This window comes from Chryseobacterium sp. WX (genome assembly GCF_029542485.1).
In the GTDB taxonomy this organism is placed as follows: domain Bacteria; phylum Bacteroidota; class Bacteroidia; order Flavobacteriales; family Weeksellaceae; genus Chryseobacterium; species Chryseobacterium cucumeris.
The window spans coordinates 4,438,950-4,900,322 of record NZ_CP120710.1; the positions used below are offsets into that span (position 1 = coordinate 4,438,950).

General features: G+C 36.1%; 445 protein-coding genes, 14 tRNA genes, 3 rRNA genes and 3 pseudogenes (2 of these 465 running past the window's edge). 301 read left to right on the forward strand and 164 right to left on the reverse strand.

Annotation, left to right across the window (positions count from 1 at the left end):
• On the forward strand, window positions 1–282 hold the end of the coding sequence (locus PZ898_RS20210) for a hypothetical protein (RefSeq protein ID WP_216445304.1). Its footprint begins 414 nt before the window's first position; the window shows 282 of its 696 coding nt (coding positions 415–696); the start codon falls outside the window, past its left edge; it ends in the stop codon at window positions 280–282.
• A 121-nt stretch (window positions 283–403) separates the two neighbouring features.
• Here PZ898_RS20210 and PZ898_RS20215 read toward each other — a convergent pair whose 3' ends face one another.
• From PZ898_RS20215 to PZ898_RS20240, 6 genes are all read right to left on the reverse strand, one after another.
• Window positions 404–1,198, reverse strand: a complete 795-nt coding sequence (locus tag PZ898_RS20215) for a DUF2490 domain-containing protein (RefSeq protein ID WP_277694058.1) — start codon at window positions 1,196–1,198, stop codon at window positions 404–406.
• Window positions 1,199–1,611: 413 nt separating this feature from the next.
• Window positions 1,612–2,028: a hypothetical protein gene (locus tag PZ898_RS20220; protein WP_047428034.1), complete on the reverse strand. Its 417-nt coding sequence runs from the start codon at window positions 2,026–2,028 to the stop codon at window positions 1,612–1,614.
• A gap of 353 nt (window positions 2,029–2,381) precedes the next feature.
• Window positions 2,382–2,930, reverse strand: coding sequence for a hypothetical protein (locus tag PZ898_RS20225; RefSeq protein WP_277694059.1), 549 nt, complete (start codon window positions 2,928–2,930; stop codon window positions 2,382–2,384).
• Window positions 2,917–3,375: a type II toxin-antitoxin system antitoxin SocA domain-containing protein gene (locus PZ898_RS20230; protein ID WP_277694060.1), complete on the reverse strand. Its 459-nt coding sequence runs from the start codon at window positions 3,373–3,375 to the stop codon at window positions 2,917–2,919. Before PZ898_RS20230 ends, PZ898_RS20225 begins: the two co-directional genes overlap by 14 nt.
• A gap of 177 nt (window positions 3,376–3,552) precedes the next feature.
• Entirely contained in the window at window positions 3,553–4,095 is a 543-nt protein-coding gene (locus PZ898_RS20235) for a DUF4468 domain-containing protein (RefSeq protein WP_277694061.1), read from the reverse strand.
• Between the two features lie 8 nt (window positions 4,096–4,103).
• A complete protein-coding gene (locus PZ898_RS20240; protein ID WP_277694062.1) occupies window positions 4,104–4,679 on the reverse strand; it encodes a hypothetical protein in 576 nt (191 codons plus the stop codon).
• Window positions 4,680–4,900: 221 nt separating this feature from the next.
• Between PZ898_RS20240 and PZ898_RS20245 the strand changes: the two genes are divergently transcribed.
• From PZ898_RS20245 to PZ898_RS20255, 3 genes are read left to right on the forward strand one after another with little or no spacing between them, the layout of a single operon-like run.
• On the forward strand, window positions 4,901–5,188 hold the full coding sequence (locus tag PZ898_RS20245) for a hypothetical protein (RefSeq protein ID WP_277694063.1): 288 nt from the start codon (window positions 4,901–4,903) through the stop codon (window positions 5,186–5,188).
• Between the two features lie 10 nt (window positions 5,189–5,198).
• Window positions 5,199–5,648, forward strand: a complete 450-nt coding sequence (locus PZ898_RS20250; protein ID WP_277694064.1) for a hypothetical protein — start codon at window positions 5,199–5,201, stop codon at window positions 5,646–5,648.
• Window position 5,649: 1 nt separating this feature from the next.
• Window positions 5,650–5,916, forward strand: coding sequence for a hypothetical protein (locus PZ898_RS20255; protein ID WP_277694065.1), 267 nt, complete (start codon window positions 5,650–5,652; stop codon window positions 5,914–5,916).
• On the opposite strand, the gene PZ898_RS20260 is transcribed toward PZ898_RS20255, so the two are convergent.
• The gene (locus PZ898_RS20260) at window positions 5,902–6,258 is read right to left on the reverse strand and encodes a hypothetical protein (protein WP_277694066.1); all 357 of its coding nucleotides are present in this window, start codon (window positions 6,256–6,258) and stop codon (window positions 5,902–5,904) included. The two genes, PZ898_RS20255 and PZ898_RS20260, sit on opposite strands and share 15 nt — an antisense overlap.
• A gap of 25 nt (window positions 6,259–6,283) precedes the next feature.
• Between PZ898_RS20260 and PZ898_RS20265 the strand changes: the two genes are divergently transcribed.
• Window positions 6,284–6,517, forward strand: a complete 234-nt coding sequence (locus tag PZ898_RS20265) for a hypothetical protein (RefSeq protein ID WP_277694067.1) — start codon at window positions 6,284–6,286, stop codon at window positions 6,515–6,517.
• On the opposite strand, the gene PZ898_RS20270 is transcribed toward PZ898_RS20265, so the two are convergent.
• Window positions 6,514–6,696: a hypothetical protein gene (locus tag PZ898_RS20270; RefSeq protein ID WP_277694068.1), complete on the reverse strand. Its 183-nt coding sequence runs from the start codon at window positions 6,694–6,696 to the stop codon at window positions 6,514–6,516. The two genes, PZ898_RS20265 and PZ898_RS20270, sit on opposite strands and share 4 nt — an antisense overlap.
• A 220-nt stretch (window positions 6,697–6,916) precedes the next feature.
• The gene (locus PZ898_RS20275; protein ID WP_277694069.1) at window positions 6,917–7,348 is read right to left on the reverse strand and encodes a hypothetical protein; all 432 of its coding nucleotides are present in this window, start codon (window positions 7,346–7,348) and stop codon (window positions 6,917–6,919) included.
• A 191-nt stretch (window positions 7,349–7,539) separates the two neighbouring features.
• Between PZ898_RS20275 and PZ898_RS20280 the strand changes: the two genes are divergently transcribed.
• The 30 genes from PZ898_RS20280 (at window position 7,540) to PZ898_RS20425 (ending at window position 20,819) form a co-directional block, all read left to right on the forward strand.
• The gene (locus PZ898_RS20280; protein WP_277694070.1) at window positions 7,540–7,812 is read left to right on the forward strand and encodes a hypothetical protein; all 273 of its coding nucleotides are present in this window, start codon (window positions 7,540–7,542) and stop codon (window positions 7,810–7,812) included.
• Window positions 7,809–7,985, forward strand: coding sequence for a hypothetical protein (locus tag PZ898_RS20285; protein ID WP_002984621.1), 177 nt, complete (start codon window positions 7,809–7,811; stop codon window positions 7,983–7,985). Before PZ898_RS20280 ends, PZ898_RS20285 begins: the two co-directional genes overlap by 4 nt.
• 540 nt (window positions 7,986–8,525) lie before the next feature.
• Window positions 8,526–8,813, forward strand: a complete 288-nt coding sequence (locus tag PZ898_RS20290) for a hypothetical protein (protein ID WP_277694071.1) — start codon at window positions 8,526–8,528, stop codon at window positions 8,811–8,813.
• The gene (locus tag PZ898_RS20295; protein WP_277694072.1) at window positions 8,810–8,995 is read left to right on the forward strand and encodes a hypothetical protein; all 186 of its coding nucleotides are present in this window, start codon (window positions 8,810–8,812) and stop codon (window positions 8,993–8,995) included. The genes PZ898_RS20290 and PZ898_RS20295 overlap by 4 nt, the downstream gene beginning before the upstream one ends.
• A 2-nt stretch (window positions 8,996–8,997) precedes the next feature.
• Window positions 8,998–9,204 carry a hypothetical protein gene (locus PZ898_RS20300; RefSeq protein ID WP_277694073.1) on the forward strand — a complete coding sequence of 69 codons (207 nt, stop codon included), beginning with the start codon at window positions 8,998–9,000 and terminating at the stop codon, window positions 9,202–9,204.
• Window positions 9,201–9,347 (forward strand): hypothetical protein, encoded by a 147-nt coding sequence (locus PZ898_RS20305; protein ID WP_168239210.1) that lies wholly within the window; start codon window positions 9,201–9,203, stop codon window positions 9,345–9,347. Before PZ898_RS20300 ends, PZ898_RS20305 begins: the two co-directional genes overlap by 4 nt.
• Window positions 9,348–9,349: 2 nt before the next feature.
• Window positions 9,350–9,700: a hypothetical protein gene (locus PZ898_RS20310; RefSeq protein WP_277694074.1), complete on the forward strand. Its 351-nt coding sequence runs from the start codon at window positions 9,350–9,352 to the stop codon at window positions 9,698–9,700.
• A gap of 22 nt (window positions 9,701–9,722) precedes the next feature.
• Window positions 9,723–9,998, forward strand: coding sequence for a hypothetical protein (locus PZ898_RS20315; protein WP_277694075.1), 276 nt, complete (start codon window positions 9,723–9,725; stop codon window positions 9,996–9,998).
• Window positions 9,999–10,000: 2 nt separating this feature from the next.
• Window positions 10,001–10,522, forward strand: coding sequence for a hypothetical protein (locus tag PZ898_RS20320; RefSeq protein WP_277694076.1), 522 nt, complete (start codon window positions 10,001–10,003; stop codon window positions 10,520–10,522).
• Window positions 10,522–11,421 (forward strand): hypothetical protein, encoded by a 900-nt coding sequence (locus PZ898_RS20325; protein ID WP_277694077.1) that lies wholly within the window; start codon window positions 10,522–10,524, stop codon window positions 11,419–11,421. Before PZ898_RS20320 ends, PZ898_RS20325 begins: the two co-directional genes overlap by 1 nt.
• On the forward strand, window positions 11,418–11,717 hold the full coding sequence (locus tag PZ898_RS20330) for a hypothetical protein (RefSeq protein WP_277694078.1): 300 nt from the start codon (window positions 11,418–11,420) through the stop codon (window positions 11,715–11,717). The genes PZ898_RS20325 and PZ898_RS20330 overlap by 4 nt, the downstream gene beginning before the upstream one ends.
• Window positions 11,718–11,822: 105 nt before the next feature.
• On the forward strand, window positions 11,823–12,251 hold the full coding sequence (locus PZ898_RS20335; RefSeq protein ID WP_277694079.1) for a helix-turn-helix domain-containing protein: 429 nt from the start codon (window positions 11,823–11,825) through the stop codon (window positions 12,249–12,251).
• 73 nt (window positions 12,252–12,324) lie between these two features.
• Window positions 12,325–12,672 carry an HNH endonuclease gene (locus PZ898_RS20340; RefSeq protein ID WP_277694080.1) on the forward strand — a complete coding sequence of 116 codons (348 nt, stop codon included), beginning with the start codon at window positions 12,325–12,327 and terminating at the stop codon, window positions 12,670–12,672.
• Window positions 12,672–13,310, forward strand: coding sequence for a hypothetical protein (locus PZ898_RS20345; protein WP_277694081.1), 639 nt, complete (start codon window positions 12,672–12,674; stop codon window positions 13,308–13,310). Before PZ898_RS20340 ends, PZ898_RS20345 begins: the two co-directional genes overlap by 1 nt.
• Window positions 13,298–14,758 carry a replicative DNA helicase gene (locus PZ898_RS20350; RefSeq protein WP_277694082.1) on the forward strand — a complete coding sequence of 487 codons (1,461 nt, stop codon included), beginning with the start codon at window positions 13,298–13,300 and terminating at the stop codon, window positions 14,756–14,758. Before PZ898_RS20345 ends, PZ898_RS20350 begins: the two co-directional genes overlap by 13 nt.
• Entirely contained in the window at window positions 14,739–14,951 is a 213-nt protein-coding gene (locus PZ898_RS20355) for a hypothetical protein (RefSeq protein ID WP_277694083.1), read from the forward strand. The genes PZ898_RS20350 and PZ898_RS20355 overlap by 20 nt, the downstream gene beginning before the upstream one ends.
• A gap of 279 nt (window positions 14,952–15,230) precedes the next feature.
• Complete coding sequence (locus PZ898_RS20360) at window positions 15,231–15,476, forward strand: hypothetical protein (protein WP_277694084.1); 246 nt, start codon at window positions 15,231–15,233, stop codon at window positions 15,474–15,476.
• 85 nt (window positions 15,477–15,561) lie between these two features.
• Window positions 15,562–15,756, forward strand: coding sequence for a hypothetical protein (locus tag PZ898_RS20365; RefSeq protein WP_277694085.1), 195 nt, complete (start codon window positions 15,562–15,564; stop codon window positions 15,754–15,756).
• Entirely contained in the window at window positions 15,746–16,114 is a 369-nt protein-coding gene (locus tag PZ898_RS20370) for a hypothetical protein (RefSeq protein WP_277694086.1), read from the forward strand. The genes PZ898_RS20365 and PZ898_RS20370 overlap by 11 nt, the downstream gene beginning before the upstream one ends.
• Window positions 16,111–16,494: a YopX family protein gene (locus PZ898_RS20375; protein ID WP_277694087.1), complete on the forward strand. Its 384-nt coding sequence runs from the start codon at window positions 16,111–16,113 to the stop codon at window positions 16,492–16,494. The genes PZ898_RS20370 and PZ898_RS20375 overlap by 4 nt, the downstream gene beginning before the upstream one ends.
• 112 nt (window positions 16,495–16,606) lie before the next feature.
• Window positions 16,607–16,948 (forward strand): hypothetical protein, encoded by a 342-nt coding sequence (locus PZ898_RS20380; RefSeq protein WP_277694088.1) that lies wholly within the window; start codon window positions 16,607–16,609, stop codon window positions 16,946–16,948.
• Window positions 16,949–17,243: 295 nt separating this feature from the next.
• Entirely contained in the window at window positions 17,244–17,381 is a 138-nt protein-coding gene (locus tag PZ898_RS20385; RefSeq protein ID WP_277694089.1) for a hypothetical protein, read from the forward strand.
• Between the two features lie 10 nt (window positions 17,382–17,391).
• Entirely contained in the window at window positions 17,392–18,096 is a 705-nt protein-coding gene (locus tag PZ898_RS20390; protein WP_277694090.1) for a hypothetical protein, read from the forward strand.
• Window positions 18,097–18,148: 52 nt separating this feature from the next.
• Window positions 18,149–18,691, forward strand: coding sequence for a hypothetical protein (locus PZ898_RS20395; RefSeq protein WP_277694091.1), 543 nt, complete (start codon window positions 18,149–18,151; stop codon window positions 18,689–18,691).
• 7 nt (window positions 18,692–18,698) lie between these two features.
• The gene (locus tag PZ898_RS20400) at window positions 18,699–18,905 is read left to right on the forward strand and encodes a hypothetical protein (RefSeq protein WP_277694092.1); all 207 of its coding nucleotides are present in this window, start codon (window positions 18,699–18,701) and stop codon (window positions 18,903–18,905) included.
• 46 nt (window positions 18,906–18,951) lie between these two features.
• Window positions 18,952–19,323, forward strand: a complete 372-nt coding sequence (locus tag PZ898_RS20405; protein ID WP_277694093.1) for a hypothetical protein — start codon at window positions 18,952–18,954, stop codon at window positions 19,321–19,323.
• A gap of 4 nt (window positions 19,324–19,327) precedes the next feature.
• Window positions 19,328–19,579, forward strand: coding sequence for a hypothetical protein (locus PZ898_RS20410; protein WP_277694094.1), 252 nt, complete (start codon window positions 19,328–19,330; stop codon window positions 19,577–19,579).
• A 6-nt stretch (window positions 19,580–19,585) separates the two neighbouring features.
• The gene (locus PZ898_RS20415; RefSeq protein ID WP_277694095.1) at window positions 19,586–20,122 is read left to right on the forward strand and encodes a hypothetical protein; all 537 of its coding nucleotides are present in this window, start codon (window positions 19,586–19,588) and stop codon (window positions 20,120–20,122) included.
• Between the two features lie 2 nt (window positions 20,123–20,124).
• Window positions 20,125–20,424 carry a hypothetical protein gene (locus PZ898_RS20420; protein WP_277694096.1) on the forward strand — a complete coding sequence of 100 codons (300 nt, stop codon included), beginning with the start codon at window positions 20,125–20,127 and terminating at the stop codon, window positions 20,422–20,424.
• Window positions 20,425–20,609: 185 nt separating this feature from the next.
• On the forward strand, window positions 20,610–20,819 hold the full coding sequence (locus PZ898_RS20425) for a hypothetical protein (RefSeq protein WP_277694097.1): 210 nt from the start codon (window positions 20,610–20,612) through the stop codon (window positions 20,817–20,819).
• Between the two features lie 24 nt (window positions 20,820–20,843).
• Here the strand turns inward: PZ898_RS20425 and PZ898_RS20430 are convergent, their stop codons facing one another.
• Window positions 20,844–21,095, reverse strand: a complete 252-nt coding sequence (locus tag PZ898_RS20430) for a hypothetical protein (protein ID WP_277694098.1) — start codon at window positions 21,093–21,095, stop codon at window positions 20,844–20,846.
• Between the two features lie 187 nt (window positions 21,096–21,282).
• On the opposite strand from PZ898_RS20430, the gene PZ898_RS20435 reads away from it, so the two are divergent.
• The 12 genes from PZ898_RS20435 to PZ898_RS20490 all read left to right on the forward strand — a co-directional run bounded on the left by PZ898_RS20435 (window position 21,283) and on the right by PZ898_RS20490 (window position 28,982).
• On the forward strand, window positions 21,283–21,852 hold the full coding sequence (locus PZ898_RS20435) for a recombination protein NinG (RefSeq protein ID WP_277694099.1): 570 nt from the start codon (window positions 21,283–21,285) through the stop codon (window positions 21,850–21,852).
• A gap of 125 nt (window positions 21,853–21,977) precedes the next feature.
• Complete coding sequence (locus PZ898_RS20440; RefSeq protein WP_277694100.1) at window positions 21,978–22,202, forward strand: hypothetical protein; 225 nt, start codon at window positions 21,978–21,980, stop codon at window positions 22,200–22,202.
• A gap of 526 nt (window positions 22,203–22,728) precedes the next feature.
• On the forward strand, window positions 22,729–22,959 hold the full coding sequence (locus tag PZ898_RS20445) for a hypothetical protein (protein WP_277694101.1): 231 nt from the start codon (window positions 22,729–22,731) through the stop codon (window positions 22,957–22,959).
• Window positions 22,960–22,962: 3 nt separating this feature from the next.
• Window positions 22,963–23,208 (forward strand): hypothetical protein, encoded by a 246-nt coding sequence (locus tag PZ898_RS20450; protein ID WP_277694102.1) that lies wholly within the window; start codon window positions 22,963–22,965, stop codon window positions 23,206–23,208.
• Between the two features lie 60 nt (window positions 23,209–23,268).
• Entirely contained in the window at window positions 23,269–23,709 is a 441-nt protein-coding gene (locus tag PZ898_RS20455) for a terminase (protein ID WP_277694103.1), read from the forward strand.
• A 38-nt stretch (window positions 23,710–23,747) separates the two neighbouring features.
• Window positions 23,748–24,956 carry a terminase large subunit gene (locus PZ898_RS20460; protein ID WP_277694104.1) on the forward strand — a complete coding sequence of 403 codons (1,209 nt, stop codon included), beginning with the start codon at window positions 23,748–23,750 and terminating at the stop codon, window positions 24,954–24,956.
• Between the two features lie 15 nt (window positions 24,957–24,971).
• Window positions 24,972–26,306 (forward strand): phage portal protein, encoded by a 1,335-nt coding sequence (locus PZ898_RS20465; protein ID WP_277694105.1) that lies wholly within the window; start codon window positions 24,972–24,974, stop codon window positions 26,304–26,306.
• Between the two features lie 23 nt (window positions 26,307–26,329).
• Complete coding sequence (locus PZ898_RS20470) at window positions 26,330–26,584, forward strand: hypothetical protein (protein ID WP_277694106.1); 255 nt, start codon at window positions 26,330–26,332, stop codon at window positions 26,582–26,584.
• Complete coding sequence (locus PZ898_RS20475; protein WP_277694107.1) at window positions 26,584–27,621, forward strand: hypothetical protein; 1,038 nt, start codon at window positions 26,584–26,586, stop codon at window positions 27,619–27,621. Before PZ898_RS20470 ends, PZ898_RS20475 begins: the two co-directional genes overlap by 1 nt.
• A 121-nt stretch (window positions 27,622–27,742) precedes the next feature.
• The gene (locus PZ898_RS20480; RefSeq protein ID WP_277694108.1) at window positions 27,743–28,144 is read left to right on the forward strand and encodes a hypothetical protein; all 402 of its coding nucleotides are present in this window, start codon (window positions 27,743–27,745) and stop codon (window positions 28,142–28,144) included.
• 2 nt (window positions 28,145–28,146) lie between these two features.
• Window positions 28,147–28,431 (forward strand): hypothetical protein, encoded by a 285-nt coding sequence (locus tag PZ898_RS20485; protein WP_277694109.1) that lies wholly within the window; start codon window positions 28,147–28,149, stop codon window positions 28,429–28,431.
• A 44-nt stretch (window positions 28,432–28,475) separates the two neighbouring features.
• Window positions 28,476–28,982 (forward strand): hypothetical protein, encoded by a 507-nt coding sequence (locus PZ898_RS20490; RefSeq protein ID WP_277694110.1) that lies wholly within the window; start codon window positions 28,476–28,478, stop codon window positions 28,980–28,982.
• A 10-nt stretch (window positions 28,983–28,992) separates the two neighbouring features.
• On the opposite strand, the gene PZ898_RS20495 is transcribed toward PZ898_RS20490, so the two are convergent.
• Genes PZ898_RS20495 through PZ898_RS20515 form a run of 5 tightly spaced genes read right to left on the reverse strand, consistent with a single transcriptional unit; the run spans window position 28,993 to window position 31,313 of the window.
• The gene (locus PZ898_RS20495; RefSeq protein WP_277694111.1) at window positions 28,993–30,240 is read right to left on the reverse strand and encodes an AbiH family protein; all 1,248 of its coding nucleotides are present in this window, start codon (window positions 30,238–30,240) and stop codon (window positions 28,993–28,995) included.
• Window positions 30,241–30,249: 9 nt separating this feature from the next.
• Window positions 30,250–30,621: a hypothetical protein gene (locus tag PZ898_RS20500; RefSeq protein WP_277694112.1), complete on the reverse strand. Its 372-nt coding sequence runs from the start codon at window positions 30,619–30,621 to the stop codon at window positions 30,250–30,252.
• A 4-nt stretch (window positions 30,622–30,625) separates the two neighbouring features.
• Complete coding sequence (locus tag PZ898_RS20505) at window positions 30,626–30,892, reverse strand: hypothetical protein (RefSeq protein WP_277694113.1); 267 nt, start codon at window positions 30,890–30,892, stop codon at window positions 30,626–30,628.
• Window positions 30,893–30,894: 2 nt separating this feature from the next.
• A complete protein-coding gene (locus PZ898_RS20510; protein ID WP_277694114.1) occupies window positions 30,895–31,095 on the reverse strand; it encodes a hypothetical protein in 201 nt (66 codons plus the stop codon).
• Window positions 31,080–31,313, reverse strand: coding sequence for a hypothetical protein (locus PZ898_RS20515; RefSeq protein WP_171006322.1), 234 nt, complete (start codon window positions 31,311–31,313; stop codon window positions 31,080–31,082). The genes PZ898_RS20510 and PZ898_RS20515 overlap by 16 nt, the downstream gene beginning before the upstream one ends.
• Window positions 31,314–31,471: 158 nt before the next feature.
• Between PZ898_RS20515 and PZ898_RS20520 the strand changes: the two genes are divergently transcribed.
• From PZ898_RS20520 to PZ898_RS20615, 20 genes are all read left to right on the forward strand, one after another.
• On the forward strand, window positions 31,472–32,050 hold the full coding sequence (locus tag PZ898_RS20520) for a hypothetical protein (RefSeq protein WP_277694115.1): 579 nt from the start codon (window positions 31,472–31,474) through the stop codon (window positions 32,048–32,050).
• 14 nt (window positions 32,051–32,064) lie between these two features.
• Window positions 32,065–32,406: a hypothetical protein gene (locus tag PZ898_RS20525; RefSeq protein ID WP_233332889.1), complete on the forward strand. Its 342-nt coding sequence runs from the start codon at window positions 32,065–32,067 to the stop codon at window positions 32,404–32,406.
• 8 nt (window positions 32,407–32,414) lie between these two features.
• Window positions 32,415–33,503, forward strand: a complete 1,089-nt coding sequence (locus PZ898_RS20530) for a major capsid protein (protein ID WP_277694116.1) — start codon at window positions 32,415–32,417, stop codon at window positions 33,501–33,503.
• A gap of 3 nt (window positions 33,504–33,506) precedes the next feature.
• Entirely contained in the window at window positions 33,507–33,830 is a 324-nt protein-coding gene (locus tag PZ898_RS20535; RefSeq protein WP_277694117.1) for a DUF6706 family protein, read from the forward strand.
• Complete coding sequence (locus PZ898_RS20540) at window positions 33,831–34,154, forward strand: hypothetical protein (protein WP_277694118.1); 324 nt, start codon at window positions 33,831–33,833, stop codon at window positions 34,152–34,154. It begins immediately after the preceding gene.
• Window positions 34,145–34,594 (forward strand): hypothetical protein, encoded by a 450-nt coding sequence (locus PZ898_RS20545; RefSeq protein ID WP_277694119.1) that lies wholly within the window; start codon window positions 34,145–34,147, stop codon window positions 34,592–34,594. The genes PZ898_RS20540 and PZ898_RS20545 overlap by 10 nt, the downstream gene beginning before the upstream one ends.
• On the forward strand, window positions 34,591–34,998 hold the full coding sequence (locus PZ898_RS20550; protein WP_277694120.1) for a hypothetical protein: 408 nt from the start codon (window positions 34,591–34,593) through the stop codon (window positions 34,996–34,998). The genes PZ898_RS20545 and PZ898_RS20550 overlap by 4 nt, the downstream gene beginning before the upstream one ends.
• A gap of 11 nt (window positions 34,999–35,009) precedes the next feature.
• Entirely contained in the window at window positions 35,010–35,519 is a 510-nt protein-coding gene (locus PZ898_RS20555) for a hypothetical protein (RefSeq protein ID WP_277694121.1), read from the forward strand.
• Between the two features lie 64 nt (window positions 35,520–35,583).
• Window positions 35,584–36,078, forward strand: a complete 495-nt coding sequence (locus PZ898_RS20560; RefSeq protein WP_277694122.1) for a hypothetical protein — start codon at window positions 35,584–35,586, stop codon at window positions 36,076–36,078.
• A 95-nt stretch (window positions 36,079–36,173) separates the two neighbouring features.
• The gene (locus PZ898_RS20565) at window positions 36,174–36,308 is read left to right on the forward strand and encodes a hypothetical protein (RefSeq protein ID WP_002984504.1); all 135 of its coding nucleotides are present in this window, start codon (window positions 36,174–36,176) and stop codon (window positions 36,306–36,308) included.
• Window positions 36,309–36,314: 6 nt separating this feature from the next.
• Window positions 36,315–40,811, forward strand: coding sequence for a tape measure protein (locus PZ898_RS20570; RefSeq protein ID WP_277694123.1), 4,497 nt, complete (start codon window positions 36,315–36,317; stop codon window positions 40,809–40,811).
• Window positions 40,811–41,284 carry a hypothetical protein gene (locus PZ898_RS20575; RefSeq protein WP_277694124.1) on the forward strand — a complete coding sequence of 158 codons (474 nt, stop codon included), beginning with the start codon at window positions 40,811–40,813 and terminating at the stop codon, window positions 41,282–41,284. The genes PZ898_RS20570 and PZ898_RS20575 overlap by 1 nt, the downstream gene beginning before the upstream one ends.
• Window positions 41,275–42,291, forward strand: coding sequence for a hypothetical protein (locus PZ898_RS20580; protein ID WP_277694125.1), 1,017 nt, complete (start codon window positions 41,275–41,277; stop codon window positions 42,289–42,291). The genes PZ898_RS20575 and PZ898_RS20580 overlap by 10 nt, the downstream gene beginning before the upstream one ends.
• Before the next feature lie 4 nt (window positions 42,292–42,295).
• Entirely contained in the window at window positions 42,296–44,521 is a 2,226-nt protein-coding gene (locus tag PZ898_RS20585) for a hypothetical protein (protein ID WP_277694126.1), read from the forward strand.
• Between the two features lie 4 nt (window positions 44,522–44,525).
• Complete coding sequence (locus PZ898_RS20590) at window positions 44,526–47,288, forward strand: hypothetical protein (protein WP_277694127.1); 2,763 nt, start codon at window positions 44,526–44,528, stop codon at window positions 47,286–47,288.
• A 14-nt stretch (window positions 47,289–47,302) separates the two neighbouring features.
• Complete coding sequence (locus PZ898_RS20595; RefSeq protein ID WP_277694128.1) at window positions 47,303–47,848, forward strand: phage holin family protein; 546 nt, start codon at window positions 47,303–47,305, stop codon at window positions 47,846–47,848.
• Window positions 47,811–48,380 (forward strand): hypothetical protein, encoded by a 570-nt coding sequence (locus PZ898_RS20600; RefSeq protein WP_277694129.1) that lies wholly within the window; start codon window positions 47,811–47,813, stop codon window positions 48,378–48,380. Before PZ898_RS20595 ends, PZ898_RS20600 begins: the two co-directional genes overlap by 38 nt.
• A complete protein-coding gene (locus PZ898_RS20605; protein WP_277694130.1) occupies window positions 48,377–48,817 on the forward strand; it encodes a lysozyme in 441 nt (146 codons plus the stop codon). Before PZ898_RS20600 ends, PZ898_RS20605 begins: the two co-directional genes overlap by 4 nt.
• Before the next feature lie 107 nt (window positions 48,818–48,924).
• A complete protein-coding gene (locus PZ898_RS20610; RefSeq protein ID WP_277694131.1) occupies window positions 48,925–49,479 on the forward strand; it encodes a hypothetical protein in 555 nt (184 codons plus the stop codon).
• Window positions 49,479–50,399, forward strand: a complete 921-nt coding sequence (locus PZ898_RS20615) for a hypothetical protein (protein WP_277694132.1) — start codon at window positions 49,479–49,481, stop codon at window positions 50,397–50,399. Before PZ898_RS20610 ends, PZ898_RS20615 begins: the two co-directional genes overlap by 1 nt.
• A gap of 32 nt (window positions 50,400–50,431) precedes the next feature.
• On the opposite strand, the gene PZ898_RS20620 is transcribed toward PZ898_RS20615, so the two are convergent.
• Together PZ898_RS20620 and PZ898_RS20625 are read right to left on the reverse strand one after the other, a co-directional pair.
• On the reverse strand, window positions 50,432–51,223 hold the full coding sequence (locus PZ898_RS20620; RefSeq protein WP_277694133.1) for a cell division protein: 792 nt from the start codon (window positions 51,221–51,223) through the stop codon (window positions 50,432–50,434).
• A gap of 113 nt (window positions 51,224–51,336) precedes the next feature.
• Entirely contained in the window at window positions 51,337–51,582 is a 246-nt protein-coding gene (locus tag PZ898_RS20625; RefSeq protein WP_277694134.1) for a hypothetical protein, read from the reverse strand.
• Window positions 51,583–52,827: 1,245 nt separating this feature from the next.
• Here PZ898_RS20625 and PZ898_RS20630 point away from each other — a divergent pair.
• The 3 genes from PZ898_RS20630 (at window position 52,828) to PZ898_RS20640 (ending at window position 54,194) form a co-directional block, all read left to right on the forward strand.
• Entirely contained in the window at window positions 52,828–53,139 is a 312-nt protein-coding gene (locus tag PZ898_RS20630) for a hypothetical protein (protein WP_277694135.1), read from the forward strand.
• Between the two features lie 30 nt (window positions 53,140–53,169).
• Complete coding sequence (locus PZ898_RS20635; protein WP_277694136.1) at window positions 53,170–53,826, forward strand: SOS response-associated peptidase family protein; 657 nt, start codon at window positions 53,170–53,172, stop codon at window positions 53,824–53,826.
• Window positions 53,827–53,888: 62 nt separating this feature from the next.
• Window positions 53,889–54,194 carry a hypothetical protein gene (locus PZ898_RS20640; protein WP_277694137.1) on the forward strand — a complete coding sequence of 102 codons (306 nt, stop codon included), beginning with the start codon at window positions 53,889–53,891 and terminating at the stop codon, window positions 54,192–54,194.
• A 13-nt stretch (window positions 54,195–54,207) separates the two neighbouring features.
• Here PZ898_RS20640 and PZ898_RS20645 read toward each other — a convergent pair whose 3' ends face one another.
• The 3 genes from PZ898_RS20645 to PZ898_RS20655 form a co-directional block, all read right to left on the reverse strand.
• Window positions 54,208–55,362 carry a site-specific integrase gene (locus PZ898_RS20645; protein WP_277694138.1) on the reverse strand — a complete coding sequence of 385 codons (1,155 nt, stop codon included), beginning with the start codon at window positions 55,360–55,362 and terminating at the stop codon, window positions 54,208–54,210.
• A gap of 118 nt (window positions 55,363–55,480) precedes the next feature.
• Window positions 55,481–55,567: transfer RNA gene (locus PZ898_RS20650), tRNA-Ser, on the reverse strand.
• Between the two features lie 55 nt (window positions 55,568–55,622).
• Entirely contained in the window at window positions 55,623–56,639 is a 1,017-nt protein-coding gene (locus tag PZ898_RS20655; protein WP_062675438.1) for an asparaginase, read from the reverse strand.
• A 166-nt stretch (window positions 56,640–56,805) separates the two neighbouring features.
• Between PZ898_RS20655 and PZ898_RS20660 the strand changes: the two genes are divergently transcribed.
• Window positions 56,806–57,480 (forward strand): RNA methyltransferase, encoded by a 675-nt coding sequence (locus tag PZ898_RS20660; protein ID WP_228411962.1) that lies wholly within the window; start codon window positions 56,806–56,808, stop codon window positions 57,478–57,480.
• 48 nt (window positions 57,481–57,528) lie between these two features.
• Here the strand turns inward: PZ898_RS20660 and PZ898_RS20665 are convergent, their stop codons facing one another.
• Genes PZ898_RS20665 through tsaD form a run of 3 tightly spaced genes read right to left on the reverse strand, consistent with a single transcriptional unit; the run spans window position 57,529 to window position 59,629 of the window.
• The gene (locus PZ898_RS20665) at window positions 57,529–58,224 is read right to left on the reverse strand and encodes an RsmE family RNA methyltransferase (protein WP_062675436.1); all 696 of its coding nucleotides are present in this window, start codon (window positions 58,222–58,224) and stop codon (window positions 57,529–57,531) included.
• On the reverse strand, window positions 58,221–58,616 hold the full coding sequence (locus PZ898_RS20670; RefSeq protein ID WP_062675435.1) for a hypothetical protein: 396 nt from the start codon (window positions 58,614–58,616) through the stop codon (window positions 58,221–58,223). Before PZ898_RS20670 ends, PZ898_RS20665 begins: the two co-directional genes overlap by 4 nt.
• A complete protein-coding gene (tsaD, locus tag PZ898_RS20675) occupies window positions 58,613–59,629 on the reverse strand; it encodes a tRNA (adenosine(37)-N6)-threonylcarbamoyltransferase complex transferase subunit TsaD (RefSeq protein WP_062675434.1) in 1,017 nt (338 codons plus the stop codon). Before tsaD ends, PZ898_RS20670 begins: the two co-directional genes overlap by 4 nt.
• Window positions 59,630–59,633: 4 nt before the next feature.
• On the opposite strand from tsaD, the gene PZ898_RS20680 reads away from it, so the two are divergent.
• The 3 genes from PZ898_RS20680 to PZ898_RS20690 all read left to right on the forward strand — a co-directional run bounded on the left by PZ898_RS20680 (window position 59,634) and on the right by PZ898_RS20690 (window position 65,476).
• A complete protein-coding gene (locus PZ898_RS20680; RefSeq protein ID WP_277694139.1) occupies window positions 59,634–64,424 on the forward strand; it encodes a translocation/assembly module TamB in 4,791 nt (1,596 codons plus the stop codon).
• A gap of 134 nt (window positions 64,425–64,558) precedes the next feature.
• Window positions 64,559–65,029, forward strand: a complete 471-nt coding sequence (locus tag PZ898_RS20685; protein ID WP_002984446.1) for an AsnC family transcriptional regulator — start codon at window positions 64,559–64,561, stop codon at window positions 65,027–65,029.
• A gap of 69 nt (window positions 65,030–65,098) precedes the next feature.
• The gene (locus PZ898_RS20690) at window positions 65,099–65,476 is read left to right on the forward strand and encodes a hypothetical protein (RefSeq protein WP_062675432.1); all 378 of its coding nucleotides are present in this window, start codon (window positions 65,099–65,101) and stop codon (window positions 65,474–65,476) included.
• 84 nt (window positions 65,477–65,560) lie between these two features.
• On the opposite strand, the gene gwsS is transcribed toward PZ898_RS20690, so the two are convergent.
• From gwsS to PZ898_RS20720, 6 genes are all read right to left on the reverse strand, one after another.
• On the reverse strand, window positions 65,561–66,631 hold the full coding sequence (gene gwsS / locus PZ898_RS20695; RefSeq protein ID WP_277694140.1) for a grasp-with-spasm system SPASM domain peptide maturase: 1,071 nt from the start codon (window positions 66,629–66,631) through the stop codon (window positions 65,561–65,563).
• Window positions 66,628–66,807: a hypothetical protein gene (locus PZ898_RS20700; RefSeq protein WP_062675430.1), complete on the reverse strand. Its 180-nt coding sequence runs from the start codon at window positions 66,805–66,807 to the stop codon at window positions 66,628–66,630. Before PZ898_RS20700 ends, gwsS begins: the two co-directional genes overlap by 4 nt.
• Window positions 66,804–67,709, reverse strand: a complete 906-nt coding sequence (gene gwsG, locus PZ898_RS20705) for a grasp-with-spasm system ATP-grasp peptide maturase (RefSeq protein ID WP_277694141.1) — start codon at window positions 67,707–67,709, stop codon at window positions 66,804–66,806. The genes PZ898_RS20700 and gwsG overlap by 4 nt, the downstream gene beginning before the upstream one ends.
• Before the next feature lie 4 nt (window positions 67,710–67,713).
• A complete protein-coding gene (locus PZ898_RS20710) occupies window positions 67,714–68,568 on the reverse strand; it encodes a hypothetical protein (RefSeq protein ID WP_277694142.1) in 855 nt (284 codons plus the stop codon).
• A gap of 96 nt (window positions 68,569–68,664) precedes the next feature.
• Window positions 68,665–68,847, reverse strand: a complete 183-nt coding sequence (locus PZ898_RS20715) for a TIGR04139 family peptide modification target (protein WP_062675427.1) — start codon at window positions 68,845–68,847, stop codon at window positions 68,665–68,667.
• A gap of 616 nt (window positions 68,848–69,463) precedes the next feature.
• Window positions 69,464–71,314: a hypothetical protein gene (locus PZ898_RS20720; RefSeq protein WP_277694143.1), complete on the reverse strand. Its 1,851-nt coding sequence runs from the start codon at window positions 71,312–71,314 to the stop codon at window positions 69,464–69,466.
• Between the two features lie 238 nt (window positions 71,315–71,552).
• Here PZ898_RS20720 and PZ898_RS20725 point away from each other — a divergent pair, with 238 nt between their 5' ends.
• From PZ898_RS20725 to PZ898_RS20745, 5 genes are all read left to right on the forward strand, one after another.
• A complete protein-coding gene (locus PZ898_RS20725; protein WP_062675425.1) occupies window positions 71,553–71,873 on the forward strand; it encodes an import component protein in 321 nt (106 codons plus the stop codon).
• Between the two features lie 47 nt (window positions 71,874–71,920).
• Window positions 71,921–72,874, forward strand: coding sequence for a DUF3829 domain-containing protein (locus tag PZ898_RS20730; RefSeq protein ID WP_277694144.1), 954 nt, complete (start codon window positions 71,921–71,923; stop codon window positions 72,872–72,874).
• 140 nt (window positions 72,875–73,014) lie between these two features.
• On the forward strand, window positions 73,015–73,548 hold the full coding sequence (locus PZ898_RS20735; protein ID WP_277694145.1) for a DUF4303 domain-containing protein: 534 nt from the start codon (window positions 73,015–73,017) through the stop codon (window positions 73,546–73,548).
• Between the two features lie 156 nt (window positions 73,549–73,704).
• The gene (locus tag PZ898_RS20740) at window positions 73,705–74,184 is read left to right on the forward strand and encodes a hypothetical protein (RefSeq protein ID WP_277694146.1); all 480 of its coding nucleotides are present in this window, start codon (window positions 73,705–73,707) and stop codon (window positions 74,182–74,184) included.
• A complete protein-coding gene (locus tag PZ898_RS20745) occupies window positions 74,162–74,680 on the forward strand; it encodes a hypothetical protein (RefSeq protein WP_277694147.1) in 519 nt (172 codons plus the stop codon). The genes PZ898_RS20740 and PZ898_RS20745 overlap by 23 nt, the downstream gene beginning before the upstream one ends.
• Before the next feature lie 190 nt (window positions 74,681–74,870).
• Here PZ898_RS20745 and PZ898_RS20750 read toward each other — a convergent pair whose 3' ends face one another.
• The 3 genes from PZ898_RS20750 to PZ898_RS20760 all read right to left on the reverse strand — a co-directional run bounded on the left by PZ898_RS20750 (window position 74,871) and on the right by PZ898_RS20760 (window position 77,324).
• Window positions 74,871–75,815: a transketolase family protein gene (locus PZ898_RS20750; RefSeq protein WP_062675421.1), complete on the reverse strand. Its 945-nt coding sequence runs from the start codon at window positions 75,813–75,815 to the stop codon at window positions 74,871–74,873.
• Between the two features lie 30 nt (window positions 75,816–75,845).
• Complete coding sequence (locus PZ898_RS20755) at window positions 75,846–76,697, reverse strand: transketolase (protein WP_277694148.1); 852 nt, start codon at window positions 76,695–76,697, stop codon at window positions 75,846–75,848.
• 108 nt (window positions 76,698–76,805) lie between these two features.
• The gene (locus tag PZ898_RS20760; RefSeq protein WP_277694149.1) at window positions 76,806–77,324 is read right to left on the reverse strand and encodes a hypothetical protein; all 519 of its coding nucleotides are present in this window, start codon (window positions 77,322–77,324) and stop codon (window positions 76,806–76,808) included.
• A 337-nt stretch (window positions 77,325–77,661) separates the two neighbouring features.
• Between PZ898_RS20760 and PZ898_RS20765 the strand changes: the two genes are divergently transcribed.
• Complete coding sequence (locus PZ898_RS20765; RefSeq protein WP_277694150.1) at window positions 77,662–79,899, forward strand: reprolysin-like metallopeptidase; 2,238 nt, start codon at window positions 77,662–77,664, stop codon at window positions 79,897–79,899.
• Window positions 79,900–79,971: 72 nt separating this feature from the next.
• Here PZ898_RS20765 and PZ898_RS20770 read toward each other — a convergent pair whose 3' ends face one another.
• From PZ898_RS20770 to PZ898_RS20835, 14 genes are all read right to left on the reverse strand, one after another.
• Window positions 79,972–81,531, reverse strand: coding sequence for a sodium:solute symporter (locus tag PZ898_RS20770; protein WP_062675416.1), 1,560 nt, complete (start codon window positions 81,529–81,531; stop codon window positions 79,972–79,974).
• Window positions 81,532–81,717: 186 nt separating this feature from the next.
• Complete coding sequence (locus tag PZ898_RS20775; RefSeq protein ID WP_174525205.1) at window positions 81,718–82,005, reverse strand: GNAT family N-acetyltransferase; 288 nt, start codon at window positions 82,003–82,005, stop codon at window positions 81,718–81,720.
• 1 nt (window position 82,006) lies between these two features.
• A complete protein-coding gene (locus tag PZ898_RS20780) occupies window positions 82,007–82,402 on the reverse strand; it encodes an OsmC family protein (protein ID WP_062675415.1) in 396 nt (131 codons plus the stop codon).
• The gene (locus PZ898_RS20785) at window positions 82,402–82,620 is read right to left on the reverse strand and encodes a (4Fe-4S)-binding protein (RefSeq protein WP_120233505.1); all 219 of its coding nucleotides are present in this window, start codon (window positions 82,618–82,620) and stop codon (window positions 82,402–82,404) included. The genes PZ898_RS20780 and PZ898_RS20785 overlap by 1 nt, the downstream gene beginning before the upstream one ends.
• A gap of 1 nt (window position 82,621) precedes the next feature.
• The gene (locus PZ898_RS20790; protein WP_062675413.1) at window positions 82,622–83,200 is read right to left on the reverse strand and encodes a TMEM175 family protein; all 579 of its coding nucleotides are present in this window, start codon (window positions 83,198–83,200) and stop codon (window positions 82,622–82,624) included.
• A complete protein-coding gene (locus PZ898_RS20795) occupies window positions 83,201–83,731 on the reverse strand; it encodes an NAD(P)H-dependent oxidoreductase (RefSeq protein ID WP_062675412.1) in 531 nt (176 codons plus the stop codon).
• Between the two features lie 21 nt (window positions 83,732–83,752).
• Complete coding sequence (locus PZ898_RS20800) at window positions 83,753–84,652, reverse strand: pirin family protein (RefSeq protein WP_120233507.1); 900 nt, start codon at window positions 84,650–84,652, stop codon at window positions 83,753–83,755.
• A gap of 58 nt (window positions 84,653–84,710) precedes the next feature.
• Window positions 84,711–85,022, reverse strand: a complete 312-nt coding sequence (locus PZ898_RS20805; RefSeq protein ID WP_062675410.1) for an N-acetyltransferase — start codon at window positions 85,020–85,022, stop codon at window positions 84,711–84,713.
• Window positions 85,023–85,175: 153 nt separating this feature from the next.
• The gene (locus PZ898_RS20810; protein ID WP_062675409.1) at window positions 85,176–86,051 is read right to left on the reverse strand and encodes a pirin family protein; all 876 of its coding nucleotides are present in this window, start codon (window positions 86,049–86,051) and stop codon (window positions 85,176–85,178) included.
• 101 nt (window positions 86,052–86,152) lie between these two features.
• Window positions 86,153–87,556, reverse strand: a complete 1,404-nt coding sequence (locus PZ898_RS20815) for an MFS transporter (RefSeq protein WP_123278865.1) — start codon at window positions 87,554–87,556, stop codon at window positions 86,153–86,155.
• A 151-nt stretch (window positions 87,557–87,707) separates the two neighbouring features.
• Complete coding sequence (locus PZ898_RS20820; protein WP_065119676.1) at window positions 87,708–88,550, reverse strand: hypothetical protein; 843 nt, start codon at window positions 88,548–88,550, stop codon at window positions 87,708–87,710.
• Window positions 88,551–88,844: 294 nt separating this feature from the next.
• On the reverse strand, window positions 88,845–90,512 hold the full coding sequence (asnB, locus tag PZ898_RS20825) for an asparagine synthase B (protein WP_062675406.1): 1,668 nt from the start codon (window positions 90,510–90,512) through the stop codon (window positions 88,845–88,847).
• A gap of 320 nt (window positions 90,513–90,832) precedes the next feature.
• Window positions 90,833–92,500 (reverse strand): GLPGLI family protein, encoded by a 1,668-nt coding sequence (locus PZ898_RS20830; protein WP_277694151.1) that lies wholly within the window; start codon window positions 92,498–92,500, stop codon window positions 90,833–90,835.
• Window positions 92,501–92,687: 187 nt separating this feature from the next.
• On the reverse strand, window positions 92,688–93,893 hold the full coding sequence (locus PZ898_RS20835) for an RsmB/NOP family class I SAM-dependent RNA methyltransferase (RefSeq protein ID WP_062675404.1): 1,206 nt from the start codon (window positions 93,891–93,893) through the stop codon (window positions 92,688–92,690).
• Between the two features lie 605 nt (window positions 93,894–94,498).
• On the opposite strand from PZ898_RS20835, the gene PZ898_RS20840 reads away from it, so the two are divergent.
• Window positions 94,499–94,843 (forward strand): zinc ribbon domain-containing protein YjdM, encoded by a 345-nt coding sequence (locus tag PZ898_RS20840; RefSeq protein ID WP_062675403.1) that lies wholly within the window; start codon window positions 94,499–94,501, stop codon window positions 94,841–94,843.
• Window positions 94,844–95,090: 247 nt separating this feature from the next.
• On the opposite strand, the gene PZ898_RS20845 is transcribed toward PZ898_RS20840, so the two are convergent.
• Window positions 95,091–96,026 carry an ABC transporter ATP-binding protein gene (locus tag PZ898_RS20845; protein ID WP_062675402.1) on the reverse strand — a complete coding sequence of 312 codons (936 nt, stop codon included), beginning with the start codon at window positions 96,024–96,026 and terminating at the stop codon, window positions 95,091–95,093.
• Between the two features lie 75 nt (window positions 96,027–96,101).
• On the opposite strand from PZ898_RS20845, the gene PZ898_RS20850 reads away from it, so the two are divergent.
• Window positions 96,102–96,761: a YceI family protein gene (locus tag PZ898_RS20850; protein ID WP_062675401.1), complete on the forward strand. Its 660-nt coding sequence runs from the start codon at window positions 96,102–96,104 to the stop codon at window positions 96,759–96,761.
• Between the two features lie 126 nt (window positions 96,762–96,887).
• Complete coding sequence (pheS, locus tag PZ898_RS20855; RefSeq protein ID WP_062675400.1) at window positions 96,888–97,898, forward strand: phenylalanine--tRNA ligase subunit alpha; 1,011 nt, start codon at window positions 96,888–96,890, stop codon at window positions 97,896–97,898.
• Between the two features lie 278 nt (window positions 97,899–98,176).
• Here the strand turns inward: pheS and PZ898_RS20860 are convergent, their stop codons facing one another.
• Window positions 98,177–98,947: a DUF3108 domain-containing protein gene (locus PZ898_RS20860; RefSeq protein ID WP_062675399.1), complete on the reverse strand. Its 771-nt coding sequence runs from the start codon at window positions 98,945–98,947 to the stop codon at window positions 98,177–98,179.
• A gap of 153 nt (window positions 98,948–99,100) precedes the next feature.
• Between PZ898_RS20860 and PZ898_RS20865 the strand changes: the two genes are divergently transcribed.
• Both PZ898_RS20865 and PZ898_RS20870 read left to right on the forward strand, forming a co-directional pair.
• Entirely contained in the window at window positions 99,101–100,156 is a 1,056-nt protein-coding gene (locus PZ898_RS20865) for an NAD(P)/FAD-dependent oxidoreductase (protein WP_062675398.1), read from the forward strand.
• Window positions 100,157–100,168: 12 nt separating this feature from the next.
• Complete coding sequence (locus PZ898_RS20870; RefSeq protein WP_034697026.1) at window positions 100,169–100,498, forward strand: 2Fe-2S iron-sulfur cluster-binding protein; 330 nt, start codon at window positions 100,169–100,171, stop codon at window positions 100,496–100,498.
• Between the two features lie 58 nt (window positions 100,499–100,556).
• On the opposite strand, the gene PZ898_RS20875 is transcribed toward PZ898_RS20870, so the two are convergent.
• The 4 genes from PZ898_RS20875 to PZ898_RS20890 form a co-directional block, all read right to left on the reverse strand.
• Entirely contained in the window at window positions 100,557–101,138 is a 582-nt protein-coding gene (locus PZ898_RS20875) for a TIGR00730 family Rossman fold protein (protein WP_277694152.1), read from the reverse strand.
• Between the two features lie 212 nt (window positions 101,139–101,350).
• Window positions 101,351–102,793 (reverse strand): aminoacyl-histidine dipeptidase, encoded by a 1,443-nt coding sequence (locus PZ898_RS20880; protein ID WP_123278861.1) that lies wholly within the window; start codon window positions 102,791–102,793, stop codon window positions 101,351–101,353.
• Window positions 102,794–102,873: 80 nt separating this feature from the next.
• Window positions 102,874–103,365 (reverse strand): hypothetical protein, encoded by a 492-nt coding sequence (locus PZ898_RS20885; protein WP_277694153.1) that lies wholly within the window; start codon window positions 103,363–103,365, stop codon window positions 102,874–102,876.
• A gap of 23 nt (window positions 103,366–103,388) precedes the next feature.
• Window positions 103,389–103,994: a hypothetical protein gene (locus PZ898_RS20890; protein WP_062675394.1), complete on the reverse strand. Its 606-nt coding sequence runs from the start codon at window positions 103,992–103,994 to the stop codon at window positions 103,389–103,391.
• 237 nt (window positions 103,995–104,231) lie between these two features.
• Between PZ898_RS20890 and recR the strand changes: the two genes are divergently transcribed.
• Both recR and PZ898_RS20900 read left to right on the forward strand, forming a co-directional pair.
• Window positions 104,232–104,843, forward strand: coding sequence for a recombination mediator RecR (gene recR / locus PZ898_RS20895; protein ID WP_277694154.1), 612 nt, complete (start codon window positions 104,232–104,234; stop codon window positions 104,841–104,843).
• A complete protein-coding gene (locus PZ898_RS20900; protein ID WP_277695612.1) occupies window positions 104,839–105,678 on the forward strand; it encodes a glycosyltransferase family 2 protein in 840 nt (279 codons plus the stop codon). The genes recR and PZ898_RS20900 overlap by 5 nt, the downstream gene beginning before the upstream one ends.
• A 51-nt stretch (window positions 105,679–105,729) precedes the next feature.
• Here PZ898_RS20900 and secG read toward each other — a convergent pair whose 3' ends face one another.
• The 3 genes from secG to PZ898_RS20915 form a co-directional block, all read right to left on the reverse strand.
• Window positions 105,730–106,071, reverse strand: coding sequence for a preprotein translocase subunit SecG (secG, locus tag PZ898_RS20905; protein ID WP_062675391.1), 342 nt, complete (start codon window positions 106,069–106,071; stop codon window positions 105,730–105,732).
• A 133-nt stretch (window positions 106,072–106,204) separates the two neighbouring features.
• A complete protein-coding gene (locus PZ898_RS20910) occupies window positions 106,205–108,250 on the reverse strand; it encodes a pitrilysin family protein (protein ID WP_062675390.1) in 2,046 nt (681 codons plus the stop codon).
• A gap of 51 nt (window positions 108,251–108,301) precedes the next feature.
• The gene (locus PZ898_RS20915) at window positions 108,302–109,615 is read right to left on the reverse strand and encodes a pitrilysin family protein (RefSeq protein ID WP_047429324.1); all 1,314 of its coding nucleotides are present in this window, start codon (window positions 109,613–109,615) and stop codon (window positions 108,302–108,304) included.
• A gap of 295 nt (window positions 109,616–109,910) precedes the next feature.
• On the opposite strand from PZ898_RS20915, the gene PZ898_RS20920 reads away from it, so the two are divergent.
• Both PZ898_RS20920 and PZ898_RS20925 read left to right on the forward strand, forming a co-directional pair.
• Complete coding sequence (locus PZ898_RS20920; RefSeq protein WP_120233524.1) at window positions 109,911–112,241, forward strand: UvrD-helicase domain-containing protein; 2,331 nt, start codon at window positions 109,911–109,913, stop codon at window positions 112,239–112,241.
• 398 nt (window positions 112,242–112,639) lie between these two features.
• Window positions 112,640–115,408, forward strand: coding sequence for a TonB-dependent receptor (locus PZ898_RS20925; protein WP_277694155.1), 2,769 nt, complete (start codon window positions 112,640–112,642; stop codon window positions 115,406–115,408).
• A 218-nt stretch (window positions 115,409–115,626) separates the two neighbouring features.
• On the opposite strand, the gene PZ898_RS20930 is transcribed toward PZ898_RS20925, so the two are convergent.
• The 5 genes from PZ898_RS20930 to PZ898_RS20950 form a co-directional block, all read right to left on the reverse strand.
• Complete coding sequence (locus PZ898_RS20930; protein WP_277694156.1) at window positions 115,627–117,468, reverse strand: carbon starvation protein A; 1,842 nt, start codon at window positions 117,466–117,468, stop codon at window positions 115,627–115,629.
• Window positions 117,469–117,661: 193 nt separating this feature from the next.
• Window positions 117,662–118,696, reverse strand: a complete 1,035-nt coding sequence (locus PZ898_RS20935) for an alpha/beta hydrolase (RefSeq protein WP_277694157.1) — start codon at window positions 118,694–118,696, stop codon at window positions 117,662–117,664.
• A gap of 21 nt (window positions 118,697–118,717) precedes the next feature.
• Window positions 118,718–119,101 carry a DUF3037 domain-containing protein gene (locus tag PZ898_RS20940; protein ID WP_062675386.1) on the reverse strand — a complete coding sequence of 128 codons (384 nt, stop codon included), beginning with the start codon at window positions 119,099–119,101 and terminating at the stop codon, window positions 118,718–118,720.
• Window positions 119,088–119,861 carry a HipA family kinase gene (locus PZ898_RS20945; RefSeq protein WP_120233527.1) on the reverse strand — a complete coding sequence of 258 codons (774 nt, stop codon included), beginning with the start codon at window positions 119,859–119,861 and terminating at the stop codon, window positions 119,088–119,090. The genes PZ898_RS20940 and PZ898_RS20945 overlap by 14 nt, the downstream gene beginning before the upstream one ends.
• 15 nt (window positions 119,862–119,876) lie before the next feature.
• A complete protein-coding gene (locus PZ898_RS20950; RefSeq protein ID WP_277694158.1) occupies window positions 119,877–121,133 on the reverse strand; it encodes a PKD domain-containing protein in 1,257 nt (418 codons plus the stop codon).
• Window positions 121,134–121,194: 61 nt separating this feature from the next.
• Between PZ898_RS20950 and PZ898_RS20955 the strand changes: the two genes are divergently transcribed.
• Complete coding sequence (locus PZ898_RS20955; protein ID WP_277694159.1) at window positions 121,195–122,037, forward strand: dienelactone hydrolase family protein; 843 nt, start codon at window positions 121,195–121,197, stop codon at window positions 122,035–122,037.
• Window positions 122,038–122,085: 48 nt separating this feature from the next.
• Window positions 122,086–122,595: a hypothetical protein gene (locus PZ898_RS20960; protein ID WP_123278853.1), complete on the forward strand. Its 510-nt coding sequence runs from the start codon at window positions 122,086–122,088 to the stop codon at window positions 122,593–122,595.
• Window positions 122,596–122,648: 53 nt separating this feature from the next.
• Here the strand turns inward: PZ898_RS20960 and PZ898_RS20965 are convergent, their stop codons facing one another.
• The 9 genes from PZ898_RS20965 to PZ898_RS21005 form a co-directional block, all read right to left on the reverse strand.
• On the reverse strand, window positions 122,649–123,248 hold the full coding sequence (locus PZ898_RS20965; protein ID WP_277694160.1) for a hypothetical protein: 600 nt from the start codon (window positions 123,246–123,248) through the stop codon (window positions 122,649–122,651).
• Window positions 123,249–123,261: 13 nt separating this feature from the next.
• Entirely contained in the window at window positions 123,262–124,083 is an 822-nt protein-coding gene (locus PZ898_RS20970) for a flavin reductase family protein (RefSeq protein ID WP_123278851.1), read from the reverse strand.
• Window positions 124,084–124,245: 162 nt separating this feature from the next.
• On the reverse strand, window positions 124,246–125,493 hold the full coding sequence (fahA, locus tag PZ898_RS20975) for a fumarylacetoacetase (RefSeq protein WP_277694161.1): 1,248 nt from the start codon (window positions 125,491–125,493) through the stop codon (window positions 124,246–124,248).
• 52 nt (window positions 125,494–125,545) lie between these two features.
• Entirely contained in the window at window positions 125,546–126,007 is a 462-nt protein-coding gene (locus PZ898_RS20980) for a hypothetical protein (RefSeq protein WP_114820841.1), read from the reverse strand.
• Window positions 126,008–126,078: 71 nt separating this feature from the next.
• Window positions 126,079–127,209: a 4-hydroxyphenylpyruvate dioxygenase gene (gene hppD, locus PZ898_RS20985; RefSeq protein WP_277694162.1), complete on the reverse strand. Its 1,131-nt coding sequence runs from the start codon at window positions 127,207–127,209 to the stop codon at window positions 126,079–126,081.
• 238 nt (window positions 127,210–127,447) lie between these two features.
• A complete protein-coding gene (locus tag PZ898_RS20990) occupies window positions 127,448–128,239 on the reverse strand; it encodes a hypothetical protein (RefSeq protein ID WP_062675377.1) in 792 nt (263 codons plus the stop codon).
• A 137-nt stretch (window positions 128,240–128,376) separates the two neighbouring features.
• A complete protein-coding gene (locus PZ898_RS20995; RefSeq protein WP_277694163.1) occupies window positions 128,377–129,651 on the reverse strand; it encodes an acetyl-CoA hydrolase/transferase C-terminal domain-containing protein in 1,275 nt (424 codons plus the stop codon).
• A 219-nt stretch (window positions 129,652–129,870) separates the two neighbouring features.
• A complete protein-coding gene (locus tag PZ898_RS21000; protein WP_277694164.1) occupies window positions 129,871–131,382 on the reverse strand; it encodes a succinate CoA transferase in 1,512 nt (503 codons plus the stop codon).
• Window positions 131,383–131,553: 171 nt separating this feature from the next.
• Entirely contained in the window at window positions 131,554–132,705 is a 1,152-nt protein-coding gene (locus tag PZ898_RS21005) for a homogentisate 1,2-dioxygenase (protein WP_062675375.1), read from the reverse strand.
• Window positions 132,706–132,828: 123 nt separating this feature from the next.
• On the opposite strand from PZ898_RS21005, the gene PZ898_RS21010 reads away from it, so the two are divergent.
• Window positions 132,829–134,898 (forward strand): TonB-dependent receptor, encoded by a 2,070-nt coding sequence (locus tag PZ898_RS21010; protein ID WP_277694165.1) that lies wholly within the window; start codon window positions 132,829–132,831, stop codon window positions 134,896–134,898.
• Window positions 134,899–134,948: 50 nt separating this feature from the next.
• On the forward strand, window positions 134,949–135,356 hold the full coding sequence (locus PZ898_RS21015; protein WP_228432386.1) for a thioredoxin fold domain-containing protein: 408 nt from the start codon (window positions 134,949–134,951) through the stop codon (window positions 135,354–135,356).
• A gap of 174 nt (window positions 135,357–135,530) precedes the next feature.
• On the opposite strand, the gene PZ898_RS21020 is transcribed toward PZ898_RS21015, so the two are convergent.
• Together PZ898_RS21020 and PZ898_RS21025 are read right to left on the reverse strand one after the other, a co-directional pair.
• Window positions 135,531–136,001, reverse strand: a complete 471-nt coding sequence (locus tag PZ898_RS21020; protein ID WP_123278845.1) for a cupin domain-containing protein — start codon at window positions 135,999–136,001, stop codon at window positions 135,531–135,533.
• A gap of 3 nt (window positions 136,002–136,004) precedes the next feature.
• Window positions 136,005–136,994, reverse strand: coding sequence for an NADP-dependent oxidoreductase (locus PZ898_RS21025; protein ID WP_277694166.1), 990 nt, complete (start codon window positions 136,992–136,994; stop codon window positions 136,005–136,007).
• 92 nt (window positions 136,995–137,086) lie between these two features.
• On the opposite strand from PZ898_RS21025, the gene PZ898_RS21030 reads away from it, so the two are divergent.
• Window positions 137,087–137,476, forward strand: a complete 390-nt coding sequence (locus tag PZ898_RS21030; RefSeq protein WP_062675653.1) for a helix-turn-helix domain-containing protein — start codon at window positions 137,087–137,089, stop codon at window positions 137,474–137,476.
• A gap of 65 nt (window positions 137,477–137,541) precedes the next feature.
• Here the strand turns inward: PZ898_RS21030 and PZ898_RS21035 are convergent, their stop codons facing one another.
• The 4 genes from PZ898_RS21035 to PZ898_RS21050 all read right to left on the reverse strand — a co-directional run bounded on the left by PZ898_RS21035 (window position 137,542) and on the right by PZ898_RS21050 (window position 141,368).
• Entirely contained in the window at window positions 137,542–138,396 is an 855-nt protein-coding gene (locus PZ898_RS21035; protein WP_216445209.1) for a glycine betaine ABC transporter substrate-binding protein, read from the reverse strand.
• A 1-nt stretch (window position 138,397) separates the two neighbouring features.
• Window positions 138,398–139,225, reverse strand: a complete 828-nt coding sequence (locus tag PZ898_RS21040; RefSeq protein ID WP_062675369.1) for a proline/glycine betaine ABC transporter permease — start codon at window positions 139,223–139,225, stop codon at window positions 138,398–138,400.
• A gap of 1 nt (window position 139,226) precedes the next feature.
• On the reverse strand, window positions 139,227–140,477 hold the full coding sequence (locus tag PZ898_RS21045; RefSeq protein WP_062675368.1) for a glycine betaine/L-proline ABC transporter ATP-binding protein: 1,251 nt from the start codon (window positions 140,475–140,477) through the stop codon (window positions 139,227–139,229).
• 525 nt (window positions 140,478–141,002) lie between these two features.
• Window positions 141,003–141,368: a DUF1304 domain-containing protein gene (locus PZ898_RS21050; RefSeq protein ID WP_047429381.1), complete on the reverse strand. Its 366-nt coding sequence runs from the start codon at window positions 141,366–141,368 to the stop codon at window positions 141,003–141,005.
• Between the two features lie 65 nt (window positions 141,369–141,433).
• Between PZ898_RS21050 and PZ898_RS21055 the strand changes: the two genes are divergently transcribed.
• The 3 genes from PZ898_RS21055 (at window position 141,434) to PZ898_RS21065 (ending at window position 142,952) form a co-directional block, all read left to right on the forward strand.
• Entirely contained in the window at window positions 141,434–142,006 is a 573-nt protein-coding gene (locus PZ898_RS21055) for a Crp/Fnr family transcriptional regulator (RefSeq protein WP_062675366.1), read from the forward strand.
• 63 nt (window positions 142,007–142,069) lie between these two features.
• Entirely contained in the window at window positions 142,070–142,504 is a 435-nt protein-coding gene (locus PZ898_RS21060) for a DoxX family protein (protein ID WP_277694167.1), read from the forward strand.
• A 4-nt stretch (window positions 142,505–142,508) separates the two neighbouring features.
• On the forward strand, window positions 142,509–142,952 hold the full coding sequence (locus tag PZ898_RS21065; protein ID WP_120233542.1) for a carboxymuconolactone decarboxylase family protein: 444 nt from the start codon (window positions 142,509–142,511) through the stop codon (window positions 142,950–142,952).
• Window positions 142,953–143,190: 238 nt separating this feature from the next.
• Here PZ898_RS21065 and PZ898_RS21070 read toward each other — a convergent pair whose 3' ends face one another.
• The 6 genes from PZ898_RS21070 to PZ898_RS21095 all read right to left on the reverse strand — a co-directional run bounded on the left by PZ898_RS21070 (window position 143,191) and on the right by PZ898_RS21095 (window position 148,069).
• Window positions 143,191–144,159: a cyclase family protein gene (locus PZ898_RS21070; protein ID WP_123278839.1), complete on the reverse strand. Its 969-nt coding sequence runs from the start codon at window positions 144,157–144,159 to the stop codon at window positions 143,191–143,193.
• Window positions 144,160–144,380: 221 nt separating this feature from the next.
• Complete coding sequence (locus tag PZ898_RS21075; RefSeq protein WP_123278838.1) at window positions 144,381–145,364, reverse strand: aldo/keto reductase; 984 nt, start codon at window positions 145,362–145,364, stop codon at window positions 144,381–144,383.
• Window positions 145,365–145,526: 162 nt separating this feature from the next.
• Window positions 145,527–146,201 (reverse strand): type 1 glutamine amidotransferase domain-containing protein, encoded by a 675-nt coding sequence (locus tag PZ898_RS21080; protein WP_123278993.1) that lies wholly within the window; start codon window positions 146,199–146,201, stop codon window positions 145,527–145,529.
• Window positions 146,202–146,281: 80 nt separating this feature from the next.
• The gene (locus PZ898_RS21085; protein ID WP_062675651.1) at window positions 146,282–146,569 is read right to left on the reverse strand and encodes a putative quinol monooxygenase; all 288 of its coding nucleotides are present in this window, start codon (window positions 146,567–146,569) and stop codon (window positions 146,282–146,284) included.
• A gap of 1 nt (window position 146,570) precedes the next feature.
• Complete coding sequence (locus PZ898_RS21090) at window positions 146,571–147,455, reverse strand: NAD-dependent epimerase/dehydratase family protein (RefSeq protein ID WP_277694168.1); 885 nt, start codon at window positions 147,453–147,455, stop codon at window positions 146,571–146,573.
• Complete coding sequence (locus PZ898_RS21095; protein ID WP_277694169.1) at window positions 147,452–148,069, reverse strand: NAD(P)H-dependent oxidoreductase; 618 nt, start codon at window positions 148,067–148,069, stop codon at window positions 147,452–147,454. The genes PZ898_RS21090 and PZ898_RS21095 overlap by 4 nt, the downstream gene beginning before the upstream one ends.
• Window positions 148,070–148,533: 464 nt before the next feature.
• Between PZ898_RS21095 and PZ898_RS21100 the strand changes: the two genes are divergently transcribed.
• Entirely contained in the window at window positions 148,534–149,280 is a 747-nt protein-coding gene (locus tag PZ898_RS21100; protein ID WP_277694170.1) for a metallophosphoesterase, read from the forward strand.
• Between the two features lie 40 nt (window positions 149,281–149,320).
• Window positions 149,321–150,217 carry a LysR family transcriptional regulator gene (locus PZ898_RS21105; RefSeq protein ID WP_062675359.1) on the forward strand — a complete coding sequence of 299 codons (897 nt, stop codon included), beginning with the start codon at window positions 149,321–149,323 and terminating at the stop codon, window positions 150,215–150,217.
• Here PZ898_RS21105 and PZ898_RS21110 read toward each other — a convergent pair.
• Entirely contained in the window at window positions 150,194–150,661 is a 468-nt protein-coding gene (locus PZ898_RS21110; RefSeq protein WP_277694171.1) for a GNAT family N-acetyltransferase, read from the reverse strand. The two genes, PZ898_RS21105 and PZ898_RS21110, sit on opposite strands and share 24 nt — an antisense overlap.
• A complete protein-coding gene (locus PZ898_RS21115; protein WP_277694172.1) occupies window positions 150,662–151,096 on the reverse strand; it encodes a GNAT family N-acetyltransferase in 435 nt (144 codons plus the stop codon).
• Window positions 151,097–151,381: 285 nt separating this feature from the next.
• On the opposite strand from PZ898_RS21115, the gene PZ898_RS21120 reads away from it, so the two are divergent.
• The 4 genes from PZ898_RS21120 to PZ898_RS21135 all read left to right on the forward strand — a co-directional run bounded on the left by PZ898_RS21120 (window position 151,382) and on the right by PZ898_RS21135 (window position 154,972).
• On the forward strand, window positions 151,382–152,257 hold the full coding sequence (locus PZ898_RS21120) for an aldo/keto reductase (protein ID WP_277694173.1): 876 nt from the start codon (window positions 151,382–151,384) through the stop codon (window positions 152,255–152,257).
• A 101-nt stretch (window positions 152,258–152,358) separates the two neighbouring features.
• A complete protein-coding gene (locus PZ898_RS21125) occupies window positions 152,359–153,063 on the forward strand; it encodes a DNA alkylation repair protein (protein ID WP_277694174.1) in 705 nt (234 codons plus the stop codon).
• Window positions 153,064–153,208: 145 nt separating this feature from the next.
• Entirely contained in the window at window positions 153,209–154,267 is a 1,059-nt protein-coding gene (locus PZ898_RS21130) for a nitronate monooxygenase (RefSeq protein ID WP_277694175.1), read from the forward strand.
• Window positions 154,268–154,360: 93 nt separating this feature from the next.
• Window positions 154,361–154,972, forward strand: coding sequence for a hypothetical protein (locus PZ898_RS21135; RefSeq protein ID WP_277694176.1), 612 nt, complete (start codon window positions 154,361–154,363; stop codon window positions 154,970–154,972).
• Window positions 154,973–155,021: 49 nt separating this feature from the next.
• Here the strand turns inward: PZ898_RS21135 and PZ898_RS21140 are convergent, their stop codons facing one another.
• Genes PZ898_RS21140 through PZ898_RS21155 form a run of 4 tightly spaced genes read right to left on the reverse strand, consistent with a single transcriptional unit; the run spans window position 155,022 to window position 158,282 of the window.
• The gene (locus PZ898_RS21140) at window positions 155,022–156,359 is read right to left on the reverse strand and encodes a Mur ligase family protein (RefSeq protein WP_277694177.1); all 1,338 of its coding nucleotides are present in this window, start codon (window positions 156,357–156,359) and stop codon (window positions 155,022–155,024) included.
• 6 nt (window positions 156,360–156,365) lie between these two features.
• Window positions 156,366–156,803 (reverse strand): hypothetical protein, encoded by a 438-nt coding sequence (locus PZ898_RS21145; protein WP_062675351.1) that lies wholly within the window; start codon window positions 156,801–156,803, stop codon window positions 156,366–156,368.
• Between the two features lie 15 nt (window positions 156,804–156,818).
• Window positions 156,819–157,625, reverse strand: coding sequence for a lysophospholipid acyltransferase family protein (locus PZ898_RS21150; protein ID WP_062675350.1), 807 nt, complete (start codon window positions 157,623–157,625; stop codon window positions 156,819–156,821).
• 27 nt (window positions 157,626–157,652) lie between these two features.
• On the reverse strand, window positions 157,653–158,282 hold the full coding sequence (locus tag PZ898_RS21155; protein ID WP_034697165.1) for a CoA pyrophosphatase: 630 nt from the start codon (window positions 158,280–158,282) through the stop codon (window positions 157,653–157,655).
• 480 nt (window positions 158,283–158,762) lie between these two features.
• On the opposite strand from PZ898_RS21155, the gene PZ898_RS21160 reads away from it, so the two are divergent.
• From PZ898_RS21160 to PZ898_RS21185, 6 genes are all read left to right on the forward strand, one after another.
• Window positions 158,763–159,581, forward strand: coding sequence for an RIP homotypic interaction motif-containing protein (locus tag PZ898_RS21160; protein ID WP_062675349.1), 819 nt, complete (start codon window positions 158,763–158,765; stop codon window positions 159,579–159,581).
• A 118-nt stretch (window positions 159,582–159,699) separates the two neighbouring features.
• Window positions 159,700–160,098, forward strand: coding sequence for a hypothetical protein (locus PZ898_RS21165; protein WP_062675348.1), 399 nt, complete (start codon window positions 159,700–159,702; stop codon window positions 160,096–160,098).
• Window positions 160,099–160,105: 7 nt separating this feature from the next.
• Window positions 160,106–160,840: a curli-like amyloid fiber formation chaperone CsgH gene (gene csgH, locus PZ898_RS21170; protein ID WP_277694178.1), complete on the forward strand. Its 735-nt coding sequence runs from the start codon at window positions 160,106–160,108 to the stop codon at window positions 160,838–160,840.
• 11 nt (window positions 160,841–160,851) lie between these two features.
• On the forward strand, window positions 160,852–161,262 hold the full coding sequence (locus tag PZ898_RS21175; protein WP_062675648.1) for a curli production assembly/transport component CsgF: 411 nt from the start codon (window positions 160,852–160,854) through the stop codon (window positions 161,260–161,262).
• A 24-nt stretch (window positions 161,263–161,286) separates the two neighbouring features.
• A complete protein-coding gene (locus PZ898_RS21180; protein ID WP_277694179.1) occupies window positions 161,287–162,651 on the forward strand; it encodes a CsgG/HfaB family protein in 1,365 nt (454 codons plus the stop codon).
• Window positions 162,652–162,662: 11 nt separating this feature from the next.
• The gene (locus tag PZ898_RS21185) at window positions 162,663–164,174 is read left to right on the forward strand and encodes a carboxypeptidase-like regulatory domain-containing protein (RefSeq protein WP_277694180.1); all 1,512 of its coding nucleotides are present in this window, start codon (window positions 162,663–162,665) and stop codon (window positions 164,172–164,174) included.
• Window positions 164,175–164,434: 260 nt separating this feature from the next.
• Here PZ898_RS21185 and PZ898_RS21190 read toward each other — a convergent pair whose 3' ends face one another.
• From PZ898_RS21190 to PZ898_RS21210, 5 genes are all read right to left on the reverse strand, one after another.
• Entirely contained in the window at window positions 164,435–165,085 is a 651-nt protein-coding gene (locus tag PZ898_RS21190; protein WP_228432376.1) for a response regulator transcription factor, read from the reverse strand.
• A 213-nt stretch (window positions 165,086–165,298) separates the two neighbouring features.
• Window positions 165,299–165,766 carry an OsmC family protein gene (locus PZ898_RS21195; protein WP_082798822.1) on the reverse strand — a complete coding sequence of 156 codons (468 nt, stop codon included), beginning with the start codon at window positions 165,764–165,766 and terminating at the stop codon, window positions 165,299–165,301.
• Between the two features lie 275 nt (window positions 165,767–166,041).
• Window positions 166,042–167,601, reverse strand: coding sequence for a ribonuclease E/G (locus PZ898_RS21200; protein WP_062675344.1), 1,560 nt, complete (start codon window positions 167,599–167,601; stop codon window positions 166,042–166,044).
• 368 nt (window positions 167,602–167,969) lie between these two features.
• Window positions 167,970–168,260 (reverse strand): HU family DNA-binding protein, encoded by a 291-nt coding sequence (locus tag PZ898_RS21205; RefSeq protein ID WP_002984212.1) that lies wholly within the window; start codon window positions 168,258–168,260, stop codon window positions 167,970–167,972.
• A 317-nt stretch (window positions 168,261–168,577) separates the two neighbouring features.
• Entirely contained in the window at window positions 168,578–169,249 is a 672-nt protein-coding gene (locus PZ898_RS21210) for a response regulator transcription factor (RefSeq protein ID WP_120233558.1), read from the reverse strand.
• Window positions 169,250–169,428: 179 nt separating this feature from the next.
• Between PZ898_RS21210 and tssO the strand changes: the two genes are divergently transcribed.
• The 21 genes from tssO to polA all read left to right on the forward strand — a co-directional run bounded on the left by tssO (window position 169,429) and on the right by polA (window position 194,412).
• Complete coding sequence (gene tssO, locus PZ898_RS21215; protein ID WP_034697151.1) at window positions 169,429–169,965, forward strand: type VI secretion system TssO; 537 nt, start codon at window positions 169,429–169,431, stop codon at window positions 169,963–169,965.
• Between the two features lie 11 nt (window positions 169,966–169,976).
• Complete coding sequence (locus tag PZ898_RS21220) at window positions 169,977–170,501, forward strand: type VI secretion system transmembrane protein TssO (RefSeq protein WP_123278826.1); 525 nt, start codon at window positions 169,977–169,979, stop codon at window positions 170,499–170,501.
• A gap of 48 nt (window positions 170,502–170,549) precedes the next feature.
• The gene (locus PZ898_RS21225) at window positions 170,550–171,461 is read left to right on the forward strand and encodes a PKD domain-containing protein (protein ID WP_062675341.1); all 912 of its coding nucleotides are present in this window, start codon (window positions 170,550–170,552) and stop codon (window positions 171,459–171,461) included.
• A gap of 47 nt (window positions 171,462–171,508) precedes the next feature.
• The gene (gene tssR, locus PZ898_RS21230) at window positions 171,509–173,914 is read left to right on the forward strand and encodes a type VI secretion system protein TssR domain-containing protein (RefSeq protein WP_062675340.1); all 2,406 of its coding nucleotides are present in this window, start codon (window positions 171,509–171,511) and stop codon (window positions 173,912–173,914) included.
• A gap of 387 nt (window positions 173,915–174,301) precedes the next feature.
• Entirely contained in the window at window positions 174,302–174,709 is a 408-nt protein-coding gene (tssD, locus tag PZ898_RS21235) for a type VI secretion system tube protein TssD (RefSeq protein ID WP_062675339.1), read from the forward strand.
• A 173-nt stretch (window positions 174,710–174,882) separates the two neighbouring features.
• Complete coding sequence (locus PZ898_RS21240; protein WP_277694181.1) at window positions 174,883–176,808, forward strand: phage baseplate assembly protein V; 1,926 nt, start codon at window positions 174,883–174,885, stop codon at window positions 176,806–176,808.
• Between the two features lie 12 nt (window positions 176,809–176,820).
• A complete protein-coding gene (locus PZ898_RS21245) occupies window positions 176,821–176,991 on the forward strand; it encodes a hypothetical protein (protein ID WP_157885782.1) in 171 nt (56 codons plus the stop codon).
• A complete protein-coding gene (locus PZ898_RS21250) occupies window positions 176,978–177,910 on the forward strand; it encodes a hypothetical protein (RefSeq protein WP_062675337.1) in 933 nt (310 codons plus the stop codon). Before PZ898_RS21245 ends, PZ898_RS21250 begins: the two co-directional genes overlap by 14 nt.
• Complete coding sequence (locus tag PZ898_RS21255) at window positions 177,889–178,590, forward strand: DKNYY domain-containing protein (RefSeq protein WP_062675336.1); 702 nt, start codon at window positions 177,889–177,891, stop codon at window positions 178,588–178,590. The genes PZ898_RS21250 and PZ898_RS21255 overlap by 22 nt, the downstream gene beginning before the upstream one ends.
• Window positions 178,591–178,856: 266 nt before the next feature.
• Complete coding sequence (locus PZ898_RS21260) at window positions 178,857–179,393, forward strand: hypothetical protein (RefSeq protein ID WP_277694182.1); 537 nt, start codon at window positions 178,857–178,859, stop codon at window positions 179,391–179,393.
• 87 nt (window positions 179,394–179,480) lie between these two features.
• Window positions 179,481–180,116, forward strand: a complete 636-nt coding sequence (locus PZ898_RS21265) for a hypothetical protein (protein ID WP_277694183.1) — start codon at window positions 179,481–179,483, stop codon at window positions 180,114–180,116.
• 98 nt (window positions 180,117–180,214) lie between these two features.
• The gene (locus PZ898_RS21270; protein ID WP_216445190.1) at window positions 180,215–180,820 is read left to right on the forward strand and encodes a hypothetical protein; all 606 of its coding nucleotides are present in this window, start codon (window positions 180,215–180,217) and stop codon (window positions 180,818–180,820) included.
• Window positions 180,821–181,090: 270 nt separating this feature from the next.
• Entirely contained in the window at window positions 181,091–183,586 is a 2,496-nt protein-coding gene (locus PZ898_RS21275; RefSeq protein ID WP_277694184.1) for an ATP-dependent Clp protease ATP-binding subunit, read from the forward strand.
• A gap of 63 nt (window positions 183,587–183,649) precedes the next feature.
• Window positions 183,650–184,513 (forward strand): lytic transglycosylase domain-containing protein, encoded by an 864-nt coding sequence (locus PZ898_RS21280; RefSeq protein ID WP_216445188.1) that lies wholly within the window; start codon window positions 183,650–183,652, stop codon window positions 184,511–184,513.
• A 347-nt stretch (window positions 184,514–184,860) separates the two neighbouring features.
• Window positions 184,861–185,274 (forward strand): type VI secretion system tube protein TssD, encoded by a 414-nt coding sequence (gene tssD, locus PZ898_RS21285; RefSeq protein ID WP_062675331.1) that lies wholly within the window; start codon window positions 184,861–184,863, stop codon window positions 185,272–185,274.
• 206 nt (window positions 185,275–185,480) lie between these two features.
• Window positions 185,481–187,649, forward strand: a complete 2,169-nt coding sequence (locus PZ898_RS21290; protein WP_277694185.1) for a phage baseplate assembly protein V — start codon at window positions 185,481–185,483, stop codon at window positions 187,647–187,649.
• A gap of 4 nt (window positions 187,650–187,653) precedes the next feature.
• Window positions 187,654–188,706, forward strand: coding sequence for a LysM peptidoglycan-binding domain-containing protein (locus tag PZ898_RS21295; protein ID WP_062675330.1), 1,053 nt, complete (start codon window positions 187,654–187,656; stop codon window positions 188,704–188,706).
• 15 nt (window positions 188,707–188,721) lie between these two features.
• Window positions 188,722–189,258, forward strand: coding sequence for a hypothetical protein (locus PZ898_RS21300; protein WP_062675329.1), 537 nt, complete (start codon window positions 188,722–188,724; stop codon window positions 189,256–189,258).
• Between the two features lie 74 nt (window positions 189,259–189,332).
• Window positions 189,333–190,643 (forward strand): hypothetical protein, encoded by a 1,311-nt coding sequence (locus PZ898_RS21305; RefSeq protein ID WP_062675328.1) that lies wholly within the window; start codon window positions 189,333–189,335, stop codon window positions 190,641–190,643.
• A 356-nt stretch (window positions 190,644–190,999) separates the two neighbouring features.
• Entirely contained in the window at window positions 191,000–191,413 is a 414-nt protein-coding gene (gene tssD / locus PZ898_RS21310) for a type VI secretion system tube protein TssD (RefSeq protein ID WP_062675327.1), read from the forward strand.
• Window positions 191,414–191,577: 164 nt separating this feature from the next.
• A complete protein-coding gene (polA, locus tag PZ898_RS21315) occupies window positions 191,578–194,412 on the forward strand; it encodes a DNA polymerase I (RefSeq protein WP_277694186.1) in 2,835 nt (944 codons plus the stop codon).
• Between the two features lie 78 nt (window positions 194,413–194,490).
• Here the strand turns inward: polA and PZ898_RS21320 are convergent, their stop codons facing one another.
• From PZ898_RS21320 to PZ898_RS21335, 4 genes are all read right to left on the reverse strand, one after another.
• Entirely contained in the window at window positions 194,491–195,201 is a 711-nt protein-coding gene (locus PZ898_RS21320; RefSeq protein WP_216445183.1) for a hypothetical protein, read from the reverse strand.
• A 12-nt stretch (window positions 195,202–195,213) separates the two neighbouring features.
• Entirely contained in the window at window positions 195,214–195,669 is a 456-nt protein-coding gene (locus PZ898_RS21325) for a hypothetical protein (RefSeq protein WP_277694187.1), read from the reverse strand.
• An 18-nt stretch (window positions 195,670–195,687) separates the two neighbouring features.
• Window positions 195,688–196,296, reverse strand: coding sequence for a protein phosphatase 2C domain-containing protein (locus PZ898_RS21330; protein ID WP_277694188.1), 609 nt, complete (start codon window positions 196,294–196,296; stop codon window positions 195,688–195,690).
• 259 nt (window positions 196,297–196,555) lie between these two features.
• A complete protein-coding gene (locus PZ898_RS21335) occupies window positions 196,556–196,954 on the reverse strand; it encodes an immunity 22 family protein (protein WP_277694189.1) in 399 nt (132 codons plus the stop codon).
• 222 nt (window positions 196,955–197,176) lie between these two features.
• Between PZ898_RS21335 and PZ898_RS21340 the strand changes: the two genes are divergently transcribed.
• Complete coding sequence (locus PZ898_RS21340; RefSeq protein WP_277694190.1) at window positions 197,177–197,824, forward strand: MgtC/SapB family protein; 648 nt, start codon at window positions 197,177–197,179, stop codon at window positions 197,822–197,824.
• Window positions 197,825–197,865: 41 nt separating this feature from the next.
• On the opposite strand, the gene PZ898_RS21345 is transcribed toward PZ898_RS21340, so the two are convergent.
• Window positions 197,866–198,351 (reverse strand): copper resistance protein NlpE, encoded by a 486-nt coding sequence (locus tag PZ898_RS21345; protein ID WP_277694191.1) that lies wholly within the window; start codon window positions 198,349–198,351, stop codon window positions 197,866–197,868.
• Between the two features lie 682 nt (window positions 198,352–199,033).
• On the opposite strand from PZ898_RS21345, the gene PZ898_RS21350 reads away from it, so the two are divergent.
• The 3 genes from PZ898_RS21350 to PZ898_RS21360 all read left to right on the forward strand — a co-directional run bounded on the left by PZ898_RS21350 (window position 199,034) and on the right by PZ898_RS21360 (window position 203,315).
• Entirely contained in the window at window positions 199,034–201,172 is a 2,139-nt protein-coding gene (locus tag PZ898_RS21350; protein WP_123278815.1) for a S46 family peptidase, read from the forward strand.
• Between the two features lie 71 nt (window positions 201,173–201,243).
• Entirely contained in the window at window positions 201,244–202,242 is a 999-nt protein-coding gene (locus PZ898_RS21355; protein WP_277694192.1) for a polysaccharide deacetylase family protein, read from the forward strand.
• Window positions 202,239–203,315, forward strand: coding sequence for a GNAT family N-acetyltransferase (locus PZ898_RS21360; RefSeq protein ID WP_277694193.1), 1,077 nt, complete (start codon window positions 202,239–202,241; stop codon window positions 203,313–203,315). The genes PZ898_RS21355 and PZ898_RS21360 overlap by 4 nt, the downstream gene beginning before the upstream one ends.
• Window positions 203,316–203,445: 130 nt before the next feature.
• Here the strand turns inward: PZ898_RS21360 and PZ898_RS21365 are convergent, their stop codons facing one another.
• The gene (locus PZ898_RS21365) at window positions 203,446–206,313 is read right to left on the reverse strand and encodes an insulinase family protein (RefSeq protein WP_277694194.1); all 2,868 of its coding nucleotides are present in this window, start codon (window positions 206,311–206,313) and stop codon (window positions 203,446–203,448) included.
• Between the two features lie 1,406 nt (window positions 206,314–207,719).
• Between PZ898_RS21365 and PZ898_RS21370 the strand changes: the two genes are divergently transcribed.
• The 13 genes from PZ898_RS21370 to PZ898_RS21430 all read left to right on the forward strand — a co-directional run bounded on the left by PZ898_RS21370 (window position 207,720) and on the right by PZ898_RS21430 (window position 224,375).
• Window positions 207,720–209,236 (forward strand): 16S ribosomal RNA (locus PZ898_RS21370).
• A gap of 220 nt (window positions 209,237–209,456) precedes the next feature.
• Window positions 209,457–209,530: transfer RNA gene (locus PZ898_RS21375), tRNA-Ile, on the forward strand.
• 87 nt (window positions 209,531–209,617) lie between these two features.
• Window positions 209,618–209,691, forward strand: a tRNA-Ala gene (locus PZ898_RS21380).
• A 153-nt stretch (window positions 209,692–209,844) separates the two neighbouring features.
• Window positions 209,845–212,599, forward strand: a 23S ribosomal RNA gene (locus tag PZ898_RS21385).
• Window positions 212,600–212,759: 160 nt separating this feature from the next.
• Window positions 212,760–212,867 (forward strand): 5S ribosomal RNA (gene rrf / locus PZ898_RS21390).
• Together the 16S, 23S and 5S rRNA genes with 2 tRNA genes alongside form the textbook arrangement of a ribosomal RNA operon.
• Before the next feature lie 638 nt (window positions 212,868–213,505).
• Window positions 213,506–214,828: a sigma-54 dependent transcriptional regulator gene (locus PZ898_RS21395; RefSeq protein ID WP_277694195.1), complete on the forward strand. Its 1,323-nt coding sequence runs from the start codon at window positions 213,506–213,508 to the stop codon at window positions 214,826–214,828.
• Window positions 214,829–215,264: 436 nt separating this feature from the next.
• Entirely contained in the window at window positions 215,265–216,959 is a 1,695-nt protein-coding gene (kdpA, locus tag PZ898_RS21400; RefSeq protein WP_277694196.1) for a potassium-transporting ATPase subunit KdpA, read from the forward strand.
• A 174-nt stretch (window positions 216,960–217,133) separates the two neighbouring features.
• Window positions 217,134–219,173 carry a potassium-transporting ATPase subunit KdpB gene (gene kdpB / locus PZ898_RS21405; RefSeq protein WP_120232938.1) on the forward strand — a complete coding sequence of 680 codons (2,040 nt, stop codon included), beginning with the start codon at window positions 217,134–217,136 and terminating at the stop codon, window positions 219,171–219,173.
• Window positions 219,174–219,183: 10 nt separating this feature from the next.
• Complete coding sequence (gene kdpC, locus PZ898_RS21410; protein ID WP_277694197.1) at window positions 219,184–219,741, forward strand: potassium-transporting ATPase subunit KdpC; 558 nt, start codon at window positions 219,184–219,186, stop codon at window positions 219,739–219,741.
• Between the two features lie 171 nt (window positions 219,742–219,912).
• Complete coding sequence (locus PZ898_RS21415; protein WP_277694198.1) at window positions 219,913–220,998, forward strand: porin; 1,086 nt, start codon at window positions 219,913–219,915, stop codon at window positions 220,996–220,998.
• 56 nt (window positions 220,999–221,054) lie between these two features.
• Entirely contained in the window at window positions 221,055–222,164 is a 1,110-nt protein-coding gene (locus PZ898_RS21420) for a sensor protein KdpD (RefSeq protein WP_277694199.1), read from the forward strand.
• 5 nt (window positions 222,165–222,169) lie between these two features.
• Window positions 222,170–223,885 (forward strand): ATP-binding protein, encoded by a 1,716-nt coding sequence (locus PZ898_RS21425; protein WP_277694200.1) that lies wholly within the window; start codon window positions 222,170–222,172, stop codon window positions 223,883–223,885.
• Window positions 223,886–223,916: 31 nt separating this feature from the next.
• Complete coding sequence (locus PZ898_RS21430; RefSeq protein WP_277694201.1) at window positions 223,917–224,375, forward strand: hypothetical protein; 459 nt, start codon at window positions 223,917–223,919, stop codon at window positions 224,373–224,375.
• A gap of 103 nt (window positions 224,376–224,478) precedes the next feature.
• On the opposite strand, the gene PZ898_RS21435 is transcribed toward PZ898_RS21430, so the two are convergent.
• Both PZ898_RS21435 and ligA read right to left on the reverse strand, forming a co-directional pair.
• Entirely contained in the window at window positions 224,479–227,208 is a 2,730-nt protein-coding gene (locus PZ898_RS21435) for a T9SS type A sorting domain-containing protein (protein WP_277694202.1), read from the reverse strand.
• A gap of 91 nt (window positions 227,209–227,299) precedes the next feature.
• Window positions 227,300–229,306: an NAD-dependent DNA ligase LigA gene (gene ligA / locus PZ898_RS21440; RefSeq protein WP_216445174.1), complete on the reverse strand. Its 2,007-nt coding sequence runs from the start codon at window positions 229,304–229,306 to the stop codon at window positions 227,300–227,302.
• Window positions 229,307–229,629: 323 nt separating this feature from the next.
• On the opposite strand from ligA, the gene PZ898_RS21445 reads away from it, so the two are divergent.
• The 8 genes from PZ898_RS21445 to PZ898_RS21480 all read left to right on the forward strand — a co-directional run bounded on the left by PZ898_RS21445 (window position 229,630) and on the right by PZ898_RS21480 (window position 243,195).
• Entirely contained in the window at window positions 229,630–232,713 is a 3,084-nt protein-coding gene (locus PZ898_RS21445) for a carboxypeptidase regulatory-like domain-containing protein (RefSeq protein WP_277694203.1), read from the forward strand.
• A 167-nt stretch (window positions 232,714–232,880) separates the two neighbouring features.
• On the forward strand, window positions 232,881–233,627 hold the full coding sequence (locus PZ898_RS21450) for a glycerophosphodiester phosphodiesterase family protein (protein WP_277694204.1): 747 nt from the start codon (window positions 232,881–232,883) through the stop codon (window positions 233,625–233,627).
• A 487-nt stretch (window positions 233,628–234,114) separates the two neighbouring features.
• Window positions 234,115–237,078: a SusC/RagA family TonB-linked outer membrane protein gene (locus tag PZ898_RS21455; RefSeq protein ID WP_277694205.1), complete on the forward strand. Its 2,964-nt coding sequence runs from the start codon at window positions 234,115–234,117 to the stop codon at window positions 237,076–237,078.
• 9 nt (window positions 237,079–237,087) lie between these two features.
• Window positions 237,088–238,536, forward strand: a complete 1,449-nt coding sequence (locus PZ898_RS21460) for a SusD/RagB family nutrient-binding outer membrane lipoprotein (protein WP_277694206.1) — start codon at window positions 237,088–237,090, stop codon at window positions 238,534–238,536.
• A gap of 71 nt (window positions 238,537–238,607) precedes the next feature.
• Window positions 238,608–240,170 carry a calcineurin-like phosphoesterase C-terminal domain-containing protein gene (locus tag PZ898_RS21465; protein WP_277695613.1) on the forward strand — a complete coding sequence of 521 codons (1,563 nt, stop codon included), beginning with the start codon at window positions 238,608–238,610 and terminating at the stop codon, window positions 240,168–240,170.
• A 172-nt stretch (window positions 240,171–240,342) separates the two neighbouring features.
• Window positions 240,343–241,056 (forward strand): 3-ketoacyl-ACP reductase, encoded by a 714-nt coding sequence (locus PZ898_RS21470; protein WP_277694207.1) that lies wholly within the window; start codon window positions 240,343–240,345, stop codon window positions 241,054–241,056.
• Window positions 241,057–241,504: 448 nt separating this feature from the next.
• Window positions 241,505–242,332, forward strand: coding sequence for a 50S ribosomal protein L11 methyltransferase (gene prmA / locus PZ898_RS21475; RefSeq protein WP_277694208.1), 828 nt, complete (start codon window positions 241,505–241,507; stop codon window positions 242,330–242,332).
• Window positions 242,333–242,355: 23 nt separating this feature from the next.
• Window positions 242,356–243,195 (forward strand): SH3 domain-containing protein, encoded by an 840-nt coding sequence (locus PZ898_RS21480; protein WP_277694209.1) that lies wholly within the window; start codon window positions 242,356–242,358, stop codon window positions 243,193–243,195.
• 131 nt (window positions 243,196–243,326) lie between these two features.
• Here PZ898_RS21480 and PZ898_RS21485 read toward each other — a convergent pair whose 3' ends face one another.
• The 5 genes from PZ898_RS21485 to PZ898_RS21505 all read right to left on the reverse strand — a co-directional run bounded on the left by PZ898_RS21485 (window position 243,327) and on the right by PZ898_RS21505 (window position 246,077).
• On the reverse strand, window positions 243,327–244,790 hold the full coding sequence (locus PZ898_RS21485; RefSeq protein WP_183037443.1) for a tetratricopeptide repeat protein: 1,464 nt from the start codon (window positions 244,788–244,790) through the stop codon (window positions 243,327–243,329).
• Window positions 244,791–245,510: 720 nt separating this feature from the next.
• Window positions 245,511–245,584 (reverse strand) — tRNA-Arg (locus PZ898_RS21490).
• Between the two features lie 12 nt (window positions 245,585–245,596).
• Window positions 245,597–245,671 (reverse strand) — tRNA-Pro (locus PZ898_RS21495).
• A gap of 245 nt (window positions 245,672–245,916) precedes the next feature.
• Window positions 245,917–245,990 (reverse strand) — tRNA-Arg (locus PZ898_RS21500).
• Window positions 245,991–246,002: 12 nt separating this feature from the next.
• A tRNA-Pro gene (locus PZ898_RS21505) sits at window positions 246,003–246,077 on the reverse strand.
• A 232-nt stretch (window positions 246,078–246,309) separates the two neighbouring features.
• On the opposite strand from PZ898_RS21505, the gene PZ898_RS21510 reads away from it, so the two are divergent.
• The 8 genes from PZ898_RS21510 to PZ898_RS21545 all read left to right on the forward strand — a co-directional run bounded on the left by PZ898_RS21510 (window position 246,310) and on the right by PZ898_RS21545 (window position 251,138).
• Window positions 246,310–246,858 carry a hypothetical protein gene (locus PZ898_RS21510; protein WP_216445166.1) on the forward strand — a complete coding sequence of 183 codons (549 nt, stop codon included), beginning with the start codon at window positions 246,310–246,312 and terminating at the stop codon, window positions 246,856–246,858.
• 153 nt (window positions 246,859–247,011) lie between these two features.
• The gene (locus PZ898_RS21515; RefSeq protein ID WP_216445165.1) at window positions 247,012–247,404 is read left to right on the forward strand and encodes a hypothetical protein; all 393 of its coding nucleotides are present in this window, start codon (window positions 247,012–247,014) and stop codon (window positions 247,402–247,404) included.
• A 33-nt stretch (window positions 247,405–247,437) separates the two neighbouring features.
• Window positions 247,438–247,773, forward strand: a complete 336-nt coding sequence (locus tag PZ898_RS21520) for a hypothetical protein (RefSeq protein WP_277694210.1) — start codon at window positions 247,438–247,440, stop codon at window positions 247,771–247,773.
• A gap of 47 nt (window positions 247,774–247,820) precedes the next feature.
• On the forward strand, window positions 247,821–248,459 hold the full coding sequence (locus PZ898_RS21525) for a hypothetical protein (RefSeq protein WP_062676447.1): 639 nt from the start codon (window positions 247,821–247,823) through the stop codon (window positions 248,457–248,459).
• A 92-nt stretch (window positions 248,460–248,551) separates the two neighbouring features.
• Window positions 248,552–248,899 carry a hypothetical protein gene (locus tag PZ898_RS21530; protein WP_062676446.1) on the forward strand — a complete coding sequence of 116 codons (348 nt, stop codon included), beginning with the start codon at window positions 248,552–248,554 and terminating at the stop codon, window positions 248,897–248,899.
• A gap of 116 nt (window positions 248,900–249,015) precedes the next feature.
• A complete protein-coding gene (locus tag PZ898_RS21535) occupies window positions 249,016–249,759 on the forward strand; it encodes a hypothetical protein (protein ID WP_277694211.1) in 744 nt (247 codons plus the stop codon).
• Between the two features lie 125 nt (window positions 249,760–249,884).
• A complete protein-coding gene (locus tag PZ898_RS21540; protein ID WP_216445161.1) occupies window positions 249,885–250,487 on the forward strand; it encodes a hypothetical protein in 603 nt (200 codons plus the stop codon).
• Between the two features lie 126 nt (window positions 250,488–250,613).
• The gene (locus PZ898_RS21545) at window positions 250,614–251,138 is read left to right on the forward strand and encodes a thermonuclease family protein (RefSeq protein ID WP_120232959.1); all 525 of its coding nucleotides are present in this window, start codon (window positions 250,614–250,616) and stop codon (window positions 251,136–251,138) included.
• Between the two features lie 155 nt (window positions 251,139–251,293).
• Here PZ898_RS21545 and PZ898_RS21550 read toward each other — a convergent pair whose 3' ends face one another.
• The 3 genes from PZ898_RS21550 to PZ898_RS21560 form a co-directional block, all read right to left on the reverse strand.
• Window positions 251,294–254,380, reverse strand: coding sequence for a T9SS type B sorting domain-containing protein (locus PZ898_RS21550; protein ID WP_277694212.1), 3,087 nt, complete (start codon window positions 254,378–254,380; stop codon window positions 251,294–251,296).
• A 91-nt stretch (window positions 254,381–254,471) separates the two neighbouring features.
• Entirely contained in the window at window positions 254,472–257,618 is a 3,147-nt protein-coding gene (locus PZ898_RS21555; RefSeq protein WP_277694213.1) for a T9SS type B sorting domain-containing protein, read from the reverse strand.
• Between the two features lie 79 nt (window positions 257,619–257,697).
• Complete coding sequence (locus PZ898_RS21560) at window positions 257,698–259,989, reverse strand: fibronectin type III domain-containing protein (RefSeq protein ID WP_277694214.1); 2,292 nt, start codon at window positions 259,987–259,989, stop codon at window positions 257,698–257,700.
• A gap of 386 nt (window positions 259,990–260,375) precedes the next feature.
• Here PZ898_RS21560 and PZ898_RS21565 point away from each other — a divergent pair, with 386 nt between their 5' ends.
• Window positions 260,376–262,019, forward strand: coding sequence for a helix-turn-helix domain-containing protein (locus PZ898_RS21565; protein ID WP_277694215.1), 1,644 nt, complete (start codon window positions 260,376–260,378; stop codon window positions 262,017–262,019).
• Window positions 262,019–263,152, forward strand: a complete 1,134-nt coding sequence (locus tag PZ898_RS21570; RefSeq protein WP_277694216.1) for a hypothetical protein — start codon at window positions 262,019–262,021, stop codon at window positions 263,150–263,152. The genes PZ898_RS21565 and PZ898_RS21570 overlap by 1 nt, the downstream gene beginning before the upstream one ends.
• Before the next feature lie 121 nt (window positions 263,153–263,273).
• Here PZ898_RS21570 and PZ898_RS21575 read toward each other — a convergent pair.
• The 3 genes from PZ898_RS21575 to PZ898_RS21585 all read right to left on the reverse strand — a co-directional run bounded on the left by PZ898_RS21575 (window position 263,274) and on the right by PZ898_RS21585 (window position 263,564).
• Window positions 263,274–263,347, reverse strand: a tRNA-Arg gene (locus PZ898_RS21575).
• A gap of 42 nt (window positions 263,348–263,389) precedes the next feature.
• Window positions 263,390–263,464: transfer RNA gene (locus PZ898_RS21580), tRNA-Pro, on the reverse strand.
• 15 nt (window positions 263,465–263,479) lie between these two features.
• Window positions 263,480–263,564 (reverse strand) — tRNA-Ser (locus PZ898_RS21585).
• 135 nt (window positions 263,565–263,699) lie between these two features.
• On the opposite strand from PZ898_RS21585, the gene PZ898_RS21590 reads away from it, so the two are divergent.
• The 4 genes from PZ898_RS21590 (at window position 263,700) to PZ898_RS21605 (ending at window position 268,305) form a co-directional block, all read left to right on the forward strand.
• Entirely contained in the window at window positions 263,700–264,725 is a 1,026-nt protein-coding gene (locus PZ898_RS21590; protein WP_062676438.1) for an N-acetylmuramoyl-L-alanine amidase, read from the forward strand.
• Between the two features lie 72 nt (window positions 264,726–264,797).
• A complete protein-coding gene (aspA, locus tag PZ898_RS21595) occupies window positions 264,798–266,198 on the forward strand; it encodes an aspartate ammonia-lyase (RefSeq protein WP_062676437.1) in 1,401 nt (466 codons plus the stop codon).
• A gap of 91 nt (window positions 266,199–266,289) precedes the next feature.
• On the forward strand, window positions 266,290–267,144 hold the full coding sequence (locus PZ898_RS21600) for a glycosyltransferase family 2 protein (protein WP_062676436.1): 855 nt from the start codon (window positions 266,290–266,292) through the stop codon (window positions 267,142–267,144).
• A gap of 120 nt (window positions 267,145–267,264) precedes the next feature.
• The gene (locus PZ898_RS21605; RefSeq protein ID WP_277694217.1) at window positions 267,265–268,305 is read left to right on the forward strand and encodes a hypothetical protein; all 1,041 of its coding nucleotides are present in this window, start codon (window positions 267,265–267,267) and stop codon (window positions 268,303–268,305) included.
• Window positions 268,306–268,343: 38 nt separating this feature from the next.
• Here PZ898_RS21605 and PZ898_RS21610 read toward each other — a convergent pair whose 3' ends face one another.
• From PZ898_RS21610 to PZ898_RS21620, 3 genes are all read right to left on the reverse strand, one after another.
• Window positions 268,344–269,843, reverse strand: a complete 1,500-nt coding sequence (locus PZ898_RS21610; protein WP_277694218.1) for an oligosaccharide flippase family protein — start codon at window positions 269,841–269,843, stop codon at window positions 268,344–268,346.
• 8 nt (window positions 269,844–269,851) lie between these two features.
• Complete coding sequence (locus tag PZ898_RS21615) at window positions 269,852–270,646, reverse strand: FkbM family methyltransferase (protein ID WP_277694219.1); 795 nt, start codon at window positions 270,644–270,646, stop codon at window positions 269,852–269,854.
• A gap of 267 nt (window positions 270,647–270,913) precedes the next feature.
• Window positions 270,914–271,579 (reverse strand): DUF2461 domain-containing protein, encoded by a 666-nt coding sequence (locus PZ898_RS21620; RefSeq protein WP_062676432.1) that lies wholly within the window; start codon window positions 271,577–271,579, stop codon window positions 270,914–270,916.
• 566 nt (window positions 271,580–272,145) lie between these two features.
• On the opposite strand from PZ898_RS21620, the gene PZ898_RS21625 reads away from it, so the two are divergent.
• The 10 genes from PZ898_RS21625 (at window position 272,146) to PZ898_RS21670 (ending at window position 281,642) form a co-directional block, all read left to right on the forward strand.
• Window positions 272,146–273,846, forward strand: coding sequence for a DEAD/DEAH box helicase (locus tag PZ898_RS21625; RefSeq protein ID WP_062676431.1), 1,701 nt, complete (start codon window positions 272,146–272,148; stop codon window positions 273,844–273,846).
• A gap of 151 nt (window positions 273,847–273,997) precedes the next feature.
• Window positions 273,998–274,636, forward strand: coding sequence for a DUF47 family protein (locus tag PZ898_RS21630; RefSeq protein WP_027374906.1), 639 nt, complete (start codon window positions 273,998–274,000; stop codon window positions 274,634–274,636).
• A 13-nt stretch (window positions 274,637–274,649) separates the two neighbouring features.
• Window positions 274,650–275,792: an inorganic phosphate transporter gene (locus PZ898_RS21635; protein ID WP_034700227.1), complete on the forward strand. Its 1,143-nt coding sequence runs from the start codon at window positions 274,650–274,652 to the stop codon at window positions 275,790–275,792.
• A gap of 246 nt (window positions 275,793–276,038) precedes the next feature.
• Window positions 276,039–276,296 carry a hypothetical protein gene (locus PZ898_RS21640; RefSeq protein ID WP_277694220.1) on the forward strand — a complete coding sequence of 86 codons (258 nt, stop codon included), beginning with the start codon at window positions 276,039–276,041 and terminating at the stop codon, window positions 276,294–276,296.
• A 42-nt stretch (window positions 276,297–276,338) separates the two neighbouring features.
• Window positions 276,339–277,109 (forward strand): GLPGLI family protein, encoded by a 771-nt coding sequence (locus PZ898_RS21645; RefSeq protein WP_277694221.1) that lies wholly within the window; start codon window positions 276,339–276,341, stop codon window positions 277,107–277,109.
• A gap of 90 nt (window positions 277,110–277,199) precedes the next feature.
• Window positions 277,200–278,171: a polyprenyl synthetase family protein gene (locus PZ898_RS21650; RefSeq protein ID WP_062676428.1), complete on the forward strand. Its 972-nt coding sequence runs from the start codon at window positions 277,200–277,202 to the stop codon at window positions 278,169–278,171.
• 76 nt (window positions 278,172–278,247) lie between these two features.
• Complete coding sequence (locus PZ898_RS21655) at window positions 278,248–279,198, forward strand: GSCFA domain-containing protein (protein ID WP_062676427.1); 951 nt, start codon at window positions 278,248–278,250, stop codon at window positions 279,196–279,198.
• A complete protein-coding gene (locus PZ898_RS21660; RefSeq protein ID WP_062676426.1) occupies window positions 279,199–279,720 on the forward strand; it encodes a DUF4269 domain-containing protein in 522 nt (173 codons plus the stop codon). It abuts the gene before it with no gap.
• A 5-nt stretch (window positions 279,721–279,725) separates the two neighbouring features.
• Window positions 279,726–280,493 (forward strand): TatD family hydrolase, encoded by a 768-nt coding sequence (locus PZ898_RS21665; RefSeq protein WP_277694222.1) that lies wholly within the window; start codon window positions 279,726–279,728, stop codon window positions 280,491–280,493.
• Between the two features lie 3 nt (window positions 280,494–280,496).
• Complete coding sequence (locus PZ898_RS21670; RefSeq protein ID WP_277694223.1) at window positions 280,497–281,642, forward strand: hypothetical protein; 1,146 nt, start codon at window positions 280,497–280,499, stop codon at window positions 281,640–281,642.
• Window positions 281,643–281,691: 49 nt separating this feature from the next.
• On the opposite strand, the gene PZ898_RS21675 is transcribed toward PZ898_RS21670, so the two are convergent.
• From PZ898_RS21675 to PZ898_RS21700, 6 genes are all read right to left on the reverse strand, one after another.
• Window positions 281,692–282,996, reverse strand: a complete 1,305-nt coding sequence (locus tag PZ898_RS21675; RefSeq protein ID WP_062676423.1) for a DEAD/DEAH box helicase — start codon at window positions 282,994–282,996, stop codon at window positions 281,692–281,694.
• 179 nt (window positions 282,997–283,175) lie between these two features.
• Complete coding sequence (locus PZ898_RS21680; RefSeq protein ID WP_062676422.1) at window positions 283,176–283,814, reverse strand: porin family protein; 639 nt, start codon at window positions 283,812–283,814, stop codon at window positions 283,176–283,178.
• 95 nt (window positions 283,815–283,909) lie between these two features.
• Entirely contained in the window at window positions 283,910–284,401 is a 492-nt protein-coding gene (locus tag PZ898_RS21685) for a DUF6438 domain-containing protein (protein ID WP_277694224.1), read from the reverse strand.
• Between the two features lie 329 nt (window positions 284,402–284,730).
• Complete coding sequence (gene obgE, locus PZ898_RS21690; RefSeq protein ID WP_062676421.1) at window positions 284,731–285,714, reverse strand: GTPase ObgE; 984 nt, start codon at window positions 285,712–285,714, stop codon at window positions 284,731–284,733.
• A 56-nt stretch (window positions 285,715–285,770) separates the two neighbouring features.
• Window positions 285,771–286,349, reverse strand: a complete 579-nt coding sequence (locus PZ898_RS21695) for an adenylate kinase (RefSeq protein WP_034697446.1) — start codon at window positions 286,347–286,349, stop codon at window positions 285,771–285,773.
• A gap of 152 nt (window positions 286,350–286,501) precedes the next feature.
• A complete protein-coding gene (locus PZ898_RS21700) occupies window positions 286,502–287,056 on the reverse strand; it encodes a phosphoribosyltransferase family protein (RefSeq protein WP_047374145.1) in 555 nt (184 codons plus the stop codon).
• 395 nt (window positions 287,057–287,451) lie between these two features.
• Here PZ898_RS21700 and PZ898_RS21705 point away from each other — a divergent pair, with 395 nt between their 5' ends.
• Window positions 287,452–289,041 carry an ABC-F family ATP-binding cassette domain-containing protein gene (locus PZ898_RS21705; protein WP_277694225.1) on the forward strand — a complete coding sequence of 530 codons (1,590 nt, stop codon included), beginning with the start codon at window positions 287,452–287,454 and terminating at the stop codon, window positions 289,039–289,041.
• A gap of 156 nt (window positions 289,042–289,197) precedes the next feature.
• Here the strand turns inward: PZ898_RS21705 and PZ898_RS21710 are convergent, their stop codons facing one another.
• Together PZ898_RS21710 and PZ898_RS21715 are read right to left on the reverse strand one after the other, a co-directional pair.
• The gene (locus tag PZ898_RS21710; RefSeq protein WP_277694226.1) at window positions 289,198–290,121 is read right to left on the reverse strand and encodes an alpha/beta fold hydrolase; all 924 of its coding nucleotides are present in this window, start codon (window positions 290,119–290,121) and stop codon (window positions 289,198–289,200) included.
• A 13-nt stretch (window positions 290,122–290,134) separates the two neighbouring features.
• The gene (locus tag PZ898_RS21715; protein ID WP_277694227.1) at window positions 290,135–290,719 is read right to left on the reverse strand and encodes a hypothetical protein; all 585 of its coding nucleotides are present in this window, start codon (window positions 290,717–290,719) and stop codon (window positions 290,135–290,137) included.
• Between the two features lie 178 nt (window positions 290,720–290,897).
• Between PZ898_RS21715 and PZ898_RS21720 the strand changes: the two genes are divergently transcribed.
• The 22 genes from PZ898_RS21720 to PZ898_RS21825 all read left to right on the forward strand — a co-directional run bounded on the left by PZ898_RS21720 (window position 290,898) and on the right by PZ898_RS21825 (window position 308,940).
• Window positions 290,898–292,184 carry an adenylosuccinate synthase gene (locus tag PZ898_RS21720; protein WP_062676417.1) on the forward strand — a complete coding sequence of 429 codons (1,287 nt, stop codon included), beginning with the start codon at window positions 290,898–290,900 and terminating at the stop codon, window positions 292,182–292,184.
• Between the two features lie 322 nt (window positions 292,185–292,506).
• On the forward strand, window positions 292,507–293,349 hold the full coding sequence (locus tag PZ898_RS21725) for an energy transducer TonB (RefSeq protein ID WP_120232975.1): 843 nt from the start codon (window positions 292,507–292,509) through the stop codon (window positions 293,347–293,349).
• A 164-nt stretch (window positions 293,350–293,513) separates the two neighbouring features.
• Window positions 293,514–294,287: a ParA family protein gene (locus tag PZ898_RS21730; RefSeq protein ID WP_002981269.1), complete on the forward strand. Its 774-nt coding sequence runs from the start codon at window positions 293,514–293,516 to the stop codon at window positions 294,285–294,287.
• A 69-nt stretch (window positions 294,288–294,356) separates the two neighbouring features.
• Window positions 294,357–295,247, forward strand: a complete 891-nt coding sequence (locus PZ898_RS21735; protein WP_034697457.1) for a ParB/RepB/Spo0J family partition protein — start codon at window positions 294,357–294,359, stop codon at window positions 295,245–295,247.
• The gene (locus PZ898_RS21740) at window positions 295,248–295,886 is read left to right on the forward strand and encodes a DUF5683 domain-containing protein (RefSeq protein ID WP_034697458.1); all 639 of its coding nucleotides are present in this window, start codon (window positions 295,248–295,250) and stop codon (window positions 295,884–295,886) included. It abuts the gene before it with no gap.
• 61 nt (window positions 295,887–295,947) lie between these two features.
• The gene (gene dapB / locus PZ898_RS21745; protein ID WP_062676415.1) at window positions 295,948–296,649 is read left to right on the forward strand and encodes a 4-hydroxy-tetrahydrodipicolinate reductase; all 702 of its coding nucleotides are present in this window, start codon (window positions 295,948–295,950) and stop codon (window positions 296,647–296,649) included.
• A gap of 131 nt (window positions 296,650–296,780) precedes the next feature.
• Window positions 296,781–298,424 (forward strand): signal peptidase I, encoded by a 1,644-nt coding sequence (gene lepB, locus PZ898_RS21750; protein WP_277694228.1) that lies wholly within the window; start codon window positions 296,781–296,783, stop codon window positions 298,422–298,424.
• The gene (gene lepB, locus PZ898_RS21755) at window positions 298,424–299,098 is read left to right on the forward strand and encodes a signal peptidase I (RefSeq protein ID WP_202967952.1); all 675 of its coding nucleotides are present in this window, start codon (window positions 298,424–298,426) and stop codon (window positions 299,096–299,098) included. Before lepB (PZ898_RS21750) ends, lepB (PZ898_RS21755) begins: the two co-directional genes overlap by 1 nt.
• Before the next feature lie 11 nt (window positions 299,099–299,109).
• Window positions 299,110–299,727: a WbqC family protein gene (locus PZ898_RS21760; RefSeq protein ID WP_062676412.1), complete on the forward strand. Its 618-nt coding sequence runs from the start codon at window positions 299,110–299,112 to the stop codon at window positions 299,725–299,727.
• An 87-nt stretch (window positions 299,728–299,814) separates the two neighbouring features.
• Complete coding sequence (locus PZ898_RS21765) at window positions 299,815–301,497, forward strand: S8 family serine peptidase (RefSeq protein ID WP_277694229.1); 1,683 nt, start codon at window positions 299,815–299,817, stop codon at window positions 301,495–301,497.
• A 124-nt stretch (window positions 301,498–301,621) separates the two neighbouring features.
• The gene (locus PZ898_RS21770) at window positions 301,622–302,113 is read left to right on the forward strand and encodes a lipocalin family protein (protein WP_047433063.1); all 492 of its coding nucleotides are present in this window, start codon (window positions 301,622–301,624) and stop codon (window positions 302,111–302,113) included.
• A 26-nt stretch (window positions 302,114–302,139) separates the two neighbouring features.
• Window positions 302,140–302,829, forward strand: coding sequence for an OmpA family protein (locus PZ898_RS21775; RefSeq protein WP_062676410.1), 690 nt, complete (start codon window positions 302,140–302,142; stop codon window positions 302,827–302,829).
• A 107-nt stretch (window positions 302,830–302,936) separates the two neighbouring features.
• The gene (locus PZ898_RS21780) at window positions 302,937–303,824 is read left to right on the forward strand and encodes a decaprenyl-phosphate phosphoribosyltransferase (RefSeq protein ID WP_062676409.1); all 888 of its coding nucleotides are present in this window, start codon (window positions 302,937–302,939) and stop codon (window positions 303,822–303,824) included.
• Window positions 303,821–305,140, forward strand: a complete 1,320-nt coding sequence (locus PZ898_RS21785; protein ID WP_062676408.1) for an FAD-binding oxidoreductase — start codon at window positions 303,821–303,823, stop codon at window positions 305,138–305,140. Before PZ898_RS21780 ends, PZ898_RS21785 begins: the two co-directional genes overlap by 4 nt.
• Window positions 305,140–305,865, forward strand: coding sequence for an SDR family NAD(P)-dependent oxidoreductase (locus tag PZ898_RS21790; protein WP_277694230.1), 726 nt, complete (start codon window positions 305,140–305,142; stop codon window positions 305,863–305,865). Before PZ898_RS21785 ends, PZ898_RS21790 begins: the two co-directional genes overlap by 1 nt.
• A 3-nt stretch (window positions 305,866–305,868) precedes the next feature.
• Window positions 305,869–306,456: an HAD-IB family hydrolase gene (locus tag PZ898_RS21795; RefSeq protein ID WP_062676406.1), complete on the forward strand. Its 588-nt coding sequence runs from the start codon at window positions 305,869–305,871 to the stop codon at window positions 306,454–306,456.
• 24 nt (window positions 306,457–306,480) lie between these two features.
• Window positions 306,481–306,948 carry a hypothetical protein gene (locus PZ898_RS21800; RefSeq protein WP_120232980.1) on the forward strand — a complete coding sequence of 156 codons (468 nt, stop codon included), beginning with the start codon at window positions 306,481–306,483 and terminating at the stop codon, window positions 306,946–306,948.
• Between the two features lie 2 nt (window positions 306,949–306,950).
• Window positions 306,951–308,126, forward strand: a complete 1,176-nt coding sequence (locus PZ898_RS21805) for a cysteine desulfurase family protein (protein WP_062676404.1) — start codon at window positions 306,951–306,953, stop codon at window positions 308,124–308,126.
• A gap of 83 nt (window positions 308,127–308,209) precedes the next feature.
• Window positions 308,210–308,527, forward strand: a complete 318-nt coding sequence (trxA, locus tag PZ898_RS21810) for a thioredoxin (RefSeq protein WP_062676403.1) — start codon at window positions 308,210–308,212, stop codon at window positions 308,525–308,527.
• A gap of 126 nt (window positions 308,528–308,653) precedes the next feature.
• Window positions 308,654–308,727, forward strand: a tRNA-Asp gene (locus tag PZ898_RS21815).
• Between the two features lie 32 nt (window positions 308,728–308,759).
• Window positions 308,760–308,833: transfer RNA gene (locus PZ898_RS21820), tRNA-Asp, on the forward strand.
• 33 nt (window positions 308,834–308,866) lie between these two features.
• Window positions 308,867–308,940: transfer RNA gene (locus tag PZ898_RS21825), tRNA-Asp, on the forward strand.
• Window positions 308,941–309,381: 441 nt separating this feature from the next.
• Here PZ898_RS21825 and PZ898_RS21830 read toward each other — a convergent pair.
• Complete coding sequence (locus PZ898_RS21830) at window positions 309,382–309,549, reverse strand: hypothetical protein (RefSeq protein WP_228432271.1); 168 nt, start codon at window positions 309,547–309,549, stop codon at window positions 309,382–309,384.
• A gap of 22 nt (window positions 309,550–309,571) precedes the next feature.
• On the opposite strand from PZ898_RS21830, the gene PZ898_RS21835 reads away from it, so the two are divergent.
• The 16 genes from PZ898_RS21835 to PZ898_RS21910 all read left to right on the forward strand — a co-directional run bounded on the left by PZ898_RS21835 (window position 309,572) and on the right by PZ898_RS21910 (window position 329,202).
• Entirely contained in the window at window positions 309,572–311,086 is a 1,515-nt protein-coding gene (locus PZ898_RS21835) for a nucleoside-diphosphate sugar epimerase/dehydratase (RefSeq protein ID WP_238590678.1), read from the forward strand.
• Between the two features lie 331 nt (window positions 311,087–311,417).
• Window positions 311,418–312,128: a polysaccharide biosynthesis/export family protein gene (locus PZ898_RS21840; RefSeq protein WP_228432267.1), complete on the forward strand. Its 711-nt coding sequence runs from the start codon at window positions 311,418–311,420 to the stop codon at window positions 312,126–312,128.
• 3 nt (window positions 312,129–312,131) lie between these two features.
• Window positions 312,132–314,474: a polysaccharide biosynthesis tyrosine autokinase gene (locus PZ898_RS21845; RefSeq protein WP_123278165.1), complete on the forward strand. Its 2,343-nt coding sequence runs from the start codon at window positions 312,132–312,134 to the stop codon at window positions 314,472–314,474.
• A 54-nt stretch (window positions 314,475–314,528) separates the two neighbouring features.
• The gene (locus tag PZ898_RS21850) at window positions 314,529–315,824 is read left to right on the forward strand and encodes a nucleotide sugar dehydrogenase (RefSeq protein WP_277694231.1); all 1,296 of its coding nucleotides are present in this window, start codon (window positions 314,529–314,531) and stop codon (window positions 315,822–315,824) included.
• A gap of 11 nt (window positions 315,825–315,835) precedes the next feature.
• Complete coding sequence (locus PZ898_RS21855) at window positions 315,836–317,002, forward strand: nucleotide sugar dehydrogenase (RefSeq protein ID WP_120232986.1); 1,167 nt, start codon at window positions 315,836–315,838, stop codon at window positions 317,000–317,002.
• A 74-nt stretch (window positions 317,003–317,076) separates the two neighbouring features.
• Window positions 317,077–318,534, forward strand: coding sequence for a lipopolysaccharide biosynthesis protein (locus tag PZ898_RS21860; protein ID WP_277694232.1), 1,458 nt, complete (start codon window positions 317,077–317,079; stop codon window positions 318,532–318,534).
• A 2-nt stretch (window positions 318,535–318,536) separates the two neighbouring features.
• On the forward strand, window positions 318,537–319,601 hold the full coding sequence (locus tag PZ898_RS21865; protein WP_277694233.1) for a polysaccharide pyruvyl transferase family protein: 1,065 nt from the start codon (window positions 318,537–318,539) through the stop codon (window positions 319,599–319,601).
• Window positions 319,594–320,580 (forward strand): glycosyltransferase, encoded by a 987-nt coding sequence (locus PZ898_RS21870; protein ID WP_123278163.1) that lies wholly within the window; start codon window positions 319,594–319,596, stop codon window positions 320,578–320,580. The genes PZ898_RS21865 and PZ898_RS21870 overlap by 8 nt, the downstream gene beginning before the upstream one ends.
• Window positions 320,577–321,779: an O-antigen ligase family protein gene (locus PZ898_RS21875; protein ID WP_120232990.1), complete on the forward strand. Its 1,203-nt coding sequence runs from the start codon at window positions 320,577–320,579 to the stop codon at window positions 321,777–321,779. Before PZ898_RS21870 ends, PZ898_RS21875 begins: the two co-directional genes overlap by 4 nt.
• Window positions 321,769–322,686 carry a glycosyltransferase gene (locus PZ898_RS21880; RefSeq protein ID WP_123278162.1) on the forward strand — a complete coding sequence of 306 codons (918 nt, stop codon included), beginning with the start codon at window positions 321,769–321,771 and terminating at the stop codon, window positions 322,684–322,686. The genes PZ898_RS21875 and PZ898_RS21880 overlap by 11 nt, the downstream gene beginning before the upstream one ends.
• Window positions 322,670–323,770, forward strand: coding sequence for a hypothetical protein (locus PZ898_RS21885; protein WP_062676391.1), 1,101 nt, complete (start codon window positions 322,670–322,672; stop codon window positions 323,768–323,770). Before PZ898_RS21880 ends, PZ898_RS21885 begins: the two co-directional genes overlap by 17 nt.
• Window positions 323,770–324,903, forward strand: coding sequence for a glycosyltransferase (locus PZ898_RS21890; protein ID WP_120232993.1), 1,134 nt, complete (start codon window positions 323,770–323,772; stop codon window positions 324,901–324,903). The genes PZ898_RS21885 and PZ898_RS21890 overlap by 1 nt, the downstream gene beginning before the upstream one ends.
• Window positions 324,903–326,090 carry a glycosyltransferase family 4 protein gene (locus PZ898_RS21895; protein ID WP_062676389.1) on the forward strand — a complete coding sequence of 396 codons (1,188 nt, stop codon included), beginning with the start codon at window positions 324,903–324,905 and terminating at the stop codon, window positions 326,088–326,090. The genes PZ898_RS21890 and PZ898_RS21895 overlap by 1 nt, the downstream gene beginning before the upstream one ends.
• A 291-nt stretch (window positions 326,091–326,381) precedes the next feature.
• Window positions 326,382–326,455: transfer RNA gene (locus PZ898_RS21900), tRNA-Asp, on the forward strand.
• A gap of 97 nt (window positions 326,456–326,552) precedes the next feature.
• Complete coding sequence (locus PZ898_RS21905; RefSeq protein ID WP_123278161.1) at window positions 326,553–327,623, forward strand: acyltransferase; 1,071 nt, start codon at window positions 326,553–326,555, stop codon at window positions 327,621–327,623.
• Window positions 327,624–328,176: 553 nt separating this feature from the next.
• A complete protein-coding gene (locus PZ898_RS21910) occupies window positions 328,177–329,202 on the forward strand; it encodes a L,D-transpeptidase (protein ID WP_065119736.1) in 1,026 nt (341 codons plus the stop codon).
• Here PZ898_RS21910 and PZ898_RS21915 read toward each other — a convergent pair.
• The 3 genes from PZ898_RS21915 to PZ898_RS21925 form a co-directional block, all read right to left on the reverse strand.
• Entirely contained in the window at window positions 329,195–329,722 is a 528-nt protein-coding gene (locus tag PZ898_RS21915; RefSeq protein ID WP_120232994.1) for a hypothetical protein, read from the reverse strand. The two genes, PZ898_RS21910 and PZ898_RS21915, sit on opposite strands and share 8 nt — an antisense overlap.
• 4 nt (window positions 329,723–329,726) lie before the next feature.
• Window positions 329,727–331,046, reverse strand: a complete 1,320-nt coding sequence (locus PZ898_RS21920) for a PDZ domain-containing protein (protein ID WP_123278159.1) — start codon at window positions 331,044–331,046, stop codon at window positions 329,727–329,729.
• Between the two features lie 120 nt (window positions 331,047–331,166).
• Entirely contained in the window at window positions 331,167–331,805 is a 639-nt protein-coding gene (locus PZ898_RS21925) for an alpha/beta fold hydrolase (protein ID WP_277694234.1), read from the reverse strand.
• A 245-nt stretch (window positions 331,806–332,050) separates the two neighbouring features.
• Between PZ898_RS21925 and PZ898_RS21930 the strand changes: the two genes are divergently transcribed.
• Window positions 332,051–332,482 (forward strand): hypothetical protein, encoded by a 432-nt coding sequence (locus PZ898_RS21930; protein ID WP_228432265.1) that lies wholly within the window; start codon window positions 332,051–332,053, stop codon window positions 332,480–332,482.
• Window positions 332,483–332,526: 44 nt separating this feature from the next.
• On the opposite strand, the gene PZ898_RS21935 is transcribed toward PZ898_RS21930, so the two are convergent.
• Together PZ898_RS21935 and PZ898_RS21940 are read right to left on the reverse strand one after the other, a co-directional pair.
• On the reverse strand, window positions 332,527–333,165 hold the full coding sequence (locus PZ898_RS21935; protein ID WP_062676385.1) for a response regulator transcription factor: 639 nt from the start codon (window positions 333,163–333,165) through the stop codon (window positions 332,527–332,529).
• The gene (locus tag PZ898_RS21940) at window positions 333,155–335,128 is read right to left on the reverse strand and encodes a tetratricopeptide repeat-containing sensor histidine kinase (RefSeq protein WP_062676384.1); all 1,974 of its coding nucleotides are present in this window, start codon (window positions 335,126–335,128) and stop codon (window positions 333,155–333,157) included. Before PZ898_RS21940 ends, PZ898_RS21935 begins: the two co-directional genes overlap by 11 nt.
• A 202-nt stretch (window positions 335,129–335,330) precedes the next feature.
• Here PZ898_RS21940 and PZ898_RS21945 point away from each other — a divergent pair, with 202 nt between their 5' ends.
• Entirely contained in the window at window positions 335,331–335,747 is a 417-nt protein-coding gene (locus PZ898_RS21945) for a hypothetical protein (protein ID WP_062676383.1), read from the forward strand.
• Between the two features lie 72 nt (window positions 335,748–335,819).
• On the opposite strand, the gene tyrS is transcribed toward PZ898_RS21945, so the two are convergent.
• Window positions 335,820–337,115 (reverse strand): tyrosine--tRNA ligase, encoded by a 1,296-nt coding sequence (tyrS, locus tag PZ898_RS21950; protein ID WP_062676382.1) that lies wholly within the window; start codon window positions 337,113–337,115, stop codon window positions 335,820–335,822.
• 199 nt (window positions 337,116–337,314) lie between these two features.
• Here tyrS and PZ898_RS21955 point away from each other — a divergent pair, with 199 nt between their 5' ends.
• Entirely contained in the window at window positions 337,315–337,875 is a 561-nt protein-coding gene (locus PZ898_RS21955) for a sigma-70 family RNA polymerase sigma factor (RefSeq protein WP_034692096.1), read from the forward strand.
• Between the two features lie 89 nt (window positions 337,876–337,964).
• Here PZ898_RS21955 and PZ898_RS21960 read toward each other — a convergent pair whose 3' ends face one another.
• Window positions 337,965–338,597, reverse strand: a complete 633-nt coding sequence (locus PZ898_RS21960; protein ID WP_238590676.1) for a hypothetical protein — start codon at window positions 338,595–338,597, stop codon at window positions 337,965–337,967.
• A gap of 115 nt (window positions 338,598–338,712) precedes the next feature.
• Here PZ898_RS21960 and lipA point away from each other — a divergent pair, with 115 nt between their 5' ends.
• Window positions 338,713–339,579 (forward strand): lipoyl synthase, encoded by an 867-nt coding sequence (lipA, locus tag PZ898_RS21965; protein ID WP_002981042.1) that lies wholly within the window; start codon window positions 338,713–338,715, stop codon window positions 339,577–339,579.
• A gap of 201 nt (window positions 339,580–339,780) precedes the next feature.
• On the opposite strand, the gene PZ898_RS21970 is transcribed toward lipA, so the two are convergent.
• Window positions 339,781–340,674, reverse strand: a complete 894-nt coding sequence (locus tag PZ898_RS21970; protein WP_062676380.1) for an AraC family transcriptional regulator — start codon at window positions 340,672–340,674, stop codon at window positions 339,781–339,783.
• Window positions 340,675–340,857: 183 nt separating this feature from the next.
• On the opposite strand from PZ898_RS21970, the gene PZ898_RS21975 reads away from it, so the two are divergent.
• The gene (locus tag PZ898_RS21975) at window positions 340,858–342,060 is read left to right on the forward strand and encodes an MFS transporter (protein ID WP_216445130.1); all 1,203 of its coding nucleotides are present in this window, start codon (window positions 340,858–340,860) and stop codon (window positions 342,058–342,060) included.
• 69 nt (window positions 342,061–342,129) lie between these two features.
• Here PZ898_RS21975 and PZ898_RS21980 read toward each other — a convergent pair whose 3' ends face one another.
• Window positions 342,130–342,510: an STAS/SEC14 domain-containing protein gene (locus PZ898_RS21980; RefSeq protein ID WP_047432974.1), complete on the reverse strand. Its 381-nt coding sequence runs from the start codon at window positions 342,508–342,510 to the stop codon at window positions 342,130–342,132.
• 114 nt (window positions 342,511–342,624) lie between these two features.
• Between PZ898_RS21980 and PZ898_RS21985 the strand changes: the two genes are divergently transcribed.
• The gene (locus tag PZ898_RS21985; RefSeq protein ID WP_277694235.1) at window positions 342,625–343,830 is read left to right on the forward strand and encodes an FAD-binding oxidoreductase; all 1,206 of its coding nucleotides are present in this window, start codon (window positions 342,625–342,627) and stop codon (window positions 343,828–343,830) included.
• A gap of 142 nt (window positions 343,831–343,972) precedes the next feature.
• On the opposite strand, the gene PZ898_RS21990 is transcribed toward PZ898_RS21985, so the two are convergent.
• Complete coding sequence (locus PZ898_RS21990) at window positions 343,973–345,163, reverse strand: VWA domain-containing protein (RefSeq protein WP_277694236.1); 1,191 nt, start codon at window positions 345,161–345,163, stop codon at window positions 343,973–343,975.
• A 351-nt stretch (window positions 345,164–345,514) separates the two neighbouring features.
• A complete protein-coding gene (locus PZ898_RS21995; RefSeq protein WP_277694237.1) occupies window positions 345,515–346,189 on the reverse strand; it encodes an SIMPL domain-containing protein in 675 nt (224 codons plus the stop codon).
• A 308-nt stretch (window positions 346,190–346,497) separates the two neighbouring features.
• On the opposite strand from PZ898_RS21995, the gene PZ898_RS22000 reads away from it, so the two are divergent.
• Window positions 346,498–348,291 carry a histidine kinase gene (locus PZ898_RS22000; protein ID WP_277694238.1) on the forward strand — a complete coding sequence of 598 codons (1,794 nt, stop codon included), beginning with the start codon at window positions 346,498–346,500 and terminating at the stop codon, window positions 348,289–348,291.
• A 25-nt stretch (window positions 348,292–348,316) separates the two neighbouring features.
• Here PZ898_RS22000 and PZ898_RS22005 read toward each other — a convergent pair whose 3' ends face one another.
• Complete coding sequence (locus PZ898_RS22005) at window positions 348,317–348,670, reverse strand: WG repeat-containing protein (protein WP_082798860.1); 354 nt, start codon at window positions 348,668–348,670, stop codon at window positions 348,317–348,319.
• 175 nt (window positions 348,671–348,845) lie between these two features.
• Here PZ898_RS22005 and PZ898_RS22010 point away from each other — a divergent pair, with 175 nt between their 5' ends.
• Together PZ898_RS22010 and PZ898_RS22015 are read left to right on the forward strand one after the other, a co-directional pair.
• The gene (locus PZ898_RS22010; RefSeq protein ID WP_065119735.1) at window positions 348,846–349,580 is read left to right on the forward strand and encodes a LytTR family DNA-binding domain-containing protein; all 735 of its coding nucleotides are present in this window, start codon (window positions 348,846–348,848) and stop codon (window positions 349,578–349,580) included.
• A 74-nt stretch (window positions 349,581–349,654) separates the two neighbouring features.
• Window positions 349,655–350,197 carry a lipocalin family protein gene (locus PZ898_RS22015; protein ID WP_062676373.1) on the forward strand — a complete coding sequence of 181 codons (543 nt, stop codon included), beginning with the start codon at window positions 349,655–349,657 and terminating at the stop codon, window positions 350,195–350,197.
• A 65-nt stretch (window positions 350,198–350,262) separates the two neighbouring features.
• Here the strand turns inward: PZ898_RS22015 and PZ898_RS22020 are convergent, their stop codons facing one another.
• On the reverse strand, window positions 350,263–350,736 hold the full coding sequence (locus PZ898_RS22020) for a hypothetical protein (protein ID WP_062676372.1): 474 nt from the start codon (window positions 350,734–350,736) through the stop codon (window positions 350,263–350,265).
• A gap of 114 nt (window positions 350,737–350,850) precedes the next feature.
• Between PZ898_RS22020 and PZ898_RS22025 the strand changes: the two genes are divergently transcribed.
• The 5 genes from PZ898_RS22025 to PZ898_RS22045 all read left to right on the forward strand — a co-directional run bounded on the left by PZ898_RS22025 (window position 350,851) and on the right by PZ898_RS22045 (window position 362,407).
• The gene (locus tag PZ898_RS22025) at window positions 350,851–352,101 is read left to right on the forward strand and encodes a CinA family nicotinamide mononucleotide deamidase-related protein (protein WP_277694239.1); all 1,251 of its coding nucleotides are present in this window, start codon (window positions 350,851–350,853) and stop codon (window positions 352,099–352,101) included.
• Between the two features lie 89 nt (window positions 352,102–352,190).
• On the forward strand, window positions 352,191–355,589 hold the full coding sequence (locus PZ898_RS22030; RefSeq protein ID WP_277694240.1) for a polysaccharide deacetylase family protein: 3,399 nt from the start codon (window positions 352,191–352,193) through the stop codon (window positions 355,587–355,589).
• A gap of 176 nt (window positions 355,590–355,765) precedes the next feature.
• Window positions 355,766–357,823: a M13 family metallopeptidase gene (locus PZ898_RS22035; RefSeq protein ID WP_277694241.1), complete on the forward strand. Its 2,058-nt coding sequence runs from the start codon at window positions 355,766–355,768 to the stop codon at window positions 357,821–357,823.
• A gap of 136 nt (window positions 357,824–357,959) precedes the next feature.
• Entirely contained in the window at window positions 357,960–360,011 is a 2,052-nt protein-coding gene (locus PZ898_RS22040; protein ID WP_277694242.1) for a M13-type metalloendopeptidase, read from the forward strand.
• Window positions 360,012–360,310: 299 nt separating this feature from the next.
• A complete protein-coding gene (locus tag PZ898_RS22045; protein ID WP_123278149.1) occupies window positions 360,311–362,407 on the forward strand; it encodes a M13 family metallopeptidase in 2,097 nt (698 codons plus the stop codon).
• A 60-nt stretch (window positions 362,408–362,467) separates the two neighbouring features.
• Here PZ898_RS22045 and PZ898_RS22050 read toward each other — a convergent pair whose 3' ends face one another.
• Window positions 362,468–363,514, reverse strand: a complete 1,047-nt coding sequence (locus PZ898_RS22050) for a hypothetical protein (RefSeq protein WP_062676367.1) — start codon at window positions 363,512–363,514, stop codon at window positions 362,468–362,470.
• Window positions 363,515–363,868: 354 nt separating this feature from the next.
• On the opposite strand from PZ898_RS22050, the gene PZ898_RS22055 reads away from it, so the two are divergent.
• From PZ898_RS22055 to PZ898_RS22110, 12 genes are all read left to right on the forward strand, one after another.
• Entirely contained in the window at window positions 363,869–364,315 is a 447-nt protein-coding gene (locus PZ898_RS22055; RefSeq protein WP_041461881.1) for a type VI secretion system contractile sheath small subunit, read from the forward strand.
• Between the two features lie 20 nt (window positions 364,316–364,335).
• Complete coding sequence (locus PZ898_RS22060; protein WP_062676366.1) at window positions 364,336–365,697, forward strand: DUF5458 family protein; 1,362 nt, start codon at window positions 364,336–364,338, stop codon at window positions 365,695–365,697.
• Window positions 365,698–365,775: 78 nt separating this feature from the next.
• Window positions 365,776–366,234, forward strand: coding sequence for a hypothetical protein (locus tag PZ898_RS22065; RefSeq protein ID WP_277694243.1), 459 nt, complete (start codon window positions 365,776–365,778; stop codon window positions 366,232–366,234).
• A gap of 372 nt (window positions 366,235–366,606) precedes the next feature.
• Window positions 366,607–369,132, forward strand: a complete 2,526-nt coding sequence (locus PZ898_RS22070) for a hypothetical protein (protein ID WP_277694244.1) — start codon at window positions 366,607–366,609, stop codon at window positions 369,130–369,132.
• Window positions 369,129–370,079 carry a hypothetical protein gene (locus tag PZ898_RS22075; protein WP_277694245.1) on the forward strand — a complete coding sequence of 317 codons (951 nt, stop codon included), beginning with the start codon at window positions 369,129–369,131 and terminating at the stop codon, window positions 370,077–370,079. The genes PZ898_RS22070 and PZ898_RS22075 overlap by 4 nt, the downstream gene beginning before the upstream one ends.
• Window positions 370,080–370,126: 47 nt before the next feature.
• Window positions 370,127–370,672: a hypothetical protein gene (locus tag PZ898_RS22080; RefSeq protein ID WP_277694246.1), complete on the forward strand. Its 546-nt coding sequence runs from the start codon at window positions 370,127–370,129 to the stop codon at window positions 370,670–370,672.
• A gap of 442 nt (window positions 370,673–371,114) precedes the next feature.
• The gene (gene mutY / locus PZ898_RS22085) at window positions 371,115–372,149 is read left to right on the forward strand and encodes an A/G-specific adenine glycosylase (RefSeq protein ID WP_277694247.1); all 1,035 of its coding nucleotides are present in this window, start codon (window positions 371,115–371,117) and stop codon (window positions 372,147–372,149) included.
• 44 nt (window positions 372,150–372,193) lie between these two features.
• On the forward strand, window positions 372,194–372,751 hold the full coding sequence (gene gldD, locus PZ898_RS22090; RefSeq protein ID WP_062676361.1) for a gliding motility lipoprotein GldD: 558 nt from the start codon (window positions 372,194–372,196) through the stop codon (window positions 372,749–372,751).
• Window positions 372,752–372,778: 27 nt separating this feature from the next.
• On the forward strand, window positions 372,779–373,702 hold the full coding sequence (locus PZ898_RS22095) for a PfkB family carbohydrate kinase (RefSeq protein WP_062676360.1): 924 nt from the start codon (window positions 372,779–372,781) through the stop codon (window positions 373,700–373,702).
• Between the two features lie 86 nt (window positions 373,703–373,788).
• Window positions 373,789–375,156 carry a peptidylprolyl isomerase gene (locus PZ898_RS22100; protein ID WP_062676359.1) on the forward strand — a complete coding sequence of 456 codons (1,368 nt, stop codon included), beginning with the start codon at window positions 373,789–373,791 and terminating at the stop codon, window positions 375,154–375,156.
• Window positions 375,157–375,322: 166 nt separating this feature from the next.
• A complete protein-coding gene (locus PZ898_RS22105; RefSeq protein ID WP_277695614.1) occupies window positions 375,323–376,267 on the forward strand; it encodes a nitronate monooxygenase in 945 nt (314 codons plus the stop codon).
• 14 nt (window positions 376,268–376,281) lie between these two features.
• The gene (locus PZ898_RS22110; RefSeq protein ID WP_120233014.1) at window positions 376,282–377,052 is read left to right on the forward strand and encodes an alpha/beta hydrolase; all 771 of its coding nucleotides are present in this window, start codon (window positions 376,282–376,284) and stop codon (window positions 377,050–377,052) included.
• 64 nt (window positions 377,053–377,116) lie between these two features.
• Here PZ898_RS22110 and PZ898_RS22115 read toward each other — a convergent pair whose 3' ends face one another.
• Window positions 377,117–377,737, reverse strand: a complete 621-nt coding sequence (locus PZ898_RS22115; RefSeq protein ID WP_277694248.1) for a hypothetical protein — start codon at window positions 377,735–377,737, stop codon at window positions 377,117–377,119.
• A 27-nt stretch (window positions 377,738–377,764) separates the two neighbouring features.
• Complete coding sequence (locus PZ898_RS22120) at window positions 377,765–378,064, reverse strand: rhodanese-like domain-containing protein (RefSeq protein ID WP_047377132.1); 300 nt, start codon at window positions 378,062–378,064, stop codon at window positions 377,765–377,767.
• 163 nt (window positions 378,065–378,227) lie between these two features.
• On the opposite strand from PZ898_RS22120, the gene queG reads away from it, so the two are divergent.
• The 8 genes from queG to PZ898_RS22160 all read left to right on the forward strand — a co-directional run bounded on the left by queG (window position 378,228) and on the right by PZ898_RS22160 (window position 387,728).
• Window positions 378,228–379,166: a tRNA epoxyqueuosine(34) reductase QueG gene (gene queG, locus PZ898_RS22125; protein WP_062676356.1), complete on the forward strand. Its 939-nt coding sequence runs from the start codon at window positions 378,228–378,230 to the stop codon at window positions 379,164–379,166.
• 359 nt (window positions 379,167–379,525) lie between these two features.
• A complete protein-coding gene (locus PZ898_RS22130) occupies window positions 379,526–380,209 on the forward strand; it encodes a TIGR02117 family protein (RefSeq protein WP_277694249.1) in 684 nt (227 codons plus the stop codon).
• A 3-nt stretch (window positions 380,210–380,212) separates the two neighbouring features.
• Window positions 380,213–380,860, forward strand: a complete 648-nt coding sequence (locus PZ898_RS22135; protein WP_277694250.1) for a murein L,D-transpeptidase catalytic domain-containing protein — start codon at window positions 380,213–380,215, stop codon at window positions 380,858–380,860.
• A gap of 51 nt (window positions 380,861–380,911) precedes the next feature.
• Window positions 380,912–381,364: an SRPBCC family protein gene (locus tag PZ898_RS22140; RefSeq protein WP_062676353.1), complete on the forward strand. Its 453-nt coding sequence runs from the start codon at window positions 380,912–380,914 to the stop codon at window positions 381,362–381,364.
• A 380-nt stretch (window positions 381,365–381,744) separates the two neighbouring features.
• Complete coding sequence (locus tag PZ898_RS22145) at window positions 381,745–381,996, forward strand: hypothetical protein (RefSeq protein ID WP_131797565.1); 252 nt, start codon at window positions 381,745–381,747, stop codon at window positions 381,994–381,996.
• Between the two features lie 60 nt (window positions 381,997–382,056).
• Complete coding sequence (locus tag PZ898_RS22150; protein ID WP_277694251.1) at window positions 382,057–383,145, forward strand: efflux RND transporter periplasmic adaptor subunit; 1,089 nt, start codon at window positions 382,057–382,059, stop codon at window positions 383,143–383,145.
• Between the two features lie 28 nt (window positions 383,146–383,173).
• On the forward strand, window positions 383,174–386,296 hold the full coding sequence (locus tag PZ898_RS22155; protein WP_062676350.1) for an efflux RND transporter permease subunit: 3,123 nt from the start codon (window positions 383,174–383,176) through the stop codon (window positions 386,294–386,296).
• Window positions 386,277–387,728: a TolC family protein gene (locus PZ898_RS22160; RefSeq protein WP_062676349.1), complete on the forward strand. Its 1,452-nt coding sequence runs from the start codon at window positions 386,277–386,279 to the stop codon at window positions 387,726–387,728. Before PZ898_RS22155 ends, PZ898_RS22160 begins: the two co-directional genes overlap by 20 nt.
• A gap of 248 nt (window positions 387,729–387,976) precedes the next feature.
• On the opposite strand, the gene PZ898_RS22165 is transcribed toward PZ898_RS22160, so the two are convergent.
• The gene (locus PZ898_RS22165; RefSeq protein WP_047432903.1) at window positions 387,977–388,399 is read right to left on the reverse strand and encodes a cold shock domain-containing protein; all 423 of its coding nucleotides are present in this window, start codon (window positions 388,397–388,399) and stop codon (window positions 387,977–387,979) included.
• Between the two features lie 685 nt (window positions 388,400–389,084).
• Between PZ898_RS22165 and PZ898_RS22170 the strand changes: the two genes are divergently transcribed.
• Complete coding sequence (locus PZ898_RS22170) at window positions 389,085–389,840, forward strand: SDR family oxidoreductase (RefSeq protein WP_062676348.1); 756 nt, start codon at window positions 389,085–389,087, stop codon at window positions 389,838–389,840.
• 84 nt (window positions 389,841–389,924) lie between these two features.
• Here the strand turns inward: PZ898_RS22170 and lgt are convergent, their stop codons facing one another.
• Window positions 389,925–390,761: a prolipoprotein diacylglyceryl transferase gene (lgt, locus tag PZ898_RS22175; RefSeq protein WP_062676347.1), complete on the reverse strand. Its 837-nt coding sequence runs from the start codon at window positions 390,759–390,761 to the stop codon at window positions 389,925–389,927.
• Window positions 390,762–390,945: 184 nt separating this feature from the next.
• On the opposite strand from lgt, the gene PZ898_RS22180 reads away from it, so the two are divergent.
• Entirely contained in the window at window positions 390,946–391,641 is a 696-nt protein-coding gene (locus PZ898_RS22180; RefSeq protein ID WP_120233025.1) for a VIT family protein, read from the forward strand.
• Window positions 391,642–391,767: 126 nt separating this feature from the next.
• Here PZ898_RS22180 and PZ898_RS22185 read toward each other — a convergent pair whose 3' ends face one another.
• Window positions 391,768–393,165 carry a hypothetical protein gene (locus PZ898_RS22185; protein ID WP_277694252.1) on the reverse strand — a complete coding sequence of 466 codons (1,398 nt, stop codon included), beginning with the start codon at window positions 393,163–393,165 and terminating at the stop codon, window positions 391,768–391,770.
• A 251-nt stretch (window positions 393,166–393,416) separates the two neighbouring features.
• Between PZ898_RS22185 and PZ898_RS22190 the strand changes: the two genes are divergently transcribed.
• From PZ898_RS22190 to PZ898_RS22200, 3 genes are all read left to right on the forward strand, one after another.
• Entirely contained in the window at window positions 393,417–393,572 is a 156-nt protein-coding gene (locus PZ898_RS22190; RefSeq protein ID WP_157885800.1) for a hypothetical protein, read from the forward strand.
• A gap of 460 nt (window positions 393,573–394,032) precedes the next feature.
• Window positions 394,033–395,340, forward strand: a complete 1,308-nt coding sequence (locus PZ898_RS22195) for a hypothetical protein (RefSeq protein WP_277694253.1) — start codon at window positions 394,033–394,035, stop codon at window positions 395,338–395,340.
• A gap of 671 nt (window positions 395,341–396,011) precedes the next feature.
• Window positions 396,012–397,373 (forward strand): hypothetical protein, encoded by a 1,362-nt coding sequence (locus tag PZ898_RS22200; protein WP_050009545.1) that lies wholly within the window; start codon window positions 396,012–396,014, stop codon window positions 397,371–397,373.
• 435 nt (window positions 397,374–397,808) lie between these two features.
• Here PZ898_RS22200 and PZ898_RS22205 read toward each other — a convergent pair whose 3' ends face one another.
• On the reverse strand, window positions 397,809–398,993 hold the full coding sequence (locus PZ898_RS22205; RefSeq protein ID WP_317163056.1) for a chloride channel protein: 1,185 nt from the start codon (window positions 398,991–398,993) through the stop codon (window positions 397,809–397,811).
• Window positions 398,994–399,492: 499 nt separating this feature from the next.
• On the opposite strand from PZ898_RS22205, the gene PZ898_RS22210 reads away from it, so the two are divergent.
• The 6 genes from PZ898_RS22210 to PZ898_RS22235 all read left to right on the forward strand — a co-directional run bounded on the left by PZ898_RS22210 (window position 399,493) and on the right by PZ898_RS22235 (window position 404,195).
• Window positions 399,493–400,368, forward strand: coding sequence for an AraC family transcriptional regulator (locus PZ898_RS22210; RefSeq protein ID WP_083862182.1), 876 nt, complete (start codon window positions 399,493–399,495; stop codon window positions 400,366–400,368).
• A gap of 112 nt (window positions 400,369–400,480) precedes the next feature.
• Entirely contained in the window at window positions 400,481–400,906 is a 426-nt protein-coding gene (locus PZ898_RS22215) for a nuclear transport factor 2 family protein (protein ID WP_050009546.1), read from the forward strand.
• Complete coding sequence (locus tag PZ898_RS22220; protein ID WP_277694254.1) at window positions 400,845–401,687, forward strand: NAD(P)H-binding protein; 843 nt, start codon at window positions 400,845–400,847, stop codon at window positions 401,685–401,687. The genes PZ898_RS22215 and PZ898_RS22220 overlap by 62 nt, the downstream gene beginning before the upstream one ends.
• A 154-nt stretch (window positions 401,688–401,841) precedes the next feature.
• Window positions 401,842–402,726: an AraC family transcriptional regulator gene (locus PZ898_RS22225; protein WP_227942466.1), complete on the forward strand. Its 885-nt coding sequence runs from the start codon at window positions 401,842–401,844 to the stop codon at window positions 402,724–402,726.
• Window positions 402,727–402,823: 97 nt separating this feature from the next.
• A complete protein-coding gene (locus tag PZ898_RS22230; RefSeq protein ID WP_277694255.1) occupies window positions 402,824–403,495 on the forward strand; it encodes a DsbA family protein in 672 nt (223 codons plus the stop codon).
• A gap of 70 nt (window positions 403,496–403,565) precedes the next feature.
• Window positions 403,566–404,195 (forward strand): CoA pyrophosphatase, encoded by a 630-nt coding sequence (locus PZ898_RS22235; RefSeq protein WP_042721856.1) that lies wholly within the window; start codon window positions 403,566–403,568, stop codon window positions 404,193–404,195.
• Window positions 404,196–404,198: 3 nt separating this feature from the next.
• Here the strand turns inward: PZ898_RS22235 and PZ898_RS22240 are convergent, their stop codons facing one another.
• The 4 genes from PZ898_RS22240 to PZ898_RS22255 all read right to left on the reverse strand — a co-directional run bounded on the left by PZ898_RS22240 (window position 404,199) and on the right by PZ898_RS22255 (window position 407,200).
• A complete protein-coding gene (locus PZ898_RS22240) occupies window positions 404,199–404,666 on the reverse strand; it encodes a nucleoside deaminase (protein ID WP_227942464.1) in 468 nt (155 codons plus the stop codon).
• Window positions 404,667–404,673: 7 nt separating this feature from the next.
• Window positions 404,674–405,561 (reverse strand): AraC family transcriptional regulator, encoded by an 888-nt coding sequence (locus tag PZ898_RS22245; RefSeq protein WP_042721858.1) that lies wholly within the window; start codon window positions 405,559–405,561, stop codon window positions 404,674–404,676.
• Between the two features lie 76 nt (window positions 405,562–405,637).
• Window positions 405,638–406,003 (reverse strand): DsrE family protein, encoded by a 366-nt coding sequence (locus PZ898_RS22250; protein WP_042721867.1) that lies wholly within the window; start codon window positions 406,001–406,003, stop codon window positions 405,638–405,640.
• 162 nt (window positions 406,004–406,165) lie between these two features.
• Window positions 406,166–407,200 (reverse strand): NADH:flavin oxidoreductase, encoded by a 1,035-nt coding sequence (locus tag PZ898_RS22255; protein WP_277694256.1) that lies wholly within the window; start codon window positions 407,198–407,200, stop codon window positions 406,166–406,168.
• A gap of 430 nt (window positions 407,201–407,630) precedes the next feature.
• Here PZ898_RS22255 and nrdD point away from each other — a divergent pair, with 430 nt between their 5' ends.
• The 30 genes and pseudogenes from nrdD (at window position 407,631) to PZ898_RS22405 (ending at window position 434,756) form a co-directional block, all read left to right on the forward strand.
• Window positions 407,631–409,424, forward strand: a complete 1,794-nt coding sequence (gene nrdD, locus PZ898_RS22260; RefSeq protein WP_120232205.1) for an anaerobic ribonucleoside-triphosphate reductase — start codon at window positions 407,631–407,633, stop codon at window positions 409,422–409,424.
• Entirely contained in the window at window positions 409,411–409,881 is a 471-nt protein-coding gene (gene nrdG / locus PZ898_RS22265; protein ID WP_042721859.1) for an anaerobic ribonucleoside-triphosphate reductase activating protein, read from the forward strand. The genes nrdD and nrdG overlap by 14 nt, the downstream gene beginning before the upstream one ends.
• Before the next feature lie 246 nt (window positions 409,882–410,127).
• Complete coding sequence (locus tag PZ898_RS22270) at window positions 410,128–411,183, forward strand: hypothetical protein (protein WP_042721860.1); 1,056 nt, start codon at window positions 410,128–410,130, stop codon at window positions 411,181–411,183.
• An 11-nt stretch (window positions 411,184–411,194) separates the two neighbouring features.
• Window positions 411,195–413,426, forward strand: a complete 2,232-nt coding sequence (locus PZ898_RS22275; RefSeq protein ID WP_277694257.1) for a molybdopterin oxidoreductase family protein — start codon at window positions 411,195–411,197, stop codon at window positions 413,424–413,426.
• Between the two features lie 14 nt (window positions 413,427–413,440).
• Window positions 413,441–414,016 (forward strand): 4Fe-4S dicluster domain-containing protein, encoded by a 576-nt coding sequence (locus tag PZ898_RS22280; RefSeq protein WP_277694258.1) that lies wholly within the window; start codon window positions 413,441–413,443, stop codon window positions 414,014–414,016.
• 10 nt (window positions 414,017–414,026) lie between these two features.
• On the forward strand, window positions 414,027–414,548 hold the full coding sequence (locus tag PZ898_RS22285) for a Rieske (2Fe-2S) protein (RefSeq protein ID WP_042721863.1): 522 nt from the start codon (window positions 414,027–414,029) through the stop codon (window positions 414,546–414,548).
• A gap of 23 nt (window positions 414,549–414,571) precedes the next feature.
• The gene (locus PZ898_RS22290) at window positions 414,572–414,853 is read left to right on the forward strand and encodes a DUF6755 family protein (protein ID WP_042721864.1); all 282 of its coding nucleotides are present in this window, start codon (window positions 414,572–414,574) and stop codon (window positions 414,851–414,853) included.
• A complete protein-coding gene (moaA, locus tag PZ898_RS22295; protein WP_277694259.1) occupies window positions 414,837–415,835 on the forward strand; it encodes a GTP 3',8-cyclase MoaA in 999 nt (332 codons plus the stop codon). Before PZ898_RS22290 ends, moaA begins: the two co-directional genes overlap by 17 nt.
• Window positions 415,836–415,917: 82 nt before the next feature.
• Window positions 415,918–416,520 (forward strand): molybdopterin-dependent oxidoreductase, encoded by a 603-nt coding sequence (locus PZ898_RS22300; protein WP_277694260.1) that lies wholly within the window; start codon window positions 415,918–415,920, stop codon window positions 416,518–416,520.
• 15 nt (window positions 416,521–416,535) lie between these two features.
• Window positions 416,536–417,732: a gephyrin-like molybdotransferase Glp gene (glp, locus tag PZ898_RS22305; RefSeq protein WP_153394585.1), complete on the forward strand. Its 1,197-nt coding sequence runs from the start codon at window positions 416,536–416,538 to the stop codon at window positions 417,730–417,732.
• Between the two features lie 12 nt (window positions 417,733–417,744).
• On the forward strand, window positions 417,745–418,335 hold the full coding sequence (locus PZ898_RS22310) for a molybdenum cofactor guanylyltransferase (protein WP_120231272.1): 591 nt from the start codon (window positions 417,745–417,747) through the stop codon (window positions 418,333–418,335).
• On the forward strand, window positions 418,325–418,558 hold the full coding sequence (locus PZ898_RS22315) for a MoaD/ThiS family protein (RefSeq protein WP_042721872.1): 234 nt from the start codon (window positions 418,325–418,327) through the stop codon (window positions 418,556–418,558). Before PZ898_RS22310 ends, PZ898_RS22315 begins: the two co-directional genes overlap by 11 nt.
• Before the next feature lie 14 nt (window positions 418,559–418,572).
• On the forward strand, window positions 418,573–419,667 hold the full coding sequence (locus PZ898_RS22320; RefSeq protein ID WP_042721873.1) for a ThiF family adenylyltransferase: 1,095 nt from the start codon (window positions 418,573–418,575) through the stop codon (window positions 419,665–419,667).
• Window positions 419,654–420,094, forward strand: coding sequence for a molybdenum cofactor biosynthesis protein MoaE (locus PZ898_RS22325; RefSeq protein WP_042721874.1), 441 nt, complete (start codon window positions 419,654–419,656; stop codon window positions 420,092–420,094). The genes PZ898_RS22320 and PZ898_RS22325 overlap by 14 nt, the downstream gene beginning before the upstream one ends.
• 3 nt (window positions 420,095–420,097) lie before the next feature.
• A complete protein-coding gene (gene moaCB, locus PZ898_RS22330; protein WP_042721875.1) occupies window positions 420,098–421,003 on the forward strand; it encodes a bifunctional molybdenum cofactor biosynthesis protein MoaC/MoaB in 906 nt (301 codons plus the stop codon).
• A 115-nt stretch (window positions 421,004–421,118) separates the two neighbouring features.
• On the forward strand, window positions 421,119–422,075 hold the full coding sequence (locus PZ898_RS22335) for a PAS domain-containing protein (RefSeq protein WP_042721876.1): 957 nt from the start codon (window positions 421,119–421,121) through the stop codon (window positions 422,073–422,075).
• A 79-nt stretch (window positions 422,076–422,154) separates the two neighbouring features.
• On the forward strand, window positions 422,155–422,586 hold the full coding sequence (locus PZ898_RS22340) for an Rrf2 family transcriptional regulator (protein ID WP_153394581.1): 432 nt from the start codon (window positions 422,155–422,157) through the stop codon (window positions 422,584–422,586).
• A 170-nt stretch (window positions 422,587–422,756) separates the two neighbouring features.
• Window positions 422,757–423,731 (forward strand): annotated as a pseudogene (nirK, locus tag PZ898_RS22345) (copper-containing nitrite reductase); the annotation flags it as partial.
• An 82-nt stretch (window positions 423,732–423,813) separates the two neighbouring features.
• Window positions 423,814–424,635, forward strand: a complete 822-nt coding sequence (locus PZ898_RS22350) for a formylglycine-generating enzyme family protein (RefSeq protein WP_153394579.1) — start codon at window positions 423,814–423,816, stop codon at window positions 424,633–424,635.
• A 16-nt stretch (window positions 424,636–424,651) separates the two neighbouring features.
• The gene (locus tag PZ898_RS22355; protein ID WP_042721880.1) at window positions 424,652–425,215 is read left to right on the forward strand and encodes an SCO family protein; all 564 of its coding nucleotides are present in this window, start codon (window positions 424,652–424,654) and stop codon (window positions 425,213–425,215) included.
• An 18-nt stretch (window positions 425,216–425,233) separates the two neighbouring features.
• Window positions 425,234–425,674: a c-type cytochrome gene (locus PZ898_RS22360; RefSeq protein ID WP_042721881.1), complete on the forward strand. Its 441-nt coding sequence runs from the start codon at window positions 425,234–425,236 to the stop codon at window positions 425,672–425,674.
• Window positions 425,675–425,739: 65 nt separating this feature from the next.
• Window positions 425,740–426,456: an iron-sulfur cluster repair di-iron protein gene (gene ric / locus PZ898_RS22365; protein WP_042721882.1), complete on the forward strand. Its 717-nt coding sequence runs from the start codon at window positions 425,740–425,742 to the stop codon at window positions 426,454–426,456.
• A gap of 24 nt (window positions 426,457–426,480) precedes the next feature.
• Complete coding sequence (locus PZ898_RS22370; protein WP_042721883.1) at window positions 426,481–428,724, forward strand: nitric-oxide reductase large subunit; 2,244 nt, start codon at window positions 426,481–426,483, stop codon at window positions 428,722–428,724.
• Window positions 428,725–428,780: 56 nt separating this feature from the next.
• Entirely contained in the window at window positions 428,781–429,233 is a 453-nt protein-coding gene (locus PZ898_RS22375) for a hemerythrin domain-containing protein (protein ID WP_042721884.1), read from the forward strand.
• A gap of 24 nt (window positions 429,234–429,257) precedes the next feature.
• On the forward strand, window positions 429,258–429,482 hold the full coding sequence (locus PZ898_RS22380; protein ID WP_042721885.1) for a hypothetical protein: 225 nt from the start codon (window positions 429,258–429,260) through the stop codon (window positions 429,480–429,482).
• A gap of 151 nt (window positions 429,483–429,633) precedes the next feature.
• A complete protein-coding gene (gene modA / locus PZ898_RS22385) occupies window positions 429,634–430,386 on the forward strand; it encodes a molybdate ABC transporter substrate-binding protein (RefSeq protein ID WP_240582426.1) in 753 nt (250 codons plus the stop codon).
• Entirely contained in the window at window positions 430,387–431,070 is a 684-nt protein-coding gene (gene modB, locus PZ898_RS22390) for a molybdate ABC transporter permease subunit (RefSeq protein ID WP_042721886.1), read from the forward strand.
• Window positions 431,067–431,687 carry an ATP-binding cassette domain-containing protein gene (locus PZ898_RS22395; protein WP_042721887.1) on the forward strand — a complete coding sequence of 207 codons (621 nt, stop codon included), beginning with the start codon at window positions 431,067–431,069 and terminating at the stop codon, window positions 431,685–431,687. Before modB ends, PZ898_RS22395 begins: the two co-directional genes overlap by 4 nt.
• Window positions 431,688–431,700: 13 nt before the next feature.
• A complete protein-coding gene (locus PZ898_RS22400) occupies window positions 431,701–432,954 on the forward strand; it encodes a hypothetical protein (protein WP_042721888.1) in 1,254 nt (417 codons plus the stop codon).
• Window positions 432,954–434,756, forward strand: a complete 1,803-nt coding sequence (locus PZ898_RS22405; RefSeq protein WP_277694261.1) for a hypothetical protein — start codon at window positions 432,954–432,956, stop codon at window positions 434,754–434,756. The genes PZ898_RS22400 and PZ898_RS22405 overlap by 1 nt, the downstream gene beginning before the upstream one ends.
• A gap of 10 nt (window positions 434,757–434,766) precedes the next feature.
• Here PZ898_RS22405 and PZ898_RS22410 read toward each other — a convergent pair whose 3' ends face one another.
• The 5 genes from PZ898_RS22410 to PZ898_RS22430 all read right to left on the reverse strand — a co-directional run bounded on the left by PZ898_RS22410 (window position 434,767) and on the right by PZ898_RS22430 (window position 439,996).
• The gene (locus PZ898_RS22410) at window positions 434,767–435,204 is read right to left on the reverse strand and encodes an Rrf2 family transcriptional regulator (RefSeq protein WP_050009576.1); all 438 of its coding nucleotides are present in this window, start codon (window positions 435,202–435,204) and stop codon (window positions 434,767–434,769) included.
• Between the two features lie 161 nt (window positions 435,205–435,365).
• A complete protein-coding gene (locus PZ898_RS22415; protein WP_153394573.1) occupies window positions 435,366–436,652 on the reverse strand; it encodes an alginate export family protein in 1,287 nt (428 codons plus the stop codon).
• A gap of 4 nt (window positions 436,653–436,656) precedes the next feature.
• Window positions 436,657–437,127, reverse strand: a complete 471-nt coding sequence (locus PZ898_RS22420; protein WP_147367556.1) for a hypothetical protein — start codon at window positions 437,125–437,127, stop codon at window positions 436,657–436,659.
• A 19-nt stretch (window positions 437,128–437,146) separates the two neighbouring features.
• Window positions 437,147–438,478 (reverse strand): MFS transporter, encoded by a 1,332-nt coding sequence (locus PZ898_RS22425; RefSeq protein ID WP_123263096.1) that lies wholly within the window; start codon window positions 438,476–438,478, stop codon window positions 437,147–437,149.
• A 30-nt stretch (window positions 438,479–438,508) separates the two neighbouring features.
• A complete protein-coding gene (locus tag PZ898_RS22430) occupies window positions 438,509–439,996 on the reverse strand; it encodes an MFS transporter (protein WP_123263097.1) in 1,488 nt (495 codons plus the stop codon).
• 362 nt (window positions 439,997–440,358) lie between these two features.
• Between PZ898_RS22430 and PZ898_RS22435 the strand changes: the two genes are divergently transcribed.
• Together PZ898_RS22435 and PZ898_RS22440 are read left to right on the forward strand one after the other, a co-directional pair.
• Window positions 440,359–440,787: a cytochrome c gene (locus PZ898_RS22435; protein WP_166668339.1), complete on the forward strand. Its 429-nt coding sequence runs from the start codon at window positions 440,359–440,361 to the stop codon at window positions 440,785–440,787.
• The gene (locus PZ898_RS22440) at window positions 440,777–442,171 is read left to right on the forward strand and encodes a cbb3-type cytochrome c oxidase subunit I (protein WP_277694262.1); all 1,395 of its coding nucleotides are present in this window, start codon (window positions 440,777–440,779) and stop codon (window positions 442,169–442,171) included. The genes PZ898_RS22435 and PZ898_RS22440 overlap by 11 nt, the downstream gene beginning before the upstream one ends.
• Window positions 442,172–442,203: 32 nt before the next feature.
• Here the strand turns inward: PZ898_RS22440 and PZ898_RS22445 are convergent.
• Window positions 442,204–443,214, reverse strand: a pseudogene (locus tag PZ898_RS22445) (NAD-dependent epimerase/dehydratase family protein).
• A 131-nt stretch (window positions 443,215–443,345) separates the two neighbouring features.
• On the reverse strand, window positions 443,346–443,915 hold the full coding sequence (locus PZ898_RS22450; RefSeq protein WP_277694263.1) for a Crp/Fnr family transcriptional regulator: 570 nt from the start codon (window positions 443,913–443,915) through the stop codon (window positions 443,346–443,348).
• A gap of 590 nt (window positions 443,916–444,505) precedes the next feature.
• On the opposite strand from PZ898_RS22450, the gene PZ898_RS22455 reads away from it, so the two are divergent.
• Window positions 444,506–444,913: a hypothetical protein gene (locus tag PZ898_RS22455; protein ID WP_277694264.1), complete on the forward strand. Its 408-nt coding sequence runs from the start codon at window positions 444,506–444,508 to the stop codon at window positions 444,911–444,913.
• 367 nt (window positions 444,914–445,280) lie between these two features.
• On the opposite strand, the gene PZ898_RS22460 is transcribed toward PZ898_RS22455, so the two are convergent.
• The 8 genes and pseudogenes from PZ898_RS22460 to PZ898_RS24375 all read right to left on the reverse strand — a co-directional run.
• The gene (locus tag PZ898_RS22460; RefSeq protein ID WP_277694265.1) at window positions 445,281–446,003 is read right to left on the reverse strand and encodes a hypothetical protein; all 723 of its coding nucleotides are present in this window, start codon (window positions 446,001–446,003) and stop codon (window positions 445,281–445,283) included.
• Between the two features lie 31 nt (window positions 446,004–446,034).
• Window positions 446,035–446,799 (reverse strand): HNH endonuclease, encoded by a 765-nt coding sequence (locus tag PZ898_RS22465; RefSeq protein WP_277694266.1) that lies wholly within the window; start codon window positions 446,797–446,799, stop codon window positions 446,035–446,037.
• Window positions 446,800–446,862: 63 nt separating this feature from the next.
• Window positions 446,863–447,207, reverse strand: coding sequence for a hypothetical protein (locus tag PZ898_RS22470; RefSeq protein WP_277694267.1), 345 nt, complete (start codon window positions 447,205–447,207; stop codon window positions 446,863–446,865).
• Window positions 447,204–447,890 (reverse strand): Swt1 family HEPN domain-containing protein, encoded by a 687-nt coding sequence (locus PZ898_RS22475; protein WP_277694268.1) that lies wholly within the window; start codon window positions 447,888–447,890, stop codon window positions 447,204–447,206. Before PZ898_RS22475 ends, PZ898_RS22470 begins: the two co-directional genes overlap by 4 nt.
• A 294-nt stretch (window positions 447,891–448,184) precedes the next feature.
• Complete coding sequence (locus PZ898_RS22480; protein ID WP_277694269.1) at window positions 448,185–449,903, reverse strand: ATP-dependent helicase; 1,719 nt, start codon at window positions 449,901–449,903, stop codon at window positions 448,185–448,187.
• A 3-nt stretch (window positions 449,904–449,906) separates the two neighbouring features.
• The gene (locus PZ898_RS22485; RefSeq protein WP_277694270.1) at window positions 449,907–451,808 is read right to left on the reverse strand and encodes an AAA family ATPase; all 1,902 of its coding nucleotides are present in this window, start codon (window positions 451,806–451,808) and stop codon (window positions 449,907–449,909) included.
• 180 nt (window positions 451,809–451,988) lie between these two features.
• The gene (gene dnaE / locus PZ898_RS22490; protein WP_277694271.1) at window positions 451,989–454,832 is read right to left on the reverse strand and encodes a DNA polymerase III subunit alpha; all 2,844 of its coding nucleotides are present in this window, start codon (window positions 454,830–454,832) and stop codon (window positions 451,989–451,991) included.
• Window positions 454,826–455,656, reverse strand: a pseudogene (locus PZ898_RS24375) (DNA polymerase IV); the annotation flags it as partial. The gene dnaE and the pseudogene PZ898_RS24375, both read right to left, overlap by 7 nt.
• 61 nt (window positions 455,657–455,717) lie before the next feature.
• Here PZ898_RS24375 and PZ898_RS22500 point away from each other — a divergent pair.
• The gene (locus PZ898_RS22500; RefSeq protein ID WP_277694272.1) at window positions 455,718–456,494 is read left to right on the forward strand and encodes a LexA family transcriptional regulator; all 777 of its coding nucleotides are present in this window, start codon (window positions 455,718–455,720) and stop codon (window positions 456,492–456,494) included.
• A 123-nt stretch (window positions 456,495–456,617) separates the two neighbouring features.
• On the forward strand, window positions 456,618–457,238 hold the full coding sequence (locus tag PZ898_RS22505) for an alpha-ketoglutarate-dependent dioxygenase AlkB (RefSeq protein WP_277694273.1): 621 nt from the start codon (window positions 456,618–456,620) through the stop codon (window positions 457,236–457,238).
• Here PZ898_RS22505 and PZ898_RS22510 read toward each other — a convergent pair.
• A complete protein-coding gene (locus PZ898_RS22510; protein WP_277694274.1) occupies window positions 457,219–458,058 on the reverse strand; it encodes a hypothetical protein in 840 nt (279 codons plus the stop codon). The genes PZ898_RS22505 and PZ898_RS22510 overlap by 20 nt on opposite strands.
• On the reverse strand, window positions 458,055–459,113 hold the full coding sequence (locus PZ898_RS22515) for a hypothetical protein (RefSeq protein ID WP_277694275.1): 1,059 nt from the start codon (window positions 459,111–459,113) through the stop codon (window positions 458,055–458,057). Before PZ898_RS22515 ends, PZ898_RS22510 begins: the two co-directional genes overlap by 4 nt.
• Window positions 459,114–459,272: 159 nt before the next feature.
• Between PZ898_RS22515 and PZ898_RS22520 the strand changes: the two genes are divergently transcribed.
• The 3 genes from PZ898_RS22520 to PZ898_RS22530 form a co-directional block, all read left to right on the forward strand.
• Window positions 459,273–459,560 carry a helix-turn-helix domain-containing protein gene (locus PZ898_RS22520; RefSeq protein WP_277694276.1) on the forward strand — a complete coding sequence of 96 codons (288 nt, stop codon included), beginning with the start codon at window positions 459,273–459,275 and terminating at the stop codon, window positions 459,558–459,560.
• A gap of 92 nt (window positions 459,561–459,652) precedes the next feature.
• Window positions 459,653–461,101: a DUF3945 domain-containing protein gene (locus PZ898_RS22525; protein WP_277694277.1), complete on the forward strand. Its 1,449-nt coding sequence runs from the start codon at window positions 459,653–459,655 to the stop codon at window positions 461,099–461,101.
• A 20-nt stretch (window positions 461,102–461,121) separates the two neighbouring features.
• Window positions 461,122–461,373, forward strand: the 5' end (the start) of a protein-coding gene (locus PZ898_RS22530) for a type IA DNA topoisomerase (RefSeq protein WP_277694278.1). Its footprint extends 1,824 nt past the window's final position; only the first 252 of its 2,076 coding nucleotides appear in the window; it begins with the start codon at window positions 461,122–461,124; its stop codon lies beyond the right edge, outside the window.

Sequence of the window (461,373 nt, forward strand, 5' to 3'; positions counted from 1 at the left end):
TACAGTATTATTACTTCAATGGAAGGAGTAGGGTATTGTATCAGCTACAACCGTCATCAGAAAGCCATTCCATTTTTAAAAGCTTATCTTCCCTATTATGGACAGACCGTTAATATGGCGGTATACAGGGATTTTCTTTTTTCTGTTGTTCAGATTGCAGAGTTTATAGACCAGAAATTAAAAACTGTGCATGCTTTTAAACAGACTATTTATGCACGCTCAAGAGCGGAAGCCAAATTCGATGTGCAGTTGAGCCGTCAGTTTCTGACTTTGTGCAACTAAATTTTACACCAAACATTCATACTTAATTATATTTCGGAAAACTTATGTTTTCAACCAAAAATCCCGGTCAGTAATGATCGGGATTTTGTATTGCAATTGTATGAATACTTGCTTATGTGTATTACTTGTTTTTTTTATAAGGAATATTCCATACCAGGTCGGCTGCCAGATAATGAACGCCACCATGATGAATACTTCTGCTGTCTCTGATCAGATCGTCCATATATCCTATGTCTACAGTAAAAGGAGAGTTCGGAATTGTAAACATATAGTACGCCGCAATACGCATTTCACGATATCCAAACGAACTCCATTCAGAATCCGGCTCATTGAGATGGCTTATAGAAAACAGGGCTTCTGCACTCAAGGCCAGTTTCTGATTGTTTTTTGGAGATAAATTATAGGTGAGCTGATTCTTGATCCGTGTTCTCAACTGAAAATCTTCTTCGACTTTATGAAAGTCTGCATCAAAAAACTTCCTGAATTCCTGGCGTATGGTACTTTTAAGTTTCCATTTCCTGCCAAGATCAAAAGTATAGGCATATCTTCCGTAAATTCTGAATTCCTGTTCCGTACTTTCTTTATCATAAGGAGCTGTACTTTCATACTGTGGCTGACGTCGGTAACTTAATGCATAACTATATTGCTGGTGTGGCGCAAAGGAATGATAAACTTCATGATTTAAAACAATGATCGCCTGCTTCGAAAACAGATTGTGGTCATCCGGACTGCTTTTTCTCCCGATGGCTACGTAGCTCAAAGCCTGTTTTTTACCCAAAGAGTCGAGTTGTCGCTTCACTCCGAAGGCTCCCCAGAATGCATTGTTGGCATCTCCCAGTCCAGGTGGACTGATCTGCGCTTTGATCGATGTTCCTAAACATCCCAATAAAAATAATCCTGCAAAAAATTTCTTCATGCTCAATAGGGTGAATAATTGTTTTACTGTTAATTTTAAATAACTGCGAAACCATGAGACGGATAAGAATGCTGTTGATACGCAGAGAGAATACTTTATAATACCAAAATTAGAGGCTTTGTTCATAGAATGTTTATTCAAAATCTTTTAATACTGTTTAAAAACAAGACAAAGTAAAGGCCTGATTTAGGATAGATTTAGGAATAAAACTTTCTAAAGATTAAGTTTTTAGAACTGTATTGTAATTGTGGATAAAATGTGTATAACTTGTTAGTAATTTGAGGAAATCTCTCTCTCTCATTGATCAAATGATTGCGTAAATATTTGATATTGTAGTGTATAGGTGTAAAAATTAGTTGCCACAATATATAGATATTGTGGCAATTTGGTTTATGGACTGGTTGACTTACCTGTTAGTTCTGTCTTACTCCGCACATAGCATCCCATGTGGTCCAGAAATGGGCATTAATAGCTCCGATAGGAGGATTTGTACTGTCTGCAACAATTCCTACCATTGAAGCACAGTTGGAGTTACAGCCTATTTCATTATGACTTCCGGCCTGAGGCGGAATCTGGCGCCAGGTACCGGTAGACCCGCTTAATAATTCTACTCTGATTTCAAAGATCCCGGAAAGATTGGGAGTCTGAATCTGTTTAGTAGGATTTTCGCTTGAGATGAAATCACTCCAGTCTCCCTGTGAAAAAGTTACACGCCATGTAGAAATCATTTTAGAAGTATCATTTTGTGGGGAAAGATACACCCAGAATTGTGCTCCGTTTCCAAGTACTAACTGACCTGAAGAATTTGCATTTACACTTGTTGATGTCATATTGATTTGTTTTTTAGGTGATTAGATTGTATTTCAAAGTAACGAAGAACAAGGCACCTGCAGTAGAGTATAAATGACCAATTATTAGAGTGAGTATAAATACCTATGAGAAAAGGTACCAAAATTTTAGGCATAAAAAAACCTGTGCTAATCATTAGCACAGGTTTTGGTTTCTTGCAGAGAGGAAGGGATTCCATGATGCAAAATATCGTTATTGATTATCAACAAGTTACAATTTTAAAATACGTAAAAAATAGGTGTTATTTACTCATTTCTTACTCTTTTTACTCAAATGTTCGGAGTGCAAATATAGAAATTACTGGATAAAAATAGCCTCATTGCGAGGCTTAAGTTTACTTCTTTTCTGAAGATTGTTTATCTTCTATTTTATTTGGAAATAAATTCTTAATTACCGTGAGGTAAAAAATTAAAATAGATGCAGTCAAGGTTCCGCATACAAACATAAACTCAGCTTCTGTGATTTTAAATTCTAAGTATATGGTTTTAAAAATAAGTGGGATCTTAAACCCTTTAAAACCGTGTAAAAGGATGAAAAAAGCAATAAAGACAGCCCATATGCTAGAAAACCAAAAGGCTTTTTTAGCATTTTCCTTTCTCAGTTTTCGTTCGTTTTTTTTATCTTTAAATTTTGAATGACTTTCTTTTAGTTGAGTCTTTTTCTTTAGATTAAACTCTCTAATTTTAAGTCTTAATTCCTCGTGCTTAATAAAGTTATTAGAAGAAGTGGAAGTATCTGTCTCTACAATAATCTCTCCAGATGCTTCATTGATTTCCTCTTCTCCAAACGTTTCATCTTGCGGATTAAATTCATTAAAAAATTCAGATACTTGTTCAGGAGTTGGGTTTTCATGGTTAGTTGGCGTTGTATTATCTTCGCTCATCAATTAGTTTTTTGTAATGCTCTTTAATTAATTCGTTGGTAATAACTTTATGGTACACTTTCGGGTCATAAGCTTCTTTCCACGGAGTATTATCCATATGGGTTTTAGTAGAAAGCTGTAATCCAGTAAAACCTTTATACGCGTTCCAGATTGTTTTTAAAAACGTCTTGTCTTGATTCGATAGTTTGTTTTCTGAATACAGATCAACAATTTCAATATCTACATTACCGTGACCAAAACGTTTAGTGACATGGTATAGTTCAGGTATGACAGGTCCATACTTCCAAGCCTGTACGCTATTTTTTATCAAAGGTTTGTCATAAAAGCCAAGATACCAACCATGCGCAATGTAAGTGAGCTTAAGAAGCTTCATTGGCTCTAGAACCTCGCCATCTTCTTTAGCTAACTTTAGAAATTGTTTTGCAACATCAAAGCAGTTATACATAGCATTTATTTTTTTTTAAATATACAATTATTTACTCAAAAAGCAAAAAGTTTGCAAAAGTATGCATTTGAAAAGTAAAAACAAATATTTAGCACTCAATACTTTTCAACAAATGTCACACTAGATAACGACAAAACTCGTCGTATAATAAAAAAGGCCCCGTTTGGGGCTTTATTTTTACCAGTTGTTGCTTGTTTCGTGGGGCTTGTTCATTGCTTCTTTTAGACCGGATATTATAAGTTTCATTTTTTCATCAGTTTTTTCTTTGATGTCATTCCATGGAGCTTTTCGTGGATATTCATTTTCTGGTTTTGGAGGTTTTTCTTCCAATGTAAGCAGTCCATAGTTTACTGCTCCGTTTCTTCTACAATCAGTTCCGTGATGCTTGAAAGTGTGGAATACATATTTATATCTTCCGTCTTTTACGTAAATATTTGTTTTGAAACTAACATATCCTATTGTACATTGGACAGCAAAATATATTTTTGAAGTATTATATCTTAAAGAGGCATCGCCAGTGATTTCACCACTTGAACTATCCTCAACAAGCAAAATGGCTCCATCTTCCTTAAAGTTATTGACAAACCAAGATCTCGATCTGTTATAAAGCTCCTGCTTTGTTATTGTAGAATCAACTTGTACTACTTCTTCATATTTTAGTTCCTGAGAAAATAGTATTAAAGAAATAAATAGTGATAAAATAGTAATTATTTTTTTCATTATAATGTCTAGTCAATTAATTTTAAAGAATCTAATTCCATCACTGCTATGCCAAGGTTGAGCAAGTATGTGTCACCATAAGCATCTTGATCAATTTTTGTAATCGGAGAATAATATGACATTGGAACAAGGGCGGATAATTGAGTCGAATTTATTTGTTTTACATTTTTACCTACAATGTAATACTTTGACTTTTCATTGATTTTTTTTGCTTGATCTTCGTTTATAAAACCTATTATATCAAACGTTAGATAGTTTGATTTAATTTCATTATTATCATATTTATTATCTGCATAAAGCTGCACAATCATACCTTTGCCATAAGGGTTTTTTGAAATTTTGAATACACTCATGGGAATATCGTCAAATTCTTTAAAAACAAAAATGCTGTCAGATTTTTCACTTAAATATTTCTCCATTTCTTCTCTGACTAATGAATTGTCTTTATAATTTGGAAATAAATTTTCCATTTTACTAATAAGACTGTCTGTTTTTCTCTTTTCTAGCAGTTCTGTTTTATGTTTATTTGCTTGAGTACAAGACACCACTACTAAACATATATAAAAATAAAATATCCCTTTCATGATTATTTTTTGCCGTAAAGATAAAAATTAAAAAATATTCACATTTTACGGAAACCCGTAAGGTGGTTATTAGAATAATTATAATATTTGAAAATATTTATAACACTATGTTTGGTGTGTTAAATAAAATATTATATTAGCATTTCATGAAAAAGTGATATAGTGTAGTAGTTGTCGTTTTATAATTGTTATTTTTGCAATGAATTAAAAAACAGTTATCTATGAAGACAAAACTAATTATTTTGACTGCCGCAGCTGCAGTTTTACTTTACTCATGTTCAAACGACCGAGACGAAGAGGTAAGAAAGGATGCAATTGAAAAGGTCAAAGCTAGTAACCAAAACTTAAAGTTAAACAAGCCAAGTCTACAAAGTAGAGATGCGGAATCAGAATCCATAAAGGATACGATAATTATCCGAAATTCAAATACTGTAGGTACAGGCATAACTCCCACACCAGAAGATGGAAACGAAGTCGTCGATCCAACCAAGCCAGACAAACCTTGGTAAAACAAAGGCTATGACACAGAGAATGGCAACAATACTCGTATTGTTGTCTTCTATATTGCCTTTCCTTAATAATATTCTAAAACATTTATTCAATACAACCTCTATAGTTTTAGACGTTGAAGGGGCAAAATCTCTTGATCTGGATAGCGCTATTTTCTTTTTTGCTATGCCAATCAGTTATCTATGCATTGCATACGGTGGGAGATTTGGCGCCCATAAAAAAAGTTACTATGCAGTATATCTTTCTGCTTACCTTCAAGTAGTTATTGTTATCAACTTCATATTTGTAAGTACAAACGTTGCTTATTTCATTACTCAAATTACATTATTTGTATTATTCTTTGTTGTAGCACTTCTATTATTAAAAAAAGCGAAATACTACACGACAATGGAAGCTAAAAATGAATTCTTGAATAATACATTAGACAGATATTCTTCAATCTTAAGAGAAAAAAAGTAGTATGGAATACTTGGAAACGAAAGAAAGGCTTAAGATAATAGTATCAATCAGTGATAGATTATGGGATGATTACAAATCCGGAATTATTTCTCCGGATGAGTATCTTATTAAATCAGATGATTTGAGGGATGAACTGAATAAAATTAGTGACGTAACATTTTTTGATATGCAAGAGTTTTCTAATAAGATAGGATACCTCCTTGTAAGAACTCAGAACATTTTTGGAAGTAAAAAAAATTATGAATTCAGCCTATTAGTGTTTAATTAGTTTCTTCAACTCACCTAGGTCTTTTACCAGATGATCAATCTTATCCGTTAGTGCTTCGATTTGTCGTTCTTGTATATTCTTGATAGTCTCATCTATTCCCTTTTGTATCAATAATTTATTAGTTGTTTCATCTTCGATAAACCCAATATGAAAATTTTCAAACTCAGGGAATGATTTATAAAACTTTTCTCGAAAAGGAGGAGTAACATCCTTTTTAAGCATTTGAGAAAAAGATGATTTATTCGCATAACCAATATACTTTCCAACATCTTCTTGGCTAGAAAATTTACCTGTTACTACTAAATATTGGATAAACAAGTTTATCTTGTCAATTTCTTTCATATATTTGTATAAATATTAGATGGTTATGAACGATAAGGAAATAAGTATTGAGCTTTTAAAGCTATATCCCCTGTACGAACATGAATATACTTTTGAACAGTTTTTAAATTTATTTAATGCTATTAGGAAATTTATTCCTAGTAGAAAAAATAATGCGACACGTATTACAAAAACCAGTTTAAGGTCTTTTGAAGGCTCTTTCAAAGAAGATATTTCACAAACTGTAATTATCGAATTTGAAAGATTCATTGAGCATTAATTTGCTTCTATGTAATCTAATCCTTGTTTTGTAATACGAACGTAAATAATAGAGCTCTCTGATGATCCAATTTTATTGACAAGCCCCGTATTTATTAACTTGATCACATCGCTATAGTATGGATCGGATACTGAAAAATCTCTTTTACCTTCTTTTATTTTTATTAAAATTTGTTTCATATTTAAATGTTAAATAGTTATGGAAGAGTATATATCTTTACTTGAAGAATACTTGTATTGGGCAGAAAATCGAAAAACTTATGATATAATTATTAGTCAATTATTCATTAGCTCAATAGATTTTTCTTACAAGGTATCATTACTGAAGCACACTCTAAGTATTCTAAGAAATGATTATCCTGACACTTGGCAGCGACTACAATTTACCAAAAACATTGATTTAAATTCTACTACTGGTAATTGAGAAGCCTTTAGTAGTCCCAGGCTTATTGGTTCCGAAGCTAACAGGAATAGAAAATCTAATCTTGTTTATTGCTGTATTTTTCAAATTAAGCTCATCAACGCTTTCGTTTTTAATGTTTCCTCCTAAGCTAAAATTGAACAACGAAACTACTTGTATCCTAGCATTTCCTTCTTTGCTATCTTTTTCAATATCAATTTCTTCTTTGCTAATAGATACGGACAGATCAAATACTATTTCTTGAGTTTTTCTCACTACTCCCTCATTATTTGTTCTAACATGCCCACTCGTATCAGTTGCAGGATTGATTAAAACATCATACTCTTTCAAATTTTCTTTTGCTTTTTCAACTCCTATTGCTATTTCTGTAATAGTATCAGCCACAAAAGCAGATAGATTTAATGTTTCCATATAAAATTTTTCTCACTGGTTATCAAGTAGTTATGTATTTTATGTAAAAAAGTTTATATAAACTATTGTATTTTAATATAAACAAGTTTATCTTTGTCTCAACAAAACAACAATGCTACCGCAAAGATATGGTTTTTGAGGAATGCGAAAAAACAGTAATAAAACTAATTTTTAATTAAAACAAATAATGTATGGAAAGTTTAGTAGTAGGGAAAACAATTAGAGCAGAGGTTTCTCATTTTCTAAAAGAATTTACAACTGCCCAGGATATTGCAGACGTCAATGCAGAAACTGGAATTAGCGTGTCAACATTGAACTATCTAAAAAGAAGAGTTGGAAATGTTACAGAAGACAACAAAAAGGGAATCATAAGCTTAGCGAAAAAGGCTTTAGAAAACGCCGAAGCAAAAAGAAAGGAGGCTTTAAGATGTAAAAAGGAACTCAGTTTAATTCTTCAATCATGAACACTGACTACATCATAGCAAAAGAATATCTGAATAGACTTCCTGAGGCAGAAAGAGTAAAATTATGCAAAAGAACACTTGAGGGAGTGTCTGAGAAGAAAAAATCAAAAAAGGAACTTGGGAAGTTTTATTCGGATTATTTAGACGCACAGTTCGCTAAAGGTAAAATATAAAATGAGTCGCACTGCTGTAACAGAACGACTCGGCAAAAACGAAATAGTAATTAAAAAATCACTACATCATGTCGGCAAATTTAGGAAAAACAATTTTAGGAAAAAAGATCAAGAGCTTTAATTTTTATAAGCAAACTGATTATAGGACTAACAAAGAGAAGATTCATGGGTTTGTGTGGTTGGAAGATGGAGAGAAGATTCATGTAATAAGAGGGCAGTATCACATTTTGAATAAGCTAGGGCAGGTATCGGGAATAGTTTTAAAGTCGAATCCGGGATACAAGCAAATTAAGAGAATGATTGCTCGATGGTTCCAGACTTACAGAAAGGGAGGGAAGTCATTTTTCAGAGAAAGAATCTCAACGCTTAGGGAAGCGTGCCAACAAGCTGAATATAGTTTGAGGATAAAGATGATTCAGAGAGGTCGAATTTCATTTAACCATTATTTTACAGCATCATGAAAGCTTTATTTCTTATCAAATGCTGGTTTCTACAGCAGTGTGTTTACTTATTAGAATACTTACTTAAAAAACAATAATCATGAACAAATTTAAAGGAACAAAGGGAAAATGGGCTCAAAAATGTGGTGATGTCTTTTCCGATATTCAAAATGGCGATGACGCTATATGTGACGTGTATAAATATAATACAGACGAAGGTAAGGCAAATACCTTGTTAATATCTAAAGCCTATGAGATGTTAGAAATGTTAATTGAAATTTCTAAAACAGCTGAGAAAATCTGGGAAATAGAACAAGATAGTCCGTTTTTCGACGAAATAGACTTTGCAAAACTGGATAATTTAATCAAAGAAGCCACAGAGATATGAACCTAACAGACTACCTACAAAAGCCAATTGCCGAAAGAAAACAAATTGTAACTGAACCGGTAGGGATTAAAGATCCTCTTTGGCTGGAAAGACTTAAAACCGCTGTTGAAAAAATGAATCCATTTGCGGTAATGTTCGATCAAAGTTTAATCAACGAATACTGGGCACTTAAAAAAGCATAATCATGACAAAAGAAACATTTGAAAAGGCTAAAAAGATTTATAATAATATTAAAGTTCTTGCTGAAAGAAAAGACCTTGTAAAAAAAGTCCATGATCAATTGCTAAGAAATGAAGTGGACACAGACGATGCTCATGAAGTACTGAGAGATTATATGGAGCTAATTAATTTTTCAATAGAAAAAGAAACTAAAGAATTTAATGAATTATGACACATTCAGTAACCATAAGAATTGAAAACCACAATGGAATTTGGTATATCAATTACAAAAGATTAGGACACGACAAACTTTCCGAAATGGAGACAACAGCCTTAAACGAGTTCATCAAAGAGTTTAAACAATCAAATCAATAATCATGGAAAAATCAGAGTTGCTGTTTCCTGACAAAAAAATTCTCCAAAAAGAATATTTGTTGAAGTACAGGGATCAATTTTTAAATCTCAACAATCTGAAAGTCGGAGACGAAATATCATTAAGCTTTAGTTGTAATAATCTAATTGGAAAGCAAATTTATTTAACAAGCAAGATAGCAAAAGGAGTTTTAAAGTTAGATGACAATGGTGTTTTGTATGCTGAAAGTTTAGACAATATGCCTTTTTATCGTCACATGGATAATGGACTAAGCGGAAGATCTAAGAGATCATGGGTTCAAAGAACAGAAGCTAAAGCAAAATATTTTTTCGGAGATGGATTCATAATCAAATAATAACCAAAGCAAAAATGAAGATATGGATATTCAAGACTACAGCCGGGGGCGCAACAACGCTAATTCCAAACTGGTATTTCAACAGGCAAAAGTGACAATTCCAAAGATGCAGGACAGGGTTTTAAATGAAGTAGACGGCATAAGCTCAACATTAGACATCGCAAATAAACTAGGAGTGGAGATACATAAAATTTCAGGACGCTTCAGCGAGCTAAAAGCAAAACAGAAAATCTATCAAACATCATCAAAAAAGATCGGCGGTAAGTCTTACGCGGTCTATTCAAAAACAATTAATTAATCATGGAGAAAAAAGTAGCGCAAACCAATAGAAACGAAGTAGCGCAAAATTCAGAAGATTTAAGATTAAGGATTCAGAATTTTATAAACAACCTTAATAAGCATGATCCTAAAGACGGAGTAGATAAAACGGCAGATGGAAGAGCTAAAACAATAGGTATTTCACACATTGAAATGACACTTGATGAATACTTCTTGGGCCTATGGGAGACAGAGAATTTTAGATGGTCAGTAATAAGTAATGAAGTAGTAGGATCTATAGACCTTGTTGTAACTCATCCAGTGACCGGACAAAAGTACAAAAGAGTTGGTGCAGCATCAATTATTATAATGGTAGACAAAGGAGCATCTGCATTAGATGTTTCAAAGAAGAAAGCCAATGCACTTGATTTAGGTTTTCCAAAGCTGAAAGCTGAATGCACAAAGAATGCTGCTCAATCATTAGGAAAATTATTTGGCCGTGATCTAAATAGGGGTTCAAAGGCTGATACTTTCAATCCAAAAATAAAAGAAACAGTAAACTAATGCTAATAAGCCAATCATTAATAAAAGAAGTTCTTAAGTCTGATCATTGCCCAAAACAGATTTATTACTCATTTGTTCAAGGGTATGAATTGATAGAGCCTTCGGAAAGCATGTTATTAGGCAGATACTTTGAAAGTGAGTTAATAGGGGCATGTAGAGGAGGAACAAAGCAAGAACCAAACTTAACGCTTCCAACTTCGCTAAAACCAAAAGCAAATGCCAATAAGGAAGAATTAATTGATTACATCAGGAAGTATGATGATACGGGTTTTGATGTGGCGGCGCGTAATAATAGTGAGCTAAAAGAATTTATAAAGTTCATGCCTAAAAACGAGACCCCAGGTGAAAAAACAAAGCCTTTTAAAGAATGTGATGATCTTATTCTTTTCGCAAAAGAAGTATTTGAAAAAATCGGGTTAGATGTAAATGAAGGAGAGAGCCAAGTAGACATAAGGTCTGAAACTTTATCTGGAAATATTGATCATCGGAATTATGACCTTCAGGATAGATCAAAGCTTGCTAATTATGATGTCAAATGGACGGCTACCAAAATAGACGACAGATGGAATGGCTGGGGAGATCCGGAAAATGATATTAACTCTGAAATCCAAGCAGCACATTATACGATAGTGACATACGAAGTTTTAGGCAAATGGATTCCTTTTTACTTTATGGTTTTCGGAAAAGATAAGTGGGTGAAGATTTTCCAGTTCAAACTTACTAAAGATGCAATTGACAGACATTATGATCGAATCGCTCATACATCTGCAATTATTAGAGAATACGCAGAAACTAACTACAAAGGTAACGGAGACTTCAACAAATGTATTTCATGTCCTTTTTACGACATCTGCGATGATAAAACAACAACTATTAACATTGAAACAATATACATATGAGCCAATTATTTTATGGAAGTATAAATTATGATGCACTTCTAAACGCAATTAAAACCGGAAAAGTTAAAACGTTCAAATCAGCCTCCGGAGTAAGGTTAGTAAATATTAACGTGTGGGTTAATGATCAGCCTGATAAGTTCGATAACGATGCCTCCATTCAAGTTCAGTTAAAAGATGAATTCAGAACAGAAAAAGGGGATTACATCGGAAATCTACGAAAGCACGTTAAAAATGGATCCCAGGCGGTAGATGCCGAGATCGTAACTGGTGATGATGATGATGATTTACCATTCTAGCCATGAAAGAAAAAGACGGATACTGGACTGGCCGTGATTCCAACGGCCTATTTAAGTGGAATGAAAAAAGATTAATCAGATTAGAAACCGACAAAAAGAAAACCAATGAAAAACCCAAAACCAAACCCCGAAATTGAGGCAATTAAATCAAGCTTATGTAAAGAATTAGGTTATTTGCCAGGTGACAAAATACCAAACAGTAGAGTTTCAATAGCATTAGGAAAAATTGATGCCACTGCAACTTTAATCTACGCTAAAACGCTTAATCGTAAAGCCAGATTTGCATTACCTGGAGAATGCCAGTACACAATGGAGCTGGAACAGGAAAAATTAAAAAATCCAAGACCTGAAAAGGTAGGCGTTGGCTTGTTGAATGTTAAAGAAGCCGCTAAAGCACTTGGAATTAAAACTTATAATCTGCAGAACTTAAAAAGAAGAGGAGAAATTGAATCTACGAAAATTGGAGGCAGATTTTTCTTCACGCCCGAAGAAGTTGAAAGATTTAGAATCCAAATAGCTATTGATAAGCTTTAAAAAAAACTACCATGCATTAGTGATGTTTTAGCATGGGTACCGATTGAAAATTACAAAGAATTAAAATGAAGATATGCCTAAAAAAGAAATTAAAAAAACAGAAAATAGGATTGCTGAAATAGAGAAAATATTAAAGCAATTTCCAAGAGTTAAAGCAGGAGATCCGATGCAGGCTGTTAAATGGTCGTTAAGCTGTGAAAAGAGGAGGCTTAAGTTAAAGCTTTCAAAGCTGAAAGGATTTCATATTACTAAAAAGCAAGAATTAGAATTTATTAGAAAATCAGACGGATGTGTTATCTGTGGAGTAAAAAATAGACTAAGTATAGATCACATTATTCCTGTAGACAAAGGCGGCCTTCATTGCTTTGACAATATCCGTGTATTATGCATTAACTGTAACTCACGAAAAAAAAATAAATAATGCCACAGCGAGTTATCAGAGATTGGACAGATAGTGAAAAAATAAACACTATTTCATCCAGCGCTGAATGCTTGTTTGTTAGGTTAATGATGAAGGCTGATGATTTTGGAAATTTCCACGCCAACGTTAAGCTTGTTAAATCACTTTGTTTCCCCCTAAAAGATTATAGAGAATCCGACATAACCCGATGGATGAATGAACTTAAAGAATCCGGTTTGATTGCGTTCTACATGGCGGATAATAAGAAGTATTTAACGATTTTAAAATTTGGACAGAGACTTAGAAACATGAGAAATACATTTCCAAAACCTTCAGAAAATGACAACATGCAGCAAAGCGCGGCGAGTTGCGGCGAATGTCCGCCTGAAACGAATAGAAGTAGAAACGAAGAAGAAGGAGAAGAGGAAGGAGAAGAAAACACCCAACCCCCAAATTTTAAAAAATTAACAAAGGAGGAATTTCATTCTGAATTAAAGAACTACGTAGAAGAATTTGGAAAAGAAGTAGTGACAAAGTTCTTCAACTATTGGTCAGAAAAAGACACAAAAGGTAAAATGAAATTCCAAAAACAAGATACTTGGGAAACCAAGTTGAGATTAATAACCTGGAAAAACAACGAAGGAAAATGGAGCAAATAAATACAGGTAGACTTCCACCAAGTGAAATTGACTTTGAAAGATTGATCATAGGTACATTGCTAATAGACAAAAAAGCAATTGATGTGTGCATCAAAAGGCTGGGGCGAAATTCAGACGTTTTTTACGACCCAAGACATGTTGAAATTTACTCTGCTGTTCAGAAATTAAAAGAGTCTGATATTCCAATTGACATGATGACTGTTATCCAGGAGTTGAAGAGAACGGATAAATTAACAGTTGCCGGAGGTGATCATTACGTCATCAATCTTACAATGGGAATAAGTTCATCTGCGCATCTTGATTATCACGTTATGGCGGTGTGGCAATCTTATCTCCGTAGAAAACTGATTAATATCTGTGGTAATCTGATTGATGAATCTTACAACAATACCGAGTCGACACTTGATATTTTCACTAAGCTACAAACAAAAGTTTTTGAAATTGAAGAAGAAATTGCAGCACAGCAAGAAACGCCAACCGCTCAACATCTGTTCCAGCAGGTAATAGAACAGCAAAAGCAGAATGTTATTCCTGGGGTTCCGTGTAAAAACAGAGATATTCAATTCAGGATGAATGGATGGAGAAATGGATCTTTAGTTGTTATTGGTGCAAGGCCGGCAATGGGAAAAACGGCATTTGTACTTGATGAAGCATTAGGGATAGCTAAACAGGGAAATCCGGTAGCTTTTGTAAGCTTTGAAATGTCGGCCGTAGAACTCCAAGAAAGGCAGATGGCAAATGAACTTGAAATCAATGGAACTAAGTTCCGGGATCGTCAACTTTCAGACCAAGACTGGCAACGAATTTATCAGTGCTCAACATTTGAAAATTTACCGCTTTACATAATAGAGGGAAAAACCGTCAATTTTGAACTCAATAGGACAATTGCTAAGCTGAGACTTTTAAAGAAGGAAAAGGGGCTTAAAATGGTCATTTGGGACTATATTCAGTTGACTGAGGTAGCCGGATTAGAAAAAGGAAAGAATAGAGAGCAAATTATCTCTACAATTTCCAGAAAAATGAAACAGCTTGCTCAGGAATTAGATTTGCCAATTATCGCACTTTCCCAGTTATCCAGATCTGTAGAACAAAGACCAGGCAAAAGACCACAATTAGCAGATCTTAGAGAGTCAGGAGCTATTGAACAGGACGCGGATGTTGTTGGATTTCTTTTCCGTCCTGAATATTACAAAATTGAAAAATGGGATAATGATCCGGAAGGATCTGAAACTGATACTAAAGGACAGGTTGAATTGATGGTGGAGAAATTCAGAGGCGGATCGGTTTTTACAGAAAGAATGAAATTTAGAGGGGACTATCAAAGATTTTACCCTATCGAAGAAGAGTTTGAATATAAGAATCCGGTTCCATTAGGAAATCTTTCAGATGCTTTTGGTGCTCCGGTTAACGATAAAAAAATAATCCAAGATGAAGAATATCCATTCTAGCGAGTTGGACGAGTTCAAAAAGAACTACCAACAGCGAATAGAAAATTTAGCAAAGTCAAAAACAGAATGGATTAAGGACTTTGTTGAATCTCAAAAGCCAAAGAAGCCTGTTAAGACTGTGGGTGAAATGTATAAGGAGTTAAAGCGAAGCGAATTTAAATCAACTTCTGAAAATGGTAAACTTTACCGTTAATGGTTTGTGAAAATTCTTTCTCCTCTTTGAATCGATCTGAATACCAACGATCAGAATTACAATCAGGTTCAATCTTCTTTAAAATAGCGTGAAATGCCTTAAAATTCGTGTCGATAATAACAACACGATTGTTTAAACAGCACGAAAAAAGCTTACTAATTCTCTCATTCATTTGACAAATATACAAAATAAGCACATAAAATGGAAAAATGTTTTGTATTTCCAATATAAGTGCTTATATTTGAAAAAGCAAAAACGATAACAATTAAAATTTACAACATGGAAAATACTTGGATTAATACTGATAAAGAATTACCGATCTGTTTTGAAACAGGTAACTGGGATGGGAAACAAAGCGAATTAGTTTTAGCTGAGACTATAGATGGTGAACAATTCATAGGTCAATGTTATGAGGGGTTCCAAGATGGATCAAAGTTCTTTGACTGGTATCAGGTTGATGAAATAAATAAGAATGATTGGTTGATTACCAAAACAATTTCAAGATGGATGAAAATTCCATTTTAAAGCACATGGTTAGTTTTTCCGGGTGGCGTTTTGATCATTTCCCGCCCGGTTTTAAAAATTTATAAAAATTAAAATCAAAAATATTATGAATACAGAAAAAGAAAAAATAGCACTCAGTGAATATAGTGGATATTCAGAAAATCAAGGAGTAATCAGCTGCCCAAAATGTGGTAAAGACATTTGGTGTTCGATTCCAGATGAAGGACAAGAAGTAAGTTGTCAATCGCATGATTGTGATTGGGAGGGTGTTTTTTATAAAGAATTAGATAATGAAAAATAGCAAATACATTAAAGTATCCGTATCGGAGCGTTTGCCCAGAAAAGTTAGAACAGATGTTATTGTTCTTTGGACCAATGAAGAAGAAACAATTTCTGCTGGCTCTGGATTTTTTACTGAAAAAGGTTATTGGTGGGTTTATGATTCAGGTTGTTCAGTTCCTGAATACTGGCTCGAAGAAAAGCCAGACTATGAGGATGAGATGAAGGAGATGCTGGAGAAAAACATAAAACAATCTAAAGAAAACATTAACATTTGCATAGAAAAGAATATGTTGAATAATGCTCATTCATGGGAAGGTAGGTTGATGGCTTACAAGGAATGTTTAGAATTACTAACCAAACTAAAAAAAGAATCATGAGAGAAATAAAATTCCGAGGGCAAAGAAAGGATAATCATGAGTGGGTAATTGGGGATCTTCTTCAAAATTACATACATCATAATTCAGGAACAACAATTCAGCAAGGGGGATGTGTTTTTTATGAAGTTGAAAAGGATACTGTTGGCCAGTACACCGGACTAAAGGACAAAAACGGAGTAGAGATTTATGAGGGGGATATTTTACAGGAAGGTGATGAAACCATTTGGTCAAGATATGAAGTTGTTTGGTATAAAGATTTTTGTTCGTTTGGATTAGACAGCAAAAGAGTGAGCCCTAATATTCAGTATCCTTCATGGAATAGAGCTAAAAACATGATAATCATCGGCAACATTCACTCCAATCCGGAGCTTCTAAAATAAACGGAACCCGGCCGTATTCTTTCCGGGAAATCAAAGACAATTTTCAGTGCAAAAACAGTTCGTAAAAAACAGCGAACGCACCCGTCTTATGTCAAATTTAAAAAATATAACAATGGAAAACACAATTAAAAGAACACCAAAAGAAATAATTAAAGATCAAATAAATGCTCTTTACTATTTAGCTTACTATGAAGATTTAAGAAGCTTAGAAAGTATTCTCCCAGACCATTATACTATAACCGAAATACCTGGCAAAAATGCTATAAGATGCAAATCTGATTTAGGGCTAAGAAAGAATGGTAATGATGATCATGAATTGTGGAATAAAGTACATAATGAAATTAAAGAAAACTTTGGCGATATGCTAATTGAAATAGATTTTAATACATGCGCATTTTATCAGGACTTTATAATTTTCCTTAAATCATATAATAAACAAAACCTTATTAAATAGCCATGAGTCACAAAGAGAAGCAACGCATATTTGATGCGTATGCAGTTAGTAAAGGATATGATAACTGGCAAGATCTGTTAGTGTGTTTTGCTCATCATATTGTAAACAGTAGTTCTGCAGATCCCGATTATTCATTTCTAAACCACTTTTACAATATATGCAATCTAGTCCAGGAGGAACAGCAGAAGAGGATTTCTGAAAACATTAAAATGATAGATCTAAATGAAGGCAGATCGGATATTGAGTGTTTTGTAGTTGATAAATCCTCAATCATTAATCCCGAAAACAAAATACAATGAAAGCAGTAATAATGAATGTTGTGTCAACTGGAAAACCGGTATTGATTGTGAAATATGAAGAAGGTTGGAATGGAAAAGGTGTATGGATAGATATTCATGGCAGACGTTGGAATGATGGAGAATTAACATTATAAAAAATACACTATGAAAGAACTAGAAGAACTCAACCGGGAGATACGGGAGCAAGTAAAATCAGGTTTTGACGGAATTATAGCCTGTGAATACTCTGGAATAGTAAGAGAAGCATTCAATAAAAAAGGGTTTAATTTCATGTCATGCGATTTCCTTCCAACTGAACAACCGGGGAACCATTATCAAGGTGATATTTTAAATATTATTGATCATCACACTGGTTTTATAGGGTCACATCCAGAATGTACTTATATGACAAATTCTGGCGTTCGGTGGCTGTGGAATAAAGACGGAAGCAAAAACCATGATAGATGGGTGAAGCTAGAAGTGGCGGTTAAATTTTTCAATCTTCTGAAGTCGAAAATAAAAATCGGTTATCTGGAAAATCCTATTCCTCACAAATATGCTAGAGATGGGTTTCATTCTGTTTTAAATGGAGAATGGGTTGATGGAATTGGAAAATACACGCAAGTTATTCAGCCATGGCAGCATGGACATGGTGAAACTAAAGCAACTTGTTTATGGCTTATTGGATTGCCGGAACTAGAACCTTCCAATATAGTAGATGGACGTGAGCAAAGAATTTGGAAACTTCCCCCAAGGGAATATAGATGGAAAGAACGGAGCCGGACATTTACAGGGATCGCAGAGACTATGGCAGATCAGTGGTCTCCTGAACTAATAAAATTCCTTCACTCACTTATAAAAACTAATTAAAACAACGGTACCCATCCGATGAATAAAGGGATTAACTAAAAAAAACAAAACAATGAATAAAGACGAACTTTTAAAAATATACAGTGCTTATCTGCCGTATGGGTTGCAACTTCAGCATAAGTATGAAAAAGCTAAACATAGTGGAGAAACTTTATTGAGAAGCTGGGTTAAGCCTTTAGAGCCTTTAGATTTAGGTTGCTTGTTTCCACATCGAAAAGATAGTTTTGACTGGAAAGCAATTCTCTACGATCTATCCTATTTAACCAAGGAGATAGAGCATGAGGGGGAAAGGATTATTCCAATGGTTTACTTCATTAAAAAGACAAGCTTATTCGATTTGTCTAAGTGTACTTTTGAAGTATATGAGGATGATGGAGAAGTGTATGTTAATGCGCACGATGGAGACAGAGTAATTGATTCTATTTTCTATGATGGAAATATATTCTGGTCCTCAAAATTATTAGATATACATGAGGGATACAGGCCTGCGAACCCTCAACATACTTGGCAGGAAATGTTATTGCATTTACATTTCAATGTATTCAATCTTCCGGAATCCGAATACATAAACAAAGCAACTTTAACCAATAAATAATAAATCAATGTACAAATTTTCATTTATAGATTTTGGTTGGAAAAATTTCCTAACGGATAGCCAAGGACAAGTTCTAATACTTGAATTTGATTCATTCGATGAAGCCGAAGAATGGCTTTTGACAAATGGAAAAAATTATGGATGGACTAATGAAGGAGTAAAATATTGGTGCTGGGATGTCGAAACAGGAGAAGTTGATATAGACGAAATGTAACCCCGTGCCATCTTAGGGTGGCACTTTAAAACAAGAAAAATAAATCATGATAGAACCGCACGAACTGAGAATAGGAAATTTTGTTGAAGTCGAGAATTATAAAATAATTCAGTTAGAAAATATACATCCTAAAGGGACGACAAAAGGAGACGAAATATATTTAAGTTCTATGTTAAAACCCATTGAACTAAGCGAACACTGGCTTTTGAAGTTTGGGTTTGATTCTAATAATGTAGCTTACAAAATAGACAATGATAGATTCATCTTTGAGCTATATTTTTATGATGCATGGAATCTAAATTATGTTGAGAAATCAAAATTTGGAAATGGTAGTGTTGAATTATCTGGTTATTGGAAAATTCACGAATTGCAGAACCTATTTTTCGCCCTTACCGGGGAAGAACTTAAAATTAAATAATAACATGGAATTATTTATAAAATTTCCAGATCAGTCACAAAGCTTTACAACTGGTGTTGAGTATGGTAGGTTGTATGGAAGAATGGAAAAAGGAGAGGATGTTGTTACAAATTATGGTTTTCCTGTTAGAATTGAAAATAAAGAACTTCTACAGAATACATGTAATAAGTATGGATATACTTGCATATTTGGTGCTAAGTATTACGGAGAATGGATAGAGTTCACCGCTATAAAAATAACCCATTCAGAAAATTAAACAATCATGAAACAGTTAGAGATAACAACAAATAAAAGACTCCTTATTGTGGAGTTGCCGAATAGTGATTGTGAATATGGAGGTTTATTGAAGAATAGAAACCTATATTTCTTCACAGAAAAAATGAGTTCAGAAGAAGATTATCCAGTGTGTTATCCACTTCCATACGATTGTGAATTCATCTGCAAAGGTCCGGATTTTACTGAGGATATTGCGAAGGGGTTTGTAGAATATAAACAATCTAAATATTATGATAGAGAATATTATTGGGATTATAAAAATAAACGTTATTCGATTTCAGAATCATCCATAAAATCCTTCATTTCCGCCATCCAATCTAAAAATTACCATTGGGGAGAGAATCCGGTGAAAGAGCCTAGAATGTCAGATTATGGATGGTATGCTTCAGGTCACCCGGAAGAAGATAGTGGCAGGATGTATGAGGATGGAGAGGATAAATATTACGAGTCACTTAAATTATTTGAGGAATCCGAATCCCGGACCTTCAACCCATCAAAATGTATAATCTTCGAAATAGTGTAAATATGAAAACGGTTTTAAAAGAATTTTTAGAATTATTGAAAGCTGAGACGATTGAATATTACAATATAATCAATAATGAAAGCAATTATCATTATGAGGATGTTCAATCAGCTAGAACAGCGGTAACAGATCTAGAAAATTTACTTGAAAAAGGGAATGATTTCCTTGAGAAGGAGAAAAAGCAGATAATAGAAGCAGTAAATAAAGGAATTTCGAATTGGGTAATGCATGATCCGGAACGTCATGGAAATCACATTCCAAATGGAAAAGATTATTATTATTCTACTTTTAAAAATGAGTAATTACGGAAACCCACAATACAAAACCAAATAACCAAAGTAAATTAGAACTATGAAAGAATTTATTAACGAATGTATGCTGTTTAGGAATAAGGACACGGAATTGAGAATAATAGGCGCGCTTGCTTGGTTTTGGATTGGCTGCGTGATATACTTACTTTTCTATCTGTTTTAGTATCTTTACTCCCATGGAAGAAATAGAAAGACAAATAATTGAAATAGTTACTGAGCAATATAAAAAAGACGGAGGAGCCAACGGTGTGACAATGGGGAGTTTTGATCACATTTTAAACCTTCCCATCCAAGAAAGAAACGATTTTTTATATCGAATGGCTAAAGAGAAGAAAATACATATTTTTCAAAGCTTAAATAACGCTCGTGTAACATTACCAAAATAAAGCCCCTGCATTAACAGGGGTATTTTATAGGAATTTTTCATAATGGTTTTCTCTTAGCCATTTGTTTAACTTATTTCTTAATTTCATTAGAAAATATGGATCATCTTTCGGATAGTAAATGTCTGTGAAGTCCATGGAGTCTATACCATTTTCTTTACATGTTCTTTTATCGTATGCCACGCCAATTATAACATCTTCTTCCGTAGCTTTTGCTACAAGAATTGATTCATTATCTTCTATTATCTCAAAAATAGGCTCTTTACATTTTCCCGTCATATAAAATTTTTTAGAGGTTAAAACTTATTTATGCAAATAAACGTAAAACTTTCTTTGGTCACGGAATCCTGCAATTTTTAAAGAAGTTAGACTACTAAATAAAAATTGTTAGAATTATAAAAAAAAATTGTTAGAAGTATTGTTTTATCACTTTACTATTCGTAACTTTACTGTAAAGCAGTTGTAAATGAAGGAGATAAAGCTTAAGGAGTGCGTAGTATGTGGGGAGGATTTTGTGCCGTTTAAGACAACTGAAAAAGTTTGTTCTTTGACCTGCGCACTAGCTTATGCTAAATCAGATGTCGACAAGAAAAACGCCAAAGCTTGGAGAAAAGAGAAGAAGATCAGGAAGGAGAAGTTAAAGACTCAAAGCGACTGGCTGCAGGACCTGCAAAAAGACTTCAATGCATTTATTCGATTAAGAGATAGAGATCAGCCTTGTATAAGCTGTGGAACTACGAGAACGGATATTAAGTACGACGCAGGGCATTTTTGGACAATAGGGGGATTTCCTAATGTGAGATTTGACGAAGATAATGTCCATAAGCAATGCAGTAATAATTGCAATTTCAAAAAGTCAGGTAACATAAACGAGTATCGTCCGAGGCTTATTGAAAAAATAGGTATTGAAAGATTTGAGGCTTTAGAATTCAGAGCTAGAAATGGAGTTTTGAAATTGTCAATTCCAGAGATAAAAGAAAAGATTGAGTATTACCGCGGAAAGATTAGGGAAATGAAGAAGAAAGCGGTTGTGTGATATGATTAATTGTTATTAAACTACCAAGCACAGATGATGAGTGTGGTCGGGGTTGTGAGTTGGTTGATGAAGGAGGGTGCTTGGTGTTTTTTTTCTAAATGTGTCGAATTCTACGGGATTAAAATATGGCTACAGAAAAAGAAATAGAGTATTTGAAAGAAAATTTTGATTATGAAGGCTTAAAGATAATAGGCTTTTATGATAAAAAAGTGAAAGCATCAGATTATGACACGCAAATCAAAAGGGTTTGCAAATATTTTGGACTCGCTAACATATTTCAATATGACACAGTTATGTTTGGTGAGGCAAAGGTATTCAAAATTGACTTAGAAACATTTTCAAATAATTAAAACGTGATGCTAGCATATAGGTAATGCGGTGGCGGGTGATAACACTACAGGAGCATCAGCCAAGCATAGTATATGTTTTAAATTAAGTTATGACAGCCCGGAAAGACGGGCAAGCAAAGAACAGTGGCGGAAGTTTAACGCATATATGAGTAAGTACACTAGCCAGACATTCTGAATTAAGTCAGTGAGGCTCTTGAATTAGTGTTGCGGGTATGGAATCCCGTCTGTTCTTTTTATATTGATTTAATGCAGTAGGAACTATTTTTTTCATATTAATATTTTGTGATTTGGTGTCCCGCTGCTGTAATAGGTAGCGGGGTTTTTAATTATTAGAATATGATAAGATTTTTAATAGGATTCGTAAGTGTAATAATAGTTTTCTACTTGGTTGGAGCTTTTATTTCTGGAAGTTTAAACTGTGCTTTATGGCATGTAGTGCTTAAGAGTATTTTAGCTTTTGTTGCCTTAGTTTTGGGCGTAATTGTTGGAATAATAAATACAGATAGGAGGTTTTAATTTAGGGAGTATGGAGGGTAAAGAAAAAATGATTGAAAGAATTGCGGAAAGCACAGGACAGGCTTACGAACAAGTTTATAACAGCGTTGAAGCCTTAAAAAGTCTTGGTATAAATTCCATAGAATTAGGAGGAAAGCTCGAAGAGTTTAAAAGATCTGTGCAAAGGGCTCATCTTCCTAAAAGAAGAAAACCTACGAACTACACCAAGCCACGTAACCGAAAGAAGAAATCAAAACACTAAGATATGGAGAATACAATATTTAGGAAAAGAGGAAGTGATGATTCTGAAATTGAATTTTACACTGTTTCAACAAATGAGCTAAATCCATATAGGGAAGTGAAAGAATTAGGTATTGTCATACTGCATGGTAAGACACAGTTTGATTTTGATTTCAACGAAATGGAAATAGATGAGCTTATTGAATATCTGCAAAGAGTGAAAGTTTATGTGTCTGAGTATAATGTTAATTCAAAACCAGTAATAGTTTAAACTAATTTTCTATGGCAGAGGGAGTGACAGGGAGTGCGGTGAATGAATAAATGAAAAGAAATGGCAAAGAAGAAGAGTGAAGAGAATGGAGTTGGCGCGCCAACTAAGTATAAAAAGGAGTTTGAAGACCAGGTTTACAAGCTTTGTCTGCTTGGTGCCATTGATAAAGAAATTGCTGAATTCTTCAATGTTTGTGAGGCCACTATCAACAATTGGAAAATAGAATATCCGGAATTTTTGGAGTCCATAAAAAAAGGTAAACAAATTGCTGATGCAAATGTTGCTGATCGGCTTTATCAAAGGGCTTTAGGATTTGAGCATGACTCCGAAGAAATTAAAGTTATTGAAGGTGATATTGAGAGAGTAACTGTAAGAAAGGTTTATCCGCCAGACCCGACCAGCGCAATTTTCTGGTTAAAAAATCGCCAGCCAGCTAAATGGAGAGATAAACAAGAAGTAGAAGCAACAATTAATGTAGAACAACCTTTATTTCCTGATTAATGTTTACTAGAACAACTGCAATAAATAAAATACGTGCTATGAAGCAACGTATTAAAGTTGTTCAGGGTGGAACGTCTTCCGGGAAAACATATGCCATTATTCCGATTCTTATTGATAGGGCATGTAAAGAACAAAGAAAAAAGATAACGGTAGTTGCTGAAACTCTTCCAGCTGTCAAAGAAGGCGCAATGGATATTTTCAAAACCATCATGCAAGACACTAATAGATGGATTGATAAAAACTGGAATGCATCAAACCTTACATACACTTTTGGAGCTACAGGCTCTCGTATTCAGTTTAAATCTTATGATTCATATGGTAAAGCAAAAGCAGCGGGTAAAAGAGATATAGTTTTCTTAAATGAAGCAAATCATATAAAGTACAATATTGCTGATGCTTTAATGATCCGTAGTAAGGAAACTTACATCGACTATAACCCAGACAATGAATTTTGGGTACATACTGAAGTTTTGACGCAGTCTAATGCAGAATTTCTATTAGTTACATATCATGACAACGAAGGTCTTCCAGAGGAAACGCTGGAAGATTTAATGATTAAAAAGAGTAAGGCGTTCTATAATTGTGATGTTGCTGATAAAGATCTTTTTAAAGAAGATAACATCAAGAGCTCTTATTGGGCAAATTGGTGGAGGGTTTACGGGCTTGGTGAAGTAGGAACTTTAGAAGGTGTAATTTTTACAGATTGGAGTACTGTTAAATCTATACCTGAAAAGGCAGAAATGCTAGGAGTAGGAATTGACTTTGGCTACACAAATGATCCTACAACGATTATGGCTCTTTATAAATACAACAATCAGTATTACTGGGATGAAATGTGTTACCAGAAGGGCATGAAAAACGAGGTGATTGCAAAAAGGCTTCGTTCGAATGGAATTCACAGATTAACTAAGGCAGTTGCGGATAGTTCGGAGCCAAAGTCAATTGACGAAATAAACGCTTATGGTTATAATATTAAAGGAGCGGACAAGCCTAATGGTTCTATAAACTTCGGAATAGAGGTTTTACAACAAGAACATTTCTATGTTACCGAAAGATCGGTTAATACAATTAAAGAGCTTAGAACATATTCATGGGAGCAAAATAAAGAAGGAAACTATACTAATGTTCCTATTGACGAATTTAACCACTCAATTGATGCAATGAGGTATATTGGAATTGAAGTGATACCATACAACAAACAGAAAAAGGGAGTAGGGCTTAAAAAGCTCGGCAGAATGTTAGGATAATAAAAACTACTATATATGGATTTGAAAGGATTAGATGCAGAGGAAATAGTAAAGAAGCTGGATAAATTGAGACCGAATATGGACTATTTATCAAAGGCAGTTCTGCAGTACAATGTGGAAACCCATGAGATTTTCACTAATAAAACGAAATACCCGGATAAGCTGGTTGAGACTGAAGAAGGAACAGCCTCGCAGCCTATCAATCGTATTGGATTTGCAATCCAGCAGATGATTGTTGATAAAATCGTTGCGTTTGGATTCGGTAAGCCGGTTTCTTACATTCCAACTGATGCTGAAGTCTGGCCGTTGGTTCAATCGGTTTTAGATCAGAATAAAAGCGTTTCGTTAACACGGAATATTGCTAGGCAGATTTACGGAGCTACAAAAGGAGCAGAGATTTGGTATTTGACACCGGAAGCAGACCGATTACGAGTAAAACAGCTATTACCGACTGAAGGTGATGTCTTCTATCCGGTATTTGAAAACGGAGACATGACGGCTTTTGTTCGTGAGATCACCGTAAAGGACGAAAACGACAAGGAAGTTGAATATCGTGAGATTTATACTGCTGAAGAAAAGATAGTGTTAAAAAAGGAGTCTCAATGGATTGAAGAAAGCAGGGAGCGAAATATCATCGAAAAAATACCGGTAGTTTACGGTTCGCAAAAGAAAACCGAATGGGATATTGTGCAGCCTCTGATCGAGCGTCTCGAAGAACTTGCTTCCGGACATGCTGAAATTAACGACTATCATGTGGCGCCGAAGATAAAGGCTAAAGGAGAGATAAATGGATTTGCTAAAAAAGGTGAGAAGGGAGCAATTTTCGAAATGGAGAAAGACGGCGAACTTGACTATATGACCTGGAACAATAATACCGACTCCTATAAACTCGAATTCGACAACCTATGGAATATTATATTCAAAATAACGCAAACACCTGATATTTCATTCGATAAGCTTAAGTCAATGGGGGCAATCTCCGGAGTTGCTGCGCAATACTACTTTATGGATATTCACCTTAAAGTGGAAATGAAGCGTGAAATCTGGGATGATTACCTGGCAAGACGTATCAATATAATCAAAGCATTCCTGGCAAATGTACTCAGCACCAAAGATGCTAAAAAGCTGGAAGAACTCGAAGTTGATATTGTTTACAATCCGTACATGATCAACGATATGAAAGAGAAGATTACCTACTTAATGGATGCAACAGGCGGTCAAGCTATAATGTCGGTAGAAACAGCTATGCGAAATCTTGGCATTGATGATCCGGTGGAAGAAATGCAAAGGATTAGAGACGAGAATAATACTGCAGCAGAAACAGAGAACTCTAATACGTTTGGGATATGAAAAAGACTTTAGTTTGGGTTTTTATGATTACAATTTGTTTGGTCAGCTGTACCGCAGAAACCTATAATCTCACGCAATGTGTATCTACCAATGAAAAAGGATTTTGGTATGGACTATGGCATGGTATTATTTCTCCTATAACATTTATTGTAAGCTTATTTAGTGACTCTGTAGGAATATACGAGGCTAATAATAATGGTGGATGGTACAATTTCGGGTTTATGCTTGGATGCGCTATTATACTAGGTGGAGGCTCCGAAACAACGAAAAAAAGATAATGGACTTCGACAGACAACATAGAAAAAGAGTAGAGCAGTACTTAAGACGCGTTGAAAAACTTTTCAATGACCTTGTTGAAAGTATTGTTTTTTCGTCCCTTCCAACAACATTAAAGGAGGGGCTTTTTCAGTTTCGGAAGTACCCGAAGATCACCAAGTATATCGAACAGGTTTTTAATCAGTTTAACTCGGATTTACGAGAATTGATAACTGTGTCCACTGCTTACTCATGGAATGTCGGAGATTTGAAGAATGACGCTTTGAAACTTGCGACACTCAATAGTATTTCCGGGAAAATTCCGGCTGACATACTTAATAAACTCAAAGAAGCGCCAATGCCTCGGAACGCAGAAGCTTTAAAGGCGTTTCAAGAACGAAAGGTAGGCAAATTCACAATTTCAGATAGAGTATGGTCAATTACCCAGAACACGAAGAAAGAACTGGAATTTGCGCTTGATTTGGGGTTGTCTGAAGGTAAAAGTGCCCAACAGTTAGCCAGGGAAATTAAAAAGTATCTGCGAGAACCGGACCGGCTCTATCGAAGAGTAAGAGATAAGCACGGAAATTTGACTTTGAGCAAAAATGCTAAAGCATATAAACCGGGGCAAGGTGTATATCGAAGCAGTATGGCAAATGCTGTACGATTGACCAAGGAAGAAAACAATCTGGCTTACCGGGAATCGGACCAGCTTCGCATAATGCAGAACAATGATATTGTGGGCTATCAAATACAACTTAGCAACGCTCATAAAATCGTTGACATCTGTGATGATCTTAAAGGGTTCTATCCTAAAAACTTTATTTGGAAAGGCTGGCATATCGGCTGCATGTGTCAACGGTTCACTGTCCGCAAAACAGACAAGGAAATCATTGATGAGATCAACAAAGGACTCAATTTACCGCCGGAAAGATCTGAGAATTATATTTCTGATGTTCCGGAGAAGTTTAAGAAATATATGGGCGAAAATAAAGCAAAAATGGAAGGTTGGAAAACTCAGCCGTCTTTTATGGTGGATAATAGGAAATACCTAAAATAAATACTAAATTTGCAGTACCGTTGTGAGTAGTTTCCTATTTGCTACAGTAAAAAATGAATTAAGTGGTTGCATTAAGTTGTGATCACTTTTTTTTGCAGTTTGATTTCCGTAATTTTACTGGATGATCTCGCACCAAGAACAAAAACTATATGATGAATTAACGGAAGGCTGTAATTTTATGCCACTTCCGGACAAGCTTTTACTAATGGTTGAAAACTGCAACCTTACCGGTGAAATTCACCCGGAATTCCCGTTTATCTGCTATCATTTTCATTCCTATTCATACACGAAACGACAATACGAAAGTCTCTGTGAGTTCCATGTAAAGCTATTGGAGCAAGTTCAGCAGCATAAAATGCTATCGGACAATATAGCAAACACTCTTATTATCCTTCGGGAACCACTAGCACATTCAGGACAGCCGGAATACGAAGCTAAAAACATTGCGTACTGGAAAGAGATAGTAGAAAACACTCCCGAAATAAGATTCAGATCAGAATTTTTAAAATATATAAAACAATAATCATGACATTTAAAGGAAAAATATTTGAAGATTTAACAACAGATGATTTTAAAGAATTAATTTCAACTTGGATTGAATTTAAACTGCAAGAGCAAAAATTAATGTTTACCTTAAATGGTAGTTACAGTCTAATTCATACAGAAAATGAAATTACATTAGTTCCAAATAAAAATATTAAGCTAAATCCTGGTCAATTAAGTTTTTTAAATACATATGAAAGGGTAGTTAACAATGATCTTGTACCACTACGTCAAATGTTTAAAGAATTGAATGGAATTAAGTTCTAATTTAATCAATAATAATAAGTGAATATTAAACAAATTTCTTTAAAATGACATTTGAATTTACAAAAGAACAGAAAGAATTTTTTAAAGATGAATCAGATAAGAGTAAATACATTCACGATTGGATCGATAAAAATATTGTTAAATTCCCTTCTTACAAGCCTTTTTACCCATTTGACATTGTAAGAGATGAATTTCCTAAGCATGAACAAAGGGCAAAGGTAAATACAATTTTTAGTGAAGCGCTTGATATAATGGTTGATTATGGATACATAGAAAGAAATTATAATACAATGTATGTGGTTATGAAAGAACTTGGAATCCAAGTTAAGGAAGCGGGAGGTTACTACAAGTATTTAGAAAGTAAAAAAGAAAAGATTGATTGGTACAAGATCATACCTATCATTTTAACATCTATTTCTGTGATTTCTGTCATAACATTTGGACTATTAAATCAGAAGAAAACAAAAAGGACAGAAGAGCTTGAAGTTAATAATAAAATACTTATCAAAAGAATTGATTCCTTAGTTAAAGTAAATAAAACAGCCCCTTAATGGGGCTTTATTATTTTTTGTTATACCGAACATTCTGAGGTAATGGCTTTGAAAGGCTTTTATCAACCATTTTCTCTCTCATTACTGATTTCTTATTAAAATGCCGTGATATATTCTGAGATAATTCTGTAAAATTGTCAGACCCATCATTTTTTTGATGATAGAATATTTTAATTGATTTGCAATTTTGATGTTCAAACAAAGTGTTTAATAATGTTCTGTCTGATAACCCACAAGAATGCCCCATTATATAAATCTGATACTCGAAACCTTCAATCCAATTTAGGAGTTGTCGATAGTTTGAATTATTGAAATACATAAACGATTTTATATTTTCTAGAAATTTATTATTTCCAGTGTTTTCTAAAACCTTGTAATGGTCATCCATTTCATCTCCAAATCCGAAATTTATTGGATTTTCTAAATCCATGAGTTTGCCGTGAATTTGAATATGTTTTGCTCCTCCCAATAATGTTTCTTTTTTTTCATTGATTATTCTGACATAATTTTCTACATTTTTGGTATAATTAAAATCTAAGAACAAATTTTCAGAAAATATATAATTCTTTAAAATGTTTTCTGATTTAAAGTCTCTCAAGAACTCTCTAACTTGAGCTTTGTAATTTGCTGGAAATTCATTCTGTAATTTTTTCAATTCTTCTGGTGAATATTCTTTATAGCGTAGTAATTCTAGAATATCTAATAAGTCTTCATATTTATTTGTGAATGCATATTTATCATTTATTTCACTGTTTAAATAATGCTCTAATAGAATTTTAATTTCAGAGAATTCAGAGTTAAGTTTTTCTATTGATTCTATTTGGGGGTATTTTTTGTCATTGTTAACTAAAGACAACAGAACTTGATAATATGTGTTCTCTATATCAACCCAGTTTTCTGCATTTTGCACGGTTATAAGCTCGAAAAAACTATTTTTGAATTCGAAAATCATTGAAGGATAATCATCAAAATATGGATGTTTATAATATATTTTAAAACTGGAACTCCCATAATGAGAGTCATAAAAGTTATAATCAGAACTTCTTAATGATGCCTTTGTCGAGTCACAAAATGCAGAGTAATTAGCATGATTTTGTAGTGTAAAGTGGCTGATATTTATATTAAATAAATTTTGAAATAGATCAGAATTGTTTATTTCAGAAAAATTTTGCCATATCCAATCTAAAAATGATCTGTATGAAGTTGGAAGCCCATGAGCAAGGTCAAAACCATTGCCAATAATAACGAGTCTATTCATGAATTAGTTTTATTTCAAAGTTAACTCTTTTCCTTTAAGTGCGAAGAAAAGGTTTTGGAGTTGGTGTACATCTTTTAATTCTATCCTGTACAAATCATCATAAAATAGACTTGCGGGTTTCCATATTAAATGACCGTCTTTTCTAAAATGCATAGGGTTTTCGGAAATGTCACAATCAGTCTCATATCCTAAATTTATTAACCACTCTTCTGTCAGATCTATAGGCTCAATATATTTCAAATCCTCAGTGTAAATTCCTGAACCATTTGCATAGTTGACGGTAATTTGGTTATGATTAGATTCTATGCCCCATACTCTTACTTCTCTATTTTTGAAACAGTCATACACCCAGTTTCCGATCACCAGTTCATTTGCTTCCATAAGTCTAAAGTATTATTATATTATTATCATCCGAAAATTCAGAAACATTAATAAAACAATTTTCACCAACTACATTTTCCGTAATCTTTTCAAAAGATGCTTTTACACAATTGGATGCATAAAGTTTTATAGCTTCTTGAATATCAGAGAACGAAATTTCAGACATGTATTCGTCTTCATCCATACCCATGCCTATGTTTTCACAATCACTATATCCAGTGCCATAGGCTACTCTTAGTTTTAGATCTAATATTTTTAATATTTCTTCCATAATCAATTCAAAATTATAACATAATATAGTATTATCTTTTTGTCCAAAAAATGCCTGTTTATTGTTATCCACAGATACCCGACAGCCTTAAATGCCTCCAAAGCATTGTTATAATCATCCATTGCTTTTTGCCCAATGGCATTTATTTTATCTCGCTGTTCCTGGTTTAATCCATCGAAGCTTTCGTTTACCTTCTCATCCATTCCAAAACCTTTTGAGTGTCAAATAATAGTTTCTTTTTCCTTCTCCTTCCTTCATAGCCTCCTATGATCAGTTCATCAGGATAATATTGACATCTAAGAAGTGCATAGACTTCCTTTTGTCCCTTTCCTGTTACCTCGCAAAATTCCGATAAATCCATTGTGATTTTTTGAACCATTGACAGTCTGTTAAATGCTACCAAAAGTTCGTTAAGTGTCATATCCGACGTTCTCATACTTCCCAAATCTCCCCTCATAAAAATAATACCGTGGTTATAATAGTAAAATTACGAAAATGAAAGTGTAAAAGCAACAAATGCTATTGAAAATAAACGTTTTACAGACGAAATTTACGGTAATTAATAATAAACCTTTTAATATGACAAGAGAAACTATAATTGAAAAGCTAAGAAACAAGTATGCAAACTTGGGTCTTGGTGACGAAATTTTAGGGTCGCAAGCAGATTTAATTTTAACCGGAAATCCAACTGATGAAACTATTGATGGAGCAGTCGAGGGTGTAGGGGGATTATTAAAATCTATTCAATCAAGCTTGGATAAGGCAAGACAAAAGCCTGCTGACGAGAAGAAAAAAACTGAAGAGAAAAAAGAAACCGAAGAAAAAAAGGATTCTACTCTTGCGGAAAAGTTTGAAAAACTTCTAGGAACCGTACAGCGATTAGTAACCAAAACAGCTACCGACGACAAAAAGGGGAACCTTGTTAAAGCTTTGACCGCGAAAAGCATTCCGGAGAAATATTACAACAAATTCTTGAATACAGTAGACTACGGCGAAAACTATTCTGAGGAAGAAACCGTAAAAGCCATGGAGGCTGAATTTGAGGATTTCAAACAAGCTTTTGCAACTGAAGGAGCTAAAGGAGGAAACCCGCCTATTGGAACTGGGGGAGCTGACCAAAACAACCAAGTATTGAAAGACATTGAAAGGTTAGGATAAAATCGAAAACAAAAATGAGCAAATTAGGATTAAAGAAGACGGTAGTTGCGGGAGATAAGACAATTTTCGCTCACGTTCTTGAAACTGCTTTAGGCGGTTTCGTATTAGATACAACAGGGCTTACTGTTGGAGATAAGTTACTTGCGGGTACTGCATTTTCGTATGATGAAGCAACGAGAATGGCAAAGCCTGACCAAACGAATCCAAAAGGATTACTGTATGAAGATGTAGTTATTGATTCTGCAACTTCTGTTGATATTGTTCTTAGAGGAACTGTTTACGCAAACAGAATTCCAGCGTTGACCGATGCTTTAAAAGCTAAGATGCCACAAATCATTTTCTCACTTTCTAAATAATTAAAACTATGAGTGAAATTGTAACATCAATATTCGGACAATACGGAACAAGTGGAGCATTGCAGGCTATCATTGACAAAAGAATGGATAGATTCAAAACCAGAGAATTTACCAAATATCTTTCTTGGGACACTCCTCAGGTTGATCTTTCATTTGCAGATGTCATTGGTAGAAGCAGAATTGAAGCAATTGCATCAGTAATTGGTGAAGATGCCGTATCTCCAGTAAGAAGCAGACAAGGACTTGAGAAGCTAGAGGGTAAAATACCTACTATTTCTCATAAGTACTTGATGAAAGCTTCTGATTACAGAAACTACATTACTTTACAGAATCAGAATAACGTTTCTGACGACACAAAGAAAAAACAAATCATTGATCTTATTTTCAATGATGTAAAAAATGCTGCCGACGGTTGTACCGCTAGAGTAGACGTTATGTTCTTGCAGGCGTTATCTACTGGTAAAATTGATTTATCCGTTGCAAACAATCCTGATGGGGTTGCTTATGGTCAAATTGATATGCTACTTCCTGCGGACAATATCCTTACAGCTGATAAAGTATGGACTGATCCAACAGCAAAACCGACAAATGATTTTGAAAAGGTAATTGCTGCAGCACAAGCAAAAGGCAACGGAGATTTTGCAAAAATTCTCATGACCAGACCAACTTTCAATAAACTGAAAGACTCTGCGGAGATCCAGGCAATTTTCAAAAATTCAAATAAAGATAATTATGCATTGGTAACACTTGCCAGAGTAAATGATTTCTTTACTTCTAACGGATTGCCAGCAATTGAACTTCAAGATTCATTGTTTGGACTTGAACAGGATGGAAATATTACCACATTCAAAGCATTTGCTGACGACGTGATTGTATTCGTTCCTCAAGGGCAATTAGGGACTGTTAAGAACGGACTTGTGGTTGAAGGAGACTTAATGCAAGTATCTGGACATTCATATGCAAATGTTGACAAGGTTAAGATCGCTAAGTGGTCCAAAACTGAACCAATGAATGAGTTCACAAGAGGACAGTTACATGCTATTCCGGCATTAACTGCGATTGATGCTGTTTACCATTTAAAACTAAAACTAGCATAATAAATGAAAGTTAGGGATTATTTGTCAGCAAATCTTGAGTTATGGTCGGTTGAAGTATCCGATGCGCTTATTGATGCAGAATTGATTAATGTAGGATTGAATGGCGACTCTGAATACGAACCCGAATTAGAAGTAAAAACTAATACGCTGTTTTACAATTTAATCCCTAAGCTTTTATTATCTCCGAAAAGAGTTTCAGAAGGACAGTTTACAATCGAATATGACAAAGATGCAATGCTCGCATATTACCGCATGATTGCTGACCAGTTAGGACTTCCAAACAATTTGGAAAGAAACAAAATTCGTGATCGTTCAAATCTTTGGTAAATGGCAGTTCAATATCCATATAAACTAGAAGTATTTGTGAAAACAGATGCTATTAAAGACGAAAACGGAAACTGGATTCCCGGATCTGAAGAATGGCAGGACTTCGGTAAATGTCGTGATGAAGACAGCCTTTCAAGTACCAAGACGATTTCTAATGATCAGATTAAGTATGAATATACCTGGTTGATTCAATGCCCTAAAAAGCTAAAGCCTATTGATGTCGGTTCAAGCATAAGGGTCATAGGATCAAAAGGCGAAACAAGGCTTACAGGAGAGGTTTTGAGGGTAAAATACGACCAATTTCATAGTAGAATATGGGTGTAAGAGCAAACTTTAACATGCCGGGTTTAAACCAATATATCAATGATGCTTTGGATGCTAAAATTCAGAACATCATTCGAATTATGCGAGTGGTTGGCGAAGATGCTGTAAACGAGGCTAGGTCTTACGCTAAACAGAATGACTGGCAAGACGTAACCGGAAACCTTAGATCATCTATAGGATATGTTATCACTCTGAATGGTAGTATTGTTGGAGAGGACTTTGAAAAAGTGCAAGGCCCGCAACCAACGACAAAAGATGGAAAGAAAATAGGTTATGATCTGGCGATTGATATTGCTAAAGCACTTCCGGAAATAGCATTGGTTATTGTTGCAGGTATGAACTACGCATCAACAGTTGAAAGTAGAGGGCGTAATGTCCTTACCAGCGCAGAACTAAAAGCAAAATTAAAGCTCAATCAATTTCTAAATAGTATACGGTGAGAAATTCAGTAATAGAAGCCAAACAGTGGATTTATAATGAGTTGAAAAATGGAGGTGTTGGTTCTATTATCACAGGAGATATATATAAAGACTTTAGACCGGCCGGAAGTACCAAGGAGGATATTGTTGTAAACGCAATCACTCTCAACAGCACTTTCTTTCAAACTGGAGCATTCAATGTGAATTGCTATGTGCCATACCTTAAAGTCAAGATCAACTCTATAGATCAAAACGTTCCAAACGAAGTTAGATTAAAAGCCGTTTCCGACAAAGTAAAACCAATTCTGGAAAGAAAATTCACTGACAAATACAATGTTGATATAGAGTTTGAGCAAACCATTATGGATGGCAACGATTGCTATATCAATTTCAGACTAAAATTAAACGCATTTAATAATAATTAAAATTCAATAAAATGGCAGGACAGATTAACAATGGTGTAGCGAAAATTGAATTAGCACCAGTTGCATCAGACGGAGGAATGGGGACCGTCTTTAAAAAATTAGGAGAAACCATGCTGGGAACATTAAAGATCAATATGGAAGACGGTACAACTACTGACTTCAATGTTGAGGAATACGATGATCCTATTTTCACAAGAACAACTAAAGGAGCGATGTCTTTTGATTTTGACGTTGCCAATCCGGACGCTGATACATTGGTTGAGGTTGGAGCAGGGACAAAAGATGCTGATGGAAACTACATTCCGCCTATCGGAAATGTTACCGTAGAAAGATCTTTAAAAATTACACCGGAAATTGGGTTTGGTTTTGATGTGGTAAGAACTCTTATTACCTACAAATTCACTGCCGATATGGGTAAAGACAACCTGCTGGGGGTTTCAGTGAACGCAAAGGTTCTCAGACCAACCAAAGAAAATACACCTTCGTTTGAATTGGTGAAATATCCGGTTCCAACACCTTAATATTTTTCTTTTCAGCGCACTTGCTTAGGTGGGTGCGCTTTTTTTAACTACAAAGTGTACAATTATGGAAGAAGAAAGAATATTAAGCGAAGAGGAAAAGGTAATTGCAGAAGAAAAGGAGCTGAAGGTTTTAAATAGTGTTGGATTTACTGTTAAAACTAAGTTCTGGGGCAAAGAGTTGATTTGGAAGGTTAATAAAATTCCATTGAAAGTAATGTTTGCTCAGAGTTACCGGTTTTTTAAGCTGAAAATAAGCCAGGAAAAACAGGAAAATAATGATTTCCAAGAAATATTGAATTCACAATTTAATTCTGTTGCTGATAACGCTAAACTTTGCGCTGAAATTATTTCCATTACGATTCTGGGAACGAAATGGAACAATTGGCTTTTCCGAAAGCTATTAACTGAACATATTTTCAGCAATATCAATTCAAGAGAACTTCTTGAATTTACACAGAAAGTTCTTGCAATGAACGATTACCAGTCTTTTACGATCTCTACCACATTACTAAGCGCAGTAAGAGTGACGAATCCGATGAAGGTAGAGAAAACGGCCTAAAAACTATTTATGGCCTATGTGGTCAACTATGTCACCACTTTGGATGGACACTCGATTATTTACTTGAAGAGGTAGACTACGCATTTTTACAAAGAATGCTTATTGATGCACCTTCATATGATTACGACAAAGATGAAGATGTGAAAAAAGACTCCAAAAAAGGGAAATCATTCAATTACTCGGAATTATCTCAGGAAAGTTTTTTATCACAGTTGGAGCAATATAAATAATGAAGAATGAATAATGTAGGAGGAGCTTTAAATTTCAATGCAGTTTTAAATCTTAGTGAGTGGAATAGAAATATTGAACGAATTAAAAGAGATCTGCAGAATTTAAATCAAAACACAAAAAAGAATACCAACGACATGGATGCAGCTTTTAAAAATCTGTCAGTTGGTATTGCTAGTTATTTTTCTATTCATGCGGTTAAAGACTTCATCAATGAACTTATTACGGTTCGTGGTGAATTCCAACAGATGGAAAATGCTATTGAGACAATTACCGGATCTACTTCTCAGATGAATAAATTAATGGATGAGTGGAAGGAACTCACTTTAAGATCACCTTTTCGTTTATCCGAAATTGGACAAGCAGGAAAGCAGTTGCTTGCCTACGGTATTGATGTAAACAAGGTAACCCATGATATTGAAATGCTTGCCAATGTAGCTTCAGGTGTTTCTGGAAACATTGGTGATATAGCTTACGTGTATGGAACTTTAAAGACTCAGGGAAGAGCATATACTAGGGATATTCTACAGTTCACAATGCGAGGTATTCCATTAATGGATGAATTAGCCAAAGTAATGAATGTAAATGTTTCAGAGCTTAAAGGGCTAATTGAGGCTGGAAAAGTTGGATTCCCGGAAGTGGAAAAAGCAATGAACAGGCTTACATCTGAAGGTGGTAAATTTAATAACCTTATTGCTAAACAAGCGACGACTTTAACCGGTTCTGTAAATAGACTTAAGCACGAATTTGAATTAATGCTTAATGAAATAGGAACCAACAACGAAAACATCCTGAAAGGAGGAATAGATGCGGTTACGCACCTTATAGAAAATTATCAGGAGGTTGGGAAGGTTCTGCTAACATTGGTTGAAATATATGGTATATACCGAACTGCATTACTAGTCACGGCAGCTATACAAAAAGCTTCAATTGCTATGGAGACTATTAAGATCTGGATTTCATTGGCTAGAAGTATTAAAACTGCAGCAGACGCGCAGGCATTGTTTAATTTGACATCCAAAGCCAATCCTTACACGCTTATAATTACAGTAATAGGTGCTTTGATTGCTATTACTTATAATTACCGTCAGGAACTAGGAGAACTTACCGGCTTAATCGAAGAGCAAACGAATTCACAGAAAGCTCAGGAGGAAGTAATGTCTGAATATCACAGAAATTTTGCCAAAGGAGTTAATGAAACGAAGGCAAATATCTCCGAACTGATAAGCATTATAAATAATGAGTCTTCTACTCTTGAAATGCGTAAAGCTGCCTATGAAAAACTTATTAAAATTGATCAAACTTTTATTGGTGTTCTTGATGGTCAGTATAAAGCAACAAACAGACTTGGCCAAGCATTAGAATTTGTTACTTCAAAGATTGATGCATTTGCAATGGCTCAGGCTAAGGCGGCAGCTTCACGAAAAATACTTGAACAATCATTTGAGGAACAATTTAAACGTGATGCATTAAAAGTCCAGGCTGATTCTGCTCAAAAAGAAGCTGATAAGTGGAAAAAAATGGACGAAGAGGCAAGAAAAGCTGGAAAAGCAAGCCTCGAATACATGAGGAATGCTTATGATGCTGAGAAAAGAAGGGATAAACTTCTCGAACAACTTGAAAAGCAGAGAAAGGTAGCTAATGAGAAAACCGGTATTTCTAACACAATCATCAGAAGTAACCAGCAGGAAATTAATCAAAAAACAAAAGTTCTAAGACAGTTAGAGCAAGAAGTAAAGCTCGGCAAGCTTAATGGCGAACAATTAGAACTTAAAAAGAAACAAATTGAAAAACTCGCTTTTGAACTAAATGGTTTTAAGCCTCAAATAATTCAGTCGCCTGAAGAAATTAAAAAGTCTGAAGGATGGGCTGAAAGGATTAAAGCTCAGATTGAAGAATTGGAAGCACAGGCGCAAAAAGCACCTACTCAAGCAGCATATCAAGCAATTCGGAACAGAATAGACAAGTTAAATGAATTATTAAATCCAAAAAAAAATAAGCAGGAAAATCAACTTGCAGAAATATTACCCGAAGGTTCTATAAAAGAACTTGAAAGAAGAGCTCAGTTGCTAAATGATGCAATTGATACATCGGTTAATGGTATAGTTAAACTTCGAAAGTTAGATAAATTCGGGCATGATAAAGACAAAAAAGGAAATCCGTTTTTAACTGGCGAAACTGTTTCAACTGAAGAAGCTTATAGAAGACTACAGCAATTACAGGATGAAATAGATTCGAAAAGGTATAAGTCTAACAAAGATAGACTGGATGAAACTAAAACCCAGTTTGAAAACTATTATTCTATTGCTTCCTATTACGGAAAAGAAATAGCTGATAAACAATATGCTCCTTTAGTTAGTAAATCTAGAAATTATCTTCAGTATGTAGAGGGAGAAGTTAATGCTATTGAAAAACGAATCGAAGCCGGTGAAAAACTTTCCAAATCTGATCAGGAGTATTTAGTTATGCTCAGAAAGGAAATGGATTCTTTGAACGGTTTTGAAGAACCGATTGAAGCGTTTAAGCGTGAGTTCGAAAATACTTTGAAGTTAATGCCATCGTATGTTGATCAGATCGATGCTATCGATAAAGCAATAGATGATGCGTTCCAGAAAGAGGGTGGAAATAGTAAGCAATTCCTTGATCAAAAAAAATACCTGGAAGAACTCAGAAGAAATGCTCTACAATCTCAAAAGGAACAGTATGCTCAGTTTATTAATGAGCATCAAACTTTTGAACAGCGCAAGGCAGAAATTACGAAGAAGTACGATGACATCCGTCTTAAAATTCAGCAGTCTAATGCTTCTGAAGTTGAAAAGACAAGGCAAACAAATGAAGCTGATAAAGCGCAGGCTAAGGATATTTCTTCGATGTCTGTTGAACTCTTCCAGAAAACAGAGTTATGGGTTAAAGCTTTTGGAGATTTGGAGAGAGTAGGCCCTAAAACATTGCGTAAAATGCGTGATGAATTTAAGAAGTTTTTAGATTCAGATGCTGCTAAGGCATTAAGACCAGAAGATCTGAAAACAGTTCAGGATGCATATAATAAATTGGATGAAAATGTTAGATCACGTAATCCGTTTGCTGCAATAGGTGACGCAATAAGAAAATATGCCGATGAAAAGAAAAAGTTAGCGGATGCAGAAAAAAAATATGGAAAAAATAGTGAACAATATAATAACCAGTTAGATAATACAAAATTTGCTTTAGGTCAAATTTTTACAGTTTCACAAGCAGCTGCGAATGCAACGATTTCTTTTGCAGGTGAGCTTGGAAGCGCACTAGGTCTACTTTCTCAAGAATCCCAACAAGCCCTTAAAGATGCCCAACAGTTATTCGATGGAATTATTAATGCTGTAACAGGGTATATATCTGGAGATTATGCTAAAATGGCGGGTGGGATCCTACAGATGGTTACTTCAATTGCAAAATACATGAATGGTGATGTTGACAGGGCAAGAACTATTCAACAGTGGGGCATTGAAGTTGAAAAGTTGAAATCACTATATGAACAACTTAACAAATCAATTGAGAAAACTGCAGGTGATGCCCAGTTAAAAATGCAACGAGATCTCATTTCGAATCTGAAGCAACAACAAGATCTATTGATCAAGATGCGTCGGATGGAAAATGAAAAGAAAAACTCAGATACTGATAAACTTGCTTCGTATTCACAACAGATTGAAGACATAAACAATAAGATTTCTGATCTGGTTGATGAATTTAAAAATAAGGTTACAACCATTGAGTTTAAAGATTTAGCGCAGAAAATGTCTGATGCATTGGTTGAGGCTTTTGGAAAAGGTGAAGACGCCGCAAACTCATTTGATAAAGTTGTTGATGATGTTATGCGTAATGCAGTTCAGAACGCTTTAAAAATGAAATTTCTTGATGAAGCAGCCCAAAACATGGTTAATGAGCTTTACAGCGCAATGGGATTCGGTAATGGTGATACATCTGATTTACAAAAACAACTAAAGAATGCTCAGGATAGACTTAAATATCTTAATGATCTCATTAACAACGGCAGTCCTTTAAGTGCCGATGCTATTAAAGCCCGATTCGAAAAAGAAGAATTAGAAAAAGTCATTGCGGCATTACAACAACAGATAGCGAGCTCCAATGTTGCCGGTAATTTTGATGGACTCACTCAAGAGGAAAGAGACAAGATAAAAGCAATGGGCGAGGAGGCCATGAAAAAATACATGGAGGCTCTGAAGCAATATCAGGATCTTTTCGGACAGTCCGCTGAAAATGCCCAAGGTTTAAAAGGAGACATTAAAGGAATTACCGAGAAGACGGCCGGAGCATTGGAAGGGCAGATTAATGCCATGAGAATTATGCAAGCAGAGGCATTGAAACGTTTCAAAGATGGCTTAGATGTTATGAGGAGCCAACTTCTTGTTCAATCGCAAATTGAAATGAATACAAGACCAATTAAAGGCATGTATGACTCTCTAAAATCAATTGACTCAAAAATAAAAAATGGCTTAGCCGGAATCTAATGAATACAGAATATATTTTAAAAGAAATCAAAGCTTTCAGCCCTTGTAAAGAGGGCTTTGAAAAAGCTTATAAAGACACTTCAATAAAGAACCTTTGCGAACTGTTTTTTGCAAATTCAGATTGGGCGTTACAGCAAAATTTCCCATCAAAAGAAGTACTTGAAAAATACCGTGGTTATTATGAAAAATACGGGGTTTACTATAGGCAAAGTACTATAAACAAGGCTGTTAATTTGGCTATCTTTGATAGTGAATCTGAAATAGAATTCACGGGATTCGATGTTTCAGAGATTATTGTTCGTGGAAAGTCTAAAATTACAATAAAAGCTTCCGGGTATTCTAAAATATTTGTGACGGTTCTAGACGATTCAGAACTGAATATTGAAAGGTCTGGAAATGCTGAGGTATTTGTTTACCGATTTGGAGGAGTGGTTAATGGAGATTGTGTGGTAAAGCAAAAAGTATGGGATTAAAGTGGTCAATTAATGGAAGGGATTTTGCAGAGTTTGGAATTAATGTTTCAGAGTCTAAAGGGGTTCTTGATAAATTAAAGCCACGCGAAAGAAACTCATACACATGGGCTGAATACCACGGGAAACAATTCGATTTATCTAAGCCATATTTTGAAGCGCGAGAAATGGAACTTCAGTGTTGGCTTAGAGCTTCCGATTCTGATACGCTTACAGAAAATTTCAATTCATTTTTAGCCTTATTCGACACAAAATCTACAAAACGTTTTACTATTGAGCCTTTCGGAAATAAAGAATACGCTTATGAAGTATTACTGAATGGGTCGGCAGACCTTACAAAAGAATTCAGAGATGGTGAAATGTATGGTTCTTTTACGCTAAAATTAACTGAGCCTAACCCTATCAAAAAGATTCTAAAAACAACACTGGACAGCTTTAAAATTTCTTACGAAATAGACTCTGAAACTGAGATTTTCTTCGGTGACGGAACAAAACAGACCGGCCGGGGAAATGTAAGTCTAACTAAAGACTATTCAGCACCTTCTTATGAGAACTCCGGACTGTCAATAGTAAGCACAAGCGGTGTAAACAATCAGTATTTCGAAGTAAGCTCTGTGCCAACAAAAGCTACTGTTTATCAATTCTCTGTGGATGTAACATTGCAGGCTGCAATAGATTTGAAGTTATATGTAATCGGAAGAAAACTAAATAATACATACGTGTCGATATCTATAAGCCCTGTTTTTCAAGGAATAATCGGAGAAAACACATTGTATCTTGTTGATGAGGTTAATATGCCTGACTATGGAAAATTCATATTGAAAGTTTTAGACTCAGACGGAAATGAAATTCCGGGAATAGTTTACAGTAATCCTCGCATTGAAACCGCTGAGGTTGTTGGAGAATGGCAAAACATGTTAGGAAAAGAAAAAATAATAATCATTGCTGGAAATATCGAGGATATTAAAAATCTACAGACTCCAGCAGAAATAATTTGGGAAAAAATATAAAGAAATGGGAGTAAACGTTAATGCAGGACAAGTAACAATAAATGTTAGTGATACCATTCCACCGGCAAATTTGGCAACAATTGATAAGGATGGCTTAATTGGAAATGCCCCTTCGAAAGAACAGTTTAATGATTGGAAGGAAGAAGTAGAGGACAAAGTAGATAAAATATCAACATCGGGTATAAAAGGAGAAGCAACTCCTACGAGTTCACCAACGGCATATGATCCAACAACATATCCAAAGGGGTTGTATGAGAAATGGGAAGTGAAAACAGCGGGAACTTATACTAATTTCAAAGATGCAAGTAATCAACCAATAGTTGTTACATCTACAGATCTTACCCAAAAACTAGTGTACATCAATATGACAAATGGTGTAGCAAAGTTAGATCCAATCTCAATACCAGGAGCAGCAATTGATGATTCATTTGAAGTTTCTAATATTACAAAAGCTCAGAACGCAAAAAACATCAATCACTGGCTGGTCAACGACGTTGAAGGGGGGGAATCCGATGATGTAAATCAAACAATAGAAGAAGTAGGAGATTTTTTTAAAAATATTGGAATAACACTTAATGGAGATTCTTCAGACTCGTTAAATTATGATATTATTTCTTGTAAATCTAACGATAACCCTGACAATATTACGAATCAAGACAAATATATTACCAAAGCACATATTAGATTGACTACAGGAGGACAATTTAAATTTTGTGTAGGTACTTGGGATGGTTCTAAATATATTGTAAGATGGCTTTCTGATGTGTTTACTGGTGTAAGTGGCTGGAATGCATTTGATTTTACCAACATAAAGTTGTTGAAAAATGAAATAATTGGCGTTACAGGTGTTGCGGGTTCTTCTGCTCAAATCGCTTATGGATTTGGCGCTACAGGCAATAGATTTTCCCAGTTAAAAACTGATTCAAATAGTACTTGGGGACCAGCAGGAAGTTATTATGCTTTGTGGTTTGAGCTTAATGATATAGATATTGTTACAATCCCTTCAGATGGAAAATTTAACATTGCGAAATCTGTGAGTAAAGTTGTTTCAGACTATTCACTTAATGGATATACAGGTGTTGAAAAATTAAAAGGAGAATCTGTTGTAAGTGTTGATTCCGATGCAACAGCCGGATATGCTATTAACAAAATAGAACTTGACACCTCATATAAGTTAGAAAAACTTGAAATCCGAACAGTAACAGCTGGTACATATCAGATTGCAATAGGATTTATTGAACAGGCTGGAAAATTTATTGAAAAAAAGGTGCTCACAAAATCATTGACTGCGGGATTAAACACTGTTACAATTGACCCTGTTATTCTTGAAGTAGGTGATTATGTTGGATTTAAGTTTCCAAGTAAATATCCAGTCAATAACACTCCTTCAGTTGCGGGCTTATGGGCAAGTAGTTCGTATACAGGAGCATTAACCCAGGTAGCAGGAAAGTCACTGCCAATCAAGTTGTTTTTGAAGGAATACATATCTACTCCTATAGCCACCAAATCAGATTTAAATAATGTAACTGCTTCTGTTAATGGATTGCAACAAATATTTACCCATGAGGGTAAAAAAGTTGGGTTAACATTTAATAGCGATGGTACAGTAGAGTGGTCATATATTGAAGGCTACTCTAATATTTTACATTTAGGGAATTCTATTGCCAAGCATGCATTAACATCTTATTGGTGGGGATCATGGGGAATGGCTGCTTCAGAACTTTCAAAGGATTATGTCCATAGGTTTTTAGCTAAGATGCAAGTTCTAAAACCGGCTGCAGCTACATCTGTTTTAAATATTGCAGAATGGGAGGTTAACCCATCAGGATGGAATAAGAGCACTCTTGATCCGTATTTGATTGGAAAAGACTTAATATGTATTCGTTTGGGAGAAAATGCAACATATAATGGTACTTTCAAAACAGAATTTGCCTCATTAATAAGTTACATTAAATCTAAGAATTCAACTGCGAAAATTCTAATTGGAGGTGTTTTCTGGGCAGATTCAAACAAAGATACAGCTATGTCTGAAGTTGCTTCTGAAAATAGTTTACCATTTGTTTCATTATCACATTTAGATATTCCTGCAAATAAATCTTACATGGGAGCTCAGGTTAAAGGTGATGATGGACAATGGCATACTGTGAATAATACAGGTGTTGCTATACACCCTGGTGATTTGGGTATGGATGCAATTGCAACAGAATTATTTAATGCTTTAGGACTTTAGCCTAATGAATAATATAACAATATACAGAAACGGATCGCCCTTGTTCAATTTGATTGAGCGAGGGAAACGTTCTGTAGAATCAGCAACACTTAATCGGGTTATGCTTTCGGATGATTCGGTATCAATCAAATTGAATTCCCGGGAAAAGCTGGATATTCTGATTAATGATTATTTCGTATTGTTCGATTCTGTTTATCGTATCAATACATTGCCGTCATTGGTGAAAAATAGCAATACCTCGTACGAATACAATATTACCGCGCAGGGCTTAATGTTCGATATGCAGAGATGTAAGTATTTTAATGCCGATGCGACCGGTTTCGGCCCGGATCTGGAATTTCCTTTGATCGGAACTATTGAGGTTTTCTTGCTTGCTGTTAAAAACAATATGAAGCGTTTTTCTGCCAATTGGGAGCTCGGGAATTTTACCAATGGAGAAACCAAAACAATAACTTTTGGGGATGATACTTGTCTTTCCGCAATGCAGAAGATCTGCAACGAGTTCAAGACTGATTTCTGGATTAAATACGAAAGTGGTAAATACGTTATTCATACCGGAGATTATGGCAAGAAAGTGCCTCTGAAGTTTGAATACGGAAAAGGAAAGGGGCTTTATTCTTTGTCACGAAATAACGTTGATGATAACGACATTGTAAACAGGCTTTATGTTTTCGGGGGGACAAATAATATTCCAAATGAGTACCGAAATTTCAGTAAGAGATTAAAATTACCAGGTGCTGATTATTTGGAAGATGCAGGATCAATATCAGCTTTCGGCCTAAAAGAAGGCTCAATCACTTTTGATGAAATATATCCAAAGAGAACAGGAAAGATCACTTCATTAGGAGACACTAAATTCAAGTTTTCAGACTCCACAATGGATTTTGATTTGAACGAGAGAGAATCCGATGGAGTAACGACAAAGTATTTAGTTCCGGGGACTTCGGCAAAGATCAGTGTCAAGACCGGGAATCTGGCCGGTTACGAATTCGAAACCAAGAAAGGGGGGTACAATCACACCACAAAGACTTTTGAAATAATTCCTTTCAAAAATGATCAAGGACAAAGCTTTCCAGATGAAAATTCAACTGCCTTTCAATTTGCTGTAGGTGATGAATATGTGTTGATAGATATTGTAATGCCTAAAACCTATATAGACAATGCCGAAAACGAACTACTTAAAAAAGGACTGGAACAATTTGAGCTAAACAAGAATGCGAAAGTTTCTTATGATCTAAATGTCGATCCGGCTTATATGGAAAAAATTGGAGTAGGGAAGTTTGATATTGGTGATTACATTCAGGTTTATGATCAGGTTCTGGGAATTGATAAGATTTTGAGAGTAAATCAAACGACAATAGATTTTATACAAAATGGAGATTATAATCCCTATCGTACTAAAATTGTCATTGCTGAATCTTATGAGATCAACTACGCCTCACAGATCGTACTCGACGTAAAGCAGATTAAAAATGTTATGTCGATCACTAATTTAGGACAGATAAACTATTCAAAATTAGGTTTAAAAACCACTGAGGAGCTTAAGAATCTTGTTTTTGATACCGATGATTATTTTAATCCTGAGAACATCCGGCCGAATTCTATCGAAACAAATATGATTTCGGTAGGAGCTAGGTCACAGCAAATAAGCTGCAGTGTTGTGTTCTATGTAATGTTTGAAAATGATAAGAATAAAGTCAAAGTAAATCCGGGAATTATTTACTCTCAAACTTTTGACAAAGAATGGAATATTCCGGAGAATGTAGAAACCATTCCAGATGATCAGTTCAGATACGTTTATGGTAAATGCTCAAAAACAGATCAAATCGGATCAATTGTCTTCACTCAGGAACAGATCAAATTTGATGCAGACGCGAATGATTATTACTTTCTGATCGGAATTCTTCACTCCGTTGTCGATGGCGTTAGGGTTTTATCCATTACCGTAGGAACAACAACCATAAATGGTGGGTTGATTAGAACCGGTATTATTTCATCACTGGATGGTCAAATGACTATCAATCTGGACACGCAGGAAATAAAAGGTAAAATCAAGTTTACTGACGGTTCGGACGGTTTTACCTCTATTGATAATGGCTTACTGATGTCTCAAGTGATTGAAGTCGGAAACAGTACAGAAAGAAATGCTTTTATTTCATCTGTAACAGATGCTGGTGGTGATAGTATAAGATTCGGTGCAGGTGCGGACTATACTCATAAGGATGACGCCGTCTTCAAAGTACTACAGAATGGAAAATTGATTGCACAGAATGCCAACATAAAAGGGGTTATTGAAGCCGAAACCGGAACAATAGGCGGTATAAATGGATGGCATATAACACCATCAACATTAACCAGTACCACGGGTAAAATTCTGTTTGGAACAGTGAATAGTAATGGTGATCTGGTTGATGGTTTAATGATTTCAAATGATGTACACCCTAATAGCCAGTACATAGGCAATTTCATTATTAATTCCTCAAAAGATGGTGGTAATGTAATAAATACAGGAGCGTCAATATCTGCCTCAGGAAACAATGTTGGCAATACGGCTTTAGAATTAAGCGCAACAGGCCCACAAGGTAATAATAACGCACTAACAGTGAACGACGGTTATGTTTTCTTAAATAATATAGGTGGTGCGGGATTTAAGGGCTTTAAAGTATATGTACCTGCATTAGGAGGGCAATTATACGAAGGTTTTTCTGGACAAAAGACAATTGGAGGGACTGTATGTTTTTTTCAGAATGGACTTTTTATAGGATAATAAAATATAGAATAATGAAGGAATTTATATCAAATAATTTAATGGCTATTCACTCTGGAGGAATTGGAGGGAAAGTCTGGGCATCTTTTCAATTAGCAGCAGTTCCGGCTGTTGGATTGTCCATTTCTGAAAGATTCACAGGATGGTATGTTGAGAGCTTTGTTTTTATATGGATGTTGGGATTTGCCTTGGTTGCTGATTTAATCGTGGGTATTTGGAAGCATTTACTAAATGAAACGTTTTCACCAAAAAAAATGCTTTGGGGGTTCGGGCAAAAATTAGGGCTTATCATTTTAGTCTACTTTCTAACGGAAGCTTTTATTCAAATCATTTCCGATGCAGATTTAGACAGTGTTTACTTTAAGGTAGCAACAAAGTTGATGATTTTTATTTATCCCGCAGGGAACGCACTCGTAAATGTTGGAATAATAACGAAGGGAAAATTTCCTCCGTTGGGCTTTTTAAAAAAGTTTGAGAAATTCAATAATACACTTGATGTTAATGTATTTAAACAAAAGGAAGATGAAAGTAAGAATACTGATAATAATCCTTCTGAGTAGTTTATTACTCGGATGTAGGACCAAGCATAAAACGTCTTTTTATTCCAAGGAAGGCAAGACGGAAATTGAGCGAATAAAACTGGATTCTGTAAAAGAAAAGGAGGTTAAGGAGTCAACTAAGAAAGTGACTGATCAGACGGTCAAAAAGAAGCTGGAAGATTTTTCCGGAGACATTATCATTAAAGGGAAATCCGACACTTTAAATCCTTTGATCTTCCACAATGTGGTTTCTGGAGATACGTTGCAAAGTATTGTCATTCGCGGAACTGCTGATTATTATATAAACAACCACTACCGGAAAACTTCTGAGGACAAACAAGAAATATCCAACGTTGAAAAGACAAACATTATCCAGGACCTAGCAAAGACAGCAGTGTCAAAGGAAACGATCAAGGCAGTTGCTGCAGAAGTTGAAAAGAAAACCAATGACATAAAAACCAAAGGCTTTCAAGCCGGACTGTGGATGGTATTTGCTATTCTGGGAATAGTCTTAATCGTAATATTTTTTACTTACAAATACTTTAGAAAATGAAAACATCACAAAAAGGAATAAATCTAATTACATCATTTGAGGGATTCAGCTCAAAGCCTTATCTGGATTCTGCAGGAATTCCGACAATTGGTTATGGTAATACGTACTATCCAGGAGGAAAGAAAGTGACAATGAAAGATACAGCGATCACAAAAGAGAAAGGAGTTGAATTATTCGCTGCAGTTCTTCCTACTTATGAAAAGATTGTGAATTCAAAAGTAAAAGTTCCATTGACTCAGAATCAATTTGATGCTCTTGTTTCACACACTTACAATACCGGAGGATCTGACGGGTTATTTGCTTTGGTCAACAAAAGAGCTGCAGATTCAGAAATAAGAAATTGGTTCACTACGAAATACATTACTGCCGGAGGAAAAACGCTAAACGGGCTGATACGAAGAAGAAAAGCGGAGGCTGACTTGTTCTTTTCAAAGTAAGCTGAAGTACTACAAGACCGTTTTTAAATAGCGTTATGGTTTTCCGTAATGTTGCATTTTGTAAATAAGTGTATATTTGTTTTAAAACAATAACCTTAAATATTAAGATGCCAATTCCTGATTTTGATCACAATAATGTCCTTCCTCCACATTTGGGAAACCCAGCTGACCCCAGTCATGTTTCTCCTTATGAATGTACTAGTATTGAATTCTGTTTACAATTTTCAACTTCACCATCTCGTATCATTCTACTAAAAAACTTTATTCAATTTAGATCTAAAATTAGAGAAATGGGGTTAAATTATGGATACCAATGGCTTGACGGTAGTTTTTTAGAAGATATTGAAAAATCAGAAAACCGGAGTCCAAATGACATTGATGTTGTCACGTTCTTTGGCGGCGCGAGTATGGATTTGCTTGAAAACGTTAATTCCGAGTTTCCCGAATTTTTTAATCCTAAATTATCAAAGAGTGTTTATAAAATGGACCATTATGCTGTTCAAGTAGATTATAATCCGTTTTTTACAGTTGAATCGGCAAGATATTGGATACAGTTATTTACACATAAACGAAATGGAGTATGGAAAGGTATGGTAAAAATTCCATTAAATTCCGTTAACGAAGACGAAGAAGCGTTAAATTATTTAAATACTCTAACGTGATGAGCATATATAGTAAAATTCAACATATCAAGGCGCAAATAATAGATACAGAAAGATTGCTTGAGATGGTTCAGGAACATCCATTTATGTCTATTGGTTTGAAAGAAAAAATAGAGACATTGAAGCAAGAATTGCTAGATATTCCTGAAATTTTACACGATCCCGTAATGCAATTTTTATTTAGCGGAGATGCTGTTAATGGCTCAGACGGTATTAAATCTACATTTGTTAGTAAGATTACACCGCCAGTGCAAGGTTTGGTTCAATCGCAATTAGCGTTAAACAAATACGGCAAAGTAGGAAAAAGGGGGCGGGCAAGACGAAAAGGCAAAAACGATCTGTATATAACAGGATTACCAAAGGGGTCATTTGGAATAGAATTGACTAGAATTGATTACGATGAAAATGATCTTTATGATCTAGTTGATACTTCTGAGGCAATGAAAGATGTTATTAATTTAATTAAACAGACTGCCGAAAGTGATGAATCATTCAAAATTGTATTAGAAAATACTCCAAAAAGAAACCTAAATAATTTGAAAAAATTATTTCAAGAAATAGCAAATGAAAAATCCATCCTGAAAATGGATAGTGGTGAATTACACGTAGAACTAACAAGAGAACAAGTTGACGCAGCTGCACGAAGAGTCTCCGATGCAGTAGAAGATGAAAATGATATAGTTTTGAATGCAATATTCAGAGGACTTCTTTTGAACTCTAATAGGTTTGAAATTCTAGATGAAGAAGGAAATTCCATTTCTGGAACAATTAGTACTGAACTTGATGAGGATACTTTGATAGAATATGATAGATTATTTCTTAATAGAGAATGTGCAATCCACTTAAAAGAATATAAAATAAAGTATGCAGCAGGCAATGAAAGAATAGAATATGAATTATTAGAAATAAAGGAAAAATAAAAATTCCCCACTGTTAGGTGGGGATCAATTTTTTAATCTACATGTTTGCTAAGTGAAAGACAAACTCCTACTGTGCTAGGTGGGGGAGTATCCCTAGGATTTGAAATCCAAATACCAATCAATACGTTTTCAATATGAACCTGTGAAATTTCACTAGTTCCAATTTTCAAACCGCTGGGAGAGATTTTCACATTGACAGATTTGAAATACACATTTCCTCGCTTAATTGTTACCGTATCCGGAGATTCAAAAGATATTTCAACAAATATATTTCTTGATCCTTCGCGTATAGTTAGGGTATTAGCAACGAAATTTATATCCCATGTACCCAAGGAGTACTCTAATATGCTGTCTTTTATAGATAGTAATAATTCATTATTTTTATTATACAATTCAGCATCGATAAGATAATGTCCATCAATTATTGTTACTTTAATAATTGGCTGCTCTAAAATTTGTAATGCGATTAAACTTGTTATATTACCGCTATATAGAGTTGAAAAAGTACAATCGCCAATATTTACAATTGCTTTTTCTCCTTCAAAATACAACGGATCCGGTGTCGAAAAATCTCTATTTAAATTAAATGGTTTTTCATTAGCCTTTTTCACCATTTCTGGAGACAATCTTCTAGATGTTTTCGCTCTGTGATGTGTTGGGCAGAGAAGTGTAAATTCAGATGCTACATGTCTTTGAACAACGCTCCATTCTAACATGTGTTCATAGTCATACACTGGACAACCACAAATTACACATCCAAAACCACATCTTTGTCGAACCTCTCGTTCTATAGGTTTCGGAATTGCTGGGCGATCTTTTGCCATAGTAATTAATTTTAATTTTAGGATCTGCAAATATTTGTAATTTCGCAGTGTGCTATTACGTTGGGCTAACAACTTCAAATAAAATTCCCCATATAAAACAGTGGGGGATTTTTTTAATCAACAATATGAGTTGTTACGTTAATTTCTCTCGTGTTTTCTAATTCTATACTTTCCACTCCATATAATTCCATATATCCGCATTCAGGACAAGTGTATAATTTAGATGGTAAATGTTTTGTCATAGATTCAAAACCACCGTTTACAATTTCAACATTTTCTAGGGCAACTAAATTGTAGTTAGAAATCTTAATTTCAGGGTGGTTAATACACATAACTTCTCCCTGTTCGTTTTTAGGCATGATTTATTGTTTTTGATTGTTAAACGGCCAATATACAAACAATTCAAAACCAATCATTACGGTTTCCCGTAGAGTTATTACTACAGTCTAACCGTATATTTACGGAGTTTTTTTAAGAGACAAGTACAAGTCAAGTTTTTTTTAATGTCCCTGGCTATGGCTAGGGATTTTTATATAGTAAAACCCTCCTTTTTAGGGGAGGGCAAAGGTACGTAGAGATAGTACAACTATTATGAATTGTAAATGTCAGCATAAATAGTTTTAGTTTATATTGTCTCAATCATAAGATTCTATTTTAAATTGTCGTAACTGAAAGAAAATATTTTAGTTTTAACTCATGGTTGTCTGGGAGGTTTTTTATATCATAAGATAATTTTTAACAAATTGGATTATTAATATACTTGTTGCAATTTCCAAATATTTTTATAAGAAGATACCACAAAAATAAACTTTTCATTAAACAGTGATGATAATGGCATATGTATTGTTGGTGTTAATGCGGGTTTTGTAAAATATAACCTACGCAACACCACATCATCTATCTATACTTAATCACACACTTAAAACTTCATTTTTTATGAAGTTTTTTTTATTTTAGCTTCGTTTGTGGTTTATTTATAAACTAATCAGTCTATATATGCCTCTCTTTTTGAGAGGTGTTTTTGTCTGTAAGTACTATGAATAAAGAGATTGTGTTAAATTTACTAGCTAATCACTAAATAATGAAATAATTTATACATTTAAGTGTTCGATTATTTAAATATCGGATGATATGTATTCAGCCTCCTATGCCCTGGGAGGTTTTTTATTTCTTATTAGAATCCATACTTTAAATTTAGTCGTATATGAAGATACAGCTCATATTTTTTGAGTTTTCATGGTTATTAGTTTTATCCTCCTTTCTTGGGGGATTTTTTATATAAAAATGCCTCCCATAATTGAGAGGCAGCATGATTAAGTAGTCGATAATTCGAGCTATCGATCAATCAAATTTAATAAGATAATGAGAGTCTTGGATATGACCTGAATCATAAACATTGCTACACAAAATTTGTATATTTAAATGTGTTTAGAATTTTTAACAAAAACACTTTTTTATCCTCGGAGAGATCCGGGGATTTTTCTTTTCTCACTCTCGTGAAAAGGCATATTTCAATCCACGATTAATACTAAAAAAAATAATATTGTTATTAATTGTAACATTAGTTATTTTGTAATTGTTATAAAATGTATCAATTTTGAAGCATGGAAATCACCGGAATTGTAACAAAAGTTACCACAACATATATACGGGTGCGGACAATAAAGAAGAAACAAGAGATTGATGTTTTCTATACGGAAAGCCGTGAAAAAGCTGTATTCTATCGATTTGAACCGCATATTTTAACAAAAATAGAAGTAGAGCCTGAGGAAGTTGAATTTAACGGAGTCAAACTTGCTAAGCTATGGTTAAAGTATGTGATTATACCTCATAGATTAAATCCGGAAGATTATAGCAGTAGAATTTCAGGATCTCCCGCAGAAATAACTTCTATACTTTACAAAAAAAATGCATAATATTTGTATTTTAGGTTTAAAATATTAATCATGTGCAATAGAGTTGATAACGAGGGACTTTCGATTGAAGAAGTTTCAGCAAACCTTTCAGCGGAAATAGTTGAGGGTAATTACATTCTTAAGCCGGAAGTAAACGCGTTCGATGTTCCCGCGATGCCAATCGTTTTAGATCACCACGGCCGGAAGATCACACACGGAACCTGGCGGCTTTATAAAGAAGCTGACAAAGCAAAACCCGGAAAAGGTATAAACTTGACCGCGGAAAAAACTCATACATTTTACAGGAAGTTCGAGCACAATAGGGCAGTAGTTCCGGTTACTGGATTTTACGATTGGATGCACCTTCAGAATCCAGGAAGAAAAACGCCTATTACCGTAAAACACCGTATGAACTGGAAAGATAAGGATCATTTTTATATTGCTGCATTTTATGACGTATGGGACAACGGAGAAATAGGATTTGGGCTTGTTACTACCGTTGCAAATGAGCTAATGTCAGTCGTTCACAATTCAAAACAACGAATGCCTATCTGTATGGACGTTGGAACGGCAAATAGATTTCTTAATGATGAACCTATTGAAAGCTTCGAATTCCCGGCTTATGATCCTGCGCTCGTTGCCGTCAACTTGGAACCACAAAAGATGCCTAAAGAAGATCCACCAATCCAAACATCACTTTTTGACTAATTGAAGATCATAAACACATACTTCAGCTTCTAGCAAATTATATAGAAGATGATCCGGATAATATGGTAGGTTTCTATGATGATGCTATGAATTTAATCCGTGGAGCTGCAGCAGATAAAAATATTGAGTTTGATGGATACTTCCGTGAACGCTGGGAGATTTCAGCAGATACAGTATTTGAGTTTGACGAGGAATATTTTGAGGACGAGGACCGACGGGATCTTTATGTTTTCCTGTCAGCCCTAGTTGATGAAGATATTTTCAACTATTTACATTATGTATGGCATCACGTTTTCCACCAAGAACTGACAGAGGATATTGTGGAAACAAGAATTTTGGAACTAAAAGAAAAAGGCGTATCGTTTTAGACACGCCTTAATTTTAATATTCTTCAAGTTTTATTTTGCTTGCTTCCTCAAATCGAATTGAGTTAATGTGGTTGGCGTATAATTCAGTAGTTTTTTCTTTTGAATGTCCGAATATTTCAGATATTGTTTTTAGGTCCATTCCTGCTTTTAATTTATCGTTTGCGCCCTTATGTTTGAATGAATAGCATTTTACATTAATTCCCAAGCCGTCAATAACATATTCTTTCCATTTTCTGGTAGCAGTATCTCTCTTGATGCTATACGGATTTGGGCAAAAATATTCATGCTTAAAGAACCTGCACCCATATGGTTTAGGTCTTCCTATTAGGTAATAGTCTTTATTGCTAAGATTCAGTTTTTTCAAGAGTGATAATACCGGCTCAAAAATAGGAACATATCTATAAGAATTATCTTTTGCATCTTCTGAAGCAATTCTTATTATTTTATGTTCAATATTTACATCACCACATTTAAGCAAAAGTATTTCTTTAGGTCTTATCCCTAAATAATATTCGATACTATAGAATATGTAAAAATTGTAGTCTGTTTCCCGTAAATGCTTAGATATTTTTTTATGCTGCTTGTCAGTAGCCAAGATGTAGCCTTCTGTTTTAATTTCTTTCTTGGGCTTAATATCTTTGACAATATTAGATTTTATATACTCCCATTCAACTAATTCTGAGAAAATAGATTTAATATAACCCATATTTTTATTGTACTCTTTTCCAGACCAGTTTCTATCTTTCTGAATATCATCCATTACTGATTTTACGTGGAATCTCTCAAACTCATGAATATTAATATTATTGAATTTAAGTTTTATTATAGAGGCCTTAAAGAACTTAACTGCACATTCATAGTTTCCATGAGAACCTTTTTTAAGATCAGATTTTTTCTTTTCCCATCCACTATCTAAGGCATCACAAACTTTTACAGATTCCGTTTTCTTTTTTAAAGATGGGTTTAGATCAATTCCAGATTTTAATTTTAATTCAAGAGTTGATTTGAGGATTTCAGCGGCAAACATGCGCTCACTGTAATCATTTGATGAATTAAGACCTTTTGATATTTTCTTGATGATTTTTTGAGTCTCTGTATTGTAAACATAGACATACCAACGGTATTTCATATCCGTTGATGAAGAGATTCGGACTTCTAAATTTTTCATTTCACAAATATTTTGATTTGTGAACACTTGAGGGAGTATGAGAAAAATTTACTTATTTTTACCAAAAGCGCTATATATGCATTGTAAAACATTGATATATAACGCTTTATGAAAATTGCAGAGAGGAAGGGATTCGAACCCTCGATACAGTTACCCGTATACTACCTTTCCAGGGTAGCTCCTTCAACCACTCGGACACCTCTCTTTTTGAGATTGCAAAAATAGTGTATTTTCTGGAATATCCAAATTATTCTTACAAATTAATCTGTAATTTCTCCACAAAGACTTCTGGTGAAGTTATCGGCAAAGCTTCCGGAGTAACTTGGATTATCAATTAAGTGCATGGCTTTGGTAATCGCTGTTTCCGCTGTCATATCTCTTCCGCTGATTGCTCCGATTCTGGAGAAAATATTACTGTTTTCATACTTTCCGAATGAGATACCTCCTGAAATACACTGGCTTACCACCACAATTTCGGTTCCGTTATCTCTGATTTCCTGAAGCGTTTCCTGAGTTTTTGCACTGCTGAAAATAGTTCCCGAACCAAAAACCTGAAGAATAAGAACCTTCATTTTAGGGATTTCCCTGAAGTGGCTCAGATGCATGCCCGGAAAAATTCTCCAGAATAAAATATCTTCGGAAATATGTTCATCCACGTGAAACTCTACCTCAGGATCACAACGGAACAGGTTATCTTTAATAATATTCAAATGAACTCCAGACTGTCCCAAAATAGGGTAATTCGGGCTTGAATAGGCATCAAAATACTCAGCAGAATATTTCAGCGTTCTGTTTCCTCTTAATAATTTATACTCAAAGTAAATGGCAACCTCCTGAATGACTGCTTCATCATTTTCATAAAGGCTGGCGTAATAAAGGCTGGTCAGAAGATTTTCCTTGGCATCCGTCCTCAGATCACCAATCGGAAGCTGAGATCCTGTCATGATGACAGGCTTTCTTAATCCTTTTAGCATGAAACTTAGTGCTGAAGCGGTATAAGACATCGTGTCTGTTCCGTGAAGGATCAGGAAACCGTCGTATTCATCATAATTTTTTTGAATATAATTAGCGATCACTCTCCATTCTTCAGGTCCCATATCCGAGGAATCCAATGGTTTAGCGAAAGGATGTACAAAGACTTCGCATTCCATAAGCCTCATTTCAGGCATCTTTTCGAATATATTTCCAAAATCAAAGGCACGGAGACTTCCGGTTTCATAATCTTTTTCCATTCCGATGGTTCCACCGGTATAGATGAGCAGGACTTTTCGCTTCATGTACTAATTTATTAAGAATTGGCCCCCGATTAGGGTTCATAGGTCAAAATTACGTTAATTTGCAAAGATTTGAAAATGAATGAAACGCTTATCATGAAATTTTATAAAAATAAAATGAAAATGACTGATGTTTTATAGGGCTATTGAAAAAAATAACTAAATGCGGATGAAAGATTTAGCGCAAACCTTTGAATATTTAAAACAGTTTTTAACTGAAGAAAGACTAGAGAAAATTGAACATTTTTCTCAGGAAAGTTCAGACTTTGTCCTTCCGGTGGTGGAAGATATCTATCAGTTTAGAAATGCAGCAGCCATTGTGCGTTCTGTGGAAGCCTGTGGTTTCCATAAAGTAGTGGCTTTGCAGGAAGAATACAGTTTTGAACCCAATCTTCGTGTAACAAAAGGAGCTGATACCTGGGTTGAGGTAGAAAAACTTCCCCGAAATATGGAATCTTTCCAGAATATTAAAGACCGGGGATATAAAATAGTGGTTGTTTCGCTGGAAAAGAACGCTAAAATGTTACCTGAGTATGAAATAACAGAACCCATTGCTTTGGTTTTTGGAACTGAAATGGAAGGCGTTTCCCAGGAGATTTTAGATTTTGCCGATGAAACACTGGCCATCCCGATGTATGGCTTTACAAGAAGCTTCAATGTTTCTGTAGCGGCTTCCATTTGTATGTACGAACTGAAACAAAAGCTGATAAAGTCTGGGATTGATTATAAGCTGAATGAAGAAAAACTTTTAAGGATGCAAATCCTTTGGGCAGTGAATTCAATAAGAAGCGGGCAGCAGATTTTTGAAAAATACCTGAAAGAGAATAATATTGACTGGAAATAAGGAGCCAAAAATAAAAACGAGAAGGTTTAGTGTCTTCTCGTTTTGTATTTATATCATATTGTAATAATTCCAGGCTGCAACAAAAACGCCAGCTGTTTCTGTTCTGAGTCTCTGATTTCCGAGAGATACTGCTTTTATCTTATTTTCTGCCAGAAATGCAATCTCCTTTTCGGAAAAATCGCCTTCAGGGCCTATTAAAAATGTAAGCTGCTGCAGTTGAGGAATGTTTTTAAGATCAATTCTTTCCAGATTTTCATGGCAGTGTGCTACAAAAGTATGTTCCGGATCAATATTTTTCAGAAAATCACCTAGCTTTAGAGCTTCATTGATCAACGGAAAATGAAATCTCAGGCTTTGCTTGGATGCTGCGATCGCTTGTTTCCTGATTTTATCGATGTTGATGTTTTTACGCTCTGTTTTTTCAGTGATAATAATGCTTATTTCTGAGATACCCATTTCCACTGCTTTTTCCACAAAGAATTCGATTCTGTCAATATTCTTGGTAGGGGCAATCGCAATATGAAGTTTTGGATTGAATTCCGGCAGATTTTCTTTGATCTCAGAAACTTCAATTCCGGCTTTCTTGCCTTCTATTATAAGTTTTCCGGAAGCAAGTTTTCCTTTTCCATCCGTCACATGAATATCTTCTCCATCTCTCATGCGAAGAACTTTTACGATATGCTGCTGTTCTTCGTCGTTGATTAAAACTTTATTTCCGTTGATGTCTCCGTAGAATAGTTTCATATATCCTGATTTATAAATGCTACTCCTGTTTTGATGGTTGTATATATGTCTGTATCACATTCCCGGTAAGAACACATGTATATTTCTTCTATCCATACATTATTAATGAAAATCAGATTTAAATATTCCTGTTTTCTCAAATTATTTTTGATGGATAAATAATCTCCTTCTTTTGGAGTATAGGGAAAACTAAAAAGATGTTCAGAATTAATTAATTTTAAAACTTCTTCTTTGATATCCTGAATATAACCTGTCTCAGAACTTTCTCCGTTAAACTCTGAAAAAGTTTCTGAGCCCTCATGTCTTCCTGTGATAGTTTCCAATACCCAGTAGTATTTTGAGTTCTTTTTAGAATGTGTTCCCAGTACTTTTTCTTCTAAGAGTATTTTCATAAATCGTATTTTGCGGTTGCGGAAGTTCTTAAATCTGTAAATTCTCCTCGCTCAAACTTCAGTTTTGCCACCATAGCGATCATGGCTGCATTGTCTGTTGTATATTCAAATTTTGGAATATAAATACTCCATCCCAGTCTTTCTTTATTGTCTTCCATTGCTTTTCTAAGTGCAGAATTAGCAGATACACCTCCTGCAATAGCCACCTGATTTACATTGAGATCTTTGGCTGCTTTTTCAAGCTTATTCATCAGAATTTCAATAATTGATTTTTGTACGGAAGCACAAAGGTCATTAAGATTTTCCTTAATGAAATCCGGATTTTTTCTGACTTCTTTCTGAATGAAATACAGCACGGAAGTTTTAATACCGCTGAAAGAATAATCGTAGTTTTCAAGCTTCGGTTTGTTGAATGTAAAAGCATCAGGATTTCCTTCTTTGGCCAATCTGTCGATGATGGGTCCTGCAGGGTAATCAAGGTCAAAAATCTTTCCGATTTTATCAAAAGCTTCTCCCGCTGCATCATCTATGGTTTTCCCGATGATTTCCATGTCAAAATAGTCTTTTACCAATACAATCATAGTATGTCCGCCGCTTACGGTAAGGCATAAAAACGGAAAAGTAGGCGGCACAGGATTTGCATCTTCGATGAAATGGGCCAAAATGTGGGCTTGAAGGTGATTTACTTCAATTAAAGGTACATTCAGGCTCATAGCCAAAGACTTAGCAAATGATGTTCCTACAAGAAGAGATCCTAAAAGTCCCGGTCCGCGAGTAAATCCTATAGCAGAGATAGCATTTTGTTGTATATTTGCTTTAGAAAAAGATTTTTCAACAACGGGGATAATATTTTGCTGATGGGCTCGTGAAGCCAATTCAGGGACAACGCCGCCATATTCTTTGTGGATGGCCTGGTTCGCGGCAATGTTTGAAAGAATAGAATTTCCCTTGATGATAGCTGCTGAGGTGTCGTCACAGGACGATTCAATACCTAAAATTATAGAGTCGCTCATAATAATGGCAAAGTTAGAGAATAATAACGAGAATGAGAATAAAAAATCAGTAGCTGAAAACCTAGGGGATCAGGTACAGAAAACTGTTGAAAATGTAGAGGGAAAAGTACGGGAAACAGTGAAGGAAGCATCAGAGCTTGCTTCGGATGCGATACACCATCCTGTGGAAACAGCTGAAGAATTTGGAAAACAAGCTGTAAAGGATGTTACCAGCTATACATGGTGGGCAAAACTTCTCTTGATTCTCTTTTGGCTGGGAATTTTCCTTGTAGGCGGAGTCCTTATTGCCATCAATCTTCCGGTAACTAAAAAATGGGCAGCTGATCAGGCGCTCAAGCTTGTAAATAATGATTTTAAATCGGATTTTTCTACAGAAAGTGTAGATGTAAATTACTTCGGTGATGTCACCATAAAAGGGTTAAAAGTAAAAGACTATAAAGGATTTAATTTTATTACAGCCCGTGAGTTTCGTGCAGATTCAGACTGGATATCTCTGGCAGTAAATGCCATCTCAGGAAGCAGCAATTCTCTAAGTTTTAACTCTCTGGCTCTTGTGAATGCCGATGTAAAGGTGATTACTTATAAAGGCGACAGTATATCCAATTTTGTCAGGTTTGTAGAACTCTTTGACAACGGGAAGAAAAGAGATCCCAAGAAACCTCCTTTTCAACTTAATTCCAGAATTCAGATCATTGATTCTAAAGTTTCCATTGTTAATGAAAACTCTCCCGGAGAACAGGGAAAATGGCTTACCGCAACAAAATTTAACTTAAAAGCTCCGAACGTAAAAGTTAACGGTCCGAATGTTTCGGCGTTAATCAATAATATGTCATTTGTAACTTCAAGATGGGGGAAATCTCATTTTGTAGATACTTTTTCAACAGAACTGTCTCTAACGAAGCAGTTTTTGTCATTAAAAGACCTTACCCTGAATACAGATCATACCTTACTTCAGGGAGATATCAAATTTAATCTTCACGACGGATCCTGGGCAGATTTTGCAGACAGGGTACGCTGGGATATGAATATTCAGCAGGGAAGCCAGCTAAGCGGATATGACATCAGTTATTTTGTTACCAACTGGGATAATATCAAACCTTTCAATCTTTCAGGGGTTATGACTGGTCCTTTGAATAAATTTCATCTGGAAAATTTTCTGATCAGAAATCCTGACGTCAATATTGCTACCAAAACGATGAAGGTAGACAATCTGCTTAAAGGTCATTTTGCTATTGAAACAAAAGAGCTTTCCACAGATTTTACCTACAAGGATTTAAAAGCAATGATGCCTTCATTCATCTCCAAAAAGATGAAGAACTTTGCAGATGATTTCGGAAAACTGAAATACAATGGAACGGCTAAAGTGAATCCTGATCAGATTTATGTGGATAATGGTAATTTAATGACAGGAATCGGGCAGGCGAAAATTTCGAAACTTACCCTGACAGGCTACAGCACTGCAATGCCAAAATATTCCGGTTATCTTGATGTAAAAGATCTCAATACCTCAGTCATCACTAAGAATAAATCGGTAGGCTTAATTTCTGGTAAATTTGATCTTAACGGGCAAAGTTTTGATGTCAATACCATGCGTCTGACCGCGAAATCTCAGATTGCAAGTATTGAAATTATGGATAAAACGATCAATAATCTGTATCTGGATGGTTTATTGGATCATAAAAAATATAACGGACTCATCACTGTTAATGATGAACAGGCAAAAGCTACAGTCAAAGGATTGATCGATTTCAGTACTCCGAGGATTGCTATGGATGTTAATGCGGACGTCACTTATCTGAATATGAACTACTTTACCAATAAGCCAGGGACTCAGGTGGTAAGTGGTCAGGTAGAAGGAAAAATGGCCATGTCTTCTATCAACGATCTTACTTTAGATGTGAATGCCAATAACCTTCACTTTGCTTCAGCTACTCAAAAATATAATATTCCGAATGCCAAGTTAAAAACGTTTATTGAAGCAGGTAGTCGTGTTATTGATGTAGATGCTCCGGGAGCTGCTACAGGTAAAATTTCAGGAAAATACAGTCTTGCAGACCTTGCAGGTATGGTAGAAAATGGAGTTGGAAAAATATTAGTGGGTCCGCCGCCAAGAAAATTATACAGGGGACAGAATTTTGCGCTGAAGTTTGATGTTCAGCAAGGATTGATCAATTATTTCTTACCCGAATTGAGATTGCCACAAGGAGCTCTTGTAGAAGGGGAGTATGATGGAAACTCAAACAATCTGATTCTGAATCTTGATGCAGCCTCTTTAAAATATATTATGACTAAGGAGGAAGAGATTACAGACGCTGATCAGGCGCTGGCATCTTCAAATCCTGATTATAAAATTAATGACCGTAAGAATCTCAGCAGAGATAGTGCGATGGTGGATAGTGTTAAAGTTAGAATTAATACGGGAGACCTTAACCAGCAATTGTACGCTAAGATCAACAGAGTCATTTATAATAAAAATGTGATCAAAGATTTTGAGCTTAAAGGGAATAATGAAAACGGAAATACACTTCATTTAGCCACTGTATTTAAGCATGGAAGTCCTGATGATGAGATTAATGAAAAGCTTAAGGAATACGCCATCAATGTGGATCAGTCTACCGATGCAGCCGGAGATTATGTATTCAGGTTTGAACCTACCGAGGTAAAATTCAATGAAGTTACATGGGCAATAGATACAAGCCCCGAATTGGATCACTCCATTACCTACAGAAAGAAAACAGGAGATTTTGATATCAGAAATCTGAGAGTTTATTCCGATAAAAGTGCTTTGTTTATTAAGGAAGCCCAGTTTAAGTCAGCAAAAGACTTTTATGTAGATGCAGACATCAACGATTTTGCGGTAGAGAAGCTTCTTGAAATGCAGTCCGGAGGGAATACTATGGATATTAAAGGTCTTGCCAACGGAAGTGTTAAGATCAAAATGGATAAAAGTACTCTTCAGCCACTGGTAGATCTTAACATTGATGATATTAAGATGAATGGTGATGATATGGGAGATATCTCTATTTCTGCCACCAATGGATTCTCACTGAATGTGTATGATATTGATGTAAAAGTTCACTCTGCCGGAGTACTTGGAAACAACAGCCTTAACCTGACAGGAACGGTTAATAATAATACTTCTTCGCCAATTATTGATCTTACTGCGGAAATGCGTGATTTTGACCTGGCATTTACGCAGCAGTTTGTGCAGACTATTTTTGGAAACCTTCGTGGAAAAGCAACAGGAGATCTTAAAATCAATGGAAAGCTTAACAACCTTGATTATAGTGGAGATATTGCTTTAAAAGATTTTGGATTAAAGCTTCTGTTTACCGGAGTAGATTATGCATTTGATGATACCGTAATTCAGCTTACCAAAGGGCTTGCTATCCTCAATAATATTGAAGTACACGACGGAAGAACCAATTCCAAAGGGAATATTTCCGGGGCGATTCAGTTTGAAACCCTTTCTTCAATGGGGGTATCTCTGGTAATGAGAGCAGATAATCTATTGATGCTGAATACCACACAGAAAGATTTTGACCTGTTCTGGGGAAGAGTTTACGGACAGGGAGATCTGTACGTGGACGGACCGGTTTCAGGATTAAGCATAACAACTCCTAATATGAAGGCACTCAATGGAAGTACCTTTACCTTTAATTCCAGCTCCACTTCCAATGTAGAGGAATTTAAAATGCTCAGATTCCTGAAAGAAGGAAAAGACGGTCTGATCACACTGGAAGAAAAGAAAAAAACAGGAGCCAACATGAATATTGATTTCAACCTGGCTGTAGATAAAGGAACTACTGTAAACGTACTCGTAGGAGACGATGTGGGAAATATTACCGTAAAAGGATCTGCTGATCCATTGAGGTTTCATATGAACAGACAGGGGAATATTGCCATGAGCGGTACCTATAAAGTAGATAACGGAACATTTGTCTCTAAAGCCATTCTTAATAAAACATTCCAGATTGAAAGAAACAGTAGTATCAGATGGGATGGGGATGCTATGAAACCTGCGTTGGATATTAATGCCAATTATATAAGAATGGTTTCCAATGCAGGAGAATATCTTAGTATGGGGAAACTACAGCCTATAAGTATTTTGCTGCAAGCCCATATTACCCAGTCGTTGGTAGACCCTCAGATTGATCTTAATGTGACTGCAATGGACGTATCCAGCCAGGTAAGAGAAACCCTTGCCGCGAAAATGAGCCAGGAAGGAGAGAAGGTTCTTCAGTTCGGATCTGTATTGTTATTGAGTACCTTTAACGTATCCAACACTGGTGGATTCGATGTAAATGTAGGAAATGTAGCGGAATCCTCAGGATATAATATACTTCTGAAGCAGTTGGGATCTGTTCTTAATACAATGAGTAACGAATTTCAGATTGACCTTAATTATGTGAAAGGAGATCAGAACTCGAATTATGGAGACAGAGCCAATGCGGGAGTAAGTGTAGCCCTTTCCCCGAGAGTCAATATCAAGACCGGTTTGGGTATTCCGTTATCAAAAACAGATGGAGCCCAAAACAATTACCTTTCTACGGAAGGGTCAGTAGAGTACGATTTATCTAAAAAGAATGACGGCTCATTGGTTATACGTGCTTATTCCAAGCCTACAAACATCGGAATGGTGAGTACAAACGGTTCTGCTAATCAAGCCTATGGCGGAGGGGTAGTGTGGAGTAAAAGCTTCAATTCTTTGTTTAAAAAGAAGAAAAAAGACAAAAAAACTCCAGATGCAAAAGGTGAAATAAAAACAGATTCTATAAAATCGCAAGGTAAATAATTAGAATATTTTAATGATTTTTATCATCTGTGTTAATTATTGTTAATATTTGATATATATTTTTTAGTTAAATTATTTTTCGTAAATTTGCAAAAAATACATAGATTTTTTAAAGAAATTGTAATTTAACTAATATGAACTATCAACTGGACGAAATAGACAAGAAGATTCTTGATTTCTTAGTAGAAAACACAAGAATGCCTTTTACTGAAATTGCAAAGCAGATGGATGTTTCTGCTGGAACAATTCACGTAAGAGTGAAAAAGATGGAAGATGCAGGTATTATTTTGGGATCATCTCTTAACATCGATTATGGTAAGCTTGATTATCACTTTACAGCTTTCATAGGTATCCTTTTGACAAAATCAAACCGTACTCAGGAAGTATTGAAAGAATTGTCAACAATCCCCAACGTAATCGAGGCTAGCGTTATTTCAGGAAAATATAATATTTTCTGTAAAGTAAGAGCTAAGAATACTGATGATGCTAAAAGAATTATTTACCAGATTGACGACATTCAGGATGTAATGAGAACTGAAAGTATGATCTCTATGGAGGAATTCTTAAGTGACAAAAACAGACTGATCAACGCAATCTCTGTGTAAGTCAAATTTTAAACGAATAATTATAAAAGAACTTATGAAATCTCTCATAAGTTCTTTATTTTTGTAGGTATGGAAGAATACAGCTATTTTGACGAAGACCCAAAGAAAGGATGGGGATTCATTCTGGCATTTGCTGCCTTGATGTTGTTTACTATAATGGGGCTTGGTATCGATGTAGATGAATATCTGCAGCATGAATATCTTCAGATTCCGAGGTGGTACTTCTATGTGATTTTTTCTATTGATGTACTGATGATGATTGGGCTGGTACTGATGTTCTTTTACAGGAAAGTAGGAATCTTTATGTTTCCGGCGTTACTGGTGCTGCATTTCTTTATGCATAATTATTATCTGTCTACATTTTTGTATACGGATGTTACCAATCTTTTCCTGTTTACGGGGTTCGGAATGCTTGCCATTATCCCGAAATGGAAGTTTTTTAAATAAAGTTTCAAATACAATAAAATAACAAACCGCTTTTAAATTTAATTTAGAAGCGGTTTTCAATTATAACAAGGTTTATGAAAAAAATTATCTGAATTCCAGGGAATTAAAAATTTCTTGTTTTAAAGGATTTTTGGACCAGTCCTCCCACACACCCGTATAAGGATTATAGCCACATTTCAAAGGTTTTGATATATTCAGACCTTCTTTGCTTTTTAGAGTGTTTTCAGTGTATGCCCTGCAGTCTGTGCAGACATAACGGAACTCACAATCTTTACATATCTCAATTTGGTCTTTGGTAAGATCCCAGTATTTTCTGAAATCAGGTTGACTGAGGGCTTCTTCAAGGCTTTGTTTTTGGATGTTTCCAAAGCTTTCATTCATCAGTGGACAGTTTTTAATATTACCTTTTCTATCAATGCCTATCTTTTTATGCAGGCAGGAATTGTGGTTAACTGCTTCCGTCACTTTAGTAATGTTAGTATTGAAGTACTTCAGTTCCACTTTTCCACACGCAGATATTTTCAGATCATCTTTCAGGAAATGCAGCGAGAAACGGTATTCATCTTTAGCTTTGAAAGGAGGTTTTGAACAATTGTAAAGAATGAGACTGTAAATTCTGACTGTGTTTTTTTGAAGAGCCTGCATAAAAGATAGGTTCATTTTCTGATGAAACGGAGAGAAAATCTCTATTCCTGATAAAACTGAGGTTTTAAAAATTTCATCAATTTCTATACAGTCTTTTAAGGTTAAGGATTTCAAACTGTAAATAACCAAATGTTTAACTCCAAGATTTTCTATGGATGGATATATTTTCTTTAAGATCCTGAGATCTTCCATTTCGACAAAAAGATCTGTTATAGCATTGGGTTCATGATAGTCGTAAGAGAGAGGAGGAAAATTTCTGTCCCAGCCATTTTCAGTAACAAATCCGTATTCTTTTTCCAATAGAAGATTGATATAGTTCTCAACTATTTCTTTGGATTCTTCATCATAACTTATCATTGTATCTTCGATAGATTTGTTTTTCAGCTCTTGTATAATTTCAAACAACTCCAGAGGATATAGTTCAGATACATTTCTCTGTAGATCTGAAATGAGAATTCTGATGGATCCTTTGGTGACGAGGATGTTTGAGAATAAATTGAAGTATTTCATAATAACCGGTTCAATGATTTGATAGGTCTTTCTCTTATATAATAATTGGTCTGATATTTTTTGCATTCTAAAACATAGACGACATCATTAGTTTTTTTAGGTTTCTGGTCATTAAAGGATTCTATATGTTTGAAGGTAAGCGGAAGCTTGTTTTTTTCTTTAACTTTAATTTTCATAAGTAATCTGCTATTTTTTTGTCCAACGAATAGTTACAGGTATGAGACAATCCCAGAAACTGGCCAATGGTATTAACTTCTAAAAAGTAAAACTTGCCATCTTTTCCTTTTAAAAAATCAAGTGATCCACAATTAAGGTCCAATGCCTGCATCAGAAGTTTAATTTTTTCTTCAATGCAAGAGGAAAGATTGTAGGGAACATTTCTATTAGGTTTTTCTAGATTATATTTTCTGAAATCAGTTTTGGTCCGTTCATCATTTTGAGAAAAAATAGCCATCGAGTAGCATTTTCCGTTGAGATAAAATGTTCTGATTTCAAATTCTTTTTCAATCTTATCCTGAAAGAATGTAATGAAGAACTTTGCTTTCTCTCTTTTGTGTACCGTTGAGGTATACATAATACCATTTAAATCTTTATCAATGTCATCCAAAATAGGATTTCCACCAATGGTTTTTACAATAGTCTTATCCAGAGAAACCTGATCCGTATTATCTGCCAGATAATATTCTGGAATTTCTAAACCTATTTTTTTTGCTTCTTCCAATACCAGGAGTTTATTAATATCACTATTACTTGCTTTGTTGATATGTTTTTTGGACTCCAGTATTGTTCTTACATAATCTTCCAGCCAATGCTGTACTTCATTCATATGAGTATTTACAGAAGGGTTTTCATACCTTAAGCGTTTGATTTTTAATCTGCCTCTCCTGTACCACACGCTTGTGATCTCATCCAGAAAAAAAGAATTTCTGCTACTCCTTAACAGTATTTTTTTGTTCTCCACTGCAATTTCAAAAATTTCATCTTCATGAATACGGATGAATTCCTTTTCCATTTCAAGAAGCCATTCTATAATTTTATTAGTGGTTCTTTCATTGTTGTTGGAAATAATAAGAATCATATTGTCATTTTTTTTGAACCTTAGATATACGTTTTAAAGCAGGCAAGCCTATTTTTTTCCTATTACGGTTTACTTTCATAGTATCAATAATAGCACTATAACTTGGATAAGAGCCATAAGGCATTTCTACTTTATCTATTTGTAGATTGTGACGGTCTACCATATTAGCATAGTCTTTTGGAATACAGTCTCCGGATTTTATATATTCCAGCATTTTTGCTTTGAAATAAGGATATTCTTTTTCACCTATCATGTGACTGAACAAGGGATGCATAGGCATAAACACACCGCCATTTCCTATAAGACCAATTTTTTGTACTGAAGGATAGCCGTAGTTTTCAAAGGTCCATTTTAACAGTTGTGCATTGATTCTGTCATTTTTTTCCATGAGCTGAGGATTTCTCCTGCCTTCCGCCTGATCACGGACAAAAGCAATGCTGAAAGAATCTACCAGTCGCTTATTCAAACCTTTCTTCCAGTCTGCAATTCTCTGTTTTACCTCGGTGCTATCTATACCATACTTTTTAAATAATCCGAAATAACTTCCATATGACCCTTCGTAAGGAGCAATCAGAGGGATAAGTTTGTATAGACTTTTCTTCCCACCGAAATTCTTTTGATGTTGATCTGCCAGTTTAATATAAGTCTCATATTCTTTGATACGCTCCTGATTTTTTGGAGTGTATTTTTTGAATAATTTCTTATACTGCATTATTGCTTTTTCGGGTTGGTTAGCAATCCGGTAAAGACTATCAATTTCATTCACTCTGTTATAATAAACAATATAATCCTTGTTTTTGCAGGAAAGAATAAAGAAAAGAATAATGAGAAGGAATATTAAAATTGAATTTCGTTTCATTAGGTGATCAGTATTTATTGGATTAACTATACTCTTATTGGTAAAAGGGAGGAATTATTTTCCTCCCTAGACAATATATTAACACTTTTATTGATCTTAGCAGATTTCTAAAGTTGAATCAAGAGTGTGGTCAATCCACGTTTCTTTGTCATAACATTCTCCTTTGTTAGTGGCAACATAGTTGATAGCAGTTTCTCCACCTTTAATAGTCTGTAGATTTTTCATTTTTTTGTTTTCCAAAGAAGAGAAGTCTCTCTTCATTCCATTTAATTTTTTCATGTGTGTAATTTTTAATTGTTTTTATATGAATCATTTGTGTCAAATAAACCCTGACCTGGGTGAATAATTCTACCTATTTATCATGCACTGTACACTTACATTTTAAATTTGAAGAATATATTTCATCAACGTTGATGGGATAAAACTATAAATATTTAGGTCACTTAATGGGGATAAAATGTGTAAATGATTTGTATTTTACTTGATACACAAATGCAAATTTTACTCGGAATGGTAGTTGTATTTTGGTGAAATATTTGAAATTCGAAAAAGTATAAATTGCATGCCAGCCATAAAAAGAAAATTACAGGCTTTAACAGTAGGTTGCATGGTAATATTTTCTATTGTACAATATCGGAAAACAGATGATTTTAGCGCGATAATAAGATGCTGAGTCACTTATTTTGTCCACAATTTGTATGCTTCTGGTGATTTGTTTGTTTTAAAATGACATTTTTTAATCCGAAAACGAGGTAAGCATCATATCAATTTTTGCAGAAAACCCTGGGTTTTTAAAATTTGAATCCGTGCAAAGGAACCTGAGATATAAAAATAAAGCTTTTCAACATGAGGTTAAAAAGCTTTTAATTTGAAATAGAAATAAAATATGGGGCGTTTACTCAGAGAATACTCCCTGGAAAAAAGATTCTAAAGCAGTATTTTCATCCAGCCCGAACTTCTTTTTCAGGCGGTATTTGGTCATTCTTACACTCTTGGGCTCTACATTGAGGAGGTTGGCAATCTGTTTTGTATCCATTCCCAGATAAATATAGGCGCAGTATTTCAGATCCAGAGCAGTAAGTTTTTGCTGGGCTTTTTCACTGATGTTTTTAAAGAAATCCGGATGCAGTTCCTGAATAGTAAATCTGATTTTTTCAAAATCATTGTCAACCCGATTTTCTCCCTTTACCACCTGATGAATATTAATATCCGTATCGGAAAGCTGGGTCTGAAGCTGCTGCAGAACCTCATTCTTATGCTGAATATGAAGCTGGCTGGCCAGTACCTCACTTTGAAGTTTTTGCTGCTGAAGCGTAAGAAGTTCCTGTTCTGCCCTTAATCTTGCCTGCTCTTGCTCCTGAAGTTTTACCTGCATTTCTGCTTCATGCTTTTCTGTATCAAGTTTATTTTCTCTTTCTATAGAATACCGCAGTTTAAAATGATAAGAACGGAACATAAAAAAGGCTCCAGTTAATCCTATGATTCCCAATATAATATAAAGGAGTTTCTCTTTTTTCAGAATGGCTGTTTTCTCGGTGAGAGATCTGAGTTCAGATTCTTTTTTCTGAGACTGGTATTGAGCTTCCAATCTTTTTGCGGTTTCAGCTTGCCCTTCATCAAAGAGAAGATTGCTGTATTCTGTTAACTTTGATTCATATTCATAAGCTTTCTGATATTTCTTTTGTTTTGCATACAGCTGGGCAAGATCTTTCACCACATTGATCATAACATGGTAATAAACCGGTTGCTGGGTAAGCAGAATCTGTTCCGCTTTCAAAAGATAATGCTCTGATAAAGTATCATTATGATCCCGTGATGCGAGATTGCTCAAAACACCAAGTGCACCTGCCTGCATACTCTGATTAAGGGTCGTATGCTGCGTAAGGGTCAGGATTTCGTGGGCGTTATTCTGAATTTCCTCACGGATTTCAGGAGTCATAACCGGATAGCTCAGATAATAGTTGGTGAGATTCAGTAAGGCCATTGCATGTACATGGGCTGAGACATGACCGGGAAATTGATGGTACAGGCCAACAGCTTTCTTACACATCTCTATGACGGGTTTCAGATCTTTTGAGTTTCCACTTTTCTCATATTGAAAGGAGTAGCAGACAGCCAGCGCCGAATAGGTAGAGCTGAGTAAATTTTTGTTTCCTGCCTTTTCAGCAAGTTCTTTGGATTTTTTGGCATATCTTGTGGCATTTTCAGCATCGTTCCATTCTGTATAGATTCCGTAGAGAAGATAATTGAGCTTAGCATTTAATAAGATTTCGGAAGGTTGTTTTTCAACGATGGGAAGGACTTTCTGAACAAGCCTGATTGTATTTTCAAGTTCGCCAAGTGCATTTCTGTAGTAGATATTCAGATAAGTGGCATATAGTTCCGCAGTTTTATTTTGACTCTTTTGAACAATTGCATTCGCAGCATCCAGAATAGGAGGAATCTTATCATATTCAGACTGATTAAGCTTAATGACTCCTTTTTGACTGAGAGCTTTTACTTCTTCAGCATAATCATTTTCTTTTTTAGCAAGATCAAGTTGCTGCTGAACATATTTTTCAGCTGTAGGATATTGATCGCTAACTCTGTAATATTCGGTAAGTTCATTGTAAATTCTGAATTTTTCTGCAGTAGAAATATGATCTCCTCTCAATTGGTTTTTAAGGCCATCAATAAATGCATTCTGTGCGGGATATAATGTGCAGATAAAAAGTATACAGTATAAGAGTAAGTACTTTAATTTCATAAGGTGAAAGTACAAAATTTGTAGACATCTGTCAATTTCCTGTCTGAAAAACTAGAGCTATGTGTTGTTTGTAATTTATTGATTATTAACTTTTTGAATGTTTTTGTAGACATTTTGTAGTCATCTGTGATCGGGGTTGAATATGTTTTGTAGTCGCATAAAACAAGACTGGGATCTTTTTCTTCTGCAATTTAGGGCCAGAAAAAATCAAAGAATATTAATTTAAAATTTTACAGCTATGGACAACAAAACCTTATCAATTGTTTCTTACATTACGCTTTTCGGATGGCTGATATCCTTCTTTATCGGAAAAGAAAAGTCGAACAGCCTTTTAAAATACCATCTGAAACAATCATTGGGATTAATTCTTTTTTCTATTTTTTTATCTATCATTCTCAATATTGTATTGATGGTTACTAAAATCGGAATTCTGGGAATATTGGGTTTGATTCCTTTGGTATTGATGATTATCGGAATCATTAATGCAGCCAACAATGTTGAAAAGCCTTTGCCATTAATAGGGAAAATATTTGAGGACAAATTTTCTTTTATCGGATAGGATTCAAAAATTTTTGGAAACACCAATTTAACATTTAATATAAAATTATGAAAACACCATTAATCATCGCAGGCATGCTTTTTTTTAGCTTTTCTGTTATATCATGCGATAAATTGGAAAAAGTTAAAGAAAAGCTGTCACAGAATGATTCAGGGCAGGTAAACCCTTTTAGTGTTAATTCCGGGGATGTAAACAGAGATATTATTTCTTTTAATAACAAAGTTGTAAAAATGGATGATGAGCAGTCAGATTTTATCAAAGATTTTCAGAATATATTGATACAGATGGAAGACTATGTGAAAAATGCCGGTGCCAATCCAAAAGCTTCCGGTATTATGCCCATATTTACGCCTTCAGTGATGTTGTACACCCGTCAGGAATTAAAGGCTCCGGATGTATTGGGAAAGAATTTTCAGACACTTGTGGATAAGATGAAGGACACAATGGTCCGATTGGAATCTTTAAAAAAAGAACTGGACACTTACAAACAGGCAGAGGACTGGAAAGATGATAAAGGAAAGAAAGTCGCCGAAATCAACGAAAAAGCAATACAACTTATTAAAGAAAACCGTACAGCGGCCAATGACTTATTCACTAAGCTTTCCCCAAAGGCAAATAAAGCAGAAATTGAGATGCTTAAAGATCATCCGCTCAAAACACAGATCATTCAATCTAAGGAGGTTATGGAGCTGGCTCAGAAAATTATTGATGATTCCTACGATGTAGCGGATATGAATGCCTATAAAAACAAATTTTCCCACCAATACGAGCAGATGGAAAAATTATATAAAAGGAACATCAATGAAAAAATTCCGTCTTCAGAAAAGCAGAAGGAAAACAGTTATCAGGCATTCAACAGTTCTGTCAATGATTTCCTGGGTAAAATGAGAATCGTACAGCGAAGCCTAAACGAAAATAGTCAGGATCTAAACCGTGATCTTGATAACCTGGAAAGAGAAGCAGGATATGTTCTTGACCGTTATAACACTTTTGTAGATTGATTTTTAATTCCCGGCTGGATTATATATAATAAAAACAGCTAGCTATAATCATGAAACTGGCTATACCTTTAAAGAATATAATATACTGATTTAACAGGATAAAGGTAATTTTACCGCCCATTTTAGAAAAGAAAAGAAGTATGGATTTTGAAATTTTGAAACAGCAGATTGAAGATGCTGCAAGGAAAGCTTTTTTAGAAGTGTATGAAAAGCATGGAGCAGAAGGAATTTACAGCTTTGCACTGTACAGCGATGAAGGAGCAATGACAGTTTGCCCTGCTGCCAATACATTGAAAGTAATGGAGAATGCAGATGAAGAAGATGCTCTTTATTATAAATATGAACCGGCAGAATGGACTTACGAAATGAAAGGTGCCGATAAAGAATTTGATATAATCTGCACTCAGTTGAGAGCAGAGCTTAGTAAGCACGATGACGATGATCAATGGTTTGAGAGTTTTCAGGCTAAACTATATTCAAGCTGTATTGAAGTATTAGAAAAACTTAAAAACGAGAACTTTTTCACAAATGTCACGAGCAAAGATATTTTCCTGATTTTCACGGTTTCAGATTATGAGTTTGTGCAAGAAGACTTGAAAAACCTTATCATCAGACTGAATGATAATGAATACCAACATGAATATCTGGACTGGATGGCTACCTGGGGCAATTAAAAGTATGAAGAATTAAAAAAACACTTTAAATATATACATATGAAGCCGATAAAATAATTGTCTCAGAAGCCTCTTATACATTACAATCTCTATACATGCTTTTTATAACATTAGACTCAACTCCCAACCAAAATATTAAGAACAATTACATTCATTATGAACAACTATCAATTTTATAAGCAAGAAGGAAATCAATATATTTTTAGAAACCAGCCGGTGTTTATTGCAGTGCTCTGTATTATTTTTCTGGTCATTGCAGGACTCATTTTTAATAGTATAAGAACCGGGAGCTATATTATTATGGCGGTAGTTGCACTTATTGTAGTCAACTTCTTTACCAAGAAATTTATCATTGATATGGACCGTAAAACAATTACGGGAAAACATACCATTTTTGTTCCGGCAAGAACATATCCGATTGAGAATTTCAGAAATTTTCATGTGGTGGCAACAAAATATATGGGATTTATTACCACTAATGTAATGCTGTCTGTTTATTTTGAAATAGATGGAAAAGAAAAACAGCTTACAATAGGCCAGGCGCTTACCCAGAAAGGAATACAGAAAATGGTCAATGAAACAGAGGATATTTTGAACATTAATCATCCTGAAAATGGACATCAGAGACCGCTATAAGTTTGAAGAAAACGGACGAGAAATAAGCTTTATGCCCAATTACAGTTTTCTGCGCACTTTGGTTGGATGGCTGGCATTGGGAGTCATTGCGCTTCCTGTGATCATCTATTATTTTATGGATAAAATATCCGGAGATCAGTTCAAAATTGCCATGGGATTATGGAGTGTTTATATGATCTACTTTCTGTTTGACCTCTTTTTCAGAATTCCTGTGAAATATATTTTTGATAAATCGGGAAAGTGTATTTACAGAAAACTGTTACTTTCCAAAAAGCTCATGAATTTTGATGAAATGACCTATTTTGTGAACGATGAAAGAGGTGGATATTATTATTCCATCGGGAAAAAGAGAAATCAGTTTGTAAAAAACTACAGAATCAGTAATTATTTTTCCGGATCTAAAGCTTCTAACAGAAGAGAGGAGGAGTATATAAAAGAAATTTTATGTCCTGTTCTCATTGCTGTAGGAATTCCCCTGAATCAGGAAGAACAATAAAACAAGTACCGAAAAGCAGGGTAAAAACTAATACGATGAAGAATGGAGGTATAACCATTCCCCTCCCTTGGAGGGGTGGCAAAAATTCAAAGAATTTTTGACGGGGTGGTTGATACACAATAACAAAAAACCCGGCGGTTTCGAAGAAACCGCCGGGTTTTGTCTATATAAAATAGCTTATTTTAAACTATTAAGCTAAAATTCTCTTTACAGCTTCTTTTACTGCAGCAGAATCAATTTTATACTTCTTCATCAATTCTGCTGGTGTTGCAGACTCTCCGAAAGTATCATTTACCGCCACAAATTCCTGTCTTGTAGGTCTTTTTCTTGCCAACATACCTGCAACAGATTCTCCTAAACCACCAAGGTAGTTGTGCTCTTCAGCCGTTACAATCTTACCTGTTTTTTCAACAGATTTTAAAATGATCTCTTCATCAAGAGGCTTAATCGTGTGAATGTTGATAACCTCACAAGAAATACCTTCTTTCTCAAGCTCATCAGCAGCTACAAGAGATTCCCATACAAGGTGCCCTGTTGCAACAATCGTTACATCAGTACCTTCTTGAAGCATAATTCCTTTTCCGATTTCGAAAGGCATATCTTCCGGAATGAATACAGGAACTACCGGTCTTCCGAATCTTAAATATACAGGACCTTCAAAATCTGCAATCGCTAAAGTAGCAGCTTTAGTCTGGTTGTAGTCACAAGTATTGATCACGGTCATTCCAGGAAGCATTTTCATCATACCGATATCTTCAAGAACCTGGTGAGTAGCTCCATCTTCTCCTAAAGTAAGACCTGCGTGAGAAGCACAGATTTTTACATTTTTGTTAGAATAAGCGATAGACTGACGGATCTGGTCATATACTCTTGAAGTAGAGAAGTTAGCGAAAGTTCCTGTAAAAGGAATTTTTCCTGTAATGCTAAGACCAGCTGCAATCCCCATCATGTTTGCTTCTGCAATACCAATCTGAAAGAATCTTTCAGGAGCTTTCTCAATGAATTTCTCCATCTTCAAAGAACCGATAAGGTCTGCGCAAAGTGCTACTACATTAGGATTTTTGTCAGCCAGTTCAGCTAATCCTGCTCCGAATCCTGAACGCGTGTCCTTTTTTTCTGTATATGTATATTTCATTTTTATTTTATTAATCGAGATGTTAAGATATTAGTAATCAGCCGGAGTTTCTAGGTACAATTGCTTGAATGCTGTGTCTAATTGCTCATCATTAGGAGCTTTACCATGCCAGGCATGAGATCCCATCATATAATCAACTCCGTAACCCATTTCTGTATGAAGAAGAATTGCTACCGGCTTTCCTTTTCCGGTTTCTGTTTTTGCCTTCTCAAGAATTGCAATCACAGCTTCAAGATCATTACCATTTTTTTCTTCCAGAACAATCCATCCGAATGCTTCCAATTTAGCATGAAGATTTCCTAAACTTAATACATCATCTGTATCACCATCGATCTGACGACCGTTATAGTCAATTGTAGAAATGATATTATCTACCTTTTTAGCAGCTGCATACATCAATGCTTCCCAGATCTGACCTTCCTGAAGCTCACCGTCTCCGTGAAGAGAGTAAACAAGAGATTGATCACCATCTAATTTTTTACCATCAGCTACCCCTAATGCTACGGAAAGTCCTTGTCCAAGAGAACCTGAGGCAATTCTGATTCCCGGAAGGCCTTCGTGCGTTGTTGGGTGTCCCTGTAATCTTGAATCTAATTTTCTGAAAGTACTTAGTTCTTCTACAGGGAAGAAACCAAATCTTGCTAAAGTAGAGTAGAATACCGGAGAAATGTGTCCGTTTGATAGATAAAAATGATCCTCATTCTTACCTTCCATTGTAAAAGGAAGTTTATAGTTCATTACCTTTCCGTAAAGGGCTGTAAAGAATTCTGTGCACCCTAAGCTACCACCAGGGTGTCCTGAATTTACAGCGTGAACCATTCTTAAAATGTCTCTTCTGATCTGCGTAGTAAGAGTTTTTAACTCTTCGATACTTTTACTCATTATATCTGATTTATTTGCATGCGAATTTACAATTTTTTACCGGCTTATGGAAATGCAAAATCCGGATATAAAACCCGGATTTAGTATGATTTGAATATTTTCCCGCTTTTAACAGCCTTCGTTAAGATAAACAGAGATTTCAGTTACTATATTATTAACGAATTTAAAGCTTAATAAAGTTCCTGCCTGGCTGTCTTCAAGATTAAAATAACCGGCATCTTTAATCGGCTTACCATTGGAGTCCCAGTCCGGGCGTACACTGAAATTGGCGTAACTTCTATACGTGTTGATCAGGTCATCTCTGGTGCTTCCCACCCCGATTCCGCTTTTGGTTTTGAATTTTTTACTTGTTGTTGTCATGTAGGTAATGGAAGGAACACTCGGGTTGGCTTCATTGATGTAATTATCAAAAAGATCAATCTGAATAGTTTCTCCATTATATTTTACGATGTTTTTTTTCTCTGCGCCAGAGTTGGACAGTTTTATTCCCGCTATTTTTTCAGCATCAACCTTAGGCATGAAAACTTTAAAGGGGCCAATTCGTAATGTTGAGACTTCAAAGTTGTCTTGAGCATTCATGAAACTAAAAGTCAATAGAAATGTGAAAATTGCGATAATTTTTTTCATAGTTTTTAATTTTTGTTTTTTTTATTTCGATGTTTTTTAAAATTAATTTATATCATTCGTGTTAAAGATAATTAAAATGCAAAAGTCTATAAAATCAGTTACTTAAACAAATACAAAAAAATAAAAAATATTTATTAACGGTAATGCTTTGTGGTAGCAGGATCATTGATTTTTTGCTACTAAACATTGCTTTTTTTTGAATTTTAATATGTGGTATTTAGATTAATTTAACTAATTTTATAATTCAAATAATCATGAATTATGAACCTTTAACTAATTATTTTTTTTTGTTTTTGGTTTTAATGTTGGGATTAATAAAAATTACATACCATTATATATGAAAATTAAACAATTATTTTATCTGGGGATATTCATTATATCCGTTTCCTCCGGGAAAGCACAGGACTTTTTTACAGTAATCAGTGAGAGGTCCATCAAAGCAGATCCGAAAAACAGAACTGTACAACCGGAAAAGTCACTTACCTATACCTTGGATGTGGCCGGAATGAAAAGTTATTTCAATTCTGTTCCGGAACTGAAAGACAGTGACCGCAAAGAAAATGCTCCGATTATTGTTCTTCCAATGCCAGATGGTACGAAAGCCAAATTCAGAATCTGGAAATCTTCCGTGATGGCTCCGGAATTAGCCAGCAAGTTTCCTCAGATTGTCACTTTTACCGGACAGGGAATTGATGACAGGTATGCAACCCTAAAACTTGATTTTACAGAGTTAGGATTTCATGCGCAGATAAAATCTATAGTCGCAGGCGATTCTTATATAGATCCTTATGCAAAACAGGATGTCAGTAATTATATCATTTACAAGAAAAGTGATTTAATTGATAAAAATCCAAGAACATGTGGGCTGAAAGATGATCAGGATGCTCCACTAGAAAAAAAAAGCGAACAAAAAACCGTAGCTCCAAGCGTAGGAACTCAAATTAGAGTTTTCAGATTCGCAGTGGCTTGTACCCATCAGTATGCAATTGCAGCAACGGGTTCTGCAACTCCTACAGTAGCACAGACTCTTTCAGCCATTGTAACCTCTGTAAACAGAGTGAATGGAGTATATGAACAGGAAGTTGCTTCAAGATTGGTATTAGTAGGTACTGAAACCAATGTGATCTTTACCAGTGCGGCTACGGACCCTTTCACAGGAAATGATAGTGCAGGAACATTAATTAACGAAAGCCAGACCCAAATTGACTTACTGATAGGAAATGCCAATTATGATATCGGACATACCTTCAGTACAGGAGGTGGAGGATTAGCCGGATTAGGAGTAATCTGTAACAACTCTAATAAAGGAAGAGGAATCACCGGCTCACCAAATCCGGTTGGTGATCCTTATGATATTGATTATGTAGCCCATGAAGTAGGACATCAGTTTGGGGGGCCACATACTTTTAATGCAACAACAGGAAGCTGTGGAGGAGGAAACCGCAGTGCAACCAACGCTGTAGAACCTGGAAGCGGAATTACCATAATGGCTTACGCCGGAATTTGTGGAAGTACCAATAACCTCGCTCCTAACAGTATTCCGACTTTCCATACTAAATCATATCAGTCTATCACCACAAAAGTTCAGTCAACAACTTGTCAGGTAACACTTCCAAGCAACAATTTCGCTCCTACAGTCAATGCCGGAGGAGATTATACCATTCCTAAAGGTACACCATTTAGATTGGAAGGATCTGCTACAGATTTAGATAACAATCCTCTTACTTACAGCTGGGAACAGAATGATGTAGGACCTGCGGGTGACTGGAATGCACCAACATTAAATGCACCTCTGTTCCGATCATACGTACCTGTAACCGTTCCTTACAGATATTTCCCAAAACTTACAGATGTAATCAATGGAACTGTTTCCAAAGGAGAAGTTAGACCTTCTTATGCACGAACAATGGAGTTCAGATTGACTGTAAGAGATAATAACGCGGGTTGTGCAGGAGTAGCCAATGATGATGCTATTATTACTGTTGATGGAAATTCCGGACCTTTTAACGTAACTGCACCTACTACAGCGGTAAACTGGGCCGGTAATTCTACTCAGACAGTAACCTGGGACGTAGCCAATACAACTTCATTTCCGGTGAATGCCGCTACTGTAAATATTTACCTTTCTACAGATGGCGGGCTTACCTATCCTACACTGATCCTGGCTTCCACTCCGAACGATGGTTCTGAAGTTGTTACTATTCCTAACGTAAATACCACACAGGCAAGAATTATGGTTGCTGCAGAAACAAATGTTTTCTATAACATTAATCCAATCAACTTTACCATTACCCAGACATTAGGGGTGAATGAAACCTCTGCCAATAAAGATGTATTTGTGGTATATCCTAATCCAAGTAAAGGACTTCTGAATGTGAAATTTACCAATTCAAATGAAGTATATGATATTACAGTATATGATGTAAGCGGAAAATTAGTGTTCACTCAGGCAAAAAACAAATTGAATCATGATAAAACAGGGTCTTTTGACTTGTCACATCTTGTTCAGGGAGATTATCTTGTTAAAGTGAAATCTAAAAATCTCGAGAAAACAATCAAGTGGATTAAAGAATAATCTATTTCCTTGATTCAAATAAAAAAGACTGTCTTCAATAGAGGACAGTCTTTTTTTGGAATGTATGTTATTTTAAACAACTCTTAAATGTTGTTTGTTTTTTACCAGCCACAGACCAATGAAGGTTAGTAATCCGTTTAAAACAATGAGTTCTACTCCGATTTTATAATCGGTATAAGTAGTAACAGCCAGATTGATTAAATAAGTTAATACAGGTGCCAAAAGGGTAACCGTAAGGATGGAATATTTTCTTGAAATCTGGAACTTGGTGAAAATTCCAAAAGCAAAAAGTCCAAGAAGCGGTCCGTAAGTATATCCTGCAATTTCCATGATCAGATAGACGATAGATTTGTCATTCAATGCTTTGAAAACCATAATCAGGATGAAGAACACTACGGTGAAAATCAAATGTACTTTCATACGAAGGCGTTTCTTCTCTTTTTCAGTTTTTGTTTTATCTTCATTAAGGTTTAATAAATCTACACAATATGAGCTGGTTACAGCTGTTAGAGCCCCATCTGCAGAAGGAAATAAGGCTGAAATTAATCCGATGATGAAAATAACAGAAATAGCCATAGGAAAATATCCCTGAAGTGATAAAGCGGGGAAAAGGTCATCTCCCATTACGTTTTTAATGTTTCCTGCTGGATCTTTAAATCCAAAAATATTCGTTACTGTTTCACCGTTTATAGTCCCATATTCTGCTCCATGTTGTAGAGCAAAGAGGTATAATAATCCTCCCAGGAATAAGAAGGCAAGGTTCACAATAAGAAGTGTTCCTGCAAAAGTCAACATGTTTTTCTTTGAATTCTTAAGATTATCCACAGAGATATTTTTCTGCATCATTTCCTGATCCAGCCCTGTCATAGCAATGGTAATGAAAATTCCGCCCAGAATGGTTTTCAGGAAAAAGGTTTTGGAATTCGGATCAAAATTGATGAAGTGAGTATAATTTTTCTGTTCAAGAATCGTATAAGCTTCACCAAACGACAGATTCAGGTTGGATAAAATATAAACAATACAAGCTACAAGACTGATGATCATAAAAGAAGTCTGCAGCGTATCTGTAATAACAATGGTTTTTACACCGCCTTCAAAAGTATACAGAAGTACCATTAACAGAAGAACAAGAGAAGTCACCCAGAACGGAACTCCCAATCCTTCAAGTAAGAATATCTGTAAAACATTCACTACCAGGTATAATCTTGCAGTAGCTCCAATTGCTCTTGAAATAATAAAAAAGATAGAACCTATTTTATGCGCTTCTACATTGAATCTTTTTCCCAGATATGTGTAAATAGAAGTCAGATTCATCTTGTAGTAGAGTGGTAGTAATATTGCTGCCACAATAAAATATCCGATGAAGAATCCTATCACCATCATATAATATTCAAAACCTCCGTAAATGTATTCGGAGCCGGTCATTTTTCCGACAGTTCCCGGAACGGAAATAAAAGTAACCCCACTTAAGCTGGTTCCTATCATCCCGAATGCTACGAGCCACCATTTACTCTTTTTGTTACCGATAAAAAAAGACTGGTTATCAGAATTCCGGCTGGTGAAATAAGAAATCACCAAAAGGCCGATAAAATAGACGAAAACAAATAGCAAAAGGATAGTTCCTGGATTCATGCTTGATTTTTAAATTTTAGCAAATATATAAAAAAGATCAGTCGTGAATCATGAATTTGAATTCCTGTTCGTGTCAAAACAAATTGTGATGGTTAATTTACTTGTAAGCAGTGATTTACTTTTAAAAACAAAAACCTTCCAGAGATCGATCTGAAAGGTTTGTATGGTAAGGGTGTAATACAGTGACTAATTCACTAAAACATCCTGAAGTTCCTCACTTTTCTGGAAACTTGCTTTAGCGAAAGGACAGAGGGGAATAATCTTCTTATCATTTTTTCTGGCAAAATCTACGGCTGCCAGAAGCATTTCCTTGCCTACTCCTTTTCCGTTGTAAGCTTCTTCCACCTCGGTGTGGTCTATAATAAATCTTTCTTCTCCGGCCCAGGTATAGGTCATCATTCCTGCGCGTTTTCCATCTATGAAAGCTTCAAAACTTCCGTGTTTTTCGTCGTTGTTTTGTTTTACTTCGATCATGTTATGAGAATTTAGTTAGTATTTCTATGTCGTTGGTTAATATTTTGTGAACAGGGCATGCATCCGCAATGGTGTGCAGTCTTTTACGCTGCTCATCATCCAGAATACCTTCAAAACTGATATCTCTTTTGAAGACCGCTCTTTTTGTTAATGGAAAGTTTTCAAGCTCTACTTCTACATTGATGTTTTCTATATCCCATTCCTTTCTTTCAATATACATTCTCAAGGTTGCTGCTGTACAGCTTGCCAGTGATGTAGCCAGGATTTCCAGCGGATTGAAACCCTTGTTCTGTCCGCCTTTATCAATCGGTTCGTCCGTAATAATTGTATTCTCGCCGGCTGTTACTTCTGTATAATATTTTGTTTTTCCTAAACTTGCCTTTACTGTTACCGCCATTATTTTGCTGTATTGAATTTATAACTTAATGCACCTGATGGGCATAGGTCGATCTGATTTTTTAGTTCTTCGGGACTTGCGTTTTCTGCTTTTATCCAAGGTCTTTCTTTAGGATCGTAGACTTTGGGGAGTGTTTTTACACATATGGCAGAATGGATACATTTTTTAGGCTGCCAGATGACAGTAATGTTTCCGTTAGGATATTCGTGTGTTTCCATATCAATTTTCTTTTAATGTTTTTTCGATTCTTCTGTCCGGAATCAGCCATATAAGAGCCACGATATAATAAAAACCTATGGCAATATAAGGATAAAAAAATGAAGTAGCGATTCCCAGGACATAAAATACAATTGAGATATACTCTTTATATTTCGAATGGATGGCTTCTTTCAGTTTTGAATCTTCTCCTTCACAACGGATAATCACATGCTCCAGAATAGTGTAGGCAATGGCCGACATAATGAGCCCTATACCATAGACTGCAACGGGGTTTTTTGCAAAATTTGTCGTCCCGATCCATTCTGTAGCAATTGGCATCAGAGAAAGCCAGAACAGAAGATGAAGGTTGGCCCAAAGAATGCTGCCATTTACTTTCTTTACTGTCTGGAACAAATGATGATGGTTGTTCCAGTAGATTCCTACATAAATAAAACTGAAAATATAAGCCAGAAACTTAGGAAGAAGAGGTTTGACACTGGCCCAGCTATTTCCTTCAGGTACTTTCAGTTCAAGTACCATAATGGTAATAATAATAGCAAGGACACCATCACTGAACGCCTCCAGTCTTCCTTTGTTCATTTACTTTATCTGATTTTTAAAGTTTTGTATTTTACCTTTCAGATCATTCAGCATATCGGGATTGATGACACCGCTTTCCATATCAAAGTTTTCATAAAATTTGGGCAGTGAAAAAGTGTCCTTGATATCTGCTGCAAACTGTGGAAAAAATGTTTTTGCTGTATTCATCACATTTCCGCCTCCATAACCTCCGGGAGAGGTACTCATCAGAAGCATTGGTTTATTCTGAAATACTTTTACGTTAATTCTTGAAGCCCAGTCAAAAACATTTTTAAAAGCTGCACTGTAAGAACGGTTGTGCTCAGCAAGTGAGCAGATGATTACATCACATTCCTCAATCGCTTTTAAAAACTGGTGGGCTTCATCAGGAAAACCTTTCTTTTCAAGGTCTACAGAGAATACGGGCATTGTAAAATCGTTGAGGTCAATCAGATTGATTTCCTCATCCTGAAAATCTTTCAGAACAAATTTTACCAGTTCCCTGTTGATAGAGGTGGAAGATGTACTTCCGGCAAATGCTAATATTTTCATAGTTAATAATCTGAACTGAAGTTATTTTCTGTTTAGAATAGCCTTAGGAAGCGGCACATATTCGTTTTCGTCACCAGGAACCAGAGGAAATGCATCGTGATTCTGATCATTCCAGTTTACTTTTGCCTGATCAATTAATTCCTTGTCAGAGTTAACGAAATTCCAGAAAATAAAACGCTCTTCATCGAATGGTTCGCCACCGAAAAGATAAACCGTTCCGTTTTCACTCATCTCAAATTCGCAAAGCTTGGTATCTTTAGCAATCATCAGCTGTTTGGAACCATAAGAATTTCCATCGGTAGTTACTGTTCCATCCAGAACGTACATGGCTGCTTCTCCATAAAGATCTTTTCCAATGCTGATTTTTTTTGCTTCTTTTGTTTTAATTTCAAGGAAAAATAATTTGCTGTGTACCGGAACTGCAGATGTTCTTCCAAATGCTTCACCGGCAATTAATTTATACTGAATGCCATCTTCCTCCCACACCGGAATTTCATCTGCTTCAATATGATGGAAAGTAGGCTCAGACTGCTCAAGATGCTTCGGAAGACCTACCCAGATCTGGAATCCGTGAAGTCTTTTATCACTGTGTCTTAAATATTCAGGTGTTCTTTCTGAATGTACAACCCCTTTTCCGGCTGTCATCCAGTTAACAGCACCCGGTTTTATTTCTATAGCACTTCCAATACTGTCTCTGTGGAAAATAGAGCCTTCCAGCAGATAAGTCAAGGTAGATAATCCGATATGCGGATGTGGCGGAACATCGAGATTCTGATAATCTTTTAATTCTGAAGGCCCCATGTGATCAATAAAAACAAAAGGGCCAACTGCTCTTTTCTCACGGAAAGGAAGAAGTCTTCCTACCAGGAAATTTCCGATATCTGCCGCTTTTTCTTCAATAATAAGTCCAATATTTGACATGATGATGTGATACTTTTTAAAATGTTATTTAAATAAATTGATGAGTCCTGATGAAGGTTTAAAGTTTGTCGTAGCCTTCAAATCTCTCATCCACGATACGTTTCCATTCAGGGTGTTTCTTAATAAAAGCGAAAACATAAGGACAGAAGGGTAGAAGTTTTTTTTCACTTTCTTCAATAAAATTCAAAGTTTTCTCTACTACTGCGGCAGCCGCGCCAGTTCCGGCTAATTCCGGTTCTGCTTCAGTATGGATTAAAGAAATCTGATGCATGGTTTCACGGTAATCAATAAATGCATAATGTCCGTTGAATTCTATTTCAAATCTTTTTTCGGCTTTTACAAGAGGTATATTTTCAAATTCTGGTTTCATAATATTTGTACTAAGGGTGCTGCATTTCCTATAAATGCAGGAAATTGCTTGTTAAGACAATTAAACCTTATAGGTTCTAAAACCTATAAGGTTTGCCATTATATAAAGTTAATAAAAAAAGGAATAATCAAAGATTAAGATAAATTTAAATCTTTAATCTTCCAGGTATCCGAATTTTCCGGTATTAAAATCCTCGAAAGCCTGCATGATTTCTTCTCTGGAATTCATCACAAAAGGTCCGTGAGGATAAATAGGTTCGTTAATAGGTTCTCCGCTGATGATTAAAACAACAGCATCTTGTTTGGCTTCGATAGTGAATGTTTCCCCTTCATTTTTAAACAGGACAAAATGATCAGCTTTAACAGCTTCTTCCTCGTTAATAATAATACTTCCTTCAATTACCAAAGCTGCAGTGTTGAAATGAGCAGGGAAATTAAACTCTGCTTTTCCTCCAGCTTTCAGTTTGGCATTCATCATATGAACCGGAGTGAAAGTACTCGCAGGTCCTTTATGACCATCATATTCTCCGGCAATCACTTCTATGTAGCCATTTTCGCCCAGATCCACTCTTTCCATTTTAGAGTTTTCGATAGCCTGGTATTTTGGGCAGCTCATTTTATCTTTTGCCGGAAGATTCACCCAAAGCTGAACCATCTGAAAAATTCCTCCTTCTTTTGCCCATTCTGTTTCATGATATTCCTTGTGCAGAACTCCTTTGGCAGCAGTCATCCACTGAACATCACCTTCTCCGATCACACCGCCGCCGCCAGCGCTGTCATGGTGTTCTACTTTTCCGCTATACGCTATCGTTACTGTTTCAAAACCTCTGTGCGGATGTACTCCTACACCTCTTGGTCTGTCTGAACCATTGAAATGAAATTTTGAATTGTAATCCAGCATGATAAACGGATCCATTCTTTTCATATCCAATCCAGGAACTCCCGGAATGAAATTGTGAACCCTGAACCCATCGCCTACAAAGTGCGCAGGTTTTGGAGATACTACGATTTCTATTTTTTTAGTTGCCATCACATTGTTGATTTATGTAAACAAAATTACCATTGTTATATGCGAAAAGCATTGATCTGTGTTAAGTTCGTGGGAAAGGATGAAGCTGTGATCAGATCTGTTTAATCTTCCTTGGATTTCATATTCTTTCCATCCGAAATATGCAGCCTCCTGAACACGAATCCAGATAAAATCGTTAGTATTCCCACCGTAAGAAATGTAAGTCGGAAGGCATTATGGATTTCACCATTAATAAGATCTGTATTTTCAAATAACTTTAAAACAATCAGTCCGAAGGCAATTCCGAAGCCTATCGCCAGCTGTTGATTGACTGAGAGTAAAGAGTTTCCGCTGCTGGTCTGAAAGTTACGAAGATCGGCAATAGAAATAGTATTCATGGAAGTGAACTGAATAGAGTTGAAAAAACCTAATATTGCGATGATCGGAACAAACCAGTACAAAGATGTGTGTATATCAGGTATGGCAAGCAGGCATATCAGCGTTCCGATAATGAATGTATTAATCATCAAAGTCTGGCGGTAGCCATATTTATCTAAAATTTTAATAACATATGATTTTCCGAAGATAGCCGTCAAAGCCATAGGAGCAATGATCCAGCCCGAAGTGACTGCAGACTGTTTATAGGCAATCTGGATCATCAGTGGCAGCAATAGCGGAACAGAGCTGATTCCTAATCTGGTGGCAAGATTTCCCACAATGCCTACCCGGAATGTTCTCACCTGAAAAAGGTTTAACGGGAAGATAGGATTTCCTCCTCTTTTAGCATGCTTATAATAATAATACAGGAACAGGAAGCCCATTATAAATACAAGCAAAACAGGGGTGATATTCTGGATGTCCCCGAAAAGTTCCAGGGAAACAGAAAGCAGGAGAGAGGCTGCTGCAAAAATCAAGAAGCCCTTTAAATCAAAATCAACATCATCAGATTTGTAATTGGGCATGAATTTTAATCCTAAAAGAATTCCCAGAACTCCAATCGGAATATTGATCAGGAATATCCAGTGCCATGAGAGGTAATCTACCATATAACCTCCTACCAAAGGTCCGAGTACAGGTCCGATAAGAGCAGGAATGATGGCAAAGTTCATGGCTTTGAGCAGTTCGTTTTTATCAAATGTTTTAATGAGTGCCAGCTTTCCAACAGGCGTCATCAAGCTTCCTCCAACTCCCTGAATAACTCTTGAAATTACTAAATGAGTAAGATTTTGAGACATGGAACAGAACAAAGAACCCAGACTGAATAATACCAGAGAAAATATAAATATTTTTTTTGTTCCAAACCGGTCGGCAAGAAATCCGCTGGCGGGCATAAAAACAGCAAGGGTTAGAACATAACTGATGATAGCGTTCTGCATATTGAGCGGAGACTCATTCAGATCTTTTGCAATAGCAGGCAGAGAAGTATTCAGAATCGTGGAATCCAGCATTTGCATGAAAATAGCAGTGGCCAGAATTAAGGGAAGTATCTTTTTTACGGAGGTCTGTTGTGTATTTGCTTCTGTCATTTTGTATCGGCTGGGTTGTGAAAAACTCCCAGACTTATTTATTTGAAGAACCGCTTACTCTAAGCGTTTTGATTCTTAGATAAAGAAATCCATATAAAATTAAAAAAGTCCTGTGAAATTTCACAGGACTTTTTGATTTATTTTCTAGGTTTTATTTTCTAGGTTTTTCTACTCCTTTCCATTCATCACCGGCTTTTCTGTACTGGCTTAAGGTGAAAGTTTTGAAATCCTTTGTTTTATATTCGATGTTATCGGTATTCTGCTCAAAAGGCATGATATAATAATATTCAATGTCTGTTTTATCCGATTTGTTTCCTTTTTTTACAGAAGGAACATATTTTGAGAATTTATAGCTTGGAAGATATTGTTTCAATCTTGTGTAGAAAGCTTTGTCTTCTTTTTCGCTAGGGATGATATCTACAATATTCAGATCGTCTTTTTTCTTGTCAATCCAAAGATAATATGTCTTTTCTTCTCCTATATTTCTATTGAATGAGTTGAAAGCAAATAATTCCTTAGGCACAAGTTCCTTGATTTTTTCGGGATCTACTTTAGTATAATATTGACCTTTTGAAGGGTCTACATACGTTTCAAGGTTATACATTAAAACAGAATTGTTCTCGAATTTTTTATTTTTAAAATATTGATTTAATGATAATTCTGCAGTTGCTCTCAGCTCTTTACCTCTTGCATCCAGTTTTTTTGTCGGGTTCTGAGGGTTTACATATTTTACAAATTCATATAAAACAACAGGTTTAATGTCTTTAAGGTGAGGATAAGTTTTCAGTTGCTCTGCCTTTACAAGCCAATAATATTGTTGATAGTAGTCATCTTTATCCTGGTCTTTCACACTCTTATAAGCCAAAGCAAGCTTCTTTGAATTCAGATATTTGCCATATTTTCCTTGTCCAAAAGCAAAACTTATGGCTAATAAGGCAAATAAAACAGTAAGGTTTCTTCTCATTTTTTTATAATTGATATTTTCGTTTTCCAAATATAATTATTTATTAGATATTATTTTGGATTGTGAGTTAAATTATGCCATATTGTTAGTGTTAATTCAAGAAAAAATCCTGTATTGCTACAGGATTGATAAATTATAACAGAAGGAGTTATAGGTTTGAATGTGAAAAATATACATGTAATTAGTGAATTTTGCTTTGCAAGTGAATTATTAACTGTCAATTTTTGCTTCGCAAGTGAATAATAAAGCTGTAATCCGTAACCCGAATCCCGCAACAAATTGACAAGCGAAGCGAATTGACGATTGACTATTCATCATCCCTTCCTAATACGAAGTCTCATGTACCTTCACCGCTCTTCCGCTTGGATCATTCATTTTTTTGAACGCTTCATCCCATTCCAGAGCAATAGGAGTGGAGCATGCAACAGAAGGAACTGATGGAACGGTAGCAGCTGCAGTTTCACTCGGGAAATGTTCTTCAAAAATAGTTCGGTATCGGTATTCTTCTTTGTTCTGAGGTGTGTTTAGCGGGAATCTGAATCTTGCGTTAGTCATCATTTCGTCTGTCACTTCTCTTTCAGCTACCTCTTTTAAGGTATCTATCCATGAATATCCCACACCATCCGAGAACTGTTCTTTCTGTCTCCAGACAATAGAATCTGGAAGAAGGTCTTCAAAAGCTTTTCTCAATACCCATTTTTCAATTTTTCCTTCAGCAGTACTGATCATTTTATCCTGAGGGTTAATCGTCATTGCAATATCCATGAATTCTTTGTCAAGGAAAGGAACTCTTCCTTCAATTCCCCAGCTCATCAACGCTTTGTTGGCTCTTAAACAGTCATAGAGGTGAAGTTTGCCTAATTTTCTCACAGTTTCATCGTGGAATTCTTTTGCATTAGGAGCTTTATGGAAGTATAAATAACCTCCGAACAATTCATCCGAACCTTCTCCTGAAAGAACCATTTTAATTCCCATGGATTTGATGACTCTTGCCAAAAGATACATCGGTGTGGATGCTCTGATGGTGGTTACATCATAAGTTTCAAGATGATAAATGACGTCACGTACAGCATCCAGTCCTTCCTGAACAGTAAAGTTAACCTCATGGTGAACAGAACCAATGTGCTCTGCTGCCTTTTGTGCAGCTGCAAGATCCGGAGAACCAACCAATCCTACCGCGAAACTGTGGAGTCTTGGATACCAGGCTTCCTGAGTATCGCCACTTTCAATTCTCTGGCGGGCAAATTTTGCAGTGATGGCTGAAATAACAGACGAATCCAGTCCTCCGGAAAGAAGTACACCATAAGGAACATCACTCATCAGTTGTCTGTGAACGGCATCTTCAAGACCTTTTCTCAGTTTTGAGATATCGGTTTCATTTTCTTTTACATGATCAAAGCTGTCCCAGTCTCTTGTATACCATTGCTGAAGTTCTGTTCCGTCCGGACTGAACATCAAATGGCCAGGTAAGAAAGTTTCTATTTTTTTGCAGATTCCTTCAAGAGCTTTTAATTCAGAAGCAACATAGTAGTTTCCGCTTTTATCCCAACCCTGATAAAGCGGACAGATTCCCATATGATCTCGGGCGATAAGATAAATATCATTTTCGGTATCGTATAAAGCGAATGCAAAAATTCCGTTAAGTTTCTCTACGAAATCTTTTCCGTATTTTCTGTAAAGGGCAAGGATCACCTCGCAGTCGGATTGAGTCTGAAACTCATAATCCGGAAATTCTTCTTTAAGTTCTCTATGGTTATAGATTTCACCGTTCACCGCTAATACTACTTTTCCATCTTTAGTAAATAGAGGCTGTTTTCCAGAAGTAGGATCTACAATGGCAAGTCTTTCATGAGAAAAAATTACTTTCTCGTCCTGAAAAACTCCACTCCAATCCGGTCCTCTGTGACGGATTTTTTTTGACATTTCCAATACCTGAGGTCTTAATACTTCAGTTTTTTGCTTGGCGTCGAATAAACATACAATTCCACACATGATTTTTATTATTTATGGAACAAAAGTAGAAGGGATGTTTATAAATAACAATAAAAAATATTTAAAAACGAAAATATTTAATCAATTAATACTTTAAAGTTAAAATTTTTAACTATTTCTTGAAATTAACATGTTTTTGATTAATTTTTTTCGTTGAGCCGAAATGGATGTGGTTTCTATACGAAATAAAAATGACATATTTATTAATCTATGGTAATTAATTATATGAATTTTACCCCTTACTTTGTGGCTCGAAATAATTTTTTTTCATCATTTGTGTTTTTACCTTCTTGCAATTCTCATGCAAGAAGGTTTTGTTTTTATTGTACTCCCAGTAAAGTTCCTGAAACATTCCAAGAACTGAAACTTGTTCCTTCTGTAGGTCCTTGAGGAATTTTTATCTGTATGGTATGTTTTCCTGCTTTCAAATCTCCCAGAGGGATAAAATTAGGATTGGTAACGGTTCCCGGGCACCAGTTTGATCTGCTGAGGTCTGAGGATGATAGTCCGTCCTGAAAATTTCCAGAGGCTGGATTGTATAAACGATACGAGCCACAATCTGTTCTCCATGGGATAAATGAAAATACAGGATTTCCATCCATCAATATAGAATTGGCTTTAGGAACGAATTCATCACCATTTTCCCAACCGCCGTGTCCTGTTGTGGTATACCTAAGTTGCGCATTTTTCAGGTCTTTATCTAACGTGAAGTCAACAAGAAGACCTTTGTCCTGATTAAACATGGTAGAGTAGTCCTGTCCTGCCATTTCCATAATATTTAAAGTATTAAACAAAGGAATAGCCGTATTGTTCTTATTTACGGTCTGATCACTTTTATGAATCGTAATATCAAGGCTTACTTTATGTCCTCCTTTATCATAATTGCCAATAAATGTACCTATCCAAAGTTCTTTTCCTGATAAAGCAGGTTTCAATTCTGTGATATCCTGTCGGTAAGGGCTGATAGTCTGCCAGTCTTTTCCTTTAAGCTGAATATGATTGAATTTCTGGATACCAAAAGCGGTAAAGAATCTCATCATTTCCATAGCAGGGCTATAATTGTCGGCAGCAGTTACTCCGTAATATTGTTTTCCATTTCCGTTTTCGTAAAGAGGAAGTGTTTTTACTCCCTTTTCCAGACCGTCAAAAAAAGACTTTTCTTTATCCTGTGGAATGAAAAATACAGTTCCGGTTCTGTCATAGGCATCCCCATTGGATTGCTGCTTCAGTTCAACAAAAATATTTTCTCCTTCTGTAATAGTGGGGAATTTTATTTTTTTCAGAATGATGGTTCCGTTAGCGTATCTCTTGATCTGGTCATCAGATTTTGAGGCATCAGAGAAATTGATGGTTTCATTTTCAAAAACATTCAGTGTGGTAAATCTGCTTTTCCAAAGGAGATCTTTATATCCCAGCTGATCGGTTGTCTGTATGTTTCCTTTCAATATGTTTTCAATCCTTGTGTTCTTTATTTTTTTGATTGAGCTGGCTGTTGTTAAAGAATTTTTATTTCTCTCTATTTCCAGAACTAATCCTAAATTCTGTCCTAAAACAGAAGGACCTCCTTTCAGTTTTAAGTCATTGGTGTACCAGATTTCAATGGTATTTGAATTGATTTTTGTAACCGCTTTTTTACAGTTGTATCCTAAGATCTTTTTTGTTTCATTGGTGAGTTCAAAATTCTGTTTTCCAACAGACTCTGTATCTGATGCTGAAATAATGGATCCTGGTTTTAAAAATGCATAAGAAACAATAGAGTTAGATGGCTTTTCTACCTTAGTGATCTCATAAGGATAGCTGCTTTTTTGTTCTTTGATCGTACTATTGAGAATAAAATTTTCTTTCTCATTGACCCAAATGATGGTAGAGGGCTGATCCGTTGATACCTTTCCGTTATAAGAACCAGTGTACTGAATTTCATAGGTCTGTGCAGAAAACAGACAGTACGCGAAAACAGCCAGAAAATTGAAAACAATTCTTGTATGCATAAATAAATGAGTTTGCTGCAAAGGTATTCTAAACTTTCTACAGCATCAAACCGGTTTTGATCTATACAGTTAGTAGGCAATGGGGTTGAAATGTTACAAAAATTGTTACATTTTTTCAGAAAGGTTTTAAAACAAAAAAACTACTCCAGAAAATAGAGTAGTTTAGTGTATTGTTGTTGGATTTAAATTAAGAAATTCTCTCAATCAAAGCCATATAGAATCCGTCATACCCTTCGCTAGGCATTACTTTTTCATCTTTAATCATCTTGAATCCAGGATTGTTTTTGATGAACTCATCTACCTGAAGATTGTTTTCAGATGGAAGAATAGAACAGGTAGCGTATACCATTTTTCCTCCTTTTTTAAGCATTTTAGAATAGTCCTGAAGAATTTGTTGTTGTTCCTTTTTAATTCTGTCAATAAAGTCCTGATCAATTTTCCACTTGCTGTCCGGGTTTCTTTTCAAAACACCAAGACCTGAACATGGTGCATCAATCAGAAGTCTATCAGCTTTTTCATGAAGACGTTTGATTACTTTATTGTCAGAGATCATACGGGTTTCAATATTGTGGGCTCCGGCTCTCTTGGCACGACGCTTCAGCTCGGCAAGCTTCCATTCGAAGATATCTAATGCTACAATCTGACCTTTATTTTTCATTAATGCTGCCAGGTGAAGTGTTTTTCCACCAGCACCAGCACATGCATCTACTACTCTTTGTCCTTCTTTTACATCAAGAAAATACCCGATTTTCTGAGAAGAAGCATCCTGAACTTCAAATAATCCTTCTTTGAAAGCGGTAGTAAGGAAAACATTTTTCTTTTCTTCCAGCTGAACAGCGTCAGGATAACCTTTAACAGGATAAGAAACAACACCCTCATCTGAAAGATCAGAGATAAGTTCTTTAGTGGTTGTTCTTAAAGAATTGGCTCTTAAAACCGTAGGAGCCTGTTCGTTTAAAGCAATCATTTCTCTTTCCCAGCTGGCACCCAGTTCTTTTTCAAGAGTTTCAGCAAGCCATTCAGGAATAGAGTGTTCTATTGCTTTTGTAGGAACAGTGTTCTTTTTAAGTTTGGTAAGAATATCGGCGATTTTGATTCCGTCAAATTCTTCGAATTTTTTATAATTGGTTTTACTCCAGAGTAGATAAGCAATGATCAGTTTGTAGATATTATTGGGTTTCACGCCTTCACCCATGTAGTATTCAAGGCGTTTTTTCCAACGGATAATATTGTAAAAAATTTCAGAAACAACGGCTCTGTCCTGGCTTCCCCACTTTCTGTTTGCTTTCAAAAGTCTTTCAATAACTTTATCGGCATATTTGTTTTTTTCAAAAAATGTCTCCTGTAAGGCATCGTGAATTCCGATTGCCAAGTTTCTGTGAATAAGTTCCATAAATTTGCTTCGCTGTTTGAATCTGCAAAAATACGACTTTTAATTGAGAGTTGAAGATTTGGGTGAGAGATTGAGGATAGGAGAGATGAAGGGGGATTGTGAATGGTGAATGGTGAATGGTGAATCCGCTTCGCTTGTGAATTTTGGGTTTCCGGTTGAGAAGTTATGAGTAATTATATATTGTACAGATATGTTTTCTAATGGAAGGTTGCGCATTCACTATTCACTTTGCAAAGCAAAAATTGACTATTGACACTCTGAGATTCAGTAGTGAATGGTCTGTGTGTTTATTAATTTTTACAGGGTAGAAATAAATTTTAATGCTCAATTTGTAAAGGTTTTCCGATTATTTATATTTTTTATTTGTTGACGATAGCCTTTTACTATAAGACGTATAAACCAGTGTTTTTTGCTTAATGAAAAATATTTGCTGATAAAATATACACTGTTCATTACTATACTTTATTTTCTTTGCGGCAAGTTTATTTAATTTGCATTAATTCACTTGTGTGTGTAAAATTAATAAACGCTTATGATCTACTATACTGAGCTTTATCTATTGACTTCAACCTTTAAAAAGTTCTACCTTTGCAAAAAATAAAAATATGAGTGACACAGTAATTTGTCCAAAATGCAGCTCTGAGTTTACATACCCGAGCGATAATATGATGGTATGTTCCCAGTGTTTCTACGAATGGGATCCGGCTGAAGCCGCTGCTGAAGCCGCAAATGAAGGAAAAATCCTGGATTCCAACGGAAATGAACTTCAGGATGGTGATTCTGTAGTGGTAATAAAAGATTTACCTGTAAAGGGAGCGCCAAAACCGGTAAAAGCCGGGACTAAAGTGAAAAATATCCGTCTGAGACCGGGAAGTGATCACAATATTGACTGTAAAATTGATGGTTTTGGAGCAATGGCTCTTAAGTCAGAATTTGTAAAGAAAGCATAAGAACTTCGTTTTTCTATGCCCTGAAAATAAAGAAAAGGAAAAAATTGGACAGTGTAATCTTTCAACAGACTTAATTGCAATATTGCTAATGTCCGTCTGGAAGGCAGAAAGAGAATTAACCAAAAATTTCCTTATACTTTAGAAGTACAAATGTAAGAAAAAGTTTTAAACAGCTTCTTACGTTTGTGCTTTTTTTTATTGATAAGTATAAGTGAATGTATAAGTTATGTGTAATTCGGTTTTTCGCCTACATAAACGAAATACAGATCGTTTCTGATATTTTCTCATCCGTATACACAACAAGCTCCTTTCCTTTTGCCTTTAATTTATTCCAATAATAATTTCCTGCAAATCTGCTTTCAAGAACTTCGGCTTCGAGACCGGTTTCTGTGATTTTGATTTCTTTGGGATAATAAGAGAATTTGGTAAGCTGGAAATCTTCAGCTTCTGCTTCACTAAAAATATTCACTTCCCCAAATAGCTTAGCAACATAAGAGTTGTAAGGATTTCTGTAGGTTTCTTCCGGGCTGTCATTCTGAATCAGTCTTCCATCCTGCAGAATAACAATCTGGTCCAGCCATGGCATGATATCCTGAAGTTCATGAGTGGAAATAATCAGAGAAACGCCATGCTGTTTTACATATCTGAAAAGTCTTTCTCTCAGTTCAATTTTTCTCGGAAAATCAAGATTACTGAAGGGTTCATCTAAAATAAGAAGCTTGGGAAGTACAGACAATGCTCTGGCAATAGCCACTCTTTGCTGTTGTCCGCCGCTTAGGTATTTTGGAAGTACGTTCGCAAATTCCTGAAGCCCTACCACCTCAAGAAGCTCCGTTACAGTTTCTTTTTTTTGTTTTAAATTGATATTAGAAATAAATTTTCCTACGTTTTCAGCCACTGTAGCGTAGGGCATAAGATCAAAATTCTGCGCTACGAATTTCATTTCCGGTTCTCCCGGAACAAGATTTCCTTTCGGTCCCAAAAGCTTTGTTCCGTTAAAAATAATCTCTCCGCTTTCCCAATCCAAAAGACCATAAATCAGGTTGAGAAGAGTAGATTTTCCACATCCGCTTTCACCGGCCAGCGCTATAATTCTGTTTTCTTCAAACCTTAGGTTAAGGTTCTGAAACAGGGGATTTTCTTTGTTGTGAGAGAAAAATAAATTGTTTATTTCTAATAGCATATTACAAATGTAAGGTTTTTATGAAAACATAATTTTTTTTATTATATTAGCGGAACTAATAAAAATAAATCAAAAATGAGAAAAAAACTGTTTTCGTTAGCTATTCCTGCATTATTTATTGCTGCTGTAATGGTTTCTTGTAAAAAAGACAAACCACTTACCAGTGAAAGTAATGAGGTGACGACTACTAAAGAAGGTAGCCAGTTCACTTTGGATACGCTAAACAGTAAGGTTGAATGGAAGGGATACAAAGTATTTAAATCTGAGAATACAAGCCATTTTGGAACAATCAGGTTTGAAAGTGGAGATGTGACGGTGAAAGACGGAAAACTGGAAAGCGGAAAATTCGTTGCTGATATGAACTCTTTAACTTCTGTGGATCTGAAAGACAACCCGGAAGATTTAGGAAAATTAAATGGCCACCTGAAAAGCGGAGATTTCTTTGAAGTTGAAAAATTCCCGACAGCTTCTTATGAAATTACAAAGGTAACTCCTGCTGCAGAAGGTGATTATAATACTCTTTTGGATGGTAATTTAACCATTAAAGGAATTACAAAACCTGTTCAGTTTAAAGCTAATGTTTCGGTGAAAGAAGGAGAGGTGAGTGTAGCTACTGAGCCAAAAGATATCAAGAGAGAAGAGTTTGGAGTGAAGTTCCAGGCTCCGGCTGAAAACGGTGTGATTAAAGACGAGGTAACTCTTCAGATCAGCGTTAAAGCTTTAGAAAAGAAATAATTTTTTTATTTAAGTGAAATAAGTGATTGAAGTCTGCCTCCCGAAAAAGAGGCAGATTTTTTTTTGACGGACTTATTATTCAACTTAAAATCGTATTTTTGCAAAACATTTTGAAAGGGTAAAATAATGATAGAAAAGATAGAAGAACTACTGGTCGAAGTAAATGGCTTCACTGCTACCTCTAAGGAAGAGATTGAAAACTTCCGAATCAAGTACAATGGTAAAAAAGGGGTTCTGAATGATTTTTTTGAAAAATTTAAAGAAGTTCCTAACGATCAAAAGAAAGAATTCGGACAGAAGATCAACACTTTGAAGCAGGCAGTTGCTGTAAAACTGGAGGATTTGAAAAATGCTTCCGCATCTTCTGTTGTGGTTGAAAAAGAAGATCTTACAAGACCTGCTTTTCCATTGGAATTGGGTTCAAGACATCCGATCAACCTTGTAAAAAACAGAATTATTGAAATCTTCAAATCTATCGGTTTTGCAGTAGCAGACGGACCAGAGATTGAAGATGACTGGCATAACTTTACCGCACTTAACCTTCCGGAATATCACCCGGCAAGAGATATGCAGGATACATTCTTCATTGAGCAGAATCCTGATATTCTTTTAAGAACGCATACTTCTTCCGTACAAACACGTTATATGGAAGAAAACCAGCCGCCTATCAGAATTTTATCTCCGGGAAGAGTATTTAGAAATGAAGCAATTTCTTCACGTTCTCACTGTATTTTCCATCAGATTGAAGGACTATATATTGATGAGAATGTAAGCTTTGCAGACCTGAAGCAAACAATCCAGTTCTTTACGACTGAGCTTTTCGGAAAATCTAAAATCAGAATGAGACCTTCTTTCTTCCCTTTCACAGAGCCAAGTGCTGAAATTGATGTGTATTGGGGATTAAACTCTGAAACAGATTACAGGATCACAAAAGGTACAGGATGGCTGGAAATTATGGGATGTGGAATGGTAGACCCTGCCGTACTGAAAAATGTGAATATCGATGCTGAGAAATATTCAGGATATGCATTCGGAATGGGTATTGAAAGAATCACGATGCTTCTTTACCAGATGAGTGACATCAGAATGTTCTTCGAAAATGATATCAGAACACTTGAACAGTTCAAAACACTATAAAAAATCAAACCTCCGGAGCTCCGGAGGTTTTTTGTTTTTAATTACTGACCTAAGAAACAAAACGTAATTAAAAACTGATCTTATTGAAAAATTTACACGTGTCTGTTTCTTATGCCTATACTTCTGTTTGAATCCGCTAGGTACTTCAATGAAGTATTGACATGATGCAGTTCTTTGCCTGCCTCTATTATAAAGACAATCTGTGTTAAGAATATATTACATAAGAAATTAAAAAAGCCTGTAAAATTTACAGGCTGTATCTTTGAAACTGACAATTATTATTTGCTGAATTTTAAAGGATATTTTACATTCTTGTAATCATCAATACTTGCTTTCAGCGCTCCTACGGCAAGTTCTGCTTTCAATAGCATAGGAAGATGGTTGGCATCATTGCTAACCCACATGGTGACTCCTTCTTTGTCTTTAAATACTCTTCCGCTTTTTACGGATGGGATAATCTTCAAACAATTGATCGTACCAAATTTTGTCTTTAAATTTTCTGTTCCTGTTACTTTCAGCTGAAAAGGAAACATTTCATCATCAATCCATACATTCATATTAATAACAGTTCCCACTTTCAGTTCATCCGGGCTTTTACTTCTTAAATAATAAAAGCAGGAAAGCATATCCTGAACACCTTTCACTGATTTTAAAACCTTTGAACCGTTGGCCGGAGTTTTTTTATCCGTTAATATTAAAGTATTATTATCGTGATTAAAAACTGTTTCAAAATGCTGGCGGTAGCTTCCTTCACGTACATTTCTGACATAAAAGCTTGGTAATCCAGTCTGTGTATTGATGAAACTTTCATATAAATCTTCTACTTTGAAGAATGCTTTTACAGCACCTGTTGTCTGCCCGGTTCCTTTTACATAGAGATGAGGTATACCTTTGTAAGTGGTTTGTTTGGTAGTAAGATTGGCAGTTCCTGCATTAAGGAAACCATAGTGAATTCTAAGAGTAATGGATTCGCCATCCGCGATATTATCAATCTGGGCTGAGCCAAAAAAGAATATTAATAATGCAAAAAGGATTGAAATTTTCTTCATAACAAGACATTTACAAAAACATTGCCAAATTTAAAATCTTAAATGATAGATATTTGACAAATCTCAGGTTTTTATTTAGAATCAATTAAATATGCTTCGCATTAAAATTAGTAAATTTGCAGTTACATGTATAATTAAATTATCTTAAAGATTATGATAACCACTGATATATTGATCATAGGTGCGGGACCTACAGGACTTTTTGCAGTTTTTGAAGCTGGTTTATTAAAAATGAAGTGCCATATTATTGATGCACTTCCACAGCCGGGAGGGCAATTGGCTGAACTTTATCCTAAAAAACCTATTTTCGATATCCCTGGTTATCCTTCTGTGAATGCCGGAGAATTGGTAGATAATCTGATGGAGCAGATCAAGCAGTTCCAGCCTGGATTTACTTTAGGGGAGACAGCTGTTTCTTATACAAAAATAGACGATGAATGGTTTGAGGTGATTACCAACAAAGGAACCGTTCACAGATGTAAAGCGATTGCCATCGCAGGAGGTTTAGGAACTTTTGAACCAAGAAAACCTACTTTTGAAAATATCGCTGATTATGAAGAAAAAGGTCTTGAATATTTCGTTAAAGAACCTGAACACTTCAGAAATAAAAAAGTGGTGATTGCTGGTGGAGGAGACTCTGCATTAGACTGGAGTATTTTCCTTTCTAACGTTGCAAGTGAAGTAACTTTGATTCACAGAAGAAATGAATTCAGAGGAGCTTTGGATTCTGTAGAGAAAGTTCAGGATCTGAAAAATCAGGGGAAAATTAAATTAATTACACCTGCAGAAGTTACAGGTATTAAAGGTGACGGAAAAGTAGAAGCGATTACTGTAGAAGTAGAAGGACAGGAAGCTTATGATATTGAAACAGATTATTTCATTCCTTTATTCGGATTGACACCAAAATTGGGTGAGATTGGAAACTGGGGACTGAATATCGAGAAAAATGCAATCGTTGTAAACAATGCTCTTGATTATCAAACTAACATTGATGGTATCTATGCTATCGGAGATATCAATACATACCCTGGAAAACTGAAGTTGATCCTTTGTGGTTTCCACGAAGCTACTTTAATGTGTCAGAGTGTGTACAACAGGCTAAATCCTGGTAAAAAATTCGTTTTAAAATATACAACGGTAAGTGGTGTTGACGGATTTGACGGAAGCCGTAAAGAAGCAGAGAAGGCAGTTGTGAAAAAAATTGACTAATTTTGCAGAATTATGTCAGACGTTAATATTAAAATCACCGACAGAGAAGGGGTAACCCATGATGTCGTAGCGCCTACGGATATGTCCATGAACTTAATGGAAATTATCCGTTCCTATGAATTGGCAGAAGAAGGTACTATTGGGGTATGCGGAGGAATGGCGATGTGTGCTTCATGCCAGGTTTATGTAATCAATGATCCGGGTCTGGAACCAATGGGAGATGAAGAAGATGCCATGCTGGCTGAAGCTTTCCACGTGAAAGACAACAGTAGATTAGGATGTCAGTTACATATTGCCGATGCCATGGAAGGGCTCGAAGTGGAAATTGCTCCTTATCCTTAGAAAATATTTTTTAATCTTAATAAAAAACCCGTCCGGATTTTCCGGACGGGTTTTTTCTTTATACCTCATCTTTGCTGATCACTTTCCAGATTGTAGGAGCCTGATAATGTCTCATTTTTTCCAGCAGATCATCAATTGAATTACTGAGGAGTACCATATCACTGTTGATTTGTTTTAAAAATCCTTTGTCCACCATGGTCTGAATAAGTTGAATCAGGTCATCATAAAATCCGTCAATATTCAAAATTCCTATCGGTTTTTTGTGAAGTCCCAGCTGTGCCCATGTGATCATCTCGAAAAACTCTTCCAACGTACCATAGCCACCGGGAAGAACGATAACCCCGTCACAGAGTTCGTTCATTTTGGTTTTTCTTTCGTGCATGGTCTCCACGATAATAAGCTCTGTCAGGTTTTTATGGGCAATTTCTTTAGACTGTAAAAACCGGGGTAAGACTCCTGTTACTTTACCTTTTTCACTTAAAGCACCATTAGCAATTGTTCCCATTAAACCGGTTTCCGAACCACCATAAACCAGTTGTATATTTTCTTTTGCTAAAGTTTGTCCCAGCAGAAATGCCTGTTCTTCATAAATTTTATCTGTGCCGAAACTTGAGCCACAGAATACGGTTATACTTTTCATTGTATTAGATTTGTTTTTTATACTATTGTTGAGATGCTTCGACAAGCTCAGCATGACGCTGCTAAAAATTATCTCTAAAAAAGCAGTTAGTATTAGAGATACCATGCTGAGCCTGTCGAAGCATTTTTATAATTAAATAAATATATTCAGACTAAAACTAAAAATATCCAAAATCATAAGACTTTGGATATTAATATAATTATTTTAATGTTCTATTTCTGAGGGATATTGGCTAAAATATCTTTCAGGAAGCTCCAGAATTTCTGAGTTGAAGGAATATTCGCTCTTTCATCAGGAGAGTGTGCACCTCTGATAGTAGGTCCGAAGCTTACCATTTCCATTTCAGGATAGTTGGCACCGATGATACCACATTCAAGACCTGCGTGGCATGCTACTACATGAGGTTTTTCAGTGAACTTTTCAATATAAAGTTTCTCCATCAGCTGTACAATCTCTGAACCAGGTTTTGGCTTCCATCCCGGATATGAACCGCTGAATTCAACATTCATTCCAGCCAGCTCTGCTACCGATTTCAATTGTTCTGCCACTGAATATTTGGAAGAATCTACAGAAGATCTCGTAAGGTTTAAAATCTTAAGTTCTCCACCTTTCAGTTCTACTCTTGCTACGTTGTTGGACGCTTCTACAAGATCAGCCACATCAGGGCTCATCCTGTATACTCCGTTGTGAAGAGCCTTTAAAGTGAGGATCACTTTTTTTGAATCTGCTTCTGAAATAGCTTTGTCGGAAGACGTAGAGTTTTCAATATTGATCTGGATTCCCGGTTCTACAGCAGCAAATTCTTCTAAGATCTCTTTTTTAAGAACCGTTACATTTTCAATAAATTCCTGAGCATTTCTCACTGAAATTACAGCAACTCCTTCTCTTGGGATAGCATTTCTCAATCCTCCGCTGTCGATAGAGATCAATTCAATATTCTGGTTTTCCAGTCCGGTATAAAGAAGTCTTCCTAAAATAATATTGGCATTTCCAAACCCTTTATGGATATCCATTCCGGAGTGTCCACCCTGAAGACCTTTTACTTCAAGTCTTACAATTTGTCCTTTTGAAGCTTCTGCAGCATAGGTTTGAGTGATTGTCACGTCTACACCTCCTGCACAGCCGATATCGATTTCATCATCCTCTTCCGTATCAAGATTCAATAGAATTTGTCCTGTCAATTGTCCTGGTTTTAATCCTAAAGCACCTGTCATTCCAGTCTCTTCATCAATCGTGAAAAGAGCTTCCAATGCAGGGTGTGGAATATCTGAACTTTCAAGGATAGACATGATGGTAGCTACTCCTAAACCGTTATCAGCTCCCAAAGTAGTTCCTTTTGCCTTTACCCAGTCACCGTCAATTTCCATTTTGATTCCTTCTGTTTCAAAATCGAAATTCACATCATTGTTTTTCTGGCAAACCATATCAAGGTGTGATTGAAGCACGATGGATTTACGGTTTTCCATTCCTGCCGTGGCCGGTTTCTTAATAATAACGTTTCCTACTTCATCTACCGTAGTTTCCAGTCCTAAATTTTCACCAAATCCTTTGATAAAAGCTATTACTTTTTCCTCCTTTTTTGAAGGTCTTGGAACAGCATTTAATCTGGAGAAATTTTTCCATATAATCTGCGGTTCTATATTAGATAATTCCATTGAAATTTATTTTTCTCAAATTTACGAAATAAAAAATGCTTCCGTGAGATACAGAAGCATTTTTGTAGGATTTCGCTTTATTAACATCCACACTCTCCATAGATCGGAGTGGTAAATGTAGTTCCGTCTGGTTTCTCTATAGTGAGAGTTCCTTCAAAAAGTAAAGCTTCTTCGCCCTTTATTTTTTTACCTTTTACGGAAATTTTATAATCATCATTTTCTATTTCCTTGGTCAGCAATTCATCTACTTCCATATCACTTGATGAAATGAGATTCATTGCCAGTCTTTTACCGTCAAGCATCATGTATGCTGTTTTTCCGGCATCATCGGCGTAGATATATCTTTCATTTTCAAAATCAGATTTGCTGGCTGCAAAATAGCAGGAACATTCTTTGATTTCTTTTGGAAACGGAATGGTTCCCACCAGAATATTTCCTGAAGAAGGCCCAATAGAAGCAGTATCTTTAGCAATATGTAAAGAATCGGCATGAGCAGAACCTGAAACAGTTTCTTTTTCCTTTTTACAGGCTACCAATAGAAATGCGGAAAATACAATGATTACATATTTCATGTCTTTGTGGTTTTATAATTTGTTTATCCTCTTGCTCTTTCAAGAAGTGTCATCATCAATAAAGAAAGGATTACCAGGCTTTCTTCCTCATCATCAATATCGATCAGTCTGTCCAGCTGGAATCTTCTTCCAAAGAATGAAGGCATCTTTTTCAGTTTAAAATAAGCCTTTCCGTCAATTCCTGTTACCGTGTAAGATGGATTAAGGAAATACCCTGTAAACATTCCGATAATAGGAAGTTCTCCTACAAAGCTGTCCCAGAATCTTACCCATGCACTGTCTTCCTGAATTTTAAACTTAGGCTGATCATGCGCGTCCAGAATATCATAACTTGCTTTCCAGATAGAACGCATTCCTTTTCTTGCCAGTCTACCGAAGTTTTTATTATCGATAAGATCATTCAAAGAATAAGAAGCATTAAAATCAATCCATTGATTCGCTCTGATTCTGAAAAGTTCCTTAGACTTGCTTTCATCATTAAAAATGATAACATCTTCTTTCAACTTGAACATTTTCTGACGAACATATGCCACATAATTTCCGTTTTTGTCAGTAATGTTGAAGTCACTTGCTAAAGTAGTGATTTTGAATTTGAAATCCAGAGGATAATTAAGATTGTTAAGTACCATGTCAGTTTATTTTTTTCATATTTAATTTAAGCCGCAAATATAAAGGTTTTTTTAGTGTTCTCAGGTATGGGAGAAATATAAAATATCATAATGGGACATTAACCTCATGGTCAATAGTCAATTTTTGCTGCGCAAAGCCAATAGTCAATAATCACTTTATACAAATTCACAAACGAAGTGAATTGACCATGCACGATTCACTATCAATTATCAACTTTAATCCTTATTTTTGTACCTATGGATTACCCTAGTAAAGTATTGGCAAAAGCAGTAGATGAGATTTCGGGATTGCCTGGGATTGGAAGAAAAACGGCTTTGAGATTAGCACTCCATTTGTTGAAGCAGCCTAGTTCCAGAGCTGTAAGTCTTGGAAACTCCCTGATTAATCTTGTCAATGAAATAAAATACTGTAAAGAATGTCACAATTTTTCAGATTTTGACATTTGTGAAATATGCAGCAACGAAAAGAGAAATGGTGAACTGATCTGTATCGTTGAAGATGTACGTGATGTGATTGCGATTGAAAATACAGGAAAGTATACAGGAAAATATCTGATTCTCGGGGGGAAAATTTCTCCAATGGAAGGAGTGGGGACAGGCCAGCTGAATATTCCAAGTATTGAAAAGAAACTGAATGACGGAAAGGTGAAGGAATTTATTTTCGCATTGAGTGCCACCATGGAAGGGGATACCACAGCTTATTATATTTATAAGAAATTTAAAAGTTTCAATGTGAATTTTTCAAGCATTGCAAGAGGAATTTCAGTAGGGGATGAATTGGAATATGCTGATGAAATTTCTTTAGGAAGATCTATTATCAATAGGCTGCCTTACAACGAAAAGGATTAATATGAAGCTGTCCGTTATTATTGTTAATTACAATGTTACCCAATTGCTCAGAAGCTGTCTCCAGTCGCTCCAAAAGTATATACAGGAAATAGATTATGAAGTGATTGTCATTGATAATGCTTCTACAGACAATTCATGGGGTGACCTTATCCCTGAGTTTCCCAATGTATACTTTATATCTTCTACAACAAATGGTGGTTTTGCAAAGGCGAATAACAAAGCTGTTCAAATGGCAAAAGGGGAGTATATTCTGCTTTTAAACCCTGATACGGAGTTGGAAGGATTTTATATGAAAGAATTGCTGGAATTTGCAGATGCCCAGCCTTCATTCGGATGTCTGGGAGTGAGAATGCATGATGCAGAAGGTCATTTTCTTCCTGAAAGCAAACGCTCAGTTCCGGATATGTTCAACTCGTTTGAAAAACTGTTTACCAATTTTAAAAAGAACAATTCGAAATCCTATTACAGGAACGACATAGAAGAAAATGCCATTGCAGAGGTAGATGTGATCACCGGAGCATTTTTATTGGCTAAAAAAGAGGTCTATGAAAAAATAGGAGGATTGGATGAGGCTTATTTTATGTATGGAGAAGATATTGATCTCTGCTATACATTTTTAAGAAACGGATATCAAAACTTCTATTATGGGAAGGTTTCTATCCTTCACCATAAAGGAGAAAGTACAATTAAGGATGAAGTATATCTCAACAGATTTTATGGAGCCATGCAGATCTTTATTGATAAGTATTATAAAGAATCGAAGCCTGTACAGTATTCTTTTTTGAAAGCAGGATTAAAGCTTCGGCATCAGATTGAAAAGATCAAATTAAAATAAAAAAGCAACTCAATTTGAGTTGCTTTTGTTGTATGTAAGATAATATTCTTCTTATTTTGCCGGAGCTACCGGAGTAGTTGTAGTAGAAGAAGCAGGAGCTGACTGTTTAGCCGGAGCTTCTTTCTTAGCAGGTTGTTGTGCAGGAAGTGTCTGAGATGGCTTACCTGTGATAACAACGCTTAAAAGGATAAGAACGATGATAGTTCCGCCTAGAGTCCATGTTGCTTTTTCCATGAAATCATTGGTTCTCTGTACCCCGAACTGTGCAGATGATGCACCTCCGAATGTACTGGAAAGGCCTCCTCCTTTTGGGTTTTGTGCCATAACGATAATTACCAATAAAACACTGGCAACCATAACAAGAACCATTAGTAGTGTAAATATAGTATCCATTAATTCTTATATCTTTTTGAATGGGCAAATTTAATCTTTTTTTACTGAATGACAAAAAAAGATGTCGCCAAATGTTGATAAAAATAAAAACGGCAACAATTGTTGCCGTTTTTTGTATAAAAATAAGGTGTTCTTATTTAAAATCCGCATCTGTAGCCTTATTGATCTCATAAGACTTTACCGTCATCGTCATGTCCATTCCCATCTGACTTACAGAGATGGTGTAAGGCATTTTAACTCCGTTTACATCTTTGTAATTAGAGAATGTTGTTGGGATGGTCATTTCCTGGCCTTTAGCTTTTACTTTTTTAGTTTCTCCGGTTTTTAATCCCGTTGCAACACTATAGTAATAGGTGGTATCTCCACCTTTAATAGCATAAGAATCTTCCCCTCCGATTTTTTCAATTCCGCCTAATTTATAATCAGCAGATTTTGCAAAACCTAATTCTTCGAAAAGTTCAGGGTTCTTTTGTTTTTCAGCAATTTCTTCCGGTGTGATATCCACTCTTTGTCCCATTTGCATCGAATAACCGGTTTTTCCATCGAAAACCTGCTTCTGAACAACCTGTCCCATTGCTGTTACAGTGGTAAGTTCCTTTCCGCCTTGTGCCTTAACGATTTTAAAATCGATGTTTTGTCCTTGCATAGACATTGAGGCATTGGTAGTATAAGAAGTGATTTTTGCCAGATTAGCTTTTCCTCCGATAGCATTGATGTATTTGTCAACTACAGAAGCTACCGTTACACTGGCATCCACTTTTTGTACAGTTGGTTTTGCAACGGGATTCGCTTCCTTATCAAAATATTTTACAGGATAACCTAATTTTTCCAATCCTTCAGAAATGTCAGATGCCTTACCAGCGATGAAAATTCTGCTTTGGTTAGGTAAAATAGTAGCTTTTACAGCATTGGAAACATCTGCAGCAGTTACTTTATCGATAGACTTTAAGTAATTGGTATAGAAATCAGCAGGAAGATCCTGAACTTTTTGGTTCAAAGCGAATCTTGCGATTGTCGCCGGCTGCTCTAAAGACATAATGAAAGATCCTTTCAGTTTAGCTTTAGCATTGGCTAATTCTTCTGGTTTTACAGTAGAAATAGCGTTAAGTTCATTCATGAATTCTTTAACAGCTTTGTCTGTCACTTCGTTTCTTACGCTTGCACTTGCAGAGAATTGTGGAGAATACTTGCTGGCAACCATACTTGAATACGCCCCATAGGTAAATCCGTTTTTCTCACGAAGATTCATGAAAAGTCTGGCTTCACCACCACCACCAAGAATATAGTTGGCAATTGTTGCAGGGAAGTAGTTGGCATCTTTCATTTTCAGAGTGTTCAGGTTGTTTAAAGAAACAACAGACTGTACTGCAGAAGGAACATCTACTACGTTGATCTCAGTTTTAGCAACATTAGAAGCTGGTTCTAACTGTGCAATAGGAGTGTTTGCTTTTTTCCAGCCATTGAAAGCTTTTTCAATCAAAGGTTTTACCTGGTCAAACTTTACGTCTCCAACAATTACTAAATAAGCATTATCCGGAGCGTAGTATTTTTTATAAACATTTTGTACGTCAGCTAACTGAATTTTATTGATAGATTCAACGGTTTCAAACTCACCTCTTGACGTATTCTTTCCATACATCAAAGCGTTAGAAACTCTTTCAGCAATAGAAGATGCATTTTTTTCTTCAGACTTTAATCCCTCGATAGCTCTTTCTTTAGAGCTCTGAATTTCTTCAGCAGAGAATTTAGGGTTAATGATTGCATCAGCCATCAAACCTAAAACTTCAGGGAAATATTTTGAAAGTGAATTGGCAGAAGCACCTCCTGAAGAGAAATTAAGGTTCGCTCCAAGGTAGTCTACTTTTTTGTTGAAATCATCTTTGCTGATGTTGGTAGTTCCGTTTTCGAACTGTTCAGCCATAATTTCGCTTACTCCGGTTACTGCTCCTTCGTTGTATGGAGGTCTGTCCATAGAAAGGCTTGCACTTACTCTTGGTAATTTGTTGTTTTCAACCACCATTACTGTAAGACCGTTGCTTAGCTGGAAAGTTTTTGGCTTCGCAATGTTAATCGCAGGAGTAGGTCCCGGTTTCGGCATTGCATTAAGATCTATTTTTTGTGCTGAAACCATTCCTGTAAAGAAAAATGCTGCAGCTATATATGTTAATTGCTTTTTCATTTGTAAAAATTTAATTTTTAATAATCATGTTATCACCTAAAAGTTGAATGATTACTTTTTCTCAGGTACGTAATTGATGATTATTCTTTGGTTGGAATTAAGATACTTTTTAGCCGCATTTTGAAGATCCTGTCTGGTGATAGATCTGTAAATGTCAATTTCTTTGTTGATCAAATTCGTGTCACCCATCAATACGTGGTTGGTTGCCAATGAAGCAGCAATTCCCTGAATGCTAGAGTTCGCATTTACAAACTGGTTTTCGTATTGGTTTTGAAGTTTTTGATAATCTTCTTCAGAAATTAAAGTAGTCTGAAGCTTTTTGATTTCAGCATCAATATCCGTCTGTAAAGCCTGTTTTGTAGTCTGTCCCATCGGAATTGCGAAGAAGGCAAAAATACTGTAGTCTTCAAGTCCCTGGTTGAAAGCCGCTACCTGAAGTGCTTTTTTGTCCTGGTCTACTAATTTTTTATATAAAACTGAAGACTTACCGCTGCTTAAATAAGAAGAAAGCATATCTAAAACATACGCGTCTTTTTCTTTGTTAGCCGGAGTTCTGTACGCGAATACATACGCCGGAAGCTGGATGTTCGGGTCAGTAGCAGTCACTTCTTTTTCCTGTGTGATAGGCGTTTCTTTCGGGAAATCTTTTGGATAAAGGGTTCCTTTTGGAATGCCTCCATAGTAGGTTTCGATCCATTTTTTTGTCTGCTCAGGTTTGATATCTCCTGCAACTACTAAAGTAGCATTATTAGGAACGTAATACTTTTTGTAGAACGCCTGGAACTCTTCTAATTTAGCAGAATTCAGATCTTCCATAGAGCCAATTGTCGGCCAGTTATATGGGTGATTGGTAAATAAATTTTTCTGAATGGTCGTGAAAAGATTTCCATAAGGCTGGTTATCCATTCTTAATCTTTTCTCTTCTTTTACAACCTCTCTCTGTGTATCTACACCAATCTGGTTGATAACAGCGTGACGCATTCTTTCCGCTTCCATCCAAAGTCCAAGCTGTTCGTTGTTGGAAGGGAATGTTTCGTAATAATAAGTTCTGTCATTGGTGGTGTTGGCGTTGTTCTGCCCTCCGTTTGAAGAAACGATTTTAAACCAGTCTCCTCTCTTGATGTTAGGAGTTCCTTCGAATAAAAGGTGTTCAAAGAAGTGAGCAAAACCTGTTCTGCCTTTTACTTCATCTTTTGCACCTACATGGTACATTACACCTGTTGTTACAACTGGTGCCGAGTTATCCTGATGAAGAATTACGTGAAGACCATTGGGAAGGTCATACTCTTCGAATTTGATTTGCTGTGCATTCAGCATTAGCCCGAAGAAAGCTACGGCAGCAGCAGAAAGAAGTCGCTTTTTCATAAAATTTAGAAATTGTTTATCAATTAGTATGAAAAGTGAATTAAATGTTACAGAATGTGTAGAAATATATAGGTGACGGTGAATAGTGAATGGTGAATTCGCTTCGCTTGTCAATTTGTTACGTGATTAGGGTTGCGGGATTTGAGACCAAGACTAATCATTCACAATTCACTTGCGGAGCAAAATTGACCATTGACAAATACTATCTGAATACTTCAAATTCCTAACTTCTCTATGAAAGTTTGAATTCTCCTCCGAATACCTTAATTTTGTGTTCCCAAAATTTTTTTGCTGTATGGACTATTTGAAAGGACTCAACGAATCACAATATGAAGCTGTTACCTCTTTACAAGGACCTCTGATGGTACTTGCCGGAGCAGGTTCCGGGAAAACGCGTGTATTGACTATGCGTATTGCCCATTTAATACACAACGGAATAGATCCTTTCAATATCCTGGCGCTTACCTTTACCAATAAAGCAGCACGTGAGATGAAAGACCGTATTGCAAAAGTAGTTGGAGACAGCAATGCAAGAAGCCTTTGGATGGGAACATTTCACTCCGTTTTTGCAAGAATTCTGAGAATTGAAGCCCATTACCTTGGATATCCTTCCAACTTTACCATCTATGATCAGCAGGATGCTCTGAATGTGATTAAAAAAGTTCTGAAGGATATGAATATTGATGCAGATCTTTATAAACCAAAAAAAGTTCAGGCAAGAATTTCAACCTATAAGAACAATCTGATCACGGTAAAAGCTTATTTCAACAATCCTGAACTGATGGAAGCGGATGAAAAAGCGAATATGAAATTCATTGGGCAGATTTACCAGAAATATGTGGATCAGTGTTTCAGAAACGGATCTATGGATTTTGATGATCTTTTATTGAAAACCAATGAACTATTGACCCGTTTCCCGGAAGTACTGGCAAAATATCAGGACAGATTCAGATACATCATGGTAGATGAGTATCAGGATACCAACCACTCTCAGTATCTTATTGTAAAAGCTTTGGCTTCAAAATTCGAAAATATCTGTGTGGTAGGAGACGATGCACAGTCTATTTACTCTTTCCGTGGAGCGAATATCTATAACATTTTAAACTTTAAAAAAGATTATACGGATGCCAAAACAGTATCATTGGAACAGAATTACCGTTCCACACAGAATATTGTAAATGCGGCTAATGTTGTTATCGCTAAAAACCTGCAGCAGTTTAAGAAAAATGTATTTAGTGATAATGAAGAAGGAGATAAGATTAAAATATACCGATCTCTTTCCGATGCTGATGAAGCCAATTTCGTAGCTGGAAATATCTGGGAACTTCGTAATCGTGACCAGAGAAAATACAGCGATTTTGCCATTTTATACAGAACCAACTCTCAGACGCGTGCTTTTGAAGATGCCCTGAGACGTAAAAATATTCCGTACAAAGTGTATGGAGGACTTTCTTTCTACCAAAGAAAAGAAGTAAAAGACCTTATTGGTTACCTTCGTCTTCTGATCAATGAAAATGATTCTGAAGCATTGATGAGGATTATCAATTATCCTGCAAGAGGAATTGGAGAAACGACACAGAATAAACTGATTGTTTTTGCTGATGCCCACAATATAGCAGTTTCAAAAGTATTGGAGAATCTTCCGATGTATGCACCGCAGCTAGGTTTGAACAACGGCGTTTTAAACAAACTGAACGATTTCTGGTCCATGATCAAGGCTTTCCAGGTATTGCTGAAAACAGAAACAGCTTACAGTGTGGCTATGGAAGTAGCAAAGCGAAGCGGATTAATCAAGTTTTTAAAAGATGATCAGACTCCGGAAGGAATTTCCAGAGTAGAAAACGTACAGGAATTGATGAACTCTATGCAGGGATTCATTGAAGAACAGATGCAGCTTGAAGACGGAGATCCTAGTCTTTCCAACTTCCTTGAAAACATTGCCCTTTCTGCAGATACTCAGGATAAAGAACTGGAAGATGATATGGTTTCTTTGATGACGATTCACCTTTCAAAAGGACTGGAATTCCCGGTGGTTCATCTGGTAGGACTTGAAGAAAACCTTTTCCCAAGCTTTATGAGCTCGGCAACCAGAGAAGACCTGGAAGAGGAGAGAAGATTATTCTATGTGGCTTTAACAAGAGCCGAAAAACAGGCCTTCTTCTCTTATGCTGTTTCACGTTTCCAATGGGGGAAAATTACAGATGCTGAGCCTTCAAGATTCTTAAGCGAAATTGATGATGAATATATTGAATTCCTTAATCCGGCTTTGGAAAAAAGGTTTATCAATAATTCAGGAGTGAAATCCAATATCTTTGATGAGCATCCATCTGAAATGAGATCTTTCAAAAAGGTTGAGAAAAAGACCATCGACAGAGGAGATACTTCGAAACCTGCTCCTGAAGTCAGAAAACTAAAACCGGTAAGTACGGCTAAAATTATCAATCCAAGCGGAGCTTCTTCTCAGGATATTGAAGTAGGAGATAAAGTGAGACACGACCGTTTTGGAATAGGAGAAGTTACTTTCTTAGACGGAACAGATCCTCAGAACATCAAAGCAAAAGTAGTTTTCATGCATGAAGGAGAGAAAAATCTGATCCTGAAATATGCTAAACTGACTAAGATTTAATTTCAGAATAAAAATATAAAAGAAACGGATTCAATTTTTGGATCCGTTTTTTGTTTGACCGGCATGTTCGCAATGTGACTATTACGCTGTGTATATTTTTCGATCGCGAGCTAAGATAATCCTCTCCTGAACGAAGTGCCGTTGCAACCGGAAGAATAATCAATAAGCAGTTTATTTCTTTGCGTGCGTAACATTTTTCAATATTTATTATGAACTTAATCTTCTATAAAGCAATGTTTTTTACGAATGTTTCCTTAATTTATCATAACTTTAAATGAGGGATAGAAAGAAACGATAATAGTTTTTTACAAAAACAAAGTCTATCTATTTTGTAGACTAATAAATAAATTTTACATTTGCACCTTGTAAAAACATAAATGTTAATCAAATTCTAAACTATGAATAATAAGAAAACTATTCTTTCGGCCTCTGTTTTATTTTTCCTCGGTGTATTTACTTATGGACAGGAAAAAGACAGCATAAAAGCAAATAAAGACACCATAAAAACCAATACTGTAGAAGAAGTAGTCGTACTGGGTTCAAGAGCCGGTGCCAGGTCTAAAGTAGACAGCCCGGTTCCCGTAGATGTATTCAATGTAAAAGAATCTTCTATTATCCTTCCACAAACCAATATCGGACAAATTCTTAATGCGGTTGCCCCTTCATTTACTTCTACCATTCAGACGAATTCAGATGGAGCAGATCACCTGGATCCTGCACAGCTGAGAGGCTTGGGGCCAGACCAGGTTTTGGTTTTGGTGAATGGAAAAAGAAGACATACTTCAGCATTGGTGAACGTCAACGGAACACCTGGAAGAGGTACCGTAGGAACCGATTTGAATGCCATTCCATCTTTCGCTTTGAACAGGATTGAAGTATTAAGAGACGGAGCTGCCGCACAATACGGATCTGATGCCATTGCCGGTGTTATCAACCTTGACCTGAAAAGAGATACAGGAAAACTGGCAGGACAGATAAGCTATGGAGGAAATCTTACACCAACAGCTAATGACCACACCGGAGATTTTGACGGACAAAATATTCAGTTGGATTTAAACTATGGGAATAAAATCGGAACTAAAGGAGGGTTCTTTAATATTACCTGGTCTTCACAATTCAGAAATCCAACGTACAGAGCAGGAACAGAAAGTGGTCCTATTTACAATGCGTATAACGCCATTGAACAACGTGCCTTGAATGACGGAGTGAACCTTTCTTCTCTTTTTACGAATATCTATAATACTCCCAATTCACAGCAGCTTGTGAATTATATCCATCAGTATGCACAGAATGTAAATTATTTTTCTCAGGATTTGCAAAATTCAATCCAGGGAGCGAATACCATTTCTGCGCTACAGAATGTTTTGAAATCTGCCAATTTTACAAGAGATCAACTTAATTATATCACTGATCAGGAATTGGCTTACAGAGGACAGACCAGAAAGGACTTTAATATGCAGGTAGGGCAGTCTAAGCTTAACAATCACCAGCTTTTTGTGAATGCTGAGATTCCTGTAAGTGACAACTGGAAAGTATATACTTTTGGAGGTTATAGTATAAGACACGGAACTTCCGGAGGATTTTACAGAAGACCAAGTGAAAGCAGAACTTTTACAGGATTATATCCTAATGGTTACCTTCCACAGATCGGAACAGATATTCAGGATATCTCATTAGCAGCTGGAATCAAAGGAAAATGGGAAGGCTGGAATATTGATTTCAGTAATACATACGGACAGAATTCATTTACCTATAATATTCAGAATACAGGAAATACTTCTTTGCGTTTTGCTTCACCAAGAGAGTTTAATGCAGGAGGTTTAAGGTTTTCTCAGAATACCATCAATTTAGATTTCTCTAAAAAATATGATGTATGGGAAGGGGTTAACGTTGCCTTCGGCGGAGAACACCGTTATGAGAATTTTAAAATTACCCAGGGAGAAGAAGCTTCTTATGCGACCTATGATGTTTCTGGAAATGTTTGGAACGGAAATTCTGTAAGACCTACAGATTTTTTTGGAGCATCGCTTCCGGGAGGTTCTCAGGTATTCAACGGGTTTAAACCCGGAAATGCAGTCGATAAAAACAGACAGTCGGTAGCAGCCTATGCAGATGTGGAATTCAACTTTACCAACTGGTTGTTAGTGGATGCAGCAGCCAGATATGAAAACTATTCGGATTTCGGGTCTACATTCAATTATAAACTGGCTTCAAGAATCAAAGTAGCGCCTAATTTCAATGTGAGATTTGCAGGATCTACAGGATTCAGAGCGCCATCAATCCACCAGATTTATTATAATGTAACCTCTACATTATTTACGAATAATCAGCTTTTGGAAGTAGGAACATTCAGTAATGATTCTCAGCTGGCAGGATTACTGGATATGCCAAAACTGAAGCAGGAAACATCCAAATCAGCAAGTGTAGGATTTACGTACAGAATTCCTTCAGCGAGTCTTACCTTTACAGCAGACGGATATTTCACGAGAATTGACAACCGTATTATTCTTACAGACCAGTTCTTAAAAGCGAATGTTCCTCAGAAAGCACAGGAAGCTTATGATCAGTTAGGAATCAATGCAGCGCAGTTCTTTACGAATGCCATTGATACGGAAACAAAAGGAGTTGACGTTGTAATTTCACATAATGCTAGATTCTCTGGATTTAAGTTGGATAACAATTTTGCCATTAACCTTAATAAAACAAAACAGGTTGGTGATATCCATTCTGCAGGACTTCTGCAGTCTCCACAATTGGAGAAGGTATATTTCTCTGAGAAATCAAGAGTGTATCTGGAAGAAGCAGTACCGAGAGTGAAAGCCAGTCTTTCTCATACGCTTTCATGGAAGAATGCAAGTTTATATCTGAGAAATACCTATTTCGGAAAAGTAACAGGAGCCGATATTATTGATGTAAACGGAGACGGAATTATTGATTTTAATGAACACCAGCAGATCGGAGATAAGATCATTACGGATTTATCTGCTGCTTATCAGTTTACCAAAAATGTAGGATTGACTTTGGGAGTAAACAATTTGTTTGATATCTATCCAACGAAAAACCTTAATGCTTCTACCAATAATGACCAATTCATCTATTCAAGATCTACTTCACAGTTTGGGCAGAATGGAAGGTATGTTTTTGCAAGATTGAATTTTAATTTTTAAATAAAACAAATGCATAAAAAAACAGTTCAGAAATCCTGAACTGTTTTTTCTTTATGTAATATGAATTAAACTTTTATTTTTGAACCATTAAGATGTAATAAGAGTGTACGAGTATTAAGATAAGATTCGCTTTAAGCTTAAGAATCAGAAAGATTCATCTTAACTATACTTTATTTCTTCAATCCTCTTTAATGGTTTTTCTTTATAAAATTTGAATTTTATCTTTCTACCAGCTCTTTCACCGGTTCACCATAATGGTCAATTTCAGTTGTTTTGACTTGAAGAAGCTGATACCACTTTCTGAAAGCTCCTGCAAATACAATAAGCATCAGAACCATGGCGGTTACCGCTAAAGCAGCCAGTAAATACTGTCCTTTAGGAATATAAATGGCTGTCACCTGAATATAACCGGCCCAAAAGGTAATTCCAGCCATAAACACCCCTGGAATAGCCGAACATAAAGCATATTTTCCCCTGTTCATTCTGATCAGCATCGTCGTACAGACAATAAGCCCGCAGGCTGCCAGCAATTGGTTACTGATTCCGAATAACGGCCAGATACTGTTCACATTTCCGGTGTACACCAGATATCCCCAGGCAAAGGTGAAAAGAAGACTGCTGATAATGATTCCCGGAATCCAGTTTTTATCATTGAATTTTGGAACTACGGACCCCAGCATTTCCTGTAAAAAGAAACGTCCGACTCTGGTTCCTGCATCAATAGCAGTAAGAATAAATACCGCTTCAAACATAATGGCAAAATTATACCAATAAGCCGTCAGCTGATCCATATATGGAATTTTATTAAAGATATGGGCCATTCCCACGGCCAGAGATACAGCACCTCCGGTTCTGCCGTACAGATCAATACCTATTTTCTGTGAGTAATAATCAATATCTACTCCGTGCAAAGAAGGATGAGCTGCCAGAAATGAATCATAAGCCTCTTTGGGAGTATTGATCGCAAAATAATCACCAGGCATCAGCGTACATGCTGCAATAAGTGCCATTAATGCGACAAAACCTTCTACCAGCATTGCTCCGTAACCAACAAAAAGAATTTCCCTTTCTTTATTAAGCATTTTCGGAGTGGTTCCCGTAGCAATCACCGCATGGAATCCGGAAATCGCTCCACACGCAATTACAATGAAAATAAAAGGAAGGACCGGCCCGCCAATAATAGGCCCACCTCCATTAACAAAAGCTGTGATAGCAGGCATCTGTATCGTAGGATGGATAACGATTACTCCTATAGCCAGCATGATAATGGTTCCGATTTTTAAATAAGTTGAAAGATAATCTCTCGGAACCAAGAGAAGCCATACCGGCAATACAGAAGCAATAAAACCATAGAGAGGAATCGCTATAGAAATCGTTTTAATATCCCAGGAAAATAAACCATTCATCGTAGGATTCTGCATCAGAGTGTGTCCTCCAATAATCCCTGCAATCAGAAGAATTCCTCCCAGAATACTTGCAAACAGGACACTGTTCTTTTTATAACGCATAATCAATCCCATAATAATAGCAATAGGCATCGTAATGATTACTGTAAAAAGAGACCATGAAGCTTCGTGCATCGCGTTGATACAAGCCAAAGATAAACCTGCCAGCGTAAGAATCAAAATGAAGAGGATTGCAAAACCCGCCACCGTACCCGTTGCTTTCCCGATTTCTTTGGAAGCAATCGTGGCTAGACTTTGCCCTTTATGTCTCACTGAAGCAAAGAGCACAATCATATCATGAACACCACCTCCCAGTACGCATCCTATCAATATCCATAAAGCTCCCGGAAGATATCCGAACTGCGCAGCAAGAACAGGTCCTACCAAAGGACCGGCAGCTGCAATAGCCGCAAAATGATGCCCGAAAAGTACATTTTTATTGGTAGCCACGTAATCTTTACCGTCGGCAAATTCTACAGCAGGTGTCGTATTTCCGTCATTGAGCCTGAGAACTTTATTGGCAATGAAAATACCATAAAAGCGGTAAGCTATCGCAAAAAGAAGAACAGATACAAAGATGAGCGTAAGTGCGTTGATATTGTTTAAAGATTCCATATTCTTTATTTTTGTTGATGAAAAATTAAATTATTGGTACTTTTGTTGTTAATAATTTAAACAATAGCCAAGGTAATTAATTCTCAATGAAAAATATCAATATGTATATCAATCTAGCAAATTTATTATATTTGTATGTGTTAATGTTTTGATTTATAGTTATTTGAATTGTATTTTGATGAGAGTATGTATATTACTTCTTCTGTGAAAGAATGAATTCCACCATCTGATCCGTAATTTGATCCAGATAAGCTTTATCAGTGGTGCCAAAGCCATGGACTCCGCCATCAACGACGATCAATGAGTTCTGTATTTTAGCTCTGTTTAATTTTCTGTGAAGCTTTTTAGACTGGCTTAAAGGGACAATTTTATCATTATTCCCCTGAACAATCAAAGTTGGAACTCCTCCGGAAACAAAATAGGCAGGGGAAATCGTTTTAAGATAGTCAATAGCACTGTCCTGATTTTTTCTGATATCAAACCCGGAAATTCCTTTGACAAGATTCTCCTGTAAACCGACAATTTTTTTGGACATTAATCCAATGAGTGCTACCGGGATTGTGCCTAATTTGGTGTGGAAAAGTTTGTTGAGGTCTGCAGGGCCATAGTGATCAATCACATAATTCACCTTAGCCGAATAAGAGGAAAGTTCCGGATTACCCAGATAAGTATTGTCTGGTGTATAGGCTGCCATCAGAGAAAGATGAGCTCCGGCAGAAGCCCCGAATAACCCGATATTATTGGGGTCGAAATGATATTTCTCTGCATTTTTTCTTACCCACCTTATGGCATCTTTGGTGTCTTCCAGAGGCAAAGGAAAATGAATGCTGTCACTTAAAAGCGTATAATTAATACTGATCACCGCATATTGTTTGTCTACCAGTTTTTTTACAGTCGTTTCAAGATAATTATCTGCATTTACCACTTTGTCACCTTCTACCCATCCGCCTCCATGAACGTAGATCAATACCGGAAGCTTTTCAGTGGTGGCATTCTTGGGAGTATAGAGATCAAGAGCGAGAGGTTTCCCCTTTTTGTTTGTTTTGTAGACGATATCTTCGGAAACTGCTGCAATTTCAGGAAGTAATGTACTTTTTATAGCAGAAGCTTTGTTTGGTCTTAATGGTAATTCTTGTGAAAAAAATAAATTAGAAAATCCTATAATTAAAACAAAAAACAGGTTTGTGAAAAACCTGTAGATTGATATGTTGTTTGTAGATAAATTCATAATAAATTTTTAAGAAAAGTGTTACTTTACTAACTCCTCAAAAAGCTTACCAAAAGTGACATTCAGATCCTTTGATTTTCCCGGATGAGGTCTTGAGGTCTGGACTACAGAACTTCTTACCGCTGTCAGCCATCGGAAACGTTCCGGAATATCAAGAAAAGCAATAGGACCGCCATCTTTCTCACCGTTAGCAATTTTTTGAAAGCTTTCAAGATTGTGGATGATATCATCGTAATCCAGTTTGCTGTGCATCAGTTTGAATTTGTCCGGACACAAATAGAATTCCACTCTGATGAATTTTTCCTTCTTGGAAAACATCACCAGTCCGATATTGAAAAATTCTTCTCTTTCAACTTTAGGTACCAGGCGTATTACCGCATATTCATATATTTTATCCTCTTGCATTTTTCGCTTCGTTTACAAAGATTTGAGAATTTTCTAATCTGGTTTTCATAAACTGAAAATAGATCTCACGGATTTCTTCTGGCGTTTCGTCAGCATCATTCCAGTGTAACCAGTCTTCAGGAATCATATTGACAATATTTCTGAAAAGAGTGTCATTCAAAACTTCATGGGCAAATTTATCCGCTTCACCAAGCATTTTGGCCTTAGGAAGAAGCACATGATCTTTCACATATTTGAAAGGCGTTTTGGCCGCTGCATCGAAATTCTGCCATGAGTGGTGAAAGTAGAACGAAGCACCATTATCGATGATCCAAAGTTCTTTATGCCACATCAGCATATTCGTATTTTTAAAAGTACGGTCGATGTTGGTAATGAATGCATCCAGCCATACTATTTTTGAAGCCAGAAGCGGATCCACACTTACTCCCGGATCATATGTAATAGAACCGGAAAGATAATGTAACCCAAGATTCAGACCTTCAGAAAACTTCAGAAGATCCTGTATTTCCTCATCGGCTTCCGTTCTTCCGAAATCAGCATCAAGATTAACGAAAACAAGTTCAGGAATTTTAAGTCCCAAAGCTTCGGTAATTTTCCCGCCCAACAGTTCGGAAATCAGCATTTTTACCCCATGGCCTGCGCCACGGAATTTTAAAACATATTTGAAATCATCATCAGCTTCTGCCAGAGCCGGAAGAGATCCTCCTTCTCTCAGGGGCAGAATGTAACGCATCACGGTTACAGTTCTTAAATTCTGCATGCAGCAAAAATAAGCTTATTTTTTAATAATTTTTTTAGTGAATTCCTTTTCTCCTGTTTTATATTGCAGGAAATAAACTCCGCTGGTCAAATGTTGAAGTGAAATACTGTAGCCAGTCTCTGTTTTATTCAAATGATGAGGAATGATTTTTCCTGAAGCTTCTGTAAGGGAAATTACTTCAAATTTCTTTTTAGAAACAATGTAAATAAGGTTTTGAACAGGATTTGGATAGATTTGAATTCCATTTTCTATAGTTGTTTCTGCTGTATGTAATGTGCTTACAACAACCAGTTTTGTTTTGGTCGTAGTTGCTCCGCAGGCATCTGTAGTAAGTTTTACATGATAACTTCCTCCCACAGTATAGGTGTGTGTCGGATTTTCCAGCGTAGAAGTCGTTCCATCGCCAAAATCCCATGAATAATTAGCTGCATTTTGGGTTGTATTCGTAAACTGAACGGTGCCTGCTCCGGTAAGCTGATAAGTGAATCTGCTGTGAACATCATTGTTGGTTACATACCATTTATCAGGCTGGTTATACACTTCTGTTTTCACAATATCTTTGATCAGTTGAGCCTGCGCCGGAGTAAGATTTCCATTAAAAGGAATCTGGGTAGGATCTTTCTTGAATATAATCGTATAAAATGTATACGCAGCTGCCATAGAACCAATGTAGCTAGGGTGCGATTCATCCTGATCATACAATTCAATGGCCGGGTTTTGTTCTCTGATCGTTCTCCAGACTTTACCTACAGGAGAGACAATACCTTCATTGTTCATCGCCATTTCCATGTAACGGTTATAAATTTGAGTGTCCATTCCCTGATATGTGCAGACTGTGGGAAGTCCTGGACAGTTGGTTGCATCACCATTTTTACGGCCCCAGGTCATATAGAAAATAACATTTCCACAAGGATTGGCTGTTTTAATTAAATTGGAAAGCTGAAGAGCATAAGGATACACCTGATTTTGTACCTGTGAATCGGGAAACGAAGGAAGCTGGCTCTGTTCCTGTAAAACCACGTAATCCCAGTTTCCCTGATTAATATCTGAAGTGACATTCGGATTGTTGGCATGATCCTGCAGGGTAGCACCTCCCGGAGTCTGGCTGTGATGTTCGAACACATCGCCATTAGATGTGGCAATACTTTGAATAAGACCAGGTAAATTGTTAACATAAGTATAACTGTTTCCAATAAAGAATACCCTTTTGGTCGTCTGGCTCAGGATGAAAAAAAATGTAATTAAAGATAAAAAAAGTAGAGTTTTTTTCATAAATTTCAGTTTGAATTTATCCTATAAATATAAATAATATTAAGCAAAACCCATTTGTTTTATGAATTTGATTATAGAAAAGAATATATACTTAGAAAATAAAGAAACAAAAGGTTTTCTTGCTGATGCTTTTTATAAAGACAGTCAAAAAAAACTTCCCCTGATCATATTTGTTCACGGATATAAAGGGTATAAAGATTGGGGAGCCTGGAATCTGATGGCTGAAAAGTTTGCGGAAGCAGGTTTTTTCTTTGTCAAGTTTAATTTTTCACATAACGGGACTACAACTGATGATCAGTTCAACTTCGGAGATCTTGAAGCTTTTGGGCAGAATAATTATTCTAAAGAACTTTCAGATCTTGGAGTGGTAATTGATCACTTTAGTAAAGATCCCCATGTGGATGATGAAAAGATTGTGCTGATCGGGCACAGCAGAGGAGGAGGAATTTCTATTGTTAAAACTTTTGAAGATGAAAGGATTAACGGGTTGATTACGTTGGCTAGTGTGGATACTTTAAATCGTTTTCCAAAAGGAGAAGCCTTGGAGAACTGGAAAAATAATGGTGTTTATTATGCTTTAAATGGGCGTACACAACAGGAAATGCCTCATTATTATCAGTTTTATGAAGACTATGAAAAGGATATTCACCGTTTTGATGTAGAACGAGCTACAGAAATGGCTAAAGCTCATATGCTAATTATTCATGGAACAGAAGATGAAGCGGTAGAGGTGAAGCAGGCAGAACATCTTCATATTCTTCACCCTAATTCTGAGCTTTTTCTGATTGAAAATGCCAACCATACTTTCGGGGGAAAAGAACCATGGGAAGGAAATGATTTACCAAAAGATCTCCATACTGTAACTGAAAAATGCATTGATTTTATCAAAGAAAAATTGAAATAAAACATTTAAAACTACGTTATTATATAGTAACCACCATAAAATATATTTATGAAAAAAATTATTGCAGGCGCATTTGCGCTTTCACTATGTGTTGTTTCATGTAAAAAAGAAACAAAAACCGAATCTTCTGTAAGTAGTGATACTTTGGCAACCGTAATGCCTAAGGATTCCGTAACAACTCCAAAAGCAGATTCAGCGGCAACTGCAGTTCCTTCTGCTCCTGCTCCGGATAATGTTATTACCAAAAATGTGGGTAAATATCCTCATGATATTAAATTCTTTGAAGATAAAGGTATTTCAGAAAGACTGAAAAAACTTACCGGTGCTCAGTATGATGAAATGGTAAAGAATTTCAACGTGGAAAGTCCTATTGCATCAGAAAATGGAATCTACAAACTGACAGGATGCAAACAACACGACTGTCCGGGATATGCCACAAGCATTTACTATGATGCTAAAAATGACAACCTGAATATTTCTATTGATAAAAACGGTAAAGCAACAGAATTTGCTGAAAAAGGAAAAATTACTGTTTCAGAATCGCTTAAATCCAAATAACAGAAAAGGAGTGAAACTTTCACTCCTTTTTTATTGATGATCGATAGATATCTTTAGTTCGTTTTAACAGCGTTCTTTTTTACTGCCTTTAAAAGACTTCGAAAGTTTTTCATAGTCATAATTTCTGTTGAAGGATCAAAGATAGTCACCTTTTGATCTTTTTCCACCGAAACTTCTGAATATGCTTTGAGAGAATATATTTTCTTCATAGTGCTGATATCATAGACATCCATCGTTGCAAAAGTTTCATTTTTTTTATATTCATATTGCGTTCCCATTGAATTGTCTAGACCGTTTCGCACTTTCATGGTGTAGATGTTTACCAGGAAATTGAAATCAGAGTTTCTTTTCAATACCTCAAGATCTTCAGTTTCCGGATCAAAAGGAATACTATTCTGAATGATATTTTCTGCTTTTGCCGTTTTTAAGTCAAAGGCTTTGCCATTGCTTAAATCCTGGAATAGTTGAAATGCTTCCTTGCTCATCATTTTCCGGTGGTGCGAATCTACATCCGTTTTGATGTTGTTAATCAGCCACTTTTTGTCCTTCGAAAACACCAATGATTTGCTGTAAATCCCGTAATCTTTTCTTACAGGATAATAACATGACTGTAAGGTGATTAAGAGAAAAAGGAAGAATATATATTTTTTCATCTATAAATTCAGACTACTTAATTAAAATCTTCCAGGCTTCTTCAATTTTACTTTCCAGAAGTAATTTCTGGGCATCTAGATGGATGTTTTCATCGGCATGAAAGTCTCCGGCTGGTAATACTTCCGTATTGGCAAGCATTCCAAGGTCATTTCCTGTAAAGACTTTACTGTATTTAATAGAATCTGGCAGCAGATCGAAACCGATTCCTTTTGTTACCAAAGGTTTGGGTACTTCAAAAAGACTGTTTTCATTGCTTCTGGAATACCAGTTGCTGCCTAAACGGGCTACCATATCCAGTTTTTTCTGATCCAGATTTCCTGCTTCATTCAAATATTCTTCTCTGATATGGATTTTCTGAACTTCACAGATTACCAGATTTCCTGCTCCGCCCTGATCACCCAATGATTTTACCTCTAAAACCTTACATTCAAAGTTAACAGGGCATTCTTCAATAAGCTTAGGCTGTACAAGATCTGCATCTTTCATGGTAAGGCCGGATTTGATAAATTCATTCACTCCGGTTTCGTATTCTGTAGATGCTAAAGAGATCTGTTGTACAATCGGAAAATTGACTGTTCCGATGACTACTTCCGGTACTTCAAGAACATTTTCCAGTGTATGTTTGGTAGTATTGTCACGAACTCTTCTCGATGGTGAAAAAATCAGAATCGGAGGAACCGTGCTGAACATATTAAAAAAACTGAACGGAGATAAGTTATTATTACCGTCTTTATCTACAGTAGATGCCAGTGCAATCGGTCGTGGTGAAACGGCCGTCTGCATAATGGTCTGCAGTTGTACGGAGGTTATCTCGGAGGGGATTACTGTTTTCATGTTTTTACTTTAAAAGATGCTTCGACTCCGCTCAGCATGACATTTCGAATACTAACTGTTAAGCAGTATATTTCTAGCGATGTCATCCACCAAACCTTATAGGTTTTCAAAACCTATAAGGTTTAATAGTAGTATTGTGCAGAGCTAAAATTTAGATAAAAATTAAAGTGCTGGAATGATTTTACCGGAAACTTCCCCGAAACCTACTCTCACACCGTCTTTTTCAGCCCAGGCCTTCATGGTAACCGTATCATTGTTTTCAATGAATTTTCTTTCTTCTCCGTTGCTTAATGATAAAGGATTTTGTCCTCTCCATGTCAGCTCAAGCATAGAACCGAAAGACTTTGGATCACTTCCGGAAATAGTACCGCTGGCATATAGATCACCTACTTCCACATTACATCCGTTTACGGTATGGTGTGCCAGTTGCTGGGTCATATTCCAGTACATGTGTTTGTAGTTGCTTTCACAGATCAGATTCTGATCTCCGTTTTCAGGCTGGATATATACTTCAAGGTTGATATCGTAATTTTTATCACCTTCAAATTTTAAATAGTCTAAAACCTCAGGATCCTGCACTGGAGAAGCAGTTCTGAATGGTTCCAAAGCTTCCAGTGTAACCACCCATGGAGAAATGGATGAACCGAAGTTTTTCGCAAGGAATGGCCCTAGCGGAACATATTCCCAGGATTGAATATCTCTTGCAGACCAGTCATTGAAAACAACCATTCCGAAGATCGCATCTTCTGCATCTTTGGTAGAGATGCTTTCTCCCATCTCTGTATTTTTATTGATGATAAAGGCCATTTCCAGTTCGAAATCCAGTTGTTTACATGGTCCGAAAACTGGTTTGTCTGCATCTGCAGGCTTCATCTGACCTTTAGGACGGTTGATTTCCGTTCCGGATACTACGATAGAAGATGCTCTTCCGTGGTAACCTACCGGTAAATGTTTCCAGTTGGGTAATAAAGCATTGGCAGGGTCACGGAACATTTTTCCTACGTTGGTAGCATGTTCGATGCTGCTGTAGAAGTCCGTGTAGTTCGGGATGTGCACAGGCATCATCATTTTTACTTTATCCAGGTCATAGAAAGCTTCTTCAATAGTTTTCTGATCTTTTGATAAAATTGATCCTTCCTGTAATAAGGTTTGGATTTTAGTACGAACAGCGTTGGTAACAGGTTTACCCAGCTCGATAAATTCGTTGATGGTATACGCTTCAAAAACATTGTCGTCTAATCCTTCAATATCTTCAAAATACCCAAGATCGTACAATGTAGCAAGGTCAATGACCTGATCTCCGATTCTTGTACAGCATCCGATATATTCTTTGTTAAAAACTGCGACTCCGAAAGGAATATTGTGTATAGAAAAATCCGAATTTGAGGAATAGTCTACAAATGATTTCATAAGTTTAGATTTTAGTTAGATTCAATATCATCCGGAGAATTCCCCGGAACATTTATTTGGTCTTTTTTGAGTAAGAGGCTTCATCAATCCATCTGTCTCTGGTATTGACATCAATAAGGTACAGAATATTGTCCTGTTGTGTCAGCAATAAAGTCTTCGTGACAGGCATTGGGATTTTTTTGTTTTCAAGCATGTCTGCTCTTAAAGAAATAATATTTTTTTTCCTGATGATATCACCGGTGAAAACATTGGAACTGCTTTCTCCAGTTGCTTTATCATCGAAAACTTCTACATAGGTGGCATTATTCCCTTTGATAATAATAAAGTCCCTCTCCGTATGGTCGGCTTCATCTTTAATAAAAACAAACTTTTTGTTGTCAATATTTACATTTTCAAGATGCTGATTGATGCCTTTTCTTTGTTCAAGTCGGTTAAGGATTTCATTCAAAGTTCCATATTGGGCTTTAAGCCCTAAGGTTCCCAGAAGAAAAATCCCGATTAAAAGTTTTCTCATATACTGTGTTTTATAAAAAAGTTTTGCCAGAATACTGTATTCTGACAAAACTTATATTTTCTAATGTAAAATTAAAGATTACCTCTTCTTTCCTGCTCTCTTTCTAATGCTTCGAACAATGCCTTGAAGTTTCCGGCACCAAAACTCTGTGCGCCGTGTCTTTCAATAATTTCGAAGAATAGAGTAGGACGGTCTTCTACAGGCTTCGTAAAGATCTGTAATAAGTATCCTTCTTCATCATGATCAATAAGTATACCTAACTCCTGAAGTTTTTTAAGATCTTCATCAATATGACCAACTCTTTCAGGAACCATGTCGTAATAAGCTTCCGGTGGAGCAGAAAGGAACTCTACACCACGTTTCTTCAATTCAGTTACGGTGTGGATAATATCCTTTGTTGCCACAGCGATGTGCTGAACTCCTTCACCTTCATAGAAATCAAGATATTCTTCTACCTGAGATTTCTTTTTACCTTCTGCAGGCTCGTTGATCGGGAATTTAGCATATCCGTTTCCGTTTGACATTACTTTAGACATCAATGCAGAATATTCTGTGTTGATCTGCTTGTCATCAAAAGAAAGGATGTTTACAAATCCCATTACTTTTTCATACCATTCTACAGTTGGGATCATTCTGTTCCAGTCAACATTTCCCACACAGTGGTCTACGTATAATAAACCTGCTTCGTCAGGCTTATAATCACTTTCCCACTTTTCATAACCAGGCATGAAAGCTCCGTTATAATTTTTTCTTTCCACAAACATGTGAACGGTTTCTCCGTATGTATAGATACCGGACATTCTTACCTCACCATGCTCATCAGTTAACGTTACAGGCTCTAAATAAGGTTTTCCACCTCTTTTAGTTGTTTCTTCGAAAGCTGCATAAGCGTCATCTACCCAAAGTGCCAAAATTTTTACTCCGTCACCATGTTTTTTTACGTGCTCGCTGATAGGAGAGTCAGATTTAAGTCCTGTTGTTAATACCAATCTGATTTTTCCCTGTTGAAGCACATAAGATGCACGGTCTCTTACTCCTGTTTCAGGACCCGCATAAGCTACAGACTGAAAACCGAAAGCGGTTTTGTAATAATGGGCAGCCTGTTTTGCATTTCCTACATAAAACTCAATATAATCTGTACCGTTAATCGGTAAGAAATTTTCTGCTTGAGCTATTTTCTCGGCAAATGTAAGTGTTGACATATTTTCTCTTTTACTTTTATTTTATTGGTATGCAAATTACAAAATTCTTAGATATGGCGAAAATATTCCCAAGGATTCATTGAATATATTTAACATAACGTTAAAGAAGAGTTTACTTAAGTATATTTAAGTTTCATAAGTCTAAAATCATCTGCCTACATTTGTTATACAAAAGACAAGTGAAAAAAAAATATTTCGAAACATGAAAGCCGTAGATACTCTCTACGGCTTTCTTATTTTAGGTTGTTTCAATTTTTCTGTTGAGCATTCCTGCATCAGGATTATAATTGTCCCAGATCTTCCAGGTATTATTTATTTTTTTGATAAAATAAATTTGTGTACTCAGTTGATTGACAAAATGTTCTTCTCCCGTTTCTCCTACTTTAAACAGAAGATTCCAGAATTCCTGTGATTCCAGAATTTTTTTGTCAGGTTCATCAGTAACCACATGGATATCAAATACTTCGTAGTTGGATCTGTTATTTTTTGTTACCAGGTGGAAATCCCTGTCACATAGTTCTTTACTGAATTGTGAAGCCCTTTCTAAAAAAGGAGAATCTTCAAATACCAGACCTTTTAAAAGTTCGGTATTGTGAACGGGGAATAGCTTATAAAACTCAAAAGCCGATGCACAATAATCATAAACCATTTGGGTTAGATAGGACTGGTCATCAATTTCTTTGTCGTCAACTTTCTTATATCTTATCGTAAGGATGTAATCATTAAGATCTTTGTATCCTAAGAAGATGCAGATTTTATCAAGTGTTTTAAGAAATCTGAGGTCACTATGGGTTTTATCCTGATAATCATTTTCAAAAAAACGCTGAAGAGTAACATGAGAAATGGTATTTCCGATTTCAAATTTTTTTCCTCCTTTCAGTTCTTCAGCTTCAGAAAGCTCGTCTTTAATAATTTCGGAAAGAATAATATAATGGCTTCTTTTCCATTCATTCACATTCCCCAAAACAGAATTCCTCACCTTGGAATGTTTTACCACTTCGTCTCGTATCGAATTATATATAGTTTTCAATTTCCTTGTTTTTGAATGAATTTTATCAAATATACTGCCAAAAAATTAATATTTTCATATGATTCTATGATGTTAAATTCAAAATTTGTTTTAATTTTTATAGCAAAAATAGTTTTGAAAACTTTATGGTTTGATTATCAGTGTTTAAATCTTTCAAAAGCAGCTCTTTCCAGCATTTCTCTGTCATCCGGATGGGCAATGCTGATAAGTTCCTGTGCTCTCTGTCGAAGGTTTTTTCCGTACAGATAAGCTGTTCCGTATTCAGTTACAACATAGTGAATATGTCCTCTAGTAGTAACTACACCAGCGCCTTGCTTAAGAAAGGGAACGATTCTGGAAACTCCTTTTTTTGTTCTTGCGGTAATGGCTATGATAGGTTTTCCCTCATCACTTAAAGCTGCACCGCGCATAAAATCCATTTGACCTCCAATTCCGCTGTACTGGAGTGTTCCGATAGAATCGGCACAAACCTGGCCTGTAAGGTCTATTTCAATGGCAGAATTGATGGCTACCATCTTTTTGTTTCTCATGATATTGATAGGAAAATTAACCTCGCTTACATCCCTGAAAGCAAAAACAGTGTTATCATCCACATAATCATAGAGTTTCCGGGTTCCGAAACAGAAACTTGTGATGGTTTTATTATCGTTGTAACCCTTGTATTTATTGTTGATTACATCATTTTGAATCAGGTCAATAACACCGTCGCTTAACATTTCTGTGTGAATTCCAAGGTCTTTATGATTGGTAAGGCATTTTAACACGGCATCAGGAATGGTTCCAATTCCCATCTGAAGGGTCGATCTGTCTTCAATAAGCTCTGCTACATTTTTTCCTACGAGCATTTCTTCATGACCTACTTTGGAACCATAATCTACTGTTGGGAGTTCCTCTTCATGCCAAACCAGCTTGTGGATTCTGCTGATGTGGATCATTCCGTCCCCGTGGGTTCTTGGCATTCTTGGGTTAACGATGGCCACAATGATTTTTGCCGTATCTACAGCGGCTCTCGCAATATCCACTGAAGTTCCCAACGTACAAAAACCATGTTGGTCTGGTGGAGAAACGGTGACAATTGCCACATCCAGTGGCAGGATGTTTTTTCTGAATAAAATAGGAATTTCACTTAAGAAAACGGGAACAAAGTCTCCGCGGTCAGAATTCACAGCATCACGCACAGGTGTGGAAACAAATAAGGAGTTAATGAAAAAGCTGTCTTTGTATTGTGGTTTTGCGATTTCCACATTTCCCTGCTGGGTAATGGAAACCATCTCCACATTTTGCAAACGATTAGACTGTCTTGCCAGTTCATCAATAAGATAATTGGGAGTACAGGCACTACCGTGAAAAAAGACACGGTTACCGCTTTTTATCGTATATATTGCTTCTTCTGCGCTGATGTAATTATTCATATTTTGTCTTTTTAAAAAGGTGTTAAGATAATTTTATAATTCAAAAAAATACCGCTCTTCTTTCAAAGATAATCTTTATAATTTTATATTCATATAAATATTTTGAGGATATTGAACAGACTTTTATCATATCAATAAACCACCTTTGATTTAAAATAGAAAGGACTGAATGTGTTGGCATTCAGTCCTTTTGTTTTATCTGTTATTTTGATAAAAATCTTAATTAGCAGTTTCTACTGCAGTTTTCTGTTTCATACTTCCGGTTTCTGCAAATCGTAAATGCCATCTGAAAGATTCTTCCAATAAATGAGGGGTATGACCTCCTCTTTCACAAGCTCTGTCGAAGTAAGACTGTAGTTCTTCTTTATAATCCGGGTGAACACAATTATCGATGATTTTCTGAGCTCTTTCTCTTGGCGCTAATCCTCTTAAGTCAGCCAAACCAACATCTGTTACCAGAATATCTACATCATGTTCTGTATGGTCGGTATGAGAAACCATTGGAAGGACGTGAGAAATATTGTTGTCTTTTGAAGCAGCTTGAGTTACGAAAATACTTAAATAAGCATTTCTCGCGAAGTCTCCGGAACCTCCGATTCCGTTCATGATTTTGGTTCCTCCGATATGAGTGGAGTTTACATTTCCATAAATATCGAATTCAATAGCTGTATTGATAGCTATTACTCCTAACCTTCTGATCAATCCCGGTGTATTGGAAATATTCTGAGGTCTTAGAACGAATTTATCTTTATATTTTGAAAGGTTTCCTAATACTCTTTCATAGCATTCCTGAGAAACGGTAATGGATGATGCTGAAGCAAAACTTAGCTTACCGGAATCGATCAGATCAAATGTACTGTCCTGAAGCACTTCGGAAAACATCGTCAGATCATAAAAATTACTGTCTTTGAACCCTGTCAGAACAGCGTTGGCTACTTTACCGATACCTGCCTGAAGAGGAAGCAAGCGGTCTGTAAGGCGTCCTAGAAGAACCTCATTTTCAAAAAAGGCAAGAAGATGTTTGGCAATAGCTGTAGTTTTTTCGTCCGGTTCTGCAATATCAGCCGGACTGTCTTTACGGTTGGTAAATACGATAGCCTCAATTTTTTCAGGATCTACAGGAATGCTTTTTCTCCCGATTTTGTTCCATGGCGCAACAATCGGAATAACATTTCTGTAAGGATAATCTTCGGCCTGGTAGATATCATGGATTCCATAAACTTCTTCAGGAACTTCCGTATTGATTTCAATAATAACCTTTTTAGCCAAAGCCGCAAAAGTCACAGAATTTCCTACAGAAGTAGTAGGAACGATGCTTCCGTCTCTTTCAATATAAGCAGCTTCGATAATAGCTACATCAATGCTTTGGAGATTTTTGGTGTGAAGAAGCTCGGCACTTTCACTTAAATGCTGGTCGATAAAGAGAATTTCACCGTTGTTAATTTTGTTTCTTAAGATAGGGTCTACCTGGAATGGCATTCTTTTTTTCAGAACATTGGCTTCCGCCAGTTTTCCATCGGTACCGTGCCCCAGTGAAGCTCCGGTCATCAAAGTGACCTTAAGGTCTTCTGTTTTTCCTCTTTCAGCCAATGCCGGTAAAATGGCTTTGCTGTCACCTGCCTTTGTAAAGCCGCTGGACCCGATGGTCATACCGTCTTTAATGATTTTTACAGCGTTTTCGGCTGTGGTTACCTTTTGGTGTAAACTTTCTAATCTGATTCTTTCTAACATGTAATATTGATTTTGTTTTAAACCACCATTACTTAGGATGCGATATGAAAAATAATGATGGTCAATATGTTAACCATACCTCACAAATTTACAAAAAAAGACGCTTTAAATAAAGGATTTAAAGCGTCTTTTGTATGTATTCAGTAATACTTTTTGATAATTTTTAATGATTTATTCTAACCATGAAGTTTTATAAGAAGGATCTTCTACTTTTAAAGCTTCCTCTGTAATTTTTAACGGACGGAAAGGGTCTACCATTACGGCATATTCTTCCGTGAATTTTTTGCCGATACTTCTTTCCATAGCACCAGGGTGAGGTCCGTGTACAATTCCGCCAGGGTGAAGGGTAAAGTCCATTAAATCAATGTGGTTACGGCTCATGAAATCACCTTCTGTGTAGAATAAAACCTCATCAGAATCAATATTAGAGTGGTTGTACGGAGCAGGAATAGCCTGTGGATGATAATCATACATTCTTGCACAGAATGAGCACACTACGAAATTGTGTCCTTCAAAATTCTGGTGAACCGGTGGCGGTTGGTGAATTCTTCCCGTAATAGGTTCGAAGTTTTTAATATTGAATTTATAAGGATAAAAATAGCCATCCCAGCCCACGACATCGAACGGGTGAGTAGCGTAGATGAAGTCGGTAATCTGGTTTTCTTTTTTTACTTTAATAAGGAATTCTCCTTTTTCGTCTATGGGTTCTCTGTAAGTAGGAGCAATGATATCTCTTTCGCAGAATGGCGAATGTTCCAAAAGCTGTCCGAATTCATTTCTGTATCTTTTCGGAGTATAAATAGGAGAGTGGCTTTCCAGTACAAAAAAGACTGTATCATCAGATTTCAGTTCTACCTGATAAATGGTTCCTCTCGGAATAATAAGATAATCTCCGGTTTCGAATTCAAGATCTCCCACAAATGTTTTTAAGATTCCGGCTCCGTTATGAACATACAAAAGCTCATCACATTCTGCATTTTTGTAGAAATAATCCATCGATTTTCTTGGCTTTGCCAATCCCATTTTCAGGTCATTGTTCATCAAAAGGATCTTTCGGCTGTCCATAAAATCATCTTCAGGAGTGACGTTCATTCCTTTAAACATTCTTGGAGCCACATTTTTTTCCACAGCGATTTTTGGAGTAACATCTTTCGGCTCACCGATAGATTTGATTTGTGTAGGGCGGTGGATATGATATAACAGAGAAGAAATACCATGGAAGCCTTCGGTACCGAAAAGCTGTTCATAGTAAAATTTATCTTCCGGAGACTTAAAGATCGTATGCCTTTTTTGTGGGATATTTCCCAATTGATGATATCTCATTTTACTTTCATATGTAGTTTCTCAAATTTAATCATTTTTCATGAATTGGCTCAACCTATATTTTCTGGATTAAGTTTTGTATTTGAAAAATAATTGTTAGATTTGTCTAACAATTTTAATTTCATGAAGCGAATATTATTTTCTATTACTTTTTTATCTACCTATTGCTTTGCGCAGGAGACGGACAGTTTGAGCTTGCAGCAGACTAAAAGTCAGGATTCTGCCAGGGGTATGAAGAGGGAATTTAAGACCAGTACCATTGAAGATGTAGTGGTTACCGGTACCATAAAACCGATGAGCAGGTCCAAAAGTCCTGTTGCCGTAGAGATCTACAGTCAGAAATTTTTTCAGAAAAATCCTACTCCCAGTATTTTTGAGGCCATTGCCATGGTTAATGGAGTAAAACCTCAGCTGAACTGTTCTGTGTGCAATACGGGAGATATTCACATCAACGGACTGGAAGGGCCTTATACCATGATTCTGATTGACGGAATGCCGATTGTAAGTTCACTTTCCACCGTCTATGGATTAAGTGGAATTCCTAATAGTTTGGTTGACCGAATTGAAGTAGTAAAAGGCCCTGCATCTTCCATCTACGGTTCTGAAGCCATGGGAGGGGTTATCAATATTATCACCAAAAATGCACTGACCGCTCCTAAATTAAGTATTGACCTGATGACATCGAGCTGGTTTGAAAATAATCTGGATCTTTCTACTAAATTCAACGTAGGGAAGAATGCTGCTTCATTATTAAGTTTAAATTATTTCAGTTTTCAGGAAAGAATAGATCAGAATAAAGATAATTTCACGGATACCACTTTACAAAGTAGAATTTCCGTATTTAACAAGTGGAATTTTAAGAGAAAAGAAAACAGACAGGCAAGTTTTGCTTTGAGGTATCTGTATGAAGACCGCTTTGGGGGAGAAATGCAATGGAATAAATCTTTCCGTGGTAGTGACGAAGTATATGGAGAAAGTATCTATACCAACAGAGCAGAGGTTTTCGGATTGTACGAATGGCCGATGAAAGAGCATATCGTGACACAGTTTTCTTATAATTATCATGATCAGAATTCGTTTTATGGATTAAACCCATTCAATGCAACACAAAAGGTAGCCTTTGTGCAAACGTATTGGGACAGGAGCTTCGGGAAACATGATATCACGGCCGGACTTACCTTCAAAAGAACTTTTTACGATGATAATACTCCGGGAACACTCGATGCAGATGGAATCACCAATGCACCGATGAAATCTCCTATCTGGGGAGCTTTCATTCAGGATCAGTGGGAAATCAACGATAAAAATACTTTGCTGATTGGATACAGATATGATTATGATAAAGTACATCACTCCGTTCACTCACCGAGGTTTGCATGGAAATTTAATCCCAATCCATATCATACTTTACGTTTCAATTTTGGAACAGGTTTTAGAGTGGTTAATTTATTTACAGAAGATCACGCAGCTTTGACAGGTTCAAGGGAAGTTGTGGTAAAATCTGACCTGAAACCGGAAAGATCTATTAATGGAAACCTGAATTATATCTGGAAAATTCCCGTAGCAAACAGAATGGTGAATCTTGATGCATCTGCATTTTACACTTATTTCAGTAATAAAATTGTAGGAGATTTTGATTCTGATCCGGATAAAATTATTTATGACAATCTCCACGGATACGGAATTTCAAGAGGTGCTTCCCTGAATGTGGATTTTAGTTTTCAGTTTCCTTTGAGTGTCAATCTTGGTGTTACTTATCTGGATGTCTATCAGAAATTTGATAATGAAACTCAAAAAACACAGCAGCTGCATGCCCCAAAATGGAGTGGAACTTATAACCTGACGTATAAATTTGCGAATAACCTGACCGTCGATTTTACAGGACAGTTCTACGGTCCAATGCGATTACCTGTCTTAGTAAATGATTTCCGCCCTGAATATTCACCCTTTTATTCTCTGGCCAATATCCAGGTGTCCAAGAGTTTCAAATCCGGATTTGAAGTGTATTGCGGGATGAAAAATTTATTCAATTTCAGACCTAAAGATCCTTTGATGAGACCATTTGACCCGTTTGATAAATATGTTGATGATCCTATAAACAACCCTAATCATTATACTTTTGATACGGCATACGGTTATGCCCCGATGCAGGGAATCAGAGGTTTCTTAGGAGTAAAATATACTTTAAAGTGAAAAAAATAGCTTTATTTTTAATGTTAGTGCCCTGTTTTTATCTGTCTCAGATGAAGACAGGCACTTTTTCTGATCTTGAGGTTCAGCAGAAAGAAAATCCTAAACCGGTTGTGATCCATCTTTATACAGATTGGTGTGCGGTGTGTAAGATTGAGTCTTTCCGTATGAATAAAGATAAGGAGCTGGTGAGTATGATCAATGATCACTTTTATTTTATCAACTTTGAGTCAGAGAAGACAAAGGAGAAAATTCATTTTCAGAATCAGGAGTTTGAATATCTGCAGAATGGAAATTCAGGAATTCATGAGTTGGCGCTGGCTTTGTCTAAGAATAAAAATCAGCCTGTTTATCCTTTGTGGATATTCCTGGATAAGCATCAGAATCTGGTGTATTATCAGGAAGGACAGATGACGCCTGAAAAAATGAAGCAGAAGCTGTTGGAGATTTCTGCTTTGTGAGGTGTAAGATTAAATATAGACAATTATACACAATTCCACATTAATCCTGCTATCTTATTATTAGGACACTCTCATTCTGAATGTAACGCAGTGAAATGAAGAATCTAAGCTTTACATGAGATTCTTCCTTCGTCAGAATGACAATCGTGTAAAATCTTATACAGTCGTTTTAATTTAGATCGCTGCATCAATCAAAACCGCCAGCTGAATGCAAGGTTCATCAGAACGGTTGCTCCATGCATGATTTGTTCCTCTCTGGATAACGATGTCGCCAGGTTTCAAAAGCGTTTCTCCTTCCTCCATGATGAGGTAAAGTTCGCCGGAAAGAATAATGATATAATCCAGTGTTGGCGTTTGATGCATCATCGGATGAGGTTCGTTCTTTTTCCATTCTACACCTAAATCTTTATCAGGAGGAACTACTACATATCGGAAGTAAGTACCATTTTTAGGAGTTTGTGGAAATCCGGTATTGGGAATTTGGGTTTCAAAATCCAGGCTGGCCGGCGTTGTCTGGGTATTCCATACATCTGAAATGATGAGCCCCGGGAAGTGTTCCACAGCGTTTTCTACTTGTTGATCTTCAGTAATAACGGATTTTCCGTCTTTTATTCCTGTTACGATTCGTCTTGGTATTTTATTCATAGATTAATGTTTCATAATAAGTTTATGACCTTGAGTCTGATTATTTTTTAGAATAGAATGTGCCTGTAGAACGGTATCCAAAGAAAGATTTCCAACGGTTCTGTATTGTGGAGGGAGAATCGTTCCGTTTTCAATAAGTGTTTTGATGGTAAGCAAGCTGTTTTTATAATACTCGTATTTTTTTACCATTCCATACATATAATTGGAGATATTCATAATCATAGTTCCTTTGTTGAAAAGGGTTTCATGAGCATCTCTAGTGACCAAGGCTGTCACATCCACATACGTTCCGTTGATTTTTAAAACTTCTGCGGTGATTTCAGACATATAGTTTCCCACCAGATCAATTCCATATTCGAAAGGTTGATCATTATTGGCTTTTAGAATATTACCGATTAGATTTTCTTCTTTATAGTTGATGATCTGATGATTTTTCAATCCCAGATTGAGAAGAATCTGTCTGTTTTCCTCGCTGCCAACCGTGGCTGTGATCTGTTGGATATTATGTGCTAATAAAATTTTAATCAGAAATGAACCGACTCCTCCTGTTGCTCCTGTTACTAAAACTGTATTTTCGGGGTTTAATTTCAAACGGTTAAAAATCTGTAAAGAAGTAAGACCTGCCGAAGGAATGGCAGCCGCCTGTTCAAATGAAATATTTTTTGGTTTAAAGGAAACAATGGCTTCAGGAACGACAATATATTCAGCATAAGTGCCGTTGCTTCCCATGGAACCGCTGCCACAATAGACTTCATCTCCAATATTGAATTCTGTAACATCAGAACGTTTATCCACTACAATTCCGGATAGTTCTCTTCCTAATATCGGAGAACTGATCAGTTTTCGTTCCAGTTCATTTTCCAGCATCTGATAATCGATGGGATTGAAACCACTTGCTTTAATATGGATTAAAACTTCATTGCTTTTAGGTTTTGGCTGTTCTGCCAGTCCGTTTTCAAGTGCTCCGTTCTTATTTAAAATAACTGCTTTCATTATTGTTAATTTGATACACAAATGTAAAGCGGGAATAGTTTATATTTGCTACTAGTTAACCAATGGTAACTAGTTACCTTCATGAAACTATTATGGCAAAAATCATTGAAAACGGTATCGAAAGAGAAGCAAGCTGTACCGAAGAATTGTTCGCGATGCGGGACAGTCTGGATGTTTTAGGAGGGAAATGGAAACTGATGATTTTACGGTATCTGACGAACAGACCTAATCAGATGATCCATTTTAAAAAGCTGGAACGCAGTATAGAAGGTATCTCTGCGAAAATGTTGAGTAAAGAATTAAAAGAACTTGAAACGAATCTCCTGATCACAAGAACTATTCAGGATACAAAGCCGATTACGGTAACTTATGCGGTGACCGAATATGGAAAATCTGTATTTCCGGTGACAGAAACATTGGTGAATTGGGGGATCATTCATCGGGAAAAGATCAAAGAATCAATGAATTCTTCGGAACAATAGATAAAAAAATCCTCAGACCGGATTAAGGTTGAGGATTTTTCATACTATCAAAAAGTATCTTTTTGTTAATTTTTATTTAACCACGACTGTACAAGCTCAGCGTGATCTTTCACCCATTCTTTGGCGGTGGCTTCTTTGTTTTTACTCTGTTCCATTTTCATTAAAAGATCGGACATGTTTTCATCATCAAAATGGAGTTTTGAAAAGAATTTGGCCAGCTCAGGATGATCTTTTGCAAAGCTTTTTCTGGAGTAAGTTTTAATCTGTTCTGCTTCACCATATATCTTTTGAGGATCATCAAGAAATTTAAGCTTCATTTTTCCAAACATCCAGTGGGGCTGCCATCCGGTTACCACAATCCATTCTTTACGTTGGATAGCGTTCTGTAATTCGGTGATCATGGCAATAGTAGAAGAGTTAATCTGATGATAATCCAGTTTATAGTCAATAATTGCTTTATCCGTTCCGGTGGTTAATCCGGCTCCTTTTTCAATTCCAATGATTCTTTGATTGAACTGGTTTTTATTGTGATTGAGCTCTTCAATGGAGTTAACAGGAACGTATTCAGGTACAACTAATCCTATACGACCGTTGTCATAATTGGTTCCAAGATGAGTCAGCCCAGGAAATTTAGCAAGCTTTTTCGCATGAGTGTAAGGAAGCCAGACTCCCATGAAAAGGTCTGTATCTTCATTATTCATCGAAGCCAGAATCATATCTGTAGAAGCTTTTTGAATAATCACATGATAACCTTGCTGGTCAAGAATAGCTTTAGCAACGTGCGTCATTGCAACATCTTCCGCCCAGCCGTCTACCATTCCTATGGTAATATATTTAGAATTTTTTATGTTTTCACACGAACTTAATGCTGTAAATAGTAACATTAAAAGGGGCAAAAACAGATATTTAAGTTGTTTCATCTTATTGCTTTTTCTTTACAAATCCCTGAGTAATACGGTCGAGGATAATGGCCAATATCACTACGGATAAACCACTTTCAAATCCTAATCCGATATCCAGATTATTAATTCCTTCCAGTACTTTCTCCCCTAAACCGCCTGCAGCAATCATTCCTGCAATAACGACCATGGATAATGATAACAATATGGTTTGATTAATCCCTGTTAAAATCGTTTTCATCGCTAAAGGAAGCTCTACTTTGAACAGAATCTGACGGTTGGTGGCACCAAAAGCTCTGGCAGCCTCCACAATATCTTTCGGAACGGCTTCAATTCCCAGTGTCGTTAATCGAACTGCTGGCGGCATGGCAAAAATAATCGTTGCAAAAGCACCCGGTACTTTACCGATACTGAAAAACAGTACAGCCGGGATCAGATAGACAAATGCGGGCATAGTCTGCATCAGATCCAGTAAAGGACGAATGATTTTGTCAGCTATTTTGCTTTTCGCTGCTAAAATTCCAAGCGGAATAGAAAGAATAAGGGCGGTAATGGTGGAGACAAAGATCAGAGCCATCGTTTCCATGGTTTCTTTCCATAATCCCATTAAAAATATTAAACTTAATCCGGCAGCCGTTACTACAGCAATGCCTTTTCCGGCTTTCCATAGTGCCAGCAGGGTAAAAAAGAGAATGATTACATAAAAAGGAGTGTTTGTTAAAACCCATTCAATCCCCATAATAGAGGAATTTCCCAGATGCTTTATGACATCAAATACAGGTTTTCCGTTTTCTGTGAGCCAATTGATTGCAGTTTCTACATATTGACCTATATCTATAGTTTTATTCATCTTATTGGTTGTTTGCGATTTCTTTTAATTCGATAATCTCTTCTTCGTTAAATTTGGTCGCTTCTATGACCAGTGATAACTGAGTGACAAGACCTAAAAATTTATTGTCTTCATCAATAACAGCAATGGACGATTTATTTTCAGAGATCAGTGGTAACATCTCTTCAACAGTCACTTCAGGATAAACTGAAGGAACATTGCTGTTGATAATAGATTCTACCGTAGGTTCTTTCTTTCTGGCAATGCGGACCACATCATTAAGGGTTACAAAACCCAGAAATTTATTTTGAAAATCTACCACCGGCAAGTTTTCTAATCCCGTGGCTCTCATTTTTCTTAAAGCTCCCTCAGGACCGTCTTTTCTGAAACGTACAACTGTCGCTTTGTCAAACATTAAAGATCTTGCGGTAATAATGGTTTTACGGTCTACTTTCTCTACGAATGCTTTCACATAGTCGCTTGCCGGATTGGTTAAAATGTCTTCAGCAGTTCCTATCTGTTCTATGACACCATCTTTCATGATGACAATGCGGTCTCCGATTTTAATGGCTTCGTCCAGATCATGAGTAATAAAGACTATGGTTTTTTGCAACGTATTCTGCAGTTCAAGCAGCTGATCCTGCATTTCAGATTTTATCAATGGGTCCAGTGCGGAAAAGGCTTCATCCATAAGCAGAACTTCAGGGTCGTTTGCCAGTGCTCTTGCCAATCCTACTCTCTGCTGCATTCCTCCGGAAAGTTGGGAAGGATATTGGTTTTCAAAGCCGGTTAATCCGACGATGTCCAATGCTTTCTGTGCTTTTTTATCGCGTGAAGCTTTGTCTTCTCCTCTTATTTCCAGCCCGAAACCAGCATTGTCGAGAATTGTATGATGGGGAAGTAATCCAAATTTCTGAAATACCATACTCATTTCCGTTCTTCTTACTTGTAAAAGTTCCTTGTTGTTTTTACTGGTAATATCATCGTCATTGATGAATACTTTTCCTGAAGTGGGTTCATTCAGTCTGTTAAGGCAACGCAGTAAAGTTGATTTTCCACTTCCCGAAAGTCCCATGATCACAAAGAATTCTCCTTCATAAATTTCAAAACTGGCTTTGTTGATTCCTATGGTGCAGCCTGTTTTTTCAAGAATTTCCTTTTTGGAAAAACCTTTATCCAGAAGTTCCTGTGCTTTTTCTTTGTTTTTACCAAAGATGATGGTCAGGTCTTCCACTTTAAGTTTTACTTTTCTAGTGTTTTCATTTTTTTCCATATTCAGAATTTTTCAATTAATAATTTGATATAAAAAATTGTACACCAATTCATTACATACATTTAGCTTTTGTTGTTCTGCTGTTGATCATAGGATAAAATAATTTGCTAAGCCTTTAGTGATAAAAGCTTTAAACAAAAAAATAACAGCATAAAGACCTGCTGGCCTTATGTTTATTTTAAATATTTCAATAGATTATACTCTAGAAAAAGAGTGTATTATGTAAAAAGAAACTGATCTTTTTACATAGATTCTACAATTAAATTACTGATGAGGTAATTACAGATATGTGTACTGAACAACTTGAATGGCTACATTTCATCAAAATGCTTGCCAGCATCAAAAAACTGTATATCAATTTTTTATGACGGTGCAAATTTACGAATTTTATATTAAATGGATTTTTACGTATGTAAGTTTTTGATTTTCAATACTATTTAAAAGAGGTGATTCATGACGAATTTTCTCTTATCATTAAAGTTAAAAGATAAGTAAGGTAATTATTTTAAAAGTTAAGCTGTAAGATTATTTCAATAAAACAGCAATAATGGCAAGGATAGCTGGTAAAGCCTGAACGAAAAATATTTTTTTAGTGGCAGAAATGGCTCCATAGATTCCGGCTACAGCTACACATCCTAAAAAGAATAATGCCACATTGGTCTGCCATTGCGGATCTTTAATCAGGAATGACCAGATCAGTCCGGCAGCCAGAAAACCATTGTAAAGTCCCTGGTTGGCAGCAAGTCCTTTCGTTGGTTTAAACATTTCCGCAGGGAGAGCTGCTTTAAAAACTTCCTTTCCTTTGGTTTCCCATGCGAACATTTCCATCCAAAGAATATAAAGGTGTTCCAGTGCAACGACAGCGATCAGAATTTTAGCAACGATTTCCATGATTCAATATTTTTCTCATTGTAAAACTAAAAAAATAAAGTTAAGTTTGAGTATTAAATCTTACAATGGATTCATTCAAATCACATTTAAACAAATTTATTACGGTAACTGACGAAGAATATACTTCTATTGTATCATTTTTTGAGGTAATGGATGTTAAAAAGAAGCAAAATCTGGTGCTGGAAGGTGAAGTATGCCGGACCATGTATTTTGTAGTGAAAGGATGTCTGAGAAAGTTTTTTATCAATGAAAAAGGAGTAGAGCAGACGACGGAATTTGCCATTGAAAACTGGTGGATTACAGATACATTTTCTTACGAAAGGCAGATACAAACTAACTTTTCTATACAGGCGGTAGAACCTTCTTCCGTTTTGGTGATTGATCTGGAGCGCCAGGAAGAATTATTACAAAAGCATCCTATTATGGAAAGGTATTTCCGCATGATCTATCAGCGGGCATATGCTGCTGCGGAACGCAGAATCCGTTATTTATATGAGATGTCCAGAGAAGAACTTTATATGCATTTCAGTACATTGTATCCGTGGTTTATTCAAAGGATTCCTCAATATCTGATTGCCTCATTTTTGAATCTTACTCCGGAATATCTGAGTGAAATCAGAGCAAAATTACGATCTTAAACCAGTTTAAGTTTTTTACGGATCATAAGCCGGAAATTTGTCATGTGATTAAAAGCAAATGCAATGACAGATCAAAAAAATCAGTTTCCGCAACTTTTTTTAAGACTGGCTCTTGCCGTTACGATGCTTTCTGCGGTGGCAGACAGGTTCGGATGGTGGAGTAAAGAAAATTCATCATGGGGAAACATGGAGCGTTTTAAAGAATATACAAGACAGCTTACCTTTTTTCTTACGGAAGCTTTAAGTACGGTTTCAGCGTATGCCGCAACCTTTTTAGAAATTCTTTTTCCTTTGATGCTGATTTTTGGATTTAAAACAAGAATTGCGGCCTACGGAAGCAGTATCCTGCTGTTAATTTTTGCGATATCCATGACCATCGCATCGGGACCAAAAGCTCCACTGAACTATTCCGTATGGGTGGGAAGTGCAGCTGCGCTTTTACTGGCGGTACAGCAGCATTATTCTTTAAGTATAGATCAATTAACCAAAAAAATATAATATTATGAGCGCAAGATTAAATATTGCAACAGTAGATTCAGCAGCCTATAAAGCTATGCTGGGATTGGAAGGGTATTTACAAACGATTTCTTTAACACACATTCAGAAGGAACTGATTAAGATCAGGGCTTCACAGATCAATAAATGTGCTTTCTGTCTTGATATGCATACCAAAGATGCCATCAAATACGGAGAAAATCCTCAAAGAATTTTTATTCTGAACGGATGGACAGAAGCAAAAGAATTTTTCACTGAAGAAGAGCAGGTGCTGTTGGCTATGACGGAAGAAATTACACTGATCAGCGATAAAGGTTTAACTGAAGAAACGTATCAGAAAGCAAAGTCTTTCTTTGATGAAAACCAGATCGCTCAGATTATTATGGCGATTATTACCATCAATGCCTGGAACAGAATTGCAGTAAGTACTCATCTTCCGATTGCAAAATAGGGAAGTCAGGAAGATGGAGGATAAAAGTTGATGAAGACTGTATTATCTATGGATATTTATTTTATTAAAAAAAACGGCCTTTCAAATTTTTGAAAGGCCGTTTTGATGCAAGATGCAAAGTGACAGTGTAACAGGGTTCGGGTATTAATTCTAAAAATAAATTTTTTGGTTCATTTTATTTTTTAAACCGGAATTACATTGTCTCTCCGTTTCTCGGATTATATTTCTAATAATTAAATTAATAAATAGCTACAGGATTTACATTCACCTGAGTAGAACCTACATACAAAGGCTGTCCCAGCACGAATAAAAATTCCCAGACTTTTTGTTTTACCAAAGGACGGCTGTCTATCAGTTCCAGGTTATAAATTCCTTTTTTAGCCAGCATAAACTGGTTGATGGGAAATTCTTCCTTACTTTTTGGGTTAGGATAGACTTCAGAAGCCCAGGTGTCGCCACCAAAAGCTACGATTCCCTGATCGGCAAGCCATTTTGCGGCATCCATACCGATTCCGGGTTCTGTTTCCAGGAATTGCTGATTATTTTTACCGATCAATTCAAGCCATCCGGTATTAAAAAGAACGATATCACCTTTTCGTAGAATAAGTCCCTGTTTCTTCAAAACAGATTTAATATCTTCTACTGTAAATTCTGTTCCTCCGGGTACGATTGATTTTCCATAATGAGCAGTCATATCAAGCACTACACCTCGGGTAACGAAAGGGGGTACTTTTTCAACACCCAATCTTTTTACGCCTTCGACGGTTACGAAATCTGTTGCCTTGTTTCCGTTATAGTAAGTATTGTCAATACCAATGTGTCCGATACCGTTCAGCTGTGTTCCCACTCCGGTCCATCCGTTGACCAGTTCGTCATTGAAGGTGAATTTATTAGGACCTATGCTTTTTCCGCCCTGTTCTCCGGGCTGAATATTGTATAAATTGAAACTTCTGTGTCTGAAAGCAGGAAGGTTTTTATCAATAGGAACCGCAAGCGCTAATGTTTTGCCCTGTTTTACTAATCCTAGTGCCTGTTTTACAACTTCCGGCGTTAATAGATTGGCTGCTCCTATTTCATCTTTCTCACCATAAGCCGACGGATACCATGATTTATCCTCCGGGTTGACAAGTGTCTGTGCCTTTAAATTAATGTTGTTGATAGTCAATAGCGTGGCTAACCCGAACATTTTGATCAGATTATTTTTCATTTTTAAAAAGATTTGGGGGGTTAAAAGAGGGAAGCAGAAAGCTGGGAGAGGGAAGTTCTATTAGTGTATTGATAATTAGGTGGTTTCTATGCACTTTTCTGCATGTAACAAAGAGATTCCTCCTTCGTCGGAATGACAGTTGAAGTTCAATCGTAAACCAATCTATTGGTTATCCGACATCAATAACTTCCATCTTCCAGCCTCCTTCTTCCAGCTTTATATTATATTTCGCTCAAAGCAGAATTGATAAAGTTCAATTCTTCCTGTGAAAGGTCAATAGATATTGCTTTTGCGTTTTCGATGGCCTGCTGGGCATTTCTTGCTCCTGCCAATACGACTGTGATTGCTGGCTGAAGCGTTGTCCATCTTAATACCAGTTGCGAAAGGCTGGCTCCTTTTTCCTGTGCAATAGGTTCTATTTTTTCTAAGAAAATTTTCACTTTATTCAGATCAAACTGAGAGAAATATCCGTTTCTATGGTCGTTATCTTTTAATTGGTTTTCTTTGAAATATTTACCTGTTAAAAGACCTCTTTCCATTGGGCTGTACACAATAATTCCTGTATTATTTTCTAAAGAATAAGGGACAAGATCGTTTTCAATAGCACGGTTCAGCATGCTGTAAGAAACCTGGTTGCTGGCAAGTAGTAAAGTTCTCTTGGCTTCTTCCATTTGAGCTACACTGTAGTTGCTTACTCCTGCAGTACGGATTTTTCCTTGCTGGATTAATAACTCCATCGCTTCCATAGTTTCAGAGATAGGCGTTGTGCTATCCGGCCAGTGAAGCTGTAAAAGATCAATATAGTCTGTTCCCAATCTTTTTAAGCTCTCTTCAACTTCTTTGATGATGTTTTCTTTTGAAGCCAGCTTATAAACCGGAAGAGTTTTTCCTTCGTCTTCTGCATCAAAGAAAAATTCTCCTTTTCCGTTGTTGCTTCCGTCCCATACCAATCCGAATTTTGTTAAAAGCTGAATTTTTGAACGGTCTTTTCCTTTGATAGCTTCACCGATCATTTCTTCACTCAGTCCGAAACCGTAGAATGGTGCGGTATCAATAGAAGTTACTCCGTGATCCAATGAAGCATGAATAGAATTGATGGAATCCTGTTTTTCATTACCGCCCCACATGTTTCCACCGATGGCAAAAGCTCCGTGTGTGATTGCTGATAATTCTAAATCGGTGTTTCCTAATTTTCTGTATTCCATTTTTGTTTGTTTAAAAATTGTTTTGTTATACCACCCCGTCAAAAATTCTTTGAATTTTCGCCATCCCTCCGGAGGAGGGGAATTCTCGCCGTTTCAATGGTGACCCTTTTAAGAACTTAAGTGTCTGAAACTTTTATGACTTTTGTGGTTAAAAATTGTCTGTTATTTTTTTAGTTCTTTTACGATAGCTTCTCCAACGCTTTTTGCAGACTGTGGATTCTGTCCTGTGATTACTCTCTGATCTGTTACCACATGATTTTGCCAAAGCCCTGATTTTTCAAATTTTGCTCCTCTTTCTTTCAGTTTATCTTCCAGTAAGAATGGAACAACGTTCGTTAATTTTACTTCAGATTCCTCTTCATTGGTAAAAGCATTGATTTTCTTACCATCTACAAGATATTTCCCATTATTAAGCTTGATATTCACCAAACCTGCGGGACCATGACATACTCCGGCTACAATACCTCCATTTTCATAAATTTTGGAAGCAATATCTGCCAGTTCCTTATTGTCTGCAAAATCCCACATTGCTCCGTGTCCACCTGCATAAAAGATTGTTGAGTATTCTTTCGGATTCACTTGTGACGGCGTCATAGAATGGTCAATCTTATTTTTATATTCCTTGTTCTCCCAGAATTCTTTGTTGACAGGATCTTTTAAATCGAAGCCGTCTACCGGAGGTGTTCCGCCTTTCGGGCTTACAAAGTCGATTTCATATCCTGCTTTGTGAAGAACTTCCCAAGGGTGAGAAACTTCACCCAGGTAATATCCTGTATCTTCACCGGTACTGCCTTTTTTATCATGGCTGGTAACGACGAATAAAATTTTCTTTTTCATATTCTTTGATTTTTTGGTTTGTGCTTGTATGAATCCTATCGTAAAGATCGCAAGCATTAAAAACGCTAATTTTTTCATTGTTAAATAAGATTGGTGATATAAATCTGTGGTTTTTCCTGAAGTTTCTCCTCGACCAAAGCTCCGAAGGCCTGAATGTAAGGCTGTTGGTTGTGTTGTGCCAACCCTTCCTCGCTTTTCCAGATTTCGTAGAAAACAAATTCATTTTTGTTTTCAATTCCCTGATGAAGGTTGTAAAGTTCACATGCTTCTTCTTTTCTTGTTTCTTTTACCATATTCTGAAGAACTTCCAGTACTTCTGCCTGATGTTCTGCTTTGGATTTTATAATGGCTGTAAGATGAATTTTCATATTAAATAAAATTTTCAATTGAATTATAAATAGGTTTCCAATCCAGTTCTGCTTTGGCTTTATCTGAACTGCATCTGCTGTTGGATGCAAAACCGAAATAACCTCCTGCAGGACCAAATTTGTCAACCGCATCCTGTATGCTTAATGATTTAGCTGATTGTAAGTTATATTTTTTACTGATATTTTCTGCAATGTTTTTCAGAGAAGATGAACCGTTTTCTGCATAATAGATAGAGCCTCCTTTTGCTTTTTCCAATGCGAGTACATACAGATCTGCGAGATCTTCAATATGTAAATTGGACCAGATGTTTTCACCTTCACCAAAATAAACACCATGCCCTTTCTCCTTAGAAAAGTTGATAAGAGCCGGAACCTGAATGCTGTCTTTTTTTATTCCAAGGCCTTCTCCGTAAACCATGGTAGGAACAATAACAATACTTCGTATGCCTTTGCTGGCAGATTGCAGGACGTAATTGTTGATCAATACTCTAGATGCCATTTCCAGTCTTGGCTGCAAAGGGAAATCTTCTGTGAAGATAAAGTCACTTTTTTTACCATTCTCCTTTCCTCCAAAAATGGCAGAGCCTGAAGTGAATATAAAGGTTTTCTGACTTCCTTCCAGAGCTTTGATAAAGTTATCTGCTGCATACGCATCATCTGCTGAATCTGCATTATGAATAACTGCATCTGCATCGGAAACTGCTGTTCTGATAAGATCTTCATCATGAATATTTCCCACAATGGTTTTGATTCCTAATGATTCCAGTTCCTGTACGTGGGTTTCATTACGAACCAGTCCTGTCACTTCATAATTCCTGTCGAGGAGTTTTTTTGCGATAGTTCCCCCTATATAGCCGGTAATACCTGTGATCAGTATTTTTTTCATGATACCAGTTCTGATCTTAATTCTTTTTCAAAAACATTTCTCACATGTTCTCTGTAAAGCTTCATATCGCGTTCTATATTGGCGTTTTTCTCCACATCGTGGAAGTGGAAGCTTTCCATTTTTTCCAGTGAAACAAAGGCATTCATTCTGTGGAATCCAAATAATGGTCCTTCATCCACACTTTTTTCACTGAAAAATTCTCCGGGAAGAGTGAAAGCAGTTGCGGGAGCGTTCCAGCTGGTAGTCAACATATATTTTCTTCCTCCTAGCATTCCTCCTGTACCATAGTTGATTTCCGGATTTTCAGCATTTCTTCCGTCGCTCATATAAATTCCTTTAGCGTGACCTGCTGTGAACACTTCGTCAATATATTTTTTCAATCCGTTAGGCAATTGGAACCACCAGATTGGAGTGTGATAAATAATGTAGTCTGCCCAGACAAATTTCTCCACTTCTTCATTTTTGTCGTAATTTTCACTTACATTGGTTATCTTTACTTCTACATTATCAAATTCTTTAAGAACGGCTAGTGTATTGTCTGCGATAGTCTGATTATATTTTCCCCCGGAATGTCCGAAATTCTGTCCTCCGTTGATGATTAGTACTTTTTTCATTTTTTTATGATTGTTTGAATTTTACTCTGCAAAGTTAGATCAGATGATTGTATAATAAAAATAATATAAATTATAGGAAAGTATTATTTAAATTATAGTTTGAGAGATTTAAGGTTATATATGTGAATGGTCAATGCTCAATACGCTTCGCTTGTGAATTTTTTACACGTTTTGGGGTACGTGGTCCGGGTACGAGATCTGAGGTTTGTTGATCGTGACTGGTGAAGAATCAATCCGCTTCGCTTGTGAATTTTTTACGCGTTTTGGATACGTGGTTCGGGATTGAGTGCAGCTGATTTGTTTGTATATACAGGTATTTCTAATCAGCAGTTAATCATTCACTATTGACTTTGCGAAGCAAAAATTGACGATTGACAATTTCCCCTTTCATGGTAAAATATCATATCATCTCTGAACCGGAATTATTTTCTGACAGGTAAATTTGTCTAACAAATTGAATGACAATGATACAGATAGCTGTTTTTAGTGATGTGCATGGAAATCTTCCTGCATTGGAAGTTGTGTTGAAGGATATAGAGCAAAGAGGAATCAGTCAGAGATTCTGCTTGGGAGATCTGGTTGATTTTGCACCCTGGGGCAATGAAGTGATAGAAAAAATAAGAAGTCTGAACATTCCCTGCCTGATGGGAAATCATGACGAAAGAATTGCCTTTGATATTCCTGTAGTTCCTTTGTCTAAGCATTCAGAAGAAGAAACCACTGCCAGATTCGTTGCGATAGATCATTCAAAAAAGCATATTACAGAATCCAACAAAAAATTTCTTTCCGAACTCCCTTTTCATTTAAAACTAAATTATAAAAAAGGTAAAAAACACTGGAATATAAAGTTAGTGCATTCCAGTCTTGAAAGTAATGATACCTATTTATACGAATCTGAGAGTGATGAGGTTTTCACATCAATGCTGAAGAACGCGGACGCTGATCTCATAGTGATGGGGCACACCCATTTATCATTTAAAAAACAGTTTGAAAATAATACCTGGGCTGTCAATTGTGGTTCCGTGGGGCGTTCTAAAGAAGAAAACAGATTGGCTTCTTACCTTATTCTTACATTAGATGAAGAAAAAATTACTCCTGAAATTATTCAGCTGTCTTATCCGATTGATGAAACTGCCAACCAGATAAGGGAAAGTGGGATTCCCGATTATTATGCGTCATTCCTGGAAAATGAAAACGTATCAATATTATAATTATTTTGTAATTTTGTATTATAATATTAATAATTAAGTCATGGTTAATTTAGAATGGTATCGTACTTTTAAGGCAATCTATAAAACCGGGACATTGACAGGTGCTGCCGATGCTCTGTTTATATCACAGCCGGGAGTGAGCCTTCACTTAAGCTCATTGGAAGCTTATGTTGGATACAAACTATTCGACAGAACGGGTCGAAAAATGATTCCGACAGAAAGAGGAAAAGTATTGTTTAATGCAGTTGCCGAACCTATTACCAAACTCGAAGATGTAGAGAAAAATTTCCAAAAATCTACAGAGAAGCATACTCCAACCATCAGTGTCGGGATGTGCTTTGAGACTTTTCAGACCACTTTGGAGCAATATGTTTCTTCATTGCCTTTTAATCTGATTATCAGTTTCGGAGAATACCCCGAAATGCTGGACCAACTGGATAAGGGAATTCTCGATCTGATCATCACTCCCAAAAAAGGATCTTCACCCAATATCGAACATGAAGCATTCTCTTCCGAGCAGATCATTCTGGTTGGAGGGAAGGATGTGGATAAAACAGCTTTCAATAAAGTATTGAAAACAAAAGATGCCGAACAGATAGAGGAGTGGCTGAAAAACGAAAAATGGTACGGAACCACTGGTGATATGGAACATCTTTTCCAGTACTGGATATTGAATTTTGGTCATAAACCGAATTTTCGTCCTAATTATATCGTTCCCAACATGAACTCAATCATCCGTTGCCTCAAAGGAGGAACTGGGTTAGCCGTTGTTCCTGACTTTCTATGCAGAAATGATATTGCAAGCGGTAATATTCAGCTGATCTGGGAAGGAAAGAAAAAGTTTGAAAATACCCTGTATTTCGGTTGTCGTAAGAAAACCAATTATCAAACCGAAATAGAACATATCAAAGGCTTATTCCGCAAGGTGATGGCTTAATAAAACCATATCTTTCATCTGTAAACCGTTTTCATAAATAGGAGCCGGATAGTTTTCAATAAAAAAATTTTTCAGGATTCCACTTTTAATAAAACCGTTTTTCTCATAAAATCTGATCTGTTGGACACCGGTATCCGATGTTCCAACAGTCAGTGTTTTATAATGATTTTCTTTCGCAATTTCTTTTGCTTTATTCATCAGAATACTTCCGATGCCTTTGCTTCGGTAGCTTTCAATGACGGCAACATTTTTAATTTCCAGTTCAGTATTGCTTTTTCTGCACAATGCCATTACCGCAATGCTTTCAGTACCATCATGCAAAAGATAGATGTTAGAATTGAAAATATATCGATTGATTGCTTCTTTGGTTTCATCAGCCAACAACAGGAGATGATAAGGAATCTCCGAATCAGAATGCAATAGATTGAAAGTGAAATTTTCCATTTACAGACTCATATGAATAAGTGGATAATCCTTTCCTGAACCATCTTTCTCAGATCTTCCGGTCTTTTTGAATCCCATTTTTTCATAAAACCCAATGGCTTCGGGATTTTGTTCGTTGACATCTACTTTCGTCAGTCCGGTTTTCTCTTTCATAAACTGATAAAGTTTTTTACCGTACCCTTTTCCACGCGTGTCATTATGGATGAAAAGCATTTCCAGATTACCGTCTGCTACAGAGGCAAACCCTTTAGATTCATTATCTTCAGTAATTAAATACACTTCCAGATGAGGAAGGTAGTCTCTTGGAATGGCTTCCTTGAAATAATTGAAATCCTCTTCAGCAAGAAAATCGTGAGTTGCTTTTACTGCTGATTCCCATATTTCCATAATTGCCGGATAATCCTCTGCTGTAGCCAATCTGATATGTTGTGACATGATTTCTAAATTTTAGACAAAAATAGGTAAAATGCAGGTGAGATGCTAGATGAAGGGTGGATTTTGAGGCTGGAAGTCAGAAGTAGACATAGCCGTTTTATCGACCACTCATTCCCCTTCTTTTTGAAGGGGTGGATTTTGCAAAGCAAAAAGACGGGGGTAGTTTAAACAAACCTCATTAAATGACAATTTTTTAACAGGAACAGTAAAATTGGTAGGCTGTATTTTCAATTTTTTATTGCAAATTTGTTTATCACTTTATATTAATAACTAAAATAAAGATTTATGCAAAAGAAAACCTATACAGGACAACCTGTGGTAACATTAAATAACGGAGTGGATATCCCGGCTTTAGGATTCGGAGTATGGCAGATGGAAGATCTGAAGGAGTGTGAAAATGCGGTAATTAAAGCTATTCAGACGGGATATAGAATGATTGATACTGCTGCTATTTATCAGAATGAAACCGCGGTAGGTGCTGCTGTGAAAAATAGTGGTGTAAACAGGGACGAACTGTTTATCACCTCCAAAGTATGGGTTCAGGATCATGGATACGAAAAGGCGAAAAGTGCTTTTCAGAGAACATTAGACAGATTACAGATGGATTATCTTGATATGTATCTTATCCACTGGCCATACGGAGATTTTCTGGCTACATGGAAAGCTTTGGAAGAATTATACCACGAAGGAAAAATCAAAGCGATTGGAGTATGCAATTTTACAGTAGAAAAACTGGAGGAATTGAAAGCTAACTCAACTGTTTTACCGGTTATCAATCAGATTGAACTGCATCCTGTATTTCAGCAGAAAGAACTGCAGGTGTATGACAGAGAAAATAATATCGTAACTCAACCTTGGAGCCCGTTAGGAAACGGTAATGCAAATCTTTTAAGCAATCCTGATCTGAAAGCTATTGCAGAAAAATATGGAAAAACAGTAGCTCAGGTAATTTTGAGATGGCACTTACAGGAAGGATTTGTCGTGATTCCAAAATCTGTAACCCCTTCAAGAATTGAAGAAAACTTTAATGTATTTGATTTTGAACTGACAGAAGATGAAATGAATGTTATCCGTTCTTTAGATACTGGGAAAAGATTATTTTTTGATCCTAAAGATCCTGAATGGGAGCAAAAAATGTTAAATTCCGTAGCGGATATTTAATCTGGAATTTATAAAAAATACATCCCGCAGCTTTCACAAATTTACAGATCTACGAATCTGAGCTATTGTGAGATCTGCGGGATTTTTAAATCAATATAACCATGACTGCAAAAGAATTCATAGAAACACTCGCATTATTTAAGAATGAAAAAGAGCTTAATAAAGCTGAGAAGTTTTTCAAAGGAAATGATGGTATTACCAAGAGTTTCGGGACGAAATTCGGAGATGTTTTTTCCACGGTTAAAGAATTTTCGGAGATGTCTCTGGAGGAAATCAATAAGCTTCTTGACAGTGATTTTTATGAGGTAAGAATGGGAGCGGTAAGCATCATGGATTTTCAGGCGAGAAGTAAAAAAACGTCTGAAGACCATAAGAAAGCCCTTTTTGATCTCTATCTCAACCGCCATGACCGTTTGAATAACTGGGATTTTGTAGACAGAGCTGCCAGAAGTATTATTGGAGAATATCTTATTGATAAACCGAGAGACATTTTATACAAACTTGCTGATTCCGACAGTCCATGGGAGAGAAGAACAGCCATCGTAAGCACTCATGCATTTATTCGGAAAAATGAGGTAGCAGACACTTTTGCCATAGCAGAAATCCTTGTTCACGATCCAAACGAGCTTGTGAATAAAGCTGTAGGAAGCTGGATTCGGGAAGCCGGAAAAAAAGACAAAAAGAAATTACACGGTTTTCTCACTGCTTATGTAAAAACAATGTCTGCCGTTACATTTTCTTACGCAACAGAAAAACTGGATCCGGAATTAAAATTGTTCTACAAAGAACTCAGGAAGAAAAAGTAAATCTTTATTCATTTAATATAGAATAGAAGTTGATCTACAACCTTAAACTCTAAACATTGAACCTTGAATAAATAGTGAGCAATATCATATCTTGGAACAAAAACTATTGCTTTGTTCTTCGTACATTTTAATAAAAATAATTCTTATGTTTTGGCCGGATACAATCAGTAAAAAACTAGGTATAGAATATCCTGTAATTCAGGCTCCAATGTTTGGAGTGAGCACGGTACAGATGGCATTAGCAGCTACAAAAGCAGGCTGTCTCGGATCTTTGGCGCTGGCTGACCTTTCTGCAGACCAGTCTGTGGAATTAATCAGGGAAACAAGAAAACTGACTGATAAACCGTTTGCTACCAATATATTTGTTCATCACATTCCTGAAGTGACAGATGCTTTAAGAGAAAAGTATAGTAAAACCAAGCAATTTATTGAGCAGCTGGCCAAAGACAATAGTATCGAAGTGCACCTTCCGGATCTTGAAGAAATAAGTGTCAACGGTTATCGTGAACAGGTGGATGCTATCATTGAAGAAAATTGTAAAATATTAAGTTTTACTTTTGGAAATCTGGAGGATCAGAGTATTCAGAAATTAAAGGAAAATGGTGTTACCCTTATCGGAACATGTACTTCTGTGAAGGAAGCTTTATTTCTTGAGAAATCCGGTATTGATATCATCTGTGTTCAGGGAATAGAAGCTGGAGGACACAGAGGAAGTTTTGAAGCAGAAAATATTCCGCAGATCGGAGGTTTATCTTTACTATCGCAGATCTTTGATCAGGTAAATGTTCCTTTAATCTATGCAGGAGGAATTTACGGAGCAAGAACATTAAAGGCTGTGAAAGACTTAGGTGCGCAAGGTTTTCAGGTTGGAAATCTTCTATTAACTTCTCAGGAAAGTGCTCTTTTGCCTTTTGAAAAAGAACGATTGAAAAAAGTAACAGAAGACGAAATTGTTTTAACGAAAAGTTTCTCCGGAAGGTATGCCAGAGGAGTGAAAAATCAGTTTATAGAAACAGTTGAAAACTCAGAATATATTTTACCTTATCCTTATCAGAACAAACTTACGAATGCCCTGAGAAAAGCAGCTAAAGCTCTACAAAATCCTGAATTTGTAGGAATATGGGTAGGGCAGTCCATTCATCGGTACAGTGAAGAATCTACAGAGGAAGTTTTGAGAAATCTGATCAAAGAATGTGAAAAATAAATCTGTATGTTTTAATTTGATGATAATTTTATATTTTCGTACATCAATAGTATTGATCTGAACCAATATAAAACTAAACCAATAAAAACATCCATGAAATACTCAGAAGGAATTCAGAGATCTCTTCCGTTCGGATATCTTTTCCTCGTCATAATGGGAATATTAAAAGAGAGTGTATTCTATTATCAGATAGGGATTAATATTCTGAAATATTCAACGATAATGGATATTTTGATAAGCCCGATAGCCACTCTAACGGCTCACCCGATAATACTGATTGCCCTCATTATTATAGTTGTATTTTCATTTGCTTTTCCCTCTTTTTTGTCAAAACAGGCCAATAGAGATAAAAAATGGGCTTTAAAAATGGCTTCTCTTAAAGAACATAAAACTATGACTAAAGAAGCTATTGAGAATCATTTTACCAATATGTTTGTGAGATTTCTTGCCATGATGTTACTGTCTTTTTTTGTAGGGATAGGATGGGGAGAGGGTCTTGGGCTCACCAGGAAGATAAAGGAGAACAAGCTTAAATATGACTATAAATTAAACTACAGTGATGAAAGCTCTGATCAGGTACATCTTATAGGATCCAACAGCATGTATTATATTTATCTGGCTCAAGGAAATAAAACGATAAAAATAGCACCGGTAGGTTCTATAAAAAGTATCGAACTGACCAATAATAAAAAGTTGATCGATTAAAAATAAACTACCATAAAAAAAGCTTCAGATATACTCTGAAGCTTTTTATTTATTTTGTTAAGTCTAATCCGCCAAAATTTCCGGAACTCATCATCAGATAAACACCATCCGTTTTATCTAATGTATTCCAGTAGGTATGAAGATCTTCAGCATTCGTGAAAACCCTTAGATTTTCATTCCTGAATTTTTCTTTGATAAACTCAGGAGAAATAGGTTCCATTCTCTTGATTTTCAATGCGTCTTCAGAATAAAAAACAATGGCTTCCTCCAAACCATCCATAGCATGGTCATACTGTTCAAGGAAAGCAGGATTTAAGCTTGAATAGGTATGAAGCTCCAGGAATCCATATTTCTTATCCTTTTTAAATTGCTCTGCGAAGGCTTTTACAGCTGCTTTCACCTTACTTGGTGCATGAGCAAAATCTTTGTAAAGAATTCCTTTATCTTCTCTTTCCACTTTTTCAAGACGCTTGGATGCGCCTTTGAAACTCATGATTGCCTCATAGAAATCTTCATCCATAATTCCCAACTGCTGGCAGATATGTCTTGCTCCTTCAAGGTTCAGCAGGTTGTGTGCTCCAAAAACAGAAAGAGGAACATCTCCCATTTCCGTTTTTAAATATACTTTACCATTATTGATTTCGTATTCAGGAGTTTTGTAAGGGATCTTTCTGAAATAGTTTTCTGCATTTTCCACTACTTTTACAACTTCCGGATCTTCTTCGTTGTACACCAGAACGCCGCCTGCTGTAATGCTTGCCACAAACTTTCTGAACTGCTCAATATAATCATCAAATGTTTTGAATACATTGATATGATCCCATGCAATACCACTCATTAAAGCGATATTGGGTTGATACAATAAAAATTTCGAACGAAGATCAATAGGAGATGAAAGATACTCGTCACCTTCCAAAACCATGAAATCATTATCCTGAGTCAGTTTTACCATACAGTCGAAACCTTCAAGCTGGGCGCCTACCATGAAATCCACATCTTTCTGATGGAAATTCAGAACATGGAGAATCATTGAAGTAATGGTTGTTTTACCATGTGATCCTGCAATGACAACTCTTGTCTTATTTTTAGACTGTTCGTACAGGAATTCAGGATAAGAATATATTTTCAAGCCCAGTTCTTTTGCTCTTGCCAACTCAGGATTATCCTGGTGTGCATGCATCCCAAGAATGACTGCATCAATATCCGAAGTGATCTTTTCCGGGAACCAGCCCATTTCCTGAGGCAGAATTCCTTTCTTTTCCAATCGGGACTTTGAAGGCTCAAAAATAGCGTCATCAGAACCTGTCACCTGATATCCTTTGTCTTTTAATGCGATGGCGAGATTATGCATGGCGCTTCCGCCAATGGCAATGAAGTGGGTTTTCAATTGTATTTACTGTTTTTTAACATTAGTATTAATGATCTGCTGAAAAGCTTCAAGAATATTGTTCCAGTTGGTCTTGTAATTCGGAATGATCATACTGGCATCCGTTTTACTGCCTTCATTGGGACCTTTCTTGACGTTGATGGACGTTGAAATATTGTCGTACAATTTTTTACGGTCTTCCTGTATTCTTCTGAAATTATTCTGAGAAAGAACCTGATCCAGTTTCTTTAAATCTTCATCAGAAATTTTAAAATCCTGTTTGTATTTCTTTCCCTGTCCTTCAAAAGAGTAGTGTACATTATTTCCTTTGATAAGAAGATTTTCATAAATAGGAGCAACACCTCCGCTTTTCGAATAGCTGATGTCAAAATCCGAATATACCTTTTGGCTGTTGCATGAAACTAATACTATGATTGCGAATAGGATTCCAAGTATTTTGTTCATAATTTTTAATTTACTTTAATTATTTGAGTCCTTTTGTTCTAATTTTTTAGCTTTAAGTTCTTCATCATAACTGTGTAATAGATTGAAATCTTCTGTCTGCTCAATAGCAGTCATAATTTTCAATAAAATTTCCGGTGCTTTTTCATTATCATAATCAATATCCAAAGGAGCTTTAAATTCCATCGTAGGTTTTACACCGGTTACCTTTACGCGGAGTCCTTTTTTATCAAAAGCTCTTCTGAATCCGTTTATTTTGATTGGAATTACAATAGGACGCTGATTTTTTACCAGTTTGGCAGTTCCTCTTCGTCCCTGTGCAAAAGCCGATGTAGTTCCTTGAGGGAAAGTAGCTACCCAGCCATTGTCCAATGCTTTCATAATATTATCTACCTCGCTCATGTCTACCATTCTGTTGACATTTTTCCCTTCAGATCTCCATGTTCTTTTTACCGTTACAGCTCCGGCAATTTTGAAAATTTTGGGAAGAATACCTTTATTCATGGTTTCTTCTGCTGCCACATAGTAAAAATCGATCTTCGGATTCAACAGATAGATCGGGTTTTTTATTGTATTTAAATATCCGTTGTTCACAGCACAGAAGGCATGATACATTGCCGCCACATCTGCAAAATAGGTCTGATGGTTGGATACAAACAGTACGTTAGAGTCCGGAAGATCCACAAGGTGTTCTGTACCGGTTATTTTTAACTTATTAAAGCCATTGAATCTTCTGTAAGAAACAATTCCTAAAATAAAAATAATAAACCTTTTCAAAAAATAAGGAGTTCCGAATGCATCGGTGAAAATATTTTTCTTCGCCATCTCTCAATTAAACACGGTAGTGCAAAGTTACATTTTTTTCAGCAACTGACTGAATTCACTTAATATCATGGCTGTAGCACCCCAAATGATATATCCGTTGAAATTAATGACAGGAACATCATGTCCGCCTGCGCTTGGCAGAGCCATAATCTCCGGGGTATCCGACAGGTTTAAAAAGGAAGTGATGGGAAATTCTATGGTTTCCACAGCTTCAGTCTGTTGAAGAACAAAAGCAGGATTCTTTTTGGTATAAGAGATATAGGGATACACATAAAAATTGCTTGGCGGGATATAGATAGGAGACATTTCTCTGATGATCCTTACATAATGTTTATCTATTCCGATTTCTTCAGAGGTTTCACGAACTGCGGTTTCTGCAAAATCTCTGTCCATTTCCTCACGCTTTCCTCCAGGCAGTGATATCTGCCCGCTGTGTCTGTCGTGCTCATTAATCGTTCTTTGAATCAATGGAAAATACCATTCGTTGTCTTTCAGATATAAAACAATATTGACTGCCGCAAATTTGGGATTCTTTGACAATACTTCATCATAAGTAAAAACGGGACGGTAGGGAGGCGAGAATACTCCATGGGCGTGTTCACCGGGAAGTTCCACGCTTTTTATTTTTCTTAATAAATCTTTTCCAAAATTTTCCATAGCTCAAATTTAGCAATATATCTTGAAGAAATAAGTGCCTTAACATTAATTAACCTATGAGAAAGACCGCATCGTAGCCAGAAATATTTACTTATTAAACCTAATAAGATATCATGAATGATAAAATGCAATCTATTTCACTTTCAGTCTTGAATTTCTAATATAAAATTGATTTTCGGTGGATAAAATAAATTTGAAAGGATTGGGTAAGAAATAGCGTAAAACCCTGAATTGTGATGTTTTGAATAGATAAAAAATCGGGCTTGCTTAGAAGAAATCATCCTTGCATAAATATTAATATTCACTATTGATGGATTTTGCTGTAAATCAATATGTTGTGATGGTGTTTTTCCGTAACGGTAAATAATGACTTGTCCAACTGGAAACAGTGATTTTCAAAATTTACACTTTGATGGTGGTTTTTCATTTTGACGGGGAAGCTACCTTTGCCTTACTATTAACCAATTAATTTTTACTAAGATGAAAAATTTACTTACAGGTGTACTTACACTATTCGCAATGAGTTTCGGATTCGCACAATTCAATATTGATGTGACTACTCAAACAGGAAACTTAAATGTTGCTACAGTAGACCAGACTGGTCTTTTGAACATCAATTCTCTTACACAGACAGGGAATCGTAATACTGCAGATATTGACCAGGTAGGAATTTTAAATGTCAATAATGCAAAAAGTATCGGAAACAGAAACTCTGTAGATGTAGATCAGATGGGTATTGGAAACTCAAATGAAGTGTTACAGATGGGTAACAGAAACTCTGCTTCAACTTGGCAATTAGGAGTACTTAACTCTACAGAACAAACTCAGATCGGAAGAAGAAATGATGCTTCTTCAGTACAGATTGGATTAGGAAACTATGTTTTCCAATATCAGGACGGAAGAAGAAATGATGCTTCTGCTATTCAGGTGGGTATTGGGAATGACGCTTATCAGGTTCAGCTGGGAAGAAGAAATGATGCCAGCGGACTTCAGATAGGAGCTAATAATGTTCTTGTTCAGTATCAGGATGGTGATGACAACAGTGCCACTCATATTCAAGCAGGAAATGGTAATATTGCGGCCTCAGTACAGGTAGGAGATGACAACACTTCTGCAGGAGTACAGATAGGTAATGCTAACCAGCTTTATCAGTTCCAGATAGGAGATTCCAACACAGCTCTTGATCTTCAGATGGGTAATGGTAACTTTACCTGGGTAGCTCAGAGCGGTCTTGGCCATGTTCATGTAGGAACTCAGATGGGTAATGGAAACTCAATGATTGTAAATCAGTCAAATTAAGCCCTATAACAAGATACTGTAAATCTTAGAAATTGTAAAGGAGAAACTGCAGTGTTTCTCCTTTTTTAACCCTTCGGTTTTCTCCGTTTTGCTATCATGTAATTTTAATACTAAGGCTATGTTTAACTTAAAATGGAGTGTTTTGGCTCTTTTCATAATGTTGCCAATACATGCACAGGAAATAGACTGGGATAAGGTCAACAGCAATACAATCTTTAATCTTATAGCCAGACAACAGACAGATCAGAGTTCTTATGGATCCGATATCATCCAGATAGGAGACTATAACAATGCCGAACTTTCCCTAAATACCCGAACGAATATTATAGTAAGACAGCTGGGAGATTTCAATACCCTATATTTTATCAATTCATTTACAGATAAAGAAACAAAAGCTGCCATTACTGCACAGGGAAACAATAATATTATTGATGTTACAGGAAGCAACAGTATTTCGGATGGAATTCAGATTAATGTAAAGGGAGATAATAAGACAGTTTTCATGAGAAACTATTAAAACACAAATGATGAAACTTTTATATTCCCTTAGCTTGGGTACATTTTTTACCTTCCTGTCTGTATGGGTTTATGGGCAGGAAGATAAGAAAGTAAACGCAAGGATAGAGAGTAGTGTCCTTGAAAACCAGGTCAGATTGAAAGCAGTCGTAATCAATAACACTGCTGTATATAAAGAACTGAATTACCTTTTGATTTCCATAAAAAAAGGCAATAGTGGAAATCTTTCAAACAACCAGCAGAACGGTAAATTTTCCGTCAATCCCAATGAAGTAAAGGTATTATCGGAAATCAGTGTGAATCTTGAATCAAAAGATGCTCTCAAAGCTTTTCTTTATATCAGGGATGAAGAAACCCAGAAGCTGATTGCCAAAGACAGTGTTGAACTGAACAGCAATCTTTTCAAAAAAAAAACAGCTAAGATAGAAGAAGATGCTGCTTACGAACTCAGAGGACTTACTATTGATGAGACAAAAACCAAAGTAGGAAAAGACTTTTATGATATGTTTTACATGCAGTACAGTCAGCTTCCTGATAAAAGCAGTAGCGTAATAACTATTACAGAACTTCCTCTCCGTGGAACAAGTGGTCAGATTAATATTCAGATGGAAGATAAAATTATTTACAGTTTTATGACCAATCCGGCAGAGGATTATTTAAAAGAACAATTAAGCTATAGCTTAAAATATATCAAAGAATTTAATGCTAAGAAAAATCTTATTAAAAATGAATTCATCTATTAAAAATGTCCGCCATGAAAACATTTATCATTATTTTGACATGTATTGCGGGTATTTTCTACGGAAAAGCTCAGCAGCTCGTCTATAAGCCGGTAAATCCAGCCTTTGGAGGAGATACATTTAATTACCAGTGGCTTTTAAGCTCTGCTAATGCCCAAAACCCATTTGATGAAAAAAATGATTTCAGCAATTTGCTGGATCGCGTGAACTCTCTTGATAGTTTTACTGAGAGTCTTAACAGGCAGATCCTCAGTGAGCTTTCACGAAAACTGTTTGAAGAACAGTTTGGTGATGGAAACATAAAACCCGGAAATTATCTTTTCGGTTCCCTTTATCTACAAATTACCAATACTAATCAGGGACTTTTAATCAATATTTTGGATACCAGCAATGGCGATCAGTCCGAGATCGTAATTCCAAAATAGGTAATCACTAAAAATAAACTTACCATGACAACCTACACTTATACCAGAATCTTTTTCTGCACCTTCCTGCTATGCATTCTGCAGGCCTGTAGTTCAATATTTGGTTTACCTTCGGATCCCGAAAAACCAACAATGGGAGAGGTTACATCTTCCACCGCAGAATTAAAAAATCTTCCGCTTCCCAAAGAGAAAATTGTAATAGGAGTCTACAAATTCAGAGACCAGACCGGCCAGTATAAACCTTCCGAAAATGGAAACAACTGGAGTACGGCAGTCCCTCAGGGAACTACAACCATTCTTATCAAAGCATTAGAAGACAGCCGATGGTTTGTCCCTATTGAAAGGGAAAACATCGCTAATCTTCTCAATGAAAGACAGATCATCCGTTCCACCAGACAGGAATACATCAAGGATGCAGACAAAAACAATCAATCACTTCCACCTCTTTTATACGCCGGAATTCTTCTTGAAGGCGGCGTTATCTCATACGACAGCAATATTCTGACCGGAGGACTTGGAGCAAGGTATTTCGGAATCGGAGCTTCCACACAGTACCGCCAGGACAGAATTACCATCTATCTCCGCGCTGTCTCTACACTTAACGGAGAAATTCTTAAAACGGTTTATACTTCTAAAACCATTCTTTCAACCAGTGTTAACGGAAGTTTTTTCAGATATATTGATACTGAAAGATTACTGGAAGCTGAGGTAGGTTTGACTCAAAACGAACCTGTTCAGCTCGCTGTTACAGAAGCAATAGAAAAAGCAGTAAAAGCCCTGATTGTTGAAGGAATTAGAGATAAAATATGGGGGAAGGCAATAGATGAGAATGGAGGATATCAAAGCTTAATTAATGAATATAACAGAGAGCAGGAGCAAAATAATGACAGAGTTGTTGGAGGCAGATATCCGCAGGATTACAGACAGAAATTATCCATATTTGCCAACGTTGAAGGACAGAAAGTTAAAGATGACTATGTAGGTCCTAAAATGAATGTTGGTGGAAAAATAGGGCTTAAATATTTCCTTACTCCTTATCTGAATATGGAACTGAGCGCAAGCTACTTTACGCTTGAAAATTCAAATATTGTGAAAAGAAACTACTATGGTCCTGAAGTGAATCTGGAATACATCCTTTTTCCGAAATACAGATTCAGTCCATTTGTGTATGGTGGAGCAGGAGCGTTGTATTCAAAATATAAACCTCAATATAAAGCACAGTTTGGTGGCGGGCTGGAATATATGATCAGCAAGAATTTTTCGCTGAGAGCCTCAGCCCAATATGATCTTGGCTTCAAAGACGACTGGGAAGGCCTTGTTAATGGGAAAAGAAAAGATCAGGCTTTGCGCTTGGGAATAGGAATCAACTTTTACTTCGGAAACAAATAAAAACACGAACTATGAAAACTATAATTAAAATATTCAGCATATTCATCTTTGCTTTTTGTCTGTTTTCATGCAATGAAGACCTTGTAGAACAGGCGCAAACAGGAATGTTAAAAGGAAAAGTCGTGAAAAGGGGTAGCAATGTGCCGCTTTCTAATGTGAAGATATTTACAAATCCTACGACACAAACGGTTTTCAGTGGTACAGACGGTTCATTTGAAATCGCTGCCATGCCGATAGGGAATTATTCTGTAAAAGCAGAACTTTCAGGATATATCACAAGCTTTCAGTCAGTCAATATACAAAATCAAAATCAGGTGGTAACGGTAGTTTTTGAGATGGATGATGATACTTCATTGAATTCTCCTCCCGCTACACCACAGTTGCTAAGTCCGATAGATAACGCAGTAAATCAACCTTTGAGCGTCGAATTAACCTGGAGCGCAACAGATCCCGATACAGCAGATGTATTAAGATACAGTCTGACTATTAAAAATAATCTTGACACTAATGTGATTCAGGTTAATGATTTGACAGCAAACCACTATACGCTTTCAAATCTGAAGTTTGGTGTAAGTTACTTCTGGCAGGTGTCTGTTTCGGACGGCATTCACCAGCCAGTTTTAAGCTCTATCAGTAAATTTACTACCAATACAGTTCCGGCCAACAGGTATCATTACGTTCAGAAACAAAATGGAAACTTTGTGATTATTTCCAGTGATGATCAGGGAAATAACTTCCAGTTTACCAGTTCTTCCTACAACAGTTGGCGACCGCGTAAAAACAATAATGCAGGTCTCATTGCATTCCTTCGTACGGAAGGAGGAAGTACCCATCTTTATACTGCCAATCCGGATGGCTCCAATCCTTTTAAAGTAACAACGGTTGCTGTTGCAGGCTTTAATAACTATGAAATGGACTTTGCATGGAGTACCAACGGTAAGGAGCTTATTTACTCCAATTTTAATAAGTTGTACAGAATTAATAAAGATGGAAGTGGCTTGAGCTTAGTCTATACAACTCCGGATGGAAGCCTGATCTCCGAATGTGACTGGAGCTATGATGGTAGTAAAATAGCATTGAAAACCAATGATTATAACGGATACAATACTAAAATTTATGTAATAGATATAAATGACGCTGTTCTTAAAACGGTATTGTCAGGTACTGCAGGTGCCAGCGGAGGCTTGAACTTCTCTGTAGACGGACAGCTTCTTCTCTTTACCCGTGATATGTCCGGATATTTGGATGGAAGTGGAAATTACCGTCAGCTGGATTCACATATCTTTATCTATAACCTTGTTACAGATGCTGTGAGTGATATTTCTGCAGAAAGCGAAAAAGTACTGGGAACGAATGACCTCGATCCTAGGTTCTCACCAAATAATGCTCAGATTATATTCATGAATACCTCCAACGACAATATTTCTCAAAGGAATATAATGGTCATTGACCTTAGTAGTACGCTGACCGATATGACAAGGGCAACACTGTTCAGTAATGGAGAAATGCCGGATTATGAATAAGATACAATATTTAATGTCCAAGGTTTTAGTTTTAAAGTGAGGTATGAGATCATATCTGTACCATTAGAGATCAATTTTTTAGAATTAATTAAATATGTTTTTCATGTTTTGTCTCTAGTTTCTCTGCCTCACTTTTTATTCTACAGACTTTGAGTATAGGTAACAATAAAAATTTCACTGAAGAACTAATTAAAATCAGAAGTAAAAAAAATTCCAGACTTTTTAAAGCCTGGAATTTTTGAGTGATTCATGGAAGTCTTTCAGTCGATGATATGATTCTCGATCGCATATTTTACAATTCCGACTGAGTTTTTCGCATTGAGTTTCAAAAGAATTCTTTTTCTGTGTGTTTCTACCGTATTGATACTGATAAATAATTTTTCTGATATATCTTTACTGCTGCATCCGTCACAGATCAGTTTGAGAATTTCCATTTCGCGGCGGGTGAGAGGTTCTTTGATGTGAGGGTTGGGTTTTCCCTGTTCATTACTAATAAAATTGATCATTCTTTCCTTTGCCTGATCACAGATATAGATCTCATTAAGAAGTAAAACATTGATGGATTTAAGAAATTCGTCATAGGAACAATTTTTATCCAGATAAGCTTTAATACCTTTATTGAAGAGTTTTCGGATGTCAATCACATCATATGAACTTCCAATGATAGTAATCTTGGTATTTTTATGCTTTGCAATAATAGTCTCCACAAGCTTGCATATTTCTGAAAGCATAAGCATGTTGGAACTCATCACAAGCATTTCCGGAGGTTCTTCTTTTAAATGTTTTGAGAGGTTTTCTAGAGAATTGCAAATATCAATTGTACTGAAAATTTTGCTTTGAGTAAGTAGTCTTGATAATCCTTCTGTATAGAGCATCGGTTCATCAAAAATAGTCAATCTTGGTTTCATCATGGTTTATTTTGTTTATATAAAAATAGGAAAAAAACTTCATATTTTAAACAAAATTGACAAATAATTTCAAATTATTATGTTTTTATTGATGGTAAAATATTATTTTTATTGATTTTTCGCTAAATAATTCTCTTTTTGTGGAGTTTTTTGGAGTTATTATTGTTGAAATCTATTATTCATCGTTGTTTTTAAACGTTATTTTGAAATGTGGTACTATTTAACTAACGTGGTAGGGATATGCTTTACCGGAAAGTTAACGGAGTTGGCAATGAAGCAGAATTCGCTGGCCTTATGATGAAGTTGTTCTGCTTTTTTAATCATAGATTCTTCAGCAACTGTTACTGTTGGGTGTAGAGTTACTTCTGTAAAATGACCGCTTCCACTGGCTGTTTCTACCATGGTACCTGTCGCTTCATCAGTATAATTTGTAACGATAATGCCGGCTTCAGAACAAAAATGAAGATACCATAGCATATGACAGGAGGAAAGTGAAGATAACAGCATGTCTTCCGGATTATGTTTTGTTCTGTCACCACGGAATGCAGGATCTGATGAACCTTCAATCACAACTTTGTTTTCTGCTGAAATGGTGTGATTTCTTTCGTAGTCTCTATAGCCGCTGGTTCCTGTTCCCTTATTTCCTGTCCATTGGACGGTAATTTTGTAATGGTGGTTTTTCATAGATAAAAGATAAAAGATAAAAGATAAAAGATAAAAGATAAAAGATAAAAGATAAAAGATAAAAGATAAAAGATAAAAGATAAAAGATAAAAGATAAAAGATATTGTTGTTAAACAACTATTATACATCTGGATATCAATATCAATAGGGTGGGCTTTAGCCCGCCTAGTGTAATAATCTAATCGTCCATTGTCTTGAGGCAAAACTTAAATTATTAATTGTAATACATTATAAAAACGAAAAAACCTCCAGTACAACTGAAGGTTTTAAATTTTTTAATTAGAGAATTCTATCAATTCTTCTTTTTTGGCATTGTAGATTTTGTATTCTAAATATTTAAAAGAATCCCTTGGAACAATGGTTACCCACTTTTTGTATTTGATAAACCATTTCATCTGGATACTTTTAATGCCTTTTGTAAGGTAGGCTTCCACAAATGGGTGTACGTGCAGGTAGATTTTTCCTTTTTCTTTCTGCAGGATATTTCTTAAGGTTTCACCCATTCTTTCCACGATAACAATAGGAGCTACAATTTCTCCGTCTTTGTTCGGGTTTTCTTCTTTGGTGTCGATCTGTTTTTCCGGACGGTTTCTTTGTCTGGTAATCTGGATCAGACCAAATTTACTTGGAGGAAGGATTTTGTGGCGTGCTTTGTCGCGCTTCATTTCCTCTTTCAGATGCTCGTAAAGATCTCTTCTGTGATCAGAATTCGGCATATCTATGAAATCGATAACGATGATACCTCCCATATCGCGGAGGCGAAGTTGTCTTGCGATTTCTGTAGCAGCCATTTTGTTCACTTTCAGTGCATGCTCTTTGTTGACAGCAGTTCCGGTAGTAATATTGTTTCCGGAGTTGACGTCTACTACGTGAAGTGCTTCTGTGTGTTCAATAACAAGATAAGCTCCTTTGGAACTCGGAATGTTGACGTGTTTTCCGAAGCTCTGTTTAAGCTGTTTTTCAACATTGTAATATTCCAGAAGTGGAATATGAGAATCATAAAACTGGACAATGTTTTTCTTTTCAGGGGCAATTACTTCAATGTAATTTTTCATTTCGTTGACCATTTGCTCATCGTCGCAGATGATATTCACGAAATCCTGATTAAAATTGTCTCTTAGAATAGCTGAAGCTTTGTCTTCTTCGCTTAAAACTTTAGACGGAACTTTATTTCTCTGGATGTTTTTGAAAGTGCTTTCCCACTTCTGAACCAGCTGGTTCATGTCATTATGCAGGTCTGCTACTTTTTTTCCTTCTGCTACCGTTCTGATGATTACTCCGAATCCTTCAGGCTTAATGCTGTCGATAAGGGTTCTCAGTCTTTCTTTTTCCTCAGAACTTCTGATCTTTTTGGAAATAGAAACTTTATTGTCAAAAGGAATTAAAACCAGGAAACGCCCTGTTAATGAAATCTGGGTAGAAATTCTTGGACCTTTGGTAGAAATAGGTTCTTTGGTAATTTGTAACAGAACAAGATCGTCCTTGGCAATTACTTTGTCTACCGTTCCGTTTTTGTCTATTTCGGGTTGTATCTCGAAATTTTTTAAGCTCGAAGTGCTTTGTTTTTTAGAAATAGTATCTTTTAAAAACTTTCTGTACGTAAGATACTGAGGTCCCAGATCCTGGTAATGCAGAAATGCATCTTTGTCATATCCGATATTGACGAATGCTGCATTCAGATTGGGTGCCAGTTTTTTTACTTTTCCTATAAACAGATCTCCAACTATAAAATCGCTTTTGTCTTCTTGCTCATGAAGTTCACATAGTCTTCCGTCTTCCAGCAGCGCAATCTTTGTAAGATCATCTTCATGCGAAACTATTAGTTCTTTCTTCATTTTTTAATAAGATAAAATTGTTAAGATTATAGGAAGTGGATGTTTTTTATCGATTAATTCATCTATTAAATATAAGGATTTTGAATGAAAATCATTATATGTTTATTAAAATAATATTTGAAACCCTCCGTTTTCCGCGGAATCTTATAGTTGCAAACAAAAATATAGTTAGTGAACTTTAAAAATTTAAATCCACCAACTATATTATTATATTGTAAATCTCGAGAAAAAGAGATTATTTTTTCTTATGTCTGTTTGCTCTTCTTCTTTTCTTTCTTTTGTGAGTCGCAACCTTGTGTCTTTTTCTTTTCTTTCCGCTTGGCATAATTTTAATTTTTTAGTAACTAGTTAATATTCAGTTAATGTTCTTATTTTACTGCAACTTTAGTTTTTACTTTCTCAACAAAAGATTTTGAAGGTTTGAAAGCAGGAATGTTATGAGCAGGAATCTCAATTGCAGTGTTTTTAGAAATATTTCTTCCTGTTTTAGCAGCTCTTGTTTTAATGATAAAAGATCCAAAACCTCTTAGATAAACGTTATCCCCATTATACATAGAAGTTCTGATCTCCTGCATAAAAGCTTCTACAACTTTCTGTGTTTCATTCTTTTCTGTTCCCAACTTATTTGAGATGGTGTTTACCAATTCTGCCTTTGTCATTTCCTTATTTTAATTTTAAATTTTAGGTGTGCAAATTTAGTTAAAAAAATTGAATACTAGCAAATTAGTGGCAAAATATTTTTATTCAAAGAGTTGGACTTTTTGTGTATACACTATATTAAGGTGTGGTGAAGATTATTTAACAATAAAATAATACAGCCGGATAAAGGTACAGAAATTTGGTGAACAAAATTTAATAAATGCTGGTTATAGCAGGCTTTACAGTACTTTTTAATATTGATTATAATATTTTGAAATCCTCTTCTCTGTCCTCATACATCACGAGGAATTGATTTTTTTAGTGAAATCAAAATTTTTTATAAACTGGAATTATAATATCCGTTTTCTACACAGAAACGTATCAGATGAAGTTTGGTCTTTAAGCCCAGCTTTTCTGTTAGCCTGTTGATATAAGTGTCTATAGTCCTGGTACTCAGATTCAGTTTTTCTGCAATTTCTTTATTACTGAATCCTTCATAACAGAATCTCATAAGCTGTATTTCCGCCGGTGACAGCTCTTCCTGTCCTTTTTTCTGCCTGTCCATGTATTCCTGTACAGCAAGAGGTTGCTGTTCCCATTCTTTGGAATAAGCCTGATAGTCGAAGTCGTCAGACGCAATACTTCCTTTAATAATATCCTTTATAATGGTGCTTTTTTTCTGACAGTAATAGATATTGGGAATCTTCGAAAGGATTTCCGCCATATCTTCCTGATAAGTGCCGGAATACGTAATAATAGGGGTTTCAGTATTGTTTTTTCTGATATACTTAATAGCTTCAATTCCACTTAATACCGGCATGAAGAGTTCAATAATGAACACATCTTCCTGTCTTCTGTAGATTCTGTTTACCAGTTCATGCCCATTGTTACAATCATTCAGAAGCATATAGAAAGGATTTTCCATAAGAGTTTTGATCATTATTTTTTTAAAATAAAAATCACTGTCTGCAATGGAAAAACGTACGGTATTAGATAATATTTTACTCATTCTTAATATCGATTTGGCGAATGATATTTAAAATTCAGAGGTCTAATTTATGAAAAACTTATCAAAGTGAAAATTAATATTAATTTAATCAGGGTTTTCACGAAACAGGGTTGGGGAAATTACGTATTGTGCATAAAATTTTTTTTTTATATTTTCACAGGCCAAACAAATCGCAAATTATGTCTTCTAACAGGGAAAAAAAATTAAACAAATCTGACGTCAGAACGGGCATTTGGAAGTTTATTCTGTCATTTGTTGTTTTGTCGGTTGTATCTTTTACGTGCTTATTTCTCTTCTTTAAGAGTTATGACATACAGCGCGAAGGGATTAGCCGTGAAGCTGAAGCTTATAAAGAACTGATGCTTCGAAGTGACGTGCTTAAAGATCACATTGATGATATTTACGACAAAATGAACCAGCTTAGCATTAATAAGGTGGAGAATGAAGTGTTTCTCAGAACCAGTATTATGGATAATGTGAGAGATGCTAAAAACATTATGGGTAAAGACAGTGTGCAGAGCTTTAAACATTATGCTGTGCTGATGAAACAAATTGTACCGATGATGACTTTAAAAGCCAAGATCATTGAAGTGGAGTATCAGAAGAAAACAGTTTTAAGAGATCTTGATGAATGTATGGGGAAGATCAAAGTAACCAATAATGAACTGAGAAAAGACCCTACAAGAAATTTCACAGGAAGTAAAAGAAGAAGATAAAAAGAAAAGATATGCAAGGACAAATCACATTATCTAAGAAAGAAAGGCATTATCAGTTTTTTTATTTAATACTGATGCTGGTAACTGCAATGTTATTTTTGGGAGTGATCTTTTTAAAAGGATTTGTATCTCCTTTTTCTGATGAAGATATAAGAGGAATTCAGAATCTTGAGCAGAAAGCCGAATTTGAACAACACCAGAAAGTTGTTCTTCCTATCATGGACAGTACGTATACCATGATTACCAAACTTACGGACGACGGGCCACAGCCTTTCATCGAAAACAATATCCAGCTGGGTGTTAACGACCTTAACAGCTATTTCAATAGTACTGACGTTGTGGATATCCGCAAAGATGCTTATCCACAGATCGCAAAATTTTATAAAATGTATTTTGATGACAAAAAAGTCATTTCAACCACCTCTGAAGACATTAAAATTTTCCAGAAACAGGTAGATGAATGCAGAATCGGATTTAAAGATAAGCAGAATAAGCTCTATCAGCGCGAGCAGGATCTGAAAGCAAGAATGCAGTAAGCAATAAATACTAGGAACTTTAAATAAAACACATCACAATTACTAACTATGAATTATTTTCAAAAGAACAAGAAAAACATTATTATCGGTGTTATTGCAACTTTGCTGATCGCAGCATTGGTTGCTCTGTGGCTGCAGAAAAAGGTAATACACTCAGCCGATGATATTGTTGGGGTGGTTTATCCGTCTTCATTGGCGGTAGGAGACACACTTTTATTCGAAGATAAAACCCAGTTTGCGAAAACCAAAAGATGGAATTTCGGAGATGGAACAACTTCAGATAAAAATAGTGGTATTCACTTCTATAATAAACCAGGGTACTATCAGGTGAGCTTGATCGTTGACAACAAGTACACGAAATCTTTCCCTGTAATGGTAGGCGCAAGAAGCGTTCAGAAACCTAAAGATACTGCAACGACAAAAACGACTATTGAAGCCGTGAGTCAGGCGATGCAAAATGAAAATGTGACTTTCCGCGCTGTTTCTGATGCAAAACAGTTTGCATGGAAATTCGGTGAGTCTGGAAATACAGATGCGAAGGATAAATTTACCATCTATTCCTATAAAAAACCTGGAGAGTATCTGGTGACTCTTTACACAGAACAAAGCCAGGATCCTATCTATCACCGTATCAAAATTCTTCCGGCTTATGATGCTCTTGCAGAAGATGAAGTTTCAGTAGAAGACTCTTATGCCAAAGTAGACAATGATTTTAAATATCACCTGCAGCAGATTGCCAACGGAAACAGTTTCAATATGCACTACAATTACCTGCTGAAAACTTATCTGTGTAACAATGAAAATACAGTGGTAAAAGTAAATGACAGCAAAGTGAATAACTTCTACATGTATTGTGCAGGCCTTCAGTTTGACAAAAATACGGTAATCCAGACGGTAAAAGTAAACCTGGATGATACGCAGAACTGTGTAACTAAAGTAGATATTAATCAAAGCAAATAATTTCGTCCGGTCTTACGGATGTGCCAATCATAAAAAGATTAAATAGGATGAAAAATAAATTTCCTCTAGCAGCATATTATATAGGGTTATCAGTATTATTGACGAGTTGCCAGGTAAAACTGCCGTCAAAGAAAACCCCGGAGCCTTCACAATATGGGCAGGTGGATGCTTCACCTGTCGTTAACGGATATCCAAAAAAGTCAGTGCCATGGATTGTTATTTCAGACAGATCCAGAAATACAGCTTATTTGGATAAAGATGATGAGAAGTCTTACAAAGAAGTGAAATTCCTTGAACCTTTAATGGTTTTAAAACATAGAGACGGAATGGTAAAAGTAGCGGAATATGTTCCGGATGCTTTAATGAAAAAAGTTTCCCCAAAATCAGTCAAAACATACGGCTGGATTCAGGAATCTGACCTCCTTCTTTGGAATAATGCCTTAAAAAGCGAAAAAACAGGTTATCCTGTAAGAGTCGCAGTAGTCCCTAATAACAGCGAAGTCATCAGAAATGCTGAAAGATACTACAAAAACGACTCTATTATGGTGTTTAATTCACCAAGCCTTATTGAAACAGCCAACGTGAAAATTCCTAACGGACAAATTGTTTACGTATACAAGATGGCTGAAAATAACAAACGTTTCCTGGTAGGTAAAAAACCATCTGTTGATATGGACAGTATCAACAAAGGACTTTACGGATGGGTAAGCTCAAATGTAATTTCCAGCTGGGGAGAACGTTCTGCAATCAAACTAAAAAATACAACAGGAATTAATGATACAACACTGGGAATTCATGAAGGGCATCCAGGTGGATCAGCTTCTGATGCTGACAACAAAACCGCAGTTCTTCTTACTGATGTAAACAAGAGAACTCCTCTTGAAAATATCTTCCCGGTAAATCTCCCTTTAGAAGAAACACCAACTCCTGATTCAAAGACAAAATATTTCACCAATATTTTAGATTACAGCAAAAACTTTGTATCCAATGTATTGGGAGAACCCATCTATTTTGACCGTTACAGAGAAATCACGGAAAGAGATAAAAATATCAATATTGTTTTCGCGCTAGATGTAAGTGCAGCCAATGCACCTTATGCACCTATTGTAAAATCATTATTACAGGACCTGCAGCTTAGATTTGAAAAACCATCTTATTTTAGTAATGTTAAATATGGAGTGGTTTTATATAAAAATAATCCTTGTGGGGAGAATATTTCTGTATCCAATTTAAGTACAGATTACAGCAAGATTTCTTCGTTTATCGATCAGAAAACAAATGAAATGAACTGCGCAAGCAACAATGGTTATCAGCCGGTAGGAGAAGCTCTTACTGCAGCTGGAAATCTTCTTTCAAATGTTCCTGATGAAACCAATATTGTAGTGACTGTAGGTACTTCTGCTAACCAGAGCGGAAATATGTACAGTGTAATCAGCTCATTGACGCAGGCTCAGGCAAGGTTAATCATGTTCCAGACCAGTGCAAGATCATCTGATACTTATAATGATTTTGTATTGATGGCAGAAAATGTGGTAACCAATACAGCTAAAAATATTGCTGAACTTAAAAAGCAGAAGATCATCAACCAATATGATGTACTTACCAAAAACAATTTCAACCTTGTGGAAGGTGATGAAGGATTTTTCTCTTTAGCTTATCCTAAGCAGAGTATGTCTCAGGGATTCGTTATTTTCCCTAAAAAAGGAGATATTACCACTCCGGGATTCCTGAAAAAATCTGTTGACAGCCTTATTGCGCAGGTTACTTTAGACAATCAGACTGTTGATAAATCTCTGAATGAATATTTTCATTCATCGGTAGGCGCAGGAAGAACAGATGTAGATCTGAAATATAAATATCTGTATCCAGGGCTTACTAATCCTGTTTCTGCCGGAATTGCTGCACAGCTGATCAACTACGGAAGTCCATTCCTTGTGAAAGGATATATTCCAAAAGATCTGAAAGATTATACTCCGGCAATAGAAAAGGGAATCCTTATTTCTGAATCCGAATATGATAACTTAAAAGCATTCTACACTGAAGTTTACAGAAACACTCAGGCGGACCGTGCAGACTTTAATCAGGCAAGAGCGGTGAAAGAATATGTAAAGCTGTTGAAGAAATATAATCCTACAATAAAATTCTTAGATAAAGGAGCACTTTATGAGCTGCCAATGTCTTACGCTATCGGAATGAGTACAGGATTTGATCTTTCTGAAGAAGAACTGATGGCTAAATATAAGCTGAAAGGTTGGAAAAAATCAAAAGTTGTTCCTAGTGAAACGGTAAAGAATTATTTCCAGCATTATAAAAACTTAGCGGACAGAATGCTTGCCAACAGAAACAATCCGGCTGTAAAAATTCAGCAGAACGGACAGACTTTCTACTGGCTTAATGAGTACTTTACTCCATCAAGAATTCCAACAGAACAACCGGAATACACAAAACATTAAAAAATTCATTTTATGATATTAAAAGCAGGAGTATATACTTCTGCTTTTTTTGTCGCATAAAGACAGATTGACCAAAAAATTGATTTACATAAACCTGAAACCTCGGACTTTAAACCTTAAACTTTGAATCTTAAACCTCATTATTTCTCCTTCATGTGTAAAATTATTTTTTATCTAAAAATGGAGAGATAATTTAAAACACTGTATTAATGGATGTTATCGTGTGGTGTGTAAATCCATTGTCGTAGAATTACGACATTAAATCGTAGAACTACTACAAAATCTCAGATTTATAGGGAAAAGTTTTTTTTAGCGGAAAAGAGCCTCTATATTTGCTAACACAATCACCACATCACAAAATATTACTAACGATTAAATTTACTAATCATGGCAGAAAGAAATTCAAGAGGAATCTTAAAATTCAATAATGGAGAAGGGCAGAAGCTGTTAAAAATGAATTACAGCGTTTCCAGATCTACAGATGTTTCAGGACGTGTAGCATCAGATCCTTCCAACGCATTAATCAAGGTTACAGTAGAAGCTACTGAAAAATCAGATATCCTTGAAAGCTTGCTGAACGGTAAATATAAGCCGACTGTAGGAGAGATTACTTTTAACAAATCTCACGAAGAAGGAACATTGATTACACTGAAATGGCAGAATGGATATGTAATCCAGCATCAGGTAGATTTCGATGCTATCGACAGCAACAGTATGCTGATCAGCTTCGTAATCAGTGCTGAAACAATAGATTATGGTACTTCTCAATATGCTGGGCTATGGCCATCCAGCTAAATACTGACACACATTATCAACATTCATAAGAAGAAAGACTGTCCCTATTTAAGACGGTCTTTTTTTGCCTGAATAAAAAAACTATACCTGAGAATTTTATTTTATAACATATTTATATAGTGTCTGTTACATAAATTTTGTTATCTTTAATACCAAACACAAACACAAAGCATATGAAAACCGAATCAAAGACCAAAGGATCTTCTTTCCGCCCATCTCAGAATGCAGACGGGATATCCGCGAATCATCACGCAGGGATCAACCGGCTGGTTAAATTATCACTGGTTGTAGAAGGTAAAATTATTAAGTACTATAAACATTTCACTCTTAAACAAAAAGCGGGTCACCACCACGAATTCAATCTTATTCTTGCTCACGATGCTTTGGGAGACAGGCAGAGCCATACCCTTGAAGAAGCCAACAAATTTCTGGGAAAACGTCTTACAGCTGTTATTTCCTACAAAGATATTGAGGAGAGTCCGGAAAGGAATTTTGTCGGGGTTATTACCAAAGTAGGATTCAGTCAGGAAAAAATGAGTCTGGGAAATATTGTACTTTCCGGATACAGCCCAACGATCCTGCTGGACGGTGCTCCGCATATTCAGAGCTTTGGCGGCAGCCAGCCTGTTAATATGGGAATCATAGCCAAAGAAGTAATACAACAGGGAATAGATAAAGAACGGTTTGATATAAGAGTCGAGACCAATGATTATTCCCAGATCATTTATAGCAGCCAGTATAACGAAACCCATTATAATTATCTGTCGAGAATGGCAGAAGCTTATGGAGAACAATTTTATTATGATGGTGAAGTATTGCATTTTGGAAAGCTCCCTCCGCAGAATAAACCTATAAAACTTTTATACGGAAGCAATGCAGATAATATTAAAGTAGAGCTTAAAGCGGTTCATACAAAACCTCAATATTATGGCTATAACAGCAGTAAAAATGAAAAACTGACCTCAGGGGAAACTCCGGTTGATCATTTAGGTGATTTGGCCCGCACAGCATATACTCATAACGATAAAATCTATAAAACTCCGGCACTGCAGGTTGCGCCTATCAAAGCAACAACGCATCTGGATGTGGAGCATTCTCAAAGAAGTGCGTCAGGAAGTGAAGCGGTTAATGTATTTTCGGTTTCCGGATCTACAACCGTTCCTTTTTTGCATCCCGGATGTATTGCTGATATTCATATGAGAAAACCGGACAGCAGTGAAACATCTTATTTTACGAAGGTGATGGTGACTGAAGCCATTCATGAAATTGATACGATCGGACATTATACGGGAACTTTCGAATCCATTGCCGCAGACACGGGTTTTCTGCCCAAACCGGAATTTAAGGTACCGGCTGCCCAGCCACAAATTGCCACGGTAATTTCCAATACCGATCCGGAAGGGCAGGGAAGAGTTCAGGTAAGATTCGACTGGCAGATGAATGATAACACTCACTTTGTAAGAGTAATGAGCCCCGATGCAGGAGGAACCGATCAGATCACTCAAAATCGTGGTTATGTAGCTATTCCCGAGGTAGGCGATCAGGTGATGGTTAATTTCGTACATAGTCATCCTGACAGACCATTTGTGATGGGAGGAATGTTTCATGGCGGAATAGGCCTTGGTGGAGGTGCAGACAATCGTGTAAAATCTATACAAACGCGAAGCGGCCACAGAATCGTTTTTACAGAAGACGAAAGCATTATTATTACAGATAAAAGCGGAAATGAAATCCATCTGGATACAACCGGAAGTAATATTAATATCACGGCACCTGAAACCATGACCCTGAACTGTAAGAATATGAATATTAATGTAGGAGAGAATATGACTACGACGGTGGGAAATAACCAAAGTACAAACGTTGGAAATAATATTACAATATCTGCTGGTAATGATATTATAGAAACTGCTACGGGTAATAGAATGGAAATATCTGATAACCGGACAGAGATGGTGGATAATGATTATACAAGACAGTCTTCAACGTCTGATATTTTTGCAAAAAAAATGACTGCTATAAGTTCAGAAGATGATATTCTTATACAAAGTGCTAAGACTGTACATATGAATAGTGGTGAAAAAGGGACTAATCATTAAAAATTAACGTCTATGGCAATTATAAGAAAAGCTTCGAATATTAAAATTATTACTCAAAATAAGGACGCTGTTTTAGCTGGGAGAATTCACATGAGTACCAGTAAAAAAATGATATTCGATGCAATCGAAGATAATCTGGAGTTCAATAGCGCAAAAAAAATAAAAGCAGATGGCAGGGGTTAGTTATAATACTTGGTTTAAAGTCACGAGAGAAATATTTCCTACCTCTGTAAATTTTGAATGTACAAGAATAGTAGAGTATAACATTAGCTTGAATGAAACAAGAGAAATTAGATTTAAGGTAGGTGGGAAAAATGATGATAAGAAGCGTGATCTGAAATTTGAACTTAATAATTCAAATATATCATTATCTACTTCTTATTGGAGTGTTGAAAATGAATGGGTAATAAAGACAAAAGTGACGGGCAAAAAGCTTGGTGAAACTCTTATTACGGTAAAAGTGGAAGGAAAGACGTTAAATACGATTAAAATAAAATGTGTTGATTATAAAGACGTATTTTCTGAAAAAGATGTGGAAAGATTAGTTGAGGAAAATAAGATTTCTATTTCTCGACATACAGCATGTATAATCGCTGCTGACAAACAATTAGGGAAGTTATTATTGGACAATAAAAACTTTATAACTGAAACTTCAAATAATAAAGCAAATGTTTATAATGCTTATACAAGAATAGATCAAATTAAAGATTATGGTTTTGTTAAGAATTTTCAAATTTTTGAACAAAGTACTTTTAAGGGTGGAGGTAATTACCAACCAAAGGAATATAATACTGGAAAACAAAATGTAATATCAAATTATTTGAAAAATGCAATTGGTAGTAAAATTGGTTATCACGTATTTTATTTTACAATTTTAAATGGTTATCATGTATTGCTGCTTGTTGTAAATGCTTCAAATCCATGTGATATGAAATTTAAAATATATGATCAATTAAGAGATAGAGGAGATTATCAAAATTTTTCTTTGATAGATGATAAGTTGTTAGAGATGAATGTTAATAATTGGTCTGGAGCAGCAAGTTTAACCAGAGATAAAACAGCATCAACAAAATTTGGAATATGGAAAATACAAAAAAAATAGGATATAGTATTTTGTTTTTATTAATTATGCTTTCATGTGATGGACAAAAACAGATCAATTATTATGATACACAATTAAAGGAAATTAATAACAGTAATAATATTAGAAAACTAAAATTAAATCTATATATGTATAATGGTAAAGTGAATATTTCATCAGATTATACTATACAATATGCGGGAACTAATGAAAAGATAATGACAAAAAATAAAGGATTAATTTTACAGGATTCTATCTTTTCTTTAAAAACAAATTCTTTATGGAGTACTGATGCTATTATAAAAACAGCAAGTTATCAGGAAGTGGAAAAGAATATTTTATACAAGGATGTAAATAATATTTATTATAACTCTACTTCGAGAAATAATAATTCTCCATATATAATATTAGATTTAGTGTCTCCAGAAGTCAAATTATTAAGTGGTAATTATATTAGAGATAAAAAGAATATTTATAGCTATGGAGGGATAAATTGTCAGAAATTGGAGGGTGTCCAAATAAATTCATTTAAAACCGAAAAATATATGAATTCAATTAATGGTAAAAGTATTTATTTGGGATTCGATGGTGAAAGTATCTTCCATAATGAAGTCAAATTATCTATTGATGATGTAAAAAATTTGCCTATTCATGAAAAAATAAAAGACTCTCTCCAAAAAGAATATTTTTCTGATAGGTAAGAAGAGTTATTATATAATAATGAAATCTTAAAATATTAATACATGTAAACTGTTTGTTAATTCTATCCTTCAGGGTTAGATATTTTAAAAAAAATCACACAAAGAAATTACTTAGGATAAGGGCTTAGAAACAAGCAAGTTGGACTTTTACTAATACTTTTATGAACAGATTACTAGAGCATTTAGTTTAGTAATAAGTCTTGATGAAAAAAGAACAGCTGGTATGGTAAGGTATTTAAAAGCTAACAATATGAATTGCTATAAAAATGGAAAACTTATTAAATCAACACATCAAGGGATTTTCAATAACCATCGTTAAGGTTTTCTTACAATTATTATTAATAACTACTGTAGCTTGTACAAAAATGAATGAACAAACATTTAAAGTATTTGGAAAAGAAGATATATTGAAGAATACTAAAATTAATATCATAAAGATAGATGATAGAGGAGCAAAAACTGAAAATACATTATTGTTTTTAGGAAAAGAATATGACATAAATGCAGAAACGGAAGCAGGTGCTACCTATGAACTTTATGTTTCTTATAAAGATTCATTAGTTAATATATTGAAATTTGAAAATGTAATGAGAAATGCAAATGATCATATTAATCATATTTATTTGAATGAAGAAAATAATAGTATAAACGTTATTTATATCGGAAGAGAATCAGATGTGGTTAAGCATCATGGATTTATGAAAACATTGATGCCAAAAAACGATTTTTATAAAGCTAATAATATTTCAGATGATAAAACGATAGAAAAGTATAACCAGCTTTTTTTTGATGAAGTTAAGTAGCTTTTAAATTATGAAATTAAAAGTTTTTTTTACTGTTATACTTTTATTTTTCCCAATGTAAAAAAACAATAACCTATAAAAAATATTGTGAATAAAATAATAATATTAGTTGGGTTGGGTCTTTTTACTCAATTTCAATCTCAGGAATTACAAAAGACAATGATCCCTAAAATTAGTAACAAATTTGAAAAGTTTGATATAGATAAATTTAGTAAATCAACAAAAAAAGAAACTGATGTTGTAAGAGAGTTTCTGCCCAATGGAAACTATATTGAAATGAGTATGGCAAACTCTGGTAAATATTATACCGAATCATATAAAGATTCCTATTTTATGATATCTAAATCTTATTACATCAGTGGAAATATAAAAGATAAAGGTATCATGTTTAATGTTCCTTGGGGAGCTCCTTTTCAAAAAGGAATTTGGTATGGTTTTGATGAAAATGGGAAGCTGATTAAAGAGATTGATTGTGATAAGCCTTACAAATATACATTTGAAGATATTTTAAAATTCTGTGAAAAAGAAGCTATTCCCATTACAAAAGGTCCGGTATTAAAAAGTACAGGTTTTCATACTATAATTTCAAGAAGAATAGAAAATGAAAAACCTATTTGGGAAATAGAATGGTTAAAGAAGTCGAATCGTGTTGAAAATATAATTTTGGATGGTATTTCCGGTAAAGTAATTTCAAGAAGAGAGTCAGAATTTATAAACAATTGATTTTTTTAGTTATGAACTAACAGTGGGAATTACATTTTGAATGTCATTAACATATACGCTGTATTATTGAAAAACAATCAATGTACAAAAAGAATATTATGAATAAAATAATAATATTAGCTGGGTTAGTTTTTTTTACTCAATTTCAATCGCAGGAATTACAAAAGACAATGATTCCAAAAATTAGTAATGAATTTGAAAAGATTACCATACAGAATTCTAAGAAAAAAGATGATGACAGATGTATTGAAACTCCAGAAGGAAGAAAAGAAATCTTTTCTACTTCTGAAGGTGGATATAAATTAAGTATTTACTATGAGAATTCTTTTTATAAATCAGATAAATTCTATTATAAAAATGGGTACATAAAAAATAAATCATTGGCATTTAACACGGGCTCACCCGTCGGAATATTATATCATTTTGATAAATCAGGTAAGCTTACTAAGGAAGAATATACAGATGAAGGATATAGTTTTACTCCTGAAAAGGTAGTGAAGTATTGTGAAAAGAATAAAATCGCGCTTCCGAAAGGATATCATGATTCTGGGTTTTATACCCGGGTTAGAAAGGATGTTCTTGATGGTAAAAAAGTTTGGGTAATAGAATACCTTATCCCGGATGGAGATATTCAAAAAGTTGTTTTAGATGGTCAATCAGGTACAGAACTTGAGAAAAAAGTGGTTCCGTTTGTGAGCCGTTAATAGGTTAATCTTTTTCTATTTTGGCCGGAAAGAGATCCAGAAAAGTAATATGTCACCATCAGAACTACGATTAAAAACAAAAAGCACCGTTGTTACTTCTCTAATTGAAGAATTAACTATCTTTATATCGTTTAGAATAAAATAGCTAATTTTAGCTGCACAAAAAGAATAAGTTTTAATTCTTTGAAAAAAGAGATGAAAAATATACTTTAAAATAATCAAATCGTAAGCACAACAGAACGCCAATATATTAATATAAGAAAATTATAAATGGGAGTACTAGTAACCAACGAAACAGTAAAGCAACTATTTCACATTGCTCAGTCGATAGCGAAGGAAAATTATAATGGAACTTATGGTGGCCCGCACATCCTGCAGGCTTTAATGCATAAAGATATCGGACTTAATGAATTCCTGAAAAGCATAGATAAAGATCCGGGCTATTTCTATGAATGGGCAGATGTCCGTATCGAAGAATATCCGAAAACCAGCCATCTTCCCGATGAAGTAGGACAGGATAATGCAGTGGATACCCTTATTGAAGAAGCTGATGATATCCGTTTAAAATTAGGATTGGATGAGATTACTCCTATCTGTATCCTGACAGCCATTGTAAAACCACAGGTTGTATTCTCTCTTCAGCAGTTAAAGTCACTTCCGTTGAGAGAACATGAGATCTTTAATCTATACAGAAAAGATACTCCGTTTACCGTTTCAGAAGATGGGAACTTCTCATCATTATTTTCAAATGGTTCAGACTATTCAGACTCTTCCTTTCCTTCCATTAAAAGCTATTGTGTAGACAGAACGGCGCAGGCAAGAAAAGGAGAAATAGAAAATATCATCGGCAGGGACAAAGAACTCAGAATGCTGGTGGAAATCCTTTGCCGAAGAAGCAAACCGAATGTGATCATCATCGGGGAGCCAGGAGTAGGAAAAACAGCTTTGGTAGAAGGCTTTGCTACAGAAATTATTAAAGGAAATGTTCCTGAAATGCTTAAAAACGGTACCCTTTTAGAACTGGACACCGGAGCATTATTAGCCGGAACTTCTTATAAAGGGGAAATTGAAGACCGCCTGAAAAAAGTCATCAATGAATGTAAGAAAATTGAAAAAGCCATTCTTTTCATTGATGAAATCCACACCCTTTTAGATCCGAAAGGAAGCATCGGAAACGTTGCCAATCTCTTGAAACCTGAGCTTGCCAGAGGCGAAATTACCGTAATCGGAGCTACTACGCAGGAAGAATACAGAAAAATTATAGAGCCGGAACAGGCTTTCAACCGTCGTTTTGAGGTGTTAACCGTTCTTGAACCGGATGAGAAAACATGCGTCAAAATGATCGATGTACTCCTTGAAGGATACAAAAAGCACCACGGTATTGAAGTGGAAAAAACAGCCCTTCCGGAATGTGTACGTCTGGCAAAAAGATATGCAAAAGGTAAAAAATTACCGGATGCCGCTATTGATTTATTAGACAGAACAATGGCTGCGATCAAAATGCTTGATGAATTATCAGAAAAAGAACTGGATAGCTGGAAAGAAAGCTATGATGTAATTCTGAAGGAAGAATATACAGACAGCAAAGATAAAGCTGATGAACTGATCTGGACATATAACCTGCTAAGAGACAAAATAAGCCCAATTTTGTGGGGATCACTCAGCGAGCAGCCTTCCATCGACAACTCTATGCCGGTAGATCAGATTCAGAAAATCATTGAAGATACTTACGCAGAACTTTTGCAGCATGCAGCTAAGAAAAGAGAAAAAGTAGACAGATTGGAGCTGGCAGCTGTAATGGCCGCTAAAACCAATATTCCAATCGGGAAAATCCAGGCTCAGGAAAAAGAAAAACTCCTGAATATGGAATCCCTTCTATTGAACAGGGTTGTAGGACAGGATCATGCACTAAAAATCCTTTCCGATGCTATTGTTGAAAACCGAAGCGGATTGAACAAACCGGGACAGCCTATCGGATCGTTCTTCCTTCTTGGACCTACCGGAACTGGTAAAACAGAGCTGGCAAAATCAATGGCAGAATTACTTTTCAACGATGAAAAGGCAATGGTACGCTTTGATATGTCGGAATTTAAAGAAGAACATTCCGCAGCGTTGCTATACGGAGCGCCTCCGGGATATGTAGGATATGAAGAAGGAGGAATGCTTGTTAATAAAATCAGACAACAGCCATATACTGTTGTGTTATTTGATGAGATTGAAAAAGCCCACCATTCTGTTTTTGATGTATTCCTTCAGATTATGGATGAAGGGAAAGTTCATGATAAATTAGGTAAAGAAGGAGATTTCAGCAATGCATTGATCCTGTTTACCTCCAATATCGGAAGTGAAGAAATTGTAAAACAGTTTGAAGAAGGAAAAATTCCGGAATCATCTTCACTCATGCAGATTATGTCAAACTCCGGACGATTCAGACCTGAGTTCCTGGCAAGAATTACAGAAATTATTCCTTTTGCACCGATCACAGAATCTATTGCAGAAAGAATCTTTAATATTCAGCTGAAATCACTTCATACTTCATTAACAAGATTGGGAATTGCTTTGAAAATTACCGATGAAGCTGTGAAAAACCTTGCATTAGTAGGGTTTAGCAGTAAGTATGGTGCAAGACAGATCTCAGGGGTCATCCGTGCTCAGCTTGCAAGACCAATCTCTAAAATGATTGTGAGAGAAGAAGTGAAATCCGGCCAGACTATTCATGTAGATTGGAATAAAGACGAAGAAAAATTAAGCTGGAAAGTAGATTAAGTATAAAGTAAAAAGGCAAATTTGTTACCCACTTTTGCCTTTTAGCTTATAAATAAAATTAAAATGAAAACAATTGTCAGAAATATCTTTACAGGTTTTCTATTATTAGGATCCGTTATCATGATCAACGGACAGTTTCTTGCCGCTTCCGATACCTCTGAAAGCAGTGTGAAAAAGTATAAAGGTATCATTAATGCCAATAAGGATCTTGTAGAATTTATTGAACAATTACTCCTTCAGAAAGGCCTTCCCAAGCATTTGAGAAATCTGGCCCTGATTGAATCCCATTTTGACAGAAATATTACCTCAGGTGCCGGAGCAGTAGGAATCTGGCAGTTTATGACTGCACATGCCAACCAATACGGGCTTACAGAGCAAGGACGTACTGACATTTATAAAAGTACTAAAACCGCTACCATTTCCTTAAGTAATCTTTATAAAAAGTACAATAATTGGGTGACCGTGGTTGCAGCCTATAATTGTGGTGAAGGAAATATTGCCAAAGCAATGGAAGCTGCTGGCTCTACTCAATATCATGTGTTTTATAAATACCTTCCGGGAGAAACCATTAATCATGTGAAGAAATATCTTAATGCATGCTATGCAACAGGAGAACTTCAGAGTGTATTGAATAATTATAATTCTGCAAGGCTCAACAAGATTTTCTTTGAGGGAGATCGTAAAGAAACTGCTGCTGCGCTTTCAGAAACAGAGATCAATGCCGGATTCAATCTGAACGTTGTTGCTGCAGAATTGAACGTAGAAGTAGACAAAATCCTTGCCTGGAATCCGGGAATCGTAGAAGAACTCCAGAAAAAAGGAGAAAGTCCATTCTATCTTCCTGTGGATCTGATGCCTGATTTTCTGCTGAGAAAAAACAAAATATTGGTTCGTTCCATAAAAGAAGGTGGAAAGGCTCAACAGTAAAATAATATCCGATAACAATAAAAAAGCAACCCATAAAACGGTTGCTTTTTTATTGGATAATCTGTTAAAAACATCCTAATATTTTATTAAGAAAATCTTAATATTTCTCACTGATGTGGAAAATTATTGTTTTTGGTGTTAATTTTCAATCAATTAAAACCTTTTATTGATAGGCTTTTGGTTGGTGTTCTTAAATCAATTGTCGTAGAATTACTACAAGAAATCGTAGAACTACTACAAATTTTCAGATTTATATTCAAAAGTTTTTTTTAGCGAAAAAGAGCCTCTATATTTGCTAACACAATCACCAAATCACAAAATATTACTAACGATTAAATTTACTAATCATGGCCGAAAGAAATTCAAGAGGAATCTTAAAATTCAACAACGGAGAAGGACAGAAGCTGTTAAAAATGAATTACAGTGTTTCCAGATCTACAGACGTTTCAGGACGTGTAGCATCAGATCCTTCTAATGCATTGATCAAAGTAACAGTAGAAGCTACTGAAAAATCAGACATCCTTGAAAGCTTGTTAAACGGTAAATACAAGCCAACAGTAGGGGAAATCACTTTCAACAAATCTCACGAAGAGGGAACACTGATTACTTTGAAATGGGAAAACGGATACGTAATCCAGCACGAAGTAGACTTCGACGCAATAGACAGCAACAGTATGCTCATCAGCTTCGTAATCAGCGCTGAAACCATTGACTACGGTACTTCTCAGTACGCAGGATTATGGCCTTCAGCAGGTAAATAAGCCTATTCATCATCTTAGTAAAAATAAAATTGGTACAGAACAGTACGCTCATTCGGGTATACTGTTCTGTTTTTCCGTTTAAAAGAATTTCGAAAATCATTTTTCAAAAGGAAAATGATAGATGCACAAATGATTTATCAATCTCACACTTTCTATGCTGTAAGTATCAGCAGTTTATTTACGATTTAACTTAAATACAAAACGCTATGTTTCAGGATGATAAAAAAATTAAAGTAGCAAACCCGAAAAACGAGATAAACGCGGGCAAACAACAGTTGAAAAATACAGTGCAGGAGAATGTTACCAAAAAAGCAGAAGGAAAATTGAATAAGGCAGATGAAAAAGTAAAAAAGGTAGCAAAAGCAGGACAGCAAAGTTTAAATGTTGCTCAAGGTGCTGATATGTTTATGAACCAGACTTTTGTACCGAACAATCCTTCTATTGTTGATAATAAAGTGTGGGCGAAACAGCCAACTTCAAAAATACACAATGCTGAAGCTATTGCTCAAAGTTTTATTGCAGGAATCAATCGTGTGGTAAAGCTGGATGTGGTTATTGAAGGACAAATTATCAAACATTTTAAGCATTTCAAACTTACCCAGAGTGCTGCAAAACATCATGAATTCAACCTGATGTTGGCTCATGATGCCCTTGGCAATGCAGAAAATCACAATCTTGAAGAGGCCCAAAGCTTTTTAGGAAAAAGAATTACTGTTGTATTTAAATATAAAGATGTAGAAAAAGGCGCTGAACGTAATTTTGTAGGAGTCATTACAGAAGTAGGTTTCAGCCAGGAAAAGGGAAGCCTTGGAAATATCGTTCTTAAAGGTTTTAGCCCGACAGTACTTTTAGATGCGGCTCCCCATATTCAGAGTTTTGGAGGTGGACAGCCTGTCAGCCTGAATAGTATTGCCGACCAGGTGATCCGTGAAGGGCTGGGACAAAATAAATTCGACTTCAGAATAGATGCTCAGCACGGAAATGTGGCCTACAGTTCACAATACGAAGAAACTCATTATAATTATCTTGCGAGAATAGCTGAGGCTTATGGTGAGCAGTTTTATTATGATGGTGAAGTATTACATTTTGGAAAACTTCCACCTCAGGAAAAACCTGTTAAACTTACCTATGGAAGCAGCGTAAGTGATATTGCTGTCAAAATGAAGGCACAGCATGTCAACCCTACATTTTATGGCTATAACAGCAGTAAAAATGAAAAACTGACCACTGGAAGTTCGAAAATCAGCCATACTTCAGATATTGCAAGAAGAGCCTACGAAATATCTGAAAAGATCTTCACCACACCTTCTTTGAGAGTAGCCCCAATAAAAGCAACCTCTTTTATGGACATTGATGCCTCACAGAAAGGAACAGCAGGAAGTAAAGCCTCGGAAGTATTTATTACATCGGGGACAACTACTTTTCCGTTTTTATATCCGGGATGTACAGCAGATATTGAAATGCGGAAATCTTCAACAAATGAAACTTCCTATTTTACCAAGCTGATGATTATCGAAGTAACCCATGAAGTAGATGCAAGAGGTTACTATGACGGTAAATTTGAAGCAATTGCCGCAGACACAGGTTTTATACCACGGCCTGAATTCGAAACTCCGAGAGCTGAGGCTCAGTTTGCAAAAGTAATTTCCAATACAGATTCTATGAATCAGGGAAGAGTTCAGGTACAGTTTGACTGGCAAAACGGGCCGGACAGTACAGAATTTATCCGTGTAATGTCTCCGGATGCAGGAAGCAGTGATAAGGTCAATAAAAATAGAGGCTTTATGTCAGTTCCTGAAGTTGGAGACCAGGTAATTGTCAATTTTGTACATCAGCATCCTGACCGTCCTTTCGTAATGGGAGGAATGTTTCATGGTAGTATAGGAGCCGGTGGCGGAGCTGGAAATAATATAATGAGCTTTAGCGGTAGAAGTGGTGCAGAATTAAAGTATGATAACGGAGCCGGATCGATGAATCTTAAAGATCAGGGTGGTGCAAATATGTTTTTTGACGGATCCGGAAATGTTATACATAATGCCAATAACAACAGCACTAAAACTGTTGGTAATGATAAAACAGATAAGATTGGAAACAATAAAAAACTGGAAGTAGGCTGCGATCATATTTCAGACGTAGGCAATACCCATAAAGTCTCAGTAGGTAAAGACCAGAGTGTATTTACAATGGATAATGCCGGAGTGATTGATTTAACCGGAGCCCAGAAAATTACCATTAAAGTAGGTAACAGTGAGATTATCATTACCGGAACGAAGGTTTCTATTAAAAGTGATGAAATCGACATCAACGGAGGCGGTGCAACAGCTAATTTTAAAGGCTTGACAAAAATAACAGGATCACAGGTAGATATCAATTAACAGAATGGATTTTATAAAATACGAGATTAAAAAAGGAGATACCCTGGAATCTCTTGCAGAGAAACAAGGGACATCCGTTAAAGAATTGATCAATTTTCATAACCTCTATTGTGGAACCACAAATTTTATTATTGGAGAAAAACTGCCTATTCATCTGCAATATCTTTTTTTAGAAAAGAAAACAGGTGAAGAAATCAATAAGGCAATAGAAGACAGGAAATTTCCCCAAAAAGCAAGATACAGATGCGAACAGTTCAATACTACAAAGGTTGAAGATAGAATCACATTTCATTGCAATACCAAAAAAGAATATGTTGTTGAAAAAGATGCAGCCAATACTAAAGCTAAAGTAAAGCTTAAGGAATATTTATATAAAATAAATCCCGAAAATATGGCTCTTGCTATAGAAGCTGTCAAAGAACTGGAATTTGATAAAGAAGATGTAATTTTCAATTTAAATGATGACCATACCATAAAAGGAGTAGAAAATTTTCCCCAGATAAAAGAAAAATGGGAACTTTTTAAACCCAAATTAAAAGCTTCGGAATTTTACAGACAGGTGGAGAAAATTAACTCCAAAGCTGCTGAAGATATCATCAAAGGTGGCGGACTGGAATTTGAGAACGAAGCCAATCTGAGAAAAACCTATGACAAGTCTCTTCTTTATCATGTCTTGTTTAATGATTTTGATGCCCGTAAAAAGAGAAAGCAAAATGATGTTTTAAAGTTTATTTCACAGATATTTGTCAATGTTCCTATTGAACTGGAATTGCAGCATACCATTATAAAAGAAGATGATTACTTTATAGAATTCAGAACTGTGGGGACACTTTTAAAAGATAAAATAGATAATGCTGTGCTGGAAGAACAATACAACAAATTCTACAAACCTATTATTGAATATGGTTTCAGTGAATATAATTATGATTATAGAATCAGAAGAATGGTCGATAAAAAAACAGGAACTATCATCAATGCATCAGCATTAATGAAAGAAGAAGTAAAAAATAATTATCAGTTTGTTACCCAGTTTGATCTAAAACAAATTGAATATTAAAAGTAATTTTTAAGTATGGCCGAAAATAAAGTGTTTACATTCAATAACGTTTTGCCTTATCATATTGCCAGAACACTTCTGGTTATTATCCCATGCCTGGTTTTCTATGGAGCATTGTATTATGTTCTCTTCAAAGGAGTATTCAGACTTTCTTTCGTTATGTTTTTTTTCCTTTTTTATTTTGGAAGCTGTTATCTGATCCTGAAAGCAATTTCTGTGAAGTTGAAAATCTGGTTTGATGAAAACTATTTTTATATCCAGAAGGGAAACCAGACTCCTGAAAAATATTCCAAGACAGATATTGAAGGATTTTATGCTTATGATTATGAAACCAAAGCACCGTCATTGCAAAGCTCAAAAATATACTTCAGATTCCGCTTGAAAAATAAGACAGACATTTACTTAAATGATGTTGAATACAAAAACAAATACGAAGAAGAGAAAGGAAACGAACTTAAAAAATTTCTGATATCAGCTCAGAAAGAACTCCATTTTTCAAAAACAGAAAAGAAAAGTCTTCAGAATGTTTATTGGTATTCACAATATAATTAAGACATATAAACTCTGAAAATTTAAAAGATAAATTCACTATTTACAGGATGTGTTAATCAATAAAATGTAACATTATGAGTGCTTCCTATATACCCAAAGATGTTTACACAGTGTGTACATTTCAAACCGATTCAGAACCAAGACAATTAATTCCTACAAGAGAACCCATTACTGTTTTCTATGGATCTGATAAAACCCGGCCCTTATTAACAAAAGAAGATCGAAATATCAATAAAGAATTTCCCTGTAAAAGTCCTAAAAATGCCATGTGGGGATTTCTTTGCTTTGGAGCAGGCCTTATTGTTGGTGCACTGCTTGTGTTATCCGGACCTATTGGCTGGGCTGCATTAGCAGTGGGAGTAGGTGTTCTGGCATGTGGAGCAGCAGCAGCATATCATGCAACGAAAATAAACCACTTATGTACTGAATCTTTAGGAAAAGGAAACTGGAAAATTGAACATGAAAAAGTAAAATTTGATCAATTTATGGCCATCACCCAGAACTCTATACTGGTTTGTGATACCGGAGGACTATTAAGCCCCATATTCAGCTATTCTGTGGCCAAGAAATACGCACAGCAGATCGAGAGTAATAATGGAAAGGAAATTGTTCTCAATGCCGCTGCTTCTTTCTTCGGAGGAGCTGGGATCGTTATTGCAGGAGTAGAAATGGGAATCGGTAAGACGCTATTGTGGATGGGTGGAACCATGGCAGTAATGAACGAAGGAAGTTACTGGGAAAGAGAAATCATCAGAAGCAACTCATTGGAAGATAATAGCCATTATCAGGATATGAATAAAGAAGCAGATGAAAACAGCAGAGTTCCCGGATACCTAAAGGATTTTCCAAAAAATGTGACGGGAATAACTCCTTCAGATCTTGCCAGCCCGGATATTCTGGAACTTAATGAAAAAGGAGGATTGGCAAGCAGAGACGGTAAAACCCCTATTTTCTTTAACGGAAAATGGTATGTCCAGGATTGGCAAAAAAACCTGATTGAAATAAAACAAGGGACAGCTTTATCTAAAGATTTGACAGCTTTAGAAGGTGTAGATTCCCGTGAAGTATGGAAAACATCTGAAGGAAAGGCTATTGTAGAAAATATCCGTAACGGCAAATATTCAGAATCTCTGGTTGCCACAGCAAAAGACGGCTTAGGAAGAGTACGTCCCCGAAACTTACCGAATTTAGCCAAAGAACTTCCCAGCATAAAAATGCAGAATATCAAAAATATTGGTAAACTTGGCGTAAAAGGTGGTGGATTCATCGGTTTCTTTTTCCCATTTATCGCTACGTATTTTTCTGAAGACTCAAGAAGAATATTAGCTAATGCAATGGCGGAAGATGCCGGAAACGGAATACATGTAATAGCAAATGATGCCTAGACTCAACCCAATTTTTTGATTTTTAAAAGATAAAATAACCAGACCTGTATAAGGTCTTTTTTTATGTATATAAGTGCATTTTATGTATATTATTTCTCTTAATAGTGTAATAAGTTGGTGTTTGTTGAAGATTTTTAATCCTTTTTAAAATATTTATTTACAGTGTATTGTGCTTTGTTTTAAATCTAATATCGTAGAATTACGACACGAAATCGTAGAACTACTACATCAAATCGTACAATTACGACACTTTTTCAGATTTCCCTTCAATTGCTTTTTTATCAAACCCAAGGAGGCTATCTTTGTTATATAATTATTGAATTACAATTTATTACTAACGATTAAAATTTACAATCATGGCAGAAAGAAATTCAAGAGGAATCTTAAAATTCAACAACGGTGAAGGGCAGAAACTGTTAAAAATGAACTACAGTGTATCAAGATCTACAGACGTATCAGGACGTGTAGCATCAGATCCTTCCAATGCATTAATTAAGGTGACAGTAGAAGCTACTGAAAAGTCAGACATCCTTGAAAGCTTACTAAACGGTAAATACAAGCCGACAGTAGGAGAGATCACTTTCAACAAATCTCACGAAGAAGGAACACTGATCACTTTGAAATGGGAGAACGGATACGTAATCCAGCACGAAGTAGATTTCGATGCAGTAGACAGCAACAGTATGCTGATCAGCTTCGTAGTAAGTGCTGAAACCATTGACTACGGTACTTCTCAGTACGCAGGACTATGGCCTTCTTCAGGTAAATAATCCCATAAACTTAAATAAAAAAAGAAACAGTATGCCTTCGGGTATGCTGTTTTGTTTTTTTAACCCCATCTTGAACCCTCGAACCCGAATCTCCATTCCCGAAACCCTTCAACGGGCTGCCAGTTTTTACTCCTATTTTCTTATATTTGTTCATTATTCAAAATATGGACGCAACACACGATAAAAGGCTGTTTCTCATCGATGCTTATGCGATGATTTTCAGAGGATATTACGCATTAATCAGGAATCCGAGACTTACCAGCAAAGGTCTGGATACTTCTGCCATCTTCGGTTTTACCAATTCTTTGATCGAATTGATCAGAAGAGAAAAACCAACACACCTGGCAGTAGTTTTTGATGTTGGACAGGCCAGTGTAAGAACTGATGATTTCTCAGAATATAAAGCCAACAGAAGCGAAACTCCCGAAGCAATCAAAATTGCGATTCCATATATTCACAAAATTCTGGAAGCAATGCACATCCCGATTCTTGGGGTGGAAGGATATGAAGCCGATGATGTCATTGGAACTATCGCATGCAAAGCAGAAAAAGAAGGATATACCACTTTCATGGTGACGCCGGATAAAGATTTTGCACAGCTGGTTACCGATAAAATTAAAATTTATAAGCCAGGTTTAAAAGGTGGCGATATCGAAATTCTCGGAGTTGAAGAAGTAAAGGCAAAATATGAGATTGATGATCCTAAGCAGGTGATAGATTTCCTTGCTATGATGGGAGATGCAGTAGATAATATCCCTGGATTAGAAGGGGTAGGAGAAAAAACGGCTATGAAATTCCTGAAAGAATTCGGCAGCATTGAAAATTTATTAGCCAATACGGATAAACTGAAAGGAAAACTGAAAGAAAAAGTAGAAGCTTCCGCAGAACGTGGTATTATGTCTAAAAAACTGGCAACCATTATTTGTGACGCTCCTGTAGAATTTCATCAGGAACAATACGATTTGGAAACTCCGGATTTTGAAAAAGTAAAAGAGGTCTTTGATGAAATAGAATTCAGAAGGTTATACGAAAACCTTTACAGGGCTTTTGCTCCTGCGGCTGTAGAAACAGTGGTTGTAAGTGAAGTAGAAGTAAAGCAGACTCCGGCCGGAACCGAAGTAAAAGGACAGGTGATGCAGCTTGACCTTTTTGCCAATTTTGAAGAACTGGAACAGGCTACTTCTACAAAGTCAACGATTGAGAATAATGATCACCTTTATCAGTTTATCAATAATCCGAAAGCTCAGAAAAAACTGGTAGACAACCTGCTGCAGCAGAAAGTAGTATGTTTCGATACGGAAACGACATCATTAAACGAACTGGAAGCAGAACTGGTAGGAATGAGCTTCTCTTATAAAAAAGGACTTGCCTACTACATTCCTCTCTCTGAAAACAGAGAAGAAGTGTTGCAGACCCTAGAGATTTTCAGACCGTTTTTCGAAAAAGAAGACCTGCTTAAAATTGCTCACAATCTAAAATACGATTATAAAGTTTTAAAACAATACGACATCACCGTTAAAGGGGCTATGTTCGATACCATGATTGCCCACTACCTGCTGAATCCGGATGGAAGACACGGGATGGATTACCTTTCAGAAGTATATCTGAACTATAAACCGGTATCCATTGAAACCATTATCGGAAAAAAAGGGAAAAAACAGGGGAATTTCAGAGATGCTGATCTGAGAACGCAGACAGACTACGCGGCGGAAGATGCAGACATCACTTTCCAACTGTATGAACTTTTCGCACCACAGCTGAAAAAAGAAAACCTGGAAGAGCTTTTCTTTAATATTGAAATGCCTCTGATGGAAGTACTTGCAAAAATGGAACTTTCAGGGATTTCTTTGGATGAAAAATGGTTGGCACAGGAAAGTGTTGACCTTGAAAATGATCTGAAACAGCTGGAAACAAAGATTTTTGAACTTTCAGAAGAAGAATTCAATATGAATTCCCCTAAACAGTTGGGAGAAATTCTTTTTGAAAAATTACAGCTGGATCCCAAAGCCAAAAAAACAAAGACAGGACAATATGCAACCTCAGAAGATGTTCTTCAAAAATTAAGTTCAAAACATGAAATTATCAAGCATATCCTGGAATACAGAACCTATCAGAAATTAAAATCAACTTATGTGGATGCATTGCCTTCACAGATTGAGAAAAAAGATAATAGAGTACATACCAACTTCTCACAGACTACAGCTGCTACAGGCCGTTTGGCGAGTGTAAACCCTAACCTGCAGAATATTCCGATCCGAACGGTAAGGGGCCAGCAGATCCGTGGAGCATTTGTTTCCGGAGAAGGGAAGAAGATTATTTCTGCCGATTACTCTCAGATTGAACTTCGTTTGATTGCTGAGATTTCCGGAGAGGATAATATGATCAAAGCTTTTCAGGATGGAGAAGATATCCACGCTTCTACCGCCGCAAAACTCTTTAAAATTCCTTTGGCTGAGGTATCCAAAACCCAGAGAAGTCAGGCTAAAACCGTAAACTTTGGAATTATCTATGGACAAGGAGCTTTTGCTTTGGCAGAACAAACCGGATTATCCCGTACAGAAGCCAAACAGATGATCGAAGCTTACTTTGAAACCTATCCGAAACTGAAGGAGTACATGGCTGAGCAGGTGAACAAAGCACGCCAGGTAGGATATGTTGAAACTATTTTAGGAAGAAAACGTCATTTGAAAGATATTAATTCCAATAATTTTGTGGTAAGAGGTCATGCGGAAAGAAATGCTGTAAACGCACCAGTTCAGGGAAGTGCAGCAGATGTTGTAAAGCTTGCCATGATTAAAATAGACAGAGAACTTGAAGAGCAACAGCTTAAAACAAAGATGCTGCTTCAGGTACATGACGAATTGGTGTTCGAATCTCCGGTAGATGAGATTGATACAGCCTCAAAACTAATCAAAACTGAAATGGAAAGTGCCCTGAAAACACAGGTTCCTTTATTGGTAGAAATTGGAGTAGGAGATAACTGGTTAGAAGCACATTAATCAATACTGTAAATCATACTTTAAATAAAAAACTTCCGTCTTTTAGGCGGAAGTTTTATTTTGTTAGAACTGGACAGCTTACTCCTGTTCTACAGAATTATAAACATTGGTGACAACATCATCAGGAGAAACATTTTCAAATAAAAATCTTTCTTTTTTTACCTGTACTTTTTTAGTTTCTGATGGCATTTCTTGTTCCATGGTATTTACCGTTTCCAGTATTACTTTACCTTTCATAGGCTCATAATAGAGGGCAGAGTGGGAACCCGCACCCATATTATACGTTTCAATATAGGTAAGAATCAGGTTGTCATTCATATATTTGAATTTACTGAACTGATTACCATAAGGTCCGATATCATAGAGATTGATATTCAATGTTCCTTTTTCAATACTGATGTCTTCAGGATCGTGCATTTTATAACCAGATTCATTGTATTCATCGGGAAAAACGGTTTCAGAACTTTTAAATAACCGGTATGTTTTGTCAGGATTCTTTAGAAGGACTATCATAGTTCTCTGTGCTAAAGTGTCGTCTTTTTTTCTTAAAACCAAAGCTTTATCAGGAAGTCCGTCATGGTTGAGATCACCTTCGGTTTCGTATTGAATTTCATATTGACTGGATACAAAATCTGAGACTTGTTTTCCTGCTGTCGACTGTTCCTTCTCAACTGGTGCCGTATCCTTTTTTATAATGCCCGAAGAATTTTTCGGAGCCTGGGTTTTGGTTTTGTTACATGAATAAGCAATTAAAGAAGCAAAAAGTAAAGTAGAAATGATTTTTTTCAATGGTTTTTGTTTTTAAGATACAAATCTAGCTTTTATTTCCTGATAATGTAAAATTACAACACACAAACATCCCAGTACGGTAACAGGTAGAAAGGAAAGTGAAATTGTATATTGGATTTCCGAATTGAAATCGTAAGTACTCCAGGAAGATTCCCTGTCTACAAATAGGGTGTAGTTCCAAAATAACCAGACAAAGATCAGGAATAGGAACTCGACTGAAGCCTTGAAGAAAATCTTTTTAACAAAGAAAAGCAGAGAAAAGACAATTGATAAGAACCCACCGGCTATAAGGGATATATACACCGCATCTTCAAAAAATGAACAGTCTATACAGCCGCTTGAAACACGTTCTGAAAGGGTTCCCATTGACCAGTAAAATTGTAAGAATGTAACCACTGAAATAAAGATGGTACTAATGAACCATCTTTTCAAAAAAGAGTATAATTGATGAGGTTTGGATTCTTTCATGATATTCAAATATCTGAATTATTTTGTCATTCTAACAATAGCTAAATCATCTGTAGGTTTTACTCCATACTGATATTCCAACTGCTTTAGTTTCATGTTAAGCATTTCTTCAGTTTCGCTATTCTGACGGTCTATCATTAAATATTCAGCAAAATTGATCATTTGTTCAGAATTCGTTTTTTTAATTTTTGAAAAGCTCAAAATACCATCAGTAGCAATGGAAACATCATCTAGATCATCAAAAAATAATTTCTGAGACTGACGGGGATACCATTCTTCAAAGTCTTCATGGAGATGATAAGCTAAATAGTCCGGTTTATTATTACGGTCAAATTCTGTGATATTTCCATTGACACAGACAACTCCATCTCCAATGGCTAGGATGAATCCTTCGTCCTTTGTGATGTCATAAACCATGATTATGAGAGTAGATAGCAACTCTTTTTCGTCCAGCATCAGATGGTTTTTTACAAATTTAAGTTCGTTGAATAAACCTTTTATGATTTCTTTGAGCTCTTCTTCCGGAGTTTGCTGGCTGGCTTTTTCATATAATGCCTTGTAACCGTTTTCAATAATGATTTTACGTAAAATCTTTCCAGTAAGTGTTGACGCAAAATGACTGTCCATAGCTGTAGAGCATCCATCACAGCACACAAAATCTTATCAGAACAGATTTTTTTGATGAGAAGATCATCTTCACAATGGTTAACATGATAATCTCCGATTTGTAGGGTAGAATATAAATTCATTACATGCTAAAATAGATTTATTTTTTTAATGTAACCTTATTTCATCCTCATTATAGGTATAAAAATAGCAACAGGTGATCACATTTACCATGAAATCACTTGTTGCCGGTGTTGAGAAAGCAGTTTTGCTTTGGTTATTAAATATCGTATTCTATTTCTCCCACATAATGCAGTGAAAAATCATCATTTTCTACAGAAACCGGATTAGGAATTACAAATCTTGTTGCAAAAATAATAGCATTTACGGGCGTATCCAGACTGAGTTCGTTTAATTTGTTTTCCAGAACCGGAAGCCATTGGTCAGCATAAGAATACTCTGCAAACTTATCATAAAAACTAAGGCTTTCATCTTCAAAACCATATTCTATAAAATCATCATCAAACCATTTGATGTTCTGTGATTCTGCAAACTTGGAAACGTACTGATCATCAGTTTCTTCCTCTATATAGTAGTTTTCATCCTCTTCTATAAAGCTATAAAAATCTTCTTCATTCTTGAAATATCCTAACCAGAAGTGTGAAATTTCTTTATCCATAATTGTATATAAGTATTATTTTTTTGATTTTTTTAATAAGTGACATTTTTCCACGTTGATAAATATCCCTTTTATACAAGAAAATTTCCGCAATTAAAATGTAACATTGCAAAAGTTTTTCATGCAATAAATTTTTTGAGGCAGCAACGCAAAATCTCCTCAGCAAAGATAGTTCCTTAATAGTATTTATTGTAAATTTATTCTCTGTTTAAATTATAAAAGATGGATTTTCTTCAGGACCACTATATTATTAAAAATGAATTGCTGCTGATCCTTATTTCAGTTATTCTAGGATTGTTTATTGGTGCTGAACGTGAATACCGTAATAAGTCGGCCGGCCTCAGGACCTTTATTCTCGTGTGTTTTGGTGCCTGTCTGTTTACCATACTTTCTATAAAAATAGGCGTGGCCAATCCGGATCGTCTGGCAGCTAATATCATTACAGGAATCGGATTTCTGGGAGCAGGGGTTATTTTCAAAGGAGATAATAAAATTGAAGGAATTACCACAGCCACCACTATCTGGGCAACTGCTTCTATTGGAATGGCTGTAGGTTCCGGCTATGTTTATATTGCATTGTTGGGAACTACGTTGGTATTACTTATTTTAAGTGCCCTGACTTATCTCCAGAATTTTATTGATAATTATAATAAAGTAAGGGTATACAGAATTGCTGTAACAGACTCCCAGGATATTAAATATTGTGAAAATATATTCAAAGAAAATCACTTAAGATATCAGATGCTTAAACAGCAGTATTCTCAGGAAAGCTTTACCATTATATGGAGACTTACCGGAAAAAATAGCCATCATGAGGAAGTCATCGGACGTCTGGTGAATGATCCGAAAATTAAAGCGTATCAGTTTTAGACAGTGAAAGAGCAAAAAAATAAAGGCCGAAGCCTTTACTTTTATTTCTTCTTAAATACATAAAGATCTTTGTTGGGACCATCGATCTCCTTTCCTTCCATATCCAGCTGGATCAGCATATTCTCACCCACTTTGTATTTATAGTTGGCAGATTTCCCTTTTAAAGTAATCATGCTTCCAGTAGCATCCCAGGTGAAAGATCCTTTGTCCTGGTTCTTTGAATTTCTCTCAAGATATTCCTCTGTAATACTGAATGTTTTATCATCATTCAATGTCAAAGAAGTCTTTATTCCCGGGCAGTCTGCACAAGGAACTGTTGCTTCATAAGTACCTGCCCAGTCCAGAGCATTTTCAGAAGTGTCACCAGCTGCTGTGGGAGTTGCTTTAGTGATACTGTCCGTAGCAGTAGGTTGTACAGCCGTTGTAGAATCTGTAGTAGCTGTTGTTTCAGTGGTTTCTTTTTTAGAACATGAAGCAAGGAATAGAACAGATGCCATTCCCAACATGAGCATTTTACTTTTCATCATAATAATTAATTTAAGGATGTTTTTTATAATAATATACTTCCAATCAACAAAAACTGAGCCAGAGGGAAGGGATAGGATGTTTGAATGAATAGTGAATAGTCAATTCGCTCCGCTTGTCAATTTTTAATGAATTTACTTACTGTTTGATTATAAAAATTCACCATTCACTTGCGAAGCAAGCTTCACCATTGACAATCCAATTTTTGAACGCATTGTGAATAGTGAATAGTCAATTCGCTTCGCTTGTCAATTTTTAATGAATTTAATTATTTTTTTGATTATAAAAATTCACCATTCACTTGCGAAGCAAGCTTCACCATTGACAATCCAATTTTTGAACGCATTGTGAATAGTGAATAGCCAATTCGCTTCGCTTGTCAATTTTTAATGAATTTAATTATTTTTTTGATTATAAAAATTCACCATTCACTTGCGAAGCAAGCTTCATCATTGACAATCCAATTTTTGAACGCATTGTGAATAGTGAATAGTCAATTCGCTTCGCTTGTCAATTTTTAATGAATTTACTTACTGTTTGATTATAAAAATTCACCATTCACTTGCGAAGCAAATTCACCATTGACCATCACTATTTTCCAAAAACGAACTCTTAGTAACTTTTCCACCCGTTTTATAAAGCCTGTTCCTATTTTTCTTTGTAAATTGGGGCAAAATTTTGATTATGACAAAAAAGATACTTTTATCTGTATTTCTTTTGCCAGCTGCAATGGCATTTGCGCAACAATATGGAGGAATGTGGATTCCTACAGAGCTGAATGAAAAGGAAATGAAGGATTTAGGAATGAAGATTTCTGCAAAAGATATTTTCAATCCTCAGAAACCAAGCATTAAAGATGCGGTTGTACAGTTTAACGGCGGATGTACTGCAGAAATTATTTCGCCTAAAGGATTGCTTTTAACGAACCATCACTGTGGTTTTGGGCAGATTCAGGCACATTCTACCGTTCAGAATGATCTTCTTTCAAACGGATTCTGGGCAAAAAATACAGAAGGTGAGCTTCCTAATCCGGGAGTAAAAGTAGATTTTATTGTAGATATAAAAGAAGTTACTGATCCGATATTAGAAGGTACAGACAATCTTACAGAACCAGAACTTACTAAAAAGATCAACAACAATATTGAGGTGTATAAAAACTCTCAGAAAATTGAATCTTACCAGTCAATCATGGTAAAACCAATGTATTATGGAAACAAATACTATGCTTATACCATCGAAACGTATAAAGATATCCGTCTTGTAGGAGCTCCGCCTCAAAGCATCGGGAAATTCGGAAGCGATACGGACAACTGGGTTTGGCCGAGACACACCGGAGATTTCTCTATGTTCAGAATTTATGCAGACAAGAATAACAAACCTGCAGAATATTCTAAAGACAATGTACCTTACGTTCCAAAGCACTATTTACCGGTTTCTATCAAAGATAAAAACGAGAACGATTTTACTTTTGTTTTCGGATTCCCGGGAAGAACTACAGAATACCTTCCTGCAATCGCTGTAGAGAAGATCATGAAAGATATTGACCCTGCGAGAATTGCGGTACGTGATGTTGCTTTAAAAACTTTGGACGAAAAAATGCGTGTTGACAATGAAACGCGTATCAAATATGCCTCAAAATATGCTTCAGTAGCCAACTATTGGAAAAAATGGATCGGTGAAGTAGAAGGATTGAAAAAATCCAATGCTGTAGAAAAGAAAGTAATGTATGAAGGTTCTTTGGTTGCTAAAAATCCTGAGATCAAGACTACTTTGGATCAGCTGAATAAACTGTACAATGATCAGGCTCCTTATGCATTAAACAATGCTTACTACACAGAAGTGATAAGAAATGCAGAGACTTTGAAGCTTGCCGGAGATTATTATGACTTCGTAGCTTCTGTAGAAGCAGGAAGAATGGATGAAAAGGAACTTTCAAAGTTAAAAACAAAATTAACTTCTTTCTATAAAGATTACAGTGCTGAGCTTGATGCAAAAGTAACTGCGAAACTATTGGCTTTATATGTGAATAAAACGGCACCTCAGTTTTTACCGGCAGGATTCAGCAAATATAAAGATGAGAATGCTAATATTCCTGTTATAGAAGATATGTCTAAAAACTCTGTTATCACAGGAAGAACAGCTGTAAACGGAGGAACATTAACTGCCGATATTGATAAAGCATTTTCTAATCAGGATAAACTGATCAGGACTTTAAAGAAAGATCCTATTTATCAATTATATGTTTCGATGAAAGAAACCTATATGAAAACTGCAGATCCGCAATACACTTCAATGCAGGCAAAAATTGATGCTTTGCAGAAAAAATTCATGGCGCAGCAGATGAAGACGGATAAAGACAGAAAATTCTTCCCGGATGCGAACTCAACACTTCGTGTAACTTACGGTAAAGTGAAAGGTTCTACTCCTAGAGATGCCGTTTCTTACGGGTACCAGACTCACCTTGCTGGAGTAATGGAAAAGTATGTTCCTGGAGATTACGAATTTGATGTTCCAAAGAAACTGATTGACCTTTACAACAAAAAAGACTTCGGAATCTATAAAGATAAAACAGGTGATGTTCCTGTAGGATTCACTGCTACCAACCATACAACCGGAGGAAACTCAGGAAGTCCGGCTTTGGATGCCAACGGAAACCTTGTTGGATTAAACTTTGACAGACAGTGGGAAGGAACAATGAGTGATATCAATTATGACCCGCGTTTCAGCAGAAACATCATGGTAGATACAAAATATATCCTTTTCATCATTGATAAGTTCGCAGACTCAAGATGGCTTGTTGATGAAATGAAGATCATAAAATAATTTTAAAAGTTATACCTTTAAGAATCTATTTGAATTTAATTTTGAATAGATTCTTTTTTATTTACAATAGGATGAAAGACAGCATCATCAATGTTTTGGCAGCTTTTGAAACTGGGAATATCGGAAAATCATTTCCGCTGGACTATTGTCTGCCACTTTATCACAGTGTTTCAGACAAAGAACTTCCTCATTTAAAACATGTGATCCGTTATAAGACGACTCAACAGTTTGAGAATGATCTGGATTATATCGCAAAGCATTTTCAGTTTGTAAACTGGCAGGAGTTCAAAGATTATATGGCCGGAAGTTTTAAACCTTCGAAAAAAATTGCCCTTTTAACTTTTGATGATGGTTTCAGAGAGTTTTACGATATTGTAGTTCCCATTCTGGAACGAAAAGGAATATATGCCTGTAATTTTATCAATCCGGCTTTCATAGATAATAAAGAGATGATGTTCAGGTGCAAGGCAAGTCTTCTTGCGGATGCTGCTGAAAAAATGAAAACAATAGATCCTGAAATTTATTTTATTCTATCGCTAAAAAAAACAGATAGACGCGCTCTACAAAAGAAAATTTTATCCATAAATTATCAGAAAAGAAATATTCTGGATCAGCTTGCTGAAAAACTTGAAATAGATTTTAAGGCTTATTCAAAGGAATTTAAACCTTATTTAACAACAGAAGAATTAAAAGAACTTACCAACAAAGGTTTTGGAATTTCTTCGCACAGCTGGGATCATCCCAAATATGGCGATTTGTCTTTGAAAGAACAGATGACAACAACCGACAGAACCTTTGCCTATTTAAAAGAAAATGGTTTTTTGTACGAAAGTTTTGCATTCCCGTTTACCGATTTTGAAGTAAAGAAAGATTTTTTTGATGAACTTTATAAAAATGAAGAGATCTACTGCAGCTTTGGGTGTGCCGGTATAAAACTGGACAGTGTGAAGAGAAATTTTCAAAGAATTCCTATGGAAATAGGAGAGAGTGGGGCTCGGATATTGAAAAAAGAAACAGCTTATTTCAGATTGAAAAGCCTGATGAATAAAAATACGATTGTAAGAAAATGATAACGCTGAAAACATTCAATAGAAAAGAACTGGAAGATTTTATATCCTCCGGAAATTTTCAGCAATATGATTTTCTTCCCATTACAAGACATCGCTCGCTGTCTCATATTCATAATCCAAAAGCATCAGATGGGGATACGCTTCTTATTTTAGCTTTTTATGAAGAAAAACTGATCGGTTATGTGGGATGTTTTCCGGATTGTTTTATCATTGATGGAAAAGAAATCCGTTATGCCTGGCTCAGTACCCTGTATGTAAACCAGGAATACAGAAAAAAAAGACCGGCGAAAGCATTGCTGAAAAAAGTTTTTGAAGAATACGAAGGCCGGATTGCCATTACAGAATTTACCAAAGAAGCAGAAGCACTCTACAATATTATGGGTGTTTTTGAATATGTCTTTCCCAAAGAAGGCAAACGCTACTACTTCAGAACCGATGCCGCTAAAATGATTCCTGAAAAGAAACCTGGAACACAACCATTGAAGCCTCTTTTTCAAATTCTGGATGCTGCAGCCAATGGAGTGATCTCAATAAAGAATCTTACAGCATCAAAACCGGATTTTAAATATGAAGTTCTGGATCACATCGACAAAGAAAGTGCAGGTTTTATGAACAGGTTTCCCGGGATGCGTAATGCAGATGAAATCAATACTTTTATCAATTATCCCTGGGTTTTAGAAGGCAAAAAAGATGAAAAATACCTGTTTTCAAGTTTTGCTGACAGCTTTAAATATTTCTGGATTAAAATTTTAAATAAAAATAACAAGATTACATCCTGTTTTCTGCTGCAGCTCCGTGATGGCTATCTTAAAATACCTTACCTTTTTACGGACGGTAATTTCGATGAGGTTATCCGGGTTTTACATTATTTCATCGTGAGTCATAAAGTAAAAGGCTTTACTTCTTATCAAACCGCATTAAACAAGGAAATACAACAGTCAAAAGTATTTTCCCCTATCTATGAACGTGATTTTAAAAGAGAGTACCTGTTTCATAAAAATCTTTTGGAATTGCTTCCCGGTCATTTTAACCCAAACTATCAGGATGGTGACGGAGATTGCATGATGACGTAATAGATTTATAAATGATGAATGATGAATGATGAATGATGAATGATGAACTACACATGATCAATTATCAATTATCAATTATCATTTATAAAAAAAAACAAACCGCCTGATAATTCTATCGGGCGGTTTGTTTTTAATGTCCAAAAATATCTTTCAGACTTACTTCTTTAAATATTCCCATTTTGTTGACAGCTTCCATATCAAGATTCTCTTTTTTGCCGATAATAGCGGTGTTAAAATGTATTGATTTGACTTCTGTCTGATAAAAATGCTTGATATCCTCAAATGTTAACTGCTGGATCTGTTCATAAATATCTTTTCTGAAATCATGATAGATATTTAATTTCTGCAGTCTTAAGGTATTGAAAAATATATTGTTTCGGGTAACCCTTGTAGAAGCAATCTGTTTCAGAGCTGCATTTCTGGCATTCTCAAACTGAATAGGGACTTCTGGCAGCTCGTTCATCAGTTCATTCAGGGTATCTACAGCGATCATCAGCTTGTCAGGCTGGGTTCCGATATAAGTCGTTACATAATCAGGATGGTTCAGCTCAGAGTTCGCTGCATAAGAAACATAAGCAGAGTAGGCAAGACTTTTACTTTCCCGCATTTCCTGGAAAACAATGGAAGATAACCCTCTTCCAAAATATTCATTGAACACATTGATCTTTCCGAAATGAAGCGGGTTCACCTCGCTTCCTTTACCAATCTTGCTCATTTCCATCTGAACCATATCATAGTTGATGAAATACACGTTTCCTCCGGTTGCCGGTTCCGGATACAGTTTAGCAGCTGGTATCTGAAGGCTTTCAGGTTCTATGTATTCACCAATGTATTCTTTAAAGGTTTCAAAATTTTTACCATAGAAAAATACCTGATAAGGATATTGGAAAAGCTTTTTCATTCTGTTTGTAAAAACTTCAGCACTGCTGTTTTCAAGCTCTTCCTTAGAAATAACATCCGTAAAACGTGAGTTGCTGCCCAGCTTTGTATAATTGTTCAGGGCCGTTATAATACGGTTTTTATCTTTCTTCATGGCCTGGCGGTTTTCCAGTACTGTTCCCACAAACTGATTATAGATTTCCTGATCAGGCTGCACATTGCGCATCCAATGCTGCAGAAGGGCAATTCCTTTTTCTATATTTTCTTCCAGTCCGCTCAGCGAGATGGTCAGCTGATTGTTCGTTGTTTTAAAATCATTGCTGATTCCGATTTTGAAAAATTCCTTTTTTAAATCCTCCGGTGAAAAAGTATCTGTTCCCAAATACTGCAGAAGCTGAGTTGAAATCCCTAAATCTCTGTCATGATCACTTCCTAAAGGAAAAATAAAGTGCAGCTGAGCAATATCGTTGTATTTATTCTTTACGAAACTTAATTTCTTTCCGTTACGCTGATCCGTAATGATTTCTTTTTGATAATCAATAAATTCAGGTTTAATATCCTCCGTTTTATCCGCCAGAATCTCTTTCAAAAATTCAGATTGTGTATCACGGTTGATCTTAACAGGAGTGATACCTGGATTCTCAACTCTGATCAGTTTGTCGTTTACCCCTTTTTCTTTATTGACCACCACATAGTTTTCTTTGAAAAACTCATTGGCAAAATTCACTACGTCATCTTTGGTGAAAGAGGCATACTCATCCATTTCATTCAGTTCCTCTTCCCAGCTTCTTCCTTTTATATAAGAATCGTAAAGATTGGTGGCGAGACCTTCGGCAGTTTCAAGACCTTTCATTCTCTGAAGTTTGAAATCATTGATGATGGCTGGCAGCATCCAGTCCGGAAAATCTCCTTTCTTGATCAGCTCAATTTCATCCAATACCATATTCTTTGCTTCCTCCAGAGTCTGTGTTTCCTTAGGAACCGCAACAATGGAGAAATATCCATACTGTCTTAGTCCTACAGAAAAGGCTTGAGCCCAAAGCATCTTCTGAGTCTGGTTAATGTGTAAATCCAATAATCCGGCTTCTCCTCTGTTGCTGAGAATATTGGCAACTATATCAGCGAGCATTGCTTCTCTTGTTCCATAGCTATCTGTTCTCCATGCAAGCTGAGTACGTGGAGTAGTAGGGCTTTTTACTGTTCTGGCTACAACTTCTGTAATAGGCTGTTCAGTAATGGGTGTTTTTGCAGGAAGTTCCTTATAAGGTAAAGTCCCGAAATATTGATCAATTAACTGGATTGTTTCATCGAAATCAAGATCCCCAACCAATACCATAGCATAATTATTGGGAACATAATATTCATCAAAATACTTGTGAATAGCTTTCATCGATGGATTTTTCAGGTGTTCCGGTTTTCCCAGGGTAGTTTGCTGTCCGTTGGGATGAGTGGGAAAAAGAGCATCCATCAGTTCGTAGTTCACAAGTCTTGTATCATTGTCCTGCGCCCTGTTGAACTCCTCATACACCGATTCAAGCTCAGTATGAAAAAGACGAAGGACAATTTCAGAGAACCTTTCCTTTTCTATTTTCAGCCATTTTTCAAGTTCGTTATTCGGAATATTGTTTTTGTAAACCGTTTCATCAAACCAGGTATGCGCATTGGTACCACTGGCTCCCAGAGAAGAAATCGCTTTATCATATTCATTGGCAATGGCATATTGGCTAGCTTCCTGGGAAACTTCATCAATCTTTTTGTAGATTTCCCTTTTCTTTTCAGGATTCTGTTCTGCTTTATGTTCTTCATATAAAGCCGAGATCTGATCAAGAAGTTCTTTTTCTTTTTCCCAGTTCTGGGTTCCGATTTTTGAAGTTCCTTTAAACATCATATGCTCAAGATAATGTGCCAGCCCTGTATTATCAGCCGGATCATTATTACTTCCTGTTCTTACCGGAATGAAGGTTTGTATTCTTGGGGCATCAAAATTCTGAGCAAGAAAAACCTTTAATCCATTTTTCAAAGTATAGATTCTGACGTTATTTTCGTCATGGGTTACCGTAATATAGTCGTATTGGTTGTTATCTGTATGTACCGTTTCCTTATATTTTCTGTCTGTCATATATAAAACTCATTTCATCCCTTAGAAACCGGAATGCACTACAAATGTAAGGAATCAAAAAAAATGTTAGCCTCTTTTTATCATTATTACATCTATTATTACAGTTGAGAAGGTGAATCATTCTACAGAAACTGTTTGTCAATCCCGTATACCATTATATACAATCACTATAATTTCATATTCCCAACTCTCCAACTCTCGAACTTTATAAGGAGCTATTTCCTGCTATCCATTCCTACTCCTCGCACCAGCGCTCTCCCACGCTCCAACCCTCCCACCCTCTAACCCAAGCTGCGGGGTAACCATTTCTATCAGGGCTAGGGTAGGAGTCGTTAATGATAAGTGGTTAATGATGAATGATGAATGATGAATGATGAATGATGAATGATGAATGATGAATGATGAATGATGAATGATGAGGTTCGGGTTTCCAGGTAGAAAAGGAATATTGGTATTGAATTTTCATATTGCAGAATTCTATGTAAACATATTATTGAGTATAAATCCCTATTCCCATTGTATCATTCCGCAGGAATCCAAATTCTTTACAAGAGCGCTTGTAAGTTGGCAGGATAATATCTGAGGTCTTTTAGCAGTTAGTATTAGCCATGTCATGCTGAGCTGAGTCGAAGCATTATAATTAATTACGCGTGTAGGAGTTAAATCTTATTGTTCTATATTATATATAAATATACTCTTTAGTCTCGTTGAAGAAAGTCAGCTCTCTAATCTAGTCTCTCTATTATATAATATATACTTTATTTGATGATAGCCACCCCCAACCCCGCATCCCGCATCCCGGATCTGACATTCCCTCTTCACACACACAGATTCACCCCCAACCCTCCAACCCACTTACTCTCCAACCACTCCTCCAAACAAATGTTTAAAATTTTTCTCTCTGCCTTCCAGCTGATTAGGATAAAAACCTATCCGAATATGAAATTTATGTTAAATAAACTTGTTTTGCGTTGTATGAAGTTACTATCTTTGCCCCACTGAAAAACGAAAGACATTCAGTAGCGCAGAAGCGCCTTTAGATGGGCAGAAACGATATTACTTCCAAAAAGAGACGGACGAAAAAAACTTTAAAACTTTTTGAAAAAAAAGTTGTCAGTTTAAAAAGAGTTTGTATCTTTGCAGTCCCAATTAGAGGGAGCGCAGGAGTAGAGGGATTGAGGTTTTGAGAAGAGTTAAGGTTACTTAAAAAACTTTAAAATTTTCTTCAAAAACATTTGGTCATTAAAAAATAAAGTTTTACTTTTGCACTCGCAAATACGGAGCGACACTGACAGAGAGATTGCTTCGTTGAAAAGCGAAAGATATAAAGATCATTGACATACAATATAACAACCAAGTAAGGAAAAACTAAAGCGTTAAAAACTTTGAGTGAGTCAGACAAACATACAATGGAGAGTTTGATCCTGGCTCAGGATGAACGCTAGCGGGAGGCCTAACACATGCAAGCCGAGCGGTAGAGATCTTTCGGGATCTTGAGAGCGGCGTACGGGTGCGGAACACGTGTGCAACCTGCCTTTATCTGGGGGATAGCCTTTCGAAAGGAAGATTAATACCCCATAATATACTGAATGGCATCATTCGGTATTGAAAACTCCGGTGGATAGAGATGGGCACGCGCAAGATTAGATAGTTGGTGAGGTAACGGCTCACCAAGTCTACGATCTTTAGGGGGCCTGAGAGGGTGATCCCCCACACTGGTACTGAGACACGGACCAGACTCCTACGGGAGGCAGCAGTGAGGAATATTGGACAATGGGTGAGAGCCTGATCCAGCCATCCCGCGTGAAGGACGACGGCCCTATGGGTTGTAAACTTCTTTTGTATAGGGATAAACCTACCCTCGTGAGGGTAGCTGAAGGTACTATACGAATAAGCACCGGCTAACTCCGTGCCAGCAGCCGCGGTAATACGGAGGGTGCAAGCGTTATCCGGATTTATTGGGTTTAAAGGGTCCGTAGGCGGATCTGTAAGTCAGTGGTGAAATCTCACAGCTTAACTGTGAAACTGCCATTGATACTGCAGGTCTTGAGTGTTGTTGAAGTAGCTGGAATAAGTAGTGTAGCGGTGAAATGCATAGATATTACTTAGAACACCAATTGCGAAGGCAGGTTACTAAGCAACAACTGACGCTGATGGACGAAAGCGTGGGGAGCGAACAGGATTAGATACCCTGGTAGTCCACGCCGTAAACGATGCTAACTCGTTTTTGGAATGTAAGTTTCAGAGACTAAGCGAAAGTGATAAGTTAGCCACCTGGGGAGTACGAACGCAAGTTTGAAACTCAAAGGAATTGACGGGGGCCCGCACAAGCGGTGGATTATGTGGTTTAATTCGATGATACGCGAGGAACCTTACCAAGGCTTAAATGGGAAATGACAGGTTTAGAAATAGACTTTTCTTCGGACATTTTTCAAGGTGCTGCATGGTTGTCGTCAGCTCGTGCCGTGAGGTGTTAGGTTAAGTCCTGCAACGAGCGCAACCCCTGTCACTAGTTGCCATCATTAAGTTGGGGACTCTAGTGAGACTGCCTACGCAAGTAGAGAGGAAGGTGGGGATGACGTCAAATCATCACGGCCCTTACGCCTTGGGCCACACACGTAATACAATGGCCGGTACAGAGGGCAGCTACACTGCGAAGTGATGCAAATCTCGAAAGCCGGTCTCAGTTCGGATTGGAGTCTGCAACTCGACTCTATGAAGCTGGAATCGCTAGTAATCGCGCATCAGCCATGGCGCGGTGAATACGTTCCCGGGCCTTGTACACACCGCCCGTCAAGCCATGGAAGTCTGGGGTACCTGAAGTCGGTGACCGTAACAGGAGCTGCCTAGGGTAAAACAGGTAACTAGGGCTAAGTCGTAACAAGGTAGCCGTACCGGAAGGTGCGGCTGGAACATCTCATTTTAGAGCGTCTTAGGACGTTAAACAAAATCAGTATCGTAAGATACAAAATACTTACTTAAAGCATAGCTTTAGTTTTTTGTTTGGTTGATATATAAAAATACAAAACCCACTAGAAATTAGTAAAGGGATTGAGAGAGGCAAAGAAGATAAAAGCAGAGAGAGAAAGACGAAGAAATTAGTCTGTTATCTATCAGTCTATCATCTTTTACGTCTAAAAGACAGTCTCGTAGCTCAGCTGGTTAGAGCGCTACACTGATAATGTAGAGGTCGGCAGTTCGAGCCTGCCCGAGACTACTAATTGAAAGACAGGAAGAGATCAGCTATTAGACATCAGACATTTAGGTCTGAGATCTGGAATCTGATATCTAAAGTCTACTAGAGGGGGAATTAGCTCAGCTGGCTAGAGCGCCTGCCTTGCACGCAGGAGGTCAAGGGTTCGACTCCCTTATTCTCCACAGTTTTGGAAGACTGATTTAAAAGTTACGAATGGAGCCAAAAACAACATTTGTTCATCAGTTTGAAAGAAAGAAATTAAGATCATTGACATTAACGGTAAAGACATCACAAAGAGAAAACCGAGCGCATAAAGCGCTTGAGTAACCAATAGGAAAGAAATCGTTAAGGGCGTATGGCGGATGCCTAGGCTTTCAGAGGCGACGAAGGACGTGGTAAGCTGCGAAAAGCTGCGGGGATTGGCACACACGAATTGATCCGCAGATATCCGAATGGGGCAACCCGGCATATTGAAGATATGTCACCTCGCAAGAGGAGCAAACCCGGAGAACTGAAACATCTAAGTACCCGGAGGAAAAGAAATCGAAGAGATTCCGTAAGTAGTGGCGAGCGAAAGCGGATTAGCCCAAAAGTCTTTTTATGTTTAGAGGAATGTTCTGGAAAGAACAATCATAGAAGGTGATAATCCTGTACTCGAAAGGCATATAGAGATGATAAATGAGTAGGGCGGGACACGTGAAATCCTGTCTGAATATGGGGGGACCATCCTCCAAGGCTAAATACTCCTGAAAGACCGATAGTGAACAAGTACTGTGAAGGAAAGGTGAAAAGCACTTCGAATAGAAGGGTGAAATAGAACCTGAAACCGTACGCCTACAAGCGGTCGGAGCAGCGTAATGCTGTGACGGCGTGCCTTTTGCATAATGAGCCTACGAGTTAATTTTACTAGCGAGGTTAAGGTATTAAGTACCGGAGCCGGAGCGAAAGCGAGTCTGAATAGGGCGCATAGTTAGTAGGATTAGACGCGAAACCTTGTGATCTACCCATGGGCAGGTTGAAGCTCTGGTAACACAGAGTGGAGGACCGAACCGGTTGACGTTGAAAAGTCTTCGGATGACCTGTGGGTAGGGGTGAAAGGCCAATCAAACTGGGAGATAGCTCGTACTCTCCGAAATGCATTTAGGTGCAGCGTCGTATATAAGTTTATTAGAGGTAGAGCTACTGATTGGATGCGGGGGTTTCATCGCCTACCAATTCCTGACAAACTCCGAATGCTAATAAATGTTCTACGGCAGTGAGGGCATGGGTGCTAAGGTCCATGTCCGAGAGGGAAAGAACCCAGACCAACAGCTAAGGTCCCAAAATATATGTTAAGTTGAAGCAACGCGGTTGGACTGCATTGACAGCTAGGATGTTGGCTTGGAAGCAGCCATTCATTTAAAGAGTGCGTAACAGCTCACTAGTCGAGCGGTCCGGCATGGATAATAATCGGGCATAAACATATTACCGAAGCTATGGATTTATATTTTAGATATATCTGGTAGGAGAGCATTCTATTTGCGCCGAAGCAGTACTGTGAGGTATTGTGGAGCGGATAGAAAAGAAAATGTAGGCATAAGTAACGATAAAGCAGGCGAGAAACCTGCTCACCGAAAGACCAAGGCTTCCTCAGCCATGCTAATCAGCTGAGGGTTAGTCGGGACCTAACGCGAACCCGAAAGGGGTAGTGGATGGACAATGGGTTAATATTCCCATACTTGCTCACAATAAAAGGGGACGGTTGGATGTAGCTGCTGGAGACTGACGGAATAGTCAAGGCCTAGCCTTCGGGCGAAGCTGCTGTAGTGTAATCTGATCCAAGAAAAGCCGAAGTGAAGCAACCCGTACCAAAACCGACACAGGTGGTCGAGGAGAGAATCCTAAGGTGCTCGAGTGAGTCGTGGCTAAGGAACTAGGCAAAATAGTCTCGTAACTTCGGAAGAAGAGACGCCAACAGCAATGTTGGCCGCAGTGAAGAGGCCCAGGCGACTGTTTATCAAAAACACAGGACTCTGCTAAATCGAAAGATGCTGTATAGGGTCTGACACCTGCCCGGTGCTGGAAGGTTAAGGAAGGTGCTTAGCGTAAGCGAAGGCATTAACTGAAGCCCCAGTAAACGGCGGCCGTAACTATAACGGTCCTAAGGTAGCGAAATTCCTTGTCGGGTAAGTTCCGACCTGCACGAATGGTGTAACGATCTGGGCACTGTCTCAGCCACGAGCTCGGTGAAATTGTAGTATCGGTGAAGATGCCGATTACCCGCAATGGGACGAAAAGACCCTGTGAACCTTTACTATAACTTCGTATTGACTTTGAGTAAGTAATGTGTAGGATAGGTGGGAGGCTTTGAAGCAGGCACGCTAGTGTTTGTGGAGCCGACGTTGAAATACCACCCTTTACTTACTTGGAGCCTAACTTCTTTTAGAAGGACATTGCGTGGTGGGTAGTTTGACTGGGGTGGTCGCCTCCAAAAGAGTAACGGAGGCTTTCAAAGGTACCCTCAGCACGCTTGGTAACCGTGCGTAGAGTGTAATGGCATAAGGGTGCTTGACTGTGAGACCTACAAGTCGATCAGGTGCGAAAGCAGGACATAGTGATCCGGTGGTTCCGTATGGAAGGGCCATCGCTCATAGGATAAAAGGTACTCCGGGGATAACAGGCTAGTCTCCCCCAAGAGCTCACATCGACGGGGAGGTTCGGCACCTCGATGTCGGCTCGTCACATCCTGGGGCTGGAGAAGGTCCCAAGGGTTGGGCTGTTCGCCCATTAAAGTGGCACGCGAGCTGGGTTCAGAACGTCGTGAGACAGTTCGGTCTCTATCTATTGCGGGCGTTAGATGTTTGAGAGGGCTTGATTCTAGTACGAGAGGACCGAATTGAACAAACCTCTGGTGTATCAGTTGTACCGCCAGGTGCACCGCTGAGTAGCTACGTTTGGAAGAGATAAGCACTGAAAGCATATAAGTGCGAAACTCGCCTCAAGATGAGACATCTTTTAAGGGTCGTTGTAGATGACGACGTTGATAGGCTATAGGTGTAAAGACAGTAATGTCATAGCCAAGTAGTACTAATTACCCGTAGATTTATAGTCTATGGTTACTAATATAAACCAGGTGCTTTATGCGCAGTGAAGGTTTTGTCTTTGTGAAAGTTTTTATCGCTTAAAACAGATGTCAGATATAAGACATCAGATACCAGACCTTGAAGTCTGAAATCTGAAATCTATCCTCTGATATCTTATATACCTTCTTTAGGGTGGTTTTAGCGGTGGGGCTCACCTGTTCCCATTCCGAACACAGAAGTTAAGCCCACCAGCGCCGATGGTACTGCTAACGCGGGAGAGTAGGCCGCCGCCAGTTTTTATTTTATTTTTAAAAACCTTTATCTTTACGATAAAGGTTTTTTTGTTATATACCCAAGTTAAGCTTATAAGTAATGAGCAATGAATAATAATTGATAAACGATACATCAATCAACTATCATTGATCAACTATCACTTATCATTTATTACTTATGCTGGACAGCATACACTCCAATTGTCACTCCGTAGGAGTTTCAACAAAGTATTAGCACATAACTCAAGTATTACTTTTACCTTTTAAATCCTTTAAAGACTATAATAAAGGAGGCTGGATTCCTGCGGAATGACACAGTAGGAAAGAAGCAGGCCAAATAAAAAGAAAGACGCCATTGCAACCAATAACTCCATTGAAAGATAACCACGGAATCCGTATCCCGAACTTCGTTACATCATTTTATAATTTATCATTGATGATTCATTCACCATCCTAGCCCCGATAGGAATGGTTACCCCGCAGCAGGCATGGAGACGTGCGGCTTTACTCAGGGCGGGAGCACAGGCGCGAGGAGTATGAATGGATAGCGGGAAACAGCTCCTGAAATCTCAAATGGTGTTAAGTAAACTATTTCCTTCTATTACCCCGTTTTCCTCGAATAAATTCAATAAGTTTGTACTAGTTTTCCAAAAATAATTACAATGTCAGGAAATATTCTGATCATCGATGATGAGATCAAACTCCTTAAATTACTAGGAATGATCCTTTCCCAAGAAAATTTTAATGTAAAAGAAGCTTCTACGGCGCGTTCGGCAATGACGATGCTGGAGCAATATGAATTTGATGTTGTTCTGAGCGATGTTCGTCTACCTGATGCTTTTGGGGTAGAGCTGGTAAAGGCTATCAAAACCAAATATCCACAGCTTGAAATTATCCTGATGACGGCATTCGGTAATATTACGGATGCTGTACAGGCTATGAAGAATGGTGCTTATGATTATCTGGTGAAAGGAGATGATAATGAGAAAATAATCCCATTAGTGTATAAGGCTCTTGATAAGGTAAAAGACAATAAATCGAGGGTTGTTCAGCAGGCTGTGACGAAAGGGTTTAATCAGATAATAGGTAAATCACCACTTATTTTGCACGCTAAGAAACTGGCTGAAAAAGTAGCTTTAACGGATGCTGCTGTTCTTCTTACAGGGGAAACCGGAACTGGTAAGGAAGTTTTTGCGAGTGCCATTCACAAAGGAAGTGACAGGAAGAAAAACAGTTTTGTAGCGATCAATTGTTCAGCATTCAGTAAAGAAATTCTGGAAAGCGAGCTTTTTGGTCATAAACAAGGTGCTTTTACTGGAGCTTTGAAAGATAAGAAAGGATTGATTGAAGAAGCTAACGGAGGAACTCTGTTTTTGGATGAAATCGGTGAGATGCCAATAGAACTTCAGGCAAAACTGCTCAGAGTTTTAGAAACCAGAGAATTTATCAAAATGGGTGAAACCAAAGTTTCTAAATCTGACTTCAGGTTAATTGCTGCTACCAACAGAGACCTGATAGATGAAATAAAGCAGGGAAATTTCAGAGAAGACCTTTATTTCAGGCTGAATGTCTTTGAGATCACGCTTCCGCCATTAAGAGAACGAAAAGAAGACCTGAAAGCTATTGCCAAGCATTTTATAGATATTTTTTCTCATAAACTTCATCTGACAGGGGTTCAGGTAAATCCTGATTACTATAAAGTACTGGAACGAAACGACTGGAAAGGAAATATCCGTGAACTGAGAAATGCCGTGGAACGCAGCTTGATTTTGATGGATAACAATATCCTTGACGCAGAAAGTCTTCCCCATTATTCGGAAAAAGCTGTTCCTGAAAGTGATTCTTTAAGTATCAGATCACTGGAAAAAATACACATACAGAAGGTTCTACAGTATACAAAAGGTAACAAGGCAGAAGCTGCCCGTTTACTGGAAATCGGTATTGCCACATTATACCGTAAACTTGAAGAATACGGATTAAAATAACCTTTTATCATTTTAATAAAGAGCCTATCATTTTGATAGGCTTTTCTGTTTTTATATGGTTTTGTGTTTTGTATTAATGTGTTGTTAGTCAATTAATTGACTGTTTGTTTTTCAAAATGGACTTTCTTTTGGCATATAGTCTTCGAATAAAATATTTAAAAATGACAATTTCAAGAAAAACGTTTAAAAAACGGGAGCAGTCGACTTTTAGTCTGCTGATTGTATCGTACGTATTGTTGACCCTTTTAACCCTAATGATTAAAATATGATGCTCATAAGTTTAATTCTGCTTTTTGCAGTATTGTTTTGGCTTTTGTATAAATCAGTTGAATTTTTTGATAGAATATAAATTATGTGGAGTTTATTTTTCCTCTCAATACTTGCCTTTGTGTATATCTGTTATGTTTTAATGAAACCTGAAAAATTTTAATTAGTCATGAATACAGAGATTTTAGGCATTATAGCAATGTTTGCTATCACATTAGTTATCGGAATATTTTTAGGGAAATATATAGCTAATGTCTACGGATACAAAAAGACTTTTCTGGATCCGGTTTTTGAACCCATTGAAAAGTTAATTTATAAAGTTTCGGGAATTAATCCTGCCCGCCAGATGAACTGGAAACAGAATATGTATGCCATGCTGGCGATCAATCTGGTTTGGTTCATCATAGGTTTCCTTCTTTTGCTGAATCAGGCATGGCTTCCTTTGAACCCTGATGGGAATCCAAATATGTCACCCGATCTTGCTTTTAATACTACCATTTCATTCTTAGTGAACTGTAATTTACAGCATTATTCAGGAGAAACAGGAGTAAGTTATCTGAGCCAGCTTTATCTGATGTTTTTACAGTTTGTTACGGCTGCAACGGGAATGGCGGCAATGGCTGTCCTTTTCAAGGCTTTTAAAGAAAAAACAAGTACCGAACTTGGGAACTTCTACGATTTTTTTACCAAATCAATGATCAGAATTCTGGTTCCGGTAAGTATAATTGTTGCCTTAGTACTTTCTATTAACGGAAGTCCGATGACATTCGAAGGAAAAGATCACATTATAACACTGGAAGGTCAGAAAGCTGATGTTTCCAGAGGGCCTGTATCTGCATTTGTTGCGATCAAACATTTGGGAACTAACGGAGGTGGGTTTTTCGGAGCCAACTCTGCGCACCCGCTTGAAAATCCTAATTATATGACCAATATGACAGAGATGATCGCTCAGATGATCATTCCGTTTGCATTGGTATTTGCACTAGGTTTTTATCTGAATAAAAGAAAACTTTCATGGGTGATTTTTACGATAATGACGGTCGGTTTTCTGGCACTTACCATTCCGAATATCGTGAATGAAACAGGAGGAAATCCTTTGATCACAAAAATGGGAACAGATAACAGCCTGGGAGCTATGGAAGGTAAAGAAATCCGTTTCGGAAGTGCAGCGTCCGGCTACTGGAGTATTGCAACCACAGTTATTTCAACAGGATCTGTGAACTCAATGCATGACAGTACAATGCCGCTTTCGGGAATGAATGAATTGCTTGCGATGATGATCAACTGCTTCTACGGAGGCTGTGGAGTCGGAATTCTGAACTATTTTATCTTTATCATTCTTGCTGTATTTATCAGTGGGCTGATGGTGGGACGAACGCCAGAATTTATGGGTAAAAAGATTGAAGCAAAGGAAATGAAAATTGCTATGATCGTCGCTTTATTCCATCCTTTTTTAATTCTTGCAGGAACAGCTTTAACAGCTTATCTACCAGAATTTGGAGCAAAGACACTGAATAATCCCGGCTTCCATGGTTTCAGTGAAATGCTGTATGAGTTTACTTCTTCCGCAGCGAATAACGGATCCGGATTTGAAGGGTTGGGAGACAATACACCCTGGTGGAATATCTCAACAGGAATTGTACTGTTACTCTCAAGATTTATCCCGATCATAGGACCGGTAGCCATTGCAGGTCTGTTGGCACAGAAGAAATATATCCCTGAAAGTTCAGGAACACTGAAAACAGATACGGCTACTTTCGGATTCATGACTCTGGCAGTGATTTTACTGATTGCGGCATTGTCTTTCTTCCCTGCATTAACTCTAGGGCCTATTGCAGAGCAGATTCAGTATTTCTCAAAATAAATGTGAACATTAAAAATTAAATCAATATTCAACCATTAAGGAAGCTGAAAAGTGTAAGGAAACTAGTCTGACACTTACGAAACGTTCACTTAATATTATCCATATCTATCCTTATTATCCGGCAGACCTTGATGGTTACTATTGATTTACAATGATATAAATTCTTTCAAAAAAATGAAAAATCAGTCACAAACATTGTTTCAAAGAGATTTGGTCAACGAAGCGATAAAACAGTCCTTCGTAAAGCTGAATCCGAAAATTATGTTTAAAAATCCGGTAATGTTCCTGGTGGAAATCGGAACCATAGTCATGTTTATCGTAAGCATGTTCAGCCTTACCGGTGATAAAACCCAGGGAAGCTTTTCCTACAACTTTTTAGTATTTATAATTTTATTTTTCACCGTTTTGTTTGCCAATTTTGCAGAAGCTATTGCAGAGGCAAGGGGAAAAGCGCAGGCTGATACCCTTAGAAAAACAAGGGAAGAAACTCCGGCCAAACTGGTACTTGATAACAAGCCGGGATTTCAGGTAGAAACAAGGCTGAAGATGTCTGCTGAAATGACCTTAGGTGATATTTTCCTTTGCGAAGCCGGAGATCAGATTCCGATGGATGGTGAGATTATTGAAGGTCTTGCTACCATTGATGAGTCTGCTATTACCGGAGAAAGTGCACCTGTCATCCGTGAAGCGGGTGGAGACAAAAGTTCTGTAACGGGAGGAACGAAAGTATTGTCAGACAGAATTAAAGTAAGAGTAACCACAAAACCCGGAGAATCCTTCTTAGATAAAATGATTGCTCTTGTAGAAGGAGCGTCAAGACAGAAAACACCCAACGAAATCGCATTAACCATACTTTTAGCAGGATTCACGCTTACATTTATTATTGTTACCCTCACTTTAAAACCTTTTGCAGACTATGCGCAGACTCCGATTACCATAGCGGCATTTATATCTCTTTTCGTTTGTCTTATTCCGACAACCATCGGAGGTCTGCTTTCTGCAATCGGGATAGCGGGGATGGACAGAGCGCTGAGAGCGAATGTGATTACTAAAAGCGGAAAAGCAGTGGAAACAGCAGGAGATATTGATGTATTGCTTTTGGATAAAACCGGAACAATTACCATCGGAAACAGAAAAGCAACTCAATTTCACCCTGCCAATGGAATTCAGCTTGAAGAATTTATTAAAGCTTCTGCATTAAGTTCCGTAGCGGATGAAACACCGGAAGGGAAATCTATTATTGAACTAAGTGCTTTAAAACCTGAAGATTTATTAGTTGCTAACCCTACATATATCGATTTTACTGCAGAAACAAGAACTTCAGGAATTGATTTTGATGAAACAAGAATCCGTAAAGGAGCTTACGATACAATAAAAAAACTGACTGAAAAAGCCGGGAATATCTTCCCGCAGGAAACCCAGGATGCGGTAACCAAAATTTCTGAAAACGGAGGAACTCCTTTAGTAGTAGCCGTTAATGAAAAAGTTTGGGGCGTTATTGAACTTCAGGATATTATTAAAACCGGAATTCAGGAACGTTTCCAGAGACTGAGAAAAATGGGGGTGAAAACGGTAATGGTAACTGGTGACAACCCTTTGACCGCCAAATTCATTGCTGAAAAAGCAGGAGTAGATGACTTTATTGCTGAAGCAAAACCTGAAGATAAGATGAATTACATCAAAAAGGAACAGCAGGAAGGTAAGCTGGTAGCCATGATGGGAGACGGAACCAATGATGCTCCGGCACTAGCCCAGGCAGATGTAGGTGTTGCGATGAACAGCGGAACGCAGGCTGCTAAAGAAGCCGGCAACATGGTAGACCTGGATAATGACCCTACAAAGCTGATCGAAATTGTAGAAATCGGTAAACAGCTATTGATGACCAGAGGAACGTTGACCACTTTCAGTATTGCAAACGACGTAGCAAAGTATTTTGCCATTATTCCGGCGCTCTTTATCACTTTTATTCCTTCTCTTCAGAAGCTGAACATTATGAATCTTCACAGTCCTGAAACAGCCATATTATCAGCGGTTATTTTCAATGCGGTGATTATTCCGTTCCTGATTCCGCTGGCGTTGAAAGGAGTTGCTTACAAGCCCATCGGTGCCAGTGCATTATTAAGAAGAAACCTTTTGATCTATGGGTTAGGCGGAGTAATCGTTCCGTTCATCGGAATCAAAATCATTGATCTGGTAATCAGTTTATTCTATTAAAATTAAAAAAATGAAAAATCATATTGTTTCAGCATTCAGATTAACTCTTGTCATGTTGCTAGTTACTGGTATTTATCTGGCAGTGGTTTATGGAGGTTCTAAAATACTTCCTAACAAAGGAAACGGAGAAATTGTTTACAATAAAGGGCAGAAGTTTTATGCCAATATCGGTCAGGAATTTAAGTCTGAAAAATATTTCCACGGTCGTCCATCCTCTGTCGATTATAACGCAGCGGGAAGTGGAGGAAGCAACAAAGGTCCAAGCAATAAAGAATATCTGGAAATTGTACAGAAAAGAATTGATACTTTAAAAATGGACAATCCTGAAATGGGTAATGCTAAAGTTCCTGTAGAATTGGTAACCGCCAGCGGAAGCGGACTGGATCCGGATATTTCTCAAAAAGGGGCTTTATACCAGGCAAAAAGAATTGCAAAAGTGAGAAGTATTTCAGAGGAAGAGATCAAAAGCTTAATTAATAATCAGACTGAAAAGCCTTTCTTAGGACTTTTCGGACCGTCAAAAGTAAATGTTCTGAAGCTTAATATCGCTTTAGATCAATTAAAATAATTCAAATCATACAATGATAAAAAGAAGAATTGAAGCCATTAAGATGATTGAAGGAGCTACACAAAAAAATCTACGATTTCAAAATATTTCTCATTTATAATTCGCTGGTAAATCCTTATCTTTTCTTAATAGCTAAATTCTTCTTATCCTCTTAAATAATATAAAAATAAAGTGAAAAAATATTTAGTTATAGGAGCCGTATTGGGAATATTTTTCTCAAAAGCCCAATCATCAGATTCATTAAAAACAAGTAATAAAGTGACCTTTTCCGCTTATGCAGAACTTTTTTATACGTATGATTTTAATGAACCAGGTAATCATATTCGTCAAAACTTTTTGTATTCCTATAACAGGCACAATGAAATGAATCTTAATCTGGGATTGGTTAAAGCCAATTACCAGAGTGAAAATATCCGTGCCAACGTTGCTTTAATGGCAGGAACTTATGCTCAGGATAATATGGCTGCCGAACAAAATGCACTACGTTATGTAAACGAAGCCAATGTTGGAATCAGATTATCAAAAAATAAAAACTTATGGATTGATGCAGGGATCATGCCTTCCCATATTGGATGGGAAAGTGCCATAGGAAAAGACAATGTTAATCTGACAAGAAGTCTGGCCGCTGAAAACTCACCTTATTTCGAAACAGGAGCCAAAATTTCTTATACCTCAGATAATGGAAAATGGTTTGTAAGCGGATTGGTATTGAACGGATGGCAACGTATTGCCAAACCTGAGGGAAACCAGAGTATTTCTTTTGGTCACCAGGTAACCTATAAACCAACTGATAAAATTACCCTGAACAGCAGTTCATTCATAGGGAATGATAAAGCAAAAGAGGACAAAAGAATGCGTTACTTCCATGATTTGTACGGAAGCTTTCAGATAACAGATCAGTTTTCGGCTGTATTGGGATTTGATATTGGCGCTGAGCAGAAATCAAAAGGAAGCGAGCAGTATAATATCTGGTACAGTCCGAATGTTCAGATGAAATATCAATTGGACAGCAAATGGGCATTAGCGGGAAGACTGGAATATTATAATGATAAAAACGGAGTGATTATCAGCACTGAAACGCCTAACGGATTTCAAACTTTCGGATATTCTCTGAATGTGGATTATGCTGTTTTCAAAAATGTAGTTTTCCGCACAGAAGCGAGAGGTTTTACTTCAAAAGACGCCATTTTTGCTAAAAATGATGAATTTAAAAAAGGAAATTTCTTTATAACATCGAGTTTAGCGGTCTGGTTTTAATATCGGTTTAGTCACAGAGAATAGTGCTTAAAGTAAAATTAAAAAGAATAAAATCAATGTCATCAGCAAAAGATTTTTTAGAACTGATTCAGAAGTCCCGTAAAGGAAAATTCAAAATTTATATAGGGATGAGTGCAGGTGTAGGAAAGACCTTCCGTATGCTCCAGGAAGCGCATTCCCTTTTGCGAAATGGCATTGATGTAACGATTGGCTATATTGAAACGCATGGCAGAGAAGAAACGGTAGCCCTTGTAGAAGGTCTTCCTGAGATTGAAAGGAAATCAGTCTTTTATAAAGGAAAAAATCTTGAAGAAATGGATCTTCAGGCTATCATCAACGAACATCCTGAAGTGGTTCTGGTAGATGAACTTGCCCATACCAACGTAGAAGGTTCTAAAAATAAAAAAAGATGGCAGGATGTGCTGGAAATTCTTGATAACGGGATCAATGTCATCAGTGCCATGAATATCCAGCATATTGAAAGCCTGAATGAAGAGGTTAAGAAAATTACCGGAGTCGAAGTAACAGAGCGGGTTCCGGATAAAATACTGGCGCTAGCAGATGAAGTAGTCAATATTGACCTTACTGCTGATGAGCTGCTGACCCGTTTAAAAGAGGGAAAAATCTATAAAAAAGAAAAAATTCAGACGGCGCTTAGTAATTTCTTCCAGAGCGGACATATTCTTCAACTTCGTGAACTGGCTTTAAAAGAAGTAGCCACCCACGTGGAAAGAAAGGTAGAGACAGAGATCAAAACCGAAAATTTTAAGCCCATAAAATTCCTGGCCTGCATCAGCAGTAATGAGAAGATTGCCAAAACAATTATCCGTAAAACTGCCAGATTAGCCAGCTACTATAACAGTCCATGGACTGTTTTGTACGTTCAGAAGCCTTCTGAAAATCCGGAAAAAATTGCATTGGATAAACAGCGGTATTTAATTAATAATTTTAATTTAGCACAGGAATTAGGTGCCAAAGTAGTCCGCATCAAAGAAAGCAGTGTCCACAACGGGATTCTGGAATATGTGATTGCTCATAACATCACGACGGTCTGTATTGGAAAACCTCACGCCAGTTTCTGGCAGCGAATGTTGGGATACAGCTGGATCTATACCCTTATGAACAGGCTGAATGAAAGACAGATAGATATTATTATTTTATCTTAAAAGTAATGAAACTTAAAACGAAACTTACCTTAGGCGTGGGCCTTTTATTTTTACTGATCGTTCTGCTTTCAGTGATAGGTTCTGTATACATCAATAAATTAAAATCCGATACTGAAAAGATCCTTACGGCCAATTACAACAGCCTGGAATTTTCCAAAAATATGCTTTTGGCATTGGATAATATCAGTACAGACAGTACCGTTGCCATAGCAGATTTTCGAAAAAATAATAAGCTTCAGGAAAAGAACCTTACAGAATTTGGAGAAAAAGAAGCCACTCAGAATCTGAATCTGCATTTCAACAGCTACCTTAAAGCTCCCGATATCAATAAAGAAAAGCTTATCCGTGAAGATCTTTCGAAGATCATGTCCTTGAATATGAAGGGGATAGAACGAAAAAGTGACATTGCGATTATAACAGCAGAAAATGCTACTTTTTGGATCGTAAGTTTAGGTACTGTATGCTTTCTGATTGCTTTTATCCTGCTTTTCAATTTGCCGCAAACCATTGCAGAGCCTATCAATCAATTGACCTTCAGTATCAAACAGATTGCCGATAAAAACTATAGCGAGAGGGTTCATTTTAAAGGAAGTGAAGAATTCAACAGTCTGGCAGATTCCTTCAATACCATGGCGGAGAAACTTCAGGAGTACGAAAGTAGTACGCTTTCCAAGCAGCTTATGGATAAAAAACGTATCGAAACATTGGTTAACAATATGCATGATGCGGTAATTGGTTTGGATGAGAATCATTTTATCTACATGATCAATGATGAAGCTTTAAAGATCACGAATCTCCATAAGGAAGATATTATTGGAAAAACGGCTCATGAAGTAGCCATCAATAATGATCTGATGCGTGAACTGCTGAAAAATATCGATCATCCGGTAAAAGATCCGATTAAAATTGTCCGCGATAATAAGGAAAACTATTTTGAACAGGATATTATTCCCATCAATATTGTAAAAACAGGAGAAAAGGAGAAAAAAAATATAGGAAAGGTAATATTGTTGAGAAACATTACGCCTTTTAAAGAGCTTGATTTTGCCAAAACCAACTTCATTGCAACCATTTCCCATGAACTGAAAACTCCGATTTCAGCTATCAAAATGGGTGTTCAGCTTCTTGGAAACCAAAAGTTCGGAGAACTGAATGAGCAGCAGCAGGAATTGTTGAAAAGTATCAATGAAGACGGACAGCGTTTATTGGATATCACTGGAGAATTGCTGAATCTTTCTCAGGTAGAATCCGGAAATATCAGACTGACCGTAGAAAAATGTTCCCCAAAAGAAATTGTACAGACTGCTGTAAAGAATGTTGAAAAACTGGCGGAGCAGAAAAATATCTCCATCAGCACAGAATATCTTCTGGAAGACAGTGATGCGGTGACCGCAGATTTTGATAAAACCGTCTGGGTAATGAATAACTTTCTTACCAATGCGGTAAAGCACTCTTTTCAGGATGAAAATATTAAGATTGTGGTAGAAAAACTCAATGCATTTATTCAGTTCAGTATTATTGATACCGGAAGCGGAATTGATGAAAAATACCACCGCCAGATCTTTGACCGCTATTTCCAGGTTCCCGGAGAACATCAGAACGGGACGGGGCTGGGCTTAGCAATCTCCAAGAATTTCATTGAAAAACAACATGGAGAAATAGGAGTGAAGAGTTCTCTGAATAATGGAAGTACGTTTTATTTCAGACTGCCGGTTTCATAAGGATTATTTTATATTTGCGATAAAAATAGAAATGAGAAAAACGTTAGGACTCCTATTATTCTCAGTTGTACTGAGTATTCAGGTCTCTGCACAAACATTCACAGTAGAACAGCTTAACAGTTTCAACAAACTTACGATGGATGAGTTTAAAAAAGAAATGAAACAGCTTCAGTTCAAGTTTTATGACAGAACAGAAGGCGTAAGCTTCCTTTTAACCGAATACGAAGCTCCGAACTATACCTCGAAAATCGGAAAGTTTGAATACAAAGAAGAAAAATATGAAGATCGAATTGAGTTTGAGTTTAATGACAAAAAAGACTATGAGCAGTATCTTAAACTGATATTGACTGCCGGGTATAAAGAAACCGAGAAAGGAAAGATTATCACCAAAGAGCTTTATACAGATTACTACAAGAATAGGGAACATATCAGGCTGATCCTGCCAAAATCAGGAGAAAACGCTCCGTATACTATTATTGTTTTTAAGTAAACAAGATTATATATATTCCGAAGATACCTGAAAATATTGATTCTTAATAAATAAAAAGGCTGTGAAATCTATCACAGCCTTCTTTGTTATTCATTTTATAAATTTAATCCTTAATAAACTTCTGTACAATTACTTTGTCTTTTGTGAAAGCTTTTAGAATATAGTTTCCTTTAGAAAGTTCAGAAACAGAAATTGAGTTTCCTGTTACACTTAATGAGCTGATAATTCTTCCAGTCGCATCATAGACTTCAGCTTTGATGATTTCCTGCCTTGATCTGATATTTAAAACATCTTTTGCAGGATTAGGATAAACAGAAATACTCTGGTTTTCCTTATCAATTTCTGCTGTTGCCAATACATTTTGAACGCTTGTCGTATAAGTATTGGTAATAATCGGATGGTTGTAATCGAAATAGATTTTGGCTGTATTACTGAAGCTGTTCCCGATATTTAAGGTCGATTTTGTTTTAATCTTAAATGAAACATATCCGTCATTATTGGCATCATCAAAAGGCAGTTGGATGTTTTCAAAGATGAATTCTACGGTATTCGGATTGGTAATTCTTGTCACAAAATTGTGGCTTCCGTTTAACGCTACCAAGGAAGAAATATCAAATTTAGTAATGTCAATTTCATCTTTTACCACAATGTTCTGTGCATTGGCTGTTCCTGTATTTTCAAATCTGATCAGGTAATGTACATAGTCTCCCACCTGGGTTTGTGCAATAGTAGTTCCTTCAAGACAAGTCTTATCATTCGGGTCAAAAGAATTAACAACCGTTTGGTTCAATGTGAAGGTATTGTCAGCAGGTGTTTCGTCTGTAGCTCCATTGATTTGTACTGTGTAATGTAAAATATCACCTCCATTTAGCGGTGGAGCCTGTGTTGGTGTATTTAATTTCAATGTTACTGTGATCTCTTTCTGCTGTAAAGGAAGAAGATTGGTGAAATTCCAGATCAAAGTTCCTGTGGATTGGGTATCGGGAGAAACGGTTGCATTCAGGAAATTCATTAGGTTATCATTGAAATTGAAAACAACATTTCCGGATTGGGCAACTGTTCCCTTATTTTTGTAAATAATTTTGTATTTTGTATCAAATCCCGGAACGGCAGCCGTAGTAGGAATAATTAAGACTTCAAGATCATTATGGGTTCCGTTCGATGTTAAGCAGAAATTTTGAGTCAATGGACTTGTTTGGGATGGGAAATTTACTGTCAAAGAACTTGGTGAAATTGTCCAATAGGCAGGATTTTCTAAAACGGGAGTTAGTGTATGGGTTCCGGCTCCTACAGCAATAGAATGATTTCCAGAATTGTTGGCAATAAAAGTTGCTGACACAGATCCATTAGTAATATTAAATTGCTGCAATGCTTTATTTAAATCATTGGAGTCACATCCATTCCCATTACTATCATATTTTGTATTTCCTTGAATTGTGTAAGAACTACCACCCGGAGTAAAAGAACAGTAAGAATTAATTACAACAGCAGAATTAATTCCGTTATAGTTAACGTAATACGCGAAATTATCAATTTGATTCGGATCACAACAAATATACTTTAATAAATTATTAGAGCTAAAGTTACACATGTGGGCTTGTAATGCTCCATTTTTTGCAAAAAGAAATTTTAAATTATTGGAGCTGCAGTTTATGCTTGTTAAAAGTGGATTATGAGTAATATCCAAAGTCTGTAAATTATTACCTCCACAACCTAAGCTGTTTAAGTTTGATAACATTGAAAGATCTAAGGTTGTGAGGCTATTATTAGTACAATTTAATGACATTAATAGAGGAGAGGATTGTAAATTGAGATTTTGCAGCATATTTGATGAGCAGTTAAGAACTTTGAGAGCAGGAGTATTTTGGAGATTAAGATTGTTAATATTATTGAACCCACATTCCAGACTTTCTAATAGATTGTGATTGCTTACATTCAATGAGGTTAACATATTATTATTGATGTTAAAATCCACCAGATTATTAAGTGTACTGATATCGATGCTAGATAATTTATTATTAAAGATTTGTAAGGTATTGATACTTGAACTATTAGTTAAATTTATACTTTGCAAATTAGATCCATACGTACAATATACTTTTTTTAATTCAGGTAAGTTCTGAAGATTTAAAGAAGGTAAGGCGTAAAGTTTTGTAAGCTGCACTTCATTCAGCATATTACAACCCTGTAAGTTCAGGCTTGTTAAAATATCCATTTCCTCAAGACGTACGTTTTTAAGAGTAGGTTTATTGCTTAAATCCAAGGAAACGATAGGAGCTTTAAACATCATTACAGTTTCCAAATTCGGAAGATTTTGAAAGGTCATACTAAACGGATTTGAACTTACTCCCACAACAATATTTTTAAGAGATGTACTTTGTATATCCAATGCAGTAAACCCATGGTTAGAAATATCTAAATTTTTTAATTTAGGACAATTTTGAATGTCAAGAGAAGTAACACCATTGTTGTTTACGACTAACTTTTCTAGATTAGGAAGGCTTAAATTGATGTTTGTAAGATTGTTTCTGTTAAGATCTAAAGAAACTAGATTAATAAAACTTTCAATTCCTGAAAGATTTGACATATAATTTGTATTCGGAGAAGATGATAAATCAAGATAACTAAGATTTATAGCTTCAGATACTTGAATTTGCCCATCATTATTCAGATCAATCTTAGTCCATGTTCCGGCTAAATTTTTAGCTATCTGATTAGTATTACTGTTAGCACTCAATAATTTTGTCATAAAATTGGTATCAGTAATATTGACAGTTTGTGCCTGAAATATGGCAAAAAATATCATAAAGATAATTAAGTAGAGTTTTTTCATGGATTAGTTTAGTAGCTTATTTAATTAAAAAGGCAAAAATAAACCATTAAGACAATATCTTAATGGTTTATTTAATATTATTTTGATTTTATTACTGTTTCTCAATCAAATCCAGAAACTGTTGCTCATCCAGGATTTCAATTGTTCCGATATCCTGTGCTTTTTTCAGCTTACTTCCTGCTTTTTCACCTACTACAAGATAGTTGAGGTTTTTTGAAACCGCAGAAATATTTTTTCCGCCATGCTTTTCTACCATTTCCTCAGCAGATTCTCTGGTAAATAATGACAATTTTCCGGTGAACAGGAAAGTTTTTCCTTCCAGAACATTGGATAGAACCTCATTGGTACTTTCTCCTTTTTCAAGCTGTACTCCGTAAGATTTCAATCGTTCGATCATCAATACGTTTTCAGAATTCTGGAAGAAATCGACAATGCTTACTGCAATTTTAGCTCCGATGTCTTCTACCTGGCAGAGCTCTTCTACGGTTGCATTTTTCAATTCTTCAATCGTTGGGAAGTTTTTAACCAGTTTCTTGGCAACTGTTTCCCCCACGTGTTTGATCCCGATTCCGTATAAAACTTTTTCAAAAGGAATTTCTTTGGATTTTTCAATTCCTGTGATGATATTCTGAGCCGATTTCTCAGCCATTCTTTCGAGTGGAAGAAGTTGTTCTTTTGTTAAAACATAGAAGTCGGCAGGATTTTCAATCAGTCTTTCTCTGTACAGCTGTTCAATCGTTTCACTTCCAAGATTATCAATATTCAAAGCTTTTCTGGAAACATAGTGGATCATTCTTCCTACAACCTGTGGCGGGCAGTGAAGCTCGTTCGGACAGAAATGGATGGCCTGATCCTCAATTTTTACCAGCTCGGTACCACATTCAGGACAATGTTTGATATATTCAATTTCTTTGCTTTCTTCAGTTCTTTTATCTGTGTTTACGCCTACGATTTTCGGAATAATTTCACCTCCTTTTTCTACATACACGAAATCATGTTCATGAAGATCCAGCTTTTTGATGATATCTTCATTGTGCAGAGAAGCTCTTTTCACAATGGTTCCGGCCAGTAAAACAGGTTTAAGATTAGCAACAGGAGTAATAGCTCCGGTTCTTCCCACCTGATAAGAAACGCTTTGAAGTTCTGTTTCTACTTTTTCCGCTTTAAATTTATAAGCCATAGCCCAACGCGGAGATTTGGCCGTATAGCCAAGTTGTCTCTGCTGCTGTAGTGAATTCACTTTTAAAACAATACCATCAATTTCAAAAGGAAGATTATGACGTTCTGTGTCCCAGAAAGTAATAAATTCCTGTACCTCAGCCATTGTTTTACATAATTTGGCCTGCTGGGAGGTTTTGAAGCCCCAGCTCTGAGCTTTCTGAAGCAGTTCCCAATGGGTTTCCGCAGGAACTTCATCAGAAATAAACTGGTATAATACGGAAGAAAGTCCACGCTTTCTTACCTCAGCGCTGTCCTGCATTTTCAAACTTCCGCTGGCAGTATTTCTTGGATTCATGAAAGGATCAAGCCCTTCTTCCTCACGAAGTTTATTGATTTTGTCAAAGTTTTTTCTGGTCAGATAAATTTCACCACGCATAAAAAAATGAGCAGGGAAATCACCTTTTAAAGTCAGAGGAATATCTGAAATGGTACGTACATTCGGGGTAATCTCATCACCCTGGAAACCGTCACCACGGGTCACAGCCTGTGAAAGCTTACCGTTTTCATAAAGAATAGAAATGGAAGCACCGTCGTATTTCAGCTCAGCAACGAATTCTACCGGATCGTCAATCGTTTTGATGATTCTCTTTTCCCAGTCTTCAAGATCGTCAAAATCATAGGAATTGTCCAGAGAATACATTCTGAATTTATGCTGAATTGTGGGGAAAACCTTGGTAACACCACCACCCACACGTACTGTGGGAGAATTTTCATCATAAAACTCTGGGTACCTGGCTTCCAGATCCTGTAGCTCCTCCAGAAGCATATCAAATTCATAATCTGTAATGGTGGGAGTATCCAGTTGGTAGTAATTTTCGTTATGCTGGTGAAGCTCTTTGCGGAGCTGTTCTATCTTTTGTTGAATGTTTTCAGACATTGCTTTTCTATCTTTTGAGCAAAAATAACTAAAGTAATTGCATTTAGAAAATAACAGAATAAAATAGATAGGAAAATTAAAAATGCTTAATATGCTTTAACAGATTGGTTCTGTATAACATAAAACATATGTTTAAACTAATTTAACATAACGTTTTGATTTAATTAAAAAAATGTTAAAACTTTCTTAAACACCCCGCTCTTAAAGTCAAAATACCTTTGCACATCTGATTGAAAGAAACCTCATAATGATCTATCATAATGAAAATCAAAGAGGTTTCCTGGCGAACATCAAAAAATTAATCATAAAGATCTTCGGAAGAAATGAAAAAAGTAAAGATTGTACTGGGATTATTGTTTTTAGGGCTTGGGACAATGGCTTATGCACAGACCACGCAGGCTTCTATTGTAGGGAAAGTTACCGGACCGGGAAGTACGGCTCAGGAAAAAGTGAAAGTGACGATCGTGAACGAGTCCACAGGATTCAGAACGGAAACGGAAACCAACTCAAAAGGAGAATATATTTTTAAAGAAATTCCTCTTGGCGGGCCTTACACGGTTATTGTCAATGATGATAAAAAAGAAGGTTATAATGTCAACTTCGGAGATCAGGTGACCGTGAATATGGATCTGGGGAACGAGAAGACTATTGAGGAAGTAAAAATTACAGGAAACCTTAAAAACAAGATCGGAAACTTGGGAGCAGCTACCGCAATTTCTGCGAAAAACATCAGCATGCTTCCGGTGAACGGACGAAACTTCACCAATCTTACGGAACTATCTCCGTTAAGCGGAAAAGGAGGAAACCTTTCCGGCCAGCTTGGATCTTCTACCAACTTTACGATTGACGGGATGACCGCAAAAAATCCTACTTCTGCAGGATCAACAACGAGCCGAAGCGGTGCACCATTTTCCATCTCCATTGAAGCGGTCCGTGAATTCAAAATCACTACCAACCAATATGATGTTACATTGGGAAGAAGCGGAGGAGGAACAGTAAGTGCTGTTACCAAATCAGGAACCAATAAATTTTCCGGAAGTGCCTGGGAATATTTAAGAACAAACTGGCTTTCCAGTCCATATGACATCAGAGGAAACAAAAGAAATAATGACTTCTCTACTTCGCAGTTCGGATTTTCATTGGGAGGTCCGATCATTAAAAATAAATTACACTTCTTCGTAGCATGGGATCATCAGCTGGATTCAAGACCTTTAGTGATTGCTGATATCAAATCTCCGGATGATGAGAAGAGATTCAACACAACTACGCAAACGCTTAATCAGTTCCTGGATATTGCAAGAGCAAAATATGGAGTAGGAAGCAGCCCGCAATTCGGAACTTTTGATAAAGTGAGAAACTCTGATGCCGGTTTCTTACGTCTAGACTGGCAGATTAATGAAAAGCATTTATTAACGCTTAGAAATAACTTTACTTACGATCTTAACAAAAACGGATTAGGTGATAATACCAATATCAACTTTTTTGAGTCGTACGGAAATGATAAAAACCTTGATAACAGTTTATTGTTAACTTTAAGATCAAATCTGAGACCTAACTTAACCAACGAATTAAAGGCGCAGTATCTCTATACTTTCCAGGACAGTTACCAGAACAATCAATTAGGAAAACCTGTACCGAGAGCTATTGTTGAAGGAGTATCTTCCAGCGCGGGATCTACGAATATTCAGATCGGAGGACACCGCTTTGCTCAGGAAAGCTTCAGAAATAATGTGTTCCAGATTGTAGATAATTTATATTACAATACAGATAAGGTAAAATATACGTTTGGGGCAGACCTTATGTATACAACAGCAAAATCGGTATACGGAAGTGAGGTGAACGGAAGGTTCCATTTCCAGGGAATGAGCAATTTTGAGACCATGACACCTTACCGATTCTATAGAGAAGTTCCTTTGGTGGCCGATCCGTCTGTCAGATCAAATATCTGGAACATCGGTCTCTATGGGCAATTCCAGACCAAAGTAGCTAAAGGACTTGATTTAATGGCTGGTTTGAGATTAGATTACGGTGGTTACCCGAAAGCAGAATTCAACCAGAAACTGTTTGATGAAATGGGAATCAGAACGGATAACCAGATCAAATCATTTGTCATCCAGCCAAGATTCCAGTTTGACTGGAACATCAATGAAGGAAATAAAGACTTCCTGAAGTTCGGTGCCGGAATTTTCTCTTCCGATATCAACAATTATATGATCATCAACAACCTTGTATTTGATGGAAAGCATCTGGCTACTGTGGATGTAACGGGTAAAGATGTTCCTTTCCCGGATTTCAACAGCTATAGAGATGATTATAATACGGTTCCGTCACTTTCCCAGAAGCAGATTCCGACGATCAACTATACCGGTAAGGATGCAAAGATCCCGATCGTTTATAAAGCCAATATCTCTTATACCCATTTCTTCAATGAAAGGTTCAGAGCAGGAATTGCAGGATATATGGCTTTAGGTAGAAACAATTACTATTATTACGACAGAAACATGGTGGCCAATCCTTTCTTTACACTGGCTAACGAAGGTGGAAGGGGAGTATTTATTCCTACAGGAGCTATTACCAATAATGCCAATAACAGTGTAAGTTTCGACTGGAAACAGGGAAGAATCAATAATAATTTCGGAAGAGTACTGGAATTGGTGAGCGATGGTAAAGTAAACCAGTTCTCATTCGTAATCGATACAAGTTACCGCTACTGGAAAGATGGAGAAATCACCGCAAGTTATACATGGTCTGATATCAAAGACAATACTTCATACAACGGAAACGTAGCCAACTCTGCAACATTGTCTACCATGATTCAGAGTGATCCTAGAGATTTGAGAATGACCTATTCTGACAACCAGTTCAGAAACAAAGTCGTGATCTATGGAAACTCTCCTACCATTGCAGGATTTACATTGGGGATCAGGTATTCAGGAATCGGAGGAACGCGTTTCTCAGCAACCACAGGAGGAAACATCAACGGCGACTTCGTAGATTCCAACGATCTTGCTTTTATCTTCCCTAATCTTACCAAATCCATACTGGATGATCCGCAGGTAGGGCAGGACCTGAAAGATTATATCAATGAATATAACGGAAGAATCGCAGAGCGTAACGGAGGTAAAAACGGTTTCTACGGTGTTTGGGACGTACGTGTTGCCAAGAAAATTAAATTCGATAAAGTGGGAGCTTTTGAACTTTCTGTTGATATTTTCAACGTAGCCAACCTTCTTAACAAAGAATGGGGGGTAAACAAATCATACTCAAATACTTCTTTGTATAAGGTAACCAAGTTCAATAAAGATACGATGCAGTACGAATACACCAAAAACGTAAGTGGAGGCGGTTTGGTTCCTCTGACAGGAAATCCTTACCAGATCCAGATCGGTGCGAAATACAGTTTCTAACTTTTACCTTTTTTAACCACTGAAGACATAAAAGAAATTGAGCAGGCTATGGTAAATCTCACCTAGCTTTAATCAGTAAATCTTTTATGTCTTTTGGTTTTTATTTTGTAATAACTACCTTTATCAGGAAGTTTCACGACTTTATTTTAATAATTTAAAATTATATTATGAAAAATTTTATCTTAGGGTTAGCAGTTTTAAGTACAGTTATGATGAAAGCACAAACCCAGATTATTGCCCATAGAGGATATTTCCAGGCTCAGCCTCCAACAACAGAGAATTCAATTCAATCATTGGAAAATGCCCAGAAATTAAAAATATATGGGGCGGAATTTGATGTAAGAATGACAAAAGATGGTGTATTGGTGATCAATCATGATGAACACCATGGTAAAATGGAAATTTCAGAAACTCTTTTCAAAGAACTGGAAGCATTGAAATTATCCAACGGAGAAAAATTCCCGACCTTAAAAGATTATTTAAAACAGGGGAAAAAAGACAAATCTCTGAAGCTGATCGTTGAGATCAAGCCAGCGAAAACTCCGGAAATAGAAAATGAGATCACGCAAAAAACGATCAAAATGATTAAAGATATGAAGCTGGAATCTCAAAGTGAGTTTATTTCTTTCAGCCTTAATATCTGTAAAGAGATCAAAAAACTGGCTCCGTCTTTTAAAGTACAATATCTGAACGGTGAACTGTCACCTGAGCAGATCAAAAAAGAAGGATTGGATGGTATGGATTACCACTACAGCGTCTTCCAGAAAAACCCAACATGGATTGCTGATGCAAAAGCATTAGGGTTAATTACCAATTCATGGACCGTAAATGACGTTGCTGTTTACGAAGAATTGAAAAAACAAGGAATAGGATTCGTAACAACCAATATTCCTGATCAGTTGAAGAATAAATAGATTTAACATCTTCAGAAATATAACAACTGAAGGACAAAATATTTCCCTCCTCCGGAGGGGTGGCAAAAATTCAAAGAATTTTTGACGGGGTGGTCAAACGAAATTTTTTAACCATCTCTACAAATAACCAATAATTTATGCAGTCTGCCTCTTATATGGAAGCAGGCTGCTTTTTTTAGAAGCTAAGCCCTTCTTTTTAAGAGTTAATGAAAGAATCAAGTGCTTAGATTTTGTTTTAATATATTGTTATTCAGTGTGTTGGTTGTTTTGTGTGGTATTATCTCAAAGACAGACAATAAAGATACATAAATACAACCTGGAAACCGTATTAAAAATACTTAATTGATTAAGTATTTGTTGATTAGGTGTTTAACTAATGTTATTAAGACTTGATTAACATATGGTTTAATAAATTTTTAAGAAACGTTAAAGTCATGTTAAGGCCATCCTTGTAATGTCGTTCTAATTTTGCGCAAACAAAAAGGAAATGCGTAAAGAGACACAAAAACTGTTGGTTTTGTCGCTGTTAGGATTGGTCAGCGTTAATCTGGCAGCTCAGCAGAAAGCTAAAAAAGATACCATTAAAGGACTTGATGAAGTAGTAGTGACTGCTTTGGGAATCAAGAGGCATGACAGAGCCTTAGGGTATGTTGCTGAGAAAGTAGATGCCAAAACATTTGAAGAAACCCAGAATAATAACTGGGCACAGTCGATGGAAGGAAAAGTCGCTGGTCTTAAAATCCAGACGGCCGGAGCAGGGCCGTTGGGAACTTCCAGAATTACTTTGAGAGGGGAAAAATCCATTATGATGGATCACAACTACGCTCTTATTGTAGTGGATGGAGTGCCATTGGGGAATTCTACCACAGGTTCCGGTACGGCTGCGTATGGAGCAGGTTCCGGAGGTGACGTTCCCATCGATCTTGGAAATGGATTGAACAGCATCAACCCGGATGATATTGAATCCGTAACGGTATTGAAAGGAGCTTCTGCAGCCGCATTATACGGATCACGCGCTGCCAACGGAGCTTTAATGATCACCACAAAATCCGGAAAAACTAAAAACGGAAAACTGAGGGTTACTTTTAACTCTTCCTCAAGCTTTGATTCTGTATTGAAATGGCCGGACTGGCAATACGAATACGGGCAGGGAACACTGGCAACCAATACAGCAGGAAACTTCTACTATTCTTATGGCCTTTCTCCGGATGGACCAAATACCGGAGGAACCAGTAGTGCTTTTGGTCCTAAATTCGCCGGACAGTATTATTTCCAATACGATCCTAACGTAATGGGGCAGAGCAAGGAAAGACAATTGTGGAGACCTTATGAAAATAACATTAAAGGTTTCTGGAGAACAGGTTCTACCTACTCGAACAGTATTTCCGTAGAAAGCTCCAACGAGAAAACCAGCTTCAGATCTTCACTTACTTACCTAAATAATGAGTGGATGATGCCAAATACAGGCTTCGACAGGTTCAATTTTGCTTTGTCATTTGCCCATCAGCTTACCCAAAAATTAAAAATATCAACAAAATTTGCCTATAACACTACTACCAGTGATAATCTTCCTGCAACAGGATACAACAACCAGTCGATTTCCTATTTCATGATCTTCCAGAATCCCAATGTAGATCTGGAGTGGTATAAGCCGATCTGGAAGCCGGGGCAGGAACAAATTGACCAAATCCATCCGTTCAGCTCCTATATTGACAATCCATATATGATTGCTTATGAAATGCTGAATGGAGTTAGAAAGAAGACTATTACAGGAAATATCACAGCGGATTATCAGTTTAATAAGAATTTCAGTGTAATGCTGAGGTCAGGAATTGAAATCCTGAATGAAAAAAGAACGACCAAAAGACCCTGGAGCTCTGCCAATTACCTGAAAGGTTTCTACAGAGAACAGTTTATCAAAAACCAGGAATATAATAACGACCTTTTGTTCTCATATAAAGCCGATTGGAATAAATTCAGTATTTCAGCATCAGCAGGGGGAAGCATTCGTTATAATGAATACCTGCTTAATGATTATCAGGCCATCGGACTGAAAACAGCAGGAGAATACAGCCTTACCAACGCACTTTCTATTCCGGTTAAATATCCGGCACCCAGAGATAAACATGTAGACAGTGTGTACGGATTGCTTACTCTGGGATATGACAATAAAATATTTGTGGATATTACCGGAAGAAACGACTGGAGCTCTACGCTTCCGAAGCAAAACAGATCATTCTTTTATCCTTCGGTGAGTACCAGTTTCATTTTATCAGATATTTTTAATCTGAAAAGCAATAATCTGAACCTATGGAAACTGAGAGCTTCATGGGCAAAAGTAGGGATAGACAGTGATCCTTATCTTTTGGATAACTATTATACAGCAAGTAATATTACAGGGAGTGTAGTGGCGCCTACCACTTTTAATAATCCATCTCTTAAACCTGAAAAAAATACCAATATTGAAGCCGGTATGGATTTCAGCCTTTTCAAAAACAGATTGAACCTTAATCTTACTGCCTACCAGAATTTCAGTGAAAACCAGATTATTCCGGTATCGATGCCTACAGAAAGCGGATATTCCAAAAGGATCATCAATGCCGGAAAAATCCGAAACAGAGGCCTTGAACTTTCAGCGGATATCTTAGCCATAAAAGGTAAAGACTTCTCATGGAAAGTTGGTGGAAACTGGTCTACCAACGAAAACAGGGTGATGACCTTACCAGAAGGCTTTGACGGTATTGTTTCCAACGTAGGAGATGTAGTATTCTATAAAATGGAAGTAGGAGGTTCTTTGGGCGATATGTATGGCTTTAAACTACTAAGGACTCCGGATGGAAAAGTAATTTATGGCGATAACGGACTTCCTGCAAGACCAGCAGATATTGAAAAAGTAGGAAATGCGTTCCCGAAATGGAGAGCCGGTCTTCAGAATGATTTCCGAATCAAGAACTTTACGATCAGTTTCTCATTTGACGGTCAGTACGGTGGTATTGCTTATTCTCAGTCACATCATAAAATGTCTGAACAGGGTAAGCTGAAATCTACCCTTCCGGGAAGAGATAATCCTGGCGGAATGATTGTAGGAGACGGTGTTGTCCAAAATCCTGACGGATCGTTCAGTACGAATACAAAAGGAGTACTGGTATCTTCTTATTACGGAGATTATTATAGAAGGGCTAATGTGGAAACCAACAGCTTCAGTACAGACTTTATTAAGCTGAGAGACGCAAGAATTGCCTATTCATTCCCGAAAGAAACCATAAAATCAATAGGTCTGGATGATCTTACCATTGCCATTTTCGGAAAGAACCTGTGGATGTGGACCAAATTTCCAATGTTTGACCCCGAAGTGGCTACGTTGGATAATGCAACCATTACTCCCGGAGTGGAAATGGGACAACTCCCGGCAGCAAGAACAGTTGGTTTTCAGTTAAATCTTAAATTCTAAATTTTAAAAATGAAAAAAATAATTATAAATCTGACATTGGCAGTTTCGGTTTTCATGCTTCAATCCTGTGACAGAACTTTCGAGGAGTTCAATACAGATACCAGCAGGATTAAAGACCCTTCCGTTGGAAGCCTTCTTGCTCCCATTCAGTATGAAATGGCGAGTTACGGCTATAACAGAGCAGATGATTTCACTTTTGATATGATGCAGATTGCTTTAGACTTTCCCAATGAAGGAAATTCCTACAGCAGATATTATATGGATGAAAAAAGTGGTAACGGATACTGGAATACTTCTTACAGATGGCTTAAGCAGGTAAATGATCTCAGAAAATATGCAGACAAAGAACAGAATAATAATTACCTTGCTATTTCAATGGTCCTGAATGCATGGATTGCCTCCAACCTTACTGATGCTTTCGGAGATATACCTTTTTCTGAAGCGCTTAAAGTTGAAGAAAATATTTTAAGACCAAAATATGATAAGCAGAAAGATATCTACATTCAGCTGTTAAATGATCTGAAAACAGCCAACTCGTTATTCAATACCAATCAGGTATTAACGGAAACCGATCTGTTTTATAATGCCAATACCAACAGCCAGACCGGAATTTTAGGATGGAAAAAATTCTGTAATTCTCTTTCATTAAGATTATTAACCAGAATTCTAAGCCGAAACGGAGAAGTAAATGTCTATGAAAGAATTCAGGAAATTATCAATAATCCGGCTCAATATCCCATTTTTCAGAATAATACAGACAGTGCAGTGCTGCCGCTTTCCGGAATATCTCCCTACCTGCCGCCAATAGCCCGCCCACAGGATTTTACCGCTTCCAGGGCTGCAGGTGAATTCTTTGTGAATGCCATGAAAGATAATAATGACCCAAGACTGAGCCTATTTTTCACAAAAGCGAAAGCAGGAACAGGAGAAGATCTTGGTTATAAAGGAGCTCCTTCAGGATACGCTTTGGGAACATCTTTCAACTATCAGCCTTCCAACCTTAATCAGAATCTGGCGAAAGCACCTTTAAAGATTTTAATCATGACTTATTCTGAAGTTCAGTTTATCCTTGCAGAATTAGTCAATAAAGGAATCATCGCGGGAAACCAGCAAACCTATTACGAAACCGGGGTGAAATCTATAATCGAACAATGGGGAGCAACAGTTCCTGCCAATTACTTCAGTAATCCTAAAGTGGCGTATGACGGCTCTCTGGAAAAAATTATACTTCAGAAATACATATCCCTGTTTTTTATTGACCATCAGCAATGGTATGAATACAGACGTACAAAACTTCCTGTACTCCCTAATAACGGAGGGCTTCAGAACGGAGGGCAAATGCCTGTGAGATTCATGTATCCTACGGCTACAAAAGTGATGAATACAGATAATTATAACGCAGCCGTACAATCGATGGGAGGAGACAATATCAACGTGAAAATGTGGTGGAATAAATAAAAGTGTCAATTGAAAGATTAAAAAATAATTTAAAGATTTAAAAAATTATGACTATCAATATAAAATATATCATGCCTTGTATGCTGGTTTCAGCAATGGCGCTCGCACAGACTTCTGTCTCAGGATATGTATTCGAAGACCTCAACAAAAATCAAAAGAAAGAAAACCGTGAAAAAGGAATTGAAGGCGTAGCTGTCTCTAATGGAGTGCAGGTAGTTCTTACGGATAAAAACGGTAGATACAGTCTTCCGGTTCAGGAAGATCAAACTATTTTTGTGATCAAGCCTTCAGGGTATCAGACTGCTTTAAATGCAAACAATCTTCCACAGTTCTATTATCATCATAAACCTAATGGATCTCCTGCAGATTTTAAATACAAAGGAGTAGCTCCCACAGGAGACCTTCCCAAAGAACTGAACTTCCCGCTTTATAAGCAAAACGAAAACAAAAATTTTGACATCCTTGTTTTCGGTGATCCTCAGCCTTACACAGAAAAAGAACTGGATTACTTCAAAAGAGGAATCGTAAACGAAGTAAAGAATACAAAGAAAAATGCAGTATTGGGTATCAGTCTGGGAGATCTGGTAGGAGACAACCTAAGTCTTCAGAAACCTTACGCAGATGTGATGAAAGAAGTCGGACTACCCTGGTATAATGTGATGGGAAATCATGACATAAACTATGATGCAAAGGAAGACAGGCTTTCCGATGAAACATTTGAATCTAATTTTGGTCCTGCCAATTACTCCTTCAACTACGGTAATGTACACTTCATCATTTTAGATGATATTCTTTATCCGGACCCGAGAGACGGCAAAGGGTATTGGGGCGGATTCCGTGATGACCAGCTTCAGTTTATCGAAAATGATCTGAAACTGGTTGATAAAAATAAACTGATCGTCATTTCTTTCCATATTCCATTGGAACATAATAATGAAGACAACTTCAGAAATGCGGACCGTCAGAAATTATTTGATTTTCTGAATCCTTTCCAGAATGTATTGCTTTTGTCAGCACATACTCACATCCAGCAACAGATTTTCTATGGCAAAAAAGCAGGCTGGAACGGAATCAAAGAATTACACGAATATAACGTAGGAACTACTTGTGGCGACTGGTATTCAGGAACACCGGATGAAGCCGGACTTCCTACCTCAACCATGAGAGATGGGACTGCAAAAGGTTACTCTTTCATCAGTTTTACAGACAATCAGTATAAAGTTAAGTACAGAACAGCCGGGAAACCGGAAGACTATCAGATCAAATTATATGTTCCGAAAGTAATTTCTTCCTCAAGAACCTCTGCCAAAGTACTGGCTAACTTCTTCATGGGAAGCAAAAAAGACAAGGTAGAATACAGAATAGACGGTGGAAAATGGGAAGAAATGAAGTACGATGAAACCATCGACCCGAATTTTGCTCTTTCTGTTTTCAAATGGGATTCTACAGAGAAAATTCTTCCGGGCAGAAGACCTTCAAACCCTGAAATGTCAAAACATATCTGGGAAGCGGATTTTCCTAAGAAATTATCATTAGGAAAACACAAGGTTGAGGTGAAAGCTGTAGACATGTATGGAAATGAATTCTCCGCTTCAGAAGAATTTGAAGTTCAGAACGCCATCCAGATTCCTTAAGCTTTTTATTTTTTTACTATACCTTTTTTTAGATTTGAAACCGGTTCTTATGAGCCGGTTTTAATTTTTATCGAGTTTTACGATAAACAATTAAAAAACTATTAAATCCATGTTTTCGCTGTTTCGTAAAAATGTTCTTTCGTAACTTTGTATCAAGAAAAGTATCATTACTATGAATATAAACGGAAAAAATGCCATTGTAACAGGTGGTGGAAGAGGACTAGGAAAAGCTGTAGCATTAGCTTTAGCCAATGAAGGAGTAAACGTTGCCATTACAGGAAGAAACGAAGAGAACCTTAAAATGACGGTTGAAGAAATCAAAAAATTAGGAGTACACTCAGCCTACGCAGTATTTTCTGTAGACAATGAAATTCAGGTAAAAGCTGGAATAGAATCTTTAGCAGAACAATTGGGAGGAATTGATATTCTGATCAATAATGCAGGAATCGGAGACTTTGGTTCTATCGAAGAAATGCCTTCTGAAACTTGGGAGCAGGTTATTAAAACCAATCTTTTCGGAGTATACTATGCAGCCAAAGCAGTTTATCCCTTCATGAAAGCAAAAGGAGAAGGTGATATAGTCAACGTAGCCTCTACTGCAGGTCTGAAAGGAGGTCCTAATATGTCTGCATACGCCGCTTCAAAAGCAGCCGTAGTATCTCTTTCTCAATCTATGATGGCAGAATGGAGAAAACAAAATATCCGTGTCATTACGCTGACTCCAAGTACTATTGCTTCTGATATGAGCATCCAGGGCGGTCTTACAGATGGAAATCCTGATAAAGTATTACAGCCGGAAGATTTTGCAGAATGGGTAAGAGATATCCTGAAAATGAACAGAAGAGCGCTGATTGCAAACGGTTCTATATTCTCTACAAATCCTTAATAAGGTTTTAAAATTTAAAGTTCAAGGTTGAGAGTTTAATGTTTAAAGCTTTCGGCAAAGGACATTTTAATCTAACTTGAACAATAAAATTCAATAGGAGCGGGCTTTAGCCCGCTTTATTTTGTATGTTTCTTAGGCTTTAGCCCAAACTTACAATCTTTCGCATTTTAAAAAATCTACATAGCCTTTAGGATAGAAAAAATAAGTTTCGGCTGAAGCCAATGGAAATTTGTCATGATTTTGAAGACGGGCTAAAACCCGCCTCTATTGAAAATACGATGCAATCATCCGTGTCATCCGTATAATTTGTGGGAGAAAAAATTAACAAATAAACTTTTTTACCACATCCACAATTTAAAAAAACATAAAACTCCCCGGTTTCAGCCAAAAATGACTCCATCATTTTTTTTACCGTAATAACATTAGTATTTTTGCAGAAATTATTCACATGCAAAATTATTTAGAATTCAATTTCAAGATTTCTCCATTGCAACCTTGGAACGAGATATTAATGGCAGAGCTTATAGAAATAGGCTTTGACAGCTTTACAGAAGAAATTGACGGAATTTTAGGATATATCCAGACAGATTTGTTTCAAGAAGATCAGTTGAAAGGACTTCCGATCTTTGAAAACGAAAACGTAAAAATCGAATATTCTTTCGAAGAAATGCCGAACATCAACTGGAACGAAGAATGGGAAAAGAATTTTTCTCCTATCAATATCGATGATAAAGTATTGATCAGGGCAGAATTCCATGAATCTGTACCGGGAATGCATGAAATTATCATTCAACCTAAAATGTCTTTCGGAACAGGTCATCACCCTACAACCCATTTAATGATCCAGCAAATGATGGATATTGATTTCAGTGGTAAAAAAGTATTGGATATGGGATGCGGAACTTCTGTATTAGCTATTTATGCAAAACAGCAGGGCGCAGGAGATACCAAAGCTATCGATATTGATGAATGGTCAGTAGAAAATTCAAAAGAAAATGCAGTAAGAAATAATGTAGAACTGGATATTGAACAGGGAACTGCAGAAAACTTAGGGAAAGAGAATTACGATATCATTTTAGCCAATATCAACAGAAATATCCTGATTTCAGATATCCCAACCTATGTTTCAGTATTGAATGACAGTGGAAAATTATTACTTTCAGGCCTTTGCTTCTTTGATGTAGATGATATTCTGGAAGTATGCAAAGAAAGTGGTCTGGAGCTTAAAAAGAAATTACAGCGTGAAGAGTGGGTAAGCCTTCTGCTTGAAAAATAACACACCAAAAACAAAATACGAATATGAAAACTTTATGGACAGCTTTATTTTTACTGATACTGCAGTTTTTTACAGCACAGGAAAATGAAGTGTATGCAGATGATATCTTTAGCTTTGAAGAAAATAAAACTCAAAAAATCTTTACAGATTGGACGCGTGTGAGATTAGATCCTGGAGTGAATGCTCAGATTGTAGATTCATTGCAGGTCAACCAACAGGTAATGATTCTTAAAAAAGAAAATGCAGTCCTGAAACTGGGAGAAAGAAATGCTAACTGGTATAAAATCTCTTATCAGAAAGGAGAGAATACATTGGAAGGATATATCTGGGGTGGCAATATTTGTGTAGGCTACCGTAATAAGAATGGGTATGACTTCCTCTTTGGGCTTTCCAAAACAATTGACCGGAAGAATAAAGAAATCAATGAAATTGAAAAGCAGAATATTGCCGGAATAAAAGTACTGGAAGGAAATACACTTATTGATGAGGTGTATTTTGATACCGGAAGAGGGGAGGAGTTGAGTTCAGCAGCATTCAATATAGAAAGCAATCATAAACTGCAAAATGTTGAATTCACCTTAAAAGCAATGGTTTCGGGAGAAGCTTGTGGAATAGCAAGTTATGATCAGTATGTTCTTTTTAAAGGTAAAAAGTTAATTGCCCTTCCGCAATTGACAAACGTAGGGGATGCCGGTGTTTTTTATCATAGCGAAGAATTTATTTTTCCCAATGATAAAGGAGGAATTCCCAATGCATTTATCTTAAAAGTGGAAGATATGGAAGTAGATGAAAGAGATAGAGAGAAGAAAAAACATTCTTTCAGAACTTACCTTTGGAATGGAAATACTTACAAACTGAAATAAAATCAGTATTGACGAAAATTAAAAATCCCTCACTTAAGAATGAGGGATTTTATATATAGTGTCAGGGGTAAACTCTTATTACTTTTGAGGAGAATAACCATCATATTCATTATGTTTTATGTTCGTGAAGATTATTTAACCTCAGATATTGATCTTATAAATTGATAGAGATCAGTCTGTGCTTCAAGGTGTAGTTTTTTGCGTAATCGGTATTTCTTCGTTTGTACAGATCTGTGCTCCATAGAAGAATACTGTGCCATTTCTTTTGAAGAGAACCCCAGCCATATCATAGCACAGAAAGATAAGTCAGAGGGGGAAAGATTAGCGTTGATTTTTAAAAGTTGCTGGCAGACCTCAGGATATGTTTCCTGAAATAATGCTAAAAAGCCAACATCGTTTTTTTTTGCCAGTTGAATGATCTGCTCATGATTTTCATTGAGCTTTCTTTTTAGAATTTTTGCTTCTTCTTCCTGCCGAAGAATAATTGTTTTACTTTCAATAAGCCTTTTTTTCTTTCTTTTAAACTGTAGATAAAAATAAAGAGATAGTAAAAAAATAAGTACAAACAGAACTCCTCCATACCATAAAAATGACAGGAATTTGTTTTTTTGTTTTTCTTCTTCTTTCTTTGAAATTTTATTAAAAGCTAATGTGATAGCTTTGCTTTGGTCATTGTCTAAGCTGTCTTTTAGTGAGGTGGCCTTGCTTAAATATTCAGATTCTTTCTCAGATTCTTTAAGGTCTTTATAAACTGTGGCCAGCCATCTGTAATTATCTAAGACCAGATAAGGTCTGTTTACTTCCTTTGCCAGTTCAAGGGATTGTTGATAGATATCAATAGCCTCATCATTTTTTTTCTGAACATACAGAAAAAAGCCATAATTATATAAAATAACCGCTCTCTGGTATTTATTATGTTTAAACCTTTTGGTTTCTATCAGGTCAAGGCTTTTTTTAAAATAATAATTGGCTGAATCTAAATTTCGATCATACTTTGTATAATGATATGCTATAAGTGCTATATCTAAAGGATTCAGATCTATTTTCATTGCTTTATGAAGGTAGACGAGTGATGAATCAGACTGTTCAACTCCGTCGAAATACGATGCCCGGGTTGAATAAACATACCGTAAAAAAAATCGGCAGTCCTGATTATCTTTTTTCAATCTTAAAGCAAATTTCATGGCCTTTGAATTATAACCTAAAGCCATTTTAGGGAGATTCATCCTGTTGTAGACCTGTGAATATTCCTGATTAATTTTACCGGCAAGAAAATCATCATTGATATCTTTTGATTTTTCCTCAGCATCATTCAGATATTCTATGGCCTTTTTAAATTCTCCTGTAAGCCATAGACGATTCGCAATATTGGCATAACCCCAGGCTTCTCCTTTAGGGTAATTATTTTGCTGGGCTTCTTTTATAATTTTTTGATTCCAAATGATCAGATCCTTGTTAGATATTTGGGTTCTGAGTTCTTCATTTGTTTTTATGAGTAAAGTATCTATTTGCTGTATACTATAGTGTTGTGGAAATAGTTTTGAACAACCGCATGTAAAAACAAGACAATAGATTATTCTATTAAAATTTTTCAAAGATTTCATCATCATAGAATAAATACTATATTGAGAATAATACAAAAATTAAATATAATGCAAGATAAAAGTGAATTCATTATAATATAAACTACTGTTTATTAACTCTTGTAATTATGACTAATATCCACAAAAAACAGGTGGGATTATTAACCCCACCCGTTAGGCATCATAAAGGTTTTTTGATCAATTTTGTGTTTTAGAATCGATAATTTGCTGCAATTTCAAGAAAAGAAAGGAAATAAGAAAATTATAGAATACATCATAGGTACATCATGTTGTTTTACTTTATCTGTAAGGGTTGTTATTAGGTTGTATGTATGGTGTAGGTTCATTGCGTGCATACATTGTATAGTGGTTTTGTAATGGATGTTGTGTTTATGCTTACTTTGCATGAAGTTTAAAAAAAGAAAAGAAAAAATAATTTTAATGTTCGGTATGTCTTTTTCTTTACCGATATTTTTCCAATCTATTAGATGTAAATCGGTATATGAATGAAAATAAAAGCTTCAGTATCTTATCGTATTTTATATTATTAAATGGGAGTTTCTTAATTATGATGTAGAAATATCTAAGTAGCAGATACGGGTTTTCCTAGTGATATTTAATACTAAGAATAATAACTTCTTCAGCAGGATGCCAGAATGAGTGACTACGAGTATGAGTTCCAAAGATCCTGAATATAACAAAAAAGACTTACTGTTTCCAGTAAGTCTTAAGTGAGCGCGAAAGGATTCGAACCTTTGACCGTCTGCTTAGAAGGCAGATGCTCTATCCAGCTGAGCTACGCACCCTAAATTTATAAGTCGGGGCGGCAGGATTCGAACCTGCGACCTCCTGGTCCCAAACCAGGCGCGATGACCGGACTACGCTACGCCCCGAGGTGTCATCAGTAACGATTTTTACTTCGTTTTTGCGGTTGCAAAGGTACAATACTTTTTGGAATAAAAAAATAAAATTAGAGATAATTTTTAATTATTTTTTCGTGAACGCTCTTTGATTCATTGTACCTGTTTAATAATCATATTCTTATATTATTTTTATTATTCCTCACTAAAAATGGAGAACTTTTAGCAGGGCCTGAGCAAAAACAAAAAAGACTCACTGTTTCCAGTAAGTCTTTAAGTGAGCGCGAAAGGATTCGAACCTTTGACCGTCTGCTTAGAAGGCAGATGCTCTATCCAGCTGAGCTACGCACCCTAAATTTATAAGTCGGGGCGGCAGGATTCGAACCTGCGACCTCCTGGTCCCAAACCAGGCGCGATGACCGGACTACGCTACGCCCCGAAGGATCATCGATAACGAATTTTACATCGTTTTTAGGGCTGCAAAGTTGCAATTCTTTTTGGAATAAAAAAAGAAAATGAGGTATAATTTTTAATTAATTTTTTATGAACTCTTTTTTATTACCTTTACCCTATTAATAACCATTGATTTAGCCCTCTTAAAAATGATGAAAGAATTTTCTTTTTTTTTGTTCACATTAAACATTCTTACCCCAAAATATAGAAAAATAACCTTGAAAACAGAAGTTCGTTTTCTTCTGTTCTGTTTTTTGATGATGCTGTATTCTTGCTGTAAGGATCATGAATTTGTTAATTACACTATTGCTAATGCATCACTGAGTTTACCCAAATCAATGAGCATTAAAAAAGAAAGAGCCGAAGATTCTCAGATATACAGCATTAATGCTGGAAATAGGCATGTTGGCTATATTTACTATGGTGATTACAAACCTTTTGTGGAAGATAATTATATGGTTACGGTAGAGCCTGAGCTTTTTGAGAAGTTTAAGAATAACAGAGAATTCAGAGCTTATCTTTCTGATAATTCTGATAGAGATTACAGAAACGGAATTTATAATGTTAATTATTATTACTACGATACAATCAATAAACACAGAGCTCAGATTATGATGCCGAAAAAAATGGATAAAGGACTTATTGGGATTCATTTTGACAGTGTAGATATTCATCAAAATAAAATGGCAATAATTATCAATGATTTAAGTGAAGAGAATAAAGAATTATTTTTAAAAGTTTTTAAAACTATTAAATTCAATCCGTAAATACCCAATATGCAAAGTTTACTATCGTGATGAATTTTTTTATCAATTATATTACCCACCAGAGATAGTACATGAAGGTTGGATTTGATAAAATCATGAAAATTGATCAGCCCGGTTTACCATTAATTTTGACGAAAAATAAATAAAATAGAAGTGACCATTATTCAATTACATATACTTGACTGGTATGATGATATTATAACATCATGGGTTTCACTGGAAAATGATTCCTATATTTTTACTTGTGTTCAGAAGGATTTTACAGATGGAGAGAAAACATATTATGGTGTAAAAACAGATGAAAAATCATCTAAAGAGATGCAGAATATCATAGGGAAAAAGACTTTTACTAAAAGGGATTGGAGTACCATAAATCGTATTTTTGAAGAGAATAACAAAAGTGATAATGTATTTTTATTGAGAACATTATCATTATCCGTGGGTTTGGATATTACTTTTAGTAAAGTGAGAAATTCAGATATCAGAACGATTATGCTTCCTGTTGATATTTCAACACTATATACTTGTCAGGATAGAGATTTGTAGAAAGCAGGCAGTTACTGACTAAAACAAGAATTAATGAAAGATATATTTGAATTTAAAATTGTAATTCATGAAGATATGCCGGAGAATCTGGTAGACCGTTTCATTGCTTTTATTGAAGGTTGTTCAGTATATTGGGGTGGTGGTTGTTCTGATAATCAGATCAATGGAGGATTATATACTGATGAGGATATAATAATTAATATCAATGATTTTGTGAAAGAATTTGTTGAATTTTTTTTACACCTGGAAATTACGATCCAGAAAATTGAGATTGATATAGAAGATTTTTATTTTTATCGTTTTGATCATGATTTTTTTATTGAAAATTATTCTTCTCTACCTGTCAATATTGGCTGTTGGAAATTATAATTATTCCGGCGAAAACTGAAATATCTCCAAAAAAGCATTAGTGGTTTATGAAGAAATATAGAGATACCCATCATTATTACCTTTCCAATTTTTTTAAACACAGTGAATTGAACTATGATAGCTTGTGGTTGTTTTATAACTATGAAGACGGAATTCAAATGGAAACTTTTTTTCCTGATCAGAAGGTTTATTCTTTTTTGTGGGAGTATGCGGATACAGATATTTTAATAAAAATTGATGAGTGGAAAAGAGCTTTCAGAAGAAATGCTATTGAGATAGTGCAAGAAGCTAAGTTGCATATCCGAAACTATTTGTCACAAGAGCGAAAAGTATATCTGGATTGCCTGGAAACCAGTCTTGTAACGGCAGATGGAAAATTTAAAGACCTGACTGCATATGATATCGGACAACGCTTTGTTCAGATTGTAGCCGATGAAAATATCTCCTTTACTGATATTGATTTAAGTTTTCTGGAAGTAACAGATACAGCAGATAAATTTCGAGCGTTGATCAGGATTCTGGATACTGATGGTATTCAGGCGCTCATCTTAAATGGTTACCATCATCGGGGAGAATTACTTAAAGTTTGCATTGTGAAGAAGGGAGAAACCGGCTTAAAAACAAAGGAAGTTTTGTCCTTACCTATTTTTGAAAACACCTATGTGGCGATGCCATTTAATTGGTAAAACTACAATTCTGCTGATGATGGTATTTTTGATATTGCTTTTAACCTTATGATTGGTTTTTTGAATATTAATTGTTTTTTTAATTAGGAAAAATGAATAGAAATAAGAGTTTTGTAATCCTGTTGGTTATTATTGCTATAGTATTCCTATACAAACTGATATTTTCTTCAAAAAATGAAGGCAGTTTTATTGATGAAATTAGAGAAAAGGATATAAAATCAATAGTTAGAAAAAAGTATATGAATCATGATAATCACAATATACCATTTCTGGTGTATGGCCATCAAGATAGTATTGTAGTTTACAGAGATTGGTGGGATAAAGTTGTGGTTGGAGACTCGATAATAAAACCAAAAGGATCTTTAGAAGTGATTATAAAAAATTCTGATAAAATTGAAAAACTGGATTATGAAAATCAATTTGGTTTAGAGGGGCAATAACTTAATATATTTGGTTTTTCCCTAATATCAACAAACTTATACAAACTTACAGACTTTGCCGGATAAGATCATAGAAGTAAAGTCCGTTTATGAATAGAATAATTTAGTAAATAAAAATGGAGATATTCTTAAATAATATTAAAATAGATTATCTAGATCTTACTAGAGATGAGAAAATTGTTAATGATAAATTATTACTGAAAGTTAAGCCTGAAGCTAAATCCATTATTTTAGATGAATTAGAAAAGCCTGAAATCAAACTAACTGTAAAAATTTACAATAAAGCAGGTAAAAAAGGAATATTATATAAAACCCGATTTATCATAGACTATGTTTTAACTGAAGAAGACTATAATGAGCCAGATGGAATTGTTCTTTATGGAACTATGATTAATAAAATGAGTATTACGGGAAGTGGATATGATCAATATCTCATGAAAATTTTTTACGATTGGTTCAATCATTCAGAATTTAACTGGCGGAAGGCTGAGAACAGTGAACTTAAAAACTCTTATCTCCAGGCTTGTTTTATTTGGAATAACGGTCTTTATACAATGAGTAAAGAGAATAACATCATGAAAATGGAGGGAGATCTTGTTAAAGACAACAAAGATTTTTTCTGTTATTTAGGTGAATTGTTCTTTGGAAAAAAAGGTTTTATGGGAAGTGGGTTGGATTCACTTCATGATCATACTATAGACGTAAGTAAGAATAATAATATGAAAGATTTTCATCTATATATCAATTCTGCACAAGCCATAGAAGATGCCTTAGGAGTTAATTATTTTGCAACATCTCTGGAGCTCTTAAAAAGAACAGGTCTTAATATTTACATAGATCATTTAGTCTTTCAGGATTAATTGCTTCAATTATAGTAGTTTTCCCTCTTTGAGAAAAACAATAAGGGAAACAACCATGTGTATCTAAAGTATGCTCAAGCAGTTTACTTGTACGTTGCAGATAAAAATAATAAACAAAGTAAGTGATGAAAAAAATATTCATTGTTATAGTTTTTTTGCTATTTAATGTGATCATTTGGGGACAAACTCCTGTCGGAAATACCAAATATGAAAAGTTAAAGACATTTTTAAAAAAAGATAGTTTGGCATTTCAACAGTTTTTAATGGCTAAAAAATGTTTTTGCAGAGAGAATTTTTTGACTCTTAATGAGCGTAGGGCTGTAAAAAAAACTAATCATTCTACTAAAGACTTAAATGAATTATTTCAAGTTTTAAAAAATGGAGGATATTTATTCTTCGTAGCAATTGATGCTCAAAAGATAGCCTCTTTTTTTAGTAATAAACTGATTGATGAATATGTTTCAAGTAGTGGACGTATCAGCGATGATGGTAATAGAATTGATAATAAAGATATACTATGCGAAACCATTTCTTCACAAACTAAATATAATTACAGTCAATACATTAGTTTCATTAACAATTTAGACAATTATATATTACCGCTAAATAAAGGGACTACCTTTCTTAAAGAAGATACATACTTGGATGAATTGTACTACTATTATCCCGGTAAAAAAGAACGCTGGTATAATTTTAACGATGTTCATAAAGTATTGGATGTTGAATAGTTCGCTCCGCAAAGTCTCCCGACTTTGAGGCAAAAAAAATGAAATAACTTAATTCAATATAAAAAACCTCGCAAAACGCGAGGTTTTTGTAATTAAAAAAGACTTTCTAATCCCTATATTTGCTCCATGAAACGACTAATGCTGCTGTACGTACTTTTCCCTTTATTTCTATTCTCACAGACTACCGGAAAAGTGATCAAAATTTCAGATGGAGATACCATTACATTACTCTTAAAAGGAAATCAACAAAAGAAAATTAGACTTGCCGAAGTTGATTGTCCGGAAAGCGGGCAGGCATTTGGAAAAAATGCGAAACAGTTTACTTCTGCTCAGGTATTTGGGAAAACAGTAAACTTTGTTGAAACAACTACAGATCGTTATGGAAGATCCATTGCGAAAGTATATTATGATGACGGGAAATATCTTTCCAAAGAGCTTATCAAAGCAGGATTAGGATGGTGGTATTTTTCCTACTCAAAAGATGCGTCTCTGGGCAAAATTCAGGAAACTGCAAAGCTTAAAAAAATGGGACTTTGGCAGGATAGTAATGCTCTTGCTCCCTGGGACTACCGTAAAATGAAACGTGAGCTTAGAAATAATAAGAAAATCGAAGCGGCAAAGAACGGTACAAAAATAAAAGGAGCTGCATAATATTCTGACGGAAGCTTGAAGATAGGAGAGGGTGTTAATAATTAAACGCCAGTATATATCTAAGGATAGAAGAAAAAACAGAAACTGTCTCATTTTTTTGAGACAGTTTCTTTAAACAAAAAGTATTACAATTCTGATTAGGCTTTGTATTTGAATTAATTCCTATTTTTGACCATGATCCATCCGGTATAGGAAATGAGTTTTTGGGTATCCGGATCTGTCCACTTTATTTCATACCAATAAGTACCACTGCTCACTGGAGTACCACCGATGGTGCCATCCCATTTTAAGTTATTATTTTTATCGGATGAATGAATAAGCTGTCCGTATCGGTTGAAAATACCAAACTTCAGATCTTTCAAAAATCCAAGCTCTGAATAATCCAGACTATCATTGATGCCGTCACTGTTTGGTGTAATTGCATTGATGAGATTTGGAACCAGGATCTGAGTCTCCACAGGACGGCAATTATTGGAATCTTTTACGTAGAAAATATTTTTACCTCTCGGAAGACCTGTAAATATATTAGAATCCTGCCATATCATTCCATCCCTTGAATATTGATAAGGCGGTGTACCGCCTTCCACAGTAAGGGTAACTGTATTTCCTGTAGTTTCTATCTTTTTAATTTTTGGAACAGGAACAGATAGTACTTTTACAAACTGTTTCGTTTCACATCCATTGGAAGTCAGGATTACCCAATAATTACCTATGGAAGCGGTGATAGATGGAGTAGTTGCTCCTGTGTTCCATAAATAAGAGGTATAGCCCGGCCCGGCATCCAATGTAACGCGTGCATCCGGACATATGTACTGATCCACCAGAAGAGCAGAAGGCTTGGGTGGAATCACAGTTAAAGTAATTGGGGCAAAATCAAAACAACCATTGCCAGTAATTACCTTTACATATACTGTTGTATTTGAAGAAATATAAGCGGTAGGAGTAGTTATTTCATTCGTCCCGTTTGTGGCATCCGTTAAAGTAGGATAATACTTTTTTGTCACAGGAGCAGTGCTTGTAACAAGGGCTGTGGTTAAATCGAAAGTTCCAGTATTAGGATTGCCTGGAACAAAGCATCCGTTGAGGGTTGCATTCTGCACATTAGGAGCAGGATAAAACTGAAGGGTAATTTTAGCATTGGCCGTACAGCCTTCCACTGTAGTTACTTTTACGAATACTGTCGCAGGAGCAACTGATGGATATGCATTGGCAGGAATAATTTCATTGGTTCCTGCATTTAAGTCAGCCATGGTAGGATAATATTTTCGGATGGCATTGGTTGGTCCTCCTACAGCAGCTGTAGTAAGATTGAAAATACCTGTTCCGTTGGTCTCGCAGGTTTTTACAGTCGTATCCGTTAAAATCAGAGGCTGTACTGTTATATTGACTTTTACCTGTTCACAATCTGTAAAATCCGGGTCGTTTCCACAGAATTTATAAGTGAAAGTATCGGTGCTTGTTCCAGTATTGGCTGTATAAGTAAGAATTCCTGTTGCAGGATTTACTGTTAAAGTCCCGTTCACCGGAGCAGCAATGATCTGTACTGTTCCCGGGACCGGAGTCTGTGTAGAGTTGGAGAATGCAGGAGTGATGGCGGTAGGAGTCCCGGCGCTGCAGACATTCATTGATTTTACAGTATTGACAAGGCAGGTGTATACTTTGTAAGGATATGTTGTGAGAGGATTACAGGTGCTTTTAGTAATTGATACGGTATAATTTCCTGCTTGGGTAGGAGTATAGGTATTATTGTTCGCACCCTGAATAGGAGTGCCGTTAAGATTCCATTGATAATGGTCAAAACCGCTTTCCACTTCTAACACAATTCCCGGAATACATTCTCCGGCGGATTTGCTGATTACCGGAATGGAATTGAAACCTGCAAAATATCCTCCGTAGCCAAGATTTCCACTACCTCCAATAATCCCGGCTGTAACGGCTTTGGTAGAAGTTACTGTTATATTTCCAGTGATATTGGGAATTGAGTATGAAACCCAGTTTGGAGTTCCGGTGACAGGAAATGGCCCTTCTGCTGCGGTGGGAGTTACGCCGTTTACTGCGACTCCGGCCCCGGTTTGGGTAAGAATATTAAGCTTTACAGAAAGAGGCGGATTGAACGTGGTATAATAAGGAAGTTCTCCTATTTTTCCTATTTCATCAATAACAGTAGGCAGAAAACAGTTAAGAGGCGGTATATAATTGAAACCTTCCGTAGCATCATTGTCTGCAATACCTGATAATAATTGATAGACATAAACATTCTTTGATGCTTTGATATACATATTATGATGAGAAGGCCCATTGAGTACATAATTCATTGCACTTACTCTGTAATATTGCCCTTCATTGAGTGTTATTACAGGTGCAGGGTTGTTGTTAAGCCTAATTTCTGTATTGTTCTCTGTCGCAACAATAATGGCTCCTTCAATTTCAGGAAGGAGATTTCCCATTCCTTTAATGAGAACAAACTCTTGTCCTAAACGTTCAACCGGAACAGACTGATCCATGATAATATCCTCCCCGTTATAAGGAGGTGTCATTCCAAACTGACCATGATAATTTCCATTGGTAACAGATACAGGTTTTGTAGATTCTATTTTAGCTCCGATAAAACCATCTTTATTTCCGGGCTTATTGGCGTAGCCTGCAAAAATATAAGACTGTCCTTTATTCAGAGTGATTGTAATACTGGGATGGGTAAGTCCGTTAAAATTATTGTAGAACCACGTTGTCATACCATATCCTGAAACTTTGACCTGGGTATTGTCTTCAGTTGCCAGTATACCACAGGAAAAATTTTGTGAAGACTGGTTATTCATCAATGGAGCATATACTGCATAGAATTTATTACCAATACCGGCTTTTCCCTTTGACGTCAGAATTTCTCCATGATTAACTTCCGAAAACCTGTAGGTGGCAAAAAAAGGAAGGTCTCCATGAAGATAAAGCCCTCTTGTTTTTACACTCATTGCATCGGTTGTATTTTGTCCTATCATCAGATTCATCGGGACATCAAATGTCTGCGGATTTCCTTTGCTGATAGTCACTGTTCCTATTACAGTGTTATTATTATAAATACTGACAGGAAACGGTGTTGTATTGTCTGTAGAAAGATACAATGCCTGTTTGGGTGAACCATTCGAAGAACTCGCCACCATAGGAGCAAACCAATGCTCTGTATCCCTTTGTGCAAAAACAGATGATGATACAAATAGTAATATAAAGATAAATAAGATCCTTTTCATAAGCTTTAAGGAAGATTAGATTAAATGAGGCAGACAGCTTTTCATGAAAGCCAGCTTTGTTACAGTTGATTGATTGTGTTTAGATTAATCTTTAATTTTTCAGTAAGATCCATCCTGTGTATTTGATGATGGTGTCTTTCAGGGTGGGTTCTTTCCAGGTGATTACATACCAGTAAGTTCCGGTGAACAGTTTTTTATTATTGAACATGCCGTCCCAAGTATAATTGTTAAAACGTGTACCTGTAAAAACATTGTTTCCATATCTGTCATGTACCGTAAAGGATAACTCTTTCTTGTAAGCAAATTCTGCGTAAGAAATGCTATCATTAACATTATCTCCATTAGGTGTAATGGCATTGATGATGTTCATCACTGTCAGTTCTACCTGTATGGGCTCGCAGTTGTAAGAATCCTTTACATAAAACTTATTCTGACCATTAGGCAGGCCTGTAAACACATTTGAATTTTGCCAGTTAATCCCATCAATGGAATATAAGTAGGGTGGATTTCCTCCTATTACAGTAAGTGTCGCTTTATTATTGTCAAAATCAATTTGCCTGATAACAACGTCAGGTGCTTTTTTTACAGAAACATGCTGCTTTGTAAAACAGTTGTCATGTCCTAAAATCACCCAGTAATTTCCTACTCTTACATTAGAAATAGAAGAAGTTGTATCTCCTGTGCTCCATTCATAAGACTCATAGCCGGATCCTGCATCCAGTGTTGTTGTAGCATTAAAACATATGAATTGATCTTTAAGCAATGGGGAAGGATGAGGCAGTGTGACGGTAAGAGTTACTGTCGCAATAGTGTAACATCCTGTAGCATTGATGATTTTAATGTATACCTTTCCGCCGGAGGAAATGTAAACACTGGGGTTCAGGATAGCATTGATACCTGCTCCAGCATCCTGTAGTGTTTTATAATATTCTTTTGTAATACCTGTTTCGCTGGTAACAGATGCCTGGGTGAGATCAAAGCTTCCTTTATCCGGAGCGGAAGCAATATAACATGACGTTAAAGATGTATTCCGAACCTGCGGGGAAGGATTAAACAGGAGACTGATCTTTGTCTGGGCAGAACACCCTTCAAGGGTTGTTACTTTTACATAAATGTCTTTAGGAACAGATGATACATAAGCATTGGCTGGAATAATTTCATTAGTACCGGCAGCCAGATCTGCGGCGGTGGGATAATATTTCTTACTACTTCCCGATGGTCCTCCCACATTGGCAGAAGTGAGATCAAAAAGTCCGCTTCCGTTATTGCTGCATGCTTTAATGGAGGTATTCGTTACTGTGACTGTTTGGACAGTGATATTGACTTTTACTTCTTCGCAATCTGTAAATTCGGGAACATTGCCGCAGAATTTGTAGGTGAAAGTATCTGTAGCTCCGGTATTGGCTGTATAAGTAAGTATTCCTGTTGTAGGGTTTACTGTGAGTGTACCATTGGCAGGCGGACTGATGATTTGTACCGTTCCCGGAACCGGAGTTTGGGATGAATTCGTAAATGAAGGCGTTATGTTTACCGGGGTTCCTGTTGAACACACCGTTAATGCTTTTGTGGTATTAGCTAGACATGAAAATGCCTTATAAACCGGTGTTGTGACAGAGGGACAGCTTCCACCCACAGATACGGTAACGGTGTAATTTCCCGGTTGAGTAGGAGTATATGTGTTGGTATTCGCTCCCGGAATAGCATTTCCGTTAAAATTCCATTGATAAGTTGTATAGCTATCATCTACTTCCAGTGACATTCCCGGAATACAGGTTCCGTTTTTCTTGGCAATAACAGGGATAGAAGAAAATCCGGCAAAATAACCACCGTAGCCTACATTTCCTTCACCGGCAGCAATACCAGCCGTCACAGCTTTAGTAGATTCTACGGTAATATTACCTGTAACATTCGGTACAGAATAAGTAACCCAATTAGTATTTCCGGTTACGGGGAACGGTCCTTGTGCAGGAGGTAAAGGTATTCCGTTAACAGTTACTGTAGCTCCTGTCTCAGTGATGATATTGAGTTTTACTGCAGGAGTGATAGCAGTATAATAAGGTAATACATTGATCATACCTATTTCATCAATTTTCTTAGGAAGAAAACAGTTGAGAGGAGGAATATAATTAGCCCCGATGGTAATTTCAACAAATGATGTTGCTGTTCCAGCCATCAATTGATAAACATAGGCTTTTTTGGTAGTCCGGATGTGCATGTTATAATGTCCGGTACTATTTTGATTCATATAAGAAGAAGAGCCGATCCGATAGAACTGCCCTTCATTAAGAGTGGCAATCGGGTTCACATCATCATTGAGATATACCTGTGTATTATTCTCTGTAGCGGTTACTACAGCACCCTCTACATTTGATGCGATCGGAGCCATACCCTTAACAAGGACAAAATCATCCCCTAAACGTTCTACCGGTATCGACTGGTCCATTAAAATATCACCGCCATTATTGGAGTTAACAATCTGACCGTTGAAATTTCCGTTAGTAACAGTTACAGGTTTATTAGACTCAATTTTAGCTCCAATAAAACCGCTTTGATTTCCTGTCTGGTTTCCTGTACCTTCTATAATATACGATTGCCCTTTTTGTAAGGTAAAAGTCATTGAAGGCGTATTGGTACCAGTAGTCCCATTGGAGAATTGAACGGAAGCTCCATAATTAGATACTGTTACCATTGTATTATCTTCAGTAGCAAGTACTCCACAGGTGAAATTGTTATTGGAAGAAGCTGTAGCAATAGGCCCATAAGCAACATAAAATTTGTTTCCAATACCAGCTTTTCCTTTGGACGTAAGTATTTCTCCATGATTTTTTGTAGAGAATCTGAAAGTACAGAAAAAAGGTTTTTCTCCTTTAACATAAATACCTCGTCCGGTTACCTTAAAAACTTCTGATTGTGACCCCGTAATCATTTTATCCATAGGAATGTCAAAAGATTGGGGATTGCCTTTGCTGATTGTTACATTTCCAATGGCTGTATTATTGTTATAGATCGTGACGGGAAATGGAGTTGTAGAATCTGTCGATAAAAATAAAGCCTGTTTATTGGAATCATTAAGTCTGGACATCATCGGGGCAAACCAATGTTCCGTATCTCTCTGGGAAAAAAGCATATTGCTTCCAAATGATAAAATGAGCACTGTAAAAAGAAGCTTTCTGAGCAATAAAAGCCAGTGCTTTCCTGTTTCGGAAGCAGGCTTATAAACGAAGTAAAAATCTTTCATTGAATAAGTTTAAGGAGGATAAAAACTGTCATAAAAGCGATGGACAAGTTTCCACCGCTTTTGATGACAGAGACAACATTTATTTCTTTATGGCTTTTACGGTGTGAGAAGTACCGTCTTTCATGATCATTTTTATTAAATATATTCCTGATGCCAGATCTTTTAATGAAATTGTATGGTCAGGATTCCTGATCTCAGTGACGGATTTACCCGAAGTATCATATATCATAACGGATTGCATGTTTTTATGGTCAGTCATCATAATTACATCAGTGAAAGGATTAGGGGAAATGCTTGCTTTTGATTTCACTGCGTTGTCCTGTACATTCATTGTTTGTGTGGGAGCCCATGAAACATTATCCCAGTAATACAATGCATTCCCTGAGGTTGCATATGTATCCCGGATAGCCAGTCTTGCCCCTGCCGGAACGGTATTAGGAATGACAATAGTGTACTCACTTCCTGTAGCTGGAGTATACGAGGTATTGGTAATATTCAATTGCTGGATCAATGTAAAAGTAGAAGCATCAGTAGGATTGGTCATATATCCCACCTCTAATTTTCCTGTATTCACACTGCAATAAGCATTCAGCTTCAGAGAATGAGTTCCTGCATTGATGTTGGTAAACTCAGGTAATACAGCAATGGATATATCTCCTGCAGAAATACTGCGTTGTAAAATATGTTTCGTTCCGGATAGAGCACCATTTCCATTAATATTTAAGCTTGCTATTCCTGTCACAATTCTTCCCCAGCATGGAGCATTGGTTAATAATCCCGTAGCATAAGAATCAAAATTTTCTAAAAGTGTTGCAACTGGTGCACAAAGAGTCTGTACCGATGCAATATTGCTCCATAGACTCTGATCTGAAGCACTACATCTTGATCTTATCCATATATAATAGGTTGTTGCAGAGTTTAATCCCTGGATAGTATAAGGATTAGCTGTTACCCCTGTTATATTAGGTACGGTAGATGAGGTTGGCGCGGTGTTGTTGGTACTGTAATAAATGTCGTACCCCATTGCTGGTGCTGGTGAAGGAGCTGTCCATGCTATATTCGCTGTTGCGCTGGTTACATTGGATAAAACGATATTTGTTGGAGTAAAGCACGTTGGTTTAGGCTCCCAATATACATTATCCCAGTAAATATTTACAGAAGGAACACCTCCATGTCTTATGGCCAGCCTTGCATTGGCAGGAACGGTATTGGGAATTACAACACTATATTCAAATCCATCGAAAACAGTATTACTGATATTCACAGATTGGATATTCACAAAAGAAGAAGCATCCGTATCATTGGTTACGTAACCAATATCTAATACACCAGCAGTACTGCTTACTTTTGCTTTAAATCTTAACCAGTGGGTTCCCGCATTTACATTACTGAACATCGGAAGTACAGCAATTACTGTGTTAGCTGCACCATTGGCACTCTGATACATCGCTTTGCTACTGTTCACACCACTACCGGAACCAATTGTCTGGTATCCTGATCCTAAAATAATTCTATCCCAGCAGTCAGCATTATTAGGCCCGTTTACTGCACTTTCGAAGTCTTCAAACATTGAAGTTTTAGCATCGCACTTGGTTTTAAATATCCCCCTTAAAGACCATGCACTTTTATTAGATGTACCGCAAACTGATCTTACATAATAATAGTAAGTTGTAAAAGGTGAAAGTCCGCTGATGGGTGCTGAGATTGTATTACTGGTCCCTGATATTGGCGTAGAGGCATCCGGAATAGTGGTGGAAGAAGTATAATAATATTCATAGCTTCCCGGTGCTGTTGCAGGAGCACTCCAGGAAATCATTGCAGAATTGTTGGTTATATTGGAAGAAGTAAGTGTTGAAGGAACAAAACAGGTTGGTGAAGCATCGATCTTCAAACTGAAATCTACAAAATTTCCATAATTGTTAGGCCCGCATGGGGTTACAGGGTTCGGGAATGAAGTGCCGCTCTGTACCCTGATTCTATATATTCCAGAGGCCTGAGAAGGTGGAATAAAAAACAGATCATCCACAACTGAATAGCTTGAAGGTCCTAGTGGATTTTCATAAAAATCATCAAAATCTCCATCATTATTCCAGTCGATCCAGACATAAGACTTTACTCCCGATCCTGCAAAATCCAGATGAACGTTCACTGTCCCTCCAGGATATGAAGATACTGTTTGGCTGGAAGAATTGTCAACATAAGCCTGATATGAAGATGCTGTATAGTATAAAGCTCCCTGATCAGAAAATATGGCATTCTTTAAATAGTTAGACTGGCTGGAAGTGCCGGCTGTAGGAACACAGTAGGTCTGTGCATTCAGTTGAAAAACTGAAAAGAGGAAAATCATCCATAATAAGTAGTGTTTTCTCATTTTATTTCTATTTTTAAGGGTTAGATGTACCGGCTTTATCGTCAGATTTTGGGCGGTATACTTAATTGTGCAGTGTATTTTTTTTACTTCTTTTTTTTACATCAGTAAATATTGATTCATTGAATTATATCTTAAAAATCATATCTTAGATGATTAGAAGATTATCTTTAATTTTTTATAATGATAATGCTTAATAAGTGTGATGGTTTCATTGAAATTTGAGAATAAGTCTAATATTTTGAATCAACTTAAAGGTTTGAACAATATTAGCGTTATATTTGCCCTTCGTCAAGGAATACGCTTGCATAATTCGTTGAATTTACAAGAGTTTGAAAAATAAAATACTGTAAATCAGTAATTTGTATTTGAGTGTTTTAAAAGGAGTAATGATAGAAATATCAGATAAAAACAGTGGGGAAATGATCCTTATGTTCAAAAAAATACTGAAAAGTAATATAGCAATATTGTTTTTCATTCTGTGGTGCCCGGTTTTTATAAAGGGGCAGGCGATTCCGGATTTCAGTATTTTAACCGACAAAGCTTTTCAGAAATTATATCAGAATCCCGAAGAGTGTATCAGCTACTCACAAAGTCTTCTTATCAGTGATAAAAATGTGGAGCATAAAGTCATTCTGCGGAACATTATTTCCCAGGCTTATGCCCTTCAGGGAAACTATGTGCAGTCTGTGAGTATTTCCAATCAGAAAGAAGATGATGATAAAAAAGGAAGTCTTTCCCATTTTATTCAGTTGTTTGATGATTATAATCTGGCTGATCAGTATCAGAACTTAGGGTTGTACGGACAGTCGAAGAAAATCATTGCAGATATTTTAAAGGATTCAGAATTGTTAAAAACCAATAATCCCAAAGAACGGATGGTGCTTGCAAAACTATTCCAGCTTCAGGCGATAAATGCAGGGATTGTGAGGAACTATAATTCTGCTTTACAGAATATAGATAAAAGTAACTCCTACCTGAACAGTCATAACGCAGAAAACATGATTATCAAATGGGAAAATATCATTTTCCGGTCTACATTTCTGATGCGGCAGAACAGGCTGGGAGAATCAAAGAAATTACTTGAGGATGTTATTCAGGACGTTGAAAAATATGAAAATAATGCCTTTATCTCTGCATTTGCCTATGAAAGTATGTCACGATATTACTTTTTAAAAGGAGATTACAACGAAGCTGTAAAACAATTGGAAAAAGGATTTGCTCAAATTGAAAATCTTCCTTATAATGATCTGAAAATCATATTTTATGAATTGTTTGCACGGAGCTATCTGGCCCTTAATAATGATGAGAAATACTATTATTACAATAATTTATACACCGGTTTAAAAGCAAAACTGGATTCCAATAAAAAGGAAGGAATACAATATGTTGTGAAATTGCTTGAAACCTACCATCACAAAAACCTTGAATTCCAGGAACAGAAGAAAGAAAAGCAGCTTAAAACTGCCGGTATTGCTATCTTGATTCTTATTGCGGGAATGGTTGCTTATCTCCTGAGCGAATCATCAAGAAGTAGACACCTCAAAAAACAGCTTGATTTCTTTGAAAAACTGAAAATAAAAGAAGAGCCTTCAGCTTTAGAGGTTGGCGGGCCGAGAGAAGATCCTGTAAAAGAAAATAAAAATCAGGAAAAGGATCCTTCTAAAATCTCAAAAGAAAAAGAAGATGAAATTTTACAGAAGCTTAAAGACTGGGAAAAATCTGACGGCTATCTGAATAAAAACATGTCACTGGCTATTCTTTCCGCACAGACGGGGATAAATACTAAATATCTATCTGAAGTCATCAATAACAATAAAGGAAAGAACTTTAACGGCTACATTAATGAGCTGAGAATTGATCATATTGCGCGTCTTTTGAAAACAGATCCTGCTTATCTTAATTATAAAGTAAGCTATCTGGCAGAATACGCAGGATTTTCATCTCATGGTGCATTTACGAACGTATTCAAATCTATTACAGGAATGTCTCCCAATACCTACATCCAGGAAATTATAAAAAATAAAAACTGATGAAATTCTTGATCCATATTGTTTTGATGAGTCTTCTGCTTTTTCAGACAACTCTTGCCGCACAGAAAATTTCTGATGATTCCCTGATGAAGATTGCCAATCTGGAAATTTATAATAATCCGGACAATGCTATAAACATTGGAAAGAAACTGCTCAGAAAAGAAAGAGACCTCAATAAATCCATTAAAATCTATCTGATTCTATCTACTGCAGGAATTGCCAAGAGAAACTTTGACGAATCTCTGCAATATATTCTGAAAGCAAGAGAACTGGTTCAGAAAACCAATGATCCTAAGATCCAAACCAGTTTTTTAATTGCAGCAGCTGTGCAGTACCAACAGATGGAACTTTTCAGCAAAAGCCTTGAAACATTGGACGAAGCTGACGAATATTTGGTAAAACTGCCTGAAGATTCCTATCTGAAAAATTTTGAAACAGCCAGAAGCTTTGCCCTGCGCGGAATGATCTATAAAAGCCAGTCGAATCCGGAAATCGCTCTTCAGGAGTTTTTAATCGCGATCAGAAACTTTGAAAAAATAAAAGAGAAAAAAGAGAAAACCTATTTCAACCAGAGTATCATTTATTACAATATTGGTCATTGTTATCTCAATCTTAACCAGCCGGACAATGCCGGAACGGCTTTTATGAAATCTATGAATCTTGCAGGTATGATCAAGGCAAAAAGTCTTGAAGCGTTTGCTTTAAAAGGCCTTGCAGAGATGAACAAGCAAAAACATCAGAATCAGGAAGCTCTGAAACTGTTAATAAAAGCTGAAAACTTAGGTAAGGAAGCAGGTGATCTGTCCCTCAATGAAGGGATTTATAAAGAAATGGCGGATAATTATCTGGCGATGGGAAATCCTAATCTTTATCAGGTCTACAGCAGAAAATACTTTGAAACAAAATTTAAGAGAGAGCAGAGCGAACTAAGCTCCATCAATCACGCTATTGATGTCCACAATATGGAAACTCAAAAGAAAAGTAAAAAGCTAGCCACCCGATATAATTATTTTATAGCTGGCATGATAATTCTTGGACTTTTTATACTGAGTATCTTTTTCTATTTTGTTATGAAAATCAGAAAGCAGAATAAGAAATATCATGACGAAATTAAACAGCTTATCAGGGATTAAATAGAAGTTTTTCAGTTTTAAATTAAGAGTACGATTTCTCTGTGATATTGTTTGATTATAAAATAAGATCTGTAGCCTTCTAAAAACAAAAGACCTCACAATAAAAATTGTGAGGTCTTTGTGAGCGCGAAAGGATTCGAACCTTTGACCGTCTGCTTAGAAGGCAGATGCTCTATCCAGCTGAGCTACGCACCCTTAGAAGTTGATTCTCGCTTAGTAAATAAGCACATTAAAAAGTCGGGGCGGCAGGATTCGAACCTGCGACCTCCTGGTCCCAAACCAGGCGCGATGACCGGACTACGCTACGCCCCGAATATATAAGAAGAGCGGAGGGTAAGGGATTCGAACCCTTGCGACACTTTCGCGTCGACAGTTTAGCAAACTGCTCCGTTAACCACTCCGGCAACCCTCCTTTTTGTTTATTTTTTAATGATCGTTGTTCCGTTATTGCGAGTGCAAATATAGAACAGATTTCTTTATCTACCAAATAAAATTCAAGAAATTTTTGTGTATTTTTGAGGTAATAAATCATTCAAAAACCAAACTGATGCGTAAAACATTATATATCATCGGATTAAGCACTTTTGTTTTTTCATGTACTTCCCAACAAAATGTGAAAAAAAATACTTACAAACCGAAAACCCCAATAACACAGGCGAAACCGACGGTTCAAACAACTCCTCCGGTGGCTTCAAAACCAAAAGTTGTATCTGATCATGGAGTAGACTTTTTTACTACTAATATAGCAGACCCAACAAAAAATGATAATACGGCAAGTTATGGTTCTATTGTATCTGCGAAACCAGCCGGATATAAAGTGGTGAAAACTTATTTCCCTGCGGTAGCCCAGAATTTCAGACAACGTTATCTTATATTACATTATACAGCCCTTCCGGACGATAAATCTCTTACCGTTCTTACCCAACAAGCGGTGAGTGCCCATTATCTGGTAAATAATACAGGAGATAACGAGATCTATCAATTGGTGGATGAAAATAAGCGAGCTTATCATGCAGGAGTAAGCGCGTGGAGAAATGACAAAAATCTCAACGATAATTCTATCGGTATTGAAATTGTAAATACAGGGTATACCACGGATGCTACCGGGAAAAGAACGTTTGCTCCTTTTAGCGATGACCAGGTGAAAAAAGTAGCGGCTTTGGTTAAAGATATTGTGACGAGATATCAGATCCAGCCTACGAATGTATTGGCACATGCCGATATTGCACCTACAAGAAAACAGGATCCCGGGCCAATGTTTCCATGGAAAAAGCTTTATGATGAGTACCAGATTGGAATGTGGTATGATGAAGCGGCTAAACAGACTTATCTTGAGGCAGCACAGGCTGATATTACAGCAAGATATAATGATTCCAGCTTTATTTTCCTTATTCAGACGTCATTGCAGAAATTCGGATATGCACTTGATCTTAGCGGAAAATGGGATGATGCTACGAAGAAAACAATTGAAGCATTCCAATATCATTTCCGTCCACAGAATTATGACGGAATTATGGATGGAGAAACATGGGCAATACTCCAGGCTTTAAATCAAAAATATCCAGTAAAATAATTCAAATTAAAACGCATCGGTTAGATGCGTTTTTGCTATCTTTAAACGATCAAAAACAGTAAAATATCTGTAATGGAAAATTTCAGAAAAGAAAGTGATTTATTAGGCGAACTGAATGTGCCTTTAGATGCTTATTATGGGGTTCAGACACAAAGAGCTATTAACAATTTCAAAATTTCAGGGCAGCTTTTGTCTTCATATCCGGACTTCATAAAAGGATTGGCTTTTGTAAAAAAAGCAGCAGCTAAAACCAATTATGAACTTGGACTTCTAGACGAAAACCTGTATTTTAAAATAGCAGAAGCATGTGATGAAATTGTAGAAGGGAAATATCATGAGCAGTTTCCGGTAGATATGATTCAGGGAGGTGCAGGAACTTCCATCAACATGAATGCGAATGAGGTGATCGCCAATATCGTGTTGGAAAAATTAGGAAAAAATAAAGGAGAATACGAATTCTGTTCACCCAATGACCATATCAACCTTTCTCAGTCTACTAACGATGCTTATCCTACAGCAATCAAAATGGGATTGCTTCAGATGAACATTGGGCTGGTAGAAAAACTGGAAAGAATTATCACGGCTTTCCGTGCAAAAGGACAGGAGTTCCATGATGTTATTAAAATGGGACGTACACAACTTCAGGATGCTGTTCCAATGACTTTGGGACAGGAATTTGAAGCATATGCTGCCACTTTAGAAGAGGATATTTCCAAACTGAATAACAACGCCAACCTATTTGTAGAAGTAAATATGGGAGCTACAGCTATCGGAACAGGCTTGAATGCTCCGGTAGGATATGCCACGCTTTGTGCTAAAAACTTAGCTCAGATTACAGGATTCCCTATTGTTTCAGCACCGGATTTAGTAGAAGCTACTCCTGACACGGGATCGTATGTAATTTATTCTTCAGCTACAAAGCGTCTTGCGGTGAAGTTATCCAAAATCTGTAACGACTTAAGATTACTTTCATCAGGTCCAAGAGCTGGTCTTTTTGAAATCAATCTTCCGCCAATGCAGCCAGGATCTTCTATAATGCCAGGGAAAGTAAATCCTGTAATTCCGGAAGTAGTCAACCAGGTTTGTTTCAAAGTATTTGGAAATGATCTTACCGTAACTTTTGCCGCAGAAGCAGGACAATTACAGCTGAATGTAATGGAACCGGTACTTTCACATGCCATCATGGAAAACATCAACTTCCTTTGCAATGCTTTGGATACGCTTCGTGACAAATGTGTGGTTGGAATTACTGCCAATAAAGAAGTTTGTCTGAATATGGTGAAACACAGCATCGGTATTGTTACAGCATTGAACCCTTACATCGGATACAAACAATCAACACAGATTGCAAAAGAAGCATTGGAAACAGGAAAGAGCGTATACAACCTTGTTTTGGAGAAGGGAATTCTTTCTCAGGAAAAACTGGATGAAATTCTTGATCCGAAAAACATGCTGAAACCGCATAACAAATAAAATTATCAACGATAAATGATCAATGATAATTGATGCCCTCAAAAGCTTCTCATCATTGATCATTTATTCATCATCATTTATACTATAATTTGTGAGGTTTTTAATCATAATTCCTGCCCATAACGAAGAAGACAACCTCCCATTTACTCTTAACTCTCTGCAACAGCAAAGCAGCAAAGATTTTAAAGTAGTGGTAGTGAATGACGGTTCTACAGACAGCACAGCTGAGGTCATCAGAAACTATACAGAAACTGATTTCCGTTTTGAAACAACCAACCTACAGAAATCTGAACATCAGCCAGGATCTAAAGTCGTTCACGCTTTTAAAAACGGACTTCAGACTCAAGCTATGGATGAATTTGATATCATCTGTAAATTTGATGCCGATATTATTCTTCCGGAAAATTATCTGGCGGAAGTAGCAACAGCTTTTATCAATCATCCTGAATATGGGCTTGTGGGAGGACTTTTGTATATCGAAAAGGATGGGAACTGGGTGTATGAAGGAAATTCCAATAAACATCACGTGAGGGGGCCTATGAAGGCTTATCGTAAAGAATGCTTTGTAGAGATTGGTGGTTTAAGGGAAACATTGGGCTGGGATAATATTGATTCCATACTGTTGGAAAATCATGGATGGAAAGAAGTTGTACTTCCGGAGCTCCATGTAAAGCTGATTAAAGTAAAAGGAGCCGATTACACGATACGCCCTGCTGATTATTACGGAAGATATTTTTATTTCTTGGGACTGAACAGGTTTCTGGCTTATATTGCCTCTTCAAAAGAAGCTATGAAAAGTAAATCTGTTTCATTTTTCTTTGATATTATTACATCTTATGAAAACTGCAGATCAAATAAATTAGAACTGAAAATTACCAAAGAAGAACAGAAGGCCGTTAATGATCAACGTTGGAGAATGTTGAAAAAGAAATGGCTGAAAATGTAGAAGGTGATTTTTTATACGTTGTAAATGTCCATCAAGAGAAATGGGTTTTAACCGTTTAATCAAAAAAGTAAAGATTCCATTGGCTTTAGCCAAAATTTAAGATATAACTCCCGTTAAACTGTGAAAAAAATAGCTTACATAGAAATAGATACCCACGCAGAAATCGCCCAGGCTTTCATGGATATTATGGAAGGATCTCAGGATTTTACGGTAGACTATTATTTTTCAAAAAGAATCAAAGATCAGGTAAGCCACCGCCATGAAGCTGTGTTTTTATCAGATAGTTCTATGATTCTGGATCAGTTAAAGGGAAAAGGATATGATCTTGTGGTCATAGGTACTGTACACCGTTATTTTAATACATTTTTAGCAGTCACAAAAAGGTACAATACGGCAGTTATTTCCCATAATCTTAATTTCATAAAAGCTTCCAAGCTGGATCTGATGAAAAGTGTTTTCAAGGGAGACGTTATCTTCAGACTAAAATTGTGGTTGAAAGAAGGTTTGTTCTACAAAACCAAAGTGTATAATACTTCAAGAACTCTTTTCGTGCTGGATGAAGCTCTGATATCAGGGAGATATCATTATTTGCCACTATTTTACACAAGAGATTTTGATAAAGTAAAAAATGAAGAGCTTATGGTGGTGATTCCCGGTGGTGTTTCGCAGAAAAGAAGAGATTATCATTATATTTTCGAAACCATTCGGAAACTTAATCCGGATAAATCTTGCCAATTTGTTTTCCTTGGAAAAGCAACCGGACACGAGTTAAAACAACTTGAAAATCTGTCTGGAAAATTACCTGAAAATATTAAAATCACCTATTTTTCTGAAAGAGTTTCTTCAGAAGAATTTGAACAATGGATGCAAAAAGCAGATGTCCTATGGTGTCCGATTCAACAGGATACAGAATTTTTTGGTATGAAAGAAACGTATGGACTCACTAAAATGACAGGAAACCTTGGCGATGCCATAGCTTATGGAAAACTGGCTGTTTTTCCGGGAAAGTATCCTTCAAAACTGAATTTTATTATTCCTGAAAAAGAAAATATTCTCGAACAGTTAAAAACCGTTTCTGAAAATCCATTTGATTTTTATACAACATACAGCAGGAAAAAAGTTCAGAAAAAACTGGAGCAATTTCTCAAAGGCTTGCTATAAAAAGCTTTAGATTATTCTATTTTCTGTCTTAAAAGCAATTATTTTATCTTAAATACACTCTTAATAAATCTCATATTCAGGTAATCCTCAACAGGGAAAATCCTGGTGAAGTAATTTCCGACATAGATCAGTATCAAGACCACTGCAGGTTTGTATATCAGATTAAGCAGATTGCTGTTGAAGTTGGGAAGAACAATGGCTACTGTAATAGCTAAAGTACAGATAATAGAGACGAAAATCATTTCAATACTCAACGGCGAAACCTTAAATACAATATAATTGAAAACAATTTTCACAACATTGTAAATAGTAAGTGAAATAGCCGTAGATAAAGCAATTCCGATCAGCTTCAGATCCGTGTTTTTAATGAAATAATAATTCAGTCCGATAGTCAGTCCGGCAAGCAAAAGCATCACCAGAATATTGAATCTGTAATATTTTGAGAGTGAAATAATATTCCCGTTGAATCCGGTAGCAAGATCTATTAATACTGCAGAACCCCAGATCCAGACTACGGGTTCATATTCTCTGAGCATGGTTCCGTTTTTTGGCATAAATTGCGTCAGATAAGGAAATCCTACCATAATACAGGAGAATAAAACGGCTCCAAGGAAATATAAGGTCAAGGATGTCTTTTTATGGAACCTGTCCAGTTCCACCATATCTCCGTCTGCCAGAGTTTTGTTGATGATAGGTGCTGAAATATTAAATAATCCAAGCTGGGGAATAGAAATTAACGAGATCAGAGCATACAGAACAGAATAAATTCCAACCTCTTCCATTCCCATAAATTCTCCGATCATAAAGCTGTTGATCGCCAGATAATTTCCAAAAGTTCCCAGGAATCCAAAGAAACTGTAATTGAAAAACTCTTTCCAGAAATTATTCTTTTTGAAATAATCGGTATTAAAGTCCAGCTGAATTTTTTCCAGTTTGTTGGTGTAATAAATATATCCCAAAAGCATAAAAAAGAAAATTCCAAAAAAGAAAGCATATGCAATGATCTGTGACGTAGAAGCTGTAACATTCTGTGATAAAGCAAAGAAAAAAAGACAGAATGCTCCCAGGTTCGCTATTTTCGGAAACAGATTGTCGAAGATATTGGAAACTACAATTCTTTTGTAATTGGATGTGTATTTATTGAAAATAGCACAGAATGAAAGGATTAAAATCAATGGCAGAATCATTTCCTTGATCTTCCATGCTTCTGAATGTCTGAATTTCGGATAAAAATAGGGAAGTATAAAAAATACAGCCGTGAAAATAATAAAGTTGATAAAAACCGTCAGTAGTGACAGTGACAGCATATTCTGTTTTTTACCATCTTTTTCTACTTTGTGAAAAAATTTCACATTCGAATAAGAAATACCCAAAACAACAAAAGGAACCAGCATTTCAGCTGTGGGAAGAATGTAGCGTAGCTTTCCGTAAAATTCAAAATCATTCGGAAATATAAATATTGCGGAAACGGTGCCCAGCAAAAAACCAATATAACCGATAATGGAATATTTGAAGCCTTGTCTCGCTACTACACTCATAAGTTGTTTTAAATGTTTTTAGGTATAAAAATAATATTGTTGATGTACTGAGTTTTATTTTTTTCGTCGTTTGTATTTTGTGTTATAATTTCTTCTGTAAGATTTTCCAGCGTAAAGCTGTTTCTGTTCAGATATCTGGCATCATATCCCCAGCTCATCACTTCGGATATTTCATTCCATATAGGAGTTTCATGGTGTCTTTGCTCCATTTCAACCATTAAGGTCGGCTTAAATTGCCTAATAGTTTCTCTCGCTCCGGAAAGAGTTTTTATTTCGTTTCCTTCAACATCTATTTTGATAAAATCAAGTCTGTTGAAATGTTCCAGTGCTGCCCATTCGTCAAGTTTAATAACTTTTACTTGTTCCGTATAGCTTTTCTCTTCTCCTTTTTCTTTGTAAGAAGTGTTTAAAGTACCACGGGAAGCAATAGTTTTACCATTAATGATGGGTACTTTGAATTCTGCAATCCTGTTTTCATCCGAAAGAGCAAGAGGGAGAATATGCATGTCAGAAAACAGTCTTTTCAGTCTTCTGTAAAGCTTTTTATTAGGTTCAAAACCATAAATATGCTCATGCTTCAATGTATTTTCCAGCTGATAAAGGAAAGTTCCCACATTGGCACCAATATCCAGTATCACAGCATTTTTAGGAAGGTATTCTTTGATCCATACCAATTCCGGTTCTACATTACGTTCCGAAAAGTTATTTTTATTAAGATTATTTAGAGCTTTAAAATATCTTTTTTTGTAGAAATTCGGGCTTATGTATTGTAGTTTCTCTGCAATTTTTTGGTATAAAGACATCTTTGGCTTTTTGGCGAACAGCAAAGATACGTAAAAATGTAAAACTTTTCTTAAAAAATGTTAATTATAATGGCTTGATTTTCAGGATGGATTTCTGAAATTTGTTTTTGTAACCTGGGGAGTTTTACTATAATTTTGATTTGTCACAGAGACACCTGTATCCCCCTGAACATCTGATTATGACATTCTGTAGAAATAGAACTTCAACCAGAATGCACCCAATGATCTGTGAAAACGAGTGATCGGTAGTTGAAAAAGTAAAACTATCTAGAGAAAAGGTGTATTTAGAAAATCATTGAAAGGTTTCATCAGTTTGAAAACTTTGGTCATGTTTTTTACAGCATTTTTGTCCAGCACTTCCTCATCTTTCAGAGAATATACTACAATAAAATTTTTAAGTTTGAGATATTCTCCCATAGGATCTTCTTTTTCAAAACCCTGAGGTATTTTCTTTAGTTTATCGTCCTGGTCAAGCTCCGGAAAATGTTTTTTGAAATCTTTATTATTGAGAATTTTTAGAAAATCGTCTCCATACAAAGAAATCTCTTTGCGGACTTCTTTCAGGACAGAAGATTCCGGCATATAGATTCCTCCTGCTAAAAAGGACTTTCCAGGTTCCATGTGAAGATAATAACCTCCTTTCTGATTTCCTTTTCCCATTCCCAGAGAAGCTCCGAAATTGGTTTTATAAGGCGATTTGTCCTTTGAAAAGCGGGTATCTCTGTAAATTCTGAATAAGGCCTTTTTACTGTCTATTTTAGCAAGTTCTTCATCAAAACCAGACATCTCCTTAATCAGTTCATCAAGAAATGACACAACATTTTGCTGAGATTCTGTGTACAGGTTTTTATTTTCAGTAAACCATTCGCGGTTATTGTTTTTATTTAATTTGTTTAAAAAATCAAATGTTTTAGAAGAAATGCTTGCAGACATATTATGTGAGGTGTTTTTAGTGTTGTTGCTAAGTCAGATTTGGGTAGGCTATTCAATCCCGAAATTTAGAATTGGAAATTCATACCACAATTCAAATGTACAAAATCTATTTAGGTTTTATACTTTCAGTAGGGATAATAGACGGATATTAGATGATAAAGGAATTTGCAGTGGCAGATTGGGAATCAAAACAGGTTGATAAGTAAGGTGCTGCCAGGTACCGGATGCCTGAAGCTCTCATTATTCTTTTGAAGAAATTTTTATGTTATTTTAAGTGGTCTTTTGTGATAGATTCAATGTTTTGCATAATAATATAAAAAGAGAAAAATATATGTTCTATGGTTTTATTTTGAAAATTCATAAATATCACAGAAAAAATCAATCCAATTTAATAAAAAAAAATAATGTTTAACAAGTCCTTAGTTTAAGGCTGTTTTTTTTACATTTAATTTTCAAAAAATCAAAGAAATATTAAAAGATTCTGAATTTAAGATTGTATATTTAAAACTTTATTCAAAAACAAATCAAATATTTATTGTATCTTTGCAAAAATTTTAAAATAGTTAATGAATTTATTTACGGAAACCAATTTAAGTCCTGATATCCTTAAGGCAATTGGCGAACTGGGTTACGAAAGCCCAACAGAAATCCAAAAACAGACTATCCCTTTTATTCTTTCAGATATTCGCGACTTGATCGCACTTGCGCAGACAGGGACAGGCAAAACAGCAGCGTTTTCGCTTCCGATTTTGGATATGATTGACGATACGAGTCGCAAAATCCAATTATTGGTGCTTTGTCCGACACGGGAATTATGTCTTCAGATTTCGAAGGACATAAAGAATTACTCTAAGTATATGAAAGACATCAAGACAACTGCGGTTTATGGTGGAAGTAGTATTGTAGAGCAGATGAGATCTTTGAAGGACAAACCACAGATTATTGTGGGAACTCCGGGAAGAGTAATTGATCTTATCAACAGAAAAGCATTAGACTTTTCTGCGATTCATTGGTTAGTATTAGACGAAGCTGATGAAATGCTTTCTATGGGATTCAAAGACGAATTGGAAACCATTCTAAGCGAAACTCCGGAAACTAAACAAACTTTCTTATTCTCTGCAACGATGAATAAAGAGGTGGAAAGAATTTCCAAAAATTATCTTACAAAGCCGCATCGTATTTCAGTAGGTTCTATCAACGAAGTGAAGAAGAACATTACTCACGAATACTATGTTGTAGGATACCGTCAGAAAAAAGAAGCATTAAAAAGATTAATTGATGCTAACCCTAACCAGTACTCCATTATCTTCTGTAGAACGAGAATGGAAACTCAGGAGGTTGCTGATTTCTTAATGCAGAACGGATATGCAGCTGATGCTCTTCATGGTGATCTTTCTCAGGCACAGAGAGATACGGTAATGAAGAAATTCAGATTGAAAAATATTGATATTCTTGTAGCGACAGACGTTGCAGCAAGAGGATTGGATGTAAACTCTTTAACTCACGTTATTCACTTCTCTTTACCAGATGATCCTGAAGTATTCGTTCACAGAAGCGGTAGAACAGGTAGAGCTGGAAAAGATGGTATTTCTATGGCTTTAATAAAGCCTGAAGAAAGCAGAAAACTGAAACAGATCAAATCTGCAACGAAAATTGAAATTAACGAAAAATTCATTCCTACAGGTGAAGATATTATCAAAGCTCAGGTAGGTGGTGTATTCGAGAAATTATTAACGGAGCACGAAGATCTTTTTGAATTTGATGATAGCTTAATCCCGGATCTGAGCAACTTTACAAAAGAAGAACTGGTACACCAGCTTCTACAGTTTCAGTTGAAAGATCTTGCTTTATACTACAAAGACAAGCATGACCTTGTTGAGCAGAAATTAAGCAGCAGAGACGATGACTATTCTAGAAGAGATCGCGGACGTGACAGAGACAGAGATAGAGGTCGCGACAGAGATCGTGGAGACCGTGGAAGAGACAGAGATCGTGGTGGAAAGCCAAGAAGAAGAGATGAAAACATGGTAAGATTTTTCTTCAACCTTGGTAAAAAAGACCATTTGAAGAAACTTGATGTTTTAGATATTATCAACAAAGCTACTGCTGGCGGAAAAACCAAAAAAAGAGCGGAAATCGGTGATATTGAAATCTTAGAGAAATTCTCTTTCTTCGAAGTTGAAAAATCGTTCAAAGACAATGTATTGAGCAATATTCAATCGATGAAGTTCAAAGGAAAAGATATGAGAGCTGAAGTAGCAAACTAATCTCTTCTTATACCATACAAAACCGGCATTGATGCCGGTTTTTTTATTTGATAATCAGTAGTTAAGCGAATGTTAACAAAACTTAATGTTATATAGTTTCACGTACAATCCTTTTTTAAGAAATTTGCACACGAATTATAAATACTAAAAAATGGGAATTGGTAATATTTTCCACGCTTTTCAACCAAAAGATAAAATCTTCTTTGTACTTTTCGAAAAAGTAACTGAAAATCTAGTTGCAATGTCAGAAGAATTCAACACAGGAATCAAGGATTTCGATCTTAATGACGATTCAATGTTGAAGAAAATGAGCGACTTTGAACACAAGAATGATGAACTTACTCACGAAATTTTCGTAGAATTAGGGAAGAACTTCATTACACCTTTTGACCGTGAAGACATTCACACACTGGCAACAGGACTTGATGATATCGCTGATTATATCTACGCATCCACAAAATATATTTTCCTTTACAAATCACCGGAGATGAAGGCTTATTCAGACTTCTCTTTATTAATCCACAAAGCATGTCTTGAAATTCAGAATGCAATGAAAAACCTTAAAGGGTTCAAAAATATGGAACAGGTGAAAGAAGCTTGTATTAAGGTGAACTCTATTGAGAATATTGCTGACGATTTGCTTTCCAACTCAATGGTAGAATTATTTGAAACTAATGATGCCATCAACATTATTAAAGTTTCATCTGTATTAAACTACCTTGAAATTGTAACAGACAAAGCAGAAGATGTTGCCAATACGATTGAGAACATCATGATTAAATACGCCTAATACATAGCAAAAAATGGAATTTCCGATTTTACTTGTAGTTATTATTGCGCTGGCCCTGATCTTCGATTATATCAATGGTTTCCATGATGCAGCCAACTCAATTGCAACTATAGTTTCTACAAAAGTTTTAACTCCATTCCAGGCTGTACTTTGGGCAGCACTTTGGAACTTTGCAGCGTTCTTTATTGCTGCTTATATTATTGGAGAATTCAAAATTGGTAATACAATTGCCAAAACAGTTAATGAGAATTTTATCACTCTTGAGGTTATATTTTCCGGCCTTATCGCCGCAATTGCCTGGAACCTTTTGACATGGTGGTTCGGGATCCCTTCATCATCTTCACACACGCTGATCGGAGGTTTCTTAGGAGCGGCTCTTATGCATGCCTTCATGATGGATTATCATGATGTAGCTGCAGCACAACCCGGGCTTGGGATGTGGGATACCATTAAAGAAGCTTTCAGCCAGGTAACACAACAGGGTGTCGTAAAGTTTGATAAAGTAATTCCTATCTTCCTGTTCATTTTCATGGCACCAATCATAGGGATGATTATCTCGATCATTATAACTCTGATTATTGTACATCTTTATAAAAGATCAAACCCCCACAAAGCAGACCAGTCTTTCAAAAGATTACAGCTGGCTTCTTCAGCTTTATTCAGCTTGGGACACGGTTTGAATGATGCTCAGAAAGTAATGGGGATCATTGGTGCAGCAGTAATCTATTATCACGTAAATATGCTTCAGGATGCGCAGTATTTGAATATTCCTTCTGCAGAACGTTTTGATTATTTTGCACAGCATTATATCTGGGTTCCTTTGGTTTCCTTCCTTGCTATTGGTTTAGGTACAATGAGTGGTGGTTGGAAGATCATCAAAACAATGGGAACAAAGATTACAAAGGTAACTTCATTAGAAGGAGTAAGTGCAGAAACGGCAGGTGCTATTACCTTATTCATCACAGACCACTTCGGTATTCCTGTATCTACTACACACACGATTACAGGTTCTATCATCGGGGTAGGATTAACGAAAAGAATTTCAGCGGTAAGATGGGGAATCACTGTAAGCTTACTTTGGGCTTGGGTTCTTACCATTCCAATCTCTGCAATAGTAGCAGCAATTACTTATCTTGCGGTAACCTTCCTTTTCTAAAAAAACAAATCATACAATTATATAAACTTTGTCCATTTGGGCAAAGTTTTTTTATTGTGCAATGTTGAAATTTAAATTATTAATCAACGAACAGATATTTATTGTTGTGATCCATGTTTTTGTGTTTTGTTTAAAATAAGTTTCTTATTTTGTTGATTTCTATTGTTTTATAGTTTATTTGTTTTATACATTAGATAAACACTTTGCAATACTTTTGAACAAAAAAGTTTATTAATACAAATTACAATGAAAAAACTATTACTTCTTTCAGCATTTATGTTGGCAGCACTTATTAAAGCCAATAATTTTAATTTTAAGAATGAAAAAACAGCCCAAGCCGTTTTATTTACACGTTATTTAATAACACTAAAGACTGTTTGTGGAACTACTTATCAAACTGTTCTAGATACTGATTTCGATACGTATGATTGTGTAAATAATGAATGGGAAATGTATAATCAACAGGATTGTGGCCATGCCAGCTATGAGAATCTGCCTGTTTAATGTTGTCTGAAGCTGTTTGACCTACCTTGTATTTATTTTTTTATGAAAAAAAAATTAGGTATATTTTTTTATTTTCTTTTAATTTTTATTAAAAGTCAATCTCCTAAATTAGAAAGAGATATTTCTATACTGGAAGTCAGATACAACTTTTCATATATAACGGATACTTTGAATATAGAAAGCGTTGTTTCAGAACCAATGATACTCCTGGCTAATAGTAACAAATCTGTTTATTATAGTGAGAATTATAAAGCATTTTCTGATGGTTTTAAGAAACAGCTGGAAACTGCAATAAAGACTGGCAGTATTGTAGAACCAGGTAAATTACTACAATCGAAAGTAAGACATTGTGTTTATAAGGATAATGATTCTATCTACATATCAAATCACTTAGGTAATGACTTTTATACCTTTCGTACAGAAAACATTCATTGGAAGATTGATAACTTGATAACTAAAGTTATTCAAGGATATAAATGTACAAAAGCTGTTGCTAAAGTTGGAAAGAGAATATATATAGCATGGTTTACTCATGAAATACCTGTTAATGATGGTCCTTATAAGTTTAAAGGTCTTCCCGGATTGATTTTAGAGGTCAGGGATGAAAAAAAATATTTTAATTTTGAGTTTCTTTCTATAACTAAAACGAATTTACCTATAGAATATAAAAAAGGATTGTTGATTACTCAAGCTCAATACATAGAAAAGCGTAAAGAATACATTAATGACCCTTCCCAGGGTAAAATTAATACTCCAGAGTACAGAAAAAGAATTGAAGAAAATAAGAAGAAATTTAATAATTTTTTAGAATAGCGAATAATCATAAAAATCCTCATCAAAACGATGTTTTTTTGTTTTATAAAGCCTTGAAAAATCGTATTTTTGTTCAAATTATAAGATTTTATGGAATTTTTAGACAGATACCAGCAGATTGTTGCAGATGCCATCACTAAATATACTTTTAAAGATAAACCTTCGGAGCTCTATGATCCGATGAACTATATTATTTCCCATGGTGGAAAACGCCTTCGTCCTATTATGGTGTTAATGGCATGTGATATGTTCGGTGGAGATCTTAAGCAGGCAATCAAGCCGGCATTGGCTATCGAGTTTTTCCATAACTTCACCCTGATCCATGATGATATTATGGATGAGGCTCCTTTAAGAAGGAACAAGCCTACTATTCATACTTTACACGGGCTTAATGTAGGAATTCTTTCCGGAGACGGACTGATGTTGAAAGCGTATAAGTTTTTTGAGGATCTGGAACCTGAAATATTCAAGGCATGTATCAGAATATTTACCCATACAGGACTTCTGTTATGCGAAGGTCAGCAGTACGATATTAATTTTGAAACTCAGGAAAATGTTACTTTTGATGACTATATCAGAATGATTACTTATAAAACCGGGGTATTAAGTGCTTCTTCATTTGAAATCGGAGCTTTGATTGCAAGAGCAGATTTTAAAGATGCCAAAGCTATTTTCAATTTCGGTAAACATATCGGAATTGCCTTCCAGATTATGGATGATTATCTTGATGTATTCGGAGATCAGGCGCAGTTTGGTAAAAAACATGCCGGAGACATCTACGAAAACAAGAAAACTGTTCTGTATCTGCTAGCAAGAGAACACGCTACAGACGAAGAAAGAAAAGAATTGGACTACTGGTATTCTAAGAAGACTGAAAATGTTGATAAAGTATATGGAGTAGAAAAGATCTTCAGAAGAACAAAAGTAGATGAAAAAGCATTACGTCTGATTGAAAAACATAATGAGATTGGACAAAGTTATCTTCAGAAAATTGATGTGCCGGAAGAAAAGAAAAAACCTTTTATTGAACTGGCCAATTATTTGTTGAGAAGAGAAAGTTAATATAGGCAGCAGATGATAGGTAGCAGGTAACAGTAATTTGCCCGCTACTTATTTCCTGCAGCCTAACCCTTATACAATGAAATTCAGAACAGAAGTTGATATTCCCGCATCAGAAAAGAAGATTGAAATTGAAGATAGAATATTTTCAATAGGCTCATGTTTTGCCTCTGAAATGACAGATTTACTCCAGGACGGACAACTTCAGACCCTTAATAATCCTTTTGGAACTATTTTTAACCCTTTTTCTATCAATAATGCAGTCAACAGATTACATGACTCTGCATTTTACGCAGAAGAGGAACTGATCACTTACAATGAAGAATATATCTCTCTGGATCATCATACCAGTTTTGATACCCGTTATATTCATCAGACCCTGGATAAGATTAATGGAGCTATTGAAGCAGGAAATGCCTTTCTTCAGGAAGCCGACTGGATTATTATTACCTACGGGTCCTCATTTATTTATGAATTCCTTCCCAAGAAAAAGCTGGTAGCCAACTGTCATAAAATTCCGCAAAAGTTTTTTGAGAAAAGACTGCTATCTCATCAGGAACTCACCACTTCAATTTACCAAACGATTCTGGATCTTAAAGATATTTGTAAAGAAGGAGTACAAATCTTATTTACTGTTTCACCTGTAAGGCATACCAAAGATGGAATGGTAGAAAATCAGTTAAGTAAGTCCAAATTAATCACTGCTATCCACGAGTCTATTTCTCTCTTTGAAGACTGTCATTATCTGCCTGTCTATGAGATTTTGATGGATGACCTCCGGGACTATCGCTTCTATAAAGAAGATATGATTCATCCTAGTACACAGGCGGTAAATTATATTTTTGAGAAGTTTGGAAAATCTTATTTTTCAGAAGAAACTCAGAATTTTATCAAAGAAAACTTTAAGATTATGAGAGCCCTGGAACATAAAACCAGTGATAAGAAAGATCCTAAGTTTATCGAGTTCAGAGAAAAACTGGATCAGAGAATTGAAGTACAGCGTAAAAAAGTAAAACATAAAATATTTTAAATGCTTGATTTCACCAGAATTGACTATCTGAAAGATGGAAATGAAAGACAGAAAAAAGCTTACGAAATTCTTACAAAACATCGTGTTTTTGATAAATTGAAGGACTATTCTCCTATTTTAGCAGGAACTGTTCCTATAGAGATTGATATCAAAGGAAGTGATCTGGATCTTATTTTCGAGGTGGATTTAAAATATGAACAGGATTTTCTGGATGATTTACTATTTTGTCAGCTTATTCCTCACGATGTAGAAGTGGAATATCCTATTGTAAACGGGGAAAAATGCATGACTTTAAATTTTATGCTGGAAGGGTTTCCCATTGAGATCTTTGGACAGAATAAGCCTACAAAACAGCAGAACGCTTATCTTCATATGATGGCCGAATACAAAATATTAAAAGAAAAAGGAGAAGAATTTAAACAAAGAATAATAGAACTTAAAAAACAGGGAATAAAAACGGAGCCTGCTTTCGGAATATTGCTGGGACTTGAAAATCCTTACGAAGATCTATTGAAATTTTAAATAAAATGATTGATACACATACACACTTATACGCAGAAGAATTTGATGAAGACAGAAAAGAAGCTATTCAAAGAGCAGTAGATAAAGGAATTACAGAATTTTATCTTCCTGCTATTGATTCTGAATCACATGAAAAAATGCTGCAGCTGGAAACAGAATATCCGGGACAGATTTTTTCCATGATGGGATTACATCCTTGCTATGTAAAACAGGAATCCTGGGAAAAAGAACTTGAAATTGTAAAAAAATATCTTGATCAAAGACATTTTCCAGCAATTGGAGAGATCGGAATTGACTTGTACTGGGATAAGACCACATTGGATATTCAGGTAAAAGCTTTTGAACAGCAGATTGACTGGGCAATAGAAAGAGACCTTCCGATTGTGATCCACACCAGAGAAAGCTTTGATGAGACCTTTGAAGTTTTAGAACGAAAAAAGCATCCGAAACTAAGAGGAATTTTCCATTGTTTTTCTGGGAATCTCGAACAGGCGCAGCATGCTATTGACCTTAACTTCATTTTAGGAATCGGTGGAGTAGTGACCTTTAAAAACGGAAAAATAGACCAGTTTCTGAATGAAGTTCCTTTGGATAAAATTGTTTTGGAAACAGATTCTCCATACCTGGCACCGGTTCCCCACAGAGGAAAAAGGAATGAAAGCTCTTATCTGGACCTGGTTGCCGGAAAGCTGGTGAATATCTATGGAAAAGATTTTTCTGAGATAGACCGCATCACGACAGAAAATGCTAAAAACATTTTTCAAATACCATAATTAATGAGTGCCCTGTTAAATTTTATTAGGAGCAACAAATTGAATGGCATATTGCTGTTTGCCATTTATTTCATAGTTAATCTTTTATTTCTGACGAAATATGGAATCAGACAGTCTTTTGTTCCTCTTACTATTTTAATTATTTTTTTTTCAGGGGGAAATTTATTGTTATTTTCTTTAGGAAAGTGGTCCTGGTTGGAAAAAGTATGGACCAGGAAATCCGTATATCTTCTTATCGTTTTTATCACGATTGCTTACATTGCGATGTGCCATGTGATGAAAGATCCTTATAAAATGAATATTGACAGATGGGCAACGTTAGAATTTTCTGTGCAACATTGGGCAAAAGGAGAATACATCTATGATACTCCAAATTTCATGGGAAATTTATCATCATATCTTCCTGGGCAATTACTTTTGTCAAGTGTTTTTTATTTTTTAGGGAATGTTGGCTACCTACAGGTTGTTGTCTTTTTACTATTTTCCTATGTTGTTTTTTTAGAATTTAAGAGCAATTTTCATAGATTTCTTGCAATAGGAATGTTAGGTATTTCCCTGGCTTATATTTATGAAGTGGTCTGTAAGAGTGATTTTATCTCTTCCTTTATTGCAGTGGCAGCCTTTATTGTCTTTTGGAACAGAATGTTTAAAGATGATTATTTTAAAAGATCCTTTCTGTTAGGAATATGCATAGGAATTCTATGTCTTACAAGAAGCGTAGTGATCATTCCTTTGATCATCTTTTTATTAAATCCCTTTTTAAAAACCAGCTGGAATAATAAAATAAAATTTGGATTAAGCTTTTTATTAACGGTAGCAATCTTATTGTCATCCGTTCTGCTGCCTGCCAAAAGTATTGAGCATGTGCTGCAATATAATCCTCTTAATCTTCAGGGACAAAGCAATAAATTTGTTATGCTGTTCTTTATGATACTGTCGGTTATCCTTTCCTTCTATGTTAAAAAAATAGAAACAGTATTTTACTTTTCAGCCTATATTCTTTTTTTTGTGATGTTGAGTTTTGTAAGTGAGCAGTATGTAACTTTAGGATTTTCTTACCAGAATAATTTCTTTTCTACTACCTATCTGGCAGCCTGTTTACCATTTTGTATTATAGGTTACTGCTATACAAAGCAAAGAATGGAATAATAATAAACGATCAATAAAAAAAGTCCTTTTCTTTGAAAAGGACTTTTTTTTATTTTTTTCTGGTGAAATTCTTATTCTTAGGTTTTTTAAACCCTACTGAAGCTCCCGCTGCAGGCTTTTTACGGTTATTATTTGGCCTTGAATTATTACCATTACCTGTTTTAGGTTTTCCGCCCCCTGCAGCTACAGGTTTGTTATTAGAATCCCTTTTCTGTGCTACCAGGTCATCAGTATGGAACGGATGATCCTTGATTACAGGAATTTTCTTTCCAATTAGTTTTTCAGTATTCTTTAAGTTCAAAAGATCAAGTCCGTCTACAAAAGATATAGAATTACCTTCGGCTCCTGCTCTTCCTGTTCTTCCGATTCTGTGTACATAGGTTTCAGAAACATCAGAAAGCTCAAAATTGATCACGAATTTCAGCTCATCAATATCAATCCCTCTGGCAGCAATATCAGTCGCTACAAGAACTCTTGTTTTTCCGGATTTAAAATTATTCAACGCATTTTGTCTCGCATTCTGAGATTTATTACCATGAATCGCTTCTGCGGAGATATTGTCCTTCTGAAGCTTTCTGGAAATCTTATCTGCACCGTGTTTTGTTCTTGCAAAAACCAATACAGAGTCTGAAATATCATTTTGAAGAATATGAGAAAGCAAATTCAGTTTGTTGTCTTTTTCTACGAAATACACAGATTGTTTGATAGTATCTGCAGTAGAAGAAACCGGAGTTACCTCTACCTTTACCGGATTATTCAGGATCGAATTAGCCAGTTTCTGAATTTCAGTCGGCATTGTTGCTGAAAAGAATAAAGTCTGTCTTCTCTGAGGTAAAAGTTTAATGATTCTTTTTACATCATGTACAAAACCCATATCCAGCATTCTGTCTGCCTCATCAAGAACAAAAATCTCAAGATTTTTCAGGCTGATGATTCCTTGTGCAATAAAATCCAGAAGTCTTCCCGGAGTTGCTACCAGAATATCAACACCCTTTCTCAAAGCTGCTTCCTGATTTCCTTGTTTTACTCCTCCGAAAATAACAAGTTGCTTTAAGGGAAGATATTTACCGTAAGCATTAATATTTTCCTCGATCTGAATCGCCAGTTCTCTGGTTGGAGTAAGGATTAACGCTTTTATATGTTTATTGGGAATTTTATTTTTAGATAAATTCTGTAAAATAGGGATGGAAAAAGCTGCTGTCTTTCCTGTTCCTGTTTGCGCACAACCTAAAAAGTCTCTGCCTTCCAGGATGTCAGGAATAGATCTTTCCTGGATAGGAGTAGGAGTCGTGTATCCCTGTTCCTGAATTGCTTTTGCAATAGGTTCTATTAAGTTTAAGTCTGTAAAATTCAAATGAATTATTTTAAAATTTAAATAAAAATTCCTTCAGTCTGAAAGAATTACATTCTGCAAAGGTAGTCTAAATATTTTTAAGTATCTTATTCCACTTTTTTTAGACTTATTGCTTATTGAAAAATAGAAATGGCAACCCGAATGTGAGCCGCCATTTTTTTCTGTTACATATCCGCAGTTTATTTAAATCTATATCCTACACCAGCCTGAAGAAATCCAATTTTAGTAGGAACAGCATTGCTTCTATTCATTTCTATAAAATTGAAATTGTATCTGGCGTCAACAAAAAACTTTTGATTAATCTTATATTCTGCACCCAGAAAAGGAAATAAGTTCAAGGTTTTTAAAGATTCGTAATTGTGGGTTTCAGCCTCATCAAAAACAGTATTCATTTTTACTTTGGATGATATATTAAATCCTAAGTTCATCCCTACAGAAGCAGAAAGCTCTGGAACAATATAATATTTTACTGAAATGGGAACCTGTATCTGGTTGAATTTGTAATCAAAGTGCATATCACCCACGTCTACTACTTCATTGCCTACCAACTCATACCAGGGATAAGCGTCTTTACCACCCAATTGAGTATATAGTAATTCAGCCTGTAAGCCAAATTTAGAAGATAAAGGCTGCTCTGCTGCAATACCTAAATAAAAATAGGATTTTGAATCCAGCCCGGTTCCAAAAAACTTCATATTGGATAATGAATATCCTCCCTTGACGCCAAAGCTCATAGATGCCTGATCTTTTGTGTTTTCTTGTGCATTAAATATTGCTGAGAAAGCAAATACTGTGATAAAGAAAATGTTCTTCTTCATATTTATTTTTAAATGATTAAAAGTTTTTATAAAAAAATAATTCCTCCAAACGAAGGAATTACTTTTACAAAGATAATTTAAATATTTTAGTGAAGCTATTTCACTTTATCCCATTGTTGATTCTTTCTTAAGTTTTCAAAAAACTGATACACTTCCGAAAGCTTTTCACTTCCACGTTTTCCATAATCTTCCACATTTTTTGAAGTTCCGTCAGCAAATTTGATTCTTAAATAAGACGTTGGAAGATCGGTAATATTGTGTTCACCGTATTTATCATTCAAACTTTTTACATGTAAGCCATCTAGTAAACTGATTAATTTATTGTAATCTTCTTCTTTAATGGTTCCTTTAAAAGTACCTTCACGGGGCTTTGAAAACTCATCTTTTGAAGGCTTATCATTAAAATTAAAATGTTCCGCTTCAAAAACTGCAGTTCTGTCCGGATTGATTGTCATTGTAAAAACAGGGCAGAATCCAAAACATGGAGTAGCCTCATATTCAATTTTAGTATATTTTGAACTAACTTTTTGAGACGTTATACACGATGTCAACAACACAAATGCACAAATGGCTAACAAATATTTCATAGTTTTTTCAATTTGAAAAGGTCTCCCAATAATTGTTCCAAAAGTATTCATCTTACTATGTTTTTATGTTAAATATAAAAAAGGAAAGTTGTTTAAGAACCATTAAGATTGTATTAAGGTGTTAAGAATATAAAGATAAGCTTTGCCGTATGCTTAAGAAATCAGGATGATTCATCTTAACTTTACTTCATTTCTTATATCCATTCTTAATGGTTTAAAATATTGAATAGAAGAAATTGTATAAATGAAAACAGCCTCAGGTTCTCCTAAGGCTGTTGTTTTATAATGCAGTTCTATTTTCAAAATAAAACTGATAAATCAATGTATTTCTATCCGTGCAATTGTTTCCAGATAGCATCTTTCAGCTCCATAAGACCTTCTCCGGTAACACCTGAGAAGAACAGAGGCTGTTTGTTTTCCGGGAACTCTGCTGCAATTTCCTTCTTCAGTTCTTCATCCAAAAGATCAGATTTTGAAACAGAAACAATGAAATCTTTATCCAGTAATTCTGGGTTATATTCTTTCAATTCATTTTCAAGAATTTTAAACTCCTGGAAATGATTTTCAGAGTCAGCCGGAATTAAGAATAAAAGGATAGAGTTTCTTTCAATATGTCTCAGGAATCTGTGTCCTAAGCCTTTTCCTTCTGCTGCTCCTTCAATAATCCCGGGAATATCAGCCATTACAAATGATTTGTAATTTCTGTAATCTACAATCCCAAGGTTAGGAGTTAAAGTCGTAAAAGCATAATTGGCAATTTTTGGTTTTGCCGCAGAAACAGATGCTAAAAGTGTAGATTTTCCAGCATTTGGAAATCCAACAAGTCCTACATCGGCCAAAATTTTAAGTTCGAAAACCACATAGCCTTCTTCACCATCCATTCCGGGTTGAGCATATCTTGGAGTTTGGTTGGTAGAGGATTTGAAATGTTCGTTTCCTTTTCCTCCTTTTCCTCCCTGCATCAAAATGATTTCCTGCTTATCTTCAAGGATTTCTCCGATAATTTCACCTTCTTCATTTTTAGCGATAGTCCCAATTGGAACATCGATATAAATATCAGAACCGTCAGCTCCTGTCAGCTGGTTTTTCGCTCCGTTTTCACCTCGTTCAGCTTTTATGTGACGAGTGTATCGGAGTGGAAGCAAAGTCCATTCATTAGCATTTCCTCTCATGATGACGTGTCCGCCACGACCTCCGTCGCCACCGTCAGGACCACCTTTAGGAATATACTTTTCACGGCGAAGGTGGGCAGAACCAGCACCTCCGTGTCCGCTTTTACAATGGATCTTTACGTAATCTACAAAGTTAGACATATAGTTTGTGTTGCGGGTTGAAGGGATGAAACTTCTTATCCCTTGCCATATCCCGATTATTTAATTTTCTCTACCTCAGCGAAAAGTTTTTGGGAAATCTCATCAATTTCTCCAACACCGTTTACCTCTACATATTTACCCTGCTGCTTATAAAGCTCGGCAACTTCTGCTGTTTTGGTATAATATTCTTTAATTCTGTTTTCGATGATCTCTACATTGCTGTCGTCTGATCTTCCGCTGGTTTCACCTCTTTTCAGAAGTCTTTCAACCAAAATTTTGTCCTCTACTACCAATGAAAGACAGATGTCAATCTCATCATTCAGTACTTCTTTAACGATGGTTTCCAAAGCTTCTGTCTGAGCAGTTGTTCTTGGATATCCGTCAAAAATAAAACCGTTGGTATCAGTAGGTTTTTTGATCTCGTCGATCAGCATATCTGTTGTTACCTGATCCGGAACCAATTCTCCCTTATCGATGTATGACTTAGCCAGTTTTCCAAGTTCAGTGTCATTTTTCATATTGTATCTGAAAAGATCACCTGTTGAAACCTGTTTTAAATTGAATTTCTCGATTAGATTCTGAGCTTGTGTTCCTTTTCCACTTCCTGGAGGGCCGAACAGAACAATGTTTATCATAATGTTGATACGCTTCCAGCAATGGGCATTTTGCTTCGGGCTTGTGGCTTTTGGCGGCTTGCTTTTTTGCTTTCAGCTTTTTTAAGTTATTATTAAATTTATTTCTTTATATAATTTTAAGCTAAAAGCTATCAGCTAATAGCCAACAGCATTTAATGGTTGATTTGTCCGTCTTCCAACTGATATAGATTCGGAAGGTTTCTTCCTAATTCATCATAATCCAGCCCGTATCCAAGTACAAATTTGTTCGGGATTTCTTTTCCGATATAATCCAGTTTGAAATCTTTCTTGTAAATCTCAGGTTTCAATAAGAAACTAGCCAGTTTTACAGATTTTGGACGTTGTGTTTCTTTGAAATATTTGAAAAGACTTTCAACGGTATTTCCTGTATCTACAATGTCTTCCACAAGAATAATATGACGGTCTCTTACGTCTTTAGTAAGCTCCATTTTCTGATAAACGATCCCTGTAGATTCTGTTCCTACATAAGAACTCATTTGAATGAAGGCAATTTCGCATTCTCCCGGGTAATATTTTAAAAGATCAGAGAAGAACATCACCACTCCATTTAACACCCCTATGAAAACAGGAACTTCATCCTTGTAATCTTCATAAATTCTTAACGCTGTCTCTTTTACAATTTCCTGAATTTCGGCATCCTTTAAATAAGGAACGAAAGTTTTGTCGTGAACTTTAATGCTTTCCATAAAATTTTTAGTAGTTGGCAAAGTTACGGATTTTTGATTAAAATACTTTCCTGTTTTTATCAGTTTGAAAGTTTGATGTTTTCCGGATCACAAAATTCAATATCCTGATGAAGTCTGTTTAAACATTCATAACAACAAGCTTTTTAATGAGATAGAATGGTATAGCCTCAAAAAATAGATTTAAAAATACTTTTGAAAAGCAGGTGTTTGAAATAAGGAAGAAAAGGATAATGATAAATGTCCTGATTATTGATGAAAACAAATATTCAGAAAAATGAGTATCTTTGTTCTTTCAAAACCCAAAAAAACAGACATGTAGGATATCATTTCTTTCAGACTCAATAAAACGGTAACAAGAATGTTGCTGGTGTTCAACCTTTATTAAGAAAGAAATCATGATTTTACTGCAAAATATATCCTTTGGGTTTCCGGGAGGAAATCTTCTATTTAATCATATCAATTTAACAATACAGTCTCATACCAAATCTGCTCTGGTAGGGAGTAATGGCGTGGGAAAATCAACCCTGCTGAAATTAATCGCGGGAGAAATACAGCCTCTAAACGGCAATACTAATATCCGGGGTAATATCTTTTATGTACCGCAGATGTTTGGAAATTTAAATGATCTTACCATTGCAGAATGCCTGAGGATAGATCAGAAACTCCATGCTCTTCAAAAAATTACCAATGGAGAGGTGGACGAAATATATTTTGAAACGCTCAATGACGACTGGGATATTGAAGAAAGATGCCAGAATGCTTTGGAGCATTGGGGGCTCGGAAATTTTGAATTAACTCAAAAACTGGAAGACCTGAGCGGAGGACAGAAGACTAAAGTTTTTCTCGCTGGAATTCAGATCAACCAACCTGATATTATCGTATTGGATGAACCGACCAATCACCTGGACAGGGAAGGAAGAAAACTCTTGTATGATCTTATTGACAAAACAGATGCAACAGTGGTTATCGTAAGCCACGACCGTATTTTGCTCAATCTTGTAGATACCATATTCGAATTAAGCAATCAGGGAATTGCAACTTATGGTGGAAACTATGACTTTTATGCCAAACAGAAAGAAGTTGAGGAGGAAGCATTGCAAAATGATATCCATTCCAAAGAACGTGCTCTGAAAAAAGCAAAAGAAAAGGAGCGGGAAACTCTGGAACGAAAGCAAAAACTGGATGCAAGAGGTAAAGGGAAGCAGGAAAAATCCGGAGTAGCCAGAATTATGATGAATACGCTTCGGAATAATGCTGAAAAAAACAGTTCAAAACTTAAAAGTATACACGCAGAGAAAATTAGTGGGATTTCCGGTGACTTAAGAGATCTGCGTTCCTCCTTAAAGAATTCTGATCAGATGAAAGTTAATTTTAATGATTCTAATCTACATTCAGGAAAGATCCTTGTTACCATTGAAGATATTAATTTCACTTACGGAAAAGAAAAACTATGGAAAGAAAACATCAGTATGGAGGTGCGAAGCGGAGACCGAATATCAGTGAAAGGCTCAAACGGTTCCGGAAAAACTACCCTGATAAAGCTTCTGTTGGGAAATATTAAACCTTCGGAAGGAAAAATAAATAAGACAGAATTCAACAGTATCTATATTGACCAGGAATATTCCCTTATTGATAATGATTCAACGCTTTACGATTTTGTACAGACTTTCAATGACAGTGCCATGCAGGAATCCGAAGTGAAAACATTACTGTCCAGATTTTTATTTTGGAAAGATACCTGGGACAAAAAATGTGGAATGCTAAGTGGCGGAGAGCGTTTACGGTTGCTTCTTTGCGGTCTTTCCATTAGTAATAAAGCACCCGATATGATTATCCTTGATGAACCTACGAATAATTTAGATCTCCAGAATGTGGAAATTCTCACCAATTCTATAAAAGATTATCATGGAACTCTACTGGTGATTTCCCATGATGAAGTTTTTCTTCAGGAGATTGGAATTGACAGAGAATTGATGCTGGGGTAATTATTATATTTCTTACAAATCAAACAAAATCCTTTAGGTATTCAATAGAGGCGGGCTTTATCCCGTCTGTCAATAAGATTAGAATCCATCGGCTTTAGCCGAAACTTATACAGAAATTCCAGATCAATGCTATCTGGAATTTTTATTTTGTTCTTATTATTTTAAGATCCAGTTATGGATTTCCTTCAGAACCTGTTCTCTTATGGATTCGTTTAAAATCTCATGACGCATATCAGGATAGATTTTTAAGTCCACATTTTGAAAACCATCAATTTTTAAGTTGTTGACGGTTTGCATGACTCCTTTTCCAAAGTCACCAATCGGATCCTTCTGTCCGCTTACGAATAAAAAAGGAAATGATTTAGAAATAGGTGCAGCCCAGTTTCTCGCTGTCGCTTTTTTATAAACGGTAAATAGAGTATAAAAAGCATTATGAGTAAACGGAATTCCACAAAGTTCATCCTTTTCAAAAGCTTGTCGGTTTTTAGGATTTACACTGAGCCAGCTGGTATCACTGAAATCTTGATCCTTTTTAAAATGTTTGTTATTGACGCTCGTAAAAACAGAATTCAAAAAAGTACGATGACGAGGAGCGATAGCTGTGGCTAATGACAAATAACCTCTCAATATATCGATTCCCGGTAAAGGTCCGCCGGTTCCTGTAATGATAGCTCCGGAAAATTTACTGCTTTCTTTTTGAAGAAGACATCGTGTAATAAAAGATCCCATAGAATGTCCCAGAATAAAATGGGGGATATCCGGATATTGTTCTGCAAGATAATCTGCCATCATTTCGGCATCGGCTACAAGCCTTTCATCCGGTTTTTCAAGCTGGAAGAAACCAATATCTTTTTTCTCTTTTACAGATTTTCCATGTCCCAGGTGATCATAGGTCAATACAGCAATTCCATGAGACGCAAAATATTCTGCAATCTCTGCATATCTTCCGCTGTGTTCCTGCATACCATGAACAATGAGAAGGGTGGCTTTTGCTGTCTCCGGAGAAAACAGAGTGTAGAAAAGTTCTGAACTGCTGTTTATTTTTGATGGTAAATAGGCAGACTTTTGTGATGGGTTCATAGTAATTGGAATATTATTTTATTTCAATATCTGGAAGTTTATAATTTCCAACCGTTTCAATTAATTTTGAAGAATTGGTTTTTAAATTATTAAAAAAAGAATCAATATTTTCCGGATACCCTCTTTCACTCAGTGCAAAAAGAAGAACGCCTTTATTCTTTCCATTACTAATGATTTTGTAGCGATAAATATTTCTTTCTGCAATAAGTATTTCCTTGCCGTCCTTTGAATTTTCACTGATAAGAAAATCTAAAATATATTCTTCCTTATTTTCAAAAATCTGGTAATTGACGACTGGTTTGGTCTTTTTCATTTCCTGCAGTTCAGCTACTTTTTGATCCACAACATCCTTGATATTAAAATCACCTTTTATAAAATCGACCAATACCATACTGTTGTATTTATGGATGTTATCATGTGAGCTTACATATTCCTGTTTAAAATAATTTTCATTAGGATGCGAACTCCATACGAGATTATATTCCTTTTGATTTAGCTTAATGGGACCACGTATATTTAGATAATCATTTACTTTATTTTGAGCGTTCACATAAATAAGAGGGATTATTAAAAGTAGAATCAGAATTTTAATTTTCATTTGTATAAATTTATAGTAAATATAATCCATTTTATATAGGTGTGAAAGTAAAAAGGTAGAAATGAAGTAATATTCAACCTCATGATTTTCACCCCAACTCAAAATAAATATCCTCTATAATTTGGTCGTCATTTTTTTTCAGAGTAATTTTGCACGAATCTAAAAACAAAAGTAAAATATGTCAACTTATGTAGTTGTAGGTCTTCAGTACGGAGATGAAGGCAAAGGAAAAATCACGGATGTTTTATCAGCAAAATCGGACTATGTAGTACGTTTCCAGGGTGGAGACAACGCTGGTCACACGGTTTATGTGGGTGATGAGAAATTCGTTCTACACCTTCTTCCTTCAGGAGTTCTTCAATGCAAAGGGAAATGTATCATTGCGAACGGAGTAGTGGTAAACCCTAAGTCTTTCATTAAAGAAGTTGGTCAGATCGAGAGCAAAGGCTTGAGAACAGATCATATCTTTATCAGCAGAAGAGCGCATGTCATCATGCCTTACCACATCCTTTTGGATACTTACCGTGAAGAGGAACACGGAGGAACTCAGATCGGAACTACCAAAAAAGGAATCGGACCTTGTTATGAAGATAAAATTGCAAGAGTCGGGATCAGAATGGTAGACCTTTTAAATCCTGAGATTTTAAGAGATAAAATTGAGAAAAACTTAAAAGTTAAGAACTCTCTTTTTGAAAAATATTACGGAAAACCAACGTTAGACGTTGAAGAAATCTACAACGAATATTTAGCAATCGGAAAGCAGCTTCAGGATAGAATTGTTGATACTGAACTGGAACTGAACGAAGCAATCAGAGACGGTAAAAACGTTTTATTCGAAGGAGCACAGGCATTAATGCTTGATATCGACTTCGGTACTTATCCATACGTAACTTCATCTTCTCCATCTACAGGAGGTGTTTGTTCAGGAGCAGGTGTTCCGCCAACTTCACTTCAGAACCTTATCGGGGTGGCGAAAGCTTACTGTACAAGAGTTGGAAACGGTCCTTTCCCTTCTGAACTGGATAACGAACTGGGTGAAAAAATCAGACAGATCGGTGGTGAATTCGGAGCAACTACAGGTAGACCAAGAAGAACAGGTTGGTTAGACCTTGTTTCCTTAAAGCATGCTTGTATGATCAATGGAATCAACAACCTTGTGATCACTAAGCTTGACGTTCTTACAGGAATTGAGAACCTGAAAGTTGTAACGCATTACAAAACTGAAGACGGAAAAATCATCGATTATTTCACTTCGTCAACAGAAAAGCTATACAACTACGAGCCAATTTACCAGGATTTACCAGGCTGGAGCGAAGATATTACCAAAGCAAGAAGCTATGATGAACTTCCTGATACTGCGCAAAAATACATCGAGTTTATTGAGAAATACTTAGGAATCAACGTATACTTAGTTTCTGTAGGTCCTGAAAGAAGTCAGAACATCATCAGAAAAGAATTATTCTAATATTTCTTAGAACATACAATAAAAAGAGATCATCATTGATGGTCTCTTTTTTTGTTTTTATGAGCCTTGTCAAGTTTTTAAACCTTGATGTGGGTAAGAGGTCATTAAGTTTATTCCTCATTTACTTGAGAAGAAATAACTCCTTTTTCTTCTATAAACTTTTTACTTGTAAATGTTAAAATTTAAACTTTATCATAAAATTTTCTAATATTATGTTGTTTTGATAAAATTTTGGCAGATGTTTTGATATTGAAACACTACTTATCGATAAGAACAATAAAACTAATAATCAAAATTTTTAACAGTTTAAATAGTAGTAGTGATGAAACAACATAACCAAAACCAGGAATTTCGGTTCAACGAGGTCCTGTTCGAGCACCGCAATAAAGACTATGGTGCCTATGTATTAAGAAACGAATCAGATAGAATATTAACCAAAGCGCTTTTTATCGGAGCAAGTTTAATGGCTGCAGTATCCATTACGCCGTTTGTGATTTCTGCAATGAAACCTGTGGACGAGCCTGTAGGAACGGTATATGAACTTCCGAGAGTTGTTGAAATTCAGGAGGTAGAAAAGCCGAAAGATCCGCCGGTACAAATTGTAAAACCAACTCCTCCGGCTCCTGCTGTAAAAACTTATGATGACAGATTGCCGGAACCTAAAGCAATTGTTACCAATGAAAAGCAAGTTGAGGATAAAATTAATGCAGTAGCAAGCACACAGACATCGGAAGGCAAAGAAGTACCAAATACAACCTATATTCCAATTGTTCCACGTGTTATCGGAGGAGATGGGCCACCAGCTGTAAAGGCTGATCCGGTAGTGGAAAAGACGGATCCTACAATTATTGATAAGGATCCTAGTGTAGAAGCTAGTTTTGCAGGAGGAATAGATTCCTTCAGAAATAAAGTAATGAACAGCTTCGATGGTTCAGGATTTGAATCAGAAGATGTTGTAAAGACGACAGTTACCTTTATTGTAGAAATGGACGGAACGATCTCAGGGGTAAAAGCTAACGGAACCAACGCCGATTTTAATAATGAGGCAATGAGAACAATTAAAATGATTTCCAATAAAGGAAAATGGATCCCTGCCAAAAACAAAAAAGGAGAATACGTAAGAAGTTATTTCAAATTTCCTATCTCCATGAAATTTGAGAATTAATACGGAAAAGTAAATTTCAAATAGTTATCCACAAAGAATTTTTTTTGTGGATAATTTTTTTTATCGTTAAATTGCTTATTAACAATATTTTAACTCAATTTTGATTTTCCCCACTCACCGAGAGCAAAGAAAAAAGTGTATTTTTGAAACTTAAAGTTCTAATAATGGCAAAAATCATAGGTATTGCTAATCAAAAAGGAGGTGTTGGTAAAACTACCACCGCTGTAAATTTGGCAGCAGCATTAGGAGTATTGGAAAAAAGAATATTAATCATTGATGCTGACCCTCAGGCGAATGCAACATCCGGTCTGGGTGTTGAGGATGTTCAGTATTCTACCTATAATCTTCTGGAGCACAGTGCAGATACAAGAGTTTGTATCAAGAGAACTGCAACTCCGAACCTGGATATTATTCCGTCACATATCGATCTGGTAGCAGCGGAAATTGAATTGGTAGACAAGGAAGATCGTGAGTATATGCTGAAAAAAGCGCTGGCAAGTGTAAGAGATGATTATGATTATATTATCATCGACTGTGCACCGAGTTTAGGTCTTATTACCGTCAATGCGCTTACAGCTGCAGACTCTGTAATCATTCCAATCCAGTGTGAGTATTTTGCATTAGAAGGGCTTGGTAAATTGTTGAATACCGTTAAAAATGTTCAGAAAATTCACAATAAAGATCTTGGAATAGAAGGTCTTCTTTTAACCATGTATGACAGCCGATTGAGATTATCCAATCAGGTTGTGGAAGAAGTAAATTTACATTTCCCTGAAATGGTTTTTGAAACCATTATCAGTAGAAACGTAAGATTGAGTGAAGCACCAAGTTTTGGAGAAAGTATCCTGAATTATGATGCAGAAAGTAAGGGAGCTGTTCAGTATATTCAGTTAGCTGAAGAAGTTCTTTTGAAGAATGAAAACTTAATAAAGAATTAAATTAATAATAAATGGCCAACAAGTGAGTGCTAGACATCACTTTTCAAACATCATTTATCAATTATATCTATGAAGGACAAAAAAAGAGCTATGGGACGCGGCTTGGGCGCCATTTTAAGTGCAGAATCCAAAGCAACTATCAATTCCGCTACTGATGAAGGAGCAGATAAGTTTGTGGGAAATATTGTGGAAGTTGCGCTTGAAGATATCTATCCGAACCCAACGCAGCCGAGAACTTATTTTGATGAAAAAGCATTAAACGAACTTGCACAGTCCATTAAAAACTTAGGCGTAATCCAGCCGATTACCCTTAGAAAAGACGGTGAAAAGTTTGAAATCATTTCCGGGGAAAGACGTTACAGGGCAACTAAAATTGCAGGGTTAACAACTATTCCTGCCTATATCCGTTTAGTCAATGACCAGGAGCTTCTTGAGATGGCTCTTGTTGAAAATATCCAGAGAGAAGACCTGGATGCTATCGAAATTGCCCTGACTTATCACAGGCTTCTTGAAGAAATCGGTCTTACTCAGGAAAACCTGAGCCAGAGAATAGGAAAGGACAGAAGTACGATTACCAATTCTATCAGACTGTTAAGATTAAATCCGGATATTCAGAATGCTATCAGAAGCGGTGAGATTTCTGCAGGACACGGAAGAGCAATCATCAGTCTTGAGAGTGAAGAAGATCAGCAGGTTTTATTTGATCTTATTATCAAAGAAAAATTAAACGTTCGTCAGGCCGAACAGGCTGCTGCTGCATTGAAGAACCCGAAGTCTCCTGCTGCCAAAAAAGCAAAAGTCGAGCTTTCCAATAACTATAAAAAAGCCCAGAAGACCATAGCAGATATCTTAGACGTAAAAGTAGAGATCAAATCTTCTGGAAATGGTAAAAAAGGGAAAATTGTTCTGGACTTCAAAAATGAAGAAGAGCTGGAATATATTTTATCCCATATTAAATAAATGAAGAAAATATTTTTCACATTTTTCTTGTGTATCGCTGCAATGGCTTACTCACAAGTAAAACCTATAGATACCGTTCGGATGCAGACTCTTCCGAAAGAAGAACCTCGTGTGGTAAAACCAAGCAAAACAGAAGCAAAGATTATTGAAGATCTTGAAAAAGCGAACGGTCCCACAGCAAAAACCATAAAGCTAAACCCTACCAGAGCGGGATTATATTCCGCAGTTTTACCTGGATTAGGACAGTTTTATAACAAAAAATACTGGAAAATTCCCATTGTCTGGGGAGCCGTAGGTGCTGGGGTTGGTATTGCCGTATGGAATGACAATCAATACAAAAAATACCGTGAGTATTACGTGGCAAAACTGAATGGAACTCCTAATGAATTTGTAGACAGTCACCCGTGGCTGGACAAAAAAGCTTTAGGTAACGCACAGGACAGAGCCAAAAGACAAAGGGATTATGCCATCGCCATTACAGGGTTGATCTATATCCTGAATATTGTAGATGCTGTAGTAGATGCACACCTTTACGAAAGCCGCCATGATCCGGATTTGGTTTTTAAACCATCGGTTATTCAGGATCAGTATGGCTACAGCGCACCAAAAACAGGATTCAGTTTAAGTTACAGATTTTAAAAGACAATACACCTGCAGAAGTTCTGAGGATCAGATGCAGATTAAAAAATAAAAAGATTATATGAAAATAGCATTAGTCGGTTACGGTAAAATGGGTAAGATCATTGATGAGATCGCACAGAAGAGAGGTCATGAAGTAGTTGCCCGTCTGAAGGAAACCCCAACTGCTGAGAATCTTAATAATCCGGATGTTGTGATTGAATTTTCACTGCCGGAAGTAGCATTTGAAAACATCAAAGCTTGTCTTGAAAATAAAATTCCGGTGATCTGCGGAACAACAGGATGGCTTGACCAAAAAGCTGAAATTGAAAAATTAGCGATAGATAATGATACTGCTTTCCTATATGGTTCTAACTTTAGTTTAGGCGTGAATTTATTCTTTGCTCTCAACGAAAAGCTTGCGGACCTGATGAAGAACGTAGATGAATACTCTTGCCAGCTGGAAGAAATTCACCACATCCACAAGAAAGATGCTCCAAGTGGAACAGCCATTTCCATAGCAGAAGGAATCATTCAAAACAACCCGAAATTCGATGCATGGAAACTGGAAGAAACAGAAGGCAAGCAGCTGGGAATTTTTGCGGTACGCGAAGACGAAGTTCCTGGAACACACAGCGTATATTATAGAAGCGAAGTAGACGAAATCGAGATCAAGCATACCGCTTTCAACAGAAACGGTTTTGCGCTGGGAGCGGTAGTCGCTGCCGAGTGGATTAAAGATAAAAAAGGAAACTTCGCAATGAAAGACGTTTTGGGGCTTTAATTTGTAACAAATTCTGTAAATTGCAGACCAATAAGCAGAAAATGATGAATAGTGAATTGTAACAGCGGACTGCTTTTATCATTTATTACTCATCATTTATCTTTATATCATAAGAATAGGCACAAAAATTTATGAATTATTTTTTAACTTATACAGTATATGTCATCATACTATCCGTGTTGATGGGGATTTCATCTTGGAAACTGTTCAAAAAAATGGGATATAGCCCTTTATTTGCTTTTATCCCTTTCTACAACTATTTCATTATTCTTAAAGAAACAAAACATCCGAAATGGTGGGCAATCCTTTCTTATCTCCCGATAGTAGGACCAATCATGATGTCGGTTTTCCACCTTTACTTAGTGAAGAAGTTCGGCAAAACACTTTTCAAAGATCAGATTCTTACCGTGATTCTGCCGTTTATTTATATGGCGGTCATCAACTATTCTAAAGATGTAGAGTTAGAAGATGAAAATACAAACGATCTGTTTCTTACAGATGAAGAGAAAAATGATAAGAAGAAAGATACATTCATTGGTTCTATTACCTTTGCCGTAGTCTTTGCTACCATTATTCACGTTTTTGTAACACAGCCTTTCGGGATTCCTACAGGATCTATGGAAAGAACTTTATTGGTAGGTGACTTCCTTTTCGTAAACAAATGGAGTTATGGTTACAGGCTTCCAATGCGTCCGGTAGCAATACCTTTCCTTCAGGGAACTATTATGGATACAGGACAGAAAGGTAATCCTAAAGATGATCCTAAATCTTACGTAGATGCAATGAAGCTTCCTTATACAAGAATTTTACAATTCAATAAACCACAGAAAAATGATGTAGTTGTTTTCAACTATCCTCAGGATTCAGTACATACTGCTATTGACAGAAAAGACCCTTACGTAAAAAGATGTGTGGCTACAGCAGGAGATACTTTTGAAATGAGAGCCGGAAGACTTTTCGTTAACGGAAAGCCGGAGACTGTTTTGGGAGATCAGGAAGTACAGCACAGATACCTTGTAACGACGGATGCTCAATTAGACATCCCTACTTTATATAAAGCTTATGGATTCTTACCGGTTCAGGAAGTGCAGCAGAATAACGGAGGTTTCCTTTATGGATTTCAGGGTTTAACGGATAAAACGGCTAAAGAAATTAAAGAACTTCCTCACGTTATTGATATGAAGGAAGAAGTTTCACCAAAAGGAGAAGCAGCAGTATATTACAGAGACGAAGCTAAAACTAAAATCGATACGACACAATCTATTTTCCCAATCAATAAACCTTGGAATCAGGATTGGTACGGCCCGGTTAGAATTCCTAAAAAAGGAGATGTAGTAGTGATCAATCAGGAAACACTGCCAATGTACCAGTGGATTATTTCTGAATATGAACACAACAGCTTGGAGAAAAAGAACGGAAAGATCTTCATTAATGGTAAGGAAGCGAATCAGTATACTATTCAGCAGGATTATTATATGATGATTGGTGACAACCGTGATGCTTCATTAGATGCAAGATTCTTTGGTTTCGTTCCGGAAGAAAATATTGTTGGAAAACCAATGTTTACATGGATGAGTCTTCAGGGTGCATTCTCGGACAGCAGCTCTACTTATCAGGCACCATTTAAAATCCGTTGGGAAAGAATGTTCAAAGCTACCAATACAGGAGAAGCCAATAAAACTTCTTACTGGTGGATTGCAGCGATGATCCTGATTTTATTCTTCGGATGGGATTATTTCATGAAATTATTCAGAAAGAAAAAAACTGAAGAATAGTGTTTAAAAGTAAAATATTTAATAGAGTCCTTTTAACAGGCAGCTTTATTGTAACTCTTTTTATTATTGCAAAACTCTCTGGGGTTTTGCAATATGCTTTTGTACCCTTGGCAGGTAATGAACCTACGATCAAAAGAAAGTCATTTATTTTTATGACCAATATCCTTCCTTATGAAAAGTTTAAAATGATTGCTTACAATCAAAATAATTTAGATTATCCCCAAGGTGCCTATGTACAAAGATTAATAGGAACTGAAAATGATGTGATTTTAATTGAGAATGGTGATTTATATGTTAATGGTATATTGATAGATGAATTTAATGTGAAACATTCTTACAAAATAGACAGAGGGTATGTAAATGATCTTCTATCCAAAGGTACTGAAGAAAGTGAAATCTTTCAGATTGATGACAATTATTTCATCACTCAATTAAGCGATAAAGAGCTTAATGATAATTTTTTTCATGAAAGGTTTATAAACCCGAATACCAATCAGGACATTCGTAAAATTTATCATAAAGACTGGAGTGCCGATAATTTTGGTCCGGTAAGAGTTCCAAGTGGAAAATTATTCTTTTTAGGAGATAATCGTAACGCAAGCTTAGATTCCCGTTATTTAGGCTTTGTTGACGAGAAAGATGCTGTAGGAAGAGTGTTTTATCCTAAAAACTAGATTATATTATTATGCAAAATATTTTATTACCGGCATTTTATATGCCTCCAATCTCTTGGTTCTCAGTGTTTTTGAATCCTGAGAATGAAATTGTATTTGAACAGTTTGAAAATTTCCCAAAACAGACGTATAGAAACAGAGCCAATATTTATGGTGCCAACGGAAAATTGTCATTAATAATTCCTATTAACCATAACGGAAAAAGAGAATTCAAAGATGTTGAAATCTCTTACCGTGAAGACTGGAGAACCCTGCACTGGAAATCAATCAAAACAGCATATCAGAGCTCTCCTTATTTCGAATACTATGAAGATAAGTTCAGAAAAATATTTGACCTTAAAGAAAAGTTCCTTCTGGATTTTAACCTTAAAGGGATAGAAGTGATCCAACAGATACTGAAAACAGAAAAGGCACACTCTTTGAATGAAGAATATATCAAAAATCCGGAGAGTATTAATTTCAGAGAAAAGTTTTCGGCAAAGCTTCCTTCAGAATTTCAGATGGAAGAATATTACCAGACATTTTCTGATAAATTAGGATTTTTGGAAGATCTTTCGGTTCTTGACCTTATTTGTAATAAAGGCCCGGAATCATTGGTGTATATAAAAAATATAAAACAATCATATTAGCATACAATCGCTTTTGATGAAATTTTCAGGATAGAAAACATGAAGGTGGCGATTGGAATATGTCTTTAAAAAATTAAATATCAACATATGAAAAAGGTATTATTAGCTGCAGTTTTTTTAGCAGGTTTTAGTTTCTCTTTTGCACAGGAATCTAAAGCTAAAAGTATTGATCCCAACGAAGATAAAGATCTGATGACATGGTATCATAAAGATTTTGCAACTTCGAAAGTATATGGAGTAAATACAGCAAATGCTTATAAATACTTGGAATCTAAAGGGCTGAAGCCGAAAACCGTAGTGGTGGGAGTGTTAGACAGCGGAGTACAGGTAGATCACCCCGGATTGGTAAAGAACCTATGGTCAAACCCTAATGAAGTTCCCGGAAATGGTAAAGATGATGATGGAAACGGATATATTGATGATGTACACGGATGGAATTTCATAGGAGGTAAAAACGGTGATATTGATATCGATAATATGGAAGTAACAAGAGTTGTTGCCAAATATAAGCCTATTTTCGAAGGAGATGATTCCACAAAAAATAAAGCCAACCAGGCTAAAATGAAGGATGAGTTTGAGATGTACATGAAAGCCAAAGATATGTTCAATAAAAAAAGTGTTGAGGCAAAACAAAACTTCCAGACCTATTCAATGTTGAACGAGCTGATTCCTAATATGGTAAAGCTGTTAGGAGGTAAGCCTGTAACCGCTGAAACTATTGCTGCAATCAAAGCTCCAACGGATCAGAGAGACGCGATTGCCCTGGATTTTTTAGGCCAGATTTCACAAAGCCCGGAATTCAAAGGAAAATCAGCAGCTGAATTTGAAAAAAAGATGAAGGACGAAATGAAAGAAGCTATCGATCATTTTGCTCCTGCGGCAAAACAATATGACCTTTCATACGATCCGAGAAAAGAAATTGTAGGGGACAACTATGATGACTATTCTGAAAAAATCTACGGAAATAATCATTATGAAGGACCGGATGCAGAACATGGAACCCACGTAGCAGGTATTATTGCAGGGCTTCCACAAGGAAAAGAAATTCAGTACGGAGTCGCTTCCAAAGTAGCGAAGATCATGTCTGTAAGAACAGTTCCTAATGGTGATGAAAGAGATAAAGACGTTGCGAATGCTATCAGATATGCAGTAGATAACGGTGCGAAAGTATTAAATATGAGCTTTGGAAAACCTGTTTCTCCTGGTAAAAATGTAGTTTGGGATGCTTTTAAATATGCTGAAGATAAAGGAGTTCTTTTAGTAAAGGCTGCAGGTAACGAAAATGAAGATGTAGCAGAACATCTGGCATATCCTACCAACTTTAAAAATGTTACAGACGAAAAACCGTTTGTAAGCAACGTTCTTGTAGTGGGAGCAAGTACCAATAAAAACAATGCCCTGAGAGCGGATTTTTCTAATTACAATAAAAAGATGGTAAACGTTTTTGCTCCGGGAGAAGAAATCTATTCTACCGTTCCTAAAAACGAATATAAATATCTTCAGGGGACTTCTATGGCATCGCCTGTCGTTGCCGGAGGAGCAGCTGTTTTACTGGCTTATATGCCTGATCTGAAACCTTACCAGATTATCGAAGCCCTTGTGAAAAGCAGCAATCCAAGTACAGCAGATGGGTTTGGAGACCAATCTCAGGCTGGTGGAGTTATCGACCTTAAAAAAGCAGCAGAATATGCATATACGAATTTCTACAAAGGGAAACCTTCAGGCACTGCCAAGCCTTCGAAATCCGTAAAAAAGGCTGTTAAAAAATAATTTATCTCCCTCTGTTTAAGGAGAAACCATAAAGAGTCCGAATTTTTTCGGACTTTTTATTTTTTATTTTAAATTTTGGCACGGTTTTTTGTAACTTTATAGTAACAAAATAATAAACAACAAAATGAAAAAGTTACTACTTGCAGGGATGTTGGGAACATCACTTTTTGCAGTTTCGTGTTCCTCTGTTAACAAAGCAGCTACATCTCAAAATCAAAGAGCCGACTTCCTTAAAATGAAAGGAGACTGGCAGATTGTGAGCATAGATTATGATAAAGGTTATAAAATTAAACCTTTTGACGAAGGTGCAGACGCACAGTGCTTCGTAGGAAGTCACTGGAGATTGATTCCTAATAACTGGACAGGAGCGTATACTTTAAACGGTGGTGGAGATTGCCCGGCAATTACACAGCCTATCAAATTTGAAGTAAAAGGCGGTAATACGTTTATGTTTAAAAAAATTGCTTCAGGTACAAAAGCAAAACAGAATACAGCTGGTTACAGCCTTACCATGATCAATCAGAGTACAGATCAGTTTTCACTGGAGCAGGATGTTCCTTTTGAAGGAGGTAATGTAAAAGTAGTTTACAACTTCCAGAGAACAGGAATGAAATAATTTATCAACATAAAAGATCAAAAAAAATGAAATTTACAAAAACATACGTAGGAGCCCTTTTCTTGTCATCAGCATTATTATTGACAAGCTGTGAAGCGGTTCAGAATTCAAATCATCAACAAAGAGGTACAGCAGTAGGTGTTGCTTCAGGAGCAGTACTTGGAGGTATCCTTGGTAACAATGTAGGTAAAGGTGGAAATGGAGCTATCGGAGCTGTATTAGGAGGTATTATCGGTGGTGTTGCAGGTAACGTTATCGGTAACAAAATGGATAAGCAGGCTAAAGATATTAAAGAAACTTTACCAGGAGCTCAGGTAGAAAGGGTAGGAGATGGTATTAAAGTAACCATGAATGAAAGTATTGTTAACTTTGCATTTGATTCTTCAAACCTTACTTCTGTAGCACAGACAAACCTTGATAAATTAGCTGAAGTATTGGCTAATAACCCAGATACCAATATTAATATCTATGGTCACACAGACAGCAAAGGTTCTGATGATTATAACCTTAAGCTTTCTCAAAGAAGAGCAGACGCTGTGAAAGCATATTTATCCGGAAAAGGAATTGCATCAAGCAGAATGTTTACAAAAGGTGAAGGTGAAGCAATGCCTGTAGCAAGTAATGATACCGATGAAGGAAGAGCTAAAAACAGAAGAGTGGAGTTTGCTATTACTGCCAATGAAAAAATGATTAACGATGCCAAGCAAGGGCAATAGTTAATTTAATATATAAATATTTTCGTAAAAGACCGCCCCGGCGGTTTTTTTTGTATTTTTATGCTAGAAATTTTGAATTTATTATTTTTGTATTTGAAATAACATAAATGAAGAAATATTTAAAACTGCTCCGTGTGGAGCAATGGGTGAAAAACCTTTTTGTATTTGTCCCTCTGTTCTTTTCAGGTAATATTACCAATATAGATCTGCTTCTCAAAAGCATTTTTGCATTTGTTATATTTTCACTTGCAGCAAGTGTTGTCTATATCCTGAATGATTACAATGATATTGAAGCAGACAGAAAGCACCCGGAAAAAAGAAGAAGACCATTAGCGAGTGGAGCTATTTCAAAATCAAAAGCGATAGGAATTCTTATAGGCTTGGTCATTACAGATATTGCTCTTGTATTTTTTACACAGATCTATTTCCACGAGTATCTTTGGAAATTTGCGACCATTGTAGGATTCTATGTGATGATGAATCTTGCCTATACTTTCAGGTTGAAGCATGTTCCTATTATTGATATCTTTATTATTGCCATAGGGTTTGTACTGCGTGTACTGGCTGGAGGTTATATCACCGGAATCAGTATATCACAATGGGCGATTCTCCTGACGTTTGTATTGGCTTTGGTACTGGCTATTGGAAAAAGAAGGGGTGAGCTTATCAATGCCCAGGTTTCAGGAAAAACAAGAAAAGCACTGGATGGCTATAACGTGCAGTTTGCAGATATTGCTTTATCCATTTCTATTACTCTGGCTATTGTCTGCTATCTGATGTTTACACTCTCTCCGGAAGTTCAGGCAAGGTTTCACGAAAGAGTTTTTTATACTGTGATTTTTGTGGTATTCGCGTTGCTAAGATATCTTCAGCAGACACTGGTTTATAACAGAACGGAATCTCCTACAAAAATTGTTTACAGAGACCGCTATATACAGGTTACTTTATTACTTTGGGTAGTGGCATTTTTAATTCAAATTTATTTTAAGAAATGAAACCGAATTTCATACAGAAAGTTACAAACTGGGGAAATTTCCCAATAGTGGAGAAGGAGATGAGATCTGAGGACAGTTTCGGAAGAATAAAAGAATTTGTACTCAGTCACAACGAGGTTATTGCGAGAGGAAACGGGAGATGCTATGGCGATGCTTCGTTGGGAGAATCTATATTTTCAACTAAAAAATTAAATAAATTCATCAATTTTGACCGTTTGAACGGGATCATAGAATGTGAATCCGGAGTGTTGCTTTCAGATGTACTGGAAATAGCAGTTCCACAGGGATACTTTTTATACGTTACTCCAGGGACAAAATTTGTATCAGTAGGAGGAGCTATCGCTTCCGATGTTCATGGAAAAAACCATCATGCAGAAGGATGTTTTTCCGAATATGTGATCGAGTTTAAGCTAATGACTGAGAAAGGTGAAATTATTACCTGTTCCAGAGAAGAGAACTCAGAGAAGTTCTGGGCTACCATCGGTGGAATGGGACTTACAGGAATTATTCTTACCGCGAAATTTAAACTTAAAAATATAGAGTCCGCATACATCCGTCAGGAAAGTATAAAAGCAGACAATCTTGATGAGATATTTAAGCTGTTCGATGAAAGTGAAAACTGGACCTACACTGTTGCATGGATTGATTGTCTTCAGAAAGGAAAAAATATCGGAAGAAGTATTCTCATGAGAGGAGAGCATGCATTTCAGCATGAGCTTCCCCAAAGTTTTTCCAAAACGCCTTTACGGTTAAAGAAAAAACTGCAGCCTACAGTTCCTTTTTATTTTCCGGGATTTGTACTGAATGCCCTTACCGTAAAAATATTCAACTGGTTGTACTATAAAAAACAGTCTAAAAAAGAAGTGAAAAATTTTATCGATTATGAGACGTTTTTCTATCCTTTGGATGCGATCACAGATTGGAATAAGATTTATGGAAAGTCCGGTTTTATACAGTATCAGATGGTCATTCCTAAAGAGACTGGAAAAGAAGGAATGAAAAGAATCCTTGAAACGATTGCCAAAAGCGGAAACGGATCATTCCTGGCAGTTTTAAAACTTTTTGGAAAGAACAATCCGCAGGCTTACAACTCATTCCCTGTGGAAGGGTATACATTGGCTCTTGATTTTAAAGTTAATTCAAAACTGAAAAAACTGGTAGATCAGCTGGATGCGATTGTTCAGGAGTTCGGGGGAAGAATCTATCTTACCAAAGACAGCATGAGCAGATCGTCACTTACCAGTTACCTGAAAAATATTCAAAATCCTAAATTTGTGTCTTTACAGCACAAAAGAATCATAAATAACAATTCATAATGATAGTTCTGGGAAGTACATCTGAAGTGGCACAGGCTTTTGTGGAAAAAGCACTTCAGGAAGGAGAAAAGTTTGAAAAAATCTATCTTTTCACCTCAAATAAAGAAACTACAGAGCGTTTTGCGAGACACATTGATGTAAAGTTTCTGCAGCAGGCGGAAGTCATTGAACTGGATCTTACAAAAGAAATTGATTACAATAGATTTGATTATATCAATTCAAATGTATTATTTTGTGCCGTAGGATATTTAGGGGAAGGAACCGAGGAAGGATTGTATGATAACAGAAATACAGAACGTATCATTGATATCAATTATTCAAAACTGGTTCCTGTGATGAATTATTTTGCCCATAAGTTTGAAAGCAGAAGATCAGGAACGATTATCGGGCTTTCATCTGTGGCAGGAGACCGGGGAAGGCAGAGTAATTTTATCTATGGAAGTGCAAAAGCAGCTTTTACTGCTTATCTGAGTGGTTTGAGAAACTATCTTTTTGATAAAAAAGTACACGTTCTTACTATAAAACCAGGGTTTATGGAAACTAAGATGACAGAAGGTCTGCCTTTAAATCCGAAACTGACAGCCACTCCCAAACAGGCTGCTTCCTGTATTTACAAAGCCTTCAAAAAGCAGAGGAATGTGGCATATGTTTTGCCGGTTTGGAGTGTTATTATGATGATTATCAGGAATATCCCTGAGTTTATATTCAAGAAATTAAAGCTTTAAAAAATGAAAAAATTGTATTGTTTTGATTTTGACGGAACCCTTACGTATAAAGATACTATGTTTATGTATCTTAAATTTTACGATTCTACAAAATATCGTATACAATTTTTAAGACATGTACCTCTTTTTATCCTGCTGAAGCTGAAACTGGCTGAAACAGAAAAAGTGAAAAAAAGCTTTATCGGTTCTATTTTAAAAGGACAGACCCAGGATAAAATAGAGCAAAAGTCTAAACAGTTTTTTGAACAGCATTATCCTAAAATAGTGAGGGAAAATGCATTAGACTTTATAAAAAATATCGATAGGAATAATACACAGAGTTTATTGGTAACCGCTTCATTAGATATCTGGGTGAAACCTTTCGCTGATGAACTGAAAATGGAGCTTGTTTCTACGCGGGCAGAGTTTAAGAACGGAGTTTTCACAGGAAATTTTGTCGGAAAAAACTGTAACGGGAAAGAAAAACTGGTAAGAATTAAAGAGGAAATCAACGATTCTAAATACGATAAAATTATTGCATTTGGTGATACTTCAGGAGATCGGCCAATGTTGAAATGGGCAAATGAGGGACATTACCAATTTTTTCACTAATTTTGGGAGATAAAATTGTAAAAAATGAAAAGCCTGTTAATCGCATGTACAGCAATTTTCATGAGCTGTGCAAGCACTTCATCTCAGAAGTCTTCTCCTGGACAGGGAAATGCTGAACTTATTGTCTCTGAATCCCAGGGAGGGGCAGACACTCCTGGCTTTAGAATTATTAAGGAAGAAAAGGATTTCCGCAATATTATCAGTGGAAGTTTTGGTATCTCAGAAATAGGAAAAGAATCTTATATCAAATATCCGCAGTTTCCAAAAAATAAAAAAGTCGTTTTATACAATTTGGGAACCTTCAGATCTGGTAGCCACAAAATTGAGGAGATTAAAAGTATATCTGTGAAAAATCAGATTCTGTATGTAGAAGTTCCGGCTGGTGAACCTTCCGGTGGAATGGAAATTCAGGTGATCTCAAGCCCTTGGTTTATATTTACTGTTCCCACAGATTACAAATTTACCTCTGTAGAATTAAAATATTCAAAATAATAATGGATAAAGTATATTTAGATAATGCCGCAACCACTCCGCTTGCAGAAGAAGTTATAGATGCAATGGTGGGCACAATGAAAATGAATTTCGGAAACCCGTCTTCCACACACAGTTTTGGTCAGGAAGCAAAAATCCTTATTGAAAATGTAAGACGACAGGTTGCAGACTATCTTCATGTAACTCCTGCTGAAATCATTTTCACTTCCTGTGGTACCGAATCAAACAATATGATCATTAAATCCTCGGTAGAACACCTTGGAGTAGAAAGAATCATAAGCTCTCCCCTGGAACATAAATGCGTTTCTGAAAGTATTCTGGATATGAAAAGCAGAAAAGGAGTAGAAGTAAACTATATCCGCCCGAATGAAAAAGGAGATATTGATCTTGCTAAATTGGAAGAACTTTTAAAAGCTTCAGATAAAAAAACATTGGTAAGCTTAATGCATGCCAACAACGAAATTGGGAATATCATCAACCTTAAACAGGTTGCCCAGCTGTGCAAAGAACATCATGCACTTTTCCACTCAGATACGGTACAGACAATGGCTCATATGAACCTTGACTTCTCTGATATTCCTGTGGATTTTGCATCCTGCAGTGCCCATAAATTTCATGGGCCAAAAGGAGCTGGATTTGCGTTTATCAGAAAAACAACAGGTTTAAAAGGAATTATTACCGGAGGTCCTCAGGAAAGAAGCCTTAGGGCGGGAACTGAAAATGTTTGTGGTATCGTAGGATTAGGAAAAGCATTAGAACTTTCTCTGAATCATATGGAGGAATATACCAACCATATGCAGAGTATAAAGGATTATGCAATTGAAAGACTTTCTGCTGAAATAGAAGGAATTAAATTCAATGGAAGAAGTGCTGAAAAGGACAACAGTCTTTATACAGTTTTAAGTGCTTTATTACCTTATAAAAATCCACTCATAGGACTTCAATTAGATATGAAAGGGATTGCCATCTCTCAGGGAAGTGCATGCTCATCAGGAGCTTCAAAACCTTCAATGGTCATGATGATGGTGCTTTCTGAGGATGAAATGGATCACTGTACTCCATTACGTATCTCGTTCAGCCATATGACGACCAAAGCGGAGATTGATACATTGGTCAATGCATTAAAGGAAATTTCAAGTGATTACACTATAGAAAAAACTAATGTTGAGCATAGATAGGCTTGTGCTCTAAAAAGCGTAATTTTGAATATCCAATAAAGGATTAAAAGAAAATAATATTAATTAAAATAAAAGAAACAAAAATGGCTTTAGAAATTACAGACAGCTCATTTCAGGATACGGTTTTAAAATCAGAAAAACCGGTATTAGTAGACTTCTGGGCAGTATGGTGCGGACCTTGCAGAACTTTAGGACCAATCATCGAAGAAGTAGCATCAGATTTTGAAGGTAAAGCAGTAGTTGGAAAAGTAGATGTAGACAACAACCAGGAGATTTCTATGCAGTATGGTATCAGAAATATTCCTACTGTTCTTATTTTTAAGAATGGAGAAGTAGTAGACAAATTAGTAGGTGTAGCTCCAAAAGAGGTAATTGCTGAAAAATTAAGTGCTCACTTATAAAAAAAATAAGTTTGATAATGAACGCCTTCCAGTATTGGGAGGCATTTTTTTTAAAATAATTTGCAGGTAACAAAAAAAGTTGTAATTTTGCAACCACGAAAAAGAAACGACGTTCTTTAAAATAATGATCCGGTAGTTCAGCTGGTTAGAATGCCGCCCTGTCACGGCGGAGGTCGCGGGTTCGAGTCCCGTCCGGATCGCAGAAGTTTTCTCAATTTACTTTAAAAAAATTGATCCGGTAGTTCAGCTGGTTAGAATGCCGCCCTGTCACGGCGGAGGTCGCGGGTTCGAGTCCCGTCCGGATCGCAGAAGTTTTCTCAATTTCTTTTTTAAAAAATTGATCCGGTAGTTCAGCTGGTTAGAATGCCGCCCTGTCACGGCGGAGGTCGCGGGTTCGAGTCCCGTCCGGATCGCAACTATCAATCAAAGTAGTCAAAATACTGTAAAATACCTATTTTACAGTATTTTTTTTTGGAATATGCGTATTAATTTTAGGTTAAAATATTTTGTGGTACTAGTAATTTATATTTTGAATAAAAATTAACGTATGCTATTAAAAATATTAATAATAATTATTATCTTCGCCTGATAATAAAACCACCAATTGTTGAAATAATGAAAAAGATACTTTAGGTTTATTTGTGTATGGGGAATGTTTTTAAAATCAGGGAGTTAAGATATATACCCAGGTGGTCGGTTTTTCTTATTGATGTTTCAGTCATTTTTTTTTCAATTTTAGTTTCATATTTTCTTCTGAATAGTCTGGAGGTAAAACTTAATTTTACTAAGTATCAAAAGGAAAAGATATTTTCAGTGGTGCTTATTAATATTCTGTGTATAATTCTGTTCAAAACTTATGCAGGAATTATCAGACACTCTACTTTTTTTGACTTTTTTAAAATTGTATGGTCTTCAGGGAGTGCTCTTATTGTCTTGCTTGGACTGAATTTTATGTCAGAACTGATATTGGGCAAACCCGTATTTTTATATCCTGTTCTTTTTTTATTTTTCTTTGTCTCCATTTTTCTGATGTTTTTTTTCAGAATGGCAATCAAAAAGCTTTTCGGTGTCTTAATAGATTCTAAGGATACTCTATCCAAAGCTAGAATTGCTATCGTAGGAGTAGAGGATACTTCCGTGTCATTAGCAAAGGCTATTATTCACAATCCCGATCATCCCTATCAGCTGGCAGGATTTCTCACTGCAAGATCAGATTCTAAAAAAGCAAGGTTGCTTGGATATAAAATTTATAATAAAAAGCAATTTCTTAAGAGTGATACTCTGAAAGAACAATTTGATGCGGTTTTAATCAAAGACGTGATGACAAAGCAAGAGATAGAAGAATGGACTAGCTTTGCATTGGATAAAGGATTGAAAGTATTAAAAGTACCCGTAACCAATATCATAAAAGAGGATGATAAGGTGAGAAGTATCCGTCCTCTTCAGATTGAAGATTTACTGAATCGTCCGACAATTAAAATAGAAAACAATGAGGTAAAATGTTTTCATGTTAGTAAAAATATTCTGGTAACCGGAGGTGCCGGGTCTATAGGAAGTGAGATTGTAAGGCAGGTTGCTCAGCTAAATTCGTCATTGATTGTTGTGGTAGATCAGGCTGAGTCTCCTTTATATGAGTTGCAGCTTGAATTATTAGAAAGATTCCCAAATCAAAGGTTCAAATTTATACTGGCTGATATTTCAAACTATTCCAGAATGGAGAAATTGTTTGATGATTATCAGTTTTCAATAGTTTATCATGCAGCAGCCTACAAGCATGTACCATTAATAGAAGATAATCCACATGAAGCTATTTTTGTCAATATTGGAGGAACTAAAAATGTGGCACTCTTATCGAAAAAATATAATGTAAATCGTTTTGTGATGGTGTCTACAGATAAAGCTGTAAATCCCACCAACGTAATGGGAGCTTCTAAAAGAGCTGCTGAACTTTTTGTACAGTCTCTACAAAATTCTTCGGAGAATACAACAAAATTTATAACAACGCGTTTTGGAAATGTATTAGGTTCCAATGGCTCTGTAATACCACATTTCAAAAAACAAATTGAAAAAGGAGGTCCGGTGACGATTACTCATCCCGATATCATTCGTTATTTTATGACGATTCCTGAAGCCTGCGAATTGGTACTTCAGGCAGGAACAATGGGACAGGGAGGAGAGATTTATGTTTTTGATATGGGTAAACCGGTTAAAATTTTGGATTTAGCGGAAAGAATGATCAAATTATCAGGATATACTCCAGGTATCGATATTAAAATTGATTTTATTGGCTTAAGACCTGGTGAAAAACTATATGAAGAACTTTTAACGAATAATTCTACAACTATTCCTACCCATCATGAGAAAATTATGATATCCAGAGATCCATTGATGAAGTTTGAAGATATAGATATTTTGTGCTCGCAAATTATTCTTTCAGCAATGAATAAAGATAGTTTACAGATTGTAAGAATATTAAAAATAATTGTGCCGGAATTTAAAAGCAATAACTCTGAATTTGAAATTCTTGACAAGATATCTGAACATGAAGCATATGAATGAAATTAAAGAATAAAATACATAAAAAACTGATATAAAATAATAATTTTGCTATTTTAATTCCAAACGGAATGAAAATTGCTAGAGAAAGAATTGATTTAAATATAAAGATTAAATACCTCTCACATTCGTAAACTTCTTATAAATATAGAATACTTATGTGGTTAGTTTTCTTCCTATTAGGTATCTTAAATTAAATTTAGTTCAGATAGATTTTAAATAATAACACAAGTAGACTTAGAATAAACAACATATGAATAAAAAGATTATTACATATATAACATTGTTATCGGTTATTTTGTTATCATGCAGACCGAAGCAGAATATGGTATATATGTCGAAACATAATATGGAAGAGGAAGTTGCGAAAGCAAAATTTCAGGGATTACATATTCAGGAAGGTGACGTTCTTCTTATTCTGGTATCCGCACTTGATGAAATTGCCGTAAAACCTTTTAATCTTAATACTGCAAACAAAGTAGGGAGCGACAGTGGAAGAGGCATCAACCAATACGTAGAACCAAGTCAATACCTTGTCAATGAAGAAGGTTATATTTCTTTTCCGGTTTTAGGAAATGTATATACTAAAGGGATGACACAGGTACAGCTAAAACAGGAACTGGAATCACGCCTTAAGAGATATCTAACAGATCCATTGGTGACTATTACCCTTAAAAATTTCAATGTGAGTGTTTTAGGAGAGGTAAAACAACCAGGGCAGAAAGAAAGTCTCTCTCAGAAAATCAATATTTTTCAAGCACTTGGACTTGCAGGTGATATGACGGATTTCGGAGACCGTACCAATGTAAAACTTATACGCACAGGAGAAGATGGTGCTGACCAAGTGGTGAATGTTGACCTTACAAGATCCGATATTGTGAGTTCGCCGTACTATTATATGAAACAAAATGACATATTATATGTACAGCCGGACAAAAATAAGCAGGTCCAGGCTAACTCAAATCCGAACAGAGCTCTTACATTCCAGATTATTGGTGCTTTACTTACAGCGGGTACACTTATTATTGCTTTAACTCGAAAATAAAATATGCAGCAGATAGAATTTCAGGAAAGTGAAGAATCTTTGAATTTAAGAAAGATCATTGGAAAATATTTAGTAAAATGGCCTTGGTTTATAGCATCTGTCTTATTATTTGTTACTATAGCCTTTATATATTTAAGATATGCTGTGCCTCAATATGAATCGACTACTACTTTAAAATTTGATAAGAAACAGTCTGATTTAACAGGAGCACTAATTGATCTTGATAACTTAGGACTTGGTTTAGGAAATGCAGATGAACTTAAAAGTGAAGTGGCTGTGGTAAACTCCAGACCAATCCTTATGAAAGTTGTTGAAAACCTAAATCTTAATATACAATATTATAATTCGGGTGAGATAAGGGATTCAGAATTATTTATCAAAGTACCGATTGTTGCAAAAATTATTTCTTATAAGAATACCAAAAAATTTGTTTCTTCCCAATACATGGTAAAAGAAGTCAACGGAAACGAATTTGTTTTGGAAGATAAGGAAAACAAAAAAGTAAAGGGAACTTTCGATAAAAATCTAGCTCTTGATTTTGGAACTGTAGTTCTTCAAAAAGTACCGGGTCTTACCTTTAAAGATAAATATAAAATTGTCTTCTGGAATCCTATAGAGAAGGTAAAATCTTTGGAAAAAAAGATCCAGGTTGATCTTCCGGATCAGAAGGCTATGCTTATGGACATTAAGATTGTAGGAACTGTTCCTGAAAAATCAGAGGCTATTCTTAATGAGGTAACCAAACAGTATAATCTGGATGGGCTAAGAGATAAAAACTTACAAGCTCAAAATACTCAGGAATTTATCGATAAACGATTAGAGGTTATTTCACGAGACCTTTCAGGAGTGGAGAATCAAAAAGAAGATTTCCAAAATCGTAACCGAATCGTAGACTTACAGGCGCAGGCTCAGTTGGCGCTTCAGAATACAAATGATAACACAAAACAAATTCTTATACAGCAGACCCAGCTGGATCTTCTTAACTCTCTTCAAAATGAAGCTTCAAAAGGAGATAATCAGCTTATGCCCTCTAATTTAGGACTTAATCCTTCTTTGGAACAGGCCATTTTACAATATAATAATCTTGTTATCACTAGAAATAAAACTTTGAAGCAGGCAACCAATGAGAACCCTGCAGTGATAGAAATGAATAAAGAAATTTCTTCACTAAAAGAAATTGTAAGAGATAACATTCGTCAGCAAAAAGCAACCGTTCAGGCATCTATCGCACAGATAAACAGCCAAATTTCTGCCAGTACAGATATGATTGAAAAGGTTCCCGGACAATCAAAAATCTACAGAGGTATCGAACGTCAGCAGAATCTTAAGGAGCAGCTTTTCCTTTTTCTTTTACAGAAAAGAGAAGAAAACGCAATCAATCTTTCTGTGAATGTTCCGAAAGCTAAAATTGTAAACCCTGCTTATACAGATGATATTCCGGTTTCACCTAAGAAAAATATTATTCTTTTGGCAGCGGCTTTATTGGGATTAATGTTACCGTTGGGAGTATTCTATCTTTTCTTTATGTGGGATGATAAAATCTACAGCCGTACAGATATTACTGAAAATTCGCCACTTGGAGTGTTAGCAGATATACCATCGCTGAAGGATGATCAGAATCATTTGGTACAGAGAAATGATTTCTCAGAGTTGGCGGAATCATTTAGAATATTGGTTTCCAACCTGAAATTTCTGCTTCCTAAAAAAGATTCAGCGAAAGTCATATTGGTAACTTCTTCAGTGAAAGGAGAAGGAAAAACACTGGTTTCAGTGAATCTTGCTCTGACACTGGGAAGCAAAAACGGAAGATCATTACTCATTGGTTCGGATGTTAGAAATCCGCAAATACAGAGGTATGATGATGAGCGTGTTAAGAATGCAGGTCTTACGGAATATTTATACGATGAAACGACAGATATAGAAGATCTTATACATATTTCCGATACCAATCCTGAATGTGATGTAATTTATGCGGGATCTATTCCTCCAAATCCTCAGGAGCTTCTTTCCAACGGTCGTTATCAGAAGCTTATCAGTGAAATGTCGTCCCGTTACGAATATATTGTGATCGATTCTGCTCCGCTGATGCTTGTTTCGGATACATTGAGTATTTCTGATACAGCTGACGCTTCTTTATACGTGGTAAGATCAGGAGTATCAAGAAAAATATTAATAGATTTTGCCAATAAACTGGTTAAAGAATCAAAGATATCAAACGTTTCTTTCGTGATCAATGATGTTTCTAAAAATGTTGGTGGTTACGGTTACGGATACAACTATGGCTATGGTTACGGATATACAGCTGATAAGAAGAAAAACTGGTGGCAAAAGCTTTTTAATAAATAAATCAAATTATCTTCAAAATAAACATTAAAATAAAGTAAGAACATCACATTTAATATGAATATACAGAATAAAATTGGGGTAATCGGATTGGGGTATGTAGGATTACCACTGGCCCGTTTATTTGCAACAAAATATGCCGTAGTAGGTTTTGATATCAACCAGGCCAGAATTGCAGAACTGAATAGCGGAAAAGATTCCACTTTGGAAGTAGAAGATGAAGTACTACAGCCGGTTTTAGTGAAAGATAACCCATTTTCAAACTCATCAAAAGGATTGCTTTGCTCATCTGATCTGGAAGATATTAAGGAGGCTAACATCTATATCGTAACTGTTCCTACACCGGTAGACAGACATAATCGTCCGGACCTGACACCTTTATATAAAGCATCTGAAACAGTAGGAAAAGTATTGAAAAAAGGGGATATTGTTATTTATGAATCTACTGTTTATCCTGGTGTTACAGAAGAAGAATGTATCCCTGTACTGGAAAAAGTTTCGGGATTAAAGTTTAACGAGGATTTCTTTGCAGGATATTCTCCTGAAAGAATCAATCCGGGAGATAAAGAACGTACCGTAGAGAAGATTTTAAAGGTAACTTCAGGTTCTACACCAGAAATTGGTAAAAAAGTAGACGAATTATATAAATCTGTAATTGCAGCAGGTACCCATTTGGCACCTACTATTAAAGTAGCTGAAGCATCAAAAGTTATTGAAAACTCACAACGTGATATCAATATTGCTTTTGTGAATGAGCTTGCCAAAATATTTAATCTTCTGGATATTGATACACACGCAGTTCTGGAGGCAGCAGGAACGAAATGGAATTTCCTGAAATTCAAGCCCGGATTGGTAGGAGGACACTGTATCGGGGTAGATCCTTTCTATCTTGCCCAGAAAGCGCAGGACGTAGGATATTATTCTGAGCTTATCCTTACCGCAAGAAGACTGAATGATTCCATGGGGCAGTTTGTAGCTTCCGAGGTGGTAAAAACAATGATTAAGAAAAGAATCAACATTACGGATGCCAAAGTACTGAATCTTGGAATCACTTTTAAAGAAAACTGTCCGGATGTAAGAAATACGAAAGCTGCAGATGTTATCAATGCTCTGGAAGACTATTCTGTAGAAGTGACAACGTATGATCCGTGGGCAAATCCAGAAGAAGTAATGCATGAATATGGTATACAATCTACCAATTCTCTTGAAGATGTGAAGGGACAGTTTGATGCAATTGTTCTCACAGTTTCTCATGATGAATTCCTGAATATTGATCTTTCCCGCTATCTGAAGGAAGGAGGAGTTTTATATGATGTTAAAGGAATTTTAGAGAAATACGATAATCGTTTATAAAAAAATAGAGAATGAAAATAGCAGTCGTAGGAACAGGGTATGTAGGTTTGTCTAATGCCGTCTTATTGGCCCAACATAATGAAGTTGTAGCTTTAGATATTGTTCAGGAGAGAGTAGAATTGCTTAATTCTAAAAAATCTCCTATTGAAGATGAAGAAATCAGTACGTTTCTAAGTACTAAACCCCTTAATTTCAAAGCCACTTTAGATAAGAAGGAAGCTTACGATAAGGCTGAATATATAATTGTCGCCACTCCAACAGATTATGACCCCACTACCAATTATTTCGACACAAGCAGTGTTGAGAATGTAATTAAGGAAATTGCAGAGTATAATTCTAAGGCTGTAATCATTATTAAATCTACGGTTCCTGTAGGTTATACCGTAGACTTAAAAAGCAAAATGCATTTAGATAATGTGGTGTTTTCTCCTGAATTTTTGAGAGAAGGTAAAGCTTTATATGATAATTTATATCCTTCCAGAATTATTGTCGGGGAGCAAAGTGAGCGAGCAAGAATTTTTGCAGAATTACTGAAAGAAGGTGCCATAAAAAAGGACATTCCAGTATTATTTACAAATCCTACAGAAGCAGAGGCAATTAAATTGTTTTCAAATACCTACTTAGCATTGCGTGTGGCTTATTTCAACGAATTAGACAGCTATGCGCAGATTCACGAACTGGATACCCGCCAGATTGTAGAAGGTGTTGGTCTGGACCCAAGAATTGGTTCGCATTATAATAATCCGTCTTTTGGATACGGAGGGTACTGCCTGCCTAAAGATACCAAACAGCTTTTGGCAAATTATAATGCAGTTCCCAATAATATTATTCAGGCAATTGTAGATGCTAACAGAACCCGTAAAGATTTTATAGCAGATTCAGTACTGGCTAAAAAACCCAAAAAAGTAGGAGTTTACCGCCTGATCATGAAGGCAGGTTCCGACAATTTCAGAGCATCTGCCATACAGGGCGTAATGAAAAGAATTAAAGCTAAGGGAGTAGAAGTGGAAGTGTTTGAGCCGGCCCTTAATGAAGAGTCTTTTTTCGGTTCCAGAGTGGTAAAAGATTTAGAACTTTTCAAGAAAGAATGCGATGTCATTATTTCTAACCGCAATGCGCCTGAACTTGCTGATGTACAAGAAAAAGTGTACACAAGGGATCTATTTGGTAATGATTAAAAGTAAATAAATTGTCAAGTACAAAAAAGATCGCAAAAAATACAATATTACTCTACATAAGGATGATAATCAATATGGCTATCTCCTTATATACTTCAAGGATTATTTTACAGAAGTTAGGCGTAGAGGATTTTGGGATATATAATTTAGTAGCTGGAGTAGTTGTATTATTTTCGTTTTTAAATAATGCCATGACAAGTGCTACTCAACGATTCTTAAATATTGAGCTGGCTTCAAATATTAAAGAAAAAGTTAATAGAGTTTTTTGTATGAGTCTCAATATTCATATAATTATCTCAATCATTGTATTGATTTTGTCTGAGACTATTGGATTATGGTTTTTAAATTACAAGTTAAATATACCTGCTCACCGACTTAATGCTGCAAATTTTGTATTTCAGTTTTCTATTATTACAACAATAATCAATATCATTAGAATACCCTTCAATGCTACCATACTGGCGAATGAAAGAATGTCATTCTATGCCTATTTGGGTATAGTGGAGACTGTGCTAAAACTGGCTATTGTATTTTTATTATCGCTTTTTGTTGAATATGATCAGCTCATAGTGTATTCATTTTTATTATTATTGGTCAATCTTATAATTAATGTAATCTATAAAATTTATTGCTATAGGAACTTTAAGGAAGAAACTGCTTACCATTATTTTTCTGACAAAAAACTATTCAGAGAATTATTATCTTTTTCTGGTTGGAGCTTATTCGGACAAGTGGCTGTTTTAAGTTCAACGCAGGGATTGAATATGATTATGAATATATTCATCGGTGTAACTGTAAATGCGGCCTTAGGTATTGCGAATCAGGTAAATAGTGTTTTGTATAGTTTTGTTTCCAATATGCAGGTAGCATTTAATCCACAAATTACTCAGAGTTATGCTTCAAATGATTTGGAAACACATAAAAGATTAGTATTAAATACTTCGAAATATTCAGTATTTCTCTTTTTAGTTTTATCAATACCGATTTTATTACATACAGAATTTATTTTAAAATTATGGCTTGGTGTTAATTTACCTCAATACCTTGTAAGCTTCACTCAAATAGTTATAATAGGCTCTATTATTAATGCTATAGTTGGACCATTCTGGATGTCTGCCAATGCCATTGGAAATATCAGAAATTATCAATTAGGGGTTTCATTGATATTATTATTAAATCTTCCGCTGGCATATATATTCTTAAAATTAGGTTTTTCTCCTGTATATATTATGAGCTTAAATGTTATTTTAAATTTATGCACCTTCATATTTCGTTTTCTTTATGTTAATCATAAATTGAAATATGATTGGCCAGACGTAGTACTTTATTTAAAACAGACCTTTCTGGTTATTTTCTCTTGTTTTATTCTGGTATGGGTCATAAAAAAAATAGATTTTAGCAGTTACTTTTTTGCAATATCTTCAACCATTGCTGCTGAGATTATTTTGTTGGTATTAATTATTCTTATTGGTATTAAGCGGGAAGAGTATTTACAGTTTAAAAAAACAATCATAAAAAAAATAAAGAAATAAATATGGATTTATTTAACAAAATAAAAAATAAAGCAAATTCAATTATCAATAATATACAGAATAATGCCAGAGTAGATAAAATTGCTGATGAAATTACTAATTGCAGGTCAAAGCGGTTATTTTTATTTCAGACTCCTACTCATACTAATATTGGAGATCACGCTATTGCTGAGGGGCAGCTAAAATTTTTTCAGGAAAATTTACCTGGCCATCACATTTTTGAGATCAATCAGTCTCAGATGAAGTATTTTATAGAAAAGTATAGAAATACTATTAAGCCTGATAATTTGATATTTGTTCATGGCGGTGGCAATTTTGGGAATGAATATATGAGGGAAGAAAATTTAAGGAGAATGGTAATTCAAAACTTTCCTGAAAATAAAATTATACTGTTTCCACAAACGATTTATTATTCAAATGATCAGATTGGTGAATCTGAATTAAAAAGAACACAAGATATTTTTGGAAAACACAAAAAATTGATCTTGACAGCCAGAGAGGAAAAATCATTTGAATTAATGCAAAAATATTTTCCAAAAAACAAAGTAATTCTGACACCCGATATTGTTCTTTACACTGAATATAGTTTTGAAAATGAGCGGGAATATGCATTGGAAGTAATCAGAAATGATCAGGAATCAATATTAACAGCAGATGATAAAGATAAAATTACCCAAATCTTAAAAGAAAGATTTGACAAAATAATTAATTCTGATATGCATTGTGATAAAATAACAGATTTAGATATAAAATCTGTTAGAAAAAAAATATTAACTAATAAGCTGTTACAATTTTCTAAGGCAAAGATAGTGGTCACTGACAGATTACACGGAATGGTTCTTTGCATCATTACAGGAACACCATGCGTGGTTTTTTCAAATTATAATCAGAAAGTTATAGGAACTTACAACTGGATTAAGTATTTAAAATATATCAAGTTTGTTAGAAATGTAGAGGAAGCAAACACAGCAATAGATGAGTTATTGAATAATGATAGCTATGAGAAATATAATCCTCAGGAGATAAGGAAGTTTTACCTACCATTAATAGAGAATGTAAATGAATGATGTTTTTTTATCAATTATCGTCCCAATATATAATGTTGAAAATTATATAGAAAAATGTATTGCCAGTATAATACAAAATACTTCTGCTAATTTTGAACTGATCCTGGTAATTGATGGATCTCCGGATAATAGTATCAGTATTTGTAAAAAATATAAAGAAGCGGATAAAAGAATTGTCATCCTGGAAAAAGAAAACGGGGGGCTTTCTGATGCCAGAAATGCCGGATATAAAATAGCCAAAGGGGAATATATCTGGTTTGTTGATGGAGATGATTATATTGAAAGTGATAGTATTGATATCTTTTTTGAAAAAATCAATAAAGAGACCGATATTTTCTTATTTAATTATCAGGAAATTTATGAAAATAAAATTGTCAAATTTGAAAAATTTGAAAATGAAGAAAAGATTAGTGGCCACGATTTGCTGTTAAAATACAATAACTATGGTGTTCAAGCATGGACACAGATCTATTCAAAAAATTTCTTGGATCAACATAAGATCATATTTGAAAAAGGAGCCATCTATGAGGATGTGTTATTTAATACACAAGTCTATAGTAAAAATCCTGCTCTGCAAGTTATTGACAATATCTTCGTAAACTATGTACAGAGGGGAGAGTCAATTATGAAAAAAAAGCAGACTATAAAAAATGTAGAATCAGTTTTAAAAATTTTAGAATTATATAATAGGAAAGATATAATAAATTTTTTTCCAAAAAAGTTCATAATAAACAGACACCACTATTATTTTAGTTTGCTGTTCATTTTTTTACATAAGAGTAATATGAAAAAAGATGAAATTATGGATCTTTTAAATAGCATCAGTAAAAAAAACTTTTTTGTTTTTACAAGAGAGTATGATTCTTTTATTGTGAAATATATTAAAAGAAAACTATTTCCTTCCAAATCGGTTTTTATTTATAAGAATTGGAATTTTATTTTCCTTCTGATAAGGTTGGATAATTTGATTAATAGATGAATTACTTAAAGAAAAATATAACCCTAATATTAATCATTTCACAGATATTTGGTTTATACGGTGGTATGCTACAAGCACCGAGACTTCTTGCTATTTTATTTTTACCTTTACTGATACAGGATTTAAATAAAAAGCTTATTAAAGGGAAAGAGTATTTATTGTTTTTCTTTTCTTTTATTATGTATTGTGTATTGTCAATGTTATTTTTAACATTTAATAATGACCAATCCTTAAAAGAGTTTGCATATGCGCTGATAAATTTTATTATTTTCGTTGAAATAGTAAATTTTAGCAAGTATATAAGTTTAAATAAACTGATAAATGGCTGGGTTATATTTGTATTACTAAGTATTCCAATTGCAATTATAGAAATTAATTTCAACTTACACTTTTCTAATTCAAAGTTTGGAGATGATACGGTATTAGGAGGTGTGGGAACTCTTAGAAAATATGCAGCTATTACTTTTGGAAATTATAATTTATATAATCACCTTTTGGCGATTTCATTTCCTTTTATTTTAGCTAAACTCAAATTTATTTCAAACAAATTATTTCAAACATTTTATATCCTTTTTATTTTTGCAATTGTTTGGGTTGTATTAACTAATGCAAGTCGTGGTACTATGCTGTGCTTATTAATATCTACTGTAATATATATTATTTTTTATTCCAGCAAGTCAATCAGCAAAACCATTATGTACACATTCATTTCAATAATAGCATCTGTTGCAGGGTATATATATGTAATGAATAATGCAGCATTTTCTTATTTAAAGACAAGAATAGAACAAAAAGGACTGGAAGACAATTCTAGAAAAGAAATGATCAATGTCGGTATAGACATGTTTATTGACTCAAAATTTTTGGGTGTGGGAGCTGGAAATTTTTCTGATACAGCGAATAAAATGACAAATAATCCTATCCTAGTACCCCATAATTTATTTATAGAATTACTCTCTCAATATGGGATTGTTGTTTTCTTTACATTTCTTTTATTGTTATTTAAAATTTTTAATCCCAAAAGGATTTTTAAAAAGCGTGAAATTCCAAACTATATCTTATTAGGATCATTACTGGTAATGCCATTAGCATTTACAATTAATAGTGTTTATTTAAATAATCCTTACATGTGGATTTGGCTGGCAAGTCTTTACTGTATATCATCATTTTATAAAACGACAACTAAAAATGTTAATTGATTATATAGATAGAACGTATTCATCGTTAAGAAAAATTTCTAAAGCTCAGTCTTTAGCAAGATTTTCTATAAGAAAGTTTTCAAATTTTGTCTTCCCGATATATCTTAAAAACACTAAAAAGGAAGTTGTACTACCCGAAAAATTGCCGGAAAATATTATCGTATCACTCACAACATTTCCGGGAAGAATATCCAAATTATGGATGGTTGTAGAATGTATGCTACGACAAAGTCTGCTGCCAAATAAAATTGTATTGTATCTGGCAAAAGATCAATTTCCGAATGAGTTGAAAGATATACCGGATAATCTTCTGGGTTACTACAATAAGAAGCAATTAGAAATAAGATTTGTAGATGAAGATTTAAGATCTCATAAAAAGTATTACTATGCCTTTAAGGAATATCAAAACGACGTTATTATAACCATAGATGATGATATTTTTTATCCGTCGAATATCATCAAAGACTTAATGGATTTACATAAGAAATATCCCGATACAATTTGTTGCCACAGAGCACATAAGGTTATTAGAAATGATGATAATACCATAAGCAAATATTCAAAATGGAAAAAAGTCTTCGGAAATTGTGGACCGACATTTGATCTATTTCACACAAGTGGGGGAGGAACTTTATATAAAAGTAATTTTTTTAGTGAAGAAGTTGTAAATAAAGATGCATTTGTCAGCTTATGTTTTATGGCAGATGATGTCTGGCTGAATATTATGGCTCAGTTGAATAAGACAAAGACAGTGAAATCCGATTATTTTTCAAACCTAATTCCCATTGAAAATAAAAATTCACTCTTTAAGTTAAGTCAGGAAAACGTTGCAGATGGAGGTAACGATAAGCAGTTACAGAATCTGATTCAAAATTATAATATTAATAATTATGAAATATTTAAGTGATTTTATAAAGCTTAGTGCGTTATTATTATTTAGCTTTTCTTTTGCTCAGCAAAACAGAGTAAGCAGGTATAATGCAGATATGCAGGCATCCAAAAGTTATGGTTTGCAGAAAATGGAACTGTCATCGAAGAGTAAAAATACTTATGATTTCATGGCATTAGGATATTTTATCAATGCAAATAACAATATGTATCTTAAAACAAAAGATAAAAAATATATTGATACTAATATTTCTGTCATAAAACCAATCCTGATTGATACGAATTCAAATACCTCGTATCAAAAGAATGGCTGGGTGATGAATGTCGCAAAAGGAAATCAGAATGCAGTAGCGAACGGAAAGGAGCATTTAATTTCGGAAGGATATTTTTTCAGATATATTGGTGAGTTTTTGGATATTCTAGCTAAGAATAAATTGTATACGAATTATCAACCAGCGATAGAAAGTGGTTTAAAATACTCCTTCGATAAATGGAAAGCCAGAAGCTTCAGCCAATATGGAGATTATTCATTATTGTTTCATCAGAGGCTTCATACAGGAGCAAACTGGGCTGTTGTTGCACTCTATCTGATGAAGTATGACGAATCTGATAAAAATTCATATGCCTTATTTGTAAATCAGTTTGATCAGCAGCTAAAAAAAGCGTTGGTTTTAAATAAGAGCGCAGGTAGCGTTTTGTATTATACGTGGAACAGTACGTATCCTGATACTTTTTGTAAGGCGTTACAGAAAATTAAGAATTATAAACCGGTTGTACAGGATGTGTCACATGGAAATCATGTTGTTTTATATTTAATAAAGGCAAAAGAATTGGGAAATGCCAATTGGGCTGACTTTAATTTCAATTATTTATGCAATACCTTAAAGCTTAAGATTCTTAAAGGGAACAGTATTGCCGATAATGTAGATGGTACTACAGATCCAAGTGTGCAGAATACAGGATGGAAAATATCGGATGGCTGGATGAAACTTATCTATTTTGATGCAAGTTTATACCCTTTAGTCGAAAAAAACCTTTCGAATTACAGTAATAAAATTAGCAACTCTTCTTTAGAGCTGCAGTTTAATTCAATTTATCCATAATGATACTTCACATTACAAACGATTACTCAGGATCTACAGTTTATAAAAATTTGGTGAGGGAGCTGGATAATAACGGGCTAGAGCAGATTGTATATAATCCATTTCGAGAATCTTCCAGAATAGGGAAAAATAAAATAGATTTTAAAAATACCCGCTCTCAAATTATCTATAGCCATATTTTATCAAAATATGCAGATCGGATTTTGTATAAAAGAAAAATTAAAAAAATAGTACAGGACATTGAAGCAAAAATAGACCTCAAGACCGTCAGATTTATTCATGCTCACACCTGGTACAGCGATGGTGGGGTGGCCTATGAGCTTCATAAAAAATATAATATTCCATACATATTAGCAGTACGAAATACAGATCTTAACGTGTTTTTGAAGTATTTTCTGCACGAAAGAGGCTACGGACAAAAAATACTTCAGAATGCAAATAAGATCATAACCATTTCGGCAGTCTATAAAAAAAGAATGCTTGAAGATCCCCGCTTGTCTCATATCATGAGCGATATACAGCAAAAACTAATGGTGATCCCAAATGGTGTAGACCCTTTCTGGATAGAATCAAAGGTTATAAACAGGAAAATTGTTGAGAATGAAAAAAACATTCAGCTGCTTTATATAGGGAAATTCAATAAGGGCAAAAATGTTTTTAACCTTATTAATGCTGTTAAGAATCATAATCACAAAATTCAGAATAAAATAAAATTAACACTGATTGGAGGGGGAGGAAATGACGAGAAAAGAATCCTGGATTCCATTAAAAATGATCATTCCTTTGAGTTTGTAGGAAAAGTAGACAGTCTGCCTGTTCTAAAATCCTATTACGAACGAAGCGATTTCTTTACAATGCCTTCCAAAGCAGAAACCTTTGGCTTGGTCTATATAGAAGCACTTTTGCAAGGTTTACCGGTGATGTACACGCAAAATGAAGGGATCGACGGTTTTTATGATGATTCTATTGGAGAAAAAGTGGAGGACACTTCTGTTTCTGCAATCGAACGAGGGCTTGAACGGTTAATCCAAAAACGAGATCATTATAGTTTTGATATGGAACAATTGTTAAAAAATCATGACTGGAAGAGAATAGCTGAAGTATATCAACAATTATATATAGAAAAAAAATAATGAATATATTATACATCCACCAATATTTCGTAACTCCTCAGGAGCCAGGAGGAACAAGATCGTACTGGCTGGCACAAGAACTTATTAAAAACGGGCATAAAGTTACTATGCTCACCTCATCATCCAAATTTTCAGAGGATATTAAAATTGTAGAAATTGATGGTATTGAAGTCGTTTATATAAAAGAAGACTACGACCAGAATATGAGTGTTTCCAGAAGGTTAAAGGCCTTCTTGAAATTTATGTACAAATCATCTGTAGTAGGAATGAAACAGAAAGATATCGATTTGGTAATTGCTACATCTACTCCTCTTACAATAGGTATTCCGGCACTTATATTAAAGTGGTTTAAAAAGAAGCCTTTTGTTTTTGAAGTAAGAGACCTCTGGCCGGAGGTGCCAATACAGATGGGAGCCATAAAAAATAGTTGGACAATAAAAACGACTCGTCTGCTGGAAAAAGTGATTTATAAAAATGCTTCCCGTGTTATTGCTCTTTCTCCGGGTATGCAGGCTGGAGTTGTAAAGTATATTCCTAAAGAAAAAACATCCATGATTCCTAATATGGCTAAAATGGACGAATTCTGGCCTAGGGGAAAAAATGATCAACTGATGGAAAAGCTCGGCTTAAAAAAAGATTCCTTCAAAATAGTTCACTTTGGTTCTTTGGGATTGGCAAATGGGGCTCAGACAATTATTGAATCCGCCAAATTATTAAACAATAGAGAAGATATAGAATTTTTGTTTGTAGGAGGAGGTTCTACCGAAAAAGATTTGATAGAAGAAGTAGAAAAAAGTAATCTTAAAAATGTGAAATTTCTCGGAAAGTTCCCTATGACTGACGTATCTGAGATTGTCAATTTTTCGGATGTTTCGATGATTTCCTTTTTGGATATTCCTATTTTGTATACCAACTCTCCAAACAAGCTCTTCGATTCGTTGTCTGCAGGAAAACCAATTATTGTAAACTCTGCCGGCTGGACGAAAGATATAGCCGAAAAATACCATTGCGGATTTTATGTAAACCCAAACCGTCCGGAAGAACTAGCACAAAAAGTACTCTATCTGAAAGACAATCCTGAATTGGTAAAGGAAATGGGACAGAATGCAAGGAAACTGGCTGAAACAGTTTATGATAAATCCATTTTGTGTAAAAAATTTGTTGAAGTCATCGAACAAACAGAATAAATGATCAAGAGAAAGAATCTATTGTATGTACAAATTATAGATAAAGGGTTATCTTAGAATTTAAAGTAACAAGAATGTTGATTTTGTGTGTTTTTTATAATCGACTTTCTTAAATTTTCTAAGTAAAATAGGGCAGAAGAGTATTAAGTACAGCTCTATATTAATTTTTTTATCTTTGACAATCTGTATCTTAACAATAACTTTGAAAGAAAAGAAATACGTTTCTTTGGAAAAGTTAAAAAAATCTATATATTTGCACCAGTTAAAAAGCAAATGCTACCTTAAAAAATTGATCCGGTAGTTCAGCTGGTTAGAATGCCGCCCTGTCACGGCGGAGGTCGCGGGTTCGAGTCCCGTCCGGATCGCAAAAGAGCCTTCTATTTTTAGAAGGCTCTTTTATTTATTACTCCTACTTTTGAGACTTATCCATTAATTTTATTTATTTTTGTGGAAAATTTCTTGATGAAGGTAAGGTTTGAGTTTTTGGATGGAATAAGAGGAATTTCTGCGTTATGGGTAGTTTTATATCATTCTTTATTATTTAACGGCTATTCTACAGGTCACAATATTAAATGGTCTAATCATTTTGTTTTATTTTTTATACAAAAAGCTACATCAATTGGTCACTTAGCAGTATCTATATTTATAGTTCTTTCCGGATTTTGTCTTGCACTTCCAGTGGTTAACAATAATATGGAGATAAAAGGAGGGTTTAAAAGATATATTAGCAGAAGAGCTAAACGATTAATTCCTCCCTATTATGTTGCTTTATTATTATCAGGACTGCTCATTTTACTTTTTCCTTTATTACAAACACCGTACAATACGGCCTGGGACAGTAAATTACCTGTAAGTTTTTGGTCTGTCATTAGCCATATTGGATTATTTCATAATTTAAAATCTTCATGGATTTTCAAGATAAATGGAGCGCATTGGTCTATTGCTACAGAATGGCAGATTTATTGGCTTTTTCCTTTCATGCTTCTGTTTTGGAGAAGAACTAATGTATACATATCTTTTATTATATTCGTATTATTGGCATTATTACTAAAAAAGCTGATTCCAATGGCAAAACCCGAATTTATAATTCTATTTTTCATGGGAGTTATATGTTGTTATTTGTCATTTAAAAAAATGACAGTCAATAAATTATTGATTCCCTTAGCTACAACTATTTTCCTTGCAGGTTTATTGGCTTTCGCATTATTACATATTAACGGTTTTGTAATGATATTACTAACAGGGATAACTTTTTCTTTTTTATTGTATTCCTTAGTCTCTTACACAAAATCAACAGAAAAACCAATCCTTATTCTTGAAAATAAACCATTAGAATTTTTAGGAAAGATATCTTACAGTTTATATCTTATACACGGACCGCTCCTTGCAATTATGAATCTTTATTTATTAAAAAACTTTGAACTCACAAATGACACAAGGCAATGGATTATCTTTATTGGGGTCTTTATTTTAATAATACCTGTAACAACTATTTTTTACAACTTGGTTGAAAAGAGATTTCTTAATAAATAATACTCCAATAAAATAATTTTCTAAAATAGAAAAAACAGAGCATTGAAACGGTTGATAATCTGGATCGCTTTAGTACCGGATAATTTTTTTAAGAAGCCTGCAAAGTATTTAGCCATAAACGTTCCTTCAGTTGCAAGATGCCAATCTCTCTGAAGGATTTCTCTTGATGACGTATCAGTCCATCTTCTTTTTTAACATAAAGTTTTACGATTTTATCGCGTAATGGATAATCATTTACAATAATCTCAGGTAAAAAGCCTTTCGATTCCAGAAACCTTTCTTTAAACTCCCCGGGAATGCTGTTTTTTTCAAAGTAAATGTGAGCTTGACTATTATATTGTTCTACTTGAGGATATCAAAGGGGTCAAGTAAAAATTAAGTAAGTAATTATGTTTTTCTTTGGGCTTTTCAACTATAACTCCTCATTTACCGTAATAAAGCCTCCGTTTTTTTACGGTATTTTTAAGAATGTCTTTTAGGATTCAAATTTAGGTCTGATATTTGTACTGGGTAGCCAAACTAAATGGCCGATTTATTTATGAAAAACATATCTGTGAAAAAATCCTTTTTTTATATCTGTTTATGTGCTTTTTTTCTGGTTTCCTGTAAAAAGGAAATAGAAAAAATAAGTGATACTTTTAAAGATACAGTTTCTTCTTCGGAAGTTGCGGAGGTAGAAAAGGATTCTCTAAAGAAAGATTCTGTTCCTGTCGTTAAAAAAGAATCTGTTCCGCCTGTTATGCAGGAGAATGGCTTTTATAATGCCTTTGTTCTTCCCAAAGATAAAAAGATGCGTGATTCTGTTTACGCAGAATTCAGCAAGAAATATAGTGTGGAAGAAAGAACAGCTATTTTAGCCTTAAACAGATTGGATTCTAAAAGTAAATGGAATGCCGACACCTTGGTAGTTCCTGCAAAAATAGATACCACGCTGATGGCCTATTCACCGTTTCCAATGCAACTGGATGTGTTAAGCGGAGTGAAAAAGTTTGTCATTTTCTCATATCCTATACAGGCTTTTGCGGTATACTCTAATGGAAGTCTTGTAAAATGGGGACCAACAAGTATGGGTAAAAAAGCAGCCCAGACTACAAGAGGCCTTACTTTTGCCAACTGGAAAAAGAAACTGGCTATTTCCACTGTAAGCAGCGAATGGAAACTTCCTTACAATTTTAATATTCACAATATAGGCGGAATCGGGTGGCATGAATATACACTTCCCGGATATCCTGCTTCACACTCATGTTTACGATTGTTGAGAAAAGATGCCCAATGGTTGTATTCCTATGCAGATACCTGGATTTTGAATCCCGGTGGAGCTACTACTAAAGCCAGAGGTACAGCAGTAATGGTATTCGGAGATTATAAATGGGGAGGAAGAAAACCATGGAGAAATCTTTTGGATGATCCTAATGCCAACAATATTTCCGTTGAAGAATTGACGAAACTTTTAGAACCAGACGTTCCGAAGATGCTTAAAGAACAAAGCAACAGAGAAAAAGTTGCAGATTCTATCAAAGCAGCAAAAGCAGCAGCTCCTATTCAAAATGAAAAGCCTGTAGAACCTCTGTCTAATTAATTTTCTTTTCAAATTGTAAAGTAGATTCTTCAGCAAACTTTCTAAGTTTAAGCATTTCCTCTTTACCTTTATGTTGCCCAAATCTGGCAGCGATATACGTAAGAAGAATAAAAAATAACATGATAAAAGAAGCGCTCAGTGCCCAAGGGTATTCGGCGCTTTTTATTTGCTTTTCTACGTAATACATTGTGAAAAAGGTCATCCAAAGAATAGAAAAAGAAAAATACAGGAACATAAAGAAGGTCCACACCGCAGAACTGGGACCGAAAACTCCACGTATGGTCGTATGCTCATCTTCCATTTCTATCCGTAAGGCAAGGCTGGGTTTCCAGTAATTATCATATTCTGTTTTTACCCAGATGGTAGCCACTTCTTTATTGATATTGCCTGAAAACTCATCTTTATGCTCTTCCATATATTTTTTCAGATTTTCAGCATACTCTTCCTTAGTAAGATGAGTAAACATTTTAAATCTGGGTCTGGTTCTTATTCTGTCTAAGGTGGTTTCTTCAGTATTCATATTATTATTCTTGATAAGGAATAGGGTCTTGAAGGGTAAAACTTAGTGTAAGTTTTTCATTTTTCCTTTGAATGAGCATATTGATAGTTCTACCTTCATTAGATTTCATAAGCTCTACAATTTTTTCAAGGGTCATCTCGGAAGTAGGATCTCCATTAATACTTAGAATTCTGTCTTCCTTTTTCAGACCTGCTTCATAGGCCGGCGAATCTTTTCTTACTCCGGCAATAGAAAATATAGGTTTTAGACTGAATTTATATTGAAAAGCATTTTTATAGGCGCCGTTTACTATAGTTGTCGTTTTTTGAGTTTCAATATTTATTCTGTCTTGCTGCCATTCCAGCCCGTCCTGTTTGAAATCCAATCCGCTCATATTAAAGTGAAAAGGATCATTAAAGAATCTGTTTCTTTTCAAATATAACTTTTTGTTAGGATAATCAAAAATGACTGTAAACCTGCGCATAATTTCACTGCCTATAGAGCCTTTCCTGTTTTCTACTAAATTGACGTGTTGTATAGAGAATTCATCCGGCATAGAAGTGAGAGGCTTTTCAAACTTAAAATTTCCAAGGTAAAAATTATGAATACGACTTCTTTTACCATAAATATCTCCATTAAAACCACGGCCAAGAAAATCATCAATATTAGGCCTGTTATAAACAAAATTTTTAATCAGTGTGGGGAAGAGCCATATCGCATCACTGTTTCCAAGATCAATCAGCAGTTTTGAGTCTTTCTTTTCATTTGTCATTTCTACACCTGCATACAGATAGGGCTTGTCTCTTTCAATGGTAATGGGGAATTCTTCAAATTTTCTGATTTTCTTTTCTAAAAGAGCAGCATTTTCAAATACAGTTATTTTCTTGGATGAATAATCGATATAAATAGGATGATTTTTGAAAAAATGATAGCCAATCACTCCATTTACAGGAATTCCTACGTGAGGCGAAATATTAAATTCTTCATCAATAATGATATAAAGAGACATGGAGGTATTAATAATCCCATCACCTATTTTGCCTATATTGCGCTCAGACTTCAGTCCATCAATACTTAAACTACCCCCAAGCCCGGAAAATTTGACTTTTTCAACATTGCTTAGCTTCACTTCTTTGTTTTCCAGGCTGAAAAGGATGGTTTCAGAAACTCCCGTATCCAGAAGAAAGGTGAGTTCAGCACCGTTGATATTAATAGGAATAAAGATAAGGTTGTTGATAAGCTGAAAAGGAATGACTGTTTTTTTAGTATTAATTAACTCAAAAGTATTTTGAGCATTTACAAAAATGCTTAGAAATAATCCCAGTAAAAGCAATTTAAATTTCATTTACTGAATTTACTGAATTTATCTATATGATAATAAAAAAAACATTCCAAAAACTGGAATGTTTATATAAGTTACAATGAAGTAATGTTTTTTATTGAATTTATTCCAAAATGGTTTTGGTTATTTTGAAAAGAAGTCCATTAAATCCATATAATTCTTCTGGTTAACCCCATGCCCGCTCATATATTCTCTAAACGTGAAATAACAGCTAAGATCATAAAGAAGATCAGCTGCTTTTCTTCCCCATTCCAGAGGGATCACAGCATCATCCGTACCATGAGAAATGAAGAAACGCAGCCCCTCCAGTTTCTTTTTATCTTTTACAATACCCTCCAGAATTTTATCTTCAGGATAACTGCTCATACAGGCAACACGATTGAAAAGCTCAGGATGTTTTAAAGCCAAAGCATAACATAATATACCACCCTGGCTGAAGCCACAAAGATGAGCTTTGCTTTCCGTAAGCCCATAGTGGTTGACAATCTTTAGTATACTTTCCAGAACTGCATGTAAAGATTCGTTGGCCTGGGGAACATCAATGAAATTTTCAGGATCATTAAAATTGATATCATACCATGAATATCCTTCAAATTGAGTATCACGTGGAGCTCTGAAACTTACAATGATCCAGTCATTGGGAAGAGTTTCTCTAAAACTGAAAAGATCCTGCTCATTGCTGCCGTAGCCATGAAGCATAAAAAGAATGGGAGTTTGGGAAGTGATATTTTCCGGCTCTCTTACTAGATAATCTAAATTCATACAGCAAAGATAATTAAATTACCTGCAGAATCTTAACTTTTATTATTCATACAATGAACTTCTGTTGCATGGTGGTTTATGTGTAATGATTAATTATTTGGAGTATATTTTTGAATTTTTCCGGGTCTTTCTGTTTTTATTGATTTGATATTATTTGGAAATCTTTATTGGAAAATTTTCATAAAAGTTATTTTTATATTAATAAAAAACTTATATTTGAAACATTAAAAAATCTATTTGGAGAAATGAAGCAATTTTACAATTCAAAAAGTTTACTTAGACTTTCTTTTTTATTCGTTTTATTATTTTCTGTAATTACCGTTGTTAATTCTTGTAAAAAAGATGATGATGAAGAATTTCAGGATCATGTGGTTCAATTCGAAGTGAAGACCACTGCCGGAGGAAACATTATAAGTGTTGTAACACAGGTAGGTACAGCTCAGAATACCATATACAATACTCCGCAGTCTCCTGTAACTTCACCATGGACAAGTGGAGAATTCTTTGTGAATTCCAGCCAGGCACAGCTTAATCTTGATGCGAATGCATCAATGCCGGATGATAATTCTGAATTGACAATCAATCTTTATATTGATGGTGAGATAGCAAGAACAGTGAAGAAGAAAGGTAAAGGGGTATTGGTTGCTTCTATTGATTATAGCTTCTTAGAACCTTAAATTACTTTAACAATATATAAAAAACCGCTTTTAAAGCGGTTTTTTTATTCTTCAATCATACGTTGCTGTACTGCGAGGTTAATCAATTCTGTTGAGTTCTTTGCCTGAAATTTCTGTAGCAGATTCTTACGGTGAGTGTCTACGGTAAGAGGACTTAAAAAAAGTTCTTCAGCAATTACATTACTTGTTTTTCCCTGTGCTACCATCTGTAGAATTTGTTTTTCCCTTTTAGTCAGTCTTGGAATAGGAAGGGTAGTCTGAGAAGGAAGACTGATAATCTGTTTGGTTTCATTGCAGAAAACAATATCTCCCGAAAGAGCTCCTCTGATACCTATCACAAGATCATCAATGGAAGTATTTTTGAGAAGGTAACCGCTTGCTCCGTTTTGTATAGACTGCATAATAATGCTTCGTTCTGAACGGTTACTGAACATTATGACAGAGGTGCTTGGCGATATTTTTTTGATTTCTCGGCAGAGTTCTGTTCCGTTGGAATCTGGGAGCGTAATGTCCAGAAGAACAATATCTACCATTTCAGACCGGATGAAACTTAGTGTTTCTGCACCGGATGCAAAACTTCCTGCAACATTGAAGAAAGGCTGGCTTCTCAGCATCATTCTTAATCCTTCAATGACAATGGGATGATCATCTACGATGACAATATTTATTTTTTCATTCTCCATGGATGTTAAGTTCTATATTAATTGCTGTTCCTTGATCATCAGAATTGATTTCCATTTTTCCTTTCAGGTAGTTGACTCTGTTTTTCAGATTACGAAGTCCCATACTTTTGGAGGTATTTTCTATATTTTTATCAAATCCTTTTCCGTTATCTTCAATCGTGATCAGAAAATTCTCGCCGGATTGGGAGCATTGAAGCAGAATACTGCTGGCTTCGGCGTGTTTTACAGCATTGGCCAGTAACTCCTGTACAATCCTGTAAATATTAAGCTGGATATTTAAAGGTAATGCTTTGTCAATATCAATAGCCTGAAAATCAATTTCCAGGTTTTTTCTCTTGTAAAATTCACACAGGTCGAGTATCGCGGTTTCCAAACCAAAATTAAGCAATGATTCTGGCATTAAATTTCTCGCTACATGACGGAGTTCACTTACAGAGCTGTCCAGCTGCCCCAGTATCTTATAAAACTCCCGATCTTTTTCAGGGTTTAAATGACAGGAAGACCACGTAGAAAAGTTGATCTTTACGCCGGCAAGCATTCCTCCCAGACCATCATGAAGGTCTCTTGCAATACGTTCTCTTTCCCTTTCTTCGCCATCAAGAATGGCTTTGGTTAACGATAATTCTTCCTTTTGCTTAATATCATTGATTCTCTGTTCATTTATTTTTTTGTTTTTTCTGAAAATAATAAACAGGAAGATCAGAAGACTTAACGCCAGCAGTAAAACAAGACCCATTCCCCACAAATAAGAATTCTTTTTGTTGACTTCCAGATCTTTTTGATTCTTTTCAGCATTTAAAGTTGCTATTTTCCTTTCTTTTTCAGCAGTATTGAATTTAGTTTCGAGTTTGTTGATTTCAAGCTTTACATTTTCTGTATTCAAACTATCGTTGAGTTTGGAATATCTTTGTTCCCACAGGAGCGCTTCTTTAGTATCTCCCAGTTCTTCATTAAGCAAGGAAAGCTGCTTATAAAAAGTTTTTCTGTTATTAAGATCAATAGCCAGAGATTTTTCCGTTAAAACATCTTTCAGGGTAGTCTTAGCTTCTTTATATCTTTTAAGTTTCTTTAAAATGTCAAACTTGTTGAAATAAAACATTTGAGCCAGAAGATTCTGATTGTACTTTCTGGTATACAATATTCCTTTTTCTATCACAGGAAGAGCTTCCTCATTTTTCTGCCGGGTAATATACAACAGGGTTTTGCTGTAATAATAAAAAGCATTGGATGAGGATTCAGGATATGTCCTGACAAGCTTTTCGGCTTTATTCAAATACTTTTCAGCCTGGTCTCCATTGGCCTGATAACAAAAATTGTTGGCAGAATTGAGATAGGTAAAAAATAGCTCCGCAGAATTCGGATATTGTTTTTCAAGAATTTCAAGGGCTTTGTTATTATAACCTTCAGCTTTTTTAAACTGGGCATTATAAGTAAGAATAACTGCAAGCTGAGTATACAGGAATCCCAGGTTTCTGCTGTTCTTATATTTTTCAACCAATGGAATACTCTTTTCAAGCATGATTTTAACTAACGGAATATACCCCTCTTTATCCTTTTGAGAGACTCCGTAGCTGTACCAGGCAAGAGCCTGAAGAAAATCGGATTCTTCATTTTTAAATTTTGATAAAAATTGAATAGCCTGCTGATAAGAAACAGCAGCTTTGTTTTTATTTCTGTCCAGATTATACTGTCCTTCGTAATAATAATATTTTGCCGAAATAAAAGGATTGTTTTGAGCCAGTATTTTCCCTTTTGCAAGATATTTTTTACTCAAAACCGAATCACTGTTCCTGTAATAATTTGATAAAAGAAAAGAGGCCGTTGCTTTTGAAGGATCGGAATGATTTCCTTTTGTAATGTTTTGTAAGCTGTCTATATAAGCTTTCTCATTAAGCGGAATGATTTGTTGGGATTGTAAAGTAAAAGATAAAAATAGACTTAACAGGACAAGTAATCTCTTCATTATGGATCAATTCTGTAAAATTGTTTTTTTAAAACGTTCAATTTAATTAAAAATTTTAGCATAAAAAATACCTGAATTTAGGTAGAAAAAATTACTGGTTTTTCAGGATTGATAGACGTACGTGATGCTCATAGCTTTGCAAACATCAAATCATGAATCATAGAATATTCAATATAGTAACTAAAATTTAAACAAAAAGATTATGAAAAAAATGAGAATGAATCAGCTGTTAAGAGGAGCATTTGTTGCAGTAATAGCAGCAATGCTTATTGGATTTACGGCTTCATGCAGTAAAGATAACGATGACAATGAGAATGGAGCAGGAAAAAGTCATAAAGTGGTTTTTAAAGCAATCGCTTCTTCAGGTAGTAATATTGAGGTAGCGGTTTATGGAATTGACGGTAATCCTACCACTGCAACAAGTCTTAGCGGAACAACATGGAGCAGCCCTGAGGTAACATCAGAACCTGGAGCATACAATGCCACCGTTGGAGTAAACGCTGTCGGACCGGATGCTTCTGCAACTTTGAAAGTTCAGATCTGGGTAGACGGAGAACTGAAGAAAGAGGGGACTTCCAGCGGACAGTATTTGTCGGCTTCTACAAGCTATACATTTTAATATTAAATTATTTTAGGACATAAAACGGGCGCTGAGATTCATCTCAGCGCCCGTTTTTATATGTATCTTTTACTAATTTGCTCTTACAATAAAGTAGCTTTTTTTACCTTTTTGTAATAATAAGAACTTACCATCGATAAGATCCGTTTCATTAGCTGTAAAAGTATCATTTACTTTTTGCTTGTTGACAGAGATTGCATTTCCTTTAATCTCTCTTTGAGCTTCACTCTTAGATTTTAAGAACCCTGACTTTTCAGAAAGAAGATCAACAATATTCACTCCTAAAACATCAGCTTTTGCAATTTCTTTCTGAGGAACTCCATCAAAAACTTCAAGGAATGTTTCCTCATCAAGACTTACAAGATCTTCAGCAGTAGAACGTCCGAAAAGGATTTCAGAAGCTTTCAGTGCTTTCTCATACTCTTCTCTTCCATGTACCCAAACTGTTACTTCTTCAGCCAGTTTCTTTTGTAGTTTTCTTTCGTGTGCCGCTGTTTTGTGCTCTTCAATTAAAGCTTCAATTTCCTCTTTTCCTAAGAAAGTGTAGAACTTAATGAATCTCTCAGCATCTTCATCAGTAGCATTCAGCCAGAACTGGTAGAATTTGTAAGGAGAAGTTTTCTTTTTATCCAGCCAGTAATTTTCTCCACTTTCAGACTTCCCGAATTTGGAGCCGTCTGCTTTGGTGATCAAAGGAACCGTTAATGCAAATGCTTCACCCTGAGCTTTTCTACGGATCAATTCTGTACCTGTAGTGATATTTCCCCACTGGTCTGAACCTCCCATCTGCAGCTTTACATTATTGTTTTGGTATAAGTGGAGGAAATCATATCCCTGGATGAGCTGGTACGTAAATTCTGTAAAACTCATTCCGTCTGCCCCTGACTCTCCAGAAAACCTTTTCTTTACAGAATCTTTAGCCATCATATAGTTGACTGTGATATTTTTTCCTACATTTTTAGCAAAATCAAGGAAAGAAATATTCTTCATCCAGTCGTAGTTATTTACCAGCTCAGCTTTGTTAGGCTCGTTTCCTTCGAAGTTTAAGAATTTCGAAAGCTGGTTTTTTAAACAGTCAACATAGTGTAAAAGAGTTTCTTCATCCAAAAGATTTCTTTCAGCAGATTTTCCGGACGGATCACCAATCATTCCCGTTGCACCTCCCACTAATGCAATCGGCTTGTGGCCATGAAGCTGGAAGTGCGCTAAAATTTTTATCTGGATAAGACTTCCGATATGTAAAGAATCGGCAGTAGGATCAAAACCAATATATGCAGTAGTTACCTCTTTATTCAGTTGTTCATCGGTTCCTGGCATCATATCGGCAAACAAACCACGCCACTTTAGTTCTTCTATAAAGGAATTCATTGATTTTTAACTTTAAAATTTTAAGATGCAAAGATAGTAAATTCATAAGTATTAAGGGTAAAAGCGAAACAGCAAAAATGTCGCGAAAAGAAAGTCACAAATCATGAAAATCTTTGTTAACTTTAAGAATTGAACAAGTTCACATTTTTGCCCTTTTACTCCTTTGTTTTTTACCCCAAATAATCTATATTTGTTATTAATGAACGACGAACAGCTATTCCTGCTCATCCAGAAGGCCAAAGATAAAGATCAGAAGGCTCAGACTAAACTCATCAATATTTTTTGGGTAGATGTTTTCTCTTTTGTCATGAAAAAGGTAAGAGATGAAAATGATGCGGATGAAATTACCGTCAATGTTTTTTCAAAAGTATTGTCAAAACTGGATATGTTTGATCCTCATTTTCAGTTCAAGACCTGGATATTGACCATTGCCCAAAATACTGTTATTGATTTCTGGAGAAAGAAGAATCGGGATAACGAAGACGCTGTTGAAAACCTTGATGAAGTCAAAAACCAATATGCAAAATCACCTGAAGAGCTTCTGATTTCTGAAGAAGAACAAAAGAAAATCATCAAAACCATAGAATCTCTGGATGCCAATTATCAGGACATTATCAAGCTGAGATTTTTTGAAGAAAAAAGCATCAAAGAAATTGCTGAAGAGCTGGGAATCTCCGTTGCCAATACTAAAGTAAGAGTAATGCGAGCCAAAAAAGTCTTAGCCGAACTGTTGAAGAATAATGAATTTGATGATCATTAAGCTCAATAATTCAATACATACTATTCAATAGAAACGTATTTTAACCCGTTTACTAAAAATACAAATTCAAAATTGGCTTTAGCCAAAGATTAAAAATAAACCTCTTCTTTTGTTTTCGGAAGAACTATTTTTTGCTGCTTTTCCTGATTTCTGTTCTGCAGATTGATCTTCAGCCCTTTTTTAATATAAGTTTCTTTTAAAGACTTACCATATTCCGCAGTATTTTCTACCTCTTTTGAATAATTAAGCTGTCCTGTTGAAAGGTTAAAATCTATCTCTTTCCAGTAATCACCAGGTCTTCCGGAAATGGAGGAGGTTCCTATGAGCTCAAAATTCCCGTTCTGAAATCTATATTTATCTGTAACATCCCATTTCCAGCTGCTTCCGCCGTTTTGGGAAATAATCAGAATTCCTTTTTCTATTTTAGTTTCTCCATAAGGATCACCCATCATCCCTCCGCCATTGCTTTCCATAACAGCGTTTCTCGATTTTTCAAGAATAGTCCATGCTCCACCTGTTTTTTTCAGAATCTGAATTTCACGGATGTTTCCCATATCAGTCGTATCCTTTGTATTGTAAATAATTACTTTCTCAGGAATTTTATCACCATCAAGATCACCATCTACTGTTTCAATAACTGAAGAACCTGCAGGCTGAAATTGTTTTTGGGCCAGACAAAATGTTCCGCATACAGCGAATAAAAGAAAGAATATTTTTTTCATAAGAATATTTTGAACAGATAAATATACAAATGAAATTTGAATGATCAATTTCATCAATATATCCGGTTGATGGTTTCCATTAAAAAATCCTTAACTTTGAGCTTCAATTTTAGAAATGGAAAATTCAGTTCAAGACACTACCGTTCAAAAACCAAAATGGATCCGCGTAAAACTTCCTACCGGAAAGAATTACAGAGAGCTGAGAACTTTGGTTGATAAATATAAATTAAATACCATTTGCCAAAGCGGAAGCTGCCCGAACATGGGAGAATGTTGGGGTGAAGGTACAGCTACTTTCATGATTTTAGGAAATATCTGTACAAGAAGCTGTGGATTCTGTGGCGTAAAAACAGGAAAACCGCTTGACGTAAACTGGGACGAACCTGAAAAAGTAGCAAGATCCATCAAATTAATGAAGATCAAACATGCCGTGCTTACTTCTGTAGACCGCGATGATTTGAAAGATATGGGTTCTATTCTTTGGGGAGAAACAGTGAATGCTGTCAGAAGAATCTCTCCGGGAACCACAATGGAAACATTGATTCCTGACTTTCAGGGTATCACAAAACACCTTGACAGATTAGTAGAAGTTGCTCCTGAAGTAATCTCTCACAACATGGAAACCGTAAAACGTCTGACCAGAGAAGTGAGAATTCAGGCAAAATACGAAAGAAGCCTTGAAGTATTAAGATACCTGAAAGAAGCCGGACAAAGAAGAACCAAAACAGGAGTAATGCTTGGATTAGGTGAAACTAAAGATGAGGTTTTCCAGACGATCGAAGATATCAGAAATGCCAATGTAGATGTCATTACACTTGGACAATACCTACAGCCAACTAAAAAACATCTTCCGGTAAAGAAATTTATCACTCCTGAAGAATTTGATGAATTCGGGGATTTTGCAAGAAGCCTAGGTTTCAGACACGTTGAAAGTTCTCCACTCGTAAGAAGTTCTTACCACGCAGAAAAACATATTCACTAAAAATACAGACCGTTCAGCAATGAGCGGTTTTTTGTTTTTTAGGTAGCAGATTATAGGTGATAGATTGCAGGTATTAGTGGTTACTAATGAAGGCGGCAATCGTTACAATAACGGCTGTCATCATTCCCATCCTTTGGAGGGTGGTCAAAAATTCAAAGAATTTTTGACGGGGTGGTTCCTACAACACTCAACAAAGCCTACTTAACAAGTCGTATCCTTCTTAATCACTCCAATCCTACCATTTATTTCAATCGGTCTGAAATGTTTTTTCTTAAACTCCGAAGGCGTTTCTCCCGTATGCTGTTTGAAAAGTTTATTAAAATAAGAAAGACTTTCAAAACCTACCTGAAAACAAACTTCTGTCACAGACTGATCTTTCAGCAGGAATATTTTAGCCTGATTGATTCTGTAATTGTTAACAAAATCAGTAAACGTCATATTCGTCTGCTTTTTAAAATACCGGCAGAAAGCAGGAGTACTCAAACTGACAACCTGGGCTACTTCGTTTACATTGGGTTTTCTGTCGTAGTTTTCATGGATATAATCGTAGATGGTTCCCATTCTGATTTTATCATTCAAAAACCATTTGATCCGGGTATCTTCCTTATTCAATTCTTTCACTTCTGTGGAATGGGCAAGAATTTGCAGAATTTCAATCAGCCCAACCAAGGATTCAAAAGAGTTTTTATCTTTAATAGCCTGTAGTTTTTCAACAACTGTATTTTTGGTTTCTCCGGAAAATGAAAGTCCGAGATAGGAACGTTCCAAAAGGTTCTTAATATTCTCAAATTCCGGAACAGGAAGGATAATATCCTGAAGGAAGCTTTCCCGCATCTGTAATACAAGCTGCCTGCATTCGGTCTGAATACCATAGTCAAAATTAAGATGAGGAACGTTGGAACCAATCAGTAAAAGATCACTGTCTGTAAAGCCGGAAATGTTTTTTCCAACGTGGCGGATTCCATTCACAGCTTCTACATACACCAGTTCAATTTCCGGGTGATAATGCCAGAAAAAACAGTTTTTCAGAGAAGGAGAAAATAGTTTGAAGGATTTCCCTTTTTCAAACTCAATAATTTCTTTCTGGATCTTCATTTTGTTCCTATTTGATTATTTCTGAATTTAAAATTAAGTAAAAAGGTTAATATGGAGCAAGTTTTTATCATTCAAAGAGGAGTGAAATTCAAACTTTCTTGCGATTTTTGCACTTTCAAAATAAAGATACTCAGGTGATCCTTTAACTTGAACGAAATTAATTCAGAAAAAGATTTAGAGACAATGAAGATTGATAAAAGAATAATACCACTGGCAATTGGTGGTTTAGGGATAGGAACTACGGAATTTACCGTCATGGGACTGCTGCCGGATATTGCCAAAACATTACAGATTACGATTCCGCAAGCCGGACATTTGATTTCAGCATATGCCATGGGCGTGGTTATCGGAGCTCCAATCCTGATTGGATATTCTGTAAAATTCCCTCCGAAAAAAGTCCTGATGGCTTTTATGATCCTTTTTACATTATTTAATGCGCTTTCGGCTATTGCACCGGGATATAACAGTATGCTGGTTATCCGTTTTATGTCCGGACTTCCGCATGGAGCCTTCTTCGGTGTAGGAACAGTAGTGGCTTCAAGAATGGCAGGAAAAGGAAAAGAAGCATTTTATATATCGATGATGTTTACAGGGCTTACGGTTGCCAATCTCGCAATGGTGCCTCTGGTCACCTATATCGGGCATACGTTCCACTGGAGGCTGTACTTTGCTATTGTGGCTGTTATCGGACTTTTTGCCATCTTATTTTTAAAACTGTGGCTTCCGAATCTGGAATCCAACCAGAATACCCACTTTATGGAAGAACTGAAATTCCTTAAAAATAAACAGTCGTGGCTGGTATTGGCTATTACAGCCATTGGATTTGGAGGATTGTTCACATGGCTGAGCTATATTACTCCTTTAATGACTGTTGTTGCCGGGATTAAAAGCAGCCAGATGGCTTATGTAATGGTCCTTGCCGGGGCCGGAATGGTAGTTGGAAACCTGGTGGGTGGTATTGTTTCAGATAAATTAGGCCCGGAAAAAACCTGTGTATTACTGATTTTCCTTATGATGATCTCTCTTGGAGGTGTTTTCTTCCTTGCAGAATACAAGAATATTGCTTTGATACTGACGTTCATGTGTGGTGCGCTCTCAATGTCTATCGCATCACCCATCAATATTATGATGATGAAAGCTGCCCCGAAAAGTGAAATGATGGCCGCGGCTTTTATGCAGGCAGGGTTCAATATTGCCAATGCAATGGGAGCGTTCCTTGGAGGAATTCCTTTGGAGTATGGTTACTCCTTCAACTATCCATCGTTGGTGGGAGTAGGGATGACCTTTATCGGATTGGTTATAAGCGTAAGATATATGTACCTGTACGGCTCAAAAACTCAGAATGAAGAAGAAATAGCTGCAGAATGCGTCTCATGCGATAAATAAAAATGAGTCATAGTGAAAATAACATCGCCTGTTTCAGTAAGAAACAGGCGATGTTTTATCAAATAAATGTTATGCCTCTACCTCATCTCCGTTTTTACACCAGTAGAGGGCATTGTATAAATTTTCTTTGGGGAAAGATTTAAACTCTCCCGGCATCAGAACACTGAAAACACTGGTGAAATCACGTATTCCTTCTTTATCCGTAACAATGGCTGACCGGTTCCAGTTGGTAAGATTTTTCAGTCCCAACAATAAATCTTCAAGCCACGCACCCATGGTAAAATTATCCAGATCGGTATCCAAATACAATAAATAATTCAGCTCACCGAACTGCTCTACCTTCTCTTTTACGCGCGGAATTACCAGTTTTTCAAAATCCTCTTTCGTTACTTCTCCCGTTGCATTGAATGCCGCAACATTCTCCGGGGCTTCTGGAATAATTGTTATCATAATCAATATTTTATGGTGGTTCAGTTTAAAAGAATAACAATAATTACACCATAATTTAGTAGAAAATTGTTAAAAAAGGTATAAATGTTGTTAGTTTCAGTGTAAAATATTAATATGAATCTCAAATCAAATGAACCTTTCTGGCTTTTAAAAAACGGATTGTTAGCATCTTATCCATCTTTAAAATCAAATGAAGAATGTGATGTTCTCGTTATAGGAGGCGGCATTACGGGAAGCCTGATCGCTCATCAGATGATAAAAGACGGGTATAAAACCATCCTGATTGATAAACGTGAACTTTGCAACGGAAGTACTTCCGCTACCACTTCAATGTTACAATACGAAATAGATGTTCCTCTCTATGAACTGATCGATCAGATTGGGAAAAAAGGAGCGGTCTTAAGTTATAAAGCCTGTAGCGATGCTATTGATACATTGGAGAAAATCACAAGAACCATCAGATCCAAAGCAGGTTTCAAACGTAAAAAATCATTATATTATGCCTCGAAAAAGAAAGACCTGGAATGGCTGAAAAAAGAATATGAAGCGAGAAAAGCCGCCGGATTTGAAGTAAAGTGGCTGTCTTCGGATCGTGTTATGGACCAGTTCGGATTTGAAAATACATATGGCGGAATCTTGTCAAAACAGGGCGCAAGCATTGATGCTTTCCAATTCGCTCATGAGCTTTTCATGCATAATGTAAAGAAGGGATTGAAGATATTTGATAAAACTGAAATGGTAAAAGTGGAGGAGCATAAAGGATTTAATCTGCTCACCACAGACAGCGGATTTCAGATCAAAGCAAAAAAAATGATTTACTGTATAGGATACGAAAGCAAAAATCTGATCAAAGAGAACTTTGTCAACCTTAAAAGTACCTACGCGGTCGTCTCTGAAATTGATAAAGACAAGTTCAAAAACATCAGCAGCACATTAGTATGGAATACTGATGATCCTTACCTCTACATGAGAACTACTGATGATGGAAGACTTCTCATTGGAGGAGGAGACGAAGACTTTTATGATGCCGAAAAACGTGATGCTATATTGTATAAAAAAGAAAAAGAAATTCTTAAAAATTTAAAGAAAATAAAACCCAATTATCATTTCTATACAGACTTTGTCTGGGCTGGAACTTTTGGGGAAACAAAAGACGGCTTACCCTATATCAGTGAGCATAAAAAATTTAAAAACTCTTATTTTGTGTTAGGCTTCGGAGGAAACGGAATTACTTTTTCAGTCGCGGGAATGGAAATGACTTCTTTGTTCATGAAAGGCAAAAAGCATTCGTTATCAAGATATTTTAAGTTTGGAAGGTAAATTTTCATGCTTTATCTTATATATGACAATACTCCAATTGTTGTGCCCAATTCCCCTCCACAGGAGGGGTGTCAAAAATTCAAAGAATTTTTGACGGGGTGGTTTAAAAAAGCAGGCAGTCACAAAAAGACTGCCTGTTCAACTACAAACTATACCCGTTCTTTTTAGCAAGTTCAACAATAGAACTCTCAATGGCTTTTCCCAAATCATCAGAATCTTCTGTTCCTCTTTTTTTCATTTCGGAATCAATATAACCCTGGCGTTTTTTGGAAAGTTCTTCTATTTCCTTTTGAATTGTATCGCGTGCCGCAGATTTGGCAGCAATCGTTTTTTGAATTTCTTCCTTGCTTTTTCCTTTCAACTCGGCAGGAAGTTCACTTTCTTTAACATTGGCGATAAATCCGGCATCTTTTTCAGCTTTATCTACCAGATCCCAGTGGTCATTTTTGTAAGCATTCTTTTTAGATTTGGCAACTGTTCTTTCTACCAGATTGGAAGCTGACTGCATTTCTGCGTTTTTATCCTGTGTGATCTGCTTAAGCCTGTACTCTGAACCATGATTTCCGTAGTAGATATAAGTATCATTTAACCTGGCATTGCATTCGGAAATTCTTTTGTCGTAAGGTGTTTCAATGTACATCACTTTTCTGTCGCTGTCGATATTGAAGTATTTTCCTCCTCCCAGAGATGCTCCGTTTTGCCAGAACGTTTGGATTCCCTCTTCGCGGCTTCCGCAGAAAACGGTGTTGGTGTAAATATTTTTACCTTTCGCTTTTAAAACAACTTCCTTATAATTTATTTTTCCCTGATCAAATGCTTCATTACCTGCGATATAAATCAGTTTCATACTTTTCTCATTGCTGTCCCAGTTCAGGTTGGCAGCAGCATCACGGATCACAGCACCACAATATTCACTGCCGCCATTGGTTCTTAATGCGAACAGCTTTTCAGAAACAAGATCCAGATCCTGAGTGAGGGGAGTTACCTGACGGATGTAATTTTCATCACGAATTCCGTCGTTGCCGTATTCATACAGTGCAATTTCGATCTCGGGAGCTTTTCCGTTGTATTTAAGAGTGGTCAGCGTATTCACAATATTCCACAGTCTGGATTTTGCCTGATCAATCAGTCCGTCCATACTATTGGAAGTATCAAGGAGAAGAGCAACCTGAATTTTATTGTCTTTTACCGTTGAGGTTAGCGGAATTAATGTTGCTTTTTGTACCGGTAAATGATCGTCAGTATTACTTTTTGCAGCAAGGTTTTCCTGAATGTTTCCGGAGCTTAAGAAAGCTGTACCGGCTGCAAGTGCTAAGATTTTTAAAGTTGTCATATTGTTGTTTTTTATTGGTTATTTGTTGTAATCGGAAATCTTTAAATCCTTATTATTTTAAATTCCTGAAATAAAATTATCCCTATTTGAGGCTTGAAATCACGAAACTTGGTGAACGGAAGGTTTCACTTGGTGGATGACAAAATAAGGAAGGCTCTAATTGTATGTTTAGTGTGATAGTAATAATCTAATGTATCATTTCAATACTGTCAGGCTGAGTGGAGTCGAGGCCTTTACCATTCGAAAAACTTTAAAAGACCGACAGGTATTTTTCTTCAGCCATTACCCGATAACCCAATAGTACAAAAACAAAAAAGCCGCCCAAAAGGCAGCTTTCTCACATCTGTTATTTTAAAGGATTTCATATTTTGTTTTGATGCTGTATTTCAGCTTGATATTTTCAATATTATCAAAAGAATAATCTACAGGAGCGTCAGCCATTTCCACCTGCACACCGTAAGATCTTCCTTTATAAGCTGCAGGCATGATCACATCACTGGTGTAGTCTTCTATCTCTACAATTTCAAGAGCGTTTCCTGTTTTTTTACCCATGCTTTCCAGTAGGTAGTCTGCTTTTTCTTTAGCGGCTTTCAAAGCATTGATCTTCACTGTTTTTTTGAAATCCGCAATTTTAGTATTCTTTACCTCTGCAATATTCAGGCTGCTTACCCACTTTTGATTCAGGTCTTCAAAGATTTTGCTGAGGTTTGATTTTGTACCGGCTTTAAACTGATAGTTCTTAGAAAACTTAGCTGTCTTAGAATAGATATTCTGGTACATCGCTTTGAATTTGATATCCTCGTTCTTTACTCCTGCATTTTTTAAAATATCAAATAACTTCTTTTCATTATCTGCCAGATCGTTTTTATTATCAGCTTTTATCCCGATGCTAAAGATAATTTCATCCGGTTCTATTTCCATTTCGGCAACGCCTGTTACTTCAATGGCGTTTTTCTTTACTTCCTGAGCATTTACAAAGCTTCCAAGGGTTAAAATTCCGATTAATAAAAAATGTTTCAATTTCATAATTTCCTGTTTTTAAATTTTTAATTCTGATGTAAAATTACGCTGATCAGAAACCAGATTCCGGGAGACTTGGTGAAATAGAGTTTTCACTTGGTGAGTCTTGAAAAAAGTATTGTTTTGAAAAAAATCTTTTAAACCATTAATAGAATCAAGAGACTTAATTTTGTTTAAATGCTTAAGTGGTGACTTTCTCTTTATTCAAAAAAAATCATCTTACCCCAGAGTATCAAACACTCAACTTGGTGAAAGGGAAACTTCACTTGGTGAATAGTTTTTGAGCAGACTATATATATGTATATCTTTGTTTTATGAAAATGCTTAAACTCTTTACTATCGTTTTACTTGTGCTTTTGGGAAATATAATCTATTCCCAAACCACTACTAACAGCAGTGCTGCTGTGGAAGAAGTACAGGTAGAAACGAAGAAGCTGAAAAAAGCAATGGACAAGAAAAATGAACCTGCCCAGGCAGATTCTTATTATAATATCGGTGAAACATTCTTCAATGGCGGGAACTTTGCGAAAAGTGAAGAATATTATACAAAAGCCAAAAAGCTGTATGAAAAACTCAACGATAAGCCCAATATTGAGAAAGCTACCCGAAGATTAGCCCAGTCACAGGAAAAGCAGAATAAAATAACACCAGCCATCAGCAATTACAGCATGGCTGCACAGGTAAGCTATAGTGAAAAAAGTAAAGCGGTCAATGCTAATGATGTAGCAAGACTTTCTTCTCCCACGCCGGAGCTCAAAGCAGAAGCCATTCAGAATAATATCAATCTGACCAAAAAAGAAAATGAACAGGGCGATCTTGCAGAAAGTTACAGCCAGCTTGCAGATGTTAATCTGAGACAGAAAGACGTTTCCAGTGCAGAAGAAAATTTGAATACAGCCTATAAAATTTCTAAAAAAGAAGCTCCTCAGCAAGCGCTCGCCATCAATCAGAAACTGGCAGATCTTTATGTGGAAAACAAAAACTTTGAGAAAGCTATTGAAGCTAAAAAGAAAGTTCTGAAGGAGGATTTTGTGAAAGAGAACTCACAGGAAAAAGTGAATCAGATTCAGGAGCTGGCCGATATCTATATTAAAAAGAATGATCCTAAAGAAGCCGTAGACCTTTTGAAAAATGCCTACGGAATTGCTTTAGACAAAGGTCATACGCTGGAAGCACAAAGAAGTGTAAAGAAACTGGATAGCCTTTATGCGATTTCAGGAAATGTGGATGCCTCAGTTCAGCTGTACAGAGATTTTTTGGGAAAACTTCCGAATCTTGTTTCCAAAGACAGAAGCCTTGTTGATAATAAAATTCTCGAAGATACAGAGCAACGAATCTCACAGCTGGAAAAAGAAAAAGAGCTTAAAGACGAACTTATACGAAAGAAAAATGTCTTTAATTACAGTCTGATCGGTGCATTGGTTTTGCTGACAGGACTAATCATGTTTATTTTCAGCACCCTGAAAAAGGTTCAGACGAAAAATAAGAAAATTGCCCTTCAGTCGTTACGTCGTGAGATGAATCCTCATTTTATTTTCAACAGTTTAAATAGTGTCAACCATTTTATAGCCACCAATAATGAGCTTGAAGCGAATCAGTATCTTACCAAATTTTCGAAGCTGATGCGCGGTGTAATGGAAAATTCCACTGAAGATTTTATTCCTTTTCAGCAGGAGCTGGATCTTCTTCAGAATTATCTTGCTCTGGAAAAAACGCGTTTCGCAGATAAATTTGATTATGAAATTGAAGTAGATGAAAGCCTGAATATGCAAAATCTGCAAATTCCGGGAATGCTGATACAGCCGTTTCTGGAAAATGCTGTCTGGCACGGACTCCGCTACAGAACTGACAAAGGATTTTTAAAATTAAGCTTTAAAAAAAGTGAGTCTCATCTGAACATTCTTATTGAAGACAACGGAATAGGTATTGAAGAAAGTAAAAAGCAGAAAACCCAGCACCAAAAGACCCGAGAGGGAAGAGGGATGAAAAATACGCTGGAAAGAATTCAACTTCTGAATGATCTCTACAAAAAAGAGATCACCTGCTCTGTAAAGGATAAGGAAAATAGTAATGGTGTTTTGGTAACTATCCAGGTCAATTTGAAGTAATTGAATTCAAATCGATCTGTGGTTTCTATTTGATATATTTTTTCTTTAAAACAGAAAAATTCTTTTTGATATAGTCCAGTTCATAATGGGCAGGAATGATTTCAGTACCTGAACGGTTAATAAATCCATAGGTCCCCGTTATGTTTTTTACCAATGCCAGATCCTCAGAGTATTCACCGAATTTATTAATCCTGGAATACACAGGTTGAGTGATGATTTTTCCGCTTACATCTGAAATTCCATACGTTCCGGAATTGGTTTTTGTAAGTCTCCAGTTTTTATTGATCTTACTGATATCCTCTCTTTCTGAAATTTTCATCTGTGAAAAAGAAAAACTGAATATACTCATGCAGCAAAGAATAAGAAGTTTTGATTTCATATGATTTTGTCTGGTTTATTAATTTTAATCTCTAAAATAATTCTTTTGCACCTTTCCTGCAATAAAAGTTACCAAAAGTATGGCTAGAGAGCTTGTGTCAGCAAATTGTAAGGTTGGTTAAATATTCCTAATTTGCAACTGCAATCTAATGATCTGCCACCTAAAATCTGATCTGATGAAAATAAAAGCTGTAATTATAGATGATGAACTCATAGCAAGAGAAGTTTTACGAAACTATCTGACCAAATACTGTCCGCAAGTGGAAATTCTGGGTGAAGCTGAAAATATTAAAGAAGCCGTACCATTAATCGCTGAAAAGCAGCCTCAGCTGGTCTTCCTGGATGTGGAAATGCCTTTTGGAAATGCCTTTGATGTACTGGAAGCTACCAAAGAATTCTCCTATGAAACTATTTTCATTACTGCATTTTCACAATATTCATTACAGGCTTTAAATAAATCAGCAAGTTATTATATTCTAAAACCTATTGATATTCAGGAACTGATTCTTGCAGTCAATAAAGTAACAGAAAGTCTTGAGAAAAAAGATGAACTCAACCGGAATAAAATCCTTCTTGAAAACCTGAAATTAAAACCTGAAAAACAGCAATTGATTTTGCCAACTTTACAAGGATTTGACGTCGTAAAAACCGAAGATATTGTAAGACTTCAGGCGGATGGAAATTTCACTCAGGTATATCTTACGGATGGTTCAAAGAAGATGGTATGCCGCTTTCTGAAACACTTTGATGATCTTCTGGAAAATCCGTTTGTGAGGGTTCACCGTTCCCATATTATCAATACAGGTTTTGTGAAATCCTACCATAAAAGCGGAACAGTGATGCTGTCTGATGATACAGAAATTGAGGTTTCAGGAAGCTTTAAAGATAATTTCCTGAAAGTATTTTCATAGAATTTATTGTACCTTAACAGACTTAAGGCATTATTTTTGACGTTTTTATAACAACCATACAAAATCTTTCTGTCATGAAAACTATTCATAAAATTATACTTCCCGTTTCGTTAGGAGCATTGGGGCTTATCGTTTTCAATTCCTATTCTGTAAGGATTCCCAGAGGTGCATTTGCTGTAAAGAATTTTGATCTTAAAAAATATCTGGGCAGATGGTATGAGATTGCCCGTTTTGATTACAGGTTCGAGAAAAATATGGACAATGTTACTGCAGAGTATACAGAGAATCCGGATGGAACAGTTCAGGTCAGAAATAAAGGGTATGATTACGTTAAAAAAGTATGGAATGAATCTATTGGAGAGGCAAAATTTGTAAAAGACCCGACAGAAGCACGCCTTAAAGTTTCATTTTTTAAACCAATATGGGCGGGTTATAACGTTATAGATATTGATGAAGACTATCAATATGCTCTTGTAGCAGGAAGCAGTTTAAAATATTTATGGATTCTTTCCCGTACTACCAATATTCCTGAAAGCATCCGCCAGCGTTTCATTCAGAAAGCAAAAAAAATAGGCTATAATACTGATGAACTGACCTGGGTAAAGCATAACCAATAAAAAAACGAAGAAAACAGATGAGGTTCCTAAACTAATTTGCTCTCTGTTTTCTTTATTCTAAGCTTTTAGCTGTTTATATATTCCTTCCATTCTTCAAAACGGTGATCAATGACTTGTTTCATCAGATCATAATTTTCGTAGGTGTCTTCGATGTGGTAGAATGTCTCGTATTCGTAGTCGCTTTCCTCTGCTTTGGCATCAAAAATATTCACATAATCATCGGCAAATGAACTGTATCGGTTACCGAAATCAGTATCGTCTGCATAATAGTCTTTGGCAAAAAGATTTCCCAGTTCATTCAGATCATATTCGGAAAATTTTCCATCGCAGGAATCCATAACAAATTCTGCTCCAGTCATTTCTCTTCGTTTTACCTTTTCTATTTCTTCTGCAGCATCTTCTTTCAGTTCATCGGAGATCAGATTGTTATGAATACACCAGTTCAGAAACATTCCTGTATGTGTTGCCCCGTTTTTCTGAGGAAGTCCTTCCGGAAAATCACCACCATAATGCCATGACGCATCATCATATTTAGACATAATTTGTATTGTAGTTTTTGATAATTCTGGCAAAAATAGAAAAAATCAATTTATATTGCCGCTGCCATAGAATTTTCCGTCATTTGCATAGAATTTTTTTCAACAAAAAAATATATGGAAAAAGCTGTTCTGATTACTATCGGGGATGAAATTCTTTCCGGAAATACGGTAGATACCAATTCTAATTTTATTGCAACTGAACTTAAAAATATTGGAATAAAAGTTATTCAGATTCTTACAATCTCAGACGAAATTGAAACTATTAAAAATGCTTTAAGTACTGCCTTTGAAACCGGAGACTTAGTCATTACAACCGGAGGACTTGGGCCAACCAGAGATGATAAAACCAAAAAGGCACTTGCCGAATATTTCAATGATGAAATTGCATTGGATGAGGTAACCTTCGATCATTTGAAAGGCTATATGGAAAGAAGAGGACGCGCAGATATTCTGGAGAGAAACAAAGAACAGGCTTTTGTACCTACAAAATCCATCGTTTTTCAGAATCATTACGGAACGGCACCATGTATGATGATGGAACAGGACGGGAAATTGTACTACAGTCTTCCTGGAGTTCCTTATGAAGTAAAACCACTGATTAAGGATCAGATTATTCCTTATTTACAGCAAAGATTCAGCCTTCATTATATCCATACCAGAATTGTTTCTGTAGTAGGAATTCCTGAGAGTATCCTTGCAGACAAAATTGAAGAATGGGAACTGGCGCTTCCTGAAAATATTGCACTGTCTTATCTTCCGGTAGGAACACGTGTAAAACTCCGTCTGACAGCTTCCGGTGAGAATGAAGAACAATTGAAACAAAGAACAGAAGAAGAAATTCAAAAATTACTTCCTTTGGTACAAGGTCATGTAATTGCCGTAACTGAAGATAAAATAGAAAATATTCTGGCAGAAATGCTCACTGAAAGAAATTTGACGATTTCTACTGCAGAAAGCTGCACAGGAGGTGAACTGGCCAAAATGATTACTTCAGTTTCCGGAAGCTCAAAATATTTTCTAGGGGGAATGGTAGCTTATGCCACAGAGAAAAAGATTAAAATTCTAAATGTTTCCAGAGAAACTGTTGATGAGTTCACTGTAGTGAGTGAACAGGTGGCACAGGAAATGGCCAAAGGGTGTCAGGAATTGTTTGAAACTCATATTTCCCTTTCTACAACAGGCGTTGCCGGGCCAGGAAAAGGAGAAGACGGTAAAGATGTAGGAACGGTTTACTATACAATCAGGATCAATGATCACGAAGTAACCTCCAAATTATATATGCCACATCTGGAAAGAGTAGACTTTATGGATTTTGTTTCCCAAAAGGTGATTCAGGATCTGGTAAGTCTTCTCGTAAACAGTTAAATACGAATATATCTTTTTAATTTTTTTTTAATTAATTTTTATACAGTTTTTCACGCTTTTTGAAAGCCCTACAATAAATTTCAAAAATCGTGGAAAATTCCAAACAGATTTTTCAGACCAGCAGCAAAAAACGCTGGAAAAGTGTCCAATGGGGAAGCCGTATTTTTATTTTCATAGGAATACTGCTTCTGCTTGCTTTAGGTCTGATGATGACTCTGGACAGAAGTCCTAAAATACCTTTTAAAGAAGATTATAAAGCGGTAATTACAGCTAATAAACCTTATCTTCAGGAGAATAAAATTTCAAAAGAATATAAAGGTTTCAGAAGCTTTATTTCTGAAAAAACAATTCATACCAGCCTCGACAAAATTGAGAAGGCGAGAGCAGAAAGATACAAGAATCAGAACCGAAACTGGGCTCAGTTTCCGGCAGGAATCCGTTCTGCATTTTATGTAGCGTGGGATCCTCAATCGCTGATGTCACTGAAAAGAAATATCAGACACGTCAATCTTGTTTTCCCTGAATGGTTTTTCCTTGATCCCAAAACAGGAGATCTGAAAACCAATGTAGATCCGGAAGGATATAAAGTGATCAAAAGAACAGGTGTGGCTGCCATGCCGATGCTTAGTAATAACTTCGACAGAGAATTCCGTTCAGAAGGGCTGGTAAAAGTTCTTAATGATCCTCAGAAAAGAACTCATCTAATCCAAAAAATCACTCAGCAATGTAAAAAATACCACTTCAAAGGAATTAATATTGACTTTGAAGATATGAATCTGAATTCTGATGAAAATCTGATTGCCTTTATGAAAGAACTTTCAGAGACTTTCAAAAAAAATCAGTTACTGGTTACGATGGATATCATGACGGATAATGATGATTACAATATTCCAAGGCTGAATCCTTATGTAGATTATTTTGTGCTGATGGCTTATGATGAATATTCAGCAGGAAGTGATGCAGGTCCGGTTTCTTCTCAAAAATGGATTGAAGAGCAGACTGGAAAAATTGTAAAACAAACCTCTCCTCAAAAGATTATTTTAGGGTTGGGAGCATACGGTTACGACTGGAGTTCCAATAAGGATGATAATACTTCTGTTACTTATATGCAGGCAATTACCAAAGCCAGTGCCAGTAAAGCAGTTATTGATTTTAATGACAATACTTTTAATTTAAATTATTCTTATACCGATTCTAAAAATTTAACCCATACCGTATTTTTTAATGACGCCGCTTCTATTTTCAACACAATGCGTTTCTCTTCAGAATATCCTCTGGCCGGAACAGCGCTCTGGAGATTGGGAAGTGAAGACAGCAGAGTCTGGAATTTCTATGATAAAGATCTTACTTTCGCCGGACTTTCAAAAGTGAATTTGAAATCACTTGAAAATGTAAAAGGGCAGACCATGGTGGATTATATTGGAGACGGAGAAGTTCTGGATGTTCTGAATACCCCTCATGACGGAAAAATTGCACTGGAGATTGATCCGAAAGAGAAAATTATCACAGACGAAAATTATGTCACTTACCCAAGTTCATATGAAGTAAAAAAATACGGAAGCGCTCCTCAGAAAGAGCTTGTCCTCACTTTTGATGACGGTCCGGATGAAACGTATACGCCGCAGGTATTGGATATTCTTTCCAAATACCACGTTCCGGCAGCCTTCTTTCTGGTAGGATTAAATGCAGAAAAAAATCTTCCGCTTGTTAAAAGAATTTACAGAGAAGGACATGAAATAGGAAATCACACCTTTACCCACGAAAATGTAGCAAAAGTAAGCCCGGAAAGAGCTTTGCTGGAAATGAAACTGACAAGATTGCTGATCGAATGTATTACTGGTCACAGTACCATTCTGTTCAGAGCTCCTTATAACGCAGACTCTGAGCCTACCACTTCAGAAGAGATTATTCCGGTAGCATTGGCCAGACAGCAAAACTATCTTGATATTGGGGAAAATATAGACCCTGAAGACTGGCAGCCGGGGATAAAAGCAGATGAAATTGTAAAACGTGTAATGGCTGGAATCAAGCAGCAGAGAGGAAATATCATTCTTCTTCATGATGCAGGCGGAGATACCAGAGAAGAAACGGTAAAAGCTTTAAAAATTCTGATCCCGACACTTCAGAAACAGGGCTATCATTTTACCAATCTAACGAATATTCTGCACAAAAGCAGAAACGAGTTGATGCCTGAAGTTCCTAAAACGAGATCATATTACATCATGCAGCTGAACCTTGTATTGGCTACTGTTATCTACGGAATAAGCCATTTCCTGGTTGCATTGTTTACCATTTTCATTGTGTTAGGACTGATCAGATTACTGCTGATGGCATACTGGGCTTTTAAAGAAAGAAGCAAAGAAAAAAAACTGGGTGAGTTTCCGGTTCTGAAATCTTATCCGAAGGTTTCCATCATAGTTCCTGCTTATAATGAAGAAGTAAATATTGTGTCTTCCCTTCAGAATTTGTTGAAACAGACTTACCCCAATTTTAATATTATTATGGTAGATGACGGAAGTAAAGATTCTACTTATGAAAAAGCATTGGAAGCATTTCCGGATCACCCGAAACTGAAAATCTTTAGCAAAGGAAACGGTGGAAAAGCCACTGCCTTGAATTTCGGAATATCACAGACCAATGCCGAATATGTAGTATGTATTGATGCTGATACGAAACTGCAACAGGATGCTGTGAAATATCTTATTGCAAGATTTTTAAATTCAAGTACGGAAGAAAAAATAGCCGCTGTAGCAGGAAATGTGAAAGTAGGAAACAGGGTGAACTGGCTTACCAGATGGCAGGCTATAGAATATACAACAAGTCAGAATTTTGACAGGCTGGCGTATGCACATATCAATGCCATTACCGTAATTCCGGGAGCTATCGGAGCATTTAAAAGATCCGTGATCATTGAAGCAGGAGGCTATTCATCAGATACTCTGGCAGAAGATTGTGATATTACGGTGAAAATATTAAAAGCCGGATATACTGTAGCGAACGAAAACAGAGCAATAGCAGTAACGGAAGCTCCCGAAACCACAAAACAGTTTTTAAAACAACGTTTCCGCTGGACTTATGGAATTATGCAGATGTTCTGGAAACAGAGACAGACTTTCCTTAACCCCAAATATAAAGGATTGGGACTTTGGGCAATGCCGAATATTTTATTATTCCAATACATCATCCCATTTTTCTCGCCATTGGCAGATGTAATTATGTTCTTTGGAATCCTGTCCGGAAACGGAGACAAAATATTCACCTATTATCTGATTTTCCTTTTGGTAGATGCTTCATTAGCATTAGTAGCATTCATCATGCAGCGGGAAAAACTGATCAATCTCCTGTATATTATTCCACAGAGATTTGGGTATAGATGGCTGATGTATATTGTATTATTTAAAAGTTTAAGAAAAGCATTGAAAGGCGAAATGCAGTCCTGGGGATTCCTGAAAAGAACCGGGAATGTAAAAGAGATAGCAACTTCTTAATGAGGTTGGTGGCTGAAGAATGAGGCTGGAGGTTGTTTTCATGACTTTCATAACTTCCAGCTTTCTGTCACCAACTTCCCACTTAGGATACTTTCATGTTATTTATTTAAATTTGTTTTCATATTCAAGTAACAAATCTGAAATAAATCATACATATTCTAAAAATTGTTATCATAATGAAAAAAATAACGCTTTCTTTGTTTTTAATAGCAGGGATCTGCACTCAGACTACAATGAGCGCACAAGCTAAAGCTGCTAAAGTAGCAGTGAATAACACAGATAAAGGTTTAGACCTTAGCTTGATGGACACTTCAGTACGTCCGCAGGATGATTTTTACAACTATGTAAGTGGAACCTGGATGAAAACTGCCAAAATTCCATCTGACAAACCAACTTGGGGAAGCTTCAACAAACTGGCTGAGGATACGGATAACAATTCCATGACCATCCTGAACTCTCTGCTGAAAGATAAATTTGCTGACGGAAGTGAAGGAAAAAAAATTCAGGATCTGTATGCTACTTATATGAACATGCAGAAAAGAAATGCCGATGGAATTAAACCAATTCAGGAAAATCTGAACAAGATTGACGCTATTAAAAACATGACTGATCTTCAGAACTACCTTACTTCTGTAACGAAAGAAGGTGAAAATGTTTTCTACGGATGGGGAGTGGATGCAGACCTTAAAGATTCTAAAATGAATGCAGTTTACCTAGGTAATGCTTCTCTAGGTTTAGGAAGAGATTACTATCAGAAGGTAAACGAAAAAAATACTGAAGCTATCGCTGAATATCAGAAATATGTAGCTTCCATGCTAAAAGAATTAGGATACAAAAATGCTGATGAAGCAGCAAAAGGTATCGTTAATTATGAAAAGAGGATCGCACAAACTTACCTGACCAATGAGCAGAGCCGTGATAACACGCTTCAGTACAATCCTAAGACGATGGCTGAACTTTCTGCTTTGGTAAAAAATGTTGACCTTCCAGGTTATCTTAAAAAAGTTGGGGTAAATTCTGACAAAGTAATTATCAGTGAATTAGGATTCTATAAGAACTTCGATAAATTGGTAAATGCTCAGAATCTTCCTGTAATCAAAGATTATTTGAAATTCCACATGATCCACGGAAGCGCTTCCTACTTAAGCGAAAACTTAGGAAATATGAAGTTTGCTTTCTATGGTAAATACCTTAGAGGACAACAGGAGCAAAGAGCTCTTAACAAAAGAGGATTTGAGTTGATCAACGGTTCTTTAGGAGAAGCTTTCGGAAAATTATATGTTGAGAAATATTTCCCTGCTGAAGCAAAAGCTCAAATGGTGGAGTTGATCGACTATTTAAAGAAAAGTTTCGCTGTTCACATCAATAACTTATCTTGGATGTCTTCAACAACTAAGGAAAAAGCAATGCAAAAGCTGAATAAGTTCACTGTAAAAGTAGCTTATCCGGACAAATGGAAAGACTATTCAAAATTAAATATCGTTTCTGAAGCTAAAGGAGGAAATCTATATCAGAACCTTCAGAACATCGGTGAATGGCAGTATAACAAAGATTTGGCTAAAATTGGTAAGCCGGTAGATAAAACAGAATGGGGAATGACTCCTCAAACTGTAAATGCATATTACAACCCGGTAAACAACGAGATTGTATTCCCTGCAGCAATCCTTCAGCCGCCATTCTTTAACCCTAAAGCAGATGCAGCTGTAAACTTCGGAGGTATCGGAGCGGTTATTGGTCATGAAATGAGCCACGGATTTGATGATTCAGGTGCACAGTTCGATGCAGATGGTAACTTAGTAGACTGGTGGACTCCGGAAGATAAAGCAAACTTCGAAAAAGCAACAAAAGCTCTTGCTTCTCAATATGACAAATACGAGCCTGTAAAAGGAACTTTTGTAAACGGTACTTTCACAAATGGTGAAAATATTGCTGATTTAGGTGGTGTAAATATCGCTTATGATGCTCTTCAAATGTACTTAAAAGATAAAGGAAACCCAGGAAAAATCAGCGGATTCACTCAGGATCAGAGATTCTTCCTAAGCTGGGCAACCGTTTGGAGAACATTATCAAGTGAGAAATATATGGTGAATCAGGTGAAAACCGATCCACACTCTCCAGGATACTTCAGAAGTTTTGGTCCGCTTATCAACGTTGACGCTTTCTACAAAGCATTCGATGTGAAAAAAGGAGACAAATTATACAAAGCTCCGGAAGACAGAATCAAAATCTGGTAACAATAACAGCCGCTCAGCAATGAGCGGTTTTTTTATTAGAATTTTCTGAAAAGATGAGAAATAGTGAGTATTTATCTGAAAGTAGTGTAACGATTTGTAAATCAGTGTAGACATATGATAGTATAAAGTTAATACTATGAGAAAACTGATACTTTCCCTATCCTTAATCACAGGGATATTCACTCAGAATTTGATGAATGCACAGGCAAAAACGATTAAAACAGCACTGCATAGTAAAGACAGAGGTTTAGACCTTGTTGCAATGGATGTTTCAGTACGCCCACAGGATGATTTCTATAATTATGTGAACGGAAACTGGATGAAAACTGCTCAAATTCCTTCAGATAAGCCTGTTTGGGGAAGCTTTGATAAACTTGCAGAAGACACAGATAACAATTCTATGATGATTTTAAACTCTCTTTTGACGGATAATTTTGCTATAGGAAGCGAAGGTAGAAAGATTCAGGAGCTCTATGCATCTTATGTAAACATGCAAAAACGAAATGCAGATGGAATTAAACCCATTCGGGAAAAACTGGATAAAATTGATGCTATCAAAGATCTTGCTGATCTTCAGAATTATCTGATCTCTGTCACAAAAGATGGAGAAAATAATTTCTATGGATGGTCTGTAAGTGCAGATCGTAAAAACTCAAAAATGAATGCTGTTTATTTGGGGATTCCTGCTTTGGGACTTTGGGGAAGAGATTATTATCAGAAAGTTAATGAGAAGAATACGGAAACCCTGGCGGAATATCAAAAGTATGTAGCTTTGATGCTAAAAGAATTAGGATATACCAATGCGGATGAAGCAGCAAAAGGAGTGGTAGAATATGAAAAAAGCATTGCAAAAACCTATCTGACTAACGAGCAGAGCCGCGATAATATTCTTCAATACAATCCACAGACGATGGCTGAGCTTTCAGATCTGGTAAAAGGTGTAAATCTTCCGGAATATCTTAAAAAAGTAGGAGTGAATACAGATAAAGTGATTATTGGGGAGCTGAATTACTATAAAAATATGGATCAGTTAATCAATGAAAAAAAACTTGCTGTGATTAAAGATTATATGAAGTTTCACCTGATCAATAGCAACGCCACTTATTTAAGCGGAAAACTCGATACTCTTCACTTTAATTTCTTTGGAAAATATGTATTCGGACAGCAGGAACAAAGGGCATTAGATAAAAGAGGTCTTGAATTGATTAACAAAAATATTGGGGAAGCCTTCGGTAAGCTCTATGTGGAAAAATATTTTCCTGCAGAATCCAAAGCTCAGATGGTTGAACTGATTGATTATTTGAAGAAAAGCTTCGCTGTTCACATCAAAAAATTAACATGGATGTCACCAGCCACTAAACAGAAAGCAATGGATAAACTTAATAAATTTAGCGTAAAAGTGGGCTATCCAGATCAATGGAAAGATTACTCAGCTTTAGAGATTATTCCGGGAAGTTCTTTATACAGTAATCTTCAGAATATTGCCACTTGGAATTACAGTAAAAAACTGGAAAAAATAGGCAAACCTGTTGACAGATCAGAATGGGGAATGACGCCCCAAACTGTAAATGCTTACTACAGAGCAGTAAACAATGAAATAGTATTTCCAGCAGCGATTCTTCAGGCACCATTCTTTAATCCTAAAGCTGATGCAGCCGTTAATTTCGGAGGAATAGGAGCAGTGATCGGTCATGAAATAAGCCATGGATTTGACGATTCTGGAGCCCAGTTTGATGGTGACGGAAATTTAGTAGACTGGTGGTTGCCTGAGGATAAGGCTAATTTTGAGAAAGCAACAAAAGCTCTTGCAGCACAATACGACAAATATCAACCTGTAAAAGGTTTTTTTATCAACGGAATCCATACAAACGGTGAAAATATTGGAGATCTGGGCGGAGTAGCAGTAGCGTATGATGCTCTTCAGATGTATTTAAAAGACAAAGGAAATCCAGGAAAGATTAGCGGATTCACTCAGGATCAGCGATTTTTCATGAGCTGGGCTAGTGTATGGAAAACAAAAGCTTCGGATAAATATCTTCTTCTTCAGATCAAGATTGATAAACATTCTCCGGGATATCTCAGAAGTTTTGCTCCCTTAATCAATATTGATGCATTCCATAATACATTCGACGTTAAAAAAGGAGATAAACTATACAAAGCTCCGGAAGACAGAATCAAAATCTGGTAACAATAACAGCCGCTCAGCAATGAGCGGTTTTGTTTTTTTAGGTAGCAGGTGATGGGTTGCAGATTATAGGTAATAAATAATAAGTAATAGGAATCATGATTAGGAATCTAAGTGACAATTTTATATTAACGGTTTCCATCATTCCCCTCTTTCGGAGGGGTGGCAAAAATTCAAAGAATTTTTGACGGGGTGGTGTAATAACATTAAACTTTAAATCCCGAATTATCAATTATCATTCATTACATATCATTAAAGTTTGTATATTTGATAAGTTTGTGTAAAATCAAAAATTATCTTTAATGAAAAAGCTAAATATTGGAATACTTGCCCTTTCAGGTATTGTATTTCTTAACTCATGTGGTGCAGCAAAGACTGTAGGGACAGACAATAAAACAGAAGCTACAGCAAAAGTAGTTGAACCGGTAAAAGAAGAAGCAAAAGAAGAGGGAATCAATTTATCGTATATGGATACCAGTGTCCGTCCACAAGATGATTTTTTTAGCTATGTGAATGGAAACTGGGTGAAAACGACTCAGATTCCTTCAGATAAAGCAAACTGGGGATCTTTCAATGCATTGAGAGAAAATGTAGATGATGCTTCATTAGATATATTAAACAAAATTCTTACAGAATCATATCCTTCCGGGTCAGAAGGACAGAAAATCCAGAATCTGTATGCCTCTTTTATGGATACCAATAAGAGAAATGCAGAAGGTCTAGCTCCTATCAAAGCTGATCTTGCCAAAGTAGATGCTATTAAAAGTCTTGGTGATCTTCAGAAATATCTTTTAGAAGCTACAAGATTAGGCGATAACTCTTTCTATGGATGGAGAGTAGGTGCTGATATGAAGAATTCCAATATGAATGCGGTGTATCTTGGCGGTCCGGATCTTGGTTTGGGAAGAGACTATTACCAGAAAGTAAATGATGCCAATACTAAAACACTGGCGGAATATCAAACCTATGTTGGAAAGTTATTCGGAGTTTTAGGATATAAAAATACTACTCAGGCGGCACAGAATGTGGTAGACTTTGAAAAACAGCTTGCTAATTATTTATTGACTCTTGAGCAGAACAGAGATGCCAATTTAAGATATAACCCTAAAAAAGTATCAGAATTATCTGGGCTTGTGAAAAACGTTGACCTGGCAAAATATCTGAAAGATGCAGGAGTAAACACAGACCGGGTGATCATCGGAGAACTGAAATATTACCAGAATATGGATCAGTTCATTACCCAGAAAAACCTTCCTTTACTGAAAGACTATCTGAAATATCATATTATCAATGGAAACGCAAGTAATCTGGATGACAATTTGGAGCAGATCAGATTCGATTTCTATGCTAAATATTTACAGGGACAAAAAGAACAGCGTCCGATGAACAAAAGAGGGCTTACCCTTGTCAATGGTGTTCTTGGTGAAGCTTTCGGAAAATTGTATGTAGACAAATACTTCACTCCAGAAGCTAAAAAGCAGATGGAAACGTATATTGATTACCTTTTAAAATCATTTAAAACACACATCGCAAATATAGACTGGATGTCTCCTGAAACCAAAGTAAAAGCTCAGGAAAAACTATCCAAGTTTACAGTGAAAATCGCTTATCCTGACAAATGGAAAGATTATACTCAGTTGAAAGTAGAATCACCAAAAGAAGGGGCTACATTATATTCTAATCTTCAGAATGTAGCAGCATGGCAATATCAGAGAAGCTTAGATAAAGTAGGAAAACCTGTTGACAAGACAGAATGGGGAATGTCTCCACAAACTGTAAATGCTTACTACAGCGGATCAAACAACGAAATTGTATTCCCGGCAGCCATTCTTCAGCCGCCTTTCTACAATCCTAAAGCAGATGCAGCAGTGAACTTCGGGGGAATCGGAGCCGTTATTGGTCACGAAATTTCTCACGGATTTGACGACAGCGGTTCACGTTTCGATGGAGACGGTAACCTGAATAACTGGTGGACGGATGCAGACCGTAAAAACTTTGATGCAAAAGTAGGTCAGTTAGCTGCTCAGTACAGTGCTTACGAACCTGTAAAAGGAAGCTTCGTAAACGGTAAATTTACTAGTGGTGAAAACATCGGTGATTTAGGTGGAGTAGCAGTGGCTTACGATGCCCTTCAGATGTATTTAAAAGACAAAGGAAACCCTGGAAAGATCAGCGGATTCACTCAGGATCAGAGATTCTTCATGAGCTGGGCAACGGTTTGGAGAACGAAAGCTACCGATCAGTATATGATCAACCAGGTGAAAACCGATCCCCACTCTCCTGGAATGTTCAGAGCATTTGGTCCGTTGGTTAATCAGGACTCATTCATTAAAGCATTTGATATCAAACCGGGAGACAAAATGTATAAAGCTCCTCAGGACAGAATAAAAATCTGGTAATTTTACCATAAATTGTTAGAAAAGAAAGAATCCGATTCAATACGAAGCGGATTCTCTTTTTTAATATTCTTTCTTATAGTTTCGGAGCACAAACTTTATTCCGGTTTCTATAATATCTCCCATGGTTTTACAATATTTGAAATTAACATCATAGGTGAGTTTTTGTAAAGCTGTTCTTAGTTCTATGACATTGGCTTCCGGTGCAAGATTGTCTTTTTTCATAATAGAAATAAGTTCATCAAATCTGTTTTGACTGCTCGTTACTCTTTTTACAATTTGTGAACGTACTTCTTTGCGGTATTGTTCTATGGAACTTGGCTTCAGCTTTTCCAATACCATATTCACCATTTGATTATTTTCTTTGAAATACTGTGGAAGATAAACTTTCAGATTTCCCTCATACGTTTGCTGATCAAAATCGATAGGACGGATTCTGTAAATAACCTGATCAAAATCGTGTATCGGAATCACCACATAATTATAAGAACGCATATCACCAAGGAGTCCAATAAGGCAACGCTCATTGAATTTCACAAATTCTTTGGAAATCTGTGCTTTTTCAAGTTCTGAGCAGTTGGATAAATGTTTCTGAATAAAAACGTCTCCGGGAATCCCTAAAATATGTTCCTCGATCAAAGTGTTTTTGTAAACCAGAAAGTTTATTCGGTTGGGGGAAAGCAGATCTTCAAGTTCCAGTCCGAATATTCGGGAAGCATCTGCCTGTTTAATATAAAAATAGGTGTAATTATCGTTAAGTATATTTCTCACCCGAATACGAAAAGGTTTAGAATTTCCGAACGTACAAAAGTCGATCGTATCAACTTTCAGATAAGGTAAAGTAGCAATATCTCCATCAGAATGAAGGAGGGTATAGATTTTATTTAAATTGGCCTCTATTTCTTTAAACTCATATTCAGAATACAGTACCCCAAGCCACAAAGTATCTTTGTCATCTTTATCCAGAATTCTTACACTGTCGCTGAACCTTAAAAGATCTTCATACAGAAACTTAATCTTGGTCGTTCTGTTATATTTTTCCAAATATTGCTGTAATGCTTCTGAAACAGGAAATATCGGTTTTCTGAATGCTATTTTTACATCTTTCATGACACTGTTCACTTTGTTTAAATATAAAGAATAATTTTTTGTAAAATCTTAGCAATTCTTATTTTAACATTTATCAGACATGTTTTTAAAAGAGTAAAGCGGACAAAAATTTTATTTTATTTTTCTTGGAAGACTTTATTTATTTTTTCATAGCTTAGTGATATCGTAATACGGTGATTTTATGTTGAATAAATGCAGAAGAATTTAGATGATCCAAGAAAAATCTTAGTAAAATTTTGTATGTTACAGTTTTTTTTTAAATTTAAACATTGGATTGGTAATTTATTTGATTCATCGGTAAATTACTCGAGAACAGATCCAAACCAAAATAGTAAATCTCAAAATAACAATAATATGGCAATGTTTAATTATGGTGTTGGCGGAAACGAGGTAAAAGTAGACGCTAATGAAGCTATTCAGGAAATACAGGAAAATAAATCACTGATAGTAAGCCAGCTTACAACAGAAGAGTCTTATACCCCTGAAATCGTAACAGGATTAAAAACAGTGGAAGACGTTTTCAGACATTTCCAGCCTTCAGTATCGGTACAGCACGAAACAGAAGATGGTGGAGTGGTAGAAGAAGAATTCCGTTTTCAAAACCTTGGAGACTTTACCCCTAAAAGCCTTACTCAGAAGTCAGATTATCTGCAGCAATTGAGCATGGAACAGGAGCAGTACAATAAAATAGTACGTCAGCTGAAAACAAACAAAATTCTGCGCAATATGCTGGAGAACGATCAGACAAGAGCGGCGTTCATAGAGGTATTGAAAGAAGTGGCACAAGAACTTGAAAAATAATTAAAGACTTACATTAAATCATGGATAGCAAATTACAGGCACAAGAAAGCCAGCAGCAGGGTCAGCAGCAACACGCAGGGCAGCCGAAGGGTAACCCGCTTGCAGAGCTCAATAAAATGGGAGGATTTGGCTTTGTTGAATCCGTTGTAGACGGTATTGCCAATATGAACCCCACAAGAAAGGCAAGAAAAGAAATCTTCCTGAACGATAGCAATAAAGCAGAAGAAAGAAAAGAACTTCTTCAGAAGATCAACCTTTGGGTAAACCTTTTAGAAGGTAGCGAATCTGCTGATAAAATGGCTGATACGTGCAAAAGTAAAGCACAACAGGCCGACGAGAATTTAAAGAAAAACTTAAAAAATACACTGGATGCTGTTCGTATGTTGGAAACCAACTACAGAACAGTAGCCCAATTCTACAAAAATACAGAATTGGATAAAGTGGATAACGTAAGTATCGTGAATGCAAGCCTTGAGCAGGTTTCCGATCTGGATAATCCTCTGTTCATTGATGCTATTTCAGAAGAATTCAAAAATTATTATGACCGTCTTGATCTTAGAGATAACTACTCAATCCTTGCCATACCTGGATATTTAGGATCAAACAAGGTCATCGAGAAGTGGGCAAAAATCTGTAACGAAAACAAAGTAATGATGGTTACAGACTTCGCTAACCTTGATAAGCCGGATGACGTGGTAGATTTATTCCACTCTGCCAATCTTACAGGAGGTGAGCTTCACAGAAGTAACGTTATTATGACGTGTAACTGGCTGGTAGGACGTGGTAAAGCTGAAGAAGTAGGGGAAGAAGAAAACGTAGAGCTTCCGCCTTCCACTTCATTAGCCGGAAAAATCCATAAAACACTGATGTCTCAGGTGGCAGCAGGTAAAAAACATGGTAATATCAACGAAGTAGACGCTGTAAAATTCGAGCTTAAGAAAAGTGAAATTTCTCAGTTGGAAAAAATGGGTCTTGTACCAATGGTTAACGAATACGGAAAAATTATGGCTTTCTCAGCGAAGACCTTATTTACAGGAGACAATATCGGTCTTCAGACGTATTCCGTAGTTCGTGTATTCGACTATGTAACTAAAGTATTACTTGATTTCCTTAATAGAAGAGCTTTCGAAAACTGGAATGCTAAGAATGAGGATGATTTGAGAAGACAGATTGTAACATTCCTGGATAACATCAAAGGACCGGACAAGCTGATTGAGAAATTCAAAATTGTTCGTTTCGAGCAGGATAGAGTAAACAAAGACAGAGTATGGCTGGATATCCGTATGACCCCTTATTTCCCTACAAAAAGTTTCGTTATTAAATTGGACGGGCACAAAGGCGATGATGGTAACGAATGGGATGCAGAATATACTCAGGAGTAACATAAACGTACTTTAGATAACAAAAACCGATGCAATATTACATCGGTTTTTTTTCAACCAACACCTATGAAATTGAATATGAATAAGAAACTTATCATTGGTTTACCAATGTTATCAATACTTCTTTTGATAAGTTGTGAAAAAAAATACCAAAGTCCGGGCACTTACGAAAATGATCTTTTCGCACAGGAACGCCAGGAAGGAAAAGCATACATCATGAACAGAGATGAATGTTTTGATGGAAGTGAACTCGTACTTGCAAGTTCAGAGGTAAAACTTTCAGACAGTTCAAAAGGCCGTGGAAAATCATTCTATCTCTATAAAGTAAAATCCGGAAAAGTATTGAAAACAGTAAGAGATTCTACGGTAGATATGCCAATGCTGTTTTTATCTCAATACAAATTAAAGATTAAAAATACAGATTCTATGTATGTGTATCTGAAGAAGCTTGAAGGGTATCGTTTTATAGCCAAAGACAGAAACCTTAAGTATCAGTGGTTAAAAGCAGCTCCGGTATATTCTGTTGAGAAGAATTAACTTTAAATTCAAGTTTTTTATATCACTATATCATGATTTTTTTTACTTTTGTTTTTGAACAAACACAAAAACAAAATGAAAAAGAATGTAACCTTGTATGAGGATATCTCCCTCTATCGTCTTCAACCATTTAATCTGAAAAGTAGTACCTGTCTAAATAGCTTCCGACTGGGAGTTCGTTAAATTCTATCAGCCATGACAGGGAATATTGCCGGGGATCAGAATCCTCGGGTTGGAACAACATGTTCCTACGAAATAAAGCCTTCAGTACTTTCATTTGTACTGAATGGAGGCTTTGAATGGTATCTTTATAAGAAACAGAAAAACGGAAGCTGGAAAGACATCACCGGAAAACCAAAAACCGGTGAAAAAGTGACATACAACTTTGGAGAAATAGCGCTGGGAGTAGAATTTCAAATGAAGGTGTATGAAATTAAAAAAGGTATTTTACCCGGCCTTCCCGTTACCAAGGAACTGGCTGGCAGCCTTATAATTGTTCCTATCAGCAACAAGGTTCCAAAGATTGATAAAGTAGTCCTCTTCAACAGAGGAGTAAAAGATTTCAATAAAGCAAGTTATCATGATATTCTTATCGCACAAGCTCATTGTATTGCGATGTTTAATAAAGAGATTGAATTTCACCTTTGGGAAGATGACGCTCCTGGAAAAGGGCACGATGCCAGTATTAACAAAAGCAACCGTCACACCCACAGCTACAAGGCTCGCGTCAATGAAAAAGGAATTGCGGAAGTATCTATTCATTTAATGTCTGATGAAAAAATCCTTCGTCAGATGGCCGATCAGTTTCTGATGAAAGGTGACAGAAATGAAGGCGCCAATCATGAGTATTATGTTACAGCCACTTACTCCGGGAAAATTCTGGGAGCCAGCCAGGTGAATGTAGAGGTAGCCAACCCTGATTATAAGAGCCAACCTCAAAATCACCCCAAACCTAAGCCGCAGCCTGAGAAACACACACCAAAATTCCCTGTCGGACCAGAAGGTGGTCCCAAACAGCCGGATCCTAAAGGTAATATTATAGAAGCTGTTTTCATTGATGATACAGGAAAAGAGCTTTCCAAAGTAGCGGTAGGAGATAAAGTTAGGGTCAGAATTCACTCCAAGAATATGGTGGAAAAACACATTCAGTATGTCATCTGGAAATATGATTCCACATCCACTCATGAAGTTTATAGAAGTGCAATGATTAAAATTCCTGCCGATGTATACGATACCTCAGGATTTATCATTACAAAAGTGAGTTCTGAAAAAGGAATAGGCTTTCCTATCGGCAATTCGAATTTCTATACACAAAACTATTTTATAGAAATTATCTCCAAAGATCTTTCTGCAGAATCTCAGAAATTTGGGGTAAATTCGGATGGATTGCTGGAAATGGAGAAGGTGAAGAGTGCGGTGGGAGTACAGAATACGCAAAACCCAGATAAACCAGGAAGTTGTATATGTCAGGAACAGTATAAAGATTTAGTATGGGGAGGAAAAGTAAGTTGTGAGTTTAGAAAGAAAGTAGTGCAAATTGCTAAAAATTTAGAACTACCACAAGAAAATTATGAAGGGGCAAATTGGCTAATGACAATTATAGCTCTAGAATCAGCATATTCATTTAGCCCTAAATGTGGTACTTTTAGGAAAAATCCTGATGAAAATAGTAAATACAAATATATTGGATTAATACAATTTGGAAAAGCTGCAGCAGAGGAAATTGGAACAACAAGAACTCATTTGATGTCATTAACTGCAGAACAACAATTAGACTACGTTGAAAAACATTTTAAGAAAAAAATGTATAAAAATCTATTAAAAAATAGAACTGCTCTTTACTTAGCTGTAAACTATCCAAATTCAACAGCCCATGCTTCTGAAAAAAATTATGTTGTTTATGATAGTACGAAAGATGCATATGATGACAACTCAATGTTCAAAAGAGAGACACACGAATTTTGGATTGATAAAAATGGCAAAAAGCAATTTTATAAAGGTAAAGAGGGAAAATCCTATGTTTGGGAATTCGAAGAAGCTTTGAAAGAAGTAGAAGAATTAGGACGATCTAATAAAACAAAGACTTTTACATGCGGCAATAATAGTACAAAAAGTGATAATATTAATGCAAAAGATATTGTAACTTATCATATATATCATGATAATAAAATCGAAAAACATATTCCTAAAAAAATAAAGGAAGGAAATGAAACTAGATATAAATATGTTTATCATGATTCAATAGGAAATGAGCATGAAATAACTACTGTAGATTGGCATACGACTAAAGAAAAGGGTGTTGGACAAGTTTATAACACTAAACCTACTCATTCAAAAGTTCTTTCTGATCAATATGTTTCTGAAGGAAATACATCTAGACGTGTAAAATATGAAAATGGAGATATTGCAGAATACGGAACTCATCCTAAAAAAGGAATCATTTGGCTATTATATAAAGCGGGAAAAAATAATGTTGAATTAATTAAAATGCCAGATAGTTTAAATTATAAAAAAGATGGTGTTTCTATTGCTTATAGCTTTTCAAAAACTCAAAGAAGATATACTGGAGCAGATTCTTTTGCTGGATTTATTGGGTATTTAGCTAAATCTGGATACAAACTAACTACAACAGGTAGTTGTTTTTCTGAAGGCTCAAGCTTTCCAAGTCAGGAACATTGTAATGGAAGAAGTGTAGATACACTTTATTTAGGTATTGTTGAGCAAGATCAAAAGGTAATAGATAGTGCAATATTTTTCCATTTTACAGAAGTTTTAAAGGGTATAAATGAGTACTGTCAGAAGCTAAAAAGAGCTGGTAATGGGGGAAGCCTTCACAATAGTCATTTGCATTCTGGAAATTTTAATAGTAGTGTTATAAAAACAATTAAAGAAAAATGAAAAACCTAATTATTTTATTATCTTTTTTAAGTATTTTTTCTTGCAAAAAAGCGCAAGAGAATGTTTCAAAACCATCTTTCTCCCAAGAAATATCCATTGATAAAAATTGGAATGGTGATAAGTTAATTTCTGATTTGAATTTTGTCAGCTCTATCAATCCTACTTGTAAATTAAAAACTACTTTTTTTAATAGATCAGAAAAACAAATTGAAGAAGATGATGCAAAATGTACCCTATCTAAAATCAAATTCAATTATGAAAAATTAAACTCAATAAATAAAAAAAACATTATTGGAAAACTGGCTTCTAATATAGAACTATTTATTAAAAATAATATTCCTAAAAGCAATAATGCAGATTTAAGTTACCAAACGACATTGTATATTGAAAAAAATAAAACAATAACTGACTCGATTGTTATTTACCAATCTTTTAATTTTTCAGAAGCATTAACTGTAAAAACAAAATATTATTACCTTAATAAAAATGAAATTTATTTATTAGATTTCGTAGAAGATGAATCTGGAGCAAATGTTGAAAAATGGGAACATTATAAAATAAATTCTTCAGGCAAAATATCTTCAGTACAACAAAAATCTTTCTCAAAAGATAATAATATTACGAAAACAAGTATTGATTTTTGGAAAGGGAAATATCATTTTGAAGCTTCAAATAGAGACGAAGCAAAAACTATTTTTAACATCATAATAAATTCCCTTGAAGATATTTCTATGGATATTACTGAAGAAGGAACAACAAATAAATATTCTAAATTAAAGGCTGAAGAAATTAATCATCAAAAAATTAAAATAAAATATAATGATTCTTCTGATGAGATGGGAGTTATTTACATTGAAAAATCAGACGACAATTACTTTATTTCAGGAAATCCCATATATTTTATCAACCCCGGAAATAATGAAATGCCATTACAAAAAATTAAATAAATAATCCTTACTCTTTCCAAATGTTTGAAAATTAATATAAATGGACAATGATGAAATCCGTTTTAACTTTAGTACCTCTCATTTTCTTTTTTAGTTGTAAAGAAAATAATACGAAAGCCATTAATAGTGATAAAATAAATTTAAAAGAAAATATTGATGAAGAAGATCTACCTTCTTCTTTTAATTCAAATTCAACACAAACTAAAAATTATAGAGTTAACTTTAATAAAAGTGATAAAAATGATCTCATTATTATAGAAAAAAACACAAATGATTATACTTTAAAAGCGCAAACTGATAATAAAGTATTTTTTACAAAAAACATTGATTGTGATTTTATAGAAATAGATACTAATACAAAAAACAAACAAGTTTTCAATTTAATTTTAGGTTACACACATCAGTATCAAAATACGTCTCGAAAAATTGTTATGCCCGTTTTTTTCAAGAATAATGATTTATTTATTGAAAAATTATTCATCGCAACTTTAGGAACAAGTGCAAAAACAGGTGACGAAGAATGGATGCAAAAAGAGATCTCTGAAAAAATATCGCTCAAACAGCTTGATTTGGATAAAATCCTATCAGAATAAGTAATTTAGCATAGGATGAAAACTTTTTTGATTCATTATCATTCCTATTTCTCTCATGTTCATTTGAACAGAAGAAACAGCAGAAAGATATTTTTATAAAAGATAATACAAAATCAAAAAAACAAACCTTTTAATTTCTCAAAGTAGAAATGTAGAAAATAGTAAATCTTTTGTTATTAGTTGTGGTTCCGGTTGTGCATTGACTTATACTGCTGAAAATATTCTAAAGAATGATGCTGCTTCAATAAAAATTAAATTCAAAGTTGAAATGCATAGGAAGAGATCAGGGTAAAAAATAAATTTATACAATAACAGATTCACAAAAAAACTCCTTCAACATCAAAAACAGGAAAAATAAAATAAACCTATCTTTGCAGCATAGAAACAATGTTCAGGATGAAGAGAAAATCATCTCTTCAATGATTTAAAATAAGATTGGTTTTTGGAAAAAAATAGAACAGGTTCAGAATTCCTTCATATAGGAAACAGGCTTTTGGAGTGGTACAGAAATAATGCAAGAGATCTGCCTTTCAGACAGACAAAAGATCCGTACAAAATCTGGATCTGTGAAATTGTATTTCAGCAGACGAGAATCAATCAGGGGCTGAATCATTATAATAATTTCATTAAACGATTTCCTGATGTAAAAACATTGGCAGAAGCTGAAGAAAACGAAGTTTTACTCTATTGGAAAGGATTGGGATATTATTCAAGAGCCATCAATATTCATAAAGCGGCCCAGCAGATCATGAACGATTATCAGGGTATCTTTCCTCACGAATATGAAGAAATTTTAAAACTGAAAGGAGTAGGGAAATATACTGCAGCAGCGGTTTCAAGCATCTGCTTCGGTGCAAGAATGCCTGCGGTTGACGGGAATTTTTACCGCGTTTTGAGCCGTCTTTTTGCCGATGACTTCGATATTTCAAATTCAAGAGCGTTTACCTATTTTTCTGAACTGGCCGCCTTGGTAATGCCGGAAAATGTAGGAGACTTTAATCAGGCTATGATGGATATCGGCTCGGAAATCTGTAAATCCAAAAATCCGTTGTGCGGAGAATGCCCTGTAAATGAAGATTGTCTGGCATTTTCCATGCAAAAAATTTCAGATTATCCTGTAAAAACGAAAAAAGTAAAAGCAGAAGATCTTACTTTGACCTATTATTTTGTTCATAGAAAAGGACAATTTCTGATCCGTCAGAGAGCAGATGACTTCATATGGAAGAAATTATTTGAGTTTCCCACAGCTATTCCTTCCGATATGGAACCCTTCATTACAGGTTCAAAAACAGTTACCCATAAACTGACTCATAAGAATTTAAGCATTGAAATTTGGAATGTTGAGGTTACTTCAGAAAAACAATGGAATGATTTTATCGCTGAAAATCAATACCTGATTACAGACCTTGAAGGCTCTCATGAAAAATCCTTTCCGAAGCCTTTGGAAATTTACATTCAAAACGCACTGAAAGACTGAAATTTGTCTTCCGAAATCTGAAATCTAATTTGTACTTTTGCAAAATGATTAAAAAAGTCATTTTTATTTTTGTATCGCTGCTTTTAATTTCATGTGGAAAAGACCCTTCACCAAAACCTTATGGAGAACTGCGTCTTGAATATCCCGCACCGAAATATCAGAAGTTTGAAAACGATTGCGCCTACACCTTTGAGTATTCGGACTTTGCTTCGATTGCTCCAGCGAAGAAACCTTGTTGGTTCTATCTGAACTATCCAAAAATGAAAGCTAAGCTTTTCATTACCTATTACCCTATACAAAACGACTTTGCTGACCATATTAAGGAAGCTGAAAAAATGGTATATGAACATACCATCAAAGCCAGTTCCATAGATACAAAATCCTTTGAATACCCTGAAAAGAAAGTATATGGGAACTTCTATGAATTGAAAGGGCAGAGTGCTTCCAATCTTCAGTTTTACATTACAGACAGTACGAAACACTTCGTGACTGCTTACTTATACTTTAATACGAGACCGAAACCGGACTCTCTTGCGCCTGCAGTGAACTATATCAAAAATGATATGAAACATCTGCTGGACACTTTTGAATGGAAAAAATAATTACTTTTAATATACATTGAAAAATATATGAAACTTTTAGTTGTAGGAAGTGTTGCATTTGATGCAATTGAAACACCATTTGGTAAAACGGACAAAATTTTAGGAGGTGCAGCCACTTATATCGGGATCACTTCATCAATTTTAGGCGTTAAATCCGGAATTGTTTCTGTAGTAGGAGGAGACTTTCCACAGGAACATCTTGATATGTTCACAAACAGAGAGGTAAACATCGAAGGAATTGAAATTGTGAAAGAAGGAAAAACATTCTTCTGGTCCGGAAAATACCACAACGATCTGAATACAAGAGATACTTTGGCTACAGAAGTAAACGTATTGGAGAACTTTGATCCGAAAATCCCGGATTCAATGCAGGATGCCGAAATTTTACTACTTGGAAACCTACACCCTGGAGTTCAGTTATCTGTACTTGAAAAAATGAACAACCGTCCTAAGCTGGTTATCCTTGATACCATGAACTTCTGGATGGATTCTGCATGGGATATCTTAATGGATATGATTGCTAAAACAGATGTTATTACCATCAATGATGAAGAGGCAAGACAGCTTTCGGGAGAATATTCTTTAGTGAAAGCAGCTAAAAAGATCCACACAATGGGTCCTGAATATGTGATCATTAAAAAAGGAGAGCACGGAGCTCTACTTTTCCATGATAATAAAGTATTTGCTATCCCGGCACTTCCACTGGAAGATGTTTTCGATCCGACAGGAGCTGGAGATACTTTTGCAGGAGGTTTCGCGGCATATCTTGCCAAAAAAGGAAAAATTGATTTCGAAACGATGAAATCTGCTCTTATCGTAGGATCTGCAATGGCTTCATTCACTGTAGAGAAATTCGGAACAGAAAGAATAGAAGAAGTAAACGAAGCAGATATGTTCAGCAGATTGAGACAATTCAAAGAATTAACGACATTTGATGTTGAACTGCAGTAAATAAGTCTTTTTAAGAAATATTTATAATAAAAAATTGAGTGAAATTCGTTAAGAATTCTAAATTTGCAACTTGTTAAAATAGTAAAATGACAAATAAACTAAAAATCACTTTTCTTCTTGGGATTTTCATCATGATATTCTCTTCAAATATGATGAATGCCCAGCTAAAACAAGGAGATTTGGTGGATGGTATTGCAGCTGTTATCGGGGATGAGATTGTATTGGAATCTGATGTAATCGAGCAGATGAATTATGGTAAACAACAGGGAGCTGCCAACACAGATAAATGTGAGTTCCTGGAAAACCTTATCAGCAATAAGCTTCTTGTATACGAAGCAAAAAAAGATACCTTAATTGAAAATCGTTCTGCAGCAATCAAAGAACAGGCTAATGCAAAATACCGTCAGATGCTTTCTCAATTTCCGGATGAAAAAACAATGCTTGCAGCTTATAAGTTCAGAAATGCTTATGAACTGAAAAATGCTATTGAAAAAATTGATACAGACCAGTATTACGGACAGGCAAAGTACCAGAGAATAACTGATAAAGCGGACGTAACTCCTAATGAGGTAACTGATTTTTACAATATGTATAAAACACAGCTGCCACAGGTAAAAGATGAAGTTACTTTAGCTCAGATTATGATCTACCCGTCACTTACAGAAGCTCACAAACAAGAGCTTATCAACAGGTTGAAAAAAATCAAGCAGGATATTATCGGAGGGGAAACTTTTGAAAGCCAGGCAAGAATCTATTCTGAAGATGAAGGATCTGCCGCTAATGGAGGATTATATAAAAATATCAATAAAGGACAGATGGTAAAGCCATTTGAAGCTGCAGCATTGAACCTTCAGGAAAATGAAATTTCAGATCCTATTGAATCTGAATTCGGATTCCATATTATTCAGTTAGTGAAAAGATCTGGTAAAGTATATGATGCGAGACATATCTTGTTAAAAGCAGTACCTACTGATGATGAGATCAAAACAGCAAAAGCAAAATTAGACAGTATAAGAGGTCTTATCGTTGATGGTAAAATGACGTTTAAAGATGCTGCTTTTAAATTCTCTGACGATAAAAGAACAAAATTCAATGCTGGGATCATTCCTGGAGCTGATGGCTCTGATAAAATTGAAAGAGAAAGTATCCCTGGAACAATCAGTTACGAATTGGCAGGATTAAACAAAGGTGATATCACTACTGCTTTTGAAGACGAAGAGAATAAGAGAAAACAAATCAAGATCATCAAAGTTGAAGATGTGATTCCTTCTCACCAGATTACGCTGGAAACAGATTTCAGCAGAATCAAGCAGATGGCACTGAATAAAAAGAAAAGTGAAATGGTTGAAAAGTTTGTCAACTCAAAGTTACCGACAACCTTTATTTCAATTGACGGACGTTACGACACCTGTAACTTTAAGTCTAACTGGAAGAAACAATCCTTAACAAAATAAAATCAAAACCTTCAGAATTTCTGAAGGTTTTTTTTATAATAAGCTTTAAAGAATAATAAGCTATGATAGAAAATATTGACATATTTTTCCCGGAAAACAGTTGTTTTTATTATTTTTACACATGAGCAATTTTATAGATTTTAACGCTGCAAAAAAACTTCATGACATGGAGGCTACACACAATAGAATTTCACACCTTTTTAATATTAAATATCCAATTATCCAGGCAGGCATGATCTGGCATTCAGGATGGAGACTTGCTTCTGCCGTTTCCAACTGTGGAGGATTGGGAATAATAGGAGCAGGAAGTATGTATCCTGATATCCTGAGAGAAAATATCCGGAAATGTAAGCTGGCAACTGATAAGCCATTTGGGGTAAATGTACCGATGTTATATCCTAATATTGAGGAAATCATTCAGATCATCCTTGAAGAAGGAGTGAAAATTGTATTCACGTCAGCCGGTAACCCGAAAACCTATACGGAAACCCTTCAGAAAGAAGGAATCAAAGTAGCTCACGTTGTTTCTTCCACCAAATTCGCTGTAAAATGCGAAGACGCAGGAGTAGATGCTGTTGTTGCAGAAGGTTTCGAAGCAGGAGGCCACAACGGAAGAGATGAAACCACCACATTCTGTCTTATTCCGAATGTAAAGAAACATATTTCTAAACCGTTAATCGCTGCCGGAGGAATTGCTTTAGGTTCACAAATTAAGGCTGCAATGATTCTTGGTGCGGACGGTGTACAAATCGGTTCCCGTTTTGCTGCTACCCACGAAGCTAGCGCCCATGAAAACTGGAAAAAGAAAATTACAGAACTCCAGGAAGGAGATACACACCTTACGTTGAAAGAACTGGCTCCTGTAAGAATGGTTAAAAATAAATTCTTCAATGAGCTGGAAGATATTTATGTGAACGGAAGAAACAAAGATGCTTTAATCGCATCGCTGGGAAGAGCCAGAGCAAAAAAAGGGATGTTTGAAGGAGATATGGAAGAGGGAGAACTTGAAATAGGCCAGGTTTCTGCTTTAATTGATGAAATTCTTCCGGTGGAAACTGTTTTCAGCCATCTTTTAAAAGAATTTGAAGAAACGAAAATGCCGGTTTTTTAATATGATTTTATTCGATGGAAGGAAGAATAATTGATGTAAAGGGACAAAAATTATATATCGAACACAATAATCAACTTCGAGACAGGCCTACCATTGTTTTTCTGCATGATTCATTAGGATCTGTGCAGCTCTGGAGAGATTTTCCGGCTAAGCTGGCTGAGATCACACAATGCAATACTCTTGCTTATGACCGTTTAGGCTATGGGAAATCGTTTCCTATGCTTACTCATGAGAGGCCGATACATTATATGGAACTGGAAGCAGATCTGTTGAATGATGTATTGACTGAAATGAATATTGATAACGTTGTCCTGTTCGGGCACAGTGATGGGGGAACAATTGCTTTGATCACCGCTGCAAAATATCCCGAAAGAATAAAAGCCGTTATCTGTGAAGCTGGTCATATTTTTGTAGAAGAAACAACTTTAAAAGGAGTTTACGACGCATGGGAAGCTTACAAAACGACCAATCTTCCGGAACGTTTGCAGAAATATCATGGTGATAAAGTAGAAATGCTTTTCAGAGCCTGGACAGAAACCTGGACAAGGGATGATTACAGAACCTGGAATATAGAGTATTTCCTGAAAGATATTACAGCTCCATTGTTATTTATTCAGGGAGAAGCCGATGAATATGGCACATTGGATCAGGTAGAAAAAACAGTTACTCAGGTCGGTGGAAGTGCGGAAAAATATATCATTCCCGGTATAGGCCATACACCACATAAAGAAGTGCCTGAGCTTGTATTGGAGAAAGCGGCCGGATTTATCAGCAATTATTTCTAATATACAATATCAACAAGACACCTGTTAACGGGTGTCTTTGTTAAATCAACAGATTGATCTATTTTTATTTCAATAACTGAAGCTCGGCAGCAATATTTTCCCTTGCCTGAGCCTCATATTTATCCTTAAAATATTCTGTTTTAAAGATACTTTCAAGTTCAAGGAAATGTTTGAGCACTTTTTTTCGTCCCGGTTTATAAAGGAAGTCAGGATAAATAGAATACTCTTTTCTGATATTCTGAGTATATTCTGAATAAGTTTTAAAATCTTTACCCAATACAGAAAGATCGGCATCAAGCAGATAATTGGTGTCTTCATTATCGGATTGATGATGTGATTTTGTTGCTAGAATCTGCGCAGAAATGAGTGAAATTCTGTCTTTGTTCAAATGAAGTTCTCCAAGCCTTTTTTCTGCTTTGGCCGCACTTTTTTCCTCATTAGACTTAGAAGAAGCATCGTAGATAAGGTCATGGTAAAACACGGAGAAAGAAATGGCTGTAAAATCTGAAATATGGCTTTTCACAGCTTCGAGCTCACTGAACATATTTTCAAGATGAAGAAGATTGTGGTAGTGTCTGCCTTTTTCAGAATATCTGGTTTCAACTTCGTTCCACAGACTGTCGATCAGCTGTTTGTTTTCGGTGAAAGAAGAACAAAGCGTTTCAAAATAGTTTTTCAGATTCATAGAAATAAGATATAAAAAAAGGAACTTTTAAAAAGTTCCCTGATTTGCTTCCAGAACAGCCTTCAGCTCAGCCCAGCCTCCGCCGTTATAACCGTCCTTTAATCCTTGAGCGTTAAGATAATCCAATGCTTTTCCGCTTCTGTTTCCGCTTCTGCAGAATAAGATAACAGGCTTTTCAATAGATAGGATCTCATCCTGTCTGTCTTCTACTTCACCTAAAGGAATATTCTTAGCACCATCTATATTACCGTCCATTTCAAGCTCCATTGGCTCACGAACGTCGATTAATTCATAGTTTCCTGATTGTATTACTTCTATTAAAGACATAGTTGTTGGTTTAAACATTAAATTAGAAACGAAATTACGTATTTTTTTTTTGAAAAAAATCCTAATTAAAACATAATTTTTTCAGAAAGAACCATTCGTGGGAGGTACTTTGGCATAAATCTGAAGATTGATAAAATAATCTTAATTTTGCAGTGTGAAATTAATGAATGCTGGTGCCGAAAAATATTCCCAACTCATAAAATCCAAGGCAAAAAGTTTTGGATTCCAGAGTTGTGGCATTTCCAAAGCTGATTTTCTCGAGGAAGAAGCTCCTCATCTTGAAAAATGGCTGAAGAATAATTATAACGGCGAAATGAAGTATATGGAAAATCATTTCGACAAAAGACTTGATCCGAGACTATTGGTAGAAGGTTCAAAATCTGTGATTTCACTTTCTTACAATTACTTTCCTGAAGAAAAAATTTCAACGCTGGAGAACTTTAAAATCTCAAAATATGCTTATGCAGAAGACTATCATGAAGTAATCAAAGAAATACTCCGTGAAATGGTTGCAGAGCTGCAGGAAGAAATAGGGGAATTTGGATTTCGTGTCTTTGTAGATTCTGCGCCGGTTTTGGAAAGAGCGTGGGCTAAAAAATCAGGAATAGGCTGGGTAGGGAAAAATGCCAACCTCATTACCAAACAAAGCGGTTCTTTTTATTTTCTGGCCGAAATCATCTGCGATCTGGAGCTGATTCCTGACCACGCCACTACAGATCATTGTGGAAGCTGCAGAAAATGTATCGATGCCTGTCCTACAGATGCCATTGTTTCTGAAAAAATTATAGATGGAAGCCGCTGCATTTCCTATGCAACCATAGAACTCAAAAGCGAAATTCCGGATTATTTTAAAGATAAAATGGAAGACTGGATGTTTGGCTGCGATATCTGTCAGGATGTTTGTCCCTGGAACAGGTTCTCAGCGCCTAACAAACAGAGCCGCTTCCAACCCAATGAAGCGTTGAAAAACTTCAAAAAAGGAGAATGGAAGGAACTTACTCAGGAAATTTTCTCAGAAATCTTTAGAAAGTCTCCCGTAAAACGTACTAAATTTACAGGACTCAAAAGAAATATTGAGTTTTTACAGAAATCTTCTGACTGAGTTTTCTCTGAACTTTTGGTGACAATCCCTCTTTTGGAATTTTTTGAAGTTCCAAACCAGAGCTGATGGTCGACCATTCCTTAAATTTTTCGCTTTAAGGAGGTGAAGATTTACATTAATAAGTTTCTTAAAAAGCCTTTCCTATAAAGAAAAATTGATTTTCAGGAGATCAGAATCTCACCGAAAATCAACGTCTTTTTTGTATTCTTTTAGGAGCAGTTTTTACTCTTACTTTAAACCTTTTTTGGGATTTAGTATTTTTACGCATATTTGTGAATATTTCGTAACTAAATATAGCTAATTTTTCGATTAAAACAAATACTTTTACTAAAAATTAAAGATTAAATTTTATTAAAAACATGACTGTGAAAACAATATTTATGTATCTCCTGAAAGTGGTAGGAATTATTTTAGGGATTGTGATTATTTATGTCATCCTTGGGTTGTTGATTCCCTATATTCCTGTTTCCGCAAAAAATGACGGACAAAAGAAAGAAATTCCAATCTACATTTATACCAACGGAGTGCATACCGATATTGTAATGCCTGTGAAAAACGATTTGCAGGACTGGAGCCGGAAAATTCCTTTTGCCAATACAAAATCAAAAAGAACAGACTATCAGTATATAGGGATAGGATGGGGAGATAAAGGTTTTTATCTTGATACACCTACGTGGGCAGACCTGAAATTTTCAACAGCTATAAAAGCTGCATTCTGGCTTAGTGATTCAGCTATGCACTGTACTTATTATAATACGATGAAAGAAGGCGATGACTGTAAAATGATTATGATTAGCAGAAGTCAGTATGAAAATCTGGTGAAATATGTGGAAGATAAATTTGACAGAGATCAGAACGGAAATTTTATGCTGATCCCTACCAATGCTGTTTACGGTGATAACGATGCTTTTTATGATGCAAAAGGGACTTACAGCTTTCTGTATACCTGCAACACCTGGTCAAATAACGCTTTGAAGGCAGCAGGGCAAAAAGCCGCACTTTGGACTCCTTCTGATTTCGGAATCTTTCAGCATTATAAATAAAATATGAAAAAGGTTTTTTGGTTTTTCACCATCTTTTGGATCTGTTCATGTTCTCAGGAAAGGAGAAATAATGCAATAAGAACGGTAGAAACATCAGTAGTTGTAGAAAAGAAACCTGAAGCTGATTTTTCTAAATTAAAAATAAAAGCAGAAGAAGCCCTGAAATTCTGTGCTTCAAAGAACCTCAGCAAAGATTTCTGTATTCTCATTGATATGAGCCTTCACTCCGGCGTTAACCGTTTTTTTGTCTGGGATTTTAAGAATAATAAGATTACGAAAAAATATCTGGTAGGGCATGGTTGCGGTTCCAATTCCTGGAGTAAAGATAATTCTAAAGCCAATCCGGGTTTCAGCAATGAAGATGGAAGCCACCTTTCATCTTTAGGAAAGTATAAATTGGAAGGAAGAGGCTACAGCGATTGGGGAATCAATATAAAATACCTGATGCACGGCCTTGAAGAAACCAACAGCAATGCTTTAAAAAGATATATTGTCTTTCATTCCTGGGATCTTATGAGCGATGAGGAAGTGTTTCCTGACGGATCTCCCGAAGGATGGGGCTGCCCGACTGTTTCCAACAATGCCATGAAAGAAATTGATCCGATGATTCAGAAATCGGGAAAACCAGTACTGATGTGGATCTATAATTAAATCTTTGTCATACATTTGTTTCACAACAATCAGATAAACTGATCCGGTCTTATGAAGCATACTCTTTTCCGTGAACAACAGCTCAATTGTGATATAGAAACCGCCTGGAAGTTCTTTTCCTCCGCAAACAATCTTTCAGAAATTACTCCGAAGGATATGGGCTTCGTCGTATTAACGGAAATGGAAGATGATGAAATCTTTGAAGGAATGCTCATCGATTATTATGTTTCTCCATTATTCGGTATCAAAATGAAGTGGCAGACGGAGATCACCCACGTAGATTTTCAGAAAAGTTTCATTGATTTTCAGAAAAAAGGTCCGTACAAACTATGGAACCACTATCATGAATTTATTTCCAATGAAGAAGGCGTATTGATGAAGGATACTATAGACTATGAACTTCCCATGGGATTTTTAGGAGAAATTGTCCACGATCTTTTCGTGAAAAAGAAACTGGAACATATCTTTGATTATCGTTTCAGAATATTGAGTAAACTGTTCTAGATATTCAATAGAAACGGTTTATCATCCTGAGCTTAGATGAAGGAAGCCCGTTTAGAAACGATACCCCAAATTCCACTGGCTTTAGCCGAAACTTTAACGATCCAATCAGATTCCTACGGAATGACAAATAGAATGCAAAGTCTATTTGTCATTCCGTAGGAATCCCAATACAAATAAATTAGATTATTCATCCATTGTTTAAGTTTTTTTAACAGTTCAATGGCCGGATTTTCCGGTAAAAATTCCTAATTTTGCCAAACTATCGTTTTTTACTTAAAAACTAATGTGTTCTGGTTGACATGGCAAGTCTGAGGTCATTTTTCTTATTCTATATCATACTGGTTTTTTCCCTTTTCAATTCGAATTGGGCGGAAAAATCATTGAGAAATATCCCTCATGTTCCTCCTGTAACCAACATTCATGTTCTGGATGTTTACGAAGAGGCAGATATGAATACGCATGCATTGCCTGCGGCTGCCAAAATTGTAAAACATTCTGTCAAAAAAAACGATACTGCCATTGCAGATTTTTCAGGAATTTTAAAAGCTATTCCCAAAGTTACGCTTCCTGAGATTGCAATTTCTATTATTTGTGGCGTTAAATCTTTTCTCCATCTCCTCCAGCTGTACTAGGTTTAAGTTTCTGAATACCAAATCATTTTTACGGAAATCTTATAACTTAAACATTTAAAAATGTATTTTAAAAACGTAATAATTTGCATTCTTGCAACATTATTCGCTGTGTCATGCAGTAAAAACAAGCAAAAAGACAATCAGAAAGACAAAGAAGTTCCCGTGCTGGAAATCAAGGAGAAAGACACCTTGGTGAGCAACCAGTTTGTTACTGATATCCAGGCTAAAAAAAATGTTGAAATGCGCTCCAGAATCGGAGGTATTATACAGCATATTTATGTAAATGAGGGACAATTTGTCCATCAGGGACAGGCTTTATTTAAAATTAATGATGCCGAACTTCAGATGGAACTCCTGAAAGCAAATGCAGCTTTAAAACAGACTGAAGCAGATGTTCGTATTGCAGAAGTAGAATTGAAGCAGATTCAGAGTCTTCATGCTAAAAAATTTGTTGCAAACAACGAACTGGAAATGGTAAAGGCTAAACTATCTTCTGCAAAAGCAAAACATGCCTTTGCCGATGCAGAAAAAAGAACCGTTCTTCAGAAAATAAGCTTTACAAGAATTACAGCACCTTTTGATGGAGTAATTGATGTAATTCCCCATAAAGACGGAAGTTTGGTGGAAAATGGAACATTGCTAACCACACTTTCCCAACTGAACGAAGTGTATGCCTATTTCTCCATTCCTGAAAACTTATATTTTGAGCTTTTAGCTAACGATAAAATCGGAAATCATCAAAAAATTGAATTAACGTTACCTAATGGAGTTAATTACCAGTTCAACGGAGCTTTGAAAACAGCAGAAGGGGAAATAGACAGAACCACAGGTTCTATTCGTTATAAAGTGCTTTTCCCGAATCCGGACCGTTTGATCAAACACGGTACTTCCGGGAAGCTTATCATTTCTGAGCAACAGAATAATGCGATCCTTATTCCACAAAAATCTACCTTTTCCATTCAGGATAAAACCTATGTTTTTGTGGTAGATAAACAGAATAAAGTGAAAATGACCAACATTAAGATCGGAACTACTTTAAGAGATTCTTATATGGTAGAAAGCGGTCTTAAAAAGGGAGATTTAATCATTTATGAAGGGACTCAGTCTTTGAAAGATGGTGATATTATCAAAATCAAAAAGAAGTATTAACCTTTCATAATCTTTAAATCAACTAACTATGGTAGAAATGTTTATAAGACGAAAGGTTCTTTCGTTGGTTATTTCCATATTATTTGTATTGCTGGGAATTATGGCGTTGCTGAAAATGCCAATCACTCAGTTTCCCGATATTGTACCGCCTTCAGTAACCGTTACAGCAAAATATACAGGAGCGAATGCCGAAGTGTCTGCCAATGCGGTAGCGCTGCCTTTGGAACGTGCGATCAATGGAGTGCCCGGGATGACATACATGTCCACGGTAACCTCCAATGACGGTCTTACCCTTATTCAGGTGTTCTTTGAAGTAGGAACAGATCCTGATGTGGCTGCAGTAAACGTTCAGAACAGGGTAACCACTATTCTTGATGAACTTCCTGAAGAAGTAATCAGAGCGGGAGTAACTACTGAAAAAGAGGTGAACAGTATGCTGATGTACCTTAACATCACCAGTGCAGATCCGAGCCAGGATGAACAGTTCATTTATAACTTTACGGATATCAACGTCCTTCAGGAGCTGAAACGTATTGATGGAGTAGGGCGTGCTGAAATTATGGGGCAGAAAGAGTACTCCATGAGAGTATGGCTGGATCCTCAGAAAATGGCAGCTTATAATATTTCAGCAGATGAGGTAATCACTTCCCTGCAAAAACAGAATATTTCCGCTGCGCCTGGAAAAGTAGGTGAAACCTCTGGTAAAACCTCCAGCCAGCTTCAGTATGTAATCAAATATAAGGGAAAGTTTTTTGAGCCTAAGCAATATGAAGAAGTTCCTATCAGATCTGACGTGGATGGAACTATTTTAAAGCTTAAAGACATTGCTAAAGTGGAATTCGGAGCCATGAACTACGGAATGGTTTCCAAAACAGACGGAAGACCTTCTGCGTCGATTATGATGAAACAACGTCCCGGTTCCAATGCTTCCGAAGTGATCGAAAGCGTAAAAGCAAAAATGGAAGAATTAAAAGTTACCTCTTTCCCTCCCGGAATGGAGTATAACATGGCTTATGATGTTTCCCGATTCCTGGATGCTTCCATCAGTGCAGTACTGACAACCCTTATTGAAGCCTTTATTCTGGTAGGAATTGTAGTATTTATCTTCCTTCAGGACTGGCGTTCCACATTAATTCCTGTACTGGCTGTACCGGTAGCATTGGTAGGAACTTTTGCGTTCATGAATATGCTGGATTTCTCTGTGAACCTTTTAACATTGTTTGCATTGGTTCTGGCCATCGGAATTGTGGTTGATAATGCCATTGTCGTCGTTGAAGCCGTTCACGTGAAAATGGAAGAAGGAATGAATGCGATGGATGCCACCATCAGTGCCACTAAAGAAATTGCAGGAGCTGTAGTAGCGATTACGATTGTAATGTCTGCTGTATTTATTCCTGTAGCTTTCCTGGATGGCCCGGTGGGTGTATTTTACCGTCAGTTTTCATTAACGCTGGCGATCAGTATCGTGATTTCTGGGGTGAATGCATTGACGCTTACTCCGGCACTTTGTGCTATTATTTTAAAACCTCATGACCACAATAAGAAGAAAACGATCATCGACAGGGCTTTCCAGAGTTTCAATACTGGTTTTGAAAGACTGACAAATGGCTATGTAGGTATTTTATCAAAATTTGCTACAAGAACTACGGTAACTTTCGGACTGCTGTTTTTATTTGTCGGACTTACTTTCGTGACCAGCAAATTCCTGCCGACCGGATTTATTCCAATGGAAGACCAAGGAATGGTGTATGTAAGTGTAACGACTCCACAGGGAGCAACAGTAGAAAGAACAGAAAAAGTACTGGATGAAGTTACCGTTATTGCCAAGAAGATCAAAGGAGTGGAAAACGTGACCACCCTTGCAGGGTATAGCATCGTAACAGAAATTGCAGGTTCTTCTTACGGAATGGCGATGATTAACCTTAAAGACTGGAAAGAAAGGAGTATTTCAGTGAATGATCTGATCTCAGAACTTTCAGACAAAACAAAAAGCATTGCAGATGCACAGATTGAGATTTTTGCACCACCAACGGTTCCGGGGTTCGGTAATACTAGCGGTTTTGAATTGCGTCTGCTGGACAGAACCGGAGGAACGATTGAAAATACAGATAAGATCACGAAGGATTTTGTTAAGAAATTAAACGAAGCTCCTGAACTGCAGAACAACTTTACCAGCTTTGATGCTACTTTCCCGCAATACATGATCAATGTAGATTATGATATGGCAGCGAAGAAAGGAGTATCGGTAGACAACGCCATGTCTACCCTACAGACCATGCTGGGATCTTATTATGCCACGAACTTTATCCGCTTCAGCCAGATGTATAAAGTAATGGTCCAGGCGAGTCCGGAACACAGAGATACCCCGGAAAGCATTCTGAATTTATATCTAAAAAATGATAAAGGTGAAATGGTTCCTTTCTCAACTTTCATCACTATCGAGAAGGTATATGGCCCTGAAGTACTGACAAGGTACAATATGTATATGTCTGCGATGATCAACGGAGAGCCCGCGGACGGTTACAGTTCCGGAGATGCCATTGAAGCGGTAGAACGTGTAGCCAAAGAAACCCTGCCAAGAGGATTCGATATTGAATGGTCGGGGATGACAAGAGAAGAAATCTTATCAGGCAACCAAACCGTTTATATCTTCGCAATCTGTCTTTTATTTGTGTATCTTTTATTAGCAGCACAATATGAAAGCTTCCTTCTTCCGATGCCTGTATTATTAAGTCTTCCGACAGGAATTTTCGGATCTTACATTGCATTGGTGGCTGCAGGGCTGGATAATAATATTTATGCACAGGTAGCATTAGTCATGCTGATCGGTCTTCTGGCAAAAAATGCCATCCTGATCGTAGAATTTGCGGTAGCAAGAAACAAACAGGGATTTGATATTGTTCCGGCAGCTATTGAAGGCGCAAGGCAACGTCTGAGGCCGATTCTGATGACTTCTTTTGCATTTGTAGCAGGGCTTATTCCTCTATGTATTGCATCAGGAGCCGGAGCCATCGGTAACCGTTCTATCGGTACGGCAGCAGCAGGAGGAATGCTGATAGGAACGATCTTCGGACTGGTCGTGATTCCGGGACTGTATATATTCTTTGCAAAACTTGAAAATAAGAAGAAAGATGAAAAGATTAAATCATAGAAATATATTGTATGGAATAGCGTCACTGACCCTGGTTTCGTGTGCTGTTCCCAAAGTAACGGAGTTGAAAAAAGCTCAGGAATTACCTGAAGAGATTCTTAAAACTGATAAAAATAAATCTCCGGATGAATTCCAGCAGATCAACCTGAAAGCTTATTTTACAGATCCAAACCTGCTTGAACTTTTCGATAAAGTAGTTCAGGCTAATCCTGATTTTCAGATTGCCCAGCAAAGAGTGGAGATTGCCAACAGTTTCCTTCAAAGGTCAAAGATGGATCTATTGCCATCTCTTGAAGTGGGAGTACAGGCTTCCGGTGACCACTACGGAAAATATACAATGGAAGGCGTTGGAAACTATGATACCAATCTTTCCCCTAATATTACGGAAAATCAGAAAATTAACCGGGATTTTACTCCAAATTACTGGCTGGGAGCAAGAAGCAGCTGGGAAATTGACGCCTGGGGAAAGCTGAAAAATAAAAAGATTGCTGCTCAGAAGAAATATCTTGCTTCAACGGAAGGATTGAGGTTGCTGCAAGTAGAGCTTTTCACGGATATTGCGAATCTCTATTATCAGCTGGTTGCTTTAGATAACCGTCTTGCGATTTATCAGAAAAACTATAAACTTCAGCAAAGAGCCTTTGAAATTGTTCTGGCTCAGCGTGAAGTGGGAAAAGCCACGGAATTGGCAGTTCAGCAGTTCAAAGCTCAGAATAACAACTGGCTGGCAGAGATTGAACATATCAGAGTAGAAATTGTTACGGTAGAACAGGCAATCACTACTTTAACAGGAAGCTACGGTGGAGAGGTAAAACGCGGAAAAATACTGATGCCTACCAATATGGAAGTCTTGAATAAAACCATTAATGTAGAAAATGTGATTCATTCCAGACCGGATGTTGCTGCCAATTATTATGTTCTGGAAGCTTCTCAGGCTGATGCGAAGGCAGCAAGAGCTGCTTTTTATCCTAAAATTGATCTGGGAGCAGGTTTCGGATTGAATTCTTTTTCTGTGGAAACATTTTTCAAACCAAGTTCCCTTGCCGGGCAGCTGTTGGGAGGATTAATGGTTCCTGTTTTCAATAAAGGGCAGCTTAAATATGAATTTAAGGTAGCCAGCAAAGAGCAGGAAATCGCTTTTTTAAACTATCAGAAAAGTATCACAACAGCTTTTAATGAACTTCAGTCGATTCTGAAACAGACCAAGATCTATGAACGTGTTCTGAAACTGAAATCGGAGGAAGTAGGTTTCCTTGATCGTGGTGTTGAGGTTTCCAACGATCTGTATCTCACAGGGTATGCTAATTATTTTGAACTGATCAATTCTCAGAAGAGCAAATTAACTGCTGAACTGGATTTACTGCAGTTTCAGCATCAGAATACCAGAAATAACGTCCTGCTGTTTAAAGCACTGGGAGGGAAACTGGATTAATTTTTACTTTTTTTACGATGAAGGAAGCTGTCTCTTTAGGCAGCTTCTTTTATGTTTTATAGGATTCTACGGATTCCCGTAATGATAATTGAAATAATTCCAGGATCTTGCATACAATCTAACTTTTATAAGTTGAGTTAACTTTTTTTATATGTCCCTAAAAAAAGAGACTGTCCTAATGGGCAGTCTCTTTGTATATGGTTTAAAATGAATCTGCTTTCAGGGCAGAAACACTTTATAAGTACATATTATTTAACAAGCTGAATTTCAACAGCAGAAAATCCTTTAGGAGATTTCTCTTTTTCAAAAGATACCTTATTTCCTTTTTTCACCGGCTCTGCACAGTTGTTATTGTGGAAGAAAATGTTTTCTTTGGAATTATCTTCAGTAATGAAACCATATCCTTTTTCGCTCAGGAAAGTAACAATTCCTGTTTTTCTTGGATCTTCCTCAATGATAGGTGCAGCACCCAATTGAATGTCATCAAGATTTACTTCCTGTCTTTGTTCAGGTGGAGTAGATGTTAATCTTCCGAATTCGTCTACATACATGAAGACATCCTCTGCTCCTTTGTTGTTGTTCGTTTTACGTTCTTCGCGTCTTAGCGCCTTTTCTTTTTGCTTTTGAATTTTTTTCTTGAAATTTTCCTTTTTAGAAAAAGAATCTGCCATAAATTATTTTTAGTATTTAGTTTCTATAAATTAATGAGTTCAAACTGGTCTGTTAGACCCCTATAAAGCCTGGCTATGTTTTCTGTCCTGGATAATCCCAATCATACAGAGCTTTAAAATTCCGACAAGTATTGTTCTTTAATAGAAGAATAAAAGTTAAAAAGATGGCTGCTCAAAAGGCAAAGACTGAATAAAAAATATTCGGGTCGTTACAGAAAACAAAGTAAAGACTTGGTTTATAATATGCAAATATACAACAATAAAATGAATAATCAGGATTTAAATGATTGATTATCAGAAATGGTTTTAAGTGATACTTTCTATCTGTAGGAAGAGTGTAAAGTAAGTTGTGATAATTGTATAAAAAAATCCTCAGAAACCTGAGGATTATAAAAAAATATATTAAAAATGAAGTGGTGGTGCGTGATACGGGAGGAAGGTATCAAATGTTATGCCTAAAATTGATGCGTGTTTGTGAATTATACAAAAGTGTTTAACAGAAATGGCATGTGCCAAAGCGTATCTGGTTGGTAAATAACATTCTATTAAAAACTATTGTTTACATAAAATAATAAACATTTTTCTTTTGGTTTAAAAATAATAAATAGAAATTCCCGAAAATTTCACCATGTTGAGGCGGTTTTTATTATTGATCTTTGTCTCATTAACATTTAAATATAAAAACATGTCAACACAAAATGTACAAGGAAAAGTTGTTTTAATTGCCGGAGGAGGTAAAAATTTAGGAGGACTCTTAAGCAGAGATTTTGCATCCAAGGGGGCAAAGCTGGCCATCCATTACAACAGCGAAAGTTCAAAAGCCGAAAGCGAAAAAACACTGGCTGAAGTGCAGGCTTTAGGAGCTGAAGCATTTTTATTTCAGGGAGATCTTACCAAAGTAGATCATATCACGAAGTTTTTTGACGAAACTATTTCCCGCTTCGGAGGAATTGATATTGCAATCAATACTGTAGGGATGGTACTTAAAAAGCCATTTTCCGAAACGACGGAGGCTGAATATGACACCATGTTCAATGTAAACTCGAAATCTGCGTATTTCTTTTTACAGGAAGCGGGTAAAAAACTAAACAATCACGGAAAAATCTGTACGATTGTTACTTCATTGCTGGCAGCGTACACAGGATTGTATTCTACGTATGCAGGAGCAAAAGCACCGGTAGAGCATTTTACAAGAGCGGCTTCCAAGGAATTCGGGGCAAGAGGTATCTCTGTAACGGCAGTAGCGCCAGGTCCTATGGATACTCCTTTTTTCTACGGACAGGAAACCGACGATGCGGTAGCGTATCATAAATCAGCATCCGCATTGGGAGGTCTTACCGATATTAAAGACATCGCTCCGCTGGTAGAATTCCTGGTAACAGAAGGCTGGTGGATTACCGGCCAGACCATATTTGCTAACGGTGGATACACAACAAGATAGCATATTGTAAAATCTATTCAAAAAAAAAAACTCACTTAAAAACAGCTTTCAGTGAGTTTTTTTATGGTAAAAGAAATAAGAAAATTAAGTGGTTTTAATCTTTCTTTTCTCCAATATACTTTTGATGATAAAGAATAATCCAAGAAGAACAAACGGAATACTCAGTAGCTGTCCCATATTCAAAATCATTCCGTGCTCAAATTCTACCTGATCCACCTTGATAAACTCAATCAGGATTCTCATAATGAAGATCAGCAGAATACTGATTCCAAAATAAAATCCTTTTCCGATCTTAAAAATATTCTTCTTATAAGTAAAATACACCGCAAGGAAAATAATAAAATAAGAGATGGCCTCATAAAGCTGGGCAGGATGTCTCGGAAGATCATCCACCTGACGGAATATAAAAGCCCATGGAACATCAGTAGGAATTCCTATAATTTCAGAATTCATAAGATTAGCCAGTCTGATGAAAGTACCACCCAACGGAAGTACAATTGCTATAGCATCCAGAACCGTCATGAACGGGATAGAGTATTTTCTTGCATAGATGAGAAGCATAATGACCAGACCTATACCGCCACCATGACTGGCAAGACCTGCAAATCCTGTAAAATGGTAGACTCCATCCGGCCCTTTCTGAATTGGTAAAAAGATTTCAAGCGGGTGCTGTGAATAATAATCAAAATCGTAAAAAAGGCAGTGTCCCAGTCTTGCACCTACCAGAATTCCGATCAGGGCATAGGAGAATAAAGCCTCATGTGCCTGAGTGCTGAGACCTTCTTTTTTATAAATTCTTTTTAAAATATTGAGTGATAAAACAAGTCCCGCAAGGAATAATAATCCGTAATATTTTATGGGAAGTCCTAAGATATTTACGATTTCGGGATTAATATCCCAGTTGATGTATAATAAATTCATTGCCGCAAAGATAAGAAAATAGGATTTTCTGAACAGAATGGTGATGCTTTATAACGGTATATTTTGATTTATAGCGTATTACATACTGTCACGGAAGAAAACCATCCCTATAAGAATGAATATAATTTAAAATGATTCTTGATGAAATATTGGGTAACTTTAACCTACCACCAAAATAAAAGTTATGCATCATCCACTGGAGAAACATTATGTAAACAGGGTAGGCTGGCTTCGTGCAGCGGTATTGGGCGCGAATGACGGTTTGTTATCTACTACAAGTATCGTTATAGGAGTTGCGGCTGCAGAGCCGGAACGTCATATCATTATTCTTGCTGCATTAGCAGGGATGATTGCCGGGGCAATGTCTATGGCAGCGGGTGAATATGTTTCTGTAAGTTCTCAGGAGGATACAGAAAAAGCAGATTTACTCCGTGAAAAACGCGAGCTTGAAGAAATGCCCGAAATAGAGCTCAGAGAATTGGCCAAAGTATATGAAAAAAGAGGCTGTACTAAAGAAACAGCCATGCAGGTAGCTATTGAACTTACAGAGCACGATGCTTTGGGAGCACATGCCCGTGATGAACTCGGAATTAATGAAATAACGCAGGCTAAACCTTTGGTAGCAGCAATGGCTTCATTCGGCTCATTTGCGGTGGGAGCCTTATTGCCATTTTTGGTGTCTCTTTTGGCTCCTCTTAAAGAAATGGTGTATTTCCAATATGGCTTTTCAATTATATTTTTAATGCTTTTAGGGGCAATCTCTGCCAGAGCAGGAGGTTCCAGTATTAAAATAGCTGTATTGAGGATTTGTTTCTGGGGAACCGTGGCGATGGGAATTACAGCATTTGTGGGGCATATTTTTGGAGTCAATGTAACGTAAAGACTAAAAACAGATTATTTAAATAAAAATATGACCACCTGTGTTTTGCAAGTGGTCTTTTTCTATTTGTGTTGATAGAATTTTGCCTGAAAAGGTAAATGGGAACTTTTACCTTTTTTCAATGGATTAATCAATACGAACGACGTTGATTGTAAACGGAGCTATAATATTGGTTGAATTGGGTGTTGATCCGAAAGTAAGTGCCTGAAATGAAAGAACCTGACCTGCATTCATTTTTAGTAATGTAGTATTTGTGCACGTAACAAATGAGGGTGCTCCGGATGCTTCAGGCAGGGAAACTTTAGTATTGGTAAATGACTGCTGAATCCCGTTCAGACTAATCTGGGCATATCCTAAATACCCGTCTCCACCATCTTCTGTTGCTCCTCTTTGAGGATAATTAATTACAAAATCAACCTTATATAATCCTGTTGCAGAAGCAGTAAAAGTATTACCCGTCATTTCACTGAGATTATCAAAAGTTTTTGCTGATGTTGCTGTATTTACAAAAGTATTGTTTGTTGTAATGACTACTATTCCGGTACCTCTTGCAGCGCTGATGCTTGATGAGTTTTGTAATTGTACAACACCTGTACTGTTCACGGTTAAGCTTCCCGCAGTTCCTGAAGAAGTCTGTAACCCTTCCAGTCTTATTGGGTTCGTAGCATTAATGTGGAGTTTATTGGTTGCTGAAGATGTTCCGATTCCTACATTTCCTGATATGGGATTGATTCTCATTCTTTCAATCAAACCGCCTCCGGTAGAATTTCCAATGTAAAAATCTTCTTCCGAACCATTAGTGAGTGTTGAACCCGTTCTTACAGATCCTAATGCCCAGTTTCCGCCTCCTGAAGAAGGTCCGTTATTGGTAAAACCAAGCAATGAAAAATTTCCTGCGGCCAAAGCAGAAGTGTTTCTTAAAGTAACAATTCCGTATTGGTTGGTTCCTGCAGTAGCATCAATCAGATTGTATCGGTTTGAAACTGGAGTGGTGGACACTAAATGGAATCTTGTTTCAGGAGAGCTTGTTCCCAATCCGACTCTGTGATTGGCTCCATCTACAGAGAATGTAGTACCGTCAATAGAGAAGCCATTGTTGGCGGTGGTTGTAAATGTCAGAGTATTGGAGTTTTGAGTCACAACTCTGTTACCTGAAAGACTTCCGTCTGTATTGTAAAGATTCATGGCAAAAGGAACCCATTGAAATCCGGTAAAATAATAATATCCGATGCTGTCAATGCTGCCAACTTCTGCTATACTCGGCGTCGTACCGGTGGGTGAAGTAACGTCTGTGATATAAACAATAGCCCCTTTCTGATCAATACCATAAGTTCCGAAGTCTTTTGATGCTAATTGTTGCTTGGAAACTCTGGGAGGAAGAATACCATCCCTCATATTGGTGTTTGTACTTCCTACAACATCTAAAGTTGCCTGTGGATTGGCGGTGTTAATCCCTACCTGTGCATGTGTAATTACGATTGTACTGCATAACGTGATCAGAGAATAAAAACGTTTAATTTTCATATTTAAGTTTATTTTAGTTTTTATTTTGTTGGTGTTTGTATTTTAAAATAAATGATTTTAATAAAAAATGATGAACTAAGCCACAAATTTATTTTTATTTTAGGTCTTATGATTACGTATAAATACTGCATTGTATGAAAAAATGCCAGCTGAAGTAGTTTTTTTTGTAAGGATGGCGTGTATTTGTGTTGGAATATGAGCTTTCAGTTCCCGAACATCCTTCGTTAATATTCACACTCCGGGAACTGTTAATGAAGTATCAGTATATTATATTTGTAACCCACCTTCAAGCTTCCCGTGAAAATACAGAAGTAATGGTGAGCGGCAAGGTTAGAAAATCAAAATTACAGCCTGATATAGCAGGATATACTTATTATGAATTAGAAATTGAAGAATTTAAATTTTAACCAGCTTTATGTTAATAACTTGTTTTTATAAAAGTCTTATTGCTGTTTACTGTTTCTCTTTGGGCTTCTCTTAAAAAATGGTGTATTTACAGTATGGATTTTCAATTATATTTTTAATGTTTTTAGGGATAGTTTCTGGCAGAGTCGGTGGTTCCGGTATTACAATAGCGGTATTGAGGATTTATTTCTGGGGAATTGTGCGATGGGAATTACAGCTTTAGTAAGAAAGCTTTTTGGAGTAAATGTAGCATAAATTTTTACTAGGATATGGTTAATTGTTAGTAAATCATTAATTGTTGAAATATCTAAATATGAAGGTTTTTGTCTTTTGATTTACAGGTGTTTATGTGTAGTGATGTATGTTCGATATGCTCTTGATGTATTTGTGATGTATTGGTAATTTTAATCTGAATGTTGGTTTGTACTTAATTTTGGTTACGAATCATTTAAAACCAATTTTATGAGAAAAAAATTACTACCCTTGGCTTTATTATTTACTTTTTGTAAAATGTATTCGCAAGTAGGTGTTAACACGACCACTCCTGCTGCTACATTTGATATTACTGCCAAGAATGCTACAGGTGTTTCTACCAATGTGGATGGTGTTTTAATTACCCGTTTAGATCGGCAGAGAGCCCAGAGTATGACTGGAGTTCCTGTTTCAACCTTAGTGTACGTAAACAGTATTGCTACCGGATCACAAACGGGAAATGCTATCAATATTGATACTGTTGGTTACTATTATTATAATGGAACAGCGTGGGTAAAACTTCATAATCCAACCAATTCAATAGCTGCTAATATTTACAATGCGGATGGTACCCTTACCGGTAACCGTACCGTTTCGCAGGCAGGTAATACATTAGCATTTACCGGAACAGCTACCAATGCTTTTTCAGTAGATAACACAACCTTTTCAGTAGATGCCGCTAACAACCGCGTTGGTGTGGGTACATCTTCACCGGATACCAAATTGACGATCAGTACACCTGATGGCTCTTTCGGATTGAATCACACCAATGGTACAATCAACCTGAAAACGTACATTGGAAGTGGGTCAGGTTATTTGGGAACCACTACAGCAAATGATCTGAGCCTGATTACCAACAATACGGTAAGAATGACTGCCACTTCCACCGGGAGTGTAGGGGTTGGGACGCCTACTCCAAGCGCAACGCTTGATGTTCTTAGTAAAGGGGCTACTAGTGCAACCAAAGCCCTGGAGATTAATGATAATACGAATAAAGAATTATTACAGGTGGCAGATGACGGAACGGTTCGTCTTGAGAAATACAAAGACATCGGGGTACTAGGGACTGATGCTAACGGCTATCTGGTAGATGGAAGCAACCTGAATATCCCTACTATTGCTACAGTAGGTTTTGCTAATACATCTGCTAATCAGACAGCAAATACTCCTTATTTAGTAGCTTTTACGATTAATAAAAATAATACCGCCAATGTAACCTACAGTAGTGGCAATTTTACCATAAATAAAGCAGGATATTATAATTTTTCAGTTTTTGTAAAATATGACATCTCCATGAACTCCCCAACAGGAGGATCTGCTAAAACAGAGCTCTTTAAAAACGGTACTGCGTTTACATATAGTCTTTCGGGGCATGGGGATGGAACAACAGATGTAGGGCATAATCTGGCGGGAACACAGTTTTTTAATGTTGGAGATGTTGTTAAGGTTACAGGACTTTATACCAGAACTTTTAGAATAACTCAGGGATCAATGACTATTGTATATTATGGTACTTAGTGCAGTATTTCATTGAGTATAATATATAAATAAAAACCTCTGAAAATCAAATGATTTCAGAGGTTTTTTGTACCCATAACCGAAGAGATAACGAAACATTTGGTAGAAGATTTGGAAAGAATTGTAGAATTACATAATCCTGTCAAGTGACCTTAACGAGCGTATCTTCAAACACTTTTATAGATGATTTGGTTAGATTAAGTCAAATTAAAAATGAATTATAGCCCACCATTTTATCAAGCAAATTCTGTTAAACTTTTTGTTTAATGTAATTTAATAAGCGAAAATTTTAGAAATTAGTATTTAAATAGTAAGTGTTTATTTGGCTGTTGCGGTCTTTTAATCATAACCAAATAAATATCGAAATATTTAATGGAAGATTTGGAAAAAGGCTTGAAAAAAGAAAAAAGGTGAATGGCTATCTATCTATCAGTATCCTTATTTATTTTCACTTTCTTCGCACAACCTGTATTTAATATATTTGTTAATTTTATACCATAAAGTAAAATAAATTTTTGCTGTTTATACTATTTAATTAATAACAATGAAAACAAAATTATTCTTATTGTTTCTTATCTTTAGTACTGTTTTTTTTTATTCTCAGGAAAATCCCACAAAAAAACAAATCGACAGTATAACCACTGCTCTCCGCTAATCAAACTTCTGATTACATGACCGATTGGGCAACTGGAATTTTCGGAAAAGAACACGCTGCAGAAATTGCAGAGCTAGTATCAAAATATTCAAAATATAATTTGATGAGAAAGCCGGAAGTACAGGATCCGAGTATTTTCAGTTTTGTCAATTACCACGAAGCCGAAAAGGTACAAAAGAGGTGGCAGGATCTTACCGCAAGAGCAGAAGCTTTGGAAAAGGAAATGCCGAAAGAGGCTTTGGATGCTTATTATCAACTAGTGCTTTATCCTGTTAAAGCTTCAGCTGGTGTGGCAGAGATTTATCTGGCAGCAGGACGTAATAATCTTTATGCTAAGCAAGGTCGGGTAAGTGCTAATGATTATGCCAATCGTGCCCGCGAACTTTTTGAGCTGGATAAAAAACTGAGCACCCGTTACAATGATTCTATTGCTGGCGGCAAATGGAAAAATATGATGAGCGACGTACATTTGGGTTACCAACACTGGTCGATGCCGAAGGAGAATAGTTTGCCTCCACTTGATGAGGTTACCCTGTTGGCTTCACCTTCATTGGGTGTTGCAGTGGAAGGTAGTACAAATGCTTGGCCAGGAACAGAAGGAAAAGCAGAGCTGCCCCAATTTGACATTCTTGACAAGCAGCATTATTATATCGACATCTTTAACCGTGGAAAAGGGCTACTAAACTTTACAGCCAAAGCGGATAAACCGTGGATCAGATTAAGTAATGCTAAAGGAAGCACAGAAACCGAACAACGCCTATATGTAGATATCGACTGGAAAAAAGCTCCTGAAGGCAAAGGAAGCGGCTTGATTGAAATTAATCAGAATAATACTAAAGTACCGGTAGTTATAAATACGTTGAAAAAAGTGACACCAGCAGGCAAAACTGATTATTATGGTGGATTTTCCGGTGAGTTTTCTATTCCCGCGAATAAATTCAGTTTAAAGATAGCAGGTGATAATGCAGAATGGATCGTATTGCCTGGCTTGGGAAGAGCTGAAGCCTGTATGGGTATTTATCCTACAACAGCACCAAGCTCAACCCCTGAAAAGACACCTCGATTGGAGTATCAGATTTTTCTGCCTGAGTCCGGTTCCACAACAGTATTGCTTGGAATTCTACCAACTCAGGATAACAACCCGGGCGGCGGATTAAGAATAGCGGTTTCTATTGATAACGGTGACCCTGTTATACTCGATGCCAGAAAGGGATACCACGATGAATTTAAAGAGTATACAGCTGAGAATCTCAGCCGTTCAAAAAACCTCAAACCACTGCCGGATTTCGGTCATAATTACGCTCTAATTTCCCGTGAAAAGCCCCGCCGTACTGAAGTATTTGATAACCAGCGTTGCTGGATGCAGCACTGGATGTGAAAAAAGCGGGTATTCATACTTTGAAAATTTATATGATCGATCCTGAAGTCGTATTGGAGCGTATTATAGTTAACCCTAATGATAAGTACCCAAGTTATCTTGGAGCGCCCGAGAGAAATTGATTAACTGATGGTTTATTCTAATAGTTCAGAAACTTTCTAAGATTTAAGTTAAATGGCGCCATCCTTCTTCACTTGGCGCCGTTTGTCTGTTTGTGCTCCCCATACGAGCATATCTTCCAACACTTTTATTTATGATTTCCTTCGTTTGAGCCAAATCAAAAAGGAATTAGTAATTCCGATTTTAATATTTAAATACTTCTAGTTGTAAAGTTTTTTGCAAATTACTTTTTTAGTAAATGTAATAATCCAATATAAACAAAAAAGATTTTATTGTTATGATTTGTTATATTTAAATACCGTACGGTACTTTTAATCAATTTACTACATTCGGGCTGCTTGAAAATTCTTTGTAAGTATACACATTGTAAGGATAGATTTTCTTTGCCAGTATTTTAGAAATAACACTACTGATGAATAAAGGAAACAGCAATAGATATCCAGACGGTACGATACTGGAAATAATAAACATGGCAGTAAGAGGGGCATGAATAGCTGCGGAAAGCATGGCAGCGGCTCCAAATAACGCAAAGTTAATAACCACAAGATGGGTACCTAAATAATGGTTGCAGAATTGGGCAAAAAATACCCCTAAAAACGCACCTGTAACAATACTCGGGGCAAATACACCGCCGTCACCGCCTGCGCCGAGAGTGAGGGAAGCCGCCAATGGCTTTATGAAGATGAGCAAAACCAGAGGAATTAAATATGCGAGATTAACAATGTCGTACGAACTACATTCGAGGATTTTACCAAGTCCGTGATAACTATCACCATATAAAGCCGGAAGAAAAAATATAAATACCCCAACAGTTATGGCGCCTAAATTTACGCGGATGAAATTGTTGTTAATCCCACCAAAAAAAGTTTTTGCGTAGATGACAATTTTTGTAAAATAAAGGGCAAATATACCTCCGATTAAACTTAGTATCACAGCAAAAGGTATGGATTGCCACCGCCAATCCTGTACCTTAAATGTAAATAGTGGATTTGAGTCATAAAAATGTACAAATAGATGAGCTACAATCATCGAACTTATTCCACTGATCAGTAAGGTTTTATTGTATTTACGTGCAATAACTTCAAATGCAAATAGAAAACCGCCCAACGCACTTCCAAAGAGTACGGTTACACCCGCTATAATACCTGCACATATCAGCTCCGTTTTGTAGGCCCATGCACTATGCAAATGTTTGTAGGCCTGATTACCAACTGTTGCGGTGGCAACTACTGTTGATACTTCGACTCCTGTAGATCCTCCAAAAATCACCGTTAAAAAGCCATTAATGCAATGAGAAGGTATTTTAAAAAAAGGAAGATGATCCTTTCTTGTTTCCAGGGTTGTATATATTTCTTTAATTCCTTTATTTTTTCTGTTCTGAAAGAAATATTTACGTAGGAAATAGATTGCTGTAATGCCTACACTTGGTAAAAAGATTAACAATTTGTTTTCCGTGGTTATAATTTCTTCAAAGAGGTATTCCTGTACCTGTCCTGTCAAATGTTTTAAAGTATAAGATATAAGACAACAGATAATACTAACGATAATAGATATCCCGATTAATTTGACATAGCTGGATCTTATTATTTTCTTTCTGTACGCTGTATTGCCTTGCATAACTATTTTAGTTTTAAAGAAGATGTAAAGGTAATGGTTATTTTTTGAAATAGTAAAATTTGCTTGTTACTATATACTACCTGTTTTTATTATAGTTTAATCATGCTTTTATTTAAACAATCCAAATGAAATTTAAATAATTCATTGATTCATAAACTGAAGGTCCAACCGATCAAGGCAACGATATACTTAATTTTTTGTTTTAGTTATCAATTCTGTCTGTTTGCAACGTTGGAATTTTAGATAACTGTTAAAAATGGATGTTTTTTAATTTTGTGACGGATGTAAAATTGCACATTTAGTTAGCTTCTTTAATTTTAGTCTTGAATAATACACACTATTAAATAAAGAAAAACTAAATTAGTTGTACAAAGAAATTGTTATGCCTAAAAACGATTCAATTACATTAAATAGAATGGATTACAGCAGTGGGATTGCTGTTGGTATTTGGAACGGATCTACACCAGGTATTATAAAAGCACTTTCACCCCACAGGCACGACCATTATACTTGCATGCTAATTGAAGCTGATCAGCTTGAAGTTGTATTTGATTTTAAGCATTTAACAATGCCGGTGGGGACACTTTTTATCTCTCCTCCTGGACAAGTTCATCAGATTCTAGAGACTCTTAGCGCAACCGGTTGTTATTTGTCTTTTGAAAGCCGTCATATCGGTAGAACGGCACAAACCAGTTTGGATAATTTGTTAGAGGGAACCTTGATTATCGCTCTCTCCAATAATGAGCGTGATTGGTTTAGAACAATCTTTGATTCAATGATGAAATTACAAGATCTGAACGATAGCGCTTACAGGCAAGTTGAAGAACCATTGCTTTCAGCTTTTATTGAACAGGCAGTTTTATGCTACAAACGCCAATCATTCATTAATTCCGAAAGTATCAGTCTACGTTCTATCAGTCTCACGAAGGAATTCAGGAATCTTGTAAAATCACATTTCCGGAGTATAAAGCGTCCATCTGAATTTGCAGAAATGCTTAATATAACTGTTGGACATCTAAGCGATACAGTAAAAAAAGTAACCGGTTTATCCGCTTCCGAACATATACAAAAGGAAGTGATGAATGAAGCGCAAAGATTGCTCTACTATACGGAAATAAGCATCAAGGAAATTTCCTATCAGCTAGGATATCAAGATACCAAATATTTCATCAGGCTGTTTAGTAAAAAAGCAGGTTGCTCGCCAAGTGAATATCGGAAGAAATACGCTGAAAACTCAGACCAAACCTTAGATCATTAAGATTGTTCCTTATTTTGTCCACCTTTTACCTTAATTTGTGAGTGGCGTTGCATATGCCAATTGCTCAATTTTGTAAGACAAAAAAATTACTTCTAAAGAAAATTTAAGTCTTATGATTGGACAGAATTTTGTTGAAAGCTCATTATTCTCATTGTCAAAAACTCCCGAGGGAATAGTCGACTCTTTTCTTGCTCATATGAATTCTTTCCATACGGAGACTATGCTTCGTTTCTATGAGGAAGATGCAATCTTTATTAATGATAACGGTGAGCCTCGGAGAGGAAGATTGGAGATTGCGCGAGAATTGGACTGCTTCTTTAAATTCGGATTGCCAATCAAAATTACAACAAGGAATGTTTATGTAGATGGTAATCTAGCATCACTAATCTTGGACTGGAATATAGCAGGTATTGCGAATAATGGTGAAAAAATATGTATGCGAGGAACATCTAATGATTATGCTAAAAGAGGAACCGATGGATATTGGAGATATTGGTTTGAAAATCCCTTTGGTGTTCAAGTGCGTAGCTTATTTTAAAAACTTTACAATATTAAATAAATCAGATATGAAAATTTTAGTAGTAGGGGGTACAGGTCTAACAGGGAGGCTTGTAACTAACAAATTGGAAAAACTTGGTCATAAAGTAGTAATTGGTTCGTCATCACAAGGTGTAAATATCCTTACTAGTGAAGGGCTTCAGAAAGCATTGACCGGAACTGAAATAGTAATCGATCTATCAAATTCATCTTCTCCCGAAGGAGAAAATGCACTTCAATTTTTTGAGACTGCGGGAAAAAATCTTGTCAAAGCAGAATTGAATGCTAGTGTTAAGCATCATATCATTCTATCAATTGTAGGAACAGATGATGCATTGGAAATCGGTTATCTTAGAGCAAAAAAACTTCAAGAGGATACTATTAAAAACTCAGGTATACCTTACACTATAATTAGGTCAACACAATTTCACGAACATGTGGAAGCCATCATCCAAGTTCAGGGAGAAGGGGATAAAGTTTTTGTTTCGAACTTAGACTATCAACCAATTGCACTTGATGATGTTGCCGAGTTCATAGTACAATTTTCTTTGGAAGAACCTAAAAATAACACCATTGAAATTGCAGGACCAAGACGAGGCAAAATGGAGGCTTTTGTCTCTGAGTATATTCAAATTACCGGTCAGGATAAAAAAGTGATTATAGACAATGAAAATAAGTATATGCATTTTGTTGTTCCTACTTCACTTTTAGTCCCCGCTGGTCAGTACTCCGCTGGTCAGGTACTTTTTGAGGATTGGGCACTTGAAACATTTAAAAGCTAAACCTTTAAGTATATACTTTAGCTTTCGATAATTCTAAAATTTAAATGCAGATCTAGTTGGTCTGCATTTTTAATTAAAATGGTAAGCTGATCCATTTTTTATCAGATTCAGATTCATCAATTTTACAGATCACAGAACGAAAATTATTGAACAAATGAACGATCTCAATTGCAGTAAAATTATCAAAGAAAATTCCAAGGTTTTATCTTGGAATGATGATATCCAAGTGATGTATTATCAGACTTCTAAGGAAATTATCAGAGCTAATATGTGCGTTCACATGAATATGATTAGCATTGTTCTGCAAGGTACAAAGGAGATTTTGGGATGTGGAATGAAGAGGGTTGTTCCGGCAGGTTCTGGTTTTTTTATGAAAAAAGGTTCTTATCTGGTTTCTGACAAAATCGAAGATGAAGAAAAAGATTACGAATCAATAATTATCTTTTTCTCTGATACTTGGCTCCAATCCCAAATAGATACAATATTCGATTGTAAAAATACTTCGGACACACAAGGCGAAGACTGTCTTAACGGAGATATTGCGTTGCTTGAGGAGGATAAATTAATGAATTCGGTGATTGATCAGCTTAAATCTTATTTCGAGTTAAGTCAGGATAAAGAGCGTTTACAGATTTTATTGCCATTTAAAATCAGAGAGTTATTTCAGATCTTGATTTCTGCCCCAAATGGTTATCATTTTGAAAAACGATTACGCAGTCTTGATAATCATCATAATCCCGATTTGGTCGTATTAATGCAGAATAACTACAAAGAGAATATTTCTCTTGAGCAATATGCTTTTCTTGCCAATTGTAGCTTGTCAACATTTAAAAGAAAATTTATGCAGACCTTTAAAACAAATCCCGGAAAATGGATTATGCAGCGTAGATTGGAAGAGTCGTACGAATTATTAAAAAAATCAGAAAAGAACGTTACGGAAATAGCATATGAAGTCGGCTTTGAAACTCCCGCTCATTTTATAGCATCATTTAAACAGAAATATAGAAACACACCGAAACAGTTGCAAAAGCAACTTTAGCACAAAATCATTCTAAACTTTTCACGATAGTTTTTGAACTTTTTAAGAAATCAATTCATTCAAAACAAGCTGAACTTTGTCTTATAAATTTAAAACAATGAAATTGTATTATTTTACAGACCCAATGTGTTCCTGGTGTTACGGTTTTAGTCCGGTGATGAAAAAACTGAAAGAAAGCTATCCGAATATTGATTTACAGATTATTTCAGGAGGTTTTGCACCGGGAAGCACACAGAAAGTGACAAAAGAGTATAAAGATTTCCTAGCATATCACTGGAGAAGCGTAAGTCTTCGCAGTGGTCAGTATTTCGACCATTCGATGAAGTTTGTTTCTGATAGTTTTCATTATGATACAGAGCCTTCGAGCAGGGCCTTAGTAGTAGTCCAAAGGTTTTTACCGGAGAAAGATTTCGAATTTTTAAGCCTGATGCAAAAATCGTTTTATGTGGAAGGAAAAGATATTACCAATGATGGGGTTTTGGCAGAATTAGCAGAAGAACTTGGAATTGAAAAAAAAACTTTTTTAGAAGGATTTCATTCGGAAGAGATAAAATTGAAAACTGCTCAAGGATTTCAATTTAGCAGGCAATTAGGCGTTAAGGGATTTCCAACTTTACTGACTTTGGAAAACGGAACTGTGAAAGTTTTGACTCATGGTTTTCAGTCTTTTGAAAGTTTAAAAGAAATTATTGAGGAAAGGTTGACAACAATGTTTATCCCGGAATCTTTTAGCGGGCAATCTTGTTCGGATATTTCCTGTGAATGTTGAGAAGATGAGTCGGCTAATATCTATTAACAGTGGATTTAGCCGACTTTTTTAATCTGTTAAAACTGCAATTATGAAAAAGCAAAATTTTTCTTCACTGATTGAAAAGATTCAGAAAAATCTCCATAAAACACTTCCAGGAGAAAAAGCACATCAAATAATGGAAGCTCTTTCTGCAAGTTATCTGACTTTAAGACCAACACGAAAAACGCGGAAAAGCGCGGTTTTGATGCTTTTATATCCAATCGATAATGAAATTTATTTCCCTTTGATTTTAAGGAATTCTTACGATGGTTTTCATTCCAATGAGGTTGGTTTTCCAGGAGGAAGATTTGAGTTGACTGATGAAAATCTTATCCAAACTGCACTTCGTGAAGCAAAGGAAGAAATCGGAGTAAATTCTGATGAGGTCAAAATTTTAGGAATATTAACCGAAATATTTATCGGCCCAAGTGATTTCAATGTCTTACCTGTAGTTGGTTATGTTCCATATCGGCCAAATTTTAAACCTGATTCTCGGGAAGTACAACAAATTTTCGAATTAAAGTTGGAGTACTTTTCAGCCCCCAATATTATCGGTTGCAGTGAAATCAGTATTCCCGGAGATTTGGTGACAACGCCTTATTATGAAGTTGATAACCATAAGGTTTGGGGTGCAACAGCTAAAATAATTGTTGAACTTTTGACCGTACTGAAACTTTAGTATTTACTTCTGTTTTGCAAGATAGTCTGTAAACTGTTCATTCAATAACTCACATTCGTGCTGCAATATTCCCGATTCAATTTCAGGCCTATTTCCCCATTTGGGAACCGTTTCCGTTTCAAGAATTTTAAATTCAGAAGATTGTCCGCCAACAAAAGGAACAGAAACTCCAAAGACCAATTTCGCAATTTTATGATGTCTGATAAGATAGGAACACATTATGCAAGGCTCGTGAGTTGAAAACATAACAGATTCCTCCAAAACATCTCTGTAACCATTTACTAAAGCATCTTTTACCGCTAAAATTTCTGCGTGTTGCGTAATATCTCCGCTTGATTTTCCGGATTCAATTCCTCTGCCTATAATTTTGTTTTCAAAAACCAAAAGAGATCCGACTGGCGGATTTCCTTTTTCCAAAGCTTGTTTTGCAAGTTCGATGCATTCAAGCATGTATTGATTGTAATTATTCATTTTTATTTTAATTAGATTCTGCTCCTCTGTTGAAACCGATAGTATTTCTATAAATCTGTGGTGAAACATCTGTTTTATTCTTAAAAAGCCGACTAAAATAATATTCGTCCTCATAGCCCAATTCGTAGGCAATTTCTTTAATTGTTTTGTCTGTAAGATACAATTCTCTTTTAGCTTCGATAATAATTCGTTCCGTAATTAAATCAGAAAGGGTTTTATTGAAATGATTCTTTGTAATTCTTGCCAGTGAAGCCGGAGTTTGATTCAATAAATCCGCATAATCACTGGCTGAATGTTTAGTTCTGAAATTATCTTCAATCGCATTTTTAAGATTTTGAATGATAAACTGCTGCTTAATATTTACCGTTTCAAAATTTTGAATCGTTTGCTGTTCCAGTTTAATTCTTGTCGCCGTAACCAGCAAAATTTTTAAATAAGAAATCAAAACTTCATCCTTTCTGAAAGCATCGTTTTTAAGTTCATTAGCAATTCCGTTAATCAAATTTAAAATGGAACTCTTACTAAATTCGTTTAAACTAATAAACGGCTGTTGATAAACATTATTGAATAAAATTCCATTCGCTGCAATTTCCTTATGATGCCTGTAAATACAGAAAAAATCGTGGTGAAACTGTATCGAAATTCCCATAATCGGCTTCGCAGACTGTAGCATAAAAGGCTGATACGGATAAAATGCAAACAGCGTATTTTCCTTGAAAGAATAATCGCAAAGGTCAACCGTCGCAACGCCTTCTCCCGAAGTAATCAGGATTAAAGTAAAATAATTATTCCGCTGAATATGGTCAAAATAGCTGTTGTTATCAAACTCAAAAAGTTTGAAAGCCAGATTTCCGTTTTGCTCGTTCACGAGAGTATAGACAGATTGTGATAGCATTGTTTCTGCAATTTAATTATTATTTTTAAATCAAAACTGCCCTTTAAAAATTTCAAAGAGCAGTTTTAAGACAAGATTAGAAAATCAAAATATCGTAACCCTCATTTCTCAGGTTAAGGAAACTTGGCAAACCAGGTGTTCCAGGAACCTCGTTTTCGTTCAATAACTCGTACCCGGAAATTTCCGTCCCAAATACTGCTACACAACCTTTCGAAAGACCATGAACATAATCTTTCACTTCATTGTAAAGCCCGTGAACAGGATGGTCTGCTTTTTCCAATTGTTCCGGCCATCTGATTCCTGTTCCCTGAAAAATAATTTTCACATCTTCACCCGCGTGCTTGAATTCGTAAGCCGAAGCCAAAGCGTTGAACACTCTTCCTAAAGCTTCTTCCGATCCAGACTTTGGGTCAGAAAGAATAATAATTGCTGTCTTTTTCATTGTATAAAAATTTAATTTACACTGCAAAGATGTGGGAATAAAGTACGCTAAAGAATGGATCATTTCTACTTTGTAATGGAGATTTTTTTTAGTTGGTCCTTTAATATTCATAGAAAAGCGAACTTTAGTTAAAAAGTTCGCTCAAAGTAAAATTCAAATTTATTATGATCCGGGTTTTACAAAAGTTTGCCAGCCTCGCATCGTTTCAATAAAACGTTCACTCAGTCCGCCTTCACGAAGAAAACCGGCTGTTACAGGCAACTGTGGACTGTCATACAACGGATTCGCTTTTACCTGAAGCGGAAAATCCCTCTGAAGGATTCCAGCTCTGGCAATCAACACAAAATCACAACCTTCATCCAGTAATTCTCCGGCCCGCTGTGCGCTCATAATTTTTCCGGCTGCACCCAGGCGAACGCCTTTTCTTGGAAGCTCTGTAAAAACACTCAACATCGTTTTGCCTTTAAAACTTCCTTCCCTTACAAGCTGAGCCGAATCCCAAAGTGCCAAATCCAGATAATCAATCAATTCTTTATCAAAAATTTCGGTGGTAATTTCACGTAATTCTTCCAAACGAAGTCCGTATCGTTCAATCGACAAGCGCCATCCAATCTGAAAATCATTTCCACAAGCTTTGCGAATTCCTTCAATCACTTCAATGGTGAATCGTGCCCGGTTTTCTATACTTCCTCCATATTTATCGGTTCGGTCATTCAGGTTTGGTGAGAGAAATTCAGACAAAATCCAACCAAAAGCACCGTGAACAGAAACGCCATCAAAACCAGATAATTGCGCCCTTTTTGCCGCTTCAATAAAACTGTCACGAATTCTTTCCACGTCTTCGGTTGAGATTGCTTTAATATCTTTCAATGTTTTGCTTGATGCAGGAGCCGGAATTCCTCCAAACTCTGGTTTGGCTCGGTGTCCAGCGTGATGAAGCTGTACAGCCGATAAAGCTCCCCCTCCACGAATAGCTGTTGCCATTTTCGTTAATCCAGGTAAATGTTTATCACTGTGAATTCCCAACTGCCGTTCAAATGCAATGGCTCCGGCTTCTACTGTAGATGCGCTGGTTTGGATTAATCCGTAGCCGCCCTTTGCCAATTGTTCCATCCATATTTGGTCGTATTTGGAGGCTGTACCATCAAAATCACTTTGCTGACTGGTCAGGGGAGCCAACATAAAACGGTTTCTCATCGGCGAACCGTGCAGAAAAGTGAGGGGTTTAAATAAATCAGAAACAGACATTTTGTATAAATTTTATGGTTTTACTTATCAATTTTATCTGTTACAAAGTTGGATCTTTACAAGGTCTTTAAAAATGGATTATTTTTACGTTGTAATGGATGTTTCTATAAGATTGGTTTATTAACACACTAGTTATACTTTAAATTAAATTCTTTTAATAATAATATCTACAGATCGAATCTAAAGGATGCAAATTTTACTAAATTATCTAATGAAAATAGTTGTATTTTTATAGAGAGTATGTAAAACTATTTTATATTTTTGTTAATAGATTTTGGAAGTCTGTTTCATTTTTACTGGATTTTCCTGTTTGGCAATGTAACTTTCTTATATCTAAATAAAAGACATTAACATCTTTATATCTTATTAAATGAATATTATGAAAAACAAATTCACAAGACTTACAGAACAACAGTTGGCCAGCAAATGCAATTTCATTGAAAACTATTTGGCATCTCAAAATGCCGCAAGTGGAGCAATATTTGACTCGAACGCGAATGTTTCCACCAAAAATATTGCAACCATGGAAGCAGAATTGAACAAAGATATCAACATCCAGATCAATCGCAATCTTATTGGTAATAAGATAGAAGAACTCTTTGGAGCAAGCCTTGCCAAAGAATATATAAGACAGTTGGAAGAACATGAAATCTATGTTCATGATGAAACAAGTCTAAAACCATACTGTGTAAGTGTATCCATGTATCCGTTGCTTTTGGACGGATTGACAAAGCTTGGTGGCGAGTCTAAAGCCCCCAAACATTTGGGCAGTTTCTGTGGCTCCTTTGTGAATTTTCTTTTTTCAGTATCTTCACAATTCGCAGGTGCTGTGGCGACCGTGGAATTTCTGCTGTATTTCGATCACTTTGCAAGAAAAGATTTTGGTGAAAATTATATTCAAACACATGCCGAAATGATTGAAAATGAGCTTCAACACGTTGTATACGCTATCAATCAGCCGGCTGCAGCCCGCGGTTACCAGTCCGTTTTCTGGAATATTTCCTTGTACGACAGACCTTACTTCGATTCAATGTTCGGAACATTCTTTTTTCCTGATGGAAGCAAGCCTGATTATTTCTTTTTGGACAGACTTCAGCAATTTTTCATGCAATGGTTCAATAAAGAACGTTGCAAAGCAGTACTCACATTCCCTGTAATTACGGCAGCAATGCTCACTAGGGACAAAAAAGTCTATGATGAGGCCTTTGCAGATTTCTGTTCAAAAGAGTTGAGCGAAGGAAATTCATTCTTCATTTATCAGTCCGAAAACGCTGATTCTCTGGCAAGTTGTTGCAGACTGAGAAACGAAATATCAGACAATACATTCAGCTATTCTTTGGGGGCAGGAGGAGTATCTACAGGAAGCATCAATGTAATCACCATCAATATGAATCGTCTTTATCAGAAAGAAATTCCGTTAGAGACAATGATTGATAATATTCATAAATATCAAGTGGCTTTCAGAAGTCTTATTCAGGATTATAAGAATGCGGGAATGCTTCCGGTATACGATGCGGGTTTCATTTCTCTTGACAAACAGTTCCTTACCATTGGGATCAACGGAATGGTGGAAGCTGCAGAATTTCTGGGCATTGAAATTTCAGATAATGAGCGCTACAAAAACTTCATCAATGAAAATCTTAAACTGATTTTTACGAAAAATAAAGAAGCCAAAGAAAAATATGGATATATGTTCAATACAGAATTTGTTCCTGCCGAAAACCTGGGTGTAAAAAATGCCAAATGGGATAAAGAAGACTGGCTGTACGTTCCGAGAGACTGCTACAATTCTTACTTCTATATTGTTGAAGATGAAAGCCAAAACCTAATCGATAAATTCTTCCTTCACGGAAACGAGTATATACAGTATCTTGACGGAGGCTCTGCTTATCATTGCAATCTTGAAGAATATCCTACCCAGGAAGGTTTTAAAAAACTATTGAATGTGGCTGCGTATACAGGATGTAATTATTTCTGCTTCAATATAAAAGTGACGGTTTGCAATAGTTGCGGTTATATCAACAAAAAAACGATGGATCACTGTACAGAATGTCAGTCTGATGATATTGATTACGCTACACGTGTGATCGGTTATCTGAAAAAAGTCACCAACTTCTCTAAAGATCGCCAGAAAGAAGAAAAAAGAAGATATTACGGGAATGCTGAAGTATGATAGCTATGATATTGTTCTGCAGGAAATTCCTGATGAGGTTTCACTATGTCTTACCATTACAGGCTGTCAATTAGCGTGTGAAGGTTGCCATTCAGAACATCTGTGGAATCCTGAAAACGGAACAGAGCTTACTCATGATATTTTTCGGAATTTAATCACGAAATATAAAAAAACGATTACCTGTGTTCTTTTTATGGGAGGGGAATGGGCAGATTCTGAACTCATTGCTCTGATTTCCATGACAAAAAGAGAAAAGCTAAAAGTCGGTCTTTATACCGGATTGAACGAAAAACAAATGAAAAGGAAACATCCGATTTTACTGGAAAATCTGGATTACTTAAAAACAGGGAAGTGGATCGCAGACTTGGGAGGACTTAACAGCATAAGCACCAATCAGGTATTAAAAGATCTCACCACGGGAAGGATTTTGAATGGCTATTTCCTTAACAATAAATAAATCGAAAAAGTACTGTTTTACAGTACTTTTTTATGGTTCTAGATTGGATTTTAGATCTATGATGTAAATCATGTTTGTATTAAATATTTGATTTTCAGTTGAATATGGTGTGTATTCTTCAAAAATTATTTTGAATGAATTAAAATAAGATATTTTTGTCTTATTTTAATATCTGATTACTGTATCTTTGTTACAGAGATTAATTCTGCATGCAACTAAGTGAATGACCATTAAAAACTTATACAGATGTTCAGCATTTTCACAAAGATCAATAAAAAAGCATTTATTAATGCCATCATTGCCACATTAGTGGTCATTGCCGTTACGGTAATAGGATCGGTAAATCTACAGAATTTTGATGCCGCTTTGATCATTTATTTCTTCGGAACGATCAGCATGACTTTCGGAGTTGTCTATCATCATTCGGTATGGAAACAGCGTCCGGCAACACAGAAATACTGGAAGCGTACCTGGGAATTTATTTTCAGTAAAGATTACCCGGTTTATGTAAAAGAAGTGATCCGTTTATCTGTTCGTAACATCATTTTTCAGAAATTCATCGCTCCAAGAGGTAAAACGCGTTGGTTAGGACATTTCCTTTTAGCTACAGGATGTCTAATCTCATTTATGGTCACATTCGGACTTACATTTGGATGGCTGCACTTCACCTTAAAACCAGGAACCATAGATCAGTATGAAACCCATATGATGGGCTTTATTGTGATGACATTTCCTCTCGATACTGCCATAGCCGTTTTCTTTTTCCATATTCTGGTTTGGACCTCGATCATGGTTATCGTGGGTTGTCTCATTATGATGCACAGAAGATTCGTGGATGAAGGTCTTATCGCTACCCAATGGTTTGAAAGAGACTGGCTTCCTTTGATCTTATTGGTAGCTGTTTCTGTGACAGGATTGGGAATTTGGTTTGATTATACCTATCTCGAAGGAAAAATGAGTCAGTTTATGGCTATTACCCATGCCATTACGGTAGCTATGTTCCTTATGTGGATCCCTTTTGGAAAGTTCTTTCACATCTTTCAGCGACCAGCACAAGTGGGAGCAAATATCTATAAAATTGAAGGAAAACGAAGGGGAATGCAGGTTTGTCCGCATACAGGCGACGAATACACCACAAAAATGCATATTGATGACCTGAAGGAAATCACAAAAAAAATGGGCTTTGATTTAGTACGCGAAGATGGCAAAAGCTATTTGGATTACAGCCCCGAAGGAAAAAGAGCAATGCTAGCCAAAGCGCACCTTAAAGCAAGACAAGAATCAGGAAAATATTTTGGTTAAAATAGAATAAAATGGCAAAATTACCCGTATCAGCTGACGAGATCATCAATATATTTGGCCCACATCAACACTATCCTAACAAAGGAACTGTACGATCAAATCCACAAAATCCCGATGCATTGATAAAAACGCATTGTTGTTTTTGCGGTTTGCAGTGTGGAATTCAACTAAAAGTAAAAGACAAAAAAGTTGTTGGCTTTGAACCCTGGAATGATTTTCCGTTCAATGAAGGAAGACTTTGTCCGAAAGGAGTTCAGCGATATATGCAGGACAATCACCCCGATCGTTTGCTTTCACCTTACAAAAGAGTGGATGGAAAAGGTTTTGTTCCGATCGAATGGGATGAAGCGTATGACGTAGTGGTGAAAGAGATTAGAAGAATCCAGGAACAATACGGAAAAAATTCTTTTGCTATGCTTTCCGGGGTATCCCTTACCAACGAGAAAAGCTATATGATAGGGAAATTTGCCCGTGTCGCTCTGAAAACTGCCAACCTTGACTATAATGGCCGCCTTTGTATGGTGAGTGCCGGAGCAGGAAATAAAAAAGCTTTTGGGATGGATAGATCTTCCAACAGTTGGGCTGATCTGGCTCATGCAGAAGTAATCATCATTACTGGAGCCAATGTAAGCGAATGTTTTCCTGTTTTAACACATAAAATCTGGGAAGCCCGCGATAACGGAGCAAAATTAATAGTGATAGATCCGCGTCAGATCCCGATTGCAAGAACTGCAGATATCCATTTGCCAATTAAACCGGGAACAGATTCAGCACTTACCAATACTATGCTGAAAGTTTTAATTGATAACAATTGGCTCGACCATGATTTTATCAATAATCACACTTCAGGATTTGAAGAAGCTGCCGAAGTCGTGAAAGACTGTACTCTGGAATGGGGAGAAGAAGTAACCGGTGTTCCTGCAGAACTGATCTACAAAGCTGCAGAAATGTGGGGAAAAGCTAAAACCAGTTTTTTGATGCATGCCCGTGGGATAGAACATCACTCTAAAGGTGTTCAGAATGTTTCCAGCTGTATCAATCTGGTGTTGGCAACCGGAAGGATCGGGAAACCGTATTGCGGTTACGGAACGATTACAGGACAGGGAAATGGGCAGGGCGGAAGAGAGCATGGTCATAAATGTGATCAGCTTCCCGGAAACAGAGACATTGAAAATCTAGAACACAGAAGATTTGTTGCTGATATTTGGGGCATCAAAGAAGAAGATATGCCGGGAAAAGGCCTGAGTGCTTATGAGATCATTGAAGCCATCAATCGTGGAGAGATCAAAGGTTTATTATCGATATGTTTCAATCCATTGGTTTCATTACCGAATAACAATAACGTTCGTGCAGCACTGGAAAAACTGGAATTCTATGCTGGAATCGATTTCTTTTTATCAGAAACCTTACGTCACGCCAATATAATTCTTGCAGGCTCCTTGCAGGAAGAAGAAGAAGGAACCACTACATCGGCAGAAGGAAGAGTGATTAGAATTAGAGCTGTGGTAGCTCCTCCGGGAAAAGCTAAGCGTGACAGCGAAATCATTATGGAACTGGCACGAAGATTAGGTGAAGGCGATAAATTCAGCTATAAAAACAGCGAAGAAACCTTCAATGAACTTAGAAGAGCTTCCAAAGGCAGTGCGGCAGACTATTACGGAATCACGTATGGAAGAATAGAAAGAAATCTGGGGATTTTCTGGCCTTGCCCTAGTGAAGAACATCCCGGAACTCCAAGACTTTGGGAAGATAGACAATTCAATACAAATGATAAAAAAGCACATTTTAATCCGACTCCATACAAAAAACCAATGGAGGAGCCGGATGAAGAATATCCGATTGTATTGACAACAGGAAGAGTAGTAAGTCAGTATTTAAGTGGTTCACAGACAAGAAGAATTGGAAAGCTGGTAGATATTTATCCAGAACCATTACTTGAGATCCATCCTAAATTGGCTGCACAATATGGCATTCAGGAAAATGACCTGATCAAAGTGTCTACCCGAAGAGGAAGTGCCTTGTTCCCTGCAAATGTGGTGGAAACAATCAGGGAAGATACTGTTTTCATCCCCTATCACTGGGGCGGTGTGAATTCTGTCAATCAGTTGACCATTGATGCTTTAGATCCTGTTTCAAAGATACCGGAATTTAAAGTTTGTGCCTGCAAATTGGAGAAAACAGGGCGTAAAAAAGGAGAAAATTCAAAAGAATTGGCTAACCAAAGTAGAGATATTCAATATTAAATTTTAAAAAGATTATGGCGGAACAGTTTGAAAAATTTAATGATATGGAATTCTTCGTTGATATGCAGCGCTGCATCGGCTGTCACTCGTGTGAGATGGCTTGTGCAGAATGTGAGACTAACGGAGAAACCTCGATGATTCATATTCATTATGTAGACAGGGCAGAAACTGTTCAGACCACCGTGCAGGTGTGTATGCATTGTGAAGATCCCATTTGTGCGAATGTATGTCCCGCAGATGCTATTACAAAAGATGAATATGGTATTGTGCATACCGCAGATACATCAAAATGTATCGGATGTGCGAATTGTGTTATTGGTTGTCCGTTCGGAGTTCCGCAGATTCCGGATCAAAGTGCGATGCTAATGATGAAGTGCAATATGTGCTACGACAGGACCAGTACGGGTCTTAAACCTATGTGTGCAACAGTTTGTCCCAGTGGGGCCTTAACCTTTGATACCAGAGAGAATGTAACGAAGAAAAGACCGAACAGCACACCTGTGAACCGCTTTATTTTCGGGAAAGAAGTCGTAAATACAAAAGTAAATATAATGATGCCGAAAGGCAGCGAAGAATTAAAAGTTTTTTAATCATACTAACATGTCAGAAAATCATAAAAAAATCCCCGCCTGGAAAGCCGATTTTCCTATTAAAAAACGTGAGGCAGCATATGTTTCTAGAAAAGAATTCATCAAACTGATCACTTTTTTCTCAGGCACTTTGGCATTTGCCAATGTAGCCGTTCCATTGTTTAATTTTTTCAGAAAAGAGAAAGAAATAAAACCCTATTTTATAGGATTAACGACCGATCTACAGGTGGGAGGAATGAGAACGTTCTATATCAATGAAGATCATCGTAATCCCTATATGCTTATCCGTCTCGCAGAAGATACATGGAAAGTTTTTGAACAAAAATGTACCCATTTGTCATGTTCTGTGCTATACAATCATAATGAACAGCTGATCGAATGCCCTTGTCACCACGGGTTTTTCAATCCGGATGACGGATCTGTTATTCAGGGACCGCCACCGAGACCGCTTCCGCAGTTAAAGGTCGTGATCAAAGAGGATAAAATATATGTGACGGATTTTGAAAAAGAAACCGAAGAAAGCCACGGATAAGTTCAACACAAAAAATTACCGAGATGTCAGTACGAAAGAAACCTATTAAAAAAGTAACATTCAGAATCAATGAAATGCTTGTTGCCATTATCAGCGTCTATATTCTGCTGGTAAGTCTGCAAATGTGGCTTTTGTTTGGAACGATCAACAAGGCTTTGGATAAAGAAAACCTGGACTTTGCAGCCTATTCGGCAATTGGATCAGTGATTATATTTCTGTGTACACTTTTCTTTTTGAGATATGTACCGGATATTCCTACAGGACAGATTAAAAAATCAGAAGAGGAGAATGACAATGCCTATTGATTTGATTGATTCTTTTGGCAGAAAACACGATTACTTGAGGCTTTCCATTACGGACAACTGTAATTTCAGATGTCTATACTGTATGCCCGATGAACCGTTCAAAAGTACATCATCCGTAGAACTGATGAGCAGCCGCGAAATTTTCGAAATTGCAAGGGTTTTTGTTCATCATTATGGGATTAACAAGATCAGAATCACAGGGGGAGAACCTTTGGTAAGACATGATTTTGAAAATATCATCCGACAGATTTCCAAGTTAAATGTCAATACAGGAGTTACAACCAATGGGGTTTTGCTTCATAAGTATTTTGATGCGCTGGAAGAATGTAACGTTAAAAATCTCAATATCAGTATTGATTCTCTGGATCGCGAAAAGTTTAAATACATTACCAAAAGAGACCTGTTTCAACCCGTTTGGGACAATATCAAAGAAAGCATCAGAAGAGGGTTTAATGTAAAACTGAATATGGTGGTAATGCGGGGTTTCAATGATGATGAGATCCCGGAATTCATTGCCTTATCCCATCATTATCCGATAGAGTTGAGGTTTATAGAATTTATGCCATTCACCGGAAATTCTTGGGAAAAAGCAAAAGTGATTCCGGTCGCGGAAATGCTTGATTTGGTTTCACAGCACTTTACGTTTGAAAAAATAACGGATCAGAAAAATGATACATCCAGAAAATATCGGATTAGTGAAGAAAGCAAAGGAGTTTTCGGACTGATCTCTACCATGAGCAATGCTTTCTGTGCTGGCTGTAACCGAATCAGGATCACTTCAGATGGGAAAATGAAAAACTGTCTTTTCGGAGCGGATGAATTTGATTTGCTGAAGGCTTTCAGAAACGAAGAAGACCTTCTGGAACTGATTCAATTAGGCATCACCAGAAAGCATAAAGAGAAAGGTGGACAGTTTTCTGAAATGGGAAGTGTAAAAAATCAATCAATTGTTAATCGGAGTATGATAAAAATCGGCGGGTAGTTTTATATTTGGAAAAAAATAAAAACAAAAATTAATAATAACTAAAAAACTGTAATCATTTTAAACACTAATAAATCAAACCGTGAGAAAATTTTTAAAATTCATTTGGGTGGTAGCGATGACCTACCCAATGTTGCAATGCAGTAAACCTGAAGCAGCAAAACCTGAAGTGCAAAGTATGGCTCATATTTCAGAAAACATTTCGGAAAAAGAAAATCATAAGCACGATGATGATGACTGGATCTATGTAAACAAAGAGATAAGCGTAATGGGAGATGTCGTTAAGCCCTTGACACTCACTGTAGATTCTTTGAAAAAAATGAATGTAAAGGAAATTAAAGATTTTGATATTGTCTGTCAGTCGGGGATATCCAAAAGTCATATAGAATCTACTAAAGGTGTTCTGCTTACAGAAATTGTGGAAAAGGCAAAAATTGCACAGAAGGATCACACAGACAGGAATTTCTACATTGTTGCAAGAGCTTCAGATGATTACAAAGCTACCTTTTCATGGGCAGAATTGTTCAATAACCCTACTGGAGATAAAGTGTATGTAGTATTTGAACAGAACGGAAACCCCCTGAAAGAAAAAGGCGAAATGATCCTCGTGAGTCTGTCTGATACCAAAACGGGTCCTCGTCACGTAAAATGGCTGAAAAGCATAGAAGTAACAAGAGTGCAATAGCAAGGCATGATCAGAATGAATCAATACATAAGTGTTTCTGAAGCCAGAGAAATCATAGAGAACCATATTTTCCCGACAGAGAATATGATATTGCCTCTGTTGGAAGCTTTGGGTTTTTATACGGCAGAACCTATCATGGCGACCTTAGATGTGCCGTCTTTCGATAATTCTGCGATGGATGGGTATGGATTTCGTTTTGATGATCTGAAAGATTCTACCAAATTAAAAGTTACCAATACAATTCCTGCAGGAATTTCAACAAATGACCCTATTTTAGGTAAAGGAGAAGCTGTACGGATCTTTACTGGGGCAAAGGTTCCGGAAAGTATAGATACTGTGGTGATGCAGGAAAAAGTAGTCCGCAACGGAGATTATATCCAATGTAATACAGATGAAATTAAAAAAGGGGACCATATCCGTCTCAAAGCTTCACAAACCGAGAAAGGAACTGTGATTGTGGAAAAGAACACATTTATCAATCATTCAGTGATCGGATTTCTGGCAGGATTTGGAATAGAAAAAGTTAAGGTTTATAAACGGTTAAAGATCGGTCTTGTTTTTACCGGCAATGAACTGGTGGAAGTTGGGAAAACTTTATCCGATGGAGAAATTTACAATTCCAATACATACACTTTACAGGCTGCTTTAGCGGAGATCAATCATCAATTTTCCTTCATAAAACATGCCGAAGACAGACAAGAAACAACTTTTTCTGCGATTAAAGAAGCCTTTGAAAATGCAGATATTGTACTGATTACAGGCGGAATTTCCGTGGGAGATTATGATTATGTAAAACCTGCTCTGGAAAAACTGGGTGTTACGGAATTGTTTTATAAAGTAAGACAAAAGCCAGGAAAACCTTTATTCTTCGGGAAATTTAACGAAAAATTTGTTTTTGCGTTACCGGGAAATCCAGCATCTGTATTTTCCTGTTACCATCAGTATGTAAAACCGTTTGTACTGGGATGTTTCGGAAGAAAGAACCTTAATGAAAGTCAGGATGTGGCGGTTTCAGAATCTTTCGTAATGAAAAAAAGCAGTGAGCAGACACAGTTTTTAAAAGCTTGGTATTCCCAGGGAAAAGTGCATATCCTCAATGGTCAGGAATCATACAAAATGAATTCTGTGGCACAGGCAAACTGTCTGGTTGAATTTCCTGAAAATATAACCAAAATAAATCCTGGTGAAAAAATAAAGATCTGGAGGATTTGAAAATGATCAGAAATGAAAGCAGTTGTTTTAGCGGGTGGTAAAAGTTCCCGAATGGGACAGGATAAAGCCCTCATGAAGATGAGTGGAAAAACGATGATACAACATGTTGTGGATAATTTGGCGAAAGTATTCGATGAGGTTTTTATTTCCGGAAACCGTTCAGGTGATCCTGTTCCAATGAATGTGATTAAGGATCGATATGAGCAAAAAGGTCCTATGGAAGGAATTCGGTCTGCTTTAGAGCACTGTCAGGAAGATATTTTCGTATGTAGCTGCGATATGCCTTTTGTTTCTACGGAATTGATGAAAGATATTCTTCAAAGAAGAGCAGAAAATAAGATCAGTATCGCGGAATGTGAAGGTAAAGTATATCCGGTTTTAGGCATTTATCCTTATGTGGTTCTTGATGTTTTAGCAAATTCAATTAAGAATGACCGCCTGAGAATGACCCGATTTCTGGAACAGCAAGATGCTCATTATATTCAGTATGATGAATCCTTTAGACCACAGTTTTTGAATATCAATACACCGGAAAGCTTTTGGGAGGCAGAACGTATGATAAATAAATTAGAATTACTTAAAATCAGGACAGATGAAACTTAAAATATTTGGCAAACTCACAGACATCTTTAAAGTAGAAGAATATGATCTTCCATTGCACAATACAGCCAGTGTTGCTGAACTCAGATCGCAATTGTTCGAAAAATTTCCTGAATTGGGGAAAACTACTTTTTTAGTCGTTGTGAATGGAGTGAAAGCAGAAAACCAGCACTTGATTTCAGGTGAAGCAGAAATTGCATTATTACCTCCCTACTCAGGAGGTTAAAAAAATACATTACCATGAATATAAACAGATATAGCAGACAGATTATACTTCCGAATTTTGGGGTTGAAGCACAGGAAAAGCTTGCCCGTTCATCAGTTTTAGTGGTTGGAGCAGGCGGATTGGGATGCCCTGTTCTCCAGATTTTGGTCTCTTCAGGAATCGGAGTGATAGGAATAGCAGATTCTGATAAAGTAGATCTGCACAATCTTCACCGTCAGCTTTTATATGACGAGCAAGATGTGGGAACTCCAAAAGTCGTTGCAGCCTTCGAACATTTGAATACCATGAATTCTGAAACCGAAATAGTCGCTTTTCAGGAGTTGGTCACCACACAAAATGTTCTTTCATTGATCCATAATTTTGATGTGATCGTAGATTGTACCGATAATTTTACGACAAGATACTTATTGAATGATGCCTGTTTTCTTTTGAAAAAACCTTTGGTGTATGCTTCTATCTTCAGATATGAAGGTCAAGTGGCGGTTTTCAATGTTGAAAAAGTAAATTCGGTGACACAATACCGGGATCTTTTTCCGATACCGCCAAATCCTAATGAAGTTCCGAACTGTAATGAAGCAGGAGTTTTGCCGTCCCATTCATCCGTTATTGGTACTTTTCAGGCTAATGAAGTCATCAAATTGCTGATCGGCTCAGATGAGGTTTTGGTACATGAGTTACTGATCTTTAATACCAAAAATTACCAGTCTCTGAAAATGACTTTTACTGAAAATAAAGAAAGATCAGGACCGAAAACCATAGAGGAATTCAAAAATTTCAATTATGATGTATTCTGTAATATCCATAAAGGTGATGACATCAGCTCGCATTCAGCTTTAGAAGAATTTCTGAATCAGAAAAACAGTGTTCTTATTGATGTAAGAGAAACTGAAGAACAACCGAGATTGAAAGCTTTAAACGCTCTGGAAATTCCATTGGCATCACTTGAACAACATTTACAATCATTAAAATCCTATCAAAACATCTGTTTCATTTGCGCCTCAGGAATCCGAAGCAAAAAAGCGGTGGAGATCACAAAAACTTATTTTCCGGAAAAAGAGATCAGGCATTTTCCGACCGGAGCAAAATCAGTTTATCATGAAAAAAATTAAGAATATATTTATAGAAGGTCCTATTGATCCTGCATTCGTTGCCGAAAGTATTGCTAAACACACGGTAAAAACAAGTATTGGTGGTCATAGCATATTCCTGGGTCAGGTTCGGGAAGACAAAATCAATGATAAGAAAGTTGAATCTATAGAATTCACAGCTTATCAGGAGATGGCAGTGGAAAAAGCCCATGAAATCCGTGAAGAGATCATAACCAAATACGGACTTACCTGCACTCACATCTATCATTCATTGGGAAACATCAAAGTGGGGGAGATCTGTCTTTTTGTGTTTACTTCAGCTCCACATCGTAAGGAAGCCATCAATGCATGTGACGAAATGGTGGACAGGATCAAAAAGGAAGTTCCGTTGTGGGGAAAAGAAATTTTGGAGGATAAATCTCACTCCTGGAAAGAAAATAAACAATAAAGTATGGTTAATATCACACATAAAACAAATACACTCAGGAAAGCTATTGCAGAAGCCGTTGTCAGCGTCAGTTCACAGGTGACGATCGATGCTATTGTGAATCAAAAAGTTCCGAAAGGAAATGTTTTTGAAATGTCCAAAACAGCAGGCTTATTCGCAGCCAAAAAAACGAGTGATGTTATTCCGGACTGTCATCCGCTTCCTATAGAATATACCTCTATTCAGTTTGAGATCATGGATTTGGATATTCATATCACTTCAGAAATTCATACGATCTATAAAACCGGGGTAGAAGTGGAGGCGATGCATTCCGCTTCAATCGTTGCCCTTACCATGTATGATATGCTGAAACCGATCGATAAAAACATTGAGATCAAAAACATCAGGCTGCTTGAGAAAAAAGGCGGAAAATCCGATATCAAAGATTCCGGTGAAGGGATCATAGCATCTGTAATTGTGTGTTCGGACAGTATTTTTGAAGGTAAAAAAGAAGATAAAGCAGGAAAAGCCATTATTTCATCCCTTGAGAAAAATAAGGTAAACATTAATGATTATGTGGTTATTCCTGATGAAATTGCTGAGATCCAGAGCAAGATCAGGCTGTATGCAGAAGACGGAATCTCGTTGGTAATGATTACAGGCGGAACCGGGCTTTCGAAACGAGATGTCACTCCCGAAGCTGTTCGTCCGTTGTTGGACAGAGAAATTCCCGGAGTTGCCGAAGCGATCAGAAATTATGGTCAGCAAAGAACTCCTTATTCGATGTTATCGAGAAGTCTTGCCGGGATGATCGGTGATACTCTGGTGATCGCACTTCCAGGCTCAACAAAAGGAGCCGAAGAGTCGATGGATTCTATATTCCCGGGGATTCTGCACATCTATAAAATACTGAACGGCGGAAAGCATTAAAGATTGCTGATAAAAATCAGTATAATAAAAGATAAAAAACTCTTTTAATTGAAGTTGAAATCTTACCTTTGTTCTATAAAAGATAAAAAGGTATTAATATTCTATTAAAACTAAAATGGATAAAAATCAATTAAAAGCAGGACATCCCGTTCACACTTATCTGGTGGAAGAGGAGCTGATCGATACATTACTGGAAGAATTGCTTCAAACAGATCCGAAGGAAGAATTTCAGAAATTTTATAACCTTTTCAACCACTTGTCAACCGTTGAGAGGAGATTTGAGCGAAAAGAAAATCAACTGTTTCCTTTTCTGGAGCAAAAAAGGTGGACCGGACCTTCCAGAAATATGTGGTCTTTCCATGATACGATCCGGGATATTTTCAGGATCATCAGAAAAAATATTGAAGAAAAAGATCTGGATTCCGCAAAACAAAACATAGAATATGCGGGTCAGAACTTAAGAAATCTGATGCAGGTGGAAAAAATGGTTCTCTTCCCGAATGCAATGGAGATCCTTACCGATGAAGAATGGATAAAAATGAGAGAAGGCGAAGATGAAATCGGCTGGATGCTGAGTCAGCCACCCGCAAAATATCCGGAAGAAGAGCAGTATGTACATCCTTCCGAAGATAAAACCATAAGAACCGATGTTAGTTTTGATGAAAATGCATCACACTTTGATGAAGGATATATGACAGTGGAACAGGTGAATCTTTTATTCAGAACATTGCCGCTGGATCTTACCTATGTGGATGAAAACGACAGAGTGATTTTCTATAACCGTGGAGACATTCGTGTTTTCCCGAGAAGTGCAGGAATTATCGGAAGAGAAGTGCGTTTTTGCCATCCTCCGAAAAGTGTGGATACCGTTCTGAAAATATTGGAAGCTTTCAGAAAAGGAGAGCAAAATGAAGCATCGTTCTGGTTCAATTATCGTGACAAGCTAATCTATGTACGATATTTTGCCGTAAGAGACGCACAGAAGAACTATCGAGGGGTTATCGAAATGTCTCAGGATATTTCGGGGATCAAAAAGATCGAGGGAGAAAGAAGACTTTTGGAATGGGAGTGATAATTATCATGAAAAATAAAATACCAAAAACTCTTTTATATAAATTCGAATATATATCTTTGTAATATAAAAATAACAAATGTTTTCTAAAACCTGTGAATACGCCATTCGTGCACTGATCTTCATCGCGCAGAAGTCCAAGGACGGAAGCAGAGTAGGGATCAAAGATATTTCATCAGGAATAGATTCCCCGGAGTATTTCATTGCCAAAATACTACAGGAACTCAGCAGAAAAGGTTTTGTACAATCTGCAAAAGGACCCAACGGTGGTTTTTATATGGATGAAAATAACTTCGAGCAATCTATAGCAGATATTGTAAGAGAGATAGACGGAGACAAACTTTTTTCAGGTTGTGGTTTAGGACTCAGAGAATGCTCGGAAGATCATCCTTGTCCTATCCATAATGATTTCAAACATATCCGTAAAGAAATAAGAGATATGCTGGAAAACTCCAAGATCAGAATGTTTGTCAAGAACTTAGATTTGAAACTGACTTTTTTAAAAAAATAAAATATTTATCAGAATCAATTAAAATCAAGTTTTAAGCAGTGACAAATAAAACACTAAAAGGTATTTATATCTTGTTAAATTGAATAAAATTATTTTAAGCCAAAAAACGTAAACCAATCAAAATGAAAAAATCCATCTTCATCACTGCCGTTTTGTCTGCGTTCATCAGTATGAATTCATGCAAACAAAATCCATCCGCTGCCACAGATAAAACAGCGGATGCCGAAAAAATAGCTACAGACGGTTCATCAGAAGAACAAAAACTGGTTGCTCCGCCTTATGTACCTGCTCCTGTAGGAGAGAGAGCTGCCAAAAAAGTCATTGTAAGACTGGAAATTATTGAAAAAGTCGGTGAATTGGCAGATGGAACGCAATATAACTTCTGGACATTCAACGGAACAGTTCCCGGTAGTTTTATCCGCGCAAGAGTAGGAGATGAGATCGAGCTTCACCTTAAAAACAATGAAAACAGCAATTTTCCTCATAACATAGACCTTCATGCCGTGAACGGTCCCGGAGGAGGAGCAGAAGCCACATTTGTAGCACCAGGAACAGAGAAAGTATTCAATTTTAAAGCCTTAAATCCCGGACTGTATGTCTATCATTGTGCAACAGCACCTGTAGGAATGCATATCGCCAACGGAATGTACGGTTTGATCCTTATCGAACCGGAAGGAGGTTTACCGAAAGTAGACAAGGAGTTTTACATCATGCAAGGAGATTTCTACACCAAAGGAAAATTCGGGGATAAAGGATTACAGGAATTTGATATGGACAAAGCCATTGCAGAACATCCTGAATATGTAGTGTTCAACGGACATACAGGTGCTTTGCTAGGTAAAGGGGAACTTCAGGCTAAAGTTGGAGAAACAGTTCGTTTTTATGTAGGAAACGGAGGACCCAACCTTACCTCTTCTTTCCACGTTATCGGTGAGATCTTTGACAAAGTATACATAGAAGGAGGAAGCAAGATCAATGAAGATGTACAAACTACTTTGATTCCACCGGGAGGAGCTACAATCGTAGAATTTAAAGCAACCGTTCCGGGAGAATATGTGATCGTAGACCATGCCATTTTCAGAGCATTCAATAAAGGAGCTTTGGGAAAAATAAAAGTGACGGGTCCTGAAAATCCGGCCATTTATAAGAAAAATTAAATTAAAGTAAATATATAGTTGAAAGGGTGTTATTACTTAGGTCTCATTGGGGATTATAAAAAGGGAAATCATGAAAGGTGTATTAGTAATATTTTTTATAATTGTTATCAGTCAGGTTTCCTGTTCCGGTCACCGCGATGTTTCTGATACGAAGCCCCACGTTCAACACCATCCGAACAAAGTCTCCAGCTCAAAAAAAATGGTAAAAATAGATGGGGGAACGTATAAAGCCTTTATTGGTAAAGATTCAGGGAGAATCGTAAAAGTTAAAACATTTTATCTTGACGAAAGTCCTATTACCAATGGAGAATATCTCGAATTCCTGAAGAAAAATCCCCAATGGGCCAAAAGTAAGATCCTAAGACTATATGCAGATACAACCTATCTGAAAAACTGGAAGAGCGATTTTGAAATTCCTGAAAACTTAGGTCCGGAAACGCCTGTCACCAATGTTTCCTGGTATGCCGCAAAAGCGTATGCCGAAAGTGTAGGGAAAAGACTTCCGACAATAGATGAATGGGAATATACAGCACTTGCGGACAGAGATTCCAAAGATGCTTCCCAAAAGCCGGAGTTTACAGAATTTATATTGAAATCCTATCAGAAAAAAGAAAAAAGCAAACAGCCTGTAAAGCATTCACAACCTAATTATTACGGTGTTTATGATATGTACGGAATGGTGTGGGAATGGACCTATGATTTCAATTCGGTGATGATGAGCGGGGAATCCAGAAAAGATAATACCACCAACGAATCTATGTTCTGTGCAGGCGCGGCAGTTACATCAGCGGATCTCAGAAATTATGCGGCATTTGTCCGGTATGCACTCAGAGGAAGCTTGAAAGCCGATTACTGTCTCAACAACCTTGGATTTAGATGTGCGAAAGATTAATTAAAGTTTAAATAAAATGAAAAGTCTATTATATTTTTTGTTGGCACTGGTTTTATTCTCCTGCAGCAAAAAAAACGAACCTTTGAAACCTGATTCCATATACAATCTGGCTTCTGAATGGGAAAAACAGGACGGAAGTAAAATAACCTTCTCCGACTTCCAGGGAAAAGTAATTGTTACCACCATGATCTTTACCTCATGCAAAACGGCTTGCCCCAGACTGGCTGATGAAATGAGAAACATTTCTAAAATGGTAGGAAAAGTAGACAGTGATGACATCCAATATGTTTTGATCTCTATCGATCCTGAAACAGACACGCCGGAAGTTATGAAAGCCTATATGGAAATCAATAAATTTAAGGATGATGAATGGACTTTCATCCGAAGTACAGAAGCAGAAACAAGGGAATTGGCTAATATCATGGCTGTGAAGTATAAAGAAATTTCACCGATAGAATTTTCTCACTCCAATATCATCAGTGTCTATTCTAAAGAAGGAATACTCGCTTTCCAGAAAGAGGGCTTAGGAAATGATAATGAAGCCCTTGTAAAAGAAATCAAAAAACAATTAGAATTATAATCCGAAAAGTATTTAACAATGAAAAAATTATTATTAGCAGCATTACTGTTATCACTTAGCATCACCGCTTGTTCAGACAAAAAAGAAACAGTAGCAACAGATACAACAAACGCTACAGAATCCAATATAATGCTTGATGAACCTAAACCGGCAGACTCTTCAGAGATTACATCCACAGCTGCAGCAAGCGGTCCTGAAGCTGAAATTGCAGAAGGAAAATCATTGGTGGAAGGTACAGACTGCCTTGGTTGTCATAAGCTAGACTCAAAGTTAGTAGGTCCTGCTTATCAGGAAGTGGCTGCTAAATATACAGAAGCAGATATTGATCGGCTTGCACAGAAAATCATTGACGGAGGTAAAGGCGTTTGGGGAGATATTCCTATGACACCACATGCCGGAATGAGTAAAGAAAATGCACAGAAAATGGTAAAATATATTCTTTCATTAAAAAAATCATAAGAATATAAATCCTTAAAAAAAACAAAAAAATTTTAAAACAATAAAAGATAAAAAAGTATTAAATTATGAATATAAAGACAGATTTTATAGGCGAAATAGTGGCGGAAGATTTTAGAACTGCTGCAATATTCAAAAAGTACGGAATCGATTTCTGCTGCAAAGGAGGCAGAACCATCGAAGAAGCCTGCGAAAACAGAAAGATCGATACAGAACCCATCTACGAAGAAATAGAAAACCTTTCAAAAAGAGATGACAATTCTATTGATTTCAACAGTTGGCCATTAGATTTACTCGCAGATTATGTAGAGAAGACACATCACCGCTACGTGGAAGAGAAAACACCTGTTCTTCAGGCATTTTTAGACAAGCTTTGTAAGGTACATGGTGGAAGTCATCCCGAACTGTTTGAGATCAGAGAGCTGTTTGATGCTTCTGCACAGGATCTGGGAGCACACATGAAGAAAGAAGAACTTATGCTTTTCCCATTCATTAAAAACATGGTTAAAGCACAGATTGACGGAAGTGCAATTCCACAGCCGCCATTCGGAACAGTGGAAAATCCGGTGAACATGATGAAGCATGAACACACCGTAGAAGGGGAAAGACTGAGAAAGATTGCAGAACTTACTGATGAATACACTCCTCCGGCTGATGCCTGCAACACATATAGAGTAACTTTCTCAATGCTTCAGGATTTTGAAAATGATCTTCACAAGCACATTCATCTGGAAAATAACATCCTTTTCCCGAAAGCAATTAAACTGGAAAAAGAATTTCAGTAAAGTACAACATTAAAAATTGAGTATATGACACCTAAAAAATTATGGATCTGGCTCACGGCGGTCATTCTGGGTTCCTTTGCGGTACTTATTTTCTATGGCGTGGAGATCTACAGAAAGATTCCGCCGGTTCCCGACAAAATTGTAACTACAGATGGTACCATTATAGCAACCGGACAGGACATCAAAGACGGACAAAATGTTTGGCAATCTATCGGGGGACAGACCGTTGGAAGTATATGGGGACACGGAGCATACATCGCGCCTGACTGGAGTGCCGACTATCTTCACCGCGAATCACTTCTTCTTCTGGAAGAACTGGCTAAAAAAGATGGAAAAGTTTATAAAGATTTATCCGACGATGAACAGGCGAAATACAAGGTTCTTCTGAAAAAAGAAATCCGCAAAAATACGTTGGACGAAGCCACAAACACCATTGTGATCAGTCCGGAACGTGCTAAAGTACAGGCAGAACTGGCTAAGTATTATGCAAAAATATTCATGGATGATCCGGAAATGGCAAAGCTGAGAGATCAATACGCTATTCCGAAAAATACAGTGAAGACTCCCGAAAGAATGGCAAAAATGAATGCCTTCTTCTCATGGGCAGCGTGGGTTTGTATCACAGATCGTCCCGGCGATGAGGTTTCATATACCAATAACTGGCCTCATGATGAGATGATCGGTAATATTCCGCCGCCTTCATTGCACTTATGGTCAGGTTTCAGTGTCCTGATGCTGTTGGGTTGTGTAGGTTTACTTGTATTTTATCATGCCCGTCATAAAGAAGAAGAACTCAGCGAGAAACTTCCGTTGGAAGATCCTTTAAGAAATATGAAGCCAACTCCTTCCATGAGGGCTACGTTAAAATATATCTGGGTTGTTGCTCTTCTGATCCTGGTTCAGATGCTTGCAGGGGTAGTTACCGCACATTACGGGGTAGAAGGAAGTGCTTTCTATGGATTTCCGCTGGATGAGATCCTGCCACAATCCATTTCCCGAAGCTGGCATGTTCAGCTGGCTATTTTCTGGATTGCAACCTCATGGTTGGCAACAGGATTATATATTGCACCTGCCGTTTCAGGATACGAACCAAAATATCAGGTACTTGGGGTGAATGTTTTATTCGGGGCATTGCTGATCGTGGTTTTAGGTTCATTGGCAGGACAATGGTTCGGAGTAATGCAGAAATTAGGTTATGTTGATAATTTCCTTTGGGGACATTCCGGATACGAATATGTAGAATTGGGTAGAGTATGGCAGATTTTACTATTGGTTGGGCTTATTTTGTGGTTGGTATTGATGATCAGAGCCTTATTACCTGCCTTGAAGAAAAAAGATGCCAACAGACATTTACTACTTTTATTCACGCTTTCTGCAGTAGCGATCGCATTGTTCTATGGAGCAGGATTAATGTACGGAAGACAAACACACATGGCAATTGCCGAATATTGGAGATGGTGGGTCGTACACCTTTGGGTAGAAGGTTTCTTTGAAGTATTTGCAACCGTTGTAGCAGCATTCTTATTTACAAGATTGGGATTATTAGGATTAAAATCCGCTACCAATGCCGTATTGTTCTCTACCATTATTTTCCTTGCAGGGGGTATCTTAGGAACATTCCACCACTTGTATTTCAGTGCTACACCTACCGCAGTATTGGCTTTAGGAGCTACATTCAGTGCATTGGAAATTGTTCCGTTGGTATTGATTGGGTTTGAAGCATGGCAGAATTATAAGATCAGTAAATCCACAAAATGGATCAGAGCTTACAAATGGCCGATCTACTGCTTCATTGCTATGTGTTTCTGGAATTTCTTAGGAGCAGGGATCTTTGGATTTGCGATTAATCCGCCGATTGCGCTATACTATATTCAGGGCTTGAATACAACAGCTGTACATGGTCATGCTGCATTATTCGGAGTGTACGGAATTTTAGGAATCGGATTGATGATGTTTGTATTGCGTGGATTGTATCCGGACAGGCACTGGAATGATAAACTCATTGGATGGGCATTCTGGCTTACCAACATCGGCTTATTGGTCATGGTTACCATCAGTTTACTTCCTATCGGCATCATGCAGTCTGTTGCATCTATTAAAGAAGGATATTGGTATGCCCGTTCCGCAGAATTCATGCAAACCGATATGATGCATACCTTACGCTGGCTGCGCGTTCCCGGGGATGTGTTGCTTGCTGTGGGAGAACTGTTGATCGTCATTTTCATTATCGGACTTAAAACAGGATGGTCATTAAAAGAAAAGAGATAATATAATCAACTTGAGCTGCTGCTGAAAGGCGGCAGTTCTTTTTAAAATTTGAAGATATGAAAAGGAATGAAAATTTAGTACCACTATCAAGAGATCATCATTTCGGATTGTTGTGCAGCTGGAAGATCCGTGAAGGGGTTAGAAAGAATATTACTTACGACAGGATCAAAAAATATATCAACTATTTTTGGCAGGAAAGCCTGAGCAAACATTTTGAAATAGAGGATACCGTATTGCCGGAACCGGAAAATGAAAGCCTTCAGTTTCAGATGCAGAAAGAACATTCTGAAATAAGAAAGCTGATTAATACTGTGAATCAATCTCAGAATCCCAGACTTTTAGAAGATTTTGCAGATGCTTTGAGCGGGCATATACGTTTTGAAGAACGAATGTATTTTCCACATCTGGAAAACCATTTATCAGATGATGAAATGACGGAAATAGGAAACAAACTGAGCCTTATCCATCAGAAAGAGCAGGACAACTATCCGGATCAGTTCTGGAAATGATTTTTATCATTAATTTTAAACAGTATGACTACTTATAAACAGGCAGGAATAGGCGAGTACCTCTATTTGGCAATGGGGATCTGCAACGGCCATAAAGTGGTGATGGGAGTAGGGTATACCTACGAATATGCTGATAAAAAGGCAAAAGAGTTTGAATTGGCAAGCAAACGATTGGTAAAATATGTTGACATTTCTGTGATAAAAACAGGAGAAAAAGAAAAATGCATGACCCTGAAAAAACTGGATTAATCTTCATTTTTCACGAAATGTTATTTGAATAATTCAACTTATACCCTTATCTTTGAAAAGAGATAAGAAAGTCTTATTATAAATCTTTCTTTTCGTGCTACTTATGGACAGATTGATTCGATTCGGACATTTATTTTTTACCATTTTCACTTTGTTACTTTTTTTTGGCTGTAAAAAAGAATCTGGCCATCAGAAAAATAGCACACAAAATTCATTTGTTTCTGTTGCAGCAGCGGCTAACCTCAGAGATGTTCTGGAAGAATTAAAAAAACTTTATATAACGGAAAATCCCGGTAAAAAAATAGAACTTACCTTCGGATCTTCAGGATTATTGACTCAGCAGATCGTCAATGGAGCACCCTTTGATCTCTTTCTCTCCGCAGATTCCTCTTTCATAGAGAAAATTAAAAACGAAAACAGGAATTTCGGTAAAGCCGAAATATATGCATTAGGAAAAGTAGCGATGTGGAGCTCGGCATTTGATCTTTCAGAAGGTTTGCAAACATCATTGAACCCCGAAATAAAAAAAATCGCAATTGCTGATCCTGAATTGGCTCCATATGGGAAAAATACCGTTCAGGCTTTGAAAAATACAGGAATCTATCCAAAGATCGAACACAAAATAGTCTGGGCGGAAAACATTGGTCAGGCTGCACAATTTGCCGCTACAGGGAATGCTGATCTCGCTTTTATAGCCCTTTCTACAGCTATGAGCAAAGAAATGAAAGCTAAAGGGAATTATTATCTCTTGTCGGAGAACGAAGCAGCTTCAATCCCACAAAGCGGCATCCTGCTGAAAGGAAAAAAACAGACAGAAGCCAAGCAGTTCTTTGATTTTATAAGAAGCCGAAAAACAGCACAGATCTGGCAAAAATACGGATACCAAACTGAAATACGACACTAAATGCTAGATCAGGAATTTATCTACACATTATTCCTAACAGGAAAATTAGCATTGGTGACCACTTTGATACTGATCATCATAGGAATTCCTGTGGCATATTGGCTCACCTATTCCCGTTTCAAGCTGAAATTTGTTCTGGAAACTCTTATTTGTATGCCAATGGTACTGCCTCCTACCGTAATGGGATATTATCTTTTGGTGGCTTTCAGTCCGGAAAATGCGTTCGGGAAATATCTTCAGGAATGTTTCGATGTCCGGTTGGCTTTTTCGTTCAATGGAATTGTTGTGTCGAGTATTATTGCTAACCTTCCGTTTATGATCCAGCCTTTACAGAATGGATTTTCAGCGTTGCCTGATGAACTTAGACAAGCTTCCTACACGATGGGAAAATCAAAATTGGTTACCCTTTTCCGCGTGCTTATCCCCAATATAAAGACTTCCGTTATTACAGCTATTGCGCTCACTTTTGCGCATTGTATAGGGGAATTCGGGATTGTGATCATGGTGGGAGGAAATATTCCGAAGGAAACAAGAATTGCCTCAGTGGCTATTTACGATCAGGTTCAGGCACTTAATTTTGAAGCAGCCAATAAGTATGCATTTGTCCTTTTCATACTGTCTTTTTTAATCTTGCTTCTGATTTACAGTATTAACCGCAAAATTAACTTTACAACTTTCCGATGATTGAGATCCACCTAAAACATCAGATTTTTACCTCTTCGGGAAGTAAAATGTTAGAGGTTAATGAACAGCTGGAAACAGGTGGGATTATACACGTTTCCGGAGATTCGGGGATTGGAAAGACTGTGTTTTTTAAGATCATGGCAGGATTGCTTACTCCGAATTTTGGGGTGATTAACATCAACAACGAAACGGTATTGGATACTGAAAACCGGATTTTTCTTCCTCCGCAAAAACGTAATACAGCATTGATGTTTCAGAATTATGCTTTGTTTCCGAATATGACGGTAAGACAGAATATTACTTTTGCACAGAAGGAAAAAAACACTGAAAAAATCGATCGTTTACTGGAAAAATTTAACCTTAAAAACTTTGAAAATGTTTTCCCATCAAAACTTTCAGGAGGGCAACAGCAGAGGATTGCATTGGCAAGAGCTTTGGTTCAGGATGCTGAGATCATTCTCCTTGATGAACCGCTTTCCGCAGTGGATCCTTTAATGAGAAAAATAATGATGACGGAGATCGTTGAACATCAAAATAATGGAGCGACGGTTTTTATGACCAATCATAGCGAAGAGGAACTCAGTGCTTTTCCGTGTAGAAAATTGATGATTAAATGAAAATAATGTAGTAATGAAAAACTTTAATTTCTGGCTGAAGCTTTGCCTGTTCAATTTCTTCATAGTATCGGTGGTCGGTGTTATGATGAGGTATAATCTCGCATTTTCACTTCCGGGATTTTCTCATAAATTCATGCAGGAATCGCATTCTCATTTTGCATTTTACGGATGGGTTTCGGCAGCGATTTATCTTTTTGTTACGAAATACCTGACTGAAAGTGATGCTGGAATTGCCGTTTCAAAGTATCAGTTTTTGCAGATTTTTAATCAGATCGGTTCATACGGAATGCTGATTACTTTTCTTTATGGAGGGTATTTCTGGCTTTCCATCGTGTTTTCTTCAGTAGCTTTATTTACCGGTTTTGCTTATTATCTATTTTTACTGATTGATCTTAGGAAAAATAAGAATCCTGAAACCATTTGGCTGAAGTCAGGAGCATTCTTTGCTACATTGTCGGCGATCGGAATTTTCGGGTTGGGATATTTTTCGGCAAGGAAAGACGAGTTCGATGTGCTGTTCAGAGCTTCTACCTATTTTTATCTTCATTTTCAGTATAACGGATTTTTCCTGTTTTCCTCCATAGGTTTGTTTTTGATCTCCCTGAAAAAATACGGCGTTCAAATTCAGGAAAAACTGAATAAAACCATTTTCCGCTTATTGGCTGTTGGATGTTTTTTCGGATATGGACTTTCCATTTTATGGATAGATATGCCGGAGCTCCTTCACATCTTTTTCGGTGTGATTTCTATCCTTCAGATTATAGGAGCAATTAAACTTTGGAGATGGTTCGAGCAAACCAAACTATTCAAAAAACAGCATGTCATACAAAAATGGCTTCTTGTGGTTGTAGGCTTTGCATTTTTAGGAAAATTCATTCTTCAGATCTTATCGGCAATTCCTGAACTGGGAATTTACGCTTTCAGCAATATCAATATCGTGATCGGGTATTTGCACTTAGTTTTACTGATGGGAGTGAGTCTTTTCCTGATCTGGAAAATGCTGCATCTGGAAAATATCAAGATCAACAAATTCCTTCAGACCAGTATTGTGATCATGATCTTCGGGATCATATGTAATGAGGTTATTTTGGGACTTTCGGGATTCTTTTCCATCGTTTACATTCCATTTTTAAGTGCAAAATACTGGCTGCTTTTTGCTTCGGTGGTCATTATGATCTCGATCGGGATGTTTATCAGAGCTTTAAGAATAAAGAATTACATCAATAAAGAATTTAAAAATATCAATCTAAACCAATTTAATAAATAATGAACAAAAAACCAGTACACAATTTTCATATTCCTGTAATGGGACTGGCTTATACCATAGACAGTCCGATCCGTGTTGCCCAGTTTGGAATTTCTTCCGTAGTGTCTATTATCGATGATGAGATCGTGGAAAGAATGAGAGATTTTTACAGTAAGAAATTCAATTTTGATTGTTCTGCCATTTCCATAAAATCGGAAGATCACAGAGCGAGAAGAATCACGGCATATCTGGATATGATGGATGATATTGTTACGAAAAAATGTAAAGATTTTAAAGAAGAAATTACCAAAAACACAGAAAGCTTAAAACAGTTTATCGGAATGTTGCCGAGTACTTCCGATTTCAAAAAAGGATTACAGAACATTCTCGATAAGAAAAACGATCTCGCAGCAGACATTAAAAAATTCATTGATGAAAACCTTTTTCCGGGCGAAATTGATGTCAACATCATGACCAAAGTAGATAAGGACAACTTCGTGAAGGATGTACAGCTTCCTACGATTTATAATGATGCCCATGCTTCTCTGCGTGGTTTTGCGAAGAGTAAACTGTCTTCATCTGTAGTGTTTTCAGCAGGGATGAATCCCAGATTATACAGCTATCTGGAGGAATTTGAACACTTTTTTCCTAATGAAAACGGAGAACTGAAAAAGAAGATCATCATCAAGGTAAGTGATTTCCGTTCAGCGATGATCCAGGGAAATTTTCTTGCAAAAAAAGGACTTTGGGTTTCGGAATACAGAATAGAATCCGGTTTGAATTGTGGTGGTCATGCTTTTGCTACGGACGGACTTTTGATGGGTCCAATCATGGAGGAATTCAAACAAAAAAAGAGTGAACTCCAGTTTTCGGCATATTCTTTATGGAGCGAAGCATTGAAACAAAAGGGTAAAACGGCTCCTTCCGAGCCTTTAGACATTAAAATTTCTGTACAAGGCGGTGTAGGAACTTCTGAAGAACACGAATTTCTTCTCTCAAATTATAATGCAGACAGTGTAGGATGGGGTTCTCCGTTTTTGTTGGTTCCGGAAGCTACTTCTCTCGATCAGGAAACAAGAGATCTTCTGGTGAAAGGAAAAGAAGAAGACTTCTATCTGAGCAACATATCACCATTGGGAGTTCCGTTCAATACAATCAAAGGAACAAGCAATGAGATCATCAAGGAAAAAAATATAGCAAAAAGTAAGTTCGGGAGTTCATGTCCTAAAAAACTTTTGGCTTTAAGCAAAGAATTTGATCCGAAAGGAACCTGTACCGCTTCAAAAAAATATCAGGATATCAAAATGGATGAGCTGGAAAATAACAGAGCAAATCTTACAGATAAACAATACGAAAAAAGCAGAAAAAATATCACCGATAAATCCTGCCTTTGTGTAGGTCTTGTCAATTCCGCTTATCTGGAACACGGATTGCCGATAAAAGGTGAGAAACAGGGAGTTGTTATTTGCCCGGGACCTAATCTTAGCTTTTTCGACAGAGAACTTTCACTTTCGGAAATGGTTCGCCATATTTACGGATACGAAAATGTTTTGCCGGATGAACGCCGTCCAAATGTCTTTATCAACGAATTGAAACTGTATGTGGATCATCTTAAAAACGAAATAGCCGATTTTTCTGAAGAGATCACCAAATCTCAGGTGAAAAAATGGGAGAGCTTCAAAGCTAATTTACTGAAAGGAATTGCTTATTATGAAGATCTTTTTGCCCATACAAATTATTTCAGATCAAAAGTAGACCGTATTTTTTCTGAACTGAAATCATACAGATCAAAAATTGATCAGATCCAGATTCCGCAGTTATAAGCTGTAGAATTTAAAATACTCCTGGTTCATTCATCAGCTTCATTACACTTCCAAGATCTTTCAGATCTTTGATCTTATATTGGAACATGATCATCACTTTTTCCTTTACAGCAACAGCAAGGTGATGAATGGGACAGGGATTTTCCCCATTACATAAGGATAACCCTAAAAGACATGAGGTAAGAACTTCCTTACCTTCAAAATTTTCATAGATGTCTTTGATTGTCAGATTCTCAAATTGTTCATCATCGAGATAAAAACCACCACCTTTTCCTTTTCCTGAAGAAATCAGTTTTTTTCTGGTCATATGCTGTAAAATTTTGGAAGTGAAAGGGGTAGGGGTGCCTATTTTTTCCGAAATATCTGCGATCCCAATCTTCCGCCTTTCAATGGCAAGTATAATACATGCTTTTATTGCATACTGACATGTATTCGAAAATATCAACATTTATTCTTATTAATGATTAAACTACTAACTTGGTTGTAAAAATACAAAAACCTCGCCGAAACCATAGATTTTAGGAGATTCATATTTGGTATAAAGTTGAAGTGAAGCTTAAAAAAATGAAAGCCACTAAAATTCTAATGACTTTCATCGATCAAGACAAATTATTTCAGTTTGAAATTAGGCGCAATTTTCAGAGCAAGCCACGTCCACGTTTGCAGATCTTTTGGTTCTGAAACATTTTTAAGGACTTTCATACTGTCACTTGCAAACATAAAGGAATGACCTAGGTTTACCGTGATCACTTTCCAGAATTTTTGGATGAGAACCAGATCCAGTTCGCTTCCTAAATAAGATGAATATTTTTTTTCCAGATTATTCTCACCCAGTTTTCCGTTTGTAGTGAAAATGTGCAGGTTACCCGTAATTATGGAGTTAGAATTAAACTTAAAAGTAGATTTAAGATAATAATCATTCAACCCGAAACCGTTAAAATGGCTTGTTCCAAAATAAAAATAATCCATAAACCCATTATGCAGGTGATTGGTTCCATACAAAGGGCTGAACGATCTGTTTTCTCCGGAATAAGTATCATAACTCCTACCGGAAAGCCATTCCGTCCCGGCAACAATATTAATCTTTGGATGAATCAGAAAATCTGAATTGATTGAAAACTGATAAGCAGACTTGATCTGAGCGCTTGTGTTTTTACCCGTTTGATAATATGCTGAACCGAAAAAACCGATGTTTTCGAAATATTTTTTCGCATTGATTCCCATTGTCAACATATCATAATGGGTACCTGATGGATTTTGCAAAATATTATTCAGAGCGATGGCTGAGAATAGGAATTTGTTGTTTCCGGTAAATTGATAATGCAAAACCTGAAGTGATTTTGTGATTTCTCCACCCTCCGAAATGCTGTAAATCTCTTTTTCGGACAAATCATTGGTATCATTATCATCATTGTTGTAGGTGATTGCAGCTTCGATTTTAGAATTCGGACTTAGGGTATAAATACCTTTCAAAGTTTCAAAACTTCGTCCCTGCATCATCCAATCCAATGTCCCAAGTAAACGTTCGTTGTCGTAGGAAAGAATCTGTTTCCCTAGTTTCAAAGAAAATTGGCCTGAAAACTGATATTTTGCCCAGGCTTCATGAATGGTGAAGTTCTGATTTTTTCCTGTATTGGAAGCTGTTTCTCCCCATGTTCTTACATCCTGTGCACTGAGGTAAACTTCCAGGTTTTTATAATAATAATCTATTCCGACTCGAGCACGGGAAAGAACAGTTGTCTCTGCAGATTTCCCTTTTGGAATGAGGGTTCTTGCTCCATTATCCAGTTCTGCTCGTGTTCGCAGATCAATGTTCATTTTCAGACTATCCATTTGTGCATTGGCCAATCCGAAAGCGAGGCTTAAAATGCCTAAAGTAATTTTGTTCTTAAACATTTCATTAAGGTTCAGCGGTTATTTTATAAGTTTGATGACAAGCAACACAGTTGTTGAGAAGTTCATTCATTTTCACCTGAATTTCCTGTCTGTCGTATTTTTGCTTGGCCATTTTTGACATTACATCAAAAAGTTCATGGGTATGAAAGCCCATTTGTTTGAACTCATAGGGTAAAGATCTTACCAATCCCTGAGGAATGGTATTTATCTTACAGGCTCCGGATTGCTGACCAACACCGGCGACCATATTGGGATCGTTTTTAGCAATTCCGTCATTGATCTTTTGTACACTTTCCAAGAAACCCCGCATTTCTGCCATCACATATTCACGGTTTTCTTTGGTCATTTTTATCTCGGATCTGCTGTCTTTTTTAATGATCACTTTTTCGCCCTGATAAAAGAATTTATAGACCAGAACAACATTCAGAATGATGGATATCATCATCATCATCAGTAACATGAGGTTTTTTTTCATTTTTTTTAAGTTTTTATTATTAACAAGGTCTTTCACATCCCGATTTGGTATAGAAATGCCAGTTGACAGCTGTAGCCATTACGCAACCCACTACCAAAAACCAGAAAAAGAGCCTTGAATCACCTGTCATCATTCTGGATTGTGTGATCAAAACATTGAACACAAAAGGTCCGAAAGCGGCCACTGCTGCAGTCCAGCCTATAACTCCGGCTGCTTTTCTCGGAGAATCTGAGAAAATGACTGGGAATTGCTTGAACGTTGCTGCATTTCCAATTCCTGTGAAGAAAAAGATGGCTAAAACGATAAATAGGAAACCCTCGAACTGATCGGGAGAAGTAGGTGTTAAATATCCTCCGAGAATCAATCTGCAAATCAGGATGATCAATGCTATTCCGGTAACCTGTGTAAGTAATGCACCTCCGATCTTATCAGCAACTTTTCCAAAGATCACTCTGGATGCTGAACCAATAAGCGGTCCGTAAAATGCAAACTGTAGCGGATCAAGGTTTTTGTCTAAAGGAACATACAGGTTTTTGATCATCATAGGGAAGGATGCCGAAAATCCTGCAAAAATCCCGAAGGTCATGATATAGGTCATTGTACAGTACAGGGTATGTTTATCCTTGAAGATGTCCAATTGCTCTTTGAAAGATGCCTTTACCGGAATACTTTTTAATGAGAACCATGCCCAGATTCCAATGATAAATAGTGGAATAACATAGATGAACGCAATATTTTCCAAGTAGATGGTTTTACCTGTTTCCACAATGATCTCGCCACCTCCCATGAATGAAAAGATACTTAAACTGATCACAAGTGGTGAAAGCAACTGTACCAGGCTTACTCCAAAATTACCGATTCCAGCCTGAATACCGAGTGCGGTTCCGGCTTCTTTTTTCGGGAAAAATAAGGATGTTGAAGGCATAAAAGATGAAAAGTCTCCACCACCGATTCCCAACAAGAATCCAATCACCATAAAATAAGTAAAGGATGTCTCAGGATTCATAACGGCAAATCCAAGCATGACCACAGGAATGATCTTGATGAGTGAACTGACAGAAACTACCTTTCTGGTACCATAGATAGGAATTAGAAATGTATTGACAATTCTTAGAAGCCCTCCCGCTAATCCGGGCATTGCTCCCATCCAGAATAGCTGGTCATCTGTGAACTGAAAGCCAATGTGAGGAAGTTTGATAACGATGACGCTGTATAAAAACCAGGTCGCGAAAGATAAGGTGAGAGCCGCAGTTGTAATGGTCAATGTTTTCCATGCTGTTTTTTTGCCGCTGCGTTTCCAGAATTCTTCGTTGGAAGAGTCATAGTTGGTGAGCCAATGTGAATCATTCATCTTTTTAGTTGTTTATTTTTGGGTTTAATGTTAATCTTTGTTGCAATTGACATGTTCAATTCTATCCTTAATGTGTGGTGCTTCTTTATGTGTCATTTTTTTGATTATTGTATTCATCCAGAAAAGAGATATGGCTGAAACCAGGAACACGAAAATCCATGAGCTGGTCCATAATCCTGAAAAATCTAGGAGATAACCAAATAAGATAGGTCCAATGAAGCCTCCTAAACCACCGATAAGCCCTACCATTCCACCAACAACACCCACTTCATTCGGAAAGTATTCAGGGATATGTTTGTAGACGGCCGCTTTACCGATTCCCCACATAATGCCAATAAGAATGACAAGAATGGAGAAAACCCATATATGTGCTTCAAATTTGATGAGGGTAACGCCCTGTGCTAAAAGTTGTTTTTTCTGTACTTTTTCATTGTGTTTTACCAAAACTTCCTGCCATGAAAATGATTTGGGTAATACAGAGGTTTGCTGAGGTATTTCAGGTTTTGAACTGATGCTGAATTCTCCGTTATCAAGAATGATCTTATCTTTTTCAATGGATTGAACTGTTCCTGTTTTTTTTGCAGTGATTCCTTTTCCCGGTGTCAAAATCTCCATTTTAGGAAGCATCAATAATCCGCTTAAGACCAGAGAAGAATAGAGTACCCAGTACATGACTTTTCTGGCCCCGAATTTATCTGAGAGATAGCCTCCAAATGCACGGATCACACCGCTCGGTAAACTGAATGCGGAAGTAAGAAGTCCTGCTAAAACCAATGAAGTTTGGTAAACACTTACATAATAAGGCAATAACCATTGTGAGAAAGCAACAAACAGGCCGAATACCAGAAAATAATACAGACCGAATCGCCAAACCCTGATTTTGCTTAAAGGATTAAGAAGCTGTTTTACTGATTTGTTCTGAACTGCTGCTTTTTTATTTTCAACAAAAAACAGGAATATAAATCCGATGATCGTTAACGTAATTCCGTAGATGATGGGAAGCATTCTCCATCCGTTTTCCGGATCATCAGCAGATAGATAATTGAGCAGAGTAGGAGCAAAAAATGTAGTAAGAGCAGCTCCTGCATTTCCCATTCCGAATATTCCCAATGCACGTCCCTGCCATTCTTTCGGGTACCAAGCAGAAGTGAAGGCAATACCTACGGCAAATGCTGTTCCCACCATTCCGAATAGGACACTTAATAACAAATAGATCCAATAAGAATCTGCAAAATATAATAAAAATAAAGGTATGCTGCAAAGTAAAAGTAAAGTTGAGAATACAGGTTTTCCTCCATATTTATCTGTTAAAATCCCTAAGGGAAGTCTCATGATAGAGCCTGAAAGAATAGGGATTCCCAAAAGCCAGCCTGTTTCTACCACAGACCAGTTGAAAATATTGTTGTCAACAAGATAAGTAACTAAAACACCGTTTAAAGTCCAACAGGCAAAACAGATCGTAAATGCCAAAGTATTCAGAAACAGAATTCTGTGGGCGGAAGATAAATTTGCGTTCATTGTTTCGGTTTTTTTAATAATCTAGTTTACTTGCACAAAGATATTATAAATAAGACATTTTTGTCTTATTATAGATTTTTTTTCTATTTTTGTGTCATAAATCATATTATTCTATACATAAAGCGATCAATGGAGTATATGATTCGAGGTTGTATTATCATCATTTCAAGTAATTAAAATATTCATTATGAGGAGTATTACGCGGATGGAAATTATCCTATATGTTCAGAAGCAGAAAAAAAGTACACATTTTTACTCAGCCTTATTCCGGCAGATCCCGGCTCCTAACGTCCCCAATAGGAAGAATGTTTTATTTGGAGATCACTACAGGCTTAGATTCATACAACATAATATCAATGAAGATGAATAAATACTACGCGGGCATCTTTCTTTTCATGGTTTTCATCTACGCATTCTACAATAGAGAAATTTATACTGAAAAGGCAGATTACGGTGATTTTAAGCTTTCAGAAAAAGCCTTGAACGGTGAGAGACTGTGGCTGGAAAATAATTGTAATGCTTGTCATCAACTGTATGGTCTGGGGGGATATTTAGGCCCGGATCTTACTAATGTTACGTCCAGGCCTGATAAAAGTGATGAATATCTAAAGGTAATGATGATCAGCGGGATCAAATCCATGCCCAAATTCGATTTTTCGCCTGATCAGCAGGACCAGATCCTACAATTTTTAAAAGAAGTTGATAGAACGGGGTATTATCCAACGCAGAATGCTGTGATCAATTATGGCGGATGGGTAGACTATCCACAAAAAGTAAAAAATGAAAAATAACGCTTATCCTTTCTATTATATACTGATCGGGCTGCTGAGCCTGGTACTGTGTCTTTTTGTTGGTTTTTTATCTGGTGTACAGTATGCGGTTCCGGATTTTGCTAAAACCATATTTCCATTTACTGTTCTTCGGCCGTTACATACTCTTTTTGCCCTTTCATGGATCTTTATGACAGCTATTGGCGGGATCATGTGGTATATCCAGAATGATAAGACAAGCTCAGGGATTATGAAGTGGCAATTTTGGGTCTTTACATTTACGGGTATATTGATAGCGGCTTGTTATATATTCAAGAAATTTGAAGGAAAAGAATACCTTGAATTTCCTCATGGTTTCTATGTACCTATTCTTTTAGGATGGATCTTGTTCGGAATTTATTATTTTCGTGTGATGTGGCGTACTTTTTCCCGTTGGCCTGTATATTACTGGATGTGGGGAACGGGAATCGTATTGATGATTTTTCATTTTACAGAAGCTCACCTCTGGATCTTGCCTTACTTCAGAGAACACTATACTCAAAACCTTACGATGCAGTGGAAAGCAGGCGGTGCCTATGTAGGGGCATGGAATATGTTGGTATACGGTACCTCTATGTATGTAATGGAAAGAAACAGTGGAAAGTTAGGTTACAGCCATTCAAAAACGGGATTCTTTTTTTTCTTCCTCGGTCTTATTAATGTGATGTTCAATTGGGCACATCACATTTATCCCGTTCCGAATGCAGAATGGATCCGTTATTTAGCATATATCATCAGTATGACGGAATGGATCATCCTGCTAAGAATCATCTATCTTTGGAAAAAAGATATTCCGGCACAAAGTAAGAAACAGTTTTCAGTATCTTACCGTATGCTGATGTTATCAGAGTTATGGATCTTTCTGAACCTGTTTTTAGCATTGTTGATTTCCATTCCTGCCATTAATCTTTTTACACATGGAACACACATTACGGTGGCTCATTCTATGGGAACTATCATCGGGATTAATACCACTATTCTGTTGTCTTCTGTAAGTTTTATCCTGGAAATTGTAAAAGGAATGAGACCAAAAGTTAAAAAGACTATTTTTCTGGGAAGCCGGATCTTTAATGCTTCATTCTTAGGATTTTGGCTTATATTGCTGGTGATGGGAGTTAAACGTTCAAAATGGATTTACTTTTCAGAGCAGATCTCTTTTGGTATGTTTCAGGATTCTATGCAAGTTTTACATATTATATTTGGCTTATTTGGAACTGGCTTAATCATAGGGATTTGTATTATAATCTATCCAATGATCAACCACACCATTGCTATACTCGTTAGGTATAAGACGAAAACTGCACAACAAAGAAGACTAGATGCTTTTAACCACCTGGGCAATGAGTCAATAAGGAAGAGAGATTGAAAAGTTTTAATGATGGCTGCTTCAGACAAAATTTATAGGCGATTTTCGTTTTCTCGCAGATAGTATATTGCCTCTTTTACTGCTTGCACTGGATTTTTAGGATCAAAACCAAGTTCTGTCCGGGCTTTTGAAATATCAAAATTTTGCTGAAGTCCCGAAAACATGGCAATGTCTTTATTAGTAAGCAATGGTGCTTTTGATGTAATTTTGCTTACTATTTCCATTAGCCATGCAATTGCGAAAAGTATGGGTTTAGGAACAGCAGTGGGTAATTTAATGTTCAGTTCAGGCAAAAGTTCTTGAGCAATTTTGGTTGTTTCTTTAATCGACATACATTGTTCGTTTGCTAAAATGTAGCGTTCGCCGGCTCTGCCTTTTGTTGCTGCGAGGTAGCATCCTTCGGCAACGTCTTTTACATCAATCCAATTAAGAGTGATATTGGTTTCTATAGGGATTTGTTTTTTCAAAATCAGGTTAATGATATTGTAAGATACATTTAGCGGTGCAAATGATTCACTACCAATCATGGCAGACGGCAATACGGCAACCAATTCTATATTGTGTTTTTTGGCTAGGTCAAAGGCCATTTTTTCACCGTCGTTTTTTGAGTTATAATACATATCCCTGCGATCGGGATTGTAACCGTTGCTTTCTTTTGTCGGAAGTTTGGTGTAGTTCAACGCAGCAATAGAACTTACATAAACTATGCGTTTTACGCCAGCTTGTGCAGCAGCTTCTATCTGAAGGCGGGTTCCTTCTATATTGACATCATAGATTTCCTTTTTAGGGTCTTTGGCCCAAAGTTTAAAAGCAGCACCGACCGCATAAAATGTTTGTATACCTTGCAATGCAGTGGTCAGAGATTACATGTTTGTTATATCGGCTTGTACCACCTCGCACTCCAGCCCTGCAAAAGGTGCCGTATTTTTGATGTTGCGGACAGCCGCACGCACGGGAACGCCTTTTTTTATCAGCAGTCTCACAAGGTTATTTCCCAGATGCCCATTTGCACCTGTTACTAAAGCCAAATTTTTCTGTACCATAATTTTTAATTGTTTAATATATGAGACAAAATTCGGCAAAGCTTTTCTAGGTATACTTCACAAATGTTACTTAATGTCAATTGTGATTAAAATTTTTAATGCTACAAATTTGTCATGTTTATCACTTAAGTTTATAAATGTGATTCCTTTCTTATTCGGCTTAGACTCTTAGGGTCCATGCCAAGAAATGAAGCGATATATTGTAATGGGACATTCTGTAAAATATGCGGATAATCTTTTATAAATTTCCGGTATCGTTCTTTACCACTTAATGTCGCCAGTTCTTTTGATCTATTATCATTATAGACAAGCGATTGCTGAAAAACTGAAATGCTGAAGTTTTTAAAAAGGATACTCTTTTCGGTCAATATATCCAGATTATTTTTGCTAATTCTCAACAGCTTACATTCTGTAATACATTCCAAATTTTCATTGGATTTTGTCTGATTAATAAAATTAAAGTATGAGGTGATAAATCCAGGTGGACAGTTGATATGAGTGGTTACTTCATCTCCATAATCATTGTAGTGAAAAAGTCGTAGGTATCCCGAAACTACAAAGTACAAATACTTTGGTATCATGCCTTCTTCTTCAATCACTCGGCTTTTGGGAAAGAGTGTGGGCTCAAAATATTGTAAACACCATTTTCTCTCAGATGGCGGTATAACCGGTGAGATTAGTTTGAGTAATTTTTCATGCATTTTACAAAATTAGAGAATCATTTTTAGATATTATTTTTGGATGATGTTTTCATTCATCAAATTAATGAATGTTGTTATTTCTTAGTCAAATCCAAATAATGGTATAAAGAAATTATTAAAGTATGATTATTTTCTATGCGGTTTTTCGTTAAATAAATGCGAAGGTTTAAATATCCTAAGCCTAGCGTAAGCGATTTGTCCAGGAAAATATCCGCTCCTCCATAAAGCCTGTTTTGTGCCAGATACTGATTCACCAATTGTTTGTCTGTATTCAATATCATCTGCTCATAAAAAGAGAGACCAAGACGAGCGTATCTTCAAACACTTTTATCGATGATTTGGTTCGTTTGAGCCAAATTAAAAAAGAATTGACTATAGCTAACTTAAAGAGATATTGCTAAATGTATTAAGAGTATTAAGAAATAAATGTAAGTCTGATATGAAAAGTAAGCAAGGCAATGGAATATAATTGATGTGTACCAAAACTGGTAGCTGTGGAGCCTTGTCTTACTTTTCCTTTTCAACTGTAAAAAATAGTGAACAGTATGTTTACTAATATTAGATAGAAGACTAATACAATCATCATTTTAATGACAAAGAATAAAAGTAAAGAGGTGCCGTCTTTTGAAATTACACCTGTATGTTTTACGAATTTGCATAAAGTTGTAGATATATACAAACGTATTAAGATTAAAAATTTAAATCAGGATGAAAAAATTTCCTCTAGTGATTTATTATTAACACAAGATTTTGGTTTACCATTGGGTCTTGTACAGAAAGAGAAGGAGGTGATAGGCTACTCATATGTATACTTAAATGATGATCATCAGGCCATAATAAAATCTTTGGTAGTGAAGGAATATGATAATCCTGTTTTTGAAACCCGATTAATAGATTACGCTTACAAAATTTTTAATACAATGTATAAGAACGATGATAAAGATTTCTCAAGACTCAAAGCATACATAGTAAGAGTTGTTGATTGGATTAATACGTAATAAAACTTTAATGTTTATTTAAATTTAAAATGGCGCCAACTGTCTTTAGTTAGTACCATTTGGCAAATTTTGTGACGTTGACGCACGACTATACAAACACTTTTGTCGATGATTTGATACGTTTAAGCCAAATGAAGCAAGAATTGAATATTACTATTTTTTTGTAATTACAAAGTTTTTTGCAATTTATTTTTTAACATTTGAAACAATCGAAGTTGACATAGTTTTGCTTTAGTTTACTTTCATTGTCTTTATTGAATACAAACATATTTTTGTGCAGAATATTATAGAAAACATAATTTGTCTATTGATGATGGGCTTATCCAAAGATGTAATTTAGGACATTCAAATATATTGTTGCCTTCTTTTAACTAAATCTTTTTATTGTTTTCATCTTATCATATTTCTCATCCATATCTCCATCTACGTTTCCAATAGAGTTAAGAAATTCAAAAAATGCAACTCTGTTATATGCTAAAATTGATTTTGAAATCAGCTTTTTAAAGATTTCTAATTCATCAAACCTTAAATCGGCAAATTTTGCCCTTAGAACGGTTTCTAGCTTTCCTCTTTTTTCATGGCAGTTTCTGCAGAGGCACCTTAAAGAGTCAAGAGGGTATTCCCAAGGTTCTCTACCGTATTGGTAATAGCAGTGATGAACTTCTAAATTTGTTGATGCACCACAATCTTGACAACGGTACTCAGCATTTGATTTGACAAGATTTCTTTTATCTTGCCATCTTAAATCTTGGAGTTTATCAGAATATGTTTTGATAGATTCTTTACTGTCGTCGATAATTTCCAAATTCTCATCGTAGTAAAAACCGATATTCCAAGCGTTTCCGAGCTCGTAAAAAAAACCAAAAGAAAGCACTATATCTTCAAATTCTAAGTGTTGTTTTTGATCTCCAAAATTTAAAATATAGAATAAACCTCCTTCTGTCGTAATCACAAATTCACTTTCATTATGATATTCTTCTTCTCGTTCCAGCCATTCTTCGATGGTGTAGAAGTGGGTTTCTCCCATTATATCATTTTTTTCTAGCCATAATTTGAGGGTTTCAATCAACTTATCTCTTTTTTCTTTCATAATCTTTCACAGGTCTAAAATTATAATTTGCTTATTTCCCATTCATATAATTAAACCTAAAATCCAGTTGCTCAATATTATCTATTGATATAAGTTCTGAACCAAAAGGGTCTTCAGTTTTTTTGAGATACTTTATGTATGCGCTAAGTCTTTCATCCATAAACTGATTGGAAGTAGGGATAACGAAAGAATGTCCCATTAAAGGATAACTGTAAAATCTAAATTCTTTATCAACTTCATCACTGTAGTCTGTAAATCTTATCTGTGGAAGCAATAAATCTTCTGTATTATAGAGTACTGCTTTAAATTTTGGAACCTGAACATAGACAGGGTAATCATTAAGGTCATACCTTGAAAATTCCCGTATAAAATTAAACCTGTCGTCATGTGCATCTCTGATTTGTCTTTCACGTTCTTCTAAAAATACCTTGTATATTCCTCTTCTAAATCGGCGTCTAAACTCACGCTGAAAATTTGGTCTCAGTTTGTAACCCATCTTAAACTTGAAAGTTCTTGGATTATTTTTGTAATTAAAATTAAAATATTCTGATTTGAAACGACCCAGTCTAATCTCTTTGTGCTGCGTAAGAAGAAGATATTTTGATGTGTTCAACACCTCTTTTAGCGCAATTTCGACAGCCGGAAGACCATGCTCTTTTCTGCCAAAAAATTCATTACAGGAATCACATACATTTTCACAAACAAGTTTTCCTCCTAATGATTGTGGGATCGTGTGAGCTAATTTTTTAAAAGTTACGTAGTTTTCATTTTTGGAGCACCAAATGCAAATCTTCATATAATTACAATCTTTTGTGAATCCTTTTCGTGTTGAACATTAAATTTACAACTAAAAATATTTTTAGTTTTCGCTTAGAATAAATTTCTTTGAAAATTCATCCATTATTTGTTCGTGAGAATTGATTTCAATTATTAAATTCTCAATCTTCTCGTGATTCAAAGATAATGTTTCCAATAGTAAAGATTGTTGCAATTCCTTACGTTTTTGATAACATAATAATAATTCTTGATGGATGCTCTTTTTATATATAGGAACAATCACTGATTTCAATTTTACAATAGTATTATCCAAATAAGAAATAGGGCTAATTATGTTTTCTTTGATTTTTAAAAATTTTTCTGCAGGGTCCTGCTCATTTACGATCATATGTTCGCTGTAAGGCGACTTGTAATAGGCTTGAATCATAATTTTTTTATCATTCTTCTCCAATTTTCTTTTAAAAAAACAGATTGAAAGGATTTCAAATCGCTTAAAAGAACAGATAATAGGCTTTCGTGAAGATCTTCAAGATTTTTCAGCTCTAACTGCGAAATAGGTCTGTTGTGAGCTTCTTCTCTTCTTATTTTATTAAGATTATCCATTAAACTTTCAAATTGAGTAGGATTGTTAAAATAAGTTTTGAATAAATTAAAGTATGTTAAAATAATTTTTTTTAATTGTAATGTATATGTATAAGCAATCAAAACATCACCATCAGTACATTCTAAACCAAATTGATTAAAATATAAGTCCTTAACATCTTTTCCAAGTTTATTATTAAGACCAAGCTCCCACCAATCTTCTCCAAATTTATCCTTAAGTTTGATTTTTACGGCTTCTCTTAATCCGTTTTCAATTTCTGATATTATCTTCTTTGCCTGAACAAGGCGAAAATCTTTTGTGTTTTCCTGGAAGAGTGTTCTTGTGAACCATTCGACAAATTCTCCAGTTCCAATTAGTTCTGCAGTAGATTTTGTGCATAGAGCGTATAAAATTTCATTGTTATCTTTGTCATATGCTCTGACTACATAGTTTTTTAGGTCTACATTTTCATATGTTCTATTTTTGAAAATCCCATTGAAACATCCCATGACTTTTGATATTTCCAATTTAATATCGTTTGAGTCTTATGCAATCGGATAGAAATCGCAACAAAGTGTATCAAGATTAAGTAAAGAGACGTTTTTAACGTCTACAGGTTTACAATCTTTATTAAAGATATGAATAGTTTTTAGCGCACCATTTACCATTTGGGGCAACTTGTCCACAGTTATCATATATGATTGGTTATAAAATGTGTAATTTTTCCTAAACTAAAATTATATGCATATCTCGGCCTATAATTTCTAATACAAAATAATAAAATAATAACGCAGCCTATTTGTAATTAAATCATTATGAACTTAAACAAAAATTATATCATCACCTAATATTTCCTTAATTCGTTGTTTGTTCCAGCTATCAGGCACGCCAATGCAAGCAAGATATTTAGGACGGGACAGAGCTACATAAAGCATTCTTTGCTTTTCAGTTGGAAGAACTCCGATATTTTTAAAATCAGTTAGTGAAATCTGTTCTCCAGAACTGTTTTTACTTAGTACCAGTAAAACCGAATCAAAGGTCATCCCTTTTGCTTTATGAATAGTTGATATCGGATGTTGTATTTTGGCTTGAGGGTAAAGAAAATGCAGAAGATTTTTATTGTAAAACTGCTTTCCCTTCTGCTTCAGTTGAAGATCAGTTTCAATTCCAAATGTATTTTTTATATGCTCAGTCATAAGCATAGTCCAATTTTTTAAGGTGTCGTTTTGATCAGGCATCTTTTTGATGAAATCAAATAACAAGATATTTATATCTGAATCATTTCTAATTTCCTTTTCCTTTGCTCTTTGTTCTCTGTAATTACCGGTAGGAAGCAAAATTTGAGCTAAACACATTCTTAAAATATCAATACTGATTTTACTATTACCTTGTAAAAAGTAGTTTTGAGCTCTCAATATTGTGATCGCTATGTTATTTTTCCAAGGTTCTTCTGATGTGGCTTTGGCTCCAAACACTTCTAAATGAGTACCTCCCCGCACTAGAATTTGATTTAAATAATTATTATCAATGAGGGTTTCATATTTTGTGATTAAACTAATTGGATCATCTTCTGAAAATCTTATGACATGAATTTTATGATCTGTAGTATGCTTGCAAATGGAGCGTATGGGCTCGCTTTCAGTTTCTCGAAATAAGCTATAAACATTAATTATTTGTTGAGATGATCTTCTGCAGTGATTAAGTCTGACTTGTTGCCAAACTGATTTGTTATTAAAGCGAGCTATAAATAAGTCGGGTCTTGCTTCTCTAAATTCATAAAGACTTTGATAGGGATCACCAACGAATTCTATGTTTTTTAGACCTGCAGAAATTAGCAAATCAAAAATTTTGTATTGAATTTCTGAAGTATCTTGTGCTTCATCGATAATAAAGTAAGGAAAACGTTCAATTAGGCTTTTAGCGATACTAGGATATTTTTCTAATAAGAATGCAGCTAAAAAAGTTGAATCATCATTGTTTAAATATCCGTTATCAAATTGCCATCTTTTATATTCTTTAGCATATTTCTTAAAAATAGTTTCAGAAACAATTTTGGGATTCGGTTTATGTCCATTCCATGTGTAAGTATTGTCAATTTCTATTTTAAGCTGCGATGGGGGATAGGAGTATTTTAATGGTTTTTGTTGGTTATTCTTATGATTACCAAGATTCATATCATCCAAAAAAGACACTTTGTCTAAAATCTGGGGTCTTTTAATGTTTTTCTCCAGCAAATAATAATATGGTAAGGTGATGTAATGATTGATAAAACTGTCAATTGTCGATACCAAGTGTGGATACCTGATGTGGCTACCATTAATTTTTTCAAATGCTTGGAAAATTTCATCTTTGGCCACATTCGTAAATGATAAGCATGCAATTCCTGCGTAATCACCATGTTCAGTTTTACATTCATCCATTAATATCTTTAGTTTGTAAGCCACTGATGTAGTCTTGCCACTCCCGGGACATGCATTGAGAACTATCTTACCTCTTGAATCTAAATAAGGACTATTATCATTAGTAATTTCAAACTGCATACTTTAAATAATATGTTTTAATGATTGTGAAAGATATTGAGGCACTCTGAAGATGGTAGTCTCTCCAGTAATAATTTTGCTTTCTAATAAAGCAGAAAATTCTTGTGCAAATATGCTTTTTGCTGGAAGAGCTTTCCACAATAATATGGCAATTTTTTCTTTTTCAGATAATGAAAAAGCTTCATTTTGAAGAGAATCAATATAGACAAGGATTACATTAAATTTTTTAAAGTCTTTAATTTTTAAATATTGTAATAGAAGATTTTCTTGAAACTCTGTTTTACTATCTGCAATGTTGGCGAGCGCAATTTCAAACTCTAGGGTTTTAAAAGCGGGAAACAATTTTATATTATTTTTATTTGATGTGATTGTGGAGTTCAGGTTACCAATTCTATTATTAATTTGTGAATTGTACAGTCCTGAATGAAACCCGTCCAATGCTCTGTAGTTTTTTGAGATAAGATTTTTAAATGATCTATCCTGTTTCGCATACCTGTCATCGTCAGTGATAATTGCCACTTTATGATTAAGTCTTTTACTTTTTTCTGTAGAATTAAATAAGTGAATAAATGAATAGAAAGATATCCCATCAACACTTACCAATTCACAACGAGAATCTTCAAGACTTGATCCTAAGAAATCAGCAAATGCTTTTACAAGCAGCTTTTCAGATATTCCTTCAACAAATATGAGAGATTGAGCAAAAAATAACTGACTTTTGGTAATGTCAAGATACCGTTCAAGCTGATTTTTTCGTTCAATAAAATCATCTTTTCTCAAAATTTTTTTCTTAGCAATTTGCTCGATAACCAATTCATCTTCGCGATTCTCAAAACAACCACCAATATTAATAGCATTATCTTGAAGTAGTATGAGATTATCAAGTTTTGCTTTGGAAGTTAAAGTGGGAGAGTGTGATGTTATGAATAATTGGCAATTATTTGGAGCACTTGCAACTTTTAAAAAATTGTAAAGGTTCAATTGAAGCTGAGGATGAAGATGTGCTTCCGGTTCCTCTATCAGCAAGGTGAAATGTTGATTAGGATGATCTGTGATACGCTCTTTAATATCACCCAATATCACTGCGATATAAATAAGATTATTAAAACCTAGACTATTTTGCCATAAATTGAAGCCATCATTTTCTAACGAATGTTTATCATGGGGAAGATATGGTTTTATAACATTAACAATACCTTCAATTTTTGAAGAGCTTTCGATTCTAAGTCCTATCTGGTTATCTTTTGTAATTTTGAAAATATCATCTAAATGTTTATTAACACTTGTCCGAGTATCCTTCACTTCTTTTTGTTCCAGCAGATCATCATTTGCTTTTTTGATAATTTTTCTAAAATTTTCCTCTGTTTGAGATCTTTCAACAAGTCTTTTAATTACAGATCCCAACATATTGGATTTAACGTTTAATAGATCATTGGTACTGTCCCTTAAAGCTCCAAGATAATAATGTTGAAAAATTTCAAACGTTCCACTATCTGCTTTTTGTTCTGTAGTAGCACCAGTGAAGTAGGTGAATTTCGGATATTTGCCGTCTACAAGATCATAGATTAAAGTTATTTTTGCATAATCTAAATCAGAATCATGCGGATCAACTACTAAATATTCGTATAGTGCTCCCTTTTCAGAAAGAGATAGTCCTCTGAAAATGTATTCCAAAATAATTGATTTACTCTGTACTTTCGTTATAGCGTTATAAAAAAAATCTTCAGAATTAACGTAGATATCCTTTTTGTAATTACCCAAGTTATACATTAATCGAATGGCATCAATTAATGCTGTTTTACAAGAACCATTTTCTCCAATGATAATATTTAATTTAGGGTTGAAGTTAACAATTAATGACTCTACACCTTTATAATTATTGATGCTTATGGTTGATAGGTACATAGTTTTTTAACTAAAATAAAAATAAATCTTTAATATGTAGATACGAGCTAAAATGTTTTTTTTGAAGAATATAAACATCTTAAGTGCTGACCCAAGTAATTTTATTATCAAATGGTGGTTAGATTATGAATGGGTATTGTTTTTAATCAATTTAGTTCTCTATTCCTTTTTTGAAAATAGTTAACTCATCTTGCCTCTGGGTAAACCAATTTCATGTTGCTGAGGATAAGGTTTACGGAAAGTCATACTCACATCCTCCCGAAGACTTCTTTGAATTTCCTGAGATTTGTCTTTATCCATTGAGTATCGGGGATCTGGAATAAGAGGCATTTTAGCCATCTTTGTAATTGTAACAGTAGGAAAGTGATAATCTACTTCGACTGTACCAAGCAAGAGATAAATGCCTCCTTCTTTAAATGGAAATTTTCTAAGGCTGTCTGGAAAATGAGCCGTATCAAAATACTGTCCTTCTGCATCAATCCAAGTTCCAAAGTACATATCGTCTTTTTGTTCCGGATGATTTTTCTTTTTGATGGGGACGTGTTTCCTTGAAATAAGATAAGCAAGCATTTTGACTTGCTTCTTATGGTATTTCAGAAGATCTTTCACCAGAACATGCCCTCTATATTTTGTTTTCAATAAATCAAATATGGAATAGGAAACTGGAAATCCAAGTATTTCGATTTCATCAAAAGCATCCTCAAAAAGATCCCTTTGGATAACGGGTAATTGATAATCTCTTTGAGGCTGATCAAATAATGAAATCGTTTTGGTTCTGTATTGATTCTTTGACAACAGAAATCTGGCTTCAATCAATAGCTCATGTTTTTGTTTACCGGTAAACCTGAATGCTCCTACAAAAATAAGTATCTGCAGGGTTTCTATACCGATGGGAATTCTTTTTACAAAATCTTCCAATGATTTATAATTTCCGTTTTTATTTCTCTCTTCAGGAATCAATTCCTTAATAAAGCCTTCCAGTCTTTCAATGTGCATTAAACCTAAGTATACCTCTTTTTCATAGAGGGTTGTTTGATACTCACTGAGATTCACGCATGGATTGTGAATGACGGCTCCTGACATTTTAGCTTCATGGATATATACTTCTGTTCTGTAAAACCCGCCTCCATTATTGATGGCGGAGACCATAAATTCAATAGGGTAGTGAACTTTTAAGTATAAACTCTGATAGCTCTCTACAGCATAGGACGCTGAATGGGCTTTACAAAAAGAATACCCAGCAAAGGATTCTATCTGCCGGTATACTTCTTTGGATAATTGCTCGCGATGTCCTTTTTTCTTACAGGATTCAAAAAAATCATCTTTTAATTTCTGTAGTGCAGACAATGATCTTCCCTTACCACTCATTGCTCTTCTCAATACATCTCCATTGGCGGCAGATACACCCCCGAAATGCATGGCAATTTTTATCACATCTTCCTGGTATACCATAATGCCATAGGTTTCACCGAGCTCTTTTTCAAAGACCTCATGAAAATATTCAAAATGGCCGGGATGGTTATGCCTAAAAATATATTCCCGCATCATTCCACTTTGGGCAACCCCCGGACGAATAATAGAAGAAGCGGCTACCAATACTTTATAATTATCACATTTCAGTCTTCTCAATAATCCCCGCATGGCTGGTGATTCAATGTAAAAACAGCCAATTGTTTTTCCAATACTCAGGAATTCGTTGCATGTGGCTTCATCTTTTGACAGGGTTGTATCCTGAATATCGATGGTAATGCCTCTTTTTTCCTCAATGAGATTTACTGTATCTTTTATGGTTCCCAAGCCTCTTTGAGACAAGATGTCAAATTTTTCCAGACCAATGTCTTCAGCAGTATACATATCAAACTGAACAATCGGAAACCCTTTTGGAGGCATTTCCAATGCAGAGTACCGAGTGATGGGTTCTTCAGAAATCAAAATCCCACAAGAGTGCATACTCCTTTGATTAGGGAAATTTCTTAAGAGTTCTTCATATTTGTAAATCAGCTGGACAATTGAGTTTTGGTCATGCTGGTTTTTTGGTTTTTTAGAGAGTTCATCCAATTCATCTTTAGGCAGGCCAAATGCTTTTCCAAGTTCTCTGAACCTTGATCTGCTTTTAAACTCTACGTTGGTTCCGCAGAAAGCCACGTGATCTTTTCCATATTTTGAGAAAATATATTCCAGAATCGTATCCCGATTTTTCCAGCTCCAGTCAATATCGAAATCAGGAGGTGTTTTTCGGTTGAGGTTTAAGAACCTTTCAAAATATAAATCCAGTTCTAGAGGGCATATATCAGTAATTCCAATACAATAGCTGACAATGGAATTTGCTCCGCTTCCTCTACCAACGTGCATGAATCCCATACGATTGCTGTACTGAATGATATCCCAGGTGATCAAAAAATAGGCGCAAAAATTAAGCTGGTCAATTACTGCCAGTTCTTTCTCGACTCTTTCTTTAGCCTGAAGATGATTGGTGCCATATCGTTTATGAAAACCTTCATAAGCCAGCTGTTTTAAAAGCAAGAAATCATTTTCCTTGCTGTCAGTGAAATGTTTTTTGTTTTTGGGAGTTTTAAAATCAAATTCAAAACTGCTTGCCCCAACAATATATTGGGTATTCTTAATAATTTGAGGATAGTAGTGATATTTTTCTAAAAGCGTCCTCTTACCGATAAAAGTTTCAGTGCTCTTGCAATAATCATTTTTTGATAATTTGGTAATCAATGTATTGCCTGCAATAGCTCTAAGAAGTTTATGAAGCTCATATTCTTCTTCTGTTTTGAAAGTGACAGGCTGCAGAATTACCATTTTAGAAATCAAACATTTCCATTCCGGTTTTATCAGAAGGTTTAATTCATCTGTTCTTATTCCTATAAATTCATGATCAAGGAGATTATCGGGAATATTCTGCAGGGGATAGATTACAAAAGTATTTTTTAAATCAGGACTGGTTTTTGGAATTTCTATTCCCTCACAGTTGTAATCTGTTAAGAGCCTGTTAACTTCGGCAATACTCTCAGCCATTTTTCCTGCCTTAGCTGATAGCAAAGCTTTTCCACCATTCCGGAGAGAATACTTTGAATATTTTGTATATCAATAGTATCCTGTGAAAAGGTATTTTCAGTGGATATAGATTTTCTCTCAGAATAGGGGACAACGGGAGTTTCATCAATCCCATGGGCTTTTTTCCATAGAACAGTTCCGTTTTTTCCAACCAGCTGCTGGAGGATATCAACAGGCATTTCCGAAAGGGTTTGTATGGTCTTTACACCCAGTCTTGAAAACAGTTGAAAAGTTTCAGGTCCTACCATCGGAATTTTCTTTACCGACAATGGGTTTAAGAAGGGTTGTATATGCTGTGCCTTGACTTCCAGTCTTCCAGGTTTTGCTTCCCCGGTTCCAATCTTTGAAACTGTTTTATTGGTAGACAGCGCAAAGCTTATCGGCAAACCTGTGTTATGGGTTACCGCATCAGCAATATCATTTGTCCATTGGTAGCATCCGAAAAACTTGTCCATTCCGGAGAGGTCAAGATAAAATTCATCAATGCTTGCCTTTTCCAAGACCGGAACTTTTTCCCGGATAATATCTGTTACGGTATGCGACATATTGGAATAATATTCCATGTCACCTTTTATGACTAAAGCTTCAGGACAAAGCCTTAAAGCCATTTTTATGGGCATTGCACTCCGCACCCCAAATTCTCTTGCCTCATATGAGCAAGATGCAACCACGCCACGGTCTCCACCACCTATGATAACGGGCTTTTTCTCCAATACAGAGTTTTTAAGCCGCTCACAGGAAACAAAGAACGTATCCAAATCCATATGTGCAATTGCTCTTTCCATGTGACAAAATTAGTCACGTTTTGAAACTAATTTTGTATTTTTGTTGTCTAAAATTGTAACAATGTCAAAATTCTCTGATAACATCGTGTTTTTGAGGGGAAAGAAAAATATGACTCAGCAAGAACTGGCAGATCTATTATTTCTTACCCGATCCAGATATGTTGCCTATGAATATGGTAGAACAGAGCCTCCTATTGAAATATTGCTTAGAATTTCAAAATTCTATAACATCAGCATCGACCTATTGTTGACTGTAGATGTCAGAAAATTTTCTATCGATGAAATAATGGAGCTTCCTGACAATCGAATCGTTCTGCCTATAAAGGTTGATCAAGATGGAAATAATCAAATTGAGATTATTCCCCAAAAAGCTTCAATGGGCTACCTGAATGGCTACGGAGATCCGGAATACATAGAAAGTCTGGAGACCATATCATTGCCTTTTTTAAAAGGGGGTAAGTTTAGAGCATTTCCAGCTGACGGAGATTCAATGCCCCCCTATAAGAACGGAACCTATATCGTGGGAAAATATGTAGAAAACCTTTCGGACTTGAAAACGGACAGAACGTATGTTTTCATTACCACTAATGATGGTATCAGTTACAAAAGATTTCAGTTTCATGAAGCAGATGGTATATGGGTTAAGGCTGACAATCAATTTTATGAGCCTTATAAAATTCCATTGCCTGAAATTAAAGAAATCTGGGAATTTGCCTGTAGTATTAATACCAAAGAATATGAGCCTGATGAATTTGCAGAACATCATATTCAAAACTTTATCACAGAAATTAAAACTGATATCAAACAGATCAAAGAAAAAATGGAAGATAGGAACTGAACCTATTTTGAGTAAATGGCATAATCAAAAACTTCCCCGAAGGGAAGTAAAAACACAAATGATGAAAAAAAATCCCGTAGTAACGGGATATTGCTAAGATAAATATTTTAATTTAAAGTTATCATGACCCAGCTGAGTTTGTTTGATGCAGAAGAATTTTATGAATTTCCAAAAGATCTTTTGGAATACAGGGAGAACTTCCTGAGCAGGGAAGAAGCCGACCTGCTTAAAAACAAATTATTGGATACTGCTCCCTGGGAACAGCGTACCCAGAAAATGTACGATAAGATGGTACTCACTCCACGGTTGACTACTTGGTATGGAGATTCAAAATATAACGATTCTGATGAAGATAAAAAGCCAACGAATCCATGGACTCCTGAATTGTTTTCATTAAAACAAAGAATTGAGAAGGAATTCAGCTGCCAGTTCAATGGTGTGTTGCTAAACCTATATCGTGATCATAATGATTCCGTTGCCTGGCATCGGGATAAGGAAAGCCGTTATGGTAAACGACCTGTTATCGCATCCATAAGTCTTGGACAAACCAGAAACTTTGATTTCAGAAAAAAAGACCATCATCAGAGTAAATACAGTCTGCCACTTCCTCATGGTTCATTACTTATCATGAAAGGCGATCTTCAGGAAAACTGGGAACATAGAATTGCCAAGTCAACGATATCTATGCAAGAACGTATCAACCTGACATTTCGTTTAATTATTTCTAAACCTGGAGATTCCTGAAGACGGCTTGATAATCGTTTTTAAGAATTTCTTCATTTAAATGATATTTTCCAAAATTTAAATAAGAAAAGAAATCTTCATTTTGGAAATCTTTCAAGGCTTTGGGATAAAAATCATCAGTATTTAATATTTCAACATTATCAGTATGTGTATTAAAATCGATAGTTTTATTAAAATTATTTTGATTACCATAAAACCATTCTATACGAAGGGAGCCATTTATAATACTTCCTGCAAAACCGGTATTATTGCCTTGTCCAACATAGATGGTTGATCCGAACGCAATATTGCTTCTATACTTATTCTTTTGATCAAGCTTAAGATAATCAGTATAATCTTTTGTGGTCTGATTAAAGTATATCTTAATATAAAAATTACTTATATGTTCCTGTTCTAAGATGAAGAGTCTCAGTGGAGTAATATCTACATAATCCAGTAATTTACTTGTCATAATTTTGCATCCTGCATGCTTTGCAAAATACCGATAAAGGTTCATTTTAGACATCTTCCAATCATTACCAAAGATTTCCTGATAGTTAATTTGGTTTGAGGTTTCTATCATGGTATTGATAAGATCAATATTTTCAAAGAATTCAGTATAAGCAATATCTGCATTTCTTGTTTGGTTATTGTTACAGTCAATGCAAATCACTTTTGGAAATTTGATCAGTTTATCTTTTGGTGAATTGAACGGATGCGAATTTTCACCATCATAATAGATGGCATCAAATGATTTACCAAATTGACGCTTGATATCAGAGGCCTTAAATTTATGTTCCTCAGAATTTGCTTCATTATTTTGACATATCCAACATTTCATAGTTTTTCAAGGATTTTTAAGAGGTTTGATTCTTTCGTTTTTAAGTCTAAAATTTCTTTTATATTAGGAGGATATTCGCCATTAAAATATTCATAGATCAAGGGATTTCTAGAAAAAAAATGACCTGTCAGGTCTACCCAGGTTTCGATGGGTATCTTACCATTTATTTTAAACATTTTTTTTGACTTTGACTTAATTTGTGAATGATCTTTTCTGTTATAGTTAAGGTCAGAATCCCGTCTTCGGAAATATTCTTCTTCAGTATAGAAATGAAAAGCTCCATCAAAATGTCTAAAATTAAGGGTGTTCATATCAAACTCTGCATGGACATATCTGACAGGAAAATAAATAATATTATCAATTTTCACTTTGATATGTTCACTTTTAAATTCTTCCGCCTGAAACGTTTTGATATTTTTTGATAAAGCCCATTTGATATCTAGGGAGTATGTATCTGCAAAGAAAAAATTAATTTCAGACTCATTAAAATCCGGTGATGGCCTTAGTTTTACCAATTGATCAGAAATGCTCTCTACATTTTGATTAAAAACAGAACCATACCAGGTATCTAATTCTAAGATAGCAGCATTATTTACATCAATTTTTAAATTGTGCTGATCTAAACTTATTTTTATTTCATCATAAGCAGAAGGATCTATAGCCCAAAATTTATTAATGAATCGAGGCTGGAAGCCATTTAATGAAGAATAGCTTCGTCGGAATAAGGGACTAGCCATTGTTATAAAGTTGTCTGCAAAAAAGTAGCCGTCAGAGAATATTTGCTTTTTAAATTTAGAACTGAGCAATTTATAATCTAAAAGACCATCTTTATCAGGAATTAGATCTTCGTTTAGTTTCAAAAGGATGTCAGGTGATTCAACAACAACACCCGATATTTGGGTATACTTGAAGTCCTGAGTAGTTAATTCTACATTTTTATTAGCAGCAAAGTGTATAAAGTCAAGAATTATTTTTTCATTGTCTTTTAATGCTTTTTCCGCTTCTTTTTCAAGTTGTTTAATATAATTTTCTTTAAAATCAGACATTTCACTCATAATCGGTAATCCTTGCTATCAAATGCTTTGTAAGTTACAATCCTTTTGTTAAAGATTCTATCATTCTATATTCTTTTTTCGGTACTACGAAAAAGTAGTGATTTTATATGATTTCTGTTGTCCAATTTTACATCATCAGCAATCATAAAAATCACAGTTATGAATATTGAGAGAACAGAATTTATAGCCTGGATGGAGAGAATCATGGAAAGATTTGATATTTTGAAAGAACAAATGCTTAAGAATCAATCCAGATTTATAGAAATAGACGGAGAACAGCTTCTGGACAACCAGGATGTTTTACAGCTTTTAAAAATAAGTTCCCGATCATTACAGCGGTATAGAACTGATAAAAAACTGCCGTATTATACCATTAGCGGAAAGCTGTATTATAAGCTTTCGGATGTTCATCAACTAATCAGAGAGAGCTTAAGCTCTTCACTATGATCAAGACTTCAACAGCCAAATTCACTATTATAGTTCCAAGTTTTATGGATTCGTGACGTAGTCTATACCTTCATTCCATTAAATAAAATAAAATGGAAAATGAAATAATAAACTCTCAGGAAACCAGTGAAATAAAACCAACAACCGATACTTTGATTGTTTTGAACATTCATACCAATCAGGTTGAGATGGTCAAAGGAGTGGATAAAGATGGGAATCTTCAAAAAGTTTCTCCACAAGAAAAAAAGGAAAATGATCAGCTGATCAGGGTTGATAAACATGGAGATATCTTCTCCAACTTCTTTTCCAACTTTTACCGACAACTCAAAAACCCTTTTCATTTCAACTTTTTCAAGGTTTCGGAATATGATGCTGTCAATACCGCCAAGGATCTTCAGAATTATGTTGATCAGGCATCTCCTCAAGAAAAAGAAAAGCTGAAAGATTACGAGGTTTTACCTAAAAATAATAACAATCTTAAAAATCAAAATACAATGGATAATAACACAGAAAATCAGGAATATCGTTTTCAGCCTGAGCAAATCGACTGGAAAACGATGGAAAAGTTCGGACTTAATCAGGAGAAGCTTGAAAAAATGAACGCTATGGATTCATTACTCCGAGGTTTTAAAACCAATACATTAATTCCCATTACCATTAATCTGGGAACGGCAGTCAGCAAAATGGATGTCCGGTTATCCCTTCAAACAGGAGATACAGGACAGGTTGCCGTTCATCTACATGGTATTCGGAAAGAACCCAATCTCAATATGAAATTTCTCGGACATGAGTTCTCTGATGAAGACAAAAAGAACCTAAAAGAAACCGGAAATATGGGCAGGGTAGTAGATCTGGTTAATCCTAAAACCGATGAAATCATTCCATCAGTGATTAGTCGTGACCGTCTCACCAATGAACTGGTTGCTTATCGGGCGGAGTACATGAAAATTCCTGATGAAATCAAAGGAATACAACTTGATAAACATCAGAAGCAAATCTTACTCGAGGGTGGACCACTATATCTTGAAGGAATGACCTCTAAAAAAGGTGAGCTTTTCGATGCCACTGTACAATTCAATGCTGATAAGCGGTATGTAGAATTTCTGTTCAATAATAATCAGTCACCGCAACAAAGCCGACAACACGATCAACAGCAAAGTCAACATAAAGATCAAGTAGCTCCCAGAGTATTCAGAGGAAAAGAGCTGGACGATTCACAGTATGAAAAATTCAAAGCCGGACAAACCATTTATATCGATGGCCTCCAGGATGCTAAAGGTAAAGCCTATCAAGGCTATATTACTTTCAACAAAGAAACTTCCAAAACTGATTTCTCCTTCAATCATCCTAATAAGCTCAAAGAAGAGGCAAAACCTACAGAAGATCATAAAACTCAAACTGCGGTTAACACCCAAGGTAAAACCAATGAAGCTACTAAAAATGTGAAGGAGCCTTTAGAATCAAAACAGCAGCAGCCTGCCAATAAACAACAGGAAGATCAGCAAAAAAAGGTTAGAAAACCAAGAAGACAAAAACTATAATAATCATCTAAATCCTTGATATGAAAGCAATCATCGCAGAAAAACCGAGCATTGCAAGGGAAATTGCACAGTTGTTAGGCGCTCATGAAAAAAAAGAGGGTTATCTATCCGGTAACGGATATTGTGTCACCTGGGCATTAGGACATCTAATCGCGTTAGGAATGCCGGAAGATTATGGGATAAGGGGCTTTAACAAAGCCTCTTTGCCTATCTTTCCAAATCCTTTTATTCTGACTCCCAAAAAACTAAAGAAAGCAAACGGCTATCAGCCA

Excerpts from the sequence above, each read along its gene's own strand:
- PZ898_RS20605 (WP_277694130.1), top strand. The coding sequence starts at position 48,377 with ATGAAAACATCACAAAAAGGAATAAATCTAATTACATCATTTGAGGGA.
- PZ898_RS21895 (WP_062676389.1), top strand. The coding sequence starts at position 324,903 with ATGAATATATTATACATCCACCAATATTTCGTAACTCCTCAGGAGCCA.
- PZ898_RS20475 (WP_277694107.1), top strand. The coding sequence starts at position 26,584 with ATGGACTTCGACAGACAACATAGAAAAAGAGTAGAGCAGTACTTAAGA.
- PZ898_RS21120 (WP_277694173.1), top strand. The coding sequence starts at position 151,382 with ATGCAAAAGAAAACCTATACAGGACAACCTGTGGTAACATTAAATAAC.
- kdpA (WP_277694196.1), top strand. The coding sequence starts at position 215,265 with ATGAATACAGAGATTTTAGGCATTATAGCAATGTTTGCTATCACATTA.
- PZ898_RS21665 (WP_277694222.1), top strand. The coding sequence starts at position 279,726 with ATGATTGATACACATACACACTTATACGCAGAAGAATTTGATGAAGAC.
- PZ898_RS22395 (WP_042721887.1), top strand. The coding sequence starts at position 431,067 with ATGATTGAGATCCACCTAAAACATCAGATTTTTACCTCTTCGGGAAGT.
- PZ898_RS20570 (WP_277694123.1), top strand. The coding sequence starts at position 36,315 with ATGAATAATGTAGGAGGAGCTTTAAATTTCAATGCAGTTTTAAATCTT.
- PZ898_RS20865 (WP_062675398.1), top strand. The coding sequence starts at position 99,101 with ATGATAACCACTGATATATTGATCATAGGTGCGGGACCTACAGGACTT.
- PZ898_RS21240 (WP_277694181.1), top strand. The coding sequence starts at position 174,883 with ATGAAAACCGAATCAAAGACCAAAGGATCTTCTTTCCGCCCATCTCAG.
- PZ898_RS22525 (WP_277694277.1), top strand. The coding sequence starts at position 459,653 with ATGGAAAATGAAATAATAAACTCTCAGGAAACCAGTGAAATAAAACCA.
- PZ898_RS22105 (WP_277695614.1), top strand. The coding sequence starts at position 375,323 with ATGGAGGCTACACACAATAGAATTTCACACCTTTTTAATATTAAATAT.
- PZ898_RS21025 (WP_277694166.1), bottom strand. The coding sequence starts at position 136,994 with ATGAAAGCAGTTATTTTAAATAAGAACGGAGCACTTGAAAACGGACTG.
- PZ898_RS20660 (WP_228411962.1), top strand. The coding sequence starts at position 56,806 with ATGAAAGATTTAGCGCAAACCTTTGAATATTTAAAACAGTTTTTAACT.
- PZ898_RS22235 (WP_042721856.1), top strand. The coding sequence starts at position 403,566 with ATGAAAAAGCAAAATTTTTCTTCACTGATTGAAAAGATTCAGAAAAAT.
- PZ898_RS21840 (WP_228432267.1), top strand. The coding sequence starts at position 311,418 with ATGTCGAAACATAATATGGAAGAGGAAGTTGCGAAAGCAAAATTTCAG.
- PZ898_RS20720 (WP_277694143.1), bottom strand. The coding sequence starts at position 71,314 with ATGAAATTAAAGTACTTACTCTTATACTGTATACTTTTTATCTGCACA.
- PZ898_RS21100 (WP_277694170.1), top strand. The coding sequence starts at position 148,534 with ATGATACAGATAGCTGTTTTTAGTGATGTGCATGGAAATCTTCCTGCA.
- PZ898_RS21880 (WP_123278162.1), top strand. The coding sequence starts at position 321,769 with ATGTTAATTGATTATATAGATAGAACGTATTCATCGTTAAGAAAAATT.
- PZ898_RS20490 (WP_277694110.1), top strand. The coding sequence starts at position 28,476 with ATGACATTTGAATTTACAAAAGAACAGAAAGAATTTTTTAAAGATGAA.
- PZ898_RS20810 (WP_062675409.1), bottom strand. The coding sequence starts at position 86,051 with ATGGCAACTAAAAAAATAGAAATCGTAGTATCTCCAAAACCTGCGCAC.
- PZ898_RS21060 (WP_277694167.1), top strand. The coding sequence starts at position 142,070 with ATGACAGATCAAAAAAATCAGTTTCCGCAACTTTTTTTAAGACTGGCT.
- PZ898_RS22020 (WP_062676372.1), bottom strand. The coding sequence starts at position 350,736 with ATGTCTAAATATGATGATGCGTCATGGCATTATGGTGGTGATTTTCCG.
- PZ898_RS21340 (WP_277694190.1), top strand. The coding sequence starts at position 197,177 with ATGGATTTTCTTCAGGACCACTATATTATTAAAAATGAATTGCTGCTG.
- pheS (WP_062675400.1), top strand. The coding sequence starts at position 96,888 with ATGATAGAAAAGATAGAAGAACTACTGGTCGAAGTAAATGGCTTCACT.
- tsaD (WP_062675434.1), bottom strand. The coding sequence starts at position 59,629 with ATGAGCGACTCTATAATTTTAGGTATTGAATCGTCCTGTGACGACACC.
- PZ898_RS22415 (WP_153394573.1), bottom strand. The coding sequence starts at position 436,652 with ATGTTTAAGAACAAAATTACTTTAGGCATTTTAAGCCTCGCTTTCGGA.
- PZ898_RS20980 (WP_114820841.1), bottom strand. The coding sequence starts at position 126,007 with ATGAGAAAACTTTTAATCGGGATTTTTCTTCTGGGAACCTTAGGGCTT.
- PZ898_RS22075 (WP_277694245.1), top strand. The coding sequence starts at position 369,129 with ATGAAAAACCTAATTATTTTATTATCTTTTTTAAGTATTTTTTCTTGC.
- PZ898_RS21670 (WP_277694223.1), top strand. The coding sequence starts at position 280,497 with ATGAGTGCCCTGTTAAATTTTATTAGGAGCAACAAATTGAATGGCATA.
- PZ898_RS22410 (WP_050009576.1), bottom strand. The coding sequence starts at position 435,204 with ATGTTGATATTTTCGAATACATGTCAGTATGCAATAAAAGCATGTATT.
- PZ898_RS20560 (WP_277694122.1), top strand. The coding sequence starts at position 35,584 with ATGGAAGAAGAAAGAATATTAAGCGAAGAGGAAAAGGTAATTGCAGAA.
- PZ898_RS21090 (WP_277694168.1), bottom strand. The coding sequence starts at position 147,455 with ATGAAAAAAATACTGATCACAGGTATTACCGGCTATATAGGGGGAACT.
- PZ898_RS20935 (WP_277694157.1), bottom strand. The coding sequence starts at position 118,696 with ATGAATTTATCTACAAACAACATATCAATCTACAGGTTTTTCACAAAC.
- PZ898_RS22320 (WP_042721873.1), top strand. The coding sequence starts at position 418,573 with ATGAATATAAACAGATATAGCAGACAGATTATACTTCCGAATTTTGGG.
- nrdG (WP_042721859.1), top strand. The coding sequence starts at position 409,411 with ATGCTGAAGTATGATAGCTATGATATTGTTCTGCAGGAAATTCCTGAT.
- PZ898_RS21615 (WP_277694219.1), bottom strand. The coding sequence starts at position 270,646 with ATGTCTTTATACCAAAAAATTGCAGAGAAACTACAATACATAAGCCCG.
- PZ898_RS21420 (WP_277694199.1), top strand. The coding sequence starts at position 221,055 with ATGTCATCAGCAAAAGATTTTTTAGAACTGATTCAGAAGTCCCGTAAA.
- PZ898_RS21520 (WP_277694210.1), top strand. The coding sequence starts at position 247,438 with ATGAAAGATATATTTGAATTTAAAATTGTAATTCATGAAGATATGCCG.
- PZ898_RS21155 (WP_034697165.1), bottom strand. The coding sequence starts at position 158,282 with ATGGAAAATTTTGGAAAAGATTTATTAAGAAAAATAAAAAGCGTGGAA.
- tssD (WP_062675327.1), top strand. The coding sequence starts at position 191,000 with ATGGCAGAAAGAAATTCAAGAGGAATCTTAAAATTCAACAACGGTGAA.
- PZ898_RS20525 (WP_233332889.1), top strand. The coding sequence starts at position 32,065 with ATGAGCAAATTAGGATTAAAGAAGACGGTAGTTGCGGGAGATAAGACA.
- PZ898_RS21130 (WP_277694175.1), top strand. The coding sequence starts at position 153,209 with ATGTTTTGGCCGGATACAATCAGTAAAAAACTAGGTATAGAATATCCT.
- PZ898_RS20515 (WP_171006322.1), bottom strand. The coding sequence starts at position 31,313 with ATGACACTTAACGAACTTTTGGTAGCATTTAACAGACTGTCAATGGTT.
- PZ898_RS22340 (WP_153394581.1), top strand. The coding sequence starts at position 422,155 with ATGTTTTCTAAAACCTGTGAATACGCCATTCGTGCACTGATCTTCATC.
- PZ898_RS20415 (WP_277694095.1), top strand. The coding sequence starts at position 19,586 with ATGAAACAGTTAGAGATAACAACAAATAAAAGACTCCTTATTGTGGAG.
- PZ898_RS22100 (WP_062676359.1), top strand. The coding sequence starts at position 373,789 with ATGACAAATAAACTAAAAATCACTTTTCTTCTTGGGATTTTCATCATG.
- PZ898_RS21905 (WP_123278161.1), top strand. The coding sequence starts at position 326,553 with ATGAAGGTAAGGTTTGAGTTTTTGGATGGAATAAGAGGAATTTCTGCG.
- PZ898_RS21360 (WP_277694193.1), top strand. The coding sequence starts at position 202,239 with ATGATAACGCTGAAAACATTCAATAGAAAAGAACTGGAAGATTTTATA.
- PZ898_RS21795 (WP_062676406.1), top strand. The coding sequence starts at position 305,869 with ATGAAAAAATTGTATTGTTTTGATTTTGACGGAACCCTTACGTATAAA.
- ligA (WP_216445174.1), bottom strand. The coding sequence starts at position 229,306 with ATGTCTGAAAACATTCAACAAAAGATAGAACAGCTCCGCAAAGAGCTT.
- PZ898_RS22120 (WP_047377132.1), bottom strand. The coding sequence starts at position 378,064 with ATGTCTTTAATAGAAGTAATACAATCAGGAAACTATGAATTAATCGAC.
- PZ898_RS20635 (WP_277694136.1), top strand. The coding sequence starts at position 53,170 with ATGTGCAATAGAGTTGATAACGAGGGACTTTCGATTGAAGAAGTTTCA.
- PZ898_RS22005 (WP_082798860.1), bottom strand. The coding sequence starts at position 348,670 with ATGAAATCAAAACTTCTTATTCTTTGCTGCATGAGTATATTCAGTTTT.
- PZ898_RS20370 (WP_277694086.1), top strand. The coding sequence starts at position 15,746 with ATGAAAAATAGCAAATACATTAAAGTATCCGTATCGGAGCGTTTGCCC.
- PZ898_RS21555 (WP_277694213.1), bottom strand. The coding sequence starts at position 257,618 with ATGAAAGATTTTTACTTCGTTTATAAGCCTGCTTCCGAAACAGGAAAG.
- fahA (WP_277694161.1), bottom strand. The coding sequence starts at position 125,493 with ATGAAATCATTTGTAGACTATTCCTCAAATTCGGATTTTTCTATACAC.
- PZ898_RS22035 (WP_277694241.1), top strand. The coding sequence starts at position 355,766 with ATGAAAAAAATAACGCTTTCTTTGTTTTTAATAGCAGGGATCTGCACT.
- gwsG (WP_277694141.1), bottom strand. The coding sequence starts at position 67,709 with ATGATTCTTATTATTTCCAACAACAATGAAAGAACCACTAATAAAATT.
- PZ898_RS21915 (WP_120232994.1), bottom strand. The coding sequence starts at position 329,722 with ATGAATACTGAAGAAACCACCTTAGACAGAATAAGAACCAGACCCAGA.
- PZ898_RS21445 (WP_277694203.1), top strand. The coding sequence starts at position 229,630 with ATGAAAAAAGTAAAGATTGTACTGGGATTATTGTTTTTAGGGCTTGGG.
- PZ898_RS21610 (WP_277694218.1), bottom strand. The coding sequence starts at position 269,843 with ATGAGTGTAGTAGCGAGACAAGGCTTCAAATATTCCATTATCGGTTAT.
- PZ898_RS22375 (WP_042721884.1), top strand. The coding sequence starts at position 428,781 with ATGAAAAGGAATGAAAATTTAGTACCACTATCAAGAGATCATCATTTC.
- dapB (WP_062676415.1), top strand. The coding sequence starts at position 295,948 with ATGAAAATAGCATTAGTCGGTTACGGTAAAATGGGTAAGATCATTGAT.
- PZ898_RS21845 (WP_123278165.1), top strand. The coding sequence starts at position 312,132 with ATGCAGCAGATAGAATTTCAGGAAAGTGAAGAATCTTTGAATTTAAGA.
- PZ898_RS20840 (WP_062675403.1), top strand. The coding sequence starts at position 94,499 with ATGAGTGACACAGTAATTTGTCCAAAATGCAGCTCTGAGTTTACATAC.
- PZ898_RS21955 (WP_034692096.1), top strand. The coding sequence starts at position 337,315 with ATGAACGACGAACAGCTATTCCTGCTCATCCAGAAGGCCAAAGATAAA.
- PZ898_RS21330 (WP_277694188.1), bottom strand. The coding sequence starts at position 196,296 with ATGGACAGTCATTTTGCGTCAACACTTACTGGAAAGATTTTACGTAAA.
- PZ898_RS21700 (WP_047374145.1), bottom strand. The coding sequence starts at position 287,056 with ATGGAAAGCATTAAAGTTCACGACAAAACTTTCGTTCCTTATTTAAAG.
- PZ898_RS22515 (WP_277694275.1), bottom strand. The coding sequence starts at position 459,113 with ATGAGTGAAATGTCTGATTTTAAAGAAAATTATATTAAACAACTTGAA.
- PZ898_RS20420 (WP_277694096.1), top strand. The coding sequence starts at position 20,125 with ATGAAAACGGTTTTAAAAGAATTTTTAGAATTATTGAAAGCTGAGACG.
- PZ898_RS20730 (WP_277694144.1), top strand. The coding sequence starts at position 71,921 with ATGAAAACACCATTAATCATCGCAGGCATGCTTTTTTTTAGCTTTTCT.
- PZ898_RS21300 (WP_062675329.1), top strand. The coding sequence starts at position 188,722 with ATGGCCGAAAATAAAGTGTTTACATTCAATAACGTTTTGCCTTATCAT.
- PZ898_RS20740 (WP_277694146.1), top strand. The coding sequence starts at position 73,705 with ATGAACAACTATCAATTTTATAAGCAAGAAGGAAATCAATATATTTTT.
- PZ898_RS21530 (WP_062676446.1), top strand. The coding sequence starts at position 248,552 with ATGAATAGAAATAAGAGTTTTGTAATCCTGTTGGTTATTATTGCTATA.
- PZ898_RS20315 (WP_277694075.1), top strand. The coding sequence starts at position 9,723 with ATGGATATTCAAGACTACAGCCGGGGGCGCAACAACGCTAATTCCAAA.
- PZ898_RS21620 (WP_062676432.1), bottom strand. The coding sequence starts at position 271,579 with ATGTCTGCAAGCATTTCTTCTAAAACATTTGATTTTTTAAACAAATTA.
- PZ898_RS22230 (WP_277694255.1), top strand. The coding sequence starts at position 402,824 with ATGAAATTGTATTATTTTACAGACCCAATGTGTTCCTGGTGTTACGGT.
- aspA (WP_062676437.1), top strand. The coding sequence starts at position 264,798 with ATGGAAAATTTCAGAAAAGAAAGTGATTTATTAGGCGAACTGAATGTG.
- PZ898_RS20380 (WP_277694088.1), top strand. The coding sequence starts at position 16,607 with ATGGAAAACACAATTAAAAGAACACCAAAAGAAATAATTAAAGATCAA.
- PZ898_RS21055 (WP_062675366.1), top strand. The coding sequence starts at position 141,434 with ATGGATTCATTCAAATCACATTTAAACAAATTTATTACGGTAACTGAC.
- PZ898_RS22280 (WP_277694258.1), top strand. The coding sequence starts at position 413,441 with ATGGCGGAACAGTTTGAAAAATTTAATGATATGGAATTCTTCGTTGAT.
- PZ898_RS22380 (WP_042721885.1), top strand. The coding sequence starts at position 429,258 with ATGACTACTTATAAACAGGCAGGAATAGGCGAGTACCTCTATTTGGCA.
- PZ898_RS20345 (WP_277694081.1), top strand. The coding sequence starts at position 12,672 with ATGCCACAGCGAGTTATCAGAGATTGGACAGATAGTGAAAAAATAAAC.
- PZ898_RS22115 (WP_277694248.1), bottom strand. The coding sequence starts at position 377,737 with ATGAATCTGAAAAACTATTTTGAAACGCTTTGTTCTTCTTTCACCGAA.
- PZ898_RS22010 (WP_065119735.1), top strand. The coding sequence starts at position 348,846 with ATGAAAATAAAAGCTGTAATTATAGATGATGAACTCATAGCAAGAGAA.
- PZ898_RS20590 (WP_277694127.1), top strand. The coding sequence starts at position 44,526 with ATGAATAATATAACAATATACAGAAACGGATCGCCCTTGTTCAATTTG.
- PZ898_RS21050 (WP_047429381.1), bottom strand. The coding sequence starts at position 141,368 with ATGGAAATCGTTGCTAAAATTCTGATCGCTGTCGTTGCACTGGAACAC.
- PZ898_RS21830 (WP_228432271.1), bottom strand. The coding sequence starts at position 309,549 with ATGGAGACAAAGAAAAATAAAAAAAGAACAGGATATAAAAATACGGGT.
- PZ898_RS22315 (WP_042721872.1), top strand. The coding sequence starts at position 418,325 with ATGAAACTTAAAATATTTGGCAAACTCACAGACATCTTTAAAGTAGAA.
- PZ898_RS21625 (WP_062676431.1), top strand. The coding sequence starts at position 272,146 with ATGAATTTATTTACGGAAACCAATTTAAGTCCTGATATCCTTAAGGCA.
- PZ898_RS22095 (WP_062676360.1), top strand. The coding sequence starts at position 372,779 with ATGAAACTTTTAGTTGTAGGAAGTGTTGCATTTGATGCAATTGAAACA.
- PZ898_RS21590 (WP_062676438.1), top strand. The coding sequence starts at position 263,700 with ATGCGTAAAACATTATATATCATCGGATTAAGCACTTTTGTTTTTTCA.
- PZ898_RS20215 (WP_277694058.1), bottom strand. The coding sequence starts at position 1,198 with ATGAAGAAATTTTTTGCAGGATTATTTTTATTGGGATGTTTAGGAACA.
- PZ898_RS21560 (WP_277694214.1), bottom strand. The coding sequence starts at position 259,989 with ATGAGAAAACACTACTTATTATGGATGATTTTCCTCTTTTCAGTTTTT.
- PZ898_RS21015 (WP_228432386.1), top strand. The coding sequence starts at position 134,949 with ATGAAGACAGGCACTTTTTCTGATCTTGAGGTTCAGCAGAAAGAAAAT.
- PZ898_RS21135 (WP_277694176.1), top strand. The coding sequence starts at position 154,361 with ATGAAATACTCAGAAGGAATTCAGAGATCTCTTCCGTTCGGATATCTT.
- PZ898_RS22350 (WP_153394579.1), top strand. The coding sequence starts at position 423,814 with ATGAAAGGTGTATTAGTAATATTTTTTATAATTGTTATCAGTCAGGTT.
- PZ898_RS20755 (WP_277694148.1), bottom strand. The coding sequence starts at position 76,697 with ATGAGTAAAAGTATCGAAGAGTTAAAAACTCTTACTACGCAGATCAGA.
- PZ898_RS21245 (WP_157885782.1), top strand. The coding sequence starts at position 176,821 with ATGGCAATTATAAGAAAAGCTTCGAATATTAAAATTATTACTCAAAAT.
- PZ898_RS22055 (WP_041461881.1), top strand. The coding sequence starts at position 363,869 with ATGGCAATGTTTAATTATGGTGTTGGCGGAAACGAGGTAAAAGTAGAC.
- PZ898_RS22500 (WP_277694272.1), top strand. The coding sequence starts at position 455,718 with ATGTCAAAATTCTCTGATAACATCGTGTTTTTGAGGGGAAAGAAAAAT.
- PZ898_RS20350 (WP_277694082.1), top strand. The coding sequence starts at position 13,298 with ATGGAGCAAATAAATACAGGTAGACTTCCACCAAGTGAAATTGACTTT.
- modB (WP_042721886.1), top strand. The coding sequence starts at position 430,387 with ATGCTAGATCAGGAATTTATCTACACATTATTCCTAACAGGAAAATTA.
- PZ898_RS21775 (WP_062676410.1), top strand. The coding sequence starts at position 302,140 with ATGAAATTTACAAAAACATACGTAGGAGCCCTTTTCTTGTCATCAGCA.
- PZ898_RS20375 (WP_277694087.1), top strand. The coding sequence starts at position 16,111 with ATGAGAGAAATAAAATTCCGAGGGCAAAGAAAGGATAATCATGAGTGG.
- PZ898_RS22275 (WP_277694257.1), top strand. The coding sequence starts at position 411,195 with ATGGCAAAATTACCCGTATCAGCTGACGAGATCATCAATATATTTGGC.
- PZ898_RS21365 (WP_277694194.1), bottom strand. The coding sequence starts at position 206,313 with ATGACAGACAGAAAATATAAGGAAACGGTACATACAGATAACAACCAA.
- PZ898_RS22460 (WP_277694265.1), bottom strand. The coding sequence starts at position 446,003 with ATGAAAGAAAAAAGAGATAAGTTGATTGAAACCCTCAAATTATGGCTA.
- PZ898_RS20655 (WP_062675438.1), bottom strand. The coding sequence starts at position 56,639 with ATGAAGCGAAAAGTCCTGCTCATCTATACCGGTGGAACCATCGGAATG.
- PZ898_RS20685 (WP_002984446.1), top strand. The coding sequence starts at position 64,559 with ATGAACTATCAACTGGACGAAATAGACAAGAAGATTCTTGATTTCTTA.
- PZ898_RS20700 (WP_062675430.1), bottom strand. The coding sequence starts at position 66,807 with ATGAAAATTAAAGTTAAAGAAAAAAACAAGCTTCCGCTTACCTTCAAA.
- PZ898_RS22290 (WP_042721864.1), top strand. The coding sequence starts at position 414,572 with ATGTCAGTACGAAAGAAACCTATTAAAAAAGTAACATTCAGAATCAAT.
- PZ898_RS21280 (WP_216445188.1), top strand. The coding sequence starts at position 183,650 with ATGAAAACAATTGTCAGAAATATCTTTACAGGTTTTCTATTATTAGGA.
- PZ898_RS20425 (WP_277694097.1), top strand. The coding sequence starts at position 20,610 with ATGGAAGAAATAGAAAGACAAATAATTGAAATAGTTACTGAGCAATAT.
- PZ898_RS20955 (WP_277694159.1), top strand. The coding sequence starts at position 121,195 with ATGAATTTGATTATAGAAAAGAATATATACTTAGAAAATAAAGAAACA.
- PZ898_RS21395 (WP_277694195.1), top strand. The coding sequence starts at position 213,506 with ATGTCAGGAAATATTCTGATCATCGATGATGAGATCAAACTCCTTAAA.
- PZ898_RS21715 (WP_277694227.1), bottom strand. The coding sequence starts at position 290,719 with ATGAAAATTAAAATTCTGATTCTACTTTTAATAATCCCTCTTATTTAT.
- PZ898_RS21680 (WP_062676422.1), bottom strand. The coding sequence starts at position 283,814 with ATGAAGAAGAACATTTTCTTTATCACAGTATTTGCTTTCTCAGCAATA.
- nrdD (WP_120232205.1), top strand. The coding sequence starts at position 407,631 with ATGAAAAACAAATTCACAAGACTTACAGAACAACAGTTGGCCAGCAAA.
- PZ898_RS22000 (WP_277694238.1), top strand. The coding sequence starts at position 346,498 with ATGAAAATGCTTAAACTCTTTACTATCGTTTTACTTGTGCTTTTGGGA.
- PZ898_RS20845 (WP_062675402.1), bottom strand. The coding sequence starts at position 96,026 with ATGCTATTAGAAATAAACAATTTATTTTTCTCTCACAACAAAGAAAAT.
- PZ898_RS20305 (WP_168239210.1), top strand. The coding sequence starts at position 9,201 with ATGACACATTCAGTAACCATAAGAATTGAAAACCACAATGGAATTTGG.
- PZ898_RS20275 (WP_277694069.1), bottom strand. The coding sequence starts at position 7,348 with ATGGAAACATTAAATCTATCTGCTTTTGTGGCTGATACTATTACAGAA.
- moaCB (WP_042721875.1), top strand. The coding sequence starts at position 420,098 with ATGGTTAATATCACACATAAAACAAATACACTCAGGAAAGCTATTGCA.
- PZ898_RS20710 (WP_277694142.1), bottom strand. The coding sequence starts at position 68,568 with ATGAAACGAAATTCAATTTTAATATTCCTTCTCATTATTCTTTTCTTT.
- PZ898_RS20310 (WP_277694074.1), top strand. The coding sequence starts at position 9,350 with ATGGAAAAATCAGAGTTGCTGTTTCCTGACAAAAAAATTCTCCAAAAA.
- PZ898_RS21860 (WP_277694232.1), top strand. The coding sequence starts at position 317,077 with ATGGCTATCTCCTTATATACTTCAAGGATTATTTTACAGAAGTTAGGC.
- PZ898_RS21255 (WP_062675336.1), top strand. The coding sequence starts at position 177,889 with ATGGAAAATACAAAAAAAATAGGATATAGTATTTTGTTTTTATTAATT.
- PZ898_RS20465 (WP_277694105.1), top strand. The coding sequence starts at position 24,972 with ATGGATTTGAAAGGATTAGATGCAGAGGAAATAGTAAAGAAGCTGGAT.
- PZ898_RS20445 (WP_277694101.1), top strand. The coding sequence starts at position 22,729 with ATGGAGGGTAAAGAAAAAATGATTGAAAGAATTGCGGAAAGCACAGGA.
- PZ898_RS21160 (WP_062675349.1), top strand. The coding sequence starts at position 158,763 with ATGAAAAATTTACTTACAGGTGTACTTACACTATTCGCAATGAGTTTC.
- PZ898_RS20435 (WP_277694099.1), top strand. The coding sequence starts at position 21,283 with ATGAAGGAGATAAAGCTTAAGGAGTGCGTAGTATGTGGGGAGGATTTT.
- PZ898_RS20665 (WP_062675436.1), bottom strand. The coding sequence starts at position 58,224 with ATGAAACTATTCTACGGAGACATCAACGGAAATAAAGTTTTAATCAAC.
- PZ898_RS21200 (WP_062675344.1), bottom strand. The coding sequence starts at position 167,601 with ATGAAGAAAGAACTAATAGTTTCGCATGAAGATGATCTTACAAAGATT.
- tssD (WP_062675331.1), top strand. The coding sequence starts at position 184,861 with ATGGCCGAAAGAAATTCAAGAGGAATCTTAAAATTCAACAACGGAGAA.
- PZ898_RS20645 (WP_277694138.1), bottom strand. The coding sequence starts at position 55,362 with ATGAAAAATTTAGAAGTCCGAATCTCTTCATCAACGGATATGAAATAC.
- PZ898_RS20325 (WP_277694077.1), top strand. The coding sequence starts at position 10,522 with ATGCTAATAAGCCAATCATTAATAAAAGAAGTTCTTAAGTCTGATCAT.
- PZ898_RS21525 (WP_062676447.1), top strand. The coding sequence starts at position 247,821 with ATGAAGAAATATAGAGATACCCATCATTATTACCTTTCCAATTTTTTT.
- PZ898_RS20835 (WP_062675404.1), bottom strand. The coding sequence starts at position 93,893 with ATGGAACTTATTCACAGAAACTTGGCAATCGGAATTCACGATGCCTTA.
- PZ898_RS20285 (WP_002984621.1), top strand. The coding sequence starts at position 7,809 with ATGAACACTGACTACATCATAGCAAAAGAATATCTGAATAGACTTCCT.
- PZ898_RS22165 (WP_047432903.1), bottom strand. The coding sequence starts at position 388,399 with ATGGCAGATTCTTTTTCTAAAAAGGAAAATTTCAAGAAAAAAATTCAA.
- PZ898_RS20505 (WP_277694113.1), bottom strand. The coding sequence starts at position 30,892 with ATGGAAGAAATATTAAAAATATTAGATCTAAAACTAAGAGTAGCCTAT.
- PZ898_RS21225 (WP_062675341.1), top strand. The coding sequence starts at position 170,550 with ATGAATTATTTTCAAAAGAACAAGAAAAACATTATTATCGGTGTTATT.
- PZ898_RS21040 (WP_062675369.1), bottom strand. The coding sequence starts at position 139,225 with ATGAATAAAACTATAGATATAGGTCAATATGTAGAAACTGCAATCAAT.
- PZ898_RS21785 (WP_062676408.1), top strand. The coding sequence starts at position 303,821 with ATGAAACCGAATTTCATACAGAAAGTTACAAACTGGGGAAATTTCCCA.
- PZ898_RS22135 (WP_277694250.1), top strand. The coding sequence starts at position 380,213 with ATGAAAAAGGTTTTTTGGTTTTTCACCATCTTTTGGATCTGTTCATGT.
- PZ898_RS21355 (WP_277694192.1), top strand. The coding sequence starts at position 201,244 with ATGAAAGACAGCATCATCAATGTTTTGGCAGCTTTTGAAACTGGGAAT.
- PZ898_RS20545 (WP_277694119.1), top strand. The coding sequence starts at position 34,145 with ATGGGTGTAAGAGCAAACTTTAACATGCCGGGTTTAAACCAATATATC.
- PZ898_RS20915 (WP_047429324.1), bottom strand. The coding sequence starts at position 109,615 with ATGAAAAAGCGACTTCTTTCTGCTGCTGCCGTAGCTTTCTTCGGGCTA.
- PZ898_RS21465 (WP_277695613.1), top strand. The coding sequence starts at position 238,608 with ATGCCTTGTATGCTGGTTTCAGCAATGGCGCTCGCACAGACTTCTGTC.
- PZ898_RS20520 (WP_277694115.1), top strand. The coding sequence starts at position 31,472 with ATGACAAGAGAAACTATAATTGAAAAGCTAAGAAACAAGTATGCAAAC.
- PZ898_RS22325 (WP_042721874.1), top strand. The coding sequence starts at position 419,654 with ATGAAAAAAATTAAGAATATATTTATAGAAGGTCCTATTGATCCTGCA.
- PZ898_RS21275 (WP_277694184.1), top strand. The coding sequence starts at position 181,091 with ATGGGAGTACTAGTAACCAACGAAACAGTAAAGCAACTATTTCACATT.
- PZ898_RS21110 (WP_277694171.1), bottom strand. The coding sequence starts at position 150,661 with ATGGAAAATTTCACTTTCAATCTATTGCATTCTGATTCGGAGATTCCT.
- PZ898_RS22130 (WP_277694249.1), top strand. The coding sequence starts at position 379,526 with ATGACTGTGAAAACAATATTTATGTATCTCCTGAAAGTGGTAGGAATT.
- PZ898_RS22050 (WP_062676367.1), bottom strand. The coding sequence starts at position 363,514 with ATGAAAGATGTAAAAATAGCATTCAGAAAACCGATATTTCCTGTTTCA.
- PZ898_RS20580 (WP_277694125.1), top strand. The coding sequence starts at position 41,275 with ATGGGATTAAAGTGGTCAATTAATGGAAGGGATTTTGCAGAGTTTGGA.
- PZ898_RS20500 (WP_277694112.1), bottom strand. The coding sequence starts at position 30,621 with ATGGAAGCAAATGAACTGGTGATCGGAAACTGGGTGTATGACTGTTTC.
- PZ898_RS21010 (WP_277694165.1), top strand. The coding sequence starts at position 132,829 with ATGAAGCGAATATTATTTTCTATTACTTTTTTATCTACCTATTGCTTT.
- PZ898_RS20585 (WP_277694126.1), top strand. The coding sequence starts at position 42,296 with ATGGGAGTAAACGTTAATGCAGGACAAGTAACAATAAATGTTAGTGAT.
- PZ898_RS20615 (WP_277694132.1), top strand. The coding sequence starts at position 49,479 with ATGAGCATATATAGTAAAATTCAACATATCAAGGCGCAAATAATAGAT.
- PZ898_RS20870 (WP_034697026.1), top strand. The coding sequence starts at position 100,169 with ATGTCAGACGTTAATATTAAAATCACCGACAGAGAAGGGGTAACCCAT.
- moaA (WP_277694259.1), top strand. The coding sequence starts at position 414,837 with ATGACAATGCCTATTGATTTGATTGATTCTTTTGGCAGAAAACACGAT.
- PZ898_RS21660 (WP_062676426.1), top strand. The coding sequence starts at position 279,199 with ATGCTTGATTTCACCAGAATTGACTATCTGAAAGATGGAAATGAAAGA.
- PZ898_RS22220 (WP_277694254.1), top strand. The coding sequence starts at position 400,845 with ATGGATATTGGAGATATTGGTTTGAAAATCCCTTTGGTGTTCAAGTGC.
- PZ898_RS21805 (WP_062676404.1), top strand. The coding sequence starts at position 306,951 with ATGGATAAAGTATATTTAGATAATGCCGCAACCACTCCGCTTGCAGAA.
- PZ898_RS21710 (WP_277694226.1), bottom strand. The coding sequence starts at position 290,121 with ATGAACCCATCACAAAAGTCTGCCTATTTACCATCAAAAATAAACAGC.
- PZ898_RS21790 (WP_277694230.1), top strand. The coding sequence starts at position 305,140 with ATGATAGTTCTGGGAAGTACATCTGAAGTGGCACAGGCTTTTGTGGAA.
- PZ898_RS20620 (WP_277694133.1), bottom strand. The coding sequence starts at position 51,223 with ATGGCAAAAGATCGCCCAGCAATTCCGAAACCTATAGAACGAGAGGTT.
- PZ898_RS21540 (WP_216445161.1), top strand. The coding sequence starts at position 249,885 with ATGAAAAAAATATTCATTGTTATAGTTTTTTTGCTATTTAATGTGATC.
- PZ898_RS20320 (WP_277694076.1), top strand. The coding sequence starts at position 10,001 with ATGGAGAAAAAAGTAGCGCAAACCAATAGAAACGAAGTAGCGCAAAAT.
- hppD (WP_277694162.1), bottom strand. The coding sequence starts at position 127,209 with ATGTCAACACTTACATTTGCCGAGAAAATAGCTCAAGCAGAAAATTTC.
- PZ898_RS20480 (WP_277694108.1), top strand. The coding sequence starts at position 27,743 with ATGATCTCGCACCAAGAACAAAAACTATATGATGAATTAACGGAAGGC.
- queG (WP_062676356.1), top strand. The coding sequence starts at position 378,228 with ATGAATGCTGGTGCCGAAAAATATTCCCAACTCATAAAATCCAAGGCA.
- PZ898_RS20880 (WP_123278861.1), bottom strand. The coding sequence starts at position 102,793 with ATGGAATTATCTAATATAGAACCGCAGATTATATGGAAAAATTTCTCC.
- PZ898_RS21925 (WP_277694234.1), bottom strand. The coding sequence starts at position 331,805 with ATGAATTTAGATTATCTAGTAAGAGAGCCGGAAAATATCACTTCCCAA.
- PZ898_RS20960 (WP_123278853.1), top strand. The coding sequence starts at position 122,086 with ATGAAAAAAATTATTGCAGGCGCATTTGCGCTTTCACTATGTGTTGTT.
- PZ898_RS22455 (WP_277694264.1), top strand. The coding sequence starts at position 444,506 with ATGACAAAGAATAAAAGTAAAGAGGTGCCGTCTTTTGAAATTACACCT.
- PZ898_RS22060 (WP_062676366.1), top strand. The coding sequence starts at position 364,336 with ATGGATAGCAAATTACAGGCACAAGAAAGCCAGCAGCAGGGTCAGCAG.
- PZ898_RS22170 (WP_062676348.1), top strand. The coding sequence starts at position 389,085 with ATGTCAACACAAAATGTACAAGGAAAAGTTGTTTTAATTGCCGGAGGA.
- PZ898_RS21290 (WP_277694185.1), top strand. The coding sequence starts at position 185,481 with ATGTTTCAGGATGATAAAAAAATTAAAGTAGCAAACCCGAAAAACGAG.
- PZ898_RS21005 (WP_062675375.1), bottom strand. The coding sequence starts at position 132,705 with ATGAGATATCATCAATTGGGAAATATCCCACAAAAAAGGCATACGATC.
- PZ898_RS20775 (WP_174525205.1), bottom strand. The coding sequence starts at position 82,005 with ATGATCGAAGTAAAACAAAACAACGACGAAAAACACGGAAGTTTTGAA.
- PZ898_RS20630 (WP_277694135.1), top strand. The coding sequence starts at position 52,828 with ATGGAAATCACCGGAATTGTAACAAAAGTTACCACAACATATATACGG.
- PZ898_RS22225 (WP_227942466.1), top strand. The coding sequence starts at position 401,842 with ATGAACGATCTCAATTGCAGTAAAATTATCAAAGAAAATTCCAAGGTT.
- PZ898_RS21705 (WP_277694225.1), top strand. The coding sequence starts at position 287,452 with ATGATTTTACTGCAAAATATATCCTTTGGGTTTCCGGGAGGAAATCTT.
- PZ898_RS20770 (WP_062675416.1), bottom strand. The coding sequence starts at position 81,531 with ATGAATCCAGGAACTATCCTTTTGCTATTTGTTTTCGTCTATTTTATC.
- PZ898_RS20300 (WP_277694073.1), top strand. The coding sequence starts at position 8,998 with ATGACAAAAGAAACATTTGAAAAGGCTAAAAAGATTTATAATAATATT.
- PZ898_RS21550 (WP_277694212.1), bottom strand. The coding sequence starts at position 254,380 with ATGAAAAGGATCTTATTTATCTTTATATTACTATTTGTATCATCATCT.
- PZ898_RS20270 (WP_277694068.1), bottom strand. The coding sequence starts at position 6,696 with ATGAAACAAATTTTAATAAAAATAAAAGAAGGTAAAAGAGATTTTTCA.
- PZ898_RS21080 (WP_123278993.1), bottom strand. The coding sequence starts at position 146,201 with ATGAAAAAGAAAATTTTATTCGTCGTTACCAGCCATGATAAAAAAGGC.
- PZ898_RS20860 (WP_062675399.1), bottom strand. The coding sequence starts at position 98,947 with ATGAAGAAAATTTCAATCCTTTTTGCATTATTAATATTCTTTTTTGGC.
- PZ898_RS20220 (WP_047428034.1), bottom strand. The coding sequence starts at position 2,028 with ATGACATCAACAAGTGTAAATGCAAATTCTTCAGGTCAGTTAGTACTT.
- PZ898_RS20250 (WP_277694064.1), top strand. The coding sequence starts at position 5,199 with ATGACACAGAGAATGGCAACAATACTCGTATTGTTGTCTTCTATATTG.
- PZ898_RS20225 (WP_277694059.1), bottom strand. The coding sequence starts at position 2,930 with ATGAGCGAAGATAATACAACGCCAACTAACCATGAAAACCCAACTCCT.
- PZ898_RS20385 (WP_277694089.1), top strand. The coding sequence starts at position 17,244 with ATGAAAGCAGTAATAATGAATGTTGTGTCAACTGGAAAACCGGTATTG.
- PZ898_RS20405 (WP_277694093.1), top strand. The coding sequence starts at position 18,952 with ATGATAGAACCGCACGAACTGAGAATAGGAAATTTTGTTGAAGTCGAG.
- PZ898_RS21105 (WP_062675359.1), top strand. The coding sequence starts at position 149,321 with ATGGTTAATTTAGAATGGTATCGTACTTTTAAGGCAATCTATAAAACC.
- PZ898_RS22045 (WP_123278149.1), top strand. The coding sequence starts at position 360,311 with ATGAAAAAGCTAAATATTGGAATACTTGCCCTTTCAGGTATTGTATTT.
- PZ898_RS21850 (WP_277694231.1), top strand. The coding sequence starts at position 314,529 with ATGAATATACAGAATAAAATTGGGGTAATCGGATTGGGGTATGTAGGA.
- PZ898_RS21635 (WP_034700227.1), top strand. The coding sequence starts at position 274,650 with ATGGAATTTCCGATTTTACTTGTAGTTATTATTGCGCTGGCCCTGATC.
- PZ898_RS20800 (WP_120233507.1), bottom strand. The coding sequence starts at position 84,652 with ATGTCAAATATTGGACTTATTATTGAAGAAAAAGCGGCAGATATCGGA.
- PZ898_RS21470 (WP_277694207.1), top strand. The coding sequence starts at position 240,343 with ATGAATATAAACGGAAAAAATGCCATTGTAACAGGTGGTGGAAGAGGA.
- PZ898_RS21035 (WP_216445209.1), bottom strand. The coding sequence starts at position 138,396 with ATGAAACAACTTAAATATCTGTTTTTGCCCCTTTTAATGTTACTATTT.
- dnaE (WP_277694271.1), bottom strand. The coding sequence starts at position 454,832 with ATGGCTGAGAGTATTGCCGAAGTTAACAGGCTCTTAACAGATTACAAC.
- PZ898_RS21425 (WP_277694200.1), top strand. The coding sequence starts at position 222,170 with ATGAAACTTAAAACGAAACTTACCTTAGGCGTGGGCCTTTTATTTTTA.
- PZ898_RS21020 (WP_123278845.1), bottom strand. The coding sequence starts at position 136,001 with ATGAATAAAATACCAAGACGAATCGTAACAGGAATAAAAGACGGAAAA.
- PZ898_RS22270 (WP_042721860.1), top strand. The coding sequence starts at position 410,128 with ATGTTCAGCATTTTCACAAAGATCAATAAAAAAGCATTTATTAATGCC.
- PZ898_RS22480 (WP_277694269.1), bottom strand. The coding sequence starts at position 449,903 with ATGCAGTTTGAAATTACTAATGATAATAGTCCTTATTTAGATTCAAGA.
- PZ898_RS22485 (WP_277694270.1), bottom strand. The coding sequence starts at position 451,808 with ATGTACCTATCAACCATAAGCATCAATAATTATAAAGGTGTAGAGTCA.
- PZ898_RS21250 (WP_062675337.1), top strand. The coding sequence starts at position 176,978 with ATGGCAGGGGTTAGTTATAATACTTGGTTTAAAGTCACGAGAGAAATA.
- PZ898_RS20780 (WP_062675415.1), bottom strand. The coding sequence starts at position 82,402 with ATGGCGGTAACAGTAAAGGCAAGTTTAGGAAAAACAAAATATTATACA.
- PZ898_RS22510 (WP_277694274.1), bottom strand. The coding sequence starts at position 458,058 with ATGAAATGTTGGATATGTCAAAATAATGAAGCAAATTCTGAGGAACAT.
- PZ898_RS20600 (WP_277694129.1), top strand. The coding sequence starts at position 47,811 with ATGAAAGTAAGAATACTGATAATAATCCTTCTGAGTAGTTTATTACTC.
- PZ898_RS22110 (WP_120233014.1), top strand. The coding sequence starts at position 376,282 with ATGGAAGGAAGAATAATTGATGTAAAGGGACAAAAATTATATATCGAA.
- prmA (WP_277694208.1), top strand. The coding sequence starts at position 241,505 with ATGCAAAATTATTTAGAATTCAATTTCAAGATTTCTCCATTGCAACCT.
- PZ898_RS20795 (WP_062675412.1), bottom strand. The coding sequence starts at position 83,731 with ATGAAAATATTAGCATTTGCCGGAAGTACATCTTCCACCTCTATCAAC.
- PZ898_RS22435 (WP_166668339.1), top strand. The coding sequence starts at position 440,359 with ATGAATAAATACTACGCGGGCATCTTTCTTTTCATGGTTTTCATCTAC.
- PZ898_RS20240 (WP_277694062.1), bottom strand. The coding sequence starts at position 4,679 with ATGAAAGGGATATTTTATTTTTATATATGTTTAGTAGTGGTGTCTTGT.
- PZ898_RS20460 (WP_277694104.1), top strand. The coding sequence starts at position 23,748 with ATGAAGCAACGTATTAAAGTTGTTCAGGGTGGAACGTCTTCCGGGAAA.
- PZ898_RS20360 (WP_277694084.1), top strand. The coding sequence starts at position 15,231 with ATGGAAAATACTTGGATTAATACTGATAAAGAATTACCGATCTGTTTT.
- PZ898_RS20400 (WP_277694092.1), top strand. The coding sequence starts at position 18,699 with ATGTACAAATTTTCATTTATAGATTTTGGTTGGAAAAATTTCCTAACG.
- PZ898_RS21535 (WP_277694211.1), top strand. The coding sequence starts at position 249,016 with ATGGAGATATTCTTAAATAATATTAAAATAGATTATCTAGATCTTACT.
- PZ898_RS20735 (WP_277694145.1), top strand. The coding sequence starts at position 73,015 with ATGGATTTTGAAATTTTGAAACAGCAGATTGAAGATGCTGCAAGGAAA.
- gwsS (WP_277694140.1), bottom strand. The coding sequence starts at position 66,631 with ATGAAATACTTCAATTTATTCTCAAACATCCTCGTCACCAAAGGATCC.
- PZ898_RS22080 (WP_277694246.1), top strand. The coding sequence starts at position 370,127 with ATGATGAAATCCGTTTTAACTTTAGTACCTCTCATTTTCTTTTTTAGT.
- PZ898_RS20785 (WP_120233505.1), bottom strand. The coding sequence starts at position 82,620 with ATGGAAACACACGAATATCCTAACGGAAACATTACTGTCATCTGGCAG.
- PZ898_RS21780 (WP_062676409.1), top strand. The coding sequence starts at position 302,937 with ATGAAGAAATATTTAAAACTGCTCCGTGTGGAGCAATGGGTGAAAAAC.
- PZ898_RS21855 (WP_120232986.1), top strand. The coding sequence starts at position 315,836 with ATGAAAATAGCAGTCGTAGGAACAGGGTATGTAGGTTTGTCTAATGCC.
- PZ898_RS21345 (WP_277694191.1), bottom strand. The coding sequence starts at position 198,351 with ATGATGAAAAGTAAAATGCTCATGTTGGGAATGGCATCTGTTCTATTC.
- PZ898_RS22015 (WP_062676373.1), top strand. The coding sequence starts at position 349,655 with ATGAAAACTATTCATAAAATTATACTTCCCGTTTCGTTAGGAGCATTG.
- PZ898_RS20890 (WP_062675394.1), bottom strand. The coding sequence starts at position 103,994 with ATGGTACTTAACAATCTTAATTATCCTCTGGATTTCAAATTCAAAATC.
- PZ898_RS20830 (WP_277694151.1), bottom strand. The coding sequence starts at position 92,500 with ATGCATACAAGAATTGTTTTCAATTTTCTGGCTGTTTTCGCGTACTGT.
- PZ898_RS22180 (WP_120233025.1), top strand. The coding sequence starts at position 390,946 with ATGCATCATCCACTGGAGAAACATTATGTAAACAGGGTAGGCTGGCTT.
- PZ898_RS20280 (WP_277694070.1), top strand. The coding sequence starts at position 7,540 with ATGGAAAGTTTAGTAGTAGGGAAAACAATTAGAGCAGAGGTTTCTCAT.
- PZ898_RS20815 (WP_123278865.1), bottom strand. The coding sequence starts at position 87,556 with ATGACAGAAGCAAATACACAACAGACCTCCGTAAAAAAGATACTTCCC.
- PZ898_RS22155 (WP_062676350.1), top strand. The coding sequence starts at position 383,174 with ATGGTAGAAATGTTTATAAGACGAAAGGTTCTTTCGTTGGTTATTTCC.
- PZ898_RS21460 (WP_277694206.1), top strand. The coding sequence starts at position 237,088 with ATGAAAAAAATAATTATAAATCTGACATTGGCAGTTTCGGTTTTCATG.
- PZ898_RS20510 (WP_277694114.1), bottom strand. The coding sequence starts at position 31,095 with ATGGATGAGAAGGTAAACGAAAGCTTCGATGGATTAAACCAGGAACAG.
- PZ898_RS21150 (WP_062675350.1), bottom strand. The coding sequence starts at position 157,625 with ATGGCGAAGAAAAATATTTTCACCGATGCATTCGGAACTCCTTATTTT.
- PZ898_RS22245 (WP_042721858.1), bottom strand. The coding sequence starts at position 405,561 with ATGCTATCACAATCTGTCTATACTCTCGTGAACGAGCAAAACGGAAAT.
- tssD (WP_062675339.1), top strand. The coding sequence starts at position 174,302 with ATGGCAGAAAGAAATTCAAGAGGAATCTTAAAATTCAATAATGGAGAA.
- PZ898_RS20340 (WP_277694080.1), top strand. The coding sequence starts at position 12,325 with ATGCCTAAAAAAGAAATTAAAAAAACAGAAAATAGGATTGCTGAAATA.
- PZ898_RS21070 (WP_123278839.1), bottom strand. The coding sequence starts at position 144,159 with ATGAAAAATAATCTGATCAAAATGTTCGGGTTAGCCACGCTATTGACT.
- PZ898_RS21455 (WP_277694205.1), top strand. The coding sequence starts at position 234,115 with ATGCGTAAAGAGACACAAAAACTGTTGGTTTTGTCGCTGTTAGGATTG.
- PZ898_RS21975 (WP_216445130.1), top strand. The coding sequence starts at position 340,858 with ATGAAGATTGATAAAAGAATAATACCACTGGCAATTGGTGGTTTAGGG.
- PZ898_RS21085 (WP_062675651.1), bottom strand. The coding sequence starts at position 146,569 with ATGAAAATTCATCTTACAGCCATTATAAAATCCAAAGCAGAACATCAG.
- PZ898_RS21650 (WP_062676428.1), top strand. The coding sequence starts at position 277,200 with ATGGAATTTTTAGACAGATACCAGCAGATTGTTGCAGATGCCATCACT.
- PZ898_RS21205 (WP_002984212.1), bottom strand. The coding sequence starts at position 168,260 with ATGACAAAGGCAGAATTGGTAAACACCATCTCAAATAAGTTGGGAACA.
- kdpB (WP_120232938.1), top strand. The coding sequence starts at position 217,134 with ATGAAAAATCAGTCACAAACATTGTTTCAAAGAGATTTGGTCAACGAA.
- PZ898_RS21350 (WP_123278815.1), top strand. The coding sequence starts at position 199,034 with ATGACAAAAAAGATACTTTTATCTGTATTTCTTTTGCCAGCTGCAATG.
- PZ898_RS22200 (WP_050009545.1), top strand. The coding sequence starts at position 396,012 with ATGACCGATTGGGCAACTGGAATTTTCGGAAAAGAACACGCTGCAGAA.
- PZ898_RS20235 (WP_277694061.1), bottom strand. The coding sequence starts at position 4,095 with ATGAAAAAAATAATTACTATTTTATCACTATTTATTTCTTTAATACTA.
- PZ898_RS20255 (WP_277694065.1), top strand. The coding sequence starts at position 5,650 with ATGGAATACTTGGAAACGAAAGAAAGGCTTAAGATAATAGTATCAATC.
- PZ898_RS21305 (WP_062675328.1), top strand. The coding sequence starts at position 189,333 with ATGAGTGCTTCCTATATACCCAAAGATGTTTACACAGTGTGTACATTT.
- PZ898_RS21995 (WP_277694237.1), bottom strand. The coding sequence starts at position 346,189 with ATGAAATTGAAACATTTTTTATTAATCGGAATTTTAACCCTTGGAAGC.
- PZ898_RS20875 (WP_277694152.1), bottom strand. The coding sequence starts at position 101,138 with ATGAAAAGTATAACCGTATTCTGTGGCTCAAGTTTCGGCACAGATAAA.
- PZ898_RS20595 (WP_277694128.1), top strand. The coding sequence starts at position 47,303 with ATGAAGGAATTTATATCAAATAATTTAATGGCTATTCACTCTGGAGGA.
- PZ898_RS21980 (WP_047432974.1), bottom strand. The coding sequence starts at position 342,510 with ATGATAACAATTATTCCAGAAGCCCCGGAGAATGTTGCGGCATTCAAT.
- PZ898_RS21115 (WP_277694172.1), bottom strand. The coding sequence starts at position 151,096 with ATGTCACAACATATCAGATTGGCTACAGCAGAGGATTATCCGGCAATT.
- PZ898_RS20670 (WP_062675435.1), bottom strand. The coding sequence starts at position 58,616 with ATGAAAATACTCTTAGAAGAAAAAGTACTGGGAACACATTCTAAAAAG.
- PZ898_RS22065 (WP_277694243.1), top strand. The coding sequence starts at position 365,776 with ATGAATAAGAAACTTATCATTGGTTTACCAATGTTATCAATACTTCTT.
- PZ898_RS20925 (WP_277694155.1), top strand. The coding sequence starts at position 112,640 with ATGAATAATAAGAAAACTATTCTTTCGGCCTCTGTTTTATTTTTCCTC.
- PZ898_RS21095 (WP_277694169.1), bottom strand. The coding sequence starts at position 148,069 with ATGAAAAAAGTACTAATCATCAACGGAGGACAGAATTTCGGACATTCC.
- PZ898_RS20335 (WP_277694079.1), top strand. The coding sequence starts at position 11,823 with ATGAAAAACCCAAAACCAAACCCCGAAATTGAGGCAATTAAATCAAGC.
- PZ898_RS20725 (WP_062675425.1), top strand. The coding sequence starts at position 71,553 with ATGGACAACAAAACCTTATCAATTGTTTCTTACATTACGCTTTTCGGA.
- PZ898_RS21800 (WP_120232980.1), top strand. The coding sequence starts at position 306,481 with ATGAAAAGCCTGTTAATCGCATGTACAGCAATTTTCATGAGCTGTGCA.
- PZ898_RS21730 (WP_002981269.1), top strand. The coding sequence starts at position 293,514 with ATGGCAAAAATCATAGGTATTGCTAATCAAAAAGGAGGTGTTGGTAAA.
- PZ898_RS21720 (WP_062676417.1), top strand. The coding sequence starts at position 290,898 with ATGTCAACTTATGTAGTTGTAGGTCTTCAGTACGGAGATGAAGGCAAA.
- PZ898_RS22160 (WP_062676349.1), top strand. The coding sequence starts at position 386,277 with ATGAAAAGATTAAATCATAGAAATATATTGTATGGAATAGCGTCACTG.
- PZ898_RS21430 (WP_277694201.1), top strand. The coding sequence starts at position 223,917 with ATGAGAAAAACGTTAGGACTCCTATTATTCTCAGTTGTACTGAGTATT.
- PZ898_RS22450 (WP_277694263.1), bottom strand. The coding sequence starts at position 443,915 with ATGCATGAAAAATTACTCAAACTAATCTCACCGGTTATACCGCCATCT.
- PZ898_RS21770 (WP_047433063.1), top strand. The coding sequence starts at position 301,622 with ATGAAAAAGTTACTACTTGCAGGGATGTTGGGAACATCACTTTTTGCA.
- glp (WP_153394585.1), top strand. The coding sequence starts at position 416,536 with ATGAATCAATACATAAGTGTTTCTGAAGCCAGAGAAATCATAGAGAAC.
- PZ898_RS21930 (WP_228432265.1), top strand. The coding sequence starts at position 332,051 with ATGAAGCAATTTTACAATTCAAAAAGTTTACTTAGACTTTCTTTTTTA.
- PZ898_RS21725 (WP_120232975.1), top strand. The coding sequence starts at position 292,507 with ATGAAACAACATAACCAAAACCAGGAATTTCGGTTCAACGAGGTCCTG.
- PZ898_RS21640 (WP_277694220.1), top strand. The coding sequence starts at position 276,039 with ATGAAAAAACTATTACTTCTTTCAGCATTTATGTTGGCAGCACTTATT.
- PZ898_RS20295 (WP_277694072.1), top strand. The coding sequence starts at position 8,810 with ATGAACCTAACAGACTACCTACAAAAGCCAATTGCCGAAAGAAAACAA.
- PZ898_RS20485 (WP_277694109.1), top strand. The coding sequence starts at position 28,147 with ATGACATTTAAAGGAAAAATATTTGAAGATTTAACAACAGATGATTTT.
- PZ898_RS20365 (WP_277694085.1), top strand. The coding sequence starts at position 15,562 with ATGAATACAGAAAAAGAAAAAATAGCACTCAGTGAATATAGTGGATAT.
- PZ898_RS21865 (WP_277694233.1), top strand. The coding sequence starts at position 318,537 with ATGGATTTATTTAACAAAATAAAAAATAAAGCAAATTCAATTATCAAT.
- PZ898_RS20430 (WP_277694098.1), bottom strand. The coding sequence starts at position 21,095 with ATGACGGGAAAATGTAAAGAGCCTATTTTTGAGATAATAGAAGATAAT.
- PZ898_RS20230 (WP_277694060.1), bottom strand. The coding sequence starts at position 3,375 with ATGTATAACTGCTTTGATGTTGCAAAACAATTTCTAAAGTTAGCTAAA.
- PZ898_RS20745 (WP_277694147.1), top strand. The coding sequence starts at position 74,162 with ATGGACATCAGAGACCGCTATAAGTTTGAAGAAAACGGACGAGAAATA.
- PZ898_RS20790 (WP_062675413.1), bottom strand. The coding sequence starts at position 83,200 with ATGAACAAAGGAAGACTGGAGGCGTTCAGTGATGGTGTCCTTGCTATT.
- PZ898_RS21885 (WP_062676391.1), top strand. The coding sequence starts at position 322,670 with ATGAAATATTTAAGTGATTTTATAAAGCTTAGTGCGTTATTATTATTT.
- PZ898_RS21970 (WP_062676380.1), bottom strand. The coding sequence starts at position 340,674 with ATGAAGATCCAGAAAGAAATTATTGAGTTTGAAAAAGGGAAATCCTTC.
- PZ898_RS22215 (WP_050009546.1), top strand. The coding sequence starts at position 400,481 with ATGATTGGACAGAATTTTGTTGAAAGCTCATTATTCTCATTGTCAAAA.
- secG (WP_062675391.1), bottom strand. The coding sequence starts at position 106,071 with ATGGATACTATATTTACACTACTAATGGTTCTTGTTATGGTTGCCAGT.
- PZ898_RS20945 (WP_120233527.1), bottom strand. The coding sequence starts at position 119,861 with ATGCAGAATTTAAGAACTGTAACCGTGATGCGTTACATTCTGCCCCTG.
- PZ898_RS20555 (WP_277694121.1), top strand. The coding sequence starts at position 35,010 with ATGGCAGGACAGATTAACAATGGTGTAGCGAAAATTGAATTAGCACCA.
- PZ898_RS21570 (WP_277694216.1), top strand. The coding sequence starts at position 262,019 with ATGAAATTCTTGATCCATATTGTTTTGATGAGTCTTCTGCTTTTTCAG.
- PZ898_RS22405 (WP_277694261.1), top strand. The coding sequence starts at position 432,954 with ATGAACAAAAAACCAGTACACAATTTTCATATTCCTGTAATGGGACTG.
- PZ898_RS22360 (WP_042721881.1), top strand. The coding sequence starts at position 425,234 with ATGAAAAAATTATTATTAGCAGCATTACTGTTATCACTTAGCATCACC.
- PZ898_RS21740 (WP_034697458.1), top strand. The coding sequence starts at position 295,248 with ATGAAGAAAATATTTTTCACATTTTTCTTGTGTATCGCTGCAATGGCT.
- PZ898_RS20610 (WP_277694131.1), top strand. The coding sequence starts at position 48,925 with ATGCCAATTCCTGATTTTGATCACAATAATGTCCTTCCTCCACATTTG.
- PZ898_RS21630 (WP_027374906.1), top strand. The coding sequence starts at position 273,998 with ATGGGAATTGGTAATATTTTCCACGCTTTTCAACCAAAAGATAAAATC.
- PZ898_RS20910 (WP_062675390.1), bottom strand. The coding sequence starts at position 108,250 with ATGAAAAAGCAATTAACATATATAGCTGCAGCATTTTTCTTTACAGGA.
- PZ898_RS22255 (WP_277694256.1), bottom strand. The coding sequence starts at position 407,200 with ATGAGAAACCGTTTTATGTTGGCTCCCCTGACCAGTCAGCAAAGTGAT.
- PZ898_RS20245 (WP_277694063.1), top strand. The coding sequence starts at position 4,901 with ATGAAGACAAAACTAATTATTTTGACTGCCGCAGCTGCAGTTTTACTT.
- PZ898_RS22210 (WP_083862182.1), top strand. The coding sequence starts at position 399,493 with ATGCCTAAAAACGATTCAATTACATTAAATAGAATGGATTACAGCAGT.
- PZ898_RS22355 (WP_042721880.1), top strand. The coding sequence starts at position 424,652 with ATGAAAAGTCTATTATATTTTTTGTTGGCACTGGTTTTATTCTCCTGC.
- PZ898_RS21260 (WP_277694182.1), top strand. The coding sequence starts at position 178,857 with ATGGAAAACTTATTAAATCAACACATCAAGGGATTTTCAATAACCATC.
- PZ898_RS20690 (WP_062675432.1), top strand. The coding sequence starts at position 65,099 with ATGGAAGAATACAGCTATTTTGACGAAGACCCAAAGAAAGGATGGGGA.
- PZ898_RS21565 (WP_277694215.1), top strand. The coding sequence starts at position 260,376 with ATGATAGAAATATCAGATAAAAACAGTGGGGAAATGATCCTTATGTTC.
- PZ898_RS20715 (WP_062675427.1), bottom strand. The coding sequence starts at position 68,847 with ATGAAAAAATTAAATGGAATGAAGAGAGACTTCTCTTCTTTGGAAAAC.
- asnB (WP_062675406.1), bottom strand. The coding sequence starts at position 90,512 with ATGTGTGGAATTGTATGTTTATTCGACGCCAAGCAAAAAACTGAAGTA.
- PZ898_RS22240 (WP_227942464.1), bottom strand. The coding sequence starts at position 404,666 with ATGAATAATTACAATCAATACATGCTTGAATGCATCGAACTTGCAAAA.
- PZ898_RS22150 (WP_277694251.1), top strand. The coding sequence starts at position 382,057 with ATGTATTTTAAAAACGTAATAATTTGCATTCTTGCAACATTATTCGCT.
- PZ898_RS20530 (WP_277694116.1), top strand. The coding sequence starts at position 32,415 with ATGAGTGAAATTGTAACATCAATATTCGGACAATACGGAACAAGTGGA.
- PZ898_RS21765 (WP_277694229.1), top strand. The coding sequence starts at position 299,815 with ATGAAAAAGGTATTATTAGCTGCAGTTTTTTTAGCAGGTTTTAGTTTC.
- PZ898_RS22025 (WP_277694239.1), top strand. The coding sequence starts at position 350,851 with ATGGAAAAAGCTGTTCTGATTACTATCGGGGATGAAATTCTTTCCGGA.
- PZ898_RS21960 (WP_238590676.1), bottom strand. The coding sequence starts at position 338,597 with ATGAAAAAAATATTCTTTCTTTTATTCGCTGTATGCGGAACATTTTGT.
- PZ898_RS21335 (WP_277694189.1), bottom strand. The coding sequence starts at position 196,954 with ATGGATAAAGAAATTTCACACTTCTGGTTAGGATATTTCAAGAATGAA.
- PZ898_RS22425 (WP_123263096.1), bottom strand. The coding sequence starts at position 438,478 with ATGAATGATTCACATTGGCTCACCAACTATGACTCTTCCAACGAAGAA.
- PZ898_RS21295 (WP_062675330.1), top strand. The coding sequence starts at position 187,654 with ATGGATTTTATAAAATACGAGATTAAAAAAGGAGATACCCTGGAATCT.
- PZ898_RS22370 (WP_042721883.1), top strand. The coding sequence starts at position 426,481 with ATGACACCTAAAAAATTATGGATCTGGCTCACGGCGGTCATTCTGGGT.
- tssO (WP_034697151.1), top strand. The coding sequence starts at position 169,429 with ATGTCTTCTAACAGGGAAAAAAAATTAAACAAATCTGACGTCAGAACG.
- PZ898_RS22335 (WP_042721876.1), top strand. The coding sequence starts at position 421,119 with ATGGATAAAAATCAATTAAAAGCAGGACATCCCGTTCACACTTATCTG.
- PZ898_RS20540 (WP_277694118.1), top strand. The coding sequence starts at position 33,831 with ATGGCAGTTCAATATCCATATAAACTAGAAGTATTTGTGAAAACAGAT.
- PZ898_RS21065 (WP_120233542.1), top strand. The coding sequence starts at position 142,509 with ATGAGCGCAAGATTAAATATTGCAACAGTAGATTCAGCAGCCTATAAA.
- PZ898_RS22440 (WP_277694262.1), top strand. The coding sequence starts at position 440,777 with ATGAAAAATAACGCTTATCCTTTCTATTATATACTGATCGGGCTGCTG.
- PZ898_RS21890 (WP_120232993.1), top strand. The coding sequence starts at position 323,770 with ATGATACTTCACATTACAAACGATTACTCAGGATCTACAGTTTATAAA.
- gldD (WP_062676361.1), top strand. The coding sequence starts at position 372,194 with ATGATTAAAAAAGTCATTTTTATTTTTGTATCGCTGCTTTTAATTTCA.
- kdpC (WP_277694197.1), top strand. The coding sequence starts at position 219,184 with ATGAAAAATCATATTGTTTCAGCATTCAGATTAACTCTTGTCATGTTG.
- PZ898_RS20565 (WP_002984504.1), top strand. The coding sequence starts at position 36,174 with ATGCTTATTGATGCACCTTCATATGATTACGACAAAGATGAAGATGTG.
- PZ898_RS20970 (WP_123278851.1), bottom strand. The coding sequence starts at position 124,083 with ATGAAAACAGTAATCCCCTCCGAGATAACCTCCGTACAACTGCAGACC.
- PZ898_RS20765 (WP_277694150.1), top strand. The coding sequence starts at position 77,662 with ATGAAAATTAAACAATTATTTTATCTGGGGATATTCATTATATCCGTT.
- PZ898_RS22185 (WP_277694252.1), bottom strand. The coding sequence starts at position 393,165 with ATGAAAATTAAACGTTTTTATTCTCTGATCACGTTATGCAGTACAATC.
- PZ898_RS20750 (WP_062675421.1), bottom strand. The coding sequence starts at position 75,815 with ATGAAATATACATATACAGAAAAAAAGGACACGCGTTCAGGATTCGGA.
- lepB (WP_277694228.1), top strand. The coding sequence starts at position 296,781 with ATGAATTATTTTTTAACTTATACAGTATATGTCATCATACTATCCGTG.
- PZ898_RS20450 (WP_277694102.1), top strand. The coding sequence starts at position 22,963 with ATGGAGAATACAATATTTAGGAAAAGAGGAAGTGATGATTCTGAAATT.
- PZ898_RS21645 (WP_277694221.1), top strand. The coding sequence starts at position 276,339 with ATGAAAAAAAAATTAGGTATATTTTTTTATTTTCTTTTAATTTTTATT.
- PZ898_RS21185 (WP_277694180.1), top strand. The coding sequence starts at position 162,663 with ATGAAAACTATAATTAAAATATTCAGCATATTCATCTTTGCTTTTTGT.
- PZ898_RS20965 (WP_277694160.1), bottom strand. The coding sequence starts at position 123,248 with ATGAAAAAATATATATTCTTCCTTTTTCTCTTAATCACCTTACAGTCA.
- PZ898_RS20440 (WP_277694100.1), top strand. The coding sequence starts at position 21,978 with ATGGCTACAGAAAAAGAAATAGAGTATTTGAAAGAAAATTTTGATTAT.
- PZ898_RS20410 (WP_277694094.1), top strand. The coding sequence starts at position 19,328 with ATGGAATTATTTATAAAATTTCCAGATCAGTCACAAAGCTTTACAACT.
- PZ898_RS20625 (WP_277694134.1), bottom strand. The coding sequence starts at position 51,582 with ATGCCTAAAAACGAACAGGGAGAAGTTATGTGTATTAACCACCCTGAA.
- PZ898_RS21480 (WP_277694209.1), top strand. The coding sequence starts at position 242,356 with ATGAAAACTTTATGGACAGCTTTATTTTTACTGATACTGCAGTTTTTT.
- PZ898_RS21735 (WP_034697457.1), top strand. The coding sequence starts at position 294,357 with ATGAAGGACAAAAAAAGAGCTATGGGACGCGGCTTGGGCGCCATTTTA.
- PZ898_RS20260 (WP_277694066.1), bottom strand. The coding sequence starts at position 6,258 with ATGAAAGAAATTGACAAGATAAACTTGTTTATCCAATATTTAGTAGTA.
- PZ898_RS22250 (WP_042721867.1), bottom strand. The coding sequence starts at position 406,003 with ATGAAAAAGACAGCAATTATTATTCTTTCTGACCCAAAGTCTGGATCG.
- PZ898_RS21435 (WP_277694202.1), bottom strand. The coding sequence starts at position 227,208 with ATGAAAAAACTCTACTTAATTATCTTTATGATATTTTTTGCCATATTT.
- PZ898_RS21835 (WP_238590678.1), top strand. The coding sequence starts at position 309,572 with ATGGCAATCAAAAAGCTTTTCGGTGTCTTAATAGATTCTAAGGATACT.
- PZ898_RS20760 (WP_277694149.1), bottom strand. The coding sequence starts at position 77,324 with ATGAAAAAAATTATCGCAATTTTCACATTTCTATTGACTTTTAGTTTC.
- PZ898_RS21195 (WP_082798822.1), bottom strand. The coding sequence starts at position 165,766 with ATGAAAAACCACCATTACAAAATTACCGTCCAATGGACAGGAAATAAG.
- PZ898_RS20390 (WP_277694090.1), top strand. The coding sequence starts at position 17,392 with ATGAAAGAACTAGAAGAACTCAACCGGGAGATACGGGAGCAAGTAAAA.
- lipA (WP_002981042.1), top strand. The coding sequence starts at position 338,713 with ATGGAAAATTCAGTTCAAGACACTACCGTTCAAAAACCAAAATGGATC.
- PZ898_RS21210 (WP_120233558.1), bottom strand. The coding sequence starts at position 169,249 with ATGAGTAAAATATTATCTAATACCGTACGTTTTTCCATTGCAGACAGT.
- PZ898_RS21175 (WP_062675648.1), top strand. The coding sequence starts at position 160,852 with ATGAAAACATTTATCATTATTTTGACATGTATTGCGGGTATTTTCTAC.
- PZ898_RS21870 (WP_123278163.1), top strand. The coding sequence starts at position 319,594 with ATGAATGATGTTTTTTTATCAATTATCGTCCCAATATATAATGTTGAA.
- PZ898_RS21030 (WP_062675653.1), top strand. The coding sequence starts at position 137,087 with ATGGCAAAAATCATTGAAAACGGTATCGAAAGAGAAGCAAGCTGTACC.
- PZ898_RS20575 (WP_277694124.1), top strand. The coding sequence starts at position 40,811 with ATGAATACAGAATATATTTTAAAAGAAATCAAAGCTTTCAGCCCTTGT.
- PZ898_RS21125 (WP_277694174.1), top strand. The coding sequence starts at position 152,359 with ATGACTGCAAAAGAATTCATAGAAACACTCGCATTATTTAAGAATGAA.
- PZ898_RS21145 (WP_062675351.1), bottom strand. The coding sequence starts at position 156,803 with ATGAACAAAATACTTGGAATCCTATTCGCAATCATAGTATTAGTTTCA.
- tyrS (WP_062676382.1), bottom strand. The coding sequence starts at position 337,115 with ATGAATTCCTTTATAGAAGAACTAAAGTGGCGTGGTTTGTTTGCCGAT.
- PZ898_RS21075 (WP_123278838.1), bottom strand. The coding sequence starts at position 145,364 with ATGGAATACAGAAAATTAGGAAACACCGATTTAGAATTATCAGCAATC.
- PZ898_RS22040 (WP_277694242.1), top strand. The coding sequence starts at position 357,960 with ATGAGAAAACTGATACTTTCCCTATCCTTAATCACAGGGATATTCACT.
- PZ898_RS20805 (WP_062675410.1), bottom strand. The coding sequence starts at position 85,022 with ATGAAACCAGAATTTGAAAATATACCTCTTGTAAAAGCCGAAAAAAGA.
- PZ898_RS22310 (WP_120231272.1), top strand. The coding sequence starts at position 417,745 with ATGAAAGCAGTTGTTTTAGCGGGTGGTAAAAGTTCCCGAATGGGACAG.
- PZ898_RS21990 (WP_277694236.1), bottom strand. The coding sequence starts at position 345,163 with ATGACAACTTTAAAAATCTTAGCACTTGCAGCCGGTACAGCTTTCTTA.
- ric (WP_042721882.1), top strand. The coding sequence starts at position 425,740 with ATGAATATAAAGACAGATTTTATAGGCGAAATAGTGGCGGAAGATTTT.
- obgE (WP_062676421.1), bottom strand. The coding sequence starts at position 285,714 with ATGTCTAACTTTGTAGATTACGTAAAGATCCATTGTAAAAGCGGACAC.
- PZ898_RS20885 (WP_277694153.1), bottom strand. The coding sequence starts at position 103,365 with ATGAAATATGTAATCATTGTATTTTCCGCATTTCTATTGGTAGCCTGT.
- PZ898_RS21165 (WP_062675348.1), top strand. The coding sequence starts at position 159,700 with ATGTTTAACTTAAAATGGAGTGTTTTGGCTCTTTTCATAATGTTGCCA.
- PZ898_RS20470 (WP_277694106.1), top strand. The coding sequence starts at position 26,330 with ATGATTACAATTTGTTTGGTCAGCTGTACCGCAGAAACCTATAATCTC.
- PZ898_RS21190 (WP_228432376.1), bottom strand. The coding sequence starts at position 165,085 with ATGATGAAACCAAGATTGACTATTTTTGATGAACCGATGCTCTATACA.
- PZ898_RS22430 (WP_123263097.1), bottom strand. The coding sequence starts at position 439,996 with ATGAACGCAAATTTATCTTCCGCCCACAGAATTCTGTTTCTGAATACT.
- PZ898_RS21655 (WP_062676427.1), top strand. The coding sequence starts at position 278,248 with ATGAAATTCAGAACAGAAGTTGATATTCCCGCATCAGAAAAGAAGATT.
- PZ898_RS20395 (WP_277694091.1), top strand. The coding sequence starts at position 18,149 with ATGAATAAAGACGAACTTTTAAAAATATACAGTGCTTATCTGCCGTAT.
- PZ898_RS21760 (WP_062676412.1), top strand. The coding sequence starts at position 299,110 with ATGCAAAATATTTTATTACCGGCATTTTATATGCCTCCAATCTCTTGG.
- PZ898_RS22195 (WP_277694253.1), top strand. The coding sequence starts at position 394,033 with ATGAGAAAAAAATTACTACCCTTGGCTTTATTATTTACTTTTTGTAAA.
- trxA (WP_062676403.1), top strand. The coding sequence starts at position 308,210 with ATGGCTTTAGAAATTACAGACAGCTCATTTCAGGATACGGTTTTAAAA.
- csgH (WP_277694178.1), top strand. The coding sequence starts at position 160,106 with ATGATGAAACTTTTATATTCCCTTAGCTTGGGTACATTTTTTACCTTC.
- lgt (WP_062676347.1), bottom strand. The coding sequence starts at position 390,761 with ATGAATTTATTATACATCAACTGGGATATTAATCCCGAAATCGTAAAT.
- PZ898_RS20355 (WP_277694083.1), top strand. The coding sequence starts at position 14,739 with ATGAAGAATATCCATTCTAGCGAGTTGGACGAGTTCAAAAAGAACTAC.
- PZ898_RS20995 (WP_277694163.1), bottom strand. The coding sequence starts at position 129,651 with ATGAATAATTACATCAGCGCAGAAGAAGCAATATATACGATAAAAAGC.
- PZ898_RS20265 (WP_277694067.1), top strand. The coding sequence starts at position 6,284 with ATGAACGATAAGGAAATAAGTATTGAGCTTTTAAAGCTATATCCCCTG.
- PZ898_RS20455 (WP_277694103.1), top strand. The coding sequence starts at position 23,269 with ATGGCAAAGAAGAAGAGTGAAGAGAATGGAGTTGGCGCGCCAACTAAG.
- PZ898_RS21920 (WP_123278159.1), bottom strand. The coding sequence starts at position 331,046 with ATGAAATTTAAATTGCTTTTACTGGGATTATTTCTAAGCATTTTTGTA.
- PZ898_RS20495 (WP_277694111.1), bottom strand. The coding sequence starts at position 30,240 with ATGAATAGACTCGTTATTATTGGCAATGGTTTTGACCTTGCTCATGGG.
- PZ898_RS21045 (WP_062675368.1), bottom strand. The coding sequence starts at position 140,477 with ATGGAAAAAAATGAAAACACTAGAAAAGTAAAACTTAAAGTGGAAGAC.
- PZ898_RS21180 (WP_277694179.1), top strand. The coding sequence starts at position 161,287 with ATGACAACCTACACTTATACCAGAATCTTTTTCTGCACCTTCCTGCTA.
- PZ898_RS20330 (WP_277694078.1), top strand. The coding sequence starts at position 11,418 with ATGAGCCAATTATTTTATGGAAGTATAAATTATGATGCACTTCTAAAC.
- PZ898_RS21945 (WP_062676383.1), top strand. The coding sequence starts at position 335,331 with ATGAAAAAAATGAGAATGAATCAGCTGTTAAGAGGAGCATTTGTTGCA.
- PZ898_RS22190 (WP_157885800.1), top strand. The coding sequence starts at position 393,417 with ATGAAGTATCAGTATATTATATTTGTAACCCACCTTCAAGCTTCCCGT.
- PZ898_RS22285 (WP_042721863.1), top strand. The coding sequence starts at position 414,027 with ATGTCAGAAAATCATAAAAAAATCCCCGCCTGGAAAGCCGATTTTCCT.
- PZ898_RS21935 (WP_062676385.1), bottom strand. The coding sequence starts at position 333,165 with ATGGAGAATGAAAAAATAAATATTGTCATCGTAGATGATCATCCCATT.
- PZ898_RS20920 (WP_120233524.1), top strand. The coding sequence starts at position 109,911 with ATGGACTATTTGAAAGGACTCAACGAATCACAATATGAAGCTGTTACC.
- PZ898_RS21000 (WP_277694164.1), bottom strand. The coding sequence starts at position 131,382 with ATGTTAGAAAGAATCAGATTAGAAAGTTTACACCAAAAGGTAACCACA.
- PZ898_RS22400 (WP_042721888.1), top strand. The coding sequence starts at position 431,701 with ATGAAAAACTTTAATTTCTGGCTGAAGCTTTGCCTGTTCAATTTCTTC.
- PZ898_RS21685 (WP_277694224.1), bottom strand. The coding sequence starts at position 284,401 with ATGAAATATTTGTTAGCCATTTGTGCATTTGTGTTGTTGACATCGTGT.
- PZ898_RS21450 (WP_277694204.1), top strand. The coding sequence starts at position 232,881 with ATGAAAAATTTTATCTTAGGGTTAGCAGTTTTAAGTACAGTTATGATG.
- PZ898_RS22505 (WP_277694273.1), top strand. The coding sequence starts at position 456,618 with ATGACCCAGCTGAGTTTGTTTGATGCAGAAGAATTTTATGAATTTCCA.
- PZ898_RS21325 (WP_277694187.1), bottom strand. The coding sequence starts at position 195,669 with ATGAAAGAATCCAAACCTCATCAATTATACTCTTTTTTGAAAAGATGG.
- PZ898_RS21270 (WP_216445190.1), top strand. The coding sequence starts at position 180,215 with ATGAATAAAATAATAATATTAGCTGGGTTAGTTTTTTTTACTCAATTT.
- PZ898_RS22520 (WP_277694276.1), top strand. The coding sequence starts at position 459,273 with ATGAATATTGAGAGAACAGAATTTATAGCCTGGATGGAGAGAATCATG.
- PZ898_RS20850 (WP_062675401.1), top strand. The coding sequence starts at position 96,102 with ATGAGAAAAAAACTGTTTTCGTTAGCTATTCCTGCATTATTTATTGCT.
- polA (WP_277694186.1), top strand. The coding sequence starts at position 191,578 with ATGGACGCAACACACGATAAAAGGCTGTTTCTCATCGATGCTTATGCG.
- PZ898_RS20950 (WP_277694158.1), bottom strand. The coding sequence starts at position 121,133 with ATGAAAAAAACTCTACTTTTTTTATCTTTAATTACATTTTTTTTCATC.
- PZ898_RS20940 (WP_062675386.1), bottom strand. The coding sequence starts at position 119,101 with ATGCAAGAGGATAAAATATATGAATATGCGGTAATACGCCTGGTACCT.
- PZ898_RS20680 (WP_277694139.1), top strand. The coding sequence starts at position 59,634 with ATGGCAAAGTTAGAGAATAATAACGAGAATGAGAATAAAAAATCAGTA.
- tssR (WP_062675340.1), top strand. The coding sequence starts at position 171,509 with ATGAAAAATAAATTTCCTCTAGCAGCATATTATATAGGGTTATCAGTA.
- PZ898_RS21695 (WP_034697446.1), bottom strand. The coding sequence starts at position 286,349 with ATGATAAACATTGTTCTGTTCGGCCCTCCAGGAAGTGGAAAAGGAACA.
- PZ898_RS22420 (WP_147367556.1), bottom strand. The coding sequence starts at position 437,127 with ATGAAAAAAAACCTCATGTTACTGATGATGATGATGATATCCATCATT.
- PZ898_RS21545 (WP_120232959.1), top strand. The coding sequence starts at position 250,614 with ATGAAACGACTAATGCTGCTGTACGTACTTTTCCCTTTATTTCTATTC.
- PZ898_RS22140 (WP_062676353.1), top strand. The coding sequence starts at position 380,912 with ATGAAGCATACTCTTTTCCGTGAACAACAGCTCAATTGTGATATAGAA.
- PZ898_RS21875 (WP_120232990.1), top strand. The coding sequence starts at position 320,577 with ATGAATTACTTAAAGAAAAATATAACCCTAATATTAATCATTTCACAG.
- PZ898_RS20640 (WP_277694137.1), top strand. The coding sequence starts at position 53,889 with ATGGTAGGTTTCTATGATGATGCTATGAATTTAATCCGTGGAGCTGCA.
- PZ898_RS21220 (WP_123278826.1), top strand. The coding sequence starts at position 169,977 with ATGCAAGGACAAATCACATTATCTAAGAAAGAAAGGCATTATCAGTTT.
- PZ898_RS22465 (WP_277694266.1), bottom strand. The coding sequence starts at position 446,799 with ATGAAGATTTGCATTTGGTGCTCCAAAAATGAAAACTACGTAACTTTT.
- PZ898_RS21985 (WP_277694235.1), top strand. The coding sequence starts at position 342,625 with ATGAATCTCAAATCAAATGAACCTTTCTGGCTTTTAAAAAACGGATTG.
- PZ898_RS22470 (WP_277694267.1), bottom strand. The coding sequence starts at position 447,207 with ATGATTCAAGCCTATTACAAGTCGCCTTACAGCGAACATATGATCGTA.
- PZ898_RS21940 (WP_062676384.1), bottom strand. The coding sequence starts at position 335,128 with ATGAAGAGATTACTTGTCCTGTTAAGTCTATTTTTATCTTTTACTTTA.
- PZ898_RS20535 (WP_277694117.1), top strand. The coding sequence starts at position 33,507 with ATGAAAGTTAGGGATTATTTGTCAGCAAATCTTGAGTTATGGTCGGTT.
- PZ898_RS20930 (WP_277694156.1), bottom strand. The coding sequence starts at position 117,468 with ATGGAATCTTTAAACAATATCAACGCACTTACGCTCATCTTTGTATCT.
- PZ898_RS20290 (WP_277694071.1), top strand. The coding sequence starts at position 8,526 with ATGAACAAATTTAAAGGAACAAAGGGAAAATGGGCTCAAAAATGTGGT.
- recR (WP_277694154.1), top strand. The coding sequence starts at position 104,232 with ATGGATTACCCTAGTAAAGTATTGGCAAAAGCAGTAGATGAGATTTCG.